This window comes from Paenibacillus sp. FSL M8-0142, assembly GCF_038597315.1.
Classification (GTDB): Bacteria; Bacillota; Bacilli; order Paenibacillales; family Paenibacillaceae; genus Paenibacillus_AQ; species Paenibacillus_AQ lactis.
The window spans coordinates 3,224,608-3,685,980 of sequence record NZ_CP152008.1 but is presented as its reverse complement, the minus strand read 5'-3'; the positions used below and the strand labels follow the sequence as shown (position 1 = coordinate 3,685,980).

General features: G+C 49.4%; 393 protein-coding genes, 4 pseudogenes and 3 riboswitches (2 of these 400 cut by a window edge). Of the genes and pseudogenes, 275 read left to right on the top strand and 122 right to left on the bottom strand.

The window, feature by feature from the left end:
* The 9 genes from NSQ46_RS16975 to NSQ46_RS16935 form a co-directional block, all read left to right on the top strand.
* A protein-coding gene (locus NSQ46_RS16975; protein ID WP_340900652.1) for an ABC transporter substrate-binding protein crosses the window boundary here: on the top strand, positions 1–985 show its 3' portion. The gene continues 623 nt to the left of window position 1, outside the view; only the last 985 of its 1,608 coding nucleotides appear in the window; its start codon lies off the left edge, out of view; its stop codon occupies positions 983–985.
* Positions 986–1,093: 108 nt separating this feature from the next.
* A complete protein-coding gene (locus NSQ46_RS16970) occupies positions 1,094–2,041 on the top strand; it encodes an ABC transporter permease subunit (protein WP_210094871.1) in 948 nt (315 codons plus the stop codon).
* A 14-nt stretch (positions 2,042–2,055) separates the two neighbouring features.
* Positions 2,056–2,934: a carbohydrate ABC transporter permease gene (locus tag NSQ46_RS16965; RefSeq protein WP_007128312.1), complete on the top strand. Its 879-nt coding sequence runs from the start codon at positions 2,056–2,058 to the stop codon at positions 2,932–2,934.
* Positions 2,935–2,944: 10 nt separating this feature from the next.
* Complete coding sequence (locus tag NSQ46_RS16960; protein WP_342574100.1) at positions 2,945–4,654, top strand: alpha-L-fucosidase; 1,710 nt, start codon at positions 2,945–2,947, stop codon at positions 4,652–4,654.
* An 83-nt stretch (positions 4,655–4,737) separates the two neighbouring features.
* Positions 4,738–7,110, top strand: a complete 2,373-nt coding sequence (locus NSQ46_RS16955) for a helix-turn-helix domain-containing protein (protein ID WP_007128310.1) — start codon at positions 4,738–4,740, stop codon at positions 7,108–7,110.
* Between the two features lie 32 nt (positions 7,111–7,142).
* Complete coding sequence (locus NSQ46_RS16950; RefSeq protein ID WP_028404594.1) at positions 7,143–8,318, top strand: glycoside hydrolase family 88 protein; 1,176 nt, start codon at positions 7,143–7,145, stop codon at positions 8,316–8,318.
* Positions 8,319–8,601: 283 nt separating this feature from the next.
* Positions 8,602–9,240, top strand: a complete 639-nt coding sequence (locus NSQ46_RS16945; protein ID WP_007128308.1) for a spore coat protein — start codon at positions 8,602–8,604, stop codon at positions 9,238–9,240.
* Positions 9,241–9,465: 225 nt separating this feature from the next.
* The gene (locus tag NSQ46_RS16940; RefSeq protein WP_007128307.1) at positions 9,466–11,433 is read left to right on the top strand and encodes a DUF2207 domain-containing protein; all 1,968 of its coding nucleotides are present in this window, start codon (positions 9,466–9,468) and stop codon (positions 11,431–11,433) included.
* A gap of 249 nt (positions 11,434–11,682) precedes the next feature.
* Positions 11,683–12,120, top strand: coding sequence for a MarR family transcriptional regulator (locus NSQ46_RS16935; RefSeq protein ID WP_007133286.1), 438 nt, complete (start codon positions 11,683–11,685; stop codon positions 12,118–12,120).
* Positions 12,121–12,210: 90 nt separating this feature from the next.
* Here the strand turns inward: NSQ46_RS16935 and NSQ46_RS16930 are convergent, their stop codons facing one another.
* Positions 12,211–13,239 (bottom strand): sensor histidine kinase, encoded by a 1,029-nt coding sequence (locus NSQ46_RS16930; RefSeq protein WP_007131790.1) that lies wholly within the window; start codon positions 13,237–13,239, stop codon positions 12,211–12,213.
* Positions 13,236–13,907: a response regulator transcription factor gene (locus NSQ46_RS16925; RefSeq protein ID WP_040739981.1), complete on the bottom strand. Its 672-nt coding sequence runs from the start codon at positions 13,905–13,907 to the stop codon at positions 13,236–13,238. Before NSQ46_RS16925 ends, NSQ46_RS16930 begins: the two co-directional genes overlap by 4 nt.
* Before the next feature lie 196 nt (positions 13,908–14,103).
* On the opposite strand from NSQ46_RS16925, the gene NSQ46_RS16920 reads away from it, so the two are divergent.
* From NSQ46_RS16920 to NSQ46_RS16875, 10 genes are all read left to right on the top strand, one after another.
* On the top strand, positions 14,104–14,871 hold the full coding sequence (locus NSQ46_RS16920; protein WP_007131792.1) for an ABC transporter ATP-binding protein: 768 nt from the start codon (positions 14,104–14,106) through the stop codon (positions 14,869–14,871).
* Positions 14,858–18,052 carry an FtsX-like permease family protein gene (locus tag NSQ46_RS16915; RefSeq protein ID WP_007131793.1) on the top strand — a complete coding sequence of 1,065 codons (3,195 nt, stop codon included), beginning with the start codon at positions 14,858–14,860 and terminating at the stop codon, positions 18,050–18,052. The genes NSQ46_RS16920 and NSQ46_RS16915 overlap by 14 nt, the downstream gene beginning before the upstream one ends.
* 659 nt (positions 18,053–18,711) lie before the next feature.
* Entirely contained in the window at positions 18,712–21,036 is a 2,325-nt protein-coding gene (locus NSQ46_RS16910; RefSeq protein ID WP_244152768.1) for a M60 family metallopeptidase, read from the top strand.
* A 372-nt stretch (positions 21,037–21,408) separates the two neighbouring features.
* Positions 21,409–22,398: a helveticin J family class III bacteriocin gene (locus tag NSQ46_RS16905; RefSeq protein ID WP_028406659.1), complete on the top strand. Its 990-nt coding sequence runs from the start codon at positions 21,409–21,411 to the stop codon at positions 22,396–22,398.
* A 247-nt stretch (positions 22,399–22,645) separates the two neighbouring features.
* Positions 22,646–23,029 carry a hypothetical protein gene (locus NSQ46_RS16900; protein ID WP_028406657.1) on the top strand — a complete coding sequence of 128 codons (384 nt, stop codon included), beginning with the start codon at positions 22,646–22,648 and terminating at the stop codon, positions 23,027–23,029.
* Positions 23,030–23,178: 149 nt separating this feature from the next.
* The gene (gene nagA / locus NSQ46_RS16895) at positions 23,179–24,351 is read left to right on the top strand and encodes an N-acetylglucosamine-6-phosphate deacetylase (RefSeq protein ID WP_341341838.1); all 1,173 of its coding nucleotides are present in this window, start codon (positions 23,179–23,181) and stop codon (positions 24,349–24,351) included.
* A gap of 153 nt (positions 24,352–24,504) precedes the next feature.
* A complete protein-coding gene (locus NSQ46_RS16890) occupies positions 24,505–25,452 on the top strand; it encodes a DUF1835 domain-containing protein (protein ID WP_232239409.1) in 948 nt (315 codons plus the stop codon).
* A 269-nt stretch (positions 25,453–25,721) separates the two neighbouring features.
* Positions 25,722–26,675: a ring-cleaving dioxygenase gene (locus NSQ46_RS16885; RefSeq protein ID WP_007131799.1), complete on the top strand. Its 954-nt coding sequence runs from the start codon at positions 25,722–25,724 to the stop codon at positions 26,673–26,675.
* Entirely contained in the window at positions 26,675–27,283 is a 609-nt protein-coding gene (locus NSQ46_RS16880) for a flavin reductase family protein (RefSeq protein ID WP_007131800.1), read from the top strand. Before NSQ46_RS16885 ends, NSQ46_RS16880 begins: the two co-directional genes overlap by 1 nt.
* Before the next feature lie 261 nt (positions 27,284–27,544).
* Positions 27,545–28,189: an SDR family oxidoreductase gene (locus tag NSQ46_RS16875; protein WP_007131801.1), complete on the top strand. Its 645-nt coding sequence runs from the start codon at positions 27,545–27,547 to the stop codon at positions 28,187–28,189.
* A 107-nt stretch (positions 28,190–28,296) separates the two neighbouring features.
* Here the strand turns inward: NSQ46_RS16875 and NSQ46_RS16870 are convergent, their stop codons facing one another.
* The 4 genes from NSQ46_RS16870 to NSQ46_RS16855 form a co-directional block, all read right to left on the bottom strand.
* Positions 28,297–29,091 (bottom strand): DJ-1/PfpI family protein, encoded by a 795-nt coding sequence (locus NSQ46_RS16870; protein ID WP_342574091.1) that lies wholly within the window; start codon positions 29,089–29,091, stop codon positions 28,297–28,299.
* Between the two features lie 142 nt (positions 29,092–29,233).
* Positions 29,234–29,881: a DUF2306 domain-containing protein gene (locus tag NSQ46_RS16865; RefSeq protein ID WP_342574090.1), complete on the bottom strand. Its 648-nt coding sequence runs from the start codon at positions 29,879–29,881 to the stop codon at positions 29,234–29,236.
* A gap of 51 nt (positions 29,882–29,932) precedes the next feature.
* Positions 29,933–30,967, bottom strand: coding sequence for a DJ-1/PfpI family protein (locus NSQ46_RS16860; RefSeq protein ID WP_251535121.1), 1,035 nt, complete (start codon positions 30,965–30,967; stop codon positions 29,933–29,935).
* Between the two features lie 10 nt (positions 30,968–30,977).
* A complete protein-coding gene (locus NSQ46_RS16855; RefSeq protein ID WP_251535119.1) occupies positions 30,978–31,214 on the bottom strand; it encodes a hypothetical protein in 237 nt (78 codons plus the stop codon).
* 186 nt (positions 31,215–31,400) lie between these two features.
* On the opposite strand from NSQ46_RS16855, the gene NSQ46_RS16850 reads away from it, so the two are divergent.
* From NSQ46_RS16850 to NSQ46_RS16755, 20 genes are all read left to right on the top strand, one after another.
* The gene (locus NSQ46_RS16850; RefSeq protein ID WP_251535117.1) at positions 31,401–32,087 is read left to right on the top strand and encodes a response regulator transcription factor; all 687 of its coding nucleotides are present in this window, start codon (positions 31,401–31,403) and stop codon (positions 32,085–32,087) included.
* 2 nt (positions 32,088–32,089) lie between these two features.
* Positions 32,090–33,445, top strand: a complete 1,356-nt coding sequence (locus NSQ46_RS16845) for a HAMP domain-containing sensor histidine kinase (RefSeq protein ID WP_251535115.1) — start codon at positions 32,090–32,092, stop codon at positions 33,443–33,445.
* A gap of 77 nt (positions 33,446–33,522) precedes the next feature.
* Entirely contained in the window at positions 33,523–34,200 is a 678-nt protein-coding gene (locus NSQ46_RS16840) for a response regulator transcription factor (protein ID WP_251535113.1), read from the top strand.
* Complete coding sequence (locus NSQ46_RS16835) at positions 34,197–36,020, top strand: HAMP domain-containing sensor histidine kinase (RefSeq protein WP_251535111.1); 1,824 nt, start codon at positions 34,197–34,199, stop codon at positions 36,018–36,020. The genes NSQ46_RS16840 and NSQ46_RS16835 overlap by 4 nt, the downstream gene beginning before the upstream one ends.
* 160 nt (positions 36,021–36,180) lie before the next feature.
* Complete coding sequence (locus NSQ46_RS16830) at positions 36,181–36,885, top strand: N-acetylmuramoyl-L-alanine amidase (RefSeq protein ID WP_342574087.1); 705 nt, start codon at positions 36,181–36,183, stop codon at positions 36,883–36,885.
* Between the two features lie 7 nt (positions 36,886–36,892).
* Positions 36,893–37,576, top strand: coding sequence for a GDSL-type esterase/lipase family protein (locus NSQ46_RS16825; RefSeq protein WP_251535109.1), 684 nt, complete (start codon positions 36,893–36,895; stop codon positions 37,574–37,576).
* A gap of 95 nt (positions 37,577–37,671) precedes the next feature.
* Positions 37,672–39,078, top strand: coding sequence for an MBOAT family protein (locus tag NSQ46_RS16820; RefSeq protein WP_342574086.1), 1,407 nt, complete (start codon positions 37,672–37,674; stop codon positions 39,076–39,078).
* 10 nt (positions 39,079–39,088) lie between these two features.
* Positions 39,089–40,231, top strand: coding sequence for a DHHW family protein (locus tag NSQ46_RS16815; RefSeq protein ID WP_342574084.1), 1,143 nt, complete (start codon positions 39,089–39,091; stop codon positions 40,229–40,231).
* Positions 40,232–40,338: 107 nt separating this feature from the next.
* A complete protein-coding gene (locus NSQ46_RS16810) occupies positions 40,339–40,743 on the top strand; it encodes a DUF4358 domain-containing protein (protein ID WP_342574082.1) in 405 nt (134 codons plus the stop codon).
* A 378-nt stretch (positions 40,744–41,121) separates the two neighbouring features.
* A complete protein-coding gene (locus NSQ46_RS16805) occupies positions 41,122–41,898 on the top strand; it encodes a hypothetical protein (RefSeq protein WP_251535099.1) in 777 nt (258 codons plus the stop codon).
* A 259-nt stretch (positions 41,899–42,157) separates the two neighbouring features.
* Positions 42,158–42,766 carry a TetR/AcrR family transcriptional regulator gene (locus NSQ46_RS16800; protein ID WP_342574079.1) on the top strand — a complete coding sequence of 203 codons (609 nt, stop codon included), beginning with the start codon at positions 42,158–42,160 and terminating at the stop codon, positions 42,764–42,766.
* The gene (locus NSQ46_RS16795; RefSeq protein WP_251535097.1) at positions 42,750–43,535 is read left to right on the top strand and encodes an alpha/beta hydrolase; all 786 of its coding nucleotides are present in this window, start codon (positions 42,750–42,752) and stop codon (positions 43,533–43,535) included. Before NSQ46_RS16800 ends, NSQ46_RS16795 begins: the two co-directional genes overlap by 17 nt.
* A 187-nt stretch (positions 43,536–43,722) precedes the next feature.
* Positions 43,723–44,877 carry a selenium metabolism membrane protein YedE/FdhT gene (yedE, locus tag NSQ46_RS16790; protein WP_342577005.1) on the top strand — a complete coding sequence of 385 codons (1,155 nt, stop codon included), beginning with the start codon at positions 43,723–43,725 and terminating at the stop codon, positions 44,875–44,877.
* Positions 44,867–45,094: a sulfurtransferase-like selenium metabolism protein YedF gene (gene yedF, locus NSQ46_RS16785; protein WP_007131822.1), complete on the top strand. Its 228-nt coding sequence runs from the start codon at positions 44,867–44,869 to the stop codon at positions 45,092–45,094. Before yedE ends, yedF begins: the two co-directional genes overlap by 11 nt.
* A 725-nt stretch (positions 45,095–45,819) precedes the next feature.
* Positions 45,820–47,565 carry a histidine kinase gene (locus tag NSQ46_RS16780; protein WP_251535095.1) on the top strand — a complete coding sequence of 582 codons (1,746 nt, stop codon included), beginning with the start codon at positions 45,820–45,822 and terminating at the stop codon, positions 47,563–47,565.
* On the top strand, positions 47,565–48,899 hold the full coding sequence (locus NSQ46_RS16775) for a helix-turn-helix domain-containing protein (RefSeq protein ID WP_028406641.1): 1,335 nt from the start codon (positions 47,565–47,567) through the stop codon (positions 48,897–48,899). The genes NSQ46_RS16780 and NSQ46_RS16775 overlap by 1 nt, the downstream gene beginning before the upstream one ends.
* A gap of 160 nt (positions 48,900–49,059) precedes the next feature.
* Positions 49,060–50,787: an extracellular solute-binding protein gene (locus NSQ46_RS16770; protein WP_028406640.1), complete on the top strand. Its 1,728-nt coding sequence runs from the start codon at positions 49,060–49,062 to the stop codon at positions 50,785–50,787.
* Between the two features lie 109 nt (positions 50,788–50,896).
* Positions 50,897–51,787, top strand: coding sequence for an ABC transporter permease subunit (locus tag NSQ46_RS16765; protein ID WP_007131827.1), 891 nt, complete (start codon positions 50,897–50,899; stop codon positions 51,785–51,787).
* Between the two features lie 15 nt (positions 51,788–51,802).
* On the top strand, positions 51,803–52,690 hold the full coding sequence (locus tag NSQ46_RS16760; protein ID WP_007131828.1) for a carbohydrate ABC transporter permease: 888 nt from the start codon (positions 51,803–51,805) through the stop codon (positions 52,688–52,690).
* A gap of 35 nt (positions 52,691–52,725) precedes the next feature.
* Positions 52,726–53,991, top strand: a complete 1,266-nt coding sequence (locus NSQ46_RS16755) for a Gfo/Idh/MocA family oxidoreductase (protein WP_007131829.1) — start codon at positions 52,726–52,728, stop codon at positions 53,989–53,991.
* 86 nt (positions 53,992–54,077) lie between these two features.
* Here NSQ46_RS16755 and NSQ46_RS16750 read toward each other — a convergent pair whose 3' ends face one another.
* On the bottom strand, positions 54,078–55,397 hold the full coding sequence (locus tag NSQ46_RS16750) for an NAD(P)/FAD-dependent oxidoreductase (protein ID WP_251535093.1): 1,320 nt from the start codon (positions 55,395–55,397) through the stop codon (positions 54,078–54,080).
* A gap of 162 nt (positions 55,398–55,559) precedes the next feature.
* On the opposite strand from NSQ46_RS16750, the gene NSQ46_RS16745 reads away from it, so the two are divergent.
* From NSQ46_RS16745 to NSQ46_RS16560, 38 genes are all read left to right on the top strand, one after another.
* Complete coding sequence (locus tag NSQ46_RS16745; RefSeq protein WP_251535091.1) at positions 55,560–55,946, top strand: YkvA family protein; 387 nt, start codon at positions 55,560–55,562, stop codon at positions 55,944–55,946.
* Between the two features lie 233 nt (positions 55,947–56,179).
* Positions 56,180–56,788, top strand: a complete 609-nt coding sequence (locus tag NSQ46_RS16740; protein ID WP_210094891.1) for a histidine phosphatase family protein — start codon at positions 56,180–56,182, stop codon at positions 56,786–56,788.
* 216 nt (positions 56,789–57,004) lie between these two features.
* Positions 57,005–57,637, top strand: a complete 633-nt coding sequence (locus NSQ46_RS16735; RefSeq protein ID WP_244869095.1) for a TetR/AcrR family transcriptional regulator — start codon at positions 57,005–57,007, stop codon at positions 57,635–57,637.
* The gene (locus NSQ46_RS16730) at positions 57,634–58,488 is read left to right on the top strand and encodes an ABC transporter ATP-binding protein (RefSeq protein WP_342574074.1); all 855 of its coding nucleotides are present in this window, start codon (positions 57,634–57,636) and stop codon (positions 58,486–58,488) included. Before NSQ46_RS16735 ends, NSQ46_RS16730 begins: the two co-directional genes overlap by 4 nt.
* A complete protein-coding gene (locus tag NSQ46_RS16725) occupies positions 58,485–59,207 on the top strand; it encodes an ABC transporter permease (protein ID WP_210094894.1) in 723 nt (240 codons plus the stop codon). The genes NSQ46_RS16730 and NSQ46_RS16725 overlap by 4 nt, the downstream gene beginning before the upstream one ends.
* Positions 59,194–59,919 carry a hypothetical protein gene (locus tag NSQ46_RS16720; RefSeq protein WP_210094895.1) on the top strand — a complete coding sequence of 242 codons (726 nt, stop codon included), beginning with the start codon at positions 59,194–59,196 and terminating at the stop codon, positions 59,917–59,919. The genes NSQ46_RS16725 and NSQ46_RS16720 overlap by 14 nt, the downstream gene beginning before the upstream one ends.
* Positions 59,920–60,028: 109 nt before the next feature.
* Positions 60,029–60,796, top strand: coding sequence for a DeoR/GlpR family DNA-binding transcription regulator (locus NSQ46_RS16715; RefSeq protein WP_007131837.1), 768 nt, complete (start codon positions 60,029–60,031; stop codon positions 60,794–60,796).
* A 143-nt stretch (positions 60,797–60,939) separates the two neighbouring features.
* Positions 60,940–61,758, top strand: coding sequence for an MBL fold metallo-hydrolase (locus NSQ46_RS16710; protein ID WP_342574072.1), 819 nt, complete (start codon positions 60,940–60,942; stop codon positions 61,756–61,758).
* Complete coding sequence (locus tag NSQ46_RS16705; protein WP_210094897.1) at positions 61,755–62,999, top strand: MFS transporter; 1,245 nt, start codon at positions 61,755–61,757, stop codon at positions 62,997–62,999. The genes NSQ46_RS16710 and NSQ46_RS16705 overlap by 4 nt, the downstream gene beginning before the upstream one ends.
* The gene (locus tag NSQ46_RS16700; RefSeq protein ID WP_210094898.1) at positions 62,974–63,936 is read left to right on the top strand and encodes a metallophosphoesterase family protein; all 963 of its coding nucleotides are present in this window, start codon (positions 62,974–62,976) and stop codon (positions 63,934–63,936) included. The genes NSQ46_RS16705 and NSQ46_RS16700 overlap by 26 nt, the downstream gene beginning before the upstream one ends.
* A gap of 138 nt (positions 63,937–64,074) precedes the next feature.
* On the top strand, positions 64,075–64,386 hold the full coding sequence (locus NSQ46_RS16695) for a hypothetical protein (RefSeq protein WP_210094899.1): 312 nt from the start codon (positions 64,075–64,077) through the stop codon (positions 64,384–64,386).
* Positions 64,387–64,662: 276 nt separating this feature from the next.
* Positions 64,663–65,127: a MarR family winged helix-turn-helix transcriptional regulator gene (locus tag NSQ46_RS16690; protein WP_210094900.1), complete on the top strand. Its 465-nt coding sequence runs from the start codon at positions 64,663–64,665 to the stop codon at positions 65,125–65,127.
* A gap of 14 nt (positions 65,128–65,141) precedes the next feature.
* Positions 65,142–65,753, top strand: coding sequence for an NAD(P)H-binding protein (locus tag NSQ46_RS16685; protein ID WP_210094901.1), 612 nt, complete (start codon positions 65,142–65,144; stop codon positions 65,751–65,753).
* Positions 65,754–65,774: 21 nt separating this feature from the next.
* On the top strand, positions 65,775–66,233 hold the full coding sequence (locus NSQ46_RS16680; RefSeq protein ID WP_028406637.1) for a DUF2269 family protein: 459 nt from the start codon (positions 65,775–65,777) through the stop codon (positions 66,231–66,233).
* Between the two features lie 219 nt (positions 66,234–66,452).
* Complete coding sequence (locus tag NSQ46_RS16675; RefSeq protein ID WP_040739992.1) at positions 66,453–66,836, top strand: GntR family transcriptional regulator; 384 nt, start codon at positions 66,453–66,455, stop codon at positions 66,834–66,836.
* On the top strand, positions 66,833–67,699 hold the full coding sequence (locus NSQ46_RS16670) for an ABC transporter ATP-binding protein (RefSeq protein WP_210094902.1): 867 nt from the start codon (positions 66,833–66,835) through the stop codon (positions 67,697–67,699). Before NSQ46_RS16675 ends, NSQ46_RS16670 begins: the two co-directional genes overlap by 4 nt.
* Positions 67,692–68,318 (top strand): ABC-2 transporter permease, encoded by a 627-nt coding sequence (locus NSQ46_RS16665; protein ID WP_210094903.1) that lies wholly within the window; start codon positions 67,692–67,694, stop codon positions 68,316–68,318. Before NSQ46_RS16670 ends, NSQ46_RS16665 begins: the two co-directional genes overlap by 8 nt.
* Positions 68,319–68,418: 100 nt before the next feature.
* Positions 68,419–68,712, top strand: a complete 294-nt coding sequence (locus NSQ46_RS16660) for a YfzA family protein (protein ID WP_028406806.1) — start codon at positions 68,419–68,421, stop codon at positions 68,710–68,712.
* Positions 68,713–68,977: 265 nt separating this feature from the next.
* On the top strand, positions 68,978–71,416 hold the full coding sequence (locus NSQ46_RS16655; RefSeq protein ID WP_251535089.1) for a helix-turn-helix domain-containing protein: 2,439 nt from the start codon (positions 68,978–68,980) through the stop codon (positions 71,414–71,416).
* A gap of 210 nt (positions 71,417–71,626) precedes the next feature.
* Positions 71,627–72,733: a PTS transporter subunit EIIC gene (locus NSQ46_RS16650; RefSeq protein ID WP_312889625.1), complete on the top strand. Its 1,107-nt coding sequence runs from the start codon at positions 71,627–71,629 to the stop codon at positions 72,731–72,733.
* A 151-nt stretch (positions 72,734–72,884) separates the two neighbouring features.
* Complete coding sequence (locus NSQ46_RS16645) at positions 72,885–75,170, top strand: glycoside hydrolase family 3 C-terminal domain-containing protein (protein ID WP_007131851.1); 2,286 nt, start codon at positions 72,885–72,887, stop codon at positions 75,168–75,170.
* Between the two features lie 197 nt (positions 75,171–75,367).
* On the top strand, positions 75,368–76,927 hold the full coding sequence (locus NSQ46_RS16640) for a spore germination protein (protein WP_342574063.1): 1,560 nt from the start codon (positions 75,368–75,370) through the stop codon (positions 76,925–76,927).
* Between the two features lie 23 nt (positions 76,928–76,950).
* Entirely contained in the window at positions 76,951–78,171 is a 1,221-nt protein-coding gene (locus tag NSQ46_RS16635; protein WP_342574062.1) for a Ger(x)C family spore germination protein, read from the top strand.
* Between the two features lie 41 nt (positions 78,172–78,212).
* The gene (locus tag NSQ46_RS16630) at positions 78,213–79,313 is read left to right on the top strand and encodes a GerAB/ArcD/ProY family transporter (protein ID WP_341033588.1); all 1,101 of its coding nucleotides are present in this window, start codon (positions 78,213–78,215) and stop codon (positions 79,311–79,313) included.
* Positions 79,314–79,400: 87 nt separating this feature from the next.
* Complete coding sequence (locus tag NSQ46_RS16625) at positions 79,401–80,897, top strand: UDP-N-acetylmuramoyl-L-alanyl-D-glutamate--2,6-diaminopimelate ligase (RefSeq protein ID WP_342574061.1); 1,497 nt, start codon at positions 79,401–79,403, stop codon at positions 80,895–80,897.
* A 246-nt stretch (positions 80,898–81,143) separates the two neighbouring features.
* The gene (locus tag NSQ46_RS16620; RefSeq protein ID WP_210094908.1) at positions 81,144–81,623 is read left to right on the top strand and encodes an Rrf2 family transcriptional regulator; all 480 of its coding nucleotides are present in this window, start codon (positions 81,144–81,146) and stop codon (positions 81,621–81,623) included.
* A 54-nt stretch (positions 81,624–81,677) separates the two neighbouring features.
* Positions 81,678–82,598 carry an NAD(P)/FAD-dependent oxidoreductase gene (locus tag NSQ46_RS16615; RefSeq protein ID WP_210094909.1) on the top strand — a complete coding sequence of 307 codons (921 nt, stop codon included), beginning with the start codon at positions 81,678–81,680 and terminating at the stop codon, positions 82,596–82,598.
* Between the two features lie 404 nt (positions 82,599–83,002).
* Entirely contained in the window at positions 83,003–84,757 is a 1,755-nt protein-coding gene (locus NSQ46_RS16610; protein ID WP_007131860.1) for an ABC transporter substrate-binding protein, read from the top strand.
* Positions 84,758–84,855: 98 nt separating this feature from the next.
* Positions 84,856–85,809: an ABC transporter permease gene (locus tag NSQ46_RS16605; RefSeq protein ID WP_210094910.1), complete on the top strand. Its 954-nt coding sequence runs from the start codon at positions 84,856–84,858 to the stop codon at positions 85,807–85,809.
* An 18-nt stretch (positions 85,810–85,827) separates the two neighbouring features.
* Entirely contained in the window at positions 85,828–86,760 is a 933-nt protein-coding gene (gene opp4C / locus NSQ46_RS16600; RefSeq protein WP_210094911.1) for an oligopeptide ABC transporter permease, read from the top strand.
* 7 nt (positions 86,761–86,767) lie between these two features.
* The gene (locus NSQ46_RS16595; protein WP_342574057.1) at positions 86,768–87,748 is read left to right on the top strand and encodes an ABC transporter ATP-binding protein; all 981 of its coding nucleotides are present in this window, start codon (positions 86,768–86,770) and stop codon (positions 87,746–87,748) included.
* Positions 87,745–88,710, top strand: a complete 966-nt coding sequence (locus tag NSQ46_RS16590; protein ID WP_342574055.1) for an ABC transporter ATP-binding protein — start codon at positions 87,745–87,747, stop codon at positions 88,708–88,710. Before NSQ46_RS16595 ends, NSQ46_RS16590 begins: the two co-directional genes overlap by 4 nt.
* A gap of 389 nt (positions 88,711–89,099) precedes the next feature.
* The gene (locus NSQ46_RS16585) at positions 89,100–89,756 is read left to right on the top strand and encodes a phosphatase PAP2 family protein (RefSeq protein ID WP_007131866.1); all 657 of its coding nucleotides are present in this window, start codon (positions 89,100–89,102) and stop codon (positions 89,754–89,756) included.
* A 196-nt stretch (positions 89,757–89,952) separates the two neighbouring features.
* Positions 89,953–90,879, top strand: coding sequence for an ABC transporter permease subunit (locus NSQ46_RS16580; protein WP_342574052.1), 927 nt, complete (start codon positions 89,953–89,955; stop codon positions 90,877–90,879).
* Between the two features lie 19 nt (positions 90,880–90,898).
* The gene (locus NSQ46_RS16575) at positions 90,899–91,798 is read left to right on the top strand and encodes a carbohydrate ABC transporter permease (RefSeq protein ID WP_007131868.1); all 900 of its coding nucleotides are present in this window, start codon (positions 90,899–90,901) and stop codon (positions 91,796–91,798) included.
* Between the two features lie 99 nt (positions 91,799–91,897).
* A complete protein-coding gene (locus NSQ46_RS16570) occupies positions 91,898–93,406 on the top strand; it encodes an ABC transporter substrate-binding protein (protein ID WP_341033570.1) in 1,509 nt (502 codons plus the stop codon).
* 160 nt (positions 93,407–93,566) lie between these two features.
* Positions 93,567–95,315, top strand: a complete 1,749-nt coding sequence (locus NSQ46_RS16565; RefSeq protein WP_342574050.1) for a histidine kinase — start codon at positions 93,567–93,569, stop codon at positions 95,313–95,315.
* Positions 95,316–95,331: 16 nt separating this feature from the next.
* Positions 95,332–96,936: a response regulator gene (locus NSQ46_RS16560; protein ID WP_342574049.1), complete on the top strand. Its 1,605-nt coding sequence runs from the start codon at positions 95,332–95,334 to the stop codon at positions 96,934–96,936.
* Positions 96,937–97,128: 192 nt separating this feature from the next.
* On the opposite strand, the gene NSQ46_RS16555 is transcribed toward NSQ46_RS16560, so the two are convergent.
* Positions 97,129–98,511: an SMI1/KNR4 family protein gene (locus tag NSQ46_RS16555; protein ID WP_213614008.1), complete on the bottom strand. Its 1,383-nt coding sequence runs from the start codon at positions 98,509–98,511 to the stop codon at positions 97,129–97,131.
* 32 nt (positions 98,512–98,543) lie between these two features.
* On the bottom strand, positions 98,544–99,002 hold the full coding sequence (locus NSQ46_RS16550) for a hypothetical protein (protein WP_144878533.1): 459 nt from the start codon (positions 99,000–99,002) through the stop codon (positions 98,544–98,546).
* 188 nt (positions 99,003–99,190) lie between these two features.
* On the opposite strand from NSQ46_RS16550, the gene NSQ46_RS16545 reads away from it, so the two are divergent.
* The 6 genes from NSQ46_RS16545 to NSQ46_RS16520 all read left to right on the top strand — a co-directional run bounded on the left by NSQ46_RS16545 (position 99,191) and on the right by NSQ46_RS16520 (position 104,491).
* Complete coding sequence (locus NSQ46_RS16545; protein ID WP_210094921.1) at positions 99,191–100,159, top strand: copper amine oxidase N-terminal domain-containing protein; 969 nt, start codon at positions 99,191–99,193, stop codon at positions 100,157–100,159.
* A gap of 314 nt (positions 100,160–100,473) precedes the next feature.
* Positions 100,474–101,175 (top strand): DUF421 domain-containing protein, encoded by a 702-nt coding sequence (locus NSQ46_RS16540; protein WP_341035035.1) that lies wholly within the window; start codon positions 100,474–100,476, stop codon positions 101,173–101,175.
* Between the two features lie 164 nt (positions 101,176–101,339).
* The gene (locus tag NSQ46_RS16535; protein WP_210094922.1) at positions 101,340–101,921 is read left to right on the top strand and encodes a TetR/AcrR family transcriptional regulator; all 582 of its coding nucleotides are present in this window, start codon (positions 101,340–101,342) and stop codon (positions 101,919–101,921) included.
* 71 nt (positions 101,922–101,992) lie between these two features.
* Positions 101,993–103,159 (top strand): MFS transporter, encoded by a 1,167-nt coding sequence (locus tag NSQ46_RS16530; protein ID WP_210094923.1) that lies wholly within the window; start codon positions 101,993–101,995, stop codon positions 103,157–103,159.
* Positions 103,160–103,236: 77 nt separating this feature from the next.
* The gene (locus NSQ46_RS16525) at positions 103,237–103,803 is read left to right on the top strand and encodes an RNA polymerase sigma factor (RefSeq protein ID WP_210094924.1); all 567 of its coding nucleotides are present in this window, start codon (positions 103,237–103,239) and stop codon (positions 103,801–103,803) included.
* Positions 103,793–104,491: a hypothetical protein gene (locus NSQ46_RS16520; protein ID WP_210094925.1), complete on the top strand. Its 699-nt coding sequence runs from the start codon at positions 103,793–103,795 to the stop codon at positions 104,489–104,491. Before NSQ46_RS16525 ends, NSQ46_RS16520 begins: the two co-directional genes overlap by 11 nt.
* Positions 104,492–104,652: 161 nt before the next feature.
* Here NSQ46_RS16520 and NSQ46_RS16515 read toward each other — a convergent pair whose 3' ends face one another.
* Positions 104,653–105,528 (bottom strand): TetR/AcrR family transcriptional regulator, encoded by an 876-nt coding sequence (locus NSQ46_RS16515; protein WP_028405710.1) that lies wholly within the window; start codon positions 105,526–105,528, stop codon positions 104,653–104,655.
* A gap of 396 nt (positions 105,529–105,924) precedes the next feature.
* Positions 105,925–107,340 carry an MDR family MFS transporter gene (locus NSQ46_RS16510; protein WP_306436991.1) on the bottom strand — a complete coding sequence of 472 codons (1,416 nt, stop codon included), beginning with the start codon at positions 107,338–107,340 and terminating at the stop codon, positions 105,925–105,927.
* A 605-nt stretch (positions 107,341–107,945) separates the two neighbouring features.
* Here NSQ46_RS16510 and NSQ46_RS16505 point away from each other — a divergent pair.
* Positions 107,946–109,109, top strand: a complete 1,164-nt coding sequence (locus tag NSQ46_RS16505; RefSeq protein WP_213614016.1) for a bis-aminopropyl spermidine synthase family protein — start codon at positions 107,946–107,948, stop codon at positions 109,107–109,109.
* A 188-nt stretch (positions 109,110–109,297) separates the two neighbouring features.
* Here NSQ46_RS16505 and ilvD read toward each other — a convergent pair whose 3' ends face one another.
* Both ilvD and NSQ46_RS16495 read right to left on the bottom strand, forming a co-directional pair.
* A complete protein-coding gene (ilvD, locus tag NSQ46_RS16500) occupies positions 109,298–110,986 on the bottom strand; it encodes a dihydroxy-acid dehydratase (protein ID WP_210094927.1) in 1,689 nt (562 codons plus the stop codon).
* 2 nt (positions 110,987–110,988) lie between these two features.
* Positions 110,989–111,264, bottom strand: a complete 276-nt coding sequence (locus NSQ46_RS16495; RefSeq protein ID WP_342577004.1) for an FCD domain-containing protein — start codon at positions 111,262–111,264, stop codon at positions 110,989–110,991.
* 56 nt (positions 111,265–111,320) lie between these two features.
* Here NSQ46_RS16495 and NSQ46_RS16490 point away from each other — a divergent pair, with 56 nt between their 5' ends.
* Positions 111,321–112,007: a DNA alkylation repair protein gene (locus NSQ46_RS16490; RefSeq protein ID WP_144878542.1), complete on the top strand. Its 687-nt coding sequence runs from the start codon at positions 111,321–111,323 to the stop codon at positions 112,005–112,007.
* A 145-nt stretch (positions 112,008–112,152) separates the two neighbouring features.
* Here NSQ46_RS16490 and NSQ46_RS16485 read toward each other — a convergent pair whose 3' ends face one another.
* On the bottom strand, positions 112,153–113,487 hold the full coding sequence (locus NSQ46_RS16485; protein ID WP_341341853.1) for a GNAT family N-acetyltransferase: 1,335 nt from the start codon (positions 113,485–113,487) through the stop codon (positions 112,153–112,155).
* A gap of 241 nt (positions 113,488–113,728) precedes the next feature.
* Here NSQ46_RS16485 and NSQ46_RS16480 point away from each other — a divergent pair, with 241 nt between their 5' ends.
* On the top strand, positions 113,729–114,385 hold the full coding sequence (locus tag NSQ46_RS16480; protein WP_144867754.1) for an SGNH/GDSL hydrolase family protein: 657 nt from the start codon (positions 113,729–113,731) through the stop codon (positions 114,383–114,385).
* 132 nt (positions 114,386–114,517) lie between these two features.
* Here NSQ46_RS16480 and NSQ46_RS16475 read toward each other — a convergent pair whose 3' ends face one another.
* Positions 114,518–115,897 (bottom strand): PTS transporter subunit IIC, encoded by a 1,380-nt coding sequence (locus tag NSQ46_RS16475; protein WP_007131889.1) that lies wholly within the window; start codon positions 115,895–115,897, stop codon positions 114,518–114,520.
* 167 nt (positions 115,898–116,064) lie between these two features.
* Between NSQ46_RS16475 and NSQ46_RS16470 the strand changes: the two genes are divergently transcribed.
* The 3 genes from NSQ46_RS16470 to NSQ46_RS16460 are packed head-to-tail and all read left to right on the top strand — an operon-like array spanning position 116,065 to position 118,689.
* Positions 116,065–117,063, top strand: coding sequence for a LacI family DNA-binding transcriptional regulator (locus NSQ46_RS16470; RefSeq protein WP_144867752.1), 999 nt, complete (start codon positions 116,065–116,067; stop codon positions 117,061–117,063).
* A gap of 14 nt (positions 117,064–117,077) precedes the next feature.
* On the top strand, positions 117,078–117,737 hold the full coding sequence (rpe, locus tag NSQ46_RS16465) for a ribulose-phosphate 3-epimerase (RefSeq protein ID WP_007131891.1): 660 nt from the start codon (positions 117,078–117,080) through the stop codon (positions 117,735–117,737).
* 28 nt (positions 117,738–117,765) lie between these two features.
* Positions 117,766–118,689: a ribokinase gene (locus NSQ46_RS16460; protein ID WP_341341854.1), complete on the top strand. Its 924-nt coding sequence runs from the start codon at positions 117,766–117,768 to the stop codon at positions 118,687–118,689.
* 126 nt (positions 118,690–118,815) lie between these two features.
* Here NSQ46_RS16460 and NSQ46_RS16455 read toward each other — a convergent pair whose 3' ends face one another.
* A complete protein-coding gene (locus tag NSQ46_RS16455; protein WP_028405720.1) occupies positions 118,816–119,286 on the bottom strand; it encodes a MarR family transcriptional regulator in 471 nt (156 codons plus the stop codon).
* Between the two features lie 216 nt (positions 119,287–119,502).
* Here NSQ46_RS16455 and NSQ46_RS16450 point away from each other — a divergent pair, with 216 nt between their 5' ends.
* The 9 genes from NSQ46_RS16450 (at position 119,503) to NSQ46_RS16410 (ending at position 128,381) form a co-directional block, all read left to right on the top strand.
* Positions 119,503–121,569 carry a multicopper oxidase family protein gene (locus NSQ46_RS16450; RefSeq protein WP_341341855.1) on the top strand — a complete coding sequence of 689 codons (2,067 nt, stop codon included), beginning with the start codon at positions 119,503–119,505 and terminating at the stop codon, positions 121,567–121,569.
* Positions 121,570–121,658: 89 nt separating this feature from the next.
* Complete coding sequence (locus tag NSQ46_RS16445; protein ID WP_251535052.1) at positions 121,659–122,873, top strand: NAD(P)/FAD-dependent oxidoreductase; 1,215 nt, start codon at positions 121,659–121,661, stop codon at positions 122,871–122,873.
* A 102-nt stretch (positions 122,874–122,975) separates the two neighbouring features.
* Positions 122,976–123,569 (top strand): hypothetical protein, encoded by a 594-nt coding sequence (locus NSQ46_RS16440; protein WP_341341856.1) that lies wholly within the window; start codon positions 122,976–122,978, stop codon positions 123,567–123,569.
* Positions 123,570–123,765: 196 nt separating this feature from the next.
* Positions 123,766–124,791, top strand: coding sequence for an ROK family transcriptional regulator (locus tag NSQ46_RS16435; protein ID WP_007131897.1), 1,026 nt, complete (start codon positions 123,766–123,768; stop codon positions 124,789–124,791).
* Between the two features lie 24 nt (positions 124,792–124,815).
* Positions 124,816–126,033 carry an MFS transporter gene (locus NSQ46_RS16430; protein WP_144867742.1) on the top strand — a complete coding sequence of 406 codons (1,218 nt, stop codon included), beginning with the start codon at positions 124,816–124,818 and terminating at the stop codon, positions 126,031–126,033.
* Between the two features lie 46 nt (positions 126,034–126,079).
* Positions 126,080–126,304 carry a hypothetical protein gene (locus NSQ46_RS16425; RefSeq protein WP_244869101.1) on the top strand — a complete coding sequence of 75 codons (225 nt, stop codon included), beginning with the start codon at positions 126,080–126,082 and terminating at the stop codon, positions 126,302–126,304.
* On the top strand, positions 126,223–126,672 hold the full coding sequence (locus NSQ46_RS16420) for a methyltransferase domain-containing protein (RefSeq protein WP_340901459.1): 450 nt from the start codon (positions 126,223–126,225) through the stop codon (positions 126,670–126,672). Before NSQ46_RS16425 ends, NSQ46_RS16420 begins: the two co-directional genes overlap by 82 nt.
* 189 nt (positions 126,673–126,861) lie before the next feature.
* Positions 126,862–127,314: a hypothetical protein gene (locus tag NSQ46_RS16415; RefSeq protein WP_210094932.1), complete on the top strand. Its 453-nt coding sequence runs from the start codon at positions 126,862–126,864 to the stop codon at positions 127,312–127,314.
* A 188-nt stretch (positions 127,315–127,502) separates the two neighbouring features.
* Entirely contained in the window at positions 127,503–128,381 is an 879-nt protein-coding gene (locus tag NSQ46_RS16410; RefSeq protein ID WP_210094933.1) for an AraC family transcriptional regulator, read from the top strand.
* 311 nt (positions 128,382–128,692) lie between these two features.
* Here the strand turns inward: NSQ46_RS16410 and NSQ46_RS16405 are convergent, their stop codons facing one another.
* Positions 128,693–129,526, bottom strand: a complete 834-nt coding sequence (locus NSQ46_RS16405) for a polysaccharide deacetylase family protein (RefSeq protein WP_210094934.1) — start codon at positions 129,524–129,526, stop codon at positions 128,693–128,695.
* 222 nt (positions 129,527–129,748) lie between these two features.
* On the opposite strand from NSQ46_RS16405, the gene NSQ46_RS16400 reads away from it, so the two are divergent.
* Positions 129,749–132,580: a hypothetical protein gene (locus tag NSQ46_RS16400; protein WP_213614022.1), complete on the top strand. Its 2,832-nt coding sequence runs from the start codon at positions 129,749–129,751 to the stop codon at positions 132,578–132,580.
* A gap of 708 nt (positions 132,581–133,288) precedes the next feature.
* A riboswitch (cyclic di-GMP riboswitch) is annotated at positions 133,289–133,383 on the top strand.
* Positions 133,384–133,592: 209 nt separating this feature from the next.
* Positions 133,593–135,752, top strand: a complete 2,160-nt coding sequence (locus NSQ46_RS16395; RefSeq protein ID WP_342574028.1) for an amino acid adenylation domain-containing protein — start codon at positions 133,593–133,595, stop codon at positions 135,750–135,752.
* A 326-nt stretch (positions 135,753–136,078) separates the two neighbouring features.
* Here the strand turns inward: NSQ46_RS16395 and NSQ46_RS16390 are convergent, their stop codons facing one another.
* From NSQ46_RS16390 to NSQ46_RS16380, 3 genes are all read right to left on the bottom strand, one after another.
* Complete coding sequence (locus NSQ46_RS16390) at positions 136,079–136,969, bottom strand: carbohydrate ABC transporter permease (protein ID WP_210094938.1); 891 nt, start codon at positions 136,967–136,969, stop codon at positions 136,079–136,081.
* Between the two features lie 65 nt (positions 136,970–137,034).
* A complete protein-coding gene (locus tag NSQ46_RS16385; RefSeq protein WP_007131906.1) occupies positions 137,035–137,925 on the bottom strand; it encodes an ABC transporter permease subunit in 891 nt (296 codons plus the stop codon).
* 100 nt (positions 137,926–138,025) lie between these two features.
* Positions 138,026–139,726 (bottom strand): extracellular solute-binding protein, encoded by a 1,701-nt coding sequence (locus NSQ46_RS16380; protein ID WP_342574026.1) that lies wholly within the window; start codon positions 139,724–139,726, stop codon positions 138,026–138,028.
* A 441-nt stretch (positions 139,727–140,167) separates the two neighbouring features.
* On the opposite strand from NSQ46_RS16380, the pseudogene NSQ46_RS16375 reads away from it, so the two are divergent.
* From NSQ46_RS16375 to NSQ46_RS16345, 7 genes and pseudogenes are all read left to right on the top strand, one after another.
* Positions 140,168–141,912 (top strand): annotated as a pseudogene (locus NSQ46_RS16375) (histidine kinase).
* Complete coding sequence (locus NSQ46_RS16370; RefSeq protein ID WP_210094942.1) at positions 141,909–143,333, top strand: response regulator; 1,425 nt, start codon at positions 141,909–141,911, stop codon at positions 143,331–143,333. The pseudogene NSQ46_RS16375 and the gene NSQ46_RS16370 overlap by 4 nt, the downstream one beginning before the upstream one ends.
* 451 nt (positions 143,334–143,784) lie before the next feature.
* On the top strand, positions 143,785–145,254 hold the full coding sequence (locus tag NSQ46_RS16365; RefSeq protein ID WP_342577003.1) for a serine hydrolase domain-containing protein: 1,470 nt from the start codon (positions 143,785–143,787) through the stop codon (positions 145,252–145,254).
* A gap of 140 nt (positions 145,255–145,394) precedes the next feature.
* Positions 145,395–146,189 carry a DUF2935 domain-containing protein gene (locus NSQ46_RS16360; protein WP_342574024.1) on the top strand — a complete coding sequence of 265 codons (795 nt, stop codon included), beginning with the start codon at positions 145,395–145,397 and terminating at the stop codon, positions 146,187–146,189.
* Positions 146,190–146,463: 274 nt separating this feature from the next.
* On the top strand, positions 146,464–147,033 hold the full coding sequence (locus NSQ46_RS16355) for a YdeI/OmpD-associated family protein (RefSeq protein WP_342574023.1): 570 nt from the start codon (positions 146,464–146,466) through the stop codon (positions 147,031–147,033).
* Between the two features lie 279 nt (positions 147,034–147,312).
* Positions 147,313–148,059, top strand: a complete 747-nt coding sequence (locus NSQ46_RS16350) for a GntR family transcriptional regulator (protein WP_007131913.1) — start codon at positions 147,313–147,315, stop codon at positions 148,057–148,059.
* Positions 148,060–148,141: 82 nt separating this feature from the next.
* Complete coding sequence (locus NSQ46_RS16345) at positions 148,142–148,873, top strand: SIS domain-containing protein (protein ID WP_007131914.1); 732 nt, start codon at positions 148,142–148,144, stop codon at positions 148,871–148,873.
* 122 nt (positions 148,874–148,995) lie between these two features.
* On the opposite strand, the gene NSQ46_RS16340 is transcribed toward NSQ46_RS16345, so the two are convergent.
* Entirely contained in the window at positions 148,996–152,076 is a 3,081-nt protein-coding gene (locus tag NSQ46_RS16340) for a hypothetical protein (RefSeq protein WP_342574020.1), read from the bottom strand.
* A 511-nt stretch (positions 152,077–152,587) separates the two neighbouring features.
* Between NSQ46_RS16340 and NSQ46_RS16335 the strand changes: the two genes are divergently transcribed.
* Complete coding sequence (locus NSQ46_RS16335) at positions 152,588–153,991, top strand: PQQ-binding-like beta-propeller repeat protein (protein WP_342574018.1); 1,404 nt, start codon at positions 152,588–152,590, stop codon at positions 153,989–153,991.
* A 358-nt stretch (positions 153,992–154,349) separates the two neighbouring features.
* Complete coding sequence (locus tag NSQ46_RS16330) at positions 154,350–155,120, top strand: class I SAM-dependent methyltransferase (RefSeq protein ID WP_007131918.1); 771 nt, start codon at positions 154,350–154,352, stop codon at positions 155,118–155,120.
* A 227-nt stretch (positions 155,121–155,347) separates the two neighbouring features.
* On the opposite strand, the gene NSQ46_RS16325 is transcribed toward NSQ46_RS16330, so the two are convergent.
* On the bottom strand, positions 155,348–155,518 hold the full coding sequence (locus tag NSQ46_RS16325; protein WP_342574015.1) for a hypothetical protein: 171 nt from the start codon (positions 155,516–155,518) through the stop codon (positions 155,348–155,350).
* Between the two features lie 312 nt (positions 155,519–155,830).
* On the opposite strand from NSQ46_RS16325, the gene NSQ46_RS16320 reads away from it, so the two are divergent.
* The 41 genes from NSQ46_RS16320 (at position 155,831) to NSQ46_RS16120 (ending at position 207,949) form a co-directional block, all read left to right on the top strand.
* Positions 155,831–156,526, top strand: coding sequence for a response regulator transcription factor (locus NSQ46_RS16320; protein ID WP_007131920.1), 696 nt, complete (start codon positions 155,831–155,833; stop codon positions 156,524–156,526).
* Between the two features lie 2 nt (positions 156,527–156,528).
* Complete coding sequence (locus tag NSQ46_RS16315; protein ID WP_342574012.1) at positions 156,529–157,464, top strand: sensor histidine kinase; 936 nt, start codon at positions 156,529–156,531, stop codon at positions 157,462–157,464.
* A 178-nt stretch (positions 157,465–157,642) separates the two neighbouring features.
* Complete coding sequence (locus tag NSQ46_RS16310) at positions 157,643–158,566, top strand: ABC transporter ATP-binding protein (RefSeq protein ID WP_007131922.1); 924 nt, start codon at positions 157,643–157,645, stop codon at positions 158,564–158,566.
* Positions 158,559–159,257: an ABC transporter permease gene (locus NSQ46_RS16305; protein ID WP_007131923.1), complete on the top strand. Its 699-nt coding sequence runs from the start codon at positions 158,559–158,561 to the stop codon at positions 159,255–159,257. Before NSQ46_RS16310 ends, NSQ46_RS16305 begins: the two co-directional genes overlap by 8 nt.
* A 376-nt stretch (positions 159,258–159,633) precedes the next feature.
* Entirely contained in the window at positions 159,634–160,722 is a 1,089-nt protein-coding gene (locus tag NSQ46_RS16300) for a peptidyl-prolyl cis-trans isomerase (protein ID WP_342574009.1), read from the top strand.
* A gap of 257 nt (positions 160,723–160,979) precedes the next feature.
* Positions 160,980–164,180 (top strand): discoidin domain-containing protein, encoded by a 3,201-nt coding sequence (locus NSQ46_RS16295; RefSeq protein WP_342574007.1) that lies wholly within the window; start codon positions 160,980–160,982, stop codon positions 164,178–164,180.
* Between the two features lie 397 nt (positions 164,181–164,577).
* Positions 164,578–167,784, top strand: coding sequence for a DUF4838 domain-containing protein (locus tag NSQ46_RS16290; RefSeq protein ID WP_342574004.1), 3,207 nt, complete (start codon positions 164,578–164,580; stop codon positions 167,782–167,784).
* 123 nt (positions 167,785–167,907) lie between these two features.
* Complete coding sequence (locus NSQ46_RS16285; protein WP_342574002.1) at positions 167,908–168,672, top strand: SDR family oxidoreductase; 765 nt, start codon at positions 167,908–167,910, stop codon at positions 168,670–168,672.
* Positions 168,663–169,775: a hypothetical protein gene (locus NSQ46_RS16280; protein WP_342574000.1), complete on the top strand. Its 1,113-nt coding sequence runs from the start codon at positions 168,663–168,665 to the stop codon at positions 169,773–169,775. Before NSQ46_RS16285 ends, NSQ46_RS16280 begins: the two co-directional genes overlap by 10 nt.
* Positions 169,769–170,194 carry a RidA family protein gene (locus NSQ46_RS16275; RefSeq protein ID WP_342573999.1) on the top strand — a complete coding sequence of 142 codons (426 nt, stop codon included), beginning with the start codon at positions 169,769–169,771 and terminating at the stop codon, positions 170,192–170,194. Before NSQ46_RS16280 ends, NSQ46_RS16275 begins: the two co-directional genes overlap by 7 nt.
* On the top strand, positions 170,170–170,985 hold the full coding sequence (locus NSQ46_RS16270) for a creatininase family protein (RefSeq protein ID WP_342573997.1): 816 nt from the start codon (positions 170,170–170,172) through the stop codon (positions 170,983–170,985). The genes NSQ46_RS16275 and NSQ46_RS16270 overlap by 25 nt, the downstream gene beginning before the upstream one ends.
* A 212-nt stretch (positions 170,986–171,197) precedes the next feature.
* Positions 171,198–172,028: an SMP-30/gluconolactonase/LRE family protein gene (locus NSQ46_RS16265; protein WP_342573995.1), complete on the top strand. Its 831-nt coding sequence runs from the start codon at positions 171,198–171,200 to the stop codon at positions 172,026–172,028.
* A 21-nt stretch (positions 172,029–172,049) separates the two neighbouring features.
* Positions 172,050–173,597, top strand: a complete 1,548-nt coding sequence (locus NSQ46_RS16260; RefSeq protein WP_342573992.1) for a response regulator — start codon at positions 172,050–172,052, stop codon at positions 173,595–173,597.
* Between the two features lie 41 nt (positions 173,598–173,638).
* A complete protein-coding gene (locus NSQ46_RS16255) occupies positions 173,639–175,435 on the top strand; it encodes a sensor histidine kinase (RefSeq protein WP_342573990.1) in 1,797 nt (598 codons plus the stop codon).
* Positions 175,436–175,470: 35 nt separating this feature from the next.
* The gene (locus NSQ46_RS16250; RefSeq protein ID WP_144879584.1) at positions 175,471–176,481 is read left to right on the top strand and encodes a LacI family DNA-binding transcriptional regulator; all 1,011 of its coding nucleotides are present in this window, start codon (positions 175,471–175,473) and stop codon (positions 176,479–176,481) included.
* 350 nt (positions 176,482–176,831) lie between these two features.
* The gene (locus NSQ46_RS16245) at positions 176,832–177,758 is read left to right on the top strand and encodes an ABC transporter permease subunit (RefSeq protein ID WP_144879604.1); all 927 of its coding nucleotides are present in this window, start codon (positions 176,832–176,834) and stop codon (positions 177,756–177,758) included.
* Positions 177,752–178,612 (top strand): carbohydrate ABC transporter permease, encoded by an 861-nt coding sequence (locus tag NSQ46_RS16240; RefSeq protein WP_144879582.1) that lies wholly within the window; start codon positions 177,752–177,754, stop codon positions 178,610–178,612. Before NSQ46_RS16245 ends, NSQ46_RS16240 begins: the two co-directional genes overlap by 7 nt.
* A gap of 42 nt (positions 178,613–178,654) precedes the next feature.
* Positions 178,655–180,175, top strand: a complete 1,521-nt coding sequence (locus NSQ46_RS16235) for an extracellular solute-binding protein (protein WP_342573987.1) — start codon at positions 178,655–178,657, stop codon at positions 180,173–180,175.
* 92 nt (positions 180,176–180,267) lie between these two features.
* Positions 180,268–181,098 carry a phytanoyl-CoA dioxygenase family protein gene (locus NSQ46_RS16230; RefSeq protein WP_144879578.1) on the top strand — a complete coding sequence of 277 codons (831 nt, stop codon included), beginning with the start codon at positions 180,268–180,270 and terminating at the stop codon, positions 181,096–181,098.
* A 172-nt stretch (positions 181,099–181,270) separates the two neighbouring features.
* Positions 181,271–182,617: an aminotransferase class III-fold pyridoxal phosphate-dependent enzyme gene (locus tag NSQ46_RS16225; protein ID WP_342573981.1), complete on the top strand. Its 1,347-nt coding sequence runs from the start codon at positions 181,271–181,273 to the stop codon at positions 182,615–182,617.
* A complete protein-coding gene (locus tag NSQ46_RS16220) occupies positions 182,614–184,158 on the top strand; it encodes a M81 family metallopeptidase (RefSeq protein WP_342573979.1) in 1,545 nt (514 codons plus the stop codon). The genes NSQ46_RS16225 and NSQ46_RS16220 overlap by 4 nt, the downstream gene beginning before the upstream one ends.
* Positions 184,159–184,249: 91 nt before the next feature.
* The gene (locus tag NSQ46_RS16215) at positions 184,250–185,134 is read left to right on the top strand and encodes a fumarylacetoacetate hydrolase family protein (RefSeq protein ID WP_342573977.1); all 885 of its coding nucleotides are present in this window, start codon (positions 184,250–184,252) and stop codon (positions 185,132–185,134) included.
* Between the two features lie 136 nt (positions 185,135–185,270).
* Positions 185,271–185,507, top strand: a complete 237-nt coding sequence (locus NSQ46_RS16210; RefSeq protein WP_007131928.1) for a DUF896 domain-containing protein — start codon at positions 185,271–185,273, stop codon at positions 185,505–185,507.
* A gap of 127 nt (positions 185,508–185,634) precedes the next feature.
* On the top strand, positions 185,635–186,567 hold the full coding sequence (locus NSQ46_RS16205) for a YafY family protein (protein WP_210094952.1): 933 nt from the start codon (positions 185,635–185,637) through the stop codon (positions 186,565–186,567).
* A gap of 64 nt (positions 186,568–186,631) precedes the next feature.
* Positions 186,632–187,168 (top strand): DinB family protein, encoded by a 537-nt coding sequence (locus NSQ46_RS16200; RefSeq protein WP_210094985.1) that lies wholly within the window; start codon positions 186,632–186,634, stop codon positions 187,166–187,168.
* Between the two features lie 151 nt (positions 187,169–187,319).
* Positions 187,320–187,406, top strand: a riboswitch (cyclic di-GMP riboswitch).
* Between the two features lie 62 nt (positions 187,407–187,468).
* Positions 187,469–187,556: riboswitch (cyclic di-GMP riboswitch) on the top strand.
* Positions 187,557–187,569: 13 nt separating this feature from the next.
* Entirely contained in the window at positions 187,570–188,370 is an 801-nt protein-coding gene (locus NSQ46_RS16195) for a transglutaminase-like domain-containing protein (RefSeq protein ID WP_213614034.1), read from the top strand.
* Positions 188,371–188,660: 290 nt separating this feature from the next.
* Positions 188,661–192,236, top strand: a complete 3,576-nt coding sequence (locus NSQ46_RS16190) for a collagen binding domain-containing protein (protein WP_342573968.1) — start codon at positions 188,661–188,663, stop codon at positions 192,234–192,236.
* Positions 192,237–192,555: 319 nt separating this feature from the next.
* Positions 192,556–193,143 carry a TetR/AcrR family transcriptional regulator gene (locus NSQ46_RS16185; protein ID WP_251535022.1) on the top strand — a complete coding sequence of 196 codons (588 nt, stop codon included), beginning with the start codon at positions 192,556–192,558 and terminating at the stop codon, positions 193,141–193,143.
* 202 nt (positions 193,144–193,345) lie between these two features.
* Positions 193,346–194,776, top strand: coding sequence for an MFS transporter (locus tag NSQ46_RS16180; protein ID WP_341033494.1), 1,431 nt, complete (start codon positions 193,346–193,348; stop codon positions 194,774–194,776).
* A 201-nt stretch (positions 194,777–194,977) separates the two neighbouring features.
* Complete coding sequence (locus NSQ46_RS16175; RefSeq protein ID WP_040739603.1) at positions 194,978–195,418, top strand: helix-turn-helix transcriptional regulator; 441 nt, start codon at positions 194,978–194,980, stop codon at positions 195,416–195,418.
* Positions 195,412–196,146 carry an ATP-binding cassette domain-containing protein gene (locus NSQ46_RS16170; protein WP_007131276.1) on the top strand — a complete coding sequence of 245 codons (735 nt, stop codon included), beginning with the start codon at positions 195,412–195,414 and terminating at the stop codon, positions 196,144–196,146. Before NSQ46_RS16175 ends, NSQ46_RS16170 begins: the two co-directional genes overlap by 7 nt.
* Complete coding sequence (locus tag NSQ46_RS16165; protein ID WP_251535018.1) at positions 196,143–196,880, top strand: ABC transporter permease; 738 nt, start codon at positions 196,143–196,145, stop codon at positions 196,878–196,880. The genes NSQ46_RS16170 and NSQ46_RS16165 overlap by 4 nt, the downstream gene beginning before the upstream one ends.
* A 391-nt stretch (positions 196,881–197,271) precedes the next feature.
* Positions 197,272–198,288, top strand: coding sequence for a response regulator (locus NSQ46_RS16160; protein ID WP_342573963.1), 1,017 nt, complete (start codon positions 197,272–197,274; stop codon positions 198,286–198,288).
* Positions 198,285–200,123 carry a cache domain-containing protein gene (locus NSQ46_RS16155; RefSeq protein ID WP_342573961.1) on the top strand — a complete coding sequence of 613 codons (1,839 nt, stop codon included), beginning with the start codon at positions 198,285–198,287 and terminating at the stop codon, positions 200,121–200,123. Before NSQ46_RS16160 ends, NSQ46_RS16155 begins: the two co-directional genes overlap by 4 nt.
* A gap of 121 nt (positions 200,124–200,244) precedes the next feature.
* A complete protein-coding gene (locus NSQ46_RS16150; RefSeq protein ID WP_342577002.1) occupies positions 200,245–201,771 on the top strand; it encodes an extracellular solute-binding protein in 1,527 nt (508 codons plus the stop codon).
* A gap of 80 nt (positions 201,772–201,851) precedes the next feature.
* Entirely contained in the window at positions 201,852–202,748 is an 897-nt protein-coding gene (locus NSQ46_RS16145; protein WP_342573959.1) for an ABC transporter permease subunit, read from the top strand.
* Position 202,749: 1 nt separating this feature from the next.
* The gene (locus NSQ46_RS16140) at positions 202,750–203,616 is read left to right on the top strand and encodes a carbohydrate ABC transporter permease (RefSeq protein WP_007131283.1); all 867 of its coding nucleotides are present in this window, start codon (positions 202,750–202,752) and stop codon (positions 203,614–203,616) included.
* 41 nt (positions 203,617–203,657) lie between these two features.
* The gene (locus NSQ46_RS16135) at positions 203,658–204,407 is read left to right on the top strand and encodes a glycerophosphodiester phosphodiesterase family protein (RefSeq protein ID WP_251535012.1); all 750 of its coding nucleotides are present in this window, start codon (positions 203,658–203,660) and stop codon (positions 204,405–204,407) included.
* 169 nt (positions 204,408–204,576) lie between these two features.
* Entirely contained in the window at positions 204,577–205,161 is a 585-nt protein-coding gene (locus NSQ46_RS16130; RefSeq protein WP_342573957.1) for a TetR family transcriptional regulator C-terminal domain-containing protein, read from the top strand.
* A 138-nt stretch (positions 205,162–205,299) separates the two neighbouring features.
* A complete protein-coding gene (locus tag NSQ46_RS16125; RefSeq protein WP_342573954.1) occupies positions 205,300–206,517 on the top strand; it encodes an MFS transporter in 1,218 nt (405 codons plus the stop codon).
* Between the two features lie 178 nt (positions 206,518–206,695).
* Positions 206,696–207,949, top strand: a complete 1,254-nt coding sequence (locus tag NSQ46_RS16120) for an MFS transporter (RefSeq protein WP_007131287.1) — start codon at positions 206,696–206,698, stop codon at positions 207,947–207,949.
* Between the two features lie 66 nt (positions 207,950–208,015).
* On the opposite strand, the gene NSQ46_RS16115 is transcribed toward NSQ46_RS16120, so the two are convergent.
* Complete coding sequence (locus NSQ46_RS16115; protein WP_007131288.1) at positions 208,016–208,819, bottom strand: phytanoyl-CoA dioxygenase family protein; 804 nt, start codon at positions 208,817–208,819, stop codon at positions 208,016–208,018.
* A 178-nt stretch (positions 208,820–208,997) separates the two neighbouring features.
* On the opposite strand from NSQ46_RS16115, the gene NSQ46_RS16110 reads away from it, so the two are divergent.
* The 20 genes from NSQ46_RS16110 (at position 208,998) to NSQ46_RS16015 (ending at position 232,424) form a co-directional block, all read left to right on the top strand.
* Positions 208,998–209,798 (top strand): helix-turn-helix domain-containing protein, encoded by an 801-nt coding sequence (locus tag NSQ46_RS16110; protein ID WP_144868452.1) that lies wholly within the window; start codon positions 208,998–209,000, stop codon positions 209,796–209,798.
* 100 nt (positions 209,799–209,898) lie between these two features.
* Complete coding sequence (locus NSQ46_RS16105; protein ID WP_341342015.1) at positions 209,899–212,406, top strand: WG repeat-containing protein; 2,508 nt, start codon at positions 209,899–209,901, stop codon at positions 212,404–212,406.
* A 289-nt stretch (positions 212,407–212,695) separates the two neighbouring features.
* Positions 212,696–214,012 carry a hypothetical protein gene (locus NSQ46_RS16100; protein ID WP_144878925.1) on the top strand — a complete coding sequence of 439 codons (1,317 nt, stop codon included), beginning with the start codon at positions 212,696–212,698 and terminating at the stop codon, positions 214,010–214,012.
* 246 nt (positions 214,013–214,258) lie between these two features.
* On the top strand, positions 214,259–215,218 hold the full coding sequence (locus NSQ46_RS16095) for an AAA family ATPase (RefSeq protein ID WP_144878926.1): 960 nt from the start codon (positions 214,259–214,261) through the stop codon (positions 215,216–215,218).
* 10 nt (positions 215,219–215,228) lie between these two features.
* Positions 215,229–215,861: an RNA ligase family protein gene (locus NSQ46_RS16090; RefSeq protein ID WP_007131293.1), complete on the top strand. Its 633-nt coding sequence runs from the start codon at positions 215,229–215,231 to the stop codon at positions 215,859–215,861.
* Between the two features lie 251 nt (positions 215,862–216,112).
* Positions 216,113–216,916, top strand: coding sequence for a hypothetical protein (locus NSQ46_RS16085; RefSeq protein WP_144868462.1), 804 nt, complete (start codon positions 216,113–216,115; stop codon positions 216,914–216,916).
* Positions 216,917–216,946: 30 nt separating this feature from the next.
* Positions 216,947–218,008, top strand: a complete 1,062-nt coding sequence (locus NSQ46_RS16080) for a suppressor of fused domain protein (RefSeq protein WP_341033486.1) — start codon at positions 216,947–216,949, stop codon at positions 218,006–218,008.
* A 27-nt stretch (positions 218,009–218,035) separates the two neighbouring features.
* Positions 218,036–218,590: a hypothetical protein gene (locus NSQ46_RS16075; RefSeq protein WP_341033485.1), complete on the top strand. Its 555-nt coding sequence runs from the start codon at positions 218,036–218,038 to the stop codon at positions 218,588–218,590.
* Positions 218,587–218,883: a metallophosphoesterase family protein gene (locus tag NSQ46_RS16070; protein ID WP_251535001.1), complete on the top strand. Its 297-nt coding sequence runs from the start codon at positions 218,587–218,589 to the stop codon at positions 218,881–218,883. Before NSQ46_RS16075 ends, NSQ46_RS16070 begins: the two co-directional genes overlap by 4 nt.
* 189 nt (positions 218,884–219,072) lie before the next feature.
* Positions 219,073–219,981 carry an alpha/beta hydrolase gene (locus NSQ46_RS16065; RefSeq protein WP_342573947.1) on the top strand — a complete coding sequence of 303 codons (909 nt, stop codon included), beginning with the start codon at positions 219,073–219,075 and terminating at the stop codon, positions 219,979–219,981.
* A 219-nt stretch (positions 219,982–220,200) separates the two neighbouring features.
* Positions 220,201–221,097, top strand: a complete 897-nt coding sequence (locus NSQ46_RS16060; RefSeq protein ID WP_251534999.1) for a YafY family protein — start codon at positions 220,201–220,203, stop codon at positions 221,095–221,097.
* A gap of 14 nt (positions 221,098–221,111) precedes the next feature.
* Complete coding sequence (locus NSQ46_RS16055) at positions 221,112–221,939, top strand: NAD(P)H-binding protein (RefSeq protein ID WP_251534997.1); 828 nt, start codon at positions 221,112–221,114, stop codon at positions 221,937–221,939.
* Between the two features lie 19 nt (positions 221,940–221,958).
* Complete coding sequence (locus NSQ46_RS16050) at positions 221,959–222,909, top strand: ATP-binding cassette domain-containing protein (protein WP_251534995.1); 951 nt, start codon at positions 221,959–221,961, stop codon at positions 222,907–222,909.
* Positions 222,906–223,715: an ABC transporter permease gene (locus tag NSQ46_RS16045; protein ID WP_251534993.1), complete on the top strand. Its 810-nt coding sequence runs from the start codon at positions 222,906–222,908 to the stop codon at positions 223,713–223,715. Before NSQ46_RS16050 ends, NSQ46_RS16045 begins: the two co-directional genes overlap by 4 nt.
* Positions 223,716–223,803: 88 nt before the next feature.
* Positions 223,804–226,059, top strand: a complete 2,256-nt coding sequence (locus NSQ46_RS16040; protein ID WP_342573941.1) for an excinuclease ABC subunit UvrA — start codon at positions 223,804–223,806, stop codon at positions 226,057–226,059.
* 214 nt (positions 226,060–226,273) lie between these two features.
* Positions 226,274–226,957 (top strand): HAD family hydrolase, encoded by a 684-nt coding sequence (locus NSQ46_RS16035; protein ID WP_251534990.1) that lies wholly within the window; start codon positions 226,274–226,276, stop codon positions 226,955–226,957.
* Between the two features lie 379 nt (positions 226,958–227,336).
* Positions 227,337–228,248 carry an AraC family transcriptional regulator gene (locus NSQ46_RS16030; protein WP_342573936.1) on the top strand — a complete coding sequence of 304 codons (912 nt, stop codon included), beginning with the start codon at positions 227,337–227,339 and terminating at the stop codon, positions 228,246–228,248.
* 486 nt (positions 228,249–228,734) lie between these two features.
* The gene (locus NSQ46_RS16025; protein ID WP_028404244.1) at positions 228,735–229,475 is read left to right on the top strand and encodes an MBL fold metallo-hydrolase; all 741 of its coding nucleotides are present in this window, start codon (positions 228,735–228,737) and stop codon (positions 229,473–229,475) included.
* A 60-nt stretch (positions 229,476–229,535) separates the two neighbouring features.
* Positions 229,536–230,744, top strand: a complete 1,209-nt coding sequence (locus NSQ46_RS16020) for an NAD(P)/FAD-dependent oxidoreductase (RefSeq protein WP_342577001.1) — start codon at positions 229,536–229,538, stop codon at positions 230,742–230,744.
* 96 nt (positions 230,745–230,840) lie between these two features.
* A complete protein-coding gene (locus NSQ46_RS16015) occupies positions 230,841–232,424 on the top strand; it encodes a bifunctional UDP-sugar hydrolase/5'-nucleotidase (protein WP_342573934.1) in 1,584 nt (527 codons plus the stop codon).
* Positions 232,425–232,563: 139 nt separating this feature from the next.
* Here NSQ46_RS16015 and phnE (NSQ46_RS16010) read toward each other — a convergent pair whose 3' ends face one another.
* From phnE (NSQ46_RS16010) to NSQ46_RS15995, 4 genes are all read right to left on the bottom strand, one after another.
* Positions 232,564–233,370, bottom strand: coding sequence for a phosphonate ABC transporter, permease protein PhnE (gene phnE / locus NSQ46_RS16010; RefSeq protein ID WP_342573932.1), 807 nt, complete (start codon positions 233,368–233,370; stop codon positions 232,564–232,566).
* 13 nt (positions 233,371–233,383) lie between these two features.
* Positions 233,384–234,199 (bottom strand): phosphonate ABC transporter, permease protein PhnE, encoded by an 816-nt coding sequence (gene phnE / locus NSQ46_RS16005; protein ID WP_007131305.1) that lies wholly within the window; start codon positions 234,197–234,199, stop codon positions 233,384–233,386.
* A gap of 4 nt (positions 234,200–234,203) precedes the next feature.
* Complete coding sequence (phnC, locus tag NSQ46_RS16000; RefSeq protein WP_342573931.1) at positions 234,204–234,974, bottom strand: phosphonate ABC transporter ATP-binding protein; 771 nt, start codon at positions 234,972–234,974, stop codon at positions 234,204–234,206.
* Between the two features lie 123 nt (positions 234,975–235,097).
* Positions 235,098–236,204 (bottom strand): PhnD/SsuA/transferrin family substrate-binding protein, encoded by a 1,107-nt coding sequence (locus NSQ46_RS15995; protein WP_028404250.1) that lies wholly within the window; start codon positions 236,202–236,204, stop codon positions 235,098–235,100.
* A 305-nt stretch (positions 236,205–236,509) separates the two neighbouring features.
* Here NSQ46_RS15995 and NSQ46_RS15990 point away from each other — a divergent pair, with 305 nt between their 5' ends.
* The 17 genes from NSQ46_RS15990 to NSQ46_RS15910 all read left to right on the top strand — a co-directional run bounded on the left by NSQ46_RS15990 (position 236,510) and on the right by NSQ46_RS15910 (position 253,661).
* Positions 236,510–237,001: a NisI/SpaI family lantibiotic immunity lipoprotein gene (locus NSQ46_RS15990; RefSeq protein ID WP_051425036.1), complete on the top strand. Its 492-nt coding sequence runs from the start codon at positions 236,510–236,512 to the stop codon at positions 236,999–237,001.
* Positions 237,002–237,047: 46 nt separating this feature from the next.
* Complete coding sequence (locus NSQ46_RS15985; protein WP_342573928.1) at positions 237,048–237,764, top strand: lantibiotic protection ABC transporter ATP-binding protein; 717 nt, start codon at positions 237,048–237,050, stop codon at positions 237,762–237,764.
* Entirely contained in the window at positions 237,765–238,511 is a 747-nt protein-coding gene (locus NSQ46_RS15980) for a lantibiotic immunity ABC transporter MutE/EpiE family permease subunit (protein WP_342573927.1), read from the top strand.
* A gap of 6 nt (positions 238,512–238,517) precedes the next feature.
* The gene (locus NSQ46_RS15975; protein WP_342573926.1) at positions 238,518–239,285 is read left to right on the top strand and encodes a lantibiotic immunity ABC transporter MutG family permease subunit; all 768 of its coding nucleotides are present in this window, start codon (positions 238,518–238,520) and stop codon (positions 239,283–239,285) included.
* A gap of 29 nt (positions 239,286–239,314) precedes the next feature.
* Entirely contained in the window at positions 239,315–239,983 is a 669-nt protein-coding gene (locus NSQ46_RS15970) for a response regulator transcription factor (protein WP_342573924.1), read from the top strand.
* Positions 239,968–241,344, top strand: a complete 1,377-nt coding sequence (locus tag NSQ46_RS15965) for a sensor histidine kinase (protein WP_342573922.1) — start codon at positions 239,968–239,970, stop codon at positions 241,342–241,344. The genes NSQ46_RS15970 and NSQ46_RS15965 overlap by 16 nt, the downstream gene beginning before the upstream one ends.
* Before the next feature lie 166 nt (positions 241,345–241,510).
* Positions 241,511–242,467: an NAD(P)-binding domain-containing protein gene (locus NSQ46_RS15960; protein WP_007131314.1), complete on the top strand. Its 957-nt coding sequence runs from the start codon at positions 241,511–241,513 to the stop codon at positions 242,465–242,467.
* A gap of 84 nt (positions 242,468–242,551) precedes the next feature.
* Positions 242,552–243,478 carry an NAD(P)-binding domain-containing protein gene (locus tag NSQ46_RS15955; protein ID WP_007131315.1) on the top strand — a complete coding sequence of 309 codons (927 nt, stop codon included), beginning with the start codon at positions 242,552–242,554 and terminating at the stop codon, positions 243,476–243,478.
* A 519-nt stretch (positions 243,479–243,997) separates the two neighbouring features.
* Positions 243,998–244,738, top strand: coding sequence for a CPBP family intramembrane glutamic endopeptidase (locus tag NSQ46_RS15950; RefSeq protein ID WP_007131317.1), 741 nt, complete (start codon positions 243,998–244,000; stop codon positions 244,736–244,738).
* A gap of 154 nt (positions 244,739–244,892) precedes the next feature.
* The gene (locus NSQ46_RS15945) at positions 244,893–245,180 is read left to right on the top strand and encodes a ribbon-helix-helix domain-containing protein (protein WP_232239236.1); all 288 of its coding nucleotides are present in this window, start codon (positions 244,893–244,895) and stop codon (positions 245,178–245,180) included.
* A gap of 5 nt (positions 245,181–245,185) precedes the next feature.
* A complete protein-coding gene (gene dnaN, locus NSQ46_RS15940) occupies positions 245,186–246,325 on the top strand; it encodes a DNA polymerase III subunit beta (RefSeq protein ID WP_167324119.1) in 1,140 nt (379 codons plus the stop codon).
* Between the two features lie 303 nt (positions 246,326–246,628).
* A complete protein-coding gene (locus NSQ46_RS15935) occupies positions 246,629–247,993 on the top strand; it encodes a cytochrome ubiquinol oxidase subunit I (protein WP_007131319.1) in 1,365 nt (454 codons plus the stop codon).
* Positions 247,990–249,006 carry a cytochrome d ubiquinol oxidase subunit II gene (locus NSQ46_RS15930; protein ID WP_341033472.1) on the top strand — a complete coding sequence of 339 codons (1,017 nt, stop codon included), beginning with the start codon at positions 247,990–247,992 and terminating at the stop codon, positions 249,004–249,006. The genes NSQ46_RS15935 and NSQ46_RS15930 overlap by 4 nt, the downstream gene beginning before the upstream one ends.
* 69 nt (positions 249,007–249,075) lie before the next feature.
* Entirely contained in the window at positions 249,076–250,899 is a 1,824-nt protein-coding gene (gene cydD, locus NSQ46_RS15925; protein WP_251534959.1) for a thiol reductant ABC exporter subunit CydD, read from the top strand.
* The gene (cydC, locus tag NSQ46_RS15920; protein WP_251534956.1) at positions 250,896–252,617 is read left to right on the top strand and encodes a thiol reductant ABC exporter subunit CydC; all 1,722 of its coding nucleotides are present in this window, start codon (positions 250,896–250,898) and stop codon (positions 252,615–252,617) included. The genes cydD and cydC overlap by 4 nt, the downstream gene beginning before the upstream one ends.
* Positions 252,618–252,870: 253 nt before the next feature.
* On the top strand, positions 252,871–253,218 hold the full coding sequence (locus tag NSQ46_RS15915; protein WP_251534954.1) for a cytochrome c: 348 nt from the start codon (positions 252,871–252,873) through the stop codon (positions 253,216–253,218).
* Positions 253,215–253,661: a disulfide oxidoreductase gene (locus NSQ46_RS15910; RefSeq protein WP_144868519.1), complete on the top strand. Its 447-nt coding sequence runs from the start codon at positions 253,215–253,217 to the stop codon at positions 253,659–253,661. Before NSQ46_RS15915 ends, NSQ46_RS15910 begins: the two co-directional genes overlap by 4 nt.
* A gap of 102 nt (positions 253,662–253,763) precedes the next feature.
* On the opposite strand, the gene NSQ46_RS15905 is transcribed toward NSQ46_RS15910, so the two are convergent.
* Positions 253,764–254,396 carry an SCO family protein gene (locus NSQ46_RS15905; protein ID WP_007131325.1) on the bottom strand — a complete coding sequence of 211 codons (633 nt, stop codon included), beginning with the start codon at positions 254,394–254,396 and terminating at the stop codon, positions 253,764–253,766.
* Between the two features lie 241 nt (positions 254,397–254,637).
* Here NSQ46_RS15905 and NSQ46_RS15900 point away from each other — a divergent pair, with 241 nt between their 5' ends.
* The 10 genes from NSQ46_RS15900 to NSQ46_RS15855 all read left to right on the top strand — a co-directional run bounded on the left by NSQ46_RS15900 (position 254,638) and on the right by NSQ46_RS15855 (position 261,659).
* Positions 254,638–255,009 carry a hypothetical protein gene (locus NSQ46_RS15900; protein ID WP_144868521.1) on the top strand — a complete coding sequence of 124 codons (372 nt, stop codon included), beginning with the start codon at positions 254,638–254,640 and terminating at the stop codon, positions 255,007–255,009.
* The gene (locus NSQ46_RS15895; protein WP_341342007.1) at positions 255,006–256,334 is read left to right on the top strand and encodes a right-handed parallel beta-helix repeat-containing protein; all 1,329 of its coding nucleotides are present in this window, start codon (positions 255,006–255,008) and stop codon (positions 256,332–256,334) included. Before NSQ46_RS15900 ends, NSQ46_RS15895 begins: the two co-directional genes overlap by 4 nt.
* Entirely contained in the window at positions 256,331–256,936 is a 606-nt protein-coding gene (locus NSQ46_RS15890; protein WP_007131328.1) for a nitrous oxide reductase accessory protein NosL, read from the top strand. The genes NSQ46_RS15895 and NSQ46_RS15890 overlap by 4 nt, the downstream gene beginning before the upstream one ends.
* Positions 256,933–257,754, top strand: coding sequence for an ABC transporter permease subunit (locus tag NSQ46_RS15885; protein WP_007131329.1), 822 nt, complete (start codon positions 256,933–256,935; stop codon positions 257,752–257,754). Before NSQ46_RS15890 ends, NSQ46_RS15885 begins: the two co-directional genes overlap by 4 nt.
* Complete coding sequence (locus tag NSQ46_RS15880; RefSeq protein WP_342573907.1) at positions 257,747–258,481, top strand: ABC transporter ATP-binding protein; 735 nt, start codon at positions 257,747–257,749, stop codon at positions 258,479–258,481. The genes NSQ46_RS15885 and NSQ46_RS15880 overlap by 8 nt, the downstream gene beginning before the upstream one ends.
* Positions 258,482–258,630: 149 nt before the next feature.
* On the top strand, positions 258,631–258,957 hold the full coding sequence (locus tag NSQ46_RS15875; RefSeq protein ID WP_341342006.1) for a redoxin domain-containing protein: 327 nt from the start codon (positions 258,631–258,633) through the stop codon (positions 258,955–258,957).
* Complete coding sequence (locus NSQ46_RS15870; RefSeq protein WP_341342005.1) at positions 258,905–259,147, top strand: redoxin domain-containing protein; 243 nt, start codon at positions 258,905–258,907, stop codon at positions 259,145–259,147. Before NSQ46_RS15875 ends, NSQ46_RS15870 begins: the two co-directional genes overlap by 53 nt.
* A 63-nt stretch (positions 259,148–259,210) precedes the next feature.
* Entirely contained in the window at positions 259,211–260,041 is an 831-nt protein-coding gene (locus NSQ46_RS15865) for a histidine kinase (RefSeq protein ID WP_144868527.1), read from the top strand.
* A gap of 1 nt (position 260,042) precedes the next feature.
* Positions 260,043–260,696, top strand: coding sequence for a response regulator transcription factor (locus NSQ46_RS15860; RefSeq protein ID WP_144868529.1), 654 nt, complete (start codon positions 260,043–260,045; stop codon positions 260,694–260,696).
* A gap of 276 nt (positions 260,697–260,972) precedes the next feature.
* Positions 260,973–261,659 carry a sulfite exporter TauE/SafE family protein gene (locus NSQ46_RS15855; protein WP_340900588.1) on the top strand — a complete coding sequence of 229 codons (687 nt, stop codon included), beginning with the start codon at positions 260,973–260,975 and terminating at the stop codon, positions 261,657–261,659.
* A gap of 17 nt (positions 261,660–261,676) precedes the next feature.
* Here the strand turns inward: NSQ46_RS15855 and NSQ46_RS15850 are convergent, their stop codons facing one another.
* Positions 261,677–262,081, bottom strand: a complete 405-nt coding sequence (locus tag NSQ46_RS15850; RefSeq protein WP_341342004.1) for a FixH family protein — start codon at positions 262,079–262,081, stop codon at positions 261,677–261,679.
* A gap of 238 nt (positions 262,082–262,319) precedes the next feature.
* Between NSQ46_RS15850 and NSQ46_RS15845 the strand changes: the two genes are divergently transcribed.
* The 8 genes from NSQ46_RS15845 (at position 262,320) to NSQ46_RS15810 (ending at position 270,403) form a co-directional block, all read left to right on the top strand.
* Positions 262,320–262,424, top strand: coding sequence for a DUF6254 family protein (locus NSQ46_RS15845; protein WP_222119631.1), 105 nt, complete (start codon positions 262,320–262,322; stop codon positions 262,422–262,424).
* Between the two features lie 380 nt (positions 262,425–262,804).
* The gene (locus tag NSQ46_RS15840; protein WP_341342003.1) at positions 262,805–263,845 is read left to right on the top strand and encodes an NDP-sugar synthase; all 1,041 of its coding nucleotides are present in this window, start codon (positions 262,805–262,807) and stop codon (positions 263,843–263,845) included.
* Positions 263,842–265,002 carry a glycosyltransferase family 4 protein gene (locus NSQ46_RS15835; protein WP_341342002.1) on the top strand — a complete coding sequence of 387 codons (1,161 nt, stop codon included), beginning with the start codon at positions 263,842–263,844 and terminating at the stop codon, positions 265,000–265,002. Before NSQ46_RS15840 ends, NSQ46_RS15835 begins: the two co-directional genes overlap by 4 nt.
* Positions 264,977–266,017, top strand: coding sequence for a glycosyl transferase (locus NSQ46_RS15830; protein WP_341342001.1), 1,041 nt, complete (start codon positions 264,977–264,979; stop codon positions 266,015–266,017). Before NSQ46_RS15835 ends, NSQ46_RS15830 begins: the two co-directional genes overlap by 26 nt.
* An 84-nt stretch (positions 266,018–266,101) precedes the next feature.
* Complete coding sequence (locus NSQ46_RS15825) at positions 266,102–267,520, top strand: phosphomannomutase/phosphoglucomutase (protein WP_341342637.1); 1,419 nt, start codon at positions 266,102–266,104, stop codon at positions 267,518–267,520.
* A 297-nt stretch (positions 267,521–267,817) separates the two neighbouring features.
* Positions 267,818–268,825, top strand: a complete 1,008-nt coding sequence (locus tag NSQ46_RS15820; RefSeq protein WP_028404268.1) for an AraC family transcriptional regulator — start codon at positions 267,818–267,820, stop codon at positions 268,823–268,825.
* 128 nt (positions 268,826–268,953) lie between these two features.
* Positions 268,954–269,748: an SDR family oxidoreductase gene (locus NSQ46_RS15815; protein WP_342573897.1), complete on the top strand. Its 795-nt coding sequence runs from the start codon at positions 268,954–268,956 to the stop codon at positions 269,746–269,748.
* A 307-nt stretch (positions 269,749–270,055) separates the two neighbouring features.
* Positions 270,056–270,403, top strand: a complete 348-nt coding sequence (locus tag NSQ46_RS15810; protein WP_342573895.1) for a hypothetical protein — start codon at positions 270,056–270,058, stop codon at positions 270,401–270,403.
* 45 nt (positions 270,404–270,448) lie between these two features.
* On the opposite strand, the gene NSQ46_RS15805 is transcribed toward NSQ46_RS15810, so the two are convergent.
* From NSQ46_RS15805 to NSQ46_RS15795, 3 genes are all read right to left on the bottom strand, one after another.
* Positions 270,449–271,540: a hypothetical protein gene (locus NSQ46_RS15805; RefSeq protein ID WP_342573893.1), complete on the bottom strand. Its 1,092-nt coding sequence runs from the start codon at positions 271,538–271,540 to the stop codon at positions 270,449–270,451.
* An 81-nt stretch (positions 271,541–271,621) separates the two neighbouring features.
* The gene (locus NSQ46_RS15800) at positions 271,622–272,689 is read right to left on the bottom strand and encodes a HAMP domain-containing sensor histidine kinase (protein WP_342573890.1); all 1,068 of its coding nucleotides are present in this window, start codon (positions 272,687–272,689) and stop codon (positions 271,622–271,624) included.
* Positions 272,690–272,693: 4 nt separating this feature from the next.
* Positions 272,694–273,404: a response regulator transcription factor gene (locus tag NSQ46_RS15795; protein ID WP_342573888.1), complete on the bottom strand. Its 711-nt coding sequence runs from the start codon at positions 273,402–273,404 to the stop codon at positions 272,694–272,696.
* Between the two features lie 325 nt (positions 273,405–273,729).
* On the opposite strand from NSQ46_RS15795, the gene NSQ46_RS15790 reads away from it, so the two are divergent.
* From NSQ46_RS15790 to NSQ46_RS15770, 5 genes are all read left to right on the top strand, one after another.
* Positions 273,730–274,215 (top strand): MarR family transcriptional regulator, encoded by a 486-nt coding sequence (locus NSQ46_RS15790; RefSeq protein WP_007131346.1) that lies wholly within the window; start codon positions 273,730–273,732, stop codon positions 274,213–274,215.
* Between the two features lie 66 nt (positions 274,216–274,281).
* Positions 274,282–275,472, top strand: coding sequence for an ArsA family ATPase (locus NSQ46_RS15785; protein WP_028404271.1), 1,191 nt, complete (start codon positions 274,282–274,284; stop codon positions 275,470–275,472).
* Positions 275,473–275,502: 30 nt separating this feature from the next.
* Positions 275,503–275,691, top strand: a complete 189-nt coding sequence (locus NSQ46_RS15780) for a hypothetical protein (RefSeq protein WP_007131348.1) — start codon at positions 275,503–275,505, stop codon at positions 275,689–275,691.
* Between the two features lie 221 nt (positions 275,692–275,912).
* The gene (locus NSQ46_RS15775; RefSeq protein WP_341033468.1) at positions 275,913–276,482 is read left to right on the top strand and encodes a TetR/AcrR family transcriptional regulator; all 570 of its coding nucleotides are present in this window, start codon (positions 275,913–275,915) and stop codon (positions 276,480–276,482) included.
* Between the two features lie 72 nt (positions 276,483–276,554).
* Positions 276,555–277,385: an SDR family oxidoreductase gene (locus tag NSQ46_RS15770; RefSeq protein ID WP_007131350.1), complete on the top strand. Its 831-nt coding sequence runs from the start codon at positions 276,555–276,557 to the stop codon at positions 277,383–277,385.
* Between the two features lie 93 nt (positions 277,386–277,478).
* Here NSQ46_RS15770 and NSQ46_RS15765 read toward each other — a convergent pair whose 3' ends face one another.
* Entirely contained in the window at positions 277,479–278,414 is a 936-nt protein-coding gene (locus tag NSQ46_RS15765; protein ID WP_341341995.1) for an NADP-dependent oxidoreductase, read from the bottom strand.
* Between the two features lie 202 nt (positions 278,415–278,616).
* On the opposite strand from NSQ46_RS15765, the gene NSQ46_RS15760 reads away from it, so the two are divergent.
* Positions 278,617–279,438 carry a GNAT family N-acetyltransferase gene (locus tag NSQ46_RS15760; protein ID WP_341341994.1) on the top strand — a complete coding sequence of 274 codons (822 nt, stop codon included), beginning with the start codon at positions 278,617–278,619 and terminating at the stop codon, positions 279,436–279,438.
* Positions 279,439–279,578: 140 nt separating this feature from the next.
* On the opposite strand, the gene NSQ46_RS15755 is transcribed toward NSQ46_RS15760, so the two are convergent.
* Positions 279,579–280,769: an ROK family protein gene (locus NSQ46_RS15755; protein ID WP_342573881.1), complete on the bottom strand. Its 1,191-nt coding sequence runs from the start codon at positions 280,767–280,769 to the stop codon at positions 279,579–279,581.
* A 259-nt stretch (positions 280,770–281,028) separates the two neighbouring features.
* Between NSQ46_RS15755 and NSQ46_RS15750 the strand changes: the two genes are divergently transcribed.
* Complete coding sequence (locus NSQ46_RS15750; protein ID WP_342573879.1) at positions 281,029–281,664, top strand: chromate transporter; 636 nt, start codon at positions 281,029–281,031, stop codon at positions 281,662–281,664.
* A gap of 14 nt (positions 281,665–281,678) precedes the next feature.
* Positions 281,679–282,212, top strand: a complete 534-nt coding sequence (locus NSQ46_RS15745) for a chromate transporter (protein WP_342573877.1) — start codon at positions 281,679–281,681, stop codon at positions 282,210–282,212.
* 132 nt (positions 282,213–282,344) lie between these two features.
* On the opposite strand, the gene NSQ46_RS15740 is transcribed toward NSQ46_RS15745, so the two are convergent.
* Positions 282,345–283,883 (bottom strand): sulfatase-like hydrolase/transferase, encoded by a 1,539-nt coding sequence (locus NSQ46_RS15740; protein WP_342573876.1) that lies wholly within the window; start codon positions 283,881–283,883, stop codon positions 282,345–282,347.
* Positions 283,884–284,012: 129 nt separating this feature from the next.
* Between NSQ46_RS15740 and NSQ46_RS15735 the strand changes: the two genes are divergently transcribed.
* From NSQ46_RS15735 to NSQ46_RS15700, 8 genes are all read left to right on the top strand, one after another.
* On the top strand, positions 284,013–284,870 hold the full coding sequence (locus tag NSQ46_RS15735; protein ID WP_342573875.1) for an AraC family transcriptional regulator: 858 nt from the start codon (positions 284,013–284,015) through the stop codon (positions 284,868–284,870).
* A 75-nt stretch (positions 284,871–284,945) separates the two neighbouring features.
* A complete protein-coding gene (locus NSQ46_RS15730) occupies positions 284,946–286,718 on the top strand; it encodes a sensor histidine kinase (RefSeq protein WP_342573873.1) in 1,773 nt (590 codons plus the stop codon).
* Positions 286,719–286,741: 23 nt separating this feature from the next.
* Positions 286,742–288,337 (top strand): helix-turn-helix domain-containing protein, encoded by a 1,596-nt coding sequence (locus NSQ46_RS15725; protein WP_007131359.1) that lies wholly within the window; start codon positions 286,742–286,744, stop codon positions 288,335–288,337.
* A gap of 118 nt (positions 288,338–288,455) precedes the next feature.
* Positions 288,456–290,030: an extracellular solute-binding protein gene (locus NSQ46_RS15720; protein ID WP_007131360.1), complete on the top strand. Its 1,575-nt coding sequence runs from the start codon at positions 288,456–288,458 to the stop codon at positions 290,028–290,030.
* A 41-nt stretch (positions 290,031–290,071) separates the two neighbouring features.
* A complete protein-coding gene (locus NSQ46_RS15715) occupies positions 290,072–291,022 on the top strand; it encodes an ABC transporter permease subunit (RefSeq protein ID WP_232239249.1) in 951 nt (316 codons plus the stop codon).
* A gap of 14 nt (positions 291,023–291,036) precedes the next feature.
* The gene (locus NSQ46_RS15710; RefSeq protein WP_007131362.1) at positions 291,037–291,942 is read left to right on the top strand and encodes a carbohydrate ABC transporter permease; all 906 of its coding nucleotides are present in this window, start codon (positions 291,037–291,039) and stop codon (positions 291,940–291,942) included.
* Between the two features lie 19 nt (positions 291,943–291,961).
* Complete coding sequence (locus NSQ46_RS15705; RefSeq protein ID WP_028404277.1) at positions 291,962–293,986, top strand: alpha-L-arabinofuranosidase C-terminal domain-containing protein; 2,025 nt, start codon at positions 291,962–291,964, stop codon at positions 293,984–293,986.
* 71 nt (positions 293,987–294,057) lie between these two features.
* Positions 294,058–295,821 (top strand): glycoside hydrolase family 2, encoded by a 1,764-nt coding sequence (locus NSQ46_RS15700; RefSeq protein ID WP_007131364.1) that lies wholly within the window; start codon positions 294,058–294,060, stop codon positions 295,819–295,821.
* A 384-nt stretch (positions 295,822–296,205) separates the two neighbouring features.
* Here NSQ46_RS15700 and NSQ46_RS15695 read toward each other — a convergent pair whose 3' ends face one another.
* On the bottom strand, positions 296,206–298,251 hold the full coding sequence (locus NSQ46_RS15695) for an RICIN domain-containing protein (RefSeq protein ID WP_342573866.1): 2,046 nt from the start codon (positions 298,249–298,251) through the stop codon (positions 296,206–296,208).
* Positions 298,252–298,378: 127 nt separating this feature from the next.
* Between NSQ46_RS15695 and NSQ46_RS15690 the strand changes: the two genes are divergently transcribed.
* The 6 genes from NSQ46_RS15690 (at position 298,379) to NSQ46_RS15665 (ending at position 303,943) form a co-directional block, all read left to right on the top strand.
* A complete protein-coding gene (locus NSQ46_RS15690; RefSeq protein ID WP_342573864.1) occupies positions 298,379–299,434 on the top strand; it encodes a GntR family transcriptional regulator in 1,056 nt (351 codons plus the stop codon).
* 189 nt (positions 299,435–299,623) lie between these two features.
* Positions 299,624–300,181 carry a GNAT family protein gene (locus NSQ46_RS15685; protein WP_213614069.1) on the top strand — a complete coding sequence of 186 codons (558 nt, stop codon included), beginning with the start codon at positions 299,624–299,626 and terminating at the stop codon, positions 300,179–300,181.
* A 79-nt stretch (positions 300,182–300,260) separates the two neighbouring features.
* The gene (locus NSQ46_RS15680; RefSeq protein ID WP_342573860.1) at positions 300,261–300,773 is read left to right on the top strand and encodes an NUDIX hydrolase; all 513 of its coding nucleotides are present in this window, start codon (positions 300,261–300,263) and stop codon (positions 300,771–300,773) included.
* Between the two features lie 15 nt (positions 300,774–300,788).
* Positions 300,789–300,974 (top strand): hypothetical protein, encoded by a 186-nt coding sequence (locus NSQ46_RS15675; protein ID WP_342573858.1) that lies wholly within the window; start codon positions 300,789–300,791, stop codon positions 300,972–300,974.
* Between the two features lie 14 nt (positions 300,975–300,988).
* Positions 300,989–302,803, top strand: coding sequence for a DUF3658 domain-containing protein (locus NSQ46_RS15670; RefSeq protein ID WP_342573855.1), 1,815 nt, complete (start codon positions 300,989–300,991; stop codon positions 302,801–302,803).
* Positions 302,804–302,869: 66 nt separating this feature from the next.
* A complete protein-coding gene (locus tag NSQ46_RS15665; protein WP_342573853.1) occupies positions 302,870–303,943 on the top strand; it encodes an acyl-CoA dehydrogenase in 1,074 nt (357 codons plus the stop codon).
* A 120-nt stretch (positions 303,944–304,063) separates the two neighbouring features.
* On the opposite strand, the gene NSQ46_RS15660 is transcribed toward NSQ46_RS15665, so the two are convergent.
* The 3 genes from NSQ46_RS15660 to NSQ46_RS15650 are packed head-to-tail and all read right to left on the bottom strand — an operon-like array spanning position 304,064 to position 307,780.
* A complete protein-coding gene (locus NSQ46_RS15660) occupies positions 304,064–305,176 on the bottom strand; it encodes a Ger(x)C family spore germination protein (RefSeq protein WP_342573852.1) in 1,113 nt (370 codons plus the stop codon).
* Between the two features lie 3 nt (positions 305,177–305,179).
* Entirely contained in the window at positions 305,180–306,259 is a 1,080-nt protein-coding gene (locus tag NSQ46_RS15655; protein ID WP_342573851.1) for a GerAB/ArcD/ProY family transporter, read from the bottom strand.
* Between the two features lie 3 nt (positions 306,260–306,262).
* Positions 306,263–307,780 carry a spore germination protein gene (locus NSQ46_RS15650; RefSeq protein ID WP_251534920.1) on the bottom strand — a complete coding sequence of 506 codons (1,518 nt, stop codon included), beginning with the start codon at positions 307,778–307,780 and terminating at the stop codon, positions 306,263–306,265.
* 170 nt (positions 307,781–307,950) lie between these two features.
* Between NSQ46_RS15650 and NSQ46_RS15645 the strand changes: the two genes are divergently transcribed.
* The 3 genes from NSQ46_RS15645 (at position 307,951) to NSQ46_RS15635 (ending at position 311,549) form a co-directional block, all read left to right on the top strand.
* The gene (locus tag NSQ46_RS15645; RefSeq protein ID WP_251534918.1) at positions 307,951–308,727 is read left to right on the top strand and encodes a DUF3889 domain-containing protein; all 777 of its coding nucleotides are present in this window, start codon (positions 307,951–307,953) and stop codon (positions 308,725–308,727) included.
* 182 nt (positions 308,728–308,909) lie between these two features.
* Positions 308,910–310,475 (top strand): ATP-binding protein, encoded by a 1,566-nt coding sequence (locus tag NSQ46_RS15640; protein ID WP_251534916.1) that lies wholly within the window; start codon positions 308,910–308,912, stop codon positions 310,473–310,475.
* Positions 310,476–310,616: 141 nt separating this feature from the next.
* Entirely contained in the window at positions 310,617–311,549 is a 933-nt protein-coding gene (locus NSQ46_RS15635) for a VanW family protein (protein WP_251534914.1), read from the top strand.
* Here NSQ46_RS15635 and NSQ46_RS15630 read toward each other — a convergent pair.
* The 3 genes from NSQ46_RS15630 to NSQ46_RS15620 all read right to left on the bottom strand — a co-directional run bounded on the left by NSQ46_RS15630 (position 311,546) and on the right by NSQ46_RS15620 (position 314,036).
* Entirely contained in the window at positions 311,546–312,406 is an 861-nt protein-coding gene (locus NSQ46_RS15630) for a cytochrome c oxidase assembly protein (protein ID WP_251534912.1), read from the bottom strand. The two genes, NSQ46_RS15635 and NSQ46_RS15630, sit on opposite strands and share 4 nt — an antisense overlap.
* Complete coding sequence (locus NSQ46_RS15625) at positions 312,403–312,903, bottom strand: DUF2243 domain-containing protein (RefSeq protein ID WP_251534910.1); 501 nt, start codon at positions 312,901–312,903, stop codon at positions 312,403–312,405. Before NSQ46_RS15625 ends, NSQ46_RS15630 begins: the two co-directional genes overlap by 4 nt.
* Positions 312,904–313,061: 158 nt before the next feature.
* The gene (locus tag NSQ46_RS15620) at positions 313,062–314,036 is read right to left on the bottom strand and encodes an NADP-dependent oxidoreductase (RefSeq protein WP_341341987.1); all 975 of its coding nucleotides are present in this window, start codon (positions 314,034–314,036) and stop codon (positions 313,062–313,064) included.
* 353 nt (positions 314,037–314,389) lie between these two features.
* On the opposite strand from NSQ46_RS15620, the gene NSQ46_RS15615 reads away from it, so the two are divergent.
* The 8 genes from NSQ46_RS15615 to NSQ46_RS15580 all read left to right on the top strand — a co-directional run bounded on the left by NSQ46_RS15615 (position 314,390) and on the right by NSQ46_RS15580 (position 324,121).
* On the top strand, positions 314,390–316,717 hold the full coding sequence (locus NSQ46_RS15615) for a helix-turn-helix domain-containing protein (protein ID WP_342573841.1): 2,328 nt from the start codon (positions 314,390–314,392) through the stop codon (positions 316,715–316,717).
* A 137-nt stretch (positions 316,718–316,854) separates the two neighbouring features.
* Positions 316,855–317,766: an ABC transporter permease subunit gene (locus NSQ46_RS15610; RefSeq protein WP_251534901.1), complete on the top strand. Its 912-nt coding sequence runs from the start codon at positions 316,855–316,857 to the stop codon at positions 317,764–317,766.
* A 14-nt stretch (positions 317,767–317,780) separates the two neighbouring features.
* Positions 317,781–318,677, top strand: a complete 897-nt coding sequence (locus tag NSQ46_RS15605; RefSeq protein ID WP_040739661.1) for a carbohydrate ABC transporter permease — start codon at positions 317,781–317,783, stop codon at positions 318,675–318,677.
* Between the two features lie 32 nt (positions 318,678–318,709).
* Positions 318,710–320,380 carry an ABC transporter substrate-binding protein gene (locus NSQ46_RS15600; protein ID WP_251534899.1) on the top strand — a complete coding sequence of 557 codons (1,671 nt, stop codon included), beginning with the start codon at positions 318,710–318,712 and terminating at the stop codon, positions 320,378–320,380.
* A 10-nt stretch (positions 320,381–320,390) separates the two neighbouring features.
* Positions 320,391–321,275 (top strand): sugar phosphate isomerase/epimerase family protein, encoded by an 885-nt coding sequence (locus NSQ46_RS15595; protein ID WP_251534897.1) that lies wholly within the window; start codon positions 320,391–320,393, stop codon positions 321,273–321,275.
* A gap of 344 nt (positions 321,276–321,619) precedes the next feature.
* Positions 321,620–322,102, top strand: coding sequence for an Rrf2 family transcriptional regulator (locus NSQ46_RS15590; RefSeq protein WP_251534895.1), 483 nt, complete (start codon positions 321,620–321,622; stop codon positions 322,100–322,102).
* Between the two features lie 23 nt (positions 322,103–322,125).
* Positions 322,126–323,121: an MsnO8 family LLM class oxidoreductase gene (locus NSQ46_RS15585; RefSeq protein ID WP_251534893.1), complete on the top strand. Its 996-nt coding sequence runs from the start codon at positions 322,126–322,128 to the stop codon at positions 323,119–323,121.
* 250 nt (positions 323,122–323,371) lie between these two features.
* A complete protein-coding gene (locus tag NSQ46_RS15580; RefSeq protein WP_251534891.1) occupies positions 323,372–324,121 on the top strand; it encodes a DUF4184 family protein in 750 nt (249 codons plus the stop codon).
* Between the two features lie 95 nt (positions 324,122–324,216).
* Here the strand turns inward: NSQ46_RS15580 and NSQ46_RS15575 are convergent, their stop codons facing one another.
* The 4 genes from NSQ46_RS15575 to NSQ46_RS15560 form a co-directional block, all read right to left on the bottom strand.
* Complete coding sequence (locus tag NSQ46_RS15575; protein WP_251534888.1) at positions 324,217–325,377, bottom strand: Ger(x)C family spore germination protein; 1,161 nt, start codon at positions 325,375–325,377, stop codon at positions 324,217–324,219.
* A gap of 1 nt (position 325,378) precedes the next feature.
* A complete protein-coding gene (locus NSQ46_RS15570; RefSeq protein WP_251534887.1) occupies positions 325,379–326,794 on the bottom strand; it encodes a spore germination protein in 1,416 nt (471 codons plus the stop codon).
* 106 nt (positions 326,795–326,900) lie between these two features.
* A complete protein-coding gene (locus tag NSQ46_RS15565; RefSeq protein WP_251534885.1) occupies positions 326,901–328,013 on the bottom strand; it encodes an endospore germination permease in 1,113 nt (370 codons plus the stop codon).
* 784 nt (positions 328,014–328,797) lie between these two features.
* The gene (locus NSQ46_RS15560; protein ID WP_342576966.1) at positions 328,798–330,852 is read right to left on the bottom strand and encodes a GxGYxYP domain-containing protein; all 2,055 of its coding nucleotides are present in this window, start codon (positions 330,850–330,852) and stop codon (positions 328,798–328,800) included.
* A 315-nt stretch (positions 330,853–331,167) separates the two neighbouring features.
* Here NSQ46_RS15560 and NSQ46_RS15555 point away from each other — a divergent pair, with 315 nt between their 5' ends.
* The 11 genes from NSQ46_RS15555 to NSQ46_RS15505 all read left to right on the top strand — a co-directional run bounded on the left by NSQ46_RS15555 (position 331,168) and on the right by NSQ46_RS15505 (position 351,230).
* Positions 331,168–332,316 (top strand): GntR family transcriptional regulator, encoded by a 1,149-nt coding sequence (locus NSQ46_RS15555; RefSeq protein ID WP_251534880.1) that lies wholly within the window; start codon positions 331,168–331,170, stop codon positions 332,314–332,316.
* A 347-nt stretch (positions 332,317–332,663) separates the two neighbouring features.
* On the top strand, positions 332,664–334,889 hold the full coding sequence (locus tag NSQ46_RS15550; RefSeq protein ID WP_342576965.1) for a hypothetical protein: 2,226 nt from the start codon (positions 332,664–332,666) through the stop codon (positions 334,887–334,889).
* Positions 334,890–334,914: 25 nt separating this feature from the next.
* Complete coding sequence (locus tag NSQ46_RS15545; protein WP_342576964.1) at positions 334,915–338,022, top strand: glycoside hydrolase family 38 C-terminal domain-containing protein; 3,108 nt, start codon at positions 334,915–334,917, stop codon at positions 338,020–338,022.
* Positions 338,023–338,219: 197 nt separating this feature from the next.
* Positions 338,220–339,143 carry an ABC transporter permease subunit gene (locus tag NSQ46_RS15540; protein ID WP_007131396.1) on the top strand — a complete coding sequence of 308 codons (924 nt, stop codon included), beginning with the start codon at positions 338,220–338,222 and terminating at the stop codon, positions 339,141–339,143.
* Positions 339,144–339,155: 12 nt separating this feature from the next.
* A complete protein-coding gene (locus NSQ46_RS15535; RefSeq protein ID WP_007131397.1) occupies positions 339,156–340,052 on the top strand; it encodes a carbohydrate ABC transporter permease in 897 nt (298 codons plus the stop codon).
* A gap of 83 nt (positions 340,053–340,135) precedes the next feature.
* Positions 340,136–341,797: an extracellular solute-binding protein gene (locus NSQ46_RS15530; RefSeq protein ID WP_007131398.1), complete on the top strand. Its 1,662-nt coding sequence runs from the start codon at positions 340,136–340,138 to the stop codon at positions 341,795–341,797.
* 264 nt (positions 341,798–342,061) lie between these two features.
* Positions 342,062–344,086 (top strand): DUF4965 domain-containing protein, encoded by a 2,025-nt coding sequence (locus tag NSQ46_RS15525; RefSeq protein ID WP_342576963.1) that lies wholly within the window; start codon positions 342,062–342,064, stop codon positions 344,084–344,086.
* 19 nt (positions 344,087–344,105) lie between these two features.
* Complete coding sequence (locus NSQ46_RS15520) at positions 344,106–347,420, top strand: glycosyl hydrolase (RefSeq protein WP_342576962.1); 3,315 nt, start codon at positions 344,106–344,108, stop codon at positions 347,418–347,420.
* 510 nt (positions 347,421–347,930) lie between these two features.
* A complete protein-coding gene (locus NSQ46_RS15515; RefSeq protein ID WP_007131401.1) occupies positions 347,931–348,881 on the top strand; it encodes a sugar ABC transporter permease in 951 nt (316 codons plus the stop codon).
* 59 nt (positions 348,882–348,940) lie between these two features.
* Entirely contained in the window at positions 348,941–349,810 is an 870-nt protein-coding gene (locus NSQ46_RS15510; protein WP_007131402.1) for a carbohydrate ABC transporter permease, read from the top strand.
* 40 nt (positions 349,811–349,850) lie between these two features.
* Positions 349,851–351,230: an extracellular solute-binding protein gene (locus NSQ46_RS15505; protein WP_028404294.1), complete on the top strand. Its 1,380-nt coding sequence runs from the start codon at positions 349,851–349,853 to the stop codon at positions 351,228–351,230.
* A gap of 111 nt (positions 351,231–351,341) precedes the next feature.
* On the opposite strand, the gene NSQ46_RS15500 is transcribed toward NSQ46_RS15505, so the two are convergent.
* The 7 genes and pseudogenes from NSQ46_RS15500 to NSQ46_RS15470 form a co-directional block, all read right to left on the bottom strand.
* Positions 351,342–352,478, bottom strand: a complete 1,137-nt coding sequence (locus NSQ46_RS15500) for a GerAB/ArcD/ProY family transporter (protein ID WP_341033445.1) — start codon at positions 352,476–352,478, stop codon at positions 351,342–351,344.
* Positions 352,479–352,547: 69 nt separating this feature from the next.
* The gene (locus NSQ46_RS15495) at positions 352,548–353,771 is read right to left on the bottom strand and encodes a Ger(x)C family spore germination protein (RefSeq protein ID WP_341033444.1); all 1,224 of its coding nucleotides are present in this window, start codon (positions 353,769–353,771) and stop codon (positions 352,548–352,550) included.
* Positions 353,772–353,805: 34 nt separating this feature from the next.
* Positions 353,806–355,342, bottom strand: a pseudogene (locus NSQ46_RS15490) (spore germination protein).
* 219 nt (positions 355,343–355,561) lie between these two features.
* Positions 355,562–356,803, bottom strand: coding sequence for a Ger(x)C family spore germination protein (locus NSQ46_RS15485; RefSeq protein ID WP_341033443.1), 1,242 nt, complete (start codon positions 356,801–356,803; stop codon positions 355,562–355,564).
* Positions 356,804–356,843: 40 nt separating this feature from the next.
* Complete coding sequence (locus tag NSQ46_RS15480) at positions 356,844–357,053, bottom strand: CLC_0170 family protein (RefSeq protein WP_342576961.1); 210 nt, start codon at positions 357,051–357,053, stop codon at positions 356,844–356,846.
* Positions 357,050–358,144: an endospore germination permease gene (locus tag NSQ46_RS15475; protein ID WP_007131407.1), complete on the bottom strand. Its 1,095-nt coding sequence runs from the start codon at positions 358,142–358,144 to the stop codon at positions 357,050–357,052. The genes NSQ46_RS15480 and NSQ46_RS15475 overlap by 4 nt, the downstream gene beginning before the upstream one ends.
* Positions 358,145–358,147: 3 nt before the next feature.
* A pseudogene (locus tag NSQ46_RS15470) lies at positions 358,148–359,779 on the bottom strand (spore germination protein).
* 326 nt (positions 359,780–360,105) lie between these two features.
* Here NSQ46_RS15470 and NSQ46_RS15465 point away from each other — a divergent pair.
* The 5 genes from NSQ46_RS15465 to NSQ46_RS15445 all read left to right on the top strand — a co-directional run bounded on the left by NSQ46_RS15465 (position 360,106) and on the right by NSQ46_RS15445 (position 367,204).
* The gene (locus NSQ46_RS15465) at positions 360,106–363,033 is read left to right on the top strand and encodes an insulinase family protein (RefSeq protein WP_342576960.1); all 2,928 of its coding nucleotides are present in this window, start codon (positions 360,106–360,108) and stop codon (positions 363,031–363,033) included.
* 345 nt (positions 363,034–363,378) lie between these two features.
* On the top strand, positions 363,379–364,878 hold the full coding sequence (locus tag NSQ46_RS15460; protein WP_028404302.1) for a malate:quinone oxidoreductase: 1,500 nt from the start codon (positions 363,379–363,381) through the stop codon (positions 364,876–364,878).
* Positions 364,879–365,100: 222 nt separating this feature from the next.
* Complete coding sequence (locus NSQ46_RS15455) at positions 365,101–366,243, top strand: nitric oxide synthase oxygenase (RefSeq protein ID WP_342576959.1); 1,143 nt, start codon at positions 365,101–365,103, stop codon at positions 366,241–366,243.
* A gap of 135 nt (positions 366,244–366,378) precedes the next feature.
* Entirely contained in the window at positions 366,379–366,624 is a 246-nt protein-coding gene (locus NSQ46_RS15450) for a hypothetical protein (protein ID WP_342576958.1), read from the top strand.
* A gap of 121 nt (positions 366,625–366,745) precedes the next feature.
* Positions 366,746–367,204 carry a LysR substrate-binding domain-containing protein gene (locus NSQ46_RS15445; protein WP_342576957.1) on the top strand — a complete coding sequence of 153 codons (459 nt, stop codon included), beginning with the start codon at positions 366,746–366,748 and terminating at the stop codon, positions 367,202–367,204.
* 252 nt (positions 367,205–367,456) lie between these two features.
* Here NSQ46_RS15445 and NSQ46_RS15440 read toward each other — a convergent pair whose 3' ends face one another.
* From NSQ46_RS15440 to NSQ46_RS15430, 3 genes are all read right to left on the bottom strand, one after another.
* Positions 367,457–368,269: an arsenite methyltransferase gene (locus tag NSQ46_RS15440; RefSeq protein WP_342576956.1), complete on the bottom strand. Its 813-nt coding sequence runs from the start codon at positions 368,267–368,269 to the stop codon at positions 367,457–367,459.
* Positions 368,270–368,492: 223 nt separating this feature from the next.
* Positions 368,493–368,936: an NAD(P)-binding domain-containing protein gene (locus NSQ46_RS15435; protein ID WP_342576955.1), complete on the bottom strand. Its 444-nt coding sequence runs from the start codon at positions 368,934–368,936 to the stop codon at positions 368,493–368,495.
* 59 nt (positions 368,937–368,995) lie between these two features.
* Complete coding sequence (locus NSQ46_RS15430; RefSeq protein WP_007128043.1) at positions 368,996–369,445, bottom strand: MarR family winged helix-turn-helix transcriptional regulator; 450 nt, start codon at positions 369,443–369,445, stop codon at positions 368,996–368,998.
* A gap of 170 nt (positions 369,446–369,615) precedes the next feature.
* Here NSQ46_RS15430 and NSQ46_RS15425 point away from each other — a divergent pair, with 170 nt between their 5' ends.
* From NSQ46_RS15425 to arsC, 3 genes are read left to right on the top strand one after another with little or no spacing between them, the layout of a single operon-like run.
* Positions 369,616–369,942, top strand: coding sequence for a metalloregulator ArsR/SmtB family transcription factor (locus NSQ46_RS15425; RefSeq protein ID WP_342576953.1), 327 nt, complete (start codon positions 369,616–369,618; stop codon positions 369,940–369,942).
* A gap of 12 nt (positions 369,943–369,954) precedes the next feature.
* On the top strand, positions 369,955–371,349 hold the full coding sequence (locus NSQ46_RS15420) for an arsenic transporter (RefSeq protein ID WP_342577000.1): 1,395 nt from the start codon (positions 369,955–369,957) through the stop codon (positions 371,347–371,349).
* 27 nt (positions 371,350–371,376) lie between these two features.
* Positions 371,377–371,796 (top strand): arsenate reductase (thioredoxin), encoded by a 420-nt coding sequence (arsC, locus tag NSQ46_RS15415; RefSeq protein WP_007128046.1) that lies wholly within the window; start codon positions 371,377–371,379, stop codon positions 371,794–371,796.
* Between the two features lie 153 nt (positions 371,797–371,949).
* Here arsC and NSQ46_RS15410 read toward each other — a convergent pair whose 3' ends face one another.
* The 6 genes from NSQ46_RS15410 to NSQ46_RS15385 all read right to left on the bottom strand — a co-directional run bounded on the left by NSQ46_RS15410 (position 371,950) and on the right by NSQ46_RS15385 (position 377,413).
* On the bottom strand, positions 371,950–373,293 hold the full coding sequence (locus NSQ46_RS15410) for an FAD-binding oxidoreductase (protein ID WP_007128047.1): 1,344 nt from the start codon (positions 373,291–373,293) through the stop codon (positions 371,950–371,952).
* A 183-nt stretch (positions 373,294–373,476) separates the two neighbouring features.
* A complete protein-coding gene (locus NSQ46_RS15405) occupies positions 373,477–373,935 on the bottom strand; it encodes a DUF2269 family protein (protein ID WP_342576952.1) in 459 nt (152 codons plus the stop codon).
* A 13-nt stretch (positions 373,936–373,948) separates the two neighbouring features.
* Positions 373,949–374,680, bottom strand: a complete 732-nt coding sequence (locus NSQ46_RS15400; RefSeq protein WP_342576951.1) for an NAD(P)H-binding protein — start codon at positions 374,678–374,680, stop codon at positions 373,949–373,951.
* A 412-nt stretch (positions 374,681–375,092) separates the two neighbouring features.
* Positions 375,093–375,425 (bottom strand): helix-turn-helix domain-containing protein, encoded by a 333-nt coding sequence (locus tag NSQ46_RS15395; RefSeq protein ID WP_342576950.1) that lies wholly within the window; start codon positions 375,423–375,425, stop codon positions 375,093–375,095.
* A 215-nt stretch (positions 375,426–375,640) separates the two neighbouring features.
* The gene (locus tag NSQ46_RS15390; protein ID WP_342576949.1) at positions 375,641–376,039 is read right to left on the bottom strand and encodes a hypothetical protein; all 399 of its coding nucleotides are present in this window, start codon (positions 376,037–376,039) and stop codon (positions 375,641–375,643) included.
* 537 nt (positions 376,040–376,576) lie between these two features.
* On the bottom strand, positions 376,577–377,413 hold the full coding sequence (locus tag NSQ46_RS15385) for an AraC family transcriptional regulator (RefSeq protein ID WP_213615605.1): 837 nt from the start codon (positions 377,411–377,413) through the stop codon (positions 376,577–376,579).
* A gap of 152 nt (positions 377,414–377,565) precedes the next feature.
* Here NSQ46_RS15385 and NSQ46_RS15380 point away from each other — a divergent pair, with 152 nt between their 5' ends.
* The 4 genes from NSQ46_RS15380 (at position 377,566) to NSQ46_RS15365 (ending at position 382,924) form a co-directional block, all read left to right on the top strand.
* Positions 377,566–379,302, top strand: a complete 1,737-nt coding sequence (locus NSQ46_RS15380) for a glycoside hydrolase family 2 TIM barrel-domain containing protein (RefSeq protein WP_341341977.1) — start codon at positions 377,566–377,568, stop codon at positions 379,300–379,302.
* Between the two features lie 99 nt (positions 379,303–379,401).
* The gene (locus tag NSQ46_RS15375) at positions 379,402–380,991 is read left to right on the top strand and encodes an extracellular solute-binding protein (protein WP_213615609.1); all 1,590 of its coding nucleotides are present in this window, start codon (positions 379,402–379,404) and stop codon (positions 380,989–380,991) included.
* A gap of 95 nt (positions 380,992–381,086) precedes the next feature.
* Complete coding sequence (locus NSQ46_RS15370; protein ID WP_342576999.1) at positions 381,087–382,025, top strand: ABC transporter permease subunit; 939 nt, start codon at positions 381,087–381,089, stop codon at positions 382,023–382,025.
* A 17-nt stretch (positions 382,026–382,042) separates the two neighbouring features.
* Positions 382,043–382,924, top strand: coding sequence for a carbohydrate ABC transporter permease (locus NSQ46_RS15365; protein ID WP_342576948.1), 882 nt, complete (start codon positions 382,043–382,045; stop codon positions 382,922–382,924).
* A gap of 276 nt (positions 382,925–383,200) precedes the next feature.
* Here NSQ46_RS15365 and NSQ46_RS15360 read toward each other — a convergent pair whose 3' ends face one another.
* From NSQ46_RS15360 to NSQ46_RS15305, 12 genes are all read right to left on the bottom strand, one after another.
* Complete coding sequence (locus tag NSQ46_RS15360) at positions 383,201–383,938, bottom strand: GntR family transcriptional regulator (protein WP_213615613.1); 738 nt, start codon at positions 383,936–383,938, stop codon at positions 383,201–383,203.
* Between the two features lie 69 nt (positions 383,939–384,007).
* Positions 384,008–384,790, bottom strand: a complete 783-nt coding sequence (gene frlD, locus NSQ46_RS15355) for a fructoselysine 6-kinase (RefSeq protein WP_341033347.1) — start codon at positions 384,788–384,790, stop codon at positions 384,008–384,010.
* Positions 384,791–384,855: 65 nt separating this feature from the next.
* A complete protein-coding gene (locus tag NSQ46_RS15350) occupies positions 384,856–385,869 on the bottom strand; it encodes an SIS domain-containing protein (RefSeq protein WP_341033346.1) in 1,014 nt (337 codons plus the stop codon).
* Positions 385,870–385,980: 111 nt separating this feature from the next.
* Positions 385,981–387,330, bottom strand: coding sequence for an amino acid permease (locus NSQ46_RS15345; protein ID WP_342576947.1), 1,350 nt, complete (start codon positions 387,328–387,330; stop codon positions 385,981–385,983).
* 25 nt (positions 387,331–387,355) lie between these two features.
* Positions 387,356–388,174: a TIM barrel protein gene (locus NSQ46_RS15340; protein WP_007128056.1), complete on the bottom strand. Its 819-nt coding sequence runs from the start codon at positions 388,172–388,174 to the stop codon at positions 387,356–387,358.
* A 167-nt stretch (positions 388,175–388,341) separates the two neighbouring features.
* Entirely contained in the window at positions 388,342–389,103 is a 762-nt protein-coding gene (locus NSQ46_RS15335; RefSeq protein ID WP_341033344.1) for an ABC transporter permease, read from the bottom strand.
* A 2-nt stretch (positions 389,104–389,105) separates the two neighbouring features.
* Entirely contained in the window at positions 389,106–389,864 is a 759-nt protein-coding gene (locus NSQ46_RS15330) for an ATP-binding cassette domain-containing protein (RefSeq protein WP_341341976.1), read from the bottom strand.
* A 15-nt stretch (positions 389,865–389,879) separates the two neighbouring features.
* Positions 389,880–390,227 carry a DUF1048 domain-containing protein gene (locus NSQ46_RS15325; protein WP_341341975.1) on the bottom strand — a complete coding sequence of 116 codons (348 nt, stop codon included), beginning with the start codon at positions 390,225–390,227 and terminating at the stop codon, positions 389,880–389,882.
* A 13-nt stretch (positions 390,228–390,240) separates the two neighbouring features.
* Positions 390,241–390,588, bottom strand: a complete 348-nt coding sequence (locus tag NSQ46_RS15320) for a DUF1048 domain-containing protein (RefSeq protein WP_213615621.1) — start codon at positions 390,586–390,588, stop codon at positions 390,241–390,243.
* Positions 390,585–390,893, bottom strand: a complete 309-nt coding sequence (locus NSQ46_RS15315) for a PadR family transcriptional regulator (protein WP_279615609.1) — start codon at positions 390,891–390,893, stop codon at positions 390,585–390,587. Before NSQ46_RS15315 ends, NSQ46_RS15320 begins: the two co-directional genes overlap by 4 nt.
* 439 nt (positions 390,894–391,332) lie before the next feature.
* Complete coding sequence (gene map / locus NSQ46_RS15310; protein WP_007128062.1) at positions 391,333–392,079, bottom strand: type I methionyl aminopeptidase; 747 nt, start codon at positions 392,077–392,079, stop codon at positions 391,333–391,335.
* 5 nt (positions 392,080–392,084) lie between these two features.
* Positions 392,085–392,687, bottom strand: coding sequence for a TetR/AcrR family transcriptional regulator (locus NSQ46_RS15305; protein ID WP_210094856.1), 603 nt, complete (start codon positions 392,685–392,687; stop codon positions 392,085–392,087).
* A 293-nt stretch (positions 392,688–392,980) separates the two neighbouring features.
* On the opposite strand from NSQ46_RS15305, the gene NSQ46_RS15300 reads away from it, so the two are divergent.
* The 3 genes from NSQ46_RS15300 (at position 392,981) to NSQ46_RS15290 (ending at position 395,900) form a co-directional block, all read left to right on the top strand.
* Entirely contained in the window at positions 392,981–393,439 is a 459-nt protein-coding gene (locus NSQ46_RS15300) for a DinB family protein (protein WP_342576944.1), read from the top strand.
* An 87-nt stretch (positions 393,440–393,526) separates the two neighbouring features.
* On the top strand, positions 393,527–394,102 hold the full coding sequence (locus NSQ46_RS15295) for a TetR/AcrR family transcriptional regulator (RefSeq protein WP_251534842.1): 576 nt from the start codon (positions 393,527–393,529) through the stop codon (positions 394,100–394,102).
* Between the two features lie 250 nt (positions 394,103–394,352).
* Positions 394,353–395,900 (top strand): serine hydrolase domain-containing protein, encoded by a 1,548-nt coding sequence (locus tag NSQ46_RS15290; protein ID WP_251534840.1) that lies wholly within the window; start codon positions 394,353–394,355, stop codon positions 395,898–395,900.
* 281 nt (positions 395,901–396,181) lie between these two features.
* Here NSQ46_RS15290 and NSQ46_RS15285 read toward each other — a convergent pair whose 3' ends face one another.
* From NSQ46_RS15285 to NSQ46_RS15255, 7 genes are all read right to left on the bottom strand, one after another.
* Positions 396,182–396,667 (bottom strand): DinB family protein, encoded by a 486-nt coding sequence (locus tag NSQ46_RS15285; RefSeq protein ID WP_251534838.1) that lies wholly within the window; start codon positions 396,665–396,667, stop codon positions 396,182–396,184.
* A 355-nt stretch (positions 396,668–397,022) separates the two neighbouring features.
* Positions 397,023–397,319: a putative quinol monooxygenase gene (locus tag NSQ46_RS15280; RefSeq protein ID WP_007128069.1), complete on the bottom strand. Its 297-nt coding sequence runs from the start codon at positions 397,317–397,319 to the stop codon at positions 397,023–397,025.
* Positions 397,320–397,329: 10 nt separating this feature from the next.
* On the bottom strand, positions 397,330–397,968 hold the full coding sequence (locus NSQ46_RS15275) for a nitroreductase family protein (RefSeq protein WP_251534836.1): 639 nt from the start codon (positions 397,966–397,968) through the stop codon (positions 397,330–397,332).
* A 23-nt stretch (positions 397,969–397,991) separates the two neighbouring features.
* The gene (locus NSQ46_RS15270; protein WP_007128071.1) at positions 397,992–398,453 is read right to left on the bottom strand and encodes a MarR family transcriptional regulator; all 462 of its coding nucleotides are present in this window, start codon (positions 398,451–398,453) and stop codon (positions 397,992–397,994) included.
* Between the two features lie 223 nt (positions 398,454–398,676).
* The gene (locus NSQ46_RS15265) at positions 398,677–399,885 is read right to left on the bottom strand and encodes an MFS transporter (protein ID WP_341033340.1); all 1,209 of its coding nucleotides are present in this window, start codon (positions 399,883–399,885) and stop codon (positions 398,677–398,679) included.
* Positions 399,886–400,274: 389 nt separating this feature from the next.
* Positions 400,275–400,712, bottom strand: a complete 438-nt coding sequence (locus NSQ46_RS15260; protein WP_007128073.1) for an Rrf2 family transcriptional regulator — start codon at positions 400,710–400,712, stop codon at positions 400,275–400,277.
* A 35-nt stretch (positions 400,713–400,747) separates the two neighbouring features.
* Positions 400,748–400,963: a hypothetical protein gene (locus tag NSQ46_RS15255; protein ID WP_341033339.1), complete on the bottom strand. Its 216-nt coding sequence runs from the start codon at positions 400,961–400,963 to the stop codon at positions 400,748–400,750.
* Positions 400,964–401,404: 441 nt separating this feature from the next.
* Here NSQ46_RS15255 and NSQ46_RS15250 point away from each other — a divergent pair, with 441 nt between their 5' ends.
* Both NSQ46_RS15250 and NSQ46_RS15245 read left to right on the top strand, forming a co-directional pair.
* Positions 401,405–402,361 (top strand): ABC transporter ATP-binding protein, encoded by a 957-nt coding sequence (locus tag NSQ46_RS15250; RefSeq protein WP_341035028.1) that lies wholly within the window; start codon positions 401,405–401,407, stop codon positions 402,359–402,361.
* Positions 402,362–402,363: 2 nt separating this feature from the next.
* A complete protein-coding gene (locus NSQ46_RS15245) occupies positions 402,364–403,197 on the top strand; it encodes an ABC transporter permease (protein WP_341341973.1) in 834 nt (277 codons plus the stop codon).
* Positions 403,198–403,387: 190 nt separating this feature from the next.
* On the opposite strand, the gene NSQ46_RS15240 is transcribed toward NSQ46_RS15245, so the two are convergent.
* The 6 genes from NSQ46_RS15240 to NSQ46_RS15215 form a co-directional block, all read right to left on the bottom strand.
* Positions 403,388–404,071, bottom strand: coding sequence for a DUF3995 domain-containing protein (locus NSQ46_RS15240; protein ID WP_144869872.1), 684 nt, complete (start codon positions 404,069–404,071; stop codon positions 403,388–403,390).
* Positions 404,072–404,162: 91 nt separating this feature from the next.
* On the bottom strand, positions 404,163–404,717 hold the full coding sequence (locus tag NSQ46_RS15235; protein WP_251534830.1) for a TetR/AcrR family transcriptional regulator: 555 nt from the start codon (positions 404,715–404,717) through the stop codon (positions 404,163–404,165).
* A 357-nt stretch (positions 404,718–405,074) separates the two neighbouring features.
* The gene (locus tag NSQ46_RS15230; protein ID WP_341341972.1) at positions 405,075–406,301 is read right to left on the bottom strand and encodes a copper amine oxidase N-terminal domain-containing protein; all 1,227 of its coding nucleotides are present in this window, start codon (positions 406,299–406,301) and stop codon (positions 405,075–405,077) included.
* Positions 406,302–406,590: 289 nt separating this feature from the next.
* Positions 406,591–407,319, bottom strand: coding sequence for a VOC family protein (locus NSQ46_RS15225; RefSeq protein ID WP_213615641.1), 729 nt, complete (start codon positions 407,317–407,319; stop codon positions 406,591–406,593).
* A gap of 377 nt (positions 407,320–407,696) precedes the next feature.
* On the bottom strand, positions 407,697–408,587 hold the full coding sequence (locus NSQ46_RS15220; RefSeq protein WP_007128081.1) for a hypothetical protein: 891 nt from the start codon (positions 408,585–408,587) through the stop codon (positions 407,697–407,699).
* 31 nt (positions 408,588–408,618) lie between these two features.
* A complete protein-coding gene (locus NSQ46_RS15215; RefSeq protein ID WP_007128082.1) occupies positions 408,619–409,107 on the bottom strand; it encodes a DUF6022 family protein in 489 nt (162 codons plus the stop codon).
* 124 nt (positions 409,108–409,231) lie between these two features.
* On the opposite strand from NSQ46_RS15215, the gene NSQ46_RS15210 reads away from it, so the two are divergent.
* A complete protein-coding gene (locus tag NSQ46_RS15210) occupies positions 409,232–409,987 on the top strand; it encodes a MerR family transcriptional regulator (protein ID WP_244152642.1) in 756 nt (251 codons plus the stop codon).
* A gap of 244 nt (positions 409,988–410,231) precedes the next feature.
* Here NSQ46_RS15210 and NSQ46_RS15205 read toward each other — a convergent pair whose 3' ends face one another.
* The 11 genes from NSQ46_RS15205 to NSQ46_RS15155 form a co-directional block, all read right to left on the bottom strand.
* A complete protein-coding gene (locus NSQ46_RS15205) occupies positions 410,232–411,650 on the bottom strand; it encodes a HAMP domain-containing sensor histidine kinase (protein WP_007128084.1) in 1,419 nt (472 codons plus the stop codon).
* Positions 411,647–412,360, bottom strand: coding sequence for a response regulator transcription factor (locus NSQ46_RS15200; protein WP_007128085.1), 714 nt, complete (start codon positions 412,358–412,360; stop codon positions 411,647–411,649). Before NSQ46_RS15200 ends, NSQ46_RS15205 begins: the two co-directional genes overlap by 4 nt.
* Positions 412,361–412,498: 138 nt before the next feature.
* Positions 412,499–414,697 carry a M1 family metallopeptidase gene (locus NSQ46_RS15195; protein ID WP_007128086.1) on the bottom strand — a complete coding sequence of 733 codons (2,199 nt, stop codon included), beginning with the start codon at positions 414,695–414,697 and terminating at the stop codon, positions 412,499–412,501.
* A 60-nt stretch (positions 414,698–414,757) separates the two neighbouring features.
* Complete coding sequence (locus NSQ46_RS15190; RefSeq protein ID WP_007128087.1) at positions 414,758–415,126, bottom strand: YxeA family protein; 369 nt, start codon at positions 415,124–415,126, stop codon at positions 414,758–414,760.
* Between the two features lie 12 nt (positions 415,127–415,138).
* Positions 415,139–417,070 (bottom strand): ABC transporter permease, encoded by a 1,932-nt coding sequence (locus NSQ46_RS15185; RefSeq protein ID WP_342576943.1) that lies wholly within the window; start codon positions 417,068–417,070, stop codon positions 415,139–415,141.
* Positions 417,057–417,824: an ABC transporter ATP-binding protein gene (locus NSQ46_RS15180; protein WP_007128089.1), complete on the bottom strand. Its 768-nt coding sequence runs from the start codon at positions 417,822–417,824 to the stop codon at positions 417,057–417,059. The genes NSQ46_RS15185 and NSQ46_RS15180 overlap by 14 nt, the downstream gene beginning before the upstream one ends.
* A gap of 227 nt (positions 417,825–418,051) precedes the next feature.
* Complete coding sequence (locus NSQ46_RS15175; RefSeq protein WP_342576942.1) at positions 418,052–418,903, bottom strand: metal-binding protein ZinT; 852 nt, start codon at positions 418,901–418,903, stop codon at positions 418,052–418,054.
* A 224-nt stretch (positions 418,904–419,127) separates the two neighbouring features.
* On the bottom strand, positions 419,128–420,273 hold the full coding sequence (locus tag NSQ46_RS15170; RefSeq protein ID WP_007128091.1) for a VanZ family protein: 1,146 nt from the start codon (positions 420,271–420,273) through the stop codon (positions 419,128–419,130).
* A 236-nt stretch (positions 420,274–420,509) separates the two neighbouring features.
* Positions 420,510–421,778 (bottom strand): cytosine deaminase, encoded by a 1,269-nt coding sequence (locus NSQ46_RS15165; RefSeq protein ID WP_007128092.1) that lies wholly within the window; start codon positions 421,776–421,778, stop codon positions 420,510–420,512.
* A complete protein-coding gene (codB, locus tag NSQ46_RS15160; RefSeq protein ID WP_007128093.1) occupies positions 421,747–423,024 on the bottom strand; it encodes a cytosine permease in 1,278 nt (425 codons plus the stop codon). The genes NSQ46_RS15165 and codB overlap by 32 nt, the downstream gene beginning before the upstream one ends.
* A 340-nt stretch (positions 423,025–423,364) precedes the next feature.
* Positions 423,365–424,399: a Cfr family 23S rRNA (adenine(2503)-C(8))-methyltransferase gene (locus NSQ46_RS15155; protein WP_342576941.1), complete on the bottom strand. Its 1,035-nt coding sequence runs from the start codon at positions 424,397–424,399 to the stop codon at positions 423,365–423,367.
* A gap of 208 nt (positions 424,400–424,607) precedes the next feature.
* Here NSQ46_RS15155 and NSQ46_RS15150 point away from each other — a divergent pair, with 208 nt between their 5' ends.
* Both NSQ46_RS15150 and NSQ46_RS15145 read left to right on the top strand, forming a co-directional pair.
* Positions 424,608–425,747 (top strand): acyltransferase domain-containing protein, encoded by a 1,140-nt coding sequence (locus NSQ46_RS15150; RefSeq protein WP_341341964.1) that lies wholly within the window; start codon positions 424,608–424,610, stop codon positions 425,745–425,747.
* 114 nt (positions 425,748–425,861) lie between these two features.
* The gene (locus NSQ46_RS15145; protein WP_341341963.1) at positions 425,862–426,743 is read left to right on the top strand and encodes an effector binding domain-containing protein; all 882 of its coding nucleotides are present in this window, start codon (positions 425,862–425,864) and stop codon (positions 426,741–426,743) included.
* 90 nt (positions 426,744–426,833) lie between these two features.
* Here the strand turns inward: NSQ46_RS15145 and NSQ46_RS15140 are convergent, their stop codons facing one another.
* The 16 genes from NSQ46_RS15140 to yhfZ form a co-directional block, all read right to left on the bottom strand.
* Positions 426,834–427,418, bottom strand: a complete 585-nt coding sequence (locus NSQ46_RS15140; RefSeq protein WP_341341962.1) for a hypothetical protein — start codon at positions 427,416–427,418, stop codon at positions 426,834–426,836.
* A gap of 15 nt (positions 427,419–427,433) precedes the next feature.
* Positions 427,434–427,835: a helix-turn-helix domain-containing protein gene (locus tag NSQ46_RS15135; RefSeq protein ID WP_341341961.1), complete on the bottom strand. Its 402-nt coding sequence runs from the start codon at positions 427,833–427,835 to the stop codon at positions 427,434–427,436.
* Between the two features lie 196 nt (positions 427,836–428,031).
* Positions 428,032–428,475, bottom strand: a complete 444-nt coding sequence (locus NSQ46_RS15130; protein ID WP_341341960.1) for a GNAT family N-acetyltransferase — start codon at positions 428,473–428,475, stop codon at positions 428,032–428,034.
* Between the two features lie 277 nt (positions 428,476–428,752).
* Positions 428,753–429,988: a VWA domain-containing protein gene (locus tag NSQ46_RS15125; protein WP_341341959.1), complete on the bottom strand. Its 1,236-nt coding sequence runs from the start codon at positions 429,986–429,988 to the stop codon at positions 428,753–428,755.
* A gap of 1 nt (position 429,989) precedes the next feature.
* Positions 429,990–432,407 carry a DUF5682 family protein gene (locus NSQ46_RS15120; RefSeq protein ID WP_342576940.1) on the bottom strand — a complete coding sequence of 806 codons (2,418 nt, stop codon included), beginning with the start codon at positions 432,405–432,407 and terminating at the stop codon, positions 429,990–429,992.
* Positions 432,404–433,507, bottom strand: coding sequence for an AAA family ATPase (locus NSQ46_RS15115; protein ID WP_007128101.1), 1,104 nt, complete (start codon positions 433,505–433,507; stop codon positions 432,404–432,406). Before NSQ46_RS15115 ends, NSQ46_RS15120 begins: the two co-directional genes overlap by 4 nt.
* A 127-nt stretch (positions 433,508–433,634) precedes the next feature.
* Entirely contained in the window at positions 433,635–435,470 is a 1,836-nt protein-coding gene (locus NSQ46_RS15110) for a HEAT repeat domain-containing protein (protein WP_342576939.1), read from the bottom strand.
* A gap of 59 nt (positions 435,471–435,529) precedes the next feature.
* A complete protein-coding gene (locus tag NSQ46_RS15105; protein WP_342576938.1) occupies positions 435,530–436,966 on the bottom strand; it encodes an SWIM zinc finger family protein in 1,437 nt (478 codons plus the stop codon).
* A gap of 973 nt (positions 436,967–437,939) precedes the next feature.
* Positions 437,940–439,133 carry a phosphopentomutase gene (locus tag NSQ46_RS15100; protein ID WP_007128104.1) on the bottom strand — a complete coding sequence of 398 codons (1,194 nt, stop codon included), beginning with the start codon at positions 439,131–439,133 and terminating at the stop codon, positions 437,940–437,942.
* 1 nt (position 439,134) lies between these two features.
* Positions 439,135–440,298 carry an alanine racemase gene (locus NSQ46_RS15095; RefSeq protein ID WP_007128105.1) on the bottom strand — a complete coding sequence of 388 codons (1,164 nt, stop codon included), beginning with the start codon at positions 440,296–440,298 and terminating at the stop codon, positions 439,135–439,137.
* A 4-nt stretch (positions 440,299–440,302) separates the two neighbouring features.
* Complete coding sequence (locus NSQ46_RS15090) at positions 440,303–441,409, bottom strand: aminotransferase class V-fold PLP-dependent enzyme (RefSeq protein WP_342576937.1); 1,107 nt, start codon at positions 441,407–441,409, stop codon at positions 440,303–440,305.
* Positions 441,406–442,338, bottom strand: a complete 933-nt coding sequence (locus tag NSQ46_RS15085) for a TatD family hydrolase (protein WP_007128107.1) — start codon at positions 442,336–442,338, stop codon at positions 441,406–441,408. The genes NSQ46_RS15090 and NSQ46_RS15085 overlap by 4 nt, the downstream gene beginning before the upstream one ends.
* 12 nt (positions 442,339–442,350) lie before the next feature.
* The gene (locus tag NSQ46_RS15080) at positions 442,351–443,646 is read right to left on the bottom strand and encodes a YhfT family protein (protein WP_210094847.1); all 1,296 of its coding nucleotides are present in this window, start codon (positions 443,644–443,646) and stop codon (positions 442,351–442,353) included.
* A gap of 31 nt (positions 443,647–443,677) precedes the next feature.
* Positions 443,678–444,034 carry a DUF2620 domain-containing protein gene (locus NSQ46_RS15075; protein ID WP_007128109.1) on the bottom strand — a complete coding sequence of 119 codons (357 nt, stop codon included), beginning with the start codon at positions 444,032–444,034 and terminating at the stop codon, positions 443,678–443,680.
* A 26-nt stretch (positions 444,035–444,060) separates the two neighbouring features.
* Positions 444,061–444,405: a PRD domain-containing protein gene (locus tag NSQ46_RS15070; RefSeq protein ID WP_210094846.1), complete on the bottom strand. Its 345-nt coding sequence runs from the start codon at positions 444,403–444,405 to the stop codon at positions 444,061–444,063.
* An 18-nt stretch (positions 444,406–444,423) separates the two neighbouring features.
* The gene (yhfZ, locus tag NSQ46_RS15065; RefSeq protein ID WP_007128111.1) at positions 444,424–445,341 is read right to left on the bottom strand and encodes a GntR family transcriptional regulator YhfZ; all 918 of its coding nucleotides are present in this window, start codon (positions 445,339–445,341) and stop codon (positions 444,424–444,426) included.
* 482 nt (positions 445,342–445,823) lie between these two features.
* Between yhfZ and NSQ46_RS15060 the strand changes: the two genes are divergently transcribed.
* Positions 445,824–447,184, top strand: a protein-coding gene (locus NSQ46_RS15060) for an IS1182 family transposase (RefSeq protein ID WP_251535842.1) whose coding sequence is annotated in 2 segments (ribosomal slippage) — positions 445,824–446,391 and positions 446,391–447,184 — 1,362 coding nt in all. Because the reading frame shifts where the segments join, the coding sequence is not laid out codon by codon here.
* Positions 447,185–447,335: 151 nt separating this feature from the next.
* Here the strand turns inward: NSQ46_RS15060 and NSQ46_RS15055 are convergent.
* From NSQ46_RS15055 to NSQ46_RS15045, 3 genes are all read right to left on the bottom strand, one after another.
* Complete coding sequence (locus tag NSQ46_RS15055; protein ID WP_342576935.1) at positions 447,336–448,238, bottom strand: chromosome condensation regulator; 903 nt, start codon at positions 448,236–448,238, stop codon at positions 447,336–447,338.
* Positions 448,239–448,328: 90 nt separating this feature from the next.
* The gene (locus NSQ46_RS15050; RefSeq protein WP_342576934.1) at positions 448,329–449,243 is read right to left on the bottom strand and encodes a class I SAM-dependent methyltransferase; all 915 of its coding nucleotides are present in this window, start codon (positions 449,241–449,243) and stop codon (positions 448,329–448,331) included.
* A gap of 170 nt (positions 449,244–449,413) precedes the next feature.
* The gene (locus NSQ46_RS15045; protein WP_342576998.1) at positions 449,414–450,313 is read right to left on the bottom strand and encodes a LysR family transcriptional regulator; all 900 of its coding nucleotides are present in this window, start codon (positions 450,311–450,313) and stop codon (positions 449,414–449,416) included.
* A gap of 144 nt (positions 450,314–450,457) precedes the next feature.
* On the opposite strand from NSQ46_RS15045, the gene NSQ46_RS15040 reads away from it, so the two are divergent.
* The gene (locus NSQ46_RS15040) at positions 450,458–451,489 is read left to right on the top strand and encodes an alpha/beta fold hydrolase (protein WP_210094843.1); all 1,032 of its coding nucleotides are present in this window, start codon (positions 450,458–450,460) and stop codon (positions 451,487–451,489) included.
* A 179-nt stretch (positions 451,490–451,668) separates the two neighbouring features.
* On the opposite strand, the gene NSQ46_RS15035 is transcribed toward NSQ46_RS15040, so the two are convergent.
* The 3 genes from NSQ46_RS15035 to NSQ46_RS15025 form a co-directional block, all read right to left on the bottom strand.
* Positions 451,669–452,049 carry a DUF6463 family protein gene (locus tag NSQ46_RS15035; protein WP_245255992.1) on the bottom strand — a complete coding sequence of 127 codons (381 nt, stop codon included), beginning with the start codon at positions 452,047–452,049 and terminating at the stop codon, positions 451,669–451,671.
* Positions 452,050–452,123: 74 nt separating this feature from the next.
* Positions 452,124–452,912 carry a CPBP family intramembrane glutamic endopeptidase gene (locus NSQ46_RS15030; protein WP_210094842.1) on the bottom strand — a complete coding sequence of 263 codons (789 nt, stop codon included), beginning with the start codon at positions 452,910–452,912 and terminating at the stop codon, positions 452,124–452,126.
* A 329-nt stretch (positions 452,913–453,241) separates the two neighbouring features.
* Positions 453,242–453,742 carry a DinB family protein gene (locus NSQ46_RS15025; RefSeq protein ID WP_210094841.1) on the bottom strand — a complete coding sequence of 167 codons (501 nt, stop codon included), beginning with the start codon at positions 453,740–453,742 and terminating at the stop codon, positions 453,242–453,244.
* Positions 453,743–453,995: 253 nt separating this feature from the next.
* On the opposite strand from NSQ46_RS15025, the gene NSQ46_RS15020 reads away from it, so the two are divergent.
* Complete coding sequence (locus NSQ46_RS15020; protein WP_210094840.1) at positions 453,996–454,502, top strand: DUF3995 domain-containing protein; 507 nt, start codon at positions 453,996–453,998, stop codon at positions 454,500–454,502.
* 77 nt (positions 454,503–454,579) lie between these two features.
* Here the strand turns inward: NSQ46_RS15020 and NSQ46_RS15015 are convergent.
* Positions 454,580–454,669 (bottom strand): annotated as a pseudogene (locus tag NSQ46_RS15015) (ABC transporter permease); the annotation flags it as partial.
* 127 nt (positions 454,670–454,796) lie between these two features.
* Here NSQ46_RS15015 and NSQ46_RS15010 point away from each other — a divergent pair.
* Both NSQ46_RS15010 and NSQ46_RS15005 read left to right on the top strand, forming a co-directional pair.
* Complete coding sequence (locus tag NSQ46_RS15010; protein WP_210094839.1) at positions 454,797–456,530, top strand: SBBP repeat-containing protein; 1,734 nt, start codon at positions 454,797–454,799, stop codon at positions 456,528–456,530.
* Positions 456,531–456,546: 16 nt separating this feature from the next.
* Positions 456,547–459,351 carry a CARDB domain-containing protein gene (locus NSQ46_RS15005; protein ID WP_210094838.1) on the top strand — a complete coding sequence of 935 codons (2,805 nt, stop codon included), beginning with the start codon at positions 456,547–456,549 and terminating at the stop codon, positions 459,349–459,351.
* A gap of 353 nt (positions 459,352–459,704) precedes the next feature.
* On the opposite strand, the gene NSQ46_RS15000 is transcribed toward NSQ46_RS15005, so the two are convergent.
* Positions 459,705–460,250 carry a TetR-like C-terminal domain-containing protein gene (locus tag NSQ46_RS15000; RefSeq protein ID WP_007128120.1) on the bottom strand — a complete coding sequence of 182 codons (546 nt, stop codon included), beginning with the start codon at positions 460,248–460,250 and terminating at the stop codon, positions 459,705–459,707.
* A gap of 211 nt (positions 460,251–460,461) precedes the next feature.
* Between NSQ46_RS15000 and NSQ46_RS14995 the strand changes: the two genes are divergently transcribed.
* Positions 460,462–461,373, top strand: partial view of an NAD(P)-dependent alcohol dehydrogenase gene (locus tag NSQ46_RS14995; protein ID WP_213615683.1) — the 5' portion only. The gene runs 129 nt beyond the window's last position; only the first 912 of its 1,041 coding nucleotides appear in the window; it begins with the start codon at positions 460,462–460,464; its stop codon lies beyond the right edge, outside the window.

Sequence of the window (461,373 nt, the reverse complement as noted above, 5' to 3'; positions counted from 1 at the left end):
GAAGGCCTTTAAGGAACAAGACCCGAACGGCAATGGCAAAGCGGATGAGATCCCACTATATCTGACGAAGGGAGATGTCGATACAACGACCGCTTTTCTCGGAGCGTGGGGAATTAACGCCGGATTTTATCAAGAGGAAGGACAGGTTAAATACGGCCCGACTGACCCGAGGTTCAAGGAGTTCCTGACACTCATGAACCAGTGGTACAAGGAAGGCTTACTCGATCAAGACTTTGCGACGACCGATGAGAAAATGCTGGAGGCCAAAATTACCGGCGGGCAAATCGGATCAGCGATTCTATACACCGGCAGTGGGATCGGCAAGTATGGAACGCTCATGAAGGATAAAGATCCGAATTTCAGATTGGTGGCAGCGCCCTACCCTGTGATGAACAAAGGCGACAAGCAAATCTGGGGTTACAAGGACTATGCATTTAACGGAATCGGGGCGGCGATCACGACCAGCAACAAAAATCCGATTGAAACCGTAAAGTGGCTGGATTACGGCTACTCCGAGGAAGGGACCCTGTTATTTAACTTCGGAAAAGAGGGCGTCAGCTATACGATGGAAGACGGCAAGCCCAAATTCAAACCCGAAGTATTAAATGATCCTTCCGGACTGCCAGTGATCCAATCCATGTCCAAGCATAACCGAGCAACCTTCAGCGGGCCGTTCATGCTCGATATTCGTTTCGATGAGCAATATACGACCGAGCCTGATCAGCTGGAGTCCAAGATCATCTGGGCTGAGCCGACCATGGAAAAGAAAATGCCGCGCACAACGCCGACTCAAGCCGAGAGCAGCCGCTATGCTTCAATTATGACAGACATTAACACGTACAAGGACGAGATGTACTTGAAATTCGTCATGGGCGCCGAGCCATTGGATCAGTTCGATAAGTATGTGAAAACCATTGAATCCATGGGTCTAGCGGAAGCCCTGGAAATCCAGCAGAACGCCTTGGAGCGTTACGGTAAGCGGTAGGAATAAGGCAAAAGATTAAAGGCTAACCGCCGTAGAGCGGCGGAAAATATGCAGTTCCCGTCGCTCTTGGTGCGGCACAATAAATAAAAGTTGGAGGGAGGAATCCGATTGTCTGCTGCACGGGAACATCCCTTCGAGTCTCGCAAAGGGAAATGGACAACGATTGCGAAAGATTTAAGACGGAACAAATACGTCTACATACTGGCGCTTCCCGTTATTCTATACTATGCCGTCTTCCACTACGGACCGATGTACGGTCTATTGATGGCTTTCAAAGATTTCAGTATCGCGGACGGCATTTGGGGAAGCGAGTGGATCGGATTTGAGCATTTTCGCAATTTCTTTAACAGCTATTATTTCGAACGCCTTCTGCGCAATACCGTGCTGATCAATGTTTATGAGCTCATCTTCGCGTTTCCGGCACCGATTATCCTTGCCCTGCTGCTGAATGAAATCCGCAGCCGGCTGTTTAAGCGTACGGTTCAAACGATATCGTATTTGCCGCATTTCGTATCCATCGTCGTGGTTACGGGGATCATGTTCGATTTCCTCGCAAGAGATGGCTTGGTGAATCAGATACTGGGCTTTTTCGGCATCGAATCGATTCCGTTCATGAGCGAGGCCGGATGGTTCCGTACGCTATATGTCGGGTCCGGCATTTGGCAAGGCGTAGGCTGGGGATCAATCATTTATCTTGCCGCCATCGCAACCATTGATCCGACCCTTTACGAAGCAGCCAAGATGGACGGCGCTGGCCGCTGGAAACAGATGCTGCACATAACGCTGCCTGGGATGCTGCCGACGATCATTATTATTTTTATTTTAAATATGGGCTCCATGCTTAGCGTTGGCAGCGAAAAAGTATTGCTGATGTACAGCCCGCTAACTTATGAAACGGCTGACGTGATCTCGACCTTTGTGTATCGGCGAGGGGTTCTGGAGACGGATTACGGTTTTACGACGGCTGTAGGTTTGTTTAATTCGGTGGTCAGCTTCATTCTGCTTGTACTCGCGAACTCGATCAGTAAGCGGGTCAGCGAACATAAACTCTGGTAGAGAGGGGGGCGGTTATGGCTAATAAGCGAACCGCCGGAGAGACCATATTCGTCTGGTTCAATGCGTTGATTCTAACCGGTCTCTGCTTCGTCACCTTATATCCATTCGTGTACGTTGCCTTTGCTTCGTTCAGCGATCCCGCTTCGTTAGCCCAGCACCGAGGGCTGCTGTTCACGCCGCTTGATATCAACTTCGAAGCCTATAAGGCGGTGTTTAACAATCCGATGATTACGACGGGGTATCGGAACACGCTGATCTACGTTGCGGCGGGAACAGCCATCAATCTGGTGGCCACGGCGATCGGCGCATACGTGTTGTCGCGCAGAAATTTGTACTTTAAAAATCTATTGATGATGTTGATCGTCATTACCATGTTTTTTGGCGGCGGCCTGATCCCGACTTATCTTCTGATCAATAACCTGGGAATGCTGAACACGATCTGGGCGATGCTCATCCCAGGGATGATCGGGACATTTAATATGATCATTATGCGGACTGCCTTTCAGTCCGTACCGATAAGTCTTGAGGAATCAGCGAAAATCGACGGTGCGAACGACCTGATCATTCTGTTCCGAATCATTATCCCCCTGTCCATGCCCGTTATCGCCGTAATGATTCTATGGTATGCCGTGGGACACTGGAATTCATATTTCGGGGCGCTCATCTACCTGCGGGACCGGGAGTTATTCCCGCTCCAGCTTGTGCTCCGGGAAATTCTCATAACCAATACGACGGACAACATGATGACGGAAGCCTCCGGGGACCGGATGGCGATCGCGGACACGATTAAATATGCAACGATCATCGTGTCCACATTACCGATACTGCTTCTGTATCCGTTTTTGCAAAAATACTTCGTCAAAGGTGTCTTGATCGGCGCCATTAAGGAATAGGAGGAGAACGATGGCTGATTCATCATTAGATATCGTAGCGGAAAGCAAGAACCGGATGCAGTGGTGGAAGGATGCCAAATTCGGCATGTTCATCCACTGGGGGGTGTATTCGCTGCTCGGCAAAGGAGAGTGGGTGATGTATGCCGACAAAATTCCGGTAAAGGAATATGAGAAGCTTGCCGGGGAATTCAACCCGACACAGTTTGATGCCAAAGCTTGGGTGAAATGCGCCAAAAGGGCCGGCATGAAATATATCGTCATCACGGCCAAGCACCACGATGGCTTCGCCATGTACCACTCGCGGACGGACCCGTTCAATATTGTTGATGCTTCTTCATTCGGCCGGGATCCGTTGAAGGAACTGTCCGAAGCTTGCAGGGAGGAAGGAATCAGGCTCTGCTTCTACTATTCTCATGTGATTGATTGGCATCATCCGCATGCGCTTCACGATACATTTAACAATCTGTGGGACTATGAGCTGGAGAAGAAGGCGTTCTTCAGTTATTGGAACCATAAAGCAAAGGGGCAAGTGCGCGAGCTGCTGACGGAATACGGCCCCGTCGGACTGCTCTGGTTCGATACATCCGGGGGATTGTCGAAGAAGGAGAGCGAAGCGATGGTCAACATGATTCGTGAGCTTCATCCCGATTGCCTGATTAACAGCAGAGTGAGCCATTGGCCTGATTTTGGTGATTACCAATCCAAGGGCGATAACGAAATCCCGATGTATGGCGAGGAAACGAGGGAATGGGAAACGCCGATGACCCTAAATCAATCGTGGGGGTACAGCACCAAGGATCAAGTGTGGAAATCGACGGATGCTTTGATCCGAAAGTTGGTGCATATCGTAAGCAAGGGAGGGAATCTGCTGCTCAATGTCGGCCCTACGGAAACAGGAATAATTCCGGAACAATCCGCTTTGCGCCTGAAGGAAGTTGGCGAATGGCTTGCTCGAAATGGAGAGGCGGTCTACGGTACGAGCGCAAGCCCGTTCCCTTATGAGCTGGAGTGGGGAGCGGTTACGGTTAAAGAAGATATTCTCTTCCTTCATGTATACAACCGATATTGGCCAGAGGGAGAACTGGCATTGAACGGGGTGAGAAATACGGTTAAACATGCATATCTGCTCACGGACCCGACGACAAGCAGTCTTCCCGTGCACCAGAGCTATCAACCGGAAACGGACCATCACGCGATGCGGATCCGACTGCCCAAGCATCCCCCGGAAGACCATGTTTCGGTTATTGCATTGGAAGTCGAGGGCAAGATCGATGTAGATCGGGGGTTTATCCAACAGGCGAATGGCTCCATTAAGCTGGATCTTGTACTGTCAGAGATAACGACCGGGAGCGAGATGAACGAGGCACGGTGGAGCTTTAAGGCCTCATCTTCCGGCATTTACGAAGTCATGCTTGTTAATTTCAAAAAATCCGGTGCCGTTTGGGAAAAGGAATACGATCATGAGGTCACCGTACGGGCGGCAGGGCAGACGATCTCATGTATTCCCCAAGAGGATAAGGTCGTCAACGACTCCATATCCTGTCAGCATCCGTACACCGAGGTTCATTCATCTGTCGGACGGATCGTAATTGAGGATCCGGGTACGTATGCGTTGACCTTATCAACCAAGCTTGCGAAACCGAAGCCTTTCGGACCGGAAATTTGGCAGGCGGCAGCCGTGAAGCTTCGTTCGGTTCGATTGGTTCCTCTCATTGGATGACCGGACTTATTAAAGGGATTGCTAGTCCGCTTGGCGAAGGATTCAAGAAATAGGTTTCCATACATTTTCTTGGAGGAATGCCCATGATCTCGATACCCGGCTTTATTCCCGGCAAGCGAAAGAGGAGCAGCCGGGGACGCGTCTTGAAAACCATGATCGTTTCGTACATGCTCATCCTGTTATTGCCTATGACCGTGGGTCTTTTTCTATATGGACGGGTGGAAAACGTGATGGAAAACAATGTGGAGCGTTCAAATTCGGCAATGCTGGAGCAGTTGCGGCTTTCAATGGACAGCAAGCTTAAAGAAGTGGATATTTTGGCAAAACAAATCATGTTTAACCCGAAGCTGGCTCATTTGCTGAATCTTGATAGGCAAGATCCAGCCGGGGCGTATCGCCAGGTAGAATTCGTCCGCGATTACTTGAACCGCTATCAATCTTTTGTAAGCGGATTCGTGAAGGACTATTATGTTCATCTGCAAGCGGGAGACGTCATTCTGAAGCCGGGAATGCGGACGGATGCAAGAACCTTCTACGACAAGTATTATCGGTTTGAGCATATGGAATTTGAAACTTGGAAGCGGACGTTGCTCGGCAGCTACCACAACAAGGCTTTCTTGCCCTCCAATGTGCTGCTGCAGGACCCGAATCAAGCAAATGGCAACCCGGCGGATGTCATCACTTATGCGCAGTCCCTTCCGTTCCATGAAGTTTCCAATATCCGCGGAACGCTTGTGATCATGATCGATGGGCAGCAGCTTCAGGAGATGTTCCGGCAAATCGAGTCCGCGAACGACAGCGAGATTTATATCCTCGACAAGGAACAGGGCGTGATCGCAAGCTCCTCTGGCTCGGAGCTGTCATTACAGGTGACGGAAAAGCTGGCTGGTCCATCGGGATTGTTTAAAACTACATTAAATGGCACGGACAGCATGATAACCTTTACGGAATCCAAGGAAGCCGGCTGGCATTATGTGTCCGTCATGCCGATGGACAGCGTTATGGAACGAGTATCGCAGCTAAAGAGAATGGCGCTCACGGTGTTAGTCGTATCGCTTGTCGCGGGGGCGGCCATTGCTTGTTGGTTTGCATACCGACAATATAGTCCCGTCAAACGGGTGGTTGATGCCATACTTCAAGGAAAGCCGGTTCAGGATAAACCGGCCGCAAACGAATATGATTTTATTTTGCAAACGATCGAAGGCTCGCTCGTTGAGCAGCGGCATCTGAGAGAGCGATTGTTCAGGCAGACGCCTGTCATCCGTGCCGATTTTCTGTCAAGGCTCATTCGGGGATACATTGATCCGGAACATGCGGGCGATCACGGGGGGCCGTCATTAGCGACGATGGGCATACACTTCGCGTCCGACAAGTTTGCAGTCATCATTGTTCAAGCAGTGAATATTACAAGGCTGTCGCCAGAGCCATCCGAGCAAGACTGGACGCAAATTCGGTTTATCATCTCGAATATCGGCACGGATATTGCAAATTCGGGACATCAGGGATTCGCTGTCGATCTGGAACGCGATCGGGTAGCGATCCTGATCAATTTCCATCCGGTTGAAGAGGTGGAAACAGGACTCTTCCTTCATGAGATCGCAGAACGATTGCTTCGGGTCTTGGAGGACCGTTTTCATATTTCCGTGACGATCGCCGTCAGCAGCGTACACACAGGAAACGGAACCATCGGCAGCGCTTATCTGGAAGCAATGGCAGCCCTGGATTACCGGATGTTCAGCGGTAGAAATTCAATCATTCACTTCGGGCATGTACGGGACATTAAGCATCATTATTACTATCCGATCGAATTCGAGACGCAGCTTGTCAACCATGTGAGAAGCGGAGATACGGAAAACGTCGCTAAGCTGCTGGATAATATTTATTCGATGAATTTTAATTCATCGGGAATGACCCCTGAGCTGGGAAGATGCTTGTTCTTCAACATTATCAGCACATTTCTGAAAATACTGAATTTGACCAACACGGATCATGAAAGCCTTCTAGGCCCGAGCTTTGATCCCGTAAAACACATATTCGGTTGTTCCACAAGCGATGAAATGCATACCGAGACCAAGCGGTTGTATGAAAAGCTGTCCCGTCTCTTTCATACGGAGCACAGCGATCACAGCATCCAGCTGCAGCAGGATTTGATGGTATTCATCGACCGGAATTTAACTGACTATAATTTAGGACTTGGCATGATTGCCGACCATTTCGGCATGACGCCGCAATATATCTCGAGTTTCTTTAAGAAGATGAATCAATGCAATATCACCGACTATATTACCCGCGCGAGGATTGAGAAAGCGAAGACTTTGATGGAGCAATCGGAACTGACCAATGCGCAGCTGGCCCAACTAGTCGGCTATACAAACGATGTCGTGTTCATCCGGGCATTCAAGAAATTGGAGGGGGTAACACCCGGCAAATATCGGGTGAGTGCAAGCGGGCATTAAACTTGAACGTGAAGAGGAGTGGCCAATTAGACATGGAAGCGATCCAGGAACCATTAAAATACGGCGAGACCACGACTTGGACGCGTCAAAGGACCGAAGCCGCCATTGAATTCGTGCTGCATAAGATCGATGAAAATTTGGACACATTTTCGGACCGTTTTCCGTCCCCTGCAAGCCGTAATCATATCTACGAGCCAATCGGCAACACGGAATGGACCTCGTCATTCTGGACCGGGATGCTGTGGTTGGCATATGAAGTTACAGGTGATGCGAAGTACCGCTCGACCGCGGAGCATCAACTCCACAGCTACAAGGAGCGTGTGGAGCAGCGCATCGCAACGGAGACGCATGATCTGGGTTTTTTGTATTCCTTGTCCTGCGTGGCTGCATACAAATTGACCGGGAACGAAGATGCAAGACAGGTTGCCTTGGCCGCCGCAGACCTATTGATGGAGCGGTTTTTCGAGAAAGCAGGCATCATTCAGGCTTGGGGGAAGCTGGACCAACCGTCTCAGCGCGGCAGGATGATCATCGACTGCTGCATGAATTTGCCTTTGCTCTATTGGGCGACTGAAGAAACCGGTAAACCGAAATATCGTCGTACTGCCATAAGCCATGCCCGGCAATCCGCTGCATATTTGATTCGTGAGGATTCCTCAACGTACCATACGTATTATATGGATGTCGAGAGCGGAGAGCCAAGATTTGGGCAAACGTCCCAAGGGTACGCGGATCATTCATGCTGGTCGCGCGGTCAGGCCTGGGCCATTTATGGTTTGCCGCTCAGTTATGCATATACAAGGGAAGAAGCGCTGCTGCATCATGCTGAGCGGGTCACGAAATACTTTTTGAATCGGCTGCCTGAGGATTATGTATGTTATTGGGATTTGATATTCACCGAAGGCCCGGAAGAAGAGAGGGACAGCTCGGCGGCCGCCATTTCGGTATGCGGAATGCTGGAACTGGCTAAGCACTTGCCGCTCTCGCATCCGGAGCGCCGAATGTACGAGAACGCAGCACTTCGTATCCTGGAATCTTTATCCGATCGATATACGACGGCTTCGCTCCCTGAATCCAACGGCATTCTCCAGCATGCGGTGTATGGAAAGCCGCTCGGGAACGGAATCGACGAATGCTGCATATGGGGAGATTATTTCTATTTTGAAGCGCTGGTGAGGGTTTTAAAAGATTGGGATATGTACTGGTAAAGGAAAGAACGAGATGCCGAGAAGTACGAACAAATTGCTAATGACCGCCATTTGGCGGTCGTCTTTTTTGTTGCAGGCACAATCAAATCCAATCATCAATTACTTCATGTTGACTTCGCTTGGCTCACGCTGCATTTTCTCTGAATAACTTAAGTCGATTCTTATAACAATAAACCTTGGACTCCATATTTGAACTGCAGATAAGGAGCCATTCCCAAGCCATAATCCGGCTATCAAAGTTGATGCATTGGAAATAAGGCTAAAATATGAGGAGGTTATATGCATGCAATTCCAACAGCCGCAAAATCACCAAAATATTGAAACCGGTATGGTTCCTCCGCAATTGAACCATGGCGGGCACGAAATGTTCGACGTCCACGAAGTGTTGGCAGGGGCCATCAATACGATTGATACTTATACGATGCTGAGCGGGCACGTACAAGATCCGGAGCTTCGGGATATTATGCAGCGCCAGAAGCAATTTATGGCTGATGAATACAACATCACCTTGGAGTGCTTTAAATCAGGGCAAGACCCATCCAAACCAACCCAAAGCTATAAAATGAAGCAGGGGAATGACTTTACTTACGGGATGAAGCCATCCCAGCCGAAGAAACCAATGCAGTCGACAGCAGAAATAAACGATGAGTTCATTTCCCAATGCATGCTGAATGCGGTTAAAGCCGGTGCTACCGTAAAAACAAATGCCGCCCTGGAATCCACCAATCCAGTCGTGCGCCGGGTGCTTGCAGATTCGCTGCCAAACTGTATTGAAATGGCTTATGAAATTTCCCTGTATCAGAACAAGCATGGCTACTATCAGGTACCGCAGCTTCCGCGGCAGGATATGACGCAAATGCAAAATAGCTACGCTCCTGCTATGGTTCAGCCGCAAACACCTGGCAATATAATGCCTCACTAATGATCCAAGCGCCTTATCTCGAATGGGATAGGGCGCTTTTTTTACGACAACTTTTACCATTGCCGGCTCGTTTAGACTCCTTTCACAGCAATCGCGGGAAGTTACTGGGAGCCATCGAAAATGCTTGCCAGATCGCAAATCTTTCATTAACATGAAATGAATCTGTCTATACCTTCGAAAGGAGTATGCCATGATTGTCCTTTAAGGAAACAGGAGGATGGCTTAATGAGTAAAGGCTCGAAATCTGTGATGTTGTTGACAACGGTGGTTCTTCTGGTTGTTCTTCTCGTAGGCTGCGGCGGCACCGACAAATTGACGGTCAATCAGGTTAACATCGTGGCCGATCTGCTGCCGGACGGTGACTTGTACGTGGAGGAGCTTTTTACCTATACTGTCAGCGGTGAGTATGATTCGATATCGCGATTTATGGACAATTTCGGGGATGCGAATATCGAGTTCTTCGAGGCATATGTTCCACCCGTCGATCGGGAACTAGGCAATTTCGGCTATCAAAGTTTAGAGCGGTATCCGGTCACCTTAAGATGGAGAAGGGGTTCCTACTTCATCGATGTACAGGCAAAGGATGAATCCAGGCAGGTATACTATCGCTACAGGCTTGATAAGGAGGCAGTGAAATATGACGATCGCGGAGAGCTGGATTGGTCATTGCTTAAGGATAACGACAAGGAGCATCAGAACGTATCGGTTACGCTGCGTATAAGGCAGCCTGTGCAAGAACCGGTTATCGTCTATGCTTACGACCGCTCCGGTGGGGCTGTTACGGAGACTTCCGAACGAGTATCCCGATACGAAAACAAGCTTCTGCCGAAGGGGGATCATGTGCGGATGAAGGTGTTTGTTCCATTAGAGGCGCTTCCCGAGTTGGAAACGACGTCGTCTTCTTCCCTACTATCGGAACGGCTGGAGCAAGAGTCGGCGCTTCAACGCCGATTCGTGGAGCGGGATCGTCTGCTTGAAGCCGGTGTTTATGTAAGCCGCTGGTTGACTTATGCCGCAATAGCAGGTGTCGTGTTTTATGCACTATCCATTCGCAGGCTCGCAGCATGGTGGGACGGACGGCGAATAACCATGGAAGAGATTGAACATATGAATCCGAGCAGTCTGGTCTACCTCTTCAGGAAAGGTAAGCTTCGGCGCGAAAATGTGCTCGCCAGTGTGTTTGCTCTGCGACGCAAGGGCATGCTCGATATTTCCATGGAGCATTTGGGAACGCGGTTTCAGCAAGATGACAGCGCCCCGAAGGAGGGCCCGCAGTTCAGATTCGCGGGGAATCGTTCCGGCTTGACGAAATCGGAGCGGTATCTTCTGAGCTGGCTGTTCCGTGGGACGGAATTTCTGAAACTGGACAGCATATCCGGGCCCACGAAATCAGAACGTCATCAGAAAAGCTCGATGCACATCTACAAGAATCGCTTGAAAGGCCTGGAGACAGGGTTCAATCGTTGGCGGGAGATCGTGGAACAAGAGAATCGCCAAACGATAAAGTACGGAGTATATAGGCCGAGAAAAATAATCTTCGCCGTGCTTGCTCTCGTGCATGTTACATTGCTGACCTACCTGTATATCGCAGACGTTATATCATGGGGATGGATCGGCGTAATGATTCTTATTTTGGGAGGCGGAGCCGCCCTGGCTTCCATTCGTTGGCGTCAGAAAAAATATATCATAGCCTTCTTGATCGTCTGCTTCTTCATGGGTGCTCAAATCATGTACGACCCGGTCGTTGATACATACTTGGACTTTGTTCTTCTATCGATTCTAATGGTCGGACTTATGCCCGGAGTCGTATTAGATCGCAGATCGGAAGCCTGCCGGAGCACGGTGAAACGATATCGCAGAATGCTGGCTAGAGGCGGCAGGAGCGAAGATCGCGAGCCTATTCATCTCGAACGGATGATGGAAGCGGCGCTTCTGCTCGGCGTAGGACGGAGGTTTTTGACACGTATTCGAAAGAAGCAACCGGATTATGTCCGATCTCACGCTTCTCCGCTATTTGATCCGGCTTCGCATGTTGCGCTTGATTTTGCCTTTCAACGGTCATGGAAAGGGTTGGCTGGCAACTCGTCTTCATGGAGCAGCAGCGGCGGAGACGGTGGGGATGGGGACAGCGGTGGCGGATTTTTCGGAGACAGCAGCGACAGCGGCAGCGATGGAGGAGATGGCGGCGATTAAACTGCAGGCTGAAGCGAGAACTTTTTAGCGTATTTTCCTTTTATTCGTAAGCAGCAATATTCATCAATCTTGGCAATTTAGGAGCCCCTCGTTTGATCTAACATTGGTCAGGGGGGCTTTTTTTATTGTCTTCTTCGTATCTAAATTTCGATTAGAGGACAATCTCGCGCGTTTTCGGTCGTGGAAAGGCTTGACACCTAGTCATGTGGAATGATAATTTGTATGCACAACTAAAAAGGAGTGTATAAGATGGAACACTTTCATGACCACTTACTCAAGGGATGTCTATACTTCACGGCCAATCAGTTGGCCCGCTCCATGACCAAACTAGCCGAGGATGAATTTCGCATAACTGGCTTGTCTCCGACCTACGCGTTCCTGATGATTGCCGTGAATGAGAAGCAAGGCATTTCTCAGAAGGAGCTTGGAGAGGTTTTGCATATAACACCTTCAACGGTGACCCGTTTTATCGAGAAGCTGCAGGCTAAAGGCCTGGTGTACGCTGAACAAAAGGGCAGAATGTCCTTGATTTACTCCACGGAGAAGGGGAAAGAGCTGCAGCCGGATATCGAGAAAGCTTGGCTTAACCTCTATGATCGGTACTCCAATATCATCGGAGAACAAACCGGAATCGAATTAACAGAACAGCTATTCCAGATAAGCAATCAATTGGAGGGTAAAAAGTAGAGTTAAAAAAAACGCCGCCTGTCTCTTTCAGGAGGCCTTGGCGGCTTTAAAGGTTTATGACGATGCCTTCATTATTGTAACCAAGTAACATTACATCATTTCATGAATGCTTCGCGATTTAGGGAAGATGATGGCAAGCTCTGTATATTGGCCTGGTTCGGATCGCGCAGACAACCGGTGTCCCAGTTTGATGGCCATCTGGCTGGCCAGGTACAATCCCAATCCCGTTGATTTTGCGTCATTTCTACCGGTTGATCCGGTGAAACCTTTATCAAAAATTCTTCCGAGATCTTCCGGAAGGATGCCGATGCCGGTATCCCGGATCAAAAGCCGCTTCTCGCTCGGATTATCCTCGATGGAACAGGTAACGGCACCTCCTTGGTTTGTATATTTCAAGGCGTTGGTGATGATTTGGTCGAGGATGAATCCAAGCCACTTGGCGTCACTGTGAACCGTGTGTTCTTCTTCCCACATGGTGAACCGGAGCCGTTTGGCAACGAACAGCTTGGCGTACTTGCGGACACAGGCTCGCATGATCTGGTTCAGTGAAACCTCGGCAATCAAATAATCCCTCGAAAATGAATCGATCCGAGAATAATAGAGCGCTTGTTCAACATAGTGATCGATTTTGTTCACTTCATCCTCCAGCTTATTCACGAGCTCCTCAGCCGATTTGCCGGCACTGTTTCTCATCAGCAGATGGGCAGCCGTGATGGGAAGCTTTACCTCGTGAATCCAAGACATGATAAAGTCATGATAGTCCTTCCGTTCCCCATGGTACTTTCGAATAGTGTCCAGCTTCGCTTGATGGAGCTTTCTTGCCAACGCTGTGTAGAGCTGTTGCTCATGACTGATCGGCTTTGGTACAGCAGCGACAATATCGTCATCGTCGTTTCCGGTCAATTCATCCAGTGCTTGATAATGTGCATAGCGCCGAGCATATCCAACGATCAGATAGGTGGCGGTTAAGATTAAGCACCCGAGCAGCGTGTAAAAAATATCTCCGGCATCATATTTTCCGGATGCACTAACAAACATCATTAAGGTTGCAAACAGCATCTGCGCGACGGCCAATAATATCACATAACGTTTATCTTCTAAATATCGCAGAAAACTCATTTGATCATATACCCTTCACCCTTGATCGTTGTGATAAACCGGCTTTTTCCCAGATCATCCAATTTTTTTCGGATTCGCGTCATATTAACCGTCAAGGTGTTGTCATCCACAAAGCTTTCATCCTCCCACAAACGGCGCATGATGGTTTCTCTGCTGACGATGCTACCTTTACTCTGCATCAACAGATTCAGGATTCGGAACTCGTTCTTCGTCAGCTCCACTGATTGCTCTCCGGATAACAGCCTCCCATCATGAAGGTTCAGGATCACGCCTTCATGTTCGATTACATTCGGGAAAGGATCGATATACGAGTAGGTTCTGCGCAGCAGCGCTTTGATTTTGGAGATCAGTACTTCATCATAGAACGGCTTCTGTATATAGTCGTCTCCGCCCATATTGATCGCCATCACCATATCCATTGGCGTATTGCGGGAGGAAAGGAAGATAATCGGCACGTTGGAGACTTCCCTAATCCGGCTGCACCAATAGAAACCGTCATACACAGGCAGGTTGATGTCTAAGAGCATCAGATGAGGCTGTTCTGCCACATAACGTTCCTGGACCCGATCCAAATCGTTACAAAGCACAGACTCGAATCCCCATTTCTGCAAGGTTTCCCCGAGCATTTCACTGATCGTTGCATCGTCTTCCACGATCATGATCTTCACATATAATCCCTCCGATCCGGCGCGGTTCATGTCATTTCATCTCATTATACCTTTGATAGGGAAAGCAAACATCATCGCTTTGGACAAGGTTACAAAAATGTAAGCCTGCTCAAGAATTTCGTAAGTCAGGAGTAAGGCTGCTCGTTAAAAACGGTGTTATGATACCAGGGAATGACTACCTGGAGGTGGAGAACAGATGAAAGAGCTCGTTAAAATACAGCAATTACAAAAGTCGTACGGCGTCAAAGGAAATGTGATCCCGGTGCTGTACGGCATTGATATGACTGTTCAGGAAGGAGAATTTGTCGGGATAATGGGGCCATCCGGCTCCGGGAAAACGACACTGCTCAATATCGTATCCACGATCGACGAGCCGACCTCTGGAGACATCGTGATCGACGGGGAGAACGTGCTGCAGATGAATGAAGCACAATTATCGGAGTTTCGCCGAACGAAGCTGGGCTTTATTTTTCAAGACTATCATCTCTTAGATACGCTGACCGTCAAGGAAAATATTGTGCTTCCGCTCGCCCTTGCAAGGATGGGCGTCGATGAAACGGAACGCCGGGTGGCAGCGATCGGGGAGCGCTTTGGCATCGGCCATATTATGGACAAATACCCGTATCAAATCTCCGGCGGGCAAAAGCAGAGAACGGCTGCTTCCCGTGCAATCGTGACCGATCCGAGACTGATTTTGGCGGATGAACCGACGGGTGCTTTGGATTCCCGCGCTGCTGCCGACTTGCTCGAGGCGATGAAGGATCTGAACGAGCAGGAATTCGTCACGATCCTGATGGTCACGCATGATGCTTACGCAGCAAGCTATTGCAGCCGCGTGATGTTTATTAAAGACGGCGGCATTTTTGCAGAACTGGTCAAGGGAAGCATGTCCAGAAAGGAAATGTTCAAAAAGATATTGGATGTGCTGAACGTGCTGGGAGGAGATGCCAATGACGCTGTTTGATCTGGCTAAGAAAAACATACGGGGCAATTTCCGCCATTATTTTGTTTATTTCATCTCCATGTTTATAAGTGTCGTCATTTTTTATATTTTCGCTTCCCTGCAGTACAGTACGGAAATCATGAACGCGATCGAGTCGTCCAGCAGCATGAAGTCCACGTTCTTCATTGCTTCGATCGTGTTAATCTTGTTCGTGTCGGTGTTTATCCTGTATTCCAACCAATTCTTCTCCAGAAAACGGAAGAAGGAAGTAGGGCTGTATGCCCTGCTGGGATTGCCCAAACGAACGATCGGCCGTTTGCTATTCTATGAAAATCTTCTGATCGGTTTAATCGTTCTCGCATTGGCAATCGGTGCCGGATCTCTTCTGTCAAAGCTCTTCACCATGATCCTGGCCCGGCTGCTCGGCATCAGCGTGGATATAGGGATGTCGATCTCCTTTCCGGCTGTCATCAGTACGATCATCGTGTTCATGATGATTATTCTGATCACTTCTGTGCAGGCGTATAGGCTGATCTACCGATTCCGGCTGATCGAGCTGTTTCGTGCGGAACAGGAAGGGGAGCGGGAACCGCGGGCTTCCATCCTTTCGGCGTTTGCTGCTATCCTCATCCTGTCGATCAGTTATGGGTTCGGACTTCGCGAGTTTGCGAATAATGAGCAGATCCTGACCAATCTTGGGGTGATGTCGGTCGGGATCATAGCGGGGACGGGACTCTTGTTTTCATCGCTTATTATTTTTGTCCTGCGATTGGCGAAGCGCCGTAAACGTTATTACTATAAGGGGTTGAACTTGGTAGTTACGTCGAATCTCGTCTATCGCATGAAGGGGAACGCCCGCACGTTCGGCATCATATCCATCTTGTCGGCTTTGGCGTTGTGCGCATTCAGCTTTGGCTTGAGTACTTACCATACCTACGAGCATTCCACGCGTTTGATCGCTCCCTTCAGCTATATGTTTGTTAGCCAGGAGGAAGCTTTTAACAAGCAAGTCGACCATCTGATCCGAAGCGATATGGCGCATCCTGTGGCCGAGCAGGTTACGATTCCTGTTATTCATCTGAACGGACATTCTTCGAGCGATGAGATTATATCGAAGAAACAAATGGCATCTAACGATCGGCCCATCAAAGTCACCTCCGTGAGCGGATATAACCGGGCTGCGGAAGCGCTCAGCATTCCCCGACTGGATGTGACGGAGCCCGGCCGGGCGATTGCGATTCGCCCGATGTACACGGAGCATGAGTGGTCGGATTATGACGGAGAGACGATCACCTTGGAGCTGCCCTCACGACCGTTGACTCTGGCATTTACCGATATGACGATCGAACGTATCGTGAACTGGAGCTATCCGGATATAATGGTCGTGGTCGCTGATGAAACCTACCGCGCCATCGAGCGGCAGAGTCCTTCTGTAGACTATATCGGCTACACGGTAGAGGGGCAGAAAACAACGAGGGCTACTTCTAATGCGCTTGCCTCCATGGCCACGCCGGAATCAAAGATGACGTCGTATTATGCCGAATATCGCGTTGGAATCGAGAGCGCTGCGCTAAATGTATTTATCCTTGGCTTTTTGGGACTTGTATTCCTCTTGGCAACGGGGAGCGTCCTTTATTTCAAGCAGTTGACCGAAGCGGCGGGAGATCAGGCCCGCTACGATGTTCTGAGGAGAATCGGTGTGAGCAATAACGAGATTAGCGGTTCGATCTTTAAGCAGAACGCTATGATCTTTATGCTGCCGCTGCTCGTTGGGGTGGTACATTATATTGTCGTATTCAGCTGGCTAAGGAGGCTGTTCGGCGGATTGGGCGGCATCAGTCTTCTGGAGCCCGTCCTGGTCTGTATTAGCGTGTTTATGATGATCTATATGGTCTACTTTGTGCTGACCGTAGGTTCTGTCAGCAAAATTCTCATCGGGGAAACCCCGCGTTGGGTCCGTCTTTCGGTGCTGGTGATCATGTCAGTAGCCATCATACTTGTCGGGATCTTCGTATGGCTGGCCCTGGTCCCGCAGGAAGAAGAAATCGCAAAGGGGCCAAGCGTCCAGCTCCACATTCCTGCACCTATGGGGAAATATCCGGTCGGCGTGACAGAGCTACACTTAATGGATAAGGACAGAATGGACCCTTGGGTTAACGAAGGACCGAGGGAGCTTATGATCAGCATCTGGTACCCTGCCGAGGAAGAAAGCGGACAAAAGGCCATGTATATGCGGGAAGGTGCAGCAAAACATTATGACCAAGCGGAACTTCCATCCATCGGTCTTACCCCTGGCACGGTCAATCTGGCCGATATCGATACCCACGCATGGCTGGAGGCGCCTGCGGCCGATAATGAGGGAGGTTGGCCGGTGATCATCTTCTCCCCGGGCGGCTCCATCCCGCGAAGCTTTGGCACGATCCTGGTGCAGGAAATGGCTAGCCGAGGATATGTCGTCATTACGTTGGATCATACCCATGAAGCATCAGTCGTCGAATTTGCCGACGGTCGGGTCGTAACGGAGGCGCTGCCGGCTTTCAGTGCTGAAACGGTGCTTAAGATGATCGATGTCCGTGTTGATGATGTGCGATTTGTACTGGATCAATTGATCGAAATGAGGGCAGGCAGCAATCCGGATGCAGGTAAGAAGTTGCTGCCTCAAGGTTTGGCCGCCAGTCTTAATCTTTCCAAGGTAGGCATTTATGGGCACTCTGCCGGGGGAGCGACGGCTGCGCAAACGATGTATGAGGACGAGCGAATCGATGCGGGGATCGATATGGACGGTACGATGGGGCATATGCCCAATCACCCGCTGCCCGTTGCCCAGCACGGCCTGGATCGTCCATTTATGCTGTTGAACTCCGGTTTCAACGACGAGGGAGATGTGGACTCGCATTTGACGGCGGAGGACCGGGCTATGTTCTGGAACCATACAAGCGGTTGGAAAATGGATGTGACCATACCGAACGGGGCCCACTTTACCTTTACCGATTATCAGTCCCTGTTGCCTCAGCTTGCAAGCAAGGTAAGCCTTTCCAGGCTTGCGGTCCAGCAAAGCATTGGAACCGCTGACTCTGAGCAATCGCTTGACGCTCAACGGGAATATGTGGCAGCGTTCTTCGATTATCATTTAAAGGGCATTCCGCAGCCTCTGCTCGCGACTACAGACTCGCCTTACACAGAGGTTAATGTAATCAACTAGCGGTTGGTCATGAAAGCGAAGAAATGATGGACCTTTAGCCACTTAACCAGCCGTATTCCATCCATGCCTCGCTCATATCAGAGCGGGGCTTCAGGCGCTGCGAATAACGCTTGGAAGCAATGGCCGATACGCCTTTCATTTGTAGACTAAACAAGAATAAACAAGTCTGTCCGAAAAAAATACAGTCCGGTCTTAAATATCGGCAGTGGGTCAATTCCCGTAAGTTGTTCTATATTTAGGATGGGCGAAATGACACAGCTACAAGCTAAAAGGAGTTGGACAAAGTAATCGATCGCCTTTTCAAACTAATCATAGGGGAAGGAGTTGAATATTTATTATTTAATCCGAAGTTACCTTTAATCGAAATTTTATATCTTTAGCTGAAAGGAAGTAGAATAACGTACAAGTCCGAACTGGGTCGCACGAAATTTACCAGCTCAAGCAAAATGATCGGAAATTAACCTGAAAATTGAAAAGGAAGATATCATTTGTCAAAAAAGTGGAATTTGAAGATCGCAGCCCTTATCAGCTCTGCATTAGTAATAAGCTCCATATCACCGTTAACCCTAAATGCTGAAAGTCCTGAGGCTTCATCTAACGTAACCGGGTCTCCGTCTGGAGTCACTATGGAACACCTTCATTCGGGTGGTCCGACTTCATTGACGACGGATTTGCCCTCAATAGACGATATTCGCAAAGACTTCAGTCTGTTATATAAGGACTTGGCGGCGATTCCATACTTTGCAGGCGGAGGGGTAGCTGCAATTGGCGGCAATGCGTTCAATGTGAGCGTTCCGGGTAACATCCCGGCAATCGCGGCATCACGATATGGCAAAGGGCGAGTTCTACTGGCTGGGAGCGATCGATATTTTAACCTTTCCGAGCAAGCAGATGAAACTAGCAGCACGCTAGCACGAAATATTTTATTATGGCTAACGGACGAGTCGCATACGAATTCTGGCCGCGGCAACGATATAACGGGACGCTACGCGGATGCTTTACGGGGAACGGGTAAGAAAATCAGCTTGATCACTACTTCTCATTCATTTACGGTATCTCCTGATCTTCCTATCGAGCTCGTGAAAAGCGACAGCTGGGAATCAGCGAATCTGAACCCGCAAAAATATGCGGTTGCTTACGTAGACAGCTCGGTGAAGGATTCCGATCTAGAAGCACTGGATAAGTATATACGTCTTGGTGGCAGCGTGATCGTATCTGAAAACAACAGCGTACTTGAAGGAATTACGCGCGATACGCCTGAGCATATTGTCCTGCAGGTCGGCAATCTGCGAGGGGGACGACTGAGTCGGGATTTCGCCATTCAAAAATTAATGAACCGTGCAGGCCTGACTTTGATGAACCGCGGCACCGACTCAAATGGCAATGAATCCAAGCTGACCCCAGAACAATCATTGAATCATCACTTCATGAACCGCTTTCAGCAAGGAAGAGCAGTTGAAGCAGGAACGATCACTTATGACGACATCGACATTGGTCCAGCCGGAACAACTGAAAGCAAAAAGCGGGAGCTACTGTATACGATTCTAAGTGAAACACTCGAGACATTATCGACTGAATCACAATTATTTGATTGGGCCAGCTTAGAGGCGAGTAAATTGCCTTCGGCCACTTTCCCAATCTCTAAATTTCAAGCTCCGTACACGAACGCACTTCGCGTATTCGAGTTCAGCCATTTTACGTTGAACCCATCCAATAAAAAATCACCGTATGCGGATCAATTTCCAGGTAAAGTCGCTGATGATGCGTTCGTAGTGAATAACCGGGAGGTTGAGGTGGATTTTGACTTTCCCAACATGATGTACACACATGCTCTCCCTTCGAAAAATTGGGTTAGCACAGGACTTTATGCACCTCCTGGAAAAGCCGTAACATTGGAAGTGCCGGAAGGCGCCGAGCATTTGACGGTACAAATCGGTTCACATGATGACGACCTGAGGGGGGCAAGCAAATGGGAACGTGCTCCTCTTGTGGTGAATCATCAAAAGCTGGCACCCGGAAGAAATCAGGTGAACAGTCCATATGGTGGGTTGATATATCTTATTCCACTGAAGTCTAAACCAGGTGTAAAAGTTAAAGTCAGCATTAGCGGTGCGGTTGAAGCCCCCCGCTTCGTGCTTGGAGAAACGACGGCGGAGCAATGGGAAGCGATACGGAATCTGCCACCTAGCGTTCCGTTTGCTGAACTTCAGGGTAAAAGAATCGTGCTAACCGTTCCTTCTGAGCTGATCCGTGACGTATCGAATCCTGAAGAGCTGATGCAGACTTGGGATGAAATATACGATAGCTATGATGAATTGGTCGGACTACACTCGGAGAGGGCTATGCCGCACACCGCTCATAAGATGAACCGCCGATACGTGGCAGATGTTCAAATTTCCTCAGGTGCAATGCATGCGGGTTATCCGATTATGCTTCCGTTCAGCTATGCTCCCAATTTGCTTGATATTGACTATCTCCGATCGAGTGCCTGGGGGTTCTGGCATGAGCTGGGGCATGAATACCAGCAACGGACATGGACTTGGGGCGATGTTGGTGAGGTTACCGTAAATATTTTCTCCCTGTATACACAGGAGAGATACGGAAATCCTTCCGAATTGCTTAAGGTCGGCAGCGATGGCCAGGACTATTACGACCGGGCGATATCATTCGCAAGCAGTGACGATCCAGACAAAAAATACGGGAGTATCGGAAACTACGAAAGACTCGTAATGTTCAAGCAGTTGCAGCTTTCTTACGGCTGGGACCTCTATACCCGGATTTTCGAAGCTTACAGAGAAATGCCGCAAAGTGATATTCAGAATACTGTCGACACGTTTGCATTGGTTGCCTCGAGGGAAGCTGGCGAGGATCTGACACAGTTTTTTAGCCAATGGGCGATCGGTTTAACCGATCAAGGGAAAGATAAAATAAAGGCATTGCAGCTGCCGCAACCGCAGCAAGAAATGTGGCTCCTCAGGGAATAGTGCGCTAATTTTGAACATCATGATGTTTCATCCATAGGTTAGGTCTGAAGCCGCGAAGTTCGCGGCTTTTTAGATTTTTACGGTATAGAAGTTACTAAAAAAATGGGGAGAATCGACCAAATAGAAAATATCGTGCCTTCCTATGAAAGCTTTGATAAAATCCCATATATTTGTTAAATTATAGAAGAATAACTTGCAAACATTCCTTTTAAAAAAGGAGGTGACCATCGCGTCGGGGTTGAATGGTGGCATCACTTGCCTATCGATTAGGGAAGGAGGAAGATTGCGCACTTCGGTTGTTTTGTGTATTAAAGGCACCACGGTCGTAGGGACATGTGCATGGATAAGATTATAACGATGGAGGTAATCCGTATGCTACGAAATCAAACGTGGAACCATTTGAAACGGCGGTTAATGACACTCACTTCTGCACTGCTTGCCATTTTTATATTCAGTATGTCTGCTTTGCCTGCATTTGCGGCAACCCCCGAGAAGACCGTGAACGCCTCCGCAACGCTCGCTTACAATCTCAAAGGACTGCAGCACAATGTGGTGGTGCAGAAAGCTTACATCGCATCTAAATATATTTATGTAACGCAGCGGTCGGGAGGAAATTGCTATCTTTCAAGATTGCTGATCGATGGAAATAACGCTACGTTCGTTGATAAAATGACCATTACCAATACCGGCCATTGCCAGACGCTGGATATGTATACGTACAATGGCGAGAACTATTTTTATTTCAGCTCTAAAGCTGATCCATCCACGGACTATTACTGGTCGCTCCAGGTAGCAAGAGTTCAATATTCGCCAGGCACAACCGTCGATTATACGGATCTTCGCCGGTTTACCTACATGAACTACGCCAATAAGACGGGTGCAAGATTAGGTGATACTTACCGGGTGGATGGCGGCGGAAACAGCACGCATACGGTCTTCCGCGTACAGACGAAGGAAGGCACTGTGACTTGGGCCATTTATGACACGGTAGCATTGAACAAGCTCCTTGACAGCAATGAAATGGTGCGAATGGACAGCGCGGCAGCGGTAAGCGCCTGCGTGACCAGCTTCACCCAATCAGGCAGTGCCATTATTAGACCGAACGGGTCATTCCAAGGGGTGGACATGCTCGGCAGCACCGAAATCTATACCTCAGGCGGAGCGGAGGGGGAAACGCCGCAAATTGCCATGATGTCGAACACGGGGGCGTATAAATCGCTGGTGAAGATTACAAATGTGGGCAACCGCGAAATCGAGGGCGTCCAGACCAAGAACGGCAATGTGTATTTCACGATCGTTACAGATCCGGTAAATAAGAAGGATACCCAGAAAATTTATTACGTTCCTGATAGCATATTTTAATAACCGATATACAGCTATTCCGAAAAAGAGGCATGGAGCAAGTTAACCGGCATCTGAACGGAGATGCGGATCAGGCGCAGCAGGAAGTTCATGATACGCTGCTGCTGGCGCTCAGCTTAAACTCCCGGATATCGTTCCGGGAGTTTTTTCTTGTCTTTTTAGTTGGGAGGATACCTTTTACAACAGAAGTGCGTATAAAATGGTGTAGTAGGGAACAAATGGTTCCGGTCGTGGTGGGGGGAATGGGATGAGTATTTGGTTGTGGGTCCTTATTGGAGTCGTCGTCTTGTTCATGGTCCTGGTGCTGGTGGTGGGTTGGATCGCATCCAAATTTGATGGGAATATGGGCATCCAGAGCAGGCGTGACGAGCATGGAAACATCATCTTGCTGGACACACCTGCGATGCGTGAATCTGCCGCGCTTGCCTATGACGGAAGTATTGAGATGGAGAAAAGAGGGCACATCAAGTCCAACGGGCAGAGCTGGAACGAGGTGTGGCTGCGAACGATCGCATCGGTACGGAAGAACACGGAGAATCCGGAATGGTATGTCCGTTACATTATTGAGAAGCGGCGCGAAGCTGGACTGCCGGAACTCGAGGGTCTGGACGAGCCGAATGAGCCGAAGTGAAAGCGGAGAACTTTTGCTGCGTAAGTGCGGAGAGTGAATCACGATAAAGAATGGGATTCGGCGCGCCTATCGCTCGAATTTTCAACAATATAAGCTATGTATCTTCTTGGTTAGACGGATGCTGAGCTAATAGCAGGGGAGGGTTTGACATGGAAGCGGTACAAATTATTAATGCTCGAATAGCAACCGATAAGCAAGTCATCGAGAATGGATCAGTGCTTATCGATAAAGGGCGCATTACTGCCATCAAGAGGGAAGCCCCGGAAATCACGGGAGAGACGATTATCATTGATGGGGAGGGAAAGCTGCTCATTCCCGGCATGATCGATGTTCATATTCACGGAGCGAACGGCTATGACATGATGGACGGAACGACAAGAAGCATTCAAGAAGTTTCCAAAACCTCTGCGGCCACCGGCTGCACCTCGTTCCTGGCGACATCCGTAACATCTGATTTGGAAACGCTTCTTCGCATGATCGACAAGGTGAAGCAGGTTGCGGGGCACGAAGAGGGAGCGATGATTGCCGGTATCCATGCGGAGGGCCCCTATTTAAACGTGAAGCGAAAAGGAATGCAGAACGAAGCGCATCTGCGGCATCCGGATTTGTCAGAAATGGGACTCATCATCGAGCGAGCCGATTCCTTACTGAAGATGGTTACGATTGCTCCCGAGCTGCCCGGGGGTATGGAGTTGGTTTCTTTCTTACATAAAAAAGGTATCGTTATTGCGATTGCCCACTCGGATGCAACGTATGAGGAAGCCAAAGAGGCATTCCGTCTCGGGGCCAGCCATATTACGCATTGCTTTAATGGAATGCGGCCGATTCATCACCGCGATCCGGGACTTATCGTTGCCGCGATGGAGGAGCAGAAGGTAAGCTTGCAGGCCATTGTAGACAATGTGCATCTTCATCCTGCCATCGTCCGGCTCATGCATCGTGTGAAAGGGCCAGAGGGTATCGTGCTCGTTACGGATGCGCTTCAGGCCATGGGGCTCGGGGATGGAGAGTATGTGTTTGGCGGACATCAGGTAACGGTCCGAAACGGGATTGCACAATTAATGGATGGGACATTGGCTTCAAGCACCGTTACGATGAACGAAGCTTTGAAAAATACGGTAACATTGGGGATCCCGCTTCAAGATGCGGTTAGGATGGCAAGCACCACGCCGGCGGATGTGCTCGGGCTGACCAACAAAGGACGCATCGCCGAAGGAGCGGATGCCGATCTGGTATTGCTGGATGACCAGTTTGAAGTCGAATGGACGATGATTGGCGGGAAGATGATTTTTAAAAGGGAAAGTGACGGCAATCATCGATAGAAAAACAGCTGAGGAAAGCTCACACTTGTTGTGACTGACAAAGGAGGGATTCCCATCGATAAGCTCGATGAAAAATTAAAGGCGTTGCATAAAAGAGAACACCTAGCCATACTCCGAAATTTGCTGCATTCTGTGAAACAGGATGATACGGCAGTGAAGGAGCCGTATGATCAAAAGACGTCAGATCGGTTATACGGGCTGCTTGGCAAGCATATCAATGCTGCGTACGAGCAGCATATGGAAATCGAGAGGCTGCAGACGCATGTCCATGTGGTGTTCAGTCTATCGGATGCAGGTTCATTGAAAGTAGCCCTTAGTAAGGTTGGTAAACATCAACAAAGTCGAGTACTGGCATTTAATAACTGGTTTTCGGTCGGCCCGATTGCGGAATTGGACACGTCGGAAGGGCAGCAACGCAGGCAAAGCTGGCTCATGAATCATGTCCAGGATGACTATTTCTTCGACTCGATTAACCGGGATCACCAAATTGCGCAATTGATGAAGGAGTTAAAGGCCATCCCCGAGCATAAAACCGTTGTGATCTGGTGTGCCGATAATGCCCATGATCAAACGGGGCTCCGATTCGCCCTCTACCTGTTGAAAGACAGGAAACAGCCGATACGTATCGTTAATGTGACGAAGGTTTCCCAAGAATTGGGTTTTCACCAGAAGGGAGGAGGAACTCCTTATGCGCAGGCATTGATCGACCGGGATAATTATGTTGAAATCGTTCGGGACTATGCTGAGGGCTTCCCGCTGGACTCGGAAACCAGGAAGCGGTATGAGGGCGAATGGATCGAGTTGGCGGGACAGAACCATTGGCTTCGTTTATGGGAGGCGGGAGAGCTAAGAGGCTGCGAGGAGGACAAGCTGGATCCGCTGATTATCCAGTCGGTCACCGATCTGCAAGGGATGCATGGAGCCGGTGATTATGTGCATGCAGGTGAAGTCATGGCCAGAGTTCTTGAAGTTTCACGGCAGCGAATCAGTATTTCTTTTATTACTTACAGAATCTTAAGGTTAACCAGCGATGGTGTCCTGACGTTCAAGGGAATACCGGGGTTCCCGCATCAATATTCATTACGTCTTTCGAATACATGAAATGTGAAGGAGCAGCCCCATAGGCTGCTTTCTTAGTTGAGTGATCAACGAACAGGTCACAGCAGCCATGTCAATAAATAAAACACGAAGTGTATTGACAGGATACAGATAAGTGCGTAAAATAATCTCAAATACAAATATCTTAAAATAAAGACAAATGAATTGCGACCTGCAACCCAATTGGTTTGAAGCGAAGCCATAATCCATTAACAAAGCCGGTTCGCCAAATTTCGTTGCCGGCACTCAACCAAACAGAGGAGCGATAAATAATGAAAACAACAGGAATCCATCACATTACTGCAATTGTAGGGCATCCGCAAGAGAATGTTGATTTTTATGCCGGTGTATTAGGGCTCCGCTTAGTAAAACAAACTGTCAATTTCGATGATCCGGGCACGTACCATTTTTATTTCGGCAACGAAGGCGGCAAACCCGGCACAATCATTACATTCTTTCCATGGCCGGACGCCTACAAGGGCAAAATCGGCAGCGGACAGGTGGGGGTCACGTCCTATGCGATTCCGAAGGGGGCGATGTCATTCTGGCAGAACCGCCTTCGGAAATATGATGTTTCATTTGCGATGAGTGAACGCTTTGGAGAAACTTATTTGCAGTTTGATGATCCCCATGGCCTTCATCTCGAGCTCGTGGAGCGAGAAGAAGGTGAGCTCAATACCTGGAATTTTGGCGGAGTTACTTCCGATGTAGCGATTAAAGGTTTTGGAGGGGCAACCTTATTTTCTATGAGACCGGAAAGAACCGCCGAACTGTTGGAACACGTCATGGGACTGGAATATGTCGGCCAAGAAGGAGAGCTTGCTCGGTATCGTTCCTCCGCGGATATTGGGAATACGATTGATCTGAGACTTTCACGAGCTGGCTACGGCCAGCTGGGTGTCGGTACGGTTCACCATATTGCATGGCGGGCTAAAGATGATGAGGAACAGCTCCGGTGGCAGCAATATATTGCGGACCAGGGCTATCAGGTAACTCCGGTGCAAGACCGTAACTACTTTAATGCGATTTATTTCAGAGAGCATGGGAGCATTCTCTTTGAAATCGCCACGGATCCTCCTGGATTTGCGCACGACGAATCGCATGAATCGATGGGGAAAGAATTGAAGCTGCCGTCGCAATACGAGCCTCACCGATCTGAAATCGAAAAAGTATTGCTTCCGTTCGAAGTGAGAGAGCTGGAATCCAGTGCGGGAGGCGAGTCTTGATGCTGTCCATCGATCCATCGAATCAGACCGAAAGGGAAAACTATAAGCTGCTGATCGGCAGCATTATCCCGAGACCGATCGCATTGGTTACGACGCTCTCGAACGATGGCGTATTAAACGGCGCTCCTTTCAGTTATTTCAATATCGTATCTTCGGACCCGCCGCTCATCTCGCTGTCCATCCAGCGTTCCGGAGGGATGGAGAAAGACACTGCCCGGAATATAAAGACGCTAGGCGAGTTTGTCGTTCATATTGTGGATGAAGACAATGTACATCAGGTTAATTTAACAACCGCCAAGCTTCCTCCCGATCAGAGTGAAGTCCAATTGGCCGGATTTTCACCCGTTGACAGCGTTAAGATTACCGTTCCGGGGATCATGGAGGCCAAGATCCGCATGGAATGCAGGTTGGAGCAAGCGTTGGCGTTCGACGGGAGTGGTGAGAACGGATGCGATTTTATCATCGGAAGGGTCGTGCAGTTTCATATTCAGGATCATATTTATGAAAATGGAAGAATCGATCCCGTTGGTCTGAGGGCGGTTAGCAGGCTGGCTGGCCACCATTATGCCAAAATCGGAGAAATCTTTGCCATTGAGCGCCCGGAGTAAACAAGAGGCGCTATAAAGAAGTGAAAGAGGCACTCACTTCGAGAAATTGCAAAGGTGTATAAAAAGAATGCATGGAGTCTAGGGACTCCATGCATTCTTGTTTTTATAGAGGCTAACTTCATCCTTATAATCGAACGAGAGTAACGTATTCGCTTCACGCGAGGTTTAAGTGTATCTTATAAGTAAACACTACATATCATTCATGCGAGACTCAAGCGGTTAATAAAGGACCATAAGCAAAGAAAGGAAGGATCGAAAACCATGAAGGTACTAATCATCGGAGCGAATGGCCAAATCGGCCAGCATGTTTTCAGTAAGCTTCAGTCATCGAAGGCACATCACGCCATTGCGATGGTGCGGAAGGAAGAGCAGCGAACGAAGTTCGAAGAACAGGGTGCCCGGACGATCCTTGTCGATCTTGAAGGAAGCATAGAGGATATCGCCCGTGCGGCGAAAGAGGCTGATGCGATTGTATTTACCGCAGGATCCGGCGGTCATACGGGCGCGGATAAAACCATGATGATCGATTTGGACGGAGCCATTAAATCCATGGAAGCCGCCAAGCTAGCCGGCGTACGTCGTTTCGTGATGGTCAGCGCCATCGGTGTTCATCATCGTGAAAAATGGATGGAGAGCGCACCATACTACAGCGCGGCCAAACATTACGCGGATGTTTGGTTAACGCAAAGCGGACTGGATTATACGATTATCCGTCCAGGCCGGCTGACGAACGAAGGGGGTACCGGGAAGGTCGCCGTAGCGGTTGATTTGGATCGCGGCAGCATTCCGCGGGAGGATGTTGCATCTACGATTGTCGCTTCATTGGAAAATCCTCATACCATCGGCAAGGCATTCGACATGGTTAGTGGAGACACGCCAATTGAAGAAGCACTTCGTTCCTTATAGGGGAACGAAGTGCTTTTTAAGCGTAAGCCTCAGCCCAAAGCATGAATCATGCAAGCACGATTGCCGTGCCTGCGTGATTCAATGACGTTTGAAGGCAATGCCGTGTTTTATTTCTTCTCCGGAGCATCGCCGGCATTCGATCCAAAATTCATCGGCGTCGTACCTTCCGCTTTCCACACCGTTCCTCTCCGTTCGTACTCGAATAATCTTTCAATCGCATTCGCGATTTGCGGCCCTAATTCTCGTTCAACTAAATACAGGGCGACGTCTAGCCCGGAAGTCACTCCTCCACCGCTCACCAAGCGAGGCCCATCTTCAACGACTCTTGCCTCGACCGTTTTCGCACCAAGAGTTGCGAGCGCGGGCATGCCGATTGAATTGGTGACGGCATACCGGTCTTTCAGCAAACCATCCATGGCAAGCAGCAGAGAACCGCCACAGACCGTTGCGACCGTCACTTCCTTATTGTTTAATGCTTGTTTCATCAAACGGGTCAAGCCGGTATCCTTGGCTTGCTTAAGAATATTGGGGATCGAATCATCCGAATGTCCTGCAGGCTTACCCGAAGCCCCAGGAACCACAATAATTCCCGAACGTTTTGGGTCTAATGCAGCCTGCGCTTCAAGGGAGGGACCACTCAATCCGCTCGGGACCACTCGCTTGCCTTCGGCAGATACCAATTCCACCGTAACTTTTCCGCCGGTATACATTTCTGCGGCAGCAAACACTTCATAAGGCCCGGTAACGTCAAGCAAATCGAAACCGTCGAATAATACGATTTGAACATGGATATTTTTGTCCGCTGCTTGATCTTGATTTTCTGCAGGATTTGCACTTGCAGTTGGGACGACAAGCGATAGCAGCAGGGTAAACGACATGAGTAAACCAAAGATTTTTTTCATTATAAACCTGCATCCTTTCGTTTTGCCCAAGGCGTCAGCGTAAATGAGATCCGCCAGCCATTGAGTATTTGAATGATTTCTAAAATGAAGGGGTACCCAACCCAGTATCCACAGTGAAATGGAGGGGAAAGCGATACCTCGTTTAGGAGGTGAACGAAACATCCTTCGATTGACCGATGGTTCGGATGAAGATGCTGGGAATCACGAGCAGCAGCGCGATAGAGCCGTAAACACCGATGGTGTAGCTCGTGGCATAAACGAGCCCGAACCCCTGATGAAAGAGGGAAGTTATAAGATGAATCAACAGATTTGTGAAACAAAAGGCGTAGCTCCGGATCATCCAATTCCGGTGGCGGATGATCCGCTTCCTTCGGATTTGGACGAGAGCGGTAATCGTAATAATCAGCCATAGGATATTCAAAGCATTGAACCCCATACTGCTTATTTTTCCGCCGGTGGCGTAGGGCGCCATGTAACCGGAGGTCAACACGACCACAAGCACGGATACGATGTAGACATAACCGTTAATGCGGTGGAATCGGCGCTTTTTCTCGAATATCCATTTTGAAAAGTTCACCAGCCCCGACGCCATCGCAATACATGCAAAAGCAACATGCACATACATCACGTTCAGCCAGACCGGCAGATTCAACTCGCGCTTCAGCCCGGTTTTATGGCTTAAGAAGAACGTCGCTTCAGGATCGATCATATAGTTTTTCACCAAGGCGTAGAGAATAAATAGAACGCTGGCACTAGCCAACAATCCGTATAATGTGTTCCGTTTCTTCATATCAACCGCAACCCCCGAGGCTCCATATTCGTTACCCATACGCATACCGGGCTATGTAACCCGTCTTCCTGATAATTTGGATGCCGGCAGGATTCCCGCCTTGGCGACGCCAAACATTTGGTCACCATCGACGGAAACTTCGAATTTTAAATTCAACCGCATCGGCTTCGTAATTTGAAGCGACCAGGCAAGCTGACCGTCTCGAAGCACAGGATTCAAAAATTCGACCGTTTCCTCACCTTGGGTAGCCGTGCCTCGGATCCGATCCTCACTCGCAGAAATGGAGAGCTTGACCTGGAGCTTTCCGACGGGCGTGGCAATGGTCGCATCCCAATCGCCGTCAAAGGCAGAGGTCTGTACCGCATCGGTATCCGGCTTGTTGTAGGGGATAGACGTTTGGTCTGCGTCGAAGCTCGGTTCGCCGACCTTCGGTTTATTTCCATTGCGAGGTCCCACGCCGGATTCCTTCCAAACGGTTCCCCTCCGTTCAAATTCGAACAGCTGCTCTACCGCGTGGGCCATCCGCGGTCCGAGCTCGCGTTCCAGCAGGTATAGCGCAACGTCAAGCCCGGAAGTCACGCCGCCGCCGGTAACCAGATTGCCGTCATCCACCACGCGAGCGGAGATCGGAACAGCCCCGGTTGCAGCGAGTAAATCCATGCCCAGATGATTCGTTACCGCCGGTCTGCCTTCCAAGAGCCCGCCCATGGCCAGCACGAGTGAACCGCCGCAAACCGTGGCGACAACGATGTCTTTGTTGCCAAGTGCCTGGCGAATCATCTCCGTTAAATCTGTATTCATCGCCCGGCCAAGAATAGCAGGAACCGTATCCGGGCCATCTCCTTCAACGCTTCCGGAGGCACCGGGAACGACGATGATCCCCGAGCGATTCGGGTCGAGCGTGGCGCTCGCCTCAATCGTCAGCCCGTTGATGCCGCTGGGGACGGAACGCGGCCCTTCGGCTGTGACCAATTCGACGTTTATCGCGTCTTCAGCATACAGGGCTGCTGCACAGAAAACCTCATATGGCGCAATGGCATCCAGAAGGTCAAAGCCATCAAATAACACGATTTGAACATGCAGCATAAGTGATTTCTCATCCTCCTTGTTTTTCTATTCCCAAAAGATCCTTCAGCCTGTAATATTCCTTCTCATCGATCTCACCTTTAGCCATCCGTCTTTTCAGAATGAAAGCAATATCACGATCGTTTAGATCGGAAGGTTTTTGGCGACGGGAAATCGCATAGAATCGAACGGCTGCGAAACAAAAGAGCGTGAGACAAAATAAAGCTCCAAAGGGAAAAAAAGAAAACGTGCCGTTTTCGACGCCCATAGGCATGAACCTCCTTTTTTGCATGGCTGGAATGCGTGATGTGCTGCAAGGAGAATCATAACAAAGGAATATCTCGAACGAAGTGGCGAAACAGTCACAAAAGTATAAACAAATCATCACAAAATACCGGGTCCCGCCTGTTCCAGCTCATATCATGATAAACTAGGTGGTGAAGGTGGGATAATCATGAGTGGATTACATACGATCCTCGTTGTAGACGATGACCCGAGTATCGTTGATCTATTGAGGGATTTTTTAGAGAATGACAGCTTTCAAGTAATGACCGCATGTGACGCTGAACAAGCGTGGACGATATTTCAACAGTCTCCCATTCACTGTATCGTGCTGGACATCATGATGCCGGGGCAAAATGGGTTTGAGTTATGCCGACGGATTCGGGCAGAGAGCCATGTTCCGATCCTGTTCTTGAGCGCCCGCAGCGATGATGTGGACAAGATCAGGGGCTTCACGCTCGGCGGCGATGATTATATCGTCAAAACAGCTTCACCGGGAGAGATCGTAGCCAGAGTGAAGGCCGTACTGCGACGTACCGATTCCAGCTGGCAAAAGAATGAAAGAATCTTGGATTATGGCCGCATCAAGATCAACCTCTCCGCGAGGGAAGTTGTCGTGGATGGGAAGCATGTCGTGCTCACGCCGAAGGAGTATGAACTGCTGCGATTATTTGCGGAGCATCCAAGGCATGTCTTCTCCTATGAGCAGCTATTGGCGAAGTTTTGGGACGGGATCGGCGACAGGCATACGATTCGCGTTCATCTCAGTCGGCTGCGGGAGAAAATCGAATCCGACCCGAATCACCCGAAATACCTGCTAAATGTATGGGGAGTAGGGTATCGATTCGAAGGAGGGTAAAGATGAGGAAAATTCGCATTCGTACATTTACTTTGCTTTGCTTCGTCTTCATCCTCGCGCTTCCATGGAACTTCTATGTTGCCGCTCATTTTATGGAGACCAAGACGATCAGCTTCGAAAAAGGCCGGCTGCAAAATGAGACGCTGCAAACCAATATCTCGGAAGTGACTCGGCGTATTGAATCAGACACAGACAAATGGGCGGATCCCGATTGGCAAAATCAATTGCATGCAGCCCTCCGCCAAGCGAAAATGGATGTGCTGATCCAATCCGCTGCAGATCAGGACATTTATCGGTCCAATCCGGAGCGAAGCGGAACAACATTGTCGACCGAGCGGTTTTCCGTCATCCAAGACGGTCAGTTACAGGGACGCGTTACTCTTTATCTGCCTCAATCCAATCAGGTTCAAGTGATGGCGGCATTCATCGGGCTGCTGCTTGCCATCTGTATTGTCGGCATGGGGATGAGACGATTCGTACTTACGCCGCTTGAGCGGATGGGACTCGCAGCTAGACAAATTGCAACGGGAGACTGGGATGTTCGATTACCGATGTCCAGGGTTACTGAAATTGCTGAGGTCCGCGACGGATTCGATGTGATGGTGAAGGGACTTGAGCGATCTTACCGGAAACAAGCCGAATTGGAGGAGGAACGGCGATTCGTCATTACGGCCGTAGCGCATGATTTACGGACCCCGTTGTTCGCGCTGCGGGGGTATTTGGATGGTCTGGAGCAAGGGATCGCTCAATCTCCTGAGAAGATGGCCCGGTATGTGGCGGTTTGCAAGGATAAATCGGCGCAATTGGACCGTCTGGTCGAGGATCTGTTCACCTTTACCAAAATGGAGTACGTGGAGTCTGAGCTAAACGTTGAGAAGGTTGATTTTAGACATATTCTTCAGAACTCGATAGACAGCTTGAGACCGCAGGCGATGCAGAAAGGCATCTCCATCTCGTTTCATGCGGCAGTTGCTTGCAGCATCAACGGAGATATGCATTTATTAGAGCGTGCGATGAACAATCTGCTGGACAATGCCGTAAGACACACGCCTGCGGGTGGTATGATTGAGGCCGATTGTTATCGACATGCCGATAAGGTAACATTTACGGTGCGTGACACAGGACCGGGCTTCTCTTCGGAAGAGCTGGAACGTGTATTCGAACCTCTATATCGCGGAGAAGCTTCCCGAAGTCGTGCAACCGGAGGCAGCGGATTAGGGCTGACGATCTCACAACGCATTATTCGGCAGCATGGAGGAGACCTTGCTGCAAGCAATCATCCGGAAGGAGGAGCGCTGCTTGCAGGATGGATCCCATTGGCGATGGAAAAACATCAAGATCAGGAGATAAGAGGATGATTTTTAGAATCCGGCTTCCTTAAATCCCAGCACATCGTTAAGGGTACGTAACTAGAAAACGCTAAAGAGGATGTTATATGTCAAGAACGATACTAATTATAGAAGATGAGCATATTTTACGTGAAATCATGAAGGATTATTTGCTTGCGGAAGGATATGAGGTGCTTGAGGCTGCGGATGGTAAACTTGGAATCGCCCTATTTCAGGAGCATGAAGTGGATTTGATCATCCTCGACATCATGCTGCCGGAGCTCGACGGCTGGTCCGTATGCAAGCGAATCCGCAAAACCTCGAATGTCCCGATTATTATGTTAACGGCCCGCTCGGACGAAGACGATACGCTCCTCGGCTTCGAGCTCGGCGCTGATGACTATGTCACGAAGCCATACAGTCCGCCTATTTTGCTTGCACGCGCGAAGCGGTTATTGGAACGCAGGTTTGCTCACGATCATGATCAAGACACGCTAACCATCGGCGGTTTTATGGTCCATTTTCCATCCCGCAGCGTATCGATTGACGGCAAGGCCTGCGGCTTGACGCATACCGAATTTGAAATACTGACTTATCTGATGAAGAACAAAGGAATTATTGTTAGCCGGGAACAGCTGATCACCAAGATTTGGGGCTATGATTTCGCCGGGGATGATCGAACGGTCAACAGCCATATCCGCAATCTGCGTTCCAAGCTCGGCGAGCTTGCCAAGCACATCGTGACGGTGGTTCGTTCGGGATACAAATTCGAGGAAGAGCCATGAACAAGAGCATTGTCCTGAAGCTGTTTATGTTGACGGCCGGCTTATCCTTGTTCCTGATCGTCGCTATTTTTGCCCTGCAAACCGTTTTCTTCGAGCGATTTTACGCTTATCAGAAGGTCAAGGATGTCAGAGCGGCGCTGACCGCCTACGAACAAGAGCTGCTGCAAGGCGAGAATGGTCCTGCGCAGACGGCCAAGCGGGAACAAGACTTTTATGAACAACATAACACCTGGATTACGACGCTGGACGAACAAGGAAATCTGAAGGATGCCGATGATTTTTCCATGGATATCAAACTGGATCATAACGATGGCGACTCCGCATATTCCGGTCGTACGATCCATGTTCCGCTCTACAGTTATATCAATGTGGAGGACTTTTACACCAACAATCCATTTGTAAAACCATGGATCGAGGAAGGGGAACACATTGCCTTGGAAGGCCTCATCATGAATGACCAGCTGATTATTCAGCGAATGGGGAGGGGCCCTTCCTATTTGCGAGACGAAAGCCATCTCGAAAATCCGCAGCTCGTGAATAAAGAGTATGAAGTCGTCAATCGGTATCAAGGTGCCACGGAAGATTACTTTAAAAAATACCCCAGCATCCAGGTAAGCGGAAGAATCACGAAGCTGCGCATACCGGAAGGCGCTGCGGTGTCCCGTTATACGAACCGCTTGCTTCTGCAGCGGGTTCAAACGTTTCAAGCGGATCTGCTGTATGGGGATATTTCGAGGCCGCAGACGGGACAGGTTATCGATTACGAGGAAAACCATGTGAATTACAAGCTATTTATCGAACCGATCCAAGATGCGGACGGGAAACCGGCATATCTGTTTGCGATGACCTCGCTCCAGCCGGTGACGGAAGCTACGGACATGATGACCGATTACTACATTTACATTATGGGAGCCGCGGTACTGCTGGTCGTTCTCGTCTCGTTTTATTATTCCCGCAAGATCGCAAGGCCTCTGCTTCGCATCAATCGAACGGCACAGCAAATGGCGGCGCTTGACTTCTCGGAGAAGATCCCGGTTGGGACGAAGGATGAAATCGGCCAGCTGTCACGAAGCATTAACGAGCTGTCCGAACGACTGCACGACCATATCGACCGGCTTGAGCAGGACATCGAGAAGGAGAAGCAGCTTGAGCATACACGGAAGGAATTTATCGCCGGCGTATCGCATGAGCTCAAGACCCCGCTAAGCGTCATACAAAGCTGCATTTCCGTTCTGAAGGACGGGATTGCAAGCCATAAGCGGGAGCATTATTTTGCGGCGATGGAGGACGAGGTGCACCGGATGAATCTTCTCATCGGGGATATGCTGGAGCTGGCAAAATACGAATCCGGAACCTATAAGATGAAGATGGAGTCATTTTATATCGATACCGTCATCGAGCGCATCTGCACAAAATTGGCGGCGGACATTGAAGGCAAGAACCTGCAGCTGCACGCGTCGGTCCAACCTGTCGAGGTTGTGGGCAATGAACTGCGCATCGAACAGGTGCTGATTAACTTTCTAACCAATGCCATTCGTTATTCACCCGAGCGGGAGTCCATATTTATAACAACCATGGAGGAGCAGGGAAGCATTAAAATATCCATCGAAAATAAAGGTGCGCATATTCCGGACGAACAGCTGGAGAAGATTTGGGACCGCTTCTATCGCGGGGAGCCGTCCCGCCAGCGCTCAACCGGAGGCACGGGCCTTGGCCTCGCCATTTCCAAAAAGATATTGGAGATGCATGGCATGCCTTATGGCGTTACGAATACGTCGGGCGGGGTTATGTTCTACTTTTATTTGAATAAAAAAACATAGGCTTCATGCATCCGAGCGCAGATCTTTAGATCTGTGCTTATTTTTTGTTCAAAAGGCTTTAGCTGATCCTACCTCTATAAAATCTATAAATCATTTTGATTTCATCTGCATTCTATCTTTATCTCACCCTCGTAAACTCTTTTCGTGAGGAGGAGAGAGAATGAGAAAGAGAATACCTATGGTGCTGTTCATCTTGTCTGCCATGCTGTTCGTGCTGCTGTACAACGTTTACTCGGGAGACCGCGGCAAAAGCGATGCCGAGCATCAAATGACGGGCTTCTTAGGCAAGAATGGAACTGCATCGCATCCGCCGGGGATACCATTCAAAGTGGTGATCGATCCCGGGCATGGGGGGAAGGATCATGGTGCGACCGGGGCCAGCGGAGGCTTCGAGAAGGATTTTACGCTGCAGCTGGCGCTCAAGGTTGAGGAGCTGGCGATGCAGGAGCCGCAAATCGAGGTGCATCTCACTCGAGCTGAAGACCAATTTATATCCTCGATTGACCGGGAAAGGCCGAATTTCGCCAATGAACTTGGAGCGGACTTGTTTATTTCGATTCACGGCAATACGTTTGAGGATCCTAGCGTTTCTGGAGTAGAAACCTACTATTATCATAGAAATTCCTATCCTTTGGCTGAAATCATCCAGAAGCATATGGTGCAAGGCAGCGAGTTTCGTGATCGGGGGGTCAAGCAAGAGGATTATTTTGTCGTGAAGGATACGAATATGCCGGCTGTACTAATCGAGACAGGCTATTTAACGAATCCGCAAGAGGAGCAACAGATGCTGACCGATGAGGTTCAGTACCGAATAGCCGGTTCCATTCTGGATGGAATCAAGGAATACCTGCAAATACATGAATGAGGGGAAGATGGACATGCGTACAAAAATCACCTTGACTATTCTAATGGGGAGCATCGTGCTGGCATTAGCCGCATGCGGAAACCAATCAGCGGACCAAGCCGCAGTGCAGCCTGAGTCCCAAGCACAGGGACGGGAGGGAGCTGCATCGGGATCCACAGTTAAGGTGTATCAACAGACATTCGAGAACAGTGTGTTTCTGGGGGATTCCATTACGGAGGGACTGTCCTTCCACGATGTACTGGACGAGAAGAATGTTCTCGCAGGCGCGGGGAAAACGGCGGAGTTCGCCCTTGAAGATATAGAAGAGTTGGTCAAGCGAAATCCGAAGCAGGTGTTTATCCAGCTGGGCTCAGACGATATTTTATGGCCGACGGACAATCCGCTGACGTACGCCATGAACAACTATGCCAAGCTGATCGGCATGATCAGGGATAAGCTTCCGGGGGTCCAAATTACGCTGTTAACGGTTACTCCGGTGACAGAGGAGGCAATAAAGAAGGAGCCCCGTTACAACACGATTCCGGATTTCAATCTGGCGCTAGAAAATCTTGCTGGCAATGAGCAAGTCGGCTTCGTTGATCTAGCCCCGATCTTTAAGGATGCGGCTGATATGTATGATTCGGACGGGATTCATTTCAAACCCGAGTTCTATGCAAGGATGCTGGATTTGTTGAAAGAGCACGTGAAATAACATGCGAACCGCTCGTTGGCACGCCAGCAGAACATCGGTTTTGTCCCCAGCGCAGAGGATGTTCTTGCACCGGAATAGGTTGGGGGTGACGGATCTTGGTTTTTAGCAGTCTTATCTTTCTGTTTCTTTTTCTCCCGGTCACCCTGTTGATGTACTATGTGTCGCCGAGGAGGCTGCGCAATGCTGTTTTGCTGGTTGCTAGTTTGATTTTTTATGCTTGGGGAGAGCCCGTGTACATTCTGATAATGGTGTTCTCCACGGTGTTCGATTATTATAACGGACTGCTTATCGACAAGTTCAGGCATCGGAAGCGGATCGCCAGAGCGATATTGATCGGTTCGATGGTCGGGAGCTTAGGAATTCTCGGATTTTTCAAATATGCCGGATTTATTATAGATAACATCAATCGGCTATTCCATTTGCAACTTCAAACAGCTGATCTGCCGCTGCCGCTTGGCATCTCCTTTTATACATTTCAAACGATGTCCTATGTCGTGGACGTTTACCTGGATAAAGTGCCGGTGCAAAGAAATATCATCTCCTTCGGGGCATACGTGACGATGTTCCCGCAGCTTGTAGCGGGTCCCATTGTTAAATACGGCGATATCGCTGGTCAGCTGGATGGACGCAGGGTGAGTCTGCATCGTTTCGGCGAAGGGGCCGAGCTGTTTATCCGGGGACTGGCCAAAAAAGTGCTGCTTGCCAACAATATCGGTTTGCTGTGGGCCAGCGTCAAAGCGGAGCCGGTCGCCGAGCTGTCCGTTTTATCCGCATGGCTTGGCATCATTGCATTTACGCTGCAAATCTATTTCGATTTCAGCGGGTATTCCGATATGGCTCGCGGGCTAGGCAGGATGTTCGGATTCGATTTCATGGAGAATTTCCGTTACCCGTATATTTCAAAAAGCGTGACGGAATTTTGGCGCAGATGGCATATCTCGCTCGGTACTTGGTTTCGGGAGTATGTCTATATCCCGCTTGGCGGAAACAGGTCAGGGCTGCCTAAGCAGTTGCGGAATTTACTAGTGGTATGGTGTTTAACGGGTTTATGGCATGGCGCCAACTGGAATTTTATCGTCTGGGGATTGTATTTCGGTTTGTTCGTTGTGCTCGAGAAGCTGTTTCTACTAAAAATACTTGGACGCGTTCCTGCCGTTGCTGCCCATTTGTATACGCTCATGATTGTAATGGTTGGCTGGGTGTTGTTCGAAATGGAGGATTTGGGTGCGGCGGGACATTTCATTCGTGTCCTGTTCGGTTTCGGCGTGGAAGGATTCGTCGATCGTCAGGCACTCTATAGGTTGTCCACCAATGCCGTATTGTTAGTTGTATTGGCCATCTGTGCAACACCGCTGCCACGTAAAGCTCTATCGTATGTGAAGACAAGATGGAGCACAACCAGCACTGCTGCAGTTCCGGTTATCTACTTGTTGTTCCTTCTGCTGACAACGGCCTATCTGGTCAACGAAACGTACAATCCATTTTTATACTTTCGATTTTGAGGAGGGGGCAATGGACAAGAACGACAAAATCAACGGGACATGCATAGCCCTTCTGCTGCTCTCGTTTATCGGCGTGTTCGGCGCTCTGAATCTCGCAATGGCGGACCGGACCTTCTCGGAATCGGAGAACCGGGTGCTGAAGCAGCTGCCGCCTTTTTCCTTAAAAGCCGTGTTGTCAGGGACCTTTACGTCCGATTTCGAGGCTTACGTTTCCGATCAATTCGTCTTTCGGGATCGATGGATCGGGCTTAAAACGGACGCGGACCGCATCCAGGGGAAAAAGGAAAGCAACGGCGTTTATCTCGGAAAAGACGGCTATCTGATTCAAAAATTTGTTCCTCCGATTGAAGGGGATTTGCAAGAGAAAATGGCTGCCATTCTTGCGTTCGATGAAGCCACACCTGATCTTCGCAAATACGTAATGATCGTTCCCACAGCAGCGACGGTGCTGCAAGACAAGCTTCCAAGATTTGCGGAAACCGGCGTGGAGGCAGCATATTTAAGCGATATCCGGCGCTCGCTGCCTCAGGGTATCCATTACGTCGACGTATTGCCTGCATTATATGGCAAGCCGGAACAGCATGTTTTTTATAAAACGGACCATCACTGGACAACGAAAGGCGCTTATCTGGCTTACCTGGAGTTGTGCAAGCATATGGGGTTGGTCCCGAACGAAGAAAGCGGCTTTGATATTCAGAAGATCACCGACGAATTTTACGGTTCGCTCTATTCGAGAAGCGGTTATCGACATGTGCAGCCTGACAGCATCGAGCTGTTCCTGCGGAGCGATCCGCCAAAGATTAAGGTTACCTATGCCGACGAAGGAGAAACCACGGATTCGCTATATGCGATGGACAATCTGCAGAAAAAAAAGGATAAGTATGAGGTCTTTCTCAACGGCAACCATGGACTTGTCCACATCGCAACAGCTCAAACGAACGAGAAAAAGCTGCTGGTGGTCAAAGACTCGTACGCCAACAGCTTCATTCCTTTTTTAGTCGAGCATTACAGCGAAATCTTCGTGGTGGACTTGCGTTATTATGCTGATGATCTGGCCGCTCTCGTGCAAGAGCATGACATCCGCGACATGCTGATGCTTTATAACGCGAATACATTTCGTGAAGACCCATCTATAAAGAATCTATTGGAGTGAGATATATGATAAATCAATTGAATTGTAGAAGAAGGATATCCCCCCTGATCTTGGCGATTGTCGTTGCGATTTGCGTGCTATCCGGTTGCTCGGGGAAGGATGATAAAATGGCGGCTCAGCTTACGGCCAGCGAAGTAGGCGAGCAGATTATGCAAGCGGTGGACCTTGAGGCGATGCGTGAAGGGGATCAGGAGAAGCTTCAAAAATTGTACAAGCTCGATCTGGACGGCGTGGAGGATTTCATTCTTTACACATCAACATCGAACGTGAAAGCGGATGAATGGGCTGTCATCAAGCTTAAGGACCCGCATGAAGCGGAAGCTGTCAAAAAGAAAGTGGAGGCGCGCATCAACGAACAGAAAGCGAAATTCAGGGACTATCGTCCGGACGAGTATTTTTTAGTTGAAAATCATGTGTTAAAGGTGAAAGGGCCATTTGTTTTCATTGCGGTTTCCAAAGAAGCGGATCGTATGGGGGAAGCGTTTGACGACGCTTTGACCCAGGGGGAGTAAATAATGGCGAAATATTTTCCGTATCCCTAGAGGATGGAATGGCAGAAGATTGGATAAAAACTATAAGTATAAAGAACTAGTATTTTGCGCTTTAACCTAATTTTAATACTAGTAAAATATAACCATTTTAGAGACATCCACTTAAATGTAATTTTCTCAGGTTAAAACCCAAGCAACGAAATGGGGACTGCTAGAAGCCTGATGATCCCTGGAATCCGAATCAAAGATGTATCGAAAAAGTACTGGAAGACTAGTAACGAATCGTCGTATTTTCCTATTACTTTTGGTTTATTATCTCTCAAAAGGTTGATGTTGGAATGGTTCGATGTTACTATATATCTTGATTGCTTACTAGTTTTAAGGGGGATATGTGTAAACGTGGAGAAGAAAAAGTCGAAGTTTAAACCATTTTTGCTTATTATTGTGGGGGTTATTGTGGTCCTATTCGTAATTGGGACACTGTCCGACGATTCCACATCCAATTCGGATAACAAGACAGCAGCGAGTGGAACGAACGCAAGCAAGTCCAAGGATCATGAAGCAAAATATGCCGAAGCACAGGATTTATTTAAAAATGGAAACTATGTTCAAGCAAATGCGGTCGTGGATGATGCTATTAAAGCTGAGCCAAAAGAAGAGTATACCAAACTGAAAGCGGATATAGAGGCTAAGATCAAAAAGCGGAAAACCGAGCTTGAGGCCAATTTCGAGATTAAAGAAGACAAGGTCGAGAATATTACCTTTATTTCGCCTTCCTCCGGTGTTACCAAGGGTCTCGTATTTTATCCATACATCGGTATAAAGGATTCTAACAAATACATGATCCTGCGAGTTGGGTTTCAAGAGGATGCTTCTAAGGCATTGTTTGTGTTTACCAGTGTGAAGGTACGTGCCGGAGAGCAATTACAGGAGCTTAAGTTTAATCCAATGAACAAATTGAATGATGTTGATCTTTTTGGTTCCGGCATGACCGAGCTAGTAGATATTGACGTTGATAAGAAAATTGAAGATCTAATTAGCAATGTCATTCCAGCAAACGATGAGACCATTGTTCGTTTTGAGGACATTTCCAATAAAGCAACGGACTACACGTTAACCGAGAAGCAGAAGAAAGCGATAGCAGATATCGTTGAATATTACAATTACCTCGATTGATTCAGACATTTCCTAGCACCGCACTTTCTTTTAGTTATTATAACTTACTCCAAAGAGCCGAATTCCTTAACAAGAATGCCGGCTCTTTATTTTGTTCTCGGAATATAGCCTTCCCGTCTTCTTATATCAGGAAGCGAGGGATGTTCACGTTGATTCATCAATCGAAAATAAATGGGATTCACGAATACGACGGCTTGTTGCTATGAGAAGCACATGCTACAATTGTTAGTAAATGACCATTTACTAATGGGGGGTTAATATGGGCAGACCGCGTGAATTCACCGATGAGAACATCTATTACGGCGTTTATCAGTCGCTATGCAAGAAGGGGTTCGCACAGACTACGCTCACGGATATAGCGAACGAGATCGGTGTATCTCCTGCAGCATTGATCAAACGATTTTCCTCAAAGAAGGGCATCTTCCTCGCTTATAGCAATTTTGTCATTCAATTGACTGAAACGAAGTTTACTGAAGCGGATCAGAGCGACGCCCCGCCGATCGAAGCGTTAAAATCCGTTTATAAAGAGGCGGTCCGGTTAGGAAATGACCCGGTTTCCCTGGCGCGCCATACCAGTTTTTATCTGGAAAGCACGACCGACCCTGAATTGCTGGAAAGGTCGAAACAGCGCCTGGCTATTATTGATGCTGGAACGAGAAGGCTGCTGAGTAAAGCTGTTCAGGGCAAGTTCCTTCAATCTTGCGATATTGAGCTGGTCAGTACCGTGCTGCAATCCGCTATCAGCGGTGCGCTCCTGATCTGGATTCGGGAAGCCGGGAAGTCGCTAGACGCTCTAATCGACGATTGTTTTCGCGTTGTGATCGGACCGCTACGAATAGGGGGGAAAGAAGATGCCAACGATGACTAGCCACCATGCAGATCTATACTACGAAGTGCACGGGGAGGGTCATCCGGTCATATTTACCCATGGCGCTTCCTGGAATCACAAGCAATGGGAGCCGCAAGTTCAGTTTTTTGCCGAGAAATATAAGACGATTGTTTGGGATGTCAGAGGGCATGGTTACTCCTCACTTCCGGAAGGAAAGGTTGACTCGGAAACGTTCAGCAAAGACTTAATAGCTTTGTTGGATCACCTTGGAATAAAGCGAGCCGTGCTATGCGGATTGTCCATGGGTGGTCATATCTCCCTGCAAACCGCGATTCGGTTTCCTGAAAGGGTAGAGGCTCTTGTATTAATCGGTACTCCGTTCACCAACGCATTTAACTGGTTCGAAAAATGTTTTGTCCCCTTTAACCGTTGGTCTTCCCGGATGATCCCGATGCGGCTAACCGGTAGGATCCAGGCGGCCATGCTCTCGAAGTATAATCCGGATAACCGAGCATACATTGAGGAAGCATTCAATATGCTGACACAAGAGAGATGGCTGCGCTTATGGGATGCGATCACCCGGATGGAGAGCCGCGAGCATTTGGACCATGTACAATGTCCCGTTTTACTGCTTCAAGGCGAACATGACACCATGATCAAAAGGCAGCAGAAATATATGCACTCGAAAATAAGAAACTCGGAGCTGCACATCATTCCGAGAGCTCACCATGCAACGAATCTTGATAATCCGAATGCCGTAAATGAACAGATATCCAGGTTTTTAGTCAAGCATCGCAATGAATTTTGATCGTTCCCCCTACTTCGTCTAGATCAGTGCTCAAATTTCTTACCGAATTGAATATTTTATAGTAAAATAAAATTTGCCGGTTCAATTTAAGAGTAGAGTCAAAGACTCTATCGGGTGAGGAGTTATTAAGCACGTGAAAAAATTATATGCATCATGGTTCGGAAGCTACTGGAGCCCCTATCTGGTCATGGCTTTGGCAGGTATTCTCAGTGCGGTCTATTTTGGGATCACCAACACGGTTTGGGCCGTAACCGGAGAGTTTACCCGTCTTGGAGGCCATATTCTTGAATTCTTCGGGGTGGACGTATCGGACTGGGCCTATTTCGACCTTGTCCATATGAACGGAACGACTTGGACCCGAACCGATGGTTGGATCGTGTGGGGGATGTTTATTGGAGCCCTTATTACGATTTTGCTTAGCAACAACTTCAAGATCCGGATGCCGAGACAGAAGCGGCGGTATGTGCAGGGATTCGTGGGCGGCATCATAGCGGGCTTTGGAGCCCGTTTGGCGCTGGGCTGCAATCTCGCGGCATTTTTTACCGGTGTACCTCAGTTTTCGCTGCATTCCTGGATCTTTATCGTTGCTACGGCTGCGGGCACGTTCCTGGGCGCCAAGCTGGTCAATACGAGGTGGTGGAAAGGCAAGCCAGTTCTGAAGATGGGTGGTACAACGCCGATAGTTAAGACCGGGAAAAGCCGGCAGCCCCTTCTTGGAGCGGTCCTCGGTTTAGTCTACATAGCCCTCATCGTATATTTCTATGCCACTGGACGCACCATGCTTGGAACAGCCGCACTCTTCGGAGCGGCATTCGGAATCCTGATTGAGCGGGGGCAGATCTGCTTCACTTCCGCTTTCCGCGACCTGTGGATCAGCGGCCGGGCTACGATGACCAAAGCGATTGCCGTCGGTATGGCGGTCAGCTCTGTCGCTACGTTGATCATTATTCTTGTATACGGTTTAGACCCCATTACGAAAATTGCGGCACCTAGCACCTTTATCGGCGGATTGCTGTTCGGACTGGGGATCGTCATGGCCGGCGGCTGTGAAACCGGGATGATGTACCGCCTGATGGAAGGGCAGGTCGTGTTTTTGCCAGTGTTTATCGGCAACATTATCGGAGCTACCGCTTTGGCGTTTGCTTGGGATCACATGGGGGTATATAACCTGCTTGTGAAGAGTGGCGCGCCAGTCAACCTGATCACTGAGATGGGTCCGGCGGCTGCATTACTTGTAACGCTGCTAGTACTCGGGGCCGGGTTCGCGGTCGCCGCATATTGGCAGAAGAACTACCGCTATGGCGTTGGATTCAAGAAAGGAGATGCAACTCATGTCCGTTGATTTCACACTGGATCTCCGGGGGGAATCTTGTCCTTACCCGGTCATTTACACCCTCGAAACACTGCGCGATATGAAAAAAGGGCAGACGCTTCAGGTCATTTCCGACTGCCCGTCCGCATTCCGGAATGTGCCGGAAGAGGTCGTCAAGCACGGTTACAGCATGGCACAAGAGCCGGTCAAGAACGGCCAGGAATTCAGCCTCTTTATCCAAGTGTAAGAGGAATAACGCTAAATCAATGTTCAATAATGACGAAAGCCTCCCACATTCGACAGGGAGGCTTTCTCGTGTTATTAGCGGGACTTAATTCCCGAATAAGCTTTGGATCAATTGGCTGGCGAGGCCATAGCCCAAAGGGCGGACGGTTAGATGTTGCTTCCGAGCATCATCGACGAATAATCCGAGACCCGGTTTTCCTTCAACCCATCCAAAACAGCCTCACGCGTTGAATGGACCAGATAAACATCCCATATAAAAAGTCGAAACAGAACAATGATCGCAATGATGATGATAACGATTATGCCGTACCTCTTAGATTGAGTTTTCTCTTTGTCCACCTGAATGTCCGTTTGCTACAAATCTTTCCAATCATAGATATTGTTACCATACACAATACAATAATGGGTCCGTAAAGCTCATCATCGCAAGGCTCTAAAAGAGCCATTCCTCTGCTTATTAGGGATACGGGTTCATGATAGGAATCGTTAGGACATAAAAGCTTTTTTTGTTGGTGCAGCTGATGCGGACATCCGTGAATGCAAGCAGCAAAGCAATCGGGGGCCTACAGCTACACATGCATTGTCAACGTCAAGCGCTTTCTTTGTGCTGTACGACAAGAAGTGCCGGATGTATACTTTAGAGAAAAATTAGGTGGAGGGAGGTTAAGCAGGAGATGAATTCCAGAATCAGTAACCATCTATACTTACGCCGAGAGGGGGGAGCTCATGAAGCTGCAGGCGTCCGGGAAATCATCCACTTGGTTTGTGTATCAAAAAATCGTGATCGTATTTATCGTATTATTGCTGCCTCTCATTACCATGAGCCTCTGGCTCAACTTCAAAGGAATGTCCGTTTCCAAGGATGCGATCTTGGATTCTTCATTCGCGGGGGCCTCTTTTTACTCCAAACAGCTGGACAAAGAAATGTATTTTATCCGGAATTTGCAGCTGGAGCTGCTCAATGACCAAGATTTGCAGAAGCTGGGCTTTCGGGGCGGGACCCTGGATAATTATGAAGAGGTGGCGCTGATTGACCAAATCCGGGACCGGCTTGCCACGTTAACGGTATCGAGCGAATATGTTCTGAATGCCGGCGTTTATGTGGAATCCGTGGGAAAAACCATCTCAACCTTCTCCGGGGTTACCAATACGCCGAATGTTGAAATGGAGCTGATTTCATCGCTGCTTTCGGTGAAATCCAAGCCTTCGTTTTATCGAAGCGGCGACCGTATCTTTTTTATCGAAACAGAGAACAACGGCAAGATCTGGTCCTATATCGAAATAGCCAGGCCTAAGCTCCTTGAGGCTTTAAAAGAAATCGCCAAACTCTATCCCGAATCCGAGGTGCTGCTTGGAAATAAGGAGCTCGGCTCCATTCTGGCAACCGAAGCGGAACCAGCGCAGACGACAGGCATCCTGGCGCTCGCCGGCAGTGGAGATTTGAATAGCCTGGAAACGCCCACCAAGGGCAGCATGCATGGCGTTGACTATTTTATTATTCAAAATGACGTCAGCTCCCTCGGATTGGAGCTGATCATGTACGTAAACCAGAATGAAATTACGCGCCCGCTGAGCCAGTTTATTACTTGGTTTTACACGTTGTTTATTATTGCACTTATCGTGCTGATCCTGTATTCGTTCTCCGTCAATTTGATGATTCACAGGCCGCTGTCCAAGCTTGTCAAGGCGTTTCATATGATAGAGACCGATAATTTGGATATTACGATCGAATCCAAATCCAAGGACGAGTTCCACTATGTGTTCAACAGCTTCAACAATATGACCCTGAAGCTTAAACACTCCATCGAAGAAAATTATGAGCAAAAAATGGCGCTGCAGCTCTCCCAGCTTAAGCAGCTTCAATCCCAGATCAATCCGCATTTTCTATACAACAGCTTCTTTAATATTTACATGATGTGCAAAGTAAACGACGCGGAAAGCGCAGCAGAGCTATCGCAGAAGCTGGGGAGCTATTATCAGTACATTACGAGAAGCGGTTCGGACGATGTTCCATTCGTCAAGGAATACCGCCATGCGCTTGATTATTGCGATATTCAGTGCATCCGTTTCTCCAACCGGATTGCATACGAGGATGGAGGGCCGTCCGGAATTCCGCCAGCCTTTTCGGTTCCTCGGCTCATCATTCAGCCGATCGTGGAGAATGTGTTCGAGCATGCGTTCGTGGACGGCATGGACGATGGGATGATCTATATCAACGCGGATTACCGGGATGGCAGGCTGCGGGTAACGGTGGAGGATAATGGGAGGATGGTAACGGATGAGCTGATCGCGCAATTAGGCGAAAGGCTGGGAGACGATTCCAAGCAAATGGAGAAGACGGGTTTGATGAATGTGCATAACCGACTTCGCCTTAAATACGGGCCCGAAAGCGGGCTGTTCATTTCGCGCAGTGTCTATGGCGGTCTTAAAGTAGAGCTGATCATAATCGACGTAAGTGAGGAGGCTTCGTAATGTATCGACTGTTGATCGTAGATGATGAACCGGTGATCACGAACGGTCTGGTTCAGTTATTTGAGGAAAACCCGGAATTTGAGCTGGATGTCCTTAAAGCGTATTCGGCCAAGGAGGCGCTTGCGATTGCCAAAAAGATGAAGCTGGATATCCTTGTCAGCGATATTCGGATGCCGCAAAAAAGCGGGCTTCAGCTGGTGGACGAGCTGATGTATTATTGGCCGATGTGCCGAATCATCTTTTTGACGGGATACAGCGAATTTGAATACGTGCACGAAGCGCTGCGCAAAAATGTGGACAATTACATCCTGAAAACCGAAGGCATCGATCCGATCTTTACTGCTGTCCAACAGGCTTGCCAGAGGCTTGATGAGGAGAATCGCCGCAGAGTACAGGAAGACAAGTTGAAGCAGCATGCAAAAATCGCCAGGCCCCTGCTGAAAAACGAACGGATGGAGCGAATCCTAGACGGGGAGCCGATCCGTGCACTATTGACCGATACGCGTTATGAAGGATTGGACTTTCGCATTTGTCCAGACCTGCCTTCGTTATTTGTGATGGGGTGCATAGACGAATCGGCGCATTCGGCATCCAGGGAGATGATCTCATCCATACAGGGGATATTTATGAATGATTTACCGTCCTCGTTTAGCTGCGAGCAAGCGGTTTATGAACGAACACTCATTTGGCTTCTTCAACCGGATGCAGAATTATTGGGCCGCTTCCAAGAAGGGGAGAGCGAGGGGACGATTTCGTGGAGCGGAGTCACGGGCTATATGAAAGGGATCCTGGAGTCTATACAAAATGAATGCGACGAATTGCTCGGGGTACAGGTATCCTTCGGAATTTCAGGGAACCTGAAGGAAGCGTGGGGGACGATCCGGGAGCAATACGCAACACTGCGGATGATCTTGAAGCAAAAGCAAGCGTTGGGTCAAAGCATGGTGATCACTGACATTTCGAAAGTCGGAGAACCGATTGGGAACACGGGCGAACAAGCGCGCCATCGCGAGGGTGATACGAAATCATTGGTCATTGCCCAGATTCAGAAATACATACAGGATCATCTGGCCGGGGATGTCTCCTTGACCGCGATCGCGCAGGAGGTGCATTTTAATCCATCCTACCTGTCCCGCTACTACAAGCAGATGACGGGGCAGAATTTGCTGGAATATATTCAGGCCAAGCGCCTTGAAGCAGCAATCGACTACATGCGGAACACGGACTTAAAGCTGCAGGAGATCGCTGCCCGGGTCGGTTTCGATTCGCATTCGTATTTCACGACGTTTTTTAAGCGGAAGATGGGCATGTCTCCTCAGGAATACCGCAGTTGACGGAGCCGGGTTATCGCGCAGCCTTGAAAACAAGTAAATAAATTGAAAGCTATGTAAAAATCTTAAAATTGATAGCGCTTTCTTCCGGCATATATAATTGGACCCAAGAAGTAAAGACCAAAGCAGTCTACAAACGATTCGAAGGGGGAAAGCCATCGACATGAAAAGAATCAAGCCATGGAAAATGATTTTGCTTGCCACATTGTCGTTATTTGTCATATCTGCATGTTCAGGTCAAGGTAAAGAGCCAGCAAGTTCCCAGCCGCAAACCGAGACCAAAGAAGAGGGCGGCACGGCGGCGGCTCCGCCTGATCCGTTGGGGAAATATCCCGAGACGGTAACCGTAACGGAGGTAATGGGCTTCAATCCGCCCGAAGATCCCCGGACGCCGAAGGGCATTACGCCGGAGCAGAATGCTTATCTTAAAGATTTGAAAGAAATGCTGAACATTGAAGTGAAATACAAATGGACGGTCCCATCCAGCCAATTTAGTCAAAAGTTCTCGCTTGCCTTGGCTTCTGGCGACCTGCCGGATATTTTGGAGCTGGACGGTAAAAATTTCGAAAAGCTGAAGAAGCAGGGGATGCTTGCCGATCTGACCGAGGCCTACAACGATTACGCATCGCCGACATTAAAGAAGTATATGGAGTCTGACGGCGGTTTCGCCATGAAGACGTATTCCCAGGACGGCAAACAGTTAGGAATCCCGGCTTTTGAGGACCCTTTCTTATCGACGCAGCTGCTCTGGATTCGCAAGGACTGGCTCGACAACCTGAAGCTTGAACCTCCTAAAACCATGGACGAGCTGGAGATGGTCGCCAAAGCATTTGTCCAGCAGGATCCGGACCAAAACGGCAAGAACGACACCTACGGACTCGTGCTGCAAAAGAATTTGTTCTTCTGGGGCTTTGACGCAAGAGGATTCTTCAACGGCTTTGGCGCGTATCCGTCCATGGGCGATGGTCAAACGGCATGGATTCAAGACGGCAGCGGAAAGCTGATTCCGGGTCTGATCCAGCCGGAGGTAAAAACAGCGCTTGGCAAGCTTCAATCCTGGTACAAAGAAGGCATCCTGGATAAAGAGTTTGCGCTCAAGGACGAGAACAAAGCGGTCGAGGACATTACCGCAGGCAAAGTCGGCATTTCCTACGGGGAATGGTGGTATCCGAACTGGCCGCTGAACCTGAATGTGGATAAAGATCCGAACGCGAATTGGATTGCCATTCAAATTCCTGGTTTAGACGGTCCGGGCAAATCGCTGGTGCCTAAAATCCGGGGTGACAAGGTATATGCGGTGAACAAGAAAATGAAGAACCCTGAAGCCGCTATCAAAATGATCAATTTCTATATTGAGATGGGGAATAAGGAGTATTTGAATCAGAACCAGGCAGAGAAGGGATATGTATACAACTGGTTCAGTCCGCGGATCTATAACCCTGCCCAGATCGAAACCATTTACACCGAAGTGAATAAAGCGCTTGAAGCGAATCAGACGGAAATTACGCTGGATGATGAAAATTACAAGAACGTCGCCGACGTCTTCAAGGCCACCAAGGATTACTTGGCTGGTGATACATCGAACGCGAGTAAAGGCGTGAACTGGGGACAATATTTCAGCCGTGCAGCGAAGGACGGCGGCTGGGGCTTGACCCGCCAGATCAAAGAAAAACAGGCGTTTGTCAACCACGAGTTCTACGGTCTTCCAACGGCCACGCAGGTGGAGAAGGGGGCCCAGCTGGATAAGCTTATGCAGGAGACCTTCACCAAAATTATTATGGGGTCTTCAGTGGATGAATTCGATAAGTTTGTTGCCAGCTGGAAGTCGCTTGGCGGCGACGAAATTACGCAAGAAGTCAATGATTGGTACAGCCAGCAAGCCGTAAAATAGTCGTTCCAAAGCGGGGAGGAGGCGTTACCGGTTACCGGCGCCTCCCCCCCGTTTTACAAATTCATAGAGCTTACGTTGCCATATCCTGAAATGTCCGGGAGGTCCAGCTGTGAGAACGCTGAAAAAAGAATACTTGCTTCATTTGATGTTGCTGCCCGGTGTTATCGTGACACTGATATACGCCTATGGGCCGATGGTAGGCCTGGTGATGGCGTTTCAACAATTTGAGCCGCTGTCCGGCTTCTTTCACTCCGAATTCGTTGGATTTGAAAATTTTCAGTACGTGTTCGGGCTGCCGGATTTTAAGCAGGTCATGTGGAATACGCTCGTCATTTCCGTATTTAAGATGGTCCTGCATCTGCTTGTGCCGTTAATACTCGCCCTGCTGCTTAACGAGGTCACCCGAAAGTGGTTTTCCCGGTTTGTGCAATCCGCCATTTTCCTGCCATTCTTCCTATCCTGGACGGTTCTCGGCGGCGTCATCATCGAATTATTCTCGCTTAGCGGTCCGGTAAACGGGTTACTGACCGCCTTTCATCTGGAGCCGATCATGTTCATGCTGGATAATGACTGGTTCCGTGGGATCATCATCGGCTCGGACGTCTGGAAGGGCATGGGCTATAACATGATCGTGATGCTCGCAGCCATCGCGGGGATCAATGCCAATCTTTATGAGGCTGCTGAGGTCGATGGTGCCGGAAAATGGAAGCAAATGCTCCATATCACGCTGCCGGGCATGGCTCCGATCGTGATTCTTCTTGCCGTGCTAAGCCTGGGGGGAATCCTGAATGCGGGCTTCGAGCAGATCCTGATTATGTATAATCCGACGGTTTATGAAGGCTCGGATATTATCGATACGTTCGTCTACAGGCTCGGCATGTTCAGCCAGCAATTCGGACCGGCGGCCGCCGTCGGGCTGTTTAAATCGGTCATTTCGCTTGTCCTGGTGTCCGTGACCTATTATGCGGCTTACAAATATAACAATTACCGGATCTTTTAGGCTGGGGGGAGAGAAATGCACAGACCAACGATGAGCAGAAGACTGTTTGTCTTGTTGAATACGCTGCTGCTTACGACGATCACTGTACTTGGCATTATTCCATTCATTCACTTGCTTTCGATTTCCTTAAGCTCGAATACCGCCGCCATGGCTGGTGAAGTGAAGCTGTGGCCGGTTGGTTTTAATGTAGATGCTTATCGGTACCTTGGAGAGAAAGTGGAATTCTTCCTCTCGTTCGGCGTTTCACTGGAGCGGGTCGTCCTGGGAACGGCCGTCAATATGTTCTTGATATTCATTACGGCTTACCCGCTATCGAAATCGAAGGAGCAATTCAAGCACAGGACGCTTTATGTGTGGTTCTTTGCCATTACGATGTTTTTTGGAGGCGGATTAATTCCGACTTATATCACGGTTAAAAATACGGGACTGATTGATTCGATCTGGGCTTTGATTCTCCCAGGCGCGCTTAACGTATGGAATATGGTGCTGATGCTGAACTTCTTCCGGACGATTCCCAAAGAACTGGATGAAGCGGCTACGATTGACGGGGCAGGACACTGGCGGGTGTTATGGAGCATTTATCTGCCTGTATCCCTTCCGTCCATTGCGACCATCGGCTTGTTCACCATTGTGGGTCACTGGAATTCGTGGTTCGACGGCATCCTGTATCTCAACTCGCCGGAGAAATACCCGCTCCAAACGTACCTGTCGACATTGATTATGTCCATAAACTCGCAAATGACGTCCATCTCGATCGAACAGCTTAAGGCGATGGAGAATTTAAGCGAGAAAACGCTCCGAACGGCCCAAATCTTTATGGGTGCGCTTCCGATTATGCTCGTCTATCCGTTCCTGCAGAAATATTTTGTTAAAGGAATAACCGTCGGCAGCGTGAAGGAATAAAGCAGCGGAGCAAGCAGGAAGGGGAGAGCTATTATATGAAAAAAGTGTCGGTTGCATTAATCGGAGCCGGGCTTCGCGGAATCAATTATTTGGAGTATGCGCTGCAGCATCCCATGGAGCTCGAAGTCACCGCCGTGGCGGAGCCGGTTCGGGAGCGAAGAGAGAGCTTTAAGCATAGGCATTGGATCGACGATGCCAATTGCTTCGAGGATTGGGACGCATTTTTTGCCGCGCCCAAGATGGCTGACGCCGTCCTGATCTGCACCCAGGATAAGCAGCATTTCGAGCCGACGATGCGCGCGCTGCAGGCGGGATATCATGTGCTGCTGGAGAAGCCGATGTCGCCGGATCCGGAAGAATGCATACGGATGGGGGAAATGGCTTCAAAGGCCGGAAAGGTGTTTTCGATCTGCCACGTGCTGCGGTATTCGCCGTTCTTTCGGACGCTGAAGGAGCTGCTGGAAGAGGGCGTGATCGGCCGCCTGATGTCCATCCAGCATAATGAAAATGTGGGATACTGGCATCAGGCACACAGTTTTGTAAGAGGGAATTGGCGCCGCAAGGATGAATCCAGCCCTATGATTCTGGCAAAGTCCTGCCACGATCTGGACATCTTGCTCTGGCTGGCGGATGCGGACTGCGTTCGGGTATCCTCCTTCGGTTCACTCACTCATTTTACGGCTGCCGAAGCGCCGGAAGGAGCGCCGCTGCGCTGTCTGGACGGATGCCCGGCGGCGGATGAATGTCTCTACTATGCGCCAAATCTTTATTTAACGGCGGATACGAACTGGCCGACATCTGCCATCAGCGACGACATGAGCTACAGTGCGCGGTATAAGGCGCTGCAGGAAGGACCGTACGGCCGATGCGTTTATCATTGCGATAACGACGTGGTTGATCACCAGGTGGTGAATTTAGAGTTTTCGAACAGCGTCACGGCAGCATTTACGATGAGTGCCTTTACAAGGGACGTGAGCCGGACGATCAAGCTGATGGGAACGCGCGGTGAGATCCGGGGGGCCATGGAAAAAAACGAAATCGAGATCATTCATTTTGGCAGCGGAAAGGTCGAAAGGATTTCCTTTGACGATATGGGTGGTCATGTCGGCCACGGGGGCGGGGACATGCGCTTGATCAAGGATTTTCTGAAGCTGGTCCGCGACGGCGGTCAAACGCAAGGGCTTACCTCGGCGGACCGCTCTGTGCAGAGCCATCTGATGGCCTTTGCAGCCGAGCAATCCCGAATCGAGGGATCGATTATTCGTCTTGAAGAGTTTCGACAGCGTTATACCGCCAAATGATTCACAAAGAAATGACAAAATGCCGGTCTTTAAGATCGGCATTTTCATTATTAATCGTTGCTTAATCGTCTATCGACATGGATTGGTTAATCAATCGTAAGTGACTGGTTCGTCAGGGATCGAATCCAAGGTATCGCACTTAACATCGTCCATCGCATGACCGGATTTTTCATCGTAAATCGTTTCATCATGGACTTCGATGCTTCAACCTCGTGGAATGCATATTTACTCATTTCGTGATAATAATTGTAGATCGCTGTTTCAAAATCCGCTTCCTGTTTCATCGCAGCCTCAAGCTTGTCGGCGAGGAGACCTGCATCTCGCAGGGCCGTGTTGCCCCCGTGCGATCCAGTAGGAGGCATGACATGGACTGCATCACCCATAAAAATAACGCGTGAGTTGGGCCAACGGGAGGGTTTCCTTCCAGCTTTGAATTTAACTCCCATCGTATAATCTACGTCAGCATGCTCGATTAGACGCCGGATCGCCGGGTGGAAGTCTCGCGAAACGTTTTGGGCCACCCGAAACAGTAGGTCGGGGTCAGAGGTAGTTTGATATTCCGAGAACCTTTCTTTGGGCATGAGAACAGCCCACATGATATAATCATCAACCATGGGAGGCGGCTGGACGATTCCCATTCGGGAGAACGCAGCTTGGGGAGCTTCGCGAAAGGCCATCGTCGTAAAAAAGATGCCGTCGCCTGAACGACCGATGGCGTGGATACCGCTTGTTTTGAGACCTTCGGGCATCAATGGTCTATCTTTTTCATGAACCAATCTAGTACGGCCATAAATCGCCCAATGGTTCACATCTTCCGGTTCACAATCCGGAAGGTATTGTTTGCGCAGGGATGAATGTACTCCATCTGCACAAACGATGAATGCTGCATGTGCGGAAGTTCCGTCGTTGAAGTGAAGGACGGCCCCATCCGGGTTAGATTCGGAATGGACCACTCGTTTTCCAAAATGCACCCGTTCTTGAAGTCCTTCCAGCATGATCGTGCGCAATGTTTGGCGATCCGCTTGGCGAGGGATCCGTAAGTCGGTGCCCGTTGGGTCTCCTTTAAACGTGAGTTTGAATATTTCGCGTAGTTTCCCATTGGTTAATCTAAAATAACTATCTTGGTCAGTAGGCGAAGTTGTGGCCAGAAACAGCTCGAATAAACGAGGAGGAAGACATCGCTTTATGGCGGCAATCCCGTGTTCATCTACCGTAATTCGATACCCTTGGCGACGGGCGTCCACAGCTTGATCGCGTTCATACACATGCACTTCCATCCCGGCCCGAAGCAGTGCTTGAGCTAAGCATAAGCCGCTTAAACCTGCGCCCACAATGGCGACCGAAACTTTGGGAACATTACTCGCTGTTCCTGTCTTCGGGCTAATATCCATCTTGTCTGCATGCATGATAAGACACTTCCTTTCCGGGAAATAAACAATGTCTCAATTACTTCATTATTGATACAATACAATATGGAACAGTGACCTTAACCCGGCGCAGGAAGGATCATGAACTAGGTCTGTAGAATGGTTTTGTTGGAATGAAAACATGCACGCAAGGAGAGCGGGATGATTGACCGAATCAAGAAGTGGGCTAGAAAGCTAAAAGGAAAGATATTCGTGCTCTATTATGCTTACAAGGATCCTCGGACCCCGTGGTACGCCAAAGTATTTGCCATCTGTGTTGTGGCCTATGCGTTTAGCCCCGTTGATCTGATTCCAGATTTTATTCCTATTCTAGGCTATCTGGACGATGTGATCTTAGTTCCGCTTGGAGTAGCCATCGCACTGAAAATGATACCTCCTGATGTCGTCCAAGAGAACGAAGAGAAAGCCGAGCAACATATAAAAAACGGTAAACCGAAGAATTGGCTTGCAGGAAGTTTTATTATTCTCCTATGGATCGCGGCAGTCCTTTGGGTTTCGCTGATCATATATCGGTACATGGTGGACTGATCGAATGAAAGAGCGTTGCCAGCGGCAGCTGCTCTTTTTTTTCGATCTATATTAGAGGCTAGCGTTGCTGCGTTCACGAATCGCAAAAATGACGATCATCGTTACGAGTAGATTGGCAATTTTATTTTTCCTAAGCGCTGACTTCCCAATGGTGCAAACCCATGATATCATCTAATTAGACATATATTAAATTAAACGATCGTTAAATTTAATATTCAGGAAGGAGTGCTGGAATGAGCACGGACTTTTACCTGGTTAGACATGCTGAAAAGCAGAAAGGAACTGGAGATGTTTCCATTTCTCCATTAGGGATACAGCAGGCTCGGATGACAGCAGCATATTTTCGTAAAATGCCCATAAGCAGAATCTGCTGCAGTCCTCTTCAGCGAGCCAAGCAGACCGCTGGGTTCATTGCAGAAGCCGTGAATCAAACCATATTGGAAGATACCCGGTTACGGGAACGGGCAAACTGGGGAGACCTCCCTGGACAAACATTTCAGGAGTTTATCGAGATGTGGAATCACTGCACCTTGGAAAGAGATTTTGTCCCCCCAGTCGGCGACTCTGCAAGAAGGGCAGGCGAGCGCTTGTCTTCCTGCATAGTGGAGCTTTCGGCTCAGCACACAATCGAGCGGATCGTTATCGTGACGCATGGCGGGTTAATCACAGACTTTATGGTAAACGAATTTTCCCAAGATGAGTTGAATGCCTATCACCCGGACTTTGTTCAAACGCAGAGTCGACTGGTCCCTGAGTGTTCTATCACTCATATAAAATACGTTGATGGGCGATTTGTATTAATCGATTTCGCAAATATAACGCACTTACATCTTTTGGGATAAAATCTGTTGGAGTTCTTCTATACGCTGAAAACAGGCTGCCCTACATTCGGCGGCTTGTTCGCCGAGCGGCCCTAAACCCCAATAATTGCAACATGATGGCAAACGCAGTCCTAAAGCGCACTATTGACATTCGGAGCTTGCAGCTGTAATTTGTGAATATAAAATAAAAACATTCATAAAATCATAAATAAATTCATGAAGGATGTGAACAGCGACATGCCAAAAAAGTTTTCCGAGCAGGAACGCGAATGGATCCGTCAGAAATTGCTTTCGGAGGGGCGGCACCAATTTGAAACAGCAGGTCTTCGCAAAACGAGCGTGGAGGATTTGACGAAGGCTGCCGGCATTGCCCAAGGCTCGTTTTACATGTTTTTCGCTTCGAAAGAGGAGTTATATTATGAACTTCTGCTGGAAGAGGAACAGCGTATCCGCAATACTGTGCTGGATTTATTCCCCCCTGATGAGGTTTGCAGCAAGGAAGGCATCAAGCGGTTTCTTTCCTATTCATTAAGAATGATGGATGAAAGCCCGCTCCTCCGGAAGATGATGGATCGGGGCGAGATGGAAATGTTGTTCAGGAAGTTACCCAAGGTGCAGCTGGAACGCAATTTTAGCGAGGATCAAGAAGCGCTCTTGCCGATCATTACGTCTTGGCAAAGAGCGGGCATTTTATCCGGTACGCCTTCTGAATCGATTGTGGGGATGATTCGATCCTTGGCCTTGCTGACGCTGCACAAGAATGACATCGGAGAAGCCCAATATACGGCAACGATCGAGCTGCTGGTCGAATTGTTATCGGCTGGTATGCTTGCGGCATCAAGGCCTTTTAAAGGAGACGAGCCGGTATGATCGAAGTTAGAGGGCTTCATTTTACCTATCCGAACCGGAGCGAGCAGACCCTGCGCGGACTGGATTTTGTGATTCCAACCGGGGAAATCTTCGGATTCCTCGGTCCTTCCGGCGCGGGTAAAAGCACGACGCAAAAGCTGCTGATCGGCGTGCTGAAGGGCTATCAGGGAAGCGTAAAAGTAATGGGCAGCGAAATCAGGGATATCGGTCCCGACTATTACGAACGAATCGGGGTTGCCTTTGAATTCCCGAACTTCTACAGCAAATTTACGGTTCTTGAGAATTTAAAGCTCTTTCGTTCCCTCTACAAGGGAAAAACCGAGGATCCTATGCATCTGCTGGAACAAGTCAATCTTGCAGATGCTGCAAACATGAAGGTGTCCCAGCTGTCCAAAGGGATGAAGATGAGGCTTAACTTCTGCCGGGCGCTGCTGCACGATCCGGATATCCTCTTTCTGGATGAGCCCACCTCCGGCTTGGACCCGGTGAACGCGAAACGGATGAAGGAATTGATTCTGGCGAAAAAGGCGGAGGGGAAGACCGTCCTCGTCACAACGCATAATATGCAAGCGGCAGAGGAGCTTTGTGATCGAGTAGCATTTATTGTTGACGGTGAAATCAAACTGATCGATTCGCCAAGAGAATTGAAGCTGCGGAAGGGAAGGAAGGAGCTTCGCGTAGAATTTCGCAAGAACGGCCAGCTGAAGGAAGCCTTATTTCCTCTTGACGGTATTGGCGGGAATGATCAATTTCTTAAGATTATAAAGAATGATATGCTCGAAACGATTCATTCGCAGGAGGCATCCCTTGAACAAATTTTTATCGAGGTGACGGGGAGGCAGCTGATATGAAAGGCTTATCCCTGTTGATATTCGACCTGCGTTTTCAATGGCGTCATGGATTCTATTTCGTTTATGTATTCGTTTGTTTTTGTTATTGGATCTTGCTTAGGTTCATTCCAGAAATCTATAAGGAGACGACAGCCATAGCGCTGACCTTCAGTGACCCTGCAGCTTTAGGACTTATCATGGCAGGCGGGATGGTTTTGTTGGAGAGGGACCAAGGCGTCCACGATCCGCTGTTCGTCACGCCGGCTCATATTCGGGATTATTTGCTGGCGAAAGCCGGATCGCTGTCCGTCTTGTCCCTTGCGGCAGGATGGGCCATTCATGCGGCAAGCGGCAGCCTTCCGCAGTCACCGCTTGCTTTTTCTGCAGGCATCGTCCTGACGTCAACCTTTATGACCTTGCTATCGATAGGCGTGGCGGCACGACACCGTACCATCAATGGTTTTATTCTGATGGTGCAAGTCTACGCTTTGCCATTTGTCCTTCCATTGCTGGGCTACTTTCATTTATGGCATACGGATCTGTTTCTCCTGCTTCCGACCGAAGGGACACTTCGATTACTCGGTTCTCCTTCTGGCGGCCTGTCCGTAAATCACCTTCTTTACTCCGCATTCATCCTATTGATCTGGAATTCCGCAGCATATATCTGGGCACACCGCTCTTATTCACGCCATGTGCTGATGAGGATCGGAGAAGGAGGGGATGGCAATGGAAAAATATAAAGCCCTGATGATGAAGGATTTTCGGCACGCATTGAAAGACCCCGTGCTCATGGCGGCTATGATCGGTCCGCTGGTGCTTATCTTCCTGTCCAGGTTCGGTTTTCCTATAGCCGTTCATTGGCTTGACATGCATTATTCGTTTAATCTTGAGCAATATCGCGGCTTTGCTGCCTCATTGTTAGTTGTGACGATCCCGATGTTAACAGGGATGCTTACGGGGCTGCTTATCCTCGACGAACGGGATGAGAATATGATAGCCTATTACGCGGTTACGCCGCTGATGCGTAAAGGTTATTTGCTGTATAGAGTGGCGCTTCCAACCCTGCTGTGCATCGTTTTATCCGCAATCTATTTGCAATGGTCTACGATGTCGGTCGTTCGATGGGAAACGCTGTATGCTTTGCTGCTGCTGGCATTGGAATCGCCGTTGTTTACGCTCTTTCTCGCCGCATTCTCATCAAATAAAGTGGAGGGACTGGCCTTATCCAAAATCGGAGGGTTGTTCATCATAGGCCCTGTGGTGGTTCATTTTGTTCCGGGAGCTTGGCAGGTGCTTGGGGCTTTGCTGCCTAGTTATTGGCCGGCAAAGGTCCTCGATCTGATCATGCATGATGAACCATTCCCTGCATTTGTGTTCTTCTTGCTGGGCTTGCTATTACATCTAGCGTGTTTGTTTCTCATGATCAATGTGTTTAAAGCCAAGCAAGCATAGATCTCTCTTGCTAGCATAGGGACGAAAAACAGTGCTGCGGGTGGAGGTGGCGCTTTTATGGTAAACTTTTTAGATAAGAAGAAGTTCAGGCAAGTAAGGAGTGGAGCAGTTGTTTGCTGAACAGCGGCATCAAATCATTATTCAGAAATTGAATCAAGACAAATCGATCCGGGCTTCGGAGCTCATGGAGCATTTCGGGGTTTCGTTCGAGACGATTAGACGGGACCTTGAATACTTGGAAAACGAAGGCCATCTGCGGCGGGTGCACGGGGGGGCGATTCCTAGAGATCCGGATTACAGCCACGAAATTCCGCTTCCGATCCGTGAATCGATCTTTATGGAAGAGAAGAAGGAGCTGGCTCAAATCGCGGTTCGTTATGTGACTGAAGGGATGTCCGTCGCGCTGGACCCGAGTACGACAAACACTGAAATAGCGAAGGCGCTCAAGACGAAATTCGACCGATTAACGATTATTACGAACTCGCTTCCGATCGTGAATGAACTCGTGTCGATGCCGGGGTATACGGTCATCATGACCGGTGGCGTCATTCGTCATGAAGAGCTGAGCATCATCGGCGACCTGACGGAGGAATTTACAGCTCGCTTTCACGCGGATCTATTTTTTATGAGCATGAGCGGGGTTACGTTAGAAGCAGGGATTACGGATAACGCCATCGGCGAGGTTCAGGTGAAAAAAATCATGCACGCTAACGCCAAGCGTACCATCGCCCTCGCAGACAGCAGCAAGTTCGGACAAAACTCGTTTATCAAAGTATGCGGGGCAAGCGAAGTCGAGCGGTTTGTAACGGATTCGAAAATCGACAGAAATATTGTTGATCAATTCAGCAAGAGCGGCATTGAGATCGTATATAAATAGGCAGGAGCGGTGAACGATTCTTGGTTTTATGCAAACCCGGAATCGTTTTTTTGTGTGTGATTGATTGCGTTTATGTGGTATTATTTGTATTAATCAAAGGAATGAGATAAACGATCGCTTCACTAAGGGAGGAGAGCCTCAAAATGAAAATCCATTTTCTCGGAACGGCTGCTTCGGAAGGATTCCCCAATCCGTACTGCCGCTGTGACGTCTGTTGCAAGGCGAGATCGCTTGGAGGAAAAAACATCCGAACGAGAAGCTCTGTATTGATTGATGGCATAATCAAGGTCGACTACTCCGCAGACTCCCATATGCAGGCGCTCCGTGACGGGATCGATTTGGGTGCGGTTGAGCATCTGTTATTCACGCATACGCATTACGATCATTTCCAGCCATCGGATCTGTACAACCGCGTTGACGGGTTTGCACACGGTATCGATCACCCCTTACATATTTATGGCAACGATGCGGCGATTAGCCAAAGCATACCAGCGATTGGCCCGGATGCTGGAGACCGGTTCGCCTTCCACTTATTGCGTCCCTTCGAGACGATTTTCTTGGGCGATACGCAAGTTACTCCTTTGCTCGCGAATCATGACCGTATGGAAACATGTTTGTTGTTTTATATTGAAAAAGGGGGCAAGACGCTGTTTTACGGCAATGATACGGGCTGGCTGCATGACGATACATGGGAATGGCTGAAAGGCAAAGCGATCGATATGGCGATTCTTGATTGTACGCATAGCTATACAAACAATGACCGAAATCCAAATCATATGGGCATTGAAACCGTGCTGGAGGTCCAGCGCGTGTGGCGGGAGGAAGGCAACCTTGGCATGGATGGCCAGGTTTACGTGACTCATTTTACGCATAACTCCGGCTTTTTGCATGATGATTTTGAGCGTGCCTTCGAGCCTGCCGGCATCAAGGTTGCCTACGATGGCTTGATCGTCGATCTATGACGGGCGGAGACAGCGCCAAAGAACGGCGACAGATTGTAATTGTAGGTATCGTTACTGCACTGACCCTCTTCGGTGATTCGATGCTGTACATCGTATTGCCGGTATATTGGAAGGAAGCGGGACTAGACGCGCTATGGCAGGTCGGCGTACTGCTGTCCGTCAATCGTCTTGTCAGGCTCCCTCTTAATCCACTAATCGGGTGGCTGTATCACCGCATGTCGCTTCGAACCGGTCTGTTTATGTCGGTCGGGCTGGCGGCGCTTACCACGGTGGGATACGGCATATTCAAAGGGTTCGTTCTCTGGGTAGCCCTCCGTGCCATTTGGGGGATTGCATGGTCCTTGCTGCGAATGGGTGGATATTTGACCGTCATCCGCTATTCCGATGATACGAACCGGGGACGCTTCATGGGAACGTATAACGGATTGTGGCGTCTTGGCAGCTTGGTCGGCGTACTGTTCGGAGGATTGCTCGTGCCCATGATCGGCCTGTCAGCCGTCTCCATACTATTCGGGATCATGGCTTTGATCGGGCTTCCGCTCATCGCCGTATCCATAAGCAAGGGAAAAGCTTCGGGAATGCATCAACTGGATCCTCCACGCGGAGTGAGGAACACGGTCTGGTCGCTGCAGGTGAAAAAAATCGTGATAAGCGGATTAATGATATCGTTACTGCACGCTGTGTTCGGCGCGACGCTCACGTATCTCATCGATACAAGCCATCCCGGCGGGATCCCTTGGTTCGGTTTGATAATCGGCAGCACTGCGTTAGGCGGTGTATTGACGGCGCTGCGCTGTGCATGGGAGCCGTTCCTGGCCAGATGGTTCGGACGTCATACCGATGGGCCGAGAGGAAGGCTTCCTCTGTTTATGGTATCGCTGGCGGGCGCAGCGGCCGGATATGCTTTGCTGCCTTGGCAGCTGCCAATCGGCATTTGGGTCGGAATTGTAATTTTCGTCATGATTACCAGCACCGCACTTGGCACCATTATGGACGCGATGGCCTCCGACGCAGCGAAGAATACATCCGTGATTACCGTCATGACCGCATATTCCGTGTCAACCGATTTAGGGGCGGCGATCGGCCCGACGTTGATTTATTGGGTGGTCGGCTTGCAATATGGCATGACATCCATGTATCTAGCGTGCGCAGCTGTATTCATTTTGATTGGTTTATGGTACCGGCAGGACGGTATGAGAAAAGGGAGGGGATTCCTTGGAGAAGAAGCTAACATTTCGTGAGGACGGATCGTTTGTCATCGTGCAGTTTTCCGATGTGGAGTTTATTGATGAGGAGGATGTGGATCCGGAGACGCCGATGCTCGACTCGATGACGAAGGCAACGATGGACAGGATCATTGCGCTTGAGCAGCCTGATCTTGTTGTATTCGCGGGAGATTTGATTGCAAGCGCAAGGAGCAAGGATCCGCTGCAATCATTCCGCAGCGCGGTTGCTGTCGCTGAAGACAACCGTGTGCCGTGGGCGGCGGTGTTTGGCAATCATGACTCGGAGGGGAATGTTCCCCGAAAGAGGATGCATGAGGAGCAGCTCCATCATGCATATTGCGTCGCCAAACCGGATCCTCCGGGAGTAAGCGGAGCGGGTAACTATGTGCTGACGGTTGACGATCCAACGGGGAAGCCGGCTGCTGCGTTGTTCTTCCTCGACAGCGGCGATTACTCACCGATTGAAGCGGTGGGTGGGTATGACTGGATTCGCCGTGATCAAATCGATTGGTACGTCTCCGAATCCCGGCGATTGGCCGAACGGAACGGCGGGACGCCTTTACCTGCACTGGCATTTTTCCATATTCCGCTGCCGGAATACAAAAAGGTGTGGGAGACGTCAGTGTGCGAAGGCCATTGCAGTGAATGGATCAGCTCGCCCAAAGTCAATTCCGGCATGTTCGCCGCCATGGTAGAAATGGGAGATGTTATGGGCACATTTGTCGGCCATGACCACTCGAACGATTATTCCGGAGTGCTGCACGGCATCCGCCTTTGTTACGGCAGATCTACTCGTTATGTCAGTTATGTGGAAGGTGTGAGGAAGGATAAATTCCCGACGGGTGCACGAGTTATTCGAATCACAGCGGGCGAGCGGCAGTTTGAGACATGGATCCGCCAGAGCGACGGATTGATCGGGGAAATGCCCTTACATGAGCCGGGTGCTCACTAAGAGAATCTACTAGTCCCTATCCTCTTAAATAGGACGACTTCGATGAGAGCAGCTTGCCCTGGCAGCTGCTCTTCCTCTATATTAAAAAGGAAATTTCTACTGCGAAATGGATTCGTGACATAATATAGGAGGCAGAAGATGGTCGGGACGATTATAATATGTTTTTTGGTACTACACATCATTATGGCTGCAATCATGGCGGTTTTTCCTGGAGATGAAGGCATGAGAAATACCATTGGGCTTCAAGCCTACACCCCCAAGCCGAAATCATTTTGGGACTACATGTTTAACGTGCTGGTCTTTCTCATTGCGGGTGGAGCTTTATATATGGAGCGTATCAATGATCGGATTGCACAGAAGTCTTGGCTGGTTCGGATCGGCATCCGAATTATGGTTCTTGTTATAGCTATCATCAGTGCATTTATCCTTGCCCTCATCTTTTCATTTTGAATTCCAAGGTATCTATAATAGATGTAATTAAAGTGGGCTTCATCAAAGCCTGAAGTTAGGGAGTTCTATGCTCTGATGTTGAGTTATGAACAACAGAAGTCGCCAATAGTGGCGACTTTTTTACGTACTGCGTGCAAGTAGACTATCCCATGTTCTCAACTAAAAAAAACTTTATGCACCTCCGCTCACTGGGATTTGAAACATTAGTTGCATAAGCCAACTATATGCGTGTATTATGTATGTAGTTGGCAAATAAAACTAATGGAGTCGAAGTACATGAAACCTGAAGTTCTTCAACATGGAGCATACGGAAAAGAAGTTACAGCAATTAATCGCCATTTGCAATTATTGCTTGCTCCACGGCTCGCTGCTCTTCAGCTGGGCTTTGGTCAGCATATGTTTTTGTTCATGCTGTCAAAGAAGGAAGGGGTGAATCAGAAGACGCTGAGTGAGCAGCTGCTGCTAGACAAGACCACGACGGCAAAGGCGATCCGTAAGCTGGAGCTCGAAGGCTATGTTCGCAAAGAGATGGATCCTGCGGATTTACGCAACCATCAACTTTTTCTTACAGATGCGGGGAAGGCTGTCGTGCCGAAGATTGAGGAGGCATTAGCGGAGGTGATGGAAATTGGCATCGAAGGGATGTCCGCAGAGGAATATGGGGAATTCATGCGGCTGCTGAAGATCGTGTTGAACAACTTTGACAAGCATGCTCAATCCATTCGTCAACATACTGAATGACATGTGGGATGTATATGCGTATAACCGTAATCGGCTCAACGAGTCCAACCGGACTGGAGGTTTTAAGGAACGGCATCGCCAGAGGTGATGAACTGGTCGCGTTCACAAGGCGGCCGAACGTATTAAAGTCTTTTCAAGGTATAACCAAGATAGTAACCGGAGATGGAATCCACCTGTCAGACCTCCAGCATGCGATCAACGGAAGCGAAGGAGTGATTGCCATCGTCGGTGGAAAGGCCAATGTCGCCGCTGTTATTCAAAATGTCATTCAGGCCATGCAAGAAGCCAAAGTCCGGCGACTGGTGTTTGTCAGTTCCTATTTACTTGAAGCTAAACGTCCATGGCCCACCGTTCTCGTTGCAAGATGGATCTTTCGCCGCGACTTGGCAGAACTGCGCGAAGCTGAGAATGTAATCCGAAGTTGCGGGTTGAACTGGACGATCTATCGGCCGACTCAGCTAAACGACAAACCCGCCACGGGTCGTTGGAGAATCCAGGAACGAGGGAACGATTTCAAATCGGGCCCGTATCAAATCAGCCGGGCGGATTTAGCAGCTGCATTGCTGGACGCTGTTACGAAGGATGCATACGATCGAGGTATTTATAGTGTAACTTGGGGCAAGTAACAAGGAGGAAACGAAATCGCCATGGATTACCTGTATCTATCCCTGTTAGTCATTCATATTTCTTCGGCCATATTCGGTGTTGGACCGGTGTTTTTATTCAATATGATTCTGAAAAGAGCGAAGACGGCCGATCAGCTGCGGTATGCTCACCACATCGTGGAGAAGTTAAACAAAAATGCGAATCTTTCATTCGGCATCCTTCTCGTCACGGGCTTGATTTTGGGCTGGATGAGCCCCTACTTGTTTCGGCAAATGTGGTATATCGCGTCGATTGTGCTGTTCCTAATCTCAGGCTTTTACGCGATTCTGGTCGTTGAACCGATCTTAAAGAGACTTCATCAAATCGCGAGCCAGTCAACCTCGGGAGAAGTTTCTCAGGAATACAAGCAGCTGTTCCGAAAAAAACAAGCCCGCGATACGATTGCGAACCTTATGGCCATCGCGATCATTCTTCTTATGATCATCAAGCCCGTATTCTAGGGAAGCAACGATATACACAGATCAAGTCGCGATTCATCGCGGCTTTTTTTATTCTGATTGCTAGTAACCATCCGTGCACAGCGGCTGGCCTGCATTATCTTATGAGCTGTGAAGAAATCGATTGGTGATTTCCAATGAAGAATTTGACACATGAATGCTAAGTGTATATATTATATATATACGGTATATACTCAATTAACGGCAGTGAGGTGAATGATCATCAACATTATTTTGTCTAACGCATCGAGCGACCCGATTTACATACAGATCATGAATCAGATCCGGCAGAGCATCCTGAACGGTGATTTGAAGGCCGGCGATAGTCTTCCCTCGATACGGCAGCTGGCCAAGGATCTGCAGGTTAGCGTAATTACGACTAAGCGCGCTTATGAAGAGCTCGAGAAGGAGCAGCTCATTGACACGGTTGTAGGCAAGGGATGCTTTGTGTCAGGAGCAAATAAAGATTTTATACGGGAGCAGCGAATGAAACGATTAGAAGAGAAAATGATGGAAATCATTCGGGAAAGCAAGGAATTAAGTTTGAGTCAGCAGGATGTCATCGAACATCTGACATTATTGTTTGAGGAGGAACAGACGCCATGAATGCCATAGAAATACGAAATCTAACCAAAGCATACCCGCTATTCACCGTTGATGATGTATCTTTGGATGTGAGGCAAGGATATATTACCGGCCTGATTGGCCCGAACGGCGTTGGCAAGAGCACTTTGATCAAGATGATGCTGGGCATCGTCCGTCCGGATTCCGGAAGCGTGAAAATACTGGGCTGCGAAATGCCTAAACAAGAAATCGCCATTAAGCAGCGGATCGGGATCGTATCGGATGACTGCTTCTACTATGAGCATCTGACGATTCATGATACGAAAAAGCTGGTCGCTCCCTTCTACGACAAGTGGAATGACAGCAAGTTTAAGGGATATCTCGACCAATTCGAGCTGTCTCCCAAGAAGAAGATTGGAGATCTATCCAAAGGAATGAAGATCAAGCTTGCCCTTGCCGTTGCTCTATCGCATGAGGCCGAGCTTCTTATTATGGATGAGCCGACTTCCGGTCTCGATCCGGTGTTTAGAAGGGAAATGCTTGATCTGCTTGCGGATATGATGCAGAACGAGAGGAATTCCATCATTTTCTCGACCCATATCACGACGGATCTGGACCGGATCGCGGACTATATTACCTTCATCAATCGCGGGAAGATTGTATTTAATGAAGCGAAGGAAGATGTGCTTGAGCGATACGCGCTCATAAAGGGGGATATGGAGCTGCTTGATTCGGATATCCGAAAAGAATTCATCGGGATTCGTGAGACAGCCGTCGGTTTTGAGGGCTTAGTCGATAACAGGCACAAGGCTGCACAATTGTTCGGGAATCACGCTGTATTGGAAACCCCTTCCCTGGAAGACATCATGTATTTCACGGCCAAAGGAGGACGGGTTCATGCTTAATCTGCTGCGCAAGGACTTTATCGCCTTAAAAAGCTCCTTGTGGATGACTTTATTTTATCTGGCGGTGTTCAGTATCGCTTTTATACCAAGGAGCGACTTTTCCATTTACTTTGTCGGGATCTATACTGCATTCGCCTCCGTTAGTCTTGTGACGATGATCGATATCAAGAACAATAATCATCATTTTCTGGTCACGCTGCCGGTCAGCCGCAAGCATATTGTACAGGCGAAATACATCACGGCGATCCTGTTTATGCTGTTTGGCGTCCTTGGTTCCTTTGGTATCCATTGGTTTGTAAAGCTTGCATTCCCGCAGCTTAACAAGCCGGATTATACCGTCTTGGACATCCTGGTTCCAATGGGGATACTGCTAGTATTAACTTCCATATATATGCCTTTATTCTATGCACTGAGTAAAAAAGGAGCCGGCATTATTAACGCTGTATTTTTAATCGCGCTCATTATTATGGCACAGCCCACTGCGTTCATGATGACATTGCTGAATGAGAATCACATGATGAGCAGTAATCTATTATTTATGGCTGCAGCCGGTATCTTACTGCTATTCATTGCTTCCTATTATGTGGCGGTCACCCTGTTCTCGAGAAAGGACATGTAAGAAGCTGAGCCACGCCTGCCCATTGTCCCGGCCACTTTTGCAGAACCAAGCTTTTCCTGCAACGGGGGTCAACTTTTACTTATAAAGGAGATTACGCATTTTGAAAGATACATTACATACAAGCCGCCCTCATCGCAGAAAAGAATGGATGTATATTCTTGCAGGACTTGTAGTTCTGCAGCTGCTATTCATCGCGTTCGATCATGCTTCGTGGACGCCGTTTAAAGTGAAGGAAGGGTCCTGGTTTGAAGACCTTTCGCAAGCCAAGCTATTTACGGAATGGTTCACGCCGTATAAAACAGCGTCGCATAATCTATTCACCGCAATCTTCGCCGCTACGTTGCTTCCAGCAGGTTTAATAGGGGCCGTGAAGGATCTATCATCTAGAAAATGAACGCACTGCAAATAGGAGGAGCTGGGCTCTGTTCGGGATATATTTATGAGGCAACTAACACCCCATATAACTCGTTGTTCATAAGTGATTGTTAAAGGACATCCCGGGCGGTTCCAGGGTGTCCTTTTCGACATTGCGAGGGCTTAGCGGCTTTGATATCCTCGAAAAAATGTGCATATAATAGGCTATATGAAGGGAGGAGCAGCGTATTCGCTACCTTTATGAATTTATAGAGCATCAGGAAGATCTGCCTATCAAGCTCTTCGTGAACAGCGTAAAGCATATTCATTTTCACTGGCATAAGGAGGTGGAAATCGTCTATGTTCTCCAAGGCTCCGTCATCATGTACCTTGATCAGAAGCAATATACGCTCCATGAAGATGATGTCATTGTCGTGAACAGCATGTCGGTGCATCAGATCGAGCGGACAAGCCAAGACAATGTGCTGCTGACGCTGCAGTTCGGTCCTGAATGGTTGAATAATCAAGCATTTATTTCTTGTAATTCTGCTGCCGATCCGGAGCAGCACCGGCAGCTGCAGGGCATCAAGCAAAATCTCGCCCAGATGGTATGGGAGATCAACAAGAAGGCGCCGGGTTATCAAAGCTACGCGATGGGAACCCTGCAAACGTTGTGCGGCGGCCTGCTTCGGTATTTTGCGGATGGAACGAATCCCGCAGCCGACGAGGGCAGCAGAGAGTACGACTATAAGAGGCTGAACAGGGTCCTTACGTATGTAGACCAGCATTATAATGAGAAGATTAGTCTGCAAACCATGGCAGATCTGGAGCATTTAAGCCTGCATTATTTCTCGCACTTCTTTACGGATAAAATCGGCATCCCCTTCCAAAAGTATTTGACGTTGGTACGCTTGGAGAAGGCGCAAGCCGAGCTTGCCGGAAGCGAGAAAAGCATAACGGAAATCGCGCTCGATTGCGGCTTTGCCAACGTGAAGCTGTTTAATAAATATTTCAAAGAAAAGTACGGCTGCACCCCGAGCTCCTATCGCGATGCCTTGCTTGCCGAAGAAGCTCATCGGCCGGACCGCAAGCCGTTAACTTACGACGAGTCCTCAAGCGGCGACTATTATGAGATGGATACATGGAATGCCATGGGTACGTTATATCGGTATCTGGATGCTAGAGCAGACACGAAGCCCGATTCGCTAAACCCACCGCCTCCGCTTGCGGCGGAGCGGCAGTTGATCGAGATCCAAGCCGATGGGCCTTCGGCAAGATATGAACAGCACTGGAATGTAACGACGACCGCAGGCAGGGCAATCGAAGGATTGCGGGAAGATTGGCGCCGGCAGCTGCGTGAACTGAAAGGGCATATTCCGTTCCGGTATATCCGTTTCCACGGCATATTTAACGATGAGATGATGGTGTACAGCGAGAAAGAAGACGGAACTCCTGTATATAATTGGTCATATGTCGACAAGCTGTATGATTTTCTCCTGGAGCAGGGAGTGAAGCCGTTTGTCGAGCTCAGCTTCATGCCGAGCCAGCTCGCCCGTTCCAAGGAAACGATATTTTGGTGGAGAGGAAATATTTCACCGCCTGCCGATCAAACCAAGTGGGACGCGCTGGTTCGGGCGTTCGTGCGCCATTGCCTGAATCGATATGGGGCGAAGGAAGTGGAAAGCTGGTATTTCGAGGTATGGAATGAACCGGATTTGTCCGGGGTGTGCTGGGCCGGAAGCAAGGAGGAATACTTTGCTTTTTATGCATCGACGGTTCGCGCGATCAAGTCGGTCTGGCCTCAGCTTAGAACAGGGGGGCCAGCGATGGGCTATGGCTCGCTCTGGAATGATCCTTGGGCGGATGAGTTTATGAACTATTGCAGGGAGCATGAAGTGCCTCTCGACTTTTTTTCGTTCCACATTTATTCGGAATACCCGCGGCTTAAGCATGAAAGAGAGTTTCTGACCAAGATTATGCCTGCTTCATTTTATAGGGAAAGCATTGACCGTTTACGGGAGAAAATGAAAGCTTCCGCCTATGGCGACTTGGAGCTTCATATTACGGAATGGAATTTCTCCATGTACGACCGCAACTTGCTGCATGATACGATGTTTATGGCACCGTTTGTTATTTATCATGCGCTGCACACGCTAGGTGTGGTTAAAGCCTTGGCCTTCTGGTCCTTTACCGACGTCTTCGAAGAAAGCACGGTGCCGACTTCACCGTTCTATGGAGGCTTTGGCTTGATCAACCGGGACGGCCTCAAAAAGCCGAGCTATTATGCCTTAGAGCTGTTGCAAAAGCTGGGTGACGAGCTTCTGGTACAAGGGGACGGTTATGTTGGAACGCGAACCCGGGACGGCAGCATGCAGTTCCTGTTCTATCACTACGTGCACGTGGATCCGCTGTTTTCAAGCGGCGACTGGTCCGAATTGACCAGCACGAACCGTTACGATGTCTTCGAGGAAAAAGGAAGCCGCATATTCGAATTATCGCTGAGCAAGCTTACCGGAACGTTCAAATGTACAAGTTATCGGCTGGACCGGCAGCATGGGTCGGTGTTTGACGAGTGGATACACATGGGGGCTCCCGAGTTCCTTACGGAGGAAGAGCTTGTCTATCTTCACAAGCGAAGCGGGCCCGGCATAAGGACAGAGCTTCTCCAGCAGGATAACTGGCGGAAAGAAATTGTACTCCCGCCTCATGGCGTCATGCTGCTAACGTTGGACAGGCAGTATTAGCATGAATCGAATCATGGATCAACAAACATCCCTTTTTTAAAAGGGGTGTTTTTTGCTGTTTATTTTTGAGGGTGAGACGCAAGCTAGAACGAAAGAGACGAACTAGGCAAAAAATGCCCCCCTTAACGACAACTTAAAACAAGAAAGCGTTGCCAAGAAGGCCCTATACTAATGATACAGCCGCACGAGAATGACAGGAGGGAAAACAAGATGAAGCGTTTCATGAAATGGATGACAGAATCGTTTGCGCCTCGATTGGAGGCGTTTACGAACAATGTTTGGGTTTCATCTATTCAAGACGCCATTATGGTCGCGATTCCGATGATATTTATCGGCTCAATCATTACGTTGATTTCGATTTTAAAGGATTTCTTCCCGGGGATGCCGGATCTATCACCGATCACGACATTTAGCTTCGGTCTGCTAGGTTTATTCATTTCTTTCTTAACGCCTTATATGGTAATGGAAAAGAGGGAGCGCCACAAAATCAAGCTGCTGGCAGGAATGACAGGCTTATCTTTATTCATCATGCTGCTTAACCCGACCATGAACGAGGATGGAACCGTCAAGTTTATCCTTGAACGCTTTGGCGCGACGGGCATGATTACAGCACTGCTTGTGGGGATATTCGTAGCGGTGATCATGAATGTCTGCGGTAAATTCTCCTTCTTTAAAACAGAGAGCTCGCTTCCTGAGTTCATTAAGGAATGGTTCGATTTTCTCATTCCGATCGCGATCATTTTAACTACAGGATGGGTTCTGGTTTACCAGCTGCACTTTGATATTTTTGCGCTCATCGTAAATGCATTTGAACCTCTTAATGCTGTGGGGCAAAGTCTCATCGGGTTCGTATTGTTTAACTTTATCGGCGTTGTTCTGTACTCCTTCGGGGTCAGCCCGTGGGTGTTGATGCCGATATGGTATACCATTTGGATTCCGGCTATCGAGGAGAATGCCGCTTTAGTGGCAAAAGGACTGGACCCGGTCAATATCAATACCTTTGAAACCTTTTTCTCGGGATGGCTGGGCATCGGAGGTATGGGAGCTACTTTGCCGCTCGCCGTCTGGTTCCTGCTTGCCAGATCGCAAAAGCTGAAATCCGTCGGTAAAGCAACGATTATCCCCTCCCTGTTTAATATTAACGAGCCGATCGTCTACGGAGCGGTTGCTTTCAACCCGCTGCTCATGGTTCCGATGTGGATTAATGGTCTTATAACGCCGATCATTGTGTATTTGGCGCTCGATATGGGGCTGGCGAGAATTCCAAGCCAAATCTTTCAATTGTGGTATACCCGATCGGGCTGTCTACCTACATGATGTCCGGACTCGGCGGTCTTGTTCTTCTGGCCGTTGTCTTATTGATTGTATTCGCGGTATGGTTTCCGTTCTTCAAGCTGTATGATGCGCAAGAACTCAAGAAAGAGCGGGAAGCAAGCTCAACAAGTCATATATAAAGGATGGATACCAAATGAACCGATCAATTCATGAATTAATTCAAGAAATGACGCTCACGGAAAAAGCATCCCTCTGTGCGGGATTGAATATGTGGATGACCAAAGGCATCGAGCGATTGAACATTCCAGCTGTGCATATGTATGACGGAACCAACGGGATCCGGAAAACGAACAGCGATGAAGAAATGGGCATTACGTCCGAGAATGTTCCGGCAACCTGCTATCCTACCGGTTCGGCCATCGGCTCCTCCTGGAACACCGAGCTGCTGCATGAAGTCGGGGTAGCGCTTGGACAGGAATCCAAGGAAATGGGCGTGGAGCTGCTGCTCGGACCGGGCATTAACATGAAACGGACGCCGCTTGGCGGCAGAAACTTCGAGTATTACTCGGAGGACCCTTGCTTAACAGGCGAGCTTGGCGCAGCCTTCATTAACGGGCTCCAAAGCGAAGGCGTGGGGGCTTCCCTCAAGCATTTCGCTTGCAACAATCAGGAGAACGAGAAAATGGTCACGAGCTCGGAGGTCGACGAACGGACGCTCCGCGAAATTTATCTTAGCGCCTTCGAACGGATCATTAAGAAATCGGATCCATGGACCGTCATGTGCTCATATAATTTGCTCAATGGCAGTTATACAAGCGAGAACGAGCATTTGCTCCATGATATATTGAGAGAAGAGTGGGGCTACGAAGGTGTCGTGCTGTCGGACTGGACTGCCGTCAATGACCGGATTCGCGGGCTAAAGGCTGGCCTTGATCTTGAAATGCCAGGGCCGGCTCACTACAATACAAAGGCAATTGTGGAGGCTGTGGAGCGCGGAGAACTCTCCGAAGAGAAGCTCAATCAGAGCGTTGCCCGTATTCTAAAGCTTGTAGAGCGAGTGACAGCCCCGAAAGAAAATGCCTCCGGTGCTGATCAAGACTATCACGCTCTTGCGAGAAAAGCAGCAGCCGAAAGCATCGTGCTGCTTAAGAACGAGAATGGCATTCTCCCTATTCAGCCTGAATCCACGCCATCGATTGCAATCATCGGACGTTTTGCCAAGAAGCCAAGAATTCAAGGGGCAGGCAGCGCCGAAGTCACGCCAACGCGGGTCGATATTCCATGGGATGAAATCAAGGAGCTGGCGGGAGAGACGGTTACGCTAAGCTATGCAGAGGGATACCCCGCTGATGACTCCATTCGCGAGGACCTGATTAAGGAGAGCGCGTCGTTGGCGGCGACATCCGATCTAGCCGTATTGTTCGTCGGCCAGCCGGAATATGCGGAATCCGAGATGCATGATTTGAAGGGAATTAACCTTCCTGAGCATCAAGTGAAGCTCATTCAAGCCGTTGCAGCCGTTCAGCCGAACTGCGTTGTGGTAACAAGCAGCGGGAACGCGCTGGCGATGCATCCATGGGTGCAGCATGTGCCCGGGGTCATCCATTCCTGGTTGACGGGGCAGGGGATGGGCAGAGCCATTGCCGAAATCCTGTTCGGGCACACAAACCCTTCCGGCAAGCTGTCCGAGACCTTCCCGGTCAAGCTGTCGGATAATCCATCGCATATGCGGATTCAGGGAGAAAACGGCAAGCTGTATTATCGTGAAGGACTGTTTATCGGCTATCGTTACTACGACCGGAAGGAGATGGCTCCGCAATTTCCGTTCGGACATGGCTTGTCGTACACGACATTTAAGTACACGGATCTTGAAGCGGCACAGCATGAGAAGGGAGTTACCGTTTCCCTCCAAGTAGAGAATACCGGAAAGCGCACCGGGAAGGAAACCGTTCAGTTGTATGTGCACGATGAGGAATGCAAATGGGTGCGTCCCGAAAAGGAGCTTAAAGCTTTTGCAAAAATCGAGCTCGCGCCGGGCGAGAAGCGGAAGATCGTCTTTGAGCTTGAAGAAAGAGATTTTGCCTATTACAACACGAAATACAATCGCTGGGTAGCAGAAAGCGGATATTTCCAACTCCGCGCAGGCAGCTCGTCCCGTGATATCCGAGTGACGAACCGACTGTTCTGCGACTTCGGCAAGGAAGAAATCACGTTCCATAAATTCAGCCTGCTCAATGAATGGGTGAGCGACCCGATCGCAAAGGACGTATTGGAAGAGTGCATCAATGAAATGAACAAGCACGTGAAGGACAAAGTATCTCTCCAAGATGAGTTCCTGGGATTTTGGGAGGACTTCCCGGTCATTAAAATCTTCCAGATGTTCGGGCAAAGCTGGATGATGGAGCGGTCTCCGGATGAGATCGTCAGCGAGCTTATCGGACGTGTTAACGAGAAACGGCTCCAGAAGCAGCAAGCGTAACTCTTATAACTTCCTCATGCTGTCAAAAACTATATAGGCAATTCGTTTAAGAGGATGTCATCACATGACATCCTTCTTTTTATCATGGAGGCAACCGGCCATCATTACTGATTCTCGCCAAGATGAAGGACTTGGATGAAGAATAATTTAGCCGGCAAGTTCCCATAATACTGGATAAAGTTAAGGGAGGGACTGTCATGCTGGGCCGGTTACTAAAAAAAGCGCTAAAACGAAGCCGTCCGAAGAATTCGACACAGACTAGAACCGACGCACCAATTGAGATCCGCATGACTCTTCAAGAGTCCATTCAAACCTTAACTCATATCATGGGGAACAGTACGGACTTTATGGTTAGAAAAATATCAGGGCGAGAGGATCTTCCGGAGATTGCTATTTGCTATATTGAAGGGCTGGTTGATACGAATCTGCTTAATCGGATTCTGGAATCTTGGTTAACCGTAACGCTAGAAGCTGATCAAATGCCAGGTATCGAATCCTTACTGAATAAAATATTGCCAGCAGGCCCAATTAGCAAATTACATACAACCCAATCCATCATTTCGGCTGTTTTGGATGGGAAGGCTGTCATATTAGCAGATGGTATGAAAGAAGCCTTCTCTGCTTCGATCGAAAGCCTGGAGAAGCGCTCGATCGAAGAGCCGAGTTCACAAACCGTCATTCGGGGACCTAAAGACGGATTTACAGAGGATATTTCGACGAACCTGTCCCTCATCCGGAGAAGGCTTCGAACGCCGAGCTTACGGGTTCAATCGATGGTAATCGGCAGTTATACCAATACCAAAGTCATCATGGCGTATATCGAGGGAATTGCTGATGAAAGCGTGGTATCAGAGATCAGGGCTCGATTGCAAAGCATAGAAACCGATAGCGTTCTGGAAAGCGGGTATATTGAGGAGTTTATACAAGATAATACGCTCTCCCCGTTCCCAACACTGATCAATACGGAGCGTCCCGATGCGGTAGCCGGAGGTCTGCTGGAAGGACAAGTGGTTATTCTGGTGGATGGCACGCCCTTTGTGTTGCTGGCTCCAGTCACCTTTTTTAGGTTCCTCCATTCCAGCGAGGATTATTATCAACGGTATGATCTCTCCACTTTTTTACGCGGAATCCGTTTTTTCTCCTTTGTCATATCCTTGCTGTTACCGTCACTGTATATTGCGATTACAACCTTTCATCAGGAGATGATTCCCACAACATTATTAATCAGCTTGGCTGCGCAAAGGGAAGGAACGCCGCTGCCCGCACTCATGGAAGCTTTGATGATGGAGATTACGTTTGAAATTATTCGTGAAGCGGGCGTGCGGATGCCCAGGGTGATCGGGCCGGCTATTTCAATCGTAGGAGCGCTTGTTTTGGGCCAGGCCGCAGTACAGGCGGGGCTGGTATCGGGGGCGATGGTGATCGTGGTCTCTTTTACAGCGATTGCCAACTTTGCTATACCGGCATTTAGCATGGCAGCTGCCATCCGAATCATTCGTTTTGTGTTGATGCTGCTGGCTGGCACCTTCGGTTTATACGGGATTTTGGCAGGGATCATCCCTATCTATGCTCACCTGGTTTCCTTGACTTCATTTGGCGTTCCGTATCTTTCGCCGGTTACCCCTCTCCGCTTCGCCGATTTGAAAGACCTGTTTGTTCGTTTGCCATGGCCATTCCTTAAGACAAGGCCCCAAGAGATGAATCGACGAAATATGGTCAGGCAGGGAATGAACCGACCGCAACAGGGGAAGAAGTGAACCGTACGAAAGTGAGGTGCATTATGCGTAGATTCGGTTTATGCTCGATCCCGCTCGTTCTGGCGTTATTGCTGACAGGATGTTGGAATCGAACGGAATTAAATGAAATCGGCTTGATTTCCGCTCTTGGCATAGACCGAAGCGAAGAAGGCTGGATCGTAACCTACCAGTTCATCAACCCCTCGGCGATTTCAGCCGGAACCGGCGGAGCTAGTAAAGCGGGCGGAGGAGAGTCACCCGTCCATGTATTTTCCTCCGAAGGCCCAACGCTTCGGGAAGCGATTGATGTAAGTTACACAGAATCTCCCAGACGATTGTATTTTCCTCATGCGGATATTCTCGTGCTCGGCAAAGAGGCAGCAAGGAAGAGCATTACAGATGTTATAGACTTTTACTGGAGAAATACCTACTTACGGGAGAATGTCAGCGTGCTGATAACGGAAGGGCAGGCAAGTGAAATGCTTAAGCAGCTTATTCCACCGGAACGTCTTCCAGGCACTGCAATGGCTCATATCTCAAGGCAAACGGATCATTTCAACAGTAATTTCCCATCGATTAAGTTGTATGAGCTGACACGTAGTCTGGATTCTGAATCCGGTGCAGCGGGTGTTCCTCAGGTTGAAGTGGTTGGGGAGTCGCAGACAAGGATCGAATCGATGGATCAGCTGCATAAAACCTCTACTCCCGCCAAGGTCAGAATTACAGAATTGGCCGTCTTTCGAAAAGACCGGAGCGTCGGGACGTTAACGCGCAATGAGAGCATCGGAATATCTTGGTTAACGGACAAAATCCGAATCAGTGCATTATCCATAACCTGCCCAGGCTCCACTAAAGGAACTGAGAAATTCTCCTTTCAAACGTTTTCCGCGAAAACCAAAACCCGAGTCCGTAAAGAAGCGGATGGGTTTACGATGTTGGTCTCCGTTAAAGCAAAAGGCAGGATCAGCGAGTCCAACTGTCCAGAAAATCTGGCGAATTTATCCAATCTGCGCGCTGCGGAAAAAGAGATTGAGGAGGTGATTAAGGATTACATGAGCAAGGGGTGGGAAGCCTCCAAAAGGCTTCAAGCCGACCTGCCTCATTTTGCAGATCAAATCCATCGCAAATATCCGAAGGAATGGAGTAAAATCAAGGATCAATGGGAGAAGGAAGGAATGCAGTCCACCAGGCTTGTTCTGCAAGTTAACGTTACCATTGGTCAGACAGGCATGTCTCAAAAGACGTTCAAACCGGATGGAGGCTAGCCGCTTCATATTTAAATGGATGCTGAAACAAGAAGGGAACCATGGAGATGAAACAATCCATACGAGTTACCGATTTGGTATGTTTTCTAGCGGTATTTGAAGTCGGAAGCACGACGTTGTTCTTCTTGGGGGCTGAAGCGAAACGGGATGCATGGATCGCCATGGGCATTGCCGCTTTGATCGGATTGCTCCTGCTGGCCATGTATCTGTTAATCTACCGGTCCAATCCTGGGCTTGATTTATATGGCTTGTGCAGACAATATTTTGGCAAAATCATCGGCTCTGCGGTTAACCTAAGCTTTGCCGGTTATTTTGCATATGAAGCCTCCCGTAATTTAAGGGATCTGGGCGAACTCACGCTATTAACGTTACTAGACCGAACGCCGCTAATGTTTATCATGTTGACGGCAATTATCGTGGTGGCTAATACCGTAAGATATGGCCCCAAAGTGGTGATTTGGATGTGCGCGGGTTTTTTGCCCATCATTATTTTGAGCTACTTCACGATTTATACGCTGCTTGTTTCTTCGGGGCTGATTCAATTTGAGCTGATGCTGCCTATTCTGGAAGAGGGATTCCGTCCTGCCTGGACGGCCGCCGTCCCGGAAATCGTATCCTTTCCGTTCGGGCAAACGTTATTGTTTTTGCTCTTTTTTCCTCTAGTCAAGAAAAAGGAAAAATTGAGTCGGAGCGTGATCATTACTTACGTAATTACGGCGATTTGCTTAATTATGATTAATCAAATCAATATCCTCGTATTAGGCCCGACTCAAGCAGCAAACAGCACGCTGCCGCTTCTGCAGGTGGTTCAGCTTATAGATATTGCTGAAGCCTTTGAACGGTTCGATGTTCTATTTGTGATCGTGTTAGTTCTCGGTTTGGGTACAAAAATGGCTGCATTTTTCATGGGAGCCGCCATGGGGCTTCATAAAATTACAGGGCTATCTTATAAAATGTGGACGGTCGTCGTTGCTGTAGTCATATTTGCGTTAGCGTTTATATCCCCCAATTATCCTCACCATATTTGGCTCGGCATTAAGGTTGTCGTTACCTACGTAACTCCGATCTTTCAAATTGCCTTGCCGCTGATTCTTGTGCTTGTGATATGGATTCGAAGCATGTGGACGAAGCAGCGTCAATGAATGAGACCATGGAAAAAGATGTTATTTCAGTGCCGGGAATATTATAATGGAGTCGAACGACATCTTATGGCGGTAGGAGGGACCTTCTTGAAATTAACCGAGCTGATTGAACATTTGGCCATTGCTCAAATCCAAGGGAATGCTGACGTTGACATCACGGGGATCAGCATGAATTCGAAAGATTTGCAGCCTGGGGAGCTGTTTGTTTGTATACCGGGGATTCCGGGATTACAGGAAGACCGACATCAGTATGTAGAAGATGCGGTAAAAAAGGGCGCAGCTGCAATCGTTGTCGAACGTGATGTTGAATCGTCTGTACCGACAATTAAGGTGCCGAATGCCAGATATGCGTTAGCCCTGCTGTCGACTCATTTTTACGGGTATCCAAGCTATAATCTTAAGCTGATCGGGGTAACGGGAACTAAAGGAAAGACAACCACAAGCTATATGATAGAGTCGATTCTTGCACAAGCCGGTTTCCGTACAGGGTTAATGGGAAATATCGGCACGAAGATCGGTTCGACGATGTTTAAAACCGACATCAACACGCAGGACCCTCCCATTCTGCAATCGAATTTACGAAAGATGAAGGAGCAATCAACCGATTATTGCGTCATGGAAGTGAGTTCCCAACGTCTGCATATGGGAAGAGTGCTCGGTTGCGATTTTAGAACCGCTGTGTTTACTAATTTAACGCATGACCATCTGGATTATCACAAAACAAAGGAAGATTACCTTGCGGCAAAAGGCATGTTGTTTTCCGGTTTAGGCAATTCGTTCGCTCCGGATCCCGCCAAACGAAAATATGCCATTTTAAACGCGGATGACGAGGCTTCCCGATATCTTAGTGGGATAACCGCCGCACAGATTATTACATACGGGATTAAAAACCCTGCAAATGTCATGGCTAAAGATATGAAGTTGACCCCGAAAGGAACGAAATTTACAGTTGAATCGTTTGCGGGAGTTGCCGAGATCGAGCTGAGACAGGTTGGCATGTTTAATGTGTATAATGCGCTTGCTGCTATAGCTGCAGCTCTTGCAGAACAAGTTCCATTTGATGTCATTCAACTAGGGCTGCACGGTTTGAGCAACGTTTCCGGCCGAATGGAAGTCATCGATGAACAGCAGGATTATCTTGTGCTTGTTGACTACGCTCATACTCCGGATAGCTTGGACAATGCACTGTCCACCTTACGTGAATTTGCGGATCAGAGGATCATCACCGTGTTCGGATGCGGCGGGGACAGGGATCGAACCAAACGTCCCGCGATGGGGATATTGGCGGCGAAGCACAGTGATCATGTAATCATCACTTCCGATAATCCTCGTACGGAAGACCCGCACGGAATCCTTAAAGATATTGAGCTTGGCGTGCTGGAGTACGGGATGTCGTCCGAATCCTATGAAATGATTGCCGATCGGCGGCAAGCGATCATTCGGGCAGTGAATATGGCACGCTCCGGAGATATCGTCATCATCGCGGGGAAAGGCCATGAAACGTATCAAATCCTGAACGACCAAACGATCCATTTCGATGATCGGGAAGAGGCCAAGGCTGCGATTCGTAACCGGAATCATTAGCATATAACATATCAAGGTCCCTATCCAAAGCGCTGATAGGGGCTTTTTGATTCTTATCCACAGCTTATAATGACCCATGACCCGGATTCCATCATTTCAAAGGCGGCCCCTTTAATTCAATGGCTAATAGAGAAGCAAAGCTAGGCGCCCCGCATCATTTGTTTGTTGCAAATTGATGTAGAATCATTTATCATAGACTTCACAGGTCCATAATTGTGATAATAAGAGGAAGGGAGGGTAGACAAAATGCAGTTCTCCAAAAGTACGGACTACGCCCTGCACGCATTAATTCATTTGGGTCTTCCGGAGCGCGACACCAACGTCGGAATCAAGGAATTATCCGCAACGCTTGGGGTTTCCGAAAGCTACTTGTCCAAGATTATGTCCAAGCTAAGACAGGATGGAATCGTCCGTGCCGTCCCTGGGGTGAACGGCGGCTACGAGCTTGCCAGACCCGCCGATCAGATTACATTTCTTGATGTGATCCAAGTAATCGAAGGACGACAGCAGTTGTTTGAATGCTCGAATATGAATTCGCGGCAGCATCAGTTGTTAGCTCAAGAGGGAGCTGCACAGCAGGAACAACCAGCGAGAAACGGATGTCTGGTGGAGAAGGTGATGGAAGGCGCTGAGGAGCATCTGCACCAATACTTACGGGAGCATACGATTCAAACGGTACTGGATGAGGCTCTCAAGCACCGCAGCCATGAATCGCACAAGAAGTGAACCACTTCTTGCGGCTTAATTATGGACATTACAGATCTATGGAGGTAATTAAAAATGACAACAAAACAGTTTCTTGATGTAGCGATTATTGGCGGCGGCCCGGCAGGATTGAATGCTGCGCTCGTACTGGGACGGGCAAGGAAAAATGTAGTGGTGATCGATGAAGGTCGTCCCCGCAACGCCGTGACCCGTGCGACCCACGGATTTCTTACACGCGATGGCATCAGCCCTGGCGAATTCCGGCGAATTGCCAAGGAAGAGATCAGCAGCTATCCTTCCGTAACTTTCGTGGGGGATGCGGCCGTTGCGATTACGGGCTCGGATGGTCATTTTCAAATTACAACTGCCCAAGGGAACACCATTACCAGCAAAAAAGTGCTGTTTGCCGTTGGAATGAAGGATCAGCCGCTCGATATTCCGGGACTGGCAGAGGCTTATGGGAAAAGCGCGTTTGTATGCCCATACTGCGACGGATGGGAGTTAAGAGACCAGCCGCTAGTCATCATTGCCAAAGGAGCAGATGCCATGCACTTGGCTCCGTTAATATCCGGATGGACCAAGCAGTTTACCATCTGCACGAATGGCCCCGATGAGCTGACCGATGACCAACGCGAAGAGATGCAGCAGCATCAAGTACCTGTGTTCGACTCACCGATTCGGTTCATTGACTCAAGCGAGGGAATCGTGCGGCAAGTCGTTCTCGAAGATGGGACGTCCATTCCATGCAGGGGAATATTCTTCAAACCGACGCTTGTCACGGGCTCGGATCTTCCGCAAGCCATGGGATGCAGCATGACAGAGATGGGGGCCGTTGTCGTGGATGACTTTGGGAAGACAAGTGTCCCGGGCGTTTATAGCGCAGGGGATGCGGCATCCCGGCTTCACCAAGCGGTTGCTGCAGCCTCCATGGGAGCCTTTGTTGCAGCGGCTATGAACAACGAGATGAATTTGGAGGCTTGGAGAAGGAATGGCTGATGCCATACTAATCGGTATGTTCCATTGCTATAATGAACAACAGAACCGACGGGTGAGAATCGTGCTACAAAACATCCTATTGACAATCCTTAACAGGTAATGATAAGCTACGAAAAAGTCCGATAATTCCAATTGGAATTATTAAATTACACAGTTGAAAAACATAAAGTCGACCATACCATTGGAGACGTAGGAGAGCTGCAGCATTTCAGCTAATTCCTGCGTTTTTTTGTTTTTCACGTATAAGAGGAGAGGGGGCTTACTTCGAGAAGAGCGTGAAGAAGAATACATAATGGAGTTAAAAAAGATGCAGCAGTATATAGAAAAATTATCCTGAAACGATGATTGAAATTGGTTTGATACCAATACCAAGGGACTTTATAAACATGAAAAGGGTGGTTTATATGAGAAAACAACGGTATTCAGGGTTGATAGTGCTTTGGTTATTGGCGCTATCCGTCGTTCTGGCGGCATGCTCCTCCAGCCCGCAAAGCACGCAGACGGAGGCTGCGTCTACTCCCTCATCGACCCCTTCCGCGAATGAATCGTCATCGCAAGCGAATCAAGGAACGGGAGAACATTTACTTCAAGAGCCATTGCCTGCACAGGATTTGTCCAAACTACCGGATCGAGCCAAGCAGCGAAATGATGCGATTATCGTCACCTTGACGAACCCGAGCGGTGCGTTTACTCCATATTTTACACAGGTGGGATATGACGGCAATGTGAACTCCGTGCTATATACCCCGCTGGTCAGGGTCGATACGAACGGCTTGCCGGTCCCGGGACTCGCCGAGAAATGGGAGGTTTCCGAAGATAAGCTGACTTATACGTTCTTTCTTCGCGAGGGTTTGAAGTACAGTGATGGATCGCCAATGACGACAGAGGACGTCGAATTTACGTGGACCTTGCTTCACGATCCATCCTACGACGGCCTCAACAGCGTAGTGGAAACCAACATCAAAGGCGGGAAAGCATACAAGGAAGGTAAGGCCGATTCCATCGAAGGTATTCATGTGATCGATGAGAAGACAATATCCGTGACGCTGGAAGAGACCAATGCGACTGCACTGACGGTGCTGGGCGGCCCGATCTTATCCAAAGCCTACTATGGAAAGGACTATAAGTTCGGCAATCTGGATTACATTAAAAACCTGCACGCCAACCCGATCACGAACGGGCCATACAAGCTGGAGAAGTTCATTCCCGGCCAAGAAGTGCGTTTTGTTGCGAACGAACACTATATTTTCGGAAAGCCGAAGACGGAGTATTTCATCTATAAGACGACCGAAGGAGACACTTGGCAGTTTATTGAAACGGGAGAGGTCGATTACGGCAGCTTCTCCGCTACGACGGATAATATCGAGAAGCTAAAGGGCCTCGGCTTCTTGAATTTGATCCCAAGCACAGCGAGCAATTACGGATACAATCAATTCAATTTGGAGAGGGACCATCTGAAAGACAAGCGCGTCCGCCAAGCCTTGACTTACGGGCTGAACCGCCAGCTGATCTATGTCGATTCCAGGCAAGGTGCAGGATCGCTTGCCAATATTCCATCCTCTCCAATCCTGTGGTCCTATACAGAAGAAGGGATTAATCCCTACCCGTACGATCCGGAAAAAGCAAAGCAATTGTTAGATGAAGCCGGCTGGAAGGTCGGTGCGGACGGCATCCGCGAGAAGGACGGGAAGAAGCTGCAGATCAACTATCTGGGATCGAAGAGCCCGAATACGGATATTTTTATCGCCGTTGCCAAGGAGAACTACAAGGAAATCGGCGTCGATTTTATCCCTGAGCAGTTCCCTGATTTCAATACGCTCGTTTCAAAGGTGAACGGCGGGGATTTTGACATGGCCTCATTCTCTACGACGATTATCAGTGATCCTTCCCAGGGCGTTAGCAGCTTTATTAAAGGGGAGACAAAAGGCTATAACAATCCTCAAATCGACGAGCTTTATGCGAAAGGTTTAGCAACAGACGACATAGAGGAGCGCAAAAAGATTTACCACGAAATGTTCAAAATTCTTAACGATGAGCTGCCGATCATGTTTACCAACTATACCAAATCGGTGATTGCCATCAATGGCCGCATTGACGGGTTCGAGCTAAACCCGCTGGCGGGGATCGCCCACAGCTTGCCCGACTGGGAGCTTAAATAAGTACGCTTCAGCCAGCAAGTGGCTGTGAACCGCTTGATAACAAAGACATCTCCAGCCTGAGCTTTTCAGGCCGGAGATGCTTGATTGAAGGAGAGAACATGAGAACCTATTTGCTCCGAAGATGTTTATATATGCTCTTGATTTTGATTGGCGCGTCCTTGTTGATCTTTTTCCTGTATTCTTTAACGCCCGGCGATTACGTCGACAACAATTTGAGCTTAAGCGAGGAGCGCAAGGCAGAGCTTAGGGAGATACATGGGCTGAACAAACCGATTCTCGAGCGATACGTAAATTGGATGGCCAATATGTTCAAAGGCGATTTCGGATATTCCCTGGCACAGCAGCGTCCGGTCCTCGATCTGTTTCAGGATTACATATGGAATTCCTTTTTGCTAGCGGTGGTCTCAACGTTCTTTACCTGGTTCTTTGCCGTTGTCGTCGGCGTACTGACGGCCTACAAACAGTATTCGCTGCTCGATACGCTGGTTATGGTCGGCATATTCGCCGCTATGTCCATTCCTTCGTTCTTTATCGGGCTGTTCCTGATCAAAGTGTTTGCCGTCGATTTGAAAATCCTTCCGCCGGGAGGAATGATTACGACCGGCAGCCGTGCCGTAGGCTGGGAATATGTCGCCCAGGTTCTGCATCATATGCTGCTTCCGGTTGCCGTCATGGTGCTGCTCGGCGTAGGCTCGTTGACCCGGTACTTCCGCAGCAACATGTTGGAAGTCATTAAGCAGGATTATGTCCGTACCGCCCGGGCCAAAGGGTTGAAGGAGAGAACGGTTCTTTATCGACACGCGTTGAAAAATGCGATGCTGCCTGCAATTACTTTAATCGGCTTTGAGCTGCCAGGATTGTTCGGGGGCTCCATCATTATCGAGAAGATTTTTAACTGGCCGGGAATCGGTCAGCTGTACATGCAGTCGTTTACGGTCCGGGATTATCCGCTCTTGATGGGTTTTACGATGTTTCTGGCCATCTTGACGGTCGTCGGTACATTCATCTCCGATATCCTCTATCATACTTCCGACCCTCGGGTCAGGCTTTAGCGAAAGGAGGAGCTGCACATGTCTATTCCAACGACGGCAGGACGTCCGGAAAAAGCCATCCGCGCCCTGGATGTATCCGATTCGTTATGGCGGCAATCGATCCGCCAATTGCGCAAAAACAAGCTGGCGGTCGCCGGCTTCGCTTTTATCGCGTTTATGTTTCTGATCTGTTTTATCGGCCCGTTATTCTCGCCCTATGCAGACGGCAAGATCAACCCCGCCAATATGCACCAGCCTCCGAGCGCCAAGCACTGGCTGGGAACGGATCTGCTCGGCAGAGACGTGCTCACAAGGCTGCTGCAGGCCGGCAGGATTTCGCTTACGGTAGGTCTCGCATCCATGGCGCTGTCGATGACCATTGGAACGGTTCTCGGTATCGTTTCGGGTTACTACCGCGGCGTTGTGGATCAGATCATTATGCGGGTTGCCGACCTGTTGTTCACGATCCCCGGACTTCCGATCCTCTTCATCATGGGGGCACTAATGTCGGATTGGAAGATTCCGACCGATTATCGGCTGTATCTCGTGATGCTGATGCTGAGCATTATCGGATGGCCGGGCGTGGCGCGCCTTGTCCGAAGCCAGATGCTGACATTAAGGGAACGGGAATATATGCAGGCTGCCGACGTGCTCGGCCTCAGCGATAAGCGGAAGCTGTTTCGCCATTTGCTGCCCAATGTATTTCCGCTGCTGATCGTAATCGCTACATTGAGCATTGGAGGGGCGATATTGTCGGAGTCCGCGCTCAGCTTTTTTGGGCTTGGGGTTATGCCGCCGACGCCGACCTGGGGAAATATGATCGATGCGGCCAACAATGTGATCGATTTCGAGAAGCGGCCCTGGCTGTGGATCCCTCCCGGACTGGCCATCTTTTTGACGGTCATTGCCATCAATATTTTCGGCGACGGGCTCCGAGACGTTCTCGACCCTAAACAGAATACAAGCAGGTGAACGGAAGATGAATTCATTAATCGAGATTAATAACTTAAGCACTTATTTTGAATCCGGCGCAGGAACGGTCAAGGCGGTTGACGATATTAGCTTCCGCATCCGTGAAGGGGAAACGGTATGCATCGTGGGGGAATCCGGCTGCGGAAAGAGCATCACGGCGATGTCGATCATGGGGTTGGTGGATGAACCTCACGGGAAAGTCGTTGGCGGTCAAATCCGGTTCGGAGACAAGGATCTCTTGAAGATCAGCAAAGAAGAGATGCGGCGCATCCGCGGCAACGACATCTCCATTATTTTTCAGGAACCGATGTCCTCCCTTAATCCGGTCATCACCATCGGCAGGCAAATTATGGAGCCGCTCATGCTTCATCAAAAGCTGAACAAGAAGCAAGCTTATGCCCGGGCGCTGGAACTGATTGAGTTAGTCGGCATTTCGAGGGCTGAACAAATTGCGGCTTCATACCCGCATCAATTGTCGGGAGGCATGCTGCAGCGGATCATGATCGCGATCGCAATCTCCTGCGGCCCTAAGCTGCTGATTGCCGACGAGCCGACAACGGCGCTGGACGTAACGATCCAGGCTCAGGTTCTTGAAACGCTCCGTCAAAGCAAGGAGCAATCCAATATGTCGATCATGCTGATCACGCACGACCTCGGCGTGGTGGCGGAGATGGCGGACTATGTGATTGTCATGTATGCCGGGAAGATCGTTGAGGAAGGGGATGTCGAGGAGCTGTTCGAGCGGCCGAAGCATCCATATACCCGGGGACTGCTAAAATCAAAGCCGGTCATCGGTCAACGAGCAGAACAGCTGTATTCGATACCAGGGCAGGTCCCGAGTCCGCTTGAATTGACGGAATCGTGCTATTTCCATGATCGGTGCGAATCCTGCATCCCGATCTGCCGAACCCGGCAGCCGAAGCTAAGCGAAGTGGCAGCCGGTCATTTAGCAGCCTGTTGGCTGTACGAAGAGGAGGCGGAAGCGTGAGCGAAGCATTGCTTGAGGTGCGCCGTTTAAAAAAGTACTTTCCGATCAACGCGGGGCTGTTAAACCGGACGGTCGGCTACGTTAAAGCCGTGGACGATATCAGCTTCACGATCCAGCCGGGAGAGACCTTCGGTCTTGTCGGCGAATCCGGGAGCGGCAAGAGCACCGTTGGACGGACCATTTTGCGGCTGCATGAGAAAACGAGCGGGGACGTGCTTTTTAAGGGAATCCCCTTTCACGGGCTGCCCAAAACGGAGGTCCGCAAGCTTAGACCCAAGATGCAGCTGATATTCCAGGATCCGTACAGCTCGCTCAACCCTCGCATCCGTATTGGCGATGCCATTGGCGAATCCTTGCTGGAGCATGGTTTGGCGGAGAAGGATGAGCTTCGCGACGTTGTGCTCGATGTGCTCGAGGCGTGCGGTCTTTCCTCCTATCATTACAACCGGTTTCCCCATGAGTTTTCCGGCGGACAGCGGCAGCGGATCGGCATCGCCCGGGCTCTGGTGCTGAACCCCGATTTTATTATTGCCGATGAGCCGGTCTCGGCGCTCGATGTCTCCATTCAAGCCCAAATCATTAATTTGTTCCAGAAGCTTCAGCATACCCGGGGATTAACCTATTTGTTCATTTCCCATGACTTAAGCGTAGTCGAGCATTTGTGCAACCGGATTGGGGTTATGTACCTCGGCTCGATGATGGAAATGGCTTCACGGGACGAACTGTTTAGCCGGCCGCTCCATCCCTACACGAAAGCGCTGCTCTCGGCAATTCCTGTGCCGGTGCCGAGACTGAAGCGGGAGAGAATTGTTCTCAAGGGCGATATTCCGAGTCCGGCCAATCCGCCTTCAGGCTGTAAGTTTCATACCCGCTGTCCGCTTGCCACAGCCCAGTGCAAAGAGCTAGTACCCGATTTCCGTCTTGTCGGCGACGATCACTATGTTGCCTGCCATTTGGTGTAACACGGGGGTGATTACGGGCAATCTCTGTTTTGACTAATGGCTAAACGAATAAATGCTTCGGACGATAGAAGCGCAAAGAAATGATAAAGCCAATGAAACAACGAACGGGCATGCTCCTTTCGCTTGCGCTCATTCAAAAAAACCGCGAAACATCGCGGTTTTTTTGCGTGTAACATTCCTGCTTGATTCCATCGTTAACCAGTTTTTTACTTTGTACATCCGTTCCACCATGGTAGAATATTGATTTCACTGTGAAAATAAGGAGTGCAAGGAATGGATTTTCAATGTTGTAAGGCTAAAAAAATCAAAAACCAACGAGTCATGTCGAGAGGCTGCCGCTTCATATACATGAATCAGAATGTTGTGTCTCGGAAGAAGGGAGGGAGCGTGTGAATTCGAAAGTGAAAACCTATCTCCCGCTGTTATGGATTCTGGTCATTCCGGTACTTAACATCTTTTACGCTGTACTGAACCAGGCGCATATGCCGGTTTACAGTCTGATGACGGATCTGGATGCCCAAATTCCGTTTGTGCCGATGTTTATCATCCCTTATCTGATATGGTACCCATTCATCATCATCGTTCTGTTTATGCTCTGTATCAGGGAGCGTAGTGTATATTACCGGACGCTGCTAACCCAGTGTCTCGGTTTGGTTGCTTGCTATATCATATTTTATCTGTTCCAGACGACGGTTGAGCGTCCGACCGCCATGGGGACTGGGATTTTCGAAGGCTTAGTGAACCTGGTGTACAGCACCGATAATCCTTATAATTGCTTTCCCAGCATTCATGTGTTGACCAGTTATTTAATGATCAAGGGTGCAATGGCTTGTGCATCCTATCCTAATTGGGAACGGACAGCGGTGAAAGTATGTGCCTGGATGATCATTACTTCGACCCTGTTCGTGAAGCAGCATGTCCTTCTGGACATCGCCGGTGCCATCGCGGTGGTCGAGCTGCTATGGTATGGGGTAGGCAAGCTATCGTTGGGTCAGCAATCGAAGTTCAAGGGAGAAGTCGTTCGTCAAAATTTAACGGCTGATTAATAAATTATTTCTAGATATATCAAATGGTAAATGTAAGTCTCAGGCGACTGCACGAAGCAGTCGTCTTTCTTTTTGATCCTTACGATAAAGTCACCAACGTTGCATCATAAAGTCATGAAGATAGTGGCCCGGCAAAATCAAATGGCTATAAAATGGGGATGTAAAGGTTTACATGTCGTGACAAAGGGGTTGGAACATGAGAGACACGTCTCATTTTATGAAGAGTTTGAAGAAGTATAAATGGCTGCTGCTGATGACGTTGCCAGGGATCGTCTATTTATTCATCAACAACTATATCCCGATGTACGGCGTGATTCTATCATTTAAGAACTACAATTATGTCGATGGCATTTGGGGAAGTGCATGGGCCGGATTTGATAATTTTAAATTTTTGTTCAACTCACAGGATGCTTACATCATTACCAGGAATACCTTCCTTTACAATTTCGTCTTTATTGTGCTGAATCTGGTCTTAGCGGTTCTGGTTGCGCTGCTGATTAATGAGATTAAGAATAGAGCGATCAGCCGATTCTATCAAAGCACATTTCTGCTGCCGCACATTATCTCTATGGTCGTGGTTGCCTATCTGGTCTACAGCTTTCTAAATGTAGATAGCGGCCTTGTGAACAGATTATTGATCAATTGGTTTGGTTCCGAGGCGGTTTCTTGGTATGGTGAGCCCAAGTATTGGCCATACATACTGGTCATTGTCAATGCATGGAAGAACGTAGGATATCTATCCATCATTTACTTCGCTGCCATTATTGGTATAGACAAAGAATATTATGAAGCCGCCACGATCGACGGAGCAAGCAAGTGGAAGCAGATGACCCGGATTACCATCCCGCTAATTTTGCCCGTGATCATCACCATGACGCTGCTTGCGGTTAGCGGAATTCTCCGGTCGGATTTCGGATTGTTCTATCAGGTTCCCATGAATACTGGCGCTCTGATCCCGACAACGAACACCATTGATACTTTTGTCTATCGTGCGATGATTCAATCCGGGGATATTGGCATGTCGACGGCAGCTGGATTCTATCAGTCCGTTGTTTGTTTTGTACTGATATTAGTAGCGAATACAGCCGTAAGACGGATTAATAAACGAGACGCTTTATTTTAACAGAGGGGAGGTCAATGTAGTGAAGGAAGTGAGCGCAAAAAAATGGATCGGCGCATCCTCGATTCACCTGTTCTTTTGGGCATTTACATTTGTATCATTAATTCCGTTCATTCTTGTCTTTATGGTGTCCATTTCAAGTGAGGATTCCATCCTGCAGAACGGCTACTCGCTGTTTCCAAGTCAGATCAGCTTTGCAGCCTATCAATTTTTATTCAACGATTTTTCGGAAATCGCGAAAGCTTACGGGGTTACGATCTTGTCCACCCTGGTCGGTACTGTCGTGAGCCTCTTCATAACAGCCCTTTTTGCTTATCCGTTATCCAGACCCGAGCTTCCGTTTCGCCGCACCCTTTCGTTTTATATTTTCTTCACCATGCTGTTCGGCGGCGGAATGGTGCCTTGGTATATCACTTATGTGAACATGTTTGATTTGAAAAATACGATTATGGCCATGATCATTCCCAACTTGCTGTTAAGTGCCTTCAATGTACTGCTTATGCGCAGCTTCTTCGCCTCGTCCATTCCGGAATCCGTGGTTGAATCCGCGACGATTGACGGCGCAAGCGAAATGAAGATCTTCTTTAAAATCGTTGTTCCGCTTTCTTTGCCGATTATGGCGACGATTGGCCTATTCAACACGTTAGCTTACTGGAACGACTGGTACAACTGTATGCTGTTCATCGATAAACCCGAGCTGTATAACATCCAGTACCTGATGACAAAGACGCTCACGAATATTCAGTATCTTCTGATGAAATCCAATAGCTCGGCCCAGGTCGGGGAACTGCTCGCCACCATGCCTAGAGAAACGGTCCGCATGGCTCTTGCCATCGTTGGCATTGCTCCATTGATGTTTGCCTACCCGTTCTTCCAGAAGTATTACATTAGCGGAATTACAACCGGTGCCGTGAAAGGTTAGCTTCAAAACCACTGTTCGATTGAGGAGGTGGGGCAGGCGATTCGCACTTTAATAACGCTCTTTGAGAGAAGATGAATGTTGAGAGGAGATTTCAGGGATATGAAAAAGGCGCATTACTTAGTGCTTATATTCATGCTTTGCGGAATACTGGCATTAACAGGTTGTAGTAAGGGGGCTGCCGGTACCACACCGACTCCAGCGGATCAAACAGGAAATAATTCGGATTCCTCGCTTAGCCCTTATAAAATAACGCTTGTTTACCCGGCAACGGCTCCTAAAGATTTACTGCTTGTTCAGGAAGAAATGAGCAAATATCTGACGGAAAAGATCAATGCTACGATTGAGCTCAAACCCATTGAGTGGGCTTCATGGGATGATAAAACCAATTTGATGAAAATCTCCAATGAACCGTTTGATCTGATGTTCACAGCCAGCTGGTTCTCGTATGCGAAGGATGTTGCTAAAGGGCAGTATTTGGAACTCGATGATTTGATGGCCCAATATGGCAAAGATATTCCGGGCATCCTCGGCGAGGAATTTATTAAGGGATCCAGAATCGGAGGCAAGCTGTACGCACTTCCCACCAAGAAAGAATTCGGGCAGGGGTTCGGATTCCTTCTTGACAAGAAGCTGGTAGATAAATACAAGTTCGATATTAGTGGCGTCAAGACGCTGGAAGATATGGAAGCGATGTTCAAGACGATTAAGGACAATGAGCCTGGTGTGACTCCAATCGTTTCAAGCAAATTCACAAATATATGGGATGCAGCCAATTACGATTACATCGTGGCCAATCTCGCTGTACCACGGGGAAGTAAAGAATTGAAAGCCGTGGATACCCTGGAAGACCCAAAATTCATCGACTTCTACAAACGAATGCATCAATGGAATCAGAACGGCTGGTTTGATAAGGATATTCTTACATCAGACGCTGACCAAGGGATGAATATGATCAAGGCAGGCAAAGCCTTTGCGGTTGCCCAATCCTTAAAGCCAGGGAAAGACAAGGAAATGAGCATATCATCGGGTGTAGAGGTAGTGCAGGTAGAAACGGCGGAGCCGTTTACAACGACAGGAGACGCGCAGGGCGCGATGCTCGGAATATCGCGTACTTCTAAGGATCCGGCTAGAGCGATGATGTTCTTGAATCTGCTATATAGTGATCCGAAGCTGCTCAATATGCTGTACTGGGGTATCGAAGGTAAACATTATGTCAAGAAATCCGATAATGTGATTGATTATCCTGAGGGTGTGAATGCGGACACGCAAGGCTACCCAAATCCGGGAGGCTGGATGTTCGGGAACCAGTTCAATTCTTATTTATGGGTCAATGAAGATCCGAATAAATGGGAAGAGTTCAAAAAGTTCAATGAACGAGCGGAGCATTCGATTGCGCTAGGGTTTGCTTTTAATCAAGAGCCGGTTAAATCAGAGATGGCATCCTTAGCGAATGTCGAGAAAGAGTTCGGGGCTACGCTGAAATCGGGAGCCGTTGATCCTGAGAAGATTATTGCCAAATGGAAAGAAAAACGGAAGTCCGCGGGCTTTGATAAAGTGAAAGCCGAAGTGGAAAAGCAACTGGCTGAGTGGGCTGAGACTCAGAAGTAATAGGGATTAAGGAAAAAGGGGGATTCCAGACCGGGACGATCGATGTGTGTCCTTTATGGGATTCCTTTTTTACCAGTATATCAATATACTCAAAGTGTAGAATGAACTTGTCGAATCACGCAGCTCATTCTGCTAACCTTTTATAGAGCCGGAGTAGTATATGATGTTGAACATTAGAGACTCGCTTCGTTTTAAGTTGATCATCGGATTCTTCACCATTGCCGTACCTCTTGTCGCCCTCCTCCTCTACAATAATCATTACGCGTCCAATACGATTCGAGAACAGGTGGCGGACTCCAATAAAAATTCGATGATCCTTTATTCGCATCAGATCGAGGCAGCTCTGAACAAGGAAACGAATTTCTTGTACAATATCGCGGTTGAAGATCCTAATATTGCGGCACTCTCGCAGCTTCTCGATGATCCTGACGAGTACTTTCTTGCCAAGGCCAGAATTTTGAACACACTTACGCGATACCACCGGTTCGACAACAGCGTCGATCTTCAGTTTATCTACTCCGTTCAGAAGCAGGATCTATTCTATACGCCGATCAGGACCTCGTCCTATGACGAGCTGCTGTCCATCCAAACAACCATTGAACAGCTGGTTAAGCAAGTAAAGCCGGACAGCAGCTATTTCGGGGAATGGAAAGCCATTGAGTATAGCCGGCATAAATACGCGCTGATCAGACTGGTCGATACGGGAGATGATTTTTATCTCGGTGCATTCGTAAAGCTGGAGAATTTGATGATACCGCTGGATATGATCCATCTGGAAGCTGGCTTTGCCGGATTCGTGAATAAGCGGGGTGAAATGGTAACCAACACATCAGCTATTGGAACGCAGCGTCTGGACACTGCCCTCGCCTCCGAATCCAATCAAGTGTATCAAATGGTGGGGAAGGATGATCGAAAATACATCGTGGTCATGGATCAAATTCAGGGCACCGATGTCATTTTAAGCGCCTTCATTCCGGAATCGCAGATGCTGAAAAATCTATTTCACTTCCGGAGAGGGATTATCATCATATCCATCGTGGCGTTAATTATTCTGGTGATTTATTTGGTTTATCTCAATGAGACGATTCTTAAGCCTATGAACGATCTTGTACGCGGAATGCGCAGGATCAAGCATGGGGATTGGACTACACGGCTTCATTCTTCTAAAGCAAAGGAATTCACCATCATTAACGAAACTTTTAACAGCATGGCCTCCCAGATTCATGAGCTGAAGATCAGCGTATATGAAGAGCAGATCAAAGCGCATAAGGCAGAGCTCAAGCATTTGCAACTTCAGATCAACCCTCATTTCTTACTGAATTCCATCAATATCGTTTACAATCTGGCTGAAATCAAAAATTACAGCGTGATCCAGCTCATGTGCATGAATCTCGTGAAGTATTTCCGTTTTACAACGAAAACGAATCAAATCGCCGTAACCATCGCGGAAGAAATGGAGCATATGGAGAGCTATATTAAAATACAGCAGCTCCGGTTTCCGGCGCGAGTCAGCTATGAAATACATATTGCCGAGGGTGCAAATCAAGCAGCAATTCCGCCGCTCTTAATTCAGCCTTTTATTGAAAATGCGATCAAACACGGCTTTGATTTCATGGATTATCCATTTCATATTGACATCCGTATCACTTTGCTTGAGGAACATCAATTGGAAATTGTAATTTCAGACAACGGGAATGGCTTCCCTCGGGAAGTGCTGCAGCAATTGCAGTCGGGCAGTTACCTAGAGAATCAGAATGGAGGGCATCTAGGGATTACCAATGTGCAATATCGGCTTAAACATATTTTTGGACAAATGACTCGACTGGAGTTCGATAATATGCCGGAGTCCGGAGCAAGGGTACGGATTGTCATTCCTTTCCGAACGGTAGAGCAGTTTTCGTCATATTGATATGGGGGGAGTCGCAATGTATACGGCACTTATTGTAGATGATGAGATCTATGCGGTGATGGGGATCAAGAGCGGTATCCATTGGCAGGAACTGCAGGTGTCCGAAGTGTATGAGGCATTTAATATGCGAGACGCATTGCAGGTATTTGAACGTACGCGGATTGATATTATGATCTGTGATATTGAAATGCCCAAAGGGACAGGAATTGAGCTGCTGGAGCGGGTGAATGATATTTCTCCCGATACGGAGACCATTTTCCTGACGGCTCACTCGGCTTATGATTTCATGAAGCGAGCGATTCAGCTGGATGGCTTTGATTATTTATTAAAACCGATCGAATTCGATGTTCTTCAAGCAACCATTGCCAAAGCGCTGCATGCTATAAAAGAGGAAAGAGAGCTCCGTCATATGAGAGAGCACTATAAACCTTATTATGAGCTGTGGCGGAAGAAAAAAAGTCTCATTACGGATAAGTTCTGGAACGATGTGTTCTCGGGCAGAATCGTCTGTACTCCAGCGAATGCTGCGGATGTTCTTGAAGAGCATGATCTCAGTGGGCTTCAGGATGCCGACATTCTCCCTGTGCTGGTGAGCGTGGAATCCTGGCAGCGTGAGTTCAGCACAAGGGATGAGGAGATGATGGAATACGCCATCCGCAAAGGAGCATCCGAAATGCTGCTGTCCTCAGGCAATGGAGAGGTCATTCAGACCAGGCAAGGGGTGAATGTTGTACTTCTTGTTGGAGAGGATGGAACGAAGGAAGATACTGCCCATGAGCTGAAATTGCGATGTGAGAAGTTCATTCAAGACTGTTATACCTATTTCGGTTGTAAAATTTCCTGTTATATCGGGAATCGCTCCTCACTGTATGAAATTGCGGATACGTATAGGCAGCTGCTGGAAATGGAGTACAACAATCTGAACAAATCCAACCAAGTGTATATGCTCGCTTCATTAGGCAGCCATTCAATGAAGACCATGATCCCGCGAATATCGACCTGGACCCTTCTCATGGAGCATGGGCAGCTGGAGGAGATCCGGCGAGAGATACGCGGAAGAATCGCAGAGTTAAGCGATAAACCTAATCTATTGCTATTGGAGCTTGAAGGCTTTCGGCGAGAATTTATGCAAATGGTCCATTATATTCTCCATAAGAACGGACGATCTGCCTTTGAGCTGTTTAAGGATGAGGAAGGAGTGCTTCTGTACACGCAGCCCCGTAACCTTGAACAATTGGAAGCTTCTGCGCTTCAAACGGTTCAGATCATTCATGATCAGTTACATTTGAAACCGTCTGTGATTGAACGAGTACAATCTTATATACAAGAGCATTTAAGCGAGCCGATTACAAGAGAGCAGCTTGCCGGTTTCGTGCATCTCAATCCCGCTTACCTATCGCGCTTATTCAAACGCGAGGTCGGGGAATCGATATCGGACTACATGCTGCATGTCCGGATGTCACAGGCCAAAGACTTGATCGCGACCTCATCCATCCCAATTTCGGATGTAGCCAAAACGTTTGGATATCACAATTTTTCGCATTTTTCCAAAATGTTTAGAAAAGTGTACCATGTCTCCCCTCAAGAGTTCAGACTTCAGTCCAATCCTAATGTTCTATAAGTAGAGAGCAGCTCCTTTAGCCTATCGGCTTACCATTAGGGAGTCGGTAGGGGAGCATCATGCTGATCTTCAGAAAGGGAGATTGGCTCGACAGGTTGTAAAGGAGAAAAAAAGACCCGCGCAGGGCTAAACCGAAGAAGAGCCCACGTCGAACGTGGGCTCTGGTCATGATGCCATGTTTGAATGAGCTATTTAGAATTCACGTAGCTGCTTAACGAGATCCGAAGCAAACGTATCCGTAAACCGGAGGCGTCCATTCGCTTGGATGATCAGCCCTTCATTCATGCGGTGGTCCAGCCATTCGGTAATCCATCCAGGAGCATAGCCGCCTTGGCCGAATTCCCCGCCAAATGCAATCATTTGACTATAGTTCGCCAAATATTGATCTCGATTCGTATCCGGGTAAGACTTCACGTATAGCCAAAACTGCACGTCATACATCAGATAAGATAATTCATCCGCATGAAATGAAAAGTGACCTTTCTCTTCAACAATACGGGTACAGATGCTGCGGATCTTTTCATTAATATGCTCCACTTCCGTGACTTGAGCGCAAAGCTCCTCAAGCAAAGGCGAGAATTTCCCGTGGGCGACCTTGTACAAATCCGCTTCCTTGTCCTCCTCCGAGGTATCATATTCCTCCTCGCTTACGAGCCCCCGGATGAACGCCTCGAAGTTTTCAGCCAGGAACGTAATCTCATAATCATCTTCCTGATCGACATGGATCACCTCGGGTTCACCATCTCTTCCGCATGCCCGGTAGTCGAGCATCACGACATCATGCCCGGCAGAAGGACAATCGCAGATCACTACGCCAATGTCTGGGTAGCCCCATTCCTCGATCATAAACCGACTGCCGAGATCACCGCCAATCGAATAGCTTTTCTCACGGCCAATTCCCATGATCCCCGTAATGGCAATATGGTCTTCCGCCCAAGAAGTGGGCTCCTCGGTCGGGAAGCAGGTGTTCTTCGGAACCCCTCCGTTTTGCTGCTTCATCAGCGCAATATAAGCGGAGGGGAGCTTGTATCCAAGCTCTTCCTCGATGGAGGCGATCAGCTCATCCGTCGGCGGGGCGGATTGGTAGGAATCTCTTGCATACTCGCTGTCGTCCCAAAAATCAGCTAACGGCATGTTGTCACACGGGGGAGCCTCCGGCACCGACCCGCGGGACGCCAAGGCTTTTCTTTTGGCAGCGATTCGGCGCTCTTCTCTGTCCTGCTTCTCCGCTTTTTGCAAACTCCAGCTTAGCAATAATTCGGTGTGCTCATCGCCGGGCTCCAGTTGATCAGAGGTAGCTAATGCCTGAGCAGCTTCTTTATATCTTTTCAAATGATAGAGAGCGTAACCTACCCGATAATGCCACAGCGGGTCGTGCTGCCCCGCATCAGCAATTTTATCGAATTGGCGGAGTGCATCTTCATATTGTCCCAGGTTGTTATACGCTCTGGCCAGTCGACTGACGGCCTCGTAGTCCCGTTCCTCCTCGGGAACGGTTAACAGCACATCCACGATTTGCTGATGTTCGTCTTCATCATGCCATTGGTTCAATTGCTCCGTAAGGGTTTGTTCCATTCCAGCCTCCATAATATAATCATATTTTTTCATTAAAAAATCGTCGAGAGCCATGCAGCGCCTCCGCCAGCGATCGTCAACACTGCTCCTGCCGCCAGTCCCCATTTATGCTTTGTACCAAGCCCAAGGTGCCCAATGAATCGCGGCAGGATCCAGAGGAAAGCAAGAAGCGAGAATGCACCTTGAACAGCACCCCAAATTACTAGATTCTTGGCTTGATTCAAGTAGGCATCAGCCTGATCTGAAGAGGTAAAGGCAAGCGATGCACCGTTCCGGGCGTTCCAATATGTAATGACCATAAACACAATCAAGGTGAGTAATGTCGAAAAGACGGTTGACGTAAATCTAAATACGCCGCCGCTTGTTTTCGAAGATTTGGCTTCAGGCAAACCGATCAGGAAGAATACAAGACCTACCAATACCACCCCACCAGCTATAGTACATAGAACGCCGTTCACGATACCTCCCGCCATTAAAAGCATAATAATCATACGCTGCTCCAATCGTTGTGAATGATAGACTCGCTTGGCTACGATAAGTATAAGATTAATGTACTTTATGCCATTTGTGCAAATATATCCAATCCACTCACTTTTATTCGGCGCCTATCTATTGAAAGATATTCATTCTACCGATATTGAAAGAGTACATATCTTTCATATTTCAGGAGGAATCGATCATGAAGAAAACAGTCATCTTACTATTCAGTGCGGCAATGATACTCGGGACCACCGCTGGTACAGCATTAGCCAAACCGGGAAACACGCCGCCTGGCCATTCAAGTCATGATGTCAAAGCTAACGAATCCAAAGAAACCAAAGAATCTAAAGATAAAAATAAAGATAAGGATAAACAAATCGAAGCGAATCAAGACGGGGGTATCCAGTCTTCTGATCCGGTTAAGCAAGAGGAAAAGCCTGATCAGGAGCCGGCATCCACGGAAACGGAAAATGGGGACAGCAGTACAGCCGATAAGTCGGAGCCCAAGGAGAAGGGCCATAAAGGATACAAAGGTCTGCTCAATGCTATTCAAAACGTAAAAGATAAGCCGGCTGGTACTGTTCTGGCCAATATTTTGCTTTCAGAATATGAGGCTGAGCTGACCGACGAACAGAAGAAAGAACTTGAAGCTATAGTTGAAAAGGACGACGCGCTGGAGAAGGCGGCGGATATGCTCGATAAGAACGGTAATGTAACCGACGCTGTGTATGTACAGGAAGAAGCGATTAAAGTGAATTTTAAAAACCTGGACCTGTATAAAACTTTAGGAAAGCTCAATGACAAGGCTGGTAAAAAGAATGGAGTCAAGCTATATGTTAACGGCGTTGCTGCTGACACCGAGCCTTTTGTCAAAAAAGGCAATACCTTCGTTCCTTTCCGCGCCATCGCTGAGGCACTGGATGCCGAAGTTGCATGGGATCCTCAAGATCGCACGATCATCGTCACAAAGGATGGGGTAATTATTCAACTTCTGGTGGGCAGTAAAGCTGCAAAGGTAAATGGTAAAAACGTGACCTTGGATGCGCCAGCCACCGTGACAAAGGGCAGCACCTATGTGCCGGTACGTTTTATAAGCGAGGCATTGAATGCCACCGTAAAATGGGAATCCGAAAGTAAAACGGTTGTTGTCTATGAAGAGGGACAATAACCTAAGTAACATGGCCCCTCTATTTTGCTGAGGGTGGATGTTCATTGGAAGTGTAAAGAAAGCGAAGCCGTTGACCTTGGGAGGTCAGCGGTTTTTTTTGTTTATGGATAAAAACTTATAAATTGGCATGATTTTGATAAAAGGAGGCACTCTATAGGCAACTTACTTATCTAATGCAGCGAAGGAAACACATGTCGATTATTAAACCGTCTCAAATTGCACACTCGATTTATGAGATGATGGAGAAGCGCTTCAGCGGACGGGTATTAAAGGGATCATCCTTAACTGGACCAAAGGTGAAAGGGCTGAATGGGGTGGATTTTTTCGAAAGTAAAGAATCGTTGACAGCCATCGAATGGATCTTAAGGGGAATTGTCAGCTTTATTTTTTTGCTGATTGCTGCCAAATTTCTAGGCCAACGCTCCATTTCTCAATTAAGGTTTCTCGATTTCATTCTTGCTCTAACGCTCGGCAATATTATCGCTCACCCGCTGTCCGATGAGGAGTTGGGTTTAAAAGGGTCCATGATCACGACGATCGTCCTCATTGTGCTATATATCGCAACGACATGGCTCGGGCTGAAGTGGCCGTTCTTTAAACGGTATTTGGATCCGTCGCCAATCACGCTCATCAAACAAGGCCTCATTCAGTTTGAAAACTTATCGAAAGCAAGGATCTCTATAGATTATTTATTCTCCGAGCTTAGGAAAGAAAAAGTAGAGGATGTCCAAAAAGTAGCGCTGGCATTAAGGGAGCCAGGAGGAACCATATCCGTCTTTATGGACACCCCCTACCAACCGGTGACATCGGCTAACCTGAAACTAGAGACGCAGCCGTTCACGATCCTAAGACCGATCATTGTAGACGGCAAGGTCGATATGTCCCTTCTTCAGGAAATCGGAAAGGATACCGGTTGGCTGCTTACACAAATCGCGCCCATTTCGAATATTCAGGAGGTGTCGTTAGCGATCGTTGAGAACGAGACCGTACGGGTGTTTTCAAGAGCAAAAGGTTAAAGAAGCAGGTGTATATTATTAATGGAAGAGAGCCATGATAGGGGCTCTCTTTTTTATAGGTTAATTCAATGACTCCAGTTATTTTTTAACAATCATTAAAAATAATTCTTGAACACTCATTAAATAAATGGTAATATACAGCAAAAAGAAAGGGAGGACTCACGTTGGCACGCCATAAAGAATTTGATACGACGGAAGTATTGACCAAAGCGATGGAGTATTTTTGGAGACATGGTTTTGATGGATCCTCCATCAATGAGCTGGTTCAGCATGTTGGAATCAAGGCCCAAAGCCTATACAACACGTTTGGAGGGAAACGGGATTTATATTTATCGGCCCTCAAGCTTTATGTGAATCGGAGCACGGTTGTTGCCACGCTCGAACAGACTCCATCCGGAAAGCAAGCCATCATCAAGGTATTTCATGATTTATTATCCAGCCTTTCACAGCCCGATCATCGAGCGAAGGGCTGTTTCATGGTGAACACTTGCGTAGAACTAGCGTCGCATGATGCCGAAATCGCAGACTTTGTTGAGAAAGAAAGCCATCGCGTGGAAGACGCCTATCTCCTCGCATTAAGCCGCGCCAAGGAACAAGGCGATCTTGGCGACCGATACCAAGATTTGAGGGCTCTGGCGCGATATTTAAACAATGCGCAAGCCGGGCTGATCGTTACCGCAAAAACGGTTTCGGATCCGGCTGTTCTTGAAGATATTATCCGGGTGACGCTTTCGATTTTTGATTGAAAGCGAACCTCTCTTTTTTTTGAGTTTATTTTAATGATCATTCAAGAAAAATAGAGCATGAGGTGATCCTTTTGAGAAATTCACTAGGCATTTATTGGCTGGCATTCGGCGTCTTTATCATGGCAACAGCCGAAATCGTGGTTTCCGGTATCTTAGCGATGATATCCGAAGATTTGAAGGTGTCGGTTGGGATGGCAGGTCAGTTGGTGACGGTTTATGCATTGGTTATTGCTATCGGCTCTCCGGTCTTGATGGCAATTACGGCAAGGATTGAAAGAAAACGGCTCCTTATTTTATCGTTCCTAACATTTATCATTGGCAACGGCATCGGGTACTTAAGTCCTGATTTTTCGATCCTTGTGATCGCTCGTATTGTCCAAGCGGCAAGTGCGAGCGTGTTTACGGTCGTAGCCCTGACGATGGGATCCAATCTTGCGGCACCCGGCCGGCAGGGAACAGCCATCGGTACTATTCTTATGGGAGCAGGTACGGCATTAGCTGTCGGCGTTCCTTTGGGAACACTGATCGGTGGGCATTGGGGATGGCGCTTTGTCTTTGTTTTTATTATCATGCTGGGATTGCTCTCCGTAATTGGCATTGCTTATACCGTGCCGATATCAAAGCATCAGGAGTCTTTATCCTTGAAGCAGCAGCTTGGGGTACTGAGAAATCGACGCATTGTAAGCGGGCTGCTCATTACTTTGTTCTGGGTTACCGGTTATCAGATGATGTTTACGTATATCACACCCTTTCTCCAGGAAACCGCAAATCTTGATGCGACCCGGATTAGTGCCGCGTTATTTGTAAGCGGGATCTTCGCTATAGCAGGCTCAAGAATAGGAGGCTTTGGGTCCGATCGCTGGGGTATATTCCGGATGCTGATGGTGAGTTTGTTGTTTCACGCAGCGGCGCTGATCGTTTTTCCATGGGCAGCGACAACATTCATCGGGGCAATAATGATCCTCGCGATCTGGATCGGTTTTGCCACCATGACGACGCCTGTACAACAGTACTATTTGATTTCGCTTTCGCCTGAATCATCCGGGCTGGCGTTAGGGATGAATAACTCCATTTTCCAACTCGGAATGGCTGTCGGTGCCGCTACAGGAGGGTGGATCGTCCAACAAACCTCCGTAATGGATCTAGGATTCTACGGTGCGATGAGTATCATGCTCGGTGTTGGTTCGGTCTTATACTCTTTTGCTATAAAGAAACAACCCAAAACGACACGCGGCTGACACAAGAAAAATCGATCAGCCTATTTTGGGAACTTTCTTCCTTCATGTGGAGTCTGTTTGAGTAAGGGGGGAGGAGCTTGAAGGAAATGCAGCCGCAGCTTTCTGCAGAGCTGAACATATCGGATATACGGGGGCTTATGGAATCCTATGGAGAGGACGTTTGGAATTACGCTTACGTCATTACAAAGAATGCGCATACGGCGGATGATGTTGCACAGGATGTGTTTATTAAAGCCTACCAACATGCTGCCTCCTTTCGTGGGGAGGCTTCGATGAAAACCTGGCTGCTCAAAATCACACGCAACACCGCGTTGTCCTATCTAAAACGGGCGTTCTTTCGCAGAGTGGTCCTCCTTGGAGAGCGATCGCCGGAAGATGGATTGGGGAGGATGACGAGGGACTCGTCATCGCCATCTGCAGAGGAGGAGTATATGGAGCGGGAGATGGCGGATGAATTGTGGAAGCAGGTTATAAAGCTGCCCGGTAAATATCGCGACCCGCTTGTGTTGAGCGTGCATTATCAACTATCCATGGAGGAAATATCCGTTATTACAGGTCTGGCGCCAGGAACGGTAAAGTCCAGAATTTTCAGGGCTAAAAAGAAGATAGCCGCCGAATGGAAAGGAGCGAAGGATGATGAATGAATGGAGGTCGGATTGGGATCAAAAGATGGCACGGCCGCCATTTAAGGAGCGGCGGTTTACGGCAGATATGATGGAGGATGTGGAGAAACGGCTTGAGAATGTTAGGAAGAAGCGAAACCGACGTGGAAGGGTTCGGTCTGCTATCATAATCGTACCTGTGATGCTGCTTGTCTTCGGTGCCGGGAGCATTTGGATCGGTGACCAGACAGCTCATTCTCCTAAGCAGGTAACCCCAAGTCTCGCCATCCAAGGGGGAGGAGCGTTTCAATCCAGCTTCGAGCCCGGTGCAGGTGGCGATTACGATTGGTGGAGCTCTTCAGATCATGAGACGAAGCAAGGCAATGATCGCACGATCGTAACGCTGGGGATCGCATTCATGAAACGGGAGCTTGGAGTCTGGGGAGGCCCGACGCCGGACATCTGGGAGCATCCGGAGGTCAAAGCTCCGCTTGAACGCTATGATGTATCGAGTCCATGGGTATATGAAATGTACGTGGATCAGATTCGTACGGATGAGATGCAAACCGTATATCAGCTGCGTCTGCGCCTGAGGGATTCGATTCCGATGGTCTATGAGGAAATGATCGACGTTACCATTCAAAACGAGACACACCGAATCTCGCTGATTGAGCATAGAAATAAGGATGAAACGGGGATACCGTTGGAGGAATACGAGCCACAAAGCTAAAGGGATAAAAAATGGTTCAGTATTCTGCAAATAACTGCAGTGCTTATGTTCGTGCATACGTCCTGCCAAACGATAAAAAACCGGAGCGGATGCTCCGGTTCTTTGGATGGTGAATGCACTGGTTAAAGCGGACGGATGGCATCCCCTATAACCTCTCGACACTAGATCAGTTGACGAAGCTGATTTACGTAAAAGGCCAGTTCGCTCTCAGACTCGAGATCACGCATTAAAGCCCGGAGCAGGAACAATCGCGGCTGCTCCTGCACGGCTTCATCGCGCAGCATGGCCGCGACCTCCGTCAATTCTTGTTTTCTCTGGTTAGGCACGGCGATGTCCGGGATCAACGAGGCGATCATTTCAATCAGCGCATCTCTTCTCGATCCGCGCGAAGCAAACAACGACCGGAGCTCCATGCCCGAATACTCGGTCATGAGCTCATCCGTGAGCAGGGAAGGGGAGGATCGCTGGTTCAGCCCATGCACCAGATCGTCCATTCGTTCCGCAATGAACAAAGCAAGCGCCTGCTTGTCCATCGGCTTGTATCCGAATAACAGATGGAAGGTATATTCGCGGATGAATCCGTTAAATATGGCGGTGGCGTCCCACTTCCAAGGCTCAATCGCCGATCCGTATTGGCGGCGGAGAATATCCTGATAATACAGGAACATGCTTCTGCGAATGCGGCTTAATACGTCCTCGATGATTTCGCTGCCGAGCGGGGCAAGCTCGTTGTGATCCCTGGATATGTAGTAACCGTGCTCCACGTAAAAATCGAACTGATACGCAATTTCGGCCAAAAAGGTATCTCTTTTGGACAATTGCTTTTTCCTGATTCGGTCCACCTCGTCGACCATAACCTGCTGCCGCCGCTCCAAAATGCTGACATACAACTCTTCTTTCGAGGAAAAATGCTTGTACAGCGAGCCCTTGGCAATGCTGCAGTCATCTGCGATATCCTGGATGGATGTCGCCTGGTAGCCCTTCTCCGCGAAGAGCCGGACCGCCGATTGAAGAATTTTCTCCTTAATCATGCTCATCCTGCCGCCTCCTTCAATGACATAAAACATCAATATATATTCGATAATCGCCCAAGGATTCGGGTTCGTGGGCCTAAAGGTTGCATGTATGGAACACCCGGGCGTAGTATACGAATTTCATTGTACCAGTCCTGGCGCAATAAATACATGACACCCTGATAAGATCCGAAGGATAACAATATGGACCGGCATGTGCACCCGAAAGTAAAGGAATGATGGGCTGCACATAATGTTATTTTAACACGATGAATGACGACACCATGAGACGGCCAATCTGGCGGCTTATCCCTTGTAACCAAGTCTTATTATGACGATGGAAACCTGAATGAGGCAGCATATTGTGGCAACGGATGCCTGCCTGATGCAGGCACATCGTGACGTGCTTAGCGTGAAACTTCAACTCGCGCCCGGACTGGAGACCTCAGCGGCGACAGGCTGCGGCTTCCGGATGAAGAAGCTGAGCGCAAGCCCCGCACATGCAATACATGCGGCAGCGAAGAAGGTATCGCAAAACGGAGTCAGGCTTGCCTCCAGCACATTCCCGTTCGTTCCGGAAAGGGTCAGGTTAGCCTTCATGCGGGAGGCTAGGAAGCCGGTAAAGCCCGATATGGCAAACGAGGCGATGACCTGCTGCGATGCGCTGGTGAGTGGAGTGACCCTGCTGACCAAATGCCGAGGTGTTGCATTTAATACATAGGTATTTAACGACATCATGGACAAGCCCATCCCCGAGCCCTGCATAAACAAAACGACTAGAATAAAGAGCAGCGGCGTGTCCGTTCGGAGAAAGGTCATCGCAAACAATCCGCTCGTCATCAAGGCCATGCCGGCAATGAGAGGCGGACGGGCACCGACTTTATCGAAGATTCTGCCCGCTAACGGCATGAATATCATAGAGCCGATGGCCTGCGGCAGCAAGATAAGACCCGTCGTGAACGGTGAGTATCCCTTGATTTGCTGAAGCAGAAGCGGAAAGAGCAGCACCGTTCCATACATCGCGGCCTGCATGAACCAGGATGTGATAATCCCGCGTCTGAAATCAGACGATCGAAAAACTCTCAGCTCCAGCAGCGGTTCGGCTTTCCTCCAGCAAGAAAGAATAAACACAAGAAGCACTGCGCCTCCGATGATGAGACCGGATAACGTTCGGGCAGAACTCCAGCTCACCCCGCCTTCGCCAACGCCGAACGTGATCAATGCAAAAGCCAACGGCCCGAGGATTAACCCCGTCTTATCCAGCGTCGGCGCCTTCTGTTTCGGAAAGACAGGCAAATATTTCTTCCCGATTACGAGGCCCAGAAGACCGATCGGCAGATTGATCAGAAAGATCCATTGCCAGCTTACGTATTCCACCATCCAACCGGACAGCACCGGACCGAGAGCGGGAGCCAGCAGCAGCGGAATGCCAAGCATCCCGATAATGGAGCCTCGTTTCTCGGGCGGGGCAATACGGTAGACCATGGCCATGCCGATCGGGGAAACCATCCCCCCGCCCAGGCCCTGCAGGATCCGAAAGAGGATCACCTGCTGAGGCGTTTGAGCGAAGGCGCATAAGACCGATCCGAGGGTAAACAAACCTATAGAGATCAGAAATACACGTTTCGGACTGAATTTATCCGACATCCAGCCTGCTAAAGGAATGACTGCCGACAAGGATAAGGTATAGGCGGTAATCGACCATTGGATGAGATGAAGCGAGCTGTCGAAATAGTTCACCAATGTAGGGATGGCGACGTTAACAACCGTACTGTCCAGAAGAACCATGAAGGTTCCGATCACAACCGCGACCAGCGAAGCTATGATTTTGTTCATGGGCAGCGGTCCTTGCTCTTGAGGGATATGAGCTGATGTTGGATTTGACATGAGCGTGCACCTGCTTTCTAAGTAGTATAAAGATTTAAAAGGGCGAATAACACTTCCAGCTGCCAAAAATAAGAAGTTGATTCGCTTTTGTGACCAATAAGTTTTATTAAAAACTAACTGGTCACAACTAGGGAATATCATATCGACGGAATGACTGCGTGTCAAGAGAAAGGAAGGCAAACGATCGTCTTGACTTCGCTGGGACATTCCGGTAAGATTGGGAGTAACTTTACTAAGGGGAATGTTTTATGTCTGCGAGTGTTCTTAACTAATCAAATTCCATACAAGGACTTTGGCTTGTATTTATCCGCTTTACGCTACCCGTATGTCCATTCCGGGGCGTTATTTGCTGGCGGACCGAAGTCGCGGAATTAGTTAAGAACAACGGATATAACCAACCTTAGGGATACCTTTTTCTAGGCGTATGCGTCCGTACTCTTCGTACGGATTTTTTTATTTTTTGACGCGTTTAGTGAGGGTTATACGAGGACAGGGGTGAACGTATGTTCACTTCTGTCCTTTTTGCTTTTTACCACTAGAAGGGGTGATAGGACATGAATCCATACGTAGCACAAGCAAGTCAGCACATCCGACTGCAGGAAGGACCGATGGCTATTGAACGATTCCTGATCGAATGCTATTTGAATCCGGGGATATCAACGAAAGGGCTGGCGCGCGCAACCTTGCTTCCGACGCCGGTTGCCGCCGCCATCAAGAAGGAGCTGATTCGGGCAGGGGCGCTTGTTCAGGATCGCGGCGTCCGGTGCACATTCGAAGGCCGTCAATCGGTTGAACGCGAATGGGGATACGCGGGGCTAGAGCGCGATTGCCATCAGTCGATGCTTCTCGGACGGGAGGATACGGACGACTGGAGGGAGATCCTATCGGTTTTGCAGCAAATCTTCTCTTCGCGGCCGCAAGTCAACGTTCAGATCGACCAATCTTCCTGCACCCCCGAAACCAGCTTGCGCAGGGCTGTGCTTGGCTTGCAGTATCACACCCTGATCGGTAAGCAAATCCTGTGCGTAGGTGATGATGATTTGGTGAGCATTTCGATCGGGCTGCTGCTGCAAAAGCTGTTTCCATCCGGTGATCACACGGCAACAAGCGTGCACGTCGTTGATATTGACGAACGCTTCATCGGCTTTATCGAGAGTATCGCAACTGAACGAAAGCTGCCCATTGTGTGCCATCTTCATGATGTCAGAGAGCCGCTGCCCCGGGAACTGCATGGTCAATTTGACTGCTTTTATACCGATCCGCCCTACACGCTGCCAGGGATGAATTTGTTCGTCTCACGGGGAATCCGTGCCCTGAAGATGGTCCAAGGACTGCCGGTTTTTCTCTCGTTCGCCCACAAATCTCCGGAGGTTATGCTGGCCATGCAGCGCGAGTTCGTTCGAATGGGCTTAACCATCAACGCCAATTATCCCAGCTTCAATGCTTACGAGGGAGCGGAGCTGATCGGAAACCGGAGCCAAATGTTTGTGCTTCGCACGACCGATCATATGTCGGCAGAATTTGCAGGCCGATATCCGGATGCCATCTACACGGGTGAGATCAAGCGAACCGTTCGCACATACAGCTGCACGCAATGCAAGCAGCAAGTAACGGTTGGAGCGAATCAGCAAGTCGCAACCATCGAGAAGCTGAAGAACGCCGGCTGCCCCCGCTGCAGTAACGACGACTTCGAATTGATCGAGAGAAGATCTTGTTAATCGTTCATACAATTTAGTGGAAAAAGCGCATGACGAGACGTTCATTCGCGTGATGAAGGTGGGCGGCTCTCGTCCAGCAGAATAGGGAGCTTTAGCAAAATAAATCCTAAAGTCCATGAACGTTAAAGCTGCATCAAGTCTTTCGCAAAAAAAAAGGGAGCGCCGCATTAGGCGGCGCTCCCTGCACATTAGTCCGTTACGGCTCCTCTGGAGGCGGAGGATACCAGCTTGGCATATTTGCGGAGGACTCCGCTGGAATGCTTTAATGGTAACGGCGTCCATTGCTTGGCTCTTGCTTCAAGCTCCTCAGAGGTTACCTGCATATTGATTTCCTGTGTTTCGCTGTCGATGGTGATGATGTCCCCCTCGCGCAAGAGGGCGATCGGTCCGCCAACCTGTGCTTCAGGCGCCACATGTCCGACCACGAAGCCATGCGATCCCCCGGAGAATCGACCGTCCGTTAAGAGGGCGACCTCGCCGCCAAGCCCTTTGCCGACAATCATCGCCGTGACAGACAGCATTTCAGGCATTCCCGGCCCGCCTTTTGGACCGCAGTAGCGGATAACCACCACATCCCCTTTGTGTATGCGGTCGTTCAGAATGGCTTCCGTAGCTTCTTCTTCACTGTCAAACACGCGTGCAGGACCGGTGAATGTAAGCTTGGCGAGTCCGGACATTTTGGCCACGGCGCCTTCCGGCGCCAAATTGCCTTTCAGCAGTACGAGCGGTCCGGTAGGCTTCAGCGGCCGGTCAAACGGCCGGATCACATCCTGGCCGCTCGTAAGCGGCTGAACCTCTGCCAAGTTTTCGGCGAGTGTTCGCCCCGTGACGGTCAAGCAATCCCCATGCAGAAGACCGTGCTCCAGCAGCAATTTCATCACGGCAGGAACGCCTCCGACATTGCTCAAATCCTGCATCATATATTGACCGCTCGGCTTAAGGTCCGCAAGATGCGGAACTTTTTTGCGTATACGCTCAAAGTCGTCGATGGTCAGGTCGACCTCAACCGAATGGGCGATAGCCAATAAATGCAAGAATGCATTGGTTGAGCCTCCCAAGGCCATAACAACCGTAATCGCATTTTCGAAGGCTTTTTTCGTCATAATGTCCCGGGGATAGATCCCCATTTCCAGCAGCTTAACGACCGTTTCTCCAGCCTTGACGCATTCATCGGCTTTATGGCTTGCTATGGCTGCCGTGGAGGATGAACCGGGCAGACTCATACCGAGTGCCTCGGCCGCTGCGGCCATGGTATTAGCAGTATACATGCCGCCGCAGGCGCCGGCACCCGGACATACGTGGCACTCGATCTGATGGAGCTCCTCCGGGGTCATTTTCCCGTCATGATATTGTCCGACCGCTTCAAAGGCGGTCACGATATTGACGTCGCGTCCATTGAGCGATCCGGGCTGAATGGTGCCTCCATAGACGTAGACTGCGGGGAGATTCATGCGTCCGATGGCCATGAGACAAGCCGGCGTGTTCTTGTCACAGCCGCCGATGGCAACGAGACCGTCGAAACGTTCGGCGTTCACCACGGTTTCGATGGAATCGGCAATGATTTCCCGGCTTGGCAGGGAGAAGAGCATCCCTTCATGTCCCATCGAAATGCCGTCAGACACGGTAATGGTATTGAAAATTAGGGGAGCTCCGCCGCCGGTCTGGACGCCTTTCTTGGCTTCCTTGGCCAGTGCGTCGATATGGATATTGCATGGCGTGACCTCGCTCCAAGTGCTTGCCACCCCGATCATCGGTTTCTTGAAATCCTCATCGTTGAATCCTACCGCCCGGAGCATGGCCCGGTTCGGGACCCGGTTCACGCCTTCGCTGATGACCTTGCTGCGAATGCGCAAATCTCGCTGATTGGCATGCGTCATTGTTACATCTCACCTTCCTTGGTATTTTGGATGAAAGCATACAGTTCCTTCATCGGTCGAATCAGATTCTGCTTCATCACCGAAGAGGCCAGCGCTCTATCCTTGTTCTCAAGCGCCTGAATTATGCGGGCATGCTCCTCGACCGAGGCGGACGTTGCGGATACCGGCTGGGCCAGGAAAACATATTTGAACCTCCGGATGTGGATTTGAAGGGAGGCGCTGAAGGAGGCCACATAGGAGTTATCCGAGGTTTGGAAGCGGCAATAACGAAAACGTATGTTCCTCTCGATGGACTTGTGATATGATTTTCTAAATGAATAGGGAGGATATACGTATGAATGTTGAAGGATTTGTTGCTGAACTTACCTCATGGTTCCGCACCCATGCTCATCCGGATAAGGCCGTTGCAATGTCCGCCTATATGAAGAATCGGTACGCATTCTTAGGTATCCAGACGCCGGAGCGGAACGCTCTATTGAAGACCTTTCTTCAAGCGCATGGAAGACCGGGAAACGAACAACAGCTGGAACAGATCGTAAAGCTGCTGTGGGCACAGCCCGAGCGAGAATTTCAAAATGTGGCGATGACATTGTTGGATGCCCGCGGGAAGCGGACCGAAGAGTCACGAATCAAGCTTCTGGAATCGTTGATCATTGATAAGTCCTGGTGGGATACGGTAGATTTTCTTGCCGGAAACTTGTCCGGAAGCTATCTGACCCATTACCCGGAGCAGATCGAGGGTTACCCGGATCGGTGGATCCGGTCGGACAATCTCTGGCTTCGCCGTTCAGCAATTCTCTTCCAGCTTCATTACAAGGACCGGACCGACAAGGAGCGGTTATTTCAGTATATCCGCATGTGTAGTCACGAAAAGGAGTTTTTTATCGCCAAAGCGATCGGATGGGCGCTTCGCCAATACGCGAAAGTAAATCCTGACGACGTGCTTGCGTTCGCAGCAAATGAATTCCTTCAGCCGCTCAGCAGACGCGAAGCGTTGAAACTGCTGACGGCAAGGACCTGAAGCAGCAGAGTCCATTAGTAATCGTATCCCTGCACGAATCGTCGATGCAAACTCTTCTCATCTCGGAAGAAGTCTTATTCCATAAGAAAAAGAGCAGCTCATTACCGATTCGAGCTGCTCGATTTCTTTAGGGTGACTCGATGGTTTAACCCCCCGCGTTTACCGTCTCAATCCCGGCATGAAACGCTTCCGAATCACCGTTTTCCAAGCCGAATAACGCCTCCTGCAACGCGAAAGTGCCCTGGTAAAAGAGAACGCGGTCCATAAGCTGATGAACCTCCGGATATACGTCGAGCACAAGCTTGAAAAAGGACTCTCCATATGATGCGCGCAGCGCCGCATAATCAACGGCCGGGTCGCCGATACCGGCTTCATCAAAATCCAATATGCCGCAAATTCGCATTTCATCCGGATCATACAGTAGGTTTGAAGTGCCAAAATCGCCGTGAATCAAAGCCGGAGCGATTGGCGAATCGGACTTCGCATGAAGAAACTTCCCGAAATGCCGATCCGTCCATTGTCTCGCTTCTGGCTTCAAATAAGGGTACAGCTTGGTTTGGATTCGCTCGTATAATTCCGCCCATTCGGCATATGGATCAAACGTTCGAAGCTCCCCGTTATAAAGGCCGTCAAGCTTCATGTTATGAAGGTGACGCAAGAAACCCGCCAATTGCCCGGCCAGCCGCCGGCGTACGGCGTCATCCCCGATCTGCTGCAGTTGTTCCGCTTCCAAAGGTTCCCCGTTCAGCTTCCGATAACTGATGAAGGGCCGGTAAATGGCTTCATCGTCCAAGCAGCATAACACGGGCTGCGGTACATCCAGCGGGAGGCGATCGGCAATGAAGCTCAAAAGGTCGGCTTCACGCTTCAAACGGGTTGTTCCTTCTTTATACTTGGGGAAACGGAAGATAAGCTCCGAGTTGACGAGCTTGAGGACATTGTTTTGTCCGGAACCGATAGGTTCCACCGAATGAAGCTCCAGAGCAGGACAAGCACGGCGGATGGATGCCAGCGCTAGGTCTAGCTCCATTCTTACAAGGTCCAGCCCGGGCGCAAAGCCGTCCGGAATCGTTCCAAGCTCGGTAAACCCAAACCGCTCAAAGAAGCCGCGACTATGGGGAGATGTCTCAATCTTTACGATGGAAAACTGCGGTTCAGCGCTGATGCGGCGCAGCCGTTCCGTAAGAAGCTTTGTCCCGACTCCCGAGCGGTGCAGACTCCGATCCACCATGCCCCAGCAAAGTACAGCAATGCTTTCATCATCTCTGCCTGTCGCATATCCACCGCAGGCAATGACGGAACCCCGCTCATTCTCCAAGACAAAGTATGGCCCTGGAAGTTTCTCTAAGAACAATGCATAGTCTTGTCGTTCCTCAGCCGCAAAGTACTTGGGCACGTTACTGTCAAATACGGCTAAGCAGGCCTCGTGGTCTTGGTTCTTAAAGGGGCGCAAGCGATACGAGGACAATGTATTATCCATGAAATGATCACCTCTCTATAAAACTCTTCCTAATTATACCAAAGCCTTACAAGCAGGTAACGGAGAATTTCAATCTTAGCCCAGAGCGTGAGCTCGATCGGGAACGGATCAAAAATATATATGATTTTCAAACCAATCCTCAGGGTACCCTTGATCCCGTGCTTCATTTATCATCATAAGGGACGGGGCGTTGGATACAATGTAATACTGTTCTTACTAACATAAGGGGTGGAGTGGGAGGATGACAGCATCAGGCAAAACCGTATTGTTTCAGGGCGATTCCATCACGGATGGAAATCGCGGGCGCGACGGCGATCCGAATCATATTCATGGGCACGGTTACGTGTATCTTATTGCTGCTGAGCTGGGATTTGAACTGGCGGATTCCCGGCCGCGGTTTATTAATCGGGGGGTTAGCGGCAATCGTGCATCAGATTTGTATGCGAGATGGAATGAGGATGCCATTTTTCTTCAGCCAGACCTGATCAGCATATTGGTCGGCGTCAACGATGCAGGAAGGGTGATTGAAGGAGCTCCGGAAGGAGCCAGCGATCGATTCGAGAGGGCATACCGTCATATTCTTGAGGAGACAAAAGAACTTCTTCCTGGAACGGGACTCGTGTTATGCGAGCCGTTTGTGCTGAAGACAGGGGCTACCGTGCAATGCTGGGAAAGATGGCGTCAAATGATCCATGAATACAGCAGTGTGGTTCGGCAATTGGCACAGAATTATGATGCTTTGTTTGTTCCGTTGCAGAAAGCCTTCGACGATGCCGCAGCTCGAACTGGAGCGGATTATTGGATCTGGGACGGGATCCATCCGACGACAGCGGGCCATCGATTGATTGCACGTGAATGGCTGAACGTCGTTCAGAACAGCCCGCTCGCAATTGGTTAACCACGGGCAACGAGGCAAGAGAGAACTCGGATGCCGTTTCCGTGATCTTAACAGACACTGGAATGGAAGGGCGATACATTAGAAGAAAGCAGAAAACTCCCCCGAGAATTAAACACGGAGGAGTTTCCTTTTTTAAGCATGATCCTTGCGCATTTGTTTGAAATACCAGAAGAACATGAGAAGATAGAGGGCTACCGCAACGATGCTAAGTCCAATCCATTTCATATCCATGGTCTTCACGGCGCTTCCCATCAAGATGGCTAGCATTTTCTCAATCGGGTCCGAGTCAATGGACGAGAATAGAGCGTTTGCAGACAGGCCCGCCGGAATGCTGTTCATGGCTCTGGACGTCTCCGTCACAAATTCCGCGATAAACGTTGCGCCCCATAGGAACAAAGGAATAAGAACGGTTCCAATGATGGTCATTCGCAGTACCCGGCCTTTCGTTATAATCAACAGGGCAGGGGCCAGTACGGTTAACAGAATACCTCCAAGCGGAAGCACTTTATTGCCCGGCAAAAAGATCGAAATAATAAGCAGGATCGGTGCCAGAATGTTCGCAACCGCCCACAGCTCGGCTCTTGGCGCAAGGATCGGCCAATCGATGCCAACGAGCAATGTTCTGCCTTTTAAGCGCTTGCTCATTTGCTTCGTAATGCCGTTTGAAAGCGGTTCAATGGCAGGACCGAACCATCCGCCTACCAGCGCGAACAACTCAAGCGCAACGCCTCCGGTAAATGCCAAGGTGAAGATCTCGGCAGCCGACTGCTGGCCAAGAAGTCCAATAAAGATGCCTAAATAAGCGCCAATGGCAAATTTGCTTCCCCAGAAACCGATTTTCTTATTCAGAACCTCGGCATTGAAATCATACTTATCGATGAATGGAAGGCACACGTCAATGATTTTATTAAAAATCATCACAACAGGAGCAATCAACAAGCTCGGATGCGCTGTTGTGGTGATATTCGTATCATCGTAATCAAGGAGCTTATTGATCGTCGGCTTCATGACATCCGCATTGATCAGCATCAGTGCATAGATCATCATGACAAACAAGGTCGTCAGAATGAAATTTTGATTCGAGTAATACAGCGTTAACAGCCCGATGACCGATAAATTCCAGATATTAAATAAGTCAACGTTCAACGTGGTCGTCATTTTGGTAATCAGCATAATAAAATTGACAACCAGGCAGACAAAGGCAAAGTAAAGCGTATACACGGAGCCCCAAGTAATAACGGCGAGCGGTGCCCAGCCAAGGTCCGTAATCGACAAGGATACGCCCGTAGATTCAACAAACTGCTCGAGCGCAGGAGCAAAGGAGCTGGTCAACAGTGAAATGACCGCGCCCATACCGGTCAGCGCAACCGCCATCCGAAGGCCGCCTTCCAAAGACTTCGAGATGGATACGCCGACTAGCAGCGAAAGCACAGTAATAATGACAAACATCATGGCGGGTCCGCCGAGATTGATGAAGCCGTTAAATAGATTATTCATCGTATCAATAAACATCAGGTCACTTCCTCAACAAGGTCGTAACCGGTTACGTGACTTGAGGGATAGTTGAAATCTAGCACATGCAAAAAAATTATGCAAGGGGTTAAAATTAAATTTGACAGAAAAAATGATCCATGCTTAACTAGTCAGTAACCGGTTACGTAAATGAGGGATACTAATTTATGACAACAATTCGAGATGTAGCAAGAGAAGCAGGGGTTTCTGTAGCGACAGTTTCCAGGATTATCAACAATAAGGGAGAAGCTAGCCCCGAAACGATTGCCCGTGTAGAACAAGTCATTAAACGATTGAATTACAAGCCTAACCTGCTTGCGAAAAGCCTTTCCAAGCGAACTTCGGATTTGATCGGCCTATTGGTGCCTACGCTCAATAACCCGTTTTTTCCGGAGCTGGTGAAGGAGATCGAGACGGCGGCTAACGCGGAAGGGTATAATATTTTCTTGTGCAACAGCGACGATCAACGCTCCAAGGTCAAATATTACTTGGACTCGATGGTGGACCATTATGTAAGCGGTGCTATCATCAACTCGCTGCATGTCAATGCCGATGACTTGGCCATGCTAGAGGCGCGAGGCATTCGGACGATTACGATCGACCGGGCAAATTTCGAGCATGCCTATTCGGCTGTCACGGTGGATCATCAGCTTGGTGCATGGAAGGCGGCGAATCATCTTATCTGTGATTCCGGATGCAGCAATATCGTATTTTTATCCGGTCCGAAAGACGAGAAGAGCTCCAATGATCGCTTTGCCGGGTTCCGGAAAGCGGTGGAGCATGCGCCGCATCCTGTACATACAAGCATCGTTTACGGTGACTTCAGCATGGAAAGCGGTTATCACCAGATCAAGCAATACATTTCGTCTGGCAAGCCGTTTGATAGCATCGTCAGTTCAAATGATGCCATGGCCATCGGAGCGATTCACGCTTGCAATGAATTTAATATACGCTTGCCTGAACAAGTAAAAATCGTTGGTTATGATAACATCAGTTCCGGTTCCTTTATTACGCCTACGCTTACGACAGTGGATCAGAAAAAATCAGAGATCGGAAAAATCGCTGTTCAGGAGCTGTTACGGCTGATTCAGGACAAGAACGGGCAATCGAAACAATATAACCTGGAACCTGATTTAATCATAAGGAACTCCTCCGCTACGACGTAAAGGAGCAGTAAACCATGTATAAATTAGGTCCATCATTAATGTGTGCGGATCTTGGCAACCTGGAGTCCCAGATTTCGGAGCTGGACAAGGCGGGCGTCGATTTTTACCATATCGATATTATGGACGGGAATTTCGTTCCGAACTTCACGCTCGGCCCCGACTTTGTCCGGACGGTCCGCAAATTAACGGACAAGCCGCTTGATATTCACTTGATGGTTAACAAACCGGAGAATTATATCGAGTTATTCGCCGATTGCGGAGCGGACATGATCTCCATTCATGAAGAAGCGACCGCACATCTGCAAAGCTCTTTAACCAAAATCAAAAGCTTGGGAATTCGGGCTGGGGTGGCAATAAATCCTGCAACCTCGCTCGATTTTCTTAAGTATGTCTATAACGTAACCGATTACGTAGTTCTCATGACCGTGAATCCCGGATTTGCAGGACAAACGTTTATTCCCGCGATGTATGACAAAATCGCTGAGCTTCATGCATTCATTCAAAGCACAGGCATGGACATCGAGATCCAAGTCGATGGCAATATCGGCGCCGGAACGATTCCGAAATGCAGGGAGGCCGGAGCTTCCATGTATGTGCTGGGAACAAGCGCCGTATTCAATGATGCCGGCTCTATTCAGGATAATGTCGCAAATACACGCAAGCTTTTCAACTAAACGAAAATCCGAGATAGGGGAAATCACCATGAAGAAGAACTATGATATTTTGGTTGTTGGCAGCATCAATATGGACGTCATCGTGAATACGGACAAGTATCCTGCCTATGGAGATACCGTGTTTTGTAACTCGATCAATATGACGCCGGGGGGAAAAGGTGCGAATCAGGCGGTGACGGCTGCTCAGTTGAATAAAAAAACAGCTTTGATCGGCGCAGTCGGCAAAGATAGCGCAGGCAGTCAGCTGCTGAGAAACCTGGAGGTCAAGAATGTAGATGTCAGCCATGTTCTCGAAGTGGAAACAAGCGGAACGGGTACATTTGTTGCGATGATTGATGTGCGCGGCGAGAATACGATGGTAGGGACCAAAGGGGCGAACGACCATATTTTAAGAAAAGACATTGAGCAGATTTTTGATCAGCTCGATGCCAAGATCCTGCTGGTCCAAATGGAAACCAGTAAGGAATCCATACTTGCCGCCATGCAGGAGGCCCGCAAAAGAAAGATGTTCGTCATTTTGGACCCGGCTCCGGCTGAGGGTATATTCGAGGAGGCATTTCAATACGCAGACCTCATTTTACCGAATAAACAAGAGACCAAAGCCATTACGGGCATTGATGTAGTCGATCAAGAAACCGCGCTGCAAGCTGCCATCAAGCTGAAGGAGATGGGCATCCCGCAATCGGTCGTGAAAATGGCGGAAAACGGAAGCCTCGTCTACCAGAATGACACACCGACGTATATCGAGGCCATCAAAGTCCAAGCCGTCGACACGGTTGGAGCGGGAGATTGCTTTGCGGGAGCACTTGCCAGTTCGCTGCTTGAAACGAACGATCTGGTTGAAGCCGTAAAATTTGCTAGCGTCGCGGCAGGTATCAAGGTTTCCCGATCCGGCGGTCAGGATGCAATTCCAACATTACAAGAGGTATTGTCTTACCATTCTACTTGTTAATAGATAGAAGATTTTCTCATACACATACAGAGACAGGCGATCGTGTGATCGGCTGTCTTTTTTTCATAAAACCTATATAGAGTAAAGGCGTACACAAGTTAATAGATGCAAAATCGCGGTTATTTTCTATTCCTTCGCGGACTTGCGAAGCTGTTCGATGAGGCCGCGCAGAATTTGATTGGAATGAAGGATGTAATCGAGTATGGTCTCCAGCTGATCTTGATCGTACTTCGAATATAAGTCTAGCATGGCATCGTTTAATGGAGCGAAAACCTCTTTAATCGCATGCAATTGCGAATAGACGGGCTCGGCATAAACCACCCTGAGATCGCCGGGATCCTTGGCCCTGCGGATGAAGCCTGCCTTCTCCAATCGGTTGAGGACGCTTGTTATCGCCCCCGTGGTTAGGCCGGTCCATTCGGCGAGCTGTCCCGCCGTGACCCTTCCTTTGCTCAGGATCAGATCCATACATTTATGATCCGTAATGTTAAGACCCAGATGCGCCGCGACCGCTTGATGGAACATGACGGTTTGCGTTGATAATTGTTTGGAAGCCTCGGTAAGCGACTGCTGCAGGTCTTGTTGTGTCGGTTTCATACGATACCACCTTTAAACATAGCGATACATGAAGTATACCATAACAGCTATCTTGCATTAAAAAAACACCGCTGGTATCAACATCTCCATCCAGAGTCCAGGTGAAGAATCAGTCTTGAGACCAATGCGGCATCCCCTCATTATTGTAAAATGAACATAATGATTTTGATCATCATATATCTTAATGATTAAGATAATTAGATGGGGGGAACAGTCTTGTTCGAATCACTAATGGGAATTGAATTTCTGCTATTACTGTGTTCCATTGCGGTCTGGGGGGGAACTGGATTTGTAGTAAATCATCTTAAATATGTTAGAGGACGCAACCCGAGCTACCGGCGTTGGGTAAGGGCGGCGCAACTCGGTGTGGCCATCGGCAGCAGCCTGATCATCCTGTGGGCAGCCGTCATCCTGATCATTATGCTTCAGTTCGGCTGGCTGTACGTCATGGACCGAGTCATCGTTATTTTACCGCTGCTTGGCCTGCCGTTGGCTGCCGTACGGATGGTTGCACGGCCGAAGCTGTCGCGGGAATCGATGGATCGTCACCCCAAGCAATCGGTCATAGTCACCGTTCATGTTATGTTCGTTGGAGCTGTAATTGCATTGTGGCTTGTGGCGATTGACATCCCGGCTATCCCTAACCTGAGGGATTTATTGATATACGGCGGGGCCTTAATCCTTTCAGCACTATTGCTTAGCCTTCATCACGGCAGGAGATTAAGAATTGTAGATAACCGCCCGCCCAAACGTATCCAAAGAAATGCTAGGGGCGCATTGTATTCCATTCTTGTGCTTGGAACCGCGCTCGCCGGATTGGTGATATCCATGAGAATGAGTGAATTACCCGGCACGATGCCCATGGTTCACCATCGCACCGCCGATTTTGGGGGAGGTGATATCCTTGAAGCCGATCAAATGCACGCCCACCACCAGGGGCATGTTACCGGGACGAGTGGAAATCCAGTGAGCGTCACGGAGCTCAAAGGTCCCCAAACAGGTATTCCCGACAAAAAGTATGTATTGAGCGCCGAGACGAAGACGCTCCGTCTGGCTTCCGGCGAAGCCATCGAAGCGTGGACGTTCAACGGGCAGATCCCGGGACCCGCGCTTGAAGCGGATGAGGGTGATCTGGTCGAAGTACGGTTAGTGAACAAAAACATTGCGAGCGGCGTTACGCTTCACTGGCACGGCGTTGATGTTCCGAATGGCGAGGATGGCGTTGCCGGAATGACCCAGGATGCCGTGATGCCCGGCGAGTCGTATACCTACCGTTTTGTCGTCAATGAAACGGGAACCCACTGGTATCACTCCCACCAGCAATCTTCCATTCAAGTGCAAAAGGGACTGTTCGGTTCATTCGTCATTCGTCCGTCCAATCAGCAAGATTCGGAAACGATGGATGCGACCGTGATGGCCCATCATTGGGTGACGCCGGGCAGCAGGGAAATTGCAGCGCTCGGTTTGGCCGATACGTTCCAGCGGCAGAAGGTAATACCGGGAACACCCGTAAGGCTTCGGCTCGTTAATGCGGGGAACTTGACGCAGACCTTCACATTGAACGGCGTATCTTATAAGGTAGCCGCCGTCGACGGCTATGAGCTCAATGAGCCGGGAACGCTGACGGACAGCTTATTGCGGATCGGTGGGGGAGGGCGCTATGATGTCATTTTCACCATGCCAAAGACGCCGGTCACTTTGACAATGATATCGGAACCAGATCCGATCGGCATTGTATACAGTCAGGATGGGCAAGGTGAACCGGACATACTCCAGAAAGGCACGGTGTTAGACATCACAGGGTATGGATCGCCAGCAGACACTCCGTTCAATCCTTCGACCGACTTCGACCGATCGTTTACGGTGATTTTAGATCAGACGTACTTTGGCACTTATAACGGAGAAGCGGGACAGCAATGGGTAATCAACGGAAAGGCGTTTCCGGAAACCCCAACTCTCATGGTCAGGGAGGGGGATATCGTAAAAACGACCTTCGTCAATCGGAGCTTTGCCGACCATCCTATGCACCTACATGGGCATCATATCCAGGTCCTCAGCAGGAACGGCGAACCGATCAGCGGAAGCCCGCTCGTCCTGGATACGTTAAATATTGAACCTGGCGAGACGTTCGAAGTCGCATTCTTGGCAAATAATCCCGGCCTATGGATGGATCACTGCCATAATCTGGATCATGCACGAAAAGGAATGACCATGCATGTGGCATATGAGAATGTCTACACGCCATTCGCAATAGGCAGCGATACGGGCAATCATCCTGAATAAGCATTTATGAACGATGGGTTGAACGATAGGATTCAAGATAAATTCACGTAATATATCTTAATAATTAAGATAAAGGAGATGGAAGGAATATGAATACGAACAATAACAAGGTAGCGGTGATCGGGTGCGGAATTGCAGGACCGGCAGTGGCATTATTTCTAAAGCGAATCGGCTGGAATCCTGTCATCTATGAGGCAGCCTCGACGCATGACGACTATGCAGGCTTATTTCTAAACGTGGGCCGCAACGGCTTGCGTGTCCTGAAGGAATTAGGCATCGATCAACCGATTCGCAGCGAAGGCTTTGAAATGCGAGTGATGCGGTTTCGTAACGGGAAGGGCAAGCCGCTCGGTGAGGTCGGTCATATGGAAGGAGAGCCGCAAGGATACACCGTAAAGCGTGGATTCCTGCACCGCGTCCTGCGGGATGAAGTCATCCGACAGCAAATTCCCCTTGTGCTTGGAGCCAAGCTGGTGCGTATGAAGAGCGGAAACGCGGAAGCGGAGCTGGAGTTTGAAAACGGTATGACGGAAACCGTGAGATTCGTCGTCGGCTGTGACGGCATTCATTCCTCCTTGCGCAAAAGCCTGCTGCCGGATGCGCCGCAGCCCCAATTCACGGGCCTCATAAGCATTGGGGGATTCTCCAAAGGGGTAAAAGTACCGTTTGTGCCGGGCGTACAACAGATGGTGTTCGGCAACCGAGCATTTTTCGGATATATTGTTCAGCCATCAGGTGAGGTATTCTGGTTTGGAAACGAGGAGGTTAAGGGAATACCGACCCGCAGAGACATGTTAGCAATCTCTCAGTCGGAATGGCGCCACAGAACCACGGAATTATATAAGGGCGATGATCCGCTGATTCAGGACATCATTCGATCAACACAGGGAGATATCGGTGCGTTTCCAATCTACGATATGCCGCCGCAGCCGACGTGGCACAAAGGTCCGGCCGTATTGATCGGGGATGCCGTTCATGCGACGTCTCCGAATGCCGGTCAAGGCGCCTCGATGGCATTGGAGGATGCGATGATGCTGACGAAATGCATACGGGATATCGACGATCTTGAACTTGCGTTCACCACGTTCCGGTCGCTCAGGCATGAACGCGTAGAGCGAATCGTGCGATATTCTCGCACCTTAGGACAGCGTAAATATGCATCCAACCGGGTACAGGCCTTTTTTCGGGACACGATGATGCCCCTGTTCTTGAAATCCGCCAATAAAGATTCGCATGGCTGGATGTACGATTATCGGATTGACTGGGAAGAGCGTGTGCTTCAAAATGCGGGGGCATCCCGATAAGGCCGAATGAGCAGATCATTAGATTATCTAGATTAGTATAATCGGAAGTTTGTAATATCTACTTGGATGAAAGTATGCTAGCATAGCAAGGAGGTGTTGTGAATGAATGATATCCAATTATTAAATCAGCAGGATGCGCTTCAACATGAGGCGGATGAGGTCGTAAAGGAACTGAGGCTGGAAGAGCTTCTGGCAACAGCAGGAACGCCGGTACGAGTAGGCAGCTCCGCGCTCGGATTAATGGTGTGGAGAGACCTTGACATTACCGTGGTCTGCTCGAAGCTCCAGGTTGATGAAATTGCCCGAATTGCTTCCAGGCTGATGACGAGTAACGGTGTGCGAGAGCTTCGATTCCTCAATGATTCGGGCGATTTTAGGACAGATGCTAGTTACCCTGATGGTCTATATCTTGGGGTAAAGTATACCTCGTCAAAAGGAAAGGACTGGTCGATGGACCTATGGTTTGTCGATGAACCGGATCAGCAGCCTGATCTTAAGCATGTGGCAACGATGCCTGCTCGTCTAACACCGGAGCTGCGTCATGCAATCCTGCAGATTAAAAGCAGCTGGGCAGCACGTCAGGAGTACGGAAAAGAGGTAAAGAGCTACGATATTTACACGGCAGTCTTAGAGGATGATGTACGTAAACCGGAGCAGTTCGAAGCGTGGTTACGCAAAAAAAAGCTTGATCCTTGATTGGAAAAAGTCGCTAAAAAACTGCATCTCTAACTGTTAACGTGTGTCTAACAATTGGGGTGCAGTTCAATTTCGCGGCTTTTTTGTTTGCTTGGTATTTTCCGTATGGAGGCTTCCGCTTGCTCAGTTTCCATGCTATGATAAGCATACTTATTAAAGTAGTTTAATAAGTATTGGTAACGGAGGTGATCTTACCGTGAGCGAGAAGATATCAACGCCGAAAGACATGAAGAAGGAAATACTCCGGGGCATTCGAGCCACGCTTCTATCATGCGGCAGTGCAACGAAGGTCGAGCTGAGCGAAAAGCTAGGAATCAGCTTTCCGACGATCACGAAGTTTATCCACCAGATGGAGGAGGCAGGCGAACTGCTGACGCTTGGTCTCGACGAATCCAGCGGCGGCAGAAGAGCTCAACGTTACGCATATAATCCTGATTATCAGCTCAGCGTCGCCCTTTTTCTTGAGAGAACGGAAACGCAATACACAATATACAACAGCATGGGCGAAGTGAAGGAAAAAGGGATCTCTCCCGGCTTTCTGCTAGACGGTATTGAGACGTTGGCAGAGCAAATCGAATCCTTGATCAAGCGGTTTCCTAGGATCGGTTCGCTGGCTTTTGGCGTCCCGGGATCAGTGAACGGCGGGCGGATCATATATATTCCGGGCTATGAGAAATATCATGATTTTGACTTGAAGGATCATTTTGAGACCCGTTTTAAGCTTCCCGTCGTCGTGGAGAACGATATGAACGCAGCTGTATTGGGCTATTACGACAAAATGGACGTTCAAGACAATCCTTCGCTCGTCTATTTGTATTTCGGCCAGAACGGGCCGGGAGCAGGGATCCTGGTCAACGGAAACGTCGTTCGGGGAAGCACGTCCTTCTCGGGTGAAGTCTCATTCGTGCCCCTGTATGACAGGCGCAATTTCCAACAAGCGATCACTTACGTCGAAGGAACGAATGCTGCCATCAATGAGGCTGACAGGATTGATGCCGTGAGCCGCCTGATTGCTTCATTAACGGCGATTCTGAACCCGAATGCCGTCATCTTTAACCGTGATGAGGTAAACGATCGACTTCTTACCGCGATCTCGGCAAGAAGCGCTTCTTATATTTCGAAGGAGCATCTGCCGAAGCTTACGGCCAGCGATTGGCAGGAAGACTATTTGAACGGATTAAAGAGGCTGGGGCTGAATCTGCTTATTTCTGCAGACCATTGAAATTGAAAACGGGAGAGTACATGAATGGGGACTATATTGCTTCTAGTTATTTATTTGGCGTTTATCAGCCTCGGGCTGCCGGATTCCATGCTGGGCGCTTCATGGCCGGTCATGCGGCTGGACTTGAACGCGCCGCTTGGGATAGCGGGGCTGTTATCGATGACCGTTACGGTCGGGACGATCGTATCGAGCCTGTTAAGCGGAGTCGTTGTGCGGCGTTTCGGTACGGGGACCGTGACACTTGCAAGCTGTGTGATGACGGCCAGCGCACTCATCGGATTTTCATATGCGCCATCTGTCGTGTGGTTAATCGTCAGCGCCATTCCGCTCGGACTTGGCGGAGGTGCGGTCGATGCAGCGCTCAACCATTACGTTGCAGCACGATACAAGGCACATCACATGAGCTGGCTGCATTGTTTTTGGGGTGTCGGCGCGACAGCGGGGCCGATGATCATGGGCGCGTTCTTATCGGGAAATGCATCCTGGAGAGACGGCTATCTGGCCGTGGCAGGCATTCAATTTGCACTTGTGATTATCCTGGTCTTTACGCTTCCTTTATGGAGGGCGCGGGCCGGGAAAGCGAGTACGCGTTCGGAAGTGGAGCATTCGGAGACGGCATCTCCTTCGGGCAGGGAGGTGGCGTCCAAACCGCTTCAAGTGAAAGGCGTCAAGCTCGCATTGGCATCGTTCTTATTCTACTGCGGGGTTGAAATGACAGTGGGCTTATGGGGCAGCAGCTATTTGGTGAAAGAGCGGGGACTGGCCGCTGACGAAGCCGCGCTGTGGGGTTCGATTTATTTTGCAGGCATTACGATCGGAAGATTCATCACCGGATTCATTACATTCAAATTAAGCAATCGGCTGCTCATTCGAGGCGGACAGATCCTGACGCTTACCGGGGTGCTGCTCCTGCTGCTGCCGCTTCCGACCGGTTGTGCGCTGGCCGGATTGCTGATCATGGGACTGGGACTCGCGCCAATCTATCCATGCATGCTGCATGAGACGCCGGTTCGATTCGGCCAAGAGCATGCCGGAAAAATCATGGGTTACCAGATGGCCGTTGCCTACACAGGCAGCACGTTGCTTCCGCCGCTTCTGGGACTGCTGGCCGGGTTCGCAACGATCGGAGTCTTTCCGATCTATATCGCCGTTTCGGCAGCAGCCATGATGTTGTTCTCCGAACGGTTGAACGTTCTATTGAACCGTCGACACGAGCGCTCGGCAGATATCCATCCGCTATAAGCGGGGTTAGCCATCCGAGCATTATAGATACTTGGAGGAGTTCTCGATGAACATGGACGAAAAGTTATTTCGTTATTATCTTGAGTTAAAAAGTCCCGAAGCCGGCGAATGGAATTCTTCTCCGCCATGTCTGTATACAGAAGTGGTGACAAGAGATTATGTGCGAAAATCGTTCAAGCCTACTGAGGTATTCAGGTATGCAATGTTGGAATTGGTACTGGGGATTGGGATGATTACCTTGGATACTGGCTTAAAGGAAAAGGAGTATTAACAAGTATTGATATCGACAATGATATATGTGAGATATTTGCCTATAGGCAAAAACGCGAAGGGCATCGCAATCCTTCTAAGGTTTTATGTAAAAGCATTTTTGATTCCGACTTGCCTAGAGGGGAGTTTGACATTGTAACTTTAATAGGTTCTGCGATCAACGAGACCGGCGACTTCAACAGATGCTTGGATTCTTGTTTCAGCTTACTGAAGCAAGGAGGATACCTTATGTTTATGGCAAGCCTTAAATACTCCTTCCTGGAAAAGCTGGAATTTTACATAAAGGGAACTGCGTTTCAGATAGAACAAAAGAATGTATACGATGAGTTCCCGGAGTACCCTTTTTTCATTTGCAAGATTAAAAAATAGAAGAGTACAAATAACCGTCTTAGATTGATGGTTATTTTTTATTCAGATTAACAAGAGTATTTACGAAACTTATTTATCAGCATTTTCCTGCAAATCCTTATGTTACAATTGAATTTGTCTTGTTAATTGTTGTTTGATGCTTCTGGGAAACCACAGATGCAGCAAAATAAAACAAAGGGGGGATGCTCCGTGAGCAAGCGCTCATGGTATGTGTTTTTGACGCTGTGCGCGTTGATCGTCATTAGCGGGATAGTTTACGATGCGTATCAATCCAAAGCTTCGTTCAAGGAGCTATTGCTCGATCATTTGAAGGAGTCCGAGAAGATCATCGAGATGAATGTCGGTAAGAATCGCTTCCGTTCGGACGAATCGCTGACTAAGATTACAGATCAAGCCACGATTGACAGGTTTATGGACAGCCTTTCCGAAATTAAGCTGCGAAAGAGTGATGTCTGGAATTACGATAACGACGAGTATGAAATACGGTTGTACACGTCAAATTACAGGACGTTCGGAGTATTCTTTTATGGCCCCGATCACATTCGAATTTACAACAGCGCAGTCAGACATAAAAGATATGGCTGGACTTATCGAATCGTAAACGATTTCGATCGGAGTGTCCTTGAGGGGCTGCTTAAGTAATTATGGCTATAGGGGGCTACATGCGTTGATTGAAAAGACCGTTCCCTCTTGGCTAAATATAACTAATTGATATTACTGCTTCAGCAGCAGATGAGTTAATTCCCGGCCTCCCTGCAGAAGTTGAACAGGATGTATCGGATGCATGCAGTTATTCCCTGTTATCCTATGGAGGAAAGGAGGGTCATTGGATGAATGTGCTTGAACATTTGAATGAAGCATTAGACTATATTGAACAGAATCTTGAGAACCAAATGGATGAACGTGAGATCGCTAAACGAGCCTGCTGCTCCATTTTTCACTTCAAAAGGATGTTTTCATACTTGGCAGGTATTCCTCTACAAGAATATATTCGTCGCAGACGTCTTACGCTTGCAGCGATTGATCTGCAGGACAGATCAGTCAAAGTCATCGACACCGCCATGAAGTACGGTTATCAATCGGCCGATGCATTCACCCGAGCTTTTCAGGCATTACATGGAATTACACCGACTGAGGCGAGAACTGCCGGGCATTCCTTAAAAGCATATCCTCCCATGACCTTTCGATTATCCATAGGAGGTAGTGAGCCCATGAAGTATAGAATCGAGCAAAAGGACGCATTTCAAGTGATCGGGATAAGAAATAGAGTCACACCCATCGCCTCGGGTGAACATCCTGGTGTAGTGCAGGTTTGGAAATCGACAGACCATGAACGGTATGCCAAGCTGAAATCGCTAAACAACCAAGCACCTTACGGAATATCGCATGTTCATCTCGGAGAAGGAGGACTGTTTGGGAAGCAAGATTTTGATTATTATATGGCTGTTGCTTCAACAGCATCTTGTCCTGAACACTTTACACACTTTATTGTGCCTGCAATGACTTGGGCCATATTTGAAGTGGAAATTCCATGGGAACAAGAAAAGTGGCACCGGATTTATGGCGAATGGTTTCCTTCCTCGGGATATGAGCAAGTTGAGGGACCCATGATCCAAGTCGGTCCTGAAATCGAAGCTGGTTTGGAAAAACAGGTGTTTACGGAAGAAATCGAGGTCGAGTTATGGATTCCCGTGGTTAAAGTTCGTTAGAACCATTTGAATTTATAATAGGAGCGATATTCAATGATGAACTTGCGACTGAAGGAAATGGACTTGGAAGCCTTTGTCTCATTTATGCAGAAACTTTCGGAGGATGATCGGTTACGTACTTAAATACCGGTTATACGCTCGCTGTATTGTCGAATTACGATGTGGATCGCGGTGTGAAAGGGGTTCACCTGAAATTTGAGGAGATGCTTTTTGCCGATTAGATTGGTTATTAGAAACGGGATACCATAATTTTAACACTGACGAGCCTGTAGAGGGATTCTCTAAGCTCGTCAGTGTATTTTTATATCGGATTAGCGGCGAATCGATTCATCGAGCAGTTCCGGGATGGTAACCAACGTAACATTTTGATTTCGAAGGCTTCTGATGATGTCCGGTAACGCTTGAACGGTCCCGGATAAATCCTCGCCAACTCCTCCGGCAGCATGCTGCAAAATAATGGACCCTGGCATAGTGTGGGCCAGAATGTTGCTTTTGACTTGCTCCGCGTTTAATCCTTTCCAGTCCAATGAGTCGACATTCCAGTTCACGATGATTTTGTGTTGGCTTGCCAGCCATTGAATTTGTGGCTCATTGATGTTTCCGTATGGAGGTCGAACGAAGGTTGGCCGATAGCCCGTAAACGACTGAATCAATTTGTCTGTCCTGTTAATTTGACTCCGGAAATCTTCATCACTTAATTTGGGCAAATTCGCATGATTATACGAATGGTTTCCTAAAATATGACCTTCTTCAACCATACGCTGTACGATTTCGGGGTGAGCCTCAATCCGATTGCCAACGACAAAGAACGTTGCTCTGACGCCTTCTCGTTTTAAAGCATCCAAAATCTGAGGGGTATATACGTCATCAGGCGCATCGTCAAAAGTTAAAGCGACCTCGCGCTTGGAAGACGGGCCATGAAGCCAGAACGTGCTTTGGTACTTTGCCCTTAAGTCCGCAAGAGACATGGGTTTCGTGGTCCGGACAGCCTTTTCAGAACCATCTAATAAATTTGGAGTATTGGATGACTGTGTCAGGTTGTTGGCAACCGTATTTTGTCGCTGTTGGGGGACAGGTTGGGCTCGGCTGCCGCATCCAGAGCATATGAGGATTATCAATAGCGGCAGAAACCACCGTAATTTCATAATTAAATCTCCTCAGGTTATATTTTGCTCCTAATATTCCCCGGATTTTTAGCTTGTTATTCAATAAGAACGAAACGAACTGCTGGTCGTCTATAGTTTGAAAGAGTTCGCTTACATGTATTTTACTTGTATACAATTAACGGGATATGATAAGATGATAGCGTATTGAAAGCGTTTACTGTCTTTGGAAAGGGAAAATCCAATCGCAAAGGAGAGAGTTTAGTGAGAAGCAAGTGGAGGAGTCGGGTTGCCGCAGCCGTAACGTTTATCATGATGTTTGCAAGTTTCGCGTGGGCAATGCCGGTAACGTATGCTGCAAATGTTGACTCGACCAACGTTATGATCAATGGCAGCTTTGAGGAGCCGGAGCAAGATGGGCGCGTGCCGGGCTGGCAGCCCGAAGAAGATGCAGCTGCCCTTACCGTAAGCGAGTCCGTATATGCGGACGGGGAACGAAGTCTTCAAGTGGAGCGCCTGTTACCAACTGCAGGCTCCGGAGCGGTGAGCGATGCCTACGCGATCGAGCCATTCGGAAATGTCGTCATGACGGCAAGTGTGCTTTCGGATGAAGGCAAGGGAGGCAAGGCCGACCTCAGGTTTTATGATGCAGACGGTAAGCTTGTCTCCATAGTCAGCGGTCTGGTCGGAGAACCCTCTGAGAAATGGCAGAGTTTACGCGTAGCTGCTGCGGCGCCTAAAAATGCTGCAGAGGTCAAAGTCGCCTTCAATTTTAATGGCGATCAAACCGGCAGGTATTTCGTTGACAGCGTCGCATTGCAAACGCATGCGTCCTCACCGTACTTAACGAATTTGGGGCCGCAATCGTCGAGTCTAACCCTGATGACCGCAGCCTTCGGTAAAGACAAGAATGGCCAGGATGCTTTGTTCACGGTCGCACAGGGTGATCCGGCACAATTCATCGTAATGGATGTTGCTTCCAGAGAAGTGAAGGCTACACACCCGCTTGTAGCACTTGACGGTAGCAACGTATCGGCAGCTTGGGCGATTGTGACAGCATCCGACGGAAAGGTATACATCGGCAGTACACCGAACGGGACGTTGTTTCAATATGATCCTGCTGAGGACACAATGCGGGTGATCGGCAAACCGGTACCTACCGATACCGTAATCTGGACGCTTGTAGCCGGGGAAGATGGCAAAGTATATGGAGGAACGGGATATTCCCAAACGCTGTTTGAATATGATCCCGCTTCCGACCAGACTCGAATTCTTAAATCCTTCAAGTCATCATCGAAAGAGTCGCATATCCGCAGCCTTGCTTACGATTCCGATCACCAAGCGATCTATGTGGGGGGCGCCGATGTCGCCAAGCTTTATAAATACGATCTCGCAAGCGGAACATCCACCGCGCTTCATCCGCCTGAGTTTAATGGCATGACCTCGGTTTATGACCTCCAGTATGCAGGGGGCAAATTATTCGTACGCGTGGATCCGGGACCCGTTATGTTCGTCTATGATCCTGATGCTGCCAGCTGGATCGTAAATAAAAATACGGCCTATAACGCCAGAGGATTCTCACCGTTAGCGCCTGACGGCAAAACGGTATTCTACACCTATTACGAGACTCTTCCGGGAGGCGCGCAGCAGTGGTCCCTTTATTCATACGACGTGAATACGGGAGCTTACGGCTCGCTGGGTGTGGATGTCAAAGGAGCAGGCGTCGCTTTTGGTTATGTACAGCTGGATCAGTCCAAATATCCGGGCTGGACCTTGGTCGGGTTGGCCGGAAATAGCGGCAGGGCATTTTATTACAATCTGGAAACCGGTATGATTGAGACGCCTGAGCTCCCGTTCCCGCCACAATTCGTAGAATTGTTTAACATCGGGAAGAGCATAGACGGGCAGATCTTGTCTGCCGGCTTCATCTCCGGCGGGGGCATGGGGATCTACTCGCCGACCCGCAACGAAACCAAACACTATCCTCAAATCGGCCAAGTCGAGGGATTCGGCTCTTTGAACGAAAAAATGTATTTTGGCGTTTATCCTAGAGCGACCATCTTTGAATACGATCCGGCCAAACCTTGGAACCGGACGGATCCTTCGGTACCGAATAACCCGCTGCGGCTTGGTCAGTTGGGTTTGGAGCAAGACCGGCCTGTAGCAATGCTCGGGGTTGAGGAAGAAAACCTGCTATACATCGGTTCCTATCCAATTGCAGGCAAAACAGGCGGTGCTCTAACCGTGTACAACCCGGATACCGGGAAGTTTGATGTGAAACGGGACATCATTGCTGGCCATTCGATCAATTCGCTGCTTTACAAAAATGGAAAGCTCTTCATGGGCACAGGCGCCATGACCGGCGGAGAGGGAAAGCTTGCCATATACGATACAGCATCCGGCCGGGTAGAACTGGAACAGGTGCCTGTTCCGGGGAAAAAAGCAGTAACGTCTTTGATATGGGGGCCGGACGGTAACGTTTGGGGAATGGCATTAGGGGCTCTGTTCATTTATGATCCGGAGCGCCGAGAAGTTATTTACAGCAACGACCTGTTTCCAGCCGCGGATTATACGCACAGCAATCCCCGCTTGACCGTTGGAACCGACGGCAACGTGTATGGGACTATTTTTACGGGATATGTTGCCGACCGTACGTACACGAGCAAGCTCTTCAAAATCGATGCAGCAAGCAAAGCACTTTCCATCTTGTTGGAAAGCAATGCGGAAAAGCTGGCACAGGACGACTTTGGCAACTTGTATTTCAAATACGGCAGCGAGCTGATGAAGTACAGCGACCCTAATTTAGTCGTACAACTAGACAAAGTGCAGCTTGAGGCCGAATCGCTCCAGCTTCACCCTGGAGATGAAGTCCGTTATTCCTACGAAGTCTTTCTTGAGAGAGGAAGAAAGACTAAGGAGTTATCCGGCGCTCACATTGAGTATGTGAGCAGCCGTCCGGATAAGGCGGAGATCGACCCAAAAGGAAAGATTATCGCCAAGCAACCGGGGCAAGCCGAGTTGTCGATCCGTATTACATTAAACGGGGTAACCGTTGAATCTAATAAAATCAAGGTGAAAATAACCGGACCTTTTTAAAACTGTTCATGACAGATAGCAATATGAGGCCGTTGTCCTGGACAACGGCTCTTTGCTTTATTGTCCAGTGATCCCAGTGATCCATTAGACAGCGAACTTGAAGAATGGAATTACCAAACGAGTTGAAATTATGGAAGTTTTCGCGTCGGATGGGAGTTGTCCTTATTAGTTATAAAACGGTATTTTAGTCCCGGAGGACAAGCGACAAAAGTTATTGACTCTAATGATTTCCGTTGTCGTAATTAGGGCAATGGATATAGGTTCGACATTGAAAAATAGAACTATTGTCTTGATTAACCATCGTCCAATATCCAAGTAACAACAGAAGAATACACAGGGATTTAGGACAATGAATACCGATTCTATTAGGGTAATGGCGTAATTTGTGGAATTATGCCGAGGGACAAAAAACGTGTGTAAGCCTCTGTTCTTAATCGATTTTATTAGTAATAACGTATCCCTGTCTTCTGTTAAAAATAGTGATAATACATAGTTAGGTGAAGTTTAGTGAAAACGGTGCACAGATAAAATTAGTAAAAATTAACTATCGCGACCTAGAGTTATATGATGGTTATCAATATCATCAAAACCATTCTTGAAACACAATATTGAACAAAAGACCTATCGATTTTCAATTGGAAACAAGATACAGTAAATGTAAATCGAATACATAATATAATCATGGTTTACAAATTAAATACTATTTTTGTACGACAATAGCAAACCCACCGAAAGGTGGCGACGCAAAGCTATAGGGGCTAATGCGGGACCTACTGCAACCGCAATGCCAGCCAGTTGCCGAATACAACGGGAAACCTCCGTTTTATTCATTATTTTGAATTGATGAAAGGGGTTTTTTTGACGTTCCAAAAAACAACGGCAGCTTCGCTATAACAAAAAAACTAGTCTGGTGTTGAAGGGGGACGCTATTTCATTACAGAATGCTAAGAGGATTTTTCTGTTCGTTAACAATCAGACATTAATGAATCGATAATCCGGGAGGTAGATGGTCATGGAACAAACGACAAGTGAAGTAACAATTGAGGAATTGCCAGGAGGGGGATGGACCAACGATGAAAGAAACCGGGTTAGTTTTTCCCTTGATTTTGCAACGACCCGAAAACTCCATGAACTGGCGTTCAATTTCGGAATAACTGTGGATATGGCACTTATGGCTTGTTATGCGATTCTGCTTGCCAAATATACCGGCGAGGATGATCCTGTAATCGGGTATCTGTTGGAAAGACAGATGTTTCCTATACGTTACTCTCCTACTGTACATAAGCCATTAGGTAAGTTTCTGTTAGAGGTCAAGCATACCACGATGCAAGCACTCGAGGATCGGAATATGCGAAAGAATCTGAACGGCAATCCGTTCATCAAAGCGGCCTTTACTTGGCAAAGTGCCAATACCACTCCAGATGAATCCGATCAGTTGGGGACGTTTGAGCTTGCTTTGACGGCTTTTAAGAAGGAATCTATCATGATGCACATTGAATATTCGGCCCGGTTGTACAGAAAAGAAACGATCGAGCAGATGGGCGGCCATTTGAGCCGAATTGTGCATGAAGTGTTTGATTTCCCCGAGAATGCGATTGCCGACATACGCATGATGTCGGAAGTAGAGGAGAGACAGATTCAGGCTTTCAGCAGAACTAAGACGGACTATCCTTCCGGCCAAACGGTCCATTACTTGTTTGAGGAGCAGGTGCGCTTAAACCCCGATCGCCCGGCGGTCATGACCGAGGAGCATCGGATGTCCTATCGGGAATTGAACGAACACGCGAATCAGCTTGCAAAAGCACTGCAGTGTCACGGCGTTAGGCCGGAGAGCGTCGTTGGCATTATCGCGGACCGGTCTGTCAGCATGATTGTCGGGCTTACAGCCATATTGAAAGCGGGCGGCGCATATATGCTCATCGAAGCCGATTCTCCGCGTGAAAGAATCGAATATATGCTCGAGGACAGTCAGGCGGGATTTTTGCTGGCCCCTTCCAGTTGGAAGCCTGACATTGCATTTAAAGGAAAAGTAATTTATTGGGACAACGCGCAGCAAAACCTCGACAACGGTTCCCATACGATATCTGCTGTAACCTCGCAAAGTTTAGCGTATATCATCTATACTTCCGGATCAACGGGGACACCGACAGGGGTCATGGTTGAGCATCGCAACATCGTAAGCCTGGTCAAGAATACCAATTATTTCAACTTTTCCAAGGAGCATCGAATTTTGCAAACCGGTAAAATTGCATCCGATGCGTCGACCTTTGAAATTTGGGGATCCCTTTTGAACGGATCTACCTTGTATTTGATGAATGACACGGACTCATTTGACATTCGCAAATTGAAGGAAACCATCATCGACCACTTTATTACGGCTTGGTTCCTGACTACGGCTCAGTTCCATAATCTGGCCGAACTGGATCCGGGCATCTTTCGTACGGTAGACACCTTGCTAATCGGCGGAGAAGCGTTATCGCCGAAGTACGTAAATGCCGTAAGGAAGAGGTGCCCTGATCTGCGGATGATCAATATGTACGGTCCGACGGAAAACACGACGTTCTCCACTTATTTCCCGATCGAACGTGAATTCGAATCCGCCATTCCAATTGGCAGACCAATATGCAATTCCTCCGCTTATATTCTTGATAAACAGTTAAATCTTCAGCCGATCGGAGTAGTGGGAGAGCTTTGCGTCGGAGGAGACGGTATCGCACGGGGGTATGTGAACCGGCTGGAATTGACAGAAGCCAAGTTTGTGGAACATCCGCTCCTTGGGGAACGGTTATATCGAACGGGGGATTTGGCCATGTGGCTGCCGGATGGCAATATCGAAATGATCGGGCGAATCGACGATCAAGTGAAGATCCGAGGGTATCGAGTGGAACCGGGAGAAATCGAGACTCGGCTATTGGAACACAATGGAATCTCGAAAGCCGCGGTAGCCATCAAAGCCGACAGAAGTGGAAATCCGATAATATGCGCGTATTTTGTTGCGAAACAGGTGTTGTCCGAAACGGAAGTGATGGCGTATTTAGCCCGAAATTTACCTGAATATTTCCTGCCCTCTCTTGTAGTACAAGTGGAAAGCTTGCCGCTCACCCCTAACGGGAAAGTCGATAAAAAAGCTCTGCCGGACCCTGATTTTCTTCGTCCGATGCTCGTTAACTGACACGAAGCGATAAATGAATCGAAAGCAAATGCTTAATAAGATTTGGCTGGACAAGGATGCCGAGCAAATCGAGACCGCATATTTGACCAAATCCGTCGATCCTTTATGTACAGTCAGCACCAATGATGGATGGGAGGACTCCGTTTCCAATAACCGAAGCGATTATACGGGAATGAATTGTCTACCCGGCGCATCATAGCCGCAAAAAGGGGCCGTTTCTCAAGATCTAAGATCATGTGGAACGGCCCCTATTTTCAGTATGTTTTACTATAAAACGTAAAGAGAATGGCATAGATCTCTATAATCTGTTGTCCTGGGTGGGTAAGCTACTCTTTAACCGAACCCAGTGTAATCCCGTGAATGAAGAAGCGCTGGAGGAACGGATAGACGATGAGGACGGGCAGCATCGCGATGAAGATCTTGGCGGCATCGAGTGTCCGGTTGGACAACTCCGACAAGCGGCGGTACTGGTCCTCAGACATCGTCGATGGATCGACCGAGACGACAAGCTGCTGGATATACGTCTGGAGTGGATAGAATTGTTCACGGGACATGAAGATCAGACCGTACAAAAATTCATTCCAGTGATACACGATACTGAACAGCGAGACGGTCGCCAGCACCGGCACGGCCAGCGGGATGTAGATCTTGAACAGGATGTACCATGGTCCCGCGCCGTCGACCAGGGCGGCTTCATCCAGCTCCTTGGGCAGGTTGCGAAAGAAGTTCATCGTGAGGATGACGTTGAAGACGAGGGTCTGCGCACCGCCGACCAGGACAAGTGCCCAGATGCTGTTCAGCATGTTGAGCTCTTTGACCGTCAGATAAAGCGGGATCAGGCCGCCGTTGAATAACATCGTGAAAATGAGAATCCACATGAACACATTGCGCCCCTTGAGCTCTTTCGCTGTCCGCGAGAGCGGATAAGACATGAGCACAACCATGATAAAGTTGAGCGTAACCCCCAGCAGCACTCGCTGGGTCGAGATCCAGAAGGACCGGAAGAACTGATTGTCATTGAGAATCTGGGCATATGCGTTAAGATTGAAATCGACCGGCCATAGCCAGACCTTGCCGGCCGCAGCGGCTGAGTTGGAGCTAAGCGAAAGGGAGAGCGTGTACCAGATCGGCAGGATGCAAGACAAAGTTATGCCTATCAGGACAACAATCAGTATAATATCCGTCACGCGGTTGCCGAACGTCCGATCTCTGACCACGGTCAGCACCTCCTACTCTAGTTGGAATGGGATGCGTTTGTATAGCTTTGCATCAGGATGAATCCTTAGAATATGCGATAGTTAACAAAACGGTAAGCCAGATAATACGAGACGGATATCAGCAGGAAGCCTACAACGGACTTCAGCAGGCCGACGGCGGTCGCAAGTTCGTATTGCAGGTTGAGCAAACCTGTACGATAGACCCAGGTGTCAATAATATCACCTGTCGAATAGACGAGCGGGTTATACAGATTGAAGATTTGGTCGAAGCCCGCGTTAAGCACATTACCCAAGCTAAGTACCGTAAGCAATACGGCTGTCGTGCGGATCCCGGGCAGCGTGATATGCCAGAGACTTCTCCAGCGTCCTGCGCCATCGATGTTAGCAGCCTCGTACAGTGCCGGGTTGATTCCGGTAAGCGCAGCAAGATAGATAATGGTACCAAAACCGAATTCCTTCCAAACGTCACTGCCGACTACGAGGAACGGAAACAGCTGGGCATCGGCAAAGAACAGTTTGGGCTGGAATCCGAACAAAGCTGTCAGTTGATTAACGGGTCCGTTATAGGAGAACAGATCGAGTACAATGCCCCCCAGAATAACCCAGGATAAAAAGTGAGGCAGATAGACAATGGTCTGAATCCAGCGCCTGAGAATCATTAGACGCAGCTCATTGAGCATCAGTGCAAACAGCAGGGGCGCAATCAGGTTGGCGACAATCTTCATGGACGCGATGACTAGCGTATTGCTGAAGACTTCCTGTGTATCCTTCAGCAAAAACATATACTTGAAGTGTTCAAGCCCCGCCCAATCCGAGCCCAGTATTCCTTTGCCTGGATTAAAATATTGGAACGAAATGATGATGCCGAACATCGGAACGATGCTGAAGACGAACAGCCATAGAAATCCCGGAATCAGCATCAGATAATAATGTTTGGCGAAGCCTTTCATTCGCATGACAGCACTCCTTTCCCCGCATCCTGCATCGAGTGTTCCAGAGCTCCTGACAGGTGCCTCAAGCTCTGGCTATATGATTCGTTATGAAGCCTTAAGATGATTACTGCGCAAGCGCATCCTTAACCTCTTGGGTAATCTGGTCGCCGCCTTGACGCTTCCAGTTTTCGACGAAGGTGTCGAATGTCTCTAATGGAGCCGCACCCATGATGATGCGCAGAAAGGTCTCATCCTCTAACTTGCGCAGATTCACCCAACGGCTCTCCATTAGTGGCGTTTGCTCATACAGAAGACTGGACACGGCCTCAAACTCGGTATCAACCAGCGGCCTGCCGCCCACCATGATGAAGTACGCTCGAGTCCATGCTCCCCAATTCGCTTCTGGGTTCCATGTTGATATATCCATAGAATCGTAAGGCTCCTTTTTGATCGTCTTGATACTTGCGATGTCCGAAGGCAGCAGTTTGTAGGCTTTGTCATTCGCAAAATCCTCTGCGGTTTTATTGCCTGCCAGCACATCACGGAGGGCTTTGACCGTAAATTCAATTTCATCGGATGGAGCGTACACCACGCGGAGCGGATAATAACCAGGACCGCCTTTGCTCGGGTCAAAGGTGTTCTCCTGCTCGTTTTTAAACAAATTGTTTAGTAATTTCATAGGAACTTCCGGATGCTCGTAATTTTTCCGAACCACCACAAACTCAGTTGAAGGCGTGGCAGCATGTGGTCTAAATTCGCCATTTTGATTTAAAGGCAGGGCGTAAGCTTGCCAGTTGGCTTCGGGATCGTTTTTTACGGCATTGGTTAGCGGACCGTAAGCCATCCACCAAGGCGCAAAGAACATTCCGGATTTTCCGGCGATAATGGGTTCATCCGCTTTGTTACGAACACCCATCTCTGGATCAATAAGTCCCTTGGAATACAAATCTCTCAAATTAGCTAACGCCTCGCGAGTCTCCGGCAGGATCGACCCGTACACAGGGCTGCCATCCTCGCCCTCGAGCCAGTATCCAGGGAACGCGTCATGCGCGGAGAAAATGGGGTCAAAACCGTACAAATTGTTCTTCGACTCAAGGAAGTTCGCATACAGCTTTCCGCCGCTCTCCGGTCCGGTAATCCCAATCGTGTCGCGCTTACCGTTGCCATCCGGATCATCTTCGACGAAAGCACGGGCGACGTCCTCAAGTTCTGCCATCGTGGTTGGCGGTTCAAGGTTCAGCTTATCCAGCCAGTCTTGCCGGATCCACAAGAGGTGAATGCCATCGGCATTGGCTTGAACACCCGGAAGGGCCATGATTTTGCCATCGAAGGTTACTGCATCCAAGGCAGCACCGTTGGTGTTTTCAATGATGCTCTTTATATCCGGGGATGCATATCGCTCATACACCTCCGTTAAATCGGCAATCTGGTCGGCTTCGACCAATTGGCGCAGCTCAACGGCATTAACGACCATAGCATCCGGCAAATCGTTACTTGCAATAGCGAGACTAATTCTCTGGCGAAGATTCTGGCCGGCGGCAGCAAATTGATGATCGACGTCCACATTAAGCGCTTCCTTAATCTGACGAGTGTATTGATTGTCCAGCGGCGTGTCGCCAGGCGGCAGCTCATTATCGGTGGGATCGATTTCAATACTGATGCTGATCTGGACAGGCTCTTCGTAGCGGCCAAATGGATCAGCGGGTTCGCTTGACTCCGCGCTTTTCTCCGGTGCAGCCGGCGTGTTATTAGTTGTATTGCTGCAAGCACCTAGCACGAGAAAGCAGGCCAGTAAAAGCGCTAACGGTTTTGACTTGTTTTTCATAATTACACCCCTTCTACCAGATTGAATGGAATAACTATCCTTATGGACCATTTAACTGTAACACAATGAAACCGCCTTCAAGGATAGAAGGTGGTTTCTAAATGAGGGGGTCATTTGTACAAAAATTTACGGCTGTTCCGGATGGTTGGACATTTCACCTACTAAGGAGAAGACATTTGTCTACCCGTGATTTTTTCATTGGAAAGATAACAGCTTAGGCATCTGATTTATTGAAATCTTTGCTCAATAATCATTTTTATTTGTGTTATATTCTAGAAAGATTTTTTCACCTGTTTCTGTTTATGCACGTCATAAGCAATACCATTCAAAGAGAGGAGGAGTCTAGTTCAATTGGAAGACCCAATAAAATGGAGCAGGACCCAGGAGAGCACTCGAATCTGCAGTCATTCTTACTGAGAAAGTATGGATGGGGGTGAAACGATGGAACCGGAAAAGGATTGGAGATCCGGCCTGAAGCGATTGACCTTGAAAAATAGAATTCTTTTACTGTTCGCCGCAGCAACATTGATCCCGTTCATCTGCACCTGTTATCTTTCCTACAACACCATTACATCCATTCTGAATACGAAGCTGCAATCCGGCATTCAAAGCAATTTAAAGCAGGTCAGATTGTCGCTTGAGAACACGCTGAACAATCTGAACCACGTTTCCCAACAACTGACCTTCAAGGGGAATGTCGGTAGGCAGCTTGAAAAGTTTTTGACAGCGAAGCAGCCATATGACCGGAGTTATCTGACGGACGAGATCAAAAGTCAGCTGAATCTCATCACGTTCACTAATCCCAATGTAGGATTAACGTTGTATTATTTACGCGACGATCAGACCACTCTTTTTGAGAATACCGGCATGAAGCAGGCATTCCATATCGATAATCTTCCAATCCTCGCTGAGTATTATGGCATCACCTATTTTGGACCGCATATCAGTCAAGACCGATTCAACAATCAATATGTGCTTTCCGCGTTGCGAAAGGTGGATTTGCCGGAGAGGGAGGATGCCTATGTCTACATTGAGTCCGGTTTCAAGCTGACGCAGAGATTCTTGATTTGGATGAAGTCAGCAAGCATACCAATCATTTAATTCTGGACAACAACGGAAGAATTTCTTACAGCGAACTTCAAGATATCTTCCCTGAAAATTCATTTTTTTCGGACACACTATCGCCATCCCTGGTAACAGGTATTACGTCCGACTATTATTGGTATCGACAAGTCAGCAATCAGGGCTGGAGCGTGGTCTCGCTTATTGCGAAATCCGACTACAACCGCGAGAAGAACCGCTGGATGATGCAGATGCTGGGGCTGGCGCTGCTGTTCGCCGTAGTCAGTCTGACGATTGGCTGGCTTCTATGGAAAATGGTGTACCGGCCGCTGTCGCGCTTCCATAAGGAGATCAAATCGATTGCGGGCAGCAATTTTAATGCGGCAGCCACGCAATCGAGCATACCGGAATTCGAGATGTTGTTAAACCAATTTCAACATATGAAGGTTCAGATTACGCAGCTGTATTCTGAAATCAAGGCCAAGGAGAAGCGCAGAGCGGATCTGGAGATTGAGAAGCTTCAGTATCAGATCAATCCGCATTTCTTGATGAACACGCTGGATACTGCTCACTGGCTTGCCGTTATGAACGGTCAGGAGGAGATCGACAGGCTTGTCACTTCGTTGAACAAACTGCTCTACTACAATCTCCGCAAAGGCAACAGTGTCGCGACGATCAGGGATGAGATTGATTCACTGAAACAATATCTCATTCTCCAGCAAATTCGATACAATTTTCAGTTCGATGTCAAAATTTACGTGGACGACGCATTGCTCGAAGTGACGGTTCCCAGATTCATTCTGCAGCCGTTGGTTGAAAATTCACTCTATCACGGGCTGGATGACAACGGCAGAATCGAGGTGGTGGTTAGAAAGAATGACAGACTTGAGATCGAAATTCGGGATAACGGTGGGGGGATCTCTGAGGAAACGATTGAGGCATTGCTTGAGCAGGAACAGACCGAGCACCATCGAGTGGGAATGGGAATCGGGCTGAATTATGTCAAACGAATGTTAGCCTTTCATTACGAAGGGAAAGCGAGTCTTTCGGTAACAAGCGAGCTTGGCAAAGGTACCCGCATCATCATTTCGATACAAATCGGGGAGGGGAAATCAACAAAATGATCCATGTTCTCATCGTAGACGACGACAAGCTTGTACGTAAGGGACTGATGTCCTTTTTGCCTTGGGAATCGTTCGGAATGAGAGTTGTAGGCGAAGCTGCCAACGGGGAGAAGGCGCTTGATTTTCTGAAGGCGAATCGGGTAGATCTGTTAATGACCGATCTGGCCATGCCCGTGATGTCGGGCATCGAATTAATTCGGATTGTACGCAAGTTATATCCGGATATCGCGATCGCCGTGCTGACGCTTCATCAGGATTTTGAATACATCCAGGAAGCGCTGCGCCTGGGCGCCATTGATTACATTGCCAAGGTAGAGCTTGAAAAAGAACAGTTCGAAGAAGTATTTCAGCGCATTCACTCGCGCATTATGGCAGAGAAGCAGAAGCACAAGAACGAGGCGGATTCGATCGTAGAAGTTAATTCTTGCGAAACGGCCTATGCGCTATTGACGTATCCGGATGAGCCATTAACAAGCAGAATGGTTGCGGATTGCGTATCCTTGGGCTGGATAGCCGAAACGGAAGGCTCTATTCTGTTGTGGTTGACCGATCTTACCAGGGAGGTTCAGCCTCAAAGTCCCTATGAAGATGCCCCGTTGCCGCCGCTTCCAAACGGAGTGGGAAGCACCGGATGGCATTTGGTACGGCTGCGGCATACTGCCGGTTTATCTCCCTCCGATCTGTTTCAACGGATCCGCGCCTACAGAAGAAGAGATTTTTTCTACGACTGCGACGGCCATGAGCCCTATCCGATTGAGAAGTCTGTCATGGACCTGCTGGTGGAACAACCTGAACCGGGAGAAGAAGAGACGGAGACTGTGAAGGAATTACTGCATGCCTTCACATGGGTCCATGACGACGAGGCTTTTGATAAGCTTTGTAGCCGATTCAAAGAACTGCGTATACCTGTCTCCAAATTAATGCAATGGATCTACGGTTTTATGGTTGACTGGAACCGGCTATTTAGAGCGATACAACCTGATGAGATCAAGATGCCTGACACATTTACGTGCTGGCGGGAGGTGGTGGACTGGCTGAAACATTTCAGGGAAATGGGGATAACGCTGTCAGGCAGCCTGCAGCTGAGCCCGGAAGTGAGCGGCAGCATTATGAACGCGGTCAAGATCGTACACGACGAACTTGATACTCCGTTATTCGCCATCGATGTAGCGAAGCGGGTCAATTTGAGCCGAAGCTACTTCTATCAATGTTTCAAAGAAATCGTAGGCTATTCCTTCAATGAATATCTGCGCAAGGTACGAATCGATAAAGCGCGGGAATATCTGGAGCAGACGTCCAGGCCAATTGTCTGGATTGCCAAGCAAACCGGATACGAGGATGAGAAATATTTCAGCAGAACTTTTCGAGAGCAGACAGGCATGCTGCCGAGCGAATATAGACAGCAGAATAAGGTGAGGTAAACGATTGCTTGAAATTCCCGATGAATCCTCCTGTGCCTGTTAACTCATGAAATATATAAATATTTTGGGTGTAAATTATAACTTTTCAGCCTAAAAGTTGAGTCAATACTTTATTCTTCATAATGACGTTTAGGCTCTTTTTCCAAAGAATAAATCGAAGAAAATCAAATATGTAGCAAGGTTAATGGAGCCACTTGGAAAGGAGCCAGGTGGCTTAATTATTTCATATACAATTTATCAGTCTACTAACACAAGCTAGCTCGGAGGGAAAGCTGGTAGAGGAAGTGACAGATTTGTCATGCTCCACCCGAAGATTGTCATGTCAATCGATGGCACGGTATTGGAATCTCGCTTTATATTAAGCTTATTAAATATAAAGCGAGGAGAAAGCCATTTGGAAAATCCTAAAGGAAAAGAACTAGCCCGTAGATCATCCCTTCCTAAAAGCTGTATGTTTTTTCTTGTTGTCTGTCTGCTCTTGTCCGCAGCAATCCCCAGCATCGCTCGTGCCGAAGCCAATGATCGGATTCATCAAATCGAGCGTTTTATTCAAGAACAACACGATCTAAGTAAAATTCCAGGACTCTCGGTTGTCATTGTAGAGAAGGGAAAAACCGTATATCAAAAAGGATTTGGCTATGCAGACGTAAAAACCAAAAGCGAAGTCACACCCGATACATTGTTTGAAATCGGCTCCACGACCAAAGCCTTTACGGCACTCGCTATCTTACAGCTGGAACAGAAGGGACAATTAAAGCGAACCGATGATGTTCGGACCTATATTCCCTGGTTAGAGTTAAAATATAATGGAGAGCCTCAAACGATCACAATAGATCAGTTGATGCATCATACAAGCGGGATTGCTTCAAACACCATCGTCAAGATTCCTGCAAGCAAAGCCGATAACGCGCTTGAGCTCACGGTTAGAACCTTGGTGGATCAGCCGCTAAACCGAAAACCGGGCAGCTCATTTGAGTATGCGACCATCAATTACGATGTGCTGGGATATGTAATTGAGCGCGTTACTAAACAGCCTTTTGACATGTACATAAAGCAGCATGTTCTTGATCCGATTGGGATGAAGGACTCCTACGTAGGGCTGCATCAGCTTCAATCCGAGGTAATCGCTACCGGTTATAAACTAGGATTTATGAAGGAACAAGCTTACACCGCACCTGTATACAGAGGAAACATCCCTGCCGGTTATATCATCAGCAATTCAAACGATATCGCAAAATGGTTACATCTCCAATTAGGGCATATTTCAACAAGCGAGATGGACCAGCACCTCATTCAAAAATCGCACGAGCCCGATCTTTCCGTTGAGCCCTTCGACCAGAATACGCATTATGCTGCAGGATGGGGAGTTGAACATGGCTCAGGACAAACATATCTCCTTCATGCCGGCGAAAATCCGACGTTCAGCTCCTATTTCATATTGAAGCCTGACGAACAAGTAGGTGTGGCGATCCTGGCCAATATGAAAACAAGCTATACAACAGCCATTGGACAGGGAGTTATGGATATATGGGAAGGCAGAGAAGTAGCGTACCGCCATGCCGACAGCTATCAGCAATTGGATCAGATATTAACCTATATTTTGGCTGCTATTGCGGCTATAGGAGTTTTGCTCCTGTTTCTATCGGTTAGAGTCATTTCAATGACAATCCGAAAACAACGAATCTATAGGCCTTTCAATTTAAAAAGAGCTTTATGGATAAACTTGCACACATTATTCGTAACCATTGTTATCCTGCTCTTGATCAAGGCCCCGAAAATGCTGCTTGGAGGGGTGACTTGGGGATTTATTAAAGTGTGGGCACCAACGTCGGTCACCGCATTGTTTTACAGCATACTTGCTTTAAGTGCAATCTATTATATCTATATATTATTGCTAGTCCTCACTAGAAAATCCAAATGACAAATAACCCTGCATAAGAATATGCAACATTGCGGTACGTAGGAAGAGCTTTTTCCATATGTTTCGGCGCTCTCTGGTCTACTCCGCCTGCAGCTGCATATATTTCTGGAGAATAAAGGCTGCGGGAGGAGGCAAGGCGGATGAGTGACCCCTTGTATGAACACCGGTTTTGGCTGCAGATTCTTTGCGACCACTGCCGGTTTATTTTTACTGCACTTTCACCGAAGGAAAAAACGGATGTTGCGATTGCTGAACGGTTAAGAGACAACTTCGATGCCCTGCTCGGCGAGGCTAGGCGACCGGATGCATCTGCGTTCATCGACAAACTGACGCAAGAGGCCAGTCATGCTGTGCATGAACTGCGCGAGTTCAAGCTGAATCTGCTGGAACGTCAGCTCGCAGGCAAGATAGACCTGCTTCTGACTCCATCTTTCGTGAATCATATGGTGAACGAATTGGAGGAGTACCAGCGAATTCTGGAATCGCTTCTTGAAGGACGCGGCGTTCCCCGTTTTCATGCCTTGCATCACGATCTGCTCTGGCTTCAGGATGCCTTTGGTCATGCGGCAAGCATCGCGGCCGATTTGGATTTTGCGGAGAAGTCCTTGATTGCGAAAAGCATGGCGTTCCAGAAGGATTTTGAAGGCTTTTATCTGAAAGCCGTTGAAATGGTCGGTTATTTACGGACCCATCTTAAGGAATTTCCGGCTATGCACAAATTCCATGCGGATATTGACCTGGAAATGAAGGTGTTCATGCACTTCCTATCGGAGCTTGAGGAGCTTGAATTAACCGGGGAGGTGCTGGATCGGATTAACCCGTTAATGCCTGACCATATGTATCGTGAAGAATGCTACTATCTGTCCAAGCTGGCCGATTTGGGTGAAATAAAGAGCCCGAACTGCGACCCGACTAATCCCCGTGTTTCTGGTTGATGGAAGCCGGATTGAAAGAACGGTTTCCCAATGTTCTCAAATTTTATGAAGATATATGACGGTAAGCTGTCATATATCTTTTTTTATTCTAGAACTAGGAAGTTAACCACAACGAAAGAAGGTAAAAGGAGAGGAAGGGAAACGATGGACCATCCCGTAGAACTGCATAACTACCATACATGGATGGATTTAATTTATCTGAAAAGACCGATAATTCTAAGAGTAGAGACGCGACCAGTTTTATGCTAATCATGCTTAGAAAGGAGAAGGGTTGATGGAAATAGAAAATCTGATTTCGGGAAATTCGAGAGAAGAATTGAGGGCATGGCTGCTGGCACATAGCAAGACAGAGAAATGCTGTTGGGTCATCGTTGGTATGAAACCTAATCCCGAAACGCTGCTGTATTTGGATGCGGTCGAAGAAGCTTTGTGCTTTGGATGGATCGATAGCGTCAAGAAGAAAATTTCTGAAACTGGGCTAGCGCAGAGATTGTCACCCCGAAGTAAAAAAAGCTCCTGGACGGAATTGAATAAAGAACGAGTCCGCCGACTCGAAAAGCTGGGATTCATGAGAGAGGAAGGAAGACGGGTACTTCCCGATATGGACCCCGATTCTTTTAAAATAGATGAGGTTATTGAGCAAAGGATACAAGAGGAGAAGTTAGTCTATGAGAACTTTATGGCATTCCCAGAATTATATAAAAGAGTTCGGATCGACACGATCCAAAGCGTCAAAAATCAGCCGGAATTATTTGGCAGCAGACTAGAAAAATTCATAGAAAACACGAGAGAAAACAAAATGTACGGTTCATGGCATGATCATGGTCGGCTGCTGGACTATTAAGTTGAGTTTTCATAACAGCGGAGGTGACACGGTTTGGAGAGCGGGAAGTGATTTCTACTGACTCCGCTGGCTGAAGGCGTTAACAACAATAGTAACATTTTTGCAAGACTAATCATCATGGTTTTCGTTACAAAATCATACATGTGTCATGAGTCGCCAGGTAGGCGGCTTTTGTTTTTTTATAGAATGTATTGACAGCATAAACAACCATATTTATAATTCTCCATAACAACTGGTATAGACAACTATATCTCTAGATGTTTGGAGGTGGATGATGCGATGAAAGAAAAGAAGAGTGTCATTGATAAGAACAGCGTGATACCACTCTACTTTCAAGTGAAGGAGTATTTGCGAAACGAAATCGCAACCGGGCATTATATACCCGAGCAATTAATACCGTCGGAACGGGAGCTGGCAGAAGAGTTTGAGATCAACCGACTGACGGTTCGCCAAGCGATCAACGAGTTGGTCCAGGAAGGGCTTCTATACAGGCAGCGTGGCGTAGGCACGTTTGTATCACAGCCGAAAATTGAACAGCCTTTGACTTCGCTGACAAGCTTCAGTAAGGATATGGAGAATCGGGGAATCGTTCCGGGAGCACTGGTGGTGTCGATGAAGGTGATCCCGGCAACCAAGCAGGTTGCTTCCCGGCTGCAGATGGATGCTGATGAGGAAGTGCTCGAGTTGGTAAGGGTACGCACCGCAGACGGAGAGCCGATGGCGCTTGAACGTTCCTACCTGCGATACGATCAAGTAAAGCCGCTTTATGGTATGGATATGGAGAACGTATCGCTCTATCAGAAGCTGGAGGAGGTTTGCGGAATCAGGCTGGTAAAGGCGATCCAAACGATCGAAGTTGCAAGCGTTTACCCCGATGAGGCGGGCATATTGGAGATCGGACCGCATGAGCCTGCAATGCTGATTGAAAGAATCACGTACACGGAGGGTGCAGATAAACCGCTGGAATTTGTCCGATCTCTATACAGGGGTGACCGATACAAATTCAAGATCGAAATGAATCTATAAACCGGAACTTGCTGACATCTATTCGGGTAACCTTCAACGATTGATCATCAATAAGAAATGTGACCAGGGAGGGGAAAACCATATGCTTGCCTACAAATTTGTCTCGACCATGATGGATCATATTGAACTTATTACGCGTGAAGAAAGCGAGTCCATAAACAAGGCTGCAGAATGGATTGCCGATTCCATAGCAAAGGATGGGCTGCTGCACCTGTTTGGCTGTGGTCATTCACATTTGCTGGTGGAGGATTTCTTTTATAGAGCCGGAGGAATGGTGCCGGTAAATGCCATCCTCGAAACTAGCATCATGCTGCATGAGGGGGCAGTTAAAAGCTCTAAGGTGGAGCGGATGTCCGGTTATGCCGAACATATTCTGGATAACTATATCGTTCATCCCGGAGAAGTTATTATTGTGATTTCCAATTCCGGAATAAACAGTCTGCCAGTAGAAATGGCAATGGCAGCCAAGGCAAAGGGACTGAAAGTTGTTGCCTTATGCTCATCCGCTTATTCCGGCGATGAAACCCGCCACCATTCGGGTCATCGACTTCGGGATATAGCCGATCTGGTCATTGACAATCATATGCCGCATGGAGATGCGCTGGTCGAGCTGCCATCATCGGGGGTTAAAATGGCGTCGGGGTCAACGGCCATTGGCAGTATTATTCTGAATATGGTGATGACTAGCGTTGCCGAGAAGCTGATCGATCGTGGGATTGAACCGCCAATATATGTAAGCGGCAATATCTCGGGCGGCTTTGAACACAATCAGGCATATATTGATCGTTACCGCTCGCGGATTAAGCATTTATAACGACCCCTTGTTACAAGCTGCTCGGTGAACGAGGCATGAAGCCTATACGGGTTTCGAAACGAAACGCAAACAGCGTGTACCTTGCGGTACACGCTGTTTAGGCTTATTTTTAGCACCGATTCTCAGCTGTCCAGCTGTTGATTTAAAGTATCCAGCAGCTCGGCTGCCTGGAGCTCTAATGCCTCCTTTGCGGCCGGAGTGATATACGCATTCATTTTCGGATCCTCAAGATCTCGGGTGAATTTCTCAAGATGGTGAATGGCCTGGGCTACTTGTCTTTTGAGTAAATGATGTTCGGTCTGCTTCAGGCTGTTCGCCAATTGATTCTCAAGCGGTTTCAGAATCTCTCCCGAAGCGGCGCGAAGATTGAATTCCTGTTGAAGCTGTTCCATCACTTGTTCCGCTGTTGCACGGACTTCCACCACTACCGAGTTGGAACGGACGCTGACACCGTTCAGAACAACCGCGGCTTGAACTTCAGCCCTTCCTGCACGGATCGCTTGAATGGAACCGGAATCGGACACGGTGATGATGCTTTCGTCAGAGCTCGTGTAGTTGATCGAAGCTTGAGCCAAGTCTGCGGGTTTTCCATTAAACAGGGTTCCGCTCATTGCAAGCTGTGCCTGCTCTCCAGCAGTGAGCACCGACGTATCCAGCTTCAATGCGACTTCTTTCAATGCGACAGGGAGCTTCTTGAGATGGGAGCCTTCCGCATAATAGATTCCACCATCCTCTGCCAAGGTCATGAGATGGACGTTGTCGGCTATTTTTTTGGATTCCATCGTTTCCGGATTGATAACCGTTAGTGTACGTCCGACCGTGGTGTAGAGCAGACCATCGTCGCCAAAACGGAGAAAATAAGGTCTCCATGTACTTCCGGACGGAGTATTCGGATATAGCAGCTTGCTCTTTTCGATCACCTGTGAAGCTGCGTCCATGGCGAACACGGAATATACGGTGGTTCCTGACGCTGTTTTCCCCCAAGTCACACCCCACAAGCGGCCGTCTGGCCCTTCCTTCAGGTCACCGATCAACTGATGTGATGCCATGCCGGGGATCGCAGGAGAGAATTCCTTGACTTTGCTTTTGGTTTTGGGATCAAAAATGAACATTTTGGCTTCCGAAGCCGCGGGGGTAGAGCCACCGCCTCCATGGATCGTTGTTCCTCCATAGACCAGTCCGTCTTTATAGGCAACGGACATCACGCTTTGATTCTCCACAATATCCGGAATGGTGGTCCAGGTATCGGTTGGTTCATCGTACATAGTCAAAGCCCCTTTAACGAGACCATAGTCGGCGATTGTTCCGATGAACAGCTGGTCCTCGCCAGTTGCGAAAGCGAACGGCCTGCTCTGACCATCCTCAATATTGAATGCGAGCGAAGGATTGACGTCTTTCTTGTACGGCTGGGATGGATCGTATTTGTAGATGACAGCACCTCCATAGGTGCCGAAATATATTTTATCGTTTAAAAATCCGATCCCTTCGATTTGTGGAAAGACACGTTCCTGCAGCTCATAGGCATTGGATTTTGGATCAAATATGGATAAGGCTGTATGGAAGCCTCCCATATACAGTTTCCCGTCCGGCCCCATCTCCAGGCTCTGAATATCAATGCCTTCGGCTTCAATTTCAGGCATGATGGTCTCCACCGACTGATCTTCAGGATCAAACAACACGTATTCCAGCTTTTCTGTTACCATGGCCAGCAAGGTTTTGCCGGCTTTACGCCCGGTTTGCGGAGTGACCCAATCATAGGCCCGGACCGTTGAATTTGGCAGAACGACACCCTCTAAAGGGATAATTTCATTGGTCGCCGTATTATAGGTCACCAGTTCACTGTTCACCACGTTCCGGAAATACACCAGATCACGGTCTAGTGGCGAAGGAGGAGAGATCATACTGTCAAAACGGGTTGGTGAAGGCCAAGGGAGAGATTGAAGCACTTCTTCGCTCTCTTCATCCAAAATAAACAGGGTAGTAGCGCCGGAACGTACGAACAGCTTTCCATTATACGACCAGATGTCGGCGATCATGTCATTGGCTCCGGAGTTCGGAAGCTTCACTTCAGATTTTTCACCTGTTTGTCGATCAATCTTGTATAAATAAGCAGGGTTTCCCACCCCGACATAGATATAACGGTCTGTCACCCCAATACCGCGGGCGTACATGACATCCTCTCGAACGCTTCCGAGATCATGGAATTGATTGGAGGCAATATCATACTCGAAGATTTTGGAGTTTGGGTACGTTGCACCGTAAATTTTGCCGTCCGAGGTGGCCGCCAAATCCCAGACCAGCTTTTCCGACGGATTGACGCCTACGGATTCCAACATTTTCGCAGCAGGGGAATAACAATACAGCATGCCGTTCTCCACGCCGGATAGATATACATTGCCGTCGGAACCGGATACTACACCATACACCGTGTTCACACCTTGAACCGGAGAGGAATAGAGGACTTGGCCGGTTGCGGCATCCAGTGCGTAAAAAGTCGAAGGCGTTCCGTTGGTTGCGAAGTAAACCTCACCATTGGCCATCGCAGCCCCGCTGGTTTTGACCGTTATCGTCGCTGCTCCCAGATCAATCGGATCTCCGAAGGCAACGGGTACATCTGCTGCTGTGGCCGCAGACACCGTCATATGGTCGAAATAGGCGGTACTGTACCCGGCAGTTCCGGAGTACAGCATGATCTTGGCTGTAACGGCACCGGGAGGAGCGACGCCTTCATGCGTAAGATCCAACCAATCGCTGCTTACGGAGGATAGGGAGGCGCGGCTGTTGCTGATTTCCTTATGATTAGCATCGTAGTAGTATACAATCATCGCCACCGAGCCCTGTTCCAGCAAGGTTTTCACGGAGGAGACATAGCTGGTTCCTTCCGTGACCGGAAAGGAAGAACTGATTAATCCCAGTGATTTTGGTCCTCCGTCGACCATCTTTAAAGCATAGTTGCCTTCGTAGCTTTTGGAGTCCGTGACCGAGATGGAATATTCGTCCGTCAGTGGTGACCAATAATAGGTCCAGCCCGGAATTTCACTGCCATTTCCCAAGTCTTCAAAGCCCGCGTTGTTAATGACGGGTGAGGAATTGGAGACCATCTCGGGGGTGCTCTGGGCGAATCCAGAGCCAAGAGGCGCAAGCGAGCTTACACTCATGGAATAAACGAACAGGATGGCCGTTTTTTTTATCCAGGAATTCATGAACTTCCTCCTTTTATATGGACAATTTCGAGAAGCCATTTGATTGTTGTTGATTGTTCTCTCCTTTCCGGTTCCATCGTGGGAAAAAATTTAAGTAGATTATAGGTGGGGCCATATATAAAGTCAACGTCTTTAAGTCTTCTATAAATAACGCTGAGGCAACACCCCCTCAAGGACTTGTTCATCCTTTTATAGACGGAGATATCATCAACTCAAAACCCCAAAACATCCTCTCATAGAGTTACAAGACCTGGACTGCAGGAGATATCGTCCCGTTATCGAAATAAGAGGTCAACGAGATGATGGAGGTAAACCAAATGGCGGCTCAAAATATCTGCGGTAGACTGCCTCTCTTCTTTGAAAAAGGAACCTTCGAGATATCAGTTGTATGGGATGAAGATCGTAAGTGTTCGATAGAAGATAAAATCAAGGTACTCGGATGTAACCTTTCCCTTTAATGAAGCGTTTTATTGTCTAGTGACAAGAAACTGTTACCTATGGGAGGACACGTATGCGTAAAATGAAGAACAACCGATTAACGAACAAAAAAAGCCCTCAACGGCTCCGGCGACTAATCGCGGTTATTGCCGCTGGAGCCCTTACAATCCATGGCGCAATGTCCATACTACCTTCGCAGGCGAACGCAGAAAGTGCAGATATTTCGATCCGTAATTGGCATCCTTCTTCCGTGCTCACTGTTCCCGAGCTGAAACCTTCCTGGACGGCTCAGGTGGACAACTATCTCAAAATGGACGAGGCCTATTCAGGACGCCATGCCGTTGCCGAAGAGGGCAAGGTGTTCACATTCGCCGGGAGCAGGCTGATTGCAATCGATGCGAAGACAGGTAAACGGCTTTGGAGCTACGGCAAAGACCTGAAACCATATCTTGTATATGATCATGGCGTTATTTATGGTCTAACTGCAGATCAAAGGCCCTACGCCGTAAATGCGAAAACTGGAAAATTGAAGTGGCAGTCGAAGACATCCATCTTGATTGATGCACGTTACGGAACAGAGGCATTGGTGCCGACATCCGACACGCTGTATGCGATCAAAGGGAGCATGACCTTTGCATTGGATAAGGCAACGGGTAAGCTGCATTGGAAAATGAACGAGCCGGCGGGAGAAGGTAACGGAACAGATTACTTACATGAGGCGGATGGCGTCGTCCTTCGGACTTTCCTTGTCCAAGGCGCGCTCACGTCCATCCAACTGAATGCTTATGACAAGAAGACGGGGAAGAAGCTATGGGAGGATTTCGGTCAGGGAGCAGCGCTTCAAATCAAAGACGGTCTTGTCTATTCGGTTGATTATTACTCGCCACTGTTGTTTGATTATCAGTCGCTGCCGGACCGCAAATTGATCGTCAATGTGTTTAACCTGAAAACCGGTGAAAAGAAGGGTACTCGCGAATATAACTGGAAACTGTCGGGAGAACCGCCATATCAGTATGGTGGAGGTAGCTCGTTTATGACCGGAGGGAAGTTATATGTCGATCAAGGCGATAAAGTGGCCGAATACCATTTTGATACCTATAAAACAGGCTTAGCTCCTCTACGGACGTTTCAACGTCCCTATGGGGAAGAATGGGAGCTGATCGGGCTCGAGCAGGAACGGCTGATTTTTAAGAACAGAAATACCGGCGGATTGGCCGGTTCCAAACTTGTGAATGGCAGAGTGATTGGATGGAACAGCGATGCACCAGCTGCCCAGATTGACGTGTATGGGAAAGGAATATATCGGGCTCAACGTAATGGTACTTTACTTGGCATCAATTTGTTGACGGCGAAGCCGGTTTTTAGAGTAAAAACGGGTGCGGATTTACACGAATCCACGCTAATGACAAACGGTATGATCATTATCCAGGCGGAGGGCAAGCTCCTCGGGGTAAAAGTACCAGCATCGCTGAGATAAACAAAGAGAAGCCATGTAAAAATAATCTTTTAGCGCACTTGATGACAGGGACTGGAAATGAGGATATCGCACAACACCGTAATCGAGGTCGCGAACGATATCGGCATATATTCTTAAAGAGATAAGGTAACACAGGCCTTCTGTCGGCGTTAACCCGAATGGACTAGATCTTCCCCAATTTGTCTATGCAGGTCTGGGTGGATAGAACCATTAAATACATTCTATTCCTTTAAACAGTCAAGGAAACCGCCTATTCTATGTGTATGCAATTAATATTAGTAAAGCAATCCGAAAGGGGGGATGGGGTCATGGAATCAATCCTTGATCAGCTGAACCATCGGGGAAGGAGAGCGGCTCATTGTTACCATTCGATAATTTAGAAGGCTATCGCGACGCGGAAGCTTATGATGCGCTGAATGATTTGGATGAGACCATGGAAGGCAAGTTTTTCTTGGACCTAGGCAATCTTTACGGCGGCCCTGTATTGGATGTTGCATGCGGGACAGGGAGACTGACAATCCCTTTGGCTCAACATGGCCATGATACGACAGGGATAGATATTACGTATGAAATGTTAGAAGCTGCAAAGCGAAAGGCAGCCGAACTAAATGTCTCAATAAATTGGGTCCACGCTGATGCAAGACAATTTGAATTGGGTAGGACGTACCGGTTTATTTTCACAACCGGTAACTCATTCCAGCATTTTCTTGATAGAGAATCGGTGGATGGTTTGCTTAGAAGCATTCATAGACATCTGGATCAAAACGGCGTATTTGCATTCGAAACGCGCAACCCCATTCTTTCGCGCTTAGCGGTGGACGATGATTCGGAAAGGGATTCAGGTTCATGGGAGGATAAGGAAGGATTTCAATGCAGCAGTACGTACCTTCGCAAGTATGATCATAGAAATCAGTTGGAATTTTATAAGTTTACAAATCGGAGATGGAAGGCCGGGACTGATGTCACGGTAACCGAAGAAAATTTTGCACTTCGTTACTTTTATCCACAAGAACTTGAAAGTTTATTATATTATAACGGATTTACGCTTGAAGAGATGTACGGAAATTTTGATAAAAGTGTATTCCAAGCCGATAGTCCGCTTATGGTTTGTGTCTGCCGGAAGCGTTAAGAAGGTTGAAGCCTCAAATATTATTGACCTTCTGTCGTAAATACGGTTGGATCTTTTTTGATAGATGCCTTAAGATCTAAAAGATTGCTCATAGGAAGTACATCCCCCACGTAAAGTCGGGATTTGTACTTTTATCTCGAAATTTAGCTCTAAAAAAATCCCATCAGGATCTCCAGATGGGATTTTTTATTTCAATGAATAGGGTTGGATTTGCAGACTGACTCTGTTTACTTCGAAACGTCTTTCAATGGATCCGAATCACGGCGAGCGGCTTTATAGATTTCTCGGTCCAGCTTCGATTGTCCTTGGATTTCTTCAGCTGCTTCCATTTGATCATTTAACTGGTCTTCGATTTGTCCGATTCCATGCGCTTCTTGATGCTGTCTGCTTGTAGCCATTAGGTTCCCTCCAAGTTGTATCTTTATAGTCTCTGCATGACTACATTGCACCAAATCGCGAGATCTTATGCAGCCCTGAAATAACGATTTCATGGAATAAACATAACTAATCTAGACTTACTTTTTCCATTTTGTTATCATTTGGAAAGACTTAGCTATTTACATCGTTTTTTGATTTCAATTTATATTTCAGGATTTAAAGGCCATCCCTGCAGGATGGCTTTTGCTAAATGATGAGGGAGCAGCGAATCCGGGCTTTACGGCGGGTTCCCAAAGATCGATTGATGTATAGAGGTGCCTGGGGGGAGTAACATGCCGAAGCGAATTCTGCTTATCGAAGACGATAGGGAAATCAGCCAGCTGATTGAAAGCCATTTAAAACAGGAAAGCTATGAAGTGCTTATTGCAATGGACGGAGAGGAAGCGGAATCCTGTATTGACAAGGAAGAGTTTGACCTGGTCTTGCTGGATTTAATGCTCCCTAAAGTTAATGGCATGGACGTTCTAAAGCGGATCCGGGAAAAAAGCGTCGTTCCCGTGGTGATTATTTCCGCAAAGGGAAGCGACCTCGATAAGGCGCTTGGACTTGGATTTGGCGCAGATGATTATCTAAGCAAGCCGTTCTCCATGATCGAGCTGACCGCCAGAGTGCAGGCTGCCATTCGCAGGGCAACCCAATATATACGGACCGAAAGTCAGCCAATAGAGGATCGGATTCATTTTAGGGACCTCATCCTCGATTTAAGTACGTTTACTGCACAGGTCCGAGGTCAGAACATAACACTCACCCTCAAGGAATTTCATATTTTGAAACTGTTCTTAACAAATCAGAGCAGGGTGTTCACGAAAGAGCAAATCTATCAATTTGTCTGGCAAGATGATTATTACGGGAATGAAAATGTGATTAACGTTCATATCCGCAGGCTTCGTGAAAAAATCGAGGATGATCCGTCAAACCCGCAATTTATTCGCACTGTTTGGGGAATCGGATATAAATTGGGTGGGTAACCATGATTATTTTTCTAAGCGCGTTGATTGCTGTTCTGCTCCTGATGAATATTTGGCAGTATGTTTCCCGAAGAAATTGGAATCGGCACATCCAGGAAATATCGAACAAAATGGCGGACATCATCGAACACCAAACCGCCGAGAAGGTGTTGCTCCAAACCGACCAGCCAGCGGTTCAACATTTGCTCATCCAAACGAACCGTCTTCTGGATTACAACCAAAGAGTGATTGCGGATTACGCCAGAACCAAGGATAGCCTGAAGAAAATGATATCCAACATGTCCCATGATTTGAAGACGCCCCTGACGGTTATTCTGGGGTATGCCGAGAAGCTAAACCATGACGAATCGATCACCGAAGAAGAACGGAAGCAGATGATCCAGCGGCTCAACGACAAGGTGAACAGTCTGGTTGCATTGCTTAACCAATTTTTTGATCTTGTAAAAATCGAATCGGAAGACTATGAAATCCCGCTCAGCAAAATTTCCCTCAATGAGATTTGCCGCCAAAGCGTGCTTGAGTTTTATGAGCTGTTGATATCCCAAGGTCTTCGGGTGGAGCTTGATATTCCGGAGCGTCCCCTTTACATACTTGGCAATGAGCAAGCGCTGCATCGAATATTGAGCAATTTAATATCCAATTCGATCCGGTATGGGAGTGACGGAGGCGTGTTTGGTTTAACTCTTCGGGAAGATGGAGATTCGGTTGCTGTCGATGTGTGGGATCGCGGAAAAGGGATTACGGAAGTCCACCAGGACCGCGTGTTTGAAAGACTCTACACACTAGATGATGCCCGAAATCCGCAATTCCAGGGAAGCGGGCTGGGCTTAAGCATCTCGAAACGTTTAACGGAGGCCATGAAGGGTTCGATTCAGTTAACGAGTACACCGTTTGAGAAAACGATGTTTACGTGCGTTTTTAAACAAGTGTCATATTAGTCCTTCCCAAGAGAGGTGTTCGGTCTGAACGCCTCTTTTTTACGAACTACAGAATGCAACATTTGATTCCAGCCTCACTTAAGAAACTTGTAAGGAATGAGTAAGAAAAATCATCCATTCTCTGCTTTAGGATAGAAGTAATCCAAAGAACGATTATAGACGGGAGGATCAAGCTCGCATGAATGAAGTCATTCGAACCCATGAGCTCACCAAAACGGTAAAAGGCAAAACGATTACCTCGAACGTTAATCTCACAGTAAAAAAAGGAGAAACCTACGGTTTACTCGGACCGAACGGTGCCGGTAAAACGACGATTATGAAAATGCTCACCGGGCTCATCATCCCTACATCCGGAGAGATTATGCTATTTGGCAAGAAGCTTACGGAATCAGCAAAGGACGGGTTAAAGCGAGTAGGAAGCATCATCGAGTATCCGATTTTTTTCGAGCATTTAACGGCGATGGAGAACCTGCGGATCCACTGCGAATATCTGGGCTTTTATGATCGAAAGGCAATCTCCCAAGCGCTGGATATGGTCAATTTACACGGGATTGATGACAAGAAAGTGAAGGATTTCTCGCTGGGCATGAAGCAGCGGCTCGGGATCGTCCGCGCCATGATTACGAAGCCAGAGCTGATTGTCCTGGATGAACCCACCAATGGGCTGGATCCCATCGGGATCAAAGATATGCGGGAATTGATCCGGATGTTAAACAAGGAATACGGCATCACGTTTCTTCTTTCCAGTCACATCCTGGGCGAGATTGAGCAGATGGCTGACCGAATCGGGATGATCCAGCAAGGGAAACTGGTAAATGAAGTGGCACTGGCGGACATACAGAAGCTGCGTACCGATTATATCGAACTGGTAACCTCGAATGTACAGAAAACGGTCTACTTGCTTGAGCATGATCTTCAAATTTCCAATATCAAAATCGTAAAGGACACAAGGATCCGTATATATGATATGAACCGGTCCACAAGCGACATTTCAAAGACGTTGATATCGAACGATATTGAAATCGAGGAGATCCAGAAGCATACGAGTACGCTGGAGGACTATTTTTATCATCAAATCCAAGGGGGCGGTAAGGTTGGCTAAACTGATTGAGCTCGAGTGGAGAAAATTAGATCAAAAAAAAGTTATTGGTGAAGTGATTGTCTACTGGGTAATTATTATGTTTTTACCAACCTTCTTTATAAAAGTTATCTTTGCTGATATGGCTTTTGTGGATTTCTCAAAAAGCTATGCAAATGCGTTAGAGCTGATGCTGCCGATTCAAATGGGACTTCTTCTGTTTGGCGCTTCCATGATAAATCATGTGTTTATCGAAGAATATAAGAATAAAACGATGTCTTTATCTTTTGGATATCCGATCAGCCGAAAGAAGCTGGTTATGGCAAAAGTGTGTTTTATCTTCCTGGCGGTTTTCCTGTGCACGCTTGTATCCTTTGTCCTGTCCGGGATCACCACCTATGTGATTGATCAGATATTCGACGTGATACATGGACAGCCAACGCTGGAGGACTTCATGGCCTTTACGGTCAGATCGATTGTTCATTCCGTCGTTGTCGCCCTGATCAGCTTTGTTCCGCTGTTTTTGTTCGGAATATGGAAGCGGGCAGTGATTCCGACCGTGATTTGCGCCGTGTTTCTTGCGCAGTTCCCTAACTTCACCGGACTGCTTCATATTACACTAAATACGGATATGCTATATGGCGTGCTGAGTCTAATCGGCGTGGCCAGTGTGTACTTGTCGGTTGCCAAAGTGAATCAGGTGGGGGATATCTAGGCCCGATCCATTGCTGAGGTAATATCTCTGGTACAGATAAACACACAGGTAGCCCTGGATGCCAATCACTTCCTAATCAGAGTGGTTGACCTCCGGGGTTATTTTGGTGCGATGCGTATTTTGCAAAAATCCAAAAAGGGATTTTCAATCAGCAATACATATTGGCCGAAGAGCTTCCAAAACACCAAATAAGTAAAAAAAGTGAAACTATTGTAAAAAACACGAAATTGATAGCGCTTTCTTTTTGGGCCTATAATGAAACCACATGAAGCAGAAGTAACACTTTGCGCTTAACAAATCAACTTGGAGGTGCTTGGATGCATCAGCGTGGTTATTCGAGGACCAGATTCAAGTACGTGAAAGGTGATGGATGCTTATGAGTATTTTGACACCTAATAAAAGCAGCCTAGTATGGCTGTTCACGGCCGTGATATTCATCTTAGTCTTCATGTCTATAACGATCAACGCGAAACAGAAACCTTCGAAGGCAAATCAAGAAGACGATTTTATCGCAACAGTCGATGGTTTTCCGATCCATGCAAATGAATTTCAAAGAGCGATTCATGCCAATAAATCCGGGATCATCCATTATTTCCACGAGAAATATGATGCTGGGCAGTCGGCCACATTTTGGACCACTTCCTTCGGAGGAGAAATTCCGCTGGAGTTGTTAAAAGAGAAGGCACTGGAAAATAGCGTGAGTCTAAAAATTCAGCAAATCATCGCCAAGGAGCAGGGAGTGCTGCCTGAGATCAGTTACGACAGTTTCTTACAAAATCTCAATCATGAAAACGAGAGAAGACGAAAAGCCATCAAAAATAACCAAGTGGTTTTCGGACCCGCCCAATACACCGAGGAGGCTTATTTAGAATATGTGATGGGAAATTCCATTTTATCCGTCAAAAACCGCCTGATGGATCAGGAATGGAAGCCGACTGAACAGCAAATGAGAACGTTCTACGAGACCAAAAAAGATAAGTTGTACAGAGCGCCGGCAACTGTGAAGGTGCAGCAAATATCCTTGTCTTTTCTTGATGCTAACCTGAGTACCGATGAGGAGCTCAAACGTCAGAAAAAGAAGAGAATGAATGCGGTTCTGGGGAAAATTGCATCGGGATTGTCATTTGAGCAAGCAGCCAAAGAACTCGGTCATGAGGGGAAAGTTACGGAGCAATCATACAATCTGGATAGTTACAGACATAACGCTAGGAGTCCGGTTGCTCAAGCAGCCGAAAAGCTTCAAATAGGTGAAGTTAGCGGAATTATTGAAGAAAACGGCCATTTTCATTTAATTCAATGTATTGAAAATGAGAAGGCTGACTCGAATTTCCTGTCATTTGATGAGATCAAGGAACAGGTGCTAAGAGATTACATTGATCACAGATATGAAGAGTATGTGCGCACGCGAATTGCAGATGCGCAGGTTGTTGTGAACGAAGAGTCCTACCAAAACTTCAAGATGTAACGTCCTATATAAGTTGATTATAAGAATACGACGCAGGCAAGGGAGTAAAATGATTCCGAAAAAGTGGAACGGTCGCCTTTGGTTTCAGATTTCTACTGTACTAGCTTATATACAATCAAGAAATCTGAAACCAACAGCGATTGCAGGAACATTTTACGTACATGCCCTGACATCGATCCATTCATTTTGTTCAACTTATATAGTTGATTTTACATAAATAAAAAATGAAGGGATGATATGCTTTGAGGCCAAGGTATATGAAAAAAGTGATTTGCATGGTTTCGATTTTCTCCTTGTTCTGTACCTTCTTCACCGCTTTGCCTGAACCGGCGGATGCTGCAGGGACGACCTATTACGTGGACAGCACCGGAGGAGACGACAAGAATAGCGGCACAAGTCAAGACGCTGCATGGAGATCGCTGGATAAGGTCAATGCGACTACTTTTTCTCCAGGCGACAAGATTTTGTTTAAAGCCGGGGAGAGCTGGAACGGCAGACTGTGGCCAAAAGGTTCCGGCGAGAACGGACGGCCAATCATTATTAATATGTACGGAACCGGCAGTAAGCCGTTAATCGCCGGTGTAACGACCGAACTTGAAGCCGTCTTTTTGAAAAACCAGCAATATTGGGAAATCAACAATTTGGAGGTGACCAACAGCTCGCCATTGCCTTTTGATCGGGATTGGGAGAATCCGCGGGGACAAAGACGAGGTGTCTATATCTTAAATGAGGAAGCGGGCATACTGAATCATATTCATATTAAAAATATGAACATCCATGATGTTGATGGTTCCTATACCACACGTTCCGGCGGAATTATTTTCGATTCAGTCGGGTCGAATACGCCAAGTGCGTTTAACGATATTCTCATTGACGGAAATACATTAACGGATGTGGATGCCTATGGGATTTTCATAGGTTCTAACTGCATTTTGCGCTATGGGATGGGCGATTTATGGCCTTGGGTACCGAAGCCTTACGGGCCGTGGACGCCGTCTACCCAAGTGAAAATTGCCAACAATACCGTCATTAGAGCCGCCACGGGCGGGATTGCTTGGAATGTTACCGATGGAGCGATTGTCGAGCATAACACGGTGCAGCAAGCCACTTACCTGGCCACGAATGCTTCGATTTGGTGGGCTTATGCGGACAATAATCTCGTTCAATTCAACGAATCTTTTGCAAGCGTTAACGGCGCAGAAGACGGCCATGGCTTCGACGTGGATGCAGGGAACATCAATTCGCTCGTCCAATATAATTACAGCCATGATAACGCCGGCGGCTTTTTGCTTTTTGTTAACGATACCTATTACACGATCAATACGATCGTTAGGTATAATATCAGTCAAAACGATAGAAAAAGTATCTTCAGGTACAGCGGTTCGATTGATAATGTCTACAACTACAACAATACCGTTTACGTAGGAGAATCATCAGGCAATCCGGTCATGAGCGATTATTTCACCAAGGCTTCAGGTGCTCCACGCAACATTCATAATTATAACAATGTGTATTACAGTGTCGGTGATAAAGGATGGGATTTGACGGGCCAAACGTTTGACTATAACGCTTATTACGGTGGGAACACGCTGGTACAGGCCGATGCGCATGCGGTGACCGGAGACCCAAGGTTCGTGGATCCCGGAAGCGGCGGCAACGGTATGGACACCGTAGATGGGTACCAATTGCAACCGAATTCGCCTCTAATCGGCGCAGGTATTCGCATTCACGATAATGGGGGGCGGGATTATTTCGGCAATCCATTATACAATGGGGCTCCCGATATTGGTGCCCACGAATACGGCGGTACCGTTCCTCCAGCGGGAGATATGCCGGATCCGATCGTCATTGTTCCGAAACGGCCCGATAGCACGCCAGTTGACAATCTAGCTACACAGGCTGCTGCAAGTACGACCTTTGCAACATCAACTTCGCAGCCCATAGAAAACATCAACGATAACTACTATGACGTTGCTTGGTCTACGGATCCTTCACCTTCATTTCCGAACTACATCACGCTCGATTTCGGTGATCAAACGATTTCTGCCAACCAATTGAAGTTAAATACAAGATTCGGTACAGAAATGGGAATCACGAATTTTGATCTTGAATATAGTAACGGTTCTGCATGGATTCCAGTTCGGGCGAATATTCACCTGACTTGGGATATGAATGATGGCTCGGACGAGATCAAAACCGTGGAATTCCCGCTCACTCGATTTTCTAAAATAAGATTGAAAGTAAATGAGGGGAACCGCCAATCGGGACGTATTGCCCTGAACGAGCTAGAACTGTACAACAATCCGGATTTATCCAAGGACATGGTGAGCACGACCTTTGCTACAGGAGCAGGCACAATTGCCAATATTATCGACAATAATTTAAACTCGGCGTGGGGGAGTACGGGTGATGTGAGCTTTCCAGGTTATATCACGCTAGACTATGGCGAAAATGCTGTGCCCGTCAACGAAGTCACTTTGGTTACCTTCTTCGGCATTGGCCAAGGGATTACTCGTTTCGATGTTGAGTATTACGATGGCAGCAGCTGGAACACGGCTTTATCCAATGCAAGGATTGAATGGAAGCTGAACGACAGCACCAAAGAACGGCATACGGTTACTTTTCCAACGGTTAACGCCTATAAACTTCGATTGAAGGTTAACGATGCGAATCGGATATGGGGAAACATTGCGCTTAATGAGCTTATTGTTAGCTATTCATCTGAATCCGTACCCGTCACAGGAATTTCGCTCGATAGACCAGCGTTGACCTTTAATTCTTTGTCGGATCGCACAACTAAGTTACTCGCCACGATTGAGCCTGACAACGCGAGCAATAAAAAGATTTCATGGAGTACGGATCAATCTCAGGTCGTTACGGTTGACGATAACGGATTGGTGACAGCAGTAGGGGAAGGGAAAGCAGTCATTACGGCAGCGACGGAGGATGGGAACTATAAGGCTGCCAGCAGCGTTACCGTCGATTGGACGGCTCCTGAAATTACGATCCATCGTGTTGCCACATCTGAATACAACACAGGTATATTTCAACCGAAATTTGAGCTCTCCGACAGCCTGACCGGAATCGACAATAAGAAAACAGAAGTAATGCTGGACGGGAAAGTGCTAAACACTGTAAGTGATATCCCAATGTACAAGCTTGATCTTGGAACACATACCTTTACAGTAACGGCCTTTGATCTGGCAGGGAATGCTGCAACAAAGTCTATTGAGTTTCAAGTCAACACAAGTTACGAGACGCTTGGGGAGTTAGTTCACCGTTTCGCAGACGTGGGTTTGATTGACAACCAAGGCATCGCCAACAGTTTGCTGAAGAAATTACAAAAGCAAAACCTTAGCAGTTTCATTCAAGAAGTTCATGCACAGAAAAGAAAACATATAGCTGCCGAGGCTGCGGGTTATTTACTTCGCGATGCAAAGGCTCTTCGCAATCAATAGAAGACAATCAATCAAAGACCAGGTTCCATGGAAAATGAAATAGGTAATCCTCTTTGGCGAAGGCAGGTTTTCGCTTCGAGCTCAATTAAAAAACACATCGAGTACACGAATTCGATGTGTTTTTCTTCTTTCCGATGACGTGGTTGGTTACGTATGAATATTTTCCGCTGCTCGAGCTTGGAAACTTAACAACGGCTGTTTTCAGGAATAAACCCAATAATTAATCTATACACTGGAACAAAATTCATTATAATAAAAATAACTTCAAATTTTTACTTCTTAGAATCTACACGTGTAAAATTTTACACGTGTAAATTATTGAAAGGGGGGAGTAAAGGGCTGTATCAACAAGGAACCGAACTTCATTTCCACACTAAGGGAATAAAGGAGGAAACTAATGAAGGCTTTAAACGGAACAAGCGGGATTAAGCTGATCGTTACGATGTTTATGGCAGTGTTCATGATGGTCCTCGCCGCCTCGGCTAATGCAGAGGAGACAGGTGAGAAGGAGAAAGGTCGACCGCCCCATCCTCATTCGATACTGATTAAGAATGGCGTCGCTCAGGCGGATATCCTAATATCGCCTGCAGCCGACGATATGGAAATGTACGCAGCTCAGGAGCTTCAGCAAACATTGAAGATGGTCAGCGGGGCAACGCTTCCTATCTACCGTGCGGATACGGAGCAGAATTCGGTAAGCGCTTATCTTCAGCAGGATCAACTCAACATCCAAAAGAGCGGGGCTTATCCCGTCTCCTTCGACTTTTTGAACAATCATGGCAGGTCAACCGTGGTTGAAGTCGTCTATAGCGAAGGAAATGCATTTCCGATTCGTCTCAACGCCCCCATCGAGCTGCAGAAGGATCAGGCGGGCAGTATCACAGGGACTCTATATGTTCCGCCCTCAACCGCCGACGGCACTTACCAGCTGAGCTTTGAAGCCCGAAGTGACGGCCAATCCATCGGCAGCATGGAGCTGGAGGTAACGCTAAATCGCAATACCCTGCTGAATGGTGGATTTGAGGAGTCGGTTAAGGAAGGCTGGTATTCCACAACCGCAGCTCAAGATAGCGAGGTCAGCCACTCCGGCAGCAGCTCCTTGCGCCTAGCCTCCAACAATGTCCGGTCCAATCAGCCGCTTCGTCTCGAGCGGGGAAAGCAATACAAGCTGAAGGCATGGGTGAAGGGAGCCAAAAACGGGACGGCCAGAATGCAGGTCAATGAAATGGCCAACCCATACAATGTGAAGCATTCTGTCTTCAGCAGCTTTTCCGTTACAACCGATTGGACGGAAGTGGAGCTGATCTACCATGCGGATGAACACAGGCCCTACGATTATCACTGGCTTGTGTTCTCCTTCCTGCAGGGCAATGGCCCAGGCACCTTGTGGATCGACGATGTGACGCTTGCGGAGGTGGAGGAGGAAGGGTCTTCCGAGCCGCCGGGTCCCCCTCCGGTCCTGGATTACGGACCAGCTCATAACCGGATACAGCTTGTGCTGTCCACAACGGATCGCATCCCTTCCAATCAGGATACTGCTTATTTGGCGAATTCCGACGGTTTTGCCATACGGCAGAAGGGCAGCAGAATTTATATTCTCGGGTCGGAGGCAAGAGGGATTTTGAACGGGGTGTATGATTTTCTGGAAGAGAATGCAGGCGTGCTATGGACCCGATCGAAGGAGCTTGGCACTCTGTATGACCCCTTGCCAACGGTTACGGCAACCCGAACGAATTATGCCGAAAAATCCCCAATCCCTCTTCGCGGCTGGCTAACCCTGGGGATGGGGGAGAATGGGGACGGCGGATCGGACCAAGCCACCGATGTGATGCTGGCCCGGAACAAAAACAATATCAAAATGAGCGACAGCAGCAACCGGCTCTTATGGGACCGCTTCGCACGCACGGGCCTAACGCCCGTCATGCTGGGTCATAATCTGGCCTTTTGGCTGCCGAATGACGAGTATTTTGCGGAGCACCCGGATTATTACAACATGAAGGACGGCAAGTACATTCCATTATCGGATTCAACCCAAATCAATTTTTATCATCCGGAGGTTCCCGGCGTCATTGCAGCCAAAGCCAAAAAGCTGATTGCTTCAAGGAATATATACTACATCGGGATCGGGATTAACGATAACTCAAGCTTTGATCAAGGAGAGCTCAGCCGACAGCCGTTTACGACGGAAGACGGCGTAGTAGTCCAGCCCGAGGACCCCGCTTACCGATCAACCGTCTTCTTCAGCTTCTTGAATAAAGTTGCCAGGGAGATCCATGCGGATTATCCGGACGTAAAGATCGTCTCTTATGCATACACGTTCACGGATACCCCGCCGAAGGTCGATCTTGAGGACAACATTGTCCTCGTATACGCCCCGTTGTACGAGGATGCCAGGGAACCGCTCAACACCTCCAATACGAGCAATCCAAACTATGCTTATAATGAGAAGCTTAGAGGATGGGCTGAAAAAACCAAAAATATTCTGGTCTACAATTATTACGGCAGCTTCCCTTCAGACGCTTACGAGCGGCCGATCGCCGCGAAGGTTCAGGCCGATCTGCAATATTACCGTGAACTCGGCATCCTGGGCGTGCTTCCGGAAGGAACGGTCGATGCGGGCAATGATGCTTGGGGGATCAACGCGCTTCAGTATTGGCTGTTCAATAAGCTGTTCTGGAATCCGGATGAGGACATCGAAGCATTGAAAACACAGTTTATAAACAAAGCCTACGGAGCAGCGGCTGAACCGATGCGTCGTTACTACGATTTGATCGAGCAGGGATGGAATTATGACCAGTCCCAGCAAAGCTGGGCGACCAGCGGCGAAAGCCTGGTTCGACAGTATGTCATCGTAGCAGGCATTCGGGATCAGGCGCAGCAGGCGCTTGATGAGGCCTATGCGTTGGCTGACGGGAAGGCCAAAGCGAGAATTGAGCCGATCAAAACCACGTTCGAGAGAATGGTTGAAATCGCTGAGGATTCCGTGAATATTTCTGCTAACGCGGTAAGAACGACAGCTTCAAAGGATCAAATTTTGAACACGTTGGACTTTGGAGCGGGACCATGGAGGGCCGTCGAATCTCCGGTCACTTATTTCAAGGATATGAGCTCCGGGAAGCTGCCTCCCGTCCTGACCAAGGTGTATCTGCTATGGGATGAGGAGTACATCTACATCGGTTACGAAAACTTTGATCCCGACCCGAGCAAGATGGTTATCAGCGATACCGCACCGAATGAGTGGTGGCTCAGCGGCAAAGACGACTCCGTTGAAACGTATTTGATGGATGGAACGCCGGACAGCTCATCGTACTATGCGTTCATGACGAATGCACTTCCGCTCAATCTGGATTATAAAGGTCCTGAAAAAAGCCCTGACTGGACGCGGCCGTGGGAATCGAGAGCCGAAGTGAAATTCGATCGTTGGAATGTCATTCAGGCCATACCATTCAGCAGCATTCAATTCGATCCGGATGAATCCCGAACGCTGACGGGGCTGTTCTTCCGAAATTATCACCGTACCGGTTCAGGCCTTGGTCTTTACGGCTGGGCCGGCGGTGCAGTATGGAATCCTGCTGATTTCAGGCCAATCCATCTGATCGATTAAAGCGATGCACGCAGGTGTCGTTTCCAGCAGAGCCTCGCCGGAAACGACTGCCTTCCTGCGTATGATTCAAGAATCCAGGATCCAGAATCACGATTCGGCTAATAAGGGAGATGGTGATGAACGATGATGCATTCCCAGCTTAATAATAAGGTGATTGTCATAACGGGTGCCCTCGGCGTTTTGGGCTCGGCAGCGACGCGACTCTTTCTTGAGCGGGGCGCCAGTATTGCGGCATGCGATATCCGGGCATCCGATGAAGATGGCGGTATGTCGGAGCTGCTTACGGAGTATGGGGGCCGGCGTCTGTTATATATACGGGGAGACATGACAAGCGAGGCTGATGTCGATCGGCTCTTTAGACGAATCGAGGACCATTTCGGCAGATTAGACGGCTTGTATCATAACGTCTTTGTTAACAAATCCGCAACGATTGCGAATCAAGCTGTGCAGGATTGGGAGGAGAGTATTCGCGGGACCCTGACCAGCACCTTTCTTGTCAATAAGCACTCGGCCCGCAGCATGCGTCAAAACGGGGGAGGCTCCATCGTAAATACCTCCTCCATCCTGGGCTCCGTACCTGCAGTAGAGAATGCGGCATATGGCGCCGGAAAGGCGGCGGTCGAGCAATTGACGAGGGTCGCCGCGGTCGAGTTTGCCCCATGGGGAATCCGCGTGAATGCGATTGCCCCCGGCGATTTCAAATCGGAACAAGTATTGGCACAGGCTTCGGATGCCCAGGCGGAAACGATGCGGCGTCTGACATTGATAGGCCGAAGCGGCCGCCCGAATGAAATCAATGAGCTGGCCGCTTTTCTGCTGTCGGACGCTGGGTCGTACGCAACCGGCTCGATCTTTCCAGTAACCGGAGGTTTCGGATTATGCAGGTAGCTGCAATCTCAACGGTATACCGCCATAATTCGCATGCAGAAATGATGATCGGCCGCCTGTTGGGTGAATTCCCTCATTACACGCCATCCATAAAGGTTGCCTCTTTATATCTGGATCAAATCCCGGACAACGATGCGGGAGTCGATGCTGCCAGACGCCATGGAGTTGCCGTGTGCGAAACCATTCGGGAAACGATTCAGCATGCGGTTACCCACGGAGGACTGGATGGCGTCATTATCATTGGCGAGCATGGCAATTACAGTGTGGACGCCATGGGACGAAAACGCTATCCTCGAAAACGGTTGCTGGAAGAGACGCTGCTGGCTTTGGATGAACTAGGGGTACGCGTCCCTATTTTTTCCGACAAGTTCTTGTCATGGTGCGTTGATGAATCCGTTTGGATGTATGAACAGCTGAAGGGGAGGGACATTCCTTTTTTCGGCGGCTCATCCATCCCGCACACGGCGGTGCGGCCGGAGTTTGACAGGCAGCTTCTCAAGGGTGCGCGTGAATGGCTTATCGTCAGCTTCTCGAATGAGCTCGAGGCCTATGGCTACCATGCCTTGGAGGTACTGCAATCGCTAGCGGAGCGCCGCGATGGCGGGGAGACCGGTATCTCGAGCGTATCCTCGCTTTCTGGAGAAGCCGCTTGGGAAGCGCTGGCCAGGCGCGAATGGCCGGAGGATATGCTGCTTCAAACGCTGGAAAGGTCGGGTATAGCGGTCGAGCCGCATCCCAAGAACTCCGAGGAACAGGAACGAACAACGGTTATCGTTGTAGAATACCGGGATGGATGCAAAGGTTATGTGGTGCAGCGGAAGGAATGGACCGACCGATGGAGCTTTTCATTTCGCGACGCAACCGGCGAGATTGTATCTGCCGTTTGTTTAAGCGACAACGAGCGCCCCTTCGGGCATTTCGATACGCTTACGGGACTGATCGAGCGCTTTATCCTAACCCGTGCCGAGCCAGTCTCCCCGGAACGTATTTTGATAACCAGCTGCTTGATCAACCGTGTGATGGAGTCGCTTTATAAAGGAGTTAGGGTTATGACTCCGGAATTACTCGTTCAATATAAATCGAAGGGGAGCTTACCGTGTTGAAGGAACCAATCGAGACGAATAGGAATACGGATCTGCCGTTTTCCTCAGCTATTGAAGCAGGCCAAATGATATTTGTATCCGGACAGGGGGGGCTGATACCTGAAACAGGCGCCATCGTCGGTCCGGATCTCGAAGCGCAAACGGTTCAAACGATCGAAAATATTCGGGAGATTCTGCATGCAGCAGGGCTGACGCTGGATGACGTCGTAAAAACCAACGTGTATTTAAGCGACCGCAGGCTGTACGAGGAATTCAACCGCATTTACCGCCGGTTCTTTCAGCCACCGTTTCCGAGCCGTACTGCGGTTTATTGCGAATTGAATTACGGTCTGCTTGTCGAGATCGATGCCATTGCCGTAAGGCGGTCACAGGAGACAGGAGGAGGGATAAGTCAATGTTTACCCGATTCGAAAAGCTGACCCGTGAACAATTAAACGGGATGGCAAGCCAAGGGTATGCCGTCGTTGTTCCGTTGGGTGCTTGCGAGCAGCACGGCCTCCATTTGCCGACGGGAACGGATAATTTCATCTGTGATGAAATCAGCCGCAGAGCCGTTGCGGAAGCCGTGGATATGGGCGCTAGATTGATTCTGGCTCCTTTGCTTCCGGTAGGAAGCTCGGCCCATCATATTGCTTTTGGAGGAACCATCTCTTTCAGCTCTGCTACGTATTTAAGCATCCTGAAGGATATCGGGGCAAGTTTGGCCGACAGCGGCTTTAACCGGCTTATTTTCCTCAACGGGCATGGCGGCAATGAGCATCTGATGCATCAAGCAGCCTCGGATCTGGCGGTCACACATCTGGCTTGGACCGCTTCGGCCTCCTATTGGAATGTAGCGAGGGAGGCCCTTGCTGCCGCCTGTCCCGAAGAAATCTTCCCCGTCCCCGGACACGCCGGAGGCTTTGAAACATCCTTGATCCTCTCCTTGGCACCAGAGACGGTATGTGATGATCGAATCGGCTGCATGCATACCCGCCGTCCTTGGATGGCGGCCGGCCCCTCTGGGGCATTCATCGGCAAACAGGGAGAACTGACGGGGGTAGATGGATATACCGACCCTTCAGGCCTTGCAACCGGAGAACAAGGGGAGCGGTATCTTAACACCATCGCAGCGGCCGTGGCGAAATGGTTATTGGCGACGTGGAAAACGATGGACGGCGACACCCAAGCCGAAACAGATGGATCAGGAAATTTCGCACCAAACCGATAAGGGGAGGCTCACGATGGATGAATCCGTTGATTCCTTCGTCTCGCGGTTCCCAGATCCCCCCAAGGGATGAGCCGCTGTATGAATAATAGGATGTGGCGGCGTTTTTTTTCGATGAAGAAGGAAGTGGTAAGCGGTATATCGAATTGGAATTCAGTCCGAACGTGCTCCTTTGGAATGATCGGAATCCGAGGAGTACTGGAAGGAGGGCCAGGATGACAAGTCTTATAAGTCGATCATTCACGACGCAAGGAGGCTTCACCTCAGGGATCGAAGGCCCGGCTTGTGACCGTGACGGGAATGTATATGCGGTCAATTACGGAAGACAAGGCACGATTGGCATCGTGACGCAGGATGGAGATGCGAGGATCTGGACCCAGCTTCCCGAGGGGAGTGTCGGAAGCGGGATCCGCTTCGATGCAAACGGCGATATGCTGATTGCCGATTACGCGCAGCATCATGTCTTCAAGATCGATATGAGCACGAAGGAGCTGTCGGTGTGGGTGCACGAACCCGATATGCACCAGCCCAATGATATTGCGATCGCTCGGGACGGCACGCTCTTTGCCAGTGATCCCGACTGGAACTCGGGGCGAGGGAGAGTGTGGAGAATCGACAAAAAGGGGCGTACCGCGATTGTGGATGAGCACTGCGGGACGACAAATGGAATTGAGCTGTCGCCGGATGAAAGCCGGCTCTATGTCAGCGAAAGCGTACAGCGCACTATCTGGGTGTATGAGCTTGACGAGGACAAGAACATGGTGTCCAAGCGGATGCTTATCCAATTTTCCGACTGCCTGCTGGACGGCATGCGTTGTGACATGGAAGGAAACCTATACGCCACTCGATACGGAAAAGGCACGGTAGCCGTCATTTCCCCAGAAGGCGAATTGCAGCATGAAGTCCGGCTTCTCGGAAAGAATCCGACGAATCTTACATTCGGAGGCCCGGACGGGACTTCCTGCTATGTTACTTTATCGGATCAAGGTAATTTGGAGCGCTTCAAGGTTGATGTACCTGGGCGGTGCTGGGGAATGTGGCGATAGAAAGAATCGGGAGGGATCAATATGGCCGAGGAGAGCCTAAGGGTGTTGGTTGTAGACGATGAGTTGCCTTTGCGGGAAGAGCTTCGTTCCTTTGACTGGCATACGCATGGCTTCGAGCTTGCCGGAGAAGCGTCCAATGGTGCGGAAGCGTTAGCCTTCTGCCGGCGGCATCGCCCGGATGTCATTATCACCGATATTACGATGCCTGTCATGGATGGTATTCAACTGATCCGCATCCTACGGACGGAGCTGCCTCACACACAGATCATTTTGCTTACCTGCCACTCGGAATTTGAATTTGCCAAAGAAGCGATTGCCATCGGTGCCATCGATTATTTATTAAAGGTGACCATGGAAGCAGCTGAACTCATAAGCGCGTTAAACCGAGCGAAAGCAGCCGCCTTGCGTGAGCGGTCCCACCGCCGAAACGAGAGGGAGGAGCTGCGGCTGCGCCTGTCCTGCGAATTGCTGCACTTTACTCAAGGCGAGCCGGGGTATGGGGATAAAAAATTCGGCACATTTCTTAAAGAGGCCCTTCAATGCAGCTTACCGTTCCGTCTGATTTCACTGCATACCGAGACCACCCCGCAGATCAGATTTATACTCAAGCGGGAGGTGGAGCAGCGCCTGGAGAGGCTGGAAGGGGAGCATTCTTTCAGCTGGCTTCCAGTAAAAGAAGGTGTGTATCTTCTGTTCATCCCGCATGCAGAGCGGATGAATCTTAAGGAATTGGGCATATGGCTGGAAAAGGTCTTACGGGAGCTTAAACATGAAATCATGGGTCAGCTCAGTTTTCTGTGCGGTGAAGCTGACCTCTATGCCGTTGTCGGACCTTTGATTCACCGTACCGACGACTTCACGGTCAGCTGCCGCTTTGCGTCCAGCCGTCATCCTCTGCGTTTTTACCTTCCGGAGAGCGATGTTCTGCTGGGGGAATCGGAGACCGTTCCGACCTCGGCAGAGACAGCGGCAGCGGAAATGGCAGCCCGGCTGAATATCATCAAGGATGATCCCGGCAAGATGACGGAATGGATTCGCAAGGATTTTCGTACGTGGGCGGAGAATGGAAGGTTCCACCCCGACTTGCTCAAGGGATGGGTTAACGAATGGCGCAGGGAGTGGCTCCGGGAGGAGCGGAATTGGATCGCCTTTTCCAGGAGGACCCAGACCGTTGCAGAGCGCAGGACGCTGGATGAGCTTATCGCCGTGCTCATTCATGAGGTGGAGACGTCCCGAAACAATCAGCGCAGAATTCGTACGGAAATCGAGGAGGCCATGCGTTACATGAATGATCATCTCGCCAGTCCCATCACGCTGGCCGCTGTGGCCGAACAGGTCGGGTTAAGTCCGCATCACTTATGCCGGATTTTTCCGGAGGAAACGGGGATATCCTTTCATGATTATTTGAAAAATCAGCGAATGGAGCAGGCTGCGCATTTGCTACGGCATACATCCCTCCGCGTCTATGAGGTGGCTCATCGGGTCGGCATATCAAGCTACCGTTATTTCACTGCCATGTTTCGGGACTATGCCGGCGTATCACCAAGAGAGTTTAAGAAAAATGCCTAAGATATTGATACGAGGCACGACGTGCTTTTAGGGGGCCGGCTATGATCGTGAATCGGATGCGCCGATGGAGCGTAGCGACAAAGCAATTTTTGCTGATGTTTGCCGTTACGCTCGCCATATTTGCCTTTTTAGCAGCAAGCAATTACGTTCAAGCGTCAAAGCTGTTCAAATCCCAAATGATGGACCACGCCCAGACGATGACAGTCCGCACGAATCAATTCCTTGATTCCTATCTGGACAACGGGCAAAATATTCTGCTTCTGCTGTCCACCCGTTCCAATTACCTTGAAGCTTCGCGCGAACAGGAGTTGACCGAATTTCTTCGCTCGGTGGCCGAAACGAACAGCACGATCGTCAAGACGCTCTACATCGTCAGCTCTGACGGCAAAGTCTTCAGCAGCTCGCAAGTGAGGTATGAAGTATTGGGCAACCCGGCACTCCCAGCCATATACCAACAAGCCAGCCAAAGCTATGCGGCGATGGTGAGTCAGCCATACGATTCTCCGCTGTCGGGGCACACCGTTGCCATTGCGAGACCCGTACAGAATAACCACGGGCGCCAAATCGGCGTGGCCGTCGTAGAGCTGGATCTGGACAAGCTTTACCGCCGGATGTCGGAGATTTCCATGGTCAACCAGACCTTTGCCATTCTGTCCGATCAGGGCAAGCTGGTCCTGTATGATCGAAGCTCGGACCTGCTTCCGAGCGAGCCCCATTCCTATATGACCGTACTGCCGGAGGAATTCATAGGCAAGCTTACCGAGCTTTCATACGGCAGCGGCGAGCTAGCTGGCCCGAAGGGTCAGCTGATCACGTTCAAGTCCGGGCAGAATCGCCTAGGCTGGAATCTGGTCCTGCTTTCCGAGGAAAGCTATTTTTTTCGGAATTTATCCGCTTTACTCGACACCTACGTAACGGCGGGAATATTCATGCTGCTGGTGCTCCTCGCCATCACCTTCATGCTGTCCCGGCTGCTGACAAGACCGATCCGTTTATTGGCGCTTCGCATGGATCAAGTACGCAACCTGGAGTCTGTTCCGCTTGCACCGGTTCGCCGCTATGATGAAATAGGAAGCCTGACCCGAAGCTTCAACTCCATGATGAAGCGGATTCAGAGCCTGCTGGCCAGGAACAAGGAGATGGAGGAACGCAAAAAATCCTTGGAATTAAAGGTGCTCCAGAGCCAAATCGCCCCTCATTTTCTGTACAATACGCTCGCAACAATCGGCAGCCTTGCCAGGCAGCAGCGAATCACCGAGGTCAATAAGACGATCCGTGCTTTGGTCGGCGTACTGGAGTTTACGTTTGACCGGGTCTCAGAATATGTGTCCGTTCGGGAGGAGCTGAAGGGGCTGGAGCTGTATATGGAAATCCAAAAAATAAGGTATGGTGCCGGCTTCCGATTTATCTGCGAGGTGGAGGAAGAAGCGCTGGAGCTGCCCATCCTTAAGCTGACCCTTCAGCCGCTCGTCGAAAACGCTGTTTTTCATGGGATTTTGCCAAAAGGAGGAGCGGAAGGCGAGATTTGGGTACGGGGGGGAATTCGTAATGGCAAGCTTCGCTTTGTGGTTCGCGACAACGGAGCCGGTATGGAGCAGAGCCGTCTGCAAGGCCTCCTGTCCAGTCAAGGTCATTCGCCGTTGAAGGAACGACTTACGGGTATCGGCGTGTCGAATGTCCACGAGCGGATTCGGCTGTATTTCGGACATGGCTTTGGTCTGCGCATTCGCAGTCGTAAGGAAATCGGAACGGTAATTGTAATCACGCTCCCGGCATCGCTTCCCGAGAGCTTCTGCCCTACCGGTAATAGACTTGACACGCCGGATGGCGAACGATAACGTGAGGTTTAAGAAGAAGAACAAGGAGTGTGTACATGGTTACAAGAGACGATGTCGCGAAGCATGCGGGGGTTTCCGTAGCCGTCGTATCCTATGTCATCAACAATAAATCGGTTGTAAAAGAGGAGACCCGCCAGAAGGTGCTGCGCTCCATCGAGGAGCTCGGCTACAATCCGAACCTGGCCGCACGAAGCCTGAAAACCAAGGAGACGCACCAATACGGCGTTTTGTTCAATAATCTCGGCAACCCTTTCGAAACCGGGATTTCACTGGGTCTGGAGGCGAAGGCCAGAGAATATGGGCGGTCCCTGATCTTTCAGACGTATCTCGGGGAAGAGGAGGAGCAACTGAAAACGATCTATATGGGGAGGACGGACGGGCTCATTCTCCTGGGACAGAGCCTTCAGGAGTCGACGATCCGCCACTTTGAAAAGCTCGGAGTCCCTCTGATGTCCATTACCACTCCCGCCTCTGCCCACCCGTCCGTGCGCTGCATCGATATCAACTGGTATAGCGCTATGCACGACTTGCTAAAGCATCTGAAGGAAAACGGACACACGCGAATCGGGTTCATGGGCACCGTGAGCAAGGAGCATCACCATCAGGTGCGGCATTCCGAATTTTGTAAAGCCATAAGCGCTTTGGGGCTTCAGTTTGATCCGGACGGGCTGCTGCAGGCCGACGGCCGGCTTGAATCCGCACAGGCCCGCATGCTTGAAAGGCTGAAATCACCAGAACCATTGGGATTCAGTGCGATTGTGTGTGCCAACGACCTGATGGCCATCGGTGTGCTGTCAGCCTGTAAGGATGCCGGAATTCGGGTGCCTGAGGATCTCTCCGTAGCCGGATGCGAGAACATCTTAATGTCCTCCCATACAACCCCTGCATTGACTACGGTTCATTATCCGCGGCGCTTGAGCGGATTTATGGCCATTGACCAGATGATGAAGCTAAAGGAAGATCAGGACCAGCCCGGCACATCCAGCACGATCCTGGAGCACAAGCTAATCATAAGGGAATCTACAGGAGCAAGAAGCTCGGAATGAGGATCGACAGCTCCTTCGTGGCGTAAATCGCTTGTTCTCTTGTTGCTGTCGCTTTTATACCATAGCGTTGTCTGCATAATTGGAGCCCGCCGCTGCTATGATCCAGACAACGTTCCCCTTTTGATTTTAATTACCCCTGAAATCACCCGGAACTGAATCCCCACGACAAACCGGGTTTCCCTCCCAGGTCCTATTTTCACAATTTTACTGCATATTTGCATCCGCAGATAGCTGCTATACTTCAAGTGTGTTAAGGCTTTGCAAGTCGAATAAAGGCCGGTTTAGCAGCCCGGCAAAGTAAAGGAGGGGAATTCGTGAAGCAGGGAATTGCCGTTGAACAGCCCGTTCGCATGCCGGCGAAAGCAAGAACCTTCCAGCGACTGGGTCGAATATGGCAGTTCAAAACGCTGTATGTGATGCTCGTTCCGGGTGTTCTCTATTACATCTTATTTAAATACCTACCGATGTACGGCGTCATTATTGCATTTAAAGATTTCAATATCATGGACGGTATTCTGGGGAGCCCGTTTGCGGATCCGTGGAACAAACATTTTCTCGCCTTTTTTGAATCCCCCTATTTCTCGCAGCTCCTGACCAATACTATCTTGATCAGCGTGTACAAGCTCATATTCGGCATAGGTCCGCCGATTCTGATGGCGATATTGCTTAACGAGTGCCGGGTGCGATGGTTTAGGTCGCTCATTCAAACTCTGACGTATATGCCTCATTTTCTGTCATGGGTCATCATTTACGGCATTCTGATTGCGCTGCTGTCCCAGTCGTCGGGGCTTGTCAATCACTGGATCAAAGATCTTGGCGGAGAGTCGATTCCGTTCCTGACCTCCACGACCTACTTCCGTTCCATCCTTGTCGGCTCGGAGATATGGCAGAATCTCGGGTGGGGAGCGATTATTTACTTGGCTGCCATGTCCAGCATCGATCCGACGCGATACGAAGCCGCGCGCATCGACGGTGCCAGCCGGGTCCGGATGGTATGGCACATCACCCTGCCGGGGATCCGAAACGTGATCATCATGCTGTTCATCCTGAATCTGGGTCATATATTGGATGCCGGGTTCGGTCAAATCTACATCCTTTACAATCTGCAGGTGTATCCGGTGGCCGATATTATCGATACCTGGGTATTCCGGACAGGACTCCACCAACTGAATTTCAGTCTGGCTGCAGCCGTCGGACTGTTTAAATCAGCCATCGGATTTGTGCTCGTATTGACAACCAACCAAATCGCCAAACGATGGGGGGAAGGGATATGGTAAAGGGGATCGAAGACCGTATTGTCAATACGATTGTGGCTGTCATCTTGGCCATTTGCGGTGCCATCGCCATATTCCCTCTCTTGTATGTCGTATCCGTATCGCTTACGCCGATCGGCGAGGTCCTCCGTCATGGCTCATTCCCGATCATTCCGAGGGAGATCACTTTCGCGGCGTATCAGACGCTGCTTGCGGAATCTGGCATGGTACGCTCGCTGGGGGTTACGGTCGTCGTGACTCTGGTCGGAACGGTGTTTAATATGGCTATAACCCTGCTCATGGCGTATCCATTAAGTCGTAAGCGCTTGCCTGGACGCAGCGTGTTTCTGTTGATGATTTTATTTACGATGTTATTTTCAGGCGGGATCGTGCCAACCTATTTGATTGTCAAATCATTCGGTTTGCTGGATTCGATCTGGGCCCTGATTCTGCCGTCGTTGGTGGGAAGTTTTAATGTGTTTATCGTGAAAAGCTTTTTCGAGCAGCTGCCTGAGGAAGTATTCGAGTCCGCGAAGGTTGACGGCGCAGGGGAGTTCAGGATCCTTCTGCAAATCGCAGTCCCGTTATCGACCTCCGTCATTGCGACGATCGCGTTATTTTACGGCGTGGGTCACTGGAACGAATATTTTCAAGCGATCATGTATATCACCGACCGGAACCTGTTTCCGCTCCAGGTCATCGTCAGGGAGATTCTGATGCAATCCCAGCAGCCTATGGAGAACGTTGAAAATATGACACCGACCCAAACGCTGCAAATGGCGGCAGTCGTGCTGGCCGCACTCCCGATCCTGATCGTCTATCCGTTCCTGCAAAAATACTTCACCAAGGGCATGCTCCTTGGTTCTATAAAAGGCTGAAGCCAAAGAACCAAAATATTTTCATATATGAGGGGGAGTCATATGAATAAACTGCGTAGAGCTTCATTAATGGCTGCAGTCCTGCTGCTGGCAGGTGCTGTTGCGGCAGGTTGTGCCAAATCCGATACAGAAGGGGGGACATCGGCGAGCGGGGGAGAGGCCGCCGGGAAACGAATCCAGCTGGAGATCATGGAAAGCGCAAGCGGACTGCCGTCTCCTGACAAGGATTTTGTCAAGCAGGAGCTGGATAAGGCGCTAAACACGGATATTGTGCTTAACGCGTACGGCAGCCCGGACGATTATCAGAACCAGCTGAATGTGCGTATGGCCTCTGGGAATCTGCCGGATTTATTCGGCGTGAACAAAGCTCAGATGCAGCAGTATCAGAGCCAGCAGCTGCTGCTTGATCTGACGCCATATCTGGACAACGAGCTGAAGCAGGTCAAGGATTTCATCGGGGGGGAGGAAGCCGTAAAAAAAGCGATGGTCGACGGCAAAGTATATGCCATCCCTAAAGCTCCGGGAATACCCAGCATGACGATGTGGATCCGCAAAGATTGGCTGGATGCGCTGAAGCTGGAAGTGCCGAAGACACTTGAGGAATTTAAGGCGGTGGCCAAAGCGTTTGCGGAACAAGACCCGGACGGAAACGGCGCTAAGGATACCGTCGGACTCACCGGCGGCTCGCTGAGCACCTTCGCTCCGCTGTACGGCGCATTCGGGACAGTTAACCCCGGCGAATTTTTCGTGAAGGACGGGAAGGTGGTGAATTCGCTGTACGATCCGGCGATGCGCGACGCTCTTGCCTACTTTAAATCACTGGTTGATGAAGGCGCAGTCGATCCGGAGATCATGGCCAACACAGGGATGCAGCACCAGGAAAAGGCCATCAAGGGGCAGGCGGGCATCATTTTCATAGACTGGGCAAATATCGCCAAGAACGAATACGTGGATCAGATCAAAACCGTCAATCCGAAGGCCGAGTGGATTCAACTGGCATCCCCGAAAGGACCGGGCGGTCAGTATGAGAATGCATGGGCCGTCGGCAACGCCAATTCCATGTTTGCGATCCCCAAATCGCTGGAGAACGACAAGGAGAAGCTGCAGAAGGTTTTTGAATTGCTAAATTACGTTTCCGGTGACGAGGGTTCGCGTCTCGTTCAATTCGGGATTGAAGGCAAGCACTACAACGTGGAGAACGGCAAGATCGTTGCGACCGAGCTGATGGCCAAGGAAGCCGGTTATACATGGCTGTACCAATTTACAGGTAGACCGGAGAAAGAATATTTAAAGGTTAAATTTGCCGAGCAGACGGAATACATTGATTTTGCGAGTTCACAGCCCCGCCTGGAGACACTCAACGGATTTGTCAATTATCCTGAAGGCTTTAATGTGGCCGATGCCAATCGGTACCTGGAAGAGGAATTCACAAAATTCGTCTATGGGAAACGTCCGTTGACCGAGTATGACGACTTTCTGAAAACGATCGGCACCACGATGAATTATGATCTGTATGTTGAATCCGCAATTCCACAGCTGAAAGCGCTGGGTTATGGCAACTAAAACAGCATTATTATGAATGAGGGGGAAGCCGGCGTTTCCCCTTTGATTTGCAAACAAATCTACACGAGTAAAATTTAAGGAGGAAAAGGATTATGAATCAATTGAAAATGGATATTCCCTCGATGGTGAAGCAGTTTGAGAAGGATGGGTATCTGATCGTTCCGAATGTGCTGTCCCAAGGTCAGGTGGAAGCGTTAAATGCTGCAGTAGACCGGATCCTTGCCGAAGAACCGGAATCCCTTGCGTACAATATCTACAACAGCGTTGAGCGGGATCCTGCAATCTTATCCCTGATTGATCATCCGGAGCTGCTGCCTCTTATGGTGAATCTTCTCGGGTATAACATCCAGCTTCATATTTCCCACCTAACCGTCCGCAAACCCAATCCAAACGATGTCAAGACGGCAACCAACAGCTTTATTCACTGGCACCAAGACGGCCCGCATCCCGAGTTTCCTCAAATCGGGGGGTTAACATCCGCCTATTATATTAAAATTTGTTACATTCTCAGCGATATGTCGGAGCCTGATCGAGGCAACACCAAGATTATACCGGGCAGCCACCTGATTCCCCATTTCCAGCCGGGCCAAACCGATGTGAACATCCCGGTAGAGAATGAAGTGCAGGTGTGCGGAAAACCAGGTGATGTATTTATTTTTGCGCAAAACCTGTGGCATGCCGGATCGCCAAACCGCTCCACATTTGAACGCCGTCAGCTGTTTATCGGGTACAGTCCGATCTGGATGCGCCCGATCGACTATCATAAGGCATCGCCGCAGCTTCTCCAGCATGCCGATCCGATTCGCCTCCAGCTGCTTGGAGAAATCAGCGACAATTGCTTTAAATATTACGTCCCCGATGAAGCGCTTGTTCCGCTCAAGCGATATTGGTTAGGGACAGGAGCGGGAGCGAGCGGCCAGTAAGCCTGATCCATCCGAAATCAGACTGTCCTGCCCGATAGCACTGTAACGTTAATACGGTGCGGGACAGTCTTTTTTCATACCTAGGCGATTTCTGCGGAGAGGTTCTTGTTTCAGTACCACTCCCGAAAGACGGCTGAGGTACGTCAGATAATCATTGAGGAGGGAACACCACTTGAATAGATACCGACAGTCGGAGGAGCTATTAAACCGTAGCAGGCGTGTTTTGGCAGGGGGCGTATCGAGCACGCTACGGGCCGCTATGAAGCCGACCCCCTTATATGCGGTCGCGGGCCGCGGTGCCCGGATTCAGGATGCAGACGGACATACCTACATCGACTACTTGCTTGCGTACGGTCCGCTTATTCTTGGTCATGGCCATGAACCTACGGTTGAACGGCTATTGTCCAGCATGAGAAACGGTCTGGCGTACGGTCTCCAGCACCAAGGCGAGATCGAGCTCGCCGAGCTTCTGACCGAGGTGCTTCCATGCGCCGATCAAGTGGCCTTCAGCGGTTCCGGAACGGAGGCTGTCATGCTGGCGTTGCGATTGGCACGTGCCTATACGAACCGCAGTCGGATCATCCGCTTCCATGGGCATTATCACGGCTGGTCCGACGCCATCTTCACTTCGTTTCCCAGCACGGATATGAAGGCCACACGGAATGTGATGTCCGAAGTTGACGGGAACGATTTGAATGCAGTCCATGTCATACCCGGGACAGGCGGACAGAGCGAGGCAGCGCTTCAGGATATCATTCTGCTGCCTTGGAACGATGCGGAGGCGCTAAAGGATGCCGTTGCTTTATATGGCAGCACCATTTCGGCGATCATAAGCGAGCCGGTGATGTGCAATTCCGGCTGCATTATGCCGAAGCCGGGTTATCTGGAGCTTATGCGCGAACTCACAGCTGCGAACGGAATTATTATGATCCTGGATGAAGTCATCACGGGCTTTCGTTTTGGACTTGGCGGGGCGCACGGCGTATACCGCATCATGCCCGATCTCATTACGATCGGCAAAGCGCTGGGAGGGGGCATTGCCATCAGCGGCGTAGCCGGACGCGCGGATATTATGGAACTCATCGCGGACGGTACAGTCAGCCATCTCGGAACGCTGAACGGGAACTGCGTGGCCACCACCGCTGCGGTCGCCACGATCAACGAGCTGTCCCGTGACGGCGGCGCCGTATTTGCACGGATGGAAAAGTTTGCAGCGGATCTGTCGGAAGGGCTGCGTCAAGCGATGAAGGATCACGACATTCAAGGTATCGTCAATCAAGCTGGGCCTGTCTTCCACCTTATGTTCACAACCGAAAGGCAGGTGGACAGCTTCGAAGCGTTTCAGAAACGGGATGCCGATCGATATATTGCTTTTGCCCGAGAAATGCTGGAGGAAGGCGTGCTGCTTAGACAAAACGGACTATGGTATGTATCAGCCGCTCATGGTGAAGCCGAGCTCCAGGAAACGCTTGAAGCGGCAAACCGCGTGTTTGCACGATGGGAGGAACACAAGTCATGAATGGCTGTCCAACCGCTAAGCGCATGCGAATTGCCGTTGCAGGCATGTACCATGAGACCAACACCTTTGCCCCGTTCAAGACAGGACTCGGCGCATTTCGTGGCGAGTGGACGGAGGGAGGCGATGAATTCAAGGACAGGTACAAAGGAACTCGCACCACCATGGGCGGCGTCATTGATGCGGCAGAACAGGACGGCATCGAACTGGTTCCCGGTGTCTATACTTCGGCCACACCCGGGGGGCTTGTGACGGAGGACGCGATATCCACCCTGTTAAAGGCGGTTTCCGATTCCGTGAGTCGGCATGCAGACGGTTTAATTCTGATCCTGCACGGCGCCATGGTTGCCGAAGGGCGAGCAGACCCCGAGGGTGAACTGTTGAAGCTTCTTCGCGTCCGGCTCGGCCGCAATTTTCCAATCGCCGTGACCTTCGACATGCACGGAAATATCAGCCCGGGTATGCTGGAAGCCGTGGATATTATGATCGGTTACGACACTTATCCGCATATAGACATGTATGAGCGTGCAATCGAAGCATTCAGCTTGCTGAAGCAATACATCTTGGGGACGATTCGTCCTGCACGAGCATGCGCTTTTACCGGCATGCTGGTCGTTCCCCAGGCTATGACGACGGATCAGGGACCGATGAAAGACCTGCTGGACCGCGCGCATGCGATTGAGCAGGATTCCCGGGTACTTAACGTGTCCGTTGTGGGAGGATTCCCTTATGCAGACACGCCTTATACGGGGATGTGCTGTGTTGTAACGACTGACGGAGACGTGGAGCTTGCAAAACGTTATGCAGTCGAGTTGGGACAGCGGGCCGTCGAGTGGAAGGAGCGCTTTTGGATCAAGGTCCTGCCGCCTTCGGAGGCAATCGCGGAAGCCTTGATCCAGCCGCCCGGATTAATCGTATTGGCTGAAGGATCCGACAACGTAGGGGGAGGCTCACCGGGCGACGCAACCCATCTTCTCCGCTGCCTGATTGAACTGAGAGAGAAGGGACTTATGGTGATCGCGGATAAGGCTGCAGTAGAAGCAGCTTTCCGATCCGGTATCGGCGGGATCTTCGAATCCTTCGTCGGCGGCAGGCATGACCGGCTGCATGGGGATCCCGTTAGGGTTACAGGAAAAGTTCGGCTGTTGTTTGACGGCGACTTTCAGCATGCAGGTCCTTATATGAAGGGGCATTTTGCATCGATGGGCCGGACGGCGTTGATTCAGTGCGGAAGCCTGACGCTGATTCTGACGGAACACCGTATTCCGCCATGGGATATCGGCCATGTGCGATCGGTGGGCGTTTGGCCGGGAGATTATCGGATCATTGCCGTAAAGTCAGCCGTTGCATGGGAAGCTTCGTTCGGAGAAGCGGCGACGAGCGTCATTCATGTGGATTCGCCCGGCTGCTGCAGCGTGAATCTGAAGCATTTTGATTTTCGGCATGTCCTTCGACCGGTTTACCCGCTGGATGAGGAGTTAGCACCGGTTGTGCGCTGCCTGCAATTTGTTTCTGAACCGCAAAGTATTCGAACTAAGAAATGATAGGATTGAACGATGAGTTCGAATTATATGCGCGCGATAGAATGTTATACTATGGGTTAAGTCATCCTTTAAAAGAAAGGAACATGGACCGATGAAATTGCTGACCTTTGTGCGAGAAGGAGAATATAGACTTGGAGTCAAATTGGACGGAGGGGTACTGGATGTCGCCGGGGCATCGCTGCATCAAACCGATATGCCCAGCACGATCGAGCAGCTCCTCAAAGGCGGAGCGGCTGCAAGGGCAGCGCTTCAAGACTTGGTGGCTAGATCACTCGATGCGGAAACGGAGCTTCTTGATGAAGCTGCGCTTACGTTAGCTCCGTGCGTGAACCATCCGGGGAAAATCATCTGTGTGGGACTGAATTACCTTCGGCACGCAAGGGAGACCAACTCCGAAATACCCGAATATCCGATTTTGTTCAATAAATTCACCAATTCGCTGGCCGGACACGGGGAGGCAGTCCCTCTCCCCCGCGAAAGCGATCAAGTCGATTATGAAGCTGAGCTAGCGATTGTCATCGGATCGACGGCCAAACACGTCGATAAGAGCAGCGCGCTTGATTATGTTTTTGGCTACTGCAATGCCAATGATCTTTCGGCAAGGGATTTGCAGATGCGAACCTCGCAATGGCTTCTCGGCAAGTCGTGCGACAAATTTCTGCCGCTCGGCCCGTATGTGGTAACCTCCGATGAGGTGGGCGACCCGAATCGACTCGCCATCCGCTGCGAAGTAAACGGCGAGGTGCGACAGCAGTCCAATACAGCGGATATGATTTTTCCGTGTGATGAAATCGTGAGTTATGTTTCGAGGTTTATGACATTGGAGCCGGGGGATCTTATTTTGACAGGAACACCTGAAGGGGTTATGCTTGGGCGTCCTGCCGATCAACGAGCCTACCTGAAGGACGGTGACATGGTTACCGTCGAGATTGAGAAGCTAGGCACACTGACCAACCGGATGGTGCTGGAGCGGTAGCGATACAGGTGCAATCCACTTTGGAGTATGCACATTAGCAGATCAGCAGGGCCGGGACTGGTTCTATTGCAAGTTCAATCCTTTTACAGTAAACTAACAATTACATCTTAATTATATGGAAGGATGAACGATAACGATGACCATTCCTTCATTGCATAGAATCAATGAACTGAGCCGCAAGCAGAAATCCGAAGGCTTGACCCAAGAAGAATATACCGAACAGCAAAAGCTTCGCCAGGAATACTTGAAAGACATCCGGGGCCAGGTTCTCTCCACGATGTCTACCCTGAAGGTTGTAGACCCGAATGGTGACGATGTTACCCCTGAAAAATTGAGAATAACCCAGCAACAGAATCGGTCAAAGCTGAATTAAGCTTCATCTCATAAAGCAATGGTCCGTAATATGGATGATTGACCAGGTCCCATTTATGATCCCGGAAGACAGACAATGTTGGTTGTCCGTTTTCCGGGTTTTTATGTACTAGCGGAGGGGAGAAACGATGAACAAAACCGAGCGCCAGTTCGCCATCATGCTTGAATTGCAGCGGAGCAAGGTGCTGCGGGCGGAAGATTTGGCTGCCCATTTCGAGACAAGCGTGCGGACGATATATCGAGACATGCAAGCGCTCAGCGAAGCCGGGGTTCCGATACTTGGGTCTCCAGGATACGGGTACTCCCTAATGGAAGGTTACTTTTTGCCGCCGGTTGGTTTTACTGCGGAAGAGGCGGTGGCATTGCTCATGGGGACGGATATGATTGAGCAGCGGCTGGATGGCGACTACAAAGCAGCTGCGAGGGCAGCTCGAAGCAAGATTGAAGCGATACTTCCTGAACCCATTCGTGAGGCCTCAGCGGATGTCCGGGAAACGATGCAGTTTCTTCATCCCGGCGGACAGGGGGAGAACGAGCTTGGACAGGTTCGGGGTGCCATTTTGGAGCGGCGGAAGATAAGGATGCGTTACCTGAAAAAAATACCGGATTCGGATGGAAAACGGATGAGCGACCGGATCGTTGCTCCATATGGCCTTGTGCTCGTCCAAGGGAATTGGATCATGATCGCACGCTGCGAGCTGCGTCAGGAGATCCGTCATTTTCGATTATCGCGCATGAGGGATGTTACGGTCTTAGAGGAAAGGTTTAACCTTCCCCAAGGATTTAAGCTGAGTCAATATCGTCCGCCTGACGATCGTAACGTTCATGTGACGATTCAAGTAAATCCGGAAATTGCCGATAAAATCACCGAGACCGCGAGCTTCTATATCGAAGCTTCTGAGCAAAGGGAACACGGTCTTCTGGTCCGCTTTCGAGTCAGACAGCCGGAAGAATTGCTCCCCTATATTCTCAGCTGGGGTGGGGACGTGGAGGTGCTGGAACCTGATTCCTTTCGTAACCGGATTCGAGAAGAAGCTGAAAAAATACGAAAACGCTACTGACACGCTGTTGTCAGGAGCGTTTTTTTATATTGGGTATATACCAGATGGAAGAGGAGATATCATGATGAGAAATACAGTAGAAGCTTTGCAGGCGTTTGAAACAACAGTAGCGGTGTATTTAAACGAGCTGGGACACCTGGAGCTGGAGGAGCTGCATATCAAGCCGAACGAAGAGGAATGGTCCATTGGGCAAATGTACATGCATTTGATTCAATCGGCTCAATATATGCATCTGCGCAATGTCGACCAATGTTTGGCCGGAAACGAAACGGCCGTCGAATCCCCTGGGGAAAAAACGGAGAGAGGCAAGGCGGTATTCGAGCTTGGAAGTTTTCCTCCTGTCAGGATACGAATTCCGGCGTCTCCGCAGTACACGCCGCAGCAGCCGACGAGCAAAGAGCAGTTAGTTGAAGGTCTTCAGGGCGTAGTGGAGCGGATGAAGCGAACGGAACCGGTTGTGCGTCAAGCAGACAGCAGCATCACGATTCCTCATCCCGGATTCGGAGCCTTAAACGCCAAAGAGTGGTTTCTGCTGGTAGAGATGCATTACAGGCACCACCTGCTGCAGCTCGATCGGTTAAAAAAGGAGCTGTCCCTCTAAGGACTCCCCTAATGGATTGATGATCAAGCGGAATTGACAAAAGAGCGTCTCAGTGGAGACGTTTTTTTGTTGTCGATCCTCGTCTATGAATCTCAAAATTTGCTTGATAGAATTAGAGATATTTGGTATGATGAACTCACATAAAGCTACTCACGATAAATGGCAAACTTGTCGAAAGGCAAGGACGCAAAGCTATAGGGCCTTCTTGATAAACCATCAATGGCAGCCAGCTACCGAACGAAGATGCTTTTTTTGTTTTTTATATGAGATTTTTATTCAATTAATTCTTTGAAAACTCTACTACGATAACGGCAAACTTGTCGAAAGATAAGGACGCAAAGCCACAGGGCCTTCTTGATGAACCGTCAATGGCAGCCTGGCTACCGAAGGGAGTTTATAGTATGCGCAACATGGTGTTGGCTATTGTAGGGTTTATTGCGTTATTCGTATTGGCTCCGGTTGTACATGCTTCCCAAACGGGAGATTGGCTGGATCTGGAGCAGCTTGATCGCGGAGTCATCGCCGTTCGCTATGACGTGAAAGCGGACGTGAAGACGAAGCTTATGATTGCAAAAGGGCAAAACAAGTATACATATACGCTTTTAGCGGACAAGCAGCAGGAGACCTTTCCGCTGCAAATGGGAAACGGTCGTTATACCATAAAAGTGCTGGAGCAGGTCAACGGTACCAAGTATAAGATCGTTCAAGAAGCGGAAGTTAAGCTTCAACTGACCAATAGCAGCAAGGTATTTTTGAACTCGGTACAAAACATCGATTGGCGTTCAAGCGACAAGGCGGCTCAGCTTGCAAAGAAGCTAACTCGGTCCGCAGACACCGACGAGGAAAAAGTAAAGTTGATCCACGAATATATCGTCGATACGATCCGGTACGACAAAGCACTCGCATCCAGTGAGCTGACGGACTATCTTCCCGATATTGACCGCACGCTGTCAGGGAAAAAAGGCATGTGTTATGATTACGCCTCTCTGTTCGCATCCATGCTGCGGAGCGTGGACATTCCGACTAAGCTTGTAATGGGGACAACGGATTATGTTGACGTTTACCACGCTTGGAATGAGGTTTACCTGAACGGGCGGTGGGTAACGATCGACACGACCGTTGATGCGGGATGGAAGAGCAAGGGTGCCGGTTTCAAAATGATTAAAGAGGCATCTCGCTATTCTGCAGCCAAGTATTATTAAAATAATTTTATAGCTAAAACCTTAAGCTTTGGACCATTGTCCAAGGCTTATTCGGGTTTTTATTCAGAAAATATTCAGAATCGGGCGTTACAATGCTAGAAGCTCAATTGGTTCTTAAGGAAAATACAGGCACCAATGTATCGTGCGCCAAATAAAAGTATGCGGAGGTGATGGACGAACAAATCTCTTATCGGCATATGATCCGAGAGATGGTTGGCTCGATTTGCGCACGCGAAAGCGACATCGGAACCAAATATATTGAGGGTAATGGAGAGGCTGAGGGAGAGATCATGAAGAAAAAAGTAAGTGGAATCGTATTGGCTCTGCTGCTTATGATCCAAACGTGGTTTGGAGGATCGGACTGGACGGTCAATGCATCGACTAATGTTCCAGAACCGGTAAGCGTGCAGGATTCAGTGTATGGAGTGACGGATGATGTTTATGGCCCGTCCGAATCAGAAATCAATAATGATAGCATTTTAACCAAAGTTGTGTTAACCGACATGGATGGCACCGTCATTGATGCCGTTTATAATCCGGACAGCAGCCTGGATATCGGTGCAGCCGTTAATCTAGGCTACGAATGGGAGCTGCCGAACGGTCACAACTACAAAAATGGAGACTCATTTACCTTCGAGCTGCCGCAGCAGTTTGAAATCTTCACGGAGATTGACTCACCGCTCGTTACCGGTCAAGGTGAAGTTGGCCGTTTTACGGTGGACCGAAACGGCAAGGTTGTGATGACCTTCAATGATTACGTGGAGAGCCATTCCAACATCAGCGGCAAGCTGGAAATTCGCACTGAATTCAAGAAGGAAGTTCTAAAAGGAAGCACCGAAATCATTATTGCTATTCCGATAAAGGGCGGGGTTCAGACCGTCATCGTGAACCTGAAGCCGCAAGGCGGAAAGCTGATCGAGAAGCAAGGGAAAGCGATTGGCAAAGATCGGATCGATTGGTCGGTTCAGATCAACAAATCGTTAAATAAAATCAAGCACGCAGTCATCACCGATGAAATGCCTGAAGGCTTGGAGCTCATCGCGGATTCCGTAGAGGTATACAACCTGCAGGTTAACGGTGACGGCTCAGCGGTTCTTGGCGATCAGCTGGATGCCGGCAAGTACACCGTCCAAACAGGCGGTGGCGGCAAACTGGAGCTTGCATTCTTGGACGAGACGATCAGCAAAGCCTACGAAATTCGCTTTTCGACGAAGCTTGTCGGCGAACAGTCCCGTTTTGAGAACACCGCTGTTCTAACTGGCGACGGGATGGAAAATGCCCAATCGACGGCTACAGTAACAGTAGATCGCGGCAGTTTCTTGGATAAGACATATAGCCAGGACAAGGACACAGGGATCATCACTTGGACGGTGAAATACAATTTCAACGAGAAGAAGATTCCGAGCGCTCAAGCCATCATTACAGACCAAGTTAGCGAGAACCATTCCTGGATTGCCGATTCGCTGAAGGTGTATAACGGGGATTCGAAGGATGCCAGCGCTTTGGTATCAGCGGATGAATACACCGCTGTAGCTAAAGGTAAGCACGGATTCGAGCTTCAATTCAAGAAGGATATCGATTCGCCTTATACGATTGTTTACCAGACGGAGCCGGTCGATCGCTTGAGCTCCGAGGGGAACGCAGTCAAGAACAAAGTCGTATCGGGTGAAGCGTCTAAGGAAGTAACGGCTCCGGGCTACGGAAGCCGTGCCCTGGTAAAAGGATCCTCGAACGTCAATTTTGACACAAAAGCCGCGAAGTGGATAATTACCGTCAATGGCGATAAAAAGCCGGACGGCACCAAATACATCATGGAGAATGTAGTCATCACGGATACGTTCCCGCAAGGCGGACTTGAATTCGTTCCGGATTCGGTAATCGTAAAAGCGGACGGTAAAGTCGTTCCAGCGAGCGAGTACACGGTGAAGTACAATGATTTACGCGAAGGCTTTATCATCGAGTTCTCCAAGATTGACACCACCTATACGATCGAATATGAAACGAAGTTTAACATCAACTGGCTGAAGGATCGCAAATGGGACTTTTTAAACAGAGCCTCGATGACATGGGTCGAGGAAGGCAAGGTGAAAGGCCCGATTGTGCGGGATGCAAGCTTCTCCGCTGATGGTTATACGAAAAATAACGGCGGTAAAGACGGCAGCTACAATCCGATCAGCAAAGAAATTACGTGGAACGTCAAGATGAACTATAATCTTGATTCGCTTCAGGAAGCGATCGTTACCGATGTGCTGCAGCAGGATCAGAAGCTTGTTCCGGGTTCGGTCAAGGTCTATGAAATGAAGCTGACTGGAGGACGGAATGGCGTTCAGAAGGGCTCGCTAGTTCCCGCTTCTCAATATGAAGTGACAGGACCATCAGAAACTAATGGCAACAAGCTGTCCATTCGCTTTGTCGGCCCGATCTCATCCGCATACTGGATTGAATTCAAAACATCGCTGGAAGGTACATTGATTGTCAACAAAATCGATAATACTGCGGAGCTGTCCGATGGCAGCGCGAAAAAGGCAACATGGAACGCCAGCGTAACGATTCCTCACGGCGGGGAATATGTGAAGAAGAGCGGCTCCCAGAACGGAAACAAAATCGACTGGGAAATTCGCATCAACGAAGGTCAGTCGCATATTTCCAACGCAAAAATTATCGATAATCCAAGTCCGAACCAGATCTTGATCGAGGATTCCTTCCGCTTGTATGCGACCAAGATCAATGCAAACGGAAAAGCGGAAAAAGCCCAAGAACTGACTAAAGGGAAGGATTATACCTTAACCATCCATAGGCTTGATGGTGATAAAGAGACATTCGAGTTGAAATTCACAAATGACATCTCTACGGCCTATATTTTGGAATATCAGTCGTTCATTATTGCTGAAGATAAAGAGGCAGTACAGAATAAGGTGGCTCTTGAAGGAGATCAGCTGAAGACGGAGATCCGGGAAACGACGGAAGAGGTTATTGTCCGTACTTCCTCCGGTTCAGGTTCGGGAGGCGGCGTAACGGGAAGCCTGGAAGTAACGAAGGTGGATCAGGACGAACAGACGAAGCCGCTGGCGGGAGCCAAGTTTGCGCTTTACGACAAAGCTGGCAAACGTGCGCCGATCGTAAAATCCTCGGATGATGAAGGCAAGATCCTGTTTACAAAGCTGCTGTACGACGAGTATATTTTGGAAGAGCTGGCCGCTCCTGAAGGATATAAGATCGAGCAAGCGAAGTGGGACGTAACGATTGACTCCAGCATCAAGAATCAAGATCATGTTAAGAAAATGATCGTTACAAACCGCAAGGAAGAGCCGGTTATACCTGGCGAGCCTACGGATCCAACAGATCCAACAGATCCGGAGAACCCAACGGATCCTGGCAATCCGACCGATCCAGGCTACCCGGGGAGCCCAACCGATCCGGGCAATCCGACGGACCCAGGAAATCCGGGGAACCCAACGGATCCAGGCAATCCGACAGATCCAGGTAACCCGGGGACCCCAACGAATCCTGGCAATCCGACAGACCCAGGTAATCCGGGCAATCCGACCGGTGAGGTAGAGGTGCCGGACGAGGACATTCCAAGAGGTGAACCAACAACGCCTCAAACGCCGGAGACACCTCCGACAGAGCCGGAAACGCCTACCGTCGATATTGACGAAGAGGATATTCCCCGAGGAGGCGTCGAGCCTGAGCCTCAAAAGCCGGAAGCACCAACTCCTTCTGAGAACGCTTCGACACCGCAGCCAACGGTTCCTATGCTTCCAAAAACGGGTGAATCGAGTCCTTATCCGTTCTATTTGGCGGGTCTCGGGCTGATCGCTTTCGGTGTATGGTTAGGTCGCAAACGGATGAACATGAAACAATAGCACGTTGTACTTCGGCTCTTCTTGTCCAGTAACCTGGGCAGGGAGAGCTTTATTTCTTGCAGCATCCCGTCATATGCTTAAGCACTGAACGGCAAAGTTCGAGAAGAAAATTTTATGATTTATTATTGACTGAACGATCTATAATTGATATGATGAAGCCATCAAAAGGAGGTGCTAATAAGACAATATAGTTGAAGCAATGGTATTTTTTTAATTAATATAGACCGAACGGTCTGGAAAGTCGTTTTCTTGAACCTTCATTCTTGACTGAATAATCCGATAACGATAGTATTATGGGAGTGAAGGAGGCAGACGAAAATTGGCAAGGAACAAAGAATTTGACACGACATTGGTCCTACATAAGGCTATGGAAGTATTCGGTCATTACGGTTATGAGGGCACGTCACTGCAGCTTTTGCTCGAAGGATTGGGTATAGCGAGACAAAGCTTGTATGACACCTACGGAACGAAGCGAGATCTCTTTATCAAAGCGGTTAAGTATTACCTGGACGAGAAATCGTCTGCCGTCATCGCCCATTTGGCTCAACCAGGCTCTGTCAAGGATACGATTGCCGAAATCTTTGCGATTATCGTCGATACATTGAAGGATGAGCAGCGCCGCAAGGAGTGCCTAATTCTGCATAGCGCAATTGATCAGGTACCTCATGATCCCGAGATTGCACAGATTTTCGAGCAAGATAAGATTCGTTTGGAGCAAGCGCTATACGAGGCATTAGCCCGTGGCCAAGAGCAGGGAGAGTTAGGATTGAATCAGGATCTTCGCTCGCTGGCACGATATTTATATCATTCGCGTTATGCACTGACGCAAGTAGCAAAATTAACGGACGACCCTCTCGTCATCGAACAAGTTGCTGCAGTTACTCTATCTGTACTTGATCATAAATGAAGCGTCCTTTTTCGCGCTTCATTTATTCATGCGAATAATAGAATGATCAGTCCGTAATGGCGATCATTTTGGATTATTCAAGTCTACAATCGCGCATATATTAGATCGATTGGTCTATAATATTGCGCATATTAGATCGATTGGTTCGTAATTATGTTTATATTAGATCGTTTAGTCTATAAAATGGAAGGGGAAATTGTATATGAGTTCAAGTAAATTCAAAGGCTTGGCACTTTTCATTCTAGCCATCTCCCAGCTCGTTATGGCACTCGATTACACCATAATTTTTGTAGCGATGCCGTCTCTCGGCAACGAACTCGGGTTTTCGGCAAACCATCTGCAATGGGTCGTCAGTGCATTTTCACTCGCTTACGGCGGTTTCTTGCTGCTTGGCGGGCGCTTATCGGATCTTCTTGGCAGACGGCGCATGTTTATAATCGCCATGGCACTCTTTGGCCTAGGTTCGCTGCTTGGAGGATTATCTGAATCGCAGCTGATGCTCATCGTCGCAAGAGGGGTGCAGGGTCTTGGAGGAGCTCTGCTCTCTCCCGCAACGTTGTCATTGATTGTGTCTAACTTTAACGAAGGAGCGGAACGTAACCGTGCAATGGGCATATGGGCTTCCATGGGCGGTGTCGGCTTGTCGCTTGGATTACTCCTTGGCGGTGTGCTCACCAGCTATATCGGATGGGAAGCAACCTTCTTCGTTAACGTGCCAATCGCGCTTATCGTCATTATTCTTGCACCCATTGTACTTGCCGAGAGCAAGGTATCCACGGCAACCAGGCACTATGATGCTGCCGGAACGATCTCCGTTACTGCTGGGTTAATGCTCGTCGTATATTATCTAATACAGTCACCGGTGGAAGGCTGGTTCAGTGCATCGACACTTCCTTATGTGCTGCTTGGAGCGGTGCTGTTTCTCGCTTTCATAATCATTGAGCGGCGTACGAAAGAGCCATTGATTTCCTTCGGATTGTTCCGTAATCGCAATTTGACCGGAGCAGCACTCACTGCATTTCTGTTGTCGGCCTCGTTCGGGTCACTGTACTACTTTCTGACGCTGTATACGCAGGGTGTCTTGCACTATTCGGCCATTCAATCCGGCCTTAGCTTCCTGCCGCTTACGCTTAGCGCTTTACTTGGTGCCCGGTTCATTAACAAAATACTCACTAGGATCGGCGTAGCAGGTACAATCGCTGCCGGCATGGGTCTGGGAACGATCGGTTTTTTACTTCTGACAAGACTGTCGGAAACAGGGACGGCGTGGGGGATCATACCAGGCACGGTTATTATCGGCCTCGGCCAAGCGCTTGTGTTTACAACGATGTTTATCGCCGGAAGCACGGGAGTGGATCCTAAAGTACAGGGCGTTGCTTCCGCGCTCATTTCGACCGGCCAGCAAATTGGAGGTGCAGTAGGCTTGGCCGTGATCATGGCCATGATTTCGGCTGGTATGGGTACGAACGAAAGTCTCGAAACCATGATGGCGACGGAGCTTAACCAAGCGATCCGGACTGCGTTTCAAATTGCGGCTGTCACTACGGTGCTTGGCATCGTAGTAGCTTTCTTGGTGCTTAAACAGCCTAAGGCATCGAAGAATGCAGATACGGAAGTGACCATTTCCCATTAAAAAACGCAGTAATATTGAGAATAAGGAAGAGGGGCCGCGGATAACGCGGCTTCTTTTTTACGGCCGAACAATACCGCTATGGCATAAAGCACCCTTTGAACATCACCGTAAAAGGCAACCGAGAACAACATTTCATGTTAATGAGCATTGGTGGTGCATTCCATTCAGATCGATATAATGAAGACAAGGGATGTGAAAAATATGATTAGTATGAATTTAAAAACCATGCGCAAGCTGCACCGATTGACTCAAGAAGAAGTGGCTGAAAAGATCGGCGTGTCCAGGCAGGCCGTAGCTAAATGGGAAAATGGAGAGACCGTGCCGGATATTCAAAACTGCTTAGCTCTAGCCGAACTTTACGATGTTGTATTGGATGACTTGGTCAAAAATTCCGATAAGCATGTCAAAATAGGGATTCGGCCGAAGGGAAAGCACATGTTCGGGATGGTAAAGGTTGGAGACCGGGGACAGATCGTGATACCCAAAAAGGCAAGAGACATATTCGATATCCGTCCTGGGGACAGGCTTGTGGTTCTGGGGGATGAAGCGCAGGGAATCGCCATTTTGAAGAGCGAAGGCTTGCTGCAGTTTGCCGAGGAGATCCTTCAATCGCAGAACGACGAGGAGGAAGATGAGTGTTAGCTATTGAAACGAAGAATTTATCCAAGAGATACAAAACCAAAACGGCCGTCGATTCGCTCAATCTCTCGATAAAGCAGGGCGAGTTGTTCACGCTGCTTGGCGTGAACGGCGCAGGAAAAACAACGACCATCAAGATGCTGACTTGTCTGAGCAAACCTACCAGCGGCGATGCGATTCTATTGGGAGACAGCATTATCTCCAATCCCTTTGCGGTGAAGGAGAAGATTAACATTTCGCCGCAGGAAACGGCAGTCGCTCGCAACTTGTCCGTCAAGGAAAACCTCGAGTTTACTGCAAAAATCTATGGATTCGACCGGAAAGAAACAGCCTTGAAAGTACAGGAAATGCTCGATACCTTCAGTCTCGCAGAGGTGTCCCCAAACAAAGCAAAAACGTTATCAGGTGGTATGCAAAGACGGCTTAGCATTGCAATGGCGCTGATTTCTGATCCCCAAATCCTGTTTCTCGATGAGCCTACCTTGGGCTTGGATGTTATCGCTAGAAGGCAGTTGTGGTCAGCCATTGAAAAACTAAAAGGCAATATTACCATCATTTTAACAACACATTACATGGAGGAGGCGGAAGCGCTCTCGGATCGCATCGGAGTCATGTCGAAAGGTAAACTGAGGGCTGTCGGTACGACGGCTGAATTGACGGCAAAGACCAGCACGGGATCGCTAGAGGATGCATTCGTATCTTTGGCAACACTAGAGGAGGCAACTGGATGAAGACGGCAGCATTTTCCGCACGAAACCGGAAGGAAATGATTCGGGATCCGTTGAATATGGCTTTCGGTATTGGTTTTCCACTGGTCATTTTGCTGCTCTTAACGGCGCTGCAATCGAATATTCAAGTTGAATTGTTTGCTATCGATCAGCTGGTTCCGGGAGTCGCCGTATTCGGATTATCGTTCATCTCGCTTTTTTCAGGGATGCTCATTGCTAAGGACAGAAGCACTTCATTTTTAATGCGATTATTTACGGCTCCATTAACGGCTCCGGACTATATCCTGGGATACACGTTACCTTTAATTCCGATGGCGGTTCTTCAAATAACGATAACCTTTATCGCGGCAGCCTTCTTGGGACTGGCGATCCATTTTAATGTTCTGCTGTCCATCGTTGTGCTGATTCCGGTAGCCATTTTATTTATCGGCATTGGGCTGCTGACAGGAAGCCTGTTTAACGATAAACTCGTCGGGGGCGTGTGCGGAGCTTTATTGACGAATCTCAGCGCATGGCTGAGCGGGACATGGTTTGATCTTCATCTGGTGGGCGGTTGGTTTAAGGGGATAGCCTACATGCTTCCTTTTGCCCATGCGGTTGACGCGGGAAGGGCAGCCATTTCGGGAGATTACACATCGATTTTACCTCATCTTTGGTGGGTGATCGGGTATGCCGCTGCCGTGCTGATTGTAGCGATCTTTGTATTCAGGAAGCAAATGAGCAGTGATAGCGATTAGACTATTGAACGAAAATCGATGATATAATTGCGTATCGTGTAACAAGATGTCCATACGGCCTGTTGGAGGTCAAACACATTTCTGTAAGAAAGGTCGCCGAACTGGCGGCCTGAATTTTTGATAATCCTATACATCAATCAATGTATAGTCTGCGCTCCATCCAATACGGATGGGGCATATTTGTGTTTAACATCATTTATGCCTTTACCAAATTTGGAATTCTAAAAATCTTTGATCAAAATTAACAATGATTTTATATGATTGACGGGAAATCGGTAAAGGGGAAGTGCTGTGCGTAAAAAAAGCAGGAAAACCCTATTCATTAACGAAATGCTCTTTCAATAAACGGAACATCTTGAATAAAAGCAAATCGATGGAGGTATGTCGCTAAATGTACACCGTTCTGATCGCCGAGAATGAACCATGGGTATTGAAAGGAATCGTCCAGATGGTGAAAGCTGCCGGGATGGAATTCCAGGTTGTTGGAGAATGCAGCAATGGAAATGAAGCATGGAACATGATACAAGAAGTGTGGCCCATGCTCTTGATCACGGATATCATGATGCCTGAGCTGGATGGGTTATCTTTGATTAAAAGAATCGCCGAGCATCGAATTCCCATGGTATCCGTCATTATCAGCGGCTATGACAATTTTCAATATGCACAAAAAGCCATGAGCTATGGTGTTTCGGAATATTTACTGAAGCCGCTGGAATTTGAAATACTGACTGAAGCATTAAATCGATCCAAGGATAAGCTGGAGTCGCTAAAGGATCTGAACAACTATATCGTCAGGTTCCAGTGTTTATTGGAAAACAGTCAGGGTTTGGCGATCGATACCATCATGCAAAAGCAAAGCCAATTGATTCAGTCGATCTTAAGGTTACATGGTCTGAACAACAATGCCCGGGTCGGGCTGCTGAATATATTGGACAGCAAATTGAAGACCCTGCTTAATGATTTTGGCATTGAGTTCAGGGATATCCCGAAATCCAAGTACCAGGATGAGACCTCCACCTTGAAATACTACATGGCGATGCTGGAAAAATGGTATCTCGAGTATCCCCGAATGGTGAAATCAAGCATGCCTGAGGCCATCGCCCAATCATGTCGCTACATTGAGACCAATTTTAAAACGAACCTATCGCTCGCGGAAATGGCGAACCTAACGAATTTCAGCATTTCCCATTTCAGTATGTTGTTTAAAGAACATACGGGCAGTTCGTTCGTCAGCTATGTGAACCGATTGCGGGTTGATGAAGCCAAGAAGCTGCTGAGGACAAGCTCCTTTGCTGTATCCGAAATTGCGGACATCGTCGGATACGCTTCCGGTCCGTATTTTACGCGAGTGTTCAAAGCACATACCGGCGTGTCGCCCCTCGAATACAGAAGGAGGATGGGTTCATGAAATGGCGGAACTGGCATTATCGATTCTCATTCAAAACGAAAATCCTCGGGCTGGTATTCTCCGTTAGCATGATTTCCGTTTCGCTGATGGCGGTGTTCACATCGTATTACTATACCGAATCAGCTAAAAATGATTTCTACATGATTGCCCAGGATTCTACGGCGAGAATGAACCATCAGCTTGACCGGTATTTCACGCAAATGGCCCAATCGACATATGCATCCATTGCCGGTCCATTACCTTCAAATTCGATTCTTGGGGACAATCCGGAAAGCGGGCTGCTGCAGAAATGGCTGATTAGCGGTCACATGTTCAGTCGGGAGCAGGAGGCACTGGTTGAAGGGATCATGTCGAAGTATATTGCAATTAACTACTCCAACGTCCTGGGGCTTGTGCTCCGTTCACACGACAACCGCCTGATTTATTCGAAAGACCATTCTTTAAGTCATCCCATGATTAGATCCTCACCTTGGATTAACGATACGTTGGCCGACACATTAACCATCGTTCCCTCCCATTATCGTCCGCAAAATACCCTCATGGCGGCATACCCCTATATTACTCTGATCGTTCCCGTCTTTGATCCAAATTCACTTAAGCTCGTCGGCAATTTGAATATCGCCTTATCCATGACCGAAATCGAGGATATTCTTGGACAGACGAGACTCGGGAGAACCGGATTCTTCTTTATTGTCGATTCCTCAGGGGAGATCGTTTATCATCCGGACGTCAACTTAGCTGGTCGTCGTGTTGAAGACACCGCAATTAGAGCTCTCCCGCTTGGAGGGCAGGGGGCTGTCATCAAACGAGATGGGGAGAAAATTCTGATGTCCGGCAACCGGTCGGAACTGACGGGCTGGGATCTGGTTGCTTCCGTACCTATGCACGAGATGGCGAGCGGTCTGGACTTTGCGCGTAAGGCAACGTTGTTTGTCATGAGCGGCATTATTGTGATATCCCTGCTCTTTATCCCAAGGATGGTCGACCAAGTAGTACGTCCCATTCTTCGCCTGCGGAATCTGATGAAACAAGTGGAGCAGGGGGACACAAGCGTCAACGCGGAGGTGATTGCCGGGAAGGACGAGATTCAGCAGCTTAACGGAAGCTTTAATCAAATGACGACCAGGCTGAATGAACTCATCCACACGGTTCATCGTCTGGAGATCAACGAGATGCAGCTTCAGCTCAGGCAAAGAGATGCGCATATTCAGGCATTACAGAATCAAATCAACCCTCATTTACTCTACAATACACTGGAAATTATCAAAAGCATTGCTTTTATAGAAAAGGTTCCGACGATTGAGAAAATGGTGACCAGTCTCGCAGCCGTATACCGGTATTCATCAAAAATGCCCGGGGCCGAAGTGCTGCTAAGGGATGAGCTGAAAAATCTGCAGCATTATTTAGAAATCATACATATTCGTTTTGAGCATTTTCAAAGCCGCATATCGGTGCATGAATCTTGTTTGGATTGCCGCGTGATCAAGCTATCCCTGCAGCCGATCGTAGAGAACAGCGTAAAGTATGCCGTAGAACCCAAAAACGGAAATGCCCAAATCACGGTTACGGCATATGAGAGCGACGGTGACCTCATCATTGATATATCGGATAACGGGAATGGGTTTCCTGAAGAGGACCTTGCCCGGATTCGTCATCGAATGAAACTTGTGGAGCAACAGCCGGAGCCTGCCTCCCACGAGGAATCGGTTGGACTCATCAATGTCCATTCCAGAATGGCATTAAGATATGGCCCGCCTTACGGCGTTAGTGTGCATTCATTACCGGGAAGAGGAAGCAAAGTTTCGCTTCGATTCCCAAATAAGATAAATTCATGATCAGAAAATCGGATAAAAAGATCATCCATTTGTGAAAAAATGACCCCCGGCAACAAGATATATTAAATGGCATAAGGACAAACCAAAAATTGTGTAATGGAGGTCACCCGAAGTGAAAAGAATGCTGTCCATGATCATGATTGTGAGCGTCGTATTATTGTCGATCGTAGGATGTACATCGACGGGGCAACAGGATGCCGGCACGGCTTCCGGAGAGAACGGGGACAAGGAGAAGGAGAAAATCAAAATTGATATGATGATCGCCTCTTGGAAGGGAGGGGGCTGGCCGGACAACAACCATCCGATTATCAAGCACATTAATGAACAATTTAATGTGGATTTGCAAATTCAGTGGGTACCGAATGCAAATTTTGCCGAGAAGCTGAACGTGATCGCTGCATCCGGCAAGCTGCCGGACGTCATACGGATGGATAGTCCAAGCCTGTACTTGAAGTGGGTAGAACAGGGAGTATTCCTGGATTTAAAGCCCCATTTAGACGAGCATTCAAGCTTGCAAAGCATCGCTAAACCTGAGGAATGGGCATTGCTGAACCCGAAAGATCAGATTTTCGGCATTCCGATATACGCCACAGCTCAAAATACCATTTATGTAAGGGAGGACTGGCTTGCTAAACTGGACATCCCTATACCGACCGCAGAAGAATTTACAATCGATAAATTTTATGAAATCGCCAAGGCGTTCACCACTCAAGATCCGGACGGCAACGGAAAGAATGATACCTTTGGGTTTTCAGCGCTCGGCAATTCGAGTCTTCTTGGCATTCCGGAGTTGTTCGCAGCCTTCGGATTGGCGAATGGCTGGAAGGAAGAGGGCGGCCAGCTGATTCCGATGCAAGTACAGTCGGATGAATGGAAAGCATTCCTGACCTTTATGAGTCGTGCATATAAGGAAGGAGTCCTTGACAAAGACTTCATTACCAACACAAATTTCAATGAAAAATATGCGCAAGGTAAAGTAGGTTTTGCCGACATGCATTATCAGTTCAGCCAGCAAACGAACCAACAGCTGCAGACCATTTCCCCTGGTGCTGAATTTGTGGAACTCAGCCCGCCGATGGGAACTAACGGGTCAAGGGGCAACTCAACGCCGACGAGTGGAACGATAAAGGTCGTGTTAAGCAAAGACGTGGATGACGAGAAGCGGGATCGTATTCTGGAGCTGTTTGATTGGTGGGTATCTCCAGAAGGCGAAGACATCCTAAAGAACGGGATTGAAAATATTCATTACAAGAAAAACAGCAGCGGAGCCTATGAGATGACCGACGAGTTGAAGGCTGAAGGCGAGGGGCGCCAAAGCCTCTTATGGAACTGGGTGCTACGGAACAACAACAATACGTTTAACACGTATAAATGGAGCGATCCTACTTGGGCAAAGGAAATGGAGCAGTCCATTGCTAATGCTGGCAACTATCCATATAAGAACGCGTCGGACGCCTACATCTTCTCGTCAAGAACCTATCTGGAGAAGGGGTCGGCATTGAATGAAAGCTTCCACAAAACCGTGATCGAAATCATCGCAGGGAAGAAGCCGATTGAAAGTATCGATCATGCGATTACGGAGTGGAGGAGTAACGGCGGGGATAAGATCATAGAGGAAGTGAATGCCGCGTTTACGGCGAATAAATAACGTTCGTCTGAAGCTCCCGAGCGGCAGCAGCCGTTCGGGAGTGTTATTTTCCAGACAGGCTTAAATGGAGGAGTGCAGTAATGAATGCGTACTGGAAGAGAGCATTTCCGATCTATTTCATGATCTTGCCGGGTTTTCTCTTTTTTATCATTTTCAAGTATATCCCGATGATCGGGATCTCCATTGCATTTATAGATTATAGCCCCTTCAAAGGGATAACTGGAAGCGAGTGGGTAGGACTTCATTATTTTCGCAGATTATTCGCTGAAGGCGATTTCCTGGTGCTGCTCAAAAATACGCTGCTGCTTAATCTGCTTGACGTTGTGTTCTTCTTTCCGGCCCCCATTCTAGTCGCCTTGCTCCTTAATGAAGTTAGAGCGAAGCGCTTCAAGACGGCAGTTCAAACCATTCTGTATGCCCCTAATTTTATTTCCTGGGTCGTCATCGTCGGCATTACCATTCTGCTATTCGCAACCGGCTCCGGAGGGATCAATCAGATTCTGGACAATTGGGGGCTTGGCCCGCTGGAACTGATGACGGATCCCCAATACTTTCGGTGGGTGTGGCTGCTGCAGAATATTTGGCAAGGTGCGGGCTGGGGAGCGATCATTTTTCTCGCTGCTTTGTCTACCATTGACCCCACCTTGTATGAGGCGTCCACGATCGATGGCGCGAACCGCTGGCGCAAGGTCTGGCATATTACGCTTCCCGGCTTGCGAAACGTAATTGTCATCATGTTTATATTACGGTTCGGCCATATCATGGATCTCGGCTTCGAGCATATTTTCTTGCTCCAGAATCCGATGAATCAAGACGTTTCCGAGGTATTTGAGACGTTTATTTACAAAACGGGCCTGATCCAAGGTGATTACAGTTACTCAACGGCTGTCGGATTATTTAAATCTGTTGTCGGATTGGTGATGGTATGGTTCGTTAACCGGCTGGCCAAACGAATGGGGCAGGAGGGAGTTTTTTAAAATGCGGCACGAAAAAGGCCTTGACCGGTTATTTACGATTCTTGTGTATTTCATACTTATCCTTGCGGCAGCCATGGCGATCTTTCCCTTGTTTTACGTGCTCTCCGTTTCCTTCTCAACAGAAATTGAGTATTTAACGCGCGGGTTTTTCGTGATCCCGAAGCAGTTCACCCTGGAAGGATACATGTATTTATTGGGACATCCCGGGTTTACCTCCGCATTTCGAAATGCGGTTATTCTTAGCGCGGTTGGAACGGCGCTGAATATTGTGCTGACCTCCCTCATGGCATACGGATTGTCCAAGCGGTGGCTTAGATTTCGCAGTTCCTTGAATTTTATGGTGTTCTTCACATTGTTATTCTCGGGCGGAATGATCCCAACCTATCTGGTCGTGCGGTCTCTCCATCTTTTAGACAGCTTCTGGGCGATTTGGTTAAGCACCGCAATAGCGCCGTTCAATGTTATTGTGATGCGAAGCTTCTTCCAGTCCATGCCTTCCGAGCTTGAAGAATCGGCCAAAATCGACGGAAGCGGGGAATGGCGTTTGTTTTTGTCGATTATCGTCCCGCTCTCCAAACCCGTGATCGCTACGTTTACGTTGTTTTATTTGGTAACCAATTGGAATACGTATTTTACTGCGATTCTTTATTTAAACGATGCTGACTTAATGCCGCTTCAAGTATTCCTAAGACAGATGCTGGTTGAGGACGATCCTACAATATCCAATGCGTCCAACGTCATGTATAAGTACACGCCTGCAGCCAAAATGGCGGCGATTATTTTAACAGCCTTGCCGCTGCTGGTGATCTTTCCGTTCTTGCAAAAGCACTTCAATAAAGGAGTAATGCTGGGATCGGTTAAAGGATAAGTAGCAGATTAAATTAATATCGATACGAGGTGAGCAATAACATGATTAGTAAACCGAAATATGTAGCCCATCGCGGATTAAGCATGTTCGCACCTGAGAACACCATTGCAGCATTTGAATTGGCCGGCAAATCGGGCTTCTGGGGGATTGAATGCGATACTTACTGCACGACGGATGGTCGCTGGGTTGTCCATCATGATCGGACCGTCGACCGAATGACGAACGGGACGGGGAGGACTAAGGATTTTACGTTTGAGGACATTCGCAAATTGGATATCGTTGCAGGTAACGGAATTGACGACTACAATGGCTTGTACATTCCAACGCTTGAGGAAGTGATGTCTGTCTGTTTATTCTATGGCATGCACGCTTTCATCGAGATCGAGGAATATCATCAAGAACGGGATTTGGAAGTGCTCATAGAGCTTGTGCGCACCGCGGGCATGGCGGATCAAAGCAGTTTCATATGTTTCAATGCCGATGATCTGTTCAAGGTGCGGGCGATTGATGAAACGGTGCCGCTTGGCTTTTTGTCAGCCAAACCACCTGTTGCTGAAGACCTGCAGCTTATTGGCCGATTGCAGCCAGCTTTTCTAGATTACGACTACCGGACAACGACGCCCGATGACGTACGTAACTGCATCAAGGCTGGAATTGACGTCTCGATCTGGACCGTTAACGAAAGAGAGATATCTCGGCAGTTTGAAGAAGCGGGAGCCACATATATAACAACCGACACGATTTTGTGGAAAACGATGGAGCCAGATAATCTTTCCACACCGAAGAAATGACGGAAGCCAAGAACGTACATGAACAAGAAGCCGTGATCTCCACGGCTTCTTAGTATTTAAGGATAAAGAAACTCAATGAGCCAAAGTATGCGGAAAGCGGATGTTTGAAAAAATACTGGAATGTTCGTTCCGCATCGTTTATACTCGTGTTGAGAAGGAGGAGGTATGAATGGGACGGACCAAAGAATTTGACCGTGAGCAGGTGCTTCGCAAGGCGATGATCGTTTTTTGGGAGAAAGGATACGAGGGGGCAAGCATCCCGGATTTATTGCAATCCATGGGATTAAGCAGATCCAGCATGTACGAAACGTTTCAGGATAAACAGACGCTTTATTACGAGGCCATCCAGCAATACAAAAAAATGTCGCAAAAAAAACGCGATCTGATGATCCATGCTCCTTCTGCGATCACCGGGATCCGCCAATATTTTGAGCTGCATATTACGAACGCATTTGCGACGCACGGTGAAGCTTATCCGCACGGATGTCTGATTACGAACGCTTCCGTGGGTCTGGATGCCATGGATGAGCCCTTGCAGAATACGATTCGCCAAAGCTTTACGGAGCTGGAGCAGCTGTTCTATGAGAAATTAAAAGAGGGCCAGGAAACGGGCGAAATTTCTCCCGAGAAAGATATAAAAATGTTATCGTTCCTGCTGCTTAATCTCAACCATAGCATCAACGTGATGGCCAGGATCCAAAGCGACAGCGACAAGGTCCGCGATATGATGAACGCCGTGATCGAGTCGCTGTAGAGCTTTTTTTTTCACCATACTGGAACAATCATTCCGAATGGATCTCCCTCTTGCTAAAGCATAGAAGGGGAACTTCTTCTCAAACTGGAATAATTGTTCCGATATTCTTGTTCGATCATTCTTATAAGGAGTGTTACTATGAATGAAAATAGATACACAAAGGGAAAGCTGGCGAATTCGCCATCGCCCTGGATTATGCTGATTCTTGCTGTTGCATGCGGCTTGATTGCAGCAAATCTTTACTACACGCAGCCATTAGTTGAGTCCATTAGCTCATCTATAGGATTATCTTCAGGAGCAGCAGGGGTCATTGTCACGCTGACCCAAATCGGCTACGGGATCGGCTTGCTGTTTATCGTTCCTTTGGGAGATCTGCTTGAAAACCGCAAACTGGTGGTTGCGCTGCTGATGCTGACGGCCATCGTTTTAATCATTGCCGCCACTGCCCGAAATGCCGCTTTGTTTCTAACCGCCTCTTTGTTTATCGGTGTGGGGTCCGTCGCGGCTCAGATCCTGGTCCCTTATGCAGCTCATCTCTCCCCGGAGGAGACGAGAGGACGTAATGTCGGTAATGTCATGAGCGGGCTGCTGTTAGGAATCATGCTGGCCCGCCCGGTATCGAGCTTGGTGGAAAATTATTTCGGCTGGCACGCGATCTTTATGATGTCTTCCGCCTTACTCTTCCTACTCGCTCTGGTTTTAATCAAAGCACTGCCGGCAAGGAAGCCGCAAACGACCGAACGCTATCCGGCAATCATCTCATCCATGCTGCGGCTGCTCAAAACGACGCCGATTCTTCGTCGCAGGGCGCTGTATCACGCTTGTTTGTTCGGGATGTTCAGTCTGTTCTGGACAACGGTTCCGCTTGTATTAACAAGCCCGCTATATCATTTTTCCTCTGCAGGCGTTGCGTTGTTCGCTTTGGCGGGAGTATCAGGCGCGGTCGCAGCGCCTCTGGCCGGCCGCTTTGCGGATAAGGGCCTGATCCGGCCTGCAACCGGAATATCCATCGCGCTGGTGCTACTATCCGGACTTCTGCCGATTGTCTTTCCTGGCGGTTCTTTGCTCTCGATCGTGATCCTGGTGCTTGCCGCCATCCTGCTGGATATGGGCGTGTCCGCCAATATGGTGTTGGGACAACGCGCGATCTTCTCGTTGGGAGCCGAGGTGCGGAGCCGGCTGAACGGCTTGTATATGGCGATCTTTTTTGCCGGGGGGGCCATAGGCTCTGCTGCCGGGGGATGGGCCTACGCTATGGGCGGGTGGAGGGCGGCGATGTGGCTTGGCGTCTTTTTCCCGGCTTTGGCAATGCTATACTTTTTGACGGAACGAAGGGTGCGGGAAGACAGCAAATAAAATGCGATGCATGTTTTTAACAAGAGGTTATAAGATAATATCTTGGAAATAATCTGTAGGATGTATGGGTATGGATCGCAGGTGGCAATATTGAGCAATCAAGAAGAAATGTCTCCTCTCGATACACGCTATAATAAGTGTAATTTCCGTGAGAGAAATCATATGAAAGGGTGGGACGATGTCGGAAACCGAAGATGCTCAGAAAATCCATTGGAAAAGAAACATCATTCTCTTTTTAAGCAGCCAGACGCTCTCGCTGTTCGGCTCTGCCTTGGTGCAGTACGCCATTATGTGGCATATTACGCTGACGACACAGTCAGGCATTATGATGACGCTGTTCATTATTTGCGGTTTTATACCGACGTTTCTACTATCGCCGTTCGCAGGCGTATGGGCGGACCGGTTCAATCGAAAATCGCTCATTATCATTGCGGATGCCATGATCGCGGTGGTAACGCTCATCTTGGCCATCACGTTTTTGCTCGGTTACCAAGCCGTATGGCTGCTGTTTGTCATCGCCGCGGTACGCGCACTTGGTGGAGGTATTCAGACACCCGCTGTCGGAGCGATATTGCCTCAAATCGTACCTCAGGATAAGCTAACCAAGGTGAACGGCATTAACGGAAGCTTGCAAGCGCTCATGATGTTCGTTGCGCCTATTGTCAGCGCTGCTTTGCTAACGATGGCTACGATCGAAATGATTTTTTTCATCGATGTCGTTACAGCGGCGATCGCGATCTTTATCTTGTTCTTTTTCCTTAAAATCCCGTTGCATAAAAAGGCAGCTGACACGCAAAACACAGGCTATCTCGACGACTTCAAACAGGGCTTGGTGTATATTGGACAACATGCCTTTCTCAAATCATTCTTTATCTTTTTTGCCATCTTTTTCGTGCTTATGGCACCTGCGGCATTTTTGACTCCGCTGCAAGTCACACGAACTTTCGGAGACGATGTATGGCGCTTGACCGCGATCGAAATCGCGTTTTCGGTAGGCATGATGGCAGGTGGGGGGATTATTGCGTCTTGGGGCGGCTTCAAAAATAAAGTCTACACGATGGCGATTGCCAGCCTCGTGATGGCATTGTCCACATTCGCGCTTGGCATCGTCCCAGTCTTCTGGTTGTATCTAGCCATTATGGCTGTATTCGGGGTAGCCATGCCTGTCTTCAATACGCCGACGACCGTCATGCTGCAGGAGAAGGTGGATGAAAACTATTTAGGACGGATCTTTGGCGTCTTTGGAATGATCTCGACTTCCATGATGCCGATCGGGATGTTGATCTTTGGACCGCTTGCCGATGTGGTCAAAGTCGAATGGCTGTTGATCGGTACCGGATTGCTTATGCTCGTGCTGACTGTATTCTTCGCCCGCAACAAGCGATTGGTCGAAGCGGGGAAGCCGCTTGTGGTCGCAAACGCCCCTGAGTAAGTATCGGATATCCATTCTAATATGAAGCCCGCAAATGCTCAGGCATTAGCGGGCTTCATTACTGACTCAGTGATAGGCCGGCGTTTCGATGCCGCAGGGGCCTCCGTCAGGATTGCCTTCGAGCTCAAGCGTAGTCCCGTCGGCACGGTAGAGCGGATTATACCAGCGCGAAATTTTGTCGGCACTGGAGTTGGCGTAGTGACAAATGAACGCCCGGCGGAATCGGTCCTTTGATTTGTTGCGGTATGAGCCGTGTATCAGATTTCCGTTGAAGAACAGCACATCACCTGGATCCATGACGGCCGGCACCGGCTTCTCGTCTTTTGGCGGTTTAACATAGTGCGTTGTGAACGATTCCTTAGAATCCGACACATCGGGACAGACGATCTCGTACGTGTTCGTTTTCGGCACAAGCAGCATGCAGCCGTTCTCCTCGTCGCACCGGTCGATCGCCGTCCAAGCGGCGATGCAGTTGCCCGGCTCAACCTTCAGATAGAAGTTGTCCTGATGCAGCGCCTGTCCTCTGGAACCCGGAGGCTTGTAGTAGAACATGCTCTGTGCTGCGTAGGCTTCCTCGCCGTACAGGTCCTCGAGAATCGCCATGACGCCGGGATGTAGCATATACTTCATGGCCACCGGATTGAACCGGTGCGGATGCATGACACGGGGGAACCGCTTCAGCGGGTCGGACCGGTCCGCATTCAGATCCGGTTCGAAATGGCCCGGGATCGTTGTTTGTCCGATCTCATCGAAAGTCAAGCGGATCTCATTGACCTCTCCCGGATGAAAAACCTCTTTAACGATTAGATAACCTTCCGTTTCAAATTGCTTCATTTGCTCTGTGGACAACGTTTTTAACACCTTTGACATATTGACTGCTCCTCTCCGAGATGAATTATCTACAGTTTAATGGAAGAGAACGCAGGCTTGAAGTCGCATTCATGCTCATAACAGGTTGGATTCTGCTATCCTGCTGGACAGAATGTGCAGAACACCTTATTTTATCAGGAGAAGGAATCAAGGAATATTCTTATGGGAGGAGAACGCATTGGTTGAAAACCAACAGCAAAATGGAGCTAAAGACGGGGGGATATTGATTGGTCATTTCCGGGAGAACGAAGAATATTCGATGACGCGCTCGAACGGAATCGATGACTGGCTCATCTTTTACACGATCGAAGGGGGAGGGTATGTGCGAACCCCCGCGGGTGAGAAAACATGCGGCCCGGGTGATGTCGCAGTCATACGCAGAGGAGTGCCCCACACGTACGGGACGACGTCGGGCGGGATATGGCATTTCATGTGGGCGCACTTCCAGCGGCTGCCGGAGACAACGCTGCTGCCCGATGACGAAGTATCGGTCTGCAAAATGCCGAACGGCACCATGCAGCGACGCGTGCTGCGGATATTCCGGACGCTGCTGCATGATTTCCGCGATCGCGGGAAGCTGTGGCAGGAGCTGTGCGAGAATCAACTGAGCAGCGTGCTCCTGCTTGTCGCCGAGCAGCTTGCAGATCGGCATGACCCAAGGGTTAGCCAGGTGCTGCGCATTCTATCCGTTCGGATGCAGGAGCCTCTGACCATCGATGAGCTCGCAGCTGCGGTGAGGTTGTCAGCTTCTAGGCTATCTCACTTGTTCAAAGCAGAGACCGGACAGACGATCCTGGAAACGTTGAATGGCATGCGTCTTGAGCAAGCTGCGCTGCTCATGACCCACGCCGGCCGCACGGCAAGTGAGGCGGCAGTCGATGTTGGCTTTCAGAGTTACAATCATTTTGCCGCACTGTTCCGCAAACGTTACGGCGTCGGCCCGGCGAACTATCGCAGAAAAGGGTCGGCTGCAAACTAAGAAAGAACTGGGATTATGTCACTACTCCCATGAGGGCATATTTGACCATCGTCAGCATACGATTAGGCGAGACTGCTTCTGAGCAAGGGAGGATACCCAAATGACCGTTAACGATCAGCAGCTGGCGCAAATCGCTAAAGCCTATCTGCCCCATGGTGCTGAGCTTGTCACCATTGGAAAGCCTATGGAGCATGCGGCAGTTATCGCTGCCGACATCACGGGAGATCGGATTCCCGAAATAGCCGGTGTATATCGATGGAATGATGAGCTTTATCTGTTTGTGCTGCAATACCGCAATGTCGGCTATGAGGTCATGGCCAATATCATGGGGCAGGGGTATGCGGTCACTTTATTAGGTGCGGTCCCTGTGATGGCTCCCGGCAAGAACCAAATTATCGTTGGCTGGCAGGTTGGCTCCATCTGGTCCAAATTATCAATTTACGACTGGACATCGGAGGGACTTAAGGATATCGCACCTCCTGAAATGAGTTACAGCTATATCGATGTGTTGGATATCCCGGGAGGTTCGGGACCTGATGGCCAAGCTGAAATTGTGTTATGGATACACGATACGGGCGAAGCCTATCGAGTCGAAGTCGTCAGGTGGAGCCAAGGAAGGTTTGTGACCGCGCCGGATGTTTACCCTCATTACTTTCCTGTTGTCGTAAGATACTACGAGAGGCTGACGCAAAAACATCCGGATTATTCCTTCTATTGGTATTACTTGGCGGATGCCCAATATCGGGCGGGGATGCCCGAGGCAGCTTTGGCGTCGGTTCGCATGGCACTCCGTTTCCCGGAGCCTTACCCTATGCGCGAAACGCTGTTAGAGCTTGAGAGCCGGATCAAGCAAATGCTGGCCGGCAGGTGGGAGCCCCGGCAGCCGGTCGGATTATTTCCGGCTTCCGTAAAGACCACGAGTGGAACCAAGTGGGGATATATTGATCGCAGCGGAAAATTAATCATACAACCAAAGTATGAGGATGCACAGGATTTTCAGGATAATGGACTTGCCATCGTAGGGATGCACGGCAACTATGGTCTTATTGACAGATCTGAACGTTATGTAGTGGCACCCATATATCAGTCCATTAGTCCGTTCTCGGAGCATCGGGCGATTGTGATCGATCATCAGGGATTTAAAATGATTGACGAACAGGGAAATGTGCTGACACGACGAGCATATCCGTACATTTCGGTACTGAAGGAAGGCAGGGCGGTTTATTATGTAACCGATCAGGGCAGCGGTAATGGAGCGGCCAGCCGATACGGATATCTTGATGCAGAAGGTCGGGAGGTGATACCTGCCCAATTCGAGGAAGCAAATGATTTTGCCGATGGGAAAGCCGTTGTGAAGATAAAAGACAACCATTACGCCCTCATAGATCCCCATGGCCGGCGATTGGCCGACTATCCATTTGCCTATGTCGGACCGCTTGGCGATGGGCTGCTGGCTTTTCAGCAGGATCCAAATGGCAAATATGGTTACATCAACGAGCAGGGGAATATCGTTATATCGCCGACGTACACCTCGGCATTCCCGTTTCATCAAGGCAGAGCGATCGTGAACACGGCGGAGGATTACAGGTGGAAGTACGGGGTCATTGATTCACAAGGTAAATGGATCATCCAGCCGGAGTATAACGATATTCGGGATTTGAATGAAGAACGGTTTGCGCTTGGGCGTGCAGTTGATCCCGAACAGCCGTATATTGGTTCGATCTATGCCATTGCAGATTGGGAAGGGAAGAGACTTTCTGAATTTATGTATCGTGATGTCTCGGACTACCAGCACGGCTTGGCTTCGGTTTATGACGGGAAGCAGACGTATTTCATTGACCGTACAGGACACCCCGCCCCAGGATATCCTCGAGTGGACGGCAGCGGTTCGCTCACGCTGGAACCCGGAGGGCTAATTAAGGCATTGGTCGATCAGCGCTTGTCTTACCTGGACCGGTCAGGTCACGTCATATGGAGACAGAACACGGTAATTCCCCTGAACCCGCCTTATCAGGTTAGGGAAGAGAAGTATAAACCCAATCCGGATTACTTAGTCTATTATCCACAGCTCGAAGGTATGAGGGATCAAGCAGCTCAGCAAACGTTGAATACGAAGCTTAAAGACATGTCGCAGGTGAAGTACATTCCTCCGAACCAACAGCTGGATTACTCGTACACGGGTGATTTTGACGTTATTTTCTACAAGCACCAGCTTCTTGAACTGGAGCTCACCGGATACAACTATCCCTTCGGTGCCGCTCATGGCATGCCTTCCAAAGTGTTTGCCGCGATCAATCTTGACAATGGGAGGATCTATGAATTGAAGGATTTGTTTAAGCCGGGCAGCGATTATGTGAAGGAGCTCAGCCGCATCGTTGGCAAGCAGATTCAAGAGGATCCGCAGTATTCGTATGTATTTCCGGATAGCTATAAGGGAATTGCGCCGAATCAGCCCTTTTACGTAACCGAGGACGCGCTGCATCTTGTGTTTGCCCCCTATGAGATCGCTCCTTATGCCGCTGGTTTTCCGACATTCACGATTCCATTCACTCAGATCATGAACATCATCAATACCGAGGGTGAGTTCTGGAGAGCATTTCATTCTTAGGACTTTATACTCAATTATCAATTGGGTGGCCGTGTTTAATGCTTATCCCAGATGGAGGGTTGGAGGAGGAATTGTTAGAGTACAGTCACAAAAATACAAGGGATTCCCCTTAGGCGCTGACTTACCCGATCGACCCATTCCTTATCCGTTCATGCGTATGTAGGATCTCCCGCCATTCTGAATACTTTGTACCTACCGCTTCCTTGCTTTTCCAGTGTATCATGAAAAGATGGTCATAATGCTGCGGCATGAACACAGCTTCATGATGTACATAGGGAGACGATTGGATATGAATTGGTTGAACACAGAGATAGCACAGCGTTGGCGGACAGAAGGAAAGAGATACGCTTCCGAGATCAACGAATATGTGCGCATCGGCATGGAGAACGGTTGGCCAGAAGAGCTGCAGCCCCCTGAGGATGATCAGCGCAGAAGCATTGCCGGGGATATTCTTCGCATGATTCAGGGCGCCAATCAGGCTGGGGAAACAAAGAGGCTGCGCGAGGAAATTCCGCCGGCATCTTGGCCGATCACGTCCGAGTTTGGAGATCGGCTGCAGCCGATAGACCCGTTGACCTTTTTACGGGATGGGAGCTTGCTGGTCCATGCCGGCGGCCAGAGAACACGCGGGACGCTTTATTTGGCGCATGGGGAGCAGCTGACCACGGTACCGGATGCAAACTTTTCCGGAGGCTCACGGGATGGCGCATATGTGGCGCTTGTCAATGAAGAAGGCATTCGGGTTGTCGAAGGGATGACCGCCGATTCGGATGGAGCGCAGGTTGCCGTGTATCCGTGGGAGGAAGTGCAGAGCAAGCTGAAATTGGCGCTTCCGAACCTCGAATCCCTTGCCGATGTGGAGCACCCCGAATATGTGGTCGATGAGCTGATCCCTTTTGACGGGGGAAGAAAGCTGCTGCTCGTTTGCGGATACGGCATTTATTTGGTAGATCACGAGGGCGGGGTCGAACTGCTTAATCCTGAACATGCGGATCTCATCGAGTACGAGGAAGAGGATACGATTGTGGATATGGCTCACGGAGATGTTTCTCCTGATGGCCGGTGGCTGGCTTACGGCTCGCAATCCAGTTCGCATTTTTTGAAGGACCTGCAAAGCGGAGAGGTACATGCATTTGAACCGGCGTCAAGCTATCCGCACTTCGCGCGGTTTTCGAAGGATAGCCGCGAGGTATGGTATAATGCGTGCCATTTTTACAACGGGGCGACGTTCAAAGTGCCGCTGACGGAGGACGGACAGGAGAGCTACGGCGATATCGAGAAGGAATGGCCTATGATGAATGAAGAAATGCGGGTGTACGCGGCTGCCTCGCTGAAAGATGGATTCATCCTCGGAGATGCCTACGGCTATCTTAAGTATATCGATAGAGATGGCCGAGAGATCTGGCGGTATTTCGTCGGCAGCACCATATTTGGCATGACTGCTTTCGCGGATGAATCGATGCTGGCTGTCGGCACATATGGGGGCATGCTCCATCTACTGAAGCTGGATAGCGGCCAAAAAAGCGAATACAGCATTGGAACCGCAAATGTTATAGAGACGGATCGCTGGGTGCTGTGGCGGGATCAGGAGCCATTGCGCTGGTAAGAAGATTCAATTTGGTCCGGAGTGCGATAACAATTGAATGAAATGAAAACTGCACCAATGCAGAAGGAATAGACACGTAAATTTTGCGGGATAGCAAGCCCCTCTATTTTTGTTCAATCGGCGAATGAATGTGTTGTATCCTTTCATTCGCCGATTTTTTTTGTTTTCATGTGGAGGGCTGCCTGTATTTTTGGGCGGAAATGGTTGATTTACTATCATTCAGCACACGGAAAGGAGGTGATGAAGATGAACACCATTCATATGCTGGCCGGCATTCCCGGCAGCGGTAAAAGCCAATACGCGAAAGAATGCTGCAAACGGGAAAGAGCCGTACTTGTAGCGACGGACGCCATCCGGGAAAAGCTGTTCGGAAGCGAGACACGGCAGAAGAACACCTACCGGATTTTTGATGAAGCTTTTGCCGAGATTGAGCAGGCGCTTGCGTCCGGGAGAAACGTCGTGTTTGACGCTACCAATGTTGCCCGCAACCGAAGAGTTCAATTCCTGAAGCGATTTAACAAGGTTCCGGTGGAATGCCATGTCTGTAACACGCCCTACGAATTGGCCAGGGAACGGGTGCAGGCGAGAAAGCGTAAAATCGAGGACAAGGTCCTTGAGAAGTATGCCAAAAACTTCGAGTTTCCCTTGCTTGCCGAAGGCTTCAATCAGCTGCATATCGTCCATACGCCGGCAGATGTCGGACTTGAGCGGGCCGAGCTGGAGCAGCTTCTTGAACGGAAGCCGGGTCATGACGAGCTGTTTGCTTACTTGCGCCATTCTCCTTATTTCAGCGTGATGCTGGGATATGACCAGGAAAATCCCTATCATTCCAAAACCTTGTCCGAGCATACGCATGCCGTTCTGGAGTATATCCATGCGTTTTACGAAGGGGAGCATATGCTTGAGATGCAGCTGGCGGCTTTGTTTCACGATACAGGCAAACCCCTTTGCAAGGTATGGAAGCCGAACCGGGGATATTACTCATATTTTGGACACGAGCATGTATCCGCAGGGATCGCCTGCCATGTTCTGAAGGAACTGGGGTATGGCGATGATTTTATTTTACATGTGGTGAACATGGTGAGCTTCCATATGGAGATTCTGCACGGCGGTGATGCCGGGGCCTCCAAGATCTACCATCTGCTTGGCGGCCGGATGCTGGCAGAGCTGTATTTCTTCGCGGAAGCGGACACGTTCGCCAAATAGAGGTGATGAGATGAATAAAGTGAAATATCCGAAAACAATGCATTTGCCGTGGTCCAGAAGCTATACGGACGATGATAAAATTTTGCGGAGCACGGACCATTTTGCCGGACAAGAGGTTGTCATAACCGAGAAAATGGATGGAGAGAACACAACGATGTACTCGGACTTCATTCACGCGAGGTCACTCGACAGTAAAGACCACTCTTCCCGGCACTATGTGAAGACGCTGCACGGAGGAATCCGGTATATGATTCCGGAAGGGTACCGGCTTTGCGGGGAGAACGTATATGCCAAGCATTCGCTGCTGTATACATCCTTGCCCGGCTATTTCATGCTCTTCTCGGTTTGGAACGACCGCAATATCTGTCTTTCCTGGGATGAAACCGAAGCATGGGCGGAGAAATTGGGGATTCCGCTTGTTCCGGTTCTGTACCGCGGAGTGTGGAGCGAGGAAGCCGCCAAGCAGTGCTACACGAAGCAGTCCCGATGCGGCGGAGAGCAGGAGGGCTACGTGGTACGGCTCGCCTCAGAATTTCCTTATGAGGACTTCAAGCGCTCGGTCGCCAAGTTTGTCCGGAAAAATCATGTGCAAACCGACGAGCACTGGCTCAGCAAGCCAGTTGAGCCTAATGTTTTGGCCTAGGGTGTAAACGAGAGAATAAGCACGAAGACAGCAATAACCAAAACGGATGAGGAGGGTTTATCATGTAATTCGCTCGGAATTCCTAATGATTATTCGATCATGGGTCAATTCGTTGAATCCGACATACATAAAGATAATGACAATTGCCTTTGCACGTTTATCAATGAGAAACTATGGGCTGCATAGAGCCTTATATCGAAATACATACTACATAACTTTTCACAATTGCGGCAAATACGGAGGTGGTTGCTTTGAGTACGGGCATCGCGATTTACGATACGGAGAAAATAACAGCGCCCGAGGCACTCGAGATCGGGCTGTCTTTTTTTGAGGCAATCGGCGTCAGCGTGAACTCTGCCACGTATTATAGACTATTAAGCAACGGTGATCATGAAGGAGATCACGATCTGTTCGAGATTTCCCCGGATCGTTTAAGAGAGAACGTGTTAAGAGGAGAATGCGATGCGTTCTGGCTCTATCACGAGCGAAAAGGCTCGGTTCCTTGGCATGCCGCATTCAGCAGGCAAACCGGTGAATTCGGAAGTTTTCCTCATCTTACCGCATTTTGTGAATGTTCACTTGAAGAAGCTTACGCCTCGCTCACAGCGTGGCTTAAAAGCTTGGCGAAGCGGTTTCCCCGCTTTGCTTACGGGATTGTCTATTCCACGGAAAAAATGACTAACGCATATCTTTATGCGGCAGGGAATAGCGGGGTGACGCTGTTCCCGTACGAGAACGGTTTCGCATTTAGCAAAGAGACTCCGGGACTGTATAAGGGTAAGGGGCGGTATTCAGGGGAATTGCTGCGGATGGTTTACCCATGCAACCTGGTGAACAGTCGCCATTTACATATCGAAATCGGCGGAGTAAAGCTGGGAGTATGGATTACGGGCAGTCGGGAACATGGCAAGCTAACGAATATCGGAAAGGAACATTGGCTGTGGGAAGTGGAGACAACGCATCTTGACCAGATAAATCAATTATGCGGAGAAGCTGGATTTCTGGTGGCCTGGAAGCCTCGACCACTGAAGAAGCCGCAACGAAAGCTGCCCTGACCAGGGTAAATACAAAATGGAGGGAACAAGATGAACGAAGAAGCAGTTACAACCGGCTGGGATGCAATTGAAGAGCAAATGAAAAAGCTATATGGGGCCCAGGAGCCTAAGCACTACGGTACGGTGATTCCTTATATGTTGGGTGGTAAGGATCCGCTGGACGGTCTGAGCGCCTACAAAGCGGAGAACCCGCTGCCGCATTGGCATATCGTGACGTTCGGCTTTTCCGAGCTTTATGAGAAAGAGTCGGAAAATAAGGAGTATAGCGGATATGGATTTGAACTTACGTTTCGGGTGGCGCGCACGGAAGACGAGGAAGAGCCGCCGATGTGGGCGCTGAACCTGCTTCAGAACATGGGACGGTATGTTTTTAGCAGCGGGAACGTTTTCGCCTCCGGCGATTACTTGGATGCCAACGGTCCGATTTGTTTAGGAAGCGATACTCAGTTAACCGCGCTTGCCTTCGTAGAAGATCCTGAGCTCCCTAGCGTCGTTACGCCTAACGGAAAAGTTGAGTTTTTGCAAATGGTTGGAATTACGGAGGATGAGCTCGAGGCGATGAAAACGTGGAGTACTTCGGGCGTATTGGGTGCCAGCCAAACGAACCTTCCCGGGTATATCACCGATTTGTCCCGAGACTCCCTCTTGCGGATCCCTTCCATAGCGGAAACAGTCCAAAGAGGTTTGGAGCAGGAAGGTTCGAATACCGGATTTTTATTTGTGGATCAATTGGCTTGGGAGCCCGGCAAAAGCCGGCTGTTTAGCAAGACGCCGACCGTGCTCACCTTGGGGGCAAAGCAAGCGGGAACGGTCGGCAAGCTGCTTCGCGGAAGGCTTCTGAAAGGAAAGGACTTGACATTGGCAAGCCAAGACTTGAGAGTTGTGTTGGAGCCTGGTGCGGAAACCGGCTACGAAGCAGGAGAGCAAGAAGTACGGCTCAGGCTGGATGAAGCGACTGCGGACGAGCTCTCGCGAAAACTGCTTCCGAAGGAAGACAGAATCGAGTTGACTGCTTATAAAGGATGTATCATTCAAGTCGTTAAAACCCATATCAAGGACCAAGATGGTAACGTCGTTTCCACCATTGGGTAAAGCGTAAAATCAGGAGTTGAGGCTGCAATGAAATCACGTCGCAAAGGGGAGGCTCGGCTGAACGTGGTCAGCATCGCGGAGGAGCCGGTCGAGCAGCTGCCTTATACGGCAGCCGCTCCAGGGAGCAGAGGGGTCATCTATGGATATTTACCGGTTTATTTTGGAGGGATGCTTGGGCTTCCGGATGAAGTAGACGCACTAATCCTAGCTTCGGATCTGCAAGGCGTCGCAGGACACTTATCTGCTGATGAAATGCATAGCTCGCGGCTGATCGGCGAGGAGCTGCCCGAAATGCTGGCCTTGCTGCTGGAAAGCTATTGTCCCCAGTGTGATCCTGAACGTATCGTCGTGCTTCTGTGTGGTGACCTGTACGGCGACCCGGCTCAAAGAGGTTCAAGCGGCGATCCGCTTCCGGTGTGGGAAGCCTTTCGCTCGCATTTCGGCACCGTGCTTGGCGTAGCGGGAAATCACGATATGGTTACGGCAGAAGGGAAAGCAAGGCTTGCTGCAGCCCCGGGTATTGATTTTTATGACGAGCCTAGAACGGCGCTGCATAGCGGGTTGCCGGGCTGGGCGGTGTGACAGGAAGAGCGGGCAAGCCGAATCGGATGTCGGAGGAAGAGTACATAGGCGAGCTACAAAAACTGCTCCGACGCAATCCGGATGTGCTTATGCTGCATCAGGGTCCGGATGTGCCTGCATTCGGGCTTCCCGGCCATGCCGGAATCCGGCGAGAGCTTTCGGCTGGGCCTCCGTTGCTTCTTTGCTGCGGGCATGTCCATTGGGACCGGCCAATGGCGGAGCTGGACAACGGCACGCAGGTGATCAATACCGACGGGAGAGTGCTGGTGTTTGCCGCTGCGGAGTTGGATTAAATCGAAAAGTCTACTTTTTCAAGCGGCTTTCGAGAATAGTACACGCGCAAAGCTAACCTCAAGAAGCTTGCCGTAGCTGCCGATAGAGCACATCACCGTAAAAAAATGGTGAAGCTGATTTAACTTCGCATAAAAATGATCAGTCCTAGCAGCCAGGTGGTCATTATATAGAAGGAAGAGGAGGTTTCATTGAAGGGTACCTTCATCAAAATACGTGGGAAAAGCTTGTATGTCGAAATTCACGGGAACGAGGAATCTCCCCCGCTTTTGTACCTCCACGGAGGACCAGGAGAAAGCTGTTATGAATTCATGATACATCAGGCAGATCGTCTCTCGGAAAAACTTCGGCTAATTAGTATGGACCAACGCGGCGTTTGGCGATCCGAAGCAATCGAGGAAGACGAACCCTTAACCATTTATGATTTGGTGGAGGATTGCGAGCAGCTTCGTAGACAACTGGGGATACAAAAATGGGCGGTTCTTGGGCATTCATTCGGCGGATTATTGGGGGTGCTTTATGCTATCCATTATCCAAACTCTGTATCGTCCTTGATCTTGGAAGGCCCATCATTTGATTTAATAAAATCAATCAGAAGCTGGCTGCGCAAAGCTGCAAGCCTGTATGAAAGCATTGGCGATGCTGAAAAAATGGCAGCCTGTATTGACATCGCCAACGGAGCTCAAACGCCGCCAGAAATCTTGGATGCTTTTATTGAGCTAGGTCAGGGACTGGGAGATTTAAGAATGAAGGTTTATACTCCGAACGGTGGCAGCAACTACACCAAGATGATATATTCGGAACGTGAGAGGGAAGAGTTTGGAAGAAGGACGAATATTCATGTTTCGAAAATTTTTGCCGAAGGACGGATATTCGATTCATTACTTCCCAAGCTTAAAGAACTGACATTGCCTGTACTCTTGATCAAAGGCCGGCATGACCCCATTATTTGCGAAGAGCAGACTGATTCATTTGTGAATGACGTCAGAAACGGGCATTTAAAGGTATATGAAGAAAGTGGTCATTTGCTTCACTTTGAGGAACCGGAAAGATTTGCGATGGATGTTATCCAATTTATATTAGAATCCAATCATAACTAGTTTTATACCGCAGCGGCAGTCTGAAGTTAGTGACTGCCGCTGTTCAACTTTTACCTGCAACATTCGTTTGATCCGAGAGGTAGAACAATAATCCGGGTGCCGCTTGAAGTAAAAATAATTGCGGCCGATTTAATCCTGACAACCATGTTGTCAGAATTCGTCAAGTAGGATCATAGCTAGATGATCCGAAATAGTTCATCGACAGAGGAGAGGATCACCGTGAGACTGGAGCGTTTGCTTGGAATGACGCTTGAGCTGATGGCCAAAAAAAGAGTGACCGCAACGGAGCTAGCCGCCAAGTTTGAAGTATCGGTGCGCACGGTTTATCGTGACGTCGAGTTAATCAATCTGGCCGGAATTCCGGTCGCATCGTTCACCGGCGCAGACGGCGGATTCGAGCTGATGGACGGATATTTTTTGACAAGGCAGCACTTCTCAGTCGACGATCTGTCGGTCATCTACACGCTCTTGAAGGCGATGGAAGGTTCGATGGGAGGCGCCGTAGCGCCTGCGATGCGGAAGCTGGTCAGCCTGCATCCGGGCCTGGCGAACGAAAGCAACCGCGAGGCGGTTATTTTGAGCATGAGCGCATCGGAGAGCGAACGTGATAGGATTCGGCAGCTGTTTCAGGCAATCCGGCAATCGCGCATCGTTCGACTGGCATACACGAGCGCATCCGGCACACCGTCCGAGCGCAGCGTGGAGCCGGGAAATTTGCTCTGGGAGAAAGGTGTCTGGTATTTGGAAGGGTACTGCAGGTCACGCCGAGGGAAACGGTATTTCCGCATCTCGCGGATTACGGAACTCCAGGTGATGGGAGAAACGTTTATACCGCAGCCCCTACTTGATGAGCCGGAACAGGAAGAAGTGCATGGGATTCATGCGCATCTTCGATTCGACCTAGCGGTACGTACTCGCGTACTGGAGCAATTCCCGGGAGAATGCACGTATCAGGGCGATTGCGTTGAAGTTCGCACGATCTTTTATAAAAAAGAGTATGCATTGTCGGTCATCACGAGCTACGGGACAAATGTTGACATCATATCGCCGGAAGACCTTCGGCGCGACGTCATCGCGCATATCGAAGCCATTCGCCAACACTACGCGAAACCATGAGGAGGAGATCGGATATGACGATTCTGGTAACAGGGGCAACAGGTACGGTTGGACAGCATGTGACGGAGCTGCTGTTGAAACAAGGCGCATCCGTGCGCGCATTAACGAGAAATGCGGAGCGGGCGAGAAAGAAGCTGCCGGACGGCGTGCAGATCGCCGAAGGCGATTTGATGAAGCCGGGTACGCTGAAGGATGCATTGCAGGGGGTAGAGGCAATCTTCCTGATCACTTCAAGTGACGAACCGAACGCGGATCTTAACACGGACCCGGAGATGGTGGAGCTCGCGAAAGAGGCTGGTGTAAAGCGCGTTGTCGTTCTGGTCGGCTATGAAGAGGGGCCGGTCGAGGCAGCACTTAGAACAAGCGGCATGCAATGGACGCTGGTGAAGCCTGCAGAATTTATGGCCAATGCCTTGGTGGATTGGCGCGATACGATCCGTTCGGAAGGCGTTGTCCGGGAGTTTTATGGAGATGCTCTCAGCGCGCGCGTGCACGAAGGAGACATTGCGGAGGTTGCGGTCCTGGCCCTGCTTGAGGATGGACATCACGGACGCAGCTATCCGCTCACCGGACCCGAAGCGCTTACGCGTAAGGAGGCAGTACGGACCATCGCTGCAGCGATTGGCAAGGAAATCCCGTTCGTCGAACTGAGAGAGGAAGAAGCAAGGCAGCAGTGGCGGCAGCAGGGGTATGACGAGGAGAGCGTCGAATTTTTCGTGCAGATCGCGAAAAATCCGCCGGAGGCTGGATATACGGTGCTGTCGACGGTCCAGCAGGTGCTCGGGCGGCCGGCGCGTACGTTCGCCGATTGGGCAGCCGAGCATAAACGGGAGTTTCTATAAGAGATTGGAGGAGGGGCCCATGACGTACGCCATTGAAGCGAAAGGCTTACGCAAATCATTCCGGGGGCATGAGGCTGTGCGCGGGGTGGATTTGGCGATTCGGCAAGGAGAGCTGTTCGCGCTTCTTGGGCCAAACGGAGCAGGGAAGACAACAACGCTGCACATGTTAACCACCCTGCTGCGTCCGGATGGGGGAACGGCGTACATCTGCGGCAGCGATGTTGTCGCCGAAGCAGCCGATGTACGCAGGCGAATCAGCGTTACTGGCCAGTATGCGGCGCTGGACGAATCGTTGACCGGCCGGCAAAACTTGAGGCTGTTCGCCGGGCTCCACGGCTTTTCGCATAAAGAAGCCGTCGTACTGGCGTCTGAGTTGCTGGAATCATTCGGGCTGGGGGATGCAGGTGATCGAACCGTCGGAACCTACTCCGGCGGCATGCGCCGGCGCCTGGACCTCGCCGCCGGCATTCTCTCGCAGCCCGAGGTGATGTTCCTCGACGAGCCAACCACCGGACTCGATCCGCAGAGCCGGCGCGAGCTGTGGGAGGCGATTCGCCTGCTGGTGAAGAAGGGGACAACCGTGCTGTTAACGACGCAGTATCTCGAAGAGGCAGACCAGTTGGCCGATCGGATCGGTTTCATCGCAGACGGAAGGGTTATCGCCACCGGCACGCCGGAGCAGCTCAAAGCATCGACCGGCGGCAAAACACTGACGATCCGTCTGTCAGCAGAAACCGATCCGTATGAGATCTGTCGTCTGTTTGCAGACGAACATGGGCTAAGTGCCCATACGGATGAAGACGGGGTGACCGTAAAAGCGGCGGTTCGGGAAGCTTCGCTGGCACACGCTGCGATCAGTACGCTTATGGAGCACCAAACGGCGATCAAGGATTTCGCCTTGAGTGATCCAAGCCTTGACGACGTATTTTTCGCTTTGACCGCCACAACCGGAAAGGAGGCGACGCGATGAGTTCCATACAAGCATCTCGTGCCCGAAAGCCAGGCCAAAGTCCAGGCGGCTTGACCGCGACAGGACTGTTCATGCGGCGAACGCTGCATCACATGCGTAATAACATTTTCGGCCTTGCCGTTGAAGCGGTGTTGTCTCCAATCATTATGCTGCTCATATTCACCTTTCTGTTCGGCGGAGCGATTGCCGGTTCCGCTTGGGAATATATTCAGTATTTGTTGCCTGGCATCCTGGTGCTGACGGTGGTGCCGATGACGGTGTACAGTGGTACGACAATCTGCACGGATATCGCCAAAGGCGTTTACCACCGGTTTCGTACGTTGCCTTTCTGGCAGCCCGCAGCCATTTTCGGCTCGATCATCGCAGACAGCTTGCGCTATGCAGTGGCACTACTCGTTGTCTTGACGATGGGGTTTGGGCTTGGATTTCGGCCGGACGGCGGCCTCGAAGGTACCATGGCAGCTGCACTTTATGTCCTCTTATTTGCATTCGGTACTAGTTGGGTCTTTGCACTCATCGGCAATGCGGCCAAGCGGCCAGAGACCGTGTCGGGTACGAGCATGATGATTGTTTACCCGCTTCTATTTGCCAGCAACGTGCTTGTCGATACTTCGACAATGCCGCGCTGGTTGCAGGTGGCGATCGACTTGAACCCAATCAGCATCGCTGTTACGCTCACACGAGGACTGCTACACGGAACGGCGAATGCAGCTCAACTGGCGGCAGGCATCGGTGTCGTCCTGCTGTTGATTGCTATTTTTGCTCCGCTGACGATCAATGTTTATTTAAGGAGGCAAATACGGTAGCAGGAATGGGAATTGCTCCTCTTCCTTCAACCACTCCTCGTTGTAGGGACGTACTCCCAATCTCATGAAATCAAAATAGGAGGCTGCCATGAAGCAGGAGTATATAGAGATAAGCGGTGCGCGAGAGAACAATCTGAAGAATGTGTCGCTTCGCATTCCCAAACGCAAAATATCGGTCTTCACAGGGGTGTCCGGCTCTGGTAAGTCGTCGATTGTATTCGACACACTGGCCGGCGAAGCGCAGCGGCTCCTGAATGAGAATTTCAGCCTCTTCGTACGCAATTTTCTGCCACGCTATCCTCAACCGGTAGCCGATGCGATAGAAAATCTAAACATGGCGGTCATCGTTGACCAGAAGCGGCTCGGTGGAGGCTCGCATTCGACGCTTGGTACGGTGACGGACATCTCTCCGGTACTGCGGCTCTTATTCTCGCGTGTCGGCCGTCCCCATATCGGCAACGTCAATCGGTTCTCCTTCAATGATCCGCATGGGATGTGCCCGAGCTGTAACGGGATGGGCAGGATGGTCGTTGTTGATTCGGACGCCGCACTGGACAGAAGTAAGACGCTTCGCGGAGGGGCGATTCGGCTGCCGGAATATGCCGTCGACAGCTACGAATGGACGATTATCGCGCAGACCGGCAGCTTCGATCTGGATAAGAAGCTGAGCGACTTTAGTGACGCCGAGATGGAGGAGTTGCTGTACAGCAAGTCGCGTAAGATTGAAATGAACGTCGGCGGAAAAGCGATGAATTTCTCTTACGAAGGTATCTTTGAGAAGTTCACCCGCAAGTATATTAAACGCGATGTAAAAACGATGTCCGAGCGCACTCAGAAGATGGTGGCTCCGTACATCTCGGAAGGTCCATGCCATCTTTGCCGCGGCGCCCGCCTAAGTCAAGAAGCGCTCGCCTGCCGGATCGGCGGGTACAATATTGCCGAGCTGTCGGCGATGGAGGCCGGCCAACTAATCGGCGTGCTGCAGCAAATCGATGATCCTGTCGCGTTGCCCATCGTGAGAACCTTGACGCAGCGGCTGCAGTATTTGGTGGATATTGGCCTGGATTACCTGACGCTTGACCGCCCGACTGACACGCTGTCAGGCGGGGAATCGCAGCGTGTTAAGATGGTCAAGCATCTCGGCGGCAGCCTCGTTGATGTGATGTATATATTTGACGAGCCAAGCGTCGGCTTGCATCCCCGCGACGTTCATCGGCTTAACGACTTGCTCTGTAAGCTGCGCGACAAGGGGAACACGGTGATTGTCGTCGAACACGATCCCGATGTAATCAAGATCGCCGATCACATTGTCGATGTCGGTCCGCATGCTGGCTCCGGGGGTGGGACGATCGTCTATGAAGGCAGCTATGCAGGTTTGTTGCAGGCGGATACACTAACCGGCAAACACCTAAGTCAGGCATTGCCGATCAAAACCGATGTGCGCCTGCCGACAGGCCAATTGCCGATTCGTGACGCCACGCTGCATAATCTGAAAAATGTAAATGTCGACATCCCGACAGGGGTCGTTACCGTCGTTACTGGCGTCGCAGGCTCGGGAAAGAGTACGTTGATCAATCGGGTGTTCATGCAAAAGTATCCTGACGCGATCTTGATCGATCAGTCCGCAGTCGGTGTCTCGACCCGATCGGTTCCGGCTACCTATATAGGAATTATGGATGATATACGCAAAGCCTTCGCCGCCGCGAACAAAGTGAACGTCGGACTGTTTAGCTTCAATTCCAAGGGTGCCTGTGAAAACTGTCAGGGGCTCGGCGTTGTATACACAGACCTGGCTTACCTTGATGACGTGAAACTGCCTTGCGAAGCATGCGGCGGTCAACGTTTCAAGGATGAAGTGTTGGAGTACATGCTGAACGGTCGATCGATCGCCGAAGTATTGACAATGACGGTACGCGAGGCGCTATGCTTCTTCGATCAGAACCACGCTGACATCGTGTGCAAGCTTCAGGCAATGAGCGACGTCGGCCTCGACTATCTGACGCTTGGTCAGCCGCTCAGTACGCTGTCCGGCGGCGAATGCCAGCGCATCAAACTGGCTGGTGAGCTACATAAGCAGGGAAGCATCTATGTGATGGATGAACCGACGACCGGGCTGCATATGTCGGACATCAGCCACCTGCTGGCGATCATGAACCAGTTAGTGGACGCCGGGAACACCGTTATCGCAATCGAACACAACCTTGACGTCATCCGTAGGGCGGACTGGATTATCGACATGGGACCAGAAGGAGGAAAGAAGGGGGGGGACATTGTTTTCGAAGGCACTCCCGAGCAGCTGTTGCGCGAAGAGCATTCGCTGACAGGGCGGTATCTTCGCGGCTAGCGTGCAGGTAGTGAAGGCAGATCGGCAAGCCGTTTCAAACAATTCGAGTAGAATAAATGGACTGGTTTCAAACCAGTAATATTATATAGGTCAGCCAGAGATTTGATTTCTGGGTGGCCTTTTTCATGGTTTTAAGATGGATGGAAGGGGGGATTCCAAAATGTGGTATAGTAATATGAGATTATAGTGCAAGGGTATAGTGCAAGGGAGGCGCATGTTGAGGAACATTGATACGGTTGTTTTTGACCTTGACCAAACATTGCTAGATAAATACCAGTCGTCCGTTCAATTTGCTGCTTATCAATATGAACAATATTCTTTGGACATGTTCATTCCGGATAGGAATGAATTTATCGTAAAGTTCTCTGAGCTTAATCATATGATCATACCGAAGGAAGAGGTGTACCGAAAGTTAGCAGAGCTCTTCAAGTTGGACAGGAACTTATATCATGAGCTGCTTGCGGATCTGAACCACAAGTTTCATCATTATAGTGTCGGATATGCTGGGCTGCATGAAATGCTCAGTTTGTTAAAGAGGGAAGGGCATAAGTTAGGAATCGTCACGAACGGCCGAGATTTTTACCAACGAAACAAAATATCCGCATTAGGCATTCATGCCTATTTCACGGACATTGTTACTTCCGGTTCTGTGAATATCAAGAAGCCTGATCATGCCATCTTTCAAATCGCTCTGAAGCATTTGAGATCAATCGGAAGACGTACTGTATTCGTTGGTGATAGCATCGAAGCAGATATCATTCCTGCCAAAGAACTTGGAATGTTCACCATTCTTAAAGCAAAGGATGCTCTCTCGACGCTGCCCGATGCAATTTGCGATGATTTAATAGAAATTCCGAACATCATTAAATCGCTAGAATCAGCGGCTCCTGGAAAATGATCCGTTGGTATGAGGAGAAGGGAGGAGCGATTATCATCGAATAGCACTTTTGTGGAAAGTAGATTTGGTAATTCCTAAAATCACATTGAAAGGATCCTTTGTGTTATTCCAGTCGAGATAACGCTGAAGATTTCCAGTTGAAATTGTGTGATTTGCAACTTTAACATAAATCAACTCTCTCAGCTCTAAAACACCGATTAAGCTCTGCATCAAGCGCCCCAGGTCATAGATTTCAGCGAATTGTCAGAAAACATTTTTTGTTTGGTGAAATGGATGTTTCGAGGAGTTCAATGCGGTTACTGAGTATCCACATTACGAGTGATACGATATAATTTAAATATCAGGGATGGCCTTCAGAGGTTAAAAAAAGGGGGACGCTATGGCATTGAATAGCGACGGCACGGTTTGGACGTGGATGGATACCATGAAGGTTCGATATATGTTTAACAGCAAACCTGTTTTAAATAGTGAACATCTTGGGTGGAAGAACATCCAACTTTCTAAATGGGATAAAGTTGCTCCTCAGGAAGCCTATGTAGAGTCGATGCCGAATTATCTGATCACCATGCACACATCACCCCAGCCGCTAAAGACTCTAACGCTCTTCGAAGGGCGTGAATACGAGAGGGTGATGAAAACCGGTGAAATCTCTTGTTACGTACCGGGCAATTTTGATTACTTTCGATGGGAGAAAATAGAGGCTTCTTATATTGGCATGATGTTGTCTCCTTCTTTGGTGCATCAAGTTGCATCCCAAGCGGATATGACATTTAAAGGTCAGAATGAGTTTACCAATAAGCTATCTATTTACGACTCCAAGCTCGTTCAGTTGAGTCAATGGTTGGTGGATGAAATCAATAGTAACGGAGCCAGGGGAACGTTATACATAGAATCACTATCCAACCTGCTGGCCCTTCATCTGTTGGAGATATTCGCTCAGCCCAAACAACAGTTTTATGTTTCCAGGAAATTATCGGATCAGCAACTATCAAAAGTTATAGAGTACATGCATACCCATTATAATCAGGATATTTCTCTGGAACAATTGGCTGCGGTGGCCAATCTAAGTCAGACCCATTTGGTTCGAATGTTTAAACAGACGACGGGACTGAGTCCATATCAATATTTCATTCACCTCAGGATTGAGAAAGCCAAGATGCTAATGATGAACCGCGAATATACGATTGGGGAAATTGCAGCGATCCTCGGGTTTACCGACCAAAGTCACATGAATCGCCATTTTAAACGAATCACTGGATTATCTCCCAAGGAATACATGATGTCAACTTGATAGTTGGAAATGATGAACCAATCTCTTACCACAATTCGTTGTGGTTTTTTCTTTTTTACGGCAAATCTTCAGATGGGCAAATCGTACAAAAAGATGTTTGTATCTTACAAGACCGCAAATCGCATTGCTTCTAAACTATAAATAGCCTGCTGGCTTATAAATTCATACATGGGGGTTGATTGGGATGAGTACAAATTTCAAGTTTGTTTCCATTCTTTGACTTGAGCGAAAGCACATATGAAGCCATTAAGATAATGGAAAGTGCAGAGTGTGAGGCCGTCTGCATATGCTTTGATGAGGCGATATCTGCAAAAATGTACTAGGAGCTAATAAACGAATAAATTGACTAAACATGCATGAACATCGAAGGCGGCTTGATGCTGCGTATAACCTCTAAAAATATTAATTCAGGTTATAACAAAGATACACGATGATAGGATAGCCGGAAAAACAATGATATTCAGTTATAAAAGAGGAGGACTGTAAGTGAACATTCAAAAATTGCCTTGGGCAGGTATCCGTATCGAAACAGACGACATCGCGATTGTAATCGACCCAATTACTCGCATTCTAGAAGAGTTTGGGGGCGCTCGTGAGCCCATGTATCCGATCAGCTATTTCGGCAAAGCAGATGCCGTATTAATTACTCATCTGCATGAGGATCATTTCGATCCGGCTGGGATTATTGAGGCTTACGGGGCTGCGATTCCGGTCTATGTGCCAGCCGGATTGGAAGGTGCAGCTAGGGCTTTAGGATTGACGAACGTAAACGGCGTCGCAGTCCGCTCATCCTTCGAGCTTAGTAGCGATGTGAAGGCGACAGCTCTACCATCCGTAGATGGTCTTGGCGACATCCAAGTGGCTTGGTTGGTCGAAGGATCAGGACGTAAGGTTATCCATTGCGGGGATACTCTCTGGCATGGATACTGGTGGAGCTTTGCTCAAAATTACGGGCCGTTCGACGCAGCATTTTTACCTGTCAACGGTGCAGTGCTTGAATTGCCGGGGATGATGCCCAGCGGGCAACCCATCTGCCTGACTCCGGAGCAGGCAATCGCGGCAGCCACAGTTCTCGGTGCCAAAACACTTGTGCCTATTCACTATGGAACCATGCAATATCCGCCAATCTACAACGAAACCCCGAATATTGAAGCCCGATTGGCGGCAGCTTCGAAAGTTCAAGTAAATGTAACCTTGTTAAAAACAACGGAAAAATTAGCACTGTAATAGAGTGACGGTAGCTTTCATCGTTAGACTGCAAAAGGATAAACAATTGAGGTGAACGAGATGACTTTCCATAATAAATCTTTCGATATTGCCGTGATCGGCGGTGGACTTACAGGATTGACGGCAGCCGTTTATTTGGCGAGAGCAGGGAAATCCGTCATCGTGCTGGAAAAGGAAAACCAGCTTGGAGGACTTGCCCAAACGGTTAAGTTAAACGGAGCGCTATTCAACCTGGGTCCCCATGCGATGTATGAGGGGGGAGCGGCACTTCGGATCTTAAACGAGCTTGGCTGCCTGCCTGAGGGCGGCTATGCGTCCAAGGGCAGCATGATCGGGATCATACGGGAAAAGATCGTAGAGGTACCGAAGGATTTGACCTCGGCAGAAAGCCGGGAGTGGAGCTCCCTGATGGGCGGCATCGGACAAATCAATGCTGAATCAATCCGGTCGATCAGCCTGCAACAGTGGGCGGACGATAACATTCTTCACGAGCGCGTTCGTCTCCTCTTCCTCGCCATGTGTCGGCAGTGGACCTATTGCGATGCGATGGACTTGATGAGCGCGGGATTTGCAATCCGGCAAGGGCAGCTTGCCGGTAATGGTGTCCGGTATGTAGAGGGAGGCTGGCAGAGCGTCGTAAACAATTTGCGCGATGCAGCGATCCATGCCGGAGCTTCCTTCGTTACGGGTAATGGCGCCCAGCAAATACAGATTAAGAACGGCCTCGTACATGGCGTCGAGCTATCAGACGGTAAAGAAGTGAAAGTATCCGTCGTCATCGCGGCAATAGGGCCGCATGAACTTTGCCGACTCTTGCCGGGAGCGGATGGGCTATCGATCAGCAGATGGAAAGCACAAGCGCGTCCGCTGTATGCCGCATGTCTGGACGTGGCTTTGAGACATTTCCCATATCCAGAGCGTGTGTTTGCGCTTGGATTGGATGCACCACTATACTTCTCCAAACATTCAGGACCCGTCAAGCTGAGCGACAACGGTGCGCTCGTCTTGCACGCGATGAGGTATAACGGCAACGATAACAGGAGAGATGCGCAAGCGGACAAGAAAGCGTTGACCGATCTTCTGGATCTTCTGGAGCCAGGCTGGGAGAAGGAAGTCGTTGCAATCCGATTTTCTCCGAACGTCCTCGTAGGCCACGATTCGCGCACGATCCATCAAAATGGGAATGGGCTGACTCCAAGCCCTGTCGTTCCCGATGTTCATGGCCTATTCGTCGCAGGTGATTGGGTAGAAGCGATGCGCTATGGATAATCCTTATCCTGTTGTTTTTTATATATCCATAATACTCCACCCGTATAATAGAAGACTGTAAGGTCTGAACACTGAGACGATAGGAGGACACGCGGAGTGGAGCCGAAAGAAAAAGTAGTCGTTACGATATTGGAAACCAGCGATGTTCATGGCCATATTTATCCGACGGACTATCGGGGGCCCGGGGACAAGCCCATTGGGCTCGCCAAGCTGGCTGAGATCATTCACAGAGAACGGCTGGAAGCCCCGCAGCTTATACTGCTGGACAACGGGGACCTTCTGCAGGGTACGCCGTTTATGTATCATTACGCCAAGTACGACAGAACCGGCACGCACCCCGCTGCAAGCGCGCTGAACGCACTCCAGTACGATGCGGCGGTGATCGGCAATCATGAGTTCAATTACGGGCAGGAGCTGTTGAATCAAGCGATCGAGGACGCAACCTGTCCCTATCTGTGCGCGAATATTATGAACGAACAAGGCGGTCGTCCGGCGTTCGGGCAGCCTTACCGGATGTTTGAGATGAAAGAGGGGATTCGGGTCGCGGTGCTTGGCGTCACCACCCATCATATCCCACACTGGGAAGAGCCTAAGCACATTCACGACTTAACCTTTGAGGATGCCCTTGAGTCCGGACAGCGATGGATCAACCATATTCGAGAAAACGAACGTCCCGACGCTGTTGTTGTATGCTATCATGGCGGTTTCGAGCGGGATCCTGCTACCGGAGACCCTACCGAACCGCAGACGGGAGAAAATCAAGGCTACGAGATGTGCATGCGCCTACAAGGCCTCGACGTGTTGCTGACCGGGCACCAGCATCGGTTGCTTGCCGGCGAGCTGAACGGCGTTGTATTTGCTCAGCCCGGTTCCGCAGGACAGGCAATCGCCAAGGTTCAGCTGACATTCGAGCGGGAGAAGGAAGGCAGATGGTCGATCCGCGGCAAGAGCGCCCAGCTGCTGCCAGCGGAGCAAGCAGAGGCGGATCATGTCGTGCTTGCGATGTTTGCCGAGCAAGAAAGGAAAACGCAAGCCTGGCTGGATCAGCCGATCGGCAGGGCCGAGGGCGATATGTCCATCATGGACCCCTTCGAGGCAAGACTGGGGGATCACGCATTCACGGAGTTCGTCAATCGGGTGCAAATGGAAGTTACGGGAGCAAGTATATCCTGCGCCGCGATCTTTACGAATGAAGCCCGGGGCTTCCTTGGGGAAATTACGATGCGGGATGTGGTGTCCAACTATATCTACCCCAATACGTTGAAGGTGATTCTCCTAACCGGACGCGATATCCGGGACGCGTTGGAGCAGAACGCCCGTTATTTTACTCTGGACAAGCTGGGGCAATTGCAAGTGTCAGAGAGTTACCTGGAGCCGAAGCCGCAGCACTTCAACTACGACATGTGGGAGGGGATTGACTATGAGCTTGACATTTCAAGACCCGAAGGCGAACGGGTTATTAAGCTGCAGCGGAACGGACACCCCTTGGATCCCGACGCTACGTTCGAAGTGGTGATGAACAGCTATCGGGCGGGAGGCGGCGGAAACTTCCGGATGCTGATGAACAAGCCTGTCGTCAGGGAGATTCCGACGGACATGACGGAGATTTTGGCCGATTATATTTTGAAGCATCAGGTCATCCATGCCGTCTGCGATCACAACTGGAAGGTCGTCTACTAAATAGATCCGCACATAACAAAACCAACCATTTGTATGACATCCTATGAAAAAAACCTCCAATCCTGCGCTGCATCAGGGTTGGAGGTTTATGCGTTTACGGATGAACGGAGCGTCATATTAGGACCGTCAGATAAGCTTGTTATCCTTGGACCAGTTTGGATCGAAGCTTGTTCGAGAACCATTCGATAAGGAGGATAAGGATGACCAGGCCGATTAAGATGGAGCCGACCTGATTCCACTTATAGCTGTTCATGGCAAAGATCAGCGGCGCTCCGATCCCGCCGGCTCCCACGAGTCCTAGAATTGAAGCCTCACGCATGTTCATGTCGAACCGATAAATGGTAACGGACAGGAACAGCGAGAACAACTGCGGAATAATTCCATAGCGGATCTTCTCAAAGGTGGTACAGCCGATGGATGTCATCGACTCCAGGACTTTCTTGTCCAGCTCTTCGATCGCATCCACGTAAAGCTTGGACAGCATACCGATCGAGGTCAGCCCGATCGTGAGCACCCCGGCAAACGGTCCCGGACCTGATACCCGGATGAACATCAGCCCATAGACGAGGGCAGGGATCGTTCGGATCAGAATAAGCAGCATTCTTGTAAGCCAAGCGATCGGCTTCGGCATGATATTGGAGGCGGCCAAAAAGGCGAGCGGAACAGACAGCACGGCACCCACCAGCGTACCCAGAAATGCAATGGCCGTCGTTTGAACGAGCAGGTAGAGAACACTCTGCTTCGAGACGCTGAACAGCAGGTCCAAATCCGGATGGACAATGCCTCTCAATATGTTAAGGGCGATTGCCAGTCCGTTTTGGTTCACGTCTGTAAAGCTTACAGCGCTTAATGACCAGGCGAACAAAATCAGAACGATTGCCGCCACGGTCAACATATAGCGATGATTGCGGGGGGATGCAAGCAGCTGCTTCTCAATTGTCGTCATAGCATGGATCTCCTCAATTTAACTTTTTTCGAAAATGCTCGCTGATCGTTTCAATCACGTATACGGTGACCCCCAGCGACAAAATGATCATACCTACGCGCGGATAGTCGCGCCATCCGAGATTTTCGTTGATCAAGAGCCCGATTCCACCTGCCCCTACATAACCGAGAATGGCCGCATAGCGCACGTTCCCCTCGAAGCAAAACAAAGTGGTGGACAGATAACGCGGGAGCACTTCCGGAAAAATAGCGTAGCGAAAGGCTTGAACACGGGTCATGCCAATCGACTCCATGGCTTCGAAGGAGCCCATATCGACGTTTTCGATCTGCTCGTACAGAAGCTTCCCGACGTACGATAGGGTAAAGAGCAGGATGGCCACCAGGCCCGCCGTCGGTCCCAATCCGAAAACGAAGGTTGCAATCAGCGCCGTCACCAGCGTCGGCAATGTTCGGAGCAGGCTAAGCATAACTTTAAAAATGGTCACGACCGCTTTGTTGCGAATGACGTTGAACGAAGCAAGCAGGGCGAACGGTAGAGCCAGAAGGGCGCCGATCATCGACCCAAGCACGGACATCTGCAGCGTATCCAGCAAGGCTCCCCACAGCTGTGGCGTATAACTCCATTTGGGGGGGATCATCTCGCCTAGAATGATAAAAAACTGGCGGATCCTCGTGAACAGAACATGTAGGCTGAACCCCGTCAAATTGACGGATAACGCGGTCACGGCTGCGAGCGTGAGCAAGGTAAGGGGAAGCCGCGATCTTTTTTCCAGGACGATTTTACCGTTTGGAAGAACCATCTTTTTGGGAGGAAACCATTTATCAAACATGCGCCTAATTCGCCTCCGCCAAAAATGGAGTTTCATTGGACTTGCTGCCGTAAATGTTATCGAGGATTTCCTTGGTCACCTGATCGGCTGCTCCGTCGAAGACGATTTCGCCTTCGCGCACTCCGATAATGCGATCGGCATACTCCAGCGCGATCTCCACATGATGAATGTTCATGATCACAGAAATCTTCATGGTCTGATTGATGGTTTTGAAATCGTCCATAACCAATTTCGACGTTACCGGGTCCAGTGAAGCAATCGGCTCGTCCGCCAACAGGATATCCGGATTCTGGGCGAGTGTTCGCGCCAGCGCTACACGCTGCTGCTGCCCGCCCGAGAGCTGGTCTACTCGCACGTATGCTTTATCCAGAATGCCGACTCTATCGAGAGCCTCCAATGCTTTGAGCTTATGTTCCTTGGTAAATACACCGGTCAGCTTGCGCCACATCGGAAGGTCAGGCACGAAGGAAACCAGAACATTCTTGATGACGCTCATTCGAGTGACCAAATTGAAGGACTGGAAGATCATCCCGATCCGTCTTCGGAAACGGCGAATTTGTTTTCCTTTCAATTTGGACACATCGACATGATTCACGTAAAGGTGGCCGCTGGTGATATCGTGCATGCGATTAATGCAGCGGATCAGCGTAGACTTGCCTGCACCGGATAAACCGATTACGGCCACAAACTCTCCTTGTTCGATCTTCAGATTGATATTTTTGAGTGCATTCGTGCCGTTGTGATACGTCTTGTTTACGTGGTTAAACTCAATCATGGCTAAACTCCAATCCTCGCATATTCAGCTGCTGAACAGAAAAAAAGGAGAACATCGGTTAAAGGCTTGATGCTCTCACTTTTAATAAAAGAATAAAGTCGTTGGACGATCATGCGGTGTTTATTATTTTTTCAAGTTTTTAATTATCTCCTGCGCTTTGCGCTCGCCGTCGTAATCGGAAGGCTGTGCTTCCTTGTAGCCTTCGTGGCTGTATACCGCGATCACGTTCTTCCCTTCCTCCGTCTGGGCGATGGCGATAAAGGCTTTTTGAAGCGCGGCCTTCAGCTCGTCGTTCATGGTTGGGCTGTTCTTGCTGACGCTAATGGTGTCATTGTAAATGCCTTGAGTGACCCCGATAATATTCGTTTCGTCCCAAATCGATTGTTTACGGCCGAATTCATTTGTCCATTGCTCTTCATAGTCGCGTCTTGCGTCCGCGAAAGCAACGATAATGTCGACTTGTCCGGCCGCCAGTCGGGCGAAGGAACTGCCGTAAGAGTCGGATGTTACGACGTGGGAAAGGTCGGTAATGCTTTTGTTATAGTTGTCTTGCAGCCACAGCGTAGGGTAAATGTATCCGGCGGAAGAAGAGGTGGACATCACAGCCCAGTTCGCATCGTTCAACTCTTCCCATGTCAGTTCTTCTCCGTTGTTGATTTTGGCAGCCAATGTTTGACCTTTATCGGATGGACCTGCAATGAACAGAGCCCGATAATACGTTGCCTGATCGCTTGTCGGCTGGGTCGGCTTATTATCGTTCCAGTCCTTGGCCTGGTCGGAGTCATTGGATAATCCAGCACGGGTGGCGGTCAAAATGACGTCGGCTCCGTCATCGTACAGAGCATATGTGCCGCCCGGTATAAAACCGACATCCGTTGTACCGGCAGTCAGTGCTTCGCCGACGGCTTCATAGGTGGTTCCTACATCAATGCTGACTTTTCCGACATCAAATCCCTCGGATGCTAGCTGGCTCTTCAGCAATTCCTTGAGCGGATCCGTTGCCGTAATGATTTGATCCGGATCCTTGGACGGGACGAAGCTGATTTTCAGCTCTTCGATTGTCTGAGCCGCTGTGCCCGAACCGCCTGTGGATTGGGAAGTCGAAGTCGGCGATGATGGGGCATCAGGCGTTGAATTGCCCGAGCCGGAGCTGGAGCTGGAGCCGCAGCCGGCAAGCAGCGCGATAACCAAAGCGAATACGGATACAAGCGTCATTTTTTTCTTCAACATAAGTCCCCCTGATTATAATAGTGATTCTCAAGACACGGGCTGACCTCGGCCTTGAAAGCCAACCCAATTGTATAATCGCTTTATTATCGATGGATTAACCTTGTGTTAAGCCAGTTATAAATATGTAGGATTTTCCAAATAAACATAATAAATATTATGTAAACTAAAAGTAGTCGCCTTGATGGCGGCTTTTTTTTCATGGCATGAAGAAAATCTTCGAATCTTGATGGTTCTCTGATATTTCCCGATTACCGTTGTTATTACAACATCATCTTTGACATGCAGGATATAAGGAGGCTTGTTACATGAAGATAACGTCCAAAGGCTGGATCCTCTTTACGGTTAGCGCGCTGCTCCTACTAACAGGATGCGAAAGGCTGGAACAGTTCACGCAAAAGGTGGTTGAGGAAACGCAAAAAACAGCCCACTATACCTTGGAACTCGACGAGGAAACGGACCTTACGATCGAGCAGCTTATCGATGAAGGGCGACTGGACCGTCTGGTGTTCGACGGAAGACTGTATGAGCTGCAAGGGGAAGCCGATCCGGAGTCTAAAGGCGGCCATATAGGTTTTATCGGCGAAACGTATTATGTGGATCAGGAGGGGAAGAGGTGGACCGAGGACGAATTGAAGAATCCCTATCTATACCTTGATCCAAAAGACATTCGGGAGAAAAGCCCAATGACGTATGGTTCCGTCTATCGACATAAAGGAGAACCCAAGGGGAGCTCTAACCGGATCATCATTGAGCTTAACCGGAAGGTTCTGGAAGCAGAGCTGGTCCGTGAAGAGTAAACAACTGCATCAATTAAACATATTTCAAAGGATAGGAATGATGAAAATGGTTAATGGCCCTTTATTAGAAATGCAGAAGGTCTCCAAGCAATTTGGCAAGGAAAAGATCGTCAAGGAGCTCTCCATGCAGGTGCCTGCAAACTGTATTTATGGACTTCTCGGCCCTAACGGAGCGGGCAAGTCGACGACGCTTAAGATGCTGACCGGCATCATTGCGCCGTCATCCGGCAGCATCTGGTTTGACGGTCACCGCTGGAGCAGGCAGGATTTGAAGCAAATCGGAGCGTTGATCGAATCCCCGCCGATTTACGGTAATTTAACGGCTTTCGAAAACCTGAAGGTTCGCAGCCTGCTGCTCGGGCTTCCGGATTCGCGAATTCAAGAAGTATTGGATTTGGTGAATTTGTCGACGACCGGCAAAAAAACAGCAAGGAATTTTTCAATGGGGATGAAGCAGCGGTTAGGAATAGCGATTGCACTGCTCAACCGCCCCCGTTTGCTCATCCTCGATGAGCCTACGAACGGGCTGGATCCGGTCGGTATCCATGAGCTCCGTGAGCTGATCCGTTCTTTTCCCCGTCAAGGGGTGACCGTCATCCTTTCCAGTCATTTGTTGTCCGAGGTGGAACAAACAGCCGACCGAATCGGTATTATTAACCACGGCGAGCTGCTATATGAAGGGGAAGTTCAATCCGGACAAAATTTAGAGCAACTATTTATGGATGTCGCTACAACTCCTGCAAGACGAAAGGGAGGCGTTTAGATGATCCCTTATCTTCGATCGGAACGCCTAAAGCTCAAACGTACGTTTTCAACCAAGCTTTTCTTTCTGGTACCCGTCGCAAATGTGGCGTTTTCGTTGCTTATGAATCCGATGTACTTTGTATCCAATACCATCAATTGGTGGTCCATTTTGTTCTTGCCCCTGATGCTGGCACTATGGGCCAGCCTGACGCATCAGAAGGAACAGCTTGCTTCGCGTTATCAAGGGGTCTATCTGCTTCCGGTTTCGCTCCGAAACATCTGGCTAGCCAAGCTGATCGTGATTAGCATCTACTCTCTTGCAGCCTTCGCGGCCTATCTTTTGGTTCTGGGGGCGGTCGGCATGCTCTTTACGGGAGAGAGCATCATTACGATGGCCACGTTCATGTCCGCATTGGTGCTGTGGCTAACCACTCTCTGGGAAATTCCCCTGTTCATGTGGATCGCCAAAAAATGGGGAGCAGCCGCAGCGATCGGAACCAACATCGCATGTGCAATGGGCCTGGGGATTCCGCTCTCCTCACGGACATTCTGGTGGGCATGCCCATGGAGCTGGTCCATCCGGCTGATGGCTCCGATTGCCGGAGTCCACCCCAATGGGACATTGCTGGAGCCGGGGCATGCGCTGCTGGATATGAAGGTTCTGCCGGTAGGGGTTGGAATGTCATTGTTACTTACGGCGGTACTCAGCATGTTGACGATGCAGCGATTTGGTCCGCAAATTCGAAGCGGAAAAGGAGGCCGCTGACAGGGAATGACTATATGGAGATGTTTAAGAGCGGATCTGACGAAACTAAAACGTACCAAGCTTATTTGGATTCTCGCCGCAATTCCCGTCGCTTACGCCGCGCTTTTTCTGGCGTATTTTACCGGCAGGACAGAATCTTCCTCACAGATGTATTTGTTCTACATGGAGAGTTTGGGCGTTGCGCTGCCCTTTTTCATAGGACTTGCGGCTGGCTTCATGATTGACCAGGAAAGACAAGCCGGCCATTTCCAAGTGCTGCTCGGGGGAACGGCATCCAGGATTAGCGGATATATGAGCAAACTGCTTTTGTTGCTCTTATTGCAAGGATTATTGATATTCCTTGCCGTAGTACTTTGGATCGCGGGTATGAAATGGGGGTTGCACTTGACCGATATCCCTATATGGAGTTACGTTTGTGGGTGGTTCTGGCTTACATGTTCCAATTTCATGCTGCTGATGATGCATTTATTTATTGCGTTTGTGTTCGGGATGGGCGCATCGATCCTTATGGGAGGAGCCGGATTGCTGATGACTGCGCTCATGGCGACCGGTCTTGGCGATCAGGTATGGATGTACGTGCCTTGGGCGTGGGGAGTTCGATTCAGTGGTTTAACCGGCATGGTATTGGACGGCTCCTTGGCTCCGGAAATGGCGAACTACGTGCAAGACAAGATGGCGCAGGGCATGGGATTTGCCGTCTCGTTGACTGCGGTCGGTCTTGCGGTAAGCATCGCCTGGTTTCGCCGATGGGAAGGAAAGACTGCGCATGAATAAGGCACTTGTACATAGAAAGAGGTGTAAGGATGGCAAAAATACTGGCAATCGACGACGAAATGGACATTTTGGCATTGATAGCAAATATTCTGCGACGTGACCGTCATGAGGTGATTACCCGATCGGAAGTGACGGAGATCCAGCCTGAAGCATTTCAAGGATACGATCTGATCCTGTTGGACGTCATGATGCCTCACGTGGACGGTTTCGAATTGTGCAGGAAGATTCGAGGGTATGTCAGCTGCCCGATTCTTTTTCTCACGGCCAAGTCGGACGAGGAGGACGTGGTGAACGGGCTGATGCATGGAGGGGACGACTATATCGCAAAACCGTTCGGCGTCAAAGAGCTTAGTGCGCGGGTGAATGCTCATTTGCGGAGAGAATCACGGGAGAAAAGCTTGTCCAGGCTTACCGTTTCGGGAGTCAGCTTTGATTTTGACGCGAAGGAAGTATGGGTAGGCGATCAGCAGGTACGGCTGACTCCGAATGAATACAAAATCTGTGAGCTGCTCGTTCGACGAAGAGAGCGGGTGTTCACCCGGGAAGAAATCCATGAGGAGGTTTACGGGATTGATGGAGATGCCTTATTTACGACGATTACGGAGTTTATCCGGTCGATTCGCAGTAAGTTCAAGGCGCGTGGGGTCTCTCCCATCTCAACGGTGTGGGGAGTAGGCTACCGATGGGACAACGATTAAGACAATCCAGCCTTAGGCGGGAGCTGCTGCATTATGTCATCCTCTTATCCGTTTGCCTTATTGTATTGGTCCTGCTGGGTGTTCTCCTAAACAGACTGGCGATAAATGCAGGTCTCGTCGTCCATGCCAATTATGACGAACGGCGGGTTCTGGATGCGGAGCCGGGTATACAGGAGGCAAGATTGTTTTCCCATGAACTGATTCCTGAAGACATTCCTTATGTTGTGGTGGATAAACGCACGCTTCAGGTGGTTGAAGGCACGCTGGATCCTTCCGGGGAGGAGGCGGCCATTCGAGCGATTCAGAACAGAACAGCCTATCAGGGACAGGCCGTTTACCGTGTGGTCGAAAGAGAGCAAGAATATGTGGTTCTCCACTATAAGGTCCGTTCCCGCTTTACATTGCCATGGTTAAGAGCGCATTTTCCGGATTATGAGCTTACGACGCTCATCATCGGCATAATAGCGATCGTTAGCATCGTATTTGCCGTGACCACGATCTTTGCCAGGAGATTACAGCGGCAATTTGATCGCATTCAGCAGCTGACCATGCGGATTCGGAGCCGGGATTTGAGTATGGAGGCGGAGAGGTCAGCGATTAAGGAATTCGATGATGTTTTGTCCTCTCTTCAGGAAATGGCCAAAGCGCTGGAAGCTTCGCTTCAAGCCCAGTGGAGAACGGAAAACCGGAAGCGGGAGCAGATTAGTGCGTTGGCTCACGACATCAAGATCCCCGTCACGATTATCAAAGGAAATGCCGAACTGCTGAGCCTTGATGAGCAAAGCGAGGAGCATGCAGGATATACCGAATATATCTTAAATGCGAGCAGCAGGATCGAACAGTATGTCAGCCTGCTTATCCATATCTCAAAGACGGAACAGGACATGAACATAACGCTCAAGCCCATCTGTCTGAGGGATTTTGCAGCTGGGCTGATGCAAGACTTCTCGGGTTATATCGGGCAGCGCAGGATCGAGATTGCACTTGACCTGGAAGAGACAGTGACGCTGGAGCCGGCTTTTGATGATGAACTGATCCATCGTGCTGTTATGAACATTTTGACGAATGCAGCGGATCATACGCCTGACGGTGGAGAAGTTCGAATGGCAGTCTCCTCATCGGGCAAGCACGTACAATTTCGAGTGACGGACAGCGGGCGCGGTTTTACGACTGAAGGTTTGGAGCAGGCTACCCAGCTGTTTTATATGGGAGACAAGAGCCGTTCAGCGAAAGGTCACTACGGCATCGGATTAACATTTGCCAATAATGTAGCACGGCTCCATCATGGCTCTTTACAGCTTTCCAATCGGCCTCAAGGCGGGGCTGAGGTAACGCTTGAAATCCCCGCCCGGCTTAAATAAAAGTCCCATTACCAACGGTAATATATTTCGAAGCACCATCGTTTCGACCGAGTATCTCAGTTCTACAAAGCCACTGATCAAGCATCAGTGGTTTTTTGTTTGACCTTGACACTAGTGTCAAGGTCTAGAATAAAGGACGAACGCGGCCAACAGGAGACGGTTCTATATGGTTCGATATTTCTTTCGACAAGGGAAAGGGGAAATCAAAGTGAGTACCGATCAAAGCAAGAACGAAGCTCTCTCTCCAGTGACCATCATCGGTCTTGGCGAGATGGGGCAGGCATTAGCAAATGTATTTTTGCAAAACGGATATCCTACGACGGTTTGGAACCGGACGGCAGCGAAGGCAGAAGCCTTGGTGAAGCAGGGAGCTGTGCTTGCTGCCACACCTCGTGAAGCCATACAGGCAAGCCCGGTCGTGATCCTGTGCGTTCTGGATTACGATGCCGTACATGAAATCCTTGATCCACTCGGTGATGCACTTAAGGGTCGTGTTCTGTTCAACCTAACGAACGGAACTCCTAAGCAGGCACGTGATACCGCACAATGGGCTAAGGATCGAGGTTACGATTATATCGATGCCGGTATCATGGCCGTTCCGCAAATCATCGGAACCGAGGATGCTTTTATCCTCTACAGTGGAGGAAACAAGAACTCCTTCGATTCCAATAAGGAATTGTTGGATGTAATGGGCGCGTCCACCTACTTAGGCGAAGATGCCGGTTTAGCATCCTTGCTGGATCTAGCGATGAATGGTGCGATGTATGGGATGCTCGCCGGTGCCATGCACGCTATCTCGGTAGTTGCCACAGAAGGGATCAAGGCACAGGCTTTCTCGTCAGAACTCTTGATTCCCTACCTCACTGCAATTACCGGCATCATACCTAATCTAGCCCGCCAGTTCGACACGAAAGAATTTACGGTTGGCGTCTCGGCCAAACTTGCCATGCAGCAGGTGGGTTTCAGAAATATTCGGCAAGCCAGCAAGGACCAAGGGATTAGTACAGAGCTGCTCGACCCGATCCAATCTCTTATGGACCGGCGTGTCGCTGCCGGGTTCCCCGATGACGACTTCTCCGCTGTTACCGAGCTTTTTAAACAAGCAAAGCACCAAAACACGTGAACTTGATTATTTCTGTGCATCTTTATAGGCGTTTAAGACTAAACCGTCGTAATTAGTGACAATCCCATGAAAGGAGTTATTCCAATGAAAAGTGATCATATTGAAAACATAAACAAGTCTGCCAGTCATGGAACTGAAAAAGTTGGGAGTCGTTTATCGGTTACGGTTATCGGTCTAGGCCCCATGGGGAAGGCGATCGTCGGCGCTTTCTTGGATAAGGGCTATGAGGTGACTGTGTGGAATCGCACGTTAAGTAAAGCCGATGATTTGATGGCTAAAGGTGCGATGAAGGCATCCACGGTCAGCGAAGCGATTACGTCCAATGATTTGATCGTTCTCAGCTTAACGGATTACCGTGCGATGTATGCTATTTTCGAACCGATCTCGGAGCAATTAACCGGAAAAGTTATCGTAAACCTGAGCTCGGATACCCCTGAAAAAGTACGAGAAGCGTCAGAATGGTTAGCCGAACGCAACGCCGTACAGCTCACCGGCGGAGTGTTGGCCTCGCCTCCGGGTATCGGTAATAAAGAATCCGTCACTCTATATAGCGGCCCTAGGAAAACCTTCGACGATCACCAAAATATCCTGGAGGTGCTGACCAGTACTAGCTATAAGGGCGAGGACCCGGGACTTGCCATGTTGTACTACCAGTTGCAAATCGATGTCTTCTGGACCGCTATGCTCAGCAACCTGCATGCAGTTGCGGTGGCGAGAGCAAACGGAATCACGGCTGAACAGCTCCTGGCTTATGTTTCGGACATTCTATCCACTATGCCGAAGTTACTGGAATTCTACGCTCCCAGGATTGACGCTGGGACACACAGCGGTGATGTGGAGAAACTTGCGATGGGGCTGGCGAGCGTCGAACACGTCGTTCAAACATCAAATGAAGCAGGAATCGATGCTTCGCTGCCGGCCGCTGTCCTGGATGTCTTCAAACGCGGTGTTGCTAGAGGACACGCTGGTGATAGCTTCACGAGCCTAATTGACATGTTCCAAAAACACTAGGTTAACCGTTACATGTTCGGTCCATAGGAATGAAGGCAGCTTGTCATAATCCATCTGTTGCACTTAACTTAATTAGCTCGACATCGCAGATTTGAACGATTGACAAGGCCAATGAGAACTTGGAGCAAACTCAATTGAATAAGAATTCACACAAAAACGCATTGTATGGGACAATGCGTTTTTGTGTGCTTTTGATCAGGAAGACAATGTTGAAATATCTCATGACATTGAAGAGAGGGTTCTTCATTGGTTTTGTGCACTCCTACAAAATTGTTCATTGAAGCTATCTATTTTCTAGGAAGGCACCATCTTTTCCAACACCCTAATTTTAGAGATCATAACAAAACTGTTTCTCTAGACCCACCAGTTTTTTACATTGTATGATGGGAACTGTTATGGGGAGGCGAAAGCGCAACAATCGGTAAAGGGGGATAGCTGCGCATTTTATACTGGATTGGATCCCAATCCTGATAGAGCTCAACGTTTAGTAAAAATCACACAGAAAGGAAGTTGTCCTGCTTGTTAGAACAATTCATGGACTATTCATTGCGAATTATGCCGGGGATCCTGTTGTTAATCATGGCGTATTTGTTGTTGCCAAAGCAGACAGTAGAGGCAAGGCTTTTCATTCTCGTATTGGGATTCATTTTAATCCGGGATGCCATGACCCCTCTCGGCTTTTGGAAACTGGGGGCGACAGGGCAAACCGTATGGCTTCGATTTCTTGATGATGGGTGGTTACTCGTCACGCTTGGCATGATGTCGCTCATTCTTACTTTCAGTATCGTTGTTACGAATAAACCTTTATTAAATCTCCTGTTCTGGTGCGGCAAAGGCAAGGCGGCTTCTGTTTTCGCCGGAATGCTGGGTGCTCTGATTGTCGTCCTACCGTTTGCTCTAATCTATTCCTTCATCGATCTGGAAGAGCGAGGAGGAGCGGTTCCTCCTTATGTTTTGCTTCCGTTACTTTTTATGGCATTGGCCGGCAACTTCATGGAAGAGGTGCTGTTTCGGGGGTATTTACAGGGGTACTTTGAACGAATTAGCGGACCTATGAAGGCAGCTGTAATTTCGGCAATTCTCTTTGCAACCGGGCACATCTTTTTGGCACTAACGGTAACGGATATTGGGGGACCGATTTTACTATTTACCTTGTACGAGGGAATCGTATGTGCTTATGTCCGCATGAAATATGGCATCCTTCCATCGACCTTGACGCATGGGCTCGCGATATTCACATTAGCCTCCGGGTTAATATAGCGTGGTGTTTAGGGGAATTGACAAGATGCCGGTTATAACAAGGGGAACAGCACTCACAATATATCCATAGCGTAGAAGCTACGGGCACTTTATTAGTTTTTTTATTTGTTGCCGGATAGAAAAATGTGGTACGATGTAAGTAGCGATATTGAAAATGGTAACCAAAATCAAAACAAAGGACTGGTATACTTTGAACGATGATCAAATAAAAATTGGTCTTTCAAAAAAGAACGGTCAACTAGGTTTCATGTTTACTCGCGGGGGAGCGCGCGAGGGAGCTGGAAGAAAAGGGATCGGAATGACGAGGAAGATATCTTTGACTCTAACTGAAGAAATCTGGGAAGAAATTGATCGTGAATGTGGGGAGCTGGAGATCTCTCGATCTGCATATTTAAGGAACATGATTGAATCATACTACGCTGCAAATAAGAAAGACGGGTGAATTCGTTGTTAATACACATTTCAAGGGAATTACTCGTCAAGGCCATTCAACATGTATATAAAGCGGTATCAAATAACGGTCGCGGGTCTATGATATCTGTAATAAACATATTGGTTCAGAATGAATGGATTTTTATTAGCGGTACTGGTACAAGTCTGGCAGTTCAATACAAGGTTTGCACTTCAGATAGTAAGGTCCGAATATTTAATCAAGGGAGTATTACCTGTCAAGCGAATTATTTATATGAAATTAGCCGTAAATTAGTGGATGATATTGTAATTATTGAGGTAATTGAACAGCGAATATTATATATAACATCCGGAAGTACACAGGTTCGGTTGAACGGGATGTTACATACTGACATCCCATTTTTTTCTCAAAATAAATATCAGCAAACAACCAATCAATTTATTGTACCGTGCAACTTGTTAGTACCTATGATTAAACAGGTAGCGGGGGTCGCTTCAACTACTGACGCTAAACCGGTTTTTATGGGGGTGTGCTTGGAGATTCAAGGAAGTCAACTCACGATGATTGCTACAGATGGAGTCGTGCGAATGGCTAGATGCTCAATCCCGATTGAGAACGATGCTGGGTGGACGGGAATCTCCATTATCCCTGCTACGAGTTTGATAGATATAGCTAAAATGCTGACCAATGACGGCTTTACCGATGTAGTGATAGAATTAAATCATTATGAAATAAGATTTATGACTCCTAATTTGCTTATTAAATCGGCAGTGATTGAGGGATTATATCCCTCAACCCGAAATCTAGTCCCACATATTCATGTATCCGAGGTTGTCCTAGACAATATATCATTTAGACAATTGCTAGATCGCGTGTCTGTGCTGGCTGGTTATCATCTCGTAACAATGCAAATATCAGAAGGAAGATTGACCCTCTTGTCAAATACGGCAGAGATTGGTGGTATAAGTGATGAGTTGGATTTAAAAGAGCAATCCGGAGAGAATTTTAGCATAACGATTAATGGGAAGTTTCTTATTAGTACGTTACGGTGCGTCAATGAAGATTACATCCGGATACGTTTTACCGGTTCGAGGAGTCCTATTTTATTACTTCCAGTCCGCGAAGAAAGAGATTGGCTGTTCTTGTTAACTCCCGTCTTGACCAAATCTTCTTAAAGAGAATCTTCCAGTTTTAATGTATTAATGGAAAATGCAAGAATTTAGTCAGCCATAAAATTTCCGCCGAGAACTTCAAGGCGCAAATACCACACATCAGCTAAAGCTTCAATGGCTCGATGGAGTGGTTTTTTTGTTTTTCACCGAGTTGTCGAAAAGATTCGATGCTTTCATGAACGAGACGCTTTCGTGATTCATTTGAGAGATTGCTTCGTTATAATATCGTTTAAATATCGGGTATGTATTGGTTAGGGCTTATCCCGATCAACGAGTGTGCAGGGTTTTGAAAGGAGGCAGTTTATTTTGGTTATAGATACCGTGCTTTGGAGCAAATGGCTAACCGGGCTGACGCTTGCGTTTCATGCGATCTTTGCGACGGTTGGCGTCGGGGTGCCGCTGATGATCGCCATTGCCGAATTCGTCGGAATTCGCAAGAAGGATCCGCATTACCTGCTCATGGCCAAAAGGTGGACGCGGGGCTTTGTCATTTCCGTGGCAGTGGGCGTGGTGACCGGAACGGCGATTGCATTGCAGCTTGCGCTCGTGTGGCCGAACTTTATGCGTCTGGCAGGGAATGTTATCGCGCTTCCTTTGTTTATGGAGGTTTTTGCATTCTTTTTTGAGGCCATCTTCCTCGGGATCTATATGTACACGTGGGACCGGTTTCGCAATCCGTATATCCATTGGCTGCTGACAATTCCGATTGTAGCGGGGGCCGGCATGTCCGCATTTTTCATCACGTCGGTGAATGGATTCATGAATCAGCCCGAAGGCTTTGTCATGGAGGCTGGCCACTTTACGGCCGTGGATCCCGTGCAAGCGATGCTGAATACGGCAACTCCCTCAAAAGTGTTCCACGTCCTAACCTCGGCCTATTTGACGGGAGCCGCCTTGCTGGCGGGAATTGCAGCCTACGTTATTCTGAGAAAAGGAGCATCGGCTTATTACAAAAAAGCGCTGAAGCTCATGATGGCTATTGTTCTGGTGTTCAGCGTGCTGACCACCTTAGCCGGGGACCTGTCCGCCAAATTCCTGGCGGAGCATCAACCGGAGAAGCTGGCCGCCGCGGAATGGCATTTTGAGACGGAGCGCGGTGCGGATCTGATTTTATTGGGCTGGCTGAATGCGGAGCAGAAGATCGTGGGTGCGCTCCACCTTCCGAAAGCGCTCAGCTTTCTGGCCTTTGGAGACTTTGATGCCGAAGTGAAGGGGCTGGAGGAGTTTCCGCCAGGTGAATGGCCGCCGCTGCTCGTACACTATTTGTTTGATTTCATGGCCATGATCGGTTTTGTGATGTTGGCCGTCGCATTTCTGTATTTCTTGTTCTTGTTCTGGAAGAAACGAAATTCGCTCAATAAGTGGCTGCTTCGGGCCATCGTCGCGTGCATCCCACTGGCGTTTCTGGGTGTTGAGCTGGGCTGGTTCTATGCGGAGCTCGGACGGCAGCCGTGGATTATTCGCGGATATATGCGCGTAGAGGAGGCGGCTACGACATCACCGAATGTGAGGATTCTCTTCTTCCTGTTCCTGCTGCTGTATATTGTGCTCGGCACGATGTGTGTCTTTGTCCTGAGACGCTTGTTCCGTAACAAACCGGCAGAGGCCGAGCTCGAATCGTTAAGGCAAGAGAAGTTTATTCAATCCATGGAAAAGGGTGAGCCGGTATGATCAGTTACGAGTTGATAGGCATCTCGGTGCTTTGGCTGTTTTTATACGGCTATTTAATTGTAGCCTCCATTGATTACGGCGCTGGCTTTTTTGCCTTCTATGCCCGGCTGACCAAACAGGATCATCTGATCAATCGATTGATCTCCCGCTATTTATCGCCGGTTTGGGAGATTACCAATGTGTTTTTTGTCTTTTTCTTTGTCGGCATCGTCGGTTTCTTCCCTGATACGGCCTATTATTATGGCTCTTCGCTGCTTGTTCCGGGGAGCATTGCCGTGATTTTGCTGGCCATTCGCGGTTCCTTCTACGCATTCGAGAATTACGGCTCCAAAGAAAACATCGTCTATCTGTTTCTGTACGGGGCTACAGGTTTGTTAATACCGGCATCCTTGTCGGTCGCACTGACGCTTTCCGAAGGCGGTTTTATCTCAGAGGCAAGAGGCGCGGTTACGCTGGATTATTGGGCGCTGATCACAAGCCCGCTGTCGTGGAGCATCGTGGCGCTGGCTATCGTATCGGTGCTGTTTATTAGCGGTACGTTCCTGGCCTTCTACGCTTCCCGGGCAGGCGATCAGCCAGCCCTAAAGCTGATGCGGACCTATGCCATGTTCTGGAGCACGCCGACGATTATTGCCGCGCTCACGGCATTTATTTATCTCAGTCAACATAATGAGCGGCATTTTCAGAACATGATGGACTTATGGTGGCTGCTGGCGCTGTCGGTTGGTTTCTTCATGATCGCGCTGTGGCTGCTGTACAGCGGACGCCGATACGGACTGGCCTTCATTTGCGTCATGCTGCAATTTTTCTGCGCGTTCTTCGCGTACGGCATCGGGCAGTATCCATATATATTGGATCCGTACATTACCATTCAGAGCGGCGCTACGCATGAGTCGATGGGAGCTGCGCTTGTTGCGGCCTTTATCGGCGGGCTCTGTCTGCTGATCCCGTCCCTGATTCTGGTCTTCCGGCTCTTTCTGTTTGATGCGGATTATGTCAAAGGCAAAAAATAAGGTGGGCGCTTGTCCCGCTACAATTAGGATTACCTTGGAGGGAGTGCGTAAACAGGAGGTGGAGATTACTTGAAAAAGAAAAGCAGCCTGCTGTCTGAACAAATGTCTGCACAGAGGAAACGTCTTATCCTCTTAGGGTTCACGTCGCTTGCGCTCGGTGCAGCCATCACAGTCCAGGCGGTGCTGCTCGCCGAAGCAGTCGAGAGGATTTTTGTTCAGAGATCGTCCTTGGCGTCGGTTGCTGGTATTCTTGGTGCATTGATTGGCGTGATGGCAGCGCGGACGCTGCTGTCGTATGGAAACGGGAGAATCGGCTTGCAAATGGCTTCCAGTGCCAAAACGAGCATGCGAGCAGCGGTGCTTCGTAAACTGTCCAATGCTTCGATGCCGATGTCGCTTCGCGGGCAAACGGGCGGCAAGGTGAGTGTGGCGCTGGATGCCGTGGATGAGGCGGACAGTTACTTCAGCCAGTATATGCCGCGAATGATGGAAGCAGCGGTTATTCCTGTCCTGATCTTGATTATGGTTTTTGCTCAGCATTTGAATTCCGGCTTGATAATGCTAGCGACAGCTCCTTTTATCCCGATATTTATGATTCTCGTTGGGCTGCAAACAAAGAACAAATCGGAGGAGAAATTTGCGCAGCTGGCCGAATTCTCCGGCACGTTTCTAGACTCCCTTCAAGGGCTGGTTTCGCTCAAGCTGTTCGGGCGGGCTCACCTCCAGCAGCAGGCAATTGAACGCAGCAGCTTAGGCTATCGCGATGCCACGATGGGGATTCTGCGGATTGCGTTTACCAACACCTTCATGCTGGAGTCCATCGTCATGCTGAGCATAGGCATTGTTGCGCTTGAGCTGGCCCTGCAGCTGCTTGTTTTCAAATCGCTGTCCTTTCAGACCGCGTTCTTTATCCTGCTGCTGGTGCCTGAGTTTTACAGCCTGCTAAAAAACACGGGAACGGCTTTTCACAGCGGGCGTACAAGCATGGGGGCAATTCGTAAAGTTGAGGAGCTGCTCGCGGAAAGAAGTGAAACCGAGGCTTTATTAACGAATTGGCAGGATGGCGGCGAAAATATGGATAAAACGCAACAGACCGAGCAGATGGATCCAGCGGATACTCCTGGGTTTGCCGATCGGAGCTCGATTCGGATGCCGCCAACCATCGAGCTGAGAGATGTCCGATTTCGGTATGCACCGGATTCGTTCGAGCTTGCAGTCGGCTCTATATCGTTTGGAGCGGGGGAGCAGATCGCCATCGTCGGAAAAAGCGGGTCCGGCAAAACCACCTTGCTGCATCTTCTTGCCGGGCTGCTGAAGCCGACGTCGGGGGAAGTGCTGGTGAACGGACGCCCGCGTTGGCAAATGGACGAGGCTCTATGGTTTGACCAAGTTAGTTATATTACGCAGCATCCCTATATTTTTGCCGGTACGTTAGCCGAGAACATTGCAATTGGCGCAAGCCGGGAAGTCTCCCGGGACGAAATGGTGGAGGCCGCGAAGGCCACCGGGCTTGCAGTTGTTGCAGACGAACTGGAGTTAGGCTATGACACCCCCGTCGGCGAAGGAGGCCGGGGGTTATCAGGGGGCGAGAAGCAAAGGCTGGCGCTGGCGCGCGCTTTTTTAAAGCGGCCCGCGGTTATTTTGTTCGACGAGCCTACGGTGGGACTGGATTTGCACACCGAACGCGTGCTGCAGCGGTCCATTGCCGAGCTGGCAGGCAGCGCAACCATGATTACCGTAGCCCACCGATTGTACACGATCCGGCATGCCGACCGGATATTGTATATGGACGACGGAGTGCTTCTGGACAGCGGGAGCCATGAGGAGCTGCTTGCACGGCTGCCCCAGTATGCCGAAATGGTCAATGCGCAGCGGAAAGGGGGATTTGCATGAGTGAGCTGGCGATTCTAACCAGAGCCATGATTCAGGAGCGGAAGGATATTGCCATCGCAATCGTCGGCGGATTCATTGCCGGCATCGCAGGGGTAAGCCTGTTTTCCGCTAGCGGATATTTGATCTCCCAGACCGTATTTGCCCCGCCGCTCTATACCTTGATCGTCCTAACCTCCCTCGTGAAGATTCTTGGATTGCTGCGGGCGGCTAGCCGCTACGCCGAGCGCTTGTATTCCCACCGGGCGACATTCTCGATGCTCAGCCGGCTGCGCACCTCATTTTTTGCCAAGCTGATTCCTTTGACCCCCGGCATTTTGGGCAGAAACCGCAGCGGAGACCTGCTTGCACGAATCGTTGGGGATGTGGAAAGCCTGCAGCATTATTTTTTACGCGTCGCCTATCCTCCGGTCATTGTTGTCATGGTGTTTCTGGCTACGGTAATATTCACCTCCGTCTTTTCGATCTGGATTGCCTGTTTGTTCGTGCTGGGGATGCTGATTACGGCTTTTGTGGTTCCTGGAATCGTGCTGCTGGGGCAGCGTAGAAGACAGGGGCGCGTACGCGAGAAAAGGGCCGAGCTGTCCACGGAAGTGGCCGAAATGCTGTATGGTTACCGCGATCTAAAAGTATACGGGCAAATGAAAAAGCGCGAGCAGCTTCTGCAGGATGCCTCCGCCGCATTGGCGGCCGAGCAGGAGACGGCAGCGCGCCACTTGCTGCGCGGTCAATCGCTGCATGCTTTCGTGGCCTATCTTATTTCCTGGGGAGTGCTGGTCCTTGGCGCGGTATTCATCATGAACGGTTCGCTAGCCGGCGTATTTCTCGCCATGCTGGTCATGGCTTCGCTGACTGTATTTGAAGAGGCGGCCCCAATGGCCACACTTCCTGCTTATAAGCAGGATAGCGAGCATGCGGCCAATAGGCTGGCGGAAACGGTTCTTGACGCTGATCGGCGGCAGCCCCAGCCAAGCGGTGCTTTATCCACCGATAAAGCCGTATCAGTCGAGCTGTGCGGTGTTTCGTTTCAGTATGAAGATGAATGGCGTCCTGCGCTGAAAGGCATTACCCTGTCTATTCCGCCGGGATCCAAGACCGCGATTGTCGGTCCGAGCGGCTCAGGAAAATCAACCCTCATCGATTTACTGCTCAAGCTGCGCGTGCCAACAAGCGGCCAGATCCGATTGAACGATATATCGGTTCAAGATCTGAATGAAGCGAGCATTTGGCAGGCGTCGAATGTGGTGCTGCAGCACAGCCATTTTTTCCGGGGGACGATCCGGGACAACCTGCTGCTGGACGAGGAATCCTATACAGACGAGGAGCTGGCGGCAGTATTGGAGAAAGCGCTGCTTCCGAACAAATCGCTTGATGATCCCGTATATGAAAAAGGAGAGAATTTGTCAGATGGGGAGAAACAGCGCTTGGCCTTGGCCAGAGTGATGCTGCGCAAGGGACGTTTATGGCTTCTGGACGAACCGACGTCTTCCCTGGATTACGTGACGGAACAGCGTGTTCTCTCGCATTTGTTGACGGAAGCTGCCGATGATACCCTCCTGCTGATTTGCCATCGGCTGACCGGTTTGGAGAAAATGGACCGGATCGTTGTCCTGGACCAAGGGAGGGTTGTTGAAGCGGGAACGTATACGGAGCTGATGGAACAAAAGGGATATTTTTATGAGATGAAGCTCATTGAGCGGCAAATGATTGACGAGGCGTAAAGATAGAAATGCGACGAATCACCAACCGTTAAAAACCGATTGTTCAGGCTCCGGCTGTCGAGAATGTCTCGACAGCTATTTTTTTGTATATTGGCCATCTATCCTCCAACCGCAAATTTCACAGAAGTGACGGCATTACAGGTTAATATCATACATCTATAGCCCGAAGGAGCCATTTAAAACAACTATCAATCGAGAGACAATGAGAAGGTTAATGCAACGGATTTGAGATAAGGTTGAAGGGAGAATCATCATGAAAACCATTGGGTTAAAACCAATATTGACATTGGTGATCGTAGGATTATTGACAGCCTGCGGGGGTGAGAAGAGTGGTGAAGCGACGGCAAACACGGAGAGTCCGATCCCGGCTGTTTATAAACAGCGCTGCTTGTCCTGCCACGGGGATCAGCTTGAAGGAAGAGTCGGTCCCAATTTGCAAACCGTGGGAAGCCGTCTCACCGAGGAAGAGATCGCCGGGATTATTTCCGATGGAAAGGGCGGCATGCCGGCTTTCGGAAAACGGCTGAGTGAGGAGGATCTTGCATCCGTTTCCGCATGGCTGGCCGAACAACAAGAGAAAGGAAGAAACGATAACCGATGAATAAAACGGGAGCCTGGTTATTATTCGCATGGCTGGTAGCAGCTGCGGCCACTAGCGGCAGTTTGTTTCTTAGCGAAGTATGGCATTTCACGCCATGCGTCTTATGCTGGTATCAAAGGATTTTCATGTATCCATTAGTCATTCTCTTGGGTATCGCGGCTTACAGGCAGCAGACATTTATTATTCCTTACATCCTGCCCCTGATTGTCATTGGCGGAGGCATATCAACTTATCATATCATCATTCAAAAGCTTCCGCGTTCGTCAGATGCCGCCGCATGCGGGCCGGTGTCTTGCCTGGACGACTACTTGAATTGGTTCGGGTGGCTGACCATTCCGATGCTGGCACTCGCGGCATTCCTGCTGATCGCTGCAGCACTTGGGCTGGCCGTGCGCGCGCAGAAACAAGAACAAGGCAATGAAGAAGCGGATGCGCATGTCTAGGATCCCTTGAGGAAATATCAATCCTTGGAGGAAGCTTCTCCTCATGGCGCGTGGACATGAACAGCGCGATATTGCCTGAAATGAACAAGAACAGCAGCCGGATTAGGATTTCCGCTGCTGTTCTTTTAATAAGGTCTGGATATCGGCCAAAATCTGATCATTCTCCATATCTTCACCCATTCGGTAAATACGGCGTACACGCTGCTGGCCGTCAATCAATAGCAGTGATGTGACGGAGTGCGCAAACAAGCCGTCATCCAGGCGTACGATCGAAAAATTGTACTGGGAAGCAAGCTCCTTCACCTCATGTTCTTCTCCACGAAGCAAGGTCCAGCCGCTCTGATCGATTCCCATTCGATCCGCATATTGCCGCAGCACCTCAGGCGTATCGTTATTCGGGTCGAACGTGATCGACACAAACTCAACGCCGTTCCCAAAACGTCCCTGTTCTTGAAGCTCTGCCTGAAGCGCGACCATATTCGCGGTTGTCGCAGGACAAATGTCCGGGCATCGTGTGAAGATAAATGAGGTTAGGCGGATCTTCCCGTCGAAATCCTTGTCCGTTACGGTTTCACCTTCAAGATCAGTTAATGCGAATCCAGGGGATTCCATTTTGACCGGAAGCGAATCCGAACGGAACGAGGATTGCAGCACCAAGTAACCCACAGCAGCGATACAGAGAATGATGATTGCCATAACATATCGGCGCATTGAAGATTTGCGAGCTCGTGACATTCCGTTTATCCTCCATATTCTTTGGTAAATAACGGTTTCAATTGTACTGAAAATGGTGCTGCCTTACCATGACTCCTTAGAGCCATGGAATCCCCTCTGGAATAAAGCCCTTTCCTTTCCCGACACAAATGTGTCGATGTTCAACTATGGAAATAGCTCTTATGAGTTATAGGAGCGAACGATTGAACTTGCTACAATCTGGGATATTACATCGGTACAGGAGAGGGAGGGAAGTAAGCATATGAAGCAAAGGATCGTTTCGCTCGTGTTGGTTCTATCGCTTATCGGAACGATGATGGCTTGTTCGAGCGAAGAACCTGTTGATTTGGAAACTGTTCAAGCGGAGCTGACGACAAATCCGGAGACCGTCATCGCAGGAAGCCAGGCGGATATGAAAGTAACGGTTACCGGAATGAAGGTATCGGACACGGCACGGGCAACTTTCGATGTGCGGATTGGAGATGAGCCGGTGCTTATGGATGCGATTCATGAAGGGGATGGCGTATTCAGCGGAGCATTCACCTTCCCGGGCAAGGGCGTTTATACCGTCTATATTCACTTGTACGAGGACGATATCCATATCACGAAGAAGAAGCAGGTCGAGGTCAAATGACAAGGTCAATCAACAAATGGGCTCTTCTCGCACTATTGGTTGTATTGGCGATGATGCACGGAAGTCCGGCCCGGGCGGAGGACGAGCTGATGGGCCTTCAAGAGATCGTGGACCAGGCCAATCCGGGGGCCACGCTAGTGCTGAAGCCTGGCACATACCAGGGACCGGTTGTCGTTAACAAGCCGTTAACGATACGGACGGAGGGTGAAGGGAACGTCGAATTAATTAATAGAAGTCAGCTTCCTGCCCTATCGATCGATGCTGACGGCACAACGGTTGCCGGACTCCATATTACCGACGGAATGGTTAAGGAAACGCCAACGGTGCTCGTCAGAGGTCATCGAGCTGTTTTGAACGGCCTCTACATTCGGACTGGCGGGGATGGAATTGCGGTCCGTGACGCGGATGAAGGCTTGGTGACGAATACTACGATCGATTGGGCGGCTGAAGGCGTGCGACTGGCGGACAAAGGGAATGGCGTGGATGTGTTCAATGGGCATCGCTGGAGGTTCATGGACAATACGATTCGAGATGTTCATGACGGCATCTATATGGAAAACAGCGATGATACGCGTGTAACCGGAAACCGGATTGAACGTTCCCGGTATGGAATCCATTGCATGTACACGAATCGAACGGTCATCGAACGAAACGAAGGCAGCTTGAATGTGACCGGTGCCATGGTGATGACGGCCAGGCAAGTATCCGTTATCGGGAACTCGTTCTCCAAGCAAAGCGAAAACGTGAATTCGCAAGGGATCTTGCTGTATGACACGCATGATTCGATTCTGGCAGACAATACGGTTGATGGTAATCGGGTCGGCCTGTATGTTGAGCTGTCGACAGGAAACCGATTGGAGAATAACGAGGTTCGTTACAATTTTGTGGGGATCCAGCTTCTGGACTCCAGCTCCAATTCCATCACCGGCAACCGGTTTACCGGCAATGTTGCGGACGCCCAGGCACGGAGCAGCGAGGACAATAGGATCATCGAAAACTATTGGGACAATTTCCGAGGCATCGATGCAAATGGAGACGGGAACAGCGATATTTCATACGCGATTAACCCGTTGTTTCAGGAACTGACGAAAAAACGCCCGGCGTTCCAATTGTTCTTCCAATCCCCGGGGATGGTGTTCCTCGAAGGGCTCTATCAAAGTGACCGGGATCGCTGGACTACGGATGCTGCTCCGTTAATGACGCCTCCTATGAGTGAAAACCAGATCGGGGATGCGGAAGGGAGAACCCTTACAGGGATAGCCGGACTCGTGTTATTAGGATGTACCGGGACACTATTTTTTTGGATGAGGAGACGAATGTCATGAGTAAAGGAATGAAATTGAATGCGATCCTCGCAGCATTGCTGCTGCTTCTATCCGCTTGCGGGGGAGAAGCTTATAAACCGCAAGCCATTAACGAGGAAACGGATGTATGCGTGATCTGCAAGATGGCGGTTAAAGATGATCAATATGCGACTCAAATCGTAACCAAAGACGGTCAATCGCTTAAATTCGATGATATCGGTTGTTTGAACACATGGAAGATCGAGAATGGGACCGATACGATCGGAGCCGCCTTCGTCCGGGATTACAACAGCAAGCAATGGCTTCGTTACGAGAAGGCTTACTATGCTTATGATCCTTCCTACAAAACGCCGATGGCTTACGGGATTTTGTCATTTGAGAAGGAAGAAGACGCCAAAGCTTATATTGAAGAACAAGGTACGGGGAAGCTGATGACGGCCGATGAGCTCCGTGATCATTCGTGGGAGGTCAATCGCGACATGATGGATATGGAAGGGATACATGATCATGGTCACCCGCCTGTTGAGGAACAAGATGAAGCTGCGGATCATGATCCTCCAGCGCATCAAGAAGGGCATTCGACACCTCCTGAACCTCCCGCATCCGGAGGCCATGGCTCATGAAAGACATGAAATACGTCGCTATACGCGAGATGAACATCGGGTTTCGCAACCCTTGGGCATATTCATTCATGGCTCTTTTCGCAGTATTCATGCTCAGTTTGCTAATCATACATACCCAAGGGGGTGTGAGCGGATTTTCCGGCACCAGCGGAACCATGTTAAACCTGGCGTTGTACTTGCTCCCCTTGATGGCCCTGATGCTGGGCTCATTCTCCTTAACCGGCGAGAAGGAAGAGGGCAACTGGGAGCTGCTATCGACGTATCCGCTTGGCACTTGGCCGTTTCTGGCAGGAAAATATATCGGGCTGTCTGCAGTGCTGCTCTCCATCGTCGCCTTCGGATTCGGGCTGTCCGGGTCGGCAGGCTGGCTTCTCGGCAGCGGTTTTGATTTTTTAACGTACAAGCAGCTGCTGGGCTTCTCAATCGGGTTATCTCTGTTTTATCTCGGCATTGCCATGTTGATCGGTACGCTCGCCCGCAACCGCTGGCAGGCTTTAACGATAGCGGTAGGCGTCTGGTTCTTCACCGTCATCGCATGGCCATCGCTCCTCATTGCTATGCTGGGCATGATGCCATATCTCTGGATTAAGCCGGCGATAACAACACTTACTTTTCTGAATCCGGCTGAATTGACGCGTTTGTTTACCGTCGTCAAGTTAGGAGGAGGCTCGACGCTGGGGCCTGAATATTACAAATGGATGATATGGATCCGTTCACCCTGGGGCACGCCCGTTTTTGCGGGTGTGATGCTCGTATGGATAGGTGCTGCTCTTGCCGCTGCTTATGGTTTATGGGAAAGGGGAAGAGGTCGTGGGTGATCAGCTCGTACGATTCGATGCGGTTCATAAGGCATTTAAGGGAAAGGTTGTCATTGAAGAATTGAATTTGAAGGTCGCTCACGGCGAAGCGGTCGCTTTGTGCGGAGGCAACGGAGCTGGAAAAAGCACCTTGCTGCGGATGCTGGCGGGAATCTTGCACCCGACGAAGGGTGTTATCACCGTCAACGGGCAGACATGCCGGGACAATCGGCGGGAATATGCCCGGCACATCGGTTATATGCCGGATGATTATCGCTTTAGTCCAGGATTAACGGCACTGGAGACCATGCTGTTCTGGGCCCGGCTTCGCGGACTCGGGCAAGCCCGTGCACGGGAAGCGTTATCGATGGTTGGTCTCTCGGATACCGGCAGCAAATCCGTGGCCTCCTTCTCTAAGGGCATGAGACAGCGGGTATTGTTCGCGCAAGCGATACTGGCACGGCCGCTGCTCGTCATTATGGATGAACCGACGAATGGCCTTGATCCTTACTGGATGGATACGTTCGTCATGCTCGTTCGCCAGGCAGTCGCCGAAGGCCAGACGATCCTCTTCTCCACGCACCAATTGGAAATTGCCGAAGCTTTGGCGGATCGGATCGTTTTTTTAAGGGATGGGAATGTGGTGCTGGACGGGAATACGGGAGAGCTTCGACAAACATATGGAGCTGAGGGGATGCGCAGAGCATTCCGGGAGTTGTTTGGGATAAACGGAGGAAGCCCGAAATAGCGAAGCAGGCAGCGAGTCCGCAGGCGGGCCGCTGTCTTGTTTCACTTTACGTGAGGCGATGGCCGGCGTTCAAGCCGCCCGTCAGGCTATTATTTAAGAGCTTAACGGCCAACATGTATGTCTAATTTGTGAGCAAGGAGATGAACAGGGTGATCCGCAGAATGATTCAGTATATGCTATTGATGGTTGTCCTAATCGGAGGCGTGTATGCCGTGTCACGTTTTTTGGGTGATCCGCAGGTTCTTGCTATTCCAGGAGAAGCAGCGCCGGAGTTCTCAGCCGTGGATCTGGAGGGGACAGAAATCCGTCTTGCCGATTACAAAGGGAAGGGCGTTGTCCTGAATTTCTGGGCCTCCTGGTGCAATCCGTGCGTCAACGAACTGCCGCTTCTTAACGAGGCTCATAAGGTTAACAGGCGTGGACATGCTGGCGATCAACGTGGGGGAGGGCAAAGAAACGGTGCAGCATTTTGCTGACCGGTATGACCTCGAATTTCCGATCGTATTGGACTCCGAGATGAACATTAAACAAAAGTATCAATTGGTCGGAATGCCTCTTACGATCATCATTGATGAAGACGGGACTTTGGTGGAACGACACGAAGGGGAGCTGACAGAGCTGGAAGACATCATATTCCTGATGAATCGGATCAGGCAAGACGATTAACATTCGCTAAAAGTTCCCAATGCAATATAATGGATCCATGCATCAATCAGCTAGAAGGGGAGAATGATTGTGACCTATAAACAAAACAAATGGCTGATTCTTACGATACCTACCCTGACGATCGGGGTCTGGGAGTATGTCCGGCATGAGTTTCTGCTGCCGTATATTTCGATGGAGCTTGGAAACTGGCTTGCCCCGGTCATTGTGCTGCTCGTATCCTTGCTGTTTTTGACCAAATTATTTGCCATGATCGAACATAATCAAGAGGAGCTTAATCGTGCAAAAGCGATCCGCGCCGTGCTGGAGGAACGAGAGAAAATCGCAAGGGAGCTTCATGACGGCATCGCGCAATCCCTGTTCTTTTTGAACGCGCAGATCTCGCAAATGGACCGCATGAATCAAGCAGACGGACTTCCGCTTCATAAATTGAAGGAGAGTGTTCATCGCACCAATGATTATGTCAGACAAGCCATCGCCAATTTGAGGCATGAAGCCGATGCGGATAAAAATCCGTGGCTGCAAGGCATTGAGAGCTTAATCGATGAGCTGCAGCAGGAAACCGCTCTGGAAATTGAGACGAATTGGCGCATTCCGGAAACGATGCTGTCTTCCAAAGAGCGAGTAGAGTTATTCGCAATCATCCGCGAAGCGCTGCTTAACATTCATAAGCATGCGGAGGCGAAGCAAATCCGAATCGAAGCGCGACCAACAGAATCGGGGTGGATGTGCCAGGTCGCGGATGACGGCAAAGGCTTTAACCCAGATGATATGATGATCCGTAATCGATACGGGATCCAAATGATGCGCGACCGTGCCAAGGCGATGTCCTGGCACTTCAGCCTGGAACGTAAAGATGGGGACACGCTGGTAATCGTTCGAAAGGGGGCATATTGAAATGTCAAAATTCCGGGTGTTAATTATCGATGATAACGAGATGGCCAGAGAAGGGATCCGAATGATCCTGGAAAGCGATCCTGTCTTTGAAGTCGTGGCGGAAGGAAGCAGCGGAGAAGAAGCCATTACCTTAAGTGAATATTGGATGCCGGACCTGGTGCTGATGGATATTCAAATGCCGGGAATGGGCGGCTTGGAAGCAACGAAGAAGCTTAAAGAAGCCTTCCCCTATATCAAGGTCGTTATGGTTACCGTATCCGACGATATTGCGCATTTATTCGATGCGCTTAAGAAGGGCGCCCAGGGCTATTTGTTGAAAAATATGGAGCCTGAAGCGTGGCATGAATATTTAAGAGCAGTCGCCATCGATGAAGCGCCGGTAACGCGCGAGCTGGCGTTTCGAATCCTCAAGGAAATGTCCCCGAAGCGTGCGGACGAGGTTCAAGATCATCCTTTAACTGAGAGGGAGCATGAAATTCTAGTGCTCGTTGCCGAGGGAATGAGCAATAAGGAAATTTCAGGCGATCTAAGCATTTCAGAGCATACGGTGAAAAATCACCTGAAGAACATCCTTCAAAAGCTGCACTTGGCCAATCGGGTTCAGATTGCGCGTTATGCTTATGAACAAGGCTTGGTAGGCAAGAAGCAGCAATGAAGCAGCAATGAAGCAGCAACGAACCAGCAATGAAGTGCAAGTTAACAATGAAGTAGCAAAGATGTAGCAGGCTTTGATGGAATAGCGATTGGCGATAGGCTGCTATACTTGCGCCGCAGCTTTCTAACCTGAGACATTCTTATCCTTCAATCGGCTTCATATAATGAACAGGTATCTCCCATTTCATGCCGGCTTATCCGATCAGCGTTTAAGTCGCAATGGAGGTACCAGCAGCAATGTGAAGCATGAGGCAGTTTTCAGAAGGGAGTAATCGTCTTGGATACAGCAGGAAACAGCTTGGCGCTCGTTGCCCTTACCGGATTGATGGGTGCACCGCATTGTTTCGCGATGTGCGGAGGCATCGTGTCGTCGGTTGCACTTCGCGCACAAGGCTCGCCAATGGCTTTGATCCTCGCATATAACGCAGGGAGAGTAGCAACTTACGCGGCAATCGGCGGTTTTATGGGCTTGGTCGGCTCTTTTCTGGATACTGCAGCCGGATTCGTCGGGCTCCAATCTGCGGCCAGCATCATTGGCGGCTTGCTGATCTTGTTATGGACCTTTCGTCGGTATACGCTCCCGATGTTTCGCACGCATCCATATAAAAATTCTCGCGTTCAGTCGAAGCTGCAGCAGCTCGGACAACGTTACGAAATTGTTGCAACCTTTTTGACCGGGATTCTGCTGGGCTTTTTGCCATGCGGCTTGACTTATGCAATGCACATGAATGCTGCCGCCTCGGGAACCGCAGCAGAAGGTTCGCTGATTATGCTGGTGTTCGGAATATCGACGTTTCCGGTCTTGCTTCTGACGGCGATGTCTGCGGGAAGCCTTACGAAAAGATGGCGCAGAGCGATGCGCAGGATCGGCGGATATCTGGCCGTCTTGATGGGGTTGCTGTGCATTCTGAAAGGTCTAAGTGCGAATGGCTGGATACCTTCCGTGCACCCTTGGCTATGGTGATGGGGGGCTTTTTCTCTTTAATGAACCTTAAAAACGGTGCTGACTTTTACATACCGCTCCTTCCACTGTAATTCGGCTTCGGCTTGCCATTTCCCGCGCATGACGGGCACCACTGTCGCATGATATACCCCGGGTTGAATCTCTTCAATGGAAGCAGGAAAAACCCCGCAAAACATATCCGGCATGGTAATGTTCAAATCGAAATCCGCGCCTGTTACGGGTATTCCGGATAACTCGTCAATTTGCAGCTCAAAGGTGGTCTCCTGCATCGATACCGCTGATGAATCAATCGGTGTTATTTGCATGCGGATTTGATCATCGATATAAAGAGCCTCTGCTGATGGATGGTCTTCCACTAGACGAAACAAAATGAACAAGAGCATAAAACCAAACAACAACAGGATGATCCATTTCGCTTTCATGCTTCGCCTTCTTCCTATAATTCATAACGTTAATTACTGATGTTATATGTATCTGACATGCAGAAAATGCCGGAATATGTGCTGGAGTGCAGCTAAAGCATACATAAGAAAACATAAGCAAAAGGGACTATCTCCATTATCTATGCTCTTGCCCCCAGGCGCATGAATGAACAAGGCTTAATATTGAAAACCTATGGAAGTGGTATACATTCTCGATTTCCGAAGGAGGAAGACTGACATGGCTCACCAGAAGAGAAGGAAAGAAGCTGCCTGGAAGTCGCGTAAGCAAGCACAGCACCCCCATGGAAAAATCAGATCGCTCAAGGAATTGTCCGGCGAATAGGATGAGGAGTATACTGCTTGGAAGTAAAGGACTGTCGGTTAGTTTTAACTTGCCGGCAGTCTCTTTTTTATGAAAACGGGCGGTCCTGCGACTATATTCATGATCGATTCATGGCAAAAAACGAAGAAATCATGAGATTTCAAAAGAAAAAAGAGGATTTTATGCTTTGATTTCAGGCGGAATGCGAGACATTATGTCCTGATCAACTTGAAGATTCAAAGAACTATTCCATAAAATACTATATTATCAGCACTCGACATTATAGAGTGCTAACAAATCAAGGGCGAAGGAGGGAAGCCGATACAATATTAGCGTCAGTGTTCAAAGCTGGCGTAAGCTTGTTTGTCGAAACATTTTTTGGGAACAGGAGGATTTCGAAGATGAATGTACTGTTACTTGCCGGTGGATTGGGAACCCGACTTAGACCGATGACGGAGAACATGCCGAAGCCGATGGCACCGATTCTGAATCGTCCGTGGCTGGAACATCTCATTCTTCATCTGAAGGAACAAGGCGTTCACCGTTTCGTTATCGCCCTTAAGCATCATCCCGAAAAAATAAAAAACCATTTCGGCGACGGCCGCCGGCTGGGCGTGTCGATCCAGTATGCGCTTGAAGATAAGCTGCTGGGGACTGCCGGGGCGATCAAGAATGCCGAGGCTTTACTCGATGAACAATTTATTGCCATGAATGCGGATATCGTCCACGATATTGAACTGAAGCCGCTGCTGGATTTCCATCGATCTCACGGAGGAAAGGTAACGATCGGTCTGACAGAGGTTGAGGACCCTAGCGCGTACGGGGTCGTTGAGCAGGACGATACGGGGCGCATCTTGCGTTTTGTGGAGAAGCCCCGCTTGGACGAGGCCCCTTCGAGACGGATCAACGCAGGTATTTACATCATGGATAAAAGCGTGCTCGCAGCGATTCCGTCCGATCGGGAGGTCTCCATTGAACGCGAAACGTTTCCACATCTCATCCGCGAAAATATGGGAGTCTTCGGTACGACGATTCAAGGCTATTGGGCGGATATGGGCACCAAAGACAGATACCGCAAAATTCACTGGGATCTCTTAACGAGACAGAGCCGGATCCAAATTCCCGGACACGTCCAGGATCAAGGCATCTGGATCGGCAAGGGCTCTAAAATCGGAGCCGGCGTCCTCCTCGTTCCGCCGGTATTGATGGGAGATCACGTACGAATCGGAGCACGGGCCGTCATCGGGCCTCATGTGGTGCTCGGCAACAAGTGCACGATCGGCCCGAACGTCCGGCTATCGGAAACGATCCTGTGGGACGGCTGCCGGGTAAACGAGGGAGCGTACTTAAACAACTGCATATTCAGTTACAATCTCGAGCTCGGCCCAAGACATATTTTGCATGAAGCCGTAATGAACCGACTGGGAGTGATGCAAGCATGACCCGGGTGGCTTATATCAGTACTTACGTTCCGAAGAAATGCGGCCTGGCCACGTTCACTTTTCATTTGCGCCAGGCGGTCCATGCAGTGAAGGAGTGGAAAGCGAAGGATCCCGTCATCGTGCTCCACGATGGGGAATCCGATGGCCTGCAGGATCCGCTGCTGTGGCTGCTGCGTCGCGATTGCGAGAACGATTATGAGAAGATGGCGTACAGAATCAACCAGTCCGAAATCGAGGTCGTCTCTCTCCAGCACGAGTTCGGGATATTTGGCGGCGAGGCCGGCCGGCACATCTTGCGTTTCATCCGCAATCTGAAAAAACCGCTGGTGACTACGTTTCATACGGTGTTTGAGTTGCCCCGTGAACCGTACGCAAGCATTCAGCGGGAAATCGCCGAGCGAAGCGACCGGATCGTCGTGATGAACCGCAAAGCGATATCTTATTTAAACCGCTCGTTCGGCATTCCGGAGGAGAAAATCGTCTTTATACCGCACGGTACGCCCGAGCCCGATACGGAGCGGCGGCAGGCATTCCGGGAGCAGCTGGATTGGGCCGATCGCAAGGTGCTGATGACGTTCGGGCTGCTGAGCCGCGGAAAAGGAATTGAATTGATCTTGAGGATTTTGCCTGAAATCGTTAAAAAGGTGCCTCAAGTGCTGTATGCCATCGTCGGGCAAACGCATCCGGAGGTCAAGAAATGGGAAGGAGAGAAGTACCGCGAAGAGCTGAAGGCCATGATCGCTGACAGCGGGATCGGTGACAATGTCGTCATGATCGACCGTTACATGGAGGAGAATGATCTGGTGCGCCATATTACGGCATGCGATGTCTACGTGACACCTTATCCGGGTATGGAGCAGATCACCAGCGGAACGCTTGCCTATGCGGTCGGCTTGGGACGGCCAGTGGTTTCGACTCCGTACTGCTATGCACAGGATTTGCTCGCCGATGAACCCGAGCTGCTGATTCCTGCTGATGACGAGGCGTTATGGCGGGAACGGATCGTGTCGCTGCTGACCAACGACGTGATGCATCAAGATGTCGTCCGGAAAATGAAGCGGCTGGGGCAAACGATGCATTGGCCAAGCGTCGGGCATGAGTACAACCTTCTGTTTACCGAGGTGGGGAGACATGGAAAGGCGATCCGTTCGGTTTGACCATCTGATCAAGATGACCGACGACACTGGCATACTCGAGCACGGGTTCGGGACGATCCCCCGCCGCAACGAAGGATACAGCACGGACGACCAGGCCCGTGCGTTATGGGTTTGTCTCGAATGGTTCAAGCATGGGCGTCCTGAAGACCAACAACAACTTGAGCGGTTAGCCGAGATCTATATCGCCTTTTTGCTGTGGGCGCAAAAGGAAGATGGTCATTTTCATAACAATTTTGCCTATGACCGGAGCAAGGAGCCGGAAATGCCTTCCGACGATTGCCTTGGACGCTGCCTTTGGGCTTGTGCGAAGGCAATGACAGCAGCACCCGCCCCTTCGTTTGCGATGGTCGCTGAATCGATCTTTCAAAAAGCGCTGCCGCAGGTTGACCATTTGCGGTATCCGCGCGGATGGGCTTACAGCATCGCCGCACTCGGCACGCTGCAGCGTGCCGGATATGATATCGATCTGACCTCCCATATCCAAAACCTTGCCGAACGGCTGTCCGCGCTCTATCGCAGAAGTTCGGCTCCAGGCTGGTCTTGGCTTGAATCGGAGATCACTTACAGCAATGCCGTGCTGCCATGGGGGATGCTGTGGGCTCATGAAATGTTGAACCGGACGGACTTGCTTGACATCGCTTTGAGTTCCCTTGACTTCCTAATCGGTTTGTCGCAAAACGAAGCGGGACAGATCCGGCCGGTAGGCAGTCAAGGGTGGTGCCGCCCGGGATATCGGGCTTTGTGGGACCAGCAGCCGATCGATGTCATGAAGCTGGCGTTAGCGTCTGCCAAGGCCTATGAGCTGACGAACATGCACAATTATAAATCGGCCGTCACGAAGTGCCGCGATTGGTTTTACGGCGGCAACGATCTCGGAGCCCCAATGATTAACGAGCGGGACGGCAGCTGCTGCGACGGCTTGAGCGCCGACGGACCGAATATAAACTGCGGGGCGGAAGCCGTCATCTCTTACTTGATGACCGAAGCTATTTACGAAGAATGGATACAACATTAAGCGCAATTCGCCATTATCCAATAGACATCATACAAAAAGAGGTGGACAACGATGCCTTTGACCAAAGAACTGCAGGAGCAGGGGATGCCAACCCTTGAAGGGGGGGCTTCCATCCCCTCCCATGTATTCCGCGAATATGATATTCGCGGCAAAGCGTATGAAGACATTGACCTCCCTTTTTGCTATTGGCTGGGGAGAGCTTTCGGCGAAACCTTGAAGAAGGCCGGCTTGAATAAGGCCATTGTCGGCCACGACAACCGGAAATCATCCCCGGATTTTCACCGGGCCCTGATTGCCGGCTTGCAGCAATCCGGATGCGAGGCGATTGATATCGGCGAAGTGACAACGCCGATGTTCTACTATGCCATGCACCATTATCAAGAGCCAAGCGGCATCATGATTACGGCCAGCCATAACCCCGGCGACGAAAACGGATTTAAAATCGCCATGGACTATACGACGATTTATGGAGAAGAAATCCAAAAGCTGCGCAGCCGCATGCTTGGCTTGGCAGCCGAAGGCAAGCTGCCGTCCGGTTTCGATTATGACGAAGAAGGTCTGCGATGCGAAAGCGTCGAGGAGCCTTATTTGGACATGCTGGCAGACAAAATCCGGCTGAACGGCCGGAAGCTTAAAGTCGTGGTCGATTGCGGCAACGGTACGCCGTCGCCATTTGCCCCCAAGGCGCTTCGACGCTGGGGGTGCGATGTGGTAGAGCTGTATTGCAAATCGGATCCGGATTTCCCGAATCATCATCCGGATCCGGTAGAGCCGAAAAATTTGCGGGACCTGATCGACGTCGTGAAGAAAGAAAGAGCCGACATCGGCATCGCCTTCGACGGGGACGGCGACCGCCTTGGGGTGGTGGACGAACAGGGCGGCATTTTATGGGGCGATCAGCTGATGATCCAGTTCTGGCGTGAAGTCCTGCCGAAATATCCGGGCTGCAAAGCGCTGGTGGAAGTCAAATGCTCGAAAGCGCTGGTCGAAGAGATCGAGAAGCTGGGCGGCGAGCCGGTCTTCCATCGAACAGGACATTCCCACATTAAAGCGAGCATGCGCAAATTGGATGTGCCGTTTACCGGCGAAATGTCCGGGCATTTATTCTTCCGCGATGAATACTACGGATTTGACGACGCGCTGTATGCCGCTGGACGACTGTTGCGGATATTGAGCCGGGATTCGCGCCCGCTGTCCGAATTATTCTCCGACGTGCCAAGATATTGCGCGACCCCTGAAACGAGGGTTCCATGTGACGACGATGCGAAACAACAGATCATTCATAAAGTGAAGAACCATTTTGACGGGAAGCACGAGCTGATCGACGTAGACGGCGTACGCGTGCTGTTCCCGAACGGCTGGGGGCTGGTTCGCAGCTCGAACACCCAGCCGATCCTGGTGCTTCGGGCAGAGGCCGATACCGAGGCAGACTTACATGAAGTCAAAGCCCGCCTGGAACAAGCGCTCCGCGAGGCAGCGCCGGGATTGCAAATTCATTGGTAAGCACGAGGAAGCTTCTGCGGCGATCATGCCGCGGAGCTTCTTTTTTTGATAAGGAAGGGGTTCTATTGGGGACTAGATGGAGTGTTGCAGCGCCATTTAAAGGAAGCGACATGAATTTTTTAGTGCAAGATATCGTGTTCTTGGGACGTTCTTCAAAGATATGGCCGTATTTGATGATTCAATGTAAGTTTCTGCTAGTTACATCGCAAGATTCGGGAGGTACTATAGTAAGTAACCCTTTGTCAGACATCAGACAAACATAATCATTGTGTAAATATTAAAGGAGGCTGCCTGCGTATGAAGTCTCATACCTCCGACCGCATTAAAATGCCGCCAGGCTTTTGGTCCGGCATTCGTCAATTAGGGCTCGCTGATCAAGACATCGTACGAAAAGCGCGGCTTCCGCTGACGATCATCAATGAATCCGAGGTAACTGCCACCCAATATTATTCAATTTGGAAGGCGTATACCGATCTTATAGGTGATCCTGCACTAGGAATCATCAAGCTAGCGACGGCTTTTGAAACGGCGAAGTACCCGCCCTCCGTCTTAGCGACTTACCATGCCCGTGACTATAGGGATGCCCTTAACCGAATGGTCCGGTACAAGAGGCTGTGCCCTCCTGGAAGATTACGCATGAGCGAGGAGGGCGGGTACTGCACGATGGACTTGGATTGGCTGGAGACGGAAGAGCCTGGTCCGCCGATTCTGCTTGGCATCACGCTTGCATGTCTACTGGAGTTTGGCCGCCGGGGAACCGGTCAGCATGTGTCGGCACATTCGCTTGAGTTATCGGAGTCCGTTGGCAATGCAGAGGCCCTCGAGGCATACTTTGGCTGCCGCATCCGGTTTGGAGGCAAGCGCAACCGCTTGACGCTGCATCAGAAGGACTTGGATCTTCCTTTTATGTCGTTCAACGAAGAATTGCTTGAGATCCTGACTCCCGCTCTGGACCAATCGCTCCATGATCGGCAGTTAGACCCGTCGATAGCCGATAAAGTCAAATGGATCATGAAAAGAAGCCTGGCAGGAGGACGACCAGATATTTTGCCTATTGCCAGGGAGCTCGGAATGAGCGGCCGTACCCTGCAGCGCAGGCTCACTGACGAGAATACAAGCTTCAAGCGGCTGCTGACAGAGGCTAGACATGAGCAAGCATGCGAATACTTGACGGATCCCTCGCTGGATACGAAAGAAATCGCTTTTCTGCTTGGATACGAAGACTTGAATTCGTTCTACCGGGCTTTCCGTCAATGGGAAGGGGATACCCCAACCAATTGGCGTTCTGTCCATTCGGCTTCCTGAGCAAAAGATTTTGGCGTGTACTGCAAGAACTTTGGCGCCTTAAACTAGTTACCAAATGCGCAAAACAAGGTATCCTAATTCTATCCTCAGTACGACCATAGTCTAGCAAACATAAGGAGAAATGTAGGATGGAAATGGGATTAACCAATAAAACGGCTTTAGTCACGGGATCCACCAAAGGGATCGGTAAAGCCATTGCCTTTGAGCTTGCCAAGGAAGGGGTTCACGTATTCATTAACGGCAGAAACGCCGAAGACGTAGAACGGACGGTCCATGAACTCAAGTCGGCATTCCCGGAGACCTCGCCTCAAAATGCGGCAGCCGATCTGGTAGACCGGGCACAGCGCGAAGCATTATTTGAAAAGTTCCCGAACGTCGATATTTTAGTAAACAGCATGGGAATTTATGAAATCATGCAGTATGAAGATATAGATGACGCTATATGGGAAAAGTACATTTCTACGAATGTCCTTGCAGCAAATGCCCTGACGAAATTCTATATGCCCAGCATGCTGGAGAATCAGTATGGACGCATTATCTTTATTGCGAGTGAAGAGGCCGTTATGCCTTCTGGCCAAATGCCGCAGTATGGCGTGACAAAATCCATGCTGTTGTCTTTAGCCAAAAGCTTGTCGAAATTGACGAAAGGAACAGAGGTTACCGTTAACACGATCATGCCCGGACCGACGCTATCCGAAAATGTACAGCAGATCATTGAGGGCATATACAACGATGAAGATATGCCTTTCTCGGAAAAAGAGAAAGCCTTTATGGCATCAAACCTGCCCCAATCTGAGATTCAGCGGTTTATCAGACCGCTTGAAATAGGCCGGTTAACGGCTTTTATATGCAGCCCCTATGCATCCGCGTTTAAGGGTTCGCCTATACGCATGGATGGGGGAATGGTGCCGACGATCTTTTAACGTAACCTGCACTTCGATATACAAACATGACATGCAACTGTCCCCAACTGGCGAAAATGATGTTATACTATAGTATGCATGCCCGAAAACCCTCCATCTTTTGAATGGAGGGTTTTTCATTTGGCGTATATACCTATCCAAGACAAACGCATATGTGATGCGGCGTATTCGCGGTTTTTTTTATTGTATCATGTGAATCCCGATTCAAGGTTAAATCTCGAAATCACCATATTTTACAAAAAGCTGCACTTTTATTAACATTCGACTGGTATACTACTTTAAATATTTGCCCGAAAGGTGAAGATACATGCAATATGTTGTCAGTTTCATTATAGCCGTATTACTTACGTCCATATCCTATTTCTTCGGCAGCCGCTTGGTTATGAAGGGTATACATCTCTGGCAAGCTCTAGCCATAGGCGCATCCGTAGTTTCTTTGGGTGCTCTTGCTGAGGCAATCGGGCTGCCGGTCTGGTTGATTGTGCTTATTCCATTCCCGGTCGGAATGCTGTTATTGTTTCTATTTATGAAACAGCCGTTCCGGATATGGCTCATTACGTATTTGATTATTTTAGCATTATATACGCTGATTCACGTTATGGTCAGTTTCTTCTTCCAATTCCATTCGCTGATTCCTGCCTGGAAGCTATCGTAGTAGGAGAAGTGCCGACCGAGCAGCCCAAATTACGTGAACTCCGTATCATGCGCATTGACGGCATTGCTCTTGCCTCCGGTAATAGTAGCAAATGGTTGCTGTCCCCAGAGCAATCCCCCAAACTGGCATAAGCAGAAGTGGCGTTGTGCCTCCCCAATTTTGAAAATCACCGCTCATCGTAAACTCAAGAATGACTTGAATGCCGGTAACCGTTAAGAGAATCGCCACGAATCCGGCAGGAATGACGGCTAAGGCAGGAGGGACGCGTCGACCACCCAAGATTGGGAACCAACGGGGGAAGCTTTCCCCCCAAGGCTTGATGAGTCCATGCGTGAGAAAGGCACCTCCGATCGAGACCAAGGCAAGTCCGGCACCGGCCCAATCCGCGCCTGAAGCCTGCAGGCTGTACAGCATTTCATCGGTGATTCCAAAAGGAACTCCAAACAGCCAAGCTATGCGAGTGATATCATAATATAGTGGGGCTAGAATCGCTGCATAGGTTGCCCATCTTCCCAAACGAGTCACTGCGTTCATCCGCCGTAACGTATGACCCTTGTTTCGTCCGCAATACCTGCAAGCATCGCGGGTGTGGCGCTGGTATGTCAAAGCGGTTGCGGCCCATAACAAACCTCCGATGAGACAGATATATTGGTTTACGACCGGCCATGTGAAGAAATCGAGATAGTGTAATGACTGTCCGAATACGGCTCCGATCAAAGATACTGGGGCATAAGCCATCCCTATCAGGGCGCGTGGATCCGGGATCGCAAAGCACAGGACCATGGCTGCGCTCCAAGCGTATAACAGCATGATTGCTCGGGTTATCCCGCGGGCTTTCCGATTCAATAAGAGCATGGCCATGGCTCCAAGTAAACACAGGCAAGCGATGAGCAATCCGCCGTCAGCGGCTGCAGCCTGCCGGAACAGGGAGTGAGCCGCACCCGGATCATTAACCAAGCCTAGCGGAAAGCCCTGGCCTCCTGCCCACCAATATAGTCCGAGCACGCCGTAAGCGAGCGTCCAAATGATCGTCGCGTAAGGGACCCAATCCGGCCAACGCTTCCACCATTGCAGCGTAGATGTTTCCGATTGATCCGGCAAGGCTGAGGATACGTTCTTTTCATTTGCGGGATTCATAGATCACGCCTCCTTATACATCGTTACCGTAAGTATAAGAAGCCTGGGTAAACATGAGGTAAACGGGAACACAACTTCACCCTAAATGTGCTCTGCCTTCAGCCTGATCAAAATGGAAGTCCCTTCGCCAAGCGAGCTTTGGACCATGATCGTTCCGCCATGCGCCTCAATGAATTTCTTAGCGATGGATAATCCAAGCCCCGCATGTTCGCTCGTTGGTTGAATCGTAACTCGCGCCGCATGCTGGTTAAATCCGACCCCGTTATCCTTGATACGAATCTCGGCAATCCGATGATCGAGCAGCTTAATTCGAGCCTCAATCCGGGTGTCCTCCGGATTATGGATGACGGCATTGACGAGCAGATTCCGAATGGCACGTGTCATGAGTTTCGGGTCGCAGCTGATCGACAATTGTTCCGGCTCCGAATCCATGACAAATGCGTACCCGGCAGCCCAAGGAGCACTGCTGACATCCGCTACCGTTCTGCGCACGAGTTCAACGATATCCGTGTTCTCGGCATTTAGAGGAATCGGACCATTAACCGTTTCATTAAGATCCTCAACCAGTTCTTGCAGGTGAGCGGCCTTCTGCTGAATGACCGAAAGAAAATCGCTTTTCTCCGTTTCGCTCCACCGATAATCAGGGTGAACTAACATCGCGGAATAACCTGAGATATAGGTTAACGGCGTTTTCAAATCGTGAGAGATCCCTCGAATCCATTCCTGCTTCGATTGTTCTGCTTCACGGAGCGCCTTCTCGTTGTTTTGGAGCGTGCTGCCAAGCATTCGCAGGTGCTCGAACACTTCCTTATAGATCGCATACGGAAATTTCAGCCTGCCTTTCTTATGGGAGCGGTGGTTGTTCCAGCCCGGCGGCGGATCGAACCGTCCACTAACCAAGCTCCTGATCCAGACGATCATGATGTAAAGAGGCTTTCCTAGATACCAACCGATCCAAAGCAAAGTAACAACAAACAGAACGCTGCACAAGGCTACCACGAAGATTTCGTAATGATTCGAAGTGTTACCCGTCCGAATCAAATCCGGCCAGAGTAACCAAGCAACCCCGAGGATGATGACTTGAATACAAATCAATAGAAAAACGAAAGCCGCGAGCAATTGAAGGGCGATGCGAAGCATAAAGTTCATGGTGTTAGCCTCCCGACGGCGGAACGAACTTGTATCCAATTCCTCTTAATGTAACGATAACCTTAGGATTAGCCGGATCGACTTCCAGTTTCTTGCGTAATCTTGAAATATGAATGACGACGGTCTTCTCATGGCCATGAACCATCGTACCCCATATTTGCTCGTATAGCTGCTGAGCCGTAAATACCCGGTTGGGGTGTTTGCAGAAATAGAGAAGAAGTTCAAATTCCTTAGCCGGACAAGGCGTATCCTTTTGATTGATAATGAGCTGGCCCGTTGACCGGTTCACGGTAAACGTCTTGAATCGATAAAGCTCTTCGGCGTATTGATGGTTGGATTCAACCATCATACTCCGTCTCAAATGTGCCTGAATCCGCGCGATCACCTCTAGAGGGTTAAATGGTTTGGTTACATAATCATCCCCGCCCAAGAACAGGCCTCGAAGTTTATCCAGATCACTGGAACGTGCGGTCAGAAACAAAACCGGAGTCGTGATGGTTTTGCGCATTTCCGTGCACAGCGAAAATCCATCCATGTCCGGAAGCATGACGTCAAGAACGATCATATCGAAACGTCTTGTTTGCACGGCATTGAGCGCTTCAGCAGCAGAACCGGCTTTTACGATATCGATAAATCCTTCTTTTCGAAGCAGATTTTCGAGCATGACCAAAATACCTTCCTCATCATCCACTAACAATATGGCCTCTCTCCGCATTTCTTAGGTCTCCTTTTGCCGTTTGATTAACAATCCGATTAATATTTAAGTACGGCAATCCAGGCTAATCTCCTGCTGGGATTGCAAAAGTGCTATGTCTCTGCGGATAATAGACCTTAACAGTTTCAATGGATCATTGTGCACGAAAATGTGTCAATGGGCATTTTTGAGGACAGTTATAACGGAGAGATTCCCGTAATATGCATAAGCTTTGTCCATAGCTGGTTATAATTAGTAAGAAAAATTCGAAGAGGTTGTTGAAATTATTACGATATCGTATTAAAATAGTCGCAAGACGCAATCATGCGAAATCGCACATAAAGGAGTGACCGGTATAAAACAACTATACGATCTTTTCCTCAAGACCGGTCTGCGTCCGTTCGCTTTTATGACCGATACGCTTCAGCTTGAACAAAAAGTGACCCGCTCCGATATGTCGACGCTGCTTATTTTGCTCCTCCGCGGAGATTTAACGATGTCGGAGCTGGCCGCCGAGATGGGGGCACCGCTAAGTTCGATGACCAGCATCGCTAAGCGGCTTGAACGCAAAGGCTTGATCGCACGAGCCACGTCTGCGCAAGACCAACGCGTGAAGCTCGTCACGCTGACGCAGGAAGGTCTGCAGCTGGCGAAAGAATGGGAGCAAATCATGATGGCGCTGCTTGGCAGATTGGAGGATGCATTTACGCCGGAAGAATTGGAGCAGCTGACGGCACTTCTGTTCAAGGCAGCTAAAGTCTTCCAAGACGGAGGACCTGTTACACCGCAAGAAGTAAAGCGCCAGCCAATAAAGATTCAGATTGAGGAATAACCGGTTATCATACCGGATTTTTCCGACCAATTACTACGAAATCGTACTAAAAAGGAGCGGGTGGATTTGAGGATCATCATCTACACGGGCAAAGGCGGAGTCGGCAAGACCAGCATCGCGGCGGCGACGGCAGTGAAAATGGCGGAGCAAGGAAAGCGAACCCTGATTCTCAGCACAGATGCAGCGCATAGTTTAGCGGATTCGCTGGCGGTACCGATCGGGCCCGATCCGGTGCAAATCAGCGAAAACTTGTGGGGGCAGGAAGTGAACGCGATCCGCGAGACGGAGCGCAATTGGGGAACCGTACAGGTTTGGCTCACGAAATTACTCGACAAAGCCCAGCTTAAAGACGTCACTACGGAAGAAATGCTTGTTTTTCCCGGTATGGAAGAGCTGTTCAGTTTGCTGAAAATCAAGGAGCATGCTGAAAGCGGGCAATATGATGTCATGGTGGTGGATTGCGCCCCGACCGGAGAGACGCTGCGGCTGTTAAGCTATCCGAACGTATTGAATTGGTGGCTGGAGAAAATCTTCCCGACCGAACGCAAACTGATCAAGATTGTACGGCCGGTTGCCAAAATTGTCAAGGATATCGATCTTCCTTCGGATGACGTGCTGGACAGCATCGAGCGTTTGGCACGGGGATTGGAGGAAATGCAGCGGCTCGTCCTGGATTCGGACACCACGTCGGTCAGGATCGTGCTGAATCCCGAGAAGATGGTGCTCGCCGAAGCAAAGCGCTCCTTTACCTATTTGAACCTGTTCGGATTCAACACGGATGCCATTATCGTCAATCGGTTGCTGCCGGATGAGGCGGGAGAAGGCTTCTTCGCTCAGTGGCGGGACATTCAAAAGAAATACGAGGAAGAAATCGTCTTGAACTTCCAGCCGCTTCCGATTCTGAAGGCTCCTATGATGCAAAAGGAAATCATCGGTGTTCCCGTTCTAAAAGAATTAGCGGACATCGTTTATGCCGACCGGGATCCTTCCGCCATGTTTTACCACGGCAGAACAGAGTCGATTCGCGAGGAGGACGGGGAAATGCTCTTGGAGCTTATGATTCCATTTATCGATAAGGGCGATCTGAATTTAACGCAGACGGGCGACGAATTGACGGTGGATGCCGGTGCTTATAAACGCAAGGTTATCCTGCCAAGGACGTTGATGAACCGCCAAGTGGTAGGCGCTAGATATGCAGAGGACCGGCTTGTTATCCGGTTTGGCAAACGGGAAATGGAGAGTATGCAGGATAAATAAGAAGCGGGAGCGCTTAGGAGGGAACGAGTCATGGAAAAAATGCTACGACTGGAGCAGTTGTTGGCAAATCTGGAGCGGCATCAAACGAAGGAGCATGTGAAAAACGCCGTCAAGGAATGGCTGCTTGCTTCGCGATCCGTGATTGACAGTGTCATTGACACGATCGAGGAGGAAAAAGAGGCCCCCGTTGCCCGCAAAATCAATATTTCGGACGAATAAAGATCACTCGATTATATGAAGCCCTTACTGATAAGGCCATTCTTTTTACGAGATGGCCTTTGATTTGCCTAGATGGCGCTTTGTTTTTTTTTCGCAACCTACTAAACAGAAAAAAAGGTAGGCCGGCCTGGACATTATCCTCGTTGACTCAAGTCAGTGGACCTGATATATTCATATTTGAAGGGAGCCCATTAGATAACAGAAGGAGGAGGTGAACTTCCATGGCACGAAAGACGAAGCCACCAGAAGAGCGGCGAGCCGAGATCATTCAGACCGCCAAGGAACTGTTTGAGGAGAAGGGTTATGAAGGAACACAAATCAGCGATATCACGAATAAAATGGGAGTAGCGCATGGGCTTGTGTATCACTACGTAAAATCAAAATCAGAATTGCTCGATGCTGTTGTTGAGGAGTGGGCTAAAGAAATACTGGCCGATTTAATGGTTTTGATGAAAGACAATACGATCAGCGCAGCGGATCGATTAGAACGGATGTTCCAATTTACAAGCGGCATGCTTAAGAAGGATGCTATATTAATCAAAACCATACACCAGCAGGAGAATGAGGAGATTCATAAGCGAATTGGCAGCGCAGGAATACAAATAATTCTCCCCCTATTCAAAGAATTAATTGAAACAGGAAATGCCGATGGTTCATTCAACTGCTCGTATCCTGAGGAGACAGCAAAATTTTGTTTATACGGCTGGCAGTCGATTGATTCAAGTATGTCCGATGAAGAAAGAGTGGAGAAGCTTAAATATTTTTATAAACGCATACTAGGCATTGGTTAACAGCTTCTTCGGAAGTTGTATATTTTTAATCATTAATTGACTGAAGTCAGTCAGTTGAAGGAGGTACGGATCGTGAATTATTTTAAGGATAAAGTGGCCATTATTACTGGCGGCGGCTCTGGCATTGGACGAGAGCTTTGCTTCCAATTAGCAAAATCGGGCGCGACTGTAGTTGTAGCAGACATTCGTGAAGATTATGCTGAGAGTACTGTAGATGAGATCAAGAATCGCGGAGGAACCGCACGTTATATGAAAGTCAATGTTGCCAGCGAAGCCGAGGTCCAACAATTAATCGAGGAAACCGTATCACAATACGGCAGGATTGACTATATGTTTAATAACGCCGGCATTGCGATTGGCGGGGATGTCAGGGATCTGACGATGGCCCAGTGGAAAAAAGTAATGGATATCAATTGGAATGGGGTGCTTTATGGCTCGACAATTGCCTATCGAGTGATGGCCCAGCAAGGGTTCGGGCATATCGTAAATACAGCGTCTGCCACTGGCTTAATGCCTCAGCCGGGCAACACGCCGTATTGTGCAAGCAAACACGCAGTCGTCGGTCTTTCACAATCATTAAGGTATGAGGGAGCAGATGTGGGAGTCAAGGTTAGCACGATCTGTCCCGGCCATGTTCAAACCGATATTTATAAGAATATGACGGTTGCCAATGTACCGAATGAGAAAGTTGTGGAATCGCTGCCCTCAGGGGCAATGAAAACCAGTGAGGCCGTTGATTTGATCCTAAAGGGCATTATCCAAAACAAAGATATCATTATATTTCCTGTTGCCGTTCGGTGGGCGTGGCGTATCCATCGTCTGTTTCCCGCATTGTTAAAGCAGGCATGGCTACGAAAAATCAGAAGTATACGCAAGCTTAAAGACGGGGAGGTGACTCAATAGCTCACCTCATCCATCACCAAGCCAGTGCAACCCAATAATTGAGTCTATTGATATATCGTACAAAAACATTGACGCAACGGGAGGTTTGAATGTTTACCTTATTTCAATAACAATCTTTCCCTTCGCATGATGACTTTCGCTTATGGCATGGGCTTCACGGATCCCTTCCACAGATAATGGATATCGGTGCCCAATCAAGACCTTAAGTTTGTTTTGTTTCAAAAGCTCAGCCATCTTTGCTAATTGCGAGCCGTTCGGATTCAACCAGACATTGCCTGATTTTATGTTTTTTTGCGCTGCTTTTTCTTGATTAGGCTCAGACACTATCGATGCCATTTTGCCGCCATTTTTTAAAATAGTAAAGCTCTTCTCTTGGTTTTCGCCCCCCAACGAATCAAGGACAAAATCATAATCGCTCAGAACTTTTTCAAAGTCTTGTTTCTTATAGTCAATAACTTCATCGGCACCAAGCGACTTTAATAAATCCACATTATGTGTTCCCGCTGTAGTTGCAACATAGGCTCCCGCATGCTTGGCAAGCTGGATGGCGAATGTGCCGACGCCTCCTGCTCCGGCATGAATCAACACCTTCTCGCCTTTTTGGATATTTCCAAAGTCGAATAAGCACTGCCATGCAGTTAATCCGGCCAGCGGGACACAGGCAGCCTCTTCAAAGGTTAGATTCTCAGGGATTTTGGCGAGCAAATGAGCATCCACCGCAGTATATTGCGCATAGGTTCCCCGGTTCGTTGTTTCAGGACGAGCAAAGACCCGATCCCCAACCTTAAAGCTGGTCACTTGTTCGCCAACCTCAGAAACGACACCAGCAGCGTCCCATCCTAGAATAATCGGGAAATCGAACGGCATCATGGTCTTGAGATATCCCTCACGTAGCTTCCAATCGATCGGATTGATCGAAGTGGCATGGAGCTTTACGATGACTTGTTGCTCTCCAGGGGTAGGCTTTGGAATATCTGCTTCTTTTAATTGCTCTTTTCCGCCATATTGTTCAATAATGATAGCTTTCATATCCATTCACTCCTCATATTTTACGGCAACAGGCATAAGCAAATTTCCGCGTATTTTTTATAATTATGGGCAACTGCGATCCGGTTGATACCCCAGTACGATAAGGTGAAATCCTATATTAAGTCATCGGATAACCATTCATATCCCTGGGCAGATAAACGATTTATAATTGAAGACAGACGGAGCGCGGAAGGGAGAAAACATGTTAACGACACAACAATTAATAGACATTGAGCAATTGCAAAAAGAGTGTGAAAGTCATGATCATGTACAACTGAAGCTGAATTGGGAAATGCTCAGGGAGCGCACTTCTGACCAGATGGATTATTTGCAATACGAGCATGGCGAGCTCGTCGCGTTCTTAGGTTTATATGCTTTTGGTTCTGCTGTCGAGGTTTGCGGCATGGTAAAGCCAAGCGAGCGGCGTAAGGGATATTTCCAACGATTGTTCGATCATGCCATGGAACACATCAAACGAAGCGGATACAAGAAAATTTTGCTGAACGCGCCTGCAGGATCGGATGCGGCAAAATCCTTTTTGAATAAACAAGGCGTTAAGTATGCGTTCTCGGAGCATCAAATGATGTGGCAGGAATGTCCGCTTGAGGAAACGAGCGGTTTTGTTTTGCGGAAGGCTACGATCAATGATTATGAAATGAGCGTACGGATATCCGTTCAAGCGTTCGGCATGGATGAAGAAGACGCCAGCGTGATGGAAAGCAAAACGTTCGCGGATCATACGGACATGCGCATGATTGTTGTGAATGAAGAAACCGTCGGTAAGCTGCGAATAAGCAGGGAAGAAGAGGGGCAGGCATGGGTTTATGGATTCTCGATCCTGCCGGAATATCAAGGAAAGGGAATCGGGAGACAGGTGTTGCGCCAAGTCATTAAAGAACAAAGCGCTGCCGGATATTCGGTACACTTAGAAGTTGAAACGAAAAACGAGCATGCGCTTGGATTATATGAATCCGTTGGATTCAAAGTTGTGCACACGCAGGATTACTATAGCTATCCATGCTGATAAGTGCTGATTCCAACTCACAGGGGAGGAAGACCGTTAGATTGCCTGCAGAATCGTTGTTTTTGGAAATGTTCAATGCGTATGAAGAAGGCGCTGCATTTGCAGCGCCTCTTTGTTTGGTTGGGGCGGGCTTCCCCGGTTCATTCGCCATCCCACGCTTGAAGGACCATAATCGCTGCTCCGGTAGCGACGGCTTCATCGGTGAGGATCCCCGGGGTGAAGACCGGATTGTATTCGGGGTAATGATATGTATTTTTCTTGGCGATTTCCACCGCGTTGTCGAACACCATCCGATGCGCGGTCATCAGCGGTCCGCCCAGTATAACGTATTCGGGATGAAGCGCATTGATCAGATTGGCGAGACCGATACCCAAGTATGCGGCGGTTTCCGTAAATTGCTCGGTTACGAGCGGATCCCCGCTTACCAGAGCGTCGACCAGCGCTGAGAAATTCACATGATCCGGGGGCATGCCGGACAACATGCTGTAGCGCCCGATTTTCAGTTGGGTACGTACGCGCTCTTCCAGCGCGGGGACCGACACGAAGGCTTCCAAAGCGCCATAGTTGCCTTTATCACGGAGGCGGGGGCCGTTCGCCTGGATGATCATTTGCCCGACCGCACCCTCGGTATCGACGGCCCCGCGCAGCACTTGACCGCCCGACATCGCGGCGGACCGGATATTAACGCCGGCGTGCACGTAAAGGGCGTGCTGTATGTTATGCGCTCTAAGTGCCCAATGCTCACCAATCAAAGCGGTATTGGCACCGTTGTCGAGTAAGGCGGGGATCCCCAGTCTTATCTCAAGCAGCTCGCAAATCGGAACGTTTATCCACGAAGGAGCCGAGAAGAATTCCGGCTCGAGAATCAAGCCTTTGCTCTGATCCAGCGGACCGACCGCTCCGATCCCGATTCCCAGGACATCGTCTGCCGAGATTCCTTGGGCGGCCAGAAACTTCCCTGCTTCACTTGCGACCAGGTCGACCAACCGCTCCGGCGTCATTTGATTGTCCATACTCCAGCGTGTCAGAGACAAAGTATTTAGGTGCATGTCATACAGACCGAGCGCGGAATGAATGCGGGATATATCGAGACCTAACATATACCGGTATGTCGGATTGGTCTGAAACAGGAGCGGCTTTCTGCCGCCGGTGGAGCTGCCCAGACCGGAGACGACAATCAGCCCTTGGGAGGTCATCTCTTCAAGCAGACGCGTCATGCTGCTGCTGGTGATTGAAAAATAATGCATCAAATCGACTTTCGAGGCAGTCCCAAGGTAGGAAATACGATCGTAAACCTGCTTCTTAAGCGGAGGATTGGAATGAACCACCATAAGCATCGTTCTCCATTTCCAAGTTCATTAGTCGGGTATATCAAGTATAGCGGCATCGTCGTATTATTTCCAGACAAGACATCGGATTAATCAACTTTACATCATTTTGATATTATTACACGAGAATTCCATATGAATTTTGATTCTATCATAATGATTTGTCAACATATTCCTCGCTAAAAATAAAACTTAATACCAAAATGGAATTAATGTGCTATAATTCTGATATGACAAACTAGAGCATAAAGGGTGAGGCCGGATGAACGATGCGCAAAGCCGGAGATTTAAGCTGTTGAGGCAATTGTTCGGCGTTTTTTTTAGAATCGGACCTTCCACGTTCGGGGGAGGTTATGCGATGATCGCGATGATCGAACAAGAAATCGTTCATAAGAAAGGGTGGATGAACGAGGAAGAGATGGCGGAGATGATGGCCATTGCCGGCTCCGCTCCGGGTGGGGTTGCCGTTAATTCCTCTGCCTTTATCGGCTATCGGCTTGCCGGGATCCTAGGGGCGGTTACGGCAGTCTTTGCAATCACGCTGCCCACGTTCATGATCGTATTTCTTCTGAGTCTCCTCAGCACGATTTTTAAGGATAACGAGAAAGTGACAGCTGCGCTCCAAGGCATTCATGCTTCGATAGTGGCTCTGATTATCGTTGCTGCCTGCAAAATGTGGAAGTCCTCCATCCTGGATGCCGCTACGCTGATGATCGCAGCGATTGCGGTGCTTCTCTTGTTGTTCACCAGTATCCATTCGCTATATCTGATCCTTGGAGGGCCGCTTGCGGGAATAGCGGTGGTCTTATGCAAGCGCAAGCTCGGAATGGCCGTTCGTACAGAGAAGCCGCCGTATGAAGAAAAGCGGGAATTGCAATATCCGGAATATTACATCTGAAGGGGGATCCACTTATGCTATGGCAGTTATTCATTGTCTTTCTTAAGGTGGGCCTCGTTTCGTTCGGCGGCGGATATGCCGTGCTCACGCTAATCCAGCGGGAGGCGGAGGGAAGGGGATGGACGGATCTCGGGGAATTCCAGGAAGTCGTAGCTATGGCCGGCATGGCGCCGGGTTCCATTGCGACCAATGCTGCTACTTTGATCGGATATTCGGAGGCCGGTGTTTTAGGAGCCATCGTTGCCACGGTCGGCATCATCTTGCCGTCGCTCATCCTCGTCATTCTAATTTCGGCTTTCTTTCTGAAGCTGTACAACAACGATTGGATCAAATCATCGTTTTACGGCTTGCGTCCGATCGTTACCGGCCTAATCATTTACGCCGCCATCCATTTTGGACTCGGCGGGCGCGGAGAAGCGGTGCCGAGCTGGTCGATGATCGGAATGCTGTTGATCTGCGCCGGCAGTATCGTGATGGTGACGAAGTATAGAGTACATCCCTTTGCAGTGATTTTGCTGTCCGCGGTTGCAGGTATCGTAGTGTTCTAACCTTCAAATGGATGGCAAGGATAAATTTACAGAAAAAGAGGGGCAGATCGAAGGCAAAATAGCCTTATCGAACGTCCCCCCTATTTTAGTTACAAGGTTGAATCATGAAGTTATATTTAATGAAGAAGCCGTTCAGGCGTGATGAATTCTCGGCATCGGCATCGGTTCTTTCCCGAGCTCTGCCCACACATATTTGAGAAGAAGCTCCGACTTTAACCCTTCGTACCCTGGTTCGCTCCATAAGTTGCGAAGCTCCCCCGGATCCTCCTTCAGATCGAAAATTTCCCCATACGTTTGATTGTAATAGACCGTGATTTTATAGCGATCATCCACGTACGTTTTTTGATGAATCGTCGTCGGCTCGTGCCGGAATTCGCAGATTGCATGGTCCCTCGCGCTTTCTCGGGAGCCGAGCCAGACGTCCTTCTGGTTGACGCCGGCCATGGCTGGCGGTATCGGCAATCCGCAGAATGAGAGGAAGGTGGGCGCCAGATCAACCAGGGATTGGATGGCACTCGACTTTCTTCCTGCGGGAACCCGGCCGGGATACCGCACGATAAACGGAAGCTTGATCAAATCCTCATAATGAAATCCTCCCTTGGCCTGCAGGCCATGTTGGCCGAAGAAATGACCGTGATCCGTCGTAAATACGACCAGGGTATTCTCGGCTAGACCCAGTTCGTCCAGCTTATCCAGAATGCTGCCGATATATTTGTCCATCAGGCTGATCATGCCGTAATAAACGGCGACCAGCTTCTTCTTGTCATATTCCGTCAGCCGTTCTTTGCCCCCGTATTCATAATAATGATGCGAACGATAACCGTGGATGCCGAATCCCGTCTCCATCCATTCGGAGAAGTCGGGATTTTCCTCCTGGGTCATGCCGAAATGCGGTGGATTGCGGTCGTGCTCACCAGGCACAAGCGCGGGGATCGTAAGCTTCTCCGGATCGTACATTGTATCCCATGGCTCCGGAGCCAAATATTCCGGGTGCGGATCGAAGAAACTCGCCCATAGGAAGAACGGGACTCCGGTTTTGTTGTGCTCCTCGAGACGGGCGTTCGTACGCTCGGCAATCCACGCGTTGTAGTGGTATCGTTCCGGAATCGGCCACTTGTACGTTTGCTTGGGATTCATTGTGCCGGTAGGAGGAAGGAAGTACTGGCGCCAGTTAGTACATCCATTCTCTTCCAGCCACAGTGCATAATGCTGTCCGACATGTGCCTCGTTCGTATGGTTGCGTGCTAGCTCGACGTGGTCGAAGCCATAGAACGGTCCATGGAACTTCCGCCAATATTCCAAGTCCTGCAAGACCGGGTATGCTTCTTTCGATTCGTACTCCGGCATCGATTTCAAGGGCTGAAAATGCGCTTTGCCGATCAACGTGGTTTTGTATCCTGCCGCACTGAAATCTTCCCCGACCGTATGGCGGTCCTCCAGCAATTTCGTTCCCAATGTCCATGCGCCGTGTTGGCTTGGGTACATGCCAGTAATGATAGAGGCTCGACTGGGCGTACAAGTAGGATTCGGACAATAGGCCCGCTCGAACATCGTCCCTTCCCGTACCAGCCGATCCAAATTCGGAGTCGAAATTTCCGGTTGAAAGGCACCGATCGTGTTCCAATGCTGTTGATCACTTGTGATTAGTAAAATGTTAGGTTGACTAGACAAAATTTATCCCCTCCCATTATGATAATATTGAATTATCAATGGTTTAGGAATATCGTTATGTTGTCTACATATTGTCATTTTGTTAGCTAGATGATTTCATCAGTACTTTCAGGAGGGTGGCAATCGACGATGCAGGAATATGATCACGAGTTTGCCGAGTTTATTTATTACACGCCCGGCTACCTCGATAAGGAGGCGCAGTTATGGCCAGTCCGGGGCGGCCGAAGCATTGCTAAGGCTAATTACAAGGTCGGGCCGAAGCGGATTGAATGTTACAGCCTTCATTTGGTTCTTGAAGGAAGGGTATGCCTTGAATTCGGCGACAAAAGGTTGGAGCTCAGCAAGAACGATCTGTTTTGTCTGTTCCCGGGCAGGACCTATGATTATTACGCGCTTGCATCCGATGCGCCTCTGCAAATGAATTGGCTTGCCGTGGACGGCACCCGGGTCAAAGGGCTGCTGGGGCTTGCCGGGATCACGCCGGATCGACCATACGGGAAACAAATGCTTACTTCACCGGTCAAGGAAGCGGCGGCAAAAACGCTTGATAAGATGGCCGGCACCGAGCGCTGGCATCCGGCCGTCTCTTTGGCGCTTCAAGGGATGGTATGCGAGCTGATGGCGCTGCTTATACCCGATACAGAACCCGTCCACTCAAGCGAGCCCTCGCGGTGGATCCGGGCGTGCATGGATTTTATGGATCTTCACGCAACCGAAGGGATAACGGTGCAGCAGGTAGCAGCTTTCGCAGGGGTGCACCGCTCGTATTTCTCCAACGTGTTTGCCGCTCAAGTCGGGGTATCCCCGCAGAAATATCTTCAAAACATCCGTATGGAAAAAGCGAAGCGCCTGCTTACCGAGACAGATGCTTCCGTCACTGAAATCGCATTGTCCCTCGGCTATCCGAACCTGTACACGTTCACACGAGCTTTTAAAATTTATTACAATATGCCTCCGCTGGCCATGCGAACCGGTGCGAAAGGTTAGCCGGAGCTTGTTATTATTGCAAACGCTTACGACCCATCTTGTTTTTATCATTCCAGCCGAAAAGGAGAGCGGACAATGACGCTGGCCACGCTGCAAAAGTGGATTTCACCCAAATTAAGCATTCAGGGAAAAATGTTTGTTGCGCTCGGTTTTCTTACGCTCCTCTCGATCGTCTCCGTTACCAGCATCGTTTATGTGAATATGCGGGATACGATCAAGCGTACCGCCATTACCTCGGTTTCGGACAGCATCCGGCAGGCGGACGAATCCCTTAACGTTATGCTCCAAGAGATCGATCGGCTGAACACGGTTGCGGTTACCAACAAAAATACGGTGATCGATACGGTCCTGAGCCCAAGCGAAGAAATCAGCTATGAATGGTTTCAAGAGCAGAAGAGGATCACCGAATATCTGTCGGGATTGATCGATTACAAGCCGTATATTTCCCGAATTGCCGTCATCGGCCTGAACGGAAAGGTATTCTTCTCGGGAGGACCTTGGATCGACCGTTCGTTCCTGGAAACAAGCACGATGGATTTCATGCTGCGGAATGGGGAGCGACACGCATATTTCAAGCATTCGGGCACAACGGAGGCAATCTCTGTTGGCCGCGTCCTCCGCTACGATCGGGAAACGATCGGCGTGGTCATGGTGGACCTGCATTATGATTTCATTCGTAAAACATACGGAGTCAAGCCGACCGCCGATAGCATGCTGTATGTGCTCGACGGGCAGAAGCAGCTTGTTTACAAGTCCGATTCGGCTCCGGCAAGCGTAACCCCCGGTATGGAAAAAGTGATTTATGATGCAGCTGAGCTGTCCAGTATCGAAGAAACCGCGGAACAAGTCATTGACGGAAAGCCTTATATCGTCGTCAGCCGGAAATCGGAGTATACGGGGTGGACGACCCGGGCGTTGATTCCGCTCGATTCGCTGCTGAGCGAATCCATAAGAATACGCAATCTCATGGTAGAGGTATCGGTCGTGGTTTTCATCGCCGTGCTGTTCGGATCGCTTCAGATGTCGTCCCGCACCACTCTGCACATCCGCCGTTTGAAAACGATGATGATGCGGGTCAAGGACGGGAATCTCGACTTTCCGAGAACGGAGATCGAGTCGAAGGACGAAATCGGCGATTTATATCACGTGTTTATCGGTATGGTGGATGAATTGAAACGCTTGATGGAAGGAATCCGGACGAGCGAGCAAGCCAAACGGGAGGCGGAGCTCACCGCACTCCAGGCACAAATCCGCCCGCATTTTCTCTACAATTCTCTGAATACGATCAAATATTTGGCCAAGCTGAACGGGGTGCCCAACATCGAAGAGGTGTCGGGAGCACTGATTGAACTGATGCGCGGCGTGCTTGGTAATTCAGGAGAGCTTCTTACATTAAGAGAGGAATTGGATTACGTCAACAGTTATGTCGCAATCGTCAAATACAAGTTTATTGAACCGATTCCGGTGCAGATTCAGGTAGAAAATGAAGATCTGCTGGAATGCCGCGTACCCAAGCTGACATTACAGCCCATTGTCGAAAATGCGCTGATGCATGGCTTCGGTCCATCAGGCCACGGGGGATTCGTGCTGATCCGAGTCTTCGGCGAGGATGGAGACCTGAAGATCGAAGTGATCGATAATGGCAAAGGCATGAGCAATGAAAGCATGGTGCGGCTGGAGGAGAGCAGCGAAGGGACTTACTCGCGCTTCAGCGGCATGGGGGTGCGTAATGTGCATGAGCGGATCCATAGGCTGTTCGGCAAGCCCTATGGGATCAAGCTCTATAGTGAAGAGGGATTGTACACGAAAGTCGAGCTCAGCTTCCCCGGAATGGGGAGCGGTAAATAGATTGATATAAAGGGGAATAAGCGATGTATCAAGTGCTGTTGGTTGACGATGAACCTTTGGTGCACCACCATCTTAGAACGATATCGGATTGGGGCATTCACGGTTTCGAGCTGTGCGGCGAGGCCTATGAGGGAGAAACGGCGCTCCGTATGATTGAATGGAATCGGCCGCATATCGTCATTTTGGATGTAAGTATGCCGGGCATAAACGGTGTGGAACTCAACCGGACGATCCGGGAACGGTATCCCTTCGCCAAAACCATTATGCTGAGCAGCTACGACGACTACGACTATGTTCGCGAATGCTTAAAGAACGGGGCAGTCGATTATTTACTCAAGCATCGTTTGGACGCAGCTCAGCTCATGGGCGTTCTGAAGAAAGCCGTACAGGAGATGGAAGAGCGTGAAGCGGAACATCGTCTGTTACCCGCCGGTCCTTCGGATATGCGTGAGCTCATCGTTCAAGCGCTGCGGGGAAAGACCGAGTCGGCGATCGAATTGGAGACCTATTCCAGACAGAACGGCTTGTATGCGGGGGCAGTATGTTTTGCAGCTGCGGCAATGCAAATTTCTTCCTTCCTGCTGCTCACAGAGTCGCGAAGCGATGTGGAGACGAACCGGCTGATGAAGCAGGCGGTAGATCTGATGCAGCAAAGCCTGGGCGGCGACATGTCGCAGCGGACGGCAGCTTATGTGGAGAACGGACGCATCGCCGTCGTGTTCGCATTCCAGGAGCGCAGCGAGCAGGCTGCCGCAAGTGAAGCCGAAAGATTGATGAGCCATCTCCGTCACTCGCTGGAGCTGTTTATGAATTTGAAATGCACGTATGCCGTCGGACACATATGCTCCAGCCTCTCCCGGCTCGAAGCCAGCTACCGGACGGCTGAGCGGGCCTTGGATGCTGCTCCGGCCCTGCAGCCGGCGGGGCTGCACAGCGAACGTGTATCCTTGACCATCGAGGAGCAGAAGCAGCTTCTTCTCACCGTGGAAAATTTGGACGGAGAAGGCGTAAAGGAAGTGATTGCTTCCGTGTTTGACGGACTTCGCAAGCAGCCGATCCATTCGCCGTCGGTCCAGCTGATCGTACGCGAGCTGTTGTCCGCCTCAGAGAAGGCGATTCGAAAATGGCTTCCCTTAGCTGATGAAGGCGAAGAGAACGGCGTCCTTCCACCGCGCGACGATGTGGGACAAATCGGGAGCGTGGATGAATTGGAGCAATGGCTTCTTTCTTATTATGCCGAGCTGTTGAACCGTTTGAAGCTTCAGCGTGCCGCCGGCCATCATTCGCGGCATGTTTCCCAGGCGATTTTGTTGATCCTGGAGAAGTATCATAGCTACATTACGCTCGAGCTTGCGGCAGGGGCGATCGGATTGAATCCATCATATCTGAGCCGGATTTTCAAAGAGGAGACAGGCATGACATTTTCGGAATACTTGAACCGGGTGCGAATCGATGCAAGCCGTAAGCTGCTGGAAAGCCGGCGCTATTCGGTTAAGCAAGTCAGCGTCCAGGTCGGCTTCAGCACCTACAATTATTTCTTTAAAGTATTCAAGGAAAGGACAGGCATGACGCCCCAAGCCTATGTGCAAAGGGTCAGGCCAGGCAACTCCGTAAAATAAGTGGAGTATGAGGTCATATTTGTGGAATTTGCCCTCTGATGGGATCGACTATAATAAATCCACATCAACGCAAACGCTTACAAGTAGTGATATTCATCGAGAAAGAGGAGGTCATTGTATGAAGCGAAAACAATGGGGCAGGTCTGCAATCAGCTTGATGATTATATCAGGCCTGATCCTTGGGGGCTGCAGCTCCGGGACCGGCGGGAAGAAGGATACCGCCCCAGAGGGAGCAGCGTCAAACGCGGTGAGCAAGGAAGGATTCCCGATCGTGCAGGAACCGATCAAGCTGAAGATGTTCACCCGGATCGCACCCGTGAACGGGCCGTTCAAAGACATGCCGGTATTTCAGGATTACGAGAAAATGAGCAATGTTCAGGTTGAGTTTATCGAAGCACCGACCGATGGCTTCCAGGAAAAGAAGAACCTGCTGTTCGCCTCGAATGAGCTTCCGGATGTGTTATACCGCTCCGGTCTTACACCGCTCGAAGCGGTTCGTTACGGGGCAGGCGGCCAGCTGATTCCGCTGGAAGACTTGATCCGGGATTACGCCCCCAACCTCACCAGGCTGATGGAGGAATATCCAGAAATCCGCGCGGCAATTACGACGCCGGAAGGTCATATTTATGCGATTCCGGGAATTGTGACGCTCGGATCGGCACGGACGGACAAGAAATGGATCAACCGGGCTTGGCTGGAGAAGCTGAAGCTGCAGGTGCCCGAGACGACGGATGAGCTGTACGACGTCTTGGTCGCTTTCCGCGATCAGGATCCGAACGGAAACGGCCAGAAGGACGAGATTCCGATGACCGCCCGTGTAGGACTACATATCGTGACGATGATGAGCGGCTCATTCGGTCTGGATCAGCAGTTTGGCTACAACATTAACATCGTCGACGACAAGGTTGAAATTTGGATGGGCAGCGAACGCAACAAAGAAATGCTGATGTACTTGAACAAGCTGTACAAAGAGAAGCTGCTTGATCCCGAGGTGTTCTCTCATACGGAAGCGCAGTATTTGGCGAAGCAAGGGTCAGGCAAAACGGGAGTATTCTTCGACCAAACGAATAACAACTTCCTGCCGATCGCGGATCAATACGAAGGGATGGCGCCTCCGGCTGGACCGCACGGAGACCGGATGCAAAGCCAGGCGTCGCCGGTGCCGAGAGATCCGGGAGCTTATGCCATCACGTCCGAGAATAAGCATCCCGAAGCATCGATTCGCTGGATCGATTATTTCTACAGCGATGAAGGCTCCACGCTCCTGCGGTTCGGTAGAGAAGGCGAGCACTACGAGCTGAAAGACGGCATCCCGTACTACAAGGAAGAATACTCGACTTCCGAAACGCAGCCGAAAATTACCCCGTATGCCGGCGGCGGAGCGCCTCATCTGATCAGCGAGCAGGTCTCCTCCTATATTAATCCGCCGCAGGTGCAGGATGCGCAGAAGAAGCTGGATCCGTTCATGCCGGAGATACGTTACGCGGCACCGATGTTTGATGAGAAAACCGCGCAAGAGGTCAATATCCTACGCAACGACATTGACAAGTATTACGAGGAGCAGAGCACGAAATTCATTGCCGGCGCCCTCAGCTTCGATAAATGGGAAGAATTCCAGTCGACCTTAAAGAAGATGAAGATGGATCAGCTGCAGCAGTTGTATCAGGATGCTTACGACAAGATGAAAAAATAAGGCTGATTGCCGCTGGTTAAGGAGTAGATATTATGAACAACATGGAGGCCCCTCCGGGGGCCAACCTGCCCCCCAGCCGTCCGAATCGCGGCAGCCGCCTCTTGGTTCAGATGGCCAAACGATATGACCTGTATCTGATGCTGCTGCTGCCGATTGCTTGGTATCTGATTTTCCACTATGGTCCCTTGTACGGACTTCAAATCGCTTTTAAAAATTTCAACCCGGCCAAAGGGATATTCGGCAGCGAATGGGTCGGCTTCGAGCATTTTACGCGATTTTTCGATTCGTATTATTTCTGGAGACTGCTGCGCAATACGCTAACCATCAATTTGATCTCACTGCTGCTCGCGTTCCCTATTCCGATCATGCTGGCACTGCTCGTGAATGAGATTCGCAGCAAAGCCTACAGTAAATGGCTGCAAAACATCACCTATATTCCGCACTTTATTTCCGTGGTTGTCATCGTGGGCATCTTGACGGTGATGCTGTCGGTTAACGGTCCTTTAAACATGCTGATCCAGACATTTGGCGGAGATCCGGTTCGGTTCATGGAATCGGCCAGCTGGTTTAAGACGATCTTCATCGGCTCGAACATTTGGCAGAACATGGGGTGGCAGTCGATTATCTACATCGCGGCGCTCAGCGGAATCAATCCGCAGCTGTACGAAGCGGCCAAGATCGATGGAGCCTCCAGGATGCGGCGCATTTGGCATGTCTCTCTGCCGGGAATCGTGCCCGTCATCGTCATTTTGCTGATTCTCGATGTCGGACAATTCATGAATATCGGGTTCGAGAAAATATTGCTGATGCAAAACAACCTGAATCTAGAGGCAAGCGACGTGATTTCCACGTTCGTGTACACGACCGGGATTCTTAAGGGCGAATACAGCTACACCGCGGCGATCGGGCTGTTTAACTCGGTGATTAACCTTACGCTGCTGCTTCTAGTGAACCGCTTCGCGAGGAAAACGTCGGAGACGAGTCTATGGTAAAGGAGGAGGGCTCCATGTCCCAACGAACCCCGGTTAATAAAACGCGCCATACCGCGAAGGATGAACGTTGCTTTGACATCGTGATCTATTCGGTCGCCGCGGTGATCATGCTGATCGTGCTGTATCCGCTGCTGTTTGTGGTCAGCGCCTCATTCAGCGATCCGGCAAAGGTGCTGGGCGGAGAGGTGTGGCTGCTGCCGAAGGGCGTGACGCTGGATGCTTACATTAATATTCTGCAAAACGATAAAATCTGGACCGGATACGGCAATTCAATTCTGTATACGGCAGTCGGAACGACGATCAATATCTTGATGACGCTGCTCGCGGCTTATCCGCTATCAAGGCCGGATCTGCCTTTGCGCAAAGGGCTGATGCTGATCGTCACGCTCACGATGTTCTTCAGCGGAGGATTGATTCCGACCTATCTGCTCGTCAAAGACCTCGGGATGGTCGACACAATGTGGGCGCTGATCATCCCTGGGGCGGTCTCTACGTACAACCTGATCGTCATGCGAACGTATTTCCAATCCAGCATTCCTTGGGAGCTTCAAGAGGCTGCCCATATTGATGGCTGCTCCAATTGGAGGCTGCTCATCAGCATCATTCTGCCGCTGTCGAAGCCGATCTTGGCGGTCATGGTGCTGTTCTATGCGGTGGGCCACTGGAATTCCTTCTTTAATGCGCTTATCTATATCCGCCGCGAAGAAATGTATCCGCTGCAGCTGGTGCTGCGCGAAATATTGCTGATCAGCCAATCGGATGCCGTGGACGGCAGCGTAGGTCTGGAAGATAAAGTGCTTCTGGCTGAAAGTATCAAGTACGCGGTCATTATTGTGTCCAGCCTGCCGGTGCTCATCATGTATCCGTTTGTGCAGCGACATTTTGTCAAAGGAGTCATGATCGGCTCTATCAAAGGTTAAACGACTAGGAGGGATTCATTTGAAACGCAAAGCGAAGATAACAATTGACGTTGGGCGGCCCGGCGGGCATACGATAAACCCTTATCTGTTCGGTCATTTTGTCGAGGATATTCGCGATCACATGGAGGCGATGCTGGCCTATCCTCTGAAGGACATGGATTTTGAGAGCGAAGCCGAAGGCAAGACAGCCGTATCCGGAAGCTGGAGGCCATTTACGAATGGACGGAACACTTCGTATGCGCTGGAAGCACCGGCTCCGAAGCATTCGGGACGGGCGCAGCGAATCCGCGTCCAGAGCGATGATGAGGCATTTGCCGGAATTGCGCAAGAAGCTGCACTCAAAGGCCCGATGGCGTACAGCGTCCGGGTGGTGGCACGGGCGTCCATCGAGCTGCAATACTTGATCGTCGAGGCGGCGGACCGGCGTACGGAGGAGTTACTCGGCCGTGCAAGGATTGAGCTGGGCAGTCATAACTGGAAGGAGTACGAGGCAGCGCTGCCGGTGTCCCGCACGTGCGAGCATGCTGAAATCCGGGTATACGTACCGATGGAGCACCCGAGATGGACTGATCATGTATCCACGGGCATGCTTTGGCTCGACCACGTTTCCTTGCTGCCCGCAGACAATATCGGCGGCGTGAAGGGCGAAGTGATGGACATGACACGAGAGCTGAACGCGGGCATGATGCGGCTGGCCGGCAATTACATCAGCGCCTACCATTTTGAACATGGAGTGGGATCTGTATTGGAACGACCGGTCATGTTCAATGAAGCCTGGGGCGGCTGGACGAGCAAATATTTCGGCACGGACGAGTTTATCCGGTTCTGCAGGGAGCTTGGGGTAGAGCCGCTCATCTGCGTTAACGATGGTTCCGGAACCCCGGAGGAAGCCGCTCGTTGGGTGGAGTATTGCAACGGAAGCGCCGAAACCCCAATGGGGGCGGTGCGTGCCGCTAACGGTTACCCGGCGCCTTACAATGTCCGGTATTGGGAGATCGGCAATGAGGTTTGGGGAGGGTGGCAGGTAGGCACCTGTTCTGCGGACCGTTTTGCCGAGCGGTGTGTCTCCTTTGCCGAAGCGATGAAGGCGGCGGACCCGTCGGTCGTGATATTGGCCTGCGGGCATACCGACCAAGCCTGGAACCGGGCCGTGCTGGATATTGCCGGCGCACATATTGATTATCTGACGCTGCATCTGTATCACGGCCTTAACCGGTTCGGGATGAACCGGGATACGCCTGCAGAAGAACGCTACAAAGCGATTGCCGTCTTCCCGGAATGGACCCGGGATGACATTCGCCGCACAGTAGAACAGATTCAGGCTACCGAGAATCATCGTCATATCAAGCTGGCTATCACCGAATACAATACGATGTACTATCCGAACACCGTGCGTAAAGGCTTGCCGGATGAGCATACGCTGGGGGCCGCGGTCGCCAACGCCGGCAATCTTAATGAAATGCTGCGAGCAAGCGACATGGTGCATATCGGCAGCTTCTCCGATCTTGTTAATGGATGGCTCGGTGGCTGCATCCGAGTAGGGGATTATTATGCGGACCAATACCGCGGCAAATTACCAGGTTGGAGCGGCCATCCGTTGACTGTATACGGAACTCCGACCTACGAAGTGATGAAGCTGTATGCGAACCGGGACATCCATAGGCTGCTTCCTGCCGACGTGGAGTGCGGCAGCTTCTCGGTTCGGTCAAACAAGCCGGCTCCGATCGATCTTGATGCGATGCCGGATCTTGATGTCGTCGCCTGCACGAATGAAGACGGGAGCACCATGACGGTCTTTATCGTGAACCGCAGCCTGCAGGAAGTCCAGGTTGAACTGAATCTTCCCGGATATGAATCGTCCTCAGAGATACTGCTTCACGAAATTACAGGCGACTCCGTGGAAGCGATCAACTCTGTATTTGAGCCGGAATGCATTAAATCGACGGTAAGAACTGTTCCATTCGAGGCGTTGCAAAACGGTTATCCGCTGCGTCCGGCATCGGTATACGCACTGGAGATGAATGCCGCGCCAGAAACGGGGTAGGTTGGTTTACGAAACAAGGGCGAAAAGCCCATCCGAACCATCATTGCGAACAGGAAATAGGAGGAGAGGAAATGACAACCAGAGCTTATCGGAAGGATTATCCCAGGCCTCAATTCGTCCGGGAACATTGGCTGAATCTGAACGGTCTTTGGGATTTTCGTTTTGATGACGACAATGTGGGCGAAGAAGAGGGGTGGCCTAAATCCCTAGCGGGTACGCATGCGATTACCGTCCCATTTACATACGAAACGAAGGCAAGCGGGATCGGGATCGAGGAGTTTCATCCGCATGTGTGGTATGGAAAAAAGGTGCATATCCCGAAGGAAGCGTCAGGTAAACGAGCCATCCTTCACTTTCAGGCGGTGGACTATAGCGCTAAGGTATGGATCAATGGGAACTTGGCCGGCAACCACCAAGGAGGATACGCGGCTTTTAGCTTTGACATTACCCCGTATTTGGTCTTCGGAGCGGACAACCAAATCACGGTAAAGGCAGAAGACAGCAATGATTGCACCATACCGCGCGGCAAACAGCGCTGGACCAAGGACAGCTTCGAGTGCTTCTATGTTCAGACGACGGGCATTTGGCAGACTGTATGGATGGAATTCGTGGAGCAGCAGCGGCTGGACACGGTCAAAATCACTCCGGATATCGACCGGTCAACCGTTCGCTTCGATTACCGGTTAAGCGGAATCGACGCGACCTTGGATTTACGGTTGGAGGCGATCGTGACGCTGAAAGGCAAACCGGTTAAACGAGTCTCCTTGCTTGCGGATCGACCGAATCTATCGGTGGAAGTTGATTTGGTGCACGAGGCGAACGGACCGTGGAAGAAATGCCTCTGGTCGCCGCAGCATCCGAATTTGTTCGATGTGGAATTTGTCCTGTATGCGGGAGACCGGGTGGTCGATCGGGTTTTTTCCTATTTCGGAATGAGAAAGGTTTCGATCGAGAACGGTCAAATACTGCTGAACAATGCGCCGATATATCAACGGTTGATTCTGGATCAGGGCTACTGGACGGACAGCCATTTAACGCCGCCAAGCGAGGAGGCAATCATTGCCGACATCGACCTCATGCTGGAGATGGGCTACAACGGCGTACGCAAGCATATGAAAATCGAGGATGCCCGCTTTTTATATTGGTGCGACGTCAAAGGGCTGCTGGTCTGGTCCGAAATGGCGGCTACCTTCGAGTTCAATGAACGAGCGGTCGAAGCGTTCACGAAGCAATGGCTGGAAATCGTCGATCAGCAGTACAATCACCCGTCCATCATTACCTGGGTGCCGTTCAATGAGTCTTGGGGCATTCCGTCCATTCTCCGTGACGTCCTGCAGCAGAAATTTACCGAAGGCATCTATCACCTTACCAAAGCGGTTGATCCTTTCCGTCCTGTCATCACGAACGACGGGTGGGAGCACACCGTATCCGATATCTTAACGCTGCATGATTACGTCGAAACCGGCAGCGGCTTTTTGCGGCGGTACCGAGGCAACAAGGATGCCATCGTCAACAAGGACATGACCTGCAACCACTGGAAATACGCATTTGCCGAAGGGTATGAATATCGCGGCCAGCCGATCATCATCAGCGAATTTGGCGGCATCGCCTTCGAATCGGATAAAGGGTGGGGGTATGGCCGGCAGGTAGCTACGGAAGAGGATTTCATGAAGCGGTTTGAGGGCTTGGTTCAGGCGATCAAGAGCGTGGATTATATATGCGGGTATTGCTACACGCAGCTAACCGATGTGCAGCAGGAGATCAACGGCTTGTTGACGGAGGACCGCAAACCGAAAATCCCGTTGTCCACAATTAAAGAGATCAATATGGCTTAAGTTTTTTTGGTGGAAGTGACCGTAAAAGAACGCGTTGAAAGGGTAGATATACCGGAGGACAATTTTGATCCGAAATGATGCTGCGCAAGTCAGGTCATTGCATGCGTGTGTCATTTGACGAGTCAGCTGCCAAATCAACGAGGATCCTTGAGGCTCATGATAATAAATATTTCCTTTGCTGCTTCCTGTTGCGTCAACAATATCCTCGATGAACGCTCATAAGGGTTCATAGAAGCATGATAAGAAGGCCGGTCAGTCCGCTCTGGACTGCCTGGCCTTCTTCGTCTATTCCAATATTAAGTTATCCTTACGCCTGATAAACGAACAAAGCGGAGTCGAGAATCGGATAGACGCCCCCGCTCGTGAACAGCTCCTGCAGCCCCATTATAAATTCAACTGAACCAGCTTCCATTGCTGTGCGGCATTATTCAGGTCCTGCCAGATTTGCACGTTCGTCCCGTTGGCCGTGCCGCTGCCGCTTACGTCCAATGCTTTCCCGCTGTGAACGTTAATCAGTTTATAGGAACCGCCTCCTGCGTCGACGATCCGCCACAGCTGGTTCGCGCCGCCGTGATTGTCCCATATGGTCACATTGGAGCCGTTATCCGTTCCCCATGCGTCAACTTCAAGGGCTTTGCCGCTATGGACGTTGATCACGCTGTAATTCCCCCCGGAAGTCTCCGTGATTCGCCATTGCTGGTTCGCCCCGCCGTGATCGTCCCATATGATCACATTCGAGCCGTTCTCGGTTCTCCATCCGTCAACCTCGAGCATTTTCTCGCTGTTCGGGTTCATGAGACGATAGGTTTGACCCGAGGCTATCGTGATTTGTTCCCGGATGAACTCAACCCGATCCAGATCCGCCCATTGGGATGAGGAGGAGTTCGATACGTAGAAACCGATCGTTGCCTTGCCGTTTGTCACTTGAATGTTCGAAATCGACACCGGCGTCCATGATGTTGTGATAGGGCATCCGGTTTGAAGCATGCTGCCGCCATAATCCTTCACTTCCATTACGCAGCTGTTCTGGCCACCGCTGCTTCGCATGTGGGCACGCATCGTATAGGTGCCGTTATCAAGGCCGGTAATCGTCTGACCGATATATGCAGTCGAGGGCCCGGTTGTCCCCGCAAGTCCAACGAAGTAAGAGCCTTCTGCTGCGGGAAGCCCGACACCGTCATTGACGCCGTGGATATGGATCCGGTTCGGATAATCATCGCCGTACGTGGTCCAGCCGGTTACATTCGCCGTTTCAAACCCGGGATTGTTGACGAGATTCGTTTGCGCTGGCGTCACGGAATGCCCAAAGCGCAGATAGATGCCGTTAGCCGGATATGTTGCACTGGTGACGGCTGCGACGCGAGTGGAATCAATGGTCATGAGGGCGTTCCAATTGGAAGACTTCGTATCGGACACTGGAAAAACGTTGGTTTTATGCTGCCATGTCGCGCCGTTATCGGAGCTGATCATCGTATGCATCGAGGTGTAGGGATCTCCCGTATTGGCGCTGCTCTCATCGGTCTGGAATGCCGCCATGAGGCGACCGTCAGCGAGCTTTACGACGAACGGGGCACCCGCCTTTTTACCGCTGCCGATTGGCACGTACAACGTCTGGCGGGGAACCGACCAATTGAAGCCGTCCGCTGAAATCTTGTATTTGATGACAAAAGGGTGGCCGGCTACGTCTGAGGCTTCGAACACGGTTATATACCGGCCGTCGTTCATCCGCGTGATGACCGGCATGCCGTCGCGGGAGCCAGCTGCAACTCCGTCGCTGACGGTGATGCGATTGCCCCAGCTGCTGCCGTTCCATGTCTTCATGTACAGATTTTGCAAACCGGTCGTTCCGACGGCCGTCGGGCTATCGTCCGCATAGAGCACCGCAATCGTATCGTTGATCATCTCCAAGTGCGGCTCCCATAAACCTTTAAAGCCGGAGGCGGTTGAACTGCCGATCAGTCCGCCTGGCAAATCGCTCCATGTATGTCCGCCGTCAACGCTCCGCCGGACGTTTAGCTGGATCTCATAGGTCGAGCCGTTCTGCACGACGAGCCGGTAAGCCAGCCATATTTCTCCGCTCGGCAGCCTCAGCATTTGACCGTTTCCCACATTGCCGGCGGTGCTTGATACAGCTGTGATCGGAGCACTCCATGTTTTGCCGCCGTCCTGTGTCCTGGAGACCACGATTCGCGTGTTGCCTCCACCGGCGTTCGTGTCGAAGGATACAAGCCATTCGCTTGGCGACAGCTTGAGGAGCCTTGGATACCATACGCCTCCAGAAGGCGGGGTATAGATGGCGATCTGCTGCGAAGCCCATGCCATGCCGGTAGAAGCTGCATGGACCGGCGACAACGGGAGTGCCGTTAAAGCAAGCGCGAAGATCATGATGAAGGCAAGCGATTTCTTCCATAAACTTTGGATCCGACTCATAGACAAACCTCCCAATCCAATTTAGAAAGCGCTTTCTAAATTGGATTGTATCGCAGTTGATATAAATTAAGATATACTAAATATATATTATTTTCAGTCGGGTTCGATGTAAAAAGCGAGGTATGATATGGAGCATCCGCTATATAAACAAATTCAAAACGACATCCGCCGCCGCATTCGAAGCGGTGAGCTTCAGGCAGGCGCTCTGGTGCCCTCGGAGAAGGAGCTTGCTCAGCAATACGGCGTAAGCCAAATCACATCCAAAAACGCACTTAACGGATTGGTGGAGGAAGGTTTGATCGTACGATTTCGGGGAAAAGGAACCTTCGTGCGGGAGGATGGTTCTCCGGAAGTACGGGAGCATCCGCCGGTTACGAAACGGACGATCGCGATTATTTTGCCGACGATGAAAACCAAGATCGACCAGCAGCTGCTCGACGGGCTGGAGCGATACTGTGCGGGCAGAGGCTATGACCTGTTGTTCCGCATTACGCGCGAGTCGCCGGAGGAAGAGTCCCGAACGATTGAGCAGTTCAGGGAACGGGGAGTTGACGGATTTATTATTTTTCCCGTGGAGCAGGAAAGCTACAATACCGCAATTTTACGCTTGTCCCTTGACCAGGTTCCATTGGTGCTTGTCGACCGCTTCCTGAAAGAGATCAAGACCTACAGCGTGAGCTCCGACAATTATGGCGGCGTCCGCGAAGCCGTATCCGGATTGCTTGCGGCAGGACACACGCGCATTGCCTACCTGTCTCCTGAAATAACGAATTCGGTTACAGACGAAAGAGCCAAAGGATTTGAGGCTGCCTTCATGGAGCAGGGCTTGCCCATAGACAAGACGCTGTGGTGCATGCTGGACCTGGATACGATCGGAGAAGGGCGCGGCCAACGGGAAATCGAGCGTTTTCTGCGTGCTCGGCGCAATGTCACGGCGGTCTTTGCGGTTAACGCGGAACTGGCACGCTATGCCTCAAACGCGATTCGGGAAAATGGGCTGGGAACGGGGAGTTCACCCCAGCTGGCTGCCTTTGATGATCCGGATCTCGAAGGCGTTCCTTATGTCCATCAACAATTGGATGACGTATGCCGTATCGCCGTCGACTTGCTGTCGGAACAGCTAAGCGGGACTTTTGAGCCGAGGCGCGAAGTGGTACCCGTCCGTTGGATTTGGCCGCAATGATTCCTTTGACTTGAGGGAAAAACCTTCGCACAATACGATTTCAAGAAGCGTCTGCGCCTGATATGGTGCAGGCTTCTTTTTTAAATGGGGGCAGGGTGAAGGGAATATGAACATGGTACAATGGCTGTAACGTAAATGTCTATACATAAGGTGAAAGATAGATCCGGTAATCGGGGCAAGGGGGATGACATGCAGCTTGAGACGAAACGATTGATCATTCGGGAGTTTACGATGGCGGATATGGCGGATGTGCATCGCTATGCATCCGATCCCGCGGTCACCGAGCACACGATGTGGGGGCCAAATGCAGAAGAAGACACGCTGCAATACCTCCACATGGTTATTCAATACAGCGAACAGACACCGAGGAACAACTACGAGCTGGCGATCACATTGAAGGATGGAGGGGCTCTTATCGGAGGATGCGGCATTTATCGCATGGACACCAATGCCGAGATGGGATATTGCTTAAACCGGGATCATTGGCGGCAGGGTTATGCTTCGGAAGCGGCCGAAGCGATATGCCGTTTCGGCTTCGAGACGCTCGGTGTTCATCGGATCTATGCTACCTGTCGGCCAGGAAACGCCGGCTCGGCAGGCGTTCTCCGCCGCATCGGCATGACGCAGGAGGGCCATTTGCGCCAGCATCTGTGGTTCAAGGGACGGTTTCACGATTCGTATCTTTTCTCGATTTTGAGAGATGAATTCGATAGGTCCAATACGGAAGTGCGAAGCGATGAGCGGTGAAGTGTGCAGCGGGGCAAATTAATGAGCAGTGAAGCGGGATAGAGAGGTAAACGTTGAGTGGTAGGTGAGGAGAGAGACGATGTCAAAGTCGAAGGATCTCGTGGCAAGTCAAAACGGCGTTTCCGTCTATGTGGACGGTCACGGGAAAGTATATTTCACGAAGGATCACCCTGAATCGGTCGTCGTGCTGGCCAAGCAGGAGGATGAGTTCCTGCTGATTAAACAGCAGCGGAAACCGGTGAATGATCTGGTCATCCAGCTGCCAGGCGGCGGGGTTCTTCAAGGAGAGAACCTGGAAGCCGCTGCGAGACGGGAGCTGCTTGAGGAGACCGGATACGAATGCGGACGTCTTCATTACTTGGGACGGATGTATCCTGCTTCATGGCGGTGCAACGAGGTAGCGCATGTCTACTATACGGAAGAGATTCTGGTTCGAGTTGAAGCCCGGCCGGAAGATTACGAGAACATTGATGTGATCCGGATTCCGGTTCAGGAGTGTCTGCACCGCATTCAGAAGAACGAGATCCAGGATTCGGAGCTGGTATTTGCCGTTTTGCAATGCTTGCTCCGTGGGATTATCCATCTTCATTGATGGGGGGGAAAGGTAATGGAGTTCATCGGGATCGGATTCTTGTTAGTCGGTGTCATCGTTCTAGTTCTTGCTGTTCGTTATGCCATCGATACCTCCAAGATGATCACACGCATGGATGCAATGCTTCACGAGATGAGGCTGCTTCGTAAAGATATTTGGGAGCTCAAAGATAACAAGCACATTGTGGATAAGAAAGTATGAGGGAGATGCCTGAAATGGAAGCGGAAAAAATCCATATTCTTCGTAAGGCCGAAGAATTTGCCCGATCGGTGCATGAGAACGACGCAAGCGGTCATGATTGGTGGCATGTCAAACGAGTCAGCCGTCTTGCACGGATGCTGGCGGTATTTGAAGGTGCGAATGCCTTTCTATGCGAACTGGCTTCACTTCTCCATGACGTAGCGGACGAGAAATTGAACGACTCGAAGGAGGCAGCCATCGCAAGGTTGGAGACATGGATGACGCAGGCCGGTGTTGTTCGGGGTGACAGGGCTCATATTCTCTCGATCATCGCTAACATGTCTTATGCCGGAGGAACGGGTGCCGGGATGACCACATTGGAGGGGAAAATCGTTCAGGATGCTGATCGCCTGGACGCTCTCGGCGCCATTGGCATTGCACGAACCTTTGCTTATTCCGGGTGGAAGGGTCAGAAAATATATGACCCTTCCATAATGCCCCGTGATCATATGACTCGAGATGAATACCGGAAGGGCGAAAGTACCGCAATCAATCATTTTGACGAGAAGCTGCTGAAGCTGAAGGATCTGATGAATACGGATGCTGCTCGGCTATTGGCCGAGGGAAGGCATCAAGGCATGCAGTATTTTAAGAAGGCGTTCGACAACGAATGGGAGATCGGAAATGAAGCTTATCTGAGGGAGTCGCCCCTCTACAGAGGAAAAGTATCATGTGTTCATGTAGCATTTGATACGTCAACTGCCGGCTCGTTAAGGATCATTCTTCGTTCACGACCCGACGAGTTTGTCATCGTCTTGGACGACAATTTGATGGTAGGACCTTTGCCGGACGCTGAGCGCCTTTATGAATCCTTCGCGGAACGGATGCGGTGGTATGAAGAGCGATACAATGGATTAACGGCGGACGAGTGGAAGTTGATCCAGCTTGAGGCTGCTATCCGATGGGAGGTCTGGCCCGAGCAGTTAACCGCTGTGCCATGCTTCATTTGGGCCGGGGATTCTGCGAAAGAATTGCTTGGTCTCCTGCGATTGCTTTCACATCTTCCCGGTCATCCCGAGCTTTACCACGTGAATGCGACGAAAGTGCTGCATCAACGGAACCCGGATATCCGATATAAAAATACGGGCGAGATAACGCCCTGCGAACTTCAAAAGGTCCTGGATCTGCCTGATGGAATCATGAGGTTATCCGTGGAAGATCAGGAACGTTATCGTCAGGATTGGTTTCGTCTACTGGGCGAAAACGGCACGCTTCGCATTCTCCAGAACGGGGAGCTTATTACGGTCCCAGAGTCTTATTATGATGAAGAGATATTGAAGGCCGTTTACCGCGTGGAGGCCCGATTCGGGCATTTTAGGAAATCCGCGCGAGTTGTAGGTGAAGTGATCGGATCGGCAGAGATTGATACCGGCGATTCGTTTATCGAGTACCGGGTACGCCATCTGATTAATGAGGGTGCCTTGGTCTATGAAGGCAGCCTGGATGCGATGCGCAATTACAGCGTATCGCTGGTTGATTCCGGCCATTCCGATCAGCAATCGGAAAGCCATCATCGTCTTGCCGGGATCGTTAAGCTGAGAACGCTGCTAGGCGAATTGGCCGAAATTAATCTTCGAGAGCGAAGTATAATCGAGCAGCTTAAGGGGATCAATTGGAGGGATCTGGATCTCGGTCTGCCGAATATGCCGGCCGATTATGCCGACAAAGGGATGCCCGCCTTGCTTCAACAACTGATCCTTACCCAGCAGCCGCATGACCGGAATCGGGTTGAGCTTATAGAGAAACTAGTGCAAGCGATGCAGGCAATGATGGAAAGTGAAGAGAAATAGATCATTAGCAAGTTGTAGTCAACGATCAGGAATCGATTAAGGAATCGAAATAACGGAGGAATCATCATGCTTTATACTCAACAAGTGATCGACTCAGTAAGACAGTATTCCCTTGAGATGGACAAGTTCAGGAATATCCCGAAGGAAGTGCTGGATTTCATATACGATGAGCGGCTGTTCCATCTCTTCGTACCCGATGAGCTCGAGGGAAGAATGACGGCGCTGCCGGAGGCAGCTCGCCTGTTCCAGGCGTGTTCTCGGATCGACGGCAACCTGGGCTGGATGGTAACCATTGGTGCAGGGGGCGGTTTTTTCGCGGCGCTGCTGGAACAAGACGTCAGCAAGGAAATATTCGCGAGGCGTGATGCGGTGATCGCGGGAAGCGGGATGCCGACCGGAACGGCGAGGCGGGTTGAAGGCGGGTACCAGGTCAGCGGAAGGTGGAAGTATTGCAGCGGCTCGACCTATGCGACCACCTTCACGGCCAATGCCGTCATCGACTCCGGGAATGAATCTGCCAAAGCAAGTGAATTACCATCAGGAGCAGAAGCTCAAGAGATTCGTGCTTTTGCATTCCGGCCAGAGCAAATCCGCATCCTACCGGATTGGAACGCCTTCGGTCTTCGGGCGACGGCAAGCCACACGATGATCGCCGAGGACGTCTTCGTCCCGGATAACCGAACTTTCCTGTTCGATGAGATGAAGAGTTATGAACATGAGGCCATCTACCGTTATCCGTTCCTGCCATTCGCGCAGGTTTCCTTCGCCGCGGTTGCGATCGGAATCGCCGAGCATTTCCTTGCTGCCGCTGAAGCTCTGGCTGAAGCGAAAGGAAGCGAAGCTTATGTGATGGGCAAGCTGAAAGAGCATTCCGGCTTCCTTCGAGACGGTGAAGTCAACTTTTATGAAACGGTTGAGACTTCTTGGCGCGAGCTGCTTCAGCAAGGAAAGCTATCGGTTGAGACCGAAGCTGCAGTAACCACCGCCAGCATCGGCGCAGCCAACACCGCGAGAACCTGCGGTCAAACGCTGTTTCCTCTGCTTGGTTTAACAGCGGCAATGGAAGATAGCGAAGTTAACCGGTGCTGGAGGGATCTTCAAACCGCATGCTCTCATTCACTGCTGCGAAGCTATGCTTAATATAAGATGAAGGATTGAACGGGAACGTATAAGAATATCGATTATAGATGACAACCCTGAGCTGCCAGCTCAGGGTTGGATTGATTTGAAGAACCAAGACCCCTGTCCTGGGCCATCCGTTTATCGAAACTTGCCGTAATCCTTGATCTTCACATGGATGGAGCTTTCCACCTGAAGCTTCGGAATTTCCTCCCGCCATTTCATCTTCTGCCACTGCTTGAAGCCAACTCGATTCCGGACATACCTGCCGATCCCCAGATTATCTAGTTTGTTCTCTTTCATAAGACCGATGATCGCATCTGCCCGTTCGTGAATGTATTGACTGACTCTATGCTCGAGCAGCTTCCGTTCCCGCTCATTACTTAGCCTCAGATCACCAAGATACTCTAGCACGGAGCCGGTTATATTCACTTCGATTTTGATTTTCTTTGCTCCATCGGTTCCTTGGGATACTTTGATTTTTCTCGAGCTGGTGATCGAGCTGAACATGACGATCTCCTTGGATTCCCCGGGAGCTGTCAGGTCGATGCTGATTTCACCTTCCCTGAACTTGCCTTTCAAAAAGGCAAACACCAACGAATCCTTCGGCTCGATCCTCGCGACGTGCTTGTCATCCCTGAATAGAGCGATGCCGTTGGTTGTCACATAGCTGCTGTCCTGCCTACGGATCAACGGCGCGATCGGGTCAACGCCTTCATCGAAGTAATCCCGTTGGAAGTTAAAGAGCGTAACCTTCGGTATCGTCTGTCCCTGGGATTCCTTCTCAAGCAGCATATCGATATATCTTCCGGTTCTTGGATGCTGTGCATAGTTGTCCCGCAGCAGCTCGCCCGCATTGCCATCTACGACGCTAATCTTGATTTGGGAAGAGATGGAGGGATCCCGAATCAACGCATCCAGATGGCCCTTGAGCCCGCTGCGGGCCAGTGACTCTCCAAAAAGAACGTTTCGGATCTGGCCGCTTACGAGGAGCATGCCAGTCTTTCTCGACATCATCATTTTCGCTTCTTTGCTGCTGTTGGCTGAAGCTGACAACACTTCCCGTTGCGACGTGGTTTCGGGGTCGGCTTGAGGGATCGAAACGGAAATATCCAGCTGACCGCTCGGCAGCAGATCATAGCTAACCGTTTGGATAAGCCCCAGGTCCTCTAATACTCGCTGATCGCCGCAGGCGTTTAAAGGTAGCATGATTAATAGAAGAAGCATGACGCAAAGCTTTTTTTTGAGCTTCAAGGCTTACACCGCCTTTTTACGCCGCTGCACGAGCAGCAGAATGATTAACAGCAACGGCATGACATACGCGAACCCCATCTGAATATAGCCGAGGATCATAATCCAATCTCGGATCGTATCCAGTACCTTCGGGATAAAGGAGAGCATGAACGCAACGAGCGTAATGCAGAAATAGTGAACGTTGATTTTGACCCTCGGAAATACTCGGCGGGTGCTTTCCCCGGCGGCCCAGAAGTACATAACCAGCGTGATGACCGTCGTGAACAGAAAGAATCCGTAGAAGAGGTTCTCGATTCGTTCAATGAAAGGAAGCTTGATATAAGCCAGCAGATCCAATAAAGGAAACAGCATTTGCTTCAGCAGCTCATGCCCGATGACCCCGAATGAAACAAAGCTCATAATGACATAGGACGCAGTGCGGATGAGATGGCCATAGAGGGCCGCTTTCATCAATTTGGTCTTTTTGTCGGCATAGGGAAACAGGAGCATGCACAGCTCATAGCCGAGATAAGCGAGGTAGATTTGGAAGAAGCCCTCGACCATATTTCCTCCATCTTGGAATACATATGGGGTCAGCCGTTCGAGCTTAAATTCCCCGACATAATACAGCATCAGCAGGTTCAACCATATCGTGGACCAAAAGAATACCGTAGATGCTTTCGAGATGTTGTACAGCCCTTTCGTTAACAGCAAAAAAGCGAGAACGTCAATAAAGAACTTAAACACCATCGGATTGGTCGTCGGAAATGCGAACATCTGAAAAATCAGTACGTACTGCTTGGCAACGAGGCAGCCGATAAGCGACCACACTAAAGAGATCGCTAGGTAGAAGGGAACGAGAATAAACTTCGGAATGCTTTGTTCCAAAATATCAAAGATGGATCTGCCTTCACCAAGCCGATAGACGATGGAGATCAAATAGATGTTCAGGCAGACCAGGATGGAGATCGGTATGACGCTGAGCCAGCCGTTGGTCCCGAAAAATTGAGCTTCGTTCTGAGCGATGCTGAATACATATACCCCAGTCTGAATCATATAGATCAGGATCATCGTATGGAACTGTGACAATTTTTCTCTCAACATGCGTCACCTTCTCATTTTTAATTTGATCTTATTCTTGGATCTCGCCTGTGACGGGCGTCTGCCAAGCATGCTAAAGGGCGCTCTCAAAAAGACGTCCCTCCAGTCGTAGGGCTCGAAGGGAGCAACCGGCGACAAATAGGACGTTCCGATGCTCGTTAATCCGCTGAGATGAATTACGATCCAAGCCATGCCAATCGCCAATCCCAGGTTTCCCCATAATCCGGCTAAAATGATTAACAGAAACCGTAGGAGCCGGAAGGAAGCGCTCATCACGTAATTGGGCATAACGAAGGAAGCTATTGCGGACGAAGCGACTGCAATAATGAGAATGTTGCTGGTCAGACCGGCTTGCACGGCGGCCTGTCCGATAACGATACCGCCTACGATGCCGATGGTCTGGCCGATCTTAGTCGGCAGTCTTGCCCCGGCTTCCCTTAATAACTCAATTGTCGTTTCCATTAATAAAGCTTCGAAGATCGGCGGAAACGGCACTTTGCTTCTGGACTCGGTCAAGGTGAGGATTAAATTCTCCGGGATCATTTCGTAGTGGAACGAAGTGACCGAAACATAGAGCGCCGTCAATACAAGCGTTATGATAAGCGCCTGAAACCGGAGAAGCAGCGTGGCCGTTCCGATGCTCCAGCGTTGATAATAATCATCGGAGGAGGAGAAGAATTCGAAGAAGCTGGACGGAGCGCTGAAAGCGGTCGGGCTTCCGTCCATCAGGCATACAACGCGTCCCGAAACGAGCTTGGATGCGATGGTGTCCGGACGCTCCGTGGTAAGGAACTGCGAGAACACCGAACGGGGGTGGTCGTCGATGCACTGGATCAGCATGTTGGTATCATGAATCGCGTCAATTTCGACATCCTGGATGCGCTCGATCACATCCTTGACATATTTCGGGTTGGCGATGTCTTTAATATAGAGAACATAGACATCGGATTTGGTGACTTCGCCGACGGCCAGCTGGATCACCTTCAAATGGGAGCTCTGGACTCTCTTGCGAATCAAAGACAAGTTGGTGTAAGCCTGCTCGGTAAATGCTTCGTGAGGGCCGATGATTACCGTTTCCGTCTCCGATTCCGCAACGGTTCGGGAGGCTGGGAAGATAACATCGAGCAAGAAGGCTTTTTGATCATAGATAATGGCAGCCATGCCGGATAAGATTCCTTCCACGCACTGCTTCGATACAGTCACAAGCTTGTATATCGACTGCGTCTCAAGGAGCTGCAGCGGATTCTCCGATTGAACCAGCAGCGGCAAGAAATCTCGCTCCAAGCGGTCTTCATTCACCATGTGGCTGAAGTACAATACATGCATCCGTTCCTCATGGTAAACGTTATGGACGAAATCCGCCGATTCGTCGAACTGATCAAGGATATGACTAAGGGTAACAGGCGGCTGCTCCTCTTCAGCTTGAAGCTTACTTGGCGAATCTAAATCTTTCTCCGAATCATTGTCCGATGTCAGAGGATCCTCAATGAATATCGAATTCAGCATTCCCTTCCATTTCCCCATTGGATCTTTCGCCTCCGCATCTTTTATACAAATTCTGTTCACAGTTTGCGTACCCGGACCGTTTTTTATCCAAGAGAGACCATGATCTTGTATAAGATGCTGTTTGACGGGAATGTTAGGCACATGCGGATGCTTTAGGGATCCTATTTGTAATAGAGGGGAGAGCAGAAATGCTAGATCGAGTGATATTGGCCGGAATGCTGCTGCTCAGTTTAGAGCCGGGTGGCGGGACGGACTCAGAAGACCTGCAGCAATTTCAGTACCAGATGCTGGAATCGGGAGCACATAGTATCGTGGATGCGGTGAATTCTTGCCAGGAGCATTTTGGAGCAGGCCGAATCCCGCTGCCGATCGAGCTGCCTCCGGTTGAATTCACGCACTTGTTTGGCCAATGTATGGATACCGGCAGCGTGGAACCGCATCTTGATATCCAATACATTCATTCGTCGAAGCCGGAGAACGAGTACCATTTGGAGGTTTATCCTGCAGGTCACGGTCCGAAGCTTGCGTATTTGTCTTTCACTGAGGTTCCAATTGATGAAGATACGCTGGGGCATTACTATCAAGGCCCTGATCGTTCCCTTCAATTACTGACATACACAAAAGGGAAATGGCAGTATCTATTGAGCAGCTCATATCGGCCTGAGTCGAAGATTGAAGAAAAGCATTTAACCTCGATAGCGAAATCGCATATTCGTTACGTAAAGCGAACGGATCCCGCATATGCCCAGTGGGGAGCCGTTGCCATCAAGGAAACCGGCAAGAAATACGGAATGGATGTGGTGGATTATCTTTATATGGGGCGTAGAACCTTATCCCGTGACTTGGCTGAAGAGAAATTCAAGCTGTGGCTTCGAAAAGGGAATCGGGAATTCGGGGTGTATGTAACCGTTCGGTATCATCCTGCAACAAGGCAGCTGGTTTCTATAGTTTATGAAGAGGCTTGAAGTCTTGAATCAACGCAGTCATTCGGCTGCGTTTTTTCGTGCAAGGGGAAATAAGGCCCTTTTTTTTGCTGTTCAGATGTGATTTATTGTTGTACCATATTTGGTGATAGTTTCCTTCGGATCGTCGTGCTTCTTTATCCACATTTATTTGTCAAGTACATCGTGTTTTAGGAGTGATCGTCGTGCCGCTTATTGTTGTTCTTAAGCTCCTATTTATTCCTATCATCACTCTATTGATTATCCTGTCTTCCGTTCTGATGGACCTCTCGGATCGGATTGGATGGATGGTCACGATGGCGGTTCTTCTATACGGCTCGGTTATATTCGATCGAAAATTGAAATGGCTCCGATTCATGCAGCCCTTGTTTCTCGGCGCCTTTCACCTAGCAACCCAATTGAACTGGTGTATTCTGCTGTATTACATCCTGATGATTAATTTGATCCATAAGAAGAAGCATTTCAAGGAAATGATCCCGATTTGCCTTTTGATGCTTATTCAATATTCCGCGATTCGCTTGTCCTATATGCCTTTTACCCAATATAACCTGCTCGTCTCCATCTTTGACGGGCTTGCGTTGTTTGTGATCGTCATATCCTTCCATTTGGTTAACTCACTGGAGTCCGAGAAGAAACAGCTGCATATGCATAACGATTATCTGATCTTCCATGACCCCCTTACCGGCCTCTTGAATTATGACGGCTATTTGCACAAGGTTCAGCATACCATTGAGGCGAAGAAGCCCTTCCAGCTCGTCCTTCTTGACATCAACAATTTTCAATCGTTGAATGCCCAGGATATCGCAACCGCGAATGAAATTCTAATTAGCCTCTCCCGAGCGATTCGCACCCTGTTTGCCGGGAACATGCTCGCAGCTTCTCGTTACGCGGGTGACCGCTTCGCGATTCTGCTGCCAGAACATGTCCAAATTGACAGAAGTCTGTTTAAATTTGATCACATCGGAATCAAGGTAACCTATAGCATCACATGCTACCCTCACGAAGCGAAGACATTTCAAGAATTGGTGAGCAAGGCGGAGGAACGCGTTTTTCAAATGCGGCGAAACTCCTGGTTAAGAAGCCAAGAGGAGCTGCTTCGAACCGAGAAGATGAAGACGGTCGGGGAACTTGCTGCCGGCATGGCTCACGAAATTCGGAATCCGCTAACCTCCATTAAGGGATTCATTCAGCTGTCCAAAACGCAGAATTATAATATACAGCCTTGGTATGAAGTGATTATGGGCGAGATTACAAGAGTGGGGGAATTGACGGCGGAGTTCCTGCATTTTTCCAAGCCCCATGCAAGTAATATCAAGGTTGAATCGATGACCGATTGCCTGACACGCGTATTCTCCTTATGTGAATCGGAGGCGGTTTCACACGGCCATGTGTTGACGATGGATCTGCCGGATCAAGCCATCCTAATTCGGATGGACCGCGACAAAATCATTCAAGTTCTGATCAATCTGATCCGAAATTCCTTTCAAGCCATGGATCAGGCAGGCGTGGTGAAGCTCTCGATGCTCACAGCAGGCGGTAAGGCGATCATCGAGGTGGAGGACACGGGGAAGGGCATCGCAGAGGAAGACCTCCCCAAAATCTTCGATCCATTCTATACGACCAAGGAGGAGGGTACGGGTTTGGGGTTGTCGCTCTGTCAAAAAATCGTGGAGGATCATGGGGGAAAGATCATGGTGCATAGTCAGCTGAATGTCGGAACGGTGTTCACCCTCACATTCCCAATACCTTAAAGGAGATCTTTGGAACTTCCGGTATCTGAATGAATTGGCAGCATTGCATTCATAATACATAGGTGAAGAAAGATTAACGGATGCATGCCAAGGAGATGCAGGAAGGATGAGGAACTTGATAAGAAGCGCGTGGGATGAATCTTGAAATGGATATCGATTGCTGCGATTTTGCTGCTGCTGCAGAGCGGCCAGGATACAGGTCAATTGACGATTACGAATGACGGGAATGTGATATCGACTGTCAATCGGGAAGAGCACGCTCTAGACGTGTTTCCGCTGATGGACATGGAGAAGTACGAGGCGTGGGTCGAACAAGTAGACCAGAAAATCTATCATGAGGCACAGAACGCGAGGATCGGCAGCAACGGACAAATTATCCCGGGACAGAACGGCTACAGGCTTCACCGTGGAAAATTGCTGGAGCAGTATCAGGCATATCGTTATGGCACTGGGCCTGCGACAATCGAAGCGCCCAGACTTCCGATTTACCCCAAGGTGGACAGCGAAGTTCTGGCCTCCATCCGCGTCAAGCCGATCGGGTATTATGTGACTTATTATAATTCCCGCAATAGGAACCGTACCCATAATATCAATCTCGCGTCCAAAGCGATTGACAGCTTCGTCGTCTTTCCAGGCGAAGTCTTCTCGTTCAACAAGGTTGTCGGGATCAGGACGCCGAGCCGGGGCTATTTGCCTGCACCGGTTATCGTTCGGGGAGAATTATCGGAAGGGGTGGGCGGAGGAATATGCCAGGTGTCCTCTACCTTGTTTAATGCGATCGATCGGGCCGGTCTAAAAATCGTAAAGCGTTATTCTCACAGCCGCAACGTGCCTTATGTGCCTCCCGGGCGGGATGCAACGGTGAGCTGGGGAGGCCCGGACTTTGTGTTCGAGAACGCGTACAACGAGCCCATCCTGATCCGCGCCTTTTCCGGCGGAGGAAAGATGACCGTGTCGGTTTATTCTTCCGAGTTCATTGAATATAAGCCAAGGGAGGTTCCGAGCATGTCGAGGCGTTTACCGGAAGAAACGAAGGATGAACCCCATGATCACGATCCGGTAAGCCGGGATTAAGAGATGCCGGAACGATGGAGGACCTTCTTGGAACGTGGGGATGGAGAAACGGACTTGAACCAGTGGGCGCATAATGCGAACATCAGGACAAGCTCGACGGCTCCACCCCCATAATACATAAGCATGCCGCCCTGCTCAGCCGCTTCACGGGGCACCCCGACCGGCGGATAGGCATAGATGGCTTTCGACAGGATTGAGTGGCCAGCAGCTGCGAGTATTAAAGTAATCGCCCTGTTCCGGAAGCTATGGCGCCGTGAAGTCAGATCGATATAGAGGATGGAAATCGTGAACAGATACCCCGCTGCGAACAAATGGAAATGGAAGATCGCGTACAACAGCCGGTATTGATGCGTCAGTTGAAAAAGATCTGTCATATAAAGAAGCCACATACCGCCGATATTCCATATTGCTGCAACCCAAGGGTGGACGATCATATGCACCGCTTTGCTTCTGAGCAAGCGTGATAACTTTCGTGCAGACGGAACCGGCAATGCGCGAAGCAGGAGCGTTACAGGTTTTGCATACGCAATCAATATGGGGGCCAGCATGCCGAGCAACAGATGAACCAGCATATGGTTTTGGAAAGATTGATGAGAGTTCCGGGCGAGTGGACCCGCGACCGAGAGCATGACACATAAAATGCCGGCGGTCCAGCTTAAATACCGATGCAGCGGCCATGACCGGTGATGGCGATGGGTAGTGAGAGCGGCAGCAACATATACACCGATGCATAACAAGAGAAGAAGAAGCCCCGCCCAATCTCCTCCAAAGCTGAAACTATACGCATCCGAATGTGCTCCATGTTCATGATGATCGCTAAATGCTCCCGTATCGCTGTAAAGATAATGGACCATCATGATTCAGCTCCTTCCTTATATGTGCGGGCATGACGCGTGCGGAAAATTAGAACCAGACCGGCCACGATCATCAACGCAGCTATCACATTCCACACCCAGTCATAAGGGCGGATATCGACGTTATAGCGAATCTGATGCAGACGCATCAGCTTATGCTGGATGATGCCGTCGTAGAGCTGGAATACGCCGCCGCCAAGCAGAATACCTCCCAGCCATTTTATTAGCCAAAAGGCGTGCCGCCGATGAAGATCGGCCAGCATAAAGGAAGAGGCAATGGTCGAAAACCAGCTGAACGCATGGAATAAACCATCCGATACGAGACCGATATCCTTGGTCGATTTGTCATAAAAATGATGCCAGTGCAGCAGCTGGTGAAATACAACCTCGTCGATAAAAGCGACCAGCCCCAGTCCAAACAGGATTCCTGTCCACAAATTGCGCGAAGCGTATTTTTCGCGTTCCTTCCGATGATCACTAGCAGATTCGTTTGGTTTCATTCTCGTTTTCCCTCATTCGCAATTGGTATGCTCGGTAGATTTAGAGATTAGGTGACCACATCTACTCCAAGTTTAACCCGATTGTGAATCGGTTAATCCACGAAAAACCGAATCAGGCATCACCCGTCGAGTTCTTGAAGGTTTCTAATCCTGGTTCGTTAGGGGTTCACTTTTAGACAAATTTTCCCGACATAATGTTTTTGTAGGGCAGCATGTGCCTTATTGGCGTCCTCTAGTTCAAAAATATGATCGATATGAACGGTTAACTTATACTGTGAGATATATCGATGAAGACGGGCAATAATCTCGGGATCGGGTTCCCCGTTGTATCCAGCAGCTCTGATTCCAGCGGGTATCCGTAATTCAGGGCGTATCCCGTGAGGGTATACGAGTCGTCCGCCTTTACGGAGACAGTTGACGGCAGCATTAGCCGCATCTCCCCCCGCGGTAAACATAGCTGCATCGAATCCAGACGGCGCAAATTTCCTTGCCATCGAAGAGATATCCATATCTTTGCCGTTTACAATAGCATCGCAGCCAAGTTTCTTGAGCACGGCAACTCCGTCTTCACCCGAAGCAACCGCGAATACACGGACTCCCATAGCCTTCGCCAACTGCACGGCGATATGTCCAACCCCGCCGCTGGCGCCGAAGATGAGAATAGACTCCCCGTCTCGAAGTTGCAATACATCCTCCAGCCCGCGCAATGCGGTAATTCCGACTCCGGAAATAACTGCCGCTTCCTGCATGGTTAATTCATCCGGAATTCGGGACACATACTTAGCATTGACGGCTGCATATTCCGCATAGAAGCCGCCATTAGGATTCAGAAAGGCAGGTGCATATACCTGATCTCCCAAGTCAACATTAGTCACCTTCTCCCCACGTGCAATCACGATTCCTGAACCTTCGGAACCGAGAATATAAGGGAATTCTGATTCCAGGTTCAGCATTTCTGCATATCCGCCTTGTCGTTCGAAGGCATCCCACTCTCCAAGACCGGCATAAGCAACTCCAATCAATACATCTTCAGGACCGATCGTGGGCACATCAACCTCCTGATGGATCAGTTCATCTGGCCCGCCAAACCGATGAAGCACTGCAGCCCTCATTGTATTCAAATGTTTATTCATGACTACCCCTCCAATAAATGAGTTCTCCCTTGCAAAAACTAACTTATCATAATAACACGTCAATAATTGACATGTTATTATGCGAAAGAGGAATCGTTCTAACAGCCGGTTAATGAATTTACTTTTTTAGGAATTTAGATAGACTAGGGATAAAGTTAACATAATGTATGTTATGTAAATTATATTACGAGTCCGAGCAAGCTCGCTTTCATTCTTGCCGAAGCCAATTGCTCAACACCGAACCCATTTGCGCATCAGCCAGGCAGGGTTAAGTCACGGTCTTTTGGTCTACTGACTCGGCGCTTTTCCTTTGCTATATTGATGATATCTTTAAAGGAAAGGGGAGCATCGTGATGAGAAACGTTTCCGGAGATCATGCAGCGCTGCTGTTTCGCTTCTTTATTCCGTATGCATTGATTCTGCTAGGGTCTTTATGGGCCTTGTGGTTCGCATATGGCAAAACCTCGGCCGTGGTCGAGAACGAATCGGTCAAAAGCACTTTGGCAGCACTGAACCAAATCCAGGAAGCGTTTGACGGACGTCTCGCCGAGATCGAGACGATTGCAAGGCAGTTGTCAAGCGAATCAAAAATTCAGTCGTTTCAATTTGTGAACGAGCCGTTTGGCGGAACCCGTCCATATCAGCTGTGGGATTTAGAGAAAAGCTTGTTCAATTACCGGCTGGTGAACCATTTTATCGTGGATTATTACGTTGCTTACAAGAACAGCGGCATGATCCTCTCTCCGCGAAAGGTATACGCTGACAAGCAATACTACAACCTGCAGCTGCATTATGAGGGGATGAAGTATGAGGATTGGAGACATCAATTGTTCGGCGAATACCATTATAAGACGTACTTGCCGGAGAGGAGCATCATGTATGAACGAAAAACGTATTCCGTGGTCACCTACATGCAGTCTTTTGGATTGAAGGGTGGTGGTGGAGTTATCGCCGTGATGCTTGACAACAAGCAGATTCAAAATATGCTGCGAAAGCTCACGCCAGGACAAGGCGGATTCGCGTATATTGCGGACCCGAACGGGAATATCATCAGCTCAATCGGGCTGGATCAAAGGCCGGAAATATTGAAGGCGCTTCCCTTGGATGAGGGGGATGCCCACATTCGGCTGACGGGTCAGGAAATGTTAGTCACCAGAGCCGTCTCCCCACTCAGTGGCTGGAGTTTTGTATCGGCGCAGCCTAAGCAGCTCGTGTTAGAGAAGGTTTACGAAATCAAACGGGTGACGATGGCCGTATTCTTGTCAGCGTTGCTGCTTGGGCTCGCGTTGGCCGTTTATTTCGCTGACCGGAGCAGCAGGCCGATTCTGCGTATATTGCGCCTCTTACCGAAACCTCCCTCAGATTCCAAGAGGTCTTCGTCCAAACATTCCGTTGAATTTATCGGCTACACGGTGTCGGCGCTAATCGAGAACCATGATTCTCTGAAGAAAAGGCTTGCTGAGCAGATTCCGCTTTTGCGCAGCGTGTTCATGGACAGGCTTTTGAAGGGAGGCTATCCATCGCACAGGGAAATCGATGCGGCAATGGAGCATTCCCAGCTTAATCTTCGCGGATCTCAATACGCGGTTGCAATGATACGAATCCGAGGTTATGAAGGTCCGTTTGTGAAAGACATGCTTAAGGAGCTTGACATTATAAAAATAAAGCTGCAGGACTGCCTACATGCGTTGTACGGAGAAACGATTTTGTCGCATGACCTTGGGGAGAACCGTTTGGCTTTGGTATTTGCCGGTTCGGCCGGGGATGCCGCCAGTTCCGGCTTTGAGCCATCCTTAAGATCATGGATTCAGGAAGTATATGAGCGACTGATCGAAATAGCGGACACGGGATTATGTATTGCGGTGGGAGGGAGTCGATCCCAAGTGACGGAGCTCTACCGATCGTTCGGAGAAGCACAATTTGTCCTCCACCATGCTGAGTGGAACCGTCATCGTCCCATTCAATTTTACGCTGATATGGAGCCCGCGACGTTCACCTATTACTATCCTGCCGATGAGGAGCTTCGATTGATTCAGCTAGTAAAGTCCGGCAATCTGAACGAGACCCGGCAGCTTCTGGAACAGATCAAGGAGAAGAACGGAAGGGAGGGTCCGCTGCCGCTTGCAGTGGAACGGCTTCTGGCCCATGAGCTATGCGGAACCCTGATGAAATGCTGTCCACACCAGCGACCGGATCATGGCCGATCGGAAGCGATGGGGGCAGTCCACCAAGCCCTGGACCCTCATTCATCGCCCTCACAGGCCATGAATGCCGTATGCCGTGCGATCATTCAATTATGCATGGATTATGAGGAGAGCAAGAAAAGTCGAAATGATCGATTAACCAAACTATTGCTTGATTATATCGAGGAGCACTTTCGGGAACTCGATTTGAGTTTATCGGTGCTGGCCCGTGAAGCACAAACCTCGGAAGCATATGCTTCTTATTTTTTCAAGGAACAAACGGGCTGGAACTTCTCGGATTATGTGGAACACCTCCGGATGAATGAAGCGAAGCAGCAATTGTCTCATACGGATCGGCCGGTTAGCGATATTGCAGCTGCTGTAGGATATCTCTCCTTAAATACGTTCAGCAGGGCGTTCAAGCGAGCGAATGGAATCAGCGCAACGGAGTATAGGCGAATCTCCCGCGGAGGCTCAGCCGCTGATCTAAAGAAATGAAGATTCCTTGAATCGTGCAAAAAGGCAATTCTAAAAGGATGCATAACGCCTGAAAGATGAAGATTTACCGACCACTCGCATCTGTATATACTCCAATCACGGACCGGGACGAAATCTGATATGGATGGGAGTGATTGGTGCTGACTGGTTGGAAAAGGCTGCTTCGAAGCTGGCAGCTCTACGCGCTGTTTTTGCCGCCGCTGTTGTACATCATCATTTTTAAGTACGTACCGATGTATGGGGCTCAAATTGCTTTTAAAGAATTTAGCGTCACGAAGGGGATTAGCGGAAGTCCATGGGCAGGTTTCGATCAATTCGAGCGTTTCTTCCGTTCCCATGAATTTTGGCGGCTGCTGAGGAACACATTCTCCATTAGCTTGTATACCCTCATCGCCAGTTTTCCGTTTCCGATCTTGCTTGCGCTCGGCTTGAATTATGTGAAGAACCGCCGGTTCAAGAATACGGTTCAGATGGTTACATATGCTCCTTACTTCATCTCACTGGTCGTTCTTGTCGGCTTGATGCTGCAATTTTTGGATCCTAGGACCGGGCTGATCAATTCGATATTAGGCTGGTTCGGATTGGGGCCGTACCATTTCATGGCGGAAGCCTCATGGTTCCAGTCGATCTATGTCTGGTCGCATATTTGGCAGAACGTCGGCTTTTCCTGCATTATTTTTTTGGCTGCGCTTTCAAGCATCGATCCGGCGCTCCATGAAGCTGCCGTCATGGATGGGGCTACGAAGGTCCAGCGTATGCGGCATATCGATATACCGGGAATCATGCCCATTGCCGTCATTTTGCTTATTTTGAATACTGGGCAGCTGCTGGAAACCGGCTTTGAAAAAATACTGCTGATGCAGAACGCGCTGAATTTGCGCTCCTCTGAAGTCATTGATACGTACGTGTACAAGGTCGGTCTGGTATCTCAGGCGATGAATTTCTCCTATGCCACCGCGATCGGTTTGTTCAAGGCGGTGATCGGTTTCGTCCTGCTGCTCCTCGTCAATCAATTGGCCAAGAAGCTGAAGCAGGAGAGTTTATGGTGAAAGGAGACGAAGGCATGCGTAAATCGGCTATGAGGGAATCCGGTTCGGATCGTGTGTTTACGGTCGTTAACTATGTCCTGTTGTCCGTATTTCTAATCATGGTGCTGTATCCGCTAATTTATGTGGTCAGCGCTTCGTTCAGTTCCAGCAGCGCGGTGATTTCCGGGAAGGTATGGCTGTGGCCGGTGGAGCCAACCCTCGAAGGCTACCGGGCCGTATTTAAAAATGCCATGGTTGCAAAGGGCTTTATGAATACCCTGCTGTATACGGTGGCAGGAACGGCCATCAATCTGGTTTTATCCGTTATGGCGGCATATCCCTTGTCCCGTAAGGATTTTCGAGGCCGGGGCGTATTCATGCTCCTCTTTGTATTCACCATGCTGTTTAATGGCGGGCTCATCCCAACGTATCTGCTGGTCAAAGATCTAGGGATGATGGATACCGTCTGGTCCATGCTGATCCCCGGGGCGCTATCCGTCTGGAATGTCATTATTATGCGAACGTATTTCCAGACTACGATCCCGAATGAGCTGCTGGAGGCGTCACAGCTGGACGGCTGCTCGGATATAAGGTTCCTGCGGAGTGTCGTTATGCCCTTATCGGGGCCGATTTTGGCCGTCATCGCATTGTTCTATGCCGTTGGTCATTGGAATCAATACTTCAATGCCATGATCTATTTAAAAAGCTCCGATTTATATCCGCTTCAGCTGGTGCTTCGCGATATTCTCGTTCAAAACGAGATCAACATCGAAATGCTTGGCGACGCCAAGACCGCTGCGGCCAGACAAGGACTTCGGGAGCTTCTTAAATATTCCCTGATCGTGGTTACGTCCGTTCCATTGTTAATTGTGTATCCGTTCGTTCAGAAATTTTTCGTTAAAGGGGTTATGATCGGTTCTTTAAAAGGGTAGTTTATCCCAACTATTGTGGAGGTAGGTCATTTATGAGCAAACGAGCAAGGGTTATCATGAGCGCTTTCGCCGCATTATGCATCCTTCTTGCAGGATGTGCCGGCTCACCGAATCCCAAGGGAGCTGATCCGGATCAGGAGCGCGCAGCCGAGCAGATCGAATTGACTGAGCCCGGCACCTATCCATTGGTCAAAGAGAAAACAACGCTCAAGGTTATGGTGCGGGGAAATCCGCTTGTTGAAAATTTCGAAACGAATGAATTTACGAAATGGTACGAAGAGAAGACCAATGTGCATATTGAATGGGAAATCGTCCCCGAGCAAAGCATGCAGGAAAAGCTGAATTTGGTGCTCGCCAGCGAGGATTATCCGGACGTGATCCTGGGGCTTAACATATCGCCCGCGCAGCAAATGATATACGGGTCCCAAGGGGCATTCCTGCCGCTCAATGATCTCATCGAGAAACAGGGAACCCAGACGAAAAAAATGTTCGAGGACAACCCGAACATCAAGTCGATCATTACTGCGCTGGACGGAAATATCTATGCCCTTCCGGAAGTGAATGAGTGCTATCATTGCTCGATGAGTCAGAAGCTCTGGATCTATGAGCCGTGGCTTAAAAAGTTGAATCTCGACATGCCGGAAACGACGGAGGAATTCTACGAAGTGTTGAAAGCGTTTAAAGAACAGGATCCGAACGGAAACGGCATGGCCGATGAGATTCCGTTATCGATATCGCCGAAATCATGGAGCTCCTCCATCGATGCGTTCCTGCTTAACGCATTCGTGTACAATCCGGTTTTTAGTTCCAATTATAAGCATATATTCGTAAAGGACGGCAAGCTCGACGTCGCCTACAACAAGCCGGAATGGAGGGAAGGTCTCCGATTTATGAACAGGCTGTATGCCGAAGGGCTGCTCGCGCCGGAGTCGTTTACGCAAGATGACAACCAGTTGATTCAGATCGGCGAGAATCCCGATACGGTCATACTTGGAGCGTCGACGGGAGGTCATCAGGGCGTATTCACCCAGCTTCTTGGCGAAAGCGGACGATGGAAGGAATACAAGACCGTTCCTCCATTAAAAGGTCCTGGGGGTGTTCGCTATGCTGCTTTTGATTCAACCGGCTTGAATCCGGGAGCGTTTGTCATTACAAAAAAGGCAAAGCATCCCGAGCTGGCTTTACGCTGGGCCGACGGGTTGTACGAGCGGGAGCATACGCTGCGCAGCGTCTATGGACGGCCGGATCAGGAATGGCGTGAAGCGAAGGAAGGCGAAATCGGCATCAACGGGGAGCCCGCCGATTGGTCAGAGCTGAAGTCGTACGGGACCGTGCAAAACGTAGCGTGGATCCAGACCGGCCCGAGCCTCCGCACGAACGAGTTTCGATTGAGCGCGGTAGCCAAGGGCGAGGATGATCTGGAGGTCATTCTTTACAATGAAACCAAAAATAATTACGAGCCGCATAAACCGACAGACGTGAGCACGGTACCTCCATTATTCTTGAGTAATGAACAGGCATCCGAGGCAGCGGACCTGTCCAAGACGATTAACGATTATGTGGACGAGATGATGGCGCGCTTCATTATCGGGGATGCAAGCCTCGATAAAGACTGGGATGTCTACGTGCAGCAGCTGGAGGCGATGAATGTGTCCCGGCTGTTGGAGATTTACCAACAGGCATTTGACGGAAGAACCAAATAGGAGGGTTAGCATGAGGGTTGGAGTCAGCACGTACAGTTTGCTCCCGGCCATCCGTTCGGGTGAGATGACGATACTGGATGTTATCGATTGGATCACCGACAACGGCGGGGAGCATATGGAGATTGTTCCATACGGTTTTACGCTGGAGGACAATGAGGAGCTAACGGATGCGGTACGTAAGCGGGCTGAAGCGGCCGGGATCCAATTGTCGAACTATTCCATGCCGGCAAACTTTGTCCACGAGTCGAAAGAGGCGTTCGATGCGGAAGTGGAGCGGATCAAACGCCATGTAGATACGGTGCATCGGCTGGGCATAAAGCACATGCGGCATGATGTGACGGCTTTCACGCTGCCGCCGGAGAAGACGGGGATCGATTATGTCGAGGATAATTTAGAGCAAATCGTGAATGGATGCCGCCAGATCGCGGATTACGCTGCCCGATACGGGATTACGACGACGATCGAAAATCACGGCGTAAGCGTCCAAGCAAGCGACCGCGTTCAGCGCGTGCTCAAGGCAGTGGACCGGCCGAACTTCAAAACGACCTTGGATATCGGCAACTTTCTGTGTGTCGATGAACAGCCGCTCGTCGGCGTGAAACGTAATTTGCCATACGCTTCGCTTATTCATGTTAAAGATTTTTATTACCGTCCATATGACCAGGATCCAGGAGGAGGCCGGTGGTTTCGGACGTCCCACGGCAATTATTTGCGAGGCGCGATCTTCGGTCAAGGGGACCTGGATGTCCGCCGCATTCTTCGGCTGATCAAGGAATCCGGATATGACGGATTCATTACACTTGAATTTGAAGGGATGGAGGACTGCAGGGAGGGAACTCGTTTAGGTCTGGAAAATTTAAAAAGATTATGGGATGAAATCGAACCGCATGCTTGACGGCATCAGATACTTAATCTCATGAACTTCCAGCGCTTCAGCTAAATCATTATGACCAGTTCAACGGGCCAGTCGGGAGATATCCCCGGCTGGCCCATTTGCATGTACTCATGAATGAGCCTGCTCTATTCTAACATCGAGCGATTCCTCTATAGCTTATTCAATCGCCGATCATGTGCAGTAATCTCATACCCCCTTCTTGGGAAGGGGATAAGATCCCTTATTCATTTACAAATGATTGAAAATGAGATACCATATATAACATGGATATATATTATCCGAGTTAGTCGTGAATTACGAATGGAAGATAGACATACTGAATTCAGCCAAGCGAGGTGATGTTCATGCATATGAAGACCGGCGTGGAACAATCGGTGTATGCGCTTCTACTGCTTAATATGCTGCCTGACAAGGCTGTGCTCCCTGGTGAAGCGATCAGCCAGCAGCTCGGTGTATCAGCAACGTATTTTCAGAAGCTGCTAAGAAAGCTGGTGACTGCCGACATTGTAACGTCCGTTCCAGGCATTAAAGGCGGCTTCAAATTAAAGAAGAAAGCCGAAGATATTCGGGTGTACGATGTATACTTGGCGGTGGAAGGTCAGCAATCGTTATATTCCTCCCATGGCATCCTGGTGGATATGCTCGACTTGGAGAAAGAAGAAAGCTGTTGTTTGCTTTCCGATCTGATGGAAGAAGCCGAATCCTCGTGGAAGGCTGTCCTGAAGCGGGAGACGATTGCTTCTTTGGCGGAGGAGATGTGCAGCGAACGCTTTAAGGATAAAGTGTCCGCCTTGGAACAATGGATTCAGGACAAGATGGTTATATGATCGTGAAGAAGGGAAGGAATCCTATGAAATTAGGCGTACTGGACCAGGCACCTGTCACAAGCGGGAATACAGCGGCAGGAGCGCTGAAGAAAGCCGAGGAGCTTGCTATTCTTGCGGATGAGCTCGGTTATAGCCGGATGTGGATGGCGGAGCACCATGGCGGGCACGCCTTCGCCAGTTCTGCACCAGAGGTGACGGCTGCTCGCTTGGCTGCCAAAACGGATCGGATCCGCATCGGCACCGGCGGCGTGATGATGATGCATTATTCGCCACTAAAGCTGGCAGAAGTGTTCAAGACATTAAGCGCATTTTCCCCCGGGCGAATCGATTTCGGGGTGGGGCGCGCACCCGGTGGCGACACCAGTGCCATGTACGCTTTATCGGAAGGCCGCCAGCTGATGCTGCATAATATGTACGACAAGCTGGAGATCACCATGCAATTGATGAATGATGAGGTGCCGGAGAATGAACTGTATGCCAAAAATGCAGCCGCGCCTACAGAGGTTGCCCTGCCCGAGGTTTGGCTTCTGGGCTCCAGCGGCAACAGCGCACTAAAAGCTGCAGAGATGGGTGTCGGGTACTCCTTCGCTCAGTTTTTTAACGGAGCCATGAGTCGGGAGATTCTTGACCAGTACCGGAATCATTATCGGCCTTCTGTCTTCATGGAGAAGCCATTAATCAGTGTGTCCTATATGGTCACTACAGCGGAGACCACAGAGGAAGCCGAATACGAAGCGCTTCCGCAGGATATTTTCCGGCTGATGATGAGCAAGGGGCGGATTGTCCCGTTAATGACGCCCGAGGAGGCGCACCAGATGCCGCTGACCGAAATCGACCGCATGGCCATTCAAGAAGGACGGAAGATTCATTTGGTTGGCGCGGTGAAGGATATCGCAGCACGATTGCAGGAAGAGCAGGAACACTACGGATTTCACGAAGCGATGATTTGCAGCATCCCACATTCGCAGGAGAAACGGCTGGAGGTATACCGCTTGCTTGCTCGTGAGCTTCTGTCCTAGGGGAAAGCATGGTTCACGGAAGAAAGCTCTGATGCTCTGTTTCGTGCTGGAGCCGGTGGAACTTCATGACTTGCTGCTTTACAGGAATGAACATAGGTGCATGTGGATCGACTCCATATCGTTACATTCGGACAGGCTTCTGCCTGTCTTTTTATGTGGCTTGGATTAATATCGCCCCCAATGTGTCGAAAAAACGTGCTAGAATAGTAAAAATCTAGTATTCGTGAGTTCATGTTAAGAGGAGCCCGCTATGCCATTCACATTTGCACATCCCGTCATTACAATGCCTTGGTGGAAACGAAAGGATCTTCCGGTATCTGCACTGATCATCGGCTGCATGGCTCCTGATTTCGAATACTTCGTCCGCTTTCGTGCGGCAGGGGAATGGAGCCATGACGGCTGGGGAATTCTTTTCTTTAATTTGCCGGTCATCGCGATTCTCTTTATCATTTTTGAACAGGTCGTCAGACCCGTTGTTAATGCATACTTACCTAAGTGGTTTCCGTATCGATGGAGCAACGCGTCGCGCATGCCCGATTCTTTCAGAGGATGGAAGTTCGTGTTTCTGCTAGGAATCGCCGGCGTAGGGTCCCATCTATTATGGGATCAATTCACGCATCAAGGCGCCTGGGTCGTGAATCGCATCTCTTTGCTCACCAAAGTGATCCGTCTGGGTGCAATGGAAATACCGGCATATAAGCTGGCACAGCATGGAAGTACCCTGGCGGGGCTTTTGCTTACGCTGGGATGGGTCCATAATAACCTGTACAAGAGTCCAAAGGAAAGAAAACCGCTGCGGCCTATTTTGCCTTTTTGGTGCGTAGGGGCTGGTCTCTTTATCCTTCTGTTCGCCGTTTCATCGATCGCTTTTATAAAGGAGAGTGGAGGAGTTGCCGCTTTGCTTCGGCTTGTCGTACCGGCGATCAGCTGCCTCTTGCTGTCTCTGCTCATTGTTTGTCTGCTTTTCCGGCGAAACGTGTCTAGGCAACAGAACCGATAAAACAAGATCAAGCTTGCGGCCATCTTGATATTTTTGTCTCAGAAATAGATCGTTAATCATGTTAATTTTCCGCGCCACACATCCACCGGATTTGCTCAATCTTTGCGGGGGAGCAGTTTCATGCCGGTGTGCTCCAAGTGTACATCGACCATGACGGATTCGAGGGACTGTTTATTGATGATGGTGCTCATGCCGGAGGCCTGCTTCAATCTCTTCCAGGCAGCCGGGTTCTGCTTGAACACAAGGTGCTCTAGACTGTAAACGTCGGATTGCGTATCCATTCCTTTGTAGAAGGTAGCAAGGATCTCTTCCTTTACTACGTTTGCCGCGCTTTTTTCCAGTTCGGTCTTGGATACATCTTCGCTGACTTCAACCACATTCCCGTTTAATCGGACATGTATTCGAAATTTCGGCTCACCCTTGACGAAGGTAAGCTGGGTCTTGATTTTTGGGTTCTTAAGCACGACGACCCCTTTGATCCCCCCATCGGTTACGAGAAGTGGGGAACGTTTGGTCTCTTTCTGCATCCAGCGCAGCCCGTCGAGATCTTTAATATCAAGAAAGCCGCTTAATTTCTCATCGTATAGAGAAAAACCACCGTTAATTGACATTTTCGGATCTCGTTTGTCCATTGTGGACCATGTTTCGGTATCAATGGACAAGCTTGGAAGCATTTCCGTGTAGCCGGGCTCGGTTAAGTCCGCCAAAAAATCGAAATAGCGGATCGGCGCAATGATCGACCTTTGGTTAAACTGATCGATTGGTTCATGCAGAATGGTAAATAACGGGGACATGTTGAAGAAAGCCCGGGTGTTAAAGAGCTCTTCAATGGAGTGGCTGGTGCCGAATACCCAAGGCGTCATCCGGACCTCCTGGTACCGCCCGATAGAATCGAGTTTCGGGAGGATGGCTGATTTCAGGACCTTATCGCTGATAACGATACTTGAAACATGACTCCAGACGGTTCGTGTTTGCGAGGAATTGTATACCTGATCAACGGCCCAATTAATAGTCTTGCCCTTGGTTTTGGAGATCCAGACTTGCGCCGGGTTTTCTGATTTTCCGGTTTCTGCTTTAGCGACGGTTGTAAAGTCTAGCATTTGAGTATATACGACATACTGACCATCTTCATAATCGATGCCGATCGCTGTGACATAATTCATGTCCTGAACTTCTTTGATGTCCCAGCATCCAGTTAACGGAAGGATAAGACAGCAGACAGCGATGAGTTTGAATAGATAACGGTGAGCATGCATTTCATTCCCGTTCCTTTGCTTGTATGGTCGAATCGGTCGTTTGCAGCATTTCCGGCCGTCGTTTGTTAAAGGTCCACGGTAATTTGATCAGCGCATTCATGACATCCTTCAACTTGAGCGGCGAAATCGGAGCCAGGTATGGCAGTCCGAAGGACTCCAGCACGGATAGATACACGATAACGCTCATCAGGCCGATGAAAAATCCAAGCATGCCGAGAACGGACGACCATATCAAGATGTATAAGCGGATTAGGCTGACCGTACCGCTTAATGTCTGGTTGACCAAGGTGAAGGTGGCTACTGCCGTCGTAGCGGATACAACCAGCATCGTCGGGGATGTCAATCCGGCCCTTATTGCCGCGTCCCCGATGATAAGTCCGCCGAGCACCGCGATGGTCTGCCCAACGGCCTTCGGCAGACGGATGCCGGCCTCCCGGAACAGCTCGAACATGCCAAGCATCAATAAGATTTCCATAGGCCCGGATAATGGCAGTCCGAAGCGGGATACCGTAACCGTTGCCAGCAAAGGGAGGGGAATCTGGTCTAAATTGTAGCTGCTGAGGGAAATCCAGAATCCCGGAAGCAAAATCGCAATCAAAAGGCCTACCAGGCGAAGAAAACGTTCAAAGATGACAAAATGATAGGGAAAGTACGAATCCTCCGGCGACTTAAGGAGCTCGAACAGATTACATGGCCCGATAATCGCCATGGGAGATCCGTCCGCTAAAATAACGAAACGGCCACGAAGTAAACTTTGAACGACAAAATCCGGTCTGCCAATGTAATCAACAAGAGGGAAAAGTGCCAAGGAGGAATCACCAAGAGCTTCTTCCAGCTCCCCTGTGCTGACGAGGGCATCCACATGGAGATTTTGCAGTCGTTTTCTGGCTTCTTGGACAAGAGACGGCTGGGTAATGTCCTCGATGTAAAGCAGCGATACAAGGGTTTGCGTCCGGTTACCGATCACAAACTTCTCATTTTGCAAGGTGGTGGTCGGCAATCTTTTGCGTACCAAGGCGATATTGGTATTGAGATCCTCCGTAAAGCCGTCCTTGGCGCCTTTAATAGCCACTTCCGTGTTGGATTCCTCTGGCTGCCTCTTCGGAATCTGGGCAATATCAATCGAATACATGCATCTCTGATTCGTGAAAAACAGGATCAATCGGCCGGTAAACAGCAGCTTCCCCATTTCTTCCTTCGCCTTAATTTTCGTCCACTCCATAGAATTTTCCAGTTTTTCTATGATTTTTTCCCAAGATTCGGCGTCTACCAATTTACATTCCAAATCCGGAATGACGAATTGTGTCATTAATGAGGTATCAATCATCCCTTCACTGAATAATAGGAGCACCGGAAACGTTTCTTCCCGCTTGTGCGGAAAGGAGCGGATCACGACATCCGCCGAGTTTCCAAACATGGATCGAAGCTCCTGTTCATTTGGCATATCGTCAGTCACCGATTGTTTTGGTTGATTCACAGCCGTTGTATGGGAAGAGGGTTTAAGTTTGCGACGGTACATTTTGTTACGAGGCTTTTTTTGATTCATTGGAATTTTCCACCTTCGTTTTCGGCTTGAATGACACGGCGAGCGCAACAGCCAACGTAAAAATCGTGAGAAAGGCAAGGAAGGCTGCCGAGTATCTTCCAAACACGAATTGTTCAATTTGTTTATCGATTATCGGAAGGAGTGTCAACACGGAAAGCACAATCCCGGATGCGAACAGGAACCAGCGGCGGTGCATTCCTTTTTTGAAGCCTATTCCCTCGGCAATGATAAAAAAGAAGAGCGAGATGCGGATTAACGTACCGGATATCCACTGGTATAGAGCAAGGAAGTCAACATGTGTAATGTATTTCGTAATGGTGACGAGCATCCATTGCTCATATGCAGGATATCTGGATTGCATAGCCGGGATGGGGCCGAAGGCGGCAATAGCCCCCATTAAGGGGCCTAAGGTCAGACCCCCCAACAGTAAAGCCAGAATGGCGACACTAAGATAATTCATCCTGCGCTTCATATGATGGGTTAAGTAGATTAATACGAACAGTTCCATAAAGCCGCCGGCAGCCACGATCATGCCGCGCAGCATCGGTTCAACCCCATCGACAAATAAGGGGGTCAGCAAAGAGTAGTCCTTGTATTGTAAATTGGAGATTGCAACGAAATGGCCAAGAAGCCAGACCATCGGGAGCAGAATGCCGGATATGATGGCTATGGAGCGAATGCCATTATTGGCGACGACAGCGCAGAGGAGGACGATAATCAAGGATACGACAATTTTAGGCGTTTGAGGCAAATACGTTACCTGAACCCAAGTCGTGGTTTCCCTTAATATCACCATGGACATCCACATGAAATAGAGCGCCGTAATGGCAGCGAACACGCCTCCCCCGATTTTGCCGAACCGCTCCCTAAACCAGTCGAATATCGACTGCTGGCCGGTCCGTTTCATAATGTAGTAGACGATATAAACCCATCCGACATGCAGAATCGCGGTTAACAAGGTACCGAACCATGCATCTCGATTGGAGAGTTGCAGGATCAGAGGGATCAGGATGACATGATTGGTGATCCCTAGTGAGAGGAGCATGATGAAATATACGTTGATTAAGGAAATTTTTTTATTCATAGGCATCAAAAAGTCTCCATCTGTAAGGAATGCATGCTAATCCATTATAGTGAGTATTCACCAATCAGGCCGGATTTTATGTAATACTAGCCAGACTCACTGTCATACAAGTGCGAGAACACCCCAAAAAGTGAAGCGAAGCTTTGAAGCGGATGCCGAATACTTTTCGGGGACCCCGATACCACATTGGGGAAATGCTACGAAGGCATGCACTGGGCTAACACTGGTTTTCGGCCGCAGATGGAGCACAGGCGGTAGGAGAGAGGCTGTGTCGAATGCATGAAGTTTTTGCGATTACCCAAGAAATAATCATAATCTTGATCATCGTGGCAACCCTATAATGGGCATTACAATCGAGCGTATACCGTGTGGCCTTGTCCGGATCCAAACGATGGACAATCATGTCCTCTAGCCTTTCAAGGAAAGGAGAGAGAAGCAACCTTGATTAAAGGAGACGGTTTACGGAGCAAAGGACGAATGATGGGAAGGAGAACCATGTTTCTCTCTTAAAACTAGCAAGAGGTTAAATCGGAGAGTTAATTTAATTAATGCTATTAATTGATATGGACTCATATTAGTTAATGTCATTAACTAATGATAATTAATGTGATTAATTAAAAAAAATTCATGATATGAATTGAAGTTGTAGTTAATTGCATTAATAATTTGAATCCAAGATGTAGGTCCGCATTGTCTGAGCGAGGTAAGTTCTTGATATGAAAAAAGAAGCAGCGGTTATCTTTCTTGCTTTGAGGCCGCTGCTTCTTCTGGTTTGCAGATTTTTTGAGGCTTATTTACTTTTCTTCAAGCCGTAGCTTTCGCGAATCAGGGAGAAATAGTGGTCTGCACGGACGACTTCGAATTCTTCCCCTAAAGCTTCCGTTAACTTGACGGCATCGGACGGTGTCATGCTCCAGGCGAGCAGACCGAGGGAGACGAACAGCGGCGATTTTCCGTCCCAATTCGCTTTAGCCTCCTGAAGGACCTGCAGGCCGTCTTGCGCCGTACTGATGCCGCGAATCGTCGAAACCGGAAGACTATCATTCACGATTTCAACGCCATACTTATCTTCATAGCTGATAAAGAGACCCGGAACATCATATTCTTCCTCATAAGCAGAAGCTTTGAACGGCGTGAGCGGCACATTTTGGCTATCCACCCGGTTCAGCACATAAGGGATCGTCATCCCGGTCTTCTTAAGGTAATGCTGAGTCTGCTTCAGGAACTCGCCGAAGCTGGCGTCCGGCCATGCATTCGGGTAGAAGTATCCTGCTCCGGAAGGTCCGGCAATCAACAGGTCGTTCTCCGTTGCGGTGTTCAGATAGTAGTTCAGAATAGCAGGCGCGCCTTCGTGGAGAAGGGGACTGGAGGTCCAGTTGAGCGGCACCTTACCCCGTGCCGGATCATCCCACATCACCCGCATCCGATGCTGGTTGTACTGGAAGTTATCGCCTTCCGTAAAGGTATAGGTCACATAGATTTTGTTCTCGAGGGCCGGACGAGGCGACTTCTTGGCAGGCGCGTATTTTGGCTTCGTGCCTGAGAAGACGGTCAGGTTGCTAAACCAATCTGCCGCAAGCACATAGACGCCGTAGCGGGATGCGATTTCCACGGAGCTGAACTCACCTTCCACGTCATTGCTGAACCAGCCCAGGTAAGGCGTGCCCGGCTCAACGTCCGACATGATCTTCTCGAACAGGGCAAGCTGTTCAGGTACATTGGAGTCAAGCCAGAACACCATCGCTCGATTCGCGACGGCATAGTCCCTCAAGTAGGCATAGGGCTCCCGCTGCTCTGCCGACAGCGGCTTGATGTTGCCCGCAGAGACCTTATATTGGTTCCACATGTCCACCTCTGCGGTTAGCTGCTTCGTACCGGCAGGCGGCGTAAATTCATACACGAAATAGTTCCCGTTATCAGCAAAGCGGTGTCCGCCTTGACCTTCCAAAAACTTCGAATTTTGCCGATCATAGAGGTAGGCCTCTTCTTCGGGACTGCCTGCAATGAAGCTCGCGATCGTCTGTCCGTCTGCCTTGACCGTTACTTCGTGAATGGCCGGTCCCCAGCCGTCCTGCGGAAAAGCGTCGTCGAAGCGAAGATAAACCGCTGATTTACCGAGCAAAGGCGTAAGGTCCAGGCTGTATACATCCCGGTTGCTTGCGTCACGGATCTGCTCTTTCTCCTCCGCAATCGTAACGAAGGATTCAGGAAGACCAGGCGGAATGCGAATCGCAGTATCCGGTGCGAGTCCGACTAACATCTGATGCGTCGTTTGATCCCACAGCTGCTCATACTGCCAGTTATATGCTTCCATCCGGCTGTTGAATTTCCCCCGCAGATCCTCCAGAACATTCAAATGGTAAGGTGCGGCGGACAATTTCTCGGCCAGTTCCGGACTTGCAACGACCGCATCCTTGAGACCAGCCAGCGTCGTTGCCACATTGATGGTATCCGGGACGTCCGGATCATAAATGATCATGCCGGCTGCCTCGCTGCGATAAAGATCGAATACTTTCCAGTAATCCTCATGGAGCGTATAAGGCACTGCCAGATCCTCCAGCCAGGTCGTCTTCCCCTCCTCATCGGACTCGATCAAATAAATGCGGGGAAGCTCACGGTTAACGATCCCTTGTAGAGTTCCAAGCAGTAGCTTCACATCGCCGGGGGCGTCGTAAATATCGGCCGCGTCCAGATGCTTTGGCTTCTTGAAGCTTGGAAGCTCGCGATGTTTCGTGATTTCCGGTTTGGCTGCCGGCACTTTGGATTCCGTTGCGAAAGCGAACCCGGTAGATAAAGTGAATGAGCAGATGATCGCTAAACAAATAATCGAGAAATTACGGGCCATAGGTTACACTCCTTGTCATTCATGTAAGGGGATCGGAGTGAGTGTGTCGTATCGTCATCATATCCCTCCTTTGCGATTAGCTTTCCATCTATTTGACACATCACCACCCAACACATATTAAATATATACAACAATATTTTTACAAGGGGTTCGACAAAACTTCCTGAAATTCTTGCGGATCAGCCACTTTTTTCGGTTCGTATCATGCTGAACCTATGGGATATGCACTCGATATACGCTTGTTTATTGCGCAGGGTTGTGTAAGGATATATTATATATTACAAATATCATGAATGAATTGGTGATGAGATTAGAATGAGTGTAAATGATCGTATTCCGCTATACCAGCAAATCCAGGATTATATTAAACAGGTCATCGCAACCGAAAATATGAAGCCCGGAGACCGCATTCCGACCGAGAAGGAGCTGATGGATCAGTTTCGGGTCAGCAAAATTACGGTAGCCAATGCTTTGACTGGGTTAGCAAACGAAAAAATCATATCAAGGGTTCCGGGCAAAGGCAGCTTTGTGGCCAAGGGGGCAGAAACGGCCCTTGCTCCTTCTTCCGGGGAACCGGAGGCGAGAGCAAACGAGATATCGGAGGCTGTGGGCTTAATCGGCGTGATTATGCCTAGCATCCATGATTATTTTGCGATTCGGCTCGTTGAAGGGATCGAGCGCGCGCTGATGAATGAAGGATACCGCAGCATGATTATATTGACCCACGGCAAGCTTGAAAAAGAACAGGAAGCGATCAAAGAGCTGAAGTCGCTCGGGGCCGAGGGTTTGCTGATTTTTCCCATCGATGAGGAAAATTACAACGAGGAAATCCTCGGGATGAAGCTGGCGGGCTTCCCGTTCGTACTGATCGACCGATACCTGCCAGGGGTGGAGACCCACTATATTGCCGCGGATGGCCGAAAGGGGACGCGGCTTGCTGTCGAGCATTTATGGGAGCTCGGGCACCGCAACATTGCGATCTGCTCGGATTCTCCGCTTCAGACGGTTACGGTTCAAGAGCGTATAGAAGGGTATATCGAAGCGTTAAAAGACAAGGGAGCGCTGATCAATCCGGCGCATATGATCACCGACTTCAAGCCGCTCAACGAGCTGAAAGACGCCGAAGCCCACCCGCTTTACCGGTATATCCGGAACCGGATGGTTACCGCCTATATTTCGCTGAACGGAAGACTGGGTGTGCAAATTTATCAGATGGCCCGGCAGGCAGGCCTTCGGGTGCCGGAAGATGTATCGATCGTAAGCTTTGACGACCCTACGTCCATCGTGGACGAGTTCAGCATATTCACCCATGTGAAACAATTCGAGCGTGATATGGGTTACCGGGCGGCTATGAAACTGCTCGATGTGGTCCGAAACCGCGAAGAAGTAAAGCATTACAGCAAAATGATCATCGACCCCGAGCTTGTTGTCCGGCAAACCTCGGGCCCTGTTCCGAACACTTGACCAAATGCAGCGAGAAATAGAGTGAACGACCACGAAAATGGCCAGCCAGAAGATTCATTTTAAGTCTGGTAATGCGTAAAAACCTTCTCCCCAGGCAGGGCGAAGGTTTTTTTGCGTTATCTTGCGGGGACGTGTTCAGCACAAACAGGCATGAAACATTATGCCTCTTGAACACAGATCGTGAACTGACGGAACGCGGCTGTTGTCGAGGAGTCATAAATCATTATTCAAACAAAAACATATTGAATATATTAATATTATATATTATATTCTAGAAAATGATGTAAGCGATGTTTGAAGCTAAGACGTATTAGCGGACTATAAGATGGGCGAGGAGGGAATTGTTCGTGCAAAGAGACCGATCGCAAGAACGAACCGGATTTCAGGAATCAGCGCCGTATCATCCCGATTACGATCTGCAGACGGATTTTGTCATGGTCTATGGTATTGACGATACGATGCCGGAGCGCATCCGACAGTGGAAGGAGCAAGGGTATATCGTACACCTGATGACAGGTGTGGCATGGGGGAAATACAACAGTTATCTGGACGGCCAGGTGGACGGGGAGCCGCATTGGGATGAAGCCCAGACGGATCGCCGCGGAGAGATGATCCTCCACGGGACGAAGCCCGTCATTCCTTATATGGTGCCGACCATTTCATTCGGCCGGTATCTTGGGGAGCGCATTCGGATCGCCGTTGACGCCGGCGTGGAGGCGATTCATTTGGAGGAGCCGGAATTTTGGGTGAACGGGGGATACTCGGAAGCGTTTAAGCGGGAGTGGCAGCTGTATTACAAGGAGCCGTGGATCTCGCCGCATGCATCCGCCGACGCACAATTCCGCGCATCCAAATTGAAAGCGTATTTGTATACGCGGGTGCTGGACCGGTTATGCGGGGAGATGAAGGACTATGCATTGAAGCGTTATGGTCGCGTCCTTCGCTTCTATGTTCCGACACACAGCCTGATCAACTATACACAGTGGCGAATCGTCAGTCCGCAGTCGCGGTTAATCGAGCTTCCGGGCGTTGACGGCTACATCGCCCAAATCTGGACCGGAACTTCCCGGACACCGAACGTATACGAAGGGGTGCGTAAGGAACGAACGTTTGAAACCGCTTACCTTGAGTATGGCATTATGCAGGAGCTCGTGAGGGGAACGGACCGAAGAATGTGGTTCCTGCACGATCCGATTGAAGATAATCCGAACCATACCTGGGCGGATTATAAACAGAATTATTTGAAGACTGTAACCGCTTCGCTTCTACATCCAGGCGTTTCGCATTTTGAGGTTGCTCCATGGCCGCGCAGAATCTTTAAAGGGACCTATCCTGCCGAAGACGGGTCCGGCAAAGAATCGATACCGACGGCTTACGCGACCACGCTTCTCAATGTCATGCACACGCTTGGCAATATGGGGCACGATGATGTAAATGAGAGCGATGGAGAGCCCTTGCAGGTCGGCGTTTTGATTGCGGATTCGGCCATGTTCCAGCGGATGAAGCCGGAGGAAGGCGCGCCGGATGCCGGAAAGTATGACGGTACGGATCCGGAAGGCTTTCAGCAGGAAGGGGATACCGAGCTGCTGGATTTCTCCCCGTTCTACGGTCTTGCACTCCCGCTGCTGAAGCACGGTATACCCGTTCGACCGGTGCAGCTGGACAACGTAAGGCGGTACCCTGGGTATTTAGCGCCGTATCGGGTGCTCGTGCTAAGCTATGAGTTCATGAAGCCGGAATATCCGGACATCCACCATGCGATCGCCCAGTGGGTTCGGGAAGGCGGAGCTCTCATCTACGTAGGGGACGATTCCGATCCGTATCACGGCATTCGGCATTGGTGGAATGAGGGCGGCGATCATGGGCGTGCCTACGGATCTCCTCGCGCACATCTGTTCGAACAGCTGGGGGCGGTTGATTGGGGAGATATCGAATCGGGAGATGGTATCCGGCAGCTGGGTAAGGGAGCGGTCTGCTGGCTGCAGGCGGACCCGTCCGACCTGGCAAGGAGCAAATCCGGCGCGGATTGGCTGCGCCAGTCCGTCCAGAAGACGGTCACGCTTCTATCGGGCGATGATTCCTGTTGGAAGCCGAAGAATTACTACAAGATTAGACGGGGGCCATATTGGGTTGCCGCCGTTCTGGAGGAATCCATTAGCTCCGATCCGCTCGTGATCCGGGGACCGGTGGTCGATGTGTTCGATCCTCAGCTCGGCGTGCTGACAGAGGTGCGCTTGGATCCGGGGCAACAAGCACTGCTTTACGATGTGGAAGCCGGACGACCGCCCGAAGGCGAAGTCGCTGTCATCTCGGCTTCCTCCCGAGTAGAAGATTTGACCGGCGTGCCCGGCGGATTTCGCTTTATGGCTCGGGGCCCGGCCAATCTGAAGGCGACCGCCCGATTATATTGTCCGGTACAACCGGTCTCCGCAACGCAAGGCAGGACGGCTTCAATTGCCTGGGAATGGGATTCAGCCACACGCACCGTGCTCCTGCGTTACGAGCATGGCGCGAAGAACCGTTGCGAGATTCATGTCTATTGGGAGGAGCAAGAGCTGGGCACAAGCCAATGACGCTGCAGAAAGGAGAAATGGGAGCATGCCATACGAACCGATTAGGCTGGAGCGGTTAAAGCAAGTGCTAAACAAGCTCCGGGACGCTATTTATGAGCCGGTTGCGGAATTGGATGTAACGGCTTGGGTGACAACGGAGCCTGTGCGTTATGAGGAGCGAATGACGGGGAGGCCGTTTAAGCTGGCACGTGGAGAACGTTGGGGTGAGCTATGGGATTGTGCCTGGTTCCGATTCACAGGCCGTATTCCGTCCCGGACGATCGAACCGAAGAAGAAGCTCGTCCTCCTGATTGACGTAAACGGGGAGCTTTGCCTGGTAGACCGGGAAGGTTCACCATATCAAGGATTAACAACCGTCAACTCGGAATTCGATTTCACACTCGGTCTTCCGGGGAAACGAGTTGTCGAGCTTGGAGAGCCGTTCGTTCAAGGCGATCAGATTGAGGTGTGGGCCGATGCCGGCAATAACGACCTGTTCGGGAAATATCGCGGAGGGACTGTCAAAGAAGCGGCCCTTGCCATCTGCCATGAAGAGGTAAGGAGCTTGTATTACGACACCGAAGTGCTGCTGGAGACCGCGGAGCATCTACCGAGCGGCAGCGCCCGCAGGGAGCGCATCCTCCAAGCGCTTTATGACGCATCATTACAGCTTGCCTCTGCGTCTCCGGAACGCATTCAACATGCACGTCGTCTTCTCGAAGAACAGCTGATGCTGCGCGGAGGAGATTCGGTGCTGACGATCAGCGCTGTCGGGCATGCGCATATCGACCTGGCTTGGCTGTGGCCGCTCCGTGAAACGATCCGCAAGGGAGCCCGAACCTTCTCCACGGCGCTCCGCATGCTGGACCGATATCCCGATTACGTGTTCGGCGCCAGCCAGCCCCAGCTGTACGAATGGATGAAGCAGCATTATCCGAAGCTGTACGAACAGATTAAGACGAAGGTTCGCGAAGGCCGATGGGAGCCGCAGGGAGCCATGTGGGTCGAATCCGACACCAATGTCCCGTGTGGGGAATCCCTCGTTCGTCAACTCCTGTACGGCAAACGATATTTTATGCAGGAATTCGGCCTGGAGATGAAGTCGCTGTGGATGCCGGACGTCTTCGGCTATACGGCTAGCCTGCCGCAGCTGCTTCGCAAAGCAGGCGTCGATTACATGATGACCCAGAAGCTGTCCTGGAGCGAGTATAACCGCCATCCGCATCATTCCTTCTTATGGGAGGGCATCGACGGATCGAAGGTATTGACGCATATGCCGCCGGAGGATACGTACAACAGCCCGGCTGCCCCGCGGTCCATCGCCAAGATTGAACGGGAATATCTGGATAAGAACGTATCCGGCCATGCCCTGTTGCTGTTCGGCATTGGCGACGGCGGGGGAGGCCCCGGTGAGGAGCATCTCGAACGGCTGGTGCGGGAGAAGAATCTGCTGGGGCTTTCGCCGGTCGTGCAGGAGCCGTCCTGGCGATTCTTCGAACGGCTTGATGAGGAGAAGGAAAGGCTTCAGACCTGGCGGGGGGAGTTGTACCTTGAGAAGCATCAAGGGACGCTGACGAGCCAGGCGCGCAGCAAGCGGTATAACCGGATGATGGAAAAGGCGCTGCGGGAGCTGGAATTCGCTTCGGTCCTTGCATTCGCCGAGACGGGCAGAGCTTACCCTGCTGACACGCTGGAGGCGATTTGGAAGGAAGTGCTTCTGTACCAGTTCCATGACATCCTTCCCGGCTCTTCGATCAAGCGCGTGTATGATGAATCCTTGCAGCGGTATGAAGCGCTTCTCGAACAGACGGAAGCCATGATTCGGGAAGCGTATACCGGGTTGGCCGGTCGGATAGCCGCAAATGACGAAGCGTGCAGGGCCATCGTCTTTAATTCACTTCCATGGAAGAGGGAGCAATGGATCGAGATCCGCGGCCGTTGGCAAAAGGTGCAGGTTCCGGCCATGAGCTATACCACCGTTGCCGTTCAGACTGAGGCTGGCGAAAGTACCGATGCGAGTCCTGAGGAATCAAGCGAATCCGTTATGGAATCCGCTGCCGGATATGAAGAAGCCGTCCGGGTTTCCGTTAATGAACGAACGCTGGAGAACGACAAGCTGACCGTAACGTTTGATCCGGACGGAACCATCCGGTCGATTATCGATAAAGAGGCGGGCCGCGAGGTTATCCCGCCGGGGGAGGCTGGCAATCGGCTGCATGTGTATGAAGATGAAGGCGATGCGTGGGATTTCCGCCATGACTATGCCGCTACTGCCGGACAGCCGCTATCGCTGATAGATGTGCAACCTTATGACAGGGGGCCGATAAGCGGTTTGATCTTTCGCTATCGTTTCGGCGAATCCGAGCTGACGCAGACGGTTAAGCTTTCGGAAGGCAGCCGCCGGATCGATTTTGAGACGATCGTCGATTGGAGGGAGCGGGGGAAAATGCTGCGGACCTCCTTCCCGGTGAACGTGAGATCCGAGCATGTCACGTGTGAAATCCAATTTGGCAGCATCAGCCGCCCCACCCATCGCAATACGATGTGGGACTTCGCCAAAGACGAGATCTGCGCTCACCAGTGGATCGATATGTCCGAGCCGGATTACGGCGTTGCATTGCTGAACGACTGCAAGTACGGCCATCGGGCTTGCGGGAATGTGCTGGATCTGAACCTGCTGCGCAGCAGCTCCTATCCCGATCCGGATGCGGACGAGGCTGAGCATCGGTTCACCTACTCGTTATATCCGCATCTGGGCAACCATGTTCAAGCCGAGGTGTACAAAAGAGGGCATGAGCTGAACATCCCGCTCCGCATCGCGGAAGCTTCCGCCGATCCGGCGGTAACTTCTCGTAAGCAGCGCGAACCCAGATCGTTCCTGAGCTTGGGCCACCCGCATGTCATGGTGGAGTCCGTCAAGAAAGCCGAGGACGGGGACGATATCATCGTCCGGCTCTTCGAAACGTCAGGCACCCGCATCCAGACAAGGCTGCAGCTCGGATTTGCGGCTGAAGAGGCTTGGACAGCCGATCTGTTGGAACGAAGGCTCACCCGGGTGGATCTAGAGGACGGCGCACAAATTCCCCTCACCTTTGCGCCGTTCGAAATCATCACGCTGCGACTGAAGGCAGCAATGGCATCAAGCCGCCCATGATGCCATTAACGCATGAGCTCGTGAACGTATGCTTCCCATGAAGAGCATGAAGTTCATGAAGCGCATGAGCGTATGAAGCCCATGAAGCCCATGAAGCCCATGAAGCCCATGAAGCCCATGAAGCCCCTGGAGTCGATCCCCTTCGGATAGGTTATGGGGCTTCAAGGGTCAAGGACGGGAAAGGAGGTGTATACAAGATGAAAAATCGACTGGAAAACAGCCGATTATGGAAAAAAATATGGCAGCACAAGCTCTTTTATTTGTTCATGCTTCCGGGCATCGTCTGGTTTTTCCTGTTTTCCTATGTCCCGCTGTACGGAATCCAAGTGGCCTTCCGGGATTACACCTTCATCGGGGGCTTCACCGGGAGCCCCTGGGCCGGATTCAAGTATTTCGAGCAATTCTTCAACTATTATCAATCCGGGGACATCATTCGCAACACGGTCATCATCAGCCTGATGAAGCTGCTCATCGGATTTCCGATGCCGATCATCCTGGCCTTGCTGCTCAATGAGGTGCGGAAGATCAGGTTCAAGAAGACGATCCAGACCTTATCGTACCTGCCTTACTTCGTATCATGGATCGTCGTCGTGACCTTGATGCAGCGTCTCTTGACGCCATACGGCGGACCGGTGAATGATGTGCTATCGATGCTGGGTGCCGATCCGATCCAATTCCTGAACAACCCGACATGGTTCTATCAGATGATTGTCGGCTCCGATATTTGGAAGAACATCGGCTGGAATTCCATTATATTCATGGCCGCGATTGCGGGCATCGACCAGCAGCTGTATGAAGCCGCAAAAATGGACGGTGCCGGACGCTTTCGCCAAATGTGGCATATTACCTTGCCTGGGATCCGAAACGTTGCGATCATTCTGTTTATCCTTGCGGTCGGAAACCTGATGAGCGCCGGATACGAGCAGCTCCTTCTATTAAATGGCCCTGCAACCGCGAGCATAGGCAGCGTGCTGGATGTACATGCCATCAACTCGGGGATCCGGGAAGGGCGGCTCAGCTATGCGGCTGCCGTCGGTTTGTTCCAGAGCATTATCGGTCTGATCCTGATTCTGACGGTCAACCGGATTGCCCGAAAAGTCAGCGACGTATCCCTGTTCTAAGGAGGTGACGATATGAAACGCAAGTGGTCCTTTTTTTCTATATTCAATTATGCGGTTCTCGCTCTGGTTGGCTTTGCCATGATCTATCCGTTCATTTACATTCTGGCTTATTCATTGAATGACGGCAAAGATTCGATGATGGGCTCGATTTATTTCCTGCCGCGAAAATTCACGCTCGAGAATTACGCCCAGGTGTTTGACAACGCCCGAATCTGGCAGGCTTACCGGATCACGATTATGCGCACGCTGATCGGCACGTTCTTGCATGTCGTATTGTGCACGCTCATGGCGTATGCGCTGTCGAAAAAAACGCTGCCGGGACGGTCATTCTTCACGTTTTACATTTTTCTGCCGACCATCTTCAGCGCGGGATTCATTCCGTTCTTCATCACGCTGCAGAAGCTGCATCTGATCAATACGTTCTGGGTGTATGTCCTGCCGATGCTGTATAACTTCATGCATATCGTCATTATCCGGACGTTCCTGCAAGGCATACCGGAAGAGCTTGAGGAGTCGGCGAAGATTGACGGTTACGGGGATTTTCAGATTTTCCTGCGGATCATCCTGCCGCTGTCCGGCCCTGTGCTCGCTACGATTTCGCTCTTTATCGGGGTCGCTCATTGGAATGACTGGTTCTCCGGGGCCTACTATGTCTCCAATAAAGAACTGATACCGGTACAGACGCTGCTCCAGGAAATGCTGACCGAAGCCGAAGCGCTCTCAAACTCCATGCAGCGGGCATCTCAGCAAGGCGGGCAGACGGTGGGCATGGCAAGCGGAGCGGGAGCAACACCCGAGTCGCTGCGGATGGCGCTTCTCGTCATTACGGTGTTCCCGATTCTGTGCATCTATCCGTTCCTGCAGCGGTATTTCGTAAAGGGGGTCATGATCGGTTCGGTGAAAGGTTAAGATTTGTTTCCTGCTCGTGATTAGAAGCATGCAGCGTAGAATGGCTCACGAAGTTGATATCCATATTCCAGGAGGCGATTGGATTGAAAAGGATTTGGTCGAAAGGCGCATCCATTTTGCTTATGTCCGCCATGGTTGGAGGATTACTGATCGGCTGCACGAACACACCAGGAACAGGCGACGGCGGTGAAGGCAAGGAAGGAGAGACATCATACAAGCTGAAAATACTGCACAACTGGAACGGCTCGAGCGGTTCGGATAACGGGATGACGCCGGTTGAGCAGGTGATTAAAGAGAAGACCGGCGTCACGCTGGAGTGGGAATATACGAAAGGCAGCGAGACGGAGAAGGTGAATCAGATTTTTGCGACGCAGAACCTGCCCGACATTTATACCGGGCCTGCATGGGGCGGCGAGCTTGACGGCATTATCAAAGCGGCCAAAGAGGGCCAGCTGGTGGATATCTCGGACAAGCTAAGCAACTATCCGAATCTGATGAAGTCGATTGCGCCGGAGAACGTGCCGCCGGCTTTATATGAGAAGGCGATCGATGCCTATGACGGCAAAAAGTATCTGCTGCTGCAAAACCAGCCGGCCACGAACGAGGATGGCATGGATTGGCTGTACGGCTTCTATGTTCGCAAGGACATCGCCGAGAAGCTTGGAGTCGATCCGCAATCCGTGAAGACGAAGGAGGATTTCTATAATTTCCTGAAGAAAATCAAGGATGCCAATCTTCAGGAGAACGGGCAGCCCGTCTTTCCGCTCGGCGGGTTCAGCAACGGCTGGGCGGTCGGCATCGGCAACACGATGTTCTATTCGGGTGCCTCCTATGTCGATAAGGGCGACGGAACAGTAGAGCATAACTTTTTTACGAAAGGCTATGAGGAATACACGCTCTTCTACCGGAAGCTGATCGAGGAAGGGCTGCTGGATCCGGAGACGTTTACGCAGACGGACCCGATCGCCAAGGAGAAAATCAACCAAGGCCGCATCGCGATTCTGGCGGCGCATTATCCGGCCATTCTCGACGCGTCCAAGGAGTATGCATCCGCCCATCCGGGCAGCGAGTTCGTTCCGCTCGGTCCGTTGGAGCGTGCCGACGTCGAGCCGGACCGGCCGGTGGACCTGGCGATCCAGGGGAACAATGTGACGGCCATTACGAAGAACTGTAAGGGCGAATGCGTGGATGCGGCGTTGAAGTTCCTGGATTTCATGGCTTCCGATGAAGGCTTCATGTTAGCGAGATACGGCGTAGAGGGCGTTCATTGGGAGATGAAGGACGGCAAGCCGGTTGCCATTCAGGAATGGTTCGACAAGTTCAGCACGGATACGAACATGAAGCTCCGCAAGAACGAGGGCATCAGCATCGGATTGGAATCGCTTACCGGACTGGACCGGATCAATTCGGCTGCCGGCGGCGACATCTGGGCCGATCAGGATCGGGTAGCCGCGATGGAAAACGCGCGAAAAATCCTTCGGCCAAACGGCATTCACGTGATCACGGCCTACAATCCGGGCGATGTGATCACGAAAGCGCCAGAGTGGGAAATGCTTAAGCCGTCGATGGACCGAATGGGCGATGCTTGGAAGGAAGCCGTGTTTGCCAAATCCGATGAAGCGGCGCTGAGCATCATTAACGAGCTTCGCGAACAGCTCCGCAATACCGGATATGACCAGGCGATGAAGTTTACGAACGATAATCTGAAGGGGAAAGACATCGTTACGGTTCAAATGCCGAACTAGCCGCAGTTTTGGTACAAGCACTCATTTGCTAAATCTTTAGCGGTTGGACTCGAATACAAAAGGTTTGCGGGAGAATAAACAGGCTTCGCTGTCTTTGTGATCAAGGATTGCGAAGTCTTTCGCATAAAAGCCCGTTTCATTCAAAGGAAATTCGGATGCCATGCAGAACTGTTAGGATAATATTTATGCTGCAATTCGCATCTCCTGCAAGATGGGTTCATGTTGTATCCGCCAAATATCGGAACAAAGGGAGCTGAAATGAACATGAAGACAAGTTTAAGACCGCCGTCCGTGCCGCTGGTCACGATTGACCCGTATTTTAGCGCGTGGTCGGCAGCCGATCATCTGTCTGACGACCATATCCGGCATTGGACGAATAAACGCTGCGGTATGGTCGGCCTGATCCTAATCGACGGCAAACCGAGGAAGTTCATGGGACGGGTCGGACTGCAGGATGAACAACCGTCGGATCCGGCGGAACCGGAGGTGCTGGAGCAAACCGGGCTTGCGGTTGAGCCGCTGACGACCCGGTACACCTTCGAAGGTGAAGGCATCCGTCTGGAGGTTAGCTTCACATCGCCGCTGCTGCCGGATGATTTGGATGTTTTGTCCCGTCCCGTCACCTATGTCACGTTTCAGGCGAAGTCCATTGACGGTCAATCCCATCAAGTAAAAATTTATTTAGATGTAACCAGCGAGTGGTGTGTCCATACCACAGATCAGGTCGTCACCTGGGATCGTCACGAGCAATCGGAACGTTTGTCCGCTTTGTCGATCGGAACTGTAGCCCAGCCGGTACTGCAGCGCGCCGGGGATGATACGCGAATCGACTGGGGTTACATGTACCTAGCGTATCCTAAATCAGAGCGCATTCGAAGCGCCATTCATTCCGCAGCTGGAAGGGAAGCGTATCTTCGAACCGGCGAGCTGCCGGTTGCCGATGATGCAGCTAAACCGAGGCCTGCCGGGGAAAATATGCCGGTTCTCGCAGCCGAAGTCGATATGGGGCGCATCGACGCCGAGCCTGTGTCACAGTTCCTAATGCTCGCCTATGACGATGTGCATTCCATTGAATATTTTCATCAGCCGCTGGATGCTTACTGGAAGCGAAACGGGGCGTCCTTTCAGGAGATGCTGCTCTCGGCTGCGGACGAATATGAGGATATCCTGCAGCGCTGCCAAGCCTTTAGCGATGAGTTGCTGGGAGAATGCGCCGCAGCGGGCGGCGAACAGTTCAGGGATATCGCGGCATTGGCATACCGGCAAGCGATCGCGGCTCATAAACTGGTCACGGACGGATCGGGGCGGATCTTATTTTTCTCCAAAGAAAATTTCAGCAACGGCTGCATCGCCACCGTCGATGTCAGCTACCCGTCGATGCCTCTCTTCCTGAAGTATAATCCGGAACTGGTCAAAGGGATGATGCGTCCGATCTTCGATTATGCCGGAAGCGGCCAATGGGCATTTGATTTTGCCCCGCACGATGTGGGCACGTATCCGAAAGCCAACGGTCAGGTATACGGCGAGAACAAGCTGGAGTACCAGATGCCGATCGAGGAGTGCGGCAATATGCTGCTGATGGCAGCGGCCGTCTGCAAATACGAGGACAGCGGGGATTTTGCCAAGGAGAACTGGGAGCTGCTGTCCAAGTGGGCCCGTTATTTGCTTGCGCATGGGCTTGATCCGGACAATCAGCTCTGTACCGATGACTTTGCCGGGCATCTCGCCCACAATGCCAATCTGTCGATCAAAGCGATTGTCGGAATCGGCGCCTATGCCTCAATGTGCAGCCTGCTAGGTATGGATGAGTCTGCCGAAGAATACCTGGCAGCGGCCAAAGCAATGGCCAGAGAGTGGCTGTCCATGGCGGAAGCCGGGGATCACTACAAGCTTACGTTCGACAGCCCGGTCGAAACTTGGAGTCTGAAATACAACCTTGTGTGGGACCGGCTCCTGGAGCTTGGCTTGTTCCCGGATGAGGTTGCCGTCAAGGAGGTTGAGCATTATCTGAAGCAGCAGAATCTATACGGCGTGCCGCTGGATAGCCGCGAGACGTATACCAAGGCGGATTGGCTCATTTGGAGCGCTTCGATGGGAACCCGTTCGCAGTTTGAACGGTTGATCGCTCCGTTCTGGGACTTTCTGAACGAAACGGAAAGCCGCGTTCCCATAACGGATTGGTATGATACGAAGTCCGGGAAGCAGATGAATTTCCAGAACCGGTCAGTCGTGGGCGGCTTTTTCCTGCCTTTGCTGCTTTCAAAACAAACAGCGGCTAATGGACATTAAATGAAATCAGGTGATCAAGGTGCAGGAGTTTAGAACACGAGATACCATGCAGGATATTGGCCGAGCACCAATACGGGGCGATTCATTAGAAGCGCAGTTCCGGGATCCCGCCGCCATATTCCGTCCCCAGCCTTTTTGGTTTCTCAACCATAGGCTGGAGAAGCCGGAGCTGGAGCGGCAGCTTGAGGCCATGCATGAGGCGGGCGTCGGCGGGGTCGTGCTGCATGCACGGCATGGGATGCAATCGGGCTTTCTATCGGATGAGTTCATGGATGCGCTGGAGTTCTGTACGGAGGAGTGCCGCAAACGAAACATGATGGTATGGCTTTACGATGAGGATAACTGGCCGAGCGGAACGGTCGGCGGCAAGCTGACGCGGCAGTATCCGGAATATCGCATGCGGTACCTTCGCGTTGAAGAGCGAAGACTTCTAGGAGGCGGGGCGCAGGCTTCGTTGAAGCTAGACTTTACCTCTTACGAGCATCAAGAACTTATCGCCATTCTGGCTTACCGCGCGATTGAACGGGAAGGGGAGTGGCTGCTGTGCAGCAATCCCGAGAACATCACCGGCTTGCTAAACCAGGAATGGGTTCCTAAGACCGACGATTCCTACGTGATCCTTGCGTGCTGGTCCTGTGAGATTGCGGAAGGAATGACCTTCGCGCAAGGCTATTATCTGGATACGCTGAATCCGGAGGCGGTTCAAGCGTTTATCCGGATGTCATACGAGCCGCTGCTGCGATTGAAGAGGCAGTACGGGAAGACCATTCAAGGCGTGTTTACCGACGAGCCGGGACTCATGATTCATGACGGCTTCTTCGGCGTGGAAGCGATCCGGACGGATGTCCATAACGTGAGAGCAACGCTCCCGGGGATGGTGTTTGCCTGGTCCCATGGCATGGTCGAGCGGTTCCGGGAAGAGAACGGGTATGATCCGATTCCGCACTTGGGCGCATTGATGTACGGCATGGCCGATGGGAGCAGGACGTTTCGTCAGCAGTATTATGAGACGATTACGAGGTGGTATGTCGGCGGCTATCATGCAGCGATCCGCACCTGGTGCGAGCGGCTGGGCCTGCTGTACATCGGCCATACCTTGGAGGAGCCCGTGTGGGGCCAAGCCCGCTCCCAAGGCAATCAGACCCGCGTCATGCAGCAGTTTCATTACACGGGCGTTGATTATTTGACGCCGGGTATCGGCACCAAGGATCATCCGCATAGGATCGTGTCCGTGAAGACGGCGGCATCCGTGGCACAGCTGGAAGGCAAGGAGCGGGTCGTATGCGAGTCCTTCGGGGCAAGCGGTCATGCCTACTCCATGCGAGAGCGGCGGCTGGATGCGAATTTTATGGCGTTTCTGGGCGTCAATCTATTCATTCCGCACGCGTTCTATTATTCCTTTGCCGGCTATCGAAAAACGGATTTTCCGCCGACGGAATTTTATCATGCGCCGCATTGGCCGCATTATCGCAGCTTCGCTGATTACATCGGGCGCCTCAGCCTGCTCGGGGCTTATACAAAACGGCGGCCCGAAGTTCTCATGTTGTCACCGATCCACACGGTATACGACCATATGTTCGTATCGGGACAATCGAACCAGCATCCGGCTTGCGACCGATACTTCTCCTTGCTGTCGGATCGTCTGCTTCGGCATTCGCTGGATTATGATTATGTCGATGAGTGTCAATTGCGCTTAGCAAAGATCGTGCAAGGAAGCGGATTTTGCTTTGCGGGACAGGAGGACGGGTATCGGATACTGATTCTTCCGGGACTACAAGTGATGTCGAGAGATATAGCGGAACGATTAATGTCCTTCGTATCGGAAGGTGGAGCCTTAATAGCGATTGGCGCCATTCCGCAGCATAGTGAATACCAGCGGCACGATCCTGAAGTCACGCGTCATATGGACGCTTTGTTCGGGGCATCTCATCATGGTGTCGTTAACACGGTCGGAAAAGGGGTCACGGTATATTTCGACCTGGCCGGCGCGGATCATGACGAAGCAGCTGCTTCAGGAAATGATCGGAATGCCGAAGAAGAGTGTTTCGAGAACGTTTGTTCTCTTCTTCGGACGATGTTGTACAGACAGCTTAACCTGTCTTTGGATGTGACTGCAGGGAGCCGAGAGGATGTCATCATGGTGGAACGATATCGAGAGGGTATGCCTTTCGCATGGTTGCTGAATTGGTCAGATCGCGCCGTAACGGTCCGGATGAGCTGCAGTGACCGCCGCAGCGATGAACTACGCTTGTGGGATCTGGAGAGCGGGAGCGTTGTTTGCCTGACGAACCATGCCGAGCTGCACTTGGCGCCTGGGGAGCTGCGCGTGATTTCGTTTCCGACCGATCGAGGCACAGAATGGGGAGATCGAACTGACGTTCGGATTGATGGCCGAATCGATGCCCAACATTCTACAGATACTAGGATACCCGGCGAGCGGTTGCTGGGAGATTCTTGGCATTTCCAGACCCATGATCCTAACGTGCTCCTGCTTGATCGGTGGATGGTCACGCTGAATGACCGCGAGTCGCGGATGAATGCAACGATGCCGGGCCAAGTGAATACGTACCGTACGACCTTTACATTATCTGCAGAGCTGATCGATTGGCTGCGGGACGCACGGCGCTCGCATGAACAACAAAGCCAGCATACACTTGATCCTGCACGCACAGCGAGCCAGCCGTCCATTGAGCTGATCCTTGACGATGTGGACCAGCGCATTCCGTCCCATATCGGGTTCCTGCAGCGCCGCCGAAATATCGAAATTTTTGTCAACGGAGCTCGGCAGGAAGGCTTGCGGCCATCCCGGTGGCAAGATCCATATTATTCGGCAGTCGACATCACCTCGCATCTAACGGAGGGGGAGAATGTGCTCGAGGTGCTGACGGTTTCATTGCTTGAGCCCATGCCAGCTGTTTCGTTTCCGGCATTTCTAATCGGCCCCTTTGCGGCCCATGGTCACGCGTTAACCGTTCAGCCAGAGCTACTGTCAGGCGACTGGTGCAAAGCGGGTTATCCATACTACGCAGGAATCGGATGTTACTCGCAGCAGCTGTCGATTGCCGGAAAGGACCTTGCTCCGGATGAAGAAATATGGCTGGAGGCCGAGGATATTCGGGAGACAGCGCGGCTGTACGTGAACGAGCACGATGCCGGCGTCCGGCTGTGGCCGCCCTACAGCTGGAATATCACCTCTTATATGAAGCAGGGGGATCATGTCTTCCGCATTGAAGTTGCGAATACGCTTGAAAATGTGTACGGCAAAAAAGCTCTGCCTTCCGGCGTGCTTGGACAGGTCAAGCTGGTCCGGCGGAGAGCGGGGGCTTCCTCGTAATCATAGGTTCATAGACGGAGGAGCGATCAGGAGATTTCCTCACAAACCTTGTTTCAAAGAGGGATGACTCTCACTGAAAGGAGAGTCAACCATAGTTTCAAATATAAAGAAGGCCTTATCGTTAATCGATAAGGTCATTTGTTTGGGGATATGAGTTTACATAATATATTATATGTAAATTCGTTTATTAAGATCCTTATAGTATAGATACTTAATCTTTAAAATCTCCAAGTCCCTATTCCAGAATTCATATTCTGTATATGAATAGCCTGCTGTGATTCGATTAACGTAAAAACCCGCCACCAGTCGACCTGCAGCAATCTGCAGATTTATCGATGGTTCGATAAGGACGTCTTCTGGTAAGCGTCGATAAACCGGGAAAAAAGAAAGATACATTATCCGGAATCAATCCGGAATCCAACACATAATCTTGTACAGAATGGACAGGGAATCCTTGTCCGACTGCCGGGCAATAGATCCGGCGATTATATGAAAGGAGGAGGATTGGTTGTGTCATCCACCCCGGAGGGGAAAGGGTCTGCGGTTCATGGTGGCCTGCCCAAGCGAAAATTCCGGTTCACCCGCAATGACTGGATGGGGTATTTGTTCAGTGCCCCGCTGATCATTGGCGTACTGGTGTTCGCCATTTACCCGATGTTTGCCGCGCTGTTCATGAGCTTTCATCAGACGTCAGGACTCAATCTGACCGGTACATGGGTTGGGTTGAACAACTACAAGTACGCGTTAGGGGATACCATATTTTGGCAAGCGCTTTCAAACACGTTCTTAATGGGGCTGTGGTCGGTCGTCCTCGGCATCGCTTTTTCTTTCATCTTGGCGAGCTTGATCAACAACCTGAAGTGGAACCTGGGAAGGAATTTTTTCAAAGCGGTCTATTTCTTGCCGAACGTTGTTTCCGGTGTGGCCACGACGCTCTTGTTTTCTTTTCTGTTCTTTCCGTCCAAGGAAGGGCTGATCAACTTTGTCATCGGATTGTTCGGCATCGAGCCTATCGGATGGTTCACGAATCCGCAAGTGGCGCCGTACAGCATTGTGCTCATGAGTCTCTGGGGGGCGCTTGGCTACAACACGATTATTTTTCTGGCTGGGCTGCAGAGCGTTCCGCGCGACCTGTACGAAGCGGCTGAGGTGGATGGGGCGGGTACTTATCGAAAATGGCTGTACATTACGATTCCGTATTTGCGTCCGATCTTTGTATTCATGCTCATCATGGGAACGATCGGCGGGATGAAGCGGTTTACCGATGTGTGGTTAATCGGAGGGACAGCCGGCAATCCGGGCGGAAGCCTGATGACGGTGGTGCTGTATATCTATCGGAATGCGTTTCTGGCTTCCCAGATGGGGCTTGCCACTGCGGTATCCTACCTGTTATTCCTGATCATTCTCATTCTGACGGTCTGCCTCATGCTGCTGAACCGGCGTAAGGACAGTCTGGATTAAATGCCGCCTAGCATGATGGCGATCTGCAAACACGATATCATGAAGACAGGAGGGAGACCATGTCCGGTACAGCTGTCTCTAAGGAGCCTGTGCCCCGCAGACGGTTGTCGATCAATCAGTTGATTCTGACAATCGTGCTGTTCGCCGGTTCCTTCATAATGATCGTACCGTTCTTATGGATGCTGATTACCAGCTTCGACTGGGCAGCGCGGCTGAATATTACGTTTCCGCCCAAAATCTGGCCGGAGGAGCCGTCCATTCGAACCTTTGAGGTTGCATTCACGAATATCAAGATGTTCCTCTATATCGGGAATTCCACGCTGGTCAGTGCAGGCGTTATTCTCATTAGCTCCCTATCGGCGCTATTGTCCGGCTATGCGTTGTCTAAGCTTCGTTTCAAGGGGGCGAACATCGTGCTTCTTCTCGCCCTCAGCACCATGATGATCCCGTTTGAAATGACGATGATTCCGCAGTACCTGCTGTTCAGCGAGCTTGGACTTGTTGATAATTACCTCGCCTTTTATTTGCCGGCGATGAACTATGCGTTCGGTACATTCCTGGCGAAGGCATTCTTCGATCAGCTGCCCAGCAGCTTAAGGGAGGCTGCCGTACTGGACGGTGCCAAGGAGTTTACCGTGTTCAGCCGCGTGTATTTGCCGCTGTGCACGCCGATCATTGCCACGATGGTGATTCTGCTGTTTCTCGGCGTGTGGAATGATATGCTCTGGCCTTTGCTCATTTTGAAATCGGCAAGCAAATACACCATTCAGATCGGTCTGGCCATGTTCACCTATAATAACGGCATTAACCAACAGCCATCCATCATCATGGCAGCCACGACGGCCAGTCTGATCCCGGTTATCGCCGTCTATCTGTTCCTGCAGCGCTATATTATCGAGAGTATCGCGCTGTCCGGCATTAAGCAGTAGATCGTAAGATAAGCAATTCATTCGGAGGTGTCATGAAATAATGAAGAAGGCTGTGCTGCTTATATTATCCTTCGTGCTGACGTTTACGCTGGCCGCTTGCTCGGGCGGTTCGAACACCGATGTGACCGGCGGCGTCAAGATCGAAAAGGTGTCGGACATGGAAGGGACAGTGCGCGTGGCCCTCGCCGGCTGGCAGCTGGAGAATGGCATTGACGCGCTGACCGGCAATCCGGTGATTGGTCTCAATGAATACCTGGATAAGACGTTTAAGATCATGTACCCGAACATTAAGCTCGAGGTGTACCAAATCCCATGGGAAAATGTCAAAGCCAAGCAGTCGGCAATGCTCTTATCCGGTGACGCCGATGTCTTATATACCGGGGGCGCCTTCGCTTCCCAATGGTATCAGGACGGGCTTTTGCGCGATCTGGATGACCTGATTGCCAATGATTCATCCTTCGATCCGGGCATTTATCTTGAGGGGATCATGAACAATTCTTACAGCACCAAGTCGCCGGACGGAACGAAGCAATTTGGCATTCCTGCCGTTCTCGGCCGCAGAATGACGATTTACGATAAGAAGCTCTTTGAAGACTGGGGCGTTGAACCGCTCTCGGCTAAGCCTGGTCCCGATGAAATTCTCGAGAAGGCCAAGAAAATGACCGGGAAAAATCCGAAAACAGGCGAAGATAATTACGGCCTCTTCTGGAGCGGCAACTCCTTAAACGGCTCTACCTTTGTCGCGTTGACCCTCGCATACGGCGCCAAGGGAGCAGAGGGAACGCTGAAGGATGTCAAGAGCATCAAGTGGCATCTGAATTCACCGGAGATGGTCAAGGTGCTGGAATGGCTGAAAGAAGCAGCGCAGCTGCCGCCTAAGGGCTTCGTGAATGCACAGGGAGCTGAAAATTTCGGTCTGGAGAAAAACAACATCGCGATTGCGCTCGATTCCACCGGGGGATCCACCATGAGCGAATACCGTTCGAAGCAGAACAAAGAGCTTCTGGACCGGTTCGAGCCCGTAATGAACATGGGGCCTGACGGAGAAGGATGGGTGGCTGTCGATCCGTTCGTCATGGCGAAGAATGCCAAGGATGTGGAGGCATCATGGGAAGTGCTCAAATTCTTGAGCGGTCATATGACGCAGAAATATAGGTACGAAAACTTCTCCAGTACGCCAACCTTGAAAAACGCCGATTTTGTTACGCCGGAGGACAAGTACGTGAAAAAGGCGCTTGAAATCGCAGCCGTCGGTCATTCTGAGCTGATGGACGAAGCCAACCCTTTCTACATGAGCGACATCGCTCCGGCAATCAACGGGTTTATCAGCCAAGCGGCCTCTGGCAACGCCCCGGATATACAGAAATTCCTGGATGATCTTCAGTCGCGTGCTGAGAAATGGTCGGCCAATTTGAAGTAACTTTTAATATGCATAGACGGGCCTAACCATGATGAGTATATGAACGTCATATCATAAAATATTCCAATTTGTATGTACATTTAGGATATCCGGCCGAAATGGCCGGTTTTTTTACGTTTGACCATTCTTTTTTGCAGCCGGCGATGGTCTGGTGCCTCTCTTGCGTTTCGGTGAAAACAAGCTTCTTAGCATAATGATCATGGCAAGCAGAAGGGGGACATAGATTTGAAAGATCGGAAAATGATATTTCAAATTTTGCTCAAAACCGACCCATAGATGGTGAATCAGATTGGGCGAAATAAAGGAAATCGCATAGATAAAACCTCCGACGGCCAAGGTGAGCATCTTATGATTCATTTTGATCAGCTGCGAAAGCCCAAGCACTGCCGCCATGTAGAAAGCTGTCATTTTGACGAATATCCCGATATAGATCAGCATCATTATGATCGGGTCCAGTCGTTCCAGGAAATTCGCAATCTGGATCAGACGGACACTGCGGAGCATCGGAAGCGTTGAGATGCTTGTTATGGTCGGGTCCAGAATGGCAAGATTCAATATGCTGAAGACTAGCAGGAACATGCCGACGAACAGGTAGGACAACACCGTAACCTTGGTCAACACCTTTTGGTTGTTCAGATGGTTCCAGAACACGAGAAATACGACGACCTGGCCAAACGGAAAGCTGATGACTTTGGGGATTGCCGCTTTGATGACGGGCATTACCCCGTTTTCAAGAATCGGAAGCAGCCGTTCGAGATGAATCAAATTGGTCGAAACAAACATAATCACGAGCAGAAGGTAGCCGATCAAGGTAATCGGGAGTAAAAACTCGACCACACGAAAGAACACCTCGATTCCTTTGGATACGGCGTACCCGGACAGCACGATCATGATCAGCATTAAGAGGAACAGGGGAGTACTCGGAAGGAAGGCAACATTGATAATGTCTCCGAATTCCCGAGTGTTCCTCATGGATTCATAGACGAAATAGAAGATGTAGGCTACGGCCAAGAGCGTGCCGATCCAACGGCCGAAATGACGCTTCAGGATCTGGTAGAGGCTCTTGTCGGCATTCCGCTTCTGAATATAAATATAGACGAAAAGCAGCAATAACCCGGCCAGCATCCCCGTGAGCATCACCAGCCAGGCGTCTTGGTTCACCTCGATCCCCAGCTGATACAAAGGCGAGCTTCCGATAATGAATAATATGGTCATTGCGATCAGTTGGTACTTATCAATTTTCTCCATATCCTTAACATCCTTATGTTGTCCTTTGTCTCCGAAGTTTCGGGCGTTGGCCCCACATCTCTTTCGGCATTATTGTTTCGGTTCCAGCATATTCGAGAACGGCTGGTAGAGCATATTGGTATTCTCGATACTCGCCTTGACATGCATACGAATCTCGATTTGCTCGAGCGGCTGCTTCGATTGACTCAGCTTTCTCCAGGCCACGGGCTGTTTCCGATGAATCACATTACGGATACCAGCTACATCGGCATTCAATTCTCTCATCTTGCTCCATGCGGCTTGGATTTCTTCCTTGATTTCATCCTCGATCGCCCGCTCCAGAATCTTGATGACATCCGGGTCCTTCAGTTTCATAGGGCAGCTCATTTCATCCAGCACCCCCTCCGCTTTAACTCGAACATCCATTACGATCCCGTCCGCATGAACTTTGGGATCCAGCTCGGTCGATGATTTGATCACAGCGAAGCTCGAAAGTTGGTCGGGATTTCTTTCATCGCATGGAAACACAATGATCATCTGACTGACTTCATTCGACAACCAGGCAACGCCGCGGCTTTCCCGGCGATTCATCCAGCCGATTAATTTATCATGGCGAAAAACACCAAGATCCCCAAGCTTGATAACGGCCTTGCTTCGAGTGGATTTAAGCGCATCCAGCGAGGATTGCGCTTGCTTATTACCGGATATCCTCACCTCGGGAACTTTTGCATCGGAGTTTGGATCGGCGACCATCGTTGCGAAGTCGATGAGCTTGATATTTTGGACCTGCGACAATTTGTCATGGCTTTGTTCGATCACCCGTTGAATGGCGTTGCCGTTTATTTTCTCAAGCGGGATGAATACCTCCAACAGATCGGAGGCTTTTCCCTTGGTCAGAAGGACCGACATCGTTTCCCGGCTCTCGATCGGACGCAGAAAGAAATCCAGCATCTGTTTTACCCCTTCGGTCCGAGCTACGCCTTCATTCATGATCAAGACCGAGTTATGACCGAAAAAGAGGGTGCGTGACGTCTCCAAGCTTGCATTCTGCATCGCTTCACGGATCGTTCGGCCTCGTGTCGAGAAGATGGTGACCGGGGATTGACTGCCGCCGGCTCCGCCGCCGGTTTGCGTGGCAATGGCCTGCGGAATGACGACTTGAAAGGAAATGACCCATTGCTTTCGATCCTCATCCCGGTCGATTGCCGTTGCGGCCACAAAGCTCAGGGAGTTCAATTCGTTGCTGTCCCAGCATCCGCTCAGGAGCAGCAGGAAGATTAGCATAACTATTGGAATTATCCGATTGCGGTCCATACATCATCACCTCTTTAGCTGCCATGATGCTTGTTTATTCATTGTCTTCCGATGGCGATGGTTTTAGATTTTTGCTTTGTCTTGTAACATTCTGCGTATTGATCAATCTCGGTCTGCGCTTCATGGCCCACCATGGAACCCGGATCAAGGTATCCTTCTGATCGGAAGGAATGAAGGGAGCGACTGGAACCAGATAAGGAATCCCAAAGGAGCGAAGCCCGCTCAAATGAATGAGCACAGCGATCATGCCAGCAATGATTCCGAACAAGCCTAGAGTGGCGGCCAGGATCATAAAGCCGAACCGCAGCAGCCGCGCCGAGTTCGAAATGCTGATCGATGGGGCAACGAAGCTGGCGATGGCCGTAAAAGAAACGATAATGACCATCGCAGCCGACACCAGGCCGGCCTGAACCGCAGCTTGACCGAGAACGAGCGCTCCGACAATCGAAATCGCCGATCCGATCGCTCTCGGCATACGAACGCCGGCCTCCCGGAGAACTTCAAACGTAATTTCCATCGCGAACGCTTCGACCAATGCCGGAAAGGGAACGCCTTCCCGTTGTGCGGCCAGACTGATCAGAAGCAAGGTTGGGAGCATCTGCTGATGAAACGTCGTGATCGCAATATAGAGAGAAGGCAATAGCATGGAAATCACGAACGAAACCATGCGCAGCAAGCGCAGAAATGTGGCGATGTCGTGCTTCTGATAGTAGTCCTCGCTGGATTGAAACAGCTTGAAGATCGTGATGGGGGCAATGAGCACAAATGGGGTCCCATCGACCAGAATCGCCACTTTGCCTTCCAAGACCGCACCGGCAACCGCATCGGGCCGCTCCGTATTCGTTATGGTCGGAAAAGGCGTGAATGTCCGGTCCTGGATAAATTCTTCGATATATCCGCTCTCCAAAATGCTGTCCGTATCGATTCGGTCCAACCGTTGGAGGATCTCATTCACGATCTTTTCATCGGCAATGCCATGCAGATACATCACCGAAACATCGGTTTGTGTCTGGCGTCCGATCTTTCGGTTGATGATCCACAGGTCAGGGCTTTTGATCTTCCGGCGGATCAAGGCGGTATTCGTTCGGATATTTTCCGTAAACCCTTCTTTAGGTCCTCGAATAACGGTTTGGGACTGGGGTTCTTCCACTGCGCTGTTCGCCGCCGAAAGAACTCGCCAGGACGCCTTTTACGGAGCCGTTCACGAGAATCGCCGTATTCCCCGCTAATACCGCATTTAGCAGCTGATCCATGCTGTTTAGCTCGCTGACTGTTCCGTTGGATAGAAACCGGTTCTGGATCAGGCTGACAATCTGAGTCGGGGTAGGGGAAGGGGGGATTTCCATAGAACTGACCTGCGTCAAGGAATCCATGATGGAATGGTTGATGATTTGATCTTTCACCAGACCATCAATAAAGATCACGGCCGCGCGAATTTCACACCCCACAACCTGGTCAAGCCTCCGTATGATGATATCCGGACTGTCGCCCGTACGCTCCCGGATGATGCTTAAATTCATGTCCAACTGCTCGGACAAGGCGGTACCGTCCGTAACCGCTTGTTGCAGCATTGGCTCTTCTCTGGTCTTGGATCGGGCGGCTGAACGGCTGCGCTTCTTGAAAAAGAACATCTCTAAAACCACCTTAACCAGTTATCGTATGAACTAAGGGTTACCTATTTCCTGGAATCGTAACCGCGCATGCAGGGAGCTCTTAGAGTAGAGCCGAAACTAAGCACAGGCAGATCCGCATTCAGAGCTCAGCCGGTATACGCTTTGGTCGGAAAAACCTTACTCTGCTTTCATTCCGACTCTGCGAACTTTTGATGTCACATGGATTTCGAATGTAGATTCCTTATAGAGCTTTTGCCACCGGTCGGCCGTCCGAACGTTCCGATTCCAATACGTCGGCTTTGTTGCCCGTACGAGCTCGCCGAATCCGAAGATGTCCGATTCCTTCTCCTGGGTCTTTCGAAGAAGCCCGAGGACCAGCTCTTTGACGGAACGTTCATTCTCTGAGGCGATTTCCTCAAGGATCCGGGATGAATTGATCGGTATCACTTCTTCATTCTTCTCTTCGACGTTGACCTCCGTCATTGCCGTGATCGTAAAGTGGGGGACGCCGTCCTTGATCTTAACCGTCGTCGTTGCTTCCCGGTTTGTCGCATGGATCGTAACGATTTGCGAGTCATCGCCCAAATGGATGATCCCCCGGTATCCCGCCGGGCTGATTCCCTTGATGACCAAATATCCGGCAATTTCAAACGGCTTTGTCGTGCCGACCATCCTCTCCCCCTTAAAGTAAGCGATCCCGCTGATTTGAACATTCTCACCTTCCATGATTTGAATGTAAGGGAGGAATCCTTCTTGACCCTTCTTCGAGGAATTGCTCCAGAACGTTCCAATGTAATTGGTCGGGAATTTCCCATGCCTAACGGCATCGTCTAACGTGGATGCCAAGTACAGCGTCGGGACGCGCTCCAATTTCGGAGCAGCTTCCATCAGCGCCTTTGCTTTTCCTTTCGACACCATCATCCATGCCATTCGGCGTACTTCCGCATTGCGATGAAGATAATCGTTTATATTTTGGATACCTTTCCTTGCAATTTCCTCGGAGATGACGATGACACGGAGGTGGCCGAAAAACAATTTTCCCGATATCTGCTGCTGTAAGTTCATCATGGCATCATCGATCGTATGACCGACGACACTGAGCACCCACACGGTCTGTTTTCCACCACCGTCGCTGCTGCCGCCGCTCTCGCCAGGCCCGAGGGGGATACGCCCCGGCAGAGCGATCTGCACGGACAACTGAATCATGCTCTGTTTTGGAGCGGGATATTTCCCCATGAGGTGGGATACCTCGTCTTCCTTCTTCGCCGCATCCGGCCCGGCGGTGTCTATGGATATGCCAAGGACGACGGCACGCTCCTCAAGCTCCATGCGATCCCAACAGCCTGTTAGCAGCGATGCTAGGAGGAGAAGGGTCATGATGATTCTCAGCTTGTAATCTACGGATGCATGTTCTCTCATAGAAATCTTCCTTCCCCGGGATTGATCCATATCGTCACGCTCATAAAATGATTTTTAACGTCATAGCCCCCAAAAAAATGACGATGCCTGACACGATGTTGATCCACTCTAGGACGCGCGATACTTTCTTCTCCTTGTCCATCTTCGATTGATCATATTTGCGGGTATCGACAACAAGATTAAATAACCCGGTCAAGATCCAAATCGCAATGGCGACATACAGATAACCGCTGTAGATTTCACCGATCATCGGGAAGCACCTCTTTTTTTGCGCAGCTTCGAGATCGTCAGCAGCACGCCTGGGTACACGATGGTTATCAGCAGTCCGAACTTGGATATGACGGCATTCCATTCATTTAATTGAAGCAAGCTCTGGGGAAGCATCGCCAGCACGAACAAGATCGGCAGTATGAAAAAAGACAGCATCCCTTGATCAGCCAGCTTCAACATCTTGCTAATCGAATAGATGGTAAAGTAATAACAAGAGAACAAGGAGGTAAATACGGCCGTAACCCATACGGCAAGAAATACTGCATCCAAGCGCTCCAGCACATTGGCGGGCAGTGAGGTCGCCTTGGCCAGCTCGAGTGTCGGCCAGAGCAGTGTCTTCGTTTCTTCCGCACCGAACACGCCGACGGTTGCGATAACGATCAATGTATACAGCAAGCCCGTCACCAGCATTGCCCAAAAGCTTGCCCGCATCGCCTTCTCGGGTCTGCACATGGCGGGGATGACCATCATCATAATAAAGTAACCCTGAAACATCGTGGAGAGCGTAATGATCCCCATTGGGATCCCGCTCGGGTCGTTCCCCCAGACCGGAAGCACGTTGATGATGTTGGCGCTCTTTAAGGAAAGGGCGACAATCAGCAATGCGGGTACGAGAATAAATGGGCTGTAAAATAAGTGGATGTAGGCAAAAGACATGATGTTCTTGCGTGAGGAGAGGGCTGCCAGAAGCAGCATCACGAGTACGGTCACTTCCAGCGGCGTATTCTTGAGCACGGCTGTGACGACAACCTCACCGAATTCTCTTGCCACCAGCGAGCACAATACGCCAAAGAAGACGATGGATACAAGGTTTCCAATCGTGCCGAGCCACCTGCCCATGATGACTTCACTATATTGGATGTACGAATCATTGGGGAATCGCATGCCCAGGCGGGTCATGAAAAATAAACCGACAAAGGCGAGCGCCATCCCCAAAAATGTGACAAGTGGGGCTCCGGCGTCCGCTGCGCGTGCCGCCCCAAGAGGGAGTGCTAGGACGCCGACCCCCACGATCGTGCTGATCGTGATTGCCGATGCCTGCAATACGGTTACTTGGCGCTGATTATTCATCGTTTAACGCCCCTTTTCTCCGTTAGGATGGGTGGAACTCATGATGTTATTTGAAGCATGATCGACTTGGTCAATCATGTTGTCGCCCAATCTTGTGATGTCCTGCGTGTGGAGGAAGGAAGGCCTGTTCTTCATTTTCCACAGTGGTCCTCGCGTCAGCAAATCGCGCATGCCCTGAACGTTGCCCGGAACGAAAGGGCTCAAGTAAGGAACGCCAAACGATTTGAGCGACAGCAGGTGATTCGTAATGAGAATAAGCCCGACCATAACGCCATAGAGACCGAACACGCCGGCCAAAATGATTAATGGGAACCGCAGAATCCGGAGTGCGAGCGCTGCATTGTATGCGGGTGTAGCGAATGACCCGATGGTTGTCAGAGCAATGATGACGACGGTGATCGGGCTTGAGAAGCCTGCAGCAACCGCAGCCTGTCCAATGACGAGCACCCCAACGATCGATAAGGCACCGCCAACCTGCTGTGGCAGACGAATCGTCGCTTCACGCAAAACCTCCATGGAAATTTCGTGACCAACACTTCAATGACCGCTGGAAAAGGTACACCTGCTCGTCCGCCCGCTACCGCAACGGCAAATTCGGTAGGGATCAATTCCGGATTGAATGAAATGATCGCTACATATAGCGAAGGGAAGACTAATGAGAAGATAAGGGCAACGAGCCTGGACATCCGGATCGCGCTCATCAAGACATACCGTTCGGTATAGTCTTCGACGGTCTGGTAGAACTGGCTAAAGACGGTCGGTACGATGAGAGCCATCGGTGATCCATCCACCATAATAGCTACTCTTCCTTCGAGCAGATTGGCTACGACTTTATCCGGCCGCTCCGTATATTGAATCTGGGGAAACGGCGACCAGTGGTTGTCTTCAATAAATTGCTCCAAGTAGCCGGCATCGAGCACGGCATCAATATCGATGGTGGATAGGCGTTTATTTACTTCTTGAACAATGCCCGGATTGGTGATGCCCTCCATGTAACAGACGGCAACCTTGGATTTGGTCTTCGTTCCGATCTGCATGGATTTCACCCGGAAATCCGGCGTCTGCAGACGGTATCGAAGAAGGGAGATATTCGTTCCCAAGGATTCAATGAAGCCTTCCCGGGCCCCTCGAATGACTTGTTCCGTGGCTGGCTGTTCGATCGATCTCTGGGAAATCTTACGGGTTTCGATGACGATTGCCTCGTTCAGCCCATCGATGACGACGACGGATTGCCCGCGCAGCAGACTGTCAATTAGTATTGAAATATTTCGTTCGGCGAATCCTTCGCTATGATAAAGCGTATCCTCTAATAATGTATCCCTCAGCGCATGAAGCGGGATGCTCTCCACATCGATATGGGGGGGGACCGTACTTGAGCGGCTTCAATATTGTATTATTGATCACGACATGGTCCGTAATATCGGTGAAATAAAACAGGACCGCACCATGCTGTCCGAATATCTGGAAGGAATGGACGATAAAATCGTCGCTGCCCCCGAGGAGATCCTTGATGCTTGACGTCGTTTCCTCTAGACTTTCGGAGATGTTCCGACCCTCTACCTGCTTTGTCACCGGTTTGTCAGCGGATTTACCCTTTCTTGACCGGTTGGACCCCTGCCATTTGGAAAAAGACATGGATGTTCACACCTTTCCCGATTTAACGGTGCTCATAGCAATTGAATATTTTGACTCAGTATTTCCACTGTTTGTAATTTTTATCAATTGTGGTAGTGAACCCATCGAGAGCGGGTTGAATCACTTAACCTTAGATGACACATATGGGATTCTTGTATATAACGATGCCCAAGACGCTCCTCATCGGTAGAGATGAGCGGAGGAGCTGCGGCAGACATGTCGAATGTTTATATGGAAGGGGAGGCTGCACCCGATCACGGAATAATAAAAAATGAAACATACAAATTACCGTACTCAACATGGAGACGGTCATGGAGGTTACGATTATGAAGACACTGGATTCATTAACGTCATATCAAGTATTGCAGCATCGAAGACTGAAGGATATCCAGTCGGATGGAGCCTTGCTTGAGCACAAGCGCAGCGGGGCCAGAATCATTCTGCTCTCGAATGACGATGAGAATAAAGTATTTACGATCGGATTTCGGACGCCGCCGGTTGACAATACGGGGCTAACGCATATTTTGGAGCATGCCGTTCTTTGCGGGTCACGCAAGTTTCCTGCCAAGGATTCTTTTGTAGAACTGGCTAAGGGCTCCTTGAACACCTTTCTGAATGCGATGACCTTCGCGGATAAAACGATTTATCCGGTAGCGAGCCGAAATGATCAAGACTTCCAGAACCTGATGGATGTTTACATGGATGCGGTTCTTCATCCCAATATTCACCATCAAGAAGAAATATTTCTTCAGGAGGGCTGGAATTACAATCTGGAAGCGGTGGATGCGGAGCTTAAATATAACGGTGTCGTGTACAACGAAATGAAGGGCGCCTTTTCCGCGCCTGAACGGGTCGTATACCGGTCCGTGTTGAACACGCTGTTTCCGGATACGATCTACTCCTATGAATCCGGCGGACATCCGGACGATATTCCTAACCTGCAATACCAGGAGCTGCTGGCGTATCACTCGAAATATTACCATCCTTCCAACAGCTACATTTATTTATATGGAAACATGGATATGGAGGGAAAGCTAAAGTGGCTTGACGAGGCGTATCTTGCTCATTATGACCGTGCTGACGCAGCTTCGGACATCGCGCTTCAAGCTCCGTTTCATCAACGGGCAGAAGCCGTGAGGACGTACCCGATCGGAAGCGGAGAATCGGAGGAGAATCGCTCTTATTTGACGTATAATGCGGTGATTGGAACGAGCCTGGATCCTGAGCTGACGATCGCTTTTCAAATATTGCATTATGCGCTGCTGGGATCGCAAGGCGCCCCGCTTCGACAATCCATCCTGGACCAAGGGATTGCGAAGGAAGTGTATGGAACCTATCAGAGCCGAGTCTATCAGCCGTTCTTCAGCATCGTTGCGAAGGGGAGCAATCAGAGGGATCGGGATCAATTCGTCGATACGATTACGAATGTATTGAATGACCTGGTAAGCAATGGTATCGACAGGGATTCACTGCTTGCCGGCATCAGCCTATACGAATTTCAATACCGCGAAGCCGATTTCGGCCGTTACCCGAAGGGCTTAAGTTATGCGCTGCAAGCGCTCGGGAGCTGGCTTTATGATGATAACGCTCCATTTGTACATTTGGAAAATCATCATATCTTTAACCGGCTCAGAGAAAACATGGATAAACGGTATTTCGAGGGGCTGATTGAGCGGTATTTGATCCGAAATACGCATGCATCCATTGTCTCTGTCGTTCCGGAAAGCGGGCTGAGCATCAAAAAAGAGCAGAAGCTCAGAGCTCGTCTTCAAACTTACCGGGATCAGTTGAACCCGGATGAGCTGCAGCAGCTCGTCGATCGCACCAAGGCTCTTAAGGCATACCAGAATGAACCTTCGACGAAGGAGCAGTCGGCAACGATCCCCTTGCTTTCGCGGGAGGATTTGGATCCGAAATCGCCAAAGCTCGGCCTGGAGCTTGATCGATTGGACGATACCACGATCTTATATCACCCACTGTTCACAAACGGAATCGGTTATTTGCGGTTATGCTTTGATCTGTCGAACGTTCCACAGGAATTACTTGCCTATGCCGGCGTATTGGAGGGGGTAATCGGATCCGTCGACACAGAGCGCTTCAGCTACCATCAACTGGCCAATCGGATTAATATTCATACAGGCGGGATCCACACGAGCATCGACGCATACGGCAGTACAAAGCAGGTTAATGGCTATAAAGCCGTATTTGAATTTCAAGCGAAGGTGCTGTACAGTCAGCTGAGCTCCGCGTTCGAATTGATCCAGGAAATGATCCTGTCCTCGAAATTCGACGATACCAAACGGCTGTATGAGTTGATCGCACAGCTCAAATCCAGCGAACAGCGGAAGCTGATTTCATCGGGGCATTTGGCGGCAAGGGAGCGGGCGTTGTCCTATCATTCCGCCGTGTACAGTTTCCGCGATAGGGTGAGCGGGATTTCGCATTACCGGCTGCTGGAGCATTTGGAGAGCCATTTTGACGAGGAGAAGGAGGGGCTTATTCATCGGTTGAAGGAGCTGGCCGGCTGTATCTTCAGACCTGAAAATCTGCTGGTAAGCTATACGGCGGAGCGAGAAGGCATCGCAAATATAAAGCCGCTGATAGCTTCGCTTAAAGAGAAGCTGTATCACCATCCGGTGCAGCAGGATACGGTGATATTCACGCCGGAGCTTCGCAATGAAGGCTTCAAGACTTCGTCCGAGGTCCAATATGCAGCCCAGACAGGCAGCTTTATCGATAAGGGATATCAGTATTCCGGATCTTTGCGGGTACTGAAAATGATTCTATCCTATGATTATTTATGGAACCAGATCCGGGTAAAGGGCGGAGCTTATGGCTGCATGACCGGATTCCAGCGGGACGGTAACAGCTATATGGTATCCTACCGGGATCCGAACCTTGCTCGAACGTATGAGGTTTATGCGCAAATCCCCGATTATTTACGCAGCTTTAAGGCGAGTGACCAGGAGATGACGCGTTATATCATCGGTGCGATCCGGGAACTAGAGCCTGCGAACAGCCCGGCAGCTGCTTCAGCGAACGCGCTGGCCTCGTATCTTTCCGATTTTGATGATGATGATTTGCAGAGAGAAAGGGACGAGGTGCTGAATACAACGGCGGAAGACGTTGCGGGTCTTGCTCCGCTTGTTGAATCGGTTCTCGAACTGGGGAGTAAGTGCACGGTTGGGAATGAAGACAGCGTAGAAGCCCAGAGGCAGCTTTTCCAGCAAGTTCTTCCTTTGTTTGAGAAGTAATCAGGCGGGCAATGCTTTGCGGGTCTAAACGCTCATACACCTTATCACATGCCGTCGATCAACCTCAGGTTGAGATGTCTATCGATCATATATATCGATCAAAAGTCGCCAAAAATCGGCGGCTTTTGTGATTTTATGTGATAAGTTCTTGTCCCTAGCATGAAATCGTTTATAATTATCAGATAGTAGTAGATATTTTAATCTATAAATATTTATAATAGACTAGAATGATATGGTGATCATTACATCGGAACTGGTTCTTTGTTGAGGTGACGTTTTGCTTAGATTTTATAAGCGGCGGCGCCTACTCTTTTTTTGCAAATATAGTGGATAAGGAAGGATATCATGAGCAGCATTCAGAAAAAAACAGACGTCATCTTAATTGGTGCCGGAATCATGAGCGCGACATTGGGAGCATTACTGAAAGAGCTGGCGCCGGAGTGGGAAATCAGCGTATTTGAGAAACTGGCAAGTCCAGGGGAAGAGAGCTCCAACGAATGGAATAATGCAGGCACGGGACATGCTGCGTTGTGCGAGCTTAACTATACATCCGAAAAACCTGATGGATCTATAGATATCAGCAAAGCGATTAAAATTAATGAGCAGTTTCAGCTTTCACGTCAGTTCTGGTCTTATCTGGTTAGCAGCAATCTGATCCGCAATCCGCAGGACTTTATTATGCCTATTCCTCATATGAGTTTGGTGCAAGGGGAGAGCAATGTTAGCTTTTTAAAGAAACGTTTTGAAGCGCTGTCAAACAATCCATTGTTTCAAGGAATGGAATACTCCGAAGATCCGAAGAAATTGAAGGAATGGATTCCGCTGATCATGGAAGGACGGACTTCCAGCGAACCGATGGCGGCCACCAAAATTGATTCCGGAACGGACGTTAACTTTGGTGCTTTAACGCGCATGCTGTTCGACCATTTGAAGAGTCACAACGTTGAGGTTCACTACAAGCATATGGTGAAGGATATTAAACGAACCAGCGACGGTTCTTGGAAACTTAAAGTTCGTAATATCGACACCGGTTCGGTAGAGGAGCATACGGCGAAATTTGTCTTCATCGGCGGAGGCGGAGGCAGTCTGCCTTTACTGCAGAAGACGGGCATTCCCGAATCCAAGCATATCGGCGGTTTCCCGGTAAGCGGCCTATTCATGGTATGCAACAATCCGGAGGTTGTCGCGCAGCATCATGCCAAGGTATATGGGAAAGCCAAGGTTGGCGCTCCTCCAATGTCGGTTCCGCATCTGGATACAAGATACATCGACAATAAGAAAACCCTGCTGTTTGGACCTTTTGCCGGCTTCTCGCCGAAGTTCCTGAAGACGGGCTCCAATCTTGACCTGATCCGTTCCGTTAAACCGAACAATCTGCTCACGATGCTGGCAGCCGGCGTTAAAGAGATGGCGCTGACGAAATACCTGATCCAGCAAGTGCTGCTATCCAATGAAAAACGAATGGAGGAGCTGCGGGAGTTCATCCCGAACGCCAAGAGCGAGGATTGGGAAATTGTCGTAGCAGGCCAGCGGGTACAGGTTATCAAGGATACGGACGCCGGCAAAGGCACGCTCCAATTCGGTACGGAAGTCATTAGCGCTTCTGACGGCTCGATCGCTGCATTGCTCGGCGCTTCGCCAGGTGCTTCCACGGCCGTTCACGTTATGCTGGAAGTGCTGCAGAAGTGCTTCCCTCAGCATATGAAGGAGTGGGAGCCGAAGATTAAAGAAATGATTCCTTCTTACGGTGTATCCCTCGTGGATCAGCCTGAGCTGCTGCAAGAAATTCATCACTCCACTGCGAAGACGCTTGGTCTAAGCGAAAAAGAACTCGTCCATAGTTAATTCTATAATTATATTGATGAAATCGATCTCTCAATTTTCATTGATGATCGGTTCACAGAAGAACCTTAACCCGTCTTTGGATTGAGGTTCTTTTTTTGTATTGTGCTTGATGAGATGACTAGATGTGAGCAAAATCCGAACAATAGGCGGATGGGTTTGATCGTTGGCTGGACTTCAAGGTAGTATATTCCTGAAGGCATGAGGAGCGATGAGAGGAGCAAGATGATTTTGGTACAGGTACAAGAACACGGATTGGGTCCGGAACGGCTTAAGCTTGAGGCCGCCCATTTTATACAAGCATGTTACACTGAATTACATAAACCGGAAGCTGAATTGAATCAACGCCTGGCTGAAGTACAAACGCAAATCATGGAGTCGGGTACATACGAGCATACCTATGAGGAGTTAACCCATGGCTGCCGCATGGCTTGGAGAAACAGCAATCGCTGCATTGGCCGCTTGTTTTGGGAAGGGCTTACCGTGTTTGATGCCCGTCATGTCACTACCGATGAGGAGATGGCGGATGCTTTGTTCAAGCATATAGCATACGCTACGAATGGCGGCCAAATCCGTCCTGCAATAACCGTTTTTAGACCGGCAGATCCTCTGAAGCATAAATCCGATGCGCGAATATGGAATCGTCAGCTTATACGATATGCTGGATATGAGACGGATTATGGGATGGTTGGGGACCCGGATTCGCTTGCGTTGACATCGTTATGTCATTCGCTCGGCTGGGAGGGAAAGAAAACGCCATTCGATGTGTTGCCGCTGGTGATAAGCGCACAAGGAATGGAACCCCGTTGGTTTGATATCCCCAAGGAGCTTGTGCTCGAGGTGCCGATTGAACACCCGGAATACCCGCAGTTGCAGGAGCTCGGCATTCGGTGGTACGGAGTGCCGATTGTGTCCGACATGCGGCTTGAAATTGGTGGTATTTCTTATACGGCGGCTCCTTTCAACGGTTGGTACATGGGAACGGAGATTGGCGCTCGCAACTTGGCGGATGAGCAGAGGTATAACCTGCTGCCGGCACTAGCCGAGATCATGGGGCTGCCTGCAACGCAAGAATCTACGCTATGGCGCGATCGTGCGCTTGTTGAATTGAATGTGGCTGTTTTGTACTCTTATAAAAAGAATGGGGTTACGATTGTAGATCATCATACAGCTGCCAAGCAATTTAAACGCTTCGAATCAAATGAGGATAAGAGAGGCTGTCCGGTAACAGGGGACTGGACGTGGCTTATTCCGCCGCTGTCGCCCGCCACGACACATATCTTTCATCGTTCATATGACAATCGGATCGTGACGCCTAATTTTTTCTATAGAGATTCGGATTCAAGCTCGAATGAAACAATGCTTTAGAAAATATAGCGTGATAAACCCTAGATTAAGGGACATTTGCATAGCGTACCGGCAATCGGCAGCGTTTAAACGTTTATAAGTAAGGATTGTTATAAATTTCACATAATGAGTCGATAAATTAAGTAGGGGGAAATCATGACAGAGGCTTACATATCGCCAAGCAGCACATGCACGGAGAAGTGTCGCACCCTGGTGTGTTTTTTTGCCGGTATCCTGACATATCGGAATAACTTTGAAGACGCAGCCAATGAGATTGCGAAAAGATATCGTCATGCTAAAATTGTGATGATTTTCCCCTATGGTTTGGCCAACGGCAAGCAAGGTTCGGCTTTAATCCGTCTGTTGACCCGTCAATTGAGTCAAGCAGGGCTGATGGATTGACTGTGAAATGACTAAAAAACGCTCAGGGCGTTTTTAAACTGACATCTGTTTCACAAAACTCGTATTTTGTACATATGTCAAAGATCCCTTATAATATTATAAAAGCTCTTTCAGCGTACTTATGCAGCAAGTAGTTAACCGTGAAATTGACGGGGCTTTCGTGTACGGCCCTGTAACGCATCCTCAGCTGAAGCAGATCCCTTCCTATCAAGAAGAACTGGTGCTGCTCACCGAAGTTGGGGCCGAAAGTCTGCAGGAGCAATTGCACAAGCCAATGCTGATCTTATCGACGGGCTGTACTCACCGGTCCAGAGTGGAGCGCCTTCTGGCAGAAGCCGGAGTCCAACATCCGCGTATCATCGAGTTCGGTTCGCTCGAAGCTGTCATCGGAGGGGTTGCTTCGGGACTCGGTGTAGCTCTCCTTCCGAGGTCCAATGCCGCAATGCTTTCCAAGGAGAGCAACATGAAAGCCATGACGCTTCCGAAGTCCTATCGTGAGCTTGTGGTGCATTTTATTTATCACAGGGACGTCCCGGTGAGCAGCGCGCTTCGAGCATTTTTAGAGCTAAATCATCAATAGTGATTTAATCTTCACCTGCTATTTTCTTTTAGAAGGTATTGATTTGTTGTTATCGAACACATAAAAAAGCTCCTGTTTCGCTACAGGAGCATAAATCTTCTCTTAAAGTAAGTCGTTTTTTTCCATGATCATTACATCAATAAACTTACCAGCCATGACACCCTGCTTCTCAAAAACGCCAGCTTCCCAATATTCTGTTGTGCGTATAAAACCCAGCCCTTTCCGTTAAACGAAAAAAGTGTTTAGTAATATCTAAGGCTTGATTGCCTTGATTACGGCTGATACGATGTAATCCTCGATATTAGATCCTTGAACCCAATCCTTAATAAAATCTTTGGACTCATCCTTCGGTTCGACGGAGATATCGGTAAATCCGCTTTGTTGAAGCATTGTCTCAATTTCGCTAATTGAAGATGCTCCTGATATGCAACCTGAATACAGCTTATCTAAGTCGTTTTTTATTTCTGAAGGAAGCTCTGCTGTTGTCACAATATCGGAAATCGCCAGCCTGCCGCCGCTTTTTAGAACACGAAACGAATCATTAAACACCTGCTGCTTATCAGGCGAGAGGTTGATAACACAGTTTGAGATGATGACATCCACGGTGTTATCAGCGACAGGAAGATGCTCAATTTCTCCCAAACGAAAATCTGTATTCGAATACTCCCCTCTCATAGCATTGTTACGTGCACGGCTAACCATTTCAGGTGTCATGTCAACGCCGATCACTTTACCGGTCTCCCCCACCTGCCGGGACGCTAAGAAACAGTCAAAGCCCCCGCCGCTGCCTAAGTCGAGTACAACTTCACCAGGCTTTAATGACGCAATAGCTTGGGGATTGCCGCACCCCAAACCAAGATTTGCACCTTCAGGCACCGCGCTTAGTTCATCATTCGAATATCCAAGCTTACTGGAGATCGAATTGAAGTCGGAAGGTGTACTGCAGCAGCTGGTTGTTTGTATGTCGGTTTGACAACACGAACTAGCATTACCTTCTTGAATAGCCACTTGTTTATAACGGTTACGTACATTTTGGCGAATTTGATCGTTCGTTACTTGATTCATTCGATCATCTCCTTCGAGTAGTTTTTATAAGATCAGCAACAGCTAGGCGTACAACAGGCTATTGAATTCGCAGGTTGCCGTCTCCAAAGAAGTTGGTTCAACAACCCCTCTTTTGGCTTTTTCCATTTCCATGCTTCCCTACTGGCTCGCTCAACTTCGAGCTGCTGCTGCTTCAAAAGATATTCTTCGTCCCACCAATTTAAGTACATAGGTAAGATCCTCCCTATAAATGATTTCTTATTTTCAAATAACGCATTAGCTTGCTTACAACGTATTTTTCGTCCGGCCCCACCCCCCTTAATGTTGCGGAAGCGAAGGAACGCTGTCCTTCCAAACCGACATAATAGAGTCCTGGAGCGGTAAGTCTTATTCCTGCTGTCTGTATCGGTTTTCCCTCAGTGCCAAGAGCCCCTATGGGAAAATACTGAATCACCTCATTTTGTGACGGATAGTGGGTTGCAGCTCCGGATTCCCTCATACCTGGCAATGAGGACAACCTTACTGGCGAAAACAGCTTTAAACTATCGTAATAATGCGGCCAGGAACCAGCTGCATGCTCGCCTGCTTCCAAGATCAAAAACTTGAGCCCGTTTTTCTTCAAGTAATACACGGAAGCCATACCGGCCTGCCCGCCTCCGATAACAATTGATGCTAAAACGGGTGCCATCTTAAAGCCCCCCCTTCGTTCATTATTTGCATTATACAAGTATTTGAAGGTAAAAAAATTTACCCAATAATGGGTCTGCAGCAGTTATCAGATTTAGCCATGGCCTCATTCATTAACTTGATGGAACGAAGGACCGTCTCTTTCTCGAATTCGGTCATAAATGAGAATATTTCATCAAGATAAGCATTCATCTGTTGGTCGATCGTTGTAGCTACGTACTTCCCTTCAACCGTTAAGGAGAGGGTCGATACCCGGCGATCGGCAGGATCAGGTGTCTTTTTAATTAAATTCATTTTGATTAGAGACTGTACTTGTCTGCTGAATGTTGTAATATCGGTCCCCAATGTTTCTGCGATTTGCTGGATCGAAGGATTATGCTGACGGTCGACTTCGAACAAAATATGGCTTTGGACAGGAGTGATGTCATTACCACCCACAGTGCAGCAATTTTTGTTCAATAAGCCGAAACGGCGTGTCATAATCTGAAATAGTTCGCGAGTGCTTTCCATTGTACTGTTCACCTCTTGATTCATTTATACACGAAACATTTGCAATATGCAAATGTTATTCGGGTAAGAAATCAAAGACTTATCTTTCATTTGATTTTCTACCGGAATCCGAATATTATATAACCGTTTACTTATGTGAGAAATGGTTGATCAGATAAGGAGGTGTTAGTTTGGAGCAAATCTACGAAACGGCTGATAAGTTGAAGCTGCTTAGCGATGGTACCCGTCTCACCATTTTGTCCTTGTTGAAGGACCGGGAATTTTGCGTATGCGAACTCGTTGATATCCTGGAGATTTCTCAACCCGGCGTAAGTCAGCATTTAAGAAAATTAAAATCCCAGGGCCTAGTAAAAGAAGATAAACGCGGTCAGTGGGTATATTATTCCTTGAGTGTAGATGTTCCACCATACATTAGGTCGGTGCTCGAGTATACGCCTAATTCTAAGACCATTCTAACTGCGCTTAACAAAAAAGAAATCACTTCGGTTTGCGAATGAGGCTTTTGCAGCATTCTGAAGTTTTTTCTTGTTGTTTATATAAGTATATGGTTATATAATGATTTCCGTCGTTCATCGATGACACCGACTTTGAAGCAAACGGAGGACGAGATGGTAACTGTTGTATTAGCTAGTATTATTTTTTTGATTACCTTAACCTTGGTTATCTGGCAGCCCAGAAATTTATCCATCGGATGGTCAGCCTGCGGCGGTGCTGTGCTGGCGTTACTTGCCGGGGTAGTTAGTGTCCAAGACGTCTGGGATGTTACCCAAATGGTCTGGAATGCCACATTAGCTTTCGTTGCGATCATCATCATCTCACTAATCTTAGATAGGATTGGATTCTTTGAGTGGGCTGCCCTACATATGGCAAGAGCTGCTCGTGAAAACGGCATCCGCATGTTTGTATACGTCAGCATTCTGGGTGCTGTTGTCGCTGCCTTTTTTGCGAATGACGGAGCAGCCCTCATTTTGACACCGATCGTATTGGCCATGGTAAGGGCACTTAACTTTGATGAGAAAAGGGTGTTCCCTTTCATTATCGCGAGTGGATTTATCGCGGATACTACCTCACTTCCGCTCGTCGTGAGCAACTTGGTCAATATCGTATCCGCTGATTTCTTTGGAATCGGGTTCGCGGAATACGCCGGCCGAATGATCATTCCGAATTTATTTTCACTGATCGCCAGCATCTTGGTCCTGTATTTCTTCTTCCGTAAAAGTATTCCGCGGCAGTTTGAAGCCACCCGCTTGAAGGAGCCTGCCGATGCCATCAAGGATCCCTTCTTGTTCCGGATCTCTTGGTATGTTCTAATCGTTCTTTTAATTGGGTATTTTATCAGCGAGTTTCTGAATATCCCTGTATCCCTTATAGCTGGTGTCATCGCTCTTATGTTCCTATTACTTGCCCAGCGCAGTCGGGTGGTCCCAACCAAAGAAGTCCTCATAGGAGCTCCTTGGGCAATTGTCTTTTTCTCTATCGGCATGTATGTCGTGGTGTATGGTCTCCGAAATGCGGGACTTACCGATTTGCTCGCAATAGCTATACAAACCGTTGCTGACCAAGGATTATTTGTGGCGACAATGGGTATGGGGTTCATTGCCGCTCTTCTGTCATCGGTCATGAACAATTTGCCTACCGTCATGATTGATGCGCTAGCCATTGATGCTACTCAGGCGTCTGGAACGATTCGGGAAGCATTAATTTATGCTAACGTGATCGGCTCTGATTTGGGGCCTAAAATCACGCCGATCGGTTCATTGGCAACATTGCTATGGCTTCATGTACTTTCTACCAAAGGGGTCAAAATTTCTTGGGGAACTTACTTTAAGACCGGGATTATTCTCACGGTCCCAACGCTGTTTATAACCTTGCTTGGGCTCTATTTGTGGTTAGCAGTTTTGTAGTTTTTATATAAAAGGAGACGATGATTCGTGGAGAAGAAAACCATATACTTTCTCTGCACCGGCAACTCATGCCGCAGTCAGATGGCTGAAGGTTGGGCTAAACAGCATCTAGGGAGCAGCTGGAATGTATACAGTGCTGGTATCGAAGCTCACGGGCTGAATCCCAATGCTGTTCGAGCCATGAATGAGGTAGGGATCGACATTTCCCACCAAACCTCCGATGTGGTTGATCCGGAAATTCTTAACCAAGCGGATATGGTTGTAACGCTATGCGGGGATGCTGCAAATAAATGCCCTGTTACCCCGCCGACAGTAAAAAGAGTTCATTGGGGATTTGATGATCCTGCGAAAGCTCAGGGCACGGATGAAGAAAAGTGGGCTGTGTTCCAAAGGGTTCGAGATGAGATTGGGGATCGAATACTTAAGTTTGCCGTCTCAGGCGAATAGACAAGTCTCCTTCCCTGCTCGCTGGTTCAATAAAGGCAGCCGATATCATTAACGGCTGCCTTCTTGTTTTATTGAATGGTTGTAGATTATTTTGAATCACTTTATTTTGTAGAAACTAACGACTTTCGATTTGCTCTTATTGATTGGTTATCGTTAAGCTGGAGGAATGCTCTGCGGATTGTTAAATACATTTTTCGGATCATATTTTGCTTTTATTTTTCTCAATCTTGGATAGTTCTTTCCATAATAGACCGGTCCTGAACTCTTAATGCCCTGGTCTGGAACGTTAATATAGGATCCTACGATATAAGGCTGCAATTTCTTTCGGGTGTTTCGGGCCAAAGCGATATTTCTAGCTGCATGAGATGGATTCACCCAAGAGCTGTTCCATTCCACGTAGAACTTAGCTTTGCGCCAGTAGAATGCGGTGGCTCTAGGTGCGATGCGGCTTACGGCGCCGCCCCAATTCAGGAAAAAGAACCCGGCTGGCGTCCCTCCCTCTGCTTTTTCCAGAAACTCGCGCATGACTTTATAGGCTTTCTCTGGAAATGGACGTCTGCCAAAGCCGCTGGAGAACTGGTTGCTGAATCTTTGTGTAAGAACCGGATCGGGGGCGAGCATAAACTTAGTAGCTTCCCTGTATGGCAGATAACGGATGATTTTTTGCGTCGGGGTGCCAACACTAAGAATTGGTTCCAGTTGGGTAAGCGCCTCGCGTTTTGATCCTAGGTAGATCCCCAGCATACTGACATTTCCGCCTTTTTTGGGACCGACGCTTAATTCACTTCCGAGCTTGGTACTGGCGTTCGGAGCCCAAACCTGCCATTTCTTCACGATTTTTTCAAACTGCTCCCATGGCCAGGTGATTCGAAATACTGTGGCTTTGTTTGGAGCACGCAGCACCTTGAATTTGTATTTGGTATAAACGCCGAAGTTCCCGCCGCCTCCCCCACGGGATGCCCATAGAAGGTCGGAATTTTGTTTTTTGTTTGCACGAATGATTCTCCCCTTGGCATCTACCATTTCGAGTTCGATTAAATTATCGCTGATGAGACCGGTCGTTCTTTGTAGCGGCCCGATTCCACCACCAGGCGTAATGCCGCCGATCCCTACCGTTGGGCTGTCGCCAAATGGGGCCATATAACCCTGCCGAGCCAACGTATCGACGATTCGGCCAACCTGATTCCCGGTCTCTACTACTGCTGTGCTGCTCTTTTTGTTCAGACGAATTTTCTTCATTTCGCTGACGTCAATGACGATTCCTCCATTGACCTGCGAGAGATTGCCTTCCAAGGCGTGCCTTCCGCTTCGCGGGCGCAAGGGGACTTTATTTTTTCGAGCCCATCGAATGGCATTGGCCACATCTTGTGTTTTCTGAGCAAAAACAAAAACCTTAGGAAATCTGTCCGTATGTGGATCCCAATTTTTGCGCGCTGCTTCATACCCAGGGTCACCCCTAAAAATCACTCGCCCAGTAAGCCTCACATCTGACTTCACGGATCTGTCCATCTCCTTAGAATTAATGAGAAGAATGAATACATTTTTGACATATCGGCGGATGCTATATAATGTATGATGGAAATCTGTGACGTGTATGGGCTGGTGCCCTTAAAATTTCGTGAGGAGATTCTAAGTCAGTTTAATGACTCTACGATCGGTTTGTTGTCCCCATCCAGCCCTTTAAAATGGCTTCATGACCATAAGCACCAATATGGCAATCATCAGCAGCTGCGCTGCCGTCTCGATGGGCACGATCTTTTTGATCAGCAGTCCGAATTCGGCGGGTATCTCATTACCCTGGTCGTAATTTTCAGAAATGCTCTTCTCGATCTTGTTCACACGGGGCTCGATCCATCCGTCAATCAGGACGACCGTGAGCAGCGCTAAAAGGATGGATACATTCAGCCACATTTGGGAGAACCCCGTCTTGGTTATGATCATAAGCCAAACCCCGGTTAAAATTAGGACGGTACCGCCGATTTTAGGAAGGATAGAGAGTCTGTTTGCTATACCAGATGCAAAGTGCAGCTGTCCGACGGTCTTGGCGAATCTTCGAATGATGAACAAAACAAAAGTGGGGCCCATGATAGCGATTGAAGCCAATATATGCAAAACGAGCAGGATTCCAAACAAACCCATAGTTCCCTCCTCCTTAGCGCACCGTCGAATGTTGGGTTTGATAGGCTAGACCGATCCTTTTTCCTTTAAACGGTCCTTCGAGCTCAAGATGTTCCAGCATACATGCGACCACATCGTCATAAGCCACATTCAACTCATGAAATCGACTGAACAAGTAACCGGTAATATCCGTCTCGGAATATTCCTTGATCGTCTCTGGAACCGGAACGGGTAAGGTTTCCGTGGTTACAAGCAGAGGAACCGAATCCGGCTGCTCTCTCGACACTGTCATGGTTCCCGGACACATCATGGACCAATCGAGTCCAGTCTGTTGCAGCCTTTCGAGGTTCCGGTTATGGTTCCTGTATTCAGGTGGAAAGCCGGGTAAATTGTTGCCGATTAGATCTGTATAAGGTATATCCAGCAGGCCGGCTCCCCCCATTACCCATACCCGCCCGGAGAAACTTGGCACCGATTCACATTGGCTAATAATGTTGTCAACGATCCGATTAAATTCGTCTCCCTGCCCCGCATGGCCGGCTGCAAGAATAGCGGCGTCTTGATGCGCGAGCGCCTCACCGACGCTAGCCGGTTCCATCATATCGCCCGCGATAACCTTCACATGCTTGGCGGAATGCTCGCCTAGTTGCTCGTAAAGTTTCTCCGAATTTCGCACAAAAGCGGTCATTTCATGACCCATTTTTATCCCTTGTAGCAGCACTCTCTTCCCTGTATTCCCTGTCGCTCCAAACACAACAATTTTCATTGGTTTTTCCTCCTCTTTCATGTCCCCATTATTTGGTTAGCTCAAGCTTAGCATCGCCCTTGCATGATGTTAAGAACCCACTTTAAAGTAGGGTCCTTACTAAAAAGTAAGCATGACAAAAGGACACCAACATGAACATGAAGATCAGGAGGAAATGGGAGCTCTTTTATAGGCAGATTGACGGCAATTCTACAGAATGGGGCATTTAGGATCTAAAACTCGTTAATGAATGCCACGTGCCAAGGGGGGGGGGCGAATTCAATTACTTGACTCATACGGTCGTCATTGAGTGGTGCATACTTGAATTAATGTTGTCATTTTGCGATCGCAGGTAAAACAAAAGCTGCCCGGGATTTCCGTGACAGCTTTTGTTTGGGGTATTGAAGCCATGTACAAGTTCATTGAACCACCGTTATGACGCTGAGTCTTCAATATTCCGCTTGTTATGATTTTCTCCCCAAGCACACATGACTTCTGCTACAGGGATCAATGTTTTTCCGTACTCACTGAGTGAATATTCTACTTTTGGAGGGACCGCAGGGTGGACCGTTCTATCGACAATGCCTTCCCGTTCCAGATCCCGGAGATGCTGTGAGAGCATTTTTTGTGACACCTCAGGTATGAGCTTCTCCAGATCATTGAATCGCTTATTAGAGTCCATCAAATGCCATAAAATCAGGGGCTTCCATTTGCCGCCTAAAACATGAATGAGTGTCTCAATCGGACATTGACGCTGATGAATCATCGATGGATCATCCCCTTACTTTCAAGTAAGTGCATTACCTAAAATTGCCATAATTGAATTTTACGCCAGCTCTACGATCAAGTCAAACATGAAAACGAAAAAGGGAATCAGACTTTAACGAATCCTGCCTTCACACCCGCCCTACGATCCATCGAGAATGAGATAAAGTCTTCTTAAGGATCGGATTGGGATCAAGTTATCCTAATCCTTTCCCTTCAAACTTCATCCTTAATCACATAGTTGGAATCCCCTTTAACGGATATGGTATCCAGAGCATTTATGGCTGCTTCAATAGAAGCAATGCGTCTTTCTAGTAACGTCTTTTGAGGGCTGCCTTCTTTAGCGTTTTGATACTGTTTTTTAACAGAAGGAAGAATACCGACAATAACAGTTCGGGCTTCGAAGATGTCCAACATCTCGTATGGAAACCCTGTTCCATGCCAAGCATTTTCTAGACTATCTAAAGCGATTTTCACGGCATCCCGTCGTTTCTTAATGAGGGTTATGTTTGCTTCTTTCCCAATCATGTTGTTATAAGCATTTTCGAGTTTCTTTAAAGTTGACTGCATCGATTGGATCAGCAATCGTTGGCGTTCTGGGCTATCAGCTTTCATTGTAGAACCTCACTCTGTATTTATTTGTATAACGAATGTAAGGATTTCATCGGAAAGACCTCCTATAGTACCAGAGGATGATGATCCCAGTCCCTACATGGCACCACTTCGGGCGAATTTTGAAGAACTCAGAGTTTCAATAACATCCCCCACCTTTCGTTTCCAATAACTATACAACATTCATGCAAGTGCGAAGGATAATGCGGGTGTACCATTGATTCCTCCTAAATCAATTTTAAGAAAGTTATCGTTGTGCTTTAATGTTTAGTCTTAAGCCTTAAATACACCTGTCTAGTCAGCTACGCAACTAAGTTTTTGTCAATGAGTTCTGACAAGAACCCAGTTACTTATGACAAAAAAGCCGCAAATCATGCGACTTTCTAATCGTAAAGTTCATCTATAAATCTTATCCGAGAGAACAAATGTTCTTTATCAGATATCTTAAATCTAGTTATCGATACCGCTCAACAAGATTAAGTTCGTAATAATGCTCCTATTGAAGGCAAAATCTATGTCTGACAGATGTTCAGGCGGGTATCACTCTCTTTGTGTTCTGCGGTATTCGCTCGGAGATAGACCATTGCGCTTCTTAAACGTTTTGCTGAACTGGTAGACGTCAGTGTAACCACATGCTCTCGCTATATCCGTGACGGAATCACCTGTGAATCGGAGCTGGCGGAGGGCATGCTCATTGCGAAGCTGGTCCAGGTATTCCTTGGGACTGCACCCGTAACGTGCTGCGAAGCTTCTGCGTATATAAACAGGCGAGAAACCAGTCTGCTCCGCCAATTCGGTGATGCGAAACTCGGTGGCAAATCCCGTGTCCAGTTTCTCCTTGAACCTGCGAAGAGCCGCTGTTATTCCTTCCTCACCATGGTTTCTTCCACCTGCTTCCGCCGCCTCGTGCACCTCTTGCAATAAGCGATACCAGACAGATTTTACTCGCGCCTCTCGAACGAGATCTCCAGGCACCCATTCTCTCTCCGCTTCACGGAACAGCTCTCCGATCTTTCCCATACGCTCACTCTGTAAAGGCAAAAGAAATGGCAGCCGCAGTCGTTCAATAGGCTCAGGGGCATCCCACCCATTCTCATTCTTTCTTAGCGAAGCGCAATCAAAGAGCAGCATCGTCATTCGAAGCGGGTGCGTCTCGGAGGACTTCATATGAAGAGGCAACCTGGGCCAAAGGTACACCAATGTGCCTCCTTCAACTTCTACGTCCCCCTCCTCACTGCGGAAAATTCCCTTACCGCTGTAGATGTAGTAAAAGGTATGCCCGGAAACGGTCTGCCGAATATCCTCCCAGCCTGGCAGCGCCGGCTTTGCGAGTACCCAGTGTATATGCACCACCATATTTCCCAAAGCATATTCCATTGGTTTCCCCCTTTATTATGATTTGTATCATTTATGATAAATGATTAGGATTGTTTTTGCCATTGTCCCTTACTTGCTGAAGGTGCTACACTCCGAACATACAGACCAGCAGTTATTGAATATCTAAAGAAAAATCATTGGAGATGGTAAATATGATCCGCACGTTTCAGCAGCATCGACTTAGGGAATGCCAATTTCTCGACGGGTTATGGGATTTCGTTTTTGACAAGGATGATATTGGATTATCTGAGGATTGGCACACAAACTTTCCTTCCATGCATGATCGTATACCGGTGCCGTCCTGTTGGAATAACGAGCTCGGTAAGTTCGACTACGAAGGAGTGGCATGGTACCGGACTTGGGTAACACTTGACGAGAGCAGCCATCTGCGTCTATTGTTCCACGCCGTGATGGGTCATGCCGATGTGTACTGGGATGGTCAGCATCTGGGATACCATTATGGTGGATTTACTCCATTTGATTTCACGATCCCTAATGTCACAGCCGGGGTTCACCAACTTGTCGTCCGCACAGACAGCACGCTGGGGCGCAACACTTTGCCATACCACGTTGTAGACTGGTTTCATTACGGCGGAATCATCCGGCCCGTAGAGGTACAACGACTGCCTGATGTCTCGATCGAGAGAATGCGTATCACCTACGAGATGACAGGAGATTCCAGTGCTGATGTCCGAATCTTGCTTAAGCTCCGCTCCATGTCGGACACTTCAGTCGAAGTGCCCCTATCCCTCTATCGGAATAATGAGATATTCTTTGCTGACAGCGCTTCCCTACCTGCCAAAGGCAGCATGGAACTAGTCGTGGAACAAACCTGGACGGACCTCCAGCGGTGGGAACCGGAGGATCCTGTTCTCTACATGATCAGATCCGTAGCCGGGCATGACGACCATACAGACCGCATCGGGTTCCGCACCGTGGAGACCCGGAACAAGAAGATTCTGCTAAACGGCAAGGAGCTTTATCTGCAGGGAGTTAACCGTCACGAGGAACACCCTGAATGGGGCTTCGCTTTCCCCAACAAATTGATGACCAAGGAGCTTGATATTATCCAGCAGATGGGATGCAACACTGTACGGGGGTCACATTACCCTCAAAGTGAATACTGGCTTGATCTGCTGGATGAGCGTGGCGTGCTCTTCTGGAGCGAAATTCCGATTTGGGGGGCCGCATTTCCTGCTGCGGAGACGGGCGACCCGCTATTCGTTGAACGCGCGATGACCATGATGGATGAGATGATTGAGCGAGATCTTCACCATCCCTCCATCCTGTTCTGGTCTGTCCATAACGAGATTGATACGCGCTCCAAGCAGGCCTATGAATTGTCTATCAAGATGACAGAACTCGTTAGGAGTAAAGATCCGTCAAGACTGGTGGCTTATGCCACGATGCACCCCATGAAAGACATCTGCCTCGGACTATTTGACGTTATCGGAATTAACTATTATTGCGGATGGTATTTCGGACATGTCGAGTTCGAAGAAATGCTTGAAGTCTTTCATGCGCGCTGCAAGGAATATGGAGCAGAGAGCACTCCGGTGCTTATGACCGAATTTGGCGGAGCAGGCGTATTCGGTGATTCCGGCTGGGAACCCCGTCTGTTCAGCGAGGACTACCAGGCTGATATCCTCGGCAAGTCCCTGAAGCTCTTCCGGTCCGATCCGAAGATTAGCGGCACCTACGTCTGGCAGTTTGTAGATACAAGGGCCCAGCTGCAGAGTCATCTTCCCCACTTCAGGGATCGGGCACGATCCTTCAATAACAAAGGGCTGCTCAACGAATACCGGAAACCCAAGCTTGCCTATCGCGTCGTCAAGGGCATTTATACCGGCCAAAACGATCCATACGACTGGGGTTCCACGCTGAAATGATCCGTGAGGGCATCCCGGGTGGGATGCTCCTGCAGATCAGATGATAAACCGTCATTCCAAATGAATGAACATAACTTTTGGAGAAGGGGCGATTTGTTCATGCACACACGAAAGATAAGCAGGTATGCAATTGTCTTAATGATCTTGGGACTGTTTACAACTACGCTGGCTGCGTGCAGTGGGAAAGGATCGGAGGTGGCGGAACCCACGGGATCAAAGCAGAATCAACCACTAACGAAATTAACGTATTGGGTAGAATTGTTTCCGGATGCTGCCGCCATTATGAAGAGTTATGGAGAAGTTACTTCATGGAAGGAAATTGAGGCCAGAACCGGGGTGGAAATTGAATTTCAGCATCCGGCACAAGGTCAACTCGGGGAACAATTCAACTTGATGGTAGCATCAAATAAACTGCCTGATGTTGTAGATTATGGATGGAACGCTTACCCCGGTGGAGCACAGAAAGCAATCAGAGATAAGAAACTCATTCCATTGAATGATTATTTGGATCATGCCCCCAACTTAAAAAAACTGCTGGACGATCATCCGGAATGGAGAAAAATGGCTTCTACAGACAATGGAGATCTCATTGGCTTTCCGTTCATTCGGGAGGACGTCACCCAGCAAGTGTTTTTGGGACCAGCAATTCGCAAAGACTGGCTGGATCAATTAAATTTGTCTGTACCAACGACCATTGATGAATGGTACGCCGTTTTGAAAGCGTTTAAAGAGCAAGACCCCAACGGAAATGGTGAAGCGGACGAAATTCCGATTCTCATTCCGGCAGGAGAACTAGCTTTTGCCGGTGCCTTCGGAACACCTAATGATTTCTACCGGGAGAATGATATCGTCAAATACGGACCCATTGAACCCGGTTTCAAGGAATACTTGGCCACAATGAACCAATGGTATAACGAAGGACTGCTCGACAAGGACTTCGCGACAGCGGATGCCAAGATGACAGATGCCAAAATAACAGGAAATCAGGTCGGATCGACGGTGTTATTTCTCAATGGCGGAATAGGAAAATACATGGACTTGATGGCGAAGAGCCAACCGGATTTTAAACTTGTCGGAACCCCCTATCCGACTTTGCATCCTGGCGAAAAGCCGGTGTTCGGACATATGGATAATCCCGTTACCGGCATCTTCGCAGCGATAACCGGAAGTAACAAAAACGTTGTTGAAACCGTAAAATTCCTGGATTACTTGTACAGTGAAGAAGGAAAACTCATCATGAATTTCGGAAAAGAAGGCGAAACCTACACATTAGTTGACGACCAGCCCCAGTATACGGATGCTATCTTGAATAATCCTGACGGGCTGCCGATTTCCCAAGCCTTCAGAAAGCATATTATGGGCGCTACATCAGGTCCTTTTGTGCAGGATGTACGTCATACGCAGCAGTATACGACCAAGCCGGAACAAAAAGAAGCAATGACATTGTGGTCAAATACTACACAAGAAAAAAGAATGCCTCCCGTTAGTATCTCTGTAGAAGATAGCAGCCGATATTCCTCGATTATGACTGACGTTAATACATTTAAAGACGAAATGATTCTCAAATTTATTATGGGTTCAGAGCCGCTCGAAAATTTCGATACCTATGTAGAAATGCTAAAAGGTTTAGGAATCGAGGAAGCGATCCAAATTCAACAAGCAGCTTTAGAAAGATACAACAACCGATAAGCATTACCAACAATTCCGGAAGATGGCATGGGGCAGCTTGCCGTTTTCCGGACATCCGGGAGGGAGAATTCGTGTCTGATTTAGATAGAAGCTCTATGCTTTCAGCAGTTAGAGTACCTGCTGAAAGCAAAAAGAGTATCATCAAGAGGGACTTGGTTCGTAATCGCTATATTTATTTGATGCTTGTTCCTGTTTTGATTTATTACGCCATTTTTCATTATGGTCCTATGTATGGCCTGCTCATAGCTTTTAAGGATTATAGTATAGCCGATGGGGTGTGGCAAAGTCCATGGGTGGGTTTTACCCACTTCCAGATTTTTTTTGAAAACCCTTACTTTTGGCGACTGCTTCGAAACACCTTAATGATCAGCTTTTATGAATTGTTATTTGCATTTCCTGCCCCAATTATCCTGGCTCTATTACTTAATGAGATTCGACTTATCTTCTTCAAACGCGTTGTACAGACGATTAGTTACCTCCCTCACTTTATTTCAATCGTAGTAGTAGCCGGAATGCTTGTCGACTTTGTTGCCCGTGATGGTCTGATTAATAATATCCTCGGTTTTTTTGGATATGAGCCCATCGCTTTCCTGCAAGAGCCGGGATGGTTTCGCTCTATTTATGTATCCTCCGGGATCTGGCAAGGAATCGGCTGGGGATCTATTATCTATCTCGCCGCGATGTCCTCCATTGATCCTACTCTGTATGATGCGGCTCGTATCGATGGCGCAGGTCGTTGGAAGCAAACGTTGCATATCACCATCCCAGGCATTATGCCGACCATTGTAATCTTATTTATCCTTAATATAGGATCGATGCTTGCCGTAGGAAGTGAAAAAATCATTTTGCTCTACAACCCGCTTACTTACGAAACGGCTGATGTTATTTCAACCTATGTGTATCGAAAAGGTATTCTTGGAGCAGATTTCGGGTATTCCGCTGCCGTAGGCTTGTTCAATTCAGTCATCAGCTTCATATTGCTTACACTCGCCAATACAATTAGCAAGCGGGTAAGCGAACACAGGCTGTGGTAAAAGGAGGAGCAAGAAAAATGACCACTAAACGTTCACTGGGTGAAACTGTGTTTTCTTGGTTCAATCTCTGCTTTATGGTATTGCTTTGCTTCGTTACACTCTATCCGTTTATTTATATCCTGTTTGCATCACTAAGCAATCCTACAGAAATGGCCCAGTTTCGCGGCATGCTGTTCTATCCACAAGGGTTTAGTTTCGATGCCTATAAAGCGGTACTCGAAAATCCTATGCTTACAACTGGCTACCGGAATACGCTGTTGTACGTGACAACAGGAACAGTCATCAACTTGATCATGACAACGCTCGGTGCCTATGCACTTTCCCGTCGTAATGTTTATTTCAAAAACCACATCATGCTCCTGATCGTGATCACCATGGTATTCAGTGGTGGGCTTATTCCGTCTTACCTGCTGGTTAATAATCTTGGGATGTTAAATACGCCTTGGGCCCTTCTCCTGCCAGGAGCAATCAACTCGTTCAACTTAATTATAATGCGAACGGCATTTCAAGGCATTCCGGCAAGCTTGGAGGAATCGGCACGCATCGACGGAGCGACTGACTGGGTGATCATGACCCGGATTATTATCCCCCTTTCTATGCCCGTGATTGCCGTCATGATTTTATGGTATGCCGTCGGACATTGGAATTCGTATTTTAATGCATTGATTTATTTACGTGACCGGGAGCTGTTCCCTCTGCAGCTGGTGCTCAGGGAGATTCTGATTTCCAACAGCACAGATAGTATGATGACAGGAGCAGCGACCGGCGATCGTCTGGATATCGGGATCACCATAAAGTACGCAACGATCATTGTATCAACATTGCCGATCTTGGTTCTGTATCCGTTTCTGCAAAAATATTTTGTGCACGGCGTGATGATCGGTGCGCTCAAAGAATAATGGGATAGCATGGTTTTAAGGTTGCACAATTTGCTGGAAAAACGTTCATCATGTTTGGCAATCCTTTACCGTTGATTGCATAAAAAAAAGCGTTAAAACCTATGTAAAAGGTTTTAACGCTTGCTGATTTGCATACGGGCCCCTCTCAAAGCGGTCTCTCCATTGGACTCCCTTGTATGCGAAATCAAAATAGATTAGCCCCGCTCAACATAATCTCATGAAACTCGACGAACAGTTAACATTTCAGCGTGGTTGTACGCGAAACTATTCGTGTTTCTAATCCGCCTGCTTGGCCCGATGCACCGTCAAAGTCACCCGATTGGTTTCACACATGAACGTGGAGAGATGTACGGGCTCGTCCTTGGCATCGAAGGCGATTTTCAAAATCCGAAACAAATTGGCCCCGACATCGCATTCCAGCAGCTTGGCATAGTCCTGTGTCGCGCTAATGACATCGATTTCTTTATCGTTGCTTACGATCTCCGTCCCGTATTCCTCGGCCAAAATTTTATACGTGGACTCGTTCATCGCGATCTTCTTCTCCAGATCGGGGAATCGGGTCAGGGAATAATGCGCGATATCGTAGAACAGCGGGCGTTCATTGACATACATGAGACGCTCCAGCTCCAGGACAGGGCTGCCGGCTTCAATCGCAAGATGCCCGGCCACCTCTTCCGTCGCTTCAATGACATTGCTTCGTAGAATGCGGGAATTCGGAATCATGCCAAGCTGGTGGCTGAACTCCGAGAATCCGCTTACAGACAGCAGCTCGTTGTGAAATTTGTTGGAGGCCACAAAAGTCCCCCGCCGCGGAATCCGGGTAAGGGCTCCTTCCCGCACCAGTTCCTCAATCGCTTTGCGGATCGTAATCCGGCTTACGTTATAAATGTCGCACAGCTCTGCTTCCGTCGGTATTTGCTCATCCGGTTTGTATCGCCCGTGCTGGATGTCATTCTTCAACATCTGCCGGATCTGCATATACAGCGGTTGAGGGGTCGAAGGATTTAAATTCATCGAGCATTCATCCTTATCCATCAATGATCATTTCTTATCCCTCTATTATACATTGATGGTCGCCCTCAGTCACCATGCGGCAAAATAGCTGATGGTTTTCGCGGCCCTTTGCGCGCCTTGCTCCAGGCATTTATCGACCGGAAGCCCGCTCAGCGTCCCGTAAATAAACCCGGCAATAAAAGAATCCCCCGCCCCCAGCGTATCGACGACCTCTACTTCAACGATCCCATGCTTATAAAATTGGACGCCGTCATAAGCCAGCGAGCCGTTGTCGCCCAAGGTAGCCACGACGATTCGGGGACCCCGGGCCTTGATTTCCCTCATCAGATTCCGGATATGCTCGTCATCCTGCGTATAAGACAAAAACGGATAGTCCACATAAGGCGCAAGCGTCGTTACGAGTTCATGGTCCAGCTTATCGGCAAAGTCAAAAGAGGTCAGCAGCCCCTTTTCTTTAAAAAAAGGATAATAGCGGTCGGCATGGCCCCATATTGCGGAATGGACGAGCTGAAACGACTCCGTAAACCGAAGATCCTCCGGACTGAGGGAGAAGCCGGACATTACGCCTTCCTCATAATCTCCCAGCTTTCTTTCGCTGCCTGCCATTTCGACGTAGGTCACCGCAGTGGTCCCTTCTTTGGCCGATACCCTTGACGTATCGACGCCCTTATCCTGGATCGCCCGGACCATGATCTCCCCATAACGGTCGGTTCCCACCCAGCCAATATAGGCGGTGTCCGCGCCCAATTCAGTCAAATAGACGGCCACGTTCACCGGGTTTCCTCCAGGGTAAGCCTCACCGGTAGACTGATACACGTCCATGCAGTTGTCTCCGACGGTCACGATTCGCATTTTCTCTCACCTTCCCTCTGTTCAAAGAAGAGTGCCGCCTGGTATTGCAGCACTCCCGGTGCATATTAATATTCCATCTTGCGGTAATATCTTCTCAGCGTTAGCGGATGGTTTCTCTCGCGTTCCAGATAGACGCTGATCCGGCTGAGCAGCGCCCAGTTGATGCTGACTGCGAAATGCTTCCGGAACTCTTCGCTGATACCTTCCATGGCAAAATCCTTGGTATCGATGACCGTCAGTCGCTTCGTGACTTTTTCGGCAAAACGTTCTACGCGATCTGTCAGCGGCCGAGTCTCATCCTCGCCCTTCAGCAGGATAACGCTGGTATCTTCCACCACAAGCTCGAGCGTACCGTGGAAGAACTCGGCTGCATGAATCGATTTGGCCTTGATCCACTGCATCTCTTCCAGCACGCACATGGCATAAGAATACGTATTGCCCCACAGGTTACCGGAGCCGACCATCATGTGGTAGTCGGTGTCTTTATGCTCAATGGCAAAAGCTTCCGCCTTGGGGTCGAATGCTTTGACGGCGTCCAGAATAGCCCGCGGAAGCAGGGCTACTTCTTTCGTGAACTGTTCGTATTGAGGGAACTCGTTACGGTTATGCATGAACCGGAATACGACCATATACAGCAGCATGAAAAACGTATCGAAGGAATGCTTCTCCGATCCCGTCGTGATGCAGTGGTCCACCAGCTTGGTGATCGGCGTATCCGGCTCGGCCACCAAAGCAAAGGTTGTTGCCCCCCGAGATTTGCAGTATTCGATGGCCTCGATCATCTCCTTGGTGGTTCCCGATACCGAGGTGAAGATACATACCGAATCTTTGCTGAAATGCTTGTTGTTCATCACCACGAATTCGGCGGCGATTTCCGCGTGCACGTCGATCGACGAATTGGATTTGAGGATATATTCGTAAGGGTACATCATGGCGATCGTGCCGCCGGCACCGATCATGAAAATGTTGCTGTAACCTTTCCGGCAGATCCCGTCCACAATCTCCTCGATTTGGCTTCGGTATGCCAGCCCTTCTGTTTCAACAAGTCTTAGGAAAAGCTCTTCGTCAAATTTAAACATTGATCGATTCCTCCTGTACCAGAGCAGGTGCGCTCCGATTCTTTATTTGTTATGTCTTGTATTATATTTTGGTAATACATTTGTTGCAATCATTTTTTAAATGACAGATCGTTACGCCACGATATGCGGTTTGTTGTCCGGGTCCCTTGTTCGGCCATATTTCTTTTCCCAGTAATAGTAGACGGGCAAGCCGGTTGCGATGACGATCAACGCGGCGATCATCCCCTCAAGTGGAGCCCAGGTAAACGTTCCCCAAGCAAGCCACGCCGCTCCAAGAATGGCCAGAACCGTCGTCACCCTCCAAATAGGCATTCTGTAAATCGGCTTATAATCCTCCCTTTTCCGGCATTTATAGACGGCGGCAAAGTCCAAAATGTTGATGACCAGCTGGATCAGGGTAAAATACCCGAGCAGCGAAGTTAAATCACTGAAAAATACAAGGATGCAGGCATACGTCACCTGGGCCACAATCGAAAAACTTGGTGTTTCATACTTGGGATGGACCTTGGCAAACCGTCGAAAGAACAGCCCGTCCTTGGCCATGGCGTATTCCAGGCGGGGCTGGAACATGATGCACGAGCTTAAGGAGCCTAGGATGACGATGATGGCCGTGACCGCCACGAATGGGGACGCGATGTTGGCCAACCCCGGAATATAGCTGACGGCATCGGACACGGCAGCGCTGGAACCCAGCAATTTGTCAAAAGGCATAAGCCCCGTAATGCACACCGAAAGCAGCGTGTATAACCCCAGGACAATCAGCACCGAGCTAATGAGCGCTTTTGGCAGCACTTTGCCCGGATTCCGGATTTCTCCCGCCATGAAGCAGATCGACGCCATGCCCGTGTAGGCCCAGGTTGTGGCCGAAATGCCGCCAATCAAGCTGCCGCTTGCGGAGCCGGGCGCGGGGGTGTAGGAGAAGTGATCGTAATTCATGTACATCAAACCTAAAACGATCACGATCAGAAACGGAATGATTTTGATCAGCGTAATGACGACTTGAAATCGCCCACCCTCCTTCACGCTCCGGTAGTGAATGGAGGTGATGAACAGAATAATCGCGATCCCCAGCAGTTTGCCGGCGATTCCCGAGAAAAACGGAAAAAAGGTTGCCAGATACGTGACGATCGCCAGCGCCATGATCGAAATGGACGGGGGATCCAGCGCCCAGAACGTCGCCCAGCCATACAGGAAGGCAAGCGGTCGCCAGCCCGCCTTGTTCAGATAAACGTAACCGCTTCCATTTTCGGGATAGGCCGTTGACAGCTCCGCTAGCACCATGACTTGCGGTATGGCGATCACGCCGCCGATAATCCAGGCCAGTATCGATATCGAGGGCAATCCCGCGGCTCTGGCTACGTCTCCGGTCGAGACGAATATCCCGGAGCCGATCGTCGTTCCGACGGCCAAAGCCAAAGCGGACCAAAAGCCCAGCTTTCGTGTAAGTGTGCCATTACTCATCGTGAGTTCCTCCATATCAAGATGATTAGATGCCTATTTCCCGTATTTTCCGGATCGAATGCATGAGTGTATCGTGCGGATCTTGATAATAATGAAATCCCATGATTTCCAACGAACAAGTGCCTTGGTATCCATGCCGTTTAAGACTTTCAAGGTAACCTCTCCAATCCAGCGTCCCCTCGTCCAAGGCCAGATGAGCGTCCGTCGCTCCATCCCCGTCGATCAAGTGAAAATGGCAGAGTTCCTCCAGCGTAGAGAAATAATCCTCTGGTCTCTCCCCGGCGAGCTGCATCGCTACGGTGTCGATCATTCCTTTGAGCGCCGGCGATCGGATCTCGTCCATCATTCGTTGAATGCCTTTGACGTCGGTGATGAGGTTCGATTCGAAGCGGGTTAAAGGCTCCAAAGCAAGCGTGACTCCCTCCCGCTCTGCCACCTTGGACAGCCGACCGATCGAATCGGCGGCATACTTCCAGGACTCCTCGACGGGTACATGAAAGCTTCCGATTCCAGAGGTGACCAGCATCATGTTGGCATCCAATTCCAGCGCTGCGTATACATTTTCGACAAAGTAATCCACGCTTCTCTGCCGCAGCTCCTGATCCGAAGCCGCAAGATTAAACGGATACACGCATTGTTCTGGGGTATAACAAACCACCTTCATGTTCCTTGATTTGAGATCCTTCCTGATGCGCCTTAATTGGCCGATCCCTCCCCGATACACGTAAAAATGGGGCTCGCCTGCCCACAGCTCGATCCGATCCACCCCCAGCTCCGTCATGGATTCAAGAAAATGCTCGAACGGAAAATGCCTGTACGTAATATTCATGCCTGCAATATTCATGGCTCCACCTCCTCTTGAAAACGCTTTATATTGTTATGTCTTGTATTATATTCAACGAATACAATAATTTCAATCCATTTCGCAAAAAAAATCCCGCCAAGAGTTCCCTAAATAAGGGATTTCTTAACGGGTTTTGACCGCGATTTTTATTGTAAAGCCTGCAAACATTAAGCTGCTCTCTGATTGTACACACGCATCGCAAAGAAATAAGCGACGAGCATAATGCCGATACACCACGCAAGCGCAATCCAGATATCATTGCCTACCGGTTGATTTGATAATAGCGCACGGATGGTTTCCACGATTGAAGTTACCGGCTGGTTTTCGGCAAAAGCGCGAACGACCTTCGGCATCGAATCGGTCGGCACAAAGGCCGAGCTGATAAACGGGAGGAAGATAAGCGGATAGGAAAATGCGCTTGCACCTTCGACCGATTTACCGGACAATCCGGCAATCGCCGCAACCCAAGTTAAAGCCAGCGTAAACAGAACGAGTATGCCGGTTACGGCGAGCCATGGAAAAATCCCTGCCGAAGAGCGAAAGCCCATAATAAGTGCTACGACAATGATGACGATAAGAGAAATGACGTTGGATACCACCGAGGTCAGCACGTGCCCCCACAGCACGGCGGAACGAGCAATCGGCATGGAGTGAAACCGCTCAATGATGCCCCGTTGCTTATCCATAAACAGGCGGTAAGCCGTGTAGGATATCCCGCTTGCAATCGCAATCAGCAGGATGCCGGGCAACAGATAATTCACATAGTTATCCGTATCGGTTTGAATTGCGCCGCCAAACACATAGACAAACAGCAGCATCATCGCAATCGGTGTAATGCAGACCGTGATGATGGTGTCCATGCTGCGAAAAATATGGCGCATGGAACGTCCTAGCATAACGTTCATGTCGCTGAAAAAGTACTTATTCATCGTTACTTACCCTCCTTATTACCGATGATTGCGAGGAAGATCTCCTCCAATGAAGGTTGTTTTTCCACATACTCCACCTTTGCAGGCGGGAACAGCTTTTTCAGTTCCTCAAGCGTGCCATTGGTAATAATCCTACCCTCATGCAAAATGGCAATTCGATCGGCAAGCTGCTCAGCCTCTTCCAGATACTGTGTGGTCAGAAATATCGTCGTGCCGCCGTCCGCCAGTTCCTTTACGGTCTTCCAAACCTCGATGCGTGCTTCAGGATCAAGCCCGGTCGTTGGCTCGTCGAGGAAAATAATCCGCGGATTACCCACAAGGCTCAAGGCGATGTCGAGCCTGCGGCGCATCCCCCCTGAATAAGTAGATGCCTTGCGGTCCGCGGCATCTGTCAGGCCGAAGCGTTTGAGCATGTCATCCGCAACCTGACGCGGATGTTTAAGGTGTCGCAGCTTGGCGATCAAAATCAGATTCTCCCGCCCGGTCAATATCTCGTCAACCGCGGCAAATTGCCCGGTCAGACTGATCGCATGCCGCACATTCTCGGGATTTGACGCAACGTCAAATCCGTTTACAACGGCTGTGCCTCCACCCTGTTTGAGCAGCGTCGTAAGAATTCTGACAATCGTCGTCTTGCCCGCGCCGTTGGAGCCAAGCAAAGCGAAGATTTCACCCCGCCTCACATCAAAATCGACGCCCTTCAAAACCTCTGCGTCCTTGTAAGATTTTCGCAGACCTTTAACTTCAATCGCTGTTTTCATCCCGATCCCCCCTATTTATTTTTTATCCGTATCCTTTTTCGCCGTCTTGTTAGCTCCTTGGCCAATAGATTCTTGATAAATGTCTGCGTACGTTTTTGAATCTTGGATTAGATCATCGCAAAAAGCCGCTACGTCACTGCCCGTTACTTCGAGCACACCTTTCCCTGAAGCCGCGCCTTCCTCAAATAGATCGACAATCCCCGAGAGCAAACCCGTCCCTTCGGTTAGTTCAACTGGGCCGACCTTAAAGAGATACTTTTGAATCTCTTTATAAACAATCTGATAATCCTGCGGAAGCGCTTTGACGCGCGCCACGTGCGCTCGCCACTCTTTTCTGCCTTCGATGATATCTCGGATTCTCATGTCATCCTCCCTCCTATTTGCCTAATTTTTTTGCAATATTATGGTTGAGCTGCTCGCGCCACTTGTCGCGAATAGACTTTGCCCCTTCTTCACCCGCCAGGGCTGAACAGAAGCCTTTGATATCGCCACCCAAAACCTCTTGAACATTTTGACCATCAGCCGCCGTTTCTTCGAGCAGCCCAAGCACACCGTCAAGAATTGGCATGAGGTTGCGGCCGGTGAAATCGGAGTGCGGCCAAAGATATGCATTAATTTGTTCCCATGCCGCTTGATAGTCAGCCGGCAGCTTTTTGGCTCGCGATTCAAAGGCTTTCATTTCCTTCGTCATGTCGCTGCCTGTGATTCTTTCCCAAAAATTCATCGTTTCTCCTCCTTTAATTCGTTGATTTTTGATGATACGAACTCCCATTTTTCCCAGAACTTCCGCAGCTCCTCACGTCCCGCGTCGTTGATCGCGAAGAACTTTCGCGGCGGTCCCATGTCGGAGGGCTTCTTGGTGGTCTCCACCAATTTGTTTTTTTCAAGCCGGATCAGGATGGTGTACACCGTTCCCTCCACAACATCCTTGAAGCCGAGGGCGTTCAGCTGCCGTGTAATTTCGTAGCCGTAGGTTTCTTTGCGGCTTATAATTTCAAGGACACAGCCCTCAAGCACACCCTTGAGCATTTCCGTTAGGTTTTCCAGCACAATCACTCCTTGCTATTCTGTACGACTGGTATGCAGTATTACTTACTACTGCTATAAAGTAACACGTAGTAGCCGCTTTGTCAACGGGTCTTTGTTCCAGCAGGAATAACTTCAATGTTGATCATCCGTTTCAACCACGGTTCCCCCTATATGTTCTTATCATTTTCGGCTAAAAGTGTATGTTCTTATCCTCAAGGTTTTGATAATAAGAACATAACCGTCAAAACAAAAAAAAGCCGCTGCTACGCGGCTTATATGCTTCTATGTACTTGTCGTCAAACATCCTTTAAGGATGTGTCTTCCCAAAAAGTTAGTTAGTTTCCCTAATGGTGCCCATACAAAAACGCGAGATAGTCGATGTCTCACGTTTAATAATAAAACTAAATTTGAATTCGGTTTCTAATCATAAAAGTAAATTCTATTGTGCAGTCAATATAATCGGACCATCCGCAGTAATGGCTATCGTATGCTCGTACTGTGCGGAAAGCGAACCGTCAGCGGTTCTGGCAGTCCATCCGTCGGCATCAATCGTCATAAACGGTGCTCCGGCATTTAGCATCGGCTCGATCGTAAATACCATCCCTTCCTTCAAGCGGAAGCCTTTGCCCGGATTCCCCACGTGCGGATAATTCGGTTCCTCGTGCATCTCCCTTCCCACGCCATGACCGAGCAGATCGCGCACCACCGAAAATCCGTTGCGCTCGGCATGGGTTTGAACCGCATGCATGACATCGCCGATCCGGTTTCCGACTACAGCCTTTTCGATACCAAGATATAAGCATTCCTTCGTTACCTGCATCAATTTACGGGCTTCGTCCGACACCTCACCGACCGCATAACTCCAGGCTGAATCGCCGATCCAGCCATCCGCCTCCGCGACGATGTCGATTGTGACGATGTCGCCTTCCTTGAGCGGCTTCCGGTTCGGAAAACCATGGGCGATGACGTCGTTGACAGACGCGCATGTCGCAAACGGATAGCCGTTGTAGCCCATCGTATAAGCCCTGGCGCCATTCTCCTTCAAAAACCGCACCGCGAACGACTCGATATCGAGCGTTGTGACACCCGGACGGATCATATCTGCAATGGCTTGGTGAAAAGCAGCGACAATGGAGCCCGCTTTTCTCATCTCTTCAATTTCAGAGCTCGATTTCAGGATGATCATTCCATTTATCTCCCCTTTGACTGTAAAGCTGAAAAAATCATCTCGACAAACCCTTCCACATCCAACTCGCTCTGCATGTTGTGGTGGATGTTCAATGCTGCACAGCCTATAAGAGAGCCAAATATCAGATTTGCTGTTTTCTCCGGGGATTTGGAGTCGATTCCTTCACGAATCATTTCCACAAAAGGCGAATAGATCCGCTCCTGAAAATCGGCAAACAGCTTGATGAACCGGTTTCCGGGGAAGTGATGAAAATTATCCGCAACCGATTTAAGCAAAATAAATACGGAAGGATCCTGGATGCACTTCCGCAGGAGCAGCCTGGAGAACGACTCAGCTTCATGCGAACGGCCGCCCTCCCCCGTCAAAGCGGGCTGAACTGCCGACTCCGTTCGATTCAGGGCATCCCACAGTAAATCTTCCAAAAGCATTTGCTTATTTTTGTAGTAATGATACACGGTTCCGTAGCCGAGCTCTGCCTTGACCGCAACATCGCGGATTTCCAATTGAATCCCCTTCTCCAAATAAACCTCAGCAGCCGCTTGCATAATTTGGTTCATCCGTATCTCCCGGATCGCATCATTCTGTTCTTTGGTACGTGGTGACATGGCTCCTCCTTTTTTTGACCTGCTGATATGTCTATGTAAAACCAATATACATCATGTGGAAATATAGATCAAGTCATTCGACGCTGCCTTCTGATGGACTGCCCATGACATGCAATATTTGATGATTCTTAATACAATACATAAAAGCCGCAACTGATGCGGCGATTCTTATCGTTCAATAAATTTGGATGCAAACATCGTTATCCGTTGCTCCCTTCTCCATAAATAAGTTACACTGACACATGATAAACCTTTGCCAACCTCTACCTACTCTATTTTTATTGGAGGCTTTTATGAAACTCGCTACCTTTTTTCCTTATCGGAACGACGCAAGAAAGATATTGATTCCTTATTTAAATCAATTAACTGAAGCACAGTCGTATGCAAGGCATCCGGACCACCCGAATTCCATCGCTTGGATCGTTGAGCACATCGCTCGCAGCGAAGACGAATGGATTAACGTGATTGCTCTTAAAGAAGAGCGGCGGCTCAAAGGCGTTCTGGATCACCCACAGCAGATTCTCCAGGCATATATCGACATACGTAACCATACTGACCTCAAACTTAGCGCCATGGAATACGATGAAGACGAGCCAGCCATACAGCTCCCTCATTTTTCAGACGGTTGGGAACCGCCTTCACCGCCGACGCTCCGATGGATCTTCCATCATATTTTCGATCATGAGTCGTACCATATCGGTCAAATCGGCGTCATTGCACGGTTGAACGGATTCGACGGACCGCTTTTCTGACTAGGTGTGTGCTGTTGACAGAACTTATGCATTGTGCTTCAATATGAACGAATTTAAAAATATTCATTCCGAACGGAGTAATGAGTCATGAGCAAGAAAGAAGACATCTTTAAATGCGGGAAGGAGATATTCAGTTCAAAAGGATTCAAGAAGACCAGCATCGCGGAAATAGCGAAATTAGCCGGCATTGGCGTTGGAACGTTCTACAATTATTATTCATCTAAAGAGCAGTTGTTTTTAGAGATCTATATCCAAGAAAATGAGAACCTCAAGAAACGACTTTTCGAATCGCTTGATTTAGAGCAAGAACCGCTGGAGCTGATAAACCAACTGGTAACGAAGAATATCGAGGCCGTTAACACCAACCCAATTTTGAAGGAATGGTACAACCGGGATTTCTATAAGGAACTGGAGCAGTACTACAGGCAAGAAGGCAGCAAAAATCTGGACTCCTTCCGAAGTCTTTACACAGAGCTATTTAAAGCCTGGAAGTCTGCAGGGAAAATCAGAGCGGATATTGATGAAGAGCTACTCCCCGTTTTCTTTGATTCGTTGGTTTACATCGATACGCATAAAGATGAAATCGGTATCCAATACTTCCCTCAAATTATTCAATACCTAGCGGAATTTATTCTGAAGGGCCTAACGGATCATCCTAGATGATTCATGATAGGCCTTTCCTTTAACCATTGGGTGAATGAATATAAATATATTCATTCTAGCTTCCGTGCATAAATGAAAGTACCGATTCATAAACGGTAGCAAAACCGAATGCAATCTATTTTGGCAAGCGGTCAATCTTATGAAGTTAATCTAGCGTGAACTTTGCTGCCCTTCGATTTTGACATCAAGAATATACTCGAATTTTGAATCAATGTGCAGTTAAAAATAATGGGGTTCGGGTGGTATGAAAATGAATATTAGGAAAGTGGCCATCATTGTAGGAAGTTTATTGATCCTCAGCCTGTTTATTTCCACGCTGGGCGATGGAAGCTCGAAAGCAGAGGGCAATGGAGATTCTGACTTCTCCGAAGTGGATGCGTATATTGCTCGTGAGATGGAAAGGCAAAACCTGCCGGGTCTGGCTCTCGGGATTGTACAGGGGGATCGCATTCTTTACCTGAAAGGATATGGTCAAGCTGATTCTTCGGGCCGTCCTGTAACACCCGAAACGCCTTTTGGAATAGGCTCGATCGGAAAGTCAATTACAGCTATGGCCGTTCTGCAGCTTGCGGAAGAAGGAAAACTTGACATAGATGCACCTATACAGCGCTACATCCCTGCCAAATTCAAAGGTGCACAGTTTATTACTGTACGTCAGTTACTAAACCAAACAAGCGGGTTCTCCCAAATCTCGACTTTTAGCAATACGCTGTCAAGCATCAATGACCAAGATCAAGATGCTCTGGAGAAAAACGCCTTATCTTATGCGGAAAAGTTTTTACAGAATACCACGCAAACCGAACATTCCTATAGGTATTCAAACGCTAATTACGTACTGCTTGGCTATATTGTGCAACAAGTGTCCGGCCAATCGTATGGCGACTATGTAAAGGAACATATTTTTAGTCCACTTTCTATGCAGAACAGCTTCGTTACGCACGATGAAGCAGCCGAGCACGGGTTAGCTACGCCATACCGGCGCATATTTGGGCACAATATTGCTTACGACGGCCCTTATATTTTTATTCCAGGGGATGCTCCGGCGGGGTATCTTTATTCCAGTGCAAAAGACATGAGCCATTACTTGATCGCACAAATAAACGGCGGCAGCTTTGAAGATGATTCTGTGCTCTCTCCGGAAGGTGTGCGACTGATGCAGACCGAACCTGTGCCGGGAACGTATGCCATGGGTTGGATGTCGGGCCGCATGAACGGGATGCCGGTTATTGGTCAGCCGGGTGGTTCAATAGGCTTCCAAGCCCAAACCTATATTGTTCCTGAGCAAGAGCTGGGCGTTATCGTTTTCTCCAACGTACTGGGCGCGATCGATTCCACTTTTCTCAAAACGCATGTCATTACGACTACCGATATTGCTTCCGGTGTCATTAGCATACTGAATGGGCATCCGTTTGAAGGAACATTTCTTAGCATTTCGGTGAAATATTTGCTTATAAATGGACTCATATTCGTGCTAAGCGCTTGGGGAATATACTCGACCGCTCGTACTGCGAAGCGCTGTTTTGGCTTCAAGAAGCCTGATCCTGATACTGCAATATCGATTAAAGTTGTATCGAAAATTGCTCTGGAATTCGCAGGCCCTCTAATCATCCTGATATTGAGCACGACGAAAATCATGCCAGTATGGCATATTGCCACCATCTATCAGCCGGACGTCATTTTATGGGTAAAGATCATGTCTGTGCTTATGGCAATGAAGGGAAGCATGGAATTGACTCAGTTGATTCAGTCGATTCGGCTTGACAAAAAAAACGAGCAGCGGTTCCGCCACCAAGGATGACGAACCGGACGCGAACCCTTTGGAGAGAGGTTTCGTTCATCACAACTTTTTCACCCGCCAGACATTACGGTCGGCGGTTGGTGTCGATGGCAATCTTATTCCCGGGCATTTTTTCGTTGGTATGAGTGCCCTTCTACCAGAAGCATATAACAACAGCCGTTTCTCGGGTTTCCACCGGGTAACGGCTGCTCATCATCTCTTGAATTTACATTTCGTTGTTGCAAGAGATATATTCCTCGTGTATATCCAATACATCAACGTGATTTATCGAATAGCCTTCTTCAACGTGATTTATCGAATAGCCCTCTTCGAATCAGGTTTGCCGTAACCGGCTTCTTTCCGATTTCCCGTGACCATATAGACAACTGACCGATATGGTGAATTTCGTGCGCGATCACGTGCCGCATCACCTCACCGAATGTAAAGTATTCCTGCTCCCCGTCCTGGTTTGTGTCAACCATAATACGGTCTTCCAGGCTATCATTCCAAGCATAGATGAAAGGTGCAATTTCTGCATGGGTCCGATCCGAATAATCCCGTAATCCTTGCACGCTGGCACACTCCTCGAACGAAGGGATGTCAAGCTCCTTCCCTTGCAAATCCCCGCACAACCAAGCATATTCGACGGTCACGATGTGATACAGTGTGTAGAGAATGCTGCCTATGCCTCCGGTCCGTCTTGCCAGTAGCTCTTCCTCGCTCACCGTATCGCACCAGTAAAACCAATCTTTGCGAACCTGCCAGTTATATTCGAATAGTTTCAACATGTCGCCGCCTCCTGAAATAAAGACTTTATTACTCCTAACCATAGTTCGCGATCTAATCGAAATATCCTCTGTCTATGAAGACTTGCTTAGATGCATCCACGCTTTAGGAAACTTACTTCAACTATAGGCTTGAAACATTGACAGCATAATGTCAGTGTTTCAAATGTTCTATGCATTACGTTAACATCAACTATTCGTAATTAGAGTCGATTGCGAATAATCCTGGATCCTTTTCGAATTGCAATCCAAGATTTTGATACGCATAATATCGAGCTGATTCTTTCGCGCATAACGGGATGCAAAAAAAGGTCAACCCTCAAGGGCTGACCTTTTTTTTTGACTTTTGATCTTGAATTTATTTACGGATAGGCTGACCAGAAAAAGCTTGAACATCTAACGGAGCTGCCAGATATTTCGGTGCTTGGGCAACGAACGCCTGAAAGTGGCTGCTTGCATTGTGAGCCCCCACTGCTTCTTGATCTTTCCACTGTTCAACCATCACGTAGGTGTCATCCTCTTCTGTATCCTTCAAGAGCTTATAGGACACATTCCCTGCTTCCGCGCGGGATGACTTTATAAGATCTTGTACGGACTCCAGAAATTCTGCTTCCAGTTCACGGTTTACTTTCATTTTTGCATGAATAATAATCATGTCCATAACCTTACTTCCACTCCGCAACGCGGTCAATTGGAAGACGAGTTGTTCGACGTGCCTCTTTAGCGGCTTTACCTACAGAAATCAGCATAACCGGTACATAACGTTCCTTCTCCATACCAAATGCTTCCGCAATTCTGGATTTGTCATAGCCGCCAATCGGGTTTGTATCATATCCATGGGCACGAGCAGAAAGCATCAGCTGCATGGATACCAAGCCGCAATCAATAAGAATCATTTCGCGGAAAGCTTGTGCTGGTATACGTGCAAAAAGATCCGTATAGTTTGCCATCATTTGATCTTTGATCTCTTGCGGCATATACCCTTTTTCCACAGCGGTCCCCATAATTTCGTCGGCATTGTCAAATGCGTTCATATCCCCGAAAACGGCAATGACGGCAGAGGAAGTTGTAACTTGCGTTTTGTTGCCTGGCGCAAGCTCTTCAAGCGTAGCTTTACCTTCCGGGCTATCGACAACCAGAAATCTCCAAGGCTGAAGATTGACGGATGACGGCGCCAAAGTCGCTTCTTCCAAAATTTCAGTCATTTCCTCGCGGCTGATTTTGACCGCTGGATCGTACACACGCACGGAGCGACGGGAAGTAATAATTTCTTTATAATCATTGTTTAGGGTAGTTACAGTCATGATATTCTCTCCTTTTATCTCTATTATGAGTTAGTCTTGCTTATTTCTTTCATTTGTTGAATCTTGCAGTTCAGCTTCTGTAGAGCTTGAATCATGCCAAGTCGTTCCGATTCCGTAAGATCTGCCTGCAGCTCCTCCATAAATCGGTCTTTCTCCGCTTTAAACATCGCTACCTTTCTCTTACCTTCTTCGGTTAGCTGAACCAGCGTAATCCGATTATCGCTCTCACATCTTGTTCGCAGAAGTATTCCTTCCGCTTCCAGCTGCTGAACATGACGGGTCACCGCAGCCGGATCAATAGACACTGCCTTCTGCAGATCCGATTGGCTAATCTGGCCGCCCGTCAGTTTGCACAGGAGTTCGAGCCGATTGGGACTTACTCCTGCACATCGTTCAAACCGGGTTGCAATATGCTTGTTTAAATGCATTAACAAGTACAGCAGGTCCTCTGTATGACATGTAGAGATGATAAATACCTCCTTCAATTCATTGACTCCTCAATGATTGATGGGTCAACCATAAATCTTTATTTATAAAAAATCAAGTCCTTGGGAGAAAAAAATATCGACAACGGTTCTATTCAGGGGCCAGCTTACGGAACTATTCTGCTCCTGATCGTATCAAATTACGTTCCAAAGCAAACCAGCGACTACAGTTTTATAAGTTTGCGCCCGCCGTAAGATTTGTTCATCATGTTTGTTGCGTAGCTTATCCAGAAGCGCCCGAATCGTCTGCGGCGGGCGAGTGACCTGAATGTGCCTCACGCCGCTCCAGGCGCAGGCTCACTGCGAACAAGACGAGTGACATCGCCGTCATAGCGCCAGCGAAATAGCCGATTTCCCCGGCGGTGGCGAAACGCACGACGGCTCCACCAGCCGACGCACCCAAAGCGCTTCCCACGTAAAGGACGGAAGACTGCAGTGACAGGACGATGCCTGACGAAGGTCCTGACAGCCCGATCAGCCGATGCTGCTGCGCAGGATTGAACATGTAGCCGCTGAACCCGTACAGTGCCATTGCACTCACCGCCAGTACGAGAATGCCGGGACGGCCGGCAAAGCCGTTCAACGCAGACAGAAGGAATAGCGAGGCCGTGAGCATGATCAGCGCCAGCGGGACCGTCCGATTCGGGCCGATCCGGTCCGCGGCGATGCCCCCCGTCCGCACCCCGATGAAGCTGGCGATACCGGTCAGGCACAGCACGACGCTGATCATCCGGCCACCAGCACCGTAGCCGGCGAAAAGTTCGGAAACGTACGTAAAGAGCGAAAAAATTCCGGTAGCCCAAGCGAGCGTTGTCAGCAAGGCGGATAGCAGCTCCGGCTGCTTCAAATACGACAGTCTCTCACACATGCCGACCGCCCCAGCCGGTGCCACCCGAGGGAACTGCAGCTGGATAGCTAGTGCAGCGAGCAGCGTTACCCCGCCGACGATCCAGAACGTCATGCGCCAGTCGAACGTCAGGGCGACCCACGTCCCGAATGGGACGCCCAGGATCAGGGAGACGGTCTGCCCAGCTACGACGATCGACACCGCACGCCCTCGCTTTTCAGGAGCGGCCAGCGTAGAGGCGGCGGCGACTGCACCCGGCGAGAAAAGGCCCGCTCCCAGCGCAGCGACGATCCGACCTGTTAGCATCCAGCCGTACGAGGAAGCGAACCCGCACACCACGTTTCCGACAGCGAGCAGCAGCAGCGAGCCGAACAACAGTGTCCGGCGCTCCATCCTCCCTGTTAGTGTCGTCAGCAGCGGCGACGACACGGCATAAACGAGCGAGAACGCCGTCACCAGCTGTCCGGCAAGCGCCGTCGACACGTGCAGCGCCGCCGCCAGTGTCGGCAGCAGACCGCCGATCATGAACCCTTCCGTGCCGATCGCGAAGGATCCGAGCGCTAACCAAAAAATTCGTTTGTCCATGAAATCCTTCTCCTTAATCTAAAATCGACTCTTCAATGGAACTGAATAAGTTACAATGTGCAATATAAACACGCTTGGTTTGCGGCGACAGCCTGAACCATTCATGCCATCAACACAACTGAACCAGTTACATTGAATGCCTAGATGCGCCGCTTCCGTTCTAAACTGAACTTGAAATCTTCCTCCTCCTTCTCATTGCAACTGAAATAGTTACATTGATTAGCGTAGAAAAAGACGCGGATCGGTCTTAATCAAACGGCAAGCCGGATTCCTTGCCGGGGTTCTCGGACCGGCCGGAATCCAAGCCAGCAGTTGTGTCTGATCGGTCCATCATTTCTGACAGCCCACCAGCGAGCGACTCTTCTCAGATGTTTGCCGTTGTAGCGGCATCACAGTTTCCCGTGCTCAAGCGCTGAAGCGACCAGATCGCCGATTGACTCCTGTGCCAGCCGGAGCTTCAACGCTTCCTCACTGTCCTCATAAACCCGCTGCAGGGCAGGCTGAATGCCGTGGCCGATAATACAGCTGGGGTTCGGCTGGCTGTGGTGCATCTCGAACAGAGGTGTCTGCACAACAGCCTCATACACGTCCAGCAGGCTGATATCTTCCGGACGGCGAGCTAGCTTCCAGCCTGCCCCTGTCCCGCCATGCTGCACGAGTACCAGGCCCGCCTTCGCGAGCTGTCCGAGAATCCGCCTCAGAAAAACCGGGCTCGTTCCCACGCTGTTCGCGATCCGGTCGGAAGGGAAAAATTCGTCCTTCTCCGCCCAGTAGGCCAGCCAAGTCAAAATATGAAGCGCAATTGTATAACGGCTAACGATGGCCATGTTCGGCATCCCCTTTCAATAAAACCATTATAGTTTCATTGAATCCCACCAGTCAACGATTTCCTATCCGCATAGGAAATGCACGCGTCATATTGATGAGTATCGAGTATCGATAAATTTTCATAATCATTAGTTACGATTAGCCGAGATTCTCCATCCAGTATCTTTTCAAGTTCTTTGGCTACAGGCCCAAGCGGATGCCAGGCACCTGCATTATCATCGCCAATCCGCAAAATGTTCTTTTTATCCATTTCAACCAACTCCTCCATAATGTTGTACTACGGTAGGAAGACGGCGGAAATAGCAAATGGACGCAAAATTTCTAAAATAAAAATTCATTTGAAGTGTGGGGTGAAATTGTGTTGGATATTACCGTAATTTCGCGCAAGAAGTTATTGGGGGTTACACGGAAGAAGATGATGTCTCTCTAACAGCTATAAATTTCCTGCCAATCAAAGCATTGGACTAAGGAGCATAGCAGCTTTCTCCGTCCTCCGACGGAGACGAAAACCATTCTACCGCCCGTCACTCCATGGAAACACATTACGATATCTTTAGAGTAACGTCTGCTGATTTACCGTTAAGCACGCTATTAGAATCATCTCATCAAACGATTAAGCAACCAACGAATTCAAACTCTCATGAGGTTCAGACACGCAGCAGCAAAACCATACGAACAGAAAGGGGCAAGAATCTTGAAGCTGATTTATCAATTGGAGCATGTGAATAAAACGTACAAAAAAGGAAAGGTTGTCGCCAATCAAGACATAAGCTTCGACGTTCAACAAGGAGAGATTCTCGGCTTGCTCGGTCCGAATGGCGCAGGCAAATCCACGCTAATCAAGCAGATGGTAGGTCACCTGGCTCCCACCTCAGGTACGGTTCGTTACAAAGGAACCAGCGTACAGACCCAAACCAAACGAGTTGCCCAGGAGGTGGCATACTATTCGCAAGAGCCTCACGCCCTGACCAGTTTAAAAACCTGGGAAGCTTTGTATTTTACGGGAAGATTGCGGGGGCTGACGAAGGAGTCCGCCGTAGAGCAAACAGAGGAATTGTTGGAACGCTTTGGTATGCAGGATCTCCGACATAAGCTGCTGAAAAACGTTTCCGGCGGACAGAAGCGGTTAATCGGGATTGGAACTTGCTTGATCGGGTTTTCCCCCGTCATGATTCTGGATGAGCCGACCAATGAACTGGACCCGAAAAAGAGAAGGCTCGTATGGGATCTGATACAAGAACGTAATTGCCAAGGTGTCACCGTCATCTTGGTAACACACAACGTGCTCGAGGCCGAGCAGGTCGTGGACAGAGTAGCTGTTGTAAATCATGGCAAGCTGCTCGCCATCGATCATGTCAGTGTGTTGAAACAAAGGGTCGATCAGCGGATGAAGCTGGAAATCACGACCTCCTTAGGCGAAAGCGATTATGTTTGCCAAAGCTTAAGTGCACTGGGTCACTGGACCAAAATGGGAGAAAACCGAATCCGGACACTGATTGAGAAGCAAGACGCCAGCCGCGCGATTGACGCCCTGACTGAGAAGCAATTACCGATTGAAGAATACTCGTTGGTTCCGCCGAATCTTGAAGACGTCTATTTTCATATCGATGACGAACAGGATAAGCCTGCCGAAGCGGAGGTGGTCTAAACATGGAAAAAATTCAACCATCCATGCAAAGCCGAGACTTTCAACTGCAAGAAGCGGTCTTTCTCCAAGGGCAAGAGCATCAGGGCTCCGTTCGCCGCCGCATCATGGAATGGCTGATCCTGGCACGCATTCAGTTCACGATCATCCGCGAGGCGTGGGTTTGGATCTTCCTTATGGCATGCATGTTTCCATTAACGACGCTGCTGTTTCTCAAATTCTTTACGCTCGACCCAACCCCGGCTGTCATGACCCGCATCATTACGGGGAATATGCTATTCGGCTTAATCGTCATGGGACTCAATTCCATGGCTCAGGAGATATCTTGGCAGAAGCATCAAGGCCACTTCACGTATTATTCGTCACTGCCGATTGCCAAGGTAAACTTCATCTTCGCCAATCTGCTGCGCGGCTTGATCATGAGCGTACCGTCTTTTATCATCCTGGCGATGATTGGCCAACTTGCTTACGGCATACAATTCCACTACAGCTGGGGACTACTCCCTGTTTTGCTGCTCACTGTCTTTAGCGTGGTTGGCGCCGGTGTTCTGATCGGCTTCTGGTCGCCTAGCCATCAATTGACGAATATGCTGGTTCAGGCGTTGATGATGTTCATTTCATTTCTGACGCCAGTCATGGTGGATATGGATCAATTGCCTTCGATCCTGCAGTGGCTTTCTTATATCTTCCCAACCACTTACGCCGCTGAGGCCATGCGGGAGGTGCTGATTTCGGGCTGGTCCGGGTCTGTCGCCTGGAATACGCTTGTACTCTTGCTGTTCTCGCTGATTTCCATCGCATTGATCTTGAAAAAGGTAGATTGGCGTGTTGAGAAGTAGGAAGAGGTAAAGCCCATTGCTATGATATGTCAACGAAATCGCCCTTTCCCTCCTTGTCTGCTTAAGGCATCGTTCCATACTTCCGAAAGCATTTGCAAGCAGCTAAGACGCTGCAAGAGGCAGCTGATCGTTTGATCAGCTGCCTCTATACATGGTTTATCATTGCATCTGAACTCCCTCATGACTCTTCTTAAAAAAAGCTTAGTTTATCAACAAAGTCAAAAACGATGGCCGCAACAAAAATCGCAGTAACGATAATGGTGATCCACGAGAAAATCAGTGTGCCCCGTCGCAAAGCAGAGAGTGAAACGCCTCTTGTTTGCACATAATAGGCTGCTGATAAGCTTGACAATATCCCCATGATGAAAAACCATGGTTGGTATACAAACAGATCCCACAGCGCATCGACACGCATATCCACGTCTCCGCTAAATGCCGGCGGCATTTTCAAACTTATGAGGCCTGTCAAAAAGAGGACTCTTGTAATGATTCCTGCAGCTCCATGGGCGATTAAAAAGACAGAGCAAATCAGCGTTGGGAATAACAATAATCCTCGGTAAACACTCACTCCACCGATCCATGGAATCCATGAAGGGACAACCCTCCCCCATGGTTTTACGAGTCCCAACAGAATAAACCCGCACAGCATAATAATTACACCAACTACGTAACTTGCTTTATAAATGCCTCCAGTGGGATCAATAATTGGAGCTGAAAGGCCAATGGTTCCTCCTGCGGCCTGATAGAATCGGACGAAAACCGCATACAGGAGAGCCCAGAAGCAGCCAACATAAGCCGCCCATTCTGACGTTTTTGTAAAGCGTGCATACTTTTTCCAACCAATAGCGAAAGATGAATCAACATTACGTTCCATTACTCAGCACCCCCTCATTGGTAACAATTGAAAGTCGATTCGCGTAAGCGAAAAGCCCGTCATTGATAATTCCTACTACACCTCGTAGTACCTACACATCTTTTATAGATACCTGAATATTGAAAGCTTTCTGTACTTCCCTGTAAAGTTTCACTAGATCTTGCTCCTTAACAGGGGGCAGGAGCTGTTGACTTCCTACATGGAGACTGTAAAATATTAGCGCCATAGTACGAGCACGTTCACGATCTCTGTAGAGAAGGAACATCATCTCCTCAAGGTAATCGATTCGCCTTTGATCAATTCGTTGCTGGTAAGAATGCACAAAGGGTTCCATTAACGCCCAAGCACGCACAGCCACCTCCAGGTTTTGATTTCGGCGTATCGATTTCTCCATGACATATTCGAACTTATCAAGGGGTGAAAGTTGTTGTTCCGCGAACTCAATGGTATTCAGTGTTCGTTCTGTTTCATATAGAGAAAGCAGACTTTCTTTATAGTCCTGCCAACTCTTGAAATGATGGTAGAATGCCCCCTTTGTTACCTTTAAACGTCCTATGAGCGTTTCAATGGTCAGGGAGGCAGCCCCTTCTTCGGATAAAATCAGAAATCCTTCCTCTAACCACTGTCGTTTTTTTTCTGTGACCATTCAAAATTACCCTCCATCCAAAAATTCCCTCAACAAAACCATACCATACGGTATGGTATGTTTCAATGTTTTGTTCCAGCATGATTGGTGCTGCAAACAGCAAAGCGCTGTAAAAGCTACAAAGGAGGCTAGTTCTTGAGTTTTACCGTGGCATCGGCTTGAGCAGGATAGGATTTTTTAAAATCTGACATGATTTCAAGGCTTAGGGTATATTTCGTTAAATTGCTGGCGAACCCCTAAAAGCAAAAAAAGTCGCTAAATCAGCGACTTTCAATGGGACTAAATCTCGTCTGCTTGTTGTCTTCAAAGCCCGGAGTCAGGCATCCAAGAGGTGTTTATCATTTCATAAATAGCCTCTTACTGCATGTCCTTCCAGCTTTTAAAATCGTGAATGGCGAAGCCTGCATAGCTTGCATAGTGCGCCAATTGATTATGGGCGGACTGTAACTCTCTTTCCATCACTTCACTGCTCATAGAATGGAATGAAACCCGCGGCCCTTCTGTGCTTTCGAGCGTCTCTACAGCTACCACAACCTTCTTCTTTAGCGTTGAGGCTTCTCTCAGTATGGCCTGCGCATTGTCCACAATTCCATTGCTGCCTAATGCATGATTTCGATAATTCATGATGACCAGGGAATCGAACTTCTCCAGCAACCATGCGCTCATACTGTAATCCGTCCCCGGTACATTTATCGTATTCAGCCAAAACGGAACGTCGACTGCGATGTTCAAGCCGCTCCCTTTGGTTTCTTTCTCGATCAGTCTCATATTGTCCATCCAGCTTTCAAGGATGATCTTATTGTCATTTGACCATTCACTTAGCGCATACGGTTCAATATCAAGATGCAATCCCGAAAACCTTGCTTCCGGGCCAACCGATGAGTTATAGGCTTTCACCCACGTTATAAATTTTTGAATATCCTCCTGCTTAGATGTATAGGCCCATTCGGGACGACCCTCAAGTGCCTCCACTTGAATTCCTGCGCTCTTCGCTTTTCGAATAAAGCTCTCATATACTGCCGGTTCAATATCTCTGTCGATCTGAAGATAAATAGACGTTAACCCTTTTGTTCTTGCGAAGATAATAATTTTGTCTTGATCCTGTCTCAGGATGGAACTGTCCCATATCCACGTGCCTTTCGGAACTCGGGCCACTGAAGTCATGATGCTTACCCGATTGCTTGAGGGCTGCCAATCCACAATTGCATGCAAGGCCTCGCTAATGAAGCGAAGCGGGACCATCGTGCGACCGTTTTTAAGGACCGCAGCCCCTTTAAAATCCACTCTTTTTCCATTCACCTGTGCATGATGATCGCCAATCACCAACATTATGTTGTCACGTTTAAGTGAGATCGTGATTTGTTTTAATTCTCCGTTCCATTTCGCAGTAGCTCCGAGCTTGTCGGAGACAAAAGCAAGGGGAACCATCGTAAGGTTCGTTTTTGGATCGACGTATGGGTGCTCATCTGGGAATTGTACTTCACGGCCATCCACGGATACTCGGACTTCAGATGCGTAGATAACGGTGTGAAACGCAGCTAAACTTAGCATGATCGCTACAGTGCACACAAGCAATTTTCTCATGGGTGACTTCCTCATCTATTTAAATTTAGTTCTTACTACAAACGCAAGGTCCATAACGAAATGATAAGGTATGTAATAATTGGCACTTCTTATGTATTTTACCGAACCAAAGGCGATGATCCCATAGGTCGCTGCTCCCAACTCTTGAGTCGTTTGACGCCTCTCAGGCAAGGTTTGCCCTGCAGCGAAGAGCAGCCTTAGCTTCATAGGCGGACTTACGAGTTTAAATACTCGGCAATGGCAGTTATCAGTCGTGACAGAAACTACTTATAGGTATAGGCCATCCCGCTCAGGATGGCCACAATGTATTGTTTACAACACGAATGAAGTAGGGATACGGCTCCAATTGAAACTCCCCTTCGTTAGGATCGAGAATCGTCATTCGAATTGGGTGAACCTCCGGAATCTTCATCGAAGGATACCACCCGATGGCCAAATCCCCCAAGATGAACATACCATGCTCGTCACCGAGCATTTGAAACATCTTTCCGTCCCCGATATAACGCGTGACGTCGAACCGAGAATCAAGGCGCTGGATGGCATCCGATATGCTTCCGTGAAGGGGAAATCCGATCTCGCTGACATTCAGAATGGATTCGTGACCGAACGGTTCAGTCGAGGCATTGTCCATCCGATGCCGAGCGATGAACTCCAGCAGATTCCCCGAAGGATCCTCGAAATAGAAGGCATGTGCATCCGTTCCTTCAAAATATGCAATGTCTTCGTTTGCCTGGATTCCTGCGAACGGAAGGGGCGCAGCGGAAAGCACCTCACAGCCTTTGGCTTGAAGCCAGCTTTTCGCTTCGCGGATTTGGTTCTCGGGGATATTCATTGCCAGATGGTAGGACGGCAGCACCCCTTCCTCCTCCTCTTGAATGAAAGTCAACCGCGTTTCCCCGACAACGATCGTGATTGAATGCTTCGTTATATCTGCTAAAGCGAATCCAAGTCTTTCTGTGTAGAATTCCTTCATTTCGGCTAACCGGGCGGTTCTCAGTTCCAATTCGATGATTTTCATCTTACTACCTCCTCTAGATAATTGAGTTAGACAGGATTTGCAGCCACACGCTGTCATTAAACAAGACTGGAAGGAGGCGGAAAATGTGACAAAATAAAAATGCAATTAAGTAAAAGAGACCCACATTGAGCTAGGGCAAGAAAGTATTTTACTCCAAAGAAAAAAGCCGCATATTATGCGACCTGCGAAGCGATTACATCTCGATTAAAAATTTCCCCATCGTGGTTTCCTACGAACGTTTTGCGATTTGTTGCCCAAATTGGGTTTGGGATTCAGGTGACAGCATCTCTCGAGGCTCTGTCAGCATCTCTCGAGGCTCTGTCAGCTTCTCTGCTGGCCGCCCGCGAGGGGCAGCATGAGATGATCGTCTCATGCTGTTAAGGAGAGATGATGAGACGTCCAATCTGGTTGCACTCTTCAGCGAACCAAATGTCACCCTTTGTGCCAATCGCTATACCGTGGGGCTCGGCGTGATTAGTCGGGATTGGATACTCTGTAATCTTTCCTTGAACCGTAATTCGACCGATTTGGTTTCCACCCCATTCCGTGAACCAAAGATCCCCATTTTCCCCGGATATGATAGCATGGGGCTTGGCATTCGATGTCGGAATCATATATTCCGTAACCTCGCCAGATGTTGTCATTCTTCCGATTTTATTGCTCATGATTTGCACAAACCATAATGCCCCGTCAGGACCGCTCGTAATGCCTACAGGTCCGGAATTTGGTGTTGGAATCGGAAATTCGGTTACATCACCTTCAGTAGTTATTCTACCGATTGAATTCCCTTGATTCTGCGTAAACCATAATGCCCCGTCTGAGCCGGGAACAATAAATGAAGGGAATGTGTCTGAGTTAGGCAACTCAAACTCGGTCATCTCCCCCGACGCAGTTAACCTTCCGATTCTGCCGCTATTCATTTCTGTAAACCAGATGGCACCCTCACGATCTTCGGTTATGCCGAAAGGGGCTGAATTCACGACAGGAAGTTCATATTCTGTAAAATAGCCATCGAGCGACATTCTACCAATCTTATTGGCTTGATACTCGGTAAACCACAAGTCCCCGGTCCGATCCGATATAATCGACATCACTCCGGCACTCTCTGTCGGCAGGGGGAACGAAGTGATCTCGCCTGCGTCATTAATTCGTCCAATCCGATTGCCCCGTTGTTCCGTAAACCACATGGCTCCATCTTTTCCCCTCGTTATTCCGTATGGCCCGGAATCCTGCGTTTTGACTATATATTCATGTATCATGACCTTCACACAAATTACCTCCCCAAAAAGCGATTTATTCTTATTCCATAATCCGTCGAATCCCTTTTGCGATTTGTTCTCTCTCATGTTCGCGCAGCGAATAGAGCACAGGTGCCCTTGGAATATCGAACTTCAGATGAGAATGAGGGATTTCGGTTAACAGAGTTCCAATGGGCTGTTGACCATCCTTACGGCGTATAACGTTCCAGAATATTCTAGATCGTTTATCTTCGGTCCCCCATTTTTCAAGCGAATTACGAAATATCAGACATTTCCCGATTACGAAATCATGTTCCTTGAGGGGCTCCGCTGCAATGAACCCCGCGTCTTCAAGGCTGTCAAATAGTGCGGGCATCAGCTGGTCCAAATACCGTCCATAGGCAGCATCCTCGATTTCGCGAAAAGCGGTCGTTAACTCATCCAACATCGCATCGTATAATGTTTTCCATTCGGATTCGATGTACTGATTACCTGCCACGCAAATTTCCTCAATGGTCATATCAGAACGCAGTACTGGTTTTACGGTCATATAAACTCCTCCTTGAATTGAATTAACTTCATCATACAACATGTAAGCCAACTGGAAGGTTCAAGGAAATTACATGAAGGAAATGAACAAAATATCCAGAATAACATTGCAAAGGTTTTAATGTTTGCGCATTTTTGCCAAAGGTGGGGATCACATGGGCTTTCGCCCCAAAAAGCTTGCAGAAAAATACGGGCTAAGCAGCAACACGCTGCGAAACTATGAAGCAAAGGGGCTGATGCCTCCTGCAGATCGATCTTCCAACGGATATCGTATGTATACAGAACGGCATGAAGCTTTTCTGGCATGTATTCAAGCCATGACAGCCGCATTTGGGATGGAAGTAACCAGCCAGGTCATGCATTGTCTTAGGCGAAATGAGCTGGATGACGCGTTGTGGATCGTCAGGGATCGAGAGGTCATGCTTCATCGGGAAAAAGCAAATTTAGATCAACTAATAAGGGAGCTGAAATCGTATTCTGAAGGTAGTCGAGCTCACGACATTAATCATCATTTCAGCATCCACGAGGTTTCCAGACGGACGGGGGCTTCGAAATCGGCAATCCGTTACTGGGAGCAATGCGGCCTGTTCACTACGGAGCGAGACCCTGATAACGATTACCGGTTTTATCACGAAGCGCATCTCTTTAAAATTCGATTGATTCAGGTGCTGCAGAGCGCTGTTTATTCCGAGGAAACCGTGAACTTGAAGCAATCCGTTGCACGTTTAGATCTAGAGAACATCGAGGATTCGATGAAGGTTTCTGATCGTATCCAAGTTCACTTGAACAAAACGATCAAACTTCAGATGCGCGCTCTCTATTTTCTATATCGCTTGATTGAAACAATAGACAACTCGGAAACAACCGCGGCTGATCATTAATCGGTTCTCCAGTACTGCCGTCTTTATGATTTTATGAATTAACATCATTAAATTTCTACACTTGTACCAATACCGTAAATAGTATAGAAGCCGCAGCTATCATTTCTGATAACTGCGGCTTCCTGGTTAATCAACGATCTTTGACGACCATCGATTTGCTTAACTTGGGTTTGATCTGGGCTTGTTTTTTTCTATTGCCCCATCGTCTAACAGGTATTTCTCTACGCCAAAGGATTTTCGCTTCTTAAGCTTGAAGCAAGATCTCGATTCGCGTTCCGCGAAGTAGCTCGCTGTCCACATGGATTTCGCCACCATGAGCCTTCACGATATCGTTTGCGATGGCCATCCCGAGACCGGATCCCTTATGCAGCTCTCCTGTATGGGTTCCGCGGTAATACCTCTCAAATATCCGTTCCAGCTCCTCTTTCGGGATCCCTTTGCCTTGATCCTCGACAACGATTCGAGCTCTATCGCCTTTCTTTTCGACGCTGACAAGTATGGAAACATCCTCATCGTTATGAACCACCGCGTTGTAGATCAAATTGGTGACCGCACGGCGTATGAGAATGTCATCAGCCTCCAAGAGGATGACTTCCTCGCTGTACTGGAAATCGATATTCCGGTTACCGTAACGGGCATCGTTCAACGTATCGATGACAGCGCTTCGGACGAGGCTGACGATGTTTACTTTTTTCAGATTCAGCTTCAGCCCCTTGTTTCTCAGACGGGTGGAAAGGTTAAGGTCCTCGATCACGTCTTTCAAATAATGCGACTTCTGTTCAATGATTTCCGCGTAATCCCGCATTTCCTCGATTGTAAAATCATAATCCATGTCCCGCATCATTTCGGCATATCCCTGAATCGAAGCAAGGGGCGTTTTGATATCATGCGAAATGTTCGCGATCCATTCCTCTTTCATCCGGTCCAGCCTTTTCCGTTCCAACTCGCTTGCCCGCAGCTCCTCGGTCAGCATGTTGACGTTGTAAAACACATCCTTATAGATGCCCTTCGTTTCGTGTTGTAACTGGTAGTTTTTATGGGCCAACTGCTTAATCCCGTCGATGAGCGCGGAAAGCGGCCGGGTTAACCTCTTGCTGAACAGATAAGCGATGCAGAGTGCAATGAAACCGTCGACGCAAATCACGGTCACGATTCCGATTTGAAGAAAACGTCCGACCTGCCGAATATCATAGGTGAAGATATTCCGCTCCAGATAAGGATCCTGAAAGCCGATCAAATAGCTGAAGCGCTCCCCGTTCCCCTGCTTCTCCCCGATAAATACGGTCGACATCAGTTCTTTTTCCATGTATTTGTAAGTCTGAACGATATCCATCGGCGTATATTTGGTTTTGGCCTCCCGCGGCACACGAAAGCCATAGACCTGATTACCGTTTTCGTCCAGGACTTGAATCCATGCCTGATTGCGCTCAAGCGTCTCCTTCCCCTGCGCGGTTATGCTCATCCCCGATTCGGAAAGAACAATCTCTTGTCCGAAGGAGCGGGTGATGGCCTCGGCTGAATGGTCTCCCTGGCGAAGCGGATCCTTTGGTGATTCATTCTGATATATAAAAAGGCCGACGATCACCAAAAGGTTTATGAAAAGGACGATGACGACAATCAATACGGAGGATGCCAAATATCTCCCCGTCAGCCGCCATTTCATCGCACCGGTTCCTCCACGGCCAGCTTATATCCGAGGCCCTTTACGGTCACCAAAAATTGCGGGCTTGAGGGATCGTCCTCGATCTTCTCCCTCAGCCGCCGAATATGGACCATGACCGTGTTGTCATAACCGAAGGAATCCTCCCCCCACACCTGATCGTACAGGCTTTCCTTGCTTATAATCCGGTTCGGGTGCTTCAGCAAATAGCTAATCAGACCAAGCTCCTTCGGTTTGAGTTCAATAATTTCGCCGTTTTTCTTCAGTTCCAATGTATGTTCGTCAAGCTCGAACGGGCCGGCCTTCAGCGTGTGTTCTTTCGTTTCCTCATCCCGCGCAGATTCCGTTCTTCTGAATCGGGCTTTTATCCGGTAAGCCACTTCCTTCGGACTGAACGGTTTGGTGATGTAATCGTCGCCGCCGATGGCAAATCCAAGTATTTTATCGATTTCCTCGTTCTTGGCTGACAAGAAGAATATCGGCACGTTCGAAACGCTGCGGATTTTTTTGCATACATCATACCCTTCGCCATCGGGGAGCATGATATCTAATATGACGAGGTCGGGCTGCTTGTCTTGAAACCGAATCCAGCCTTCTTCGGCGGAAGAGGCGGCAGACACATGCTCGAAGCCTTCCTTTTTAAGCACGGTTTGCAGAAGCTTGACGATATCCTCCTCATCATCGACGATAAGTATTTTTTGATTTTGCGGCAATCGGTTCAATCTCCTTTCTGTAAGCAAGGAAAAAGACCGGCAGCTAAAAGCTGCCAAGTCTTCATCAATCATCTTCCCCGCTCTTCCAATACTATAACCATATATTGAAATGGGCAATATTGGCCAGAGACTCTATTATTATTCGCCGAAAAATTTCGCTATCGGGTTGGCGATCTTTTTATCTGTTGCGACTTGCCCTGTCTTGTTCAAAACGTAATACTGGTAAAAGTTGCCGCTGAAACCGAGCGATTGCAGCATCTGCTCCGCAAACGGCTCGACCGCGTTATCGCTCAAAGCGTCACCGTTCCAGAAAAAATGCAGCAGCAAGCGGTTTTGATTGTATGGATGCTTAATGACGTATGCGCCAGAAGCTGCTTTTTGGTTCATCCTGCTTTTCCAGTCGAAGCCGATGGCCTTCGATTTCTGGATGATTCCGGGCTTAAGCGCCTGGATGAGTCCGTTCGTTTTCGCGCTGCCGATGGCAATGATGTTGCTGGTTCCGAGCTCCTTTTTCAGCTTTTTCTTGAGTGTTTGTCGGTCGGAAACGACCTCGTAAGGAATTCCCATGATCCCAAGCGTCCGTTCAAGCTGTGCCAAGATCGTCTGCTGCTGCTTTTTCGCTTTGCTGCCAGCCTGATCACTCACCACGATCGTTAACGGTTCGCCTTGCAGCGCCTTATCCACGATGCGGCTCATTGTTTCCGCCGGAAGATTCGAAATTTGGGACAGGGAAGAACGGTACGACGTTTTAAACTGCTCACGCCAATACGAAGCTTCTTCCGCCTCAGACAATCGGTATTCGGGCTTTAGAGCAAACTGCGGATCATGCAGCGCTTTGTCCATTTCCTTTCGCGCTTCCTCTCCTAGCGTATCCTGAATCGTCTGCAAAAGCCCTTTGATCGTCGCGTTTTTGTAATGATACCGCTTGAAATATTCCTGCATGAACGCATCGAATTTGTCCTCGCCCACCATGCGGTACAGCTGGTAGATGGCCTGGCGTCCTTTTTTATAAAAGACCGGGTTGGCCTCGCCCTCCGCTTCGGTATTATTTGAGGCGATTGGCTTGTCTATAAAAGACACATCATCGATTTGGATCGATTGGAACCCGTTCAGCTTATCGCCTTGTTTTTCTGCAAAATATACCATCGAAAAATCGGCAAACCCTTCGTCCAGAAACGACTCACTTTCCGAATCGTTGCCGATTAAAGCATGGAACCATTGATGGGCAATCTCGTGCACAAATGTGGTATCTTGCGCCGGATCGCTATTCGGCCGGATTTGCCCCATTTGGATGACCCGGGCAAACTCCACCGCCACACCTTCAACGTACGACTCCGCGATCCGGAATTCAGGGTAAGGATATTCCCCGTATTTTTCACTAAAAAATTGAATTGCTTTAAAAGCGGTGTCGATGTATTCATCGACGAGTTTTTTCTTGTCCGGCATATTGTCGAAGTAATAATATTCAATGGTCAGGCCGTCACGCGTTACGCGCTCAACCTTATAATTCGGACTGGCAAAAAAGACATGCTCCCGGGTGTTATCGGCAACGGCGGTAACGACTTTCCGGCCGGGCTCTTTCGGGTCCGCCTGAGTGGTGATCGTCCCCGGCATCAGCACTTGATAGGCTTCCGGCACGTTAATATGAACTTCGAAATCAGATGAATCGTAATAATCGGTTTCGAAGGTTTTGCTGTACGGCTTTTTGTCCCATGCATGCTGGTTCTCGTTATAGACCGACATGACCGGGAACCAATGTGCGCCGTTGATGATGTCTTTGTAGTAGGACAGGCGCTGCATGCCGAACGGAATTTTCACCTCAAAACCGATTTCAACCGTCACCGCTTCCCCCGGCTTTAGCTCCTGCTGTAGTTTAACGGACAAGGCCTGATTGCTGTTCGAAAAGGGCACGGGTTTTCCTTCAGCTGCCACGCTTCGGATATCGATGCCGCCAAGAAAATCTTCCGGCTTCTTCTGCGGATTTTCCTTCCGGATCTCCTCGTTGTTTTGCTCAAACATCGAGGTTTGGGTCGCCTTGGATCGGTTGGCGTCGGCAAACGTGTGGAAGACGATTTCCGATAGCGTATCTTTGGACATGTTCCGGTAGGTAACGGTTTCGCTCCCTTTGATGCGCATGTTTTTCTCGTCAAGCCGGGCGTCGATCCTGTATTGGACCTGAGCATGCTGTGCCTGATCTGCCAGAACGGACCGGGCGGATGAAACAGCCGGCGCGGCCCAGGCTTGGGATACTTGAATCAAGGGACTAACTGCAAGCGCGACAATCAACGAGCCAGTCAGCGCTTTTTGAGATACAGATTTGAAGTTTGTTTGAATCATAAGTTTCTCTCCTCATAGGTATGTTTAGTAAACATCATTCGAGTTCCCCGGATGAAGAATCTATTGCCCGGCATTGGCCAGCTTTTGCTTCGCTAGTTCAGGCAGTTCACTGGCCTTTACTTCCTGGTAGGAACTGACTCCATCCCCCTTCACATAAATCCGCAAATATGCGTCCTTGCGCAGCTCCTTGCCTGCCGTAAAGGTGAGGCTTTTTTCCTTTCCGTTAGAATCAAAGCCTTGCAGTGTGTATTCGTACGATACATACTTCTGTCCACTGTCAGACTTATCTTCCATTTCCTTTCCGTCTTGAGTAATCTGCACGTAATATTGCTGCGCGCCGATGCGGTTCAAATTCACGTTTTGGATGAATACGACGAATCCGACCAGTACGATCAATACGACAGCTGTAGCGATAAACCCCTTTTTCATTCCTGTTCACTCCTATTTTCTATTGGTAACGATTTTGCAGTACGCATGCACAGTCAAGAAATAATAGATCAAGTAGATGCCGACATAGACACCCATGCAGGTCACGACCGGAACGACCAGATTGGTCATCATCATTTTCGATAAGGCCGATAGGGCGACGGCGCAGTGGGCAATTCCGAAAGCGAGCGGCAGAGCAAATATGAACATCACTTGCTTGGCGACGGATTTGCGGATTTCCCGTTTCTTGACGCCGATTTTATGCAAAATCATATAACGGGCTTTGTCGCTTCCGGCTTCCGTCAGCTGCTTGAAGTAAATGATGCTGCCCGTCGCTGCCAAGAACACGAGTCCGAGGAATCCGCCCATAAACATTAAGAGGCCGGAGGATTCCATTCCCCGCGAGTAATCTCCGTAAAAGCTTGAAAGCTCCGCTTTCTCCGGTAAAATCCCATCGAGCAGCTCGGTCAGCTCTTTCGCCTTGTCCTGATGCGTGATGCTATAGGCTTCGACAGCCATGGCCTTGGCATTCGGCTTAAGCTCCGCAAACATGTCATCGCTGACGACAATGGTGGAGTAGACCGTTACAAGATTTAACACGCTGTATTTTTTTAATGTTTTGAATTGGATGGTTTTATGGAATCCTTCTCCCTTCAGCTTGATCGACGAACCGACATACTCCGGCGAAATGCCTTCCAAATAGACTGGTTCAAGCGCTGCGGCTTCGCTGCCTGTAAGGCTTATGGCATCGTCCCGCCCCTGGAGCTTGGCCAGCCGGTTAAAATCTCGGCTTGATATGACCGTAAACGACTGATCCTCCTCCCCTAAAGCGTTATTCAGGCTGGAGGTGTCGGCATCCACCTCGAGGAGAGGAATGGACTCATGGTAAAGCACTTTATGCCCCGCAGCCTGCTTGATCGCCTTATCGGCTTTTGCTGCGGCCGCACTGTCAACCCCGATAAACATATAGCTGTTTGGATTCGCAAGCTCGGCGTTCGTCCGGGTGTTGTAATACGTGCTGTACGCCGTTCCGACCGCCGTCAGCGTCGTTGCGCTTAGCACGGCAATGATCGTGAGCGTCCGCGCGTTGCCCTTCATCCGGTACAGCAGCTGGGAAGTCCCGATCAGGTTCAGTCCACGCCAGTAGCTTGTTTTATGTTTGCGGGCCAGCTTCAGCAGCGTAACCGTCAACGTGTTAAACAGCAGGTATGTGCCCAGGATGACGGATATCAAAATAACGAGCGGAGTGAGCATGAAGCCCATCGCCGCCCATGCCTTGGACGTAAGCAAATTTTGCAGCGCAAGCCAGTAGCCGAACCCGATGAGCGCTACGGATAGTAACGCAATGACCGCGGATGACTTCGGCTCCTTCTCACCCTCCTGATCCGCCCGGAACAGCTCGATCAGCTTAAATCGATAAATTAAGCGATAGCCTTGGACCGATGTGATCAGCGAGATAATCATGAACACCACGAAAGTATTAAAGATTGCAGCCGGGGAAATGGAGAAATCCGCCATGACGGCGTAACCCATCACCTTCATTAAAATCATGACAAAAAACCGGCTAAGCACCGCTCCAAGCGCGATTCCGACAATCAGGGCCAGAATGCCCATCAGGAAGTTTTCATAAAACAGCATCCGTCCGATCTGTTTTTTACGGACGCCCAGCAGCGAGTACAATCCGACCTCTTTTTTGCGCTTGCGCGTGAAAAACGAGTTGGAATACCAGATGAAGACCGCCACGAATACGATCAGCACGACCGCCGCTCCGCTGAAAGCCGAGCTGATCTTCTGCGATCCGTCAGATGCCGTTTGAATGGTGCTGTCGTATTTCAAGGATACGAATGTAAAATAAATGACGATACTGAAAATCATCGATGCGAAGTAAAGAAAGTAATTCGCGAAGTTTTTACGGATGTTTTTCCCGGCAATCTTAAACAGCGTCATGATGTCCACCTCCGAGCATCGCCAACACCTCAAGAATCTGCCCGAAAAATGCTTTTCTGGTCATGCCGTCTTTATGAAGCTCTTTGAACAGCTGGCCGTCGTTAATGAAAATCACTCGGTTGCAGAAGCTCGCCGCATAAGCGTCGTGCGTCACCATCAGGATGGTCGCTTGGTTGTGCTGGTTCAGCCTGCTCAAGCTTTCCAGCAAGCCGGTTGCCGATTTCGAATCCAGCGCGCCGGTAGGCTCGTCCGCCAAGATCAGGCTCGGATTCGTGACGATTGCCCTCGATGCGGCCGCACGCTGCTTTTGTCCTCCTGAAATGTGGTACGGATATTTATCGAGAATCTCGCGAATGCTGAACATATCCGCGATTTCTTCCACCCGCTTTTCGATTTCGGCTGCCGGGACTTTGGAAAGAGCCAGTGGCAGCAGGATATTCTCCTTGACCGTCAGCGTATCGAGCAGATTATAGTCCTGAAAAATAAAGCCGAGTTTATGACGGCGGAAATCGGACAGCTTTTCCTCGTTCATGGAAACGATGTTTTGCCCGTCGATCGTGATTTCGCCGGAACTCGGCGTATCGATGGTCGAGAAGATATTCAGCAGGGTCGACTTTCCCGCTCCGGATGGGCCCATGATGCCGACATATTCTCCTTCACTAATGCTCAGGTTGATATTTTTCAGCGCCGTATATAGGTTTCCTTTCGTGCCGAAGGTTTTGTTTACGTTGTTTGCTTGCAGTATGGTTTTCATGGGATCTCTCCTTAGGCGTCTCGTGAATGTATATCCAATCTTAAAGCTCGTATCTTACACCGTGTTAATCCCAACCTTACAGCAACCTTAAAAATAAACTAAAACCCCTAGGATACGCTTGTAAGAGCGCCTGGGGGTTTTGAATCCGAAACTATTTAAATATAATGAAGCCTAATGTGTTGAAAGCTAATTTCAACTCTCAACGCCGATTCAAAGCAGAGTTGGCGTTAGTGTGCCATCATTTCATGGGCTATGCTGTGTCCATCCATGTCGGACGGGTAATAAGTAGGCCAATTCGTAACTTCTTCAAGTAAAGCCTTGCGATCGTCTCCCCAATATAAATGGAAATGATCCGACTTGCTGGGGTTGATCCGGTGGTCGCTAAACTGAATGTAACGAGGCAGTCCCTCGACTTCTTCCACCGACTTAAATATGTAACGAACCCCGCGGTTACCGGCCTCGTAGGTCAGTATTTCGTATCCATCGGATTGGTACTTCCCTGAACGTTGCTGGCCCTTCGTGAAGAACGTGACAGTGTCTCCTTCAATCACAATGCGTTCCGTATCGGTCTTGTAGCCGACGTCATAATATTCCTTATACTCCTCCGCCGTCATTTTCCCGGAATCCTCCGCTTTATGCGCAAATACCTCATCCAATGTACCATCCAGCAAATATGGATAAACCGATTGCCAGTCTCCTTCCCAATCTGACAGCGTACGGTTCTGTACTTGGCTGTCCTCAAAGAATCCCTTGTAGATCGCCTCTGCTTCCTCATCATGATCATGATGTTCGTGGTTGTGATCATGGTTATGTTCATGGTTATGTTCATGGTTATGTTCATGGTTATGTTCATGGTTATGTTCATCCTCCTCGTCATGAACATGATTCGTGTTGCTTTCATTAGTACTGCTGCTTTCTTCAGTACCGCTGCTCTCCTGAGTGCTACTGCTTCCATTCGTACCGCTGACTGCCTCGGTTTGATTCAAAGCGCCACTGTCGTTAGAGCCAGCGCTTTGACACCCGGCAAGCCACAACCCCAATACTGCTAAAATGACTCCAATCCCAAGTTTTAGTTTCATATTCTCCTCCATTTAATTGTAATGTTTACGATTAAAGATTATACGGAGGCTGGATTTCTTTGTCAATGAAAATCGTAATGTTTTTTAATTACATTTCAAAGAATATGCCTACCACGAGGTCATCGACCAGAAAAACCGCACCACGCCGGAGCCCCGATCTTGAGATTGACGAATAACAGTCAATGCGGGGAATGGCCATGGTGCGGTTTAACATCGTTTAAGATTTATTTTTTCCTTGGTACTATATTCGCCACATCGTCAAAGTAAAGGGTTCGTTTCCCTTTCTTGAAGAGGACGACGGTGACATGGATAAATAATATGGCCCACATTATAAACACAAATGCTAATGCAGCCACACTGATCCAAACATGATAAGGATAAAGAATTGAATTCATGTCTAACTTAATGCCATTAAATAGACGCGTAATCCATGTTGCCGCTAAAGGCAAGTAAAGCGCAAAGGATCTTTTTAACAAGGACGGCCACGAAGGTGTTCCCTCACCCACTGTAGTTAGCTTGAATCGCAGTAAATGGGTTCCGATGGTTTTTCCATTCCAAATAAAAGGAACTACAGAGAAAAGAATAATAAACAAAATCGTTGTAAACAGAAATTCTGCAAATTCGCTGGTGATAAAGAAACCAACGGTAAGGCTCCAACTAATCTTGATCAACAGATAATCGACAAGCACAGCCAGTAATTGCGGCAGCGGAGGTACGAGCGGACTTTCCTGCATTTTTTCTGCCTTCGCTATAAGGTTATTTCGAGACGGAAATAGCGCAAGTATGACAGGAGCAATGATGAATCCAAACAAAGCACCCGTGCTGTTTAGTATAAGATCATCGACATCGAAGATACGATATGGACAATTGTAGATTCCGTAGATCCCTGTAATTTGGGTTGTTTCATAGAAAAGGGATAACGCGAACCCCAAACCAAGCGCTTTCTTCCAATTTCGTTTATGCTGAAAAAAATACCTTAGATAAACGCCAAGCGGCAATAATAATAAGAAATTGAATGCCGCCTGCAAAAATACACTGTCCGTAAGTACCCGCGCATAGGTCGATGGCTGTGACCATACGACTGAACGACTATGTATAATTTCCCAAATAAAATGAAATGGGACGAGCGAATAATGAACCGCATCGGGTGATTGCATAGCGCAGGTATTTCGAGTATCCGGAAGAGGCAGGAGAACTAAAAATAATGCCGATAACATATAAAAAACAAAGGAATAAGCCACGATGGATGCCCAAAGACTTAAATGTCCATATTTTCTATAACTATAAACCATCCAAGGAACAATAAGGAAAAAACTCAATATGCAAAAAATAATAAATGCTGTTTTTATGGGAATTAAATATACAGACATACAGGCACCTCTTGAATTGGAAAGATGAATAGATAACCTTATTCTTACGAATTTCTTTCAAAATCCCTTTGCAACTTTGCTTTTCTTGATTAATCTACCCCAAGGGATTATTTTAATTCGGATTCGAAAATAGACTGTAAAAAAGGACTGTACCTCTGCTCTACGTCTGCATTCAAACATAATGAAGGAGACACCCCAGATCGGGGTGCCTTCTTGTTAGAATGCGAATCCTTCAATTATTTATTGAAAGTGACCTTCTCCGAACCGCTCTCAAGAACGATCGACGTGTCCCGCGGCTTCGTTTCCGCGATTTTGCGGCCGCCTCTGAACGAATAAAGCACTGCTGCCTGCTTGCGGATAGCCTCGTATTCGTTCTCCGCTTCAAGAACGATGAAGTTGGCAGGCTTGCCTTCTTCAATACCGTACACATCCTCGATATGCAGTGTTCTTGCACTATTTTTCGTAATAAGATCGATCGAGTTTACGATTTGATCGTAACCAAGCAGCTGCGAAGCATGGATGCCCATATGGAGCACTTGGAGCATATTGCCCGTGCCTAGCGGATACCATGGATCAAAGATGTCATCGTGACCGAAGCACACATTTAGTCCGGCTTCCTGCAGCTCTTTGACGCGGGTCAGCCCTCTTCTCTTCGGATACGTATCGAAGCGTCCCTGCAGGTGGATATTAACCAAAGGATTGGAGACAAAATTCAGGTCAGCCAGCTTCAGCAATCTAAACAATTTGTACGTATAGGCATCATTATATGACCCCATCGCCGTTGTGTGGCTTGCCGTCGTACGAGAGCCCAGTCCGCGTTCGTAGGCTTCTTTGGCGACAACTTCCACGAAACGCGATTGCTCATCATCGATTTCGTCGCAATGGATGTCGATGAGCCGGTCATATTTTTCCGCGAGATCAAAAGCAACCTTCATCGAATCAACGCCATACTCCCTTGTGAATTCAAAGTGGGGAATGCCGCCAACCACGTCAACGCCCATTCTCAGCGACTCTTCCAACAGTTCCGCGCCATTCGGGTAGGAGTGGATGCCTTCCTGCGGAAAAGCGACAAGTTGGATGTCAATATAAGGTGCCATTTCTTCTTTCACTTCAAGCATCGCTTTAACTGCGGTTAAGCTAGGATCGGTCACGTCCACATGCGTCCTTACGTGCTGGATGCCTTGAGCAATCTGCCACTTCAGAGCTGTTGTGGAGCGCGTTTTGACGTCTTCATGCGTCAGGAACGCCTTGCGTTCTGACCAGCGCTGGATGCCTTCGAACAGCGTTCCGCTCAAATTCCATTCCGGCTCACCGGCAGTGAGCGTTGTGTCCAAATGAATGTGAGGTTCAATGAACGGCGGCAGCACAAGCGAGCCGCCCACGTCAATGACTTCCTCGTCCGCTGTTGTTTCCAGCGACTGCGTAATCCGTTCAAACTTCCCGTTCTTCACGACGATATTCCATATGCCCTCTTTACCCCGCAATTTTGCGTTCTGTATAATCATTTGTTTTCCCCTTTTCTGTGGATTCTTTGGCAGGAACGATCAGCATCAATACAATGTAGACCACTGCCGTTCCGATCAGTGCGTTCAATGGCGTTATTCCGGGAGCCAATTGGGCGAAGGCAACGCCGATAGCCCAAGCTGCCATCGCTATCCAGTTTACCTTCTTAAAAGTCATCTCGGCAAACGGTTTATAATTTCTGCGCTTTACAAAGAAGTAGTCCGCGATGATGATGGCACCGATCGACGGAATCGCCGCGCCCAGCACATTTAGGAAACCGACGAAGTTGTTGTACATCCACATGGCCAAGACGGTACCCACGATGCCATTGACAATGACGAAGAACTTTTTCGAAATTTTCGTGATGTTCGCAAAGCCTAGCCCCGAAGCATACAGGGCATTATCGTTGGTCGTCCAGATATTCAGCCCCAGAACGACGATCGCGGGAATGATCAAACCTTGCAGGAACATGACTTCCGAGATATCGGCCTGGTTATAAGCCATTGCGCCGACGGCACCGAACAAGAACATGAGCGAGTTCCCCAGGAAGAACGCGATGACCGTTGCGGTAACCGCCTGCCGGGACGTCTGGGAAAACCGGGCGAAATCGGGCGTCAGCGTTCCTCCGCTGATGAAAGACCCGATACAAATGGTCAATGCCGCTGCCGTGGTGAGCGTCTGGGTCGGCGAGTAATCGAGCAGCCCTTGCAGCCCCCCCAGGGATCCTGCCCCTTCAAACATGGAGTAGCCGCCAAGGATGGTAATGGCCGGAACTGCGATGTAGCCCAAAATGACGAGCGACTTCATGCCGAAGATGGCGGATGCCGTCATGGCGAAACCAAACAAGAAGATCAGCAGGTACACGTTCCAATCCATCGCTTTGGCAACCGGAATCGCGAACATGGCCACGCCGACGCCAAACCATCCGACCTGCGTGAATCCGAGCAGGAACGATGGCAGGTACGACCCTTTTTCACCGAACGCATATTTTGCCAACAAGTGCGTGGAAAGGCCCGTTTTGGCAGCGATATGTGCCAGTGCTCCCGTATAGATGCCCAGTGCCAAATTGCCCGCAAGCACGATGCCTATGAACTCCATGAACGTCAAGCCGACTCCTAACGTGCCCCCTGCCAGCATGCTTGCCGAAAAGAACGTGAACCCTAACATGACGGATAGCGTCTTCCAAAAATGGTTTCTCTGCGTTTTCGGTACCGCTTGCCACGAAAACTCTTGATCTTGTTTGCTCATCAGAATACCTCCAGGTTAAAGTGTCCTGATACCAAAAAAGCAGAAAAAAGAGGCTACTCGTCAAGTCTCAAACTGACAAGTAGCCTCTTCTTTGCATCATAACCCGCGCGAAGACGCAGAGCATCCCCTGATGGGGTATGCACTGAATCACGCGTGATTATAAACATCCGCTGCCCTTGCCAGCCTCTCTGGACTGATTTAAAGGTACCAGTATTCAATTACATTCTATTATTTTGGAAAAACCTACGATTGTCAATGTTATTATTATCCAATGCTCATACTTTATGTTCATTTATCTAGCAGTTATATAGAGGTATTCGCCTTTCCTGGTCAGGTCGACTTATTGGTTTGATCCATACAGTTGGCCGCATGCTGCGTTAATGTCTGATCCGAATTGGGTCCGCACGGTGACATGGATTCCCTTTGACTTCAAGACTTTAAGGAACATATTGATACTGTTCTGATCCGACTCTGCAAAACTTTGCGATGTAGCGTCAGTGGAATTGTAAGGAATTAGATTGACATGATATAAATGTTCCCATACCCCTCTGCTACGCAACAAATCAGCAACTGCTTCAGCATGTTTCGTTGAATCGTTAATACCCCTTAGCAGGATATAAGCAATGTAGACCTTTCGTTTCGTTTGTTGGATATGCTCATCCAACACGGTCAGAACTTCCTCCAATGGAAAATGATTGTTAATTGGCATTAACTCGCTTCGCTGATCATTAAACGGTGAATGTAGGGAAAAGGTTAAGTTAATCTGCGGAAATTCCTTCGTCAACTTTTTTATTCCCGGTATTAAACCTATGGTAGAAACCGTAATTCTTCGATGTCCTAAACCGAAAAGCTTAGGATCCGTCAGTACATGCAATGCATCAAATACATATGGGTTTGCAAGCGCCTCTCCCATTCCCATAAAGGACACACTGTCTAAGGGATACTTATTCAAAGTAAAGTAAAGGAGTTGATCCGTTATTTCATCCGTTGTAAGATTCCTCTTCAAACCGAGTGTTCCCGTAGCACAAAAGGTACAACCAAATCCGCAACCGCACTGCGAAGAGATGCAATAGGATTCCCATCCCGTCTTATAACTTAACCTTACGGACTCAATGTATTCATTTCCAGAGATGGCAAACAGTATTTTGCTAACTTGATTGGATTTCTGCTCCATTTTTGGTGTGATGCTTAACACATTGTTTCCAAGCTCTTTGATTAATTCATTTCTTAATGGTTTAGGCAAGTTGTTCATTGCTTCAAAAGTTCGAATCTTGTTTATGAAGATTGCCTCAGTTACTTGCGAATATCTATAATTCGGTTGCTTTAGAGCCGATAAGATCTTACGTATTTCTTCATACTTAGATAGATGCTTCATTTCAATCTCCCTTTAAACGGAGAAAACGCAAAAGAGCACCAGCTTACCGGTGCTTTTTTGCGTACAACAAAATCAGCAGAACGCAATGCTAACTTCAATAGTCGTAAAAGCACAATTCATTAGTCGGCAAATCGGTAGTTAACTACAGGCAAAGCGCAATAGAATATTAATAAGAGTCATATGGAAGCTCAAGGAGAGGTGAACATAGATGGAATTATTGTTACTTACTAAAGAATTAACCCAACAGTACTGTCGGAAGATTTTAATGCCTGAAGGGGCAACCGAAATTTTGATGGACATCGCCGATAAAATAAACCATGATCCACAACTGTTTGAAATTTATTGGGAATTTTATAAGAGTTATATTGACAGCGGATACTGGACGACGATTTGGGAACCATTGACGATCCATCCTTACGTGAAAGAGGTCATCGGAAAAGAAGCCTCGCTCTTTTATCTGCATGCAGCACTTCAAAGGCTGCCACTTACAGAGCAAAAGTATTCCGAAAAGGGACTGAGTCAAGAGTTATTCGTAGAAACGCTTAAGGACATCGGTGTATGGGTCCAACATGCCTTTCATTTAGTCGGTTACTATGCCATTGGCAATTTCAGCTGGATCTGGCGACATCTCGAAGCCAAGATGTTTCGGCTGGGCGGAATGCAGTTCATGGCAACCCCATTTTCCGGCATTGTAAAGGGCTTTTACAACATCAAAGAAGATGCAATTTTGCTCTTATGCGGCGAAGGGATGGAGCTAAGGGCGAACGGTGATATGCAGGGTGTATGTAATCAAGAGAAGACAACCGATGGCTACGTGACGGAATATCAGGAGACGGAAGATTATTTCTTAGGACATCCCATTACCCCTATTGGCAAAGGCATACGCCAACAAGTAAAGCTTAAAAAGACAGAGTGGAAAAAAGTACTGGACAAGGATGATATCTTGCTTGAGATCCACATTCCAAGAGATACAGCATTTGATATGGAATCCCTCAAAGACACCTATAGGCAAGCTAAGGAGTTTTACGCAACTTATTTCCCAGAAATCGAGTCCAAAGGGATGGTCAGCCATTCATGGCTGTTTACTCCCCAGCTCCGTGAGTTGCTGCCCCCGTCCAGCAATATCGTAAGGTTTCAAAAGCAGTTCTACCTCTATCCAACCGCGGGTTCAGAGCGCTTTTTATGGAATTTTGTATTTAATGAAATGACCGAGGTCAAGGAAGCAAAGCCCGACACCTTATTAAGGAAACAAGTCCTCAGCTATCTGGAAGAAGGTAAAGAGATATTCGATATGAATGGGATATTCCTTGATATTTGCGGTGATTTTGGAACTGTAGTCTACGAATGATATGATTGAATATGCGAAGCTGTATTGCTTTTGTAAGCATGATATTTCTGTGCACGGATTGCAAGGTACCATCCTTCAACATCTCTTATAGTAAGCCTTGAGAGGAGGATAACGATGGATTGGCTGGAACGCATGAATAACGCAATGGGATATGTCGAAACCCATTTATCGGAAGATATTGATTTCGATCAAGTTGCTAAAATCGCTTGCTGCTCCACTTACCATTTTCAGCGGATGTTTTCATTTATCACCAGTGTGCCGCTTTCAGAGTACATTCGGCGCCGACGGTTAACTCTTGCCGCATTTGAACTGCAGCAGAGTGATGCCAAAGTGATCGACACTGCTCTGAAGTATGGTTATGAATCACCAGAGGCATTTTCCAGAGCGTTTAAAAAAATGCACGGTGTAATGCCAAGCTCTGCGCGCGAGACAGGCATTGTCCTTAAGGCATATCCTCGCTTATCCTTTCATATTTCGATTCGAGGTGATGTGGAGATGAATTACAAAATCGAAGAAAAACAAGGGTTTGAAATGTTCGGCGTTTCGACTCCAGTCAATGATGCCGGGGATTTATTTGAACAACCCTTTGTTGAAATACCTGCTTTTTGGACCAAGTGTGTATCCGATGGAACCGTTGATCGGATCCGTGCTGCTGCGGGATTGGGGATAAACGGGCAGCTTCATGGGGTATTATACAACCATCAATGGGGGAAATTTTCATATATGATCGGTTACTTCCTACCTCCCGATGGCTTGCCGGCAGGGTTTGAAAAGCTTCATATTCCCACTCAGACTTACGCAATTTTCTCAACCGGCCTTTTCCTTGATGGACAAAGCGGTGTCCATGAATTGTGGAGGCGCATTTGGGGTGAATGGTTTCCGAGCTCAAATTATGAATTCGCAAATGGTCCGGAGTTTGAAATGACCTATGATCGCGGCAACAGCTTGTATGAAATTGAAGTATGGATCCCTGTCATGAAGAAGACTGATGCTTAGAACAGAGAGCAGCACGAGTGTCTGACACTACGTGCTGCTGTCCATATAGCTCAATCGAATATCCAAATAGGGAATCCTCACCCCAATCCCCTATATAGTTATTCCTTTATTAATAAGCAGCCATTTCATAAAGCTGTTTTCCGAGTCAATATGATCTTCAATAACGGCCGAATAAATATCAACACTAAAGAAATGTTTGCGGTACAGCGGGTGATTATAAAAGCTTTTCTTTAACCTCAAAATGACCATCCGTTGTTCAGGATTCATTTTTGTATTCAGTTCATGAATCTCCTTATGTTTCTGGGCAAATTCATCCGAGGAAATCGCCCAAACATCAATCTTCCAGGCATTTGAAGTAATATTCGTGTAACACCCCCAATAAAAACCCCGTGGCAAGTGTCCAGTACGACCGATATACTCATTTCGGTAATTCATCCTTGATGGCTTCATGCACAATGAAATTTGTTTACCCATTTCAAAAAAAGATTCTTCACTCATCTCATCGTTCGATAAATAAATGTCTAAATCTCTCCAAGTCATTAAATTCAGGAAGTAGCTTCCGCTTACAAATGGCTTACCGAACTTATTCAATACTCCCATTAAACCATATTCGTCAAGGATTTCGTCCGCTTCTGTTTTGATCGTTAAATTAAGCTCTTCCAGTTCAGTACTCATCACCCTACCCTCCTATTATTCGATTTCGGCTTGTTTTTTTATTGAATGAACAGTGTGTGTGAATGCTTCAGCAGCTTTATATGCATCTAATGCATTTTGAAGACGTTTTACTTGTTGATTCAACTGATTCCGATTGTCTTTTGCCTTTATTGTTGCACGCGCAGTCTCAATAAGATCTTCCATTGCTGCCTTTATCGCACGATTGTGAGCCTTTTCAATGAGCTGTACGGCCATATGAGTATAAATCGTTGCAAATTCTTTATCGCCAATCTGCTGCTCCCGGGCAGCCAAGTCGCTCTCACTGATTACCCAATCTCCGGAGTCGTTTTTCGAAGCGGTTAAACGTCCGTCATTAATCATGTTAAGAATGGTTTTGTAATGAACCCCAAGTAACGCTGCTGCTTCTTTAGCATTCATTTTTACTCAGCTCCTTATCCATAGTTATCCATATATTAAGGGATAATATGATGTAAGTAAACAGAAATAATAAGGTCCTGGTTTCTTTTCACAGACCAGCATAATGAAAAAGCCGCTCAAGTGAGCGACTTTTTTTGTGCATTTGAATCAAGTGCTATTTAGCACGTTCGTTTGGTCTCTCATCAGGGATAGTGAACTACCGGTACATTTGAACAAACCACATTTTAAAACCATGCTTCTCATAGAAACCAATGATTTTTTGCCACTGCTTACTCGCTGCATAAACAAGAGAACGCTTTATCCCGTTTCGTTCTGCAGTTTGAAGAAGATGATCGACCAACATATGCCCGGTATTTTCACTTCGATATTCTGGATGAACGTACACTTCATCGATTTCAAGGTAATGCTCTCCTTTCTCAATGACAGCCAATCCATCGCTTTCATGCACGCTTCCCAGTATATAGCCGATAACTTCAGAGTTAACTTCTGCTACCCAAAAGTAGTCCCCTAAATAGTTTTTCATCAGTTCTTCAGTGTTGGCTCCTAAACCGTATGTAATACTCTCGGACGCCCACAGCTCAGATAGCTCAATCACTTTTAATATGTCAATTGCATTTGCCTTTCTAATATTAACCAACATGTCACCTCCAATCAGCTTGTAAAAGATGGCTACATTTTATCATTATTCCCTGAATTCAACTGTCCGACATTCAACTAACGATCCGCTAGCACAGCAGTATTTTTGCTGTAATCCTAGTTACTTTAAGTTGCTTACATTTCAATTGAAAATTTGTAGGATACCCGAGATATTCAACCTGGACCATGCATTAGTAAAAAAGCAGATTCATTAACCTGCTTAATGAACCTGCTTAATTATAATTACAAAATAATTCCCAAAGAAGTTGCCGCCCACAAACTTACCCTTTTGATGTGTTCAGCTTATTCGCTAGCTCGCTCATATCGCGGCCCTGCAGCGCACCTGCCACCAGCTCTGGCAGCATGCCTGGCGTGCAGGCGAAGCATGGGGTGCCGTCACGGGATAGCTGTCTCGCCAACCGCTCGTCGTAGAATGGCCGTCCGCTGTCCGACAGCGACAGCAGGCACAGCGTCCGCACACCCGATTCACGCATCTCTCGCATGCGGCGCACCAATGCCGCTTGGTTGCCGCCTTCGTATAGGTCGGTCACCAAAATAAACAGCGTTTTTTTCGGCTCCTCGATAAACGACTCGCAGTACGCCACCGACTTGTTGATGTCCGTTCCCCCGCCAAGTTGGACTCCGAACAACATGTCGACGGGATCATCAGCGCACTGCTCCGTCAGATCAACTACTTCCGTGTCGAATACCACAACGCGGGTATCCAGCGCTGGCATGCTGGCGAAGATCGCCCCCGTTACCGACGCCCAGATGACCGACTCCGCCATCGAACCGCTCTGGTCGATGTCGAGAATCACGGTCCATTCCTTATTGCGCCGAGCCCGGTCGAAATAATAAAATTTTTCGGGAATCAGGATGTTCCGCTCCCGGTCGTAATGCTTCAAGTTGCGCCGAATCGTCCGCTTCCAGTCCAGTCCGCTGAGCGAAGGCAGCGGTGTGTGCTGCCGTTTATTCAGCGCCCCGGTTACAGCACGTCGCATGTCTTCCTTTAAGCGAGCCATCAGGTCGTCAACCACGGCCTTGACGAGGAGGCGGGCAGTCTCCTTCGTCCTCTCGGGAATTTTGCCCTTGAGCGCCATCAACGTTCCGACCATCTGAATGTCCGGTTTTACCGAAGCCAATAGCTCCGGCTCGAACAACAGCTGCTTCCATCCCCTACGCTCGATCGCGTCGTTCTGAATGATGGAGACGACATCCTCGGCAAACAGGCTGCGTACGTCGCCGAGCCAGCGGGACAGGTTAACCGAGCCTCTTCCTCCACCCGCTCCGCGGCCAGCGCTGCTCCCCGAGCCCCGTCCCGAACCGCCGCTGGAGTAGCTGGCGTCCGTGTCGTCGTAAATCGCGGCCAGCGCGGCATCCATGATCGCTTCTTCTTCCGTCAACTGCAGTGCTTCACTTCCAGCCAACTCTTCCAGCTTCCCCTGAACCGCCTCTCCCAGAATCAGGCGCCAGCGGGATACGGAGTGTTCCAGTCTCTCTTTCGTTTGATCCGTCATGTTAAAAGTCCCCAAAGTCGAATTCATTCAATTCATCCAGCATCTTGTCTTCTTCCTCCTTGAGATCCCCGGTCAATATTTCAGCCGCCTGCTCTGCATGAACGCCCCATAATTCACCCAGCGTCTCAGCGATCATCGTTTTTTCGTGCGGTGAGAAGGAGCTGAACGCCCGGCGCAGGAATACGAGCGCCCGCTTGAATTGCTCATCGTCCAGCGAAAGGATGTAATCGTTAAGCTGCTCCCACAGGCTCATACGAGATAGTAAGGCGTAACGGTTGCGCATAGACAGTCCTTCGAACCAGCCGGCCCCGAGGTCAGACGGAATGCCCGGCGACAGCCGCCGTGACACTTCCGCAGCGCACTGATCCGCATCCATCTCCCCTCGTTCCAGCAGCAAGGCGCAGGCGAAGCCGGAGAGCTTCGGATTACGGTCGTCCCGCTCGGACAGCTCGTTTAGTCCAACCAACCATAGCGGCACGTCGACAAATTCGTCATGCTCCTGCGCGATCCGGTTCAGGTCACCCATGGCGGCGACCATGCCGTACGCCGCCTCGTCGCTGCAGTTCGCCGCGTCGGACAAGTAAAGGCAGGCGCGGTAGAACAGCTGCTCGAGCAGCGGCACGAGAGGCGCGGTGTCCGCACGGCGAATATCGCCGTAAGCGATGATGCGCGACAGCTCAGCCGCAGCGGCCGCGATCTGCGCCACGTCGCGGCTGTCTGCAGCCAACGACTGCAGCACGCGGCGACCGTCCTCCATCTGAGCGGTCATGCCGCATCGGACGGAGACGCCGATCAGCTCGGATGCCTCCGCGATGGAGGTGCAGCTTTCCAGCTTCTCCCTCAGTCGATGGGCACAGGCGATTTCGATCGTTTCGCCTAGCAGAGTGGACTCGATTACCCGGATCTCAGCCTCCGGGGTCCATTGAATAATCCAATCCTCGGCCCAGACCGCACGGTCCCCGGCAGCCGGACGGGATTGGACGAACGGAATTTCCAGCAGTTCCAGACGGCGAAACAGAAAAGATCGGTTCAGGTCGAGGAATGCAGCCTCCTGCGACGAAACCCGGCGATTCTCGCGCAGGTCAAGCGACAAGTCGGTCGCGACGGCGGTCTTGTATTGTGTCAGCTTGAGCCTCTTCAGCTCGCGGTTCAAGTCATCCTGCAGCGGCGTCTGGCTGACGCCTTCGGCTAGGGAGCCGATCTCCGTGCCAACGTCAACGCGGGCCAGCGCCTCGGCGACCACCGACAGCTCGCCGCGTCCGAGCAGCGTTTGGGCCGCGTCACGCAGCTCCATCAGCGTCGGCGCGCTGCCGCCGTGCAGCGAAGCCAGCCCTTCGGCCAACCGCACCGCTTCGATGACCTCGGCGGTGGAGCGGTGCGTGCCGGATGCCCGCAGAAGACGGGCAACACTCGAGAGGTATAGTATCGACGTTTCCTCCTGCCGCCCGTTCTCCATCGCCTCCCACATCATCTGGTAGTAATGCGGAGCGGCGTTGCCAGCCCCGTAGCCTGACAGGCTGGACAGCCGATAATACGAATACGGCATCAGCGTCAGCTTGGTCCGGCGCGAAGGTATCGCTGCCAGCTCTTCGTCGCTCATCGAGCCCGACGAAGGATATTCCAATGCAGCCGCATGGTACGCGCCACAGACGACCACGATCTTCGTTGGATCATGCCCCGATTCGATCGTTTTCATAATCTGCCGCCGCATATAAGCTTCCCGCACTTGGTTGTATGCGAACTCTTCCGGCTGCTCGGCTCGCTCTCGCTCTTCACCGAGACTTCGTATCTCTGCGGAAAAGGTCAGGATGGATTCCCGGTACGCATCCGAATTGGCGTTGTGCTCATAATGCCGTTCCCAATATGATTCGTAATCGTGCTCGCCGGCCAACTCGGCGATTCGTTCGTAAACGGAGCGTTCCGATAACGAGTTCTCGGGTCCGGCTGTCGACGTGCCTGTAGTAGGCACCATTTCCTGCGGTAGCGCTCCCTGGGCCAATGACGACTCGCTGCCCATCCCTTCCGGCACGAGGCTCTTCCGGCGGGCGCGTTCTTCCTCATTGCGCCGCCGCAGATCCTCCAGAGCAATTGCCGCGTCCGACGGCAGATCGATCAACTCGCAGTGTGCTCCGTTCTTGGCAGCCCACCGCATCGCCTGCAGCTCCGGTGAATAGACGGCGAACGGCCACAGCGCCGTCCGGACAGGCATTTCATCCGTAAAGGCCAGCACCGCCACAGGCGGCACGGTCAACGGATGAATCAGGTCGCCAATCCGATCCGTCGCGTCCGATGGTCCTTCGATCAACACAGCCGTTGGGCGGACGCGATCGAGGTACTCCAGGAGATGGCGGGCACCTCCGGGGGAGAGGTGCCGGACGCCGAAGACGGAGACCCGGACGTCTTCCGCAGCGGTCTTCACTCGTTCAACTCCCTGCACGCCTGATACAGTCCGCGCCACTCCGATCCCCGTTTCTTCATGACGTTGTCAAGGTACTCCTTCCAGACCAATTTGTCCTTGTCGTCGTCTTTGACGATCGCGCCCTGCAGACCGGCGGCCAGATCTTCGTCCGTCAGTTCACCGCTACCGAAGCTTGCAGCCAGCGCCATGCTGTTGGTGAGCAGCGAAATGGCTTCGGCGGTAGAGATCACGCCCCCCGGAGATTTCAGTTTCTCCTTGCGGTCAAGCGTCATGCCGCTGCGCAGCTCGCGAAAGATGGTGACGACCTTCAGCAGCGCTTCGTCTGCCGGAGGAGCCGCCTGCAGCTGATACGAAGCGGCGATCTCGCCGACGCGCTTTTTGACGATTGAAAGTTCGGTCTCAAGATCGGAAGGCGACGGGAGCACAATGATGTTAAACCGCCGCTTGAGGGCGGCGGACATCTCATTGACGCCGCGGTCGCGCGTATTGGCCGTGGCGATGATCGAGAAGCCTTTTCGGGCACTTGTCTCGCTGCCGAGCTCGGGAACCGAGACGGTCTTCTCGGACAAAATGGAGATCAGCGCGTCTTGAACCTCTGAGGCGCAGCGCGAAATTTCCTCAAAACGGGCGATGCTGCCATTTTCCATTGCGCGCATGATCGGGCTGCGCACCAGCGCCTCAGGCGTTGGGCCGTTCGCAAGCAGCATCGCATAGTTCCACGAATAACGGACCTGTTCTTCGGTCGTCCCGGCTGTTCCTTGCACAACAAGCCCTGAATTGCCGCACACCGCGGCCGACAGGTTCTCGGACAGCCAGGATTTGGCCGTGCCCGGTTCGCCGATCAGCAGCAGAGCCCGGTCGGTAACGAGCGTCGCGATTGCCATTTCAACCAGCCGCCGATTGCCAATGTACTTCGGTGTGATGTCCAATTTGCCGGCTTTGCCACCGGTAATATACTTCAACACGGCGCGGGGCGACATCTGCCACCCCGGAGGAACCGCTCCCTTATCTTCTTTAATAAGCGCTTCGATTTCATCTCGGTACAGCTGTTCCGCCGGAAGGCGCATGGCATCCTGCGCTTGCTTATTCGCTAACGTCATATCACGTTCTCCTCTCGCTAATGAATCTATTGGTTGAAGGACTTGCACTCCAATGCTGCCGTTTTCAATTCGGCAACGACCTTACGGGCCAGTCCGTAGCAGATCGGTCATGTCTTACATACGCCGGTTATACCGAAGCAGCCCTGCGGCGGAGCGCATGAATAATCTCTTCAAGCTTTTCCTTCAAGCTGTCGTACCGGACGTCCTTAATCAGAGCCTCTAAACGGTCCGCACTCTCCGAAGCGAGATGATCGGGGACGCGAAGCAGCCGCTCGCTCTCCTCCTCATACATGCTGTACGTGCGTTTCCAGTCTTTACGCTCCATCCATTTCATAAGGAGCTCATATTTCGTGTCCTCGTCCGCGTCGCATGCATCAAGCGAAGTGAAAATATAATGAGCGTCATGATGGTTTGCTTTCTCCATTGTACGCTCAATATACGGCAGCAGCCTCGAATTACCGGGAGCGGCCAGCGCGGATACCAGCTGCAGATCGTCGCGCTCGATGAGCCAATCGAGCCAGCGCGGATCCCATTCCGCCTCGATCTGATCCTGCGGCAGCCGGATGCGGACATACCCTTGGTAAGCATATAATTCATCTCTAAGCGTATCCAGCAGCGCTTTTTGGGCCCGCTGGGATTTTTTCGATACCACGGTCTTAAGTCGTCCCCAACCGGAACCAACGTACTGATCATACAGTTCAGCTGGCGTTAGCCTCCGCTTTGACGCATGGAAGGCGTAGGGCAAATAAATCGGGTCCTGTTCCTCCAGACGCTTAAGCACGTCAAGCGCCTCATCTGTATCCGTACTTTCAAGGTAGGTTGCAGCGTGCCTCAGGATGCGAATGCAGTCCCCACCATGGAGCCTTCCCAGCGCAGGGTAAGCCGACTGGTTCCCCGCCAGATCCAGGTACAGACGCTCAAGCTCGGGATGGCGCGCATATTCGAACGCGGTCAGGAACGGCTCCAGCGCGCTCCACTGCTTTTCTTTCGCCTTCTTATCCACCTCGCCTGCGTCTTCCTTCCGAAGCAGCTCCTCGAACAGCGGCAGCAGCATATCGATCATTTCGGCGGAGGGTGCATAGCCGATCGCTTCGGCTGCAAGCAAAGCATCCTTCCCTTTGAACGTATCGTACAGCCGCTCCCTAGCTGCTTCCGAGTTACGGACCGCCAGCGCCCTGTATGCGCCTTCCCGGACTGCCTTTTTCTTGTCATGTGACCACTCCAGCAGCCGAGCTTCATAAGCCGGATGCGGGCCCAGGCAGGCGATGGCCGCAGAACGAACTTTATCAGCCCCTTCTTCGGCCGCATGGACAAGTCGTTCCAGTGACCGGGCATCTTCCGGATCAACGCCAAGCTCCCTTACAACCTGCAAGCGCCGTTCTTCCTCACGCCCGCCCTGAATATCCATCTCATACAGCAAGTATGGCACGATCGAGCGGCCGTAGCTCGGCAGAATGTTGCGTGCGGCGAAGTCCGCGATTTCCGAATACGAGTCGCTGAGTGCCTTCATGGCAAAAGGGAACAGCCGCAAATCACGAAACAGCCCCTGCTCGTACGCCGACGTCACAATTTCATAGCGGCCTCCCCCTGATTCAGACAATGCGTTTTGTACCTCCGTTAACTGACGGTACGAATGCATTGTCGTCAGCTCAGGCAGCTCGTTATCCTTCTCCCGTTCTGTTACAACCTGTGCTTCTGCTGCCGTGGCTCCCTGCGTCGATAGCACTGAATTCAGTAACAGCGATACGTCTTGAAGGCGGACCGCTCTCGCTTCCGGGTCTGAAGGGCCTGTCAGTGCTGCCACGCCTTCGGCCAGCTTTTTGAATACAGGAGCCCGTTCTCCTAGCTGGGCCAGCTTCGGCTCCAGCCGTTTAAGGCGGAAATCCTCAGCCGCCAGGTCACTGCCTGCTATATATAGGCGGCGCAGCTCGCCTTGAAGTTCCTGCAATAAAGTCGTGCTCATTGGTTTCTCCTCCCGCTTTCCCCGATTTCCTATTGTTTCGAGATTCTGATCGCAGACGATTAGTACAGCAGCCGGGCAACCCGGTCCCCTTGCAGTATCGTCAGCGGCTGGGCGATAAGCCGGCCTGTGTCCATCCGGTGCTCAAACATCGCAAGCACACAGCAATCGACCAGCAGCGACGAATCGACCAGCGACAGAAGCTGCGTCGAGGCCTGAGGCAGCCGGTACACGTCGCCGAGCTGCAGCGTATTACCCGCGGAGTCCACCAGCGTGAATCCGCCGTCTTCCGTAGACGCTATCTGAGATACCTTCATCAGTACGACCGGCAATCGGTCGGCCAGCGGATCCTTGAGTTGGTTTTTAACGGCCTTGACCGCTTCGGGAATCGATGTCCAGGCCGCGGCGCATGCAGCTTCCAGGTCGGCGTTTTCCATCGTGCGAGGCAGAATCCCCTCAAAACGCACCCTTGCGTTCATGCCGCCGGGATAACGATAAAGCTCGGCGATTTTCGCAACGTCGAAGAAGCTGTCTTCCTCCTTCATGAACTTTACCGCTTTGAACGGCCGATACTGCACCGTACGGTGAATGCGATCGCTGCCGAGCTCCAGCCAGAAACCGGTGTCCACGAATTCTCGCCGCGCTTCATCCTTGTAGCTGTAGAAAGCGAGCTGAAGCAGCTCGACGTTTTCGCTCACCCTTCCGGCTTCCTTCAATTCGGCCAACTGCCAGGCGTGTCCCAGCCATTCCTCGATGGTTGACTCCGTATCCGGCTTCAGGTCCGGGTCCTCTTGTTTGGCCAGCAGGTATGCCCTGCCCTTCTTGATAAAAGCGTGCAGCAGCGTTAACTGCTCCGCCGCATATGTATAACTGATTTCGCGGTCGTTCTCTTCCAGCAGCAGGGCGAGCCGGCGCAGCTCATTCTCCGCTCCGGTCAAGTAGCTGCTGCCAAGCCGTTTGGCGTGCTCATTCAGGCTCTTGACCGTCCGGGCGTCCGTAGTTCCTAGACCTCCGCGCACCAGCGAGAGCACAAGCTTCTCCAATTCGCCCAACGCCTCAAGCTGCTTGGCGATCTTCTTCTTTAGCGCACTTTTGTTGACTTTCTTCGGCTTGTCGGTCAGTTCCCCGCTTTCCCGTTTAGCCTTGTTTTCCTCCCGCTTCTCCGCTTTTTCCCGCTTGGACGCAATGTCCTCCGGTACTGCTCCCTTCTCAAAGCTTATACCGTCTGCATAAGCGTACATTAAGCCAAGGGCATGCTTGCACGGAAATTGCCGGCTCGGGCAGCTGCATCGCGCGACTGGATTGTCCGGCGTGATAAAATCAACGGAGCATACGTAATTGGATTTCCCGCTGCCCAAGCACTCCCCGAATAGCAGGTCTTCATCCTCGGATACGTTGAGCTTTATAAACTTGCTCTTTTGTACAAGTCCCCGTCCGTTTTTGGCTGCGGCCGCATTCGGAGCGAGTGAATCGATATAAGATGTTGTCAATTGAAGCAAATGAAACGTCTCCTTCCCTCTGATTCCTCTTCAAAGAATATTGAGCTTTGCATAATTGTATGAACGCAAGAAATTCTCGTTAGCAATTAAAAAAGCTATCCGATTCTCCAATTTCATAGACAACGAAATAATGCAAATTCTGCTCCTGAACACGATTGCGTTATATAAACCAGCACTATGAAAAGAAGCTGTTTTCGCGAATATATGTAGTGCGCCCGTGCATCTTATGTACTTCCGTAGATATTCCTCTATTGAAGCAGTTGCGAGAATATAATCGTCCGCAAATAGCGGAATGGATTGATTAGCTTAAGAAAAATCTTGATCTCATTCATGCAGAACTAGCGCCGAGTTCCCAACCATACTAACGGTCAAATCTACAAAAAAACATGAGTTCGCGCTGGCTCTATCTATGCACATCTGTTTGTTCCGCATTCGATGGCTTGGTTTCTTATTTCAGTAACCCAAAATCCAAACGCTCAAATAAATCAATCATTCATTAATTTGCGGGATAGCCGCATCACGCAGCCAACCTGCTGCAATCACATCCCTTCTGCTTCATTGCCAGTATTAATCCATATTCATCCATTATATCAAATATTGATCTACTGCAGGTAACCGATCATTGAGGATGCCGAGCACTCCCAGATACTCTCTGCCGAACCCGGAATTAACCTCTTCCCTTCCCATCTAAAAGGCAGCTTCTCACGCACATATTTAAGGGAGCATCATAGCTTTTAACCTGACTAGGTGGTGCCCACAAAACACAAAAATGCTTCCGAGAGGAAGCATTTTGTGTAATAACTGAGCTTGGTGTTGTTATTGAAAAATTCCCACTGCTAATTTCGAGCTTTCAGATCGCTTCGCAGAAGGGTGGATCGGCGACGATGGCCTTCCTTACCGGGTGCCTCTACCGGCGCGCCGTGTTATGATTACTGCTGCACGATGCTCAGCGTCGACGCTCGCAGGACCAAGCTTACCGTTTAAGGATCAATGGCAAAAAGCTGGTCCCGTATTCGGGAGCTCCGATCCCGACATATTCCGCCATCGTGGCTGCAATATCCGCCATCGTACTCCGTTCACCGATGAATACCGGCTTAATTTGCTGGCCGACGATCAGAATCGGCGTCTGCTCCCGCGTATGGTTGGAGTGACCGATCGTCGGATCATTGCCGTGATCGGCCGTAATGATGAGCATATCATCCTCTCCCATCTCGGGTATGAAGGTATCCAGGAACCGGTCCGATGCTTCCAGCACTTCCTTATACCATTGGCAATCCTCTTTGTGACCGGCAAGATCGGTCTCCTGAACATTAACGAGGAAGATGGCATTTTCCTCGGCCTCCACATACTTCCGGCGATAGGTTGCCAGGACGTCTTTCGTCTCCACAACCGGATCGTTGAAACCGTTGGCCGAAATGACGTCCGCCGTTTTTCCGATGCGATAAACAGGCAGCCCGCTTCTCTCGGCCATATAAGCGAATTGTTTTTCAAACTCTACCCCATAGCCGAGATGCACCACTTGGTAACCTTCGCCGTAAACATTGGCCTTGGGCGCGTCCACCCCCCATTGGCCCGGGTGTTTTTCCCTCACGGCCGATAAAATCGTGTCGATATCTGTCTTTATATTACCAAATACGATCACCCGGCTTGTGTCCACATGGGCACGAACGACTTTTCCGATCTTCACGACCTCATCAAACGGCAGCTTATTCAAATCTCCAACAACATTGATAATGTTGCCGAGCTGGGATTCCAGGTTATCGCCCACAACGACCGCGCCTTCCACGAGCAGAACCGTTGCACCCGCAACGGGGAGCTCCACTCGATACCCGGCTGCCTCAAGAGCAGACCTGATTCTTGGTCCGATCTCTGACATTAGACGTTTGGCCGGCATTCCGGGCTTGCTGCCCATCAGCTCCTGATGCCCCATGAAGGTATCGGCCCCATAATGAGCCAGATTGCTCCGTCCATAGGCCCCGAGCGGCTCGCCGGTATCGTCAACCAGCTTGCCAAGCCCTAAACGGTACAGAACCGGAATCGCAAGCGGCACCGTTTCCCGAATATGGTTGTACGTATGGGCATCCACATCCTCCGGCTTAAGCGTCCGGCAATCCTTCATTGCGCCAATACCGAATCCATCGAGTACGAGTAAGGATATTTTTCCCATGTTACATCCCTCTTTTCTGGAAATGAACCAATTCCGGCTTAAGGCTGTTCACTCCTCTTACAAAAGCGACATGAGCTCTGGTTACGAAAATTTGCGTACGGAACGCATAGATCACGGTATCGCCGACCATCATCGGCTGCTCTCGCTCCAAGCATCCGTAGTAATCGATATTTTCCGCAGAGTACTGACTGACCTTCGCCTTCTGGGAAGTCACGTCGCGCGAGGTCGAACCGTAAAGCGCCTGATGCATATGCGACCGCGGATAAAATCCGCCGGCAATCGTATAGGCGTACTCATCGTCCATATGAGAAATCTCCGATACATATACAATGCTCGGTATTTCGACAAGCCGATCGTTGTATGCATGCAGCGGGGTCGTGCCTGTCAGTGCATGGCCGGGCTCGCCATGCGTGACGCCATGGCGTTTCAACAGCGGGATGGTGTGACAGCTGGTCGCACTTGGAGCATTCACTTGCTGAATCTCTATGCCGTGCATCCGAAGGGTCTCCACAGCGGTCAGCAGCGTCTCCAGATTCGGCGTAATGTCAAAATCCGTGTTCTCGGCGTTGATCTGAAGCACGGGAAAGCTGGTCGCCCCCACGATTCGGATTCCCCGCAGCTTCCTCAGCTCCGGCAGGAGCCGCTCAAGCTCATGGAGCAAAAATCCGCCGAACTGACCGGGGAATATTGCATCGCCGGGACGGATGACTCTCAGAATAACATCTTGTACATGTCCAAGTGCCACAGCGGCTTCCGACAATTGGACCGCCCGTTCCAGAGAAAACAAGGTTACCACTTCGGGCTTGATCTCACGCAGCACATCCGCCCATTGGCTTTTGCTCGGCTGTACGATATGCCCGATATTGCCAATGCAGCACCCGGCTTCGGCCAGGGCATAAGCCTCATCGATGTCCACCGCCACCGCTTGCCTGATTCCGCATTGCTCGATCAGCTTACCGGCATAACCGCTGCGGCCAATTTGTTTGGTCATGTAATAGAGCTTCATGTCATACTGTTCCGCCATTTCAGACAGAGCGCGGGCGTTATGCATGAGTCCATCCGCATCGATCACATACGTATTGGCCGGTATCTCCCCCCTCTGGTGAAGGATCGCCGCCGCACGGATCAACCCCTCATTCCGTTGTAAAGTCATATCTACAAACATGCAGTTACCCCCTAAATTCCTGCAGAACATTTTCTAAGATGCGGATAACCGTATCTGCCGATGCTTTCATCGGGTTGATGCGAAGACCGTATTCTTTGAGCTTGGGCTCACTCTCCAGAAAGCTTCCCGATACCCGGTATATCATCGGCACCAGCTCAAAGCGCGATTCCGCCCCTACCGGATAAGTGGCCGCTCCATAATAGGATGCGCGTTCGATAACCGCCGACGCAATCGGCTGCTCCAGTTCAACAATGACATTCTTGGACTGCGAATTCGTGATATACGCTTCCTTGATGCCTGACACTTCTCCTGAAGCCAAACGTCGGCACAGTTTCTCCACCTGCTCGTTTTGAATTGCCAGCATGACGGGGGCAAACACCATGCTGCGCAGCAGCTCATGCGCTTCGTAACCTTGTACTTGGCCTCCGCCGGAGTAGTTGCGCTCGTGCAGCTTCTCGATCCCTTCCCGCTTGCCGATGATCACGCCGATCCCTTGGGGACCCATCAGCTTAAATCCGGAGAATGTAGAATAGTCAGCCCCATATTCCGAACCGATTCCAAGCATTTTCATCGCGCAGTAGTTATCATCGACCACGATCGGCAAATCGGGACGCTTCCGTTTAACTAGCGCGATCAGGTCTTGGAGAAGATACGTATCCGTAGGCTGCTGCCGCGCATGCTGTACATAAAACACCTTGGAAGTCCGATCGTTCTCGAGCAGCTTCGCCACGGCATCCATGTCATTAAAGTCGGCTTGGGACTGCCGCAGTCCCATTAAATGAAAGGTTTCCTTGGTCGTGGTATACATCGGTGCGGTGTGTACGATAACCGAATCTCCTGGTTCGACCAGCACGCTTAAAATTCCCCGGATCGCTCCGGTACCGCTGCCCCGCACCAGCGCGCAATGCTCGCCTCCAAACGTACGGGCAAGCACCCTCTCGACGCGGGACGTAACAAGCGGCCTGTGGAACTCCGGATGCAGCCCCACATCGCCGACTTGGAAAAATTCGTTGTTCGCAAACTCTCTCGTAATTTCATCGATCAATGTAAACTGCAGCTGCTGAGCTTGCTCCATCGTGCGGTTTTTCAATACCGATTGTTCATATTTCATGCTGACATGTCACCCGCCTTTCGAATACTGAAAGCCCGCTGCGGATTGCCCACCAGCAATTTGTTGATCACTTCATCCGTGATTCCCCGCCCGCGCAAGGCAGGCACGAAAGACCTTAACACCACGTCATAGCCCTGTCCGCCGAACGCGCGCAGATGCGATTTACGCGTCAGATCCGTGGACAATAGGAGCTGGTCCTCATATCCGTGCTCGATAAACTTCAATAAGGATTCCAAGCGGGCGTTGTCACTCCGGTAGTTTTCCTTGCCGATCGTATCCATTGCAACGTAAACGCCTGCCTTCAGCACCTCGAGCACCACTTCATCCTGCTCGTTCAGATCCTGATGGCCAATAATTACTTGATCCAGCGGCATTTCTTCCGCAGAAAACAGCTCGATCTGCTCCAAAGCACAGGTCCCCAGCGTTGTATGCGTAGATAACGGAAGCCCTGTTTCCTTTGCCGCAGCGACCGCTCCGTGGAACAGCTCCGTCTCGATCGGTTTGAATTCGTTTAGGCTGCTGCCGATCTCGCCGATCACCCCTGGCTTAATTCCCGTATCCGCGATGCCGGATCGAATCTCTCGAATCATCCACTCGGCGAATTGATCCCGGTTCCAGCGCAGCTTATCATCAGGAATGAAAGGGTCTTTATAACAGCCCGTGCTCGCAACAATATGAATATTGGAGGCTTTACTGATCTCGGCAAGCTTTCGCGGATTTCGTCCCATTCCGTCATTGGTAACCTCGATGATGGCCCGGCCGCCATAGGCATAAAAGCTCTTCAGATCATCCAAGACAAGCCCCGTATCTTGCAGGCAGGTATCTTCATTCTTCTTAATACGGCTCAGATCCACGTATAGATGCTCGTGACAGGCGCATACGCCAAGCTTCTCCGGTTGTATGGGCCCAAGTACGGTCTGGATGTACATTTCTCTCTCTCCTTACTGTGGTGGTGTATACAATCCAAGCAGAACCAGTATGTTCCCTAGGATACCGACAGCGATAGCTCCCACAGGACCTACGGCCATCCGAACGATCGGACGTCCCGCCGCCTCATTCAACAGATAGAAGCCGGCAATCCCAAAGTAACCGAGCCCCGGCACGATGGCATTGGCTGCATTCGCTCCCCCGATCAGAAGCGCGACCTCAAGAACGCGGGTCATCGAAGTCCGGATGCTTTCACCCGAGGCGCGGATGCCCGGGTACCGATCCAGAAATTTGGCCATTTTGGACAATAACTGAATTTCCAGGAAGATGACAAGGGCGCCGAGCAGCGCTGCAACGAGCGGATTCGGAGAAAATATCCCCACTCCGAATACGAACGTAAACCCGACTGGGCCGAATACGCCGGTAGCGATCGCCGTACTGGCGATCAGCGGGACAAATCCAATGGCTTTGGCCAGGGAGGCAATGCCGCCTTCCGAGATTTTTCCGTCAGCCAGCAGGCTCAGCGAGATCGGATCGCCGGCAATTAACAGAAGATTGGTGGCTGCCGCGGCTAAACCGCCGCTGATCATGACGATCCACGAAAACTTTTTAATGCGCGTCACGCGATCCGTAAACATGGAGGCAAGTGTTGAAAGGCTCTGATCCTCGGATTTTTCCTTCATCGCAAACGTGATAAGAAACGCCATGCCCACGATCAACGCGATGCCTTCCGGACTCAAAACAACCGGCGTGCCGTCAATTTGAATAAGTCCTTTTGTGTTGCTGAAAACAACGAGCTGTCTGGCCAATGCCGCCACCAGAAAAGCAATGACGCCTTTTTTGATCGAAAATTGAAGCGCGATGGCCAGGGCGGGAAATACCATAAAGGATACAACGACGGGCTCGCCAATTTTGTTGAATCCGTCAATAAAATTAAGCGGAAGCATTTCAAACGCTTTCACAACTGCCTGAAGCCCGAAGTAGATACCCGCGCCATATACGCCGCCTAGCGCTCCGGCAGCAGCTGTGCTCAATTTGCCTCGTTTAAAAGACAACCCGATGATATCCGTTCCGAGTAGAATGCTATGGATAAGCAAAATGCTTCCTGATATCGAAATGGGGATCCCGTAACCGATCACAAGCCCGAAGCTCATGGCAAAAGCGGTGACGCCCAGCTCCTTCCGGCTCATCCGCCCTTCCAGATTCTCAGGGACGATCGGTCTAAGACCGTCATTAAATACGGCGATCCCCAAGTTGGCCATAGTTGCAGTCACGATCCCTAGCCCGATTAACAACAAAGCTTCCAGCATAAGATGTCCCCCTAATCATTTGACGTAACGCTTACTTGGTAAGTGCTTTCATAAGAAATTCTACTGCCTTCTCTTTGTGGTCTCCGGTAAAGCCGAATGCCTTAGCGCCTTGCGCGACGGCCTGATCGACTTTCTCTTGTGTCGGCGGCTGTCCCGGCATGGAAATCGTAGCACAATTCGACTTGCCTACCATCGCGATGGCCATGGCCAATGCTCCGCCCCCTCCGGTATAGCAAGCGCCCACGTAGTAATCGGCTTGTCCCATCTTCAGAGCCATTGCAGCTTCCAGATCCGATTTAACGGTTACTTCCACATCGGCTCCGCCATGCTGTTTGACCAAAGCTTCAATTTCTTTCTTTTCCACTTGCCCGCCAATCACGATTTTCATGACAATTCTCCTCTTTTCGTTTGTTTTTAGATTTCTGAAGCGTTAACGAAATGCATGATCAGGTACTGTCTTTCCTCATCCGGAAGCTTGCCGTCCATTTGGGACTCGATCCACTTTACGTTTTCTGCAGCTTGGGCAAAATGAGGAGAGCGTCTGATTTCCTGCATGATCTCCTCAGGCGGAGCGTTTAGCTCCTCGCTGCGCTCGATCCGGGTAACGGCCATCCCCAGATGAGTCACCAGCTTTTTGTATTTCTTCTCATTGTCCGGCTGTACGAATCTTTCAATCGTTGCCTCGCACAGCTTCATGGCGCCAGGTGTAATCGTGTTGGTAGAAAATAAAATATCCAGTCGTTCTCTCAAAGCACTCACGCTTCTCCACACTCCCTGTCAGTATTTAGGAATGAGCACGCCACGCTCCACCTGCTTCTGGATTTGCATGACATGATCGGTTGATATCTGATCGAACATAAACTCCATTTTCTTATTGTTTTTGTTTACGACGCATACAGCCTGACTCATTTCCTTGTCCATTTCCAACGCTTCCTTGGAGGACAGCTCGGACAAATAGAATGAACCGTTGTCGATTTCATCCACATTCCATACCATTGCGTCGATCGACTTGGCTTTTAAATGCTCCAGCAAATGCATATAGTTCAGGTTGATCAGCTCGACATCCTTGCCCTTAACTTCAAGATTCGTTAATACTTGTTGGTCAATAGAGTAACTGTCGATTCCGATTTTCATCCCGTCTTGGATCCCGCTTGTTTCCTCCGCAAAAACTACCGCATGACGCGAAACGTATGAACCGCTTCCGAATTCCTTTACAATCACGAGTTCTTCGGATTTGCGGATCGCCGTCATTGCGGCATATTTGGAAACAAGTGCGAAATCATATCGACCATCAATGACATTGTCCAGACGAACGGTCGCACCGCGCATAAAGGCACAGTGCAGAGGGATGCCGATTTTTTCGAAGCTTGCGTGCATTGCCGTTGCCAATCCCTCGTATTTACGGGAGTAAGGAAGCGGCATAACGCCGATGATACTGCTCACCCCGCAGCATTGAAGCAGCAGGTCCATGTTCTTATTTCGGAGAAAGGTGCCTAGATGCCCTCTGGACTCGAGCGAAATACATTGGCTTTCCTCCATTTTTTTCAAAACATTTTGAATCGTGCCGCGGCCAACGCCGTATTTACCCGACAGCTCCTCAATTCGGGGAATACGGGAATCCAGTTCAATAAAGAGAAGCTCTTCCGCTAGGTTTTTTAAAACCACGCTGCTTTTGGAGTTCAATCCTTGAATCACGTTACCCGGTTCACCTCCTCAATATACAATATTCTGTATTTTGTATTTGATGACATCATATCATCGTGCTACAGGGACTTCAATACTTTTTTCTGAATTTAAGTCAACTTATTTCACATCGTTATCGGGAAGTGTTGGATCAACATCGAATGTAATGCGTTTTCATGCGGGTTTTTGAACGTTCATCCGGGGAACAGGGGCTGTATCGACTCTTTTTTTTGTAATTATTTATGTTTTATTTTCAGAAAGTTTCACTTGTTGTCATTATATATAACATCATCAGATGTAGCTGACATCGCTGACAGTAGACAAACTGGATTCAACAAAAACCGGACAATGTAGATAAAAAAAAGCCGCATATTATGCGACTTCAGGCTGTCGAGAAAGTCTCGACAGCCTTCTTTATGTTTATTTATTTTAAGACAGCACCGCGTTAATGTTGTATAATATAGATAACTACTCATGAACGGATGGTGTCTTGAATGCTGAGATCTAATCGGGAAAAACAACAAAGCTACGAATTCGTGTCAATTGAAGAGCTGGTTCCACAGGATCATTTGCTGCGGAAAGTGGACAAGTATATCGACTTCTCCTTTATTGACGATAAGGTTCGTCCTCTTTACTGCGCAGATAACGGGCGGCCAGCCATTGATCCGGTCGTTCTGTTTAAGATGATTTTTCTCGGTTATTTTTATGGCATTCGCTCCGAACGCCAGTTGGAACGCGAGATTCAAACGAATTTGGCTTACCGCTGGTTTTTAGGTCTTGGTCTAACCGATAAAGTCCCAGACCACTCCACCATTAGCTGGAACCGGCGGACTCGGTTTAAGGATACTGACATTTTCCAGGAGATCTTTGACGAAATCGTCCTCCAAGCGATCTCGCACAAAATGGTGGGCGGGCGTGTGCTCATTACCGATTCGACTCACGTAAAAGCCAATGCCAACAAGCACCACTATACCAAGCAAGAAGTTCTACAAAACACCAAGGACTATATTGACGAACTCAATGAGGCTGTGACGGAGGACCGCAAAGCGCACGGAAAAAAGCCCTGAAAGTACGAGAGGAAGTGAATGGAACCAAAGAAATTAAAGTGAGCACCACCGATCCTGAAAGTGGCTATATGATTCGCGACGGTAAGCCAGAGGGGTTCTTTTATCTCGACCACCGGACGGTGGATCTTAAATACAATCTCATTACCGATGTCCATGTTACGCCAGGAAATGTCCACGATTCGGTTCCGTATTTGTCGCGATTAGACCGCCAAAGAGAACGTTTTGGATTCAAGGTTGAAGCTGTAGCCCTGGATTCCGGTTATTTAACTACGCCCATTTGCCGAGGTTTACAGCAGCGAAAGATTTTTGCCGTTATTGCACACCGGAGATTTCATCCGAAGCAAGGTTTGTTTGCCAAATGGAAGTTTACTTACGACGCTGAAAGTAACACCTATATCTGCCCGGAAAAACACCAACTGACGTACCGGACTACCGACCGGAAGGGTTACAGGCAGTATGCGTCAGACCCGGAACATTGCAAGACCTGTCCGATGCTTGCGCAATGCACTCATTCCAGGAACCACCGGAAGGTACTGACCCGACATGTCTGGGAAGACAGCAAAGACTGGGTGCGAAATAACCGGCTAAGCCGAGACGGCAAGCAGTTGTACCGCAAACGAAAAGAAACGATTGAGCGAAGCTTCGCGGATGCCAAAGAGCTCCATGGGTTTCGCTATTGCCGTTTGCGCGGACTCTCGAACGTCACGGAACAAGCGTTGATGACGGCCACCGTGCAGAACATGAAGAAGATGGCGATCCACCTGGATCGCCTGGAAAAGAGGGGGTAACCCTTCTTTTTTAGGCTTTTTAGCAACTGCAAATGAAAATAAGAGAAACCCAACGTCTACAAGACGTGGGTTTCTCGACAATCTGAAGCCGCATATTATGCGACTTTCAAATAAAAACCCCGACCCCTTTCTTCACCACGTAATGGATACCTCAGAACGATCTGCCAGGCAGTTGGATGCCCTGCCATTCGCCTACATCGCATTGGCCATTACTATTTCCACCCGCAGCAACCACCGAGCCGTCCGATTTAAGACCGAGCGTATGAGTGCAGCCCGCCGCAACGGCCACAATATCCCGCCAGCCGCTTACATTGCATTGGCCGTGCTCATTCATACCCACAGCCGTTACCGAGCCGTCCGATTTAAGGCCGAGCGTATGATAGCTTCCCGCCGCGATCGCCACAATACCGCGCCAATCGCTTACATCGCATTGGCCATGCCTATTCAAGCCCACGGCTACAACCGTGCCGTCCGATTTTAGGCCGACGGTATGAAGGTAACCCGCTGTTACCGCGACAATGTCGTGCCATTCATTTACATTACATTGGCCATAACGACTATTACCTACAGCCGTCACCGTGCCGTCCGATTGAAGACCGATGGTATGCCAGTCCCCCGCCGCTACTGCCACAATATCACGCCAGCTGCCAACATCGCATTGCCCCTCATCATTCCGACCCGCTGCCACCACCTTGCCATCCGATTGAAGCCCGACGGTACGACGCCAACCTGCTGCAACCGTCACAATATCACGCCAGCCGCTTACATTACATTGGTCATGCTTATTCCAACCCACTGCTACCACGGTGCCGTCCGATTTAAGCCCCACGGTATGAGCTCTGCCCGTGTTCGTCGCCATATGAACATTACCAACCGCAACCGCCACAATATCGCGCCAGCCGCTTACATCACATTGGCCGTCTTTATTATCCCCCACTGCTGTCACCGTCCCGTCCGAATTAAGAGCAACGGTATGACGGCGACCCGCCGCAATGGTATGTTTAGGCCACCGTTGCACCTCTAGCAAGGCTTCATTCGGTAAAGTATAGTCCATGTTTTACCTCCTTGAACACAAGAAATATTCTACTGTAAAACGTCTCTTTACGAGCAAATGCCGCACAATCGGGCTTCAGGGCTTAGCATCTTATTTCTTCACGGCGTGGATAAAATGGATGGTCTCGAATGCAGATAAATAATCCGTCCGATCACGGAAGAAAAGCTCTTGGATCTTTGTTGGCGATAGATGTTCATAAATCAACAAACCCGATCTTTCCAGTAATTTTTCGATTTTTTGATAAGAGAAGCATGCTTTCATCGGTTCTCCACTTGCTGCAGCCATTTTCACCATATTTTCAACGCGATTAAACTTTCCTTTTTCTACGAAGAAATTCTCATCCGCATAATCAAAAACGATAGAGCTTCCTGATGGGACATTAGCAAATAATTGATGCAGCAAAGTTTCATTTTGTTCTTCAGATAGATAGTAGGAAACGCCCAAGAGGCTGAAGAACGTTTTTTGTTGCTCAAACCCTATGTTTGATAAAGATTCAATGGAAAACCGCGTAGTAAAGTCTGTTGAAACAAAATAAAGATTACTCGGAATATTGAGTTCTGCAGTCTCCAACTTCTCCTTTTTCATCTCCTGAGTAGCTGGGTGATCGATTTCAAATATTTTTAAGCTGTGCTTCAGCTCCGGGTATCGGAAACAGAAAGTGTCCAGGCCTGCTCCCAGTATGACATACTGCTTTACACCTAGCATCATTTCATTGAGCAATACTTTTTCACAATAGGCGGAGCGTGCTAGGGAAACCGGGGAAAGCTGGATCTGTGTGATCCATTTCAAAATTTCAGCCGGAGCCTCTTTAAATTGCTGCCCGATCTCACGATTGAAAAACTGGATGCCATTAATCATATTTTTGCTGATTGCCGAAAATTCTTCTTCGGATATCAAACGGTTTGCGATAAAATCATCAAAAATTATCGGTGTGTCATATTTGCTGTGATAAGCCCGGCCAAAAGCCGATATCAAGGACGTTAAACTGGATTCATTATGTTTCATGCTTTGTTCTCCCATAAAAAAATAAGATTCCCCTGGCCAGGAGAATCTTATTTTAAATCATATTTTTACGGATGTAAATTATAGCATAAATAAATAATTTTGTCAAGTTTTCTCGCTCGCAGCCCGGAGTCCGCTTCCCTGTATTCCCCTTAGCACTTAAGATAAAATTTTTAGCCCTCCTCCTCTACCGAAATTACCTCCCTTGCTGCCTCGATGAAGGATAATATGATCGGCGAAAGCCACTTGTCTTTATGCCATAGCATCTGTGTATACACGTGCAAGTCCGGAATTTGCCATGGAAGAGCAACAAGCTCGCCCCGCTCAACCTCGGCTTCTACGACGATTTCAGGAAGAAAGGCAATGCCGATTCCCGTAATTGCGCATTGTTTAATAGCTTCAGCACTTTGAAACTCTAAATACGTAATACTATCAATGCCCTCTTTCTCAAATGATCGGTCAAACATGGTTCGATAGGGACAGCCCTTTTCATTCGTCAGGAACACTTCTCCGTGAAAATCCTCCAGCTGCAGCACCGTACGTTGTGCGAGCGGATGGTCCGGAGCGGCGAATAAGCGGAACGTTTCTTCCAGCAACGGCTCCACCGCAAGTCCGCTTGAGCGGATGGGTTCGTCCAACATAAAGACGACATCCGCGGTTCCCTCAAAGAGCGATTGCTTGAGTTCCTGATTGGGAACGGAGCGGAAGATGAGGCGCACGCCCGGATGGCGCGAACGAAAAAGCTGAAAGACAACCGGTAGCCGATAGGCGCAAAGAACCTCGTTGGCACTAATCGTTAGGGTACCGCTTAAGTTTTCATTGTCATGAACGACACTGCGAGCCTCGTCCAATTGGTTTAGCACGCCTTCGACATGAGTCAAAAAGCGTTTACCCGCAGTTGTAAGAACGAGCTGCTTACCCAAGCGGTCAAAAAGACGAACCCCCAGCTCCTCCTCCAATGCTTTCATTTGCATCGTTACGTTGGAGGGGACGTAGTTCAACACTTCCGCAGCCCGGCTGAAATTTAAGGTGGATGCCACCGTGCGGAACGTGTTCAGTTGGCGCAATTCCATCATACGATCCCCCTTTTGCCTTCAATATGATTGAATATAGCTTTGAAATTCATTCACTTTTATTGAGAGTATCACGGAACTATACTAACAACAAGAATTACATTCTTAATATATGGTTTCATTTTGAAGGGAGCAAACAATACGATGGATTATGAAATTTTTGATTTGGGTGACGTTACCTTGCAGTCCGGCGTTACGTTACCGAACGCTTTTCTTGCTTATAAGACTTATGGACGATTGAATGAACAAAAAGATAATGTCATCGTCTATCCAACGGCATTTGGCGACCATCATGTTCAGAATGAATGGTTGATTGGAAACGGCATGGCACTAGATCCGCGAGAATATTTCATTATCGTACCCAATCTGCTCGGCAACGGGTTATCCTCGTCTCCCAGCAACACGCCTCCCCCATTCGACCGGGCTAATTTTCCGCAAGTAACCATCTATGATAACGTTCAATTTCAGCATCGGCTGGTGACCGAAAAATTCGGCATTCAAAAAATTGCGCTCGTCGTTGGATGGTCGATGGGAGGCATTCAAGCTTTCCAATGGGGAGCAAGTTATCCCGACATGGTGGAGCGAATTGCTCCCTTCGCCGGTGTTGCAAAGACTTGGCCTCAAACGTATGTCGTCTTGGAAGGAATGAAAGCCGCACTTATGGCCGCAGTTCGCTTCGATTTAAGTAAACTTAACCAGTTGACTGCTGCAGACATGCGTGCCGTTGGCCGTGTATATGCGGGATGGGGTTTATCGCAGGCGTTTTACAGAGAGGAACTTTATCGTGAGTTGGGATTTGATACATTAGCGGATTTTGTGGCTGACTTTTGGGAAGAGAGCTTTATGCAGATGGATCCGCACAATGTTCTGGCCATGTTATGGACAGGTCAGAATGCAGATATTAGTGCAAATCCATCCTATAACGGAGATTTCGATCAGGCGCTCAGAAGCATTCAAGCACTCGCCTGCGTCATGCCAGGGAGCACGGATCTCTTCTGCACGTCCGACGATAACGAATACGAGGCTAAGCGTATGCCTAATGCTGTTTTTAATCCGATCGTGTCGATCTGGGGACACTTTGCCGGTCGCGGCATCAACCGTGCCGATAATGAATGGATTGATGACAATCTTAAGCGCTTGTTGGCGCTTCGGACGAACGGGTCGTTCGGCAATTGATACTACTCTTCAGTCGTTTCCTTTAAGAGATAATGATCTTGCCCGAAGATCATAGGATGAGGTCACCAGATTTTCTGGTCGACCTCTTTTTTGTGTTTCGTACTAGTTGGACAGTTTTGCCGGTTAGCTGAATATGTCATCAATTTCCATCCGGACATAAACTTGATTCGCCCTTCACATCACTTTCGTAATAATAGCCATGCCTGAGGCAAGCCAAGCCAAAAACCCGAAGCCGGCATTACGATGGCGCCGAACAAACAGATAACCAGCAGGATCCAACCGAAAATTGCGGGAGGAGCGATTCCCTTCTTTTTAATCAGCCAATCTACCATATAGCCAAGCAACATTAGCAGGAAGCCGAACATCATGTACCAGAACGCGGTTCCACGATCCCACTGATCATCAGCCACCGTACTCCACAAGCCTTCGGTAACGATGGGCTGTAATTGACCTGTGTAAGCAAATAGTCCATAAATAACATGGAGCAACCCCGTCAACATAAGCATTATTCCGACATGGCGCTTTATCCCACTTATCATAGTGCCCCCTCCTTTCTTCATAACCCACTCGCCCTCCCTATTTCGCTCCAAGCAATCCTCAAACATGATTTTATCCTCAAACAGATTTCAAAGCATCAATGGGTGCGATAAGGATTTAAGGTCTTAGGATCCCAAAAAAACAATAGGCTTACAATCGTGATTACCAAAAAAACTGACGTTATGACCGGGTCATAATGTGAACCATTATCGGGGAATACCGTTATACTGACGTTTACGAAAGCATGGAACAAGATTATCGCAAAAATGCTTTTTCCGGTGTTGTTATAGAGCCATACCATGAGGATTCGAAGCAGGATTGCCGTGAAGCACTGCCATACGATCCACGTTACATTATGGTTTGTTTGAATATATGGAACCAAGTGCCATATCCCCCACAACGTCCCCATGATCATGCTGGTGGCAATTGCGTTCCAACGGTTTAGCAGGGGCTCTGCGGCATATCCCATCCAGCCCATTTCCTCGCAGGCAGCTGCAATGAAATACATTACCACAAGGATCGGTATCGATAGAAAAGGTATGTTCGGTTCGGGGAGCGATCGCCCGATCAAGCTCATGAACCAATATGACAGTAACATGATCATTGGCATCAAAAATAGTATGGGTAAATACCAGCTCTTCTGCTTGATTCGCTTATAATCGAATATTCGTTTCAATAACCTCCGTACGCCACTTACTCCCTCTTCTCGGTAAGTGAGTATCAATGCGGCTGCCATTGGACAGAAGAACATAAGTGCACTGACAGGAAGATTCATTGGAAGCCATTTAACCGGCATAGAACCAAATAGCCAAAATGGTATCGAAAGGGCGAAAACCAATACATAAAATGTTCGTGGCGACCTATTCAATGAACGTTCTACATTCATGACATGCAACCTCTTTTGATACGAATTCGTAGTATTTACAAATAATGATTAGCCCGCTGGGGGCAGTTACTCCTTAACTCTGATCTTCACCGGATGATTTGACGCGTTGCCGGTCATTGAACGATTTGGCGACTCTATCCTGATTGGCGGCCTTTTTATTACGATTTCGTAGTAAGCCTTGCACACAATTTAATACGTTTTCGTAGCATTGTCAAGATGCAATTAGCGTTGCTATGTTGTATGCAGAAGTTATTTTGTAAATATGCCCTCTTCGCCCGCTTCATTCGTTACCTTGAATAACCCGCTTCAACTCCCCCTTCACATTAATATCAAAGCTCCAGTTTTTGTTCCAGTTCGGCCTTCTGGCGTAAGTGATGGCGGAAATGCATACCGACCAAATCGAACCACTCCCGTGCGTTAAGCCACCCAAACCCTTCATGCCTCACTTTATAATTGGGGTTTATTGCATTTACCTTCTCCTCCCATTCATACATTCCCTTAAGCACCGTATCGAGTCCTTGAATGAGTTCATCCACGGTTTCGGAATTACTTGGGGTATTTTCAGGTCCATCCGGTAATCTGATTTTTATCGGAGGAAATGAACCGGCGCAGAACAATTGTGCGCCAGCCTCTGTCTTTCCTTGGGGTTGCACTTCACTCGAGGATGCGCATTTTTGGACTTGGACAAGGTAATCGAGAGCTGTGAGGATCATATGATCATACATTTGACCGAGAGACCATACTCCTGGTTCAGATATATGTCTTAATTGGTCGATGGAATACTGCTGCAGATTGATCTTGTAAAAATCGATTAGTTCCGAATAATTCAATGGCATCACCTTTCCAAAACGTCAAAACGTCAAGCTCAATTCATTTTAATGCTATTCCAGAAGTGGATTTGATATTTCTTTTCATTTGCTATGTTGATCAGTTCGTTTTTCGAAACCCTTATTGATTAACCTTTCATCATTGGATAGTATTTGTGTAAGTATGGACTTCGGAATTTTTAACATAGCTTTTTTTATATTCGCAGCACGACGAATCATGAATCACGAACGAACATCCTTGAAAGGCGGTGTCGATATGTCCATTCAACAAAAGCGATGGCCGATCACTTGGGGAATCGTCTGGTCTTTACTGTTCGCCTTGATGAGCTTTTATTGGGCGAGTGGCGGCAAACTTGGGGTCCATACGCTCGGGCCGGAAATTTCGCGTCAAGCCGATTTGCGCGATGGCGGCTTCATTCTCATTGTATGGTTAACGGGGGTGGTCAAGGTTGCAGGGGCTGTTCTATTACTCGCATTAAAAATCAAATGGAACAGCGTTCTTCTCCAAGCAGCCTTCCGAATCGCAGCCATGGTAGGCGGAGTACTTCTTGTCCTCTATGGGCTATTTAACTTCGTAGCAGTGCTGCTCGTGCTGGCCCAAGTTCTGGATTTGCCAGCAATTGACTCTTATTCGGCGTGGTGGCGACTCTTCTTCTGGGAGCCGTTCTGGATGCTGGGCGGGCTGTTATATTTTTTTGCCGGCCGGACGGCGGGAGCTGGTAACACTGCCAGCCGGAATGGGGCAAGTACGTTTCGCAAATGAATTAACGAATACTCCCTTTTTCAAGAATATAGTCTTCATTGGAATTCCTTATCTCCATCACTGAATTTTTCTCAACAGGCGCTTGAGCCATCCACCGATTTTCCGGATAGCCCGGCGATCGCCGCGACCCAAGTCAGGGCCAGCGCAAACCACAAGAGTATACCGGCTTCGTACGCCAAGTCAGAATCCCCGCAGACGAACAATAATCCCATACATATGGAAAGTCTTCAATTGAACCTTTCAGACAGGATGTTCATACCCTAATGATAAATGTCTTGAGAGGAGTTTATTTCGTTGAGCGTATTAGAATCCGGTTCAAGAAAAAGCATTCTTCCCTACGGAAAGCTGCCGCTCTTGTTCACGCAAAATGTCGGTCAATTCGACCCAAACACGCTTTATTTCGCGCAAGATTCGGGATTGCGCGGTTCATTCGAGGCGGATCGAATCTTGCTGACGCTCTACAAGTCCGATTCCACGGAAGCGGAGCGAACGATGAGCGGCGTCGTATTGGCGTGGCGTTTCGAATCCCCAGGGAAGACATCCAGGCTTGAAGGGATGTCAAAGGATGAGGGCAAGTTTCATTATTTTCGCGGCAATGATCCAAAGCGTCATATTACGCATGTCGATACGTATCGGGGAGTGGCATACCGGGAGCTATGGCCAGGTATCGACGCCGTGATCCAAGGAAGTGGCGGAAAGCTCAAATTTGACTGGCTGCTAAGTCCGGGTGCGCGGGTGGAGGATATTCAGCTGGTATGCAGCGGCTCAGACGAGGTTCAACTCGACGAGGAAGGCAATCTGCTCTTGATCACGCCTTATGGTACGCTTATTGATCAGAAACCCATCGCCTACCAGGAAGTAGACGGCGTACGTAAGGAATTGGGGTGCCGATATGTCGTGGAATCCGGACAGGAAGGCAGGAGTCGGATCGGGTTCGAAATGATCGAAGCGTATGACCGTGAACTTCCCTTGGTCATTGATCCGGTCATCTTGTATTCGACTTATCTTGGCGGATCGGACATTGACGATGGCATGGACATTGTGGTCGATGAATTCGAGCAGGCTTATGTGACTGGGACTACAGCCTCGGCCGATTTCCCCGTGACACCAGGGGCTTTCCAGGTGTCGTTTCAAGGAACGGATGACGTCTTTGTCAGCAAGATCGATGCTTCGGGAACATTTTTAATCTATTCTACCTTCATCGGAGGAAGTGCTTCGGATACGGGCAGAAGCATTGCCATTGACTTCGCCGGGAATGCTTACATTACCGGCACCACTTTTTCCAGCGATTATCCGACAACCCCCGGTGCTTTTCAAACCACGGCCGTATTCACTAGCAGTAATGCGTTTGTAACCAAATTAAGCCCTGATGGCGGATCGCTCGTATATTCCACCTATTTGGGAGGCTCCGCAGAAGATACAGGATTCGACATTGCCATCGATACTTCTGACAACGCGTATGTGACCGGTCACACGATGTCAAGCGATTTCCCGGTGACCCCGGGTGCTCTTAGAACTATCAAACCCATTTCACCAACTTCGTTCGTAACAAAATTGAATGCCGATGGAACGGGGTTGATATACTCGACCTACTTGGGGGGAGACTTGGGAACAACTGACACCTTCGGTATTGCCGTGGACGACTTCGGCAATGCTTACCTCGCCGGTCAGACGGTAGCCTCGGATTTCCCGACAACGCCTGGGGCGTTTCAAACAAGCACTCAAGGCGATGTCGACGGATTTGTCGTGAAGCTCAACCCAACGGGAACCGCGCTCGTATATGGAACTTTCCTGGGCGGCAGTTTGAGCGATGTTGTGCGTGATATTACGATCGATACGGCGGGTAATGCTTATGTTACCGGATTATCGGCCTCTCCCGATTTTCCGACGACGTCCGGATCGTTTGTCACGCCTCTAGGGACTGCCTGGGCTTTCGTTACAAAACTGAACCCCACGGGAACCGGTCTCATCTATTCCGCGCTGATCGGGGGGGAACGGCTCCAATACGGGCCTTGCCATCACCATTAATTCGGCGCGCAGTGCTATGATTACGGGACAAACAACGTCTACGGATTATCCATTGACCGGTGACGCGATTCAATTCTCCCTCTTCGGCACCACCGACGCTTTCGTCACGGTTCTCGATCCTACCGGCTCGTTTCTTGAATTTTCCACCTATTTGGGTGGCAGCTCGACCGACATCGGCAACGGAATAGCCGTGGACTTGAATAATCAGATTTATATTACCGGCCAAACGTTCTCCTTCGACTATCCGGTGTCTTCCTTCACCTTACAACCTTTCCTCAACGGGGTGAGTGATGCGTTTATTACAAAGCTCGGGGAGCAAGCTACTATATTTGTTAATAAATTCGCCACCCGATTCGAAGTTCGCCCGGGAGAAGTAGTCGAATTTATTATAGAGGTCATAAATGAAAGCAGCATTCCGCTTACCAATGTATTCATTGAAGATCCGTTCCTTGGTTTTTTTCATATACTTCCTGTTCTCAATCCGTTTGAAGCGTTCGTCATTCCTCTCCCCTTCTTTGTTCCAGATCAGTTTCCTCCGGGCTTTATCATTAACGAAGTGTTCGTTAGAGCAGATCAAGTACGGGACCCGGTCATTGCAAAAGCTGAAATCTTCGTTACGGAAAATCCCATACTCGAAGCAACGAAAACAGTGAATCCATCTTCGGCCGCTCCCGGTGAAACCGTCGTGTTTACCATTACGCTTACCAATTTTGGGAATGTGGATTTGTTTAACGTCCGGATCGTCGATCCGCTGCTAGGACTGGATCAATTGATTGGCACGCTCCCTGTAGGCTCCAGTTTCACGATTGATTGGCCTTTCGTAATTCCTCCCGGACAGCCGGCTGGTTTGTCGATTGCAAATCGGACCGAGATTACGGCCGATAATCTGCCAACACCGCAAACGGTGGGAACCGTGGTTGAGGTGCTTCCTGCGCCGCGGCTCAGTCTGGTGAAATCCGCGGACCGTATATCGGTATTACCTGGTGAAACCATTCAATTCTCGTTTGAAGTTACCAATACGGGAAATACCGACTTGACGAATATCATCATTACCGATGATACGATCGTTAGCGAGATCCAGGTGCCAAGTCTCGCCATTGGTGAGACCCAAGTGCTTACGGTACCGTTTCTCGTACCGCTGGAGACACCTTCACAGACCTACACCAATACGGCGATGGCCACCAGTGATCAGGCACCAAGCGTCACATCGAGCTTTGACGTACTGGTCGTTGAAGCGCCGCAGCTCGGCGTACGAAAGATCCCTTCCGTGACTTCCGTCATGCCGGGCCAGACGTTCCAATACTCGATTGTCATCGATAATATCGGCAATGTCCCTCTAACCAGTATTGTCCTTGAGGACCCATCGCTCGGCTTTGCCGAGACGATCGAAAGTTTCGCCATCGGCGAACGACGCGAGTTTATTATTCCTTTTACGGTCCCGCTGGATGCTGAGCCGGGATCAAATATCATGAACGAGCTCACCGTTCAATCCACGCAAACCGGATCGCAGCAAGTCTTGGCAACCGTTACGGTAACGGCAATTGGGCTTGCGCTCACCAAGACGGCAGATCTTGCCGTTGCGGCACCGGGCGATACGGTTGTGTTTACCCTTACGGTGACAAATACCCTTACCGAGCCACAGACCAATGTCGTCCTGAGCGATCCGCTGCTTGGCCTAAGCGAGACGATACCCCTCATTCCTGCTGGCGGAACGATTACCCGGACGGGTTCCTTTACGATACCCGCTGATGCTGCGAACGGAAGCGTAATTACGAACAGCTTTACGGCCGTTTCAGACCAGACACCGCTGCAAACCGCTGAAGCCGAGGTTGTCGTTGTATCCATACCCGGCGCCACGACGACACTGACGGTAACCAAGCTGCCGGACCGCAGTGTAGCCGCAACGGGTGAAACGGTAACCTATACGGTTGAAGTAACGAACACCGGCAGCAATCCTGCAACCAGCGTTACCGTCGTCGATTCCTTGACCGGAACCGTGGTCGTGATCCCAGTCATTTCGCCGGGAGCAACAGAAGTCGTGATGTTTACTTTCCAAATACCGACAAACGCACTCCAGGGGACCGTATTTGCGAACCGCGTCACCGTGAGCTGGCCGGAAAATCCGGTGTCCTCTCCGATATTTAGCGAAACGCGCGTTGTAGTAGCTCTGCCTTCCACGCTAGTTGACATTAACGTCGTAGCCGATCCGCCTACAGCCAGTCCGGGATCAGTAGTTAATAAAACGATCAGAGTTACAAACGTATCGAATGTAACGTTGACGGATGTTCCAAACCGAACGTTGACGGATGTGCGCGTTATTGATTTTCTCCTGGGTTTCAATGTCGTTATCCCATCCTTGGGACCGGGTGAAACGCGGGTCTTTACGCTTCCGTTTACGATTCCTGCGACCTCTGTGGGAGGCGAGATCTTCCAGAACAACGTTGTTCTTTTCTCGAACCAATCTCCGCTGCAGACGGCATCGGTCGATATCGTAACCGAGCTGCTGCCGAATGTCATATTAACCGAAACGGTGGACCGTCCGATAGGAAGACCGGGTGAACTCGTCCATTTCTTCATCTTCTTTCAAAATACGGGAAATGTGGTCCTTCGAAATGTCGTAGTGACCGCACCGCTCTTCAACCTTCAGGTACGACTCGAGCAACTGGACATCGGTGCAGATGAAAATATTCGTATTCCGTTTATTTTGCCGGATGTTGAAGAAGATACTATTATAACAAGCCCGGTAACTTTGACTTCGGACAATGGACCGACAAGGAATGCATCGGCGCTCGTCCGGGTTATTGCTGAGGAAGAGGAATAAGCTCGCCCAAAGCGTCCAGCAGCTCTTCTCCCTCTGAGTCATATAGATGAGTTGGATACCTTACTAACGATTCTGAGTGCTCACTCATTGCTAACGATGTAAGCTCTTGACTCACACGAGATAAGGGCTTACATCGTTATAGCTAATATAACCCCCGGTACACGCGAAGCTTCGGGAGCACGCAATTATTGGCTTTTACATAAAGTCGGGCAAATATCATTGGTACAGGGCACGAGGGCTTGTACGAAGAAGCCGGCTCAATTGCTTAAAACGGTGGGATGTCGCGTTGAGCGGCTCTGCTCTTCATCATGCATCCATTTTTGAATCCTCTTCGTCTCGGCGAACCCATACAGCTAAATAATTCTCTCTAATAAATCCCCCACTTTTTCTGCCATTATCCGCGGTGGATAGGGCATCTTATTCTTGATCCACCATTCCACAACGCCAACATAAGCATTCGCTGCAAATTCAACAACGACATCTTCATTTTGACCAAGATTTTTACCTTTGGTGATATCCACGTCTTTTTTGAACTCCTCGATATGATGTTGAACAAACCGGCTGCGAAAATAACGGGCTCCTTCACTCGCCAGCATCGTTGAAAAGAATAAATAATTTCGTTCAAGATATTCCATGCAGTGAACCGTTCCTTCAATCCAATCCAAATCGGCTTCCGCTTCGCAAATATCGCTCATATTCTTGATGTGTTCTTCGATGACCTTATCCAGCAAATCAAATTTGTCCATATAATGAAGATAAACCGTCGCACGGTTAATATTTGCCCGGTCCGAGATCTCCTGAATCGTAATGCTGTCGAAATCCTTTTCGGCCATCAATTCAAGAAATGCTTTTTTAATGGCTTCTTGAGTTCTAATAATTCTCCGATCCACCTTCGCCATGTATACCACCTCATACTTTTCAAAAGATCATCGACAATTTTTATGAATTTGTTGTTTAAACAATAAAATCGATAAAATTAACGATTTATATGTCTTGTTTTCAACATTCGTATATTTTAAATTATAGACAGATGTCGTGAATACATCAATCGTCGTGGTTTTTACTGATCAAGAAGAGGTTCAACATGTTATACCATAGGAGGTTTTATTCATGATTACTGCTAAAGCAAGAGCTGTAGATGGACCAGATAAACCGTTTCGAGCTGCTGAAATCCAAAGACGAGATCTTGATTCGCATGATGTGCTGATTGAAATCAAATATGCCGGCATCTGCCATTCTGACATCCATACGGCTCACGGTGAATGGGGACCTGTAAACTATCCGCTCGTTCCTGGACACGAGATCGCGGGAATTGTCACGGGTGTAGGCGCAGAGGTTACAAAATACAAGGTTGGCGACCGGGTTGGGGTTGGATGCATGGTGGATTCCTGCGGCGAATGTGAGAACTGCCGTAAAGGAGAAGAACAATACTGTCTTAAAGGAAATATCCCCACCTACGCCGGCGTTGATAAATACGGCGAGCCAACACAAGGCGGATATTCTACCCACATTGTTGTTACTGAGAACTTTGTAGTCAGAATCCCGGATAACATTGAGCTTGATGTGGCTGCCCCATTGCTTTGTGCAGGGATCACGACTTATTCGCCGCTCAACCACTGGGGTGCTGGTCCAGGTAAGAAGGTAGCTGTACTTGGTATGGGCGGTCTCGGCCATATGGCTGTCCAAATTGCTCATGCCATGGGTGCCGATGTCACCGTTCTGTCGCAATCCTTAAAGAAAAAAGAGGATGGGTTGCAATTGGGGGCGGATCACTACTACGCCACTAGCGACCCGGAAACATTCGAGAAACTTGCGGGAACCTTCGATTTAATCATTAACACGGTGAGCGCAAAGATCGACATGGATGCCTATTTCTCATTGCTCACGCTTGACGGCACTTTGGTTAATGTTGGTGCACCGGGAGAACCGTTATCGCTGAACGTAATGTCGCTCATCGGTCATCGCCGTTCGTTCGCCGGCTCAATGATTGGAGGTATTCAAGAGACTCAGGAAATGTTAGAG

Bases quoted from the DNA above. Each gene is read 5' to 3' on its own strand.
- NSQ46_RS16260 (WP_342573992.1), top strand. From the start codon at position 172,050: ATGGCCGAGGAGAGCCTAAGGGTGTTGGTTGTAGACGATGAGTTGCCT.
- NSQ46_RS15465 (WP_342576960.1), top strand. From the start codon at position 360,106: ATGAAGACACTGGATTCATTAACGTCATATCAAGTATTGCAGCATCGA.
- NSQ46_RS15665 (WP_342573853.1), top strand. From the start codon at position 302,870: ATGCTTTATACTCAACAAGTGATCGACTCAGTAAGACAGTATTCCCTT.
- NSQ46_RS15710 (WP_007131362.1), top strand. From the start codon at position 291,037: ATGTCCCAACGAACCCCGGTTAATAAAACGCGCCATACCGCGAAGGAT.
- NSQ46_RS16905 (WP_028406659.1), top strand. From the start codon at position 21,409: ATGCTACGAAATCAAACGTGGAACCATTTGAAACGGCGGTTAATGACA.
- NSQ46_RS16345 (WP_007131914.1), top strand. From the start codon at position 148,142: ATGCTTGCCTACAAATTTGTCTCGACCATGATGGATCATATTGAACTT.
- NSQ46_RS16365 (WP_342577003.1), top strand. From the start codon at position 143,785: ATGTTTTTTCTTGTTGTCTGTCTGCTCTTGTCCGCAGCAATCCCCAGC.
- NSQ46_RS15335 (WP_341033344.1), bottom strand. From the start codon at position 389,103: ATGAATAAGTACTTTTTCAGCGACATGAACGTTATGCTAGGACGTTCC.
- NSQ46_RS16825 (WP_251535109.1), top strand. From the start codon at position 36,893: ATGGACATGCGTACAAAAATCACCTTGACTATTCTAATGGGGAGCATC.
- NSQ46_RS15275 (WP_251534836.1), bottom strand. From the start codon at position 397,968: ATGACTGTAACTACCCTAAACAATGATTATAAAGAAATTATTACTTCC.
- NSQ46_RS16740 (WP_210094891.1), top strand. From the start codon at position 56,180: ATGAGCACGGACTTTTACCTGGTTAGACATGCTGAAAAGCAGAAAGGA.
- NSQ46_RS15720 (WP_007131360.1), top strand. From the start codon at position 288,456: ATGAAGCGAAAACAATGGGGCAGGTCTGCAATCAGCTTGATGATTATA.
- NSQ46_RS16460 (WP_341341854.1), top strand. From the start codon at position 117,766: ATGAAGAAGAACTATGATATTTTGGTTGTTGGCAGCATCAATATGGAC.
- NSQ46_RS16685 (WP_210094901.1), top strand. From the start codon at position 65,142: ATGCGTATAACCGTAATCGGCTCAACGAGTCCAACCGGACTGGAGGTT.
- NSQ46_RS15650 (WP_251534920.1), bottom strand. From the start codon at position 307,780: ATGGGGAAATGGAAGGGAATGCTGAATTCGATATTCATTGAGGATCCT.
- NSQ46_RS15630 (WP_251534912.1), bottom strand. From the start codon at position 312,406: ATGATGGTCCATTATCTTTACAGCGATACGGGAGCATTTAGCGATCAT.
- NSQ46_RS16730 (WP_342574074.1), top strand. From the start codon at position 57,634: ATGATCGAAGTTAGAGGGCTTCATTTTACCTATCCGAACCGGAGCGAG.
- NSQ46_RS16205 (WP_210094952.1), top strand. From the start codon at position 185,635: ATGAACAAAACCGAGCGCCAGTTCGCCATCATGCTTGAATTGCAGCGG.
- NSQ46_RS16640 (WP_342574063.1), top strand. From the start codon at position 75,368: ATGCTGGGCCGGTTACTAAAAAAAGCGCTAAAACGAAGCCGTCCGAAG.
- NSQ46_RS16255 (WP_342573990.1), top strand. From the start codon at position 173,639: ATGATCGTGAATCGGATGCGCCGATGGAGCGTAGCGACAAAGCAATTT.
- NSQ46_RS15155 (WP_342576941.1), bottom strand. From the start codon at position 424,399: ATGAAGCATCTATCTAAGTATGAAGAAATACGTAAGATCTTATCGGCT.
- NSQ46_RS15585 (WP_251534893.1), top strand. From the start codon at position 322,126: ATGAAATTAGGCGTACTGGACCAGGCACCTGTCACAAGCGGGAATACA.
- NSQ46_RS16935 (WP_007133286.1), top strand. From the start codon at position 11,683: ATGGAACACTTTCATGACCACTTACTCAAGGGATGTCTATACTTCACG.
- NSQ46_RS16210 (WP_007131928.1), top strand. From the start codon at position 185,271: ATGACCATTCCTTCATTGCATAGAATCAATGAACTGAGCCGCAAGCAG.
- NSQ46_RS16570 (WP_341033570.1), top strand. From the start codon at position 91,898: ATGAAAAAGGCGCATTACTTAGTGCTTATATTCATGCTTTGCGGAATA.
- NSQ46_RS15325 (WP_341341975.1), bottom strand. From the start codon at position 390,227: ATGAGAATCCGAGATATCATCGAAGGCAGAAAAGAGTGGCGAGCGCAC.
- NSQ46_RS15405 (WP_342576952.1), bottom strand. From the start codon at position 373,935: ATGGGTTTGTTTGGAATCCTGCTCGTTTTGCATATATTGGCTTCAATC.
- NSQ46_RS16455 (WP_028405720.1), bottom strand. From the start codon at position 119,286: ATGAAACCGACACAACAAGACCTGCAGCAGTCGCTTACCGAGGCTTCC.
- NSQ46_RS15865 (WP_144868527.1), top strand. From the start codon at position 259,211: ATGATTGTGACCTATAAACAAAACAAATGGCTGATTCTTACGATACCT.
- NSQ46_RS16745 (WP_251535091.1), top strand. From the start codon at position 55,560: ATGATTGACCGAATCAAGAAGTGGGCTAGAAAGCTAAAAGGAAAGATA.
- NSQ46_RS16775 (WP_028406641.1), top strand. From the start codon at position 47,565: ATGTATCGACTGTTGATCGTAGATGATGAACCGGTGATCACGAACGGT.
- NSQ46_RS15555 (WP_251534880.1), top strand. From the start codon at position 331,168: ATGAGTGTAAATGATCGTATTCCGCTATACCAGCAAATCCAGGATTAT.
- NSQ46_RS16340 (WP_342574020.1), bottom strand. From the start codon at position 152,076: ATGAATTCCTGGATAAAAAAAACGGCCATCCTGTTCGTTTATTCCATG.
- NSQ46_RS16265 (WP_342573995.1), top strand. From the start codon at position 171,198: ATGACAAGTCTTATAAGTCGATCATTCACGACGCAAGGAGGCTTCACC.
- NSQ46_RS15280 (WP_007128069.1), bottom strand. From the start codon at position 397,319: ATGATTATTATTCATGCAAAAATGAAAGTAAACCGTGAACTGGAAGCA.
- NSQ46_RS16445 (WP_251535052.1), top strand. From the start codon at position 121,659: ATGAATACGAACAATAACAAGGTAGCGGTGATCGGGTGCGGAATTGCA.
- NSQ46_RS15885 (WP_007131329.1), top strand. From the start codon at position 256,933: ATGAAAGACATGAAATACGTCGCTATACGCGAGATGAACATCGGGTTT.
- NSQ46_RS16735 (WP_244869095.1), top strand. From the start codon at position 57,005: ATGCCAAAAAAGTTTTCCGAGCAGGAACGCGAATGGATCCGTCAGAAA.
- NSQ46_RS15050 (WP_342576934.1), bottom strand. From the start codon at position 449,243: ATGAAACATAATGAATCCAGTTTAACGTCCTTGATATCGGCTTTTGGC.
- NSQ46_RS15150 (WP_341341964.1), top strand. From the start codon at position 424,608: ATGGAATTATTGTTACTTACTAAAGAATTAACCCAACAGTACTGTCGG.
- NSQ46_RS15195 (WP_007128086.1), bottom strand. From the start codon at position 414,697: ATGATTCAAACAAACTTCAAATCTGTATCTCAAAAAGCGCTGACTGGC.
- NSQ46_RS15800 (WP_342573890.1), bottom strand. From the start codon at position 272,689: ATGAACTTTATGCTTCGCATCGCCCTTCAATTGCTCGCGGCTTTCGTT.
- NSQ46_RS15895 (WP_341342007.1), top strand. From the start codon at position 255,006: ATGACAAGGTCAATCAACAAATGGGCTCTTCTCGCACTATTGGTTGTA.
- NSQ46_RS16195 (WP_213614034.1), top strand. From the start codon at position 187,570: ATGCGCAACATGGTGTTGGCTATTGTAGGGTTTATTGCGTTATTCGTA.
- NSQ46_RS15850 (WP_341342004.1), bottom strand. From the start codon at position 262,081: ATGAAAGCGAAATGGATCATCCTGTTGTTGTTTGGTTTTATGCTCTTG.
- NSQ46_RS15780 (WP_007131348.1), top strand. From the start codon at position 275,503: ATGGAAAAAATGCTACGACTGGAGCAGTTGTTGGCAAATCTGGAGCGG.
- NSQ46_RS15845 (WP_222119631.1), top strand. From the start codon at position 262,320: ATGGCTCACCAGAAGAGAAGGAAAGAAGCTGCCTGGAAGTCGCGTAAG.
- NSQ46_RS15575 (WP_251534888.1), bottom strand. From the start codon at position 325,377: ATGCATGCTCACCGTTATCTATTCAAACTCATCGCTGTCTGCTGTCTT.
- NSQ46_RS15900 (WP_144868521.1), top strand. From the start codon at position 254,638: ATGAAGCAAAGGATCGTTTCGCTCGTGTTGGTTCTATCGCTTATCGGA.
- NSQ46_RS15245 (WP_341341973.1), top strand. From the start codon at position 402,364: ATGGAAAAAATTCAACCATCCATGCAAAGCCGAGACTTTCAACTGCAA.
- NSQ46_RS16880 (WP_007131800.1), top strand. From the start codon at position 26,675: ATGCTGTCCATCGATCCATCGAATCAGACCGAAAGGGAAAACTATAAG.
- NSQ46_RS16595 (WP_342574057.1), top strand. From the start codon at position 86,768: ATGAATTCATTAATCGAGATTAATAACTTAAGCACTTATTTTGAATCC.
- NSQ46_RS16830 (WP_342574087.1), top strand. From the start codon at position 36,181: ATGAGAAAGAGAATACCTATGGTGCTGTTCATCTTGTCTGCCATGCTG.
- NSQ46_RS15430 (WP_007128043.1), bottom strand. From the start codon at position 369,445: ATGGAAAGCACTCGCGAACTATTTCAGATTATGACACGCCGTTTCGGC.
- NSQ46_RS15480 (WP_342576961.1), bottom strand. From the start codon at position 357,053: ATGATCGGTGAAATCTACAGCGGTTATCTGTATGTCGCCATTGCGATT.
- NSQ46_RS16950 (WP_028404594.1), top strand. From the start codon at position 7,143: ATGGAAGCGATCCAGGAACCATTAAAATACGGCGAGACCACGACTTGG.
- NSQ46_RS15400 (WP_342576951.1), bottom strand. From the start codon at position 374,680: ATGAAAATTGTTGTGTTTGGAGCGACAGGGAATACAGGGAAGAGAGTG.
- NSQ46_RS16130 (WP_342573957.1), top strand. From the start codon at position 204,577: ATGGGACGGACCAAAGAATTTGACCGTGAGCAGGTGCTTCGCAAGGCG.
- NSQ46_RS15240 (WP_144869872.1), bottom strand. From the start codon at position 404,071: ATGGAACGTAATGTTGATTCATCTTTCGCTATTGGTTGGAAAAAGTAT.
- NSQ46_RS15300 (WP_342576944.1), top strand. From the start codon at position 392,981: ATGAAACTCGCTACCTTTTTTCCTTATCGGAACGACGCAAGAAAGATA.
- NSQ46_RS15230 (WP_341341972.1), bottom strand. From the start codon at position 406,301: ATGAGAAAATTGCTTGTGTGCACTGTAGCGATCATGCTAAGTTTAGCT.
- NSQ46_RS15345 (WP_342576947.1), bottom strand. From the start codon at position 387,330: ATGAGTAATGGCACACTTACACGAAAGCTGGGCTTTTGGTCCGCTTTG.
- NSQ46_RS16020 (WP_342577001.1), top strand. From the start codon at position 229,536: ATGACTTTCCATAATAAATCTTTCGATATTGCCGTGATCGGCGGTGGA.
- NSQ46_RS16510 (WP_306436991.1), bottom strand. From the start codon at position 107,340: ATGAACAAAATCATAGCTTCGCTGGTCGCGGTTGTGATCGGAACCTTC.
- NSQ46_RS16855 (WP_251535119.1), bottom strand. From the start codon at position 31,214: ATGGGCGTCGAAAACGGCACGTTTTCTTTTTTTCCCTTTGGAGCTTTA.
- NSQ46_RS16605 (WP_210094910.1), top strand. From the start codon at position 84,856: ATGAGAACCTATTTGCTCCGAAGATGTTTATATATGCTCTTGATTTTG.
- NSQ46_RS16240 (WP_144879582.1), top strand. From the start codon at position 177,752: ATGGTAAAGGGGATCGAAGACCGTATTGTCAATACGATTGTGGCTGTC.
- NSQ46_RS16720 (WP_210094895.1), top strand. From the start codon at position 59,194: ATGGAAAAATATAAAGCCCTGATGATGAAGGATTTTCGGCACGCATTG.
- NSQ46_RS15365 (WP_342576948.1), top strand. From the start codon at position 382,043: ATGACCACTAAACGTTCACTGGGTGAAACTGTGTTTTCTTGGTTCAAT.
- NSQ46_RS16755 (WP_007131829.1), top strand. From the start codon at position 52,726: ATGAAAAAAGTGTCGGTTGCATTAATCGGAGCCGGGCTTCGCGGAATC.
- NSQ46_RS16490 (WP_144878542.1), top strand. From the start codon at position 111,321: ATGAATGTTGAAGGATTTGTTGCTGAACTTACCTCATGGTTCCGCACC.
- NSQ46_RS16295 (WP_342574007.1), top strand. From the start codon at position 160,980: ATGAAAAAAGTGATTTGCATGGTTTCGATTTTCTCCTTGTTCTGTACC.
- NSQ46_RS15125 (WP_341341959.1), bottom strand. From the start codon at position 429,988: ATGACGGATCAAACGAAAGAGAGACTGGAACACTCCGTATCCCGCTGG.
- NSQ46_RS16160 (WP_342573963.1), top strand. From the start codon at position 197,272: ATGTACACCGTTCTGATCGCCGAGAATGAACCATGGGTATTGAAAGGA.
- NSQ46_RS15095 (WP_007128105.1), bottom strand. From the start codon at position 440,298: ATGTTTGTAGATATGACTTTACAACGGAATGAGGGGTTGATCCGTGCG.
- NSQ46_RS16360 (WP_342574024.1), top strand. From the start codon at position 145,395: ATGAGTGACCCCTTGTATGAACACCGGTTTTGGCTGCAGATTCTTTGC.
- NSQ46_RS15620 (WP_341341987.1), bottom strand. From the start codon at position 314,036: ATGAATAAACATTTGAATACAATGAGGGCTGCAGTGCTTCATCGGTTT.
- NSQ46_RS15175 (WP_342576942.1), bottom strand. From the start codon at position 418,903: ATGAAACTAAAACTTGGGATTGGAGTCATTTTAGCAGTATTGGGGTTG.
- NSQ46_RS16440 (WP_341341856.1), top strand. From the start codon at position 122,976: ATGAATGATATCCAATTATTAAATCAGCAGGATGCGCTTCAACATGAG.
- NSQ46_RS15190 (WP_007128087.1), bottom strand. From the start codon at position 415,126: ATGAAAAAGGGGTTTATCGCTACAGCTGTCGTATTGATCGTACTGGTC.
- NSQ46_RS15690 (WP_342573864.1), top strand. From the start codon at position 298,379: ATGGAGCATCCGCTATATAAACAAATTCAAAACGACATCCGCCGCCGC.
- NSQ46_RS15455 (WP_342576959.1), top strand. From the start codon at position 365,101: ATGATTTTGGTACAGGTACAAGAACACGGATTGGGTCCGGAACGGCTT.
- NSQ46_RS16955 (WP_007128310.1), top strand. From the start codon at position 4,738: ATGATCTCGATACCCGGCTTTATTCCCGGCAAGCGAAAGAGGAGCAGC.
- NSQ46_RS16480 (WP_144867754.1), top strand. From the start codon at position 113,729: ATGACAGCATCAGGCAAAACCGTATTGTTTCAGGGCGATTCCATCACG.
- NSQ46_RS15605 (WP_040739661.1), top strand. From the start codon at position 317,781: ATGCGTAAATCGGCTATGAGGGAATCCGGTTCGGATCGTGTGTTTACG.
- NSQ46_RS15645 (WP_251534918.1), top strand. From the start codon at position 307,951: ATGCTAGATCGAGTGATATTGGCCGGAATGCTGCTGCTCAGTTTAGAG.
- NSQ46_RS15980 (WP_342573927.1), top strand. From the start codon at position 237,765: ATGATCCCTTATCTTCGATCGGAACGCCTAAAGCTCAAACGTACGTTT.
- NSQ46_RS16075 (WP_341033485.1), top strand. From the start codon at position 218,036: ATGAAATCACGTCGCAAAGGGGAGGCTCGGCTGAACGTGGTCAGCATC.
- NSQ46_RS15170 (WP_007128091.1), bottom strand. From the start codon at position 420,273: ATGTCTGTATATTTAATTCCCATAAAAACAGCATTTATTATTTTTTGC.
- NSQ46_RS15500 (WP_341033445.1), bottom strand. From the start codon at position 352,478: ATGGAGAAAATTGATAAGTACCAACTGATCGCAATGACCATATTATTC.
- NSQ46_RS16865 (WP_342574090.1), bottom strand. From the start codon at position 29,881: ATGAAGAAACGGAACACATTATACGGATTGTTGGCTAGTGCCAGCGTT.
- NSQ46_RS16550 (WP_144878533.1), bottom strand. From the start codon at position 99,002: ATGATTATTATGCTTTTAATGGCGGGAGGTATCGTGAACGGCGTTCTA.
- NSQ46_RS15890 (WP_007131328.1), top strand. From the start codon at position 256,331: ATGAGTAAAGGAATGAAATTGAATGCGATCCTCGCAGCATTGCTGCTG.
- NSQ46_RS16470 (WP_144867752.1), top strand. From the start codon at position 116,065: ATGACAACAATTCGAGATGTAGCAAGAGAAGCAGGGGTTTCTGTAGCG.
- NSQ46_RS16780 (WP_251535095.1), top strand. From the start codon at position 45,820: ATGAAGCTGCAGGCGTCCGGGAAATCATCCACTTGGTTTGTGTATCAA.
- NSQ46_RS16180 (WP_341033494.1), top strand. From the start codon at position 193,346: ATGAGTTCAAGTAAATTCAAAGGCTTGGCACTTTTCATTCTAGCCATC.
- NSQ46_RS15185 (WP_342576943.1), bottom strand. From the start codon at position 417,070: ATGACGCTGTTTAAGATTGCCGGGAAAAACATCCGTAAAAACTTCGCG.
- NSQ46_RS16885 (WP_007131799.1), top strand. From the start codon at position 25,722: ATGAAAACAACAGGAATCCATCACATTACTGCAATTGTAGGGCATCCG.
- NSQ46_RS15020 (WP_210094840.1), top strand. From the start codon at position 453,996: ATGTCCATTCAACAAAAGCGATGGCCGATCACTTGGGGAATCGTCTGG.
- phnE (WP_007131305.1), bottom strand. From the start codon at position 234,199: ATGTTTGATAAATGGTTTCCTCCCAAAAAGATGGTTCTTCCAAACGGT.
- NSQ46_RS16115 (WP_007131288.1), bottom strand. From the start codon at position 208,819: ATGTCAAAGGTGTTAAAAACGTTGTCCACAGAGCAAATGAAGCAATTT.
- NSQ46_RS15760 (WP_341341994.1), top strand. From the start codon at position 278,617: ATGTTAACGACACAACAATTAATAGACATTGAGCAATTGCAAAAAGAG.
- NSQ46_RS15970 (WP_342573924.1), top strand. From the start codon at position 239,315: ATGGCAAAAATACTGGCAATCGACGACGAAATGGACATTTTGGCATTG.
- NSQ46_RS16355 (WP_342574023.1), top strand. From the start codon at position 146,464: ATGGAAATAGAAAATCTGATTTCGGGAAATTCGAGAGAAGAATTGAGG.
- NSQ46_RS15375 (WP_213615609.1), top strand. From the start codon at position 379,402: ATGCACACACGAAAGATAAGCAGGTATGCAATTGTCTTAATGATCTTG.
- NSQ46_RS15820 (WP_028404268.1), top strand. From the start codon at position 267,818: ATGAAGTCTCATACCTCCGACCGCATTAAAATGCCGCCAGGCTTTTGG.
- NSQ46_RS16300 (WP_342574009.1), top strand. From the start codon at position 159,634: ATGAGTATTTTGACACCTAATAAAAGCAGCCTAGTATGGCTGTTCACG.
- NSQ46_RS16090 (WP_007131293.1), top strand. From the start codon at position 215,229: ATGAATAAAGTGAAATATCCGAAAACAATGCATTTGCCGTGGTCCAGA.
- NSQ46_RS15475 (WP_007131407.1), bottom strand. From the start codon at position 358,144: ATGAATAATCAGCGCCAAGTAACCGTATTGCAGGCATCGGCAATCACG.
- NSQ46_RS16800 (WP_342574079.1), top strand. From the start codon at position 42,158: ATGGGCAGACCGCGTGAATTCACCGATGAGAACATCTATTACGGCGTT.
- NSQ46_RS16285 (WP_342574002.1), top strand. From the start codon at position 167,908: ATGATGCATTCCCAGCTTAATAATAAGGTGATTGTCATAACGGGTGCC.
- NSQ46_RS16630 (WP_341033588.1), top strand. From the start codon at position 78,213: ATGGAGATGAAACAATCCATACGAGTTACCGATTTGGTATGTTTTCTA.
- NSQ46_RS16380 (WP_342574026.1), bottom strand. From the start codon at position 139,726: ATGAAAAACAAGTCAAAACCGTTAGCGCTTTTACTGGCCTGCTTTCTC.
- NSQ46_RS15370 (WP_342576999.1), top strand. From the start codon at position 381,087: ATGCTTTCAGCAGTTAGAGTACCTGCTGAAAGCAAAAAGAGTATCATC.
- NSQ46_RS15510 (WP_007131402.1), top strand. From the start codon at position 348,941: ATGTCCGGTACAGCTGTCTCTAAGGAGCCTGTGCCCCGCAGACGGTTG.
- opp4C (WP_210094911.1), top strand. From the start codon at position 85,828: ATGTCTATTCCAACGACGGCAGGACGTCCGGAAAAAGCCATCCGCGCC.
- NSQ46_RS15435 (WP_342576955.1), bottom strand. From the start codon at position 368,936: ATGGCACCCGTTTTAGCATCAATTGTTATCGGAGGCGGGCAGGCCGGT.
- NSQ46_RS16395 (WP_342574028.1), top strand. From the start codon at position 133,593: ATGGAACAAACGACAAGTGAAGTAACAATTGAGGAATTGCCAGGAGGG.
- NSQ46_RS16215 (WP_342573977.1), top strand. From the start codon at position 184,250: ATGAAATTGCTGACCTTTGTGCGAGAAGGAGAATATAGACTTGGAGTC.
- cydC (WP_251534956.1), top strand. From the start codon at position 250,896: ATGAGTGAGCTGGCGATTCTAACCAGAGCCATGATTCAGGAGCGGAAG.
- NSQ46_RS16320 (WP_007131920.1), top strand. From the start codon at position 155,831: ATGCCGAAGCGAATTCTGCTTATCGAAGACGATAGGGAAATCAGCCAG.
- NSQ46_RS16425 (WP_244869101.1), top strand. From the start codon at position 126,080: ATGAACATGGACGAAAAGTTATTTCGTTATTATCTTGAGTTAAAAAGT.
- NSQ46_RS15860 (WP_144868529.1), top strand. From the start codon at position 260,043: ATGTCAAAATTCCGGGTGTTAATTATCGATGATAACGAGATGGCCAGA.
- NSQ46_RS15945 (WP_232239236.1), top strand. From the start codon at position 244,893: ATGGTAACCAAAATCAAAACAAAGGACTGGTATACTTTGAACGATGAT.
- NSQ46_RS16105 (WP_341342015.1), top strand. From the start codon at position 209,899: ATGACCGTTAACGATCAGCAGCTGGCGCAAATCGCTAAAGCCTATCTG.
- NSQ46_RS16135 (WP_251535012.1), top strand. From the start codon at position 203,658: ATGATTAGTAAACCGAAATATGTAGCCCATCGCGGATTAAGCATGTTC.
- NSQ46_RS15085 (WP_007128107.1), bottom strand. From the start codon at position 442,338: ATGTACATCCAGACCGTACTTGGGCCCATACAACCGGAGAAGCTTGGC.
- NSQ46_RS15825 (WP_341342637.1), top strand. From the start codon at position 266,102: ATGCCAACCCTTGAAGGGGGGGCTTCCATCCCCTCCCATGTATTCCGC.
- NSQ46_RS15570 (WP_251534887.1), bottom strand. From the start codon at position 326,794: ATGTTTGGAAACTCGGCGGATGTCGTGATCCGCTCCTTTCCGCACAAG.
- NSQ46_RS16370 (WP_210094942.1), top strand. From the start codon at position 141,909: ATGATCCATGTTCTCATCGTAGACGACGACAAGCTTGTACGTAAGGGA.
- NSQ46_RS15990 (WP_051425036.1), top strand. From the start codon at position 236,510: ATGAAGATAACGTCCAAAGGCTGGATCCTCTTTACGGTTAGCGCGCTG.
- NSQ46_RS16080 (WP_341033486.1), top strand. From the start codon at position 216,947: ATGAACGAAGAAGCAGTTACAACCGGCTGGGATGCAATTGAAGAGCAA.
- NSQ46_RS15115 (WP_007128101.1), bottom strand. From the start codon at position 433,507: ATGACGTTAGCGAATAAGCAAGCGCAGGATGCCATGCGCCTTCCGGCG.
- NSQ46_RS15775 (WP_341033468.1), top strand. From the start codon at position 275,913: ATGGCACGAAAGACGAAGCCACCAGAAGAGCGGCGAGCCGAGATCATT.
- NSQ46_RS15445 (WP_342576957.1), top strand. From the start codon at position 366,746: ATGCAGCAAGTAGTTAACCGTGAAATTGACGGGGCTTTCGTGTACGGC.
- NSQ46_RS16410 (WP_210094933.1), top strand. From the start codon at position 127,503: ATGAATGTGCTTGAACATTTGAATGAAGCATTAGACTATATTGAACAG.
- NSQ46_RS16610 (WP_007131860.1), top strand. From the start codon at position 83,003: ATGAGAAAACAACGGTATTCAGGGTTGATAGTGCTTTGGTTATTGGCG.
- NSQ46_RS16155 (WP_342573961.1), top strand. From the start codon at position 198,285: ATGAAATGGCGGAACTGGCATTATCGATTCTCATTCAAAACGAAAATC.
- NSQ46_RS15700 (WP_007131364.1), top strand. From the start codon at position 294,058: ATGACAACCAGAGCTTATCGGAAGGATTATCCCAGGCCTCAATTCGTC.
- NSQ46_RS16310 (WP_007131922.1), top strand. From the start codon at position 157,643: ATGAATGAAGTCATTCGAACCCATGAGCTCACCAAAACGGTAAAAGGC.
- NSQ46_RS15340 (WP_007128056.1), bottom strand. From the start codon at position 388,174: ATGAATATTGCAGGCATGAATATTACGTACAGGCATTTTCCGTTCGAG.
- NSQ46_RS15075 (WP_007128109.1), bottom strand. From the start codon at position 444,034: ATGAAAATCGTGATTGGCGGGCAAGTGGAAAAGAAAGAAATTGAAGCT.
- NSQ46_RS15055 (WP_342576935.1), bottom strand. From the start codon at position 448,238: ATGGACTATACTTTACCGAATGAAGCCTTGCTAGAGGTGCAACGGTGG.
- NSQ46_RS16670 (WP_210094902.1), top strand. From the start codon at position 66,833: ATGAATGCCATAGAAATACGAAATCTAACCAAAGCATACCCGCTATTC.
- NSQ46_RS15535 (WP_007131397.1), top strand. From the start codon at position 339,156: ATGAAACGCAAGTGGTCCTTTTTTTCTATATTCAATTATGCGGTTCTC.
- NSQ46_RS15360 (WP_213615613.1), bottom strand. From the start codon at position 383,938: ATGAATTTAAATCCTTCGACCCCTCAACCGCTGTATATGCAGATCCGG.
- NSQ46_RS15670 (WP_342573855.1), top strand. From the start codon at position 300,989: ATGGAAGCGGAAAAAATCCATATTCTTCGTAAGGCCGAAGAATTTGCC.
- NSQ46_RS15395 (WP_342576950.1), bottom strand. From the start codon at position 375,425: ATGATTCATCAGCGTCAATGTCCGATTGAGACACTCATTCATGTTTTA.
- NSQ46_RS15815 (WP_342573897.1), top strand. From the start codon at position 268,954: ATGGAAATGGGATTAACCAATAAAACGGCTTTAGTCACGGGATCCACC.
- NSQ46_RS16035 (WP_251534990.1), top strand. From the start codon at position 226,274: ATGTTGAGGAACATTGATACGGTTGTTTTTGACCTTGACCAAACATTG.
- NSQ46_RS16945 (WP_007128308.1), top strand. From the start codon at position 8,602: ATGCAATTCCAACAGCCGCAAAATCACCAAAATATTGAAACCGGTATG.
- NSQ46_RS16120 (WP_007131287.1), top strand. From the start codon at position 206,696: ATGTCGGAAACCGAAGATGCTCAGAAAATCCATTGGAAAAGAAACATC.
- NSQ46_RS16030 (WP_342573936.1), top strand. From the start codon at position 227,337: ATGGCATTGAATAGCGACGGCACGGTTTGGACGTGGATGGATACCATG.
- NSQ46_RS16040 (WP_342573941.1), top strand. From the start codon at position 223,804: ATGAAGCAGGAGTATATAGAGATAAGCGGTGCGCGAGAGAACAATCTG.
- NSQ46_RS15995 (WP_028404250.1), bottom strand. From the start codon at position 236,204: ATGTTGAAGAAAAAAATGACGCTTGTATCCGTATTCGCTTTGGTTATC.
- NSQ46_RS15525 (WP_342576963.1), top strand. From the start codon at position 342,062: ATGAAGACAAGTTTAAGACCGCCGTCCGTGCCGCTGGTCACGATTGAC.
- yedE (WP_342577005.1), top strand. From the start codon at position 43,723: ATGGCTTTGGCAGGTATTCTCAGTGCGGTCTATTTTGGGATCACCAAC.
- NSQ46_RS16870 (WP_342574091.1), bottom strand. From the start codon at position 29,091: ATGAAAAAAATCTTTGGTTTACTCATGTCGTTTACCCTGCTGCTATCG.
- NSQ46_RS15225 (WP_213615641.1), bottom strand. From the start codon at position 407,319: ATGAAAATCATCGAATTGGAACTGAGAACCGCCCGGTTAGCCGAAATG.
- NSQ46_RS16485 (WP_341341853.1), bottom strand. From the start codon at position 113,487: ATGGATAATACATTGTCCTCGTATCGCTTGCGCCCCTTTAAGAACCAA.
- NSQ46_RS16200 (WP_210094985.1), top strand. From the start codon at position 186,632: ATGAGAAATACAGTAGAAGCTTTGCAGGCGTTTGAAACAACAGTAGCG.
- NSQ46_RS15960 (WP_007131314.1), top strand. From the start codon at position 241,511: ATGGTTCGATATTTCTTTCGACAAGGGAAAGGGGAAATCAAAGTGAGT.
- NSQ46_RS16095 (WP_144878926.1), top strand. From the start codon at position 214,259: ATGAACACCATTCATATGCTGGCCGGCATTCCCGGCAGCGGTAAAAGC.
- NSQ46_RS16850 (WP_251535117.1), top strand. From the start codon at position 31,401: ATGAGTGGATTACATACGATCCTCGTTGTAGACGATGACCCGAGTATC.
- NSQ46_RS15795 (WP_342573888.1), bottom strand. From the start codon at position 273,404: ATGCGGAGAGAGGCCATATTGTTAGTGGATGATGAGGAAGGTATTTTG.
- NSQ46_RS16335 (WP_342574018.1), top strand. From the start codon at position 152,588: ATGCGTAAAATGAAGAACAACCGATTAACGAACAAAAAAAGCCCTCAA.
- NSQ46_RS16125 (WP_342573954.1), top strand. From the start codon at position 205,300: ATGAATGAAAATAGATACACAAAGGGAAAGCTGGCGAATTCGCCATCG.
- NSQ46_RS15295 (WP_251534842.1), top strand. From the start codon at position 393,527: ATGAGCAAGAAAGAAGACATCTTTAAATGCGGGAAGGAGATATTCAGT.
- NSQ46_RS16515 (WP_028405710.1), bottom strand. From the start codon at position 105,528: ATGAGCATGATTAAGGAGAAAATTCTTCAATCGGCGGTCCGGCTCTTC.
- NSQ46_RS15745 (WP_342573877.1), top strand. From the start codon at position 281,679: ATGCTATGGCAGTTATTCATTGTCTTTCTTAAGGTGGGCCTCGTTTCG.
- NSQ46_RS15165 (WP_007128092.1), bottom strand. From the start codon at position 421,778: ATGATTATACAGAACGCAAAATTGCGGGGTAAAGAGGGCATATGGAAT.
- NSQ46_RS16645 (WP_007131851.1), top strand. From the start codon at position 72,885: ATGAACCGATCAATTCATGAATTAATTCAAGAAATGACGCTCACGGAA.
- NSQ46_RS15485 (WP_341033443.1), bottom strand. From the start codon at position 356,803: ATGAGAGAACATGCATCCGTAGATTACAAGCTGAGAATCATCATGACC.
- NSQ46_RS15045 (WP_342576998.1), bottom strand. From the start codon at position 450,313: ATGGAATTGCGCCAACTGAACACGTTCCGCACGGTGGCATCCACCTTA.
- NSQ46_RS15255 (WP_341033339.1), bottom strand. From the start codon at position 400,963: ATGGATAAAAAGAACATTTTGCGGATTGGCGATGATAATGCAGGTGCC.
- NSQ46_RS15040 (WP_210094843.1), top strand. From the start codon at position 450,458: ATGGATTATGAAATTTTTGATTTGGGTGACGTTACCTTGCAGTCCGGC.
- NSQ46_RS15385 (WP_213615605.1), bottom strand. From the start codon at position 377,413: ATGGAATATGCTTTGGGAAATATGGTGGTGCATATACACTGGGTACTC.
- NSQ46_RS15955 (WP_007131315.1), top strand. From the start codon at position 242,552: ATGAAAAGTGATCATATTGAAAACATAAACAAGTCTGCCAGTCATGGA.
- NSQ46_RS16705 (WP_210094897.1), top strand. From the start codon at position 61,755: ATGACGGGCGGAGACAGCGCCAAAGAACGGCGACAGATTGTAATTGTA.
- NSQ46_RS15030 (WP_210094842.1), bottom strand. From the start codon at position 452,912: ATGAATGTAGAACGTTCATTGAATAGGTCGCCACGAACATTTTATGTA.
- NSQ46_RS16650 (WP_312889625.1), top strand. From the start codon at position 71,627: ATGAAGCGTTTCATGAAATGGATGACAGAATCGTTTGCGCCTCGATTG.
- NSQ46_RS15080 (WP_210094847.1), bottom strand. From the start codon at position 443,646: ATGCTGGAAGCTTTGTTGTTAATCGGGCTAGGGATCGTGACTGCAACT.
- NSQ46_RS16565 (WP_342574050.1), top strand. From the start codon at position 93,567: ATGATGTTGAACATTAGAGACTCGCTTCGTTTTAAGTTGATCATCGGA.
- NSQ46_RS15460 (WP_028404302.1), top strand. From the start codon at position 363,379: ATGAGCAGCATTCAGAAAAAAACAGACGTCATCTTAATTGGTGCCGGA.
- NSQ46_RS15695 (WP_342573866.1), bottom strand. From the start codon at position 298,251: ATGAGTCGGATCCAAAGTTTATGGAAGAAATCGCTTGCCTTCATCATG.
- NSQ46_RS15725 (WP_007131359.1), top strand. From the start codon at position 286,742: ATGTATCAAGTGCTGTTGGTTGACGATGAACCTTTGGTGCACCACCAT.
- NSQ46_RS15830 (WP_341342001.1), top strand. From the start codon at position 264,977: ATGGAAAGGCGATCCGTTCGGTTTGACCATCTGATCAAGATGACCGAC.
- frlD (WP_341033347.1), bottom strand. From the start codon at position 384,790: ATGCGAATCGTGACCGTCGGAGACAACTGCATGGACGTGTATCAGTCT.
- NSQ46_RS15730 (WP_342573873.1), top strand. From the start codon at position 284,946: ATGACGCTGGCCACGCTGCAAAAGTGGATTTCACCCAAATTAAGCATT.
- codB (WP_007128093.1), bottom strand. From the start codon at position 423,024: ATGAGCAAACAAGATCAAGAGTTTTCGTGGCAAGCGGTACCGAAAACG.
- NSQ46_RS15915 (WP_251534954.1), top strand. From the start codon at position 252,871: ATGAAAACCATTGGGTTAAAACCAATATTGACATTGGTGATCGTAGGA.
- NSQ46_RS16150 (WP_342577002.1), top strand. From the start codon at position 200,245: ATGCTGTCCATGATCATGATTGTGAGCGTCGTATTATTGTCGATCGTA.
- NSQ46_RS16245 (WP_144879604.1), top strand. From the start codon at position 176,832: ATGCCGGCGAAAGCAAGAACCTTCCAGCGACTGGGTCGAATATGGCAG.
- NSQ46_RS15135 (WP_341341961.1), bottom strand. From the start codon at position 427,835: ATGAATGCTAAAGAAGCAGCAGCGTTACTTGGGGTTCATTACAAAACC.
- NSQ46_RS16725 (WP_210094894.1), top strand. From the start codon at position 58,485: ATGAAAGGCTTATCCCTGTTGATATTCGACCTGCGTTTTCAATGGCGT.
- NSQ46_RS16520 (WP_210094925.1), top strand. From the start codon at position 103,793: ATGATGAATGAATGGAGGTCGGATTGGGATCAAAAGATGGCACGGCCG.
- NSQ46_RS15505 (WP_028404294.1), top strand. From the start codon at position 349,851: ATGAAGAAGGCTGTGCTGCTTATATTATCCTTCGTGCTGACGTTTACG.
- NSQ46_RS15735 (WP_342573875.1), top strand. From the start codon at position 284,013: ATGCAGGAATATGATCACGAGTTTGCCGAGTTTATTTATTACACGCCC.
- NSQ46_RS16965 (WP_007128312.1), top strand. From the start codon at position 2,056: ATGGCTAATAAGCGAACCGCCGGAGAGACCATATTCGTCTGGTTCAAT.
- NSQ46_RS15110 (WP_342576939.1), bottom strand. From the start codon at position 435,470: ATGAGCACGACTTTATTGCAGGAACTTCAAGGCGAGCTGCGCCGCCTA.
- NSQ46_RS16145 (WP_342573959.1), top strand. From the start codon at position 201,852: ATGAATGCGTACTGGAAGAGAGCATTTCCGATCTATTTCATGATCTTG.
- NSQ46_RS15215 (WP_007128082.1), bottom strand. From the start codon at position 409,107: ATGACCGTAAAACCAGTACTGCGTTCTGATATGACCATTGAGGAAATT.
- NSQ46_RS15035 (WP_245255992.1), bottom strand. From the start codon at position 452,049: ATGAAGAAAGGAGGGGGCACTATGATAAGTGGGATAAAGCGCCATGTC.
- NSQ46_RS15565 (WP_251534885.1), bottom strand. From the start codon at position 328,013: ATGCCTATGAATAAAAAAATTTCCTTAATCAACGTATATTTCATCATG.
- NSQ46_RS16230 (WP_144879578.1), top strand. From the start codon at position 180,268: ATGAATCAATTGAAAATGGATATTCCCTCGATGGTGAAGCAGTTTGAG.
- NSQ46_RS15680 (WP_342573860.1), top strand. From the start codon at position 300,261: ATGTCAAAGTCGAAGGATCTCGTGGCAAGTCAAAACGGCGTTTCCGTC.
- NSQ46_RS15140 (WP_341341962.1), bottom strand. From the start codon at position 427,418: ATGAGTACTGAACTGGAAGAGCTTAATTTAACGATCAAAACAGAAGCG.
- NSQ46_RS15180 (WP_007128089.1), bottom strand. From the start codon at position 417,824: ATGAAAACCATACTGCAAGCAAACAACGTAAACAAAACCTTCGGCACG.
- NSQ46_RS15965 (WP_342573922.1), top strand. From the start codon at position 239,968: ATGGGACAACGATTAAGACAATCCAGCCTTAGGCGGGAGCTGCTGCAT.
- NSQ46_RS15320 (WP_213615621.1), bottom strand. From the start codon at position 390,588: ATGAATTTTTGGGAAAGAATCACAGGCAGCGACATGACGAAGGAAATG.
- NSQ46_RS16710 (WP_342574072.1), top strand. From the start codon at position 60,940: ATGAAAATCCATTTTCTCGGAACGGCTGCTTCGGAAGGATTCCCCAAT.
- NSQ46_RS16930 (WP_007131790.1), bottom strand. From the start codon at position 13,239: ATGAGTTTTCTGCGATATTTAGAAGATAAACGTTATGTGATATTATTG.
- NSQ46_RS16405 (WP_210094934.1), bottom strand. From the start codon at position 129,526: ATGAAATTACGGTGGTTTCTGCCGCTATTGATAATCCTCATATGCTCT.
- yedF (WP_007131822.1), top strand. From the start codon at position 44,867: ATGTCCGTTGATTTCACACTGGATCTCCGGGGGGAATCTTGTCCTTAC.
- NSQ46_RS16555 (WP_213614008.1), bottom strand. From the start codon at position 98,511: ATGGAACAAACCCTTACGGAGCAATTGAACCAATGGCATGATGAAGAC.
- NSQ46_RS16750 (WP_251535093.1), bottom strand. From the start codon at position 55,397: ATGCATGCAGACAAGATGGATATTAGCCCGAAGACAGGAACAGCGAGT.
- NSQ46_RS15765 (WP_341341995.1), bottom strand. From the start codon at position 278,414: ATGAAAGCTATCATTATTGAACAATATGGCGGAAAAGAGCAATTAAAA.
- NSQ46_RS15265 (WP_341033340.1), bottom strand. From the start codon at position 399,885: ATGGACAAACGAATTTTTTGGTTAGCGCTCGGATCCTTCGCGATCGGC.
- NSQ46_RS16290 (WP_342574004.1), top strand. From the start codon at position 164,578: ATGAAGGCTTTAAACGGAACAAGCGGGATTAAGCTGATCGTTACGATG.
- NSQ46_RS16900 (WP_028406657.1), top strand. From the start codon at position 22,646: ATGAGTATTTGGTTGTGGGTCCTTATTGGAGTCGTCGTCTTGTTCATG.
- NSQ46_RS16270 (WP_342573997.1), top strand. From the start codon at position 170,170: ATGTTTACCCGATTCGAAAAGCTGACCCGTGAACAATTAAACGGGATG.
- NSQ46_RS16175 (WP_040739603.1), top strand. From the start codon at position 194,978: ATGATTAGTATGAATTTAAAAACCATGCGCAAGCTGCACCGATTGACT.
- NSQ46_RS16560 (WP_342574049.1), top strand. From the start codon at position 95,332: ATGTATACGGCACTTATTGTAGATGATGAGATCTATGCGGTGATGGGG.
- NSQ46_RS16665 (WP_210094903.1), top strand. From the start codon at position 67,692: ATGCTTAATCTGCTGCGCAAGGACTTTATCGCCTTAAAAAGCTCCTTG.
- NSQ46_RS16760 (WP_007131828.1), top strand. From the start codon at position 51,803: ATGCACAGACCAACGATGAGCAGAAGACTGTTTGTCTTGTTGAATACG.
- NSQ46_RS15000 (WP_007128120.1), bottom strand. From the start codon at position 460,250: ATGGCGAAGGTGGATCGGAGAATTATTAGAACTCAAGAAGCCATTAAA.
- NSQ46_RS15985 (WP_342573928.1), top strand. From the start codon at position 237,048: ATGGTTAATGGCCCTTTATTAGAAATGCAGAAGGTCTCCAAGCAATTT.
- NSQ46_RS15285 (WP_251534838.1), bottom strand. From the start codon at position 396,667: ATGTTGAAACTATTCGAATATAACTGGCAGGTTCGCAAAGATTGGTTT.
- NSQ46_RS16220 (WP_342573979.1), top strand. From the start codon at position 182,614: ATGAATGGCTGTCCAACCGCTAAGCGCATGCGAATTGCCGTTGCAGGC.
- NSQ46_RS15350 (WP_341033346.1), bottom strand. From the start codon at position 385,869: ATGTTTAAATTTGACGAAGAGCTTTTCCTAAGACTTGTTGAAACAGAA.
- NSQ46_RS16545 (WP_210094921.1), top strand. From the start codon at position 99,191: ATGAAGAAAACAGTCATCTTACTATTCAGTGCGGCAATGATACTCGGG.
- NSQ46_RS15685 (WP_213614069.1), top strand. From the start codon at position 299,624: ATGCAGCTTGAGACGAAACGATTGATCATTCGGGAGTTTACGATGGCG.
- NSQ46_RS16475 (WP_007131889.1), bottom strand. From the start codon at position 115,897: ATGTTTATTGATACGATGAATAATCTATTTAACGGCTTCATCAATCTC.
- NSQ46_RS15905 (WP_007131325.1), bottom strand. From the start codon at position 254,396: ATGTCACGAGCTCGCAAATCTTCAATGCGCCGATATGTTATGGCAATC.
- NSQ46_RS15835 (WP_341342002.1), top strand. From the start codon at position 263,842: ATGACCCGGGTGGCTTATATCAGTACTTACGTTCCGAAGAAATGCGGC.
- NSQ46_RS16940 (WP_007128307.1), top strand. From the start codon at position 9,466: ATGAGTAAAGGCTCGAAATCTGTGATGTTGTTGACAACGGTGGTTCTT.
- NSQ46_RS15755 (WP_342573881.1), bottom strand. From the start codon at position 280,769: ATGGTGGTTCATTCCAATCCTCCGCTTAAGAAGCAGGTTTACGATCGT.
- NSQ46_RS15675 (WP_342573858.1), top strand. From the start codon at position 300,789: ATGGAGTTCATCGGGATCGGATTCTTGTTAGTCGGTGTCATCGTTCTA.
- NSQ46_RS15595 (WP_251534897.1), top strand. From the start codon at position 320,391: ATGAGGGTTGGAGTCAGCACGTACAGTTTGCTCCCGGCCATCCGTTCG.
- NSQ46_RS15805 (WP_342573893.1), bottom strand. From the start codon at position 271,540: ATGAATCCCGCAAATGAAAAGAACGTATCCTCAGCCTTGCCGGATCAA.
- NSQ46_RS16680 (WP_028406637.1), top strand. From the start codon at position 65,775: ATGGATTACCTGTATCTATCCCTGTTAGTCATTCATATTTCTTCGGCC.
- NSQ46_RS16580 (WP_342574052.1), top strand. From the start codon at position 89,953: ATGAGAGACACGTCTCATTTTATGAAGAGTTTGAAGAAGTATAAATGG.
- NSQ46_RS15560 (WP_342576966.1), bottom strand. From the start codon at position 330,852: ATGGCCCGTAATTTCTCGATTATTTGTTTAGCGATCATCTGCTCATTC.
- NSQ46_RS15715 (WP_232239249.1), top strand. From the start codon at position 290,072: ATGGAGGCCCCTCCGGGGGCCAACCTGCCCCCCAGCCGTCCGAATCGC.
- rpe (WP_007131891.1), top strand. From the start codon at position 117,078: ATGTATAAATTAGGTCCATCATTAATGTGTGCGGATCTTGGCAACCTG.
- ilvD (WP_210094927.1), bottom strand. From the start codon at position 110,986: ATGACGCATGCCAATCAGCGAGATTTGCGCATTCGCAGCAAGGTCATC.
- NSQ46_RS16045 (WP_251534993.1), top strand. From the start codon at position 222,906: ATGAGTTCCATACAAGCATCTCGTGCCCGAAAGCCAGGCCAAAGTCCA.
- NSQ46_RS16235 (WP_342573987.1), top strand. From the start codon at position 178,655: ATGAATAAACTGCGTAGAGCTTCATTAATGGCTGCAGTCCTGCTGCTG.
- NSQ46_RS15870 (WP_341342005.1), top strand. From the start codon at position 258,905: ATGCTGGCGATCAACGTGGGGGAGGGCAAAGAAACGGTGCAGCATTTT.
- NSQ46_RS15975 (WP_342573926.1), top strand. From the start codon at position 238,518: ATGACTATATGGAGATGTTTAAGAGCGGATCTGACGAAACTAAAACGT.
- NSQ46_RS16430 (WP_144867742.1), top strand. From the start codon at position 124,816: ATGGGGACTATATTGCTTCTAGTTATTTATTTGGCGTTTATCAGCCTC.
- NSQ46_RS16615 (WP_210094909.1), top strand. From the start codon at position 81,678: ATGACAACAAAACAGTTTCTTGATGTAGCGATTATTGGCGGCGGCCCG.
- NSQ46_RS15495 (WP_341033444.1), bottom strand. From the start codon at position 353,771: ATGGACCGCAATCGGATAATTCCAATAGTTATGCTAATCTTCCTGCTG.
- NSQ46_RS15540 (WP_007131396.1), top strand. From the start codon at position 338,220: ATGAAAAATCGACTGGAAAACAGCCGATTATGGAAAAAAATATGGCAG.
- NSQ46_RS15305 (WP_210094856.1), bottom strand. From the start codon at position 392,687: ATGTCACCACGTACCAAAGAACAGAATGATGCGATCCGGGAGATACGG.
- phnC (WP_342573931.1), bottom strand. From the start codon at position 234,974: ATGATTGAGTTTAACCACGTAAACAAGACGTATCACAACGGCACGAAT.
- NSQ46_RS15810 (WP_342573895.1), top strand. From the start codon at position 270,056: ATGCAATATGTTGTCAGTTTCATTATAGCCGTATTACTTACGTCCATA.
- NSQ46_RS15840 (WP_341342003.1), top strand. From the start codon at position 262,805: ATGAATGTACTGTTACTTGCCGGTGGATTGGGAACCCGACTTAGACCG.
- NSQ46_RS16835 (WP_251535111.1), top strand. From the start codon at position 34,197: ATGAACAAGAGCATTGTCCTGAAGCTGTTTATGTTGACGGCCGGCTTA.
- map (WP_007128062.1), bottom strand. From the start codon at position 392,079: ATGATCATCCTGAAATCGAGCTCTGAAATTGAAGAGATGAGAAAAGCG.
- NSQ46_RS15450 (WP_342576958.1), top strand. From the start codon at position 366,379: ATGACAGAGGCTTACATATCGCCAAGCAGCACATGCACGGAGAAGTGT.
- NSQ46_RS16635 (WP_342574062.1), top strand. From the start codon at position 76,951: ATGCGTAGATTCGGTTTATGCTCGATCCCGCTCGTTCTGGCGTTATTG.
- NSQ46_RS16050 (WP_251534995.1), top strand. From the start codon at position 221,959: ATGACGTACGCCATTGAAGCGAAAGGCTTACGCAAATCATTCCGGGGG.
- NSQ46_RS16055 (WP_251534997.1), top strand. From the start codon at position 221,112: ATGACGATTCTGGTAACAGGGGCAACAGGTACGGTTGGACAGCATGTG.
- NSQ46_RS15545 (WP_342576964.1), top strand. From the start codon at position 334,915: ATGCCATACGAACCGATTAGGCTGGAGCGGTTAAAGCAAGTGCTAAAC.
- NSQ46_RS15145 (WP_341341963.1), top strand. From the start codon at position 425,862: ATGGATTGGCTGGAACGCATGAATAACGCAATGGGATATGTCGAAACC.
- NSQ46_RS16915 (WP_007131793.1), top strand. From the start codon at position 14,858: ATGACGCTGTTTGATCTGGCTAAGAAAAACATACGGGGCAATTTCCGC.
- NSQ46_RS15290 (WP_251534840.1), top strand. From the start codon at position 394,353: ATGAATATTAGGAAAGTGGCCATCATTGTAGGAAGTTTATTGATCCTC.
- NSQ46_RS16140 (WP_007131283.1), top strand. From the start codon at position 202,750: ATGCGGCACGAAAAAGGCCTTGACCGGTTATTTACGATTCTTGTGTAT.
- NSQ46_RS16315 (WP_342574012.1), top strand. From the start codon at position 156,529: ATGATTATTTTTCTAAGCGCGTTGATTGCTGTTCTGCTCCTGATGAAT.
- NSQ46_RS16385 (WP_007131906.1), bottom strand. From the start codon at position 137,925: ATGCGAATGAAAGGCTTCGCCAAACATTATTATCTGATGCTGATTCCG.
- NSQ46_RS15260 (WP_007128073.1), bottom strand. From the start codon at position 400,712: ATGGCCATCGTTAGCCGTTATACAATTGCGCTTCATATTTTGACTTGG.
- NSQ46_RS15655 (WP_342573851.1), bottom strand. From the start codon at position 306,259: ATGTTGAGAGAAAAATTGTCACAGTTCCATACGATGATCCTGATCTAT.
- NSQ46_RS15380 (WP_341341977.1), top strand. From the start codon at position 377,566: ATGATCCGCACGTTTCAGCAGCATCGACTTAGGGAATGCCAATTTCTC.
- NSQ46_RS15205 (WP_007128084.1), bottom strand. From the start codon at position 411,650: ATGAAATGGCGGCTGACGGGGAGATATTTGGCATCCTCCGTATTGATT.
- NSQ46_RS16350 (WP_007131913.1), top strand. From the start codon at position 147,313: ATGAAAGAAAAGAAGAGTGTCATTGATAAGAACAGCGTGATACCACTC.
- NSQ46_RS15090 (WP_342576937.1), bottom strand. From the start codon at position 441,409: ATGAAATATGAACAATCGGTATTGAAAAACCGCACGATGGAGCAAGCT.
- NSQ46_RS15600 (WP_251534899.1), top strand. From the start codon at position 318,710: ATGAGCAAACGAGCAAGGGTTATCATGAGCGCTTTCGCCGCATTATGC.
- NSQ46_RS16190 (WP_342573968.1), top strand. From the start codon at position 188,661: ATGAAGAAAAAAGTAAGTGGAATCGTATTGGCTCTGCTGCTTATGATC.
- NSQ46_RS16505 (WP_213614016.1), top strand. From the start codon at position 107,946: ATGAATCCATACGTAGCACAAGCAAGTCAGCACATCCGACTGCAGGAA.
- NSQ46_RS15390 (WP_342576949.1), bottom strand. From the start codon at position 376,039: ATGAAAGCTGATAGCCCAGAACGCCAACGATTGCTGATCCAATCGATG.
- NSQ46_RS15005 (WP_210094838.1), top strand. From the start codon at position 456,547: ATGATTACGGGACAAACAACGTCTACGGATTATCCATTGACCGGTGAC.
- NSQ46_RS15315 (WP_279615609.1), bottom strand. From the start codon at position 390,893: ATGCTCAAGGGTGTGCTTGAGGGCTGTGTCCTTGAAATTATAAGCCGC.
- NSQ46_RS16875 (WP_007131801.1), top strand. From the start codon at position 27,545: ATGAAGGTACTAATCATCGGAGCGAATGGCCAAATCGGCCAGCATGTT.
- NSQ46_RS15235 (WP_251534830.1), bottom strand. From the start codon at position 404,717: ATGGTCACAGAAAAAAAACGACAGTGGTTAGAGGAAGGATTTCTGATT.
- NSQ46_RS15930 (WP_341033472.1), top strand. From the start codon at position 247,990: ATGATCAGTTACGAGTTGATAGGCATCTCGGTGCTTTGGCTGTTTTTA.
- NSQ46_RS16695 (WP_210094899.1), top strand. From the start codon at position 64,075: ATGGTCGGGACGATTATAATATGTTTTTTGGTACTACACATCATTATG.
- NSQ46_RS16845 (WP_251535115.1), top strand. From the start codon at position 32,090: ATGAGGAAAATTCGCATTCGTACATTTACTTTGCTTTGCTTCGTCTTC.
- NSQ46_RS15910 (WP_144868519.1), top strand. From the start codon at position 253,215: ATGAATAAAACGGGAGCCTGGTTATTATTCGCATGGCTGGTAGCAGCT.
- NSQ46_RS16795 (WP_251535097.1), top strand. From the start codon at position 42,750: ATGCCAACGATGACTAGCCACCATGCAGATCTATACTACGAAGTGCAC.
- nagA (WP_341341838.1), top strand. From the start codon at position 23,179: ATGGAAGCGGTACAAATTATTAATGCTCGAATAGCAACCGATAAGCAA.
- NSQ46_RS16280 (WP_342574000.1), top strand. From the start codon at position 168,663: ATGCAGGTAGCTGCAATCTCAACGGTATACCGCCATAATTCGCATGCA.
- NSQ46_RS16250 (WP_144879584.1), top strand. From the start codon at position 175,471: ATGGTTACAAGAGACGATGTCGCGAAGCATGCGGGGGTTTCCGTAGCC.
- NSQ46_RS16920 (WP_007131792.1), top strand. From the start codon at position 14,104: ATGAAAGAGCTCGTTAAAATACAGCAATTACAAAAGTCGTACGGCGTC.
- NSQ46_RS16815 (WP_342574084.1), top strand. From the start codon at position 39,089: ATGGACAAGAACGACAAAATCAACGGGACATGCATAGCCCTTCTGCTG.
- NSQ46_RS15330 (WP_341341976.1), bottom strand. From the start codon at position 389,864: ATGAAAACAGCGATTGAAGTTAAAGGTCTGCGAAAATCTTACAAGGAC.
- NSQ46_RS15615 (WP_342573841.1), top strand. From the start codon at position 314,390: ATGAGAAACGTTTCCGGAGATCATGCAGCGCTGCTGTTTCGCTTCTTT.
- NSQ46_RS16100 (WP_144878925.1), top strand. From the start codon at position 212,696: ATGAATTGGTTGAACACAGAGATAGCACAGCGTTGGCGGACAGAAGGA.
- NSQ46_RS15440 (WP_342576956.1), bottom strand. From the start codon at position 368,269: ATGAATCAAGTAACGAACGATCAAATTCGCCAAAATGTACGTAACCGT.
- NSQ46_RS15100 (WP_007128104.1), bottom strand. From the start codon at position 439,133: ATGGGAAAAATATCCTTACTCGTACTCGATGGATTCGGTATTGGCGCA.
- NSQ46_RS16860 (WP_251535121.1), bottom strand. From the start codon at position 30,967: ATGCTGCATGTTCAAATCGTGTTATTTGATGGCTTTGACCTTCTGGAT.
- NSQ46_RS15750 (WP_342573879.1), top strand. From the start codon at position 281,029: ATGAACGATGCGCAAAGCCGGAGATTTAAGCTGTTGAGGCAATTGTTC.
- NSQ46_RS16960 (WP_342574100.1), top strand. From the start codon at position 2,945: ATGGCTGATTCATCATTAGATATCGTAGCGGAAAGCAAGAACCGGATG.
- NSQ46_RS16165 (WP_251535018.1), top strand. From the start codon at position 196,143: ATGAAGACGGCAGCATTTTCCGCACGAAACCGGAAGGAAATGATTCGG.
- NSQ46_RS16325 (WP_342574015.1), bottom strand. From the start codon at position 155,518: ATGGCTACAAGCAGACAGCATCAAGAAGCGCATGGAATCGGACAAATC.
- NSQ46_RS15580 (WP_251534891.1), top strand. From the start codon at position 323,372: ATGCCATTCACATTTGCACATCCCGTCATTACAATGCCTTGGTGGAAA.
- phnE (WP_342573932.1), bottom strand. From the start codon at position 233,370: ATGACGACAATTGAGAAGCAGCTGCTTGCATCCCCCCGCAATCATCGC.
- NSQ46_RS16770 (WP_028406640.1), top strand. From the start codon at position 49,060: ATGAAAAGAATCAAGCCATGGAAAATGATTTTGCTTGCCACATTGTCG.
- NSQ46_RS16620 (WP_210094908.1), top strand. From the start codon at position 81,144: ATGCAGTTCTCCAAAAGTACGGACTACGCCCTGCACGCATTAATTCAT.
- NSQ46_RS15590 (WP_251534895.1), top strand. From the start codon at position 321,620: ATGCATATGAAGACCGGCGTGGAACAATCGGTGTATGCGCTTCTACTG.
- NSQ46_RS16840 (WP_251535113.1), top strand. From the start codon at position 33,523: ATGTCAAGAACGATACTAATTATAGAAGATGAGCATATTTTACGTGAA.
- NSQ46_RS15625 (WP_251534910.1), bottom strand. From the start codon at position 312,903: ATGAAACCAAACGAATCTGCTAGTGATCATCGGAAGGAACGCGAAAAA.
- NSQ46_RS16690 (WP_210094900.1), top strand. From the start codon at position 64,663: ATGAAACCTGAAGTTCTTCAACATGGAGCATACGGAAAAGAAGTTACA.
- NSQ46_RS16810 (WP_342574082.1), top strand. From the start codon at position 40,339: ATGGCGGCTCAGCTTACGGCCAGCGAAGTAGGCGAGCAGATTATGCAA.
- NSQ46_RS15130 (WP_341341960.1), bottom strand. From the start codon at position 428,475: ATGTTGGTTAATATTAGAAAGGCAAATGCAATTGACATATTAAAAGTG.